This is a genomic window from Pseudonocardia tropica, from assembly GCF_040105315.1.
GTDB classification, from domain to species: Bacteria; Actinomycetota; Actinomycetes; order Mycobacteriales; family Pseudonocardiaceae; genus Pseudonocardia; species Pseudonocardia alni.
In genome coordinates, this window is sequence record NZ_JBEDNP010000003.1 from 56,611 (window position 1) to 466,089 (window position 409,479).

Annotated in this window: 411 protein-coding genes, 1 tRNA gene, 1 rRNA gene, 1 pseudogene and 2 riboswitches (1 of these 416 only partly in view); of the genes and pseudogenes, 146 read left to right on the forward strand and 268 right to left on the reverse strand. The window is 74.8% G+C overall.

Annotated features, from left to right (window positions below; translation table 11 throughout):
- The 3 genes in view from WHI96_RS05765 to WHI96_RS05775 are tightly spaced (at most 42 nt apart) and all read right to left on the reverse strand, a layout consistent with a single transcriptional unit that may run on beyond the window.
- On the reverse strand, positions 1 to 859 hold the 5' portion of the coding sequence (locus WHI96_RS05765) for a GMC family oxidoreductase (RefSeq protein ID WP_345642127.1). Its footprint begins 698 nt before the window's first position; 859 of the gene's 1,557 nt are visible here — the first part of the coding sequence; its start codon is at positions 857 to 859; its stop codon lies beyond the left edge, outside the window.
- Positions 856 to 2,412 (reverse strand): APC family permease, encoded by a 1,557-nt coding sequence (locus tag WHI96_RS05770; protein WP_345642129.1) that lies wholly within the window; start codon positions 2,410 to 2,412, stop codon positions 856 to 858. Before WHI96_RS05770 ends, WHI96_RS05765 begins: the two co-directional genes overlap by 4 nt.
- A 42-nt stretch (positions 2,413 to 2,454) precedes the next feature.
- Positions 2,455 to 3,924 carry an aldehyde dehydrogenase family protein gene (locus WHI96_RS05775; RefSeq protein ID WP_345642132.1) on the reverse strand — a complete coding sequence of 490 codons (1,470 nt, stop codon included), beginning with the start codon at positions 3,922 to 3,924 and terminating at the stop codon, positions 2,455 to 2,457.
- A gap of 127 nt (positions 3,925 to 4,051) precedes the next feature.
- On the opposite strand from WHI96_RS05775, the gene WHI96_RS05780 reads away from it, so the two are divergent.
- Entirely contained in the window at positions 4,052 to 4,813 is a 762-nt protein-coding gene (locus tag WHI96_RS05780; RefSeq protein ID WP_345642136.1) for an IclR family transcriptional regulator, read from the forward strand.
- A 9-nt stretch (positions 4,814 to 4,822) separates the two neighbouring features.
- Here the strand turns inward: WHI96_RS05780 and WHI96_RS05785 are convergent, their stop codons facing one another.
- Positions 4,823 to 5,287, reverse strand: coding sequence for an SRPBCC family protein (locus WHI96_RS05785; protein ID WP_345642139.1), 465 nt, complete (start codon positions 5,285 to 5,287; stop codon positions 4,823 to 4,825).
- 281 nt (positions 5,288 to 5,568) lie between these two features.
- Between WHI96_RS05785 and WHI96_RS05790 the strand changes: the two genes are divergently transcribed.
- The 3 genes from WHI96_RS05790 (at position 5,569) to WHI96_RS05800 (ending at position 8,271) form a co-directional block, all read left to right on the forward strand.
- Entirely contained in the window at positions 5,569 to 5,850 is a 282-nt protein-coding gene (locus WHI96_RS05790; protein WP_345642142.1) for a hypothetical protein, read from the forward strand.
- Positions 5,847 to 7,463, forward strand: coding sequence for an alpha/beta hydrolase (locus tag WHI96_RS05795; protein ID WP_345642145.1), 1,617 nt, complete (start codon positions 5,847 to 5,849; stop codon positions 7,461 to 7,463). The genes WHI96_RS05790 and WHI96_RS05795 overlap by 4 nt, the downstream gene beginning before the upstream one ends.
- A 160-nt stretch (positions 7,464 to 7,623) precedes the next feature.
- Positions 7,624 to 8,271: a TetR/AcrR family transcriptional regulator gene (locus tag WHI96_RS05800; RefSeq protein WP_345642148.1), complete on the forward strand. Its 648-nt coding sequence runs from the start codon at positions 7,624 to 7,626 to the stop codon at positions 8,269 to 8,271.
- Positions 8,272 to 8,338: 67 nt separating this feature from the next.
- Here the strand turns inward: WHI96_RS05800 and WHI96_RS05805 are convergent, their stop codons facing one another.
- The 3 genes from WHI96_RS05805 to WHI96_RS05815 all read right to left on the reverse strand — a co-directional run bounded on the left by WHI96_RS05805 (position 8,339) and on the right by WHI96_RS05815 (position 10,440).
- Complete coding sequence (locus WHI96_RS05805; RefSeq protein WP_020624259.1) at positions 8,339 to 8,542, reverse strand: cold-shock protein; 204 nt, start codon at positions 8,540 to 8,542, stop codon at positions 8,339 to 8,341.
- A gap of 337 nt (positions 8,543 to 8,879) precedes the next feature.
- The gene (locus WHI96_RS05810) at positions 8,880 to 10,136 is read right to left on the reverse strand and encodes an alpha-hydroxy-acid oxidizing protein (RefSeq protein WP_345642151.1); all 1,257 of its coding nucleotides are present in this window, start codon (positions 10,134 to 10,136) and stop codon (positions 8,880 to 8,882) included.
- Positions 10,137 to 10,161: 25 nt separating this feature from the next.
- On the reverse strand, positions 10,162 to 10,440 hold the full coding sequence (locus WHI96_RS05815) for a hypothetical protein (protein WP_345642154.1): 279 nt from the start codon (positions 10,438 to 10,440) through the stop codon (positions 10,162 to 10,164).
- Between WHI96_RS05815 and WHI96_RS05820 the strand changes: the two genes are divergently transcribed.
- Positions 10,412 to 11,152, forward strand: a complete 741-nt coding sequence (locus tag WHI96_RS05820) for an OBAP family protein (protein WP_345642157.1) — start codon at positions 10,412 to 10,414, stop codon at positions 11,150 to 11,152. The two genes, WHI96_RS05815 and WHI96_RS05820, sit on opposite strands and share 29 nt — an antisense overlap.
- Here the strand turns inward: WHI96_RS05820 and WHI96_RS05825 are convergent.
- A complete protein-coding gene (locus WHI96_RS05825) occupies positions 11,121 to 12,332 on the reverse strand; it encodes a cytochrome P450 family protein (protein ID WP_345642160.1) in 1,212 nt (403 codons plus the stop codon). The genes WHI96_RS05820 and WHI96_RS05825 overlap by 32 nt on opposite strands.
- Before the next feature lie 68 nt (positions 12,333 to 12,400).
- Between WHI96_RS05825 and WHI96_RS05830 the strand changes: the two genes are divergently transcribed.
- Together WHI96_RS05830 and WHI96_RS05835 are read left to right on the forward strand one after the other, a co-directional pair.
- Positions 12,401 to 13,009: a TetR/AcrR family transcriptional regulator gene (locus WHI96_RS05830; RefSeq protein ID WP_345642163.1), complete on the forward strand. Its 609-nt coding sequence runs from the start codon at positions 12,401 to 12,403 to the stop codon at positions 13,007 to 13,009.
- Positions 13,010 to 13,043: 34 nt separating this feature from the next.
- Complete coding sequence (locus WHI96_RS05835) at positions 13,044 to 13,469, forward strand: PPOX class F420-dependent oxidoreductase (RefSeq protein ID WP_345642165.1); 426 nt, start codon at positions 13,044 to 13,046, stop codon at positions 13,467 to 13,469.
- Positions 13,470 to 13,474: 5 nt separating this feature from the next.
- Here the strand turns inward: WHI96_RS05835 and WHI96_RS05840 are convergent, their stop codons facing one another.
- The 5 genes from WHI96_RS05840 to WHI96_RS05860 all read right to left on the reverse strand — a co-directional run bounded on the left by WHI96_RS05840 (position 13,475) and on the right by WHI96_RS05860 (position 16,050).
- A complete protein-coding gene (locus WHI96_RS05840) occupies positions 13,475 to 13,852 on the reverse strand; it encodes a hypothetical protein (protein WP_345642168.1) in 378 nt (125 codons plus the stop codon).
- A gap of 108 nt (positions 13,853 to 13,960) precedes the next feature.
- Positions 13,961 to 14,452 carry an SRPBCC family protein gene (locus WHI96_RS05845; RefSeq protein WP_345642171.1) on the reverse strand — a complete coding sequence of 164 codons (492 nt, stop codon included), beginning with the start codon at positions 14,450 to 14,452 and terminating at the stop codon, positions 13,961 to 13,963.
- Complete coding sequence (locus tag WHI96_RS05850; RefSeq protein WP_345642174.1) at positions 14,449 to 15,102, reverse strand: SRPBCC family protein; 654 nt, start codon at positions 15,100 to 15,102, stop codon at positions 14,449 to 14,451. The genes WHI96_RS05845 and WHI96_RS05850 overlap by 4 nt, the downstream gene beginning before the upstream one ends.
- Positions 15,099 to 15,680 carry a winged helix-turn-helix domain-containing protein gene (locus tag WHI96_RS05855; RefSeq protein WP_345642178.1) on the reverse strand — a complete coding sequence of 194 codons (582 nt, stop codon included), beginning with the start codon at positions 15,678 to 15,680 and terminating at the stop codon, positions 15,099 to 15,101. Before WHI96_RS05855 ends, WHI96_RS05850 begins: the two co-directional genes overlap by 4 nt.
- A 298-nt stretch (positions 15,681 to 15,978) precedes the next feature.
- A tRNA-Asn gene (locus WHI96_RS05860) sits at positions 15,979 to 16,050 on the reverse strand.
- 174 nt (positions 16,051 to 16,224) lie between these two features.
- Here WHI96_RS05860 and WHI96_RS05865 point away from each other — a divergent pair.
- Positions 16,225 to 16,422 carry a hypothetical protein gene (locus WHI96_RS05865; RefSeq protein WP_226365781.1) on the forward strand — a complete coding sequence of 66 codons (198 nt, stop codon included), beginning with the start codon at positions 16,225 to 16,227 and terminating at the stop codon, positions 16,420 to 16,422.
- 48 nt (positions 16,423 to 16,470) lie between these two features.
- Here WHI96_RS05865 and WHI96_RS05870 read toward each other — a convergent pair whose 3' ends face one another.
- Genes WHI96_RS05870 through WHI96_RS05890 form a run of 5 tightly spaced genes read right to left on the reverse strand, consistent with a single transcriptional unit; the run spans position 16,471 to position 20,797 of the window.
- On the reverse strand, positions 16,471 to 17,241 hold the full coding sequence (locus WHI96_RS05870) for a trans-aconitate 2-methyltransferase (protein WP_345642185.1): 771 nt from the start codon (positions 17,239 to 17,241) through the stop codon (positions 16,471 to 16,473).
- The gene (locus WHI96_RS05875) at positions 17,238 to 17,750 is read right to left on the reverse strand and encodes a hypothetical protein (protein WP_345642188.1); all 513 of its coding nucleotides are present in this window, start codon (positions 17,748 to 17,750) and stop codon (positions 17,238 to 17,240) included. Before WHI96_RS05875 ends, WHI96_RS05870 begins: the two co-directional genes overlap by 4 nt.
- A complete protein-coding gene (gene dnaG, locus WHI96_RS05880) occupies positions 17,747 to 19,615 on the reverse strand; it encodes a DNA primase (RefSeq protein WP_345642191.1) in 1,869 nt (622 codons plus the stop codon). The genes WHI96_RS05875 and dnaG overlap by 4 nt, the downstream gene beginning before the upstream one ends.
- A gap of 10 nt (positions 19,616 to 19,625) precedes the next feature.
- Positions 19,626 to 20,606, reverse strand: coding sequence for a DMT family transporter (locus WHI96_RS05885; RefSeq protein ID WP_345642194.1), 981 nt, complete (start codon positions 20,604 to 20,606; stop codon positions 19,626 to 19,628).
- Positions 20,607 to 20,659: 53 nt separating this feature from the next.
- A complete protein-coding gene (locus tag WHI96_RS05890; protein WP_345642197.1) occupies positions 20,660 to 20,797 on the reverse strand; it encodes a hypothetical protein in 138 nt (45 codons plus the stop codon).
- 126 nt (positions 20,798 to 20,923) lie between these two features.
- Here WHI96_RS05890 and WHI96_RS05895 point away from each other — a divergent pair, with 126 nt between their 5' ends.
- Entirely contained in the window at positions 20,924 to 21,706 is a 783-nt protein-coding gene (locus WHI96_RS05895; RefSeq protein ID WP_345642200.1) for an HNH endonuclease family protein, read from the forward strand.
- A gap of 91 nt (positions 21,707 to 21,797) precedes the next feature.
- On the opposite strand, the gene WHI96_RS05900 is transcribed toward WHI96_RS05895, so the two are convergent.
- The 4 genes from WHI96_RS05900 to WHI96_RS05915 all read right to left on the reverse strand — a co-directional run bounded on the left by WHI96_RS05900 (position 21,798) and on the right by WHI96_RS05915 (position 25,251).
- Complete coding sequence (locus tag WHI96_RS05900) at positions 21,798 to 23,096, reverse strand: deoxyguanosinetriphosphate triphosphohydrolase (protein WP_345642201.1); 1,299 nt, start codon at positions 23,094 to 23,096, stop codon at positions 21,798 to 21,800.
- Positions 23,093 to 23,710, reverse strand: coding sequence for a YdcF family protein (locus tag WHI96_RS05905; protein ID WP_345642945.1), 618 nt, complete (start codon positions 23,708 to 23,710; stop codon positions 23,093 to 23,095). The genes WHI96_RS05900 and WHI96_RS05905 overlap by 4 nt, the downstream gene beginning before the upstream one ends.
- Before the next feature lie 86 nt (positions 23,711 to 23,796).
- On the reverse strand, positions 23,797 to 24,843 hold the full coding sequence (locus tag WHI96_RS05910) for an XdhC family protein (RefSeq protein WP_345642204.1): 1,047 nt from the start codon (positions 24,841 to 24,843) through the stop codon (positions 23,797 to 23,799).
- A gap of 45 nt (positions 24,844 to 24,888) precedes the next feature.
- Positions 24,889 to 25,251 carry a VOC family protein gene (locus WHI96_RS05915; protein ID WP_345642206.1) on the reverse strand — a complete coding sequence of 121 codons (363 nt, stop codon included), beginning with the start codon at positions 25,249 to 25,251 and terminating at the stop codon, positions 24,889 to 24,891.
- 535 nt (positions 25,252 to 25,786) lie between these two features.
- Between WHI96_RS05915 and WHI96_RS05920 the strand changes: the two genes are divergently transcribed.
- From WHI96_RS05920 to WHI96_RS05930, 3 genes are all read left to right on the forward strand, one after another.
- Positions 25,787 to 27,208, forward strand: coding sequence for a hemolysin family protein (locus tag WHI96_RS05920; protein ID WP_345642213.1), 1,422 nt, complete (start codon positions 25,787 to 25,789; stop codon positions 27,206 to 27,208).
- Positions 27,205 to 28,194: a hemolysin family protein gene (locus tag WHI96_RS05925; protein WP_345642216.1), complete on the forward strand. Its 990-nt coding sequence runs from the start codon at positions 27,205 to 27,207 to the stop codon at positions 28,192 to 28,194. Before WHI96_RS05920 ends, WHI96_RS05925 begins: the two co-directional genes overlap by 4 nt.
- Before the next feature lie 86 nt (positions 28,195 to 28,280).
- Entirely contained in the window at positions 28,281 to 28,481 is a 201-nt protein-coding gene (locus WHI96_RS05930; RefSeq protein WP_345642219.1) for a hypothetical protein, read from the forward strand.
- A gap of 63 nt (positions 28,482 to 28,544) precedes the next feature.
- Here the strand turns inward: WHI96_RS05930 and WHI96_RS05935 are convergent, their stop codons facing one another.
- From WHI96_RS05935 to WHI96_RS05945, 3 genes are all read right to left on the reverse strand, one after another.
- Complete coding sequence (locus WHI96_RS05935) at positions 28,545 to 29,951, reverse strand: glycine--tRNA ligase (RefSeq protein WP_345642223.1); 1,407 nt, start codon at positions 29,949 to 29,951, stop codon at positions 28,545 to 28,547.
- 201 nt (positions 29,952 to 30,152) lie between these two features.
- Complete coding sequence (locus WHI96_RS05940) at positions 30,153 to 31,094, reverse strand: type IV toxin-antitoxin system AbiEi family antitoxin domain-containing protein (protein WP_345642226.1); 942 nt, start codon at positions 31,092 to 31,094, stop codon at positions 30,153 to 30,155.
- Between the two features lie 193 nt (positions 31,095 to 31,287).
- Entirely contained in the window at positions 31,288 to 31,617 is a 330-nt protein-coding gene (locus WHI96_RS05945; RefSeq protein WP_345642229.1) for an antibiotic biosynthesis monooxygenase, read from the reverse strand.
- Positions 31,618 to 31,722: 105 nt separating this feature from the next.
- Between WHI96_RS05945 and WHI96_RS05950 the strand changes: the two genes are divergently transcribed.
- Together WHI96_RS05950 and WHI96_RS05955 are read left to right on the forward strand one after the other, a co-directional pair.
- Positions 31,723 to 32,100, forward strand: a complete 378-nt coding sequence (locus WHI96_RS05950) for an ArsR/SmtB family transcription factor (protein WP_345642232.1) — start codon at positions 31,723 to 31,725, stop codon at positions 32,098 to 32,100.
- Entirely contained in the window at positions 32,097 to 32,549 is a 453-nt protein-coding gene (locus tag WHI96_RS05955) for a Fur family transcriptional regulator (RefSeq protein ID WP_425571537.1), read from the forward strand. The genes WHI96_RS05950 and WHI96_RS05955 overlap by 4 nt, the downstream gene beginning before the upstream one ends.
- 9 nt (positions 32,550 to 32,558) lie before the next feature.
- Here WHI96_RS05955 and WHI96_RS05960 read toward each other — a convergent pair whose 3' ends face one another.
- Positions 32,559 to 33,947, reverse strand: coding sequence for an aminotransferase class V-fold PLP-dependent enzyme (locus tag WHI96_RS05960; protein WP_345642235.1), 1,389 nt, complete (start codon positions 33,945 to 33,947; stop codon positions 32,559 to 32,561).
- 43 nt (positions 33,948 to 33,990) lie between these two features.
- A riboswitch (SAM riboswitch) is annotated at positions 33,991 to 34,105 on the reverse strand.
- A 74-nt stretch (positions 34,106 to 34,179) separates the two neighbouring features.
- On the opposite strand from WHI96_RS05960, the gene WHI96_RS05965 reads away from it, so the two are divergent.
- The gene (locus WHI96_RS05965) at positions 34,180 to 34,815 is read left to right on the forward strand and encodes a hypothetical protein (RefSeq protein WP_345642237.1); all 636 of its coding nucleotides are present in this window, start codon (positions 34,180 to 34,182) and stop codon (positions 34,813 to 34,815) included.
- A gap of 80 nt (positions 34,816 to 34,895) precedes the next feature.
- On the forward strand, positions 34,896 to 35,105 hold the full coding sequence (locus WHI96_RS05970; RefSeq protein WP_345642240.1) for a DUF2795 domain-containing protein: 210 nt from the start codon (positions 34,896 to 34,898) through the stop codon (positions 35,103 to 35,105).
- A 41-nt stretch (positions 35,106 to 35,146) separates the two neighbouring features.
- Here WHI96_RS05970 and WHI96_RS05975 read toward each other — a convergent pair whose 3' ends face one another.
- From WHI96_RS05975 to hrcA, 13 genes are all read right to left on the reverse strand, one after another.
- On the reverse strand, positions 35,147 to 35,563 hold the full coding sequence (locus WHI96_RS05975; RefSeq protein WP_345642242.1) for a hypothetical protein: 417 nt from the start codon (positions 35,561 to 35,563) through the stop codon (positions 35,147 to 35,149).
- Positions 35,560 to 36,387, reverse strand: a complete 828-nt coding sequence (locus tag WHI96_RS05980) for an isoprenyl transferase (protein WP_345642245.1) — start codon at positions 36,385 to 36,387, stop codon at positions 35,560 to 35,562. Before WHI96_RS05980 ends, WHI96_RS05975 begins: the two co-directional genes overlap by 4 nt.
- 34 nt (positions 36,388 to 36,421) lie before the next feature.
- Positions 36,422 to 36,784: a hypothetical protein gene (locus tag WHI96_RS05985; protein ID WP_345642248.1), complete on the reverse strand. Its 363-nt coding sequence runs from the start codon at positions 36,782 to 36,784 to the stop codon at positions 36,422 to 36,424.
- A 224-nt stretch (positions 36,785 to 37,008) separates the two neighbouring features.
- The gene (recO, locus tag WHI96_RS05990; protein WP_345642251.1) at positions 37,009 to 37,845 is read right to left on the reverse strand and encodes a DNA repair protein RecO; all 837 of its coding nucleotides are present in this window, start codon (positions 37,843 to 37,845) and stop codon (positions 37,009 to 37,011) included.
- Positions 37,846 to 37,865: 20 nt separating this feature from the next.
- Positions 37,866 to 38,768, reverse strand: a complete 903-nt coding sequence (gene era / locus WHI96_RS05995; RefSeq protein ID WP_345642254.1) for a GTPase Era — start codon at positions 38,766 to 38,768, stop codon at positions 37,866 to 37,868.
- On the reverse strand, positions 38,765 to 39,997 hold the full coding sequence (gene lhgD, locus WHI96_RS06000; RefSeq protein ID WP_345642257.1) for an L-2-hydroxyglutarate dehydrogenase: 1,233 nt from the start codon (positions 39,995 to 39,997) through the stop codon (positions 38,765 to 38,767). The genes era and lhgD overlap by 4 nt, the downstream gene beginning before the upstream one ends.
- Before the next feature lie 114 nt (positions 39,998 to 40,111).
- Entirely contained in the window at positions 40,112 to 41,536 is a 1,425-nt protein-coding gene (locus tag WHI96_RS06005; protein WP_226356007.1) for a hemolysin family protein, read from the reverse strand.
- A 37-nt stretch (positions 41,537 to 41,573) separates the two neighbouring features.
- A complete protein-coding gene (gene ybeY, locus WHI96_RS06010) occupies positions 41,574 to 42,119 on the reverse strand; it encodes an rRNA maturation RNase YbeY (protein WP_345642264.1) in 546 nt (181 codons plus the stop codon).
- Between the two features lie 91 nt (positions 42,120 to 42,210).
- Positions 42,211 to 43,275, reverse strand: a complete 1,065-nt coding sequence (locus tag WHI96_RS06015; RefSeq protein WP_345642951.1) for a PhoH family protein — start codon at positions 43,273 to 43,275, stop codon at positions 42,211 to 42,213.
- Positions 43,276 to 43,407: 132 nt separating this feature from the next.
- Positions 43,408 to 44,304 carry an alpha/beta hydrolase gene (locus WHI96_RS06020; RefSeq protein ID WP_345642267.1) on the reverse strand — a complete coding sequence of 299 codons (897 nt, stop codon included), beginning with the start codon at positions 44,302 to 44,304 and terminating at the stop codon, positions 43,408 to 43,410.
- A gap of 93 nt (positions 44,305 to 44,397) precedes the next feature.
- Positions 44,398 to 45,153, reverse strand: coding sequence for a 16S rRNA (uracil(1498)-N(3))-methyltransferase (locus tag WHI96_RS06025; protein WP_345642270.1), 756 nt, complete (start codon positions 45,151 to 45,153; stop codon positions 44,398 to 44,400).
- A 4-nt stretch (positions 45,154 to 45,157) separates the two neighbouring features.
- Entirely contained in the window at positions 45,158 to 46,324 is a 1,167-nt protein-coding gene (gene dnaJ, locus WHI96_RS06030; protein WP_161151755.1) for a molecular chaperone DnaJ, read from the reverse strand.
- Between the two features lie 45 nt (positions 46,325 to 46,369).
- Positions 46,370 to 47,389 carry a heat-inducible transcriptional repressor HrcA gene (gene hrcA / locus WHI96_RS06035; protein ID WP_345642273.1) on the reverse strand — a complete coding sequence of 340 codons (1,020 nt, stop codon included), beginning with the start codon at positions 47,387 to 47,389 and terminating at the stop codon, positions 46,370 to 46,372.
- Between the two features lie 89 nt (positions 47,390 to 47,478).
- On the opposite strand from hrcA, the gene WHI96_RS06040 reads away from it, so the two are divergent.
- The 3 genes from WHI96_RS06040 to WHI96_RS06050 are packed head-to-tail and all read left to right on the forward strand — an operon-like array spanning position 47,479 to position 50,422.
- Positions 47,479 to 48,621, forward strand: a complete 1,143-nt coding sequence (locus WHI96_RS06040) for a hypothetical protein (RefSeq protein ID WP_345642276.1) — start codon at positions 47,479 to 47,481, stop codon at positions 48,619 to 48,621.
- Positions 48,618 to 49,568: an ABC transporter ATP-binding protein gene (locus tag WHI96_RS06045; RefSeq protein ID WP_345642278.1), complete on the forward strand. Its 951-nt coding sequence runs from the start codon at positions 48,618 to 48,620 to the stop codon at positions 49,566 to 49,568. The genes WHI96_RS06040 and WHI96_RS06045 overlap by 4 nt, the downstream gene beginning before the upstream one ends.
- A complete protein-coding gene (locus WHI96_RS06050) occupies positions 49,565 to 50,422 on the forward strand; it encodes a DUF2705 family protein (RefSeq protein WP_345642282.1) in 858 nt (285 codons plus the stop codon). The genes WHI96_RS06045 and WHI96_RS06050 overlap by 4 nt, the downstream gene beginning before the upstream one ends.
- Positions 50,423 to 50,429: 7 nt before the next feature.
- Here the strand turns inward: WHI96_RS06050 and WHI96_RS06055 are convergent, their stop codons facing one another.
- Both WHI96_RS06055 and hemW read right to left on the reverse strand, forming a co-directional pair.
- Positions 50,430 to 51,215 carry an esterase/lipase family protein gene (locus tag WHI96_RS06055; RefSeq protein ID WP_345642285.1) on the reverse strand — a complete coding sequence of 262 codons (786 nt, stop codon included), beginning with the start codon at positions 51,213 to 51,215 and terminating at the stop codon, positions 50,430 to 50,432.
- The gene (gene hemW / locus WHI96_RS06060) at positions 51,212 to 52,420 is read right to left on the reverse strand and encodes a radical SAM family heme chaperone HemW (protein WP_425571538.1); all 1,209 of its coding nucleotides are present in this window, start codon (positions 52,418 to 52,420) and stop codon (positions 51,212 to 51,214) included. The genes WHI96_RS06055 and hemW overlap by 4 nt, the downstream gene beginning before the upstream one ends.
- 433 nt (positions 52,421 to 52,853) lie before the next feature.
- On the opposite strand from hemW, the gene WHI96_RS06065 reads away from it, so the two are divergent.
- The 10 genes from WHI96_RS06065 (at position 52,854) to WHI96_RS06110 (ending at position 60,836) form a co-directional block, all read left to right on the forward strand.
- Positions 52,854 to 54,521, forward strand: a complete 1,668-nt coding sequence (locus WHI96_RS06065) for a nitrite/sulfite reductase (protein ID WP_345642291.1) — start codon at positions 52,854 to 52,856, stop codon at positions 54,519 to 54,521.
- The gene (locus WHI96_RS06070; RefSeq protein WP_062401491.1) at positions 54,518 to 54,694 is read left to right on the forward strand and encodes a hypothetical protein; all 177 of its coding nucleotides are present in this window, start codon (positions 54,518 to 54,520) and stop codon (positions 54,692 to 54,694) included. Before WHI96_RS06065 ends, WHI96_RS06070 begins: the two co-directional genes overlap by 4 nt.
- Positions 54,691 to 55,395: a phosphoadenylyl-sulfate reductase gene (locus WHI96_RS06075; RefSeq protein WP_345642295.1), complete on the forward strand. Its 705-nt coding sequence runs from the start codon at positions 54,691 to 54,693 to the stop codon at positions 55,393 to 55,395. The genes WHI96_RS06070 and WHI96_RS06075 overlap by 4 nt, the downstream gene beginning before the upstream one ends.
- Positions 55,392 to 56,330, forward strand: coding sequence for a sulfate adenylyltransferase subunit CysD (gene cysD / locus WHI96_RS06080; protein ID WP_345642299.1), 939 nt, complete (start codon positions 55,392 to 55,394; stop codon positions 56,328 to 56,330). The genes WHI96_RS06075 and cysD overlap by 4 nt, the downstream gene beginning before the upstream one ends.
- Positions 56,330 to 57,667 (forward strand): sulfate adenylyltransferase subunit 1, encoded by a 1,338-nt coding sequence (locus tag WHI96_RS06085; protein WP_345642302.1) that lies wholly within the window; start codon positions 56,330 to 56,332, stop codon positions 57,665 to 57,667. Before cysD ends, WHI96_RS06085 begins: the two co-directional genes overlap by 1 nt.
- Before the next feature lie 335 nt (positions 57,668 to 58,002).
- On the forward strand, positions 58,003 to 58,155 hold the full coding sequence (locus tag WHI96_RS06090) for a hypothetical protein (protein WP_345642305.1): 153 nt from the start codon (positions 58,003 to 58,005) through the stop codon (positions 58,153 to 58,155).
- A 128-nt stretch (positions 58,156 to 58,283) separates the two neighbouring features.
- The gene (locus WHI96_RS06095) at positions 58,284 to 59,204 is read left to right on the forward strand and encodes a sulfite exporter TauE/SafE family protein (protein WP_345642307.1); all 921 of its coding nucleotides are present in this window, start codon (positions 58,284 to 58,286) and stop codon (positions 59,202 to 59,204) included.
- A gap of 119 nt (positions 59,205 to 59,323) precedes the next feature.
- A complete protein-coding gene (locus WHI96_RS06100) occupies positions 59,324 to 59,464 on the forward strand; it encodes a hypothetical protein (RefSeq protein WP_345642310.1) in 141 nt (46 codons plus the stop codon).
- A gap of 53 nt (positions 59,465 to 59,517) precedes the next feature.
- Positions 59,518 to 59,670 carry a hypothetical protein gene (locus WHI96_RS06105; protein ID WP_345642312.1) on the forward strand — a complete coding sequence of 51 codons (153 nt, stop codon included), beginning with the start codon at positions 59,518 to 59,520 and terminating at the stop codon, positions 59,668 to 59,670.
- Positions 59,667 to 60,836, forward strand: a complete 1,170-nt coding sequence (locus WHI96_RS06110; protein WP_345642315.1) for a YeiH family protein — start codon at positions 59,667 to 59,669, stop codon at positions 60,834 to 60,836. Before WHI96_RS06105 ends, WHI96_RS06110 begins: the two co-directional genes overlap by 4 nt.
- Before the next feature lie 122 nt (positions 60,837 to 60,958).
- On the opposite strand, the gene WHI96_RS06115 is transcribed toward WHI96_RS06110, so the two are convergent.
- From WHI96_RS06115 to WHI96_RS06125, 3 genes are all read right to left on the reverse strand, one after another.
- Entirely contained in the window at positions 60,959 to 62,911 is a 1,953-nt protein-coding gene (locus WHI96_RS06115; protein WP_345642318.1) for an FAD/NAD(P)-binding protein, read from the reverse strand.
- Between the two features lie 256 nt (positions 62,912 to 63,167).
- Complete coding sequence (locus WHI96_RS06120) at positions 63,168 to 63,539, reverse strand: barstar family protein (protein ID WP_345642321.1); 372 nt, start codon at positions 63,537 to 63,539, stop codon at positions 63,168 to 63,170.
- Entirely contained in the window at positions 63,536 to 64,003 is a 468-nt protein-coding gene (locus WHI96_RS06125; RefSeq protein WP_345642324.1) for a guanyl-specific ribonuclease, read from the reverse strand. Before WHI96_RS06125 ends, WHI96_RS06120 begins: the two co-directional genes overlap by 4 nt.
- Before the next feature lie 314 nt (positions 64,004 to 64,317).
- Here WHI96_RS06125 and WHI96_RS06130 point away from each other — a divergent pair, with 314 nt between their 5' ends.
- Positions 64,318 to 64,560 carry a hypothetical protein gene (locus WHI96_RS06130; RefSeq protein WP_345642327.1) on the forward strand — a complete coding sequence of 81 codons (243 nt, stop codon included), beginning with the start codon at positions 64,318 to 64,320 and terminating at the stop codon, positions 64,558 to 64,560.
- 8 nt (positions 64,561 to 64,568) lie between these two features.
- Here WHI96_RS06130 and WHI96_RS06135 read toward each other — a convergent pair whose 3' ends face one another.
- Entirely contained in the window at positions 64,569 to 65,429 is an 861-nt protein-coding gene (locus tag WHI96_RS06135; RefSeq protein ID WP_345642330.1) for an LLM class F420-dependent oxidoreductase, read from the reverse strand.
- 240 nt (positions 65,430 to 65,669) lie between these two features.
- Between WHI96_RS06135 and WHI96_RS06140 the strand changes: the two genes are divergently transcribed.
- The 3 genes from WHI96_RS06140 to WHI96_RS06150 all read left to right on the forward strand — a co-directional run bounded on the left by WHI96_RS06140 (position 65,670) and on the right by WHI96_RS06150 (position 67,710).
- Positions 65,670 to 65,906: a hypothetical protein gene (locus WHI96_RS06140; RefSeq protein WP_345642333.1), complete on the forward strand. Its 237-nt coding sequence runs from the start codon at positions 65,670 to 65,672 to the stop codon at positions 65,904 to 65,906.
- Positions 65,907 to 65,915: 9 nt separating this feature from the next.
- Entirely contained in the window at positions 65,916 to 66,704 is a 789-nt protein-coding gene (locus WHI96_RS06145; protein ID WP_345642336.1) for an enoyl-CoA hydratase-related protein, read from the forward strand.
- 160 nt (positions 66,705 to 66,864) lie between these two features.
- Positions 66,865 to 67,710, forward strand: a complete 846-nt coding sequence (locus tag WHI96_RS06150; RefSeq protein ID WP_345642339.1) for an NAD-dependent protein deacetylase — start codon at positions 66,865 to 66,867, stop codon at positions 67,708 to 67,710.
- A gap of 4 nt (positions 67,711 to 67,714) precedes the next feature.
- On the opposite strand, the gene WHI96_RS06155 is transcribed toward WHI96_RS06150, so the two are convergent.
- A complete protein-coding gene (locus WHI96_RS06155) occupies positions 67,715 to 67,897 on the reverse strand; it encodes a hypothetical protein (protein ID WP_345642342.1) in 183 nt (60 codons plus the stop codon).
- Between the two features lie 44 nt (positions 67,898 to 67,941).
- On the opposite strand from WHI96_RS06155, the gene WHI96_RS06160 reads away from it, so the two are divergent.
- Both WHI96_RS06160 and WHI96_RS06165 read left to right on the forward strand, forming a co-directional pair.
- Positions 67,942 to 68,907 (forward strand): zinc-binding dehydrogenase, encoded by a 966-nt coding sequence (locus WHI96_RS06160; protein WP_345642345.1) that lies wholly within the window; start codon positions 67,942 to 67,944, stop codon positions 68,905 to 68,907.
- A gap of 221 nt (positions 68,908 to 69,128) precedes the next feature.
- The gene (locus WHI96_RS06165) at positions 69,129 to 69,557 is read left to right on the forward strand and encodes a MarR family winged helix-turn-helix transcriptional regulator (protein ID WP_345642348.1); all 429 of its coding nucleotides are present in this window, start codon (positions 69,129 to 69,131) and stop codon (positions 69,555 to 69,557) included.
- An 82-nt stretch (positions 69,558 to 69,639) separates the two neighbouring features.
- Here WHI96_RS06165 and lepA read toward each other — a convergent pair whose 3' ends face one another.
- Positions 69,640 to 71,502 carry a translation elongation factor 4 gene (gene lepA, locus WHI96_RS06170; RefSeq protein WP_345642351.1) on the reverse strand — a complete coding sequence of 621 codons (1,863 nt, stop codon included), beginning with the start codon at positions 71,500 to 71,502 and terminating at the stop codon, positions 69,640 to 69,642.
- A gap of 232 nt (positions 71,503 to 71,734) precedes the next feature.
- Here lepA and cynS point away from each other — a divergent pair, with 232 nt between their 5' ends.
- Positions 71,735 to 72,199, forward strand: a complete 465-nt coding sequence (cynS, locus tag WHI96_RS06175; protein WP_345642354.1) for a cyanase — start codon at positions 71,735 to 71,737, stop codon at positions 72,197 to 72,199.
- Between the two features lie 171 nt (positions 72,200 to 72,370).
- Positions 72,371 to 72,634 (forward strand): 30S ribosomal protein S20, encoded by a 264-nt coding sequence (rpsT, locus tag WHI96_RS06180; protein ID WP_062401442.1) that lies wholly within the window; start codon positions 72,371 to 72,373, stop codon positions 72,632 to 72,634.
- Positions 72,635 to 72,699: 65 nt separating this feature from the next.
- Here rpsT and holA read toward each other — a convergent pair whose 3' ends face one another.
- Entirely contained in the window at positions 72,700 to 73,668 is a 969-nt protein-coding gene (gene holA, locus WHI96_RS06185; protein ID WP_345642358.1) for a DNA polymerase III subunit delta, read from the reverse strand.
- A 140-nt stretch (positions 73,669 to 73,808) separates the two neighbouring features.
- Positions 73,809 to 73,962, forward strand: a riboswitch (SAM riboswitch).
- A gap of 6 nt (positions 73,963 to 73,968) precedes the next feature.
- Between holA and thrC the strand changes: the two genes are divergently transcribed.
- Positions 73,969 to 75,237 (forward strand): threonine synthase, encoded by a 1,269-nt coding sequence (gene thrC, locus WHI96_RS06190; RefSeq protein ID WP_345642361.1) that lies wholly within the window; start codon positions 73,969 to 73,971, stop codon positions 75,235 to 75,237.
- A gap of 192 nt (positions 75,238 to 75,429) precedes the next feature.
- Here thrC and WHI96_RS06195 read toward each other — a convergent pair.
- From WHI96_RS06195 to rsfS, 7 genes and pseudogenes are all read right to left on the reverse strand, one after another.
- A pseudogene (locus WHI96_RS06195) lies at positions 75,430 to 77,247 on the reverse strand (ComEC/Rec2 family competence protein); the annotation flags it as partial.
- 446 nt (positions 77,248 to 77,693) lie between these two features.
- Entirely contained in the window at positions 77,694 to 78,605 is a 912-nt protein-coding gene (locus WHI96_RS06200) for a ComEA family DNA-binding protein (RefSeq protein WP_349302351.1), read from the reverse strand.
- Positions 78,606 to 79,155: 550 nt separating this feature from the next.
- The gene (locus WHI96_RS06205; RefSeq protein WP_345642367.1) at positions 79,156 to 80,010 is read right to left on the reverse strand and encodes a DegV family protein; all 855 of its coding nucleotides are present in this window, start codon (positions 80,008 to 80,010) and stop codon (positions 79,156 to 79,158) included.
- Between the two features lie 9 nt (positions 80,011 to 80,019).
- Positions 80,020 to 81,462: a xylulokinase gene (locus WHI96_RS06210; protein ID WP_345642370.1), complete on the reverse strand. Its 1,443-nt coding sequence runs from the start codon at positions 81,460 to 81,462 to the stop codon at positions 80,020 to 80,022.
- Complete coding sequence (gene octT / locus WHI96_RS06215) at positions 81,459 to 82,190, reverse strand: diglucosylglycerate octanoyltransferase (protein ID WP_345642373.1); 732 nt, start codon at positions 82,188 to 82,190, stop codon at positions 81,459 to 81,461. The genes WHI96_RS06210 and octT overlap by 4 nt, the downstream gene beginning before the upstream one ends.
- A complete protein-coding gene (locus tag WHI96_RS06220; RefSeq protein WP_345642376.1) occupies positions 82,183 to 82,803 on the reverse strand; it encodes a histidine phosphatase family protein in 621 nt (206 codons plus the stop codon). The genes octT and WHI96_RS06220 overlap by 8 nt, the downstream gene beginning before the upstream one ends.
- Positions 82,800 to 83,183 (reverse strand): ribosome silencing factor, encoded by a 384-nt coding sequence (gene rsfS, locus WHI96_RS06225; RefSeq protein WP_062401418.1) that lies wholly within the window; start codon positions 83,181 to 83,183, stop codon positions 82,800 to 82,802. The genes WHI96_RS06220 and rsfS overlap by 4 nt, the downstream gene beginning before the upstream one ends.
- 126 nt (positions 83,184 to 83,309) lie before the next feature.
- Here rsfS and WHI96_RS06230 point away from each other — a divergent pair, with 126 nt between their 5' ends.
- Positions 83,310 to 84,170, forward strand: a complete 861-nt coding sequence (locus WHI96_RS06230; protein WP_345642380.1) for a MaoC family dehydratase — start codon at positions 83,310 to 83,312, stop codon at positions 84,168 to 84,170.
- 195 nt (positions 84,171 to 84,365) lie between these two features.
- Here the strand turns inward: WHI96_RS06230 and WHI96_RS06235 are convergent, their stop codons facing one another.
- Positions 84,366 to 84,539, reverse strand: a complete 174-nt coding sequence (locus WHI96_RS06235) for a hypothetical protein (protein WP_345642382.1) — start codon at positions 84,537 to 84,539, stop codon at positions 84,366 to 84,368.
- Between the two features lie 178 nt (positions 84,540 to 84,717).
- Entirely contained in the window at positions 84,718 to 85,455 is a 738-nt protein-coding gene (locus WHI96_RS06240; protein WP_345642385.1) for a class I SAM-dependent methyltransferase, read from the reverse strand.
- Between the two features lie 63 nt (positions 85,456 to 85,518).
- Between WHI96_RS06240 and WHI96_RS06245 the strand changes: the two genes are divergently transcribed.
- Positions 85,519 to 86,148, forward strand: a complete 630-nt coding sequence (locus WHI96_RS06245) for a DedA family protein (protein ID WP_345642387.1) — start codon at positions 85,519 to 85,521, stop codon at positions 86,146 to 86,148.
- A gap of 7 nt (positions 86,149 to 86,155) precedes the next feature.
- Here the strand turns inward: WHI96_RS06245 and WHI96_RS06250 are convergent, their stop codons facing one another.
- The 7 genes from WHI96_RS06250 to map (WHI96_RS06280) form a co-directional block, all read right to left on the reverse strand.
- Positions 86,156 to 86,707, reverse strand: a complete 552-nt coding sequence (locus WHI96_RS06250) for a dihydrofolate reductase family protein (RefSeq protein WP_345642390.1) — start codon at positions 86,705 to 86,707, stop codon at positions 86,156 to 86,158.
- 84 nt (positions 86,708 to 86,791) lie between these two features.
- Positions 86,792 to 86,989: a ferredoxin gene (locus WHI96_RS06255; protein ID WP_345642953.1), complete on the reverse strand. Its 198-nt coding sequence runs from the start codon at positions 86,987 to 86,989 to the stop codon at positions 86,792 to 86,794.
- A gap of 14 nt (positions 86,990 to 87,003) precedes the next feature.
- On the reverse strand, positions 87,004 to 88,218 hold the full coding sequence (locus tag WHI96_RS06260; RefSeq protein WP_345642392.1) for a cytochrome P450: 1,215 nt from the start codon (positions 88,216 to 88,218) through the stop codon (positions 87,004 to 87,006).
- 123 nt (positions 88,219 to 88,341) lie between these two features.
- Positions 88,342 to 89,442: an alpha/beta fold hydrolase gene (locus tag WHI96_RS06265; RefSeq protein ID WP_345642395.1), complete on the reverse strand. Its 1,101-nt coding sequence runs from the start codon at positions 89,440 to 89,442 to the stop codon at positions 88,342 to 88,344.
- Positions 89,443 to 89,554: 112 nt separating this feature from the next.
- Positions 89,555 to 89,779, reverse strand: a complete 225-nt coding sequence (locus WHI96_RS06270; RefSeq protein ID WP_345642398.1) for a hypothetical protein — start codon at positions 89,777 to 89,779, stop codon at positions 89,555 to 89,557.
- Between the two features lie 203 nt (positions 89,780 to 89,982).
- Positions 89,983 to 90,915, reverse strand: coding sequence for an alpha/beta hydrolase (locus WHI96_RS06275; RefSeq protein WP_345642401.1), 933 nt, complete (start codon positions 90,913 to 90,915; stop codon positions 89,983 to 89,985).
- A 7-nt stretch (positions 90,916 to 90,922) separates the two neighbouring features.
- Entirely contained in the window at positions 90,923 to 91,699 is a 777-nt protein-coding gene (gene map, locus WHI96_RS06280; protein ID WP_345642404.1) for a type I methionyl aminopeptidase, read from the reverse strand.
- A 63-nt stretch (positions 91,700 to 91,762) separates the two neighbouring features.
- Between map (WHI96_RS06280) and WHI96_RS06285 the strand changes: the two genes are divergently transcribed.
- Positions 91,763 to 92,032: a helix-turn-helix domain-containing protein gene (locus WHI96_RS06285; RefSeq protein WP_345642407.1), complete on the forward strand. Its 270-nt coding sequence runs from the start codon at positions 91,763 to 91,765 to the stop codon at positions 92,030 to 92,032.
- 273 nt (positions 92,033 to 92,305) lie between these two features.
- A complete protein-coding gene (locus tag WHI96_RS06290) occupies positions 92,306 to 92,737 on the forward strand; it encodes a nitroreductase/quinone reductase family protein (protein ID WP_345642410.1) in 432 nt (143 codons plus the stop codon).
- A gap of 252 nt (positions 92,738 to 92,989) precedes the next feature.
- Here WHI96_RS06290 and nadD read toward each other — a convergent pair whose 3' ends face one another.
- Together nadD and WHI96_RS06300 are read right to left on the reverse strand one after the other, a co-directional pair.
- Positions 92,990 to 93,583: a nicotinate-nucleotide adenylyltransferase gene (gene nadD, locus WHI96_RS06295; protein WP_345642413.1), complete on the reverse strand. Its 594-nt coding sequence runs from the start codon at positions 93,581 to 93,583 to the stop codon at positions 92,990 to 92,992.
- 18 nt (positions 93,584 to 93,601) lie between these two features.
- The gene (locus WHI96_RS06300) at positions 93,602 to 94,207 is read right to left on the reverse strand and encodes an alpha-ketoglutarate-dependent dioxygenase AlkB (protein WP_345642416.1); all 606 of its coding nucleotides are present in this window, start codon (positions 94,205 to 94,207) and stop codon (positions 93,602 to 93,604) included.
- Between the two features lie 62 nt (positions 94,208 to 94,269).
- On the opposite strand from WHI96_RS06300, the gene WHI96_RS06305 reads away from it, so the two are divergent.
- The gene (locus tag WHI96_RS06305) at positions 94,270 to 94,923 is read left to right on the forward strand and encodes a DUF998 domain-containing protein (protein ID WP_345642419.1); all 654 of its coding nucleotides are present in this window, start codon (positions 94,270 to 94,272) and stop codon (positions 94,921 to 94,923) included.
- A gap of 93 nt (positions 94,924 to 95,016) precedes the next feature.
- Here WHI96_RS06305 and WHI96_RS06310 read toward each other — a convergent pair whose 3' ends face one another.
- Together WHI96_RS06310 and WHI96_RS06315 are read right to left on the reverse strand one after the other, a co-directional pair.
- Positions 95,017 to 95,352: a hypothetical protein gene (locus WHI96_RS06310; protein WP_345642421.1), complete on the reverse strand. Its 336-nt coding sequence runs from the start codon at positions 95,350 to 95,352 to the stop codon at positions 95,017 to 95,019.
- Positions 95,353 to 95,506: 154 nt separating this feature from the next.
- A complete protein-coding gene (locus tag WHI96_RS06315; RefSeq protein ID WP_345642424.1) occupies positions 95,507 to 96,559 on the reverse strand; it encodes an ABC transporter substrate-binding protein in 1,053 nt (350 codons plus the stop codon).
- A 153-nt stretch (positions 96,560 to 96,712) separates the two neighbouring features.
- Here WHI96_RS06315 and WHI96_RS06320 point away from each other — a divergent pair, with 153 nt between their 5' ends.
- Positions 96,713 to 97,558 carry a hypothetical protein gene (locus WHI96_RS06320; RefSeq protein ID WP_345642426.1) on the forward strand — a complete coding sequence of 282 codons (846 nt, stop codon included), beginning with the start codon at positions 96,713 to 96,715 and terminating at the stop codon, positions 97,556 to 97,558.
- Positions 97,559 to 97,577: 19 nt separating this feature from the next.
- On the opposite strand, the gene WHI96_RS06325 is transcribed toward WHI96_RS06320, so the two are convergent.
- Together WHI96_RS06325 and WHI96_RS06330 are read right to left on the reverse strand one after the other, a co-directional pair.
- The gene (locus WHI96_RS06325; RefSeq protein WP_345642429.1) at positions 97,578 to 98,129 is read right to left on the reverse strand and encodes a TetR/AcrR family transcriptional regulator; all 552 of its coding nucleotides are present in this window, start codon (positions 98,127 to 98,129) and stop codon (positions 97,578 to 97,580) included.
- Between the two features lie 83 nt (positions 98,130 to 98,212).
- Positions 98,213 to 98,581 carry an SPW repeat domain-containing protein gene (locus WHI96_RS06330; protein ID WP_345642431.1) on the reverse strand — a complete coding sequence of 123 codons (369 nt, stop codon included), beginning with the start codon at positions 98,579 to 98,581 and terminating at the stop codon, positions 98,213 to 98,215.
- Positions 98,582 to 98,760: 179 nt separating this feature from the next.
- On the opposite strand from WHI96_RS06330, the gene WHI96_RS06335 reads away from it, so the two are divergent.
- Positions 98,761 to 99,435 (forward strand): hemerythrin domain-containing protein, encoded by a 675-nt coding sequence (locus WHI96_RS06335; RefSeq protein WP_345642434.1) that lies wholly within the window; start codon positions 98,761 to 98,763, stop codon positions 99,433 to 99,435.
- Here WHI96_RS06335 and WHI96_RS06340 read toward each other — a convergent pair.
- The 7 genes from WHI96_RS06340 to WHI96_RS06370 all read right to left on the reverse strand — a co-directional run bounded on the left by WHI96_RS06340 (position 99,396) and on the right by WHI96_RS06370 (position 110,133).
- Positions 99,396 to 102,821, reverse strand: a complete 3,426-nt coding sequence (locus tag WHI96_RS06340) for an ATP-binding protein (RefSeq protein ID WP_345642437.1) — start codon at positions 102,819 to 102,821, stop codon at positions 99,396 to 99,398. The two genes, WHI96_RS06335 and WHI96_RS06340, sit on opposite strands and share 40 nt — an antisense overlap.
- A 61-nt stretch (positions 102,822 to 102,882) precedes the next feature.
- A complete protein-coding gene (locus tag WHI96_RS06345) occupies positions 102,883 to 104,325 on the reverse strand; it encodes a vWA domain-containing protein (protein ID WP_345642440.1) in 1,443 nt (480 codons plus the stop codon).
- A 41-nt stretch (positions 104,326 to 104,366) separates the two neighbouring features.
- On the reverse strand, positions 104,367 to 105,968 hold the full coding sequence (locus WHI96_RS06350; protein ID WP_345642443.1) for a glycosyltransferase family 39 protein: 1,602 nt from the start codon (positions 105,966 to 105,968) through the stop codon (positions 104,367 to 104,369).
- Positions 105,965 to 107,482, reverse strand: coding sequence for a glycosyltransferase (locus WHI96_RS06355; protein ID WP_345642446.1), 1,518 nt, complete (start codon positions 107,480 to 107,482; stop codon positions 105,965 to 105,967). Before WHI96_RS06355 ends, WHI96_RS06350 begins: the two co-directional genes overlap by 4 nt.
- A 2-nt stretch (positions 107,483 to 107,484) precedes the next feature.
- On the reverse strand, positions 107,485 to 108,036 hold the full coding sequence (locus WHI96_RS06360) for a hypothetical protein (protein ID WP_345642449.1): 552 nt from the start codon (positions 108,034 to 108,036) through the stop codon (positions 107,485 to 107,487).
- A gap of 188 nt (positions 108,037 to 108,224) precedes the next feature.
- A complete protein-coding gene (locus WHI96_RS06365) occupies positions 108,225 to 109,094 on the reverse strand; it encodes a serine protease (protein ID WP_345642452.1) in 870 nt (289 codons plus the stop codon).
- Positions 109,095 to 109,239: 145 nt separating this feature from the next.
- Positions 109,240 to 110,133, reverse strand: a complete 894-nt coding sequence (locus tag WHI96_RS06370) for an AAA family ATPase (RefSeq protein ID WP_345642455.1) — start codon at positions 110,131 to 110,133, stop codon at positions 109,240 to 109,242.
- Positions 110,134 to 110,232: 99 nt separating this feature from the next.
- Between WHI96_RS06370 and WHI96_RS06375 the strand changes: the two genes are divergently transcribed.
- The 6 genes from WHI96_RS06375 (at position 110,233) to WHI96_RS06400 (ending at position 117,904) form a co-directional block, all read left to right on the forward strand.
- Positions 110,233 to 112,359, forward strand: coding sequence for a RecQ family ATP-dependent DNA helicase (locus WHI96_RS06375; protein ID WP_425571542.1), 2,127 nt, complete (start codon positions 110,233 to 110,235; stop codon positions 112,357 to 112,359).
- A 62-nt stretch (positions 112,360 to 112,421) separates the two neighbouring features.
- Positions 112,422 to 113,420 carry an ABC transporter substrate-binding protein gene (locus WHI96_RS06380; RefSeq protein ID WP_345642461.1) on the forward strand — a complete coding sequence of 333 codons (999 nt, stop codon included), beginning with the start codon at positions 112,422 to 112,424 and terminating at the stop codon, positions 113,418 to 113,420.
- Between the two features lie 63 nt (positions 113,421 to 113,483).
- Positions 113,484 to 113,888, forward strand: a complete 405-nt coding sequence (locus tag WHI96_RS06385) for a nitroreductase/quinone reductase family protein (RefSeq protein WP_345642955.1) — start codon at positions 113,484 to 113,486, stop codon at positions 113,886 to 113,888.
- Positions 113,889 to 113,951: 63 nt separating this feature from the next.
- On the forward strand, positions 113,952 to 116,858 hold the full coding sequence (locus WHI96_RS06390) for an ATP-binding protein (RefSeq protein WP_345642463.1): 2,907 nt from the start codon (positions 113,952 to 113,954) through the stop codon (positions 116,856 to 116,858).
- 134 nt (positions 116,859 to 116,992) lie between these two features.
- Positions 116,993 to 117,529, forward strand: coding sequence for a DUF4333 domain-containing protein (locus WHI96_RS06395; protein WP_345642466.1), 537 nt, complete (start codon positions 116,993 to 116,995; stop codon positions 117,527 to 117,529).
- 3 nt (positions 117,530 to 117,532) lie between these two features.
- Positions 117,533 to 117,904, forward strand: coding sequence for a hypothetical protein (locus tag WHI96_RS06400; RefSeq protein ID WP_345642469.1), 372 nt, complete (start codon positions 117,533 to 117,535; stop codon positions 117,902 to 117,904).
- 260 nt (positions 117,905 to 118,164) lie between these two features.
- Here WHI96_RS06400 and WHI96_RS06405 read toward each other — a convergent pair whose 3' ends face one another.
- The 7 genes from WHI96_RS06405 to WHI96_RS06435 all read right to left on the reverse strand — a co-directional run bounded on the left by WHI96_RS06405 (position 118,165) and on the right by WHI96_RS06435 (position 127,267).
- Positions 118,165 to 119,409: a methyltransferase domain-containing protein gene (locus WHI96_RS06405; RefSeq protein ID WP_345642472.1), complete on the reverse strand. Its 1,245-nt coding sequence runs from the start codon at positions 119,407 to 119,409 to the stop codon at positions 118,165 to 118,167.
- Between the two features lie 24 nt (positions 119,410 to 119,433).
- A complete protein-coding gene (proB, locus tag WHI96_RS06410; protein ID WP_345642475.1) occupies positions 119,434 to 120,546 on the reverse strand; it encodes a glutamate 5-kinase in 1,113 nt (370 codons plus the stop codon).
- A gap of 7 nt (positions 120,547 to 120,553) precedes the next feature.
- Entirely contained in the window at positions 120,554 to 122,053 is a 1,500-nt protein-coding gene (gene obgE / locus WHI96_RS06415) for a GTPase ObgE (protein WP_345642478.1), read from the reverse strand.
- Positions 122,054 to 122,172: 119 nt separating this feature from the next.
- Positions 122,173 to 122,430 carry a 50S ribosomal protein L27 gene (gene rpmA, locus WHI96_RS06420; RefSeq protein ID WP_020624745.1) on the reverse strand — a complete coding sequence of 86 codons (258 nt, stop codon included), beginning with the start codon at positions 122,428 to 122,430 and terminating at the stop codon, positions 122,173 to 122,175.
- A 12-nt stretch (positions 122,431 to 122,442) separates the two neighbouring features.
- A complete protein-coding gene (rplU, locus tag WHI96_RS06425; RefSeq protein WP_020624746.1) occupies positions 122,443 to 122,748 on the reverse strand; it encodes a 50S ribosomal protein L21 in 306 nt (101 codons plus the stop codon).
- A gap of 181 nt (positions 122,749 to 122,929) precedes the next feature.
- Entirely contained in the window at positions 122,930 to 126,280 is a 3,351-nt protein-coding gene (locus WHI96_RS06430; RefSeq protein ID WP_345642482.1) for a translation initiation factor IF-2 N-terminal domain-containing protein, read from the reverse strand.
- Between the two features lie 168 nt (positions 126,281 to 126,448).
- Positions 126,449 to 127,267 (reverse strand): TIGR03936 family radical SAM-associated protein, encoded by an 819-nt coding sequence (locus WHI96_RS06435; RefSeq protein WP_345642485.1) that lies wholly within the window; start codon positions 127,265 to 127,267, stop codon positions 126,449 to 126,451.
- 91 nt (positions 127,268 to 127,358) lie between these two features.
- Here WHI96_RS06435 and WHI96_RS06440 point away from each other — a divergent pair, with 91 nt between their 5' ends.
- The gene (locus WHI96_RS06440) at positions 127,359 to 128,174 is read left to right on the forward strand and encodes a class I SAM-dependent methyltransferase (protein ID WP_345642488.1); all 816 of its coding nucleotides are present in this window, start codon (positions 127,359 to 127,361) and stop codon (positions 128,172 to 128,174) included.
- Positions 128,175 to 128,250: 76 nt separating this feature from the next.
- The gene (locus WHI96_RS06445) at positions 128,251 to 128,745 is read left to right on the forward strand and encodes an AfsR/SARP family transcriptional regulator (RefSeq protein ID WP_345642491.1); all 495 of its coding nucleotides are present in this window, start codon (positions 128,251 to 128,253) and stop codon (positions 128,743 to 128,745) included.
- Here the strand turns inward: WHI96_RS06445 and WHI96_RS06450 are convergent.
- Positions 128,688 to 129,236, reverse strand: a complete 549-nt coding sequence (locus WHI96_RS06450) for a GNAT family N-acetyltransferase (protein WP_345642493.1) — start codon at positions 129,234 to 129,236, stop codon at positions 128,688 to 128,690. The two genes, WHI96_RS06445 and WHI96_RS06450, sit on opposite strands and share 58 nt — an antisense overlap.
- Entirely contained in the window at positions 129,229 to 131,202 is a 1,974-nt protein-coding gene (locus WHI96_RS06455) for a TIGR03960 family B12-binding radical SAM protein (protein WP_345642496.1), read from the reverse strand. The genes WHI96_RS06450 and WHI96_RS06455 overlap by 8 nt, the downstream gene beginning before the upstream one ends.
- A gap of 215 nt (positions 131,203 to 131,417) precedes the next feature.
- Between WHI96_RS06455 and WHI96_RS06460 the strand changes: the two genes are divergently transcribed.
- Together WHI96_RS06460 and WHI96_RS06465 are read left to right on the forward strand one after the other, a co-directional pair.
- Positions 131,418 to 131,933 (forward strand): acyl-CoA dehydrogenase family protein, encoded by a 516-nt coding sequence (locus tag WHI96_RS06460; RefSeq protein ID WP_345642498.1) that lies wholly within the window; start codon positions 131,418 to 131,420, stop codon positions 131,931 to 131,933.
- 179 nt (positions 131,934 to 132,112) lie between these two features.
- Positions 132,113 to 132,595: an acyl-CoA dehydrogenase family protein gene (locus WHI96_RS06465; protein WP_345642958.1), complete on the forward strand. Its 483-nt coding sequence runs from the start codon at positions 132,113 to 132,115 to the stop codon at positions 132,593 to 132,595.
- Positions 132,596 to 132,772: 177 nt separating this feature from the next.
- Here the strand turns inward: WHI96_RS06465 and WHI96_RS06470 are convergent, their stop codons facing one another.
- Genes WHI96_RS06470 through WHI96_RS06480 form a run of 3 tightly spaced genes read right to left on the reverse strand, consistent with a single transcriptional unit; the run spans position 132,773 to position 135,527 of the window.
- Positions 132,773 to 133,204 (reverse strand): hypothetical protein, encoded by a 432-nt coding sequence (locus WHI96_RS06470; RefSeq protein WP_345642501.1) that lies wholly within the window; start codon positions 133,202 to 133,204, stop codon positions 132,773 to 132,775.
- Between the two features lie 50 nt (positions 133,205 to 133,254).
- On the reverse strand, positions 133,255 to 134,436 hold the full coding sequence (locus WHI96_RS06475; RefSeq protein ID WP_345642505.1) for a fatty acid desaturase family protein: 1,182 nt from the start codon (positions 134,434 to 134,436) through the stop codon (positions 133,255 to 133,257).
- Positions 134,437 to 134,468: 32 nt separating this feature from the next.
- Positions 134,469 to 135,527, reverse strand: a complete 1,059-nt coding sequence (locus WHI96_RS06480; protein ID WP_345642508.1) for a ferredoxin reductase — start codon at positions 135,525 to 135,527, stop codon at positions 134,469 to 134,471.
- A gap of 87 nt (positions 135,528 to 135,614) precedes the next feature.
- Here WHI96_RS06480 and WHI96_RS06485 point away from each other — a divergent pair, with 87 nt between their 5' ends.
- Entirely contained in the window at positions 135,615 to 136,394 is a 780-nt protein-coding gene (locus WHI96_RS06485) for a MerR family transcriptional regulator (RefSeq protein WP_345642511.1), read from the forward strand.
- Position 136,395: 1 nt separating this feature from the next.
- Here WHI96_RS06485 and WHI96_RS06490 read toward each other — a convergent pair whose 3' ends face one another.
- The 11 genes from WHI96_RS06490 to WHI96_RS06540 all read right to left on the reverse strand — a co-directional run bounded on the left by WHI96_RS06490 (position 136,396) and on the right by WHI96_RS06540 (position 145,817).
- Positions 136,396 to 136,905 carry a hypothetical protein gene (locus WHI96_RS06490; RefSeq protein WP_345642515.1) on the reverse strand — a complete coding sequence of 170 codons (510 nt, stop codon included), beginning with the start codon at positions 136,903 to 136,905 and terminating at the stop codon, positions 136,396 to 136,398.
- Positions 136,906 to 136,994: 89 nt separating this feature from the next.
- Entirely contained in the window at positions 136,995 to 137,873 is an 879-nt protein-coding gene (gene dapA / locus WHI96_RS06495) for a 4-hydroxy-tetrahydrodipicolinate synthase (protein ID WP_345642518.1), read from the reverse strand.
- Between the two features lie 91 nt (positions 137,874 to 137,964).
- On the reverse strand, positions 137,965 to 138,741 hold the full coding sequence (locus tag WHI96_RS06500) for a TspO-related membrane protein (protein WP_345642521.1): 777 nt from the start codon (positions 138,739 to 138,741) through the stop codon (positions 137,965 to 137,967).
- 76 nt (positions 138,742 to 138,817) lie between these two features.
- A complete protein-coding gene (locus tag WHI96_RS06505) occupies positions 138,818 to 139,342 on the reverse strand; it encodes a GNAT family N-acetyltransferase (RefSeq protein ID WP_345642525.1) in 525 nt (174 codons plus the stop codon).
- On the reverse strand, positions 139,339 to 139,749 hold the full coding sequence (gene ndk / locus WHI96_RS06510) for a nucleoside-diphosphate kinase (RefSeq protein ID WP_062404405.1): 411 nt from the start codon (positions 139,747 to 139,749) through the stop codon (positions 139,339 to 139,341). The genes WHI96_RS06505 and ndk overlap by 4 nt, the downstream gene beginning before the upstream one ends.
- Before the next feature lie 45 nt (positions 139,750 to 139,794).
- The gene (locus WHI96_RS06515; protein WP_345642530.1) at positions 139,795 to 140,187 is read right to left on the reverse strand and encodes a type II toxin-antitoxin system death-on-curing family toxin; all 393 of its coding nucleotides are present in this window, start codon (positions 140,185 to 140,187) and stop codon (positions 139,795 to 139,797) included.
- Complete coding sequence (locus tag WHI96_RS06520) at positions 140,184 to 140,384, reverse strand: ribbon-helix-helix protein, CopG family (protein ID WP_345642960.1); 201 nt, start codon at positions 140,382 to 140,384, stop codon at positions 140,184 to 140,186. Before WHI96_RS06520 ends, WHI96_RS06515 begins: the two co-directional genes overlap by 4 nt.
- 41 nt (positions 140,385 to 140,425) lie before the next feature.
- Positions 140,426 to 140,836, reverse strand: a complete 411-nt coding sequence (locus WHI96_RS06525) for a DUF4233 domain-containing protein (protein ID WP_308292812.1) — start codon at positions 140,834 to 140,836, stop codon at positions 140,426 to 140,428.
- Entirely contained in the window at positions 140,833 to 142,470 is a 1,638-nt protein-coding gene (locus WHI96_RS06530) for a bifunctional folylpolyglutamate synthase/dihydrofolate synthase (protein WP_425571546.1), read from the reverse strand. Before WHI96_RS06530 ends, WHI96_RS06525 begins: the two co-directional genes overlap by 4 nt.
- Positions 142,471 to 142,477: 7 nt before the next feature.
- Positions 142,478 to 145,123 carry a valine--tRNA ligase gene (locus WHI96_RS06535; RefSeq protein WP_345642533.1) on the reverse strand — a complete coding sequence of 882 codons (2,646 nt, stop codon included), beginning with the start codon at positions 145,121 to 145,123 and terminating at the stop codon, positions 142,478 to 142,480.
- A 178-nt stretch (positions 145,124 to 145,301) separates the two neighbouring features.
- Positions 145,302 to 145,817, reverse strand: a complete 516-nt coding sequence (locus tag WHI96_RS06540) for a hypothetical protein (protein WP_345642535.1) — start codon at positions 145,815 to 145,817, stop codon at positions 145,302 to 145,304.
- Between the two features lie 81 nt (positions 145,818 to 145,898).
- On the opposite strand from WHI96_RS06540, the gene WHI96_RS06545 reads away from it, so the two are divergent.
- The gene (locus WHI96_RS06545) at positions 145,899 to 146,321 is read left to right on the forward strand and encodes a PPOX class F420-dependent oxidoreductase (RefSeq protein WP_345642537.1); all 423 of its coding nucleotides are present in this window, start codon (positions 145,899 to 145,901) and stop codon (positions 146,319 to 146,321) included.
- A 76-nt stretch (positions 146,322 to 146,397) separates the two neighbouring features.
- On the forward strand, positions 146,398 to 147,999 hold the full coding sequence (locus WHI96_RS06550; RefSeq protein ID WP_345642539.1) for an MFS transporter: 1,602 nt from the start codon (positions 146,398 to 146,400) through the stop codon (positions 147,997 to 147,999).
- A gap of 328 nt (positions 148,000 to 148,327) precedes the next feature.
- On the opposite strand, the gene WHI96_RS06555 is transcribed toward WHI96_RS06550, so the two are convergent.
- The 9 genes from WHI96_RS06555 to WHI96_RS06595 form a co-directional block, all read right to left on the reverse strand.
- Entirely contained in the window at positions 148,328 to 149,872 is a 1,545-nt protein-coding gene (locus WHI96_RS06555) for an alkaline phosphatase D family protein (RefSeq protein WP_345642541.1), read from the reverse strand.
- 66 nt (positions 149,873 to 149,938) lie between these two features.
- Complete coding sequence (locus tag WHI96_RS06560) at positions 149,939 to 150,082, reverse strand: MFS transporter small subunit (protein ID WP_345642993.1); 144 nt, start codon at positions 150,080 to 150,082, stop codon at positions 149,939 to 149,941.
- Complete coding sequence (locus WHI96_RS06565) at positions 150,079 to 151,455, reverse strand: L-lactate MFS transporter (protein WP_345642544.1); 1,377 nt, start codon at positions 151,453 to 151,455, stop codon at positions 150,079 to 150,081. Before WHI96_RS06565 ends, WHI96_RS06560 begins: the two co-directional genes overlap by 4 nt.
- 133 nt (positions 151,456 to 151,588) lie before the next feature.
- A complete protein-coding gene (clpX, locus tag WHI96_RS06570; RefSeq protein WP_345642547.1) occupies positions 151,589 to 152,878 on the reverse strand; it encodes an ATP-dependent Clp protease ATP-binding subunit ClpX in 1,290 nt (429 codons plus the stop codon).
- 170 nt (positions 152,879 to 153,048) lie between these two features.
- Complete coding sequence (locus tag WHI96_RS06575) at positions 153,049 to 153,711, reverse strand: ATP-dependent Clp protease proteolytic subunit (RefSeq protein WP_226356687.1); 663 nt, start codon at positions 153,709 to 153,711, stop codon at positions 153,049 to 153,051.
- A 29-nt stretch (positions 153,712 to 153,740) separates the two neighbouring features.
- Positions 153,741 to 154,337 carry an ATP-dependent Clp protease proteolytic subunit gene (locus WHI96_RS06580; RefSeq protein ID WP_224391962.1) on the reverse strand — a complete coding sequence of 199 codons (597 nt, stop codon included), beginning with the start codon at positions 154,335 to 154,337 and terminating at the stop codon, positions 153,741 to 153,743.
- Positions 154,338 to 154,631: 294 nt separating this feature from the next.
- Positions 154,632 to 156,095 (reverse strand): trigger factor, encoded by a 1,464-nt coding sequence (gene tig / locus WHI96_RS06585; RefSeq protein ID WP_345642550.1) that lies wholly within the window; start codon positions 156,093 to 156,095, stop codon positions 154,632 to 154,634.
- A gap of 211 nt (positions 156,096 to 156,306) precedes the next feature.
- Positions 156,307 to 156,624 (reverse strand): hypothetical protein, encoded by a 318-nt coding sequence (locus WHI96_RS06590; RefSeq protein WP_345642553.1) that lies wholly within the window; start codon positions 156,622 to 156,624, stop codon positions 156,307 to 156,309.
- A gap of 73 nt (positions 156,625 to 156,697) precedes the next feature.
- Entirely contained in the window at positions 156,698 to 156,871 is a 174-nt protein-coding gene (locus WHI96_RS06595; RefSeq protein ID WP_062401261.1) for a CsbD family protein, read from the reverse strand.
- A gap of 118 nt (positions 156,872 to 156,989) precedes the next feature.
- Here WHI96_RS06595 and WHI96_RS06600 point away from each other — a divergent pair, with 118 nt between their 5' ends.
- Genes WHI96_RS06600 through WHI96_RS06610 form a run of 3 tightly spaced genes read left to right on the forward strand, consistent with a single transcriptional unit; the run spans position 156,990 to position 158,550 of the window.
- Positions 156,990 to 157,628 (forward strand): RNA polymerase sigma factor, encoded by a 639-nt coding sequence (locus tag WHI96_RS06600; protein WP_251784749.1) that lies wholly within the window; start codon positions 156,990 to 156,992, stop codon positions 157,626 to 157,628.
- On the forward strand, positions 157,619 to 158,191 hold the full coding sequence (locus WHI96_RS06605) for an Asp23/Gls24 family envelope stress response protein (RefSeq protein ID WP_345642561.1): 573 nt from the start codon (positions 157,619 to 157,621) through the stop codon (positions 158,189 to 158,191). Before WHI96_RS06600 ends, WHI96_RS06605 begins: the two co-directional genes overlap by 10 nt.
- Positions 158,188 to 158,550 (forward strand): Asp23/Gls24 family envelope stress response protein, encoded by a 363-nt coding sequence (locus WHI96_RS06610; RefSeq protein WP_345642564.1) that lies wholly within the window; start codon positions 158,188 to 158,190, stop codon positions 158,548 to 158,550. The genes WHI96_RS06605 and WHI96_RS06610 overlap by 4 nt, the downstream gene beginning before the upstream one ends.
- A 36-nt stretch (positions 158,551 to 158,586) precedes the next feature.
- On the opposite strand, the gene WHI96_RS06615 is transcribed toward WHI96_RS06610, so the two are convergent.
- The gene (locus WHI96_RS06615) at positions 158,587 to 159,408 is read right to left on the reverse strand and encodes a (2Fe-2S)-binding protein (protein ID WP_345642567.1); all 822 of its coding nucleotides are present in this window, start codon (positions 159,406 to 159,408) and stop codon (positions 158,587 to 158,589) included.
- Positions 159,409 to 159,996: 588 nt separating this feature from the next.
- Here WHI96_RS06615 and gltB point away from each other — a divergent pair.
- On the forward strand, positions 159,997 to 164,481 hold the full coding sequence (gene gltB / locus WHI96_RS06620) for a glutamate synthase large subunit (RefSeq protein ID WP_425571556.1): 4,485 nt from the start codon (positions 159,997 to 159,999) through the stop codon (positions 164,479 to 164,481).
- Positions 164,474 to 165,925: a glutamate synthase subunit beta gene (locus WHI96_RS06625; protein WP_345642573.1), complete on the forward strand. Its 1,452-nt coding sequence runs from the start codon at positions 164,474 to 164,476 to the stop codon at positions 165,923 to 165,925. Before gltB ends, WHI96_RS06625 begins: the two co-directional genes overlap by 8 nt.
- Positions 165,926 to 165,985: 60 nt before the next feature.
- Here the strand turns inward: WHI96_RS06625 and WHI96_RS06630 are convergent, their stop codons facing one another.
- Positions 165,986 to 166,240 (reverse strand): hypothetical protein, encoded by a 255-nt coding sequence (locus tag WHI96_RS06630; protein WP_345642575.1) that lies wholly within the window; start codon positions 166,238 to 166,240, stop codon positions 165,986 to 165,988.
- Positions 166,241 to 166,633: 393 nt separating this feature from the next.
- Between WHI96_RS06630 and WHI96_RS06635 the strand changes: the two genes are divergently transcribed.
- Both WHI96_RS06635 and WHI96_RS06640 read left to right on the forward strand, forming a co-directional pair.
- A complete protein-coding gene (locus tag WHI96_RS06635; protein WP_345642578.1) occupies positions 166,634 to 167,032 on the forward strand; it encodes a DoxX family protein in 399 nt (132 codons plus the stop codon).
- Between the two features lie 101 nt (positions 167,033 to 167,133).
- Positions 167,134 to 168,030: a DUF2188 domain-containing protein gene (locus tag WHI96_RS06640; RefSeq protein ID WP_345642581.1), complete on the forward strand. Its 897-nt coding sequence runs from the start codon at positions 167,134 to 167,136 to the stop codon at positions 168,028 to 168,030.
- Between the two features lie 63 nt (positions 168,031 to 168,093).
- On the opposite strand, the gene WHI96_RS06645 is transcribed toward WHI96_RS06640, so the two are convergent.
- Complete coding sequence (locus tag WHI96_RS06645) at positions 168,094 to 169,254, reverse strand: NYN domain-containing protein (RefSeq protein WP_345642584.1); 1,161 nt, start codon at positions 169,252 to 169,254, stop codon at positions 168,094 to 168,096.
- 54 nt (positions 169,255 to 169,308) lie between these two features.
- On the opposite strand from WHI96_RS06645, the gene WHI96_RS06650 reads away from it, so the two are divergent.
- Positions 169,309 to 169,881, forward strand: coding sequence for a maleylpyruvate isomerase N-terminal domain-containing protein (locus tag WHI96_RS06650; RefSeq protein ID WP_345642587.1), 573 nt, complete (start codon positions 169,309 to 169,311; stop codon positions 169,879 to 169,881).
- A 16-nt stretch (positions 169,882 to 169,897) separates the two neighbouring features.
- Here WHI96_RS06650 and WHI96_RS06655 read toward each other — a convergent pair whose 3' ends face one another.
- Positions 169,898 to 170,059 carry a hypothetical protein gene (locus WHI96_RS06655; protein ID WP_345642590.1) on the reverse strand — a complete coding sequence of 54 codons (162 nt, stop codon included), beginning with the start codon at positions 170,057 to 170,059 and terminating at the stop codon, positions 169,898 to 169,900.
- Positions 170,060 to 170,280: 221 nt separating this feature from the next.
- Between WHI96_RS06655 and WHI96_RS06660 the strand changes: the two genes are divergently transcribed.
- Positions 170,281 to 171,402, forward strand: a complete 1,122-nt coding sequence (locus WHI96_RS06660) for an alpha/beta hydrolase (protein ID WP_345642593.1) — start codon at positions 170,281 to 170,283, stop codon at positions 171,400 to 171,402.
- 7 nt (positions 171,403 to 171,409) lie between these two features.
- Here the strand turns inward: WHI96_RS06660 and modA are convergent, their stop codons facing one another.
- Positions 171,410 to 172,201 carry a molybdate ABC transporter substrate-binding protein gene (gene modA / locus WHI96_RS06665; protein ID WP_425571557.1) on the reverse strand — a complete coding sequence of 264 codons (792 nt, stop codon included), beginning with the start codon at positions 172,199 to 172,201 and terminating at the stop codon, positions 171,410 to 171,412.
- Positions 172,202 to 172,553: 352 nt separating this feature from the next.
- Here modA and WHI96_RS06670 point away from each other — a divergent pair, with 352 nt between their 5' ends.
- Positions 172,554 to 172,682 carry a hypothetical protein gene (locus WHI96_RS06670; RefSeq protein ID WP_345642600.1) on the forward strand — a complete coding sequence of 43 codons (129 nt, stop codon included), beginning with the start codon at positions 172,554 to 172,556 and terminating at the stop codon, positions 172,680 to 172,682.
- A 28-nt stretch (positions 172,683 to 172,710) separates the two neighbouring features.
- On the opposite strand, the gene WHI96_RS06675 is transcribed toward WHI96_RS06670, so the two are convergent.
- The 3 genes from WHI96_RS06675 to WHI96_RS06685 form a co-directional block, all read right to left on the reverse strand.
- Positions 172,711 to 173,970, reverse strand: coding sequence for a regulatory protein RecX (locus WHI96_RS06675; protein WP_345642602.1), 1,260 nt, complete (start codon positions 173,968 to 173,970; stop codon positions 172,711 to 172,713).
- A 53-nt stretch (positions 173,971 to 174,023) separates the two neighbouring features.
- Positions 174,024 to 175,076 carry a recombinase RecA gene (gene recA / locus WHI96_RS06680; protein ID WP_345642604.1) on the reverse strand — a complete coding sequence of 351 codons (1,053 nt, stop codon included), beginning with the start codon at positions 175,074 to 175,076 and terminating at the stop codon, positions 174,024 to 174,026.
- 258 nt (positions 175,077 to 175,334) lie between these two features.
- Positions 175,335 to 175,529 (reverse strand): DUF3046 domain-containing protein, encoded by a 195-nt coding sequence (locus tag WHI96_RS06685; RefSeq protein WP_226355854.1) that lies wholly within the window; start codon positions 175,527 to 175,529, stop codon positions 175,335 to 175,337.
- A gap of 76 nt (positions 175,530 to 175,605) precedes the next feature.
- Here WHI96_RS06685 and WHI96_RS06690 point away from each other — a divergent pair, with 76 nt between their 5' ends.
- Positions 175,606 to 175,767, forward strand: a complete 162-nt coding sequence (locus WHI96_RS06690; protein WP_167379121.1) for a hypothetical protein — start codon at positions 175,606 to 175,608, stop codon at positions 175,765 to 175,767.
- 9 nt (positions 175,768 to 175,776) lie between these two features.
- Here WHI96_RS06690 and WHI96_RS06695 read toward each other — a convergent pair whose 3' ends face one another.
- Positions 175,777 to 177,039 carry an MFS transporter gene (locus WHI96_RS06695; RefSeq protein WP_345642609.1) on the reverse strand — a complete coding sequence of 421 codons (1,263 nt, stop codon included), beginning with the start codon at positions 177,037 to 177,039 and terminating at the stop codon, positions 175,777 to 175,779.
- Between the two features lie 81 nt (positions 177,040 to 177,120).
- Here WHI96_RS06695 and WHI96_RS06700 point away from each other — a divergent pair, with 81 nt between their 5' ends.
- Together WHI96_RS06700 and WHI96_RS06705 are read left to right on the forward strand one after the other, a co-directional pair.
- On the forward strand, positions 177,121 to 177,642 hold the full coding sequence (locus WHI96_RS06700) for a hypothetical protein (protein WP_345642612.1): 522 nt from the start codon (positions 177,121 to 177,123) through the stop codon (positions 177,640 to 177,642).
- A gap of 60 nt (positions 177,643 to 177,702) precedes the next feature.
- Complete coding sequence (locus tag WHI96_RS06705) at positions 177,703 to 182,817, forward strand: ATP-dependent helicase (RefSeq protein ID WP_345642614.1); 5,115 nt, start codon at positions 177,703 to 177,705, stop codon at positions 182,815 to 182,817.
- 165 nt (positions 182,818 to 182,982) lie between these two features.
- On the opposite strand, the gene WHI96_RS06710 is transcribed toward WHI96_RS06705, so the two are convergent.
- Entirely contained in the window at positions 182,983 to 183,774 is a 792-nt protein-coding gene (locus WHI96_RS06710; RefSeq protein WP_345642617.1) for a carbon-nitrogen hydrolase family protein, read from the reverse strand.
- A gap of 36 nt (positions 183,775 to 183,810) precedes the next feature.
- On the opposite strand from WHI96_RS06710, the gene WHI96_RS06715 reads away from it, so the two are divergent.
- Complete coding sequence (locus WHI96_RS06715; protein ID WP_345642620.1) at positions 183,811 to 184,452, forward strand: GntR family transcriptional regulator; 642 nt, start codon at positions 183,811 to 183,813, stop codon at positions 184,450 to 184,452.
- Here the strand turns inward: WHI96_RS06715 and WHI96_RS06720 are convergent.
- Complete coding sequence (locus WHI96_RS06720; RefSeq protein WP_345642623.1) at positions 184,442 to 185,767, reverse strand: MFS transporter; 1,326 nt, start codon at positions 185,765 to 185,767, stop codon at positions 184,442 to 184,444. The genes WHI96_RS06715 and WHI96_RS06720 overlap by 11 nt on opposite strands.
- Positions 185,768 to 185,888: 121 nt before the next feature.
- Here WHI96_RS06720 and WHI96_RS06725 point away from each other — a divergent pair, with 121 nt between their 5' ends.
- The 4 genes from WHI96_RS06725 to WHI96_RS06740 all read left to right on the forward strand — a co-directional run bounded on the left by WHI96_RS06725 (position 185,889) and on the right by WHI96_RS06740 (position 189,830).
- On the forward strand, positions 185,889 to 186,587 hold the full coding sequence (locus tag WHI96_RS06725) for a DUF2848 domain-containing protein (protein WP_345642626.1): 699 nt from the start codon (positions 185,889 to 185,891) through the stop codon (positions 186,585 to 186,587).
- A gap of 314 nt (positions 186,588 to 186,901) precedes the next feature.
- Positions 186,902 to 187,303: a DoxX-related protein gene (locus WHI96_RS06730; RefSeq protein WP_345642629.1), complete on the forward strand. Its 402-nt coding sequence runs from the start codon at positions 186,902 to 186,904 to the stop codon at positions 187,301 to 187,303.
- 135 nt (positions 187,304 to 187,438) lie between these two features.
- A complete protein-coding gene (locus tag WHI96_RS06735) occupies positions 187,439 to 188,902 on the forward strand; it encodes a glycosyltransferase family 39 protein (RefSeq protein WP_345642632.1) in 1,464 nt (487 codons plus the stop codon).
- A 52-nt stretch (positions 188,903 to 188,954) separates the two neighbouring features.
- Positions 188,955 to 189,830: a DNA-formamidopyrimidine glycosylase family protein gene (locus WHI96_RS06740; RefSeq protein WP_345642635.1), complete on the forward strand. Its 876-nt coding sequence runs from the start codon at positions 188,955 to 188,957 to the stop codon at positions 189,828 to 189,830.
- 118 nt (positions 189,831 to 189,948) lie between these two features.
- On the opposite strand, the gene WHI96_RS06745 is transcribed toward WHI96_RS06740, so the two are convergent.
- The 4 genes from WHI96_RS06745 to rimO all read right to left on the reverse strand — a co-directional run bounded on the left by WHI96_RS06745 (position 189,949) and on the right by rimO (position 193,604).
- Positions 189,949 to 190,797, reverse strand: coding sequence for a PspA/IM30 family protein (locus tag WHI96_RS06745; RefSeq protein ID WP_075311258.1), 849 nt, complete (start codon positions 190,795 to 190,797; stop codon positions 189,949 to 189,951).
- A 189-nt stretch (positions 190,798 to 190,986) separates the two neighbouring features.
- Complete coding sequence (locus tag WHI96_RS06750) at positions 190,987 to 191,358, reverse strand: helix-turn-helix domain-containing protein (RefSeq protein ID WP_062401203.1); 372 nt, start codon at positions 191,356 to 191,358, stop codon at positions 190,987 to 190,989.
- Between the two features lie 135 nt (positions 191,359 to 191,493).
- Positions 191,494 to 192,111, reverse strand: coding sequence for a CDP-diacylglycerol--glycerol-3-phosphate 3-phosphatidyltransferase (gene pgsA, locus WHI96_RS06755; RefSeq protein ID WP_345642645.1), 618 nt, complete (start codon positions 192,109 to 192,111; stop codon positions 191,494 to 191,496).
- Positions 192,108 to 193,604: a 30S ribosomal protein S12 methylthiotransferase RimO gene (gene rimO, locus WHI96_RS06760; protein ID WP_345642648.1), complete on the reverse strand. Its 1,497-nt coding sequence runs from the start codon at positions 193,602 to 193,604 to the stop codon at positions 192,108 to 192,110. Before rimO ends, pgsA begins: the two co-directional genes overlap by 4 nt.
- Before the next feature lie 52 nt (positions 193,605 to 193,656).
- Between rimO and WHI96_RS06765 the strand changes: the two genes are divergently transcribed.
- A complete protein-coding gene (locus WHI96_RS06765; protein WP_345642650.1) occupies positions 193,657 to 194,178 on the forward strand; it encodes an amino-acid N-acetyltransferase in 522 nt (173 codons plus the stop codon).
- Positions 194,179 to 194,180: 2 nt separating this feature from the next.
- Here the strand turns inward: WHI96_RS06765 and WHI96_RS06770 are convergent, their stop codons facing one another.
- A complete protein-coding gene (locus WHI96_RS06770) occupies positions 194,181 to 194,615 on the reverse strand; it encodes a hypothetical protein (RefSeq protein ID WP_345642651.1) in 435 nt (144 codons plus the stop codon).
- Positions 194,616 to 194,735: 120 nt separating this feature from the next.
- Here WHI96_RS06770 and WHI96_RS27815 point away from each other — a divergent pair, with 120 nt between their 5' ends.
- Positions 194,736 to 195,122: a PadR family transcriptional regulator gene (locus tag WHI96_RS27815; protein WP_425571552.1), complete on the forward strand. Its 387-nt coding sequence runs from the start codon at positions 194,736 to 194,738 to the stop codon at positions 195,120 to 195,122.
- Here the strand turns inward: WHI96_RS27815 and WHI96_RS06775 are convergent.
- The 10 genes from WHI96_RS06775 to WHI96_RS06820 form a co-directional block, all read right to left on the reverse strand.
- The gene (locus WHI96_RS06775) at positions 195,037 to 195,336 is read right to left on the reverse strand and encodes a gas vesicle protein K (RefSeq protein WP_345642654.1); all 300 of its coding nucleotides are present in this window, start codon (positions 195,334 to 195,336) and stop codon (positions 195,037 to 195,039) included. The genes WHI96_RS27815 and WHI96_RS06775 overlap by 86 nt on opposite strands.
- Complete coding sequence (locus tag WHI96_RS06780; protein ID WP_062401191.1) at positions 195,326 to 195,535, reverse strand: gas vesicle protein; 210 nt, start codon at positions 195,533 to 195,535, stop codon at positions 195,326 to 195,328. Before WHI96_RS06780 ends, WHI96_RS06775 begins: the two co-directional genes overlap by 11 nt.
- On the reverse strand, positions 195,532 to 196,275 hold the full coding sequence (locus WHI96_RS06785; protein WP_345642657.1) for a GvpL/GvpF family gas vesicle protein: 744 nt from the start codon (positions 196,273 to 196,275) through the stop codon (positions 195,532 to 195,534). Before WHI96_RS06785 ends, WHI96_RS06780 begins: the two co-directional genes overlap by 4 nt.
- A 3-nt stretch (positions 196,276 to 196,278) precedes the next feature.
- The gene (locus WHI96_RS27820) at positions 196,279 to 196,962 is read right to left on the reverse strand and encodes a gas vesicle protein (protein ID WP_425571553.1); all 684 of its coding nucleotides are present in this window, start codon (positions 196,960 to 196,962) and stop codon (positions 196,279 to 196,281) included.
- Positions 196,963 to 196,971: 9 nt separating this feature from the next.
- Entirely contained in the window at positions 196,972 to 197,583 is a 612-nt protein-coding gene (locus WHI96_RS06795) for a gas vesicle protein GvpO (protein WP_345642660.1), read from the reverse strand.
- Positions 197,584 to 198,112: 529 nt separating this feature from the next.
- Positions 198,113 to 198,355 (reverse strand): gas vesicle protein GvpG, encoded by a 243-nt coding sequence (locus tag WHI96_RS06800; protein ID WP_345642663.1) that lies wholly within the window; start codon positions 198,353 to 198,355, stop codon positions 198,113 to 198,115.
- Entirely contained in the window at positions 198,355 to 199,107 is a 753-nt protein-coding gene (locus WHI96_RS06805) for a GvpL/GvpF family gas vesicle protein (RefSeq protein ID WP_345642666.1), read from the reverse strand. Before WHI96_RS06805 ends, WHI96_RS06800 begins: the two co-directional genes overlap by 1 nt.
- Positions 199,104 to 199,493, reverse strand: a complete 390-nt coding sequence (gene gvpJ, locus WHI96_RS06810; RefSeq protein WP_226355835.1) for a gas vesicle protein GvpJ — start codon at positions 199,491 to 199,493, stop codon at positions 199,104 to 199,106. Before gvpJ ends, WHI96_RS06805 begins: the two co-directional genes overlap by 4 nt.
- 36 nt (positions 199,494 to 199,529) lie before the next feature.
- Positions 199,530 to 200,804 (reverse strand): SRPBCC family protein, encoded by a 1,275-nt coding sequence (locus WHI96_RS06815; RefSeq protein ID WP_345642671.1) that lies wholly within the window; start codon positions 200,802 to 200,804, stop codon positions 199,530 to 199,532.
- Entirely contained in the window at positions 200,797 to 201,690 is an 894-nt protein-coding gene (locus tag WHI96_RS06820; RefSeq protein WP_345642674.1) for a hypothetical protein, read from the reverse strand. The genes WHI96_RS06815 and WHI96_RS06820 overlap by 8 nt, the downstream gene beginning before the upstream one ends.
- A 1,011-nt stretch (positions 201,691 to 202,701) precedes the next feature.
- Here WHI96_RS06820 and WHI96_RS06825 point away from each other — a divergent pair.
- Positions 202,702 to 203,067: a helix-turn-helix transcriptional regulator gene (locus WHI96_RS06825; RefSeq protein WP_345642676.1), complete on the forward strand. Its 366-nt coding sequence runs from the start codon at positions 202,702 to 202,704 to the stop codon at positions 203,065 to 203,067.
- Positions 203,068 to 203,259: 192 nt separating this feature from the next.
- Entirely contained in the window at positions 203,260 to 203,721 is a 462-nt protein-coding gene (locus WHI96_RS06830) for a tRNA (cytidine(34)-2'-O)-methyltransferase (RefSeq protein ID WP_345642679.1), read from the forward strand.
- On the opposite strand, the gene WHI96_RS06835 is transcribed toward WHI96_RS06830, so the two are convergent.
- Positions 203,714 to 204,574, reverse strand: a complete 861-nt coding sequence (locus tag WHI96_RS06835) for a GntR family transcriptional regulator (RefSeq protein ID WP_345642682.1) — start codon at positions 204,572 to 204,574, stop codon at positions 203,714 to 203,716. The genes WHI96_RS06830 and WHI96_RS06835 overlap by 8 nt on opposite strands.
- 94 nt (positions 204,575 to 204,668) lie before the next feature.
- Here WHI96_RS06835 and WHI96_RS06840 point away from each other — a divergent pair, with 94 nt between their 5' ends.
- On the forward strand, positions 204,669 to 205,820 hold the full coding sequence (locus WHI96_RS06840) for an FAD-dependent monooxygenase (RefSeq protein ID WP_345642685.1): 1,152 nt from the start codon (positions 204,669 to 204,671) through the stop codon (positions 205,818 to 205,820).
- A gap of 15 nt (positions 205,821 to 205,835) precedes the next feature.
- Here WHI96_RS06840 and WHI96_RS06845 read toward each other — a convergent pair whose 3' ends face one another.
- From WHI96_RS06845 to WHI96_RS06865, 5 genes are all read right to left on the reverse strand, one after another.
- Positions 205,836 to 206,750, reverse strand: a complete 915-nt coding sequence (locus tag WHI96_RS06845; protein WP_345642688.1) for a YceI family protein — start codon at positions 206,748 to 206,750, stop codon at positions 205,836 to 205,838.
- A gap of 135 nt (positions 206,751 to 206,885) precedes the next feature.
- A complete protein-coding gene (locus tag WHI96_RS06850) occupies positions 206,886 to 209,477 on the reverse strand; it encodes an FtsK/SpoIIIE family DNA translocase (protein WP_345642692.1) in 2,592 nt (863 codons plus the stop codon).
- 185 nt (positions 209,478 to 209,662) lie between these two features.
- Positions 209,663 to 211,351, reverse strand: coding sequence for a ribonuclease J (locus WHI96_RS06855; protein ID WP_345642972.1), 1,689 nt, complete (start codon positions 211,349 to 211,351; stop codon positions 209,663 to 209,665).
- A 147-nt stretch (positions 211,352 to 211,498) separates the two neighbouring features.
- Positions 211,499 to 212,530: a 4-hydroxy-tetrahydrodipicolinate synthase gene (dapA, locus tag WHI96_RS06860; RefSeq protein ID WP_345642695.1), complete on the reverse strand. Its 1,032-nt coding sequence runs from the start codon at positions 212,528 to 212,530 to the stop codon at positions 211,499 to 211,501.
- Positions 212,531 to 212,569: 39 nt separating this feature from the next.
- Positions 212,570 to 213,196: a TIGR03085 family metal-binding protein gene (locus WHI96_RS06865; protein ID WP_208819483.1), complete on the reverse strand. Its 627-nt coding sequence runs from the start codon at positions 213,194 to 213,196 to the stop codon at positions 212,570 to 212,572.
- A 225-nt stretch (positions 213,197 to 213,421) separates the two neighbouring features.
- Here WHI96_RS06865 and WHI96_RS06870 point away from each other — a divergent pair, with 225 nt between their 5' ends.
- Positions 213,422 to 214,615, forward strand: coding sequence for an MFS transporter (locus tag WHI96_RS06870; RefSeq protein WP_345642702.1), 1,194 nt, complete (start codon positions 213,422 to 213,424; stop codon positions 214,613 to 214,615).
- Positions 214,616 to 214,804: 189 nt separating this feature from the next.
- Positions 214,805 to 215,548 (forward strand): Crp/Fnr family transcriptional regulator, encoded by a 744-nt coding sequence (locus WHI96_RS06875; RefSeq protein ID WP_345642705.1) that lies wholly within the window; start codon positions 214,805 to 214,807, stop codon positions 215,546 to 215,548.
- Between the two features lie 38 nt (positions 215,549 to 215,586).
- On the opposite strand, the gene thyX is transcribed toward WHI96_RS06875, so the two are convergent.
- The gene (thyX, locus tag WHI96_RS06880; RefSeq protein WP_345642708.1) at positions 215,587 to 216,351 is read right to left on the reverse strand and encodes an FAD-dependent thymidylate synthase; all 765 of its coding nucleotides are present in this window, start codon (positions 216,349 to 216,351) and stop codon (positions 215,587 to 215,589) included.
- 151 nt (positions 216,352 to 216,502) lie between these two features.
- Between thyX and WHI96_RS06885 the strand changes: the two genes are divergently transcribed.
- From WHI96_RS06885 to WHI96_RS06895, 3 genes are all read left to right on the forward strand, one after another.
- Positions 216,503 to 217,075 carry a toxin-antitoxin system HicB family antitoxin gene (locus tag WHI96_RS06885; protein ID WP_345642710.1) on the forward strand — a complete coding sequence of 191 codons (573 nt, stop codon included), beginning with the start codon at positions 216,503 to 216,505 and terminating at the stop codon, positions 217,073 to 217,075.
- The gene (locus WHI96_RS06890; RefSeq protein ID WP_345642712.1) at positions 217,072 to 218,259 is read left to right on the forward strand and encodes a DUF4097 family beta strand repeat-containing protein; all 1,188 of its coding nucleotides are present in this window, start codon (positions 217,072 to 217,074) and stop codon (positions 218,257 to 218,259) included. The genes WHI96_RS06885 and WHI96_RS06890 overlap by 4 nt, the downstream gene beginning before the upstream one ends.
- A gap of 65 nt (positions 218,260 to 218,324) precedes the next feature.
- Entirely contained in the window at positions 218,325 to 218,768 is a 444-nt protein-coding gene (locus WHI96_RS06895; protein WP_345642714.1) for a nitroreductase/quinone reductase family protein, read from the forward strand.
- Positions 218,769 to 218,772: 4 nt separating this feature from the next.
- Here the strand turns inward: WHI96_RS06895 and WHI96_RS06900 are convergent, their stop codons facing one another.
- Positions 218,773 to 220,020 carry a winged helix-turn-helix domain-containing protein gene (locus WHI96_RS06900; protein WP_345642716.1) on the reverse strand — a complete coding sequence of 416 codons (1,248 nt, stop codon included), beginning with the start codon at positions 220,018 to 220,020 and terminating at the stop codon, positions 218,773 to 218,775.
- Positions 220,021 to 220,084: 64 nt separating this feature from the next.
- Here WHI96_RS06900 and WHI96_RS06905 point away from each other — a divergent pair, with 64 nt between their 5' ends.
- Positions 220,085 to 220,615, forward strand: a complete 531-nt coding sequence (locus WHI96_RS06905) for a GNAT family N-acetyltransferase (protein WP_345642719.1) — start codon at positions 220,085 to 220,087, stop codon at positions 220,613 to 220,615.
- Between the two features lie 4 nt (positions 220,616 to 220,619).
- On the opposite strand, the gene dapB is transcribed toward WHI96_RS06905, so the two are convergent.
- The 10 genes from dapB to WHI96_RS06955 all read right to left on the reverse strand — a co-directional run bounded on the left by dapB (position 220,620) and on the right by WHI96_RS06955 (position 230,300).
- Complete coding sequence (dapB, locus tag WHI96_RS06910) at positions 220,620 to 221,369, reverse strand: 4-hydroxy-tetrahydrodipicolinate reductase (RefSeq protein ID WP_345642721.1); 750 nt, start codon at positions 221,367 to 221,369, stop codon at positions 220,620 to 220,622.
- 145 nt (positions 221,370 to 221,514) lie between these two features.
- On the reverse strand, positions 221,515 to 221,994 hold the full coding sequence (locus WHI96_RS06915) for a DUF456 domain-containing protein (protein ID WP_345642723.1): 480 nt from the start codon (positions 221,992 to 221,994) through the stop codon (positions 221,515 to 221,517).
- A gap of 193 nt (positions 221,995 to 222,187) precedes the next feature.
- Positions 222,188 to 223,498, reverse strand: a complete 1,311-nt coding sequence (locus WHI96_RS06920) for a M16 family metallopeptidase (RefSeq protein ID WP_345642975.1) — start codon at positions 223,496 to 223,498, stop codon at positions 222,188 to 222,190.
- Positions 223,499 to 223,577: 79 nt separating this feature from the next.
- A complete protein-coding gene (locus WHI96_RS06925) occupies positions 223,578 to 225,860 on the reverse strand; it encodes a polyribonucleotide nucleotidyltransferase (protein ID WP_345642726.1) in 2,283 nt (760 codons plus the stop codon).
- 242 nt (positions 225,861 to 226,102) lie between these two features.
- Complete coding sequence (gene rpsO / locus WHI96_RS06930; protein ID WP_345642729.1) at positions 226,103 to 226,372, reverse strand: 30S ribosomal protein S15; 270 nt, start codon at positions 226,370 to 226,372, stop codon at positions 226,103 to 226,105.
- A gap of 166 nt (positions 226,373 to 226,538) precedes the next feature.
- Positions 226,539 to 227,060: a 2'-5' RNA ligase family protein gene (locus WHI96_RS06935; RefSeq protein ID WP_345642732.1), complete on the reverse strand. Its 522-nt coding sequence runs from the start codon at positions 227,058 to 227,060 to the stop codon at positions 226,539 to 226,541.
- 12 nt (positions 227,061 to 227,072) lie between these two features.
- The gene (locus WHI96_RS06940; protein ID WP_345642735.1) at positions 227,073 to 227,612 is read right to left on the reverse strand and encodes a helix-turn-helix domain-containing protein; all 540 of its coding nucleotides are present in this window, start codon (positions 227,610 to 227,612) and stop codon (positions 227,073 to 227,075) included.
- Positions 227,613 to 227,677: 65 nt separating this feature from the next.
- A complete protein-coding gene (locus tag WHI96_RS06945) occupies positions 227,678 to 228,640 on the reverse strand; it encodes a bifunctional riboflavin kinase/FAD synthetase (protein ID WP_345642738.1) in 963 nt (320 codons plus the stop codon).
- Between the two features lie 94 nt (positions 228,641 to 228,734).
- A complete protein-coding gene (gene truB, locus WHI96_RS06950; protein ID WP_345642741.1) occupies positions 228,735 to 229,631 on the reverse strand; it encodes a tRNA pseudouridine(55) synthase TruB in 897 nt (298 codons plus the stop codon).
- A 9-nt stretch (positions 229,632 to 229,640) separates the two neighbouring features.
- On the reverse strand, positions 229,641 to 230,300 hold the full coding sequence (locus tag WHI96_RS06955) for a response regulator transcription factor (RefSeq protein WP_345642743.1): 660 nt from the start codon (positions 230,298 to 230,300) through the stop codon (positions 229,641 to 229,643).
- Positions 230,301 to 230,416: 116 nt separating this feature from the next.
- On the opposite strand from WHI96_RS06955, the gene WHI96_RS06960 reads away from it, so the two are divergent.
- Positions 230,417 to 231,877: a cation:dicarboxylate symporter family transporter gene (locus tag WHI96_RS06960; RefSeq protein ID WP_345642746.1), complete on the forward strand. Its 1,461-nt coding sequence runs from the start codon at positions 230,417 to 230,419 to the stop codon at positions 231,875 to 231,877.
- A 166-nt stretch (positions 231,878 to 232,043) separates the two neighbouring features.
- Positions 232,044 to 233,777 carry an ATP-binding protein gene (locus WHI96_RS06965; protein ID WP_345642748.1) on the forward strand — a complete coding sequence of 578 codons (1,734 nt, stop codon included), beginning with the start codon at positions 232,044 to 232,046 and terminating at the stop codon, positions 233,775 to 233,777.
- Between the two features lie 19 nt (positions 233,778 to 233,796).
- Here the strand turns inward: WHI96_RS06965 and WHI96_RS06970 are convergent, their stop codons facing one another.
- The 10 genes from WHI96_RS06970 to rimP all read right to left on the reverse strand — a co-directional run bounded on the left by WHI96_RS06970 (position 233,797) and on the right by rimP (position 243,699).
- Positions 233,797 to 234,285, reverse strand: coding sequence for a hypothetical protein (locus WHI96_RS06970; RefSeq protein WP_345642751.1), 489 nt, complete (start codon positions 234,283 to 234,285; stop codon positions 233,797 to 233,799).
- 126 nt (positions 234,286 to 234,411) lie between these two features.
- Positions 234,412 to 235,815: an MATE family efflux transporter gene (locus tag WHI96_RS06975; protein ID WP_345642754.1), complete on the reverse strand. Its 1,404-nt coding sequence runs from the start codon at positions 235,813 to 235,815 to the stop codon at positions 234,412 to 234,414.
- Positions 235,812 to 236,453, reverse strand: a complete 642-nt coding sequence (locus WHI96_RS06980) for a class I SAM-dependent methyltransferase (RefSeq protein WP_373324103.1) — start codon at positions 236,451 to 236,453, stop codon at positions 235,812 to 235,814. Before WHI96_RS06980 ends, WHI96_RS06975 begins: the two co-directional genes overlap by 4 nt.
- 129 nt (positions 236,454 to 236,582) lie before the next feature.
- The gene (locus WHI96_RS06985; RefSeq protein WP_345642758.1) at positions 236,583 to 237,581 is read right to left on the reverse strand and encodes a DHH family phosphoesterase; all 999 of its coding nucleotides are present in this window, start codon (positions 237,579 to 237,581) and stop codon (positions 236,583 to 236,585) included.
- Positions 237,578 to 238,024 carry a 30S ribosome-binding factor RbfA gene (gene rbfA, locus WHI96_RS06990; protein WP_062401126.1) on the reverse strand — a complete coding sequence of 149 codons (447 nt, stop codon included), beginning with the start codon at positions 238,022 to 238,024 and terminating at the stop codon, positions 237,578 to 237,580. The genes WHI96_RS06985 and rbfA overlap by 4 nt, the downstream gene beginning before the upstream one ends.
- A gap of 108 nt (positions 238,025 to 238,132) precedes the next feature.
- Positions 238,133 to 238,426 (reverse strand): DUF503 domain-containing protein, encoded by a 294-nt coding sequence (locus tag WHI96_RS06995; RefSeq protein WP_062401124.1) that lies wholly within the window; start codon positions 238,424 to 238,426, stop codon positions 238,133 to 238,135.
- Positions 238,427 to 238,495: 69 nt separating this feature from the next.
- Positions 238,496 to 241,516: a translation initiation factor IF-2 gene (infB, locus tag WHI96_RS07000; protein WP_345642762.1), complete on the reverse strand. Its 3,021-nt coding sequence runs from the start codon at positions 241,514 to 241,516 to the stop codon at positions 238,496 to 238,498.
- A gap of 97 nt (positions 241,517 to 241,613) precedes the next feature.
- On the reverse strand, positions 241,614 to 242,000 hold the full coding sequence (locus WHI96_RS07005) for a YlxR family protein (protein WP_345642765.1): 387 nt from the start codon (positions 241,998 to 242,000) through the stop codon (positions 241,614 to 241,616).
- 35 nt (positions 242,001 to 242,035) lie between these two features.
- Complete coding sequence (gene nusA / locus WHI96_RS07010; protein ID WP_345642767.1) at positions 242,036 to 243,079, reverse strand: transcription termination factor NusA; 1,044 nt, start codon at positions 243,077 to 243,079, stop codon at positions 242,036 to 242,038.
- Positions 243,076 to 243,699, reverse strand: a complete 624-nt coding sequence (gene rimP, locus WHI96_RS07015; RefSeq protein ID WP_073578133.1) for a ribosome maturation factor RimP — start codon at positions 243,697 to 243,699, stop codon at positions 243,076 to 243,078. Before rimP ends, nusA begins: the two co-directional genes overlap by 4 nt.
- A gap of 322 nt (positions 243,700 to 244,021) precedes the next feature.
- Between rimP and WHI96_RS07020 the strand changes: the two genes are divergently transcribed.
- Both WHI96_RS07020 and WHI96_RS07025 read left to right on the forward strand, forming a co-directional pair.
- Positions 244,022 to 244,564: a hypothetical protein gene (locus WHI96_RS07020; protein ID WP_345642771.1), complete on the forward strand. Its 543-nt coding sequence runs from the start codon at positions 244,022 to 244,024 to the stop codon at positions 244,562 to 244,564.
- A complete protein-coding gene (locus tag WHI96_RS07025) occupies positions 244,561 to 245,043 on the forward strand; it encodes a ferritin-like domain-containing protein (RefSeq protein ID WP_345642774.1) in 483 nt (160 codons plus the stop codon). The genes WHI96_RS07020 and WHI96_RS07025 overlap by 4 nt, the downstream gene beginning before the upstream one ends.
- 13 nt (positions 245,044 to 245,056) lie before the next feature.
- Here the strand turns inward: WHI96_RS07025 and WHI96_RS07030 are convergent, their stop codons facing one another.
- The gene (locus WHI96_RS07030; protein WP_345642776.1) at positions 245,057 to 246,124 is read right to left on the reverse strand and encodes an aminotransferase class V-fold PLP-dependent enzyme; all 1,068 of its coding nucleotides are present in this window, start codon (positions 246,122 to 246,124) and stop codon (positions 245,057 to 245,059) included.
- Between the two features lie 37 nt (positions 246,125 to 246,161).
- On the opposite strand from WHI96_RS07030, the gene WHI96_RS07035 reads away from it, so the two are divergent.
- Both WHI96_RS07035 and WHI96_RS07040 read left to right on the forward strand, forming a co-directional pair.
- Positions 246,162 to 246,572, forward strand: a complete 411-nt coding sequence (locus tag WHI96_RS07035; protein ID WP_226355798.1) for a secondary thiamine-phosphate synthase enzyme YjbQ — start codon at positions 246,162 to 246,164, stop codon at positions 246,570 to 246,572.
- 95 nt (positions 246,573 to 246,667) lie between these two features.
- Complete coding sequence (locus tag WHI96_RS07040; protein ID WP_345642781.1) at positions 246,668 to 247,435, forward strand: hypothetical protein; 768 nt, start codon at positions 246,668 to 246,670, stop codon at positions 247,433 to 247,435.
- Positions 247,436 to 247,498: 63 nt separating this feature from the next.
- On the opposite strand, the gene WHI96_RS07045 is transcribed toward WHI96_RS07040, so the two are convergent.
- Positions 247,499 to 249,244, reverse strand: coding sequence for a proline--tRNA ligase (locus WHI96_RS07045; RefSeq protein WP_345642783.1), 1,746 nt, complete (start codon positions 249,242 to 249,244; stop codon positions 247,499 to 247,501).
- Positions 249,245 to 249,309: 65 nt separating this feature from the next.
- Between WHI96_RS07045 and WHI96_RS07050 the strand changes: the two genes are divergently transcribed.
- Positions 249,310 to 249,732 (forward strand): PPOX class F420-dependent oxidoreductase, encoded by a 423-nt coding sequence (locus WHI96_RS07050; protein ID WP_345642785.1) that lies wholly within the window; start codon positions 249,310 to 249,312, stop codon positions 249,730 to 249,732.
- 34 nt (positions 249,733 to 249,766) lie between these two features.
- Here WHI96_RS07050 and metX read toward each other — a convergent pair whose 3' ends face one another.
- Positions 249,767 to 250,903 (reverse strand): homoserine O-acetyltransferase MetX, encoded by a 1,137-nt coding sequence (gene metX / locus WHI96_RS07055; RefSeq protein WP_345642980.1) that lies wholly within the window; start codon positions 250,901 to 250,903, stop codon positions 249,767 to 249,769.
- A 25-nt stretch (positions 250,904 to 250,928) separates the two neighbouring features.
- Positions 250,929 to 252,239 carry a bifunctional o-acetylhomoserine/o-acetylserine sulfhydrylase gene (locus WHI96_RS07060; RefSeq protein WP_345642788.1) on the reverse strand — a complete coding sequence of 437 codons (1,311 nt, stop codon included), beginning with the start codon at positions 252,237 to 252,239 and terminating at the stop codon, positions 250,929 to 250,931.
- Between the two features lie 280 nt (positions 252,240 to 252,519).
- On the opposite strand from WHI96_RS07060, the gene yaaA reads away from it, so the two are divergent.
- The 4 genes from yaaA to WHI96_RS07080 all read left to right on the forward strand — a co-directional run bounded on the left by yaaA (position 252,520) and on the right by WHI96_RS07080 (position 257,040).
- Positions 252,520 to 253,269, forward strand: coding sequence for a peroxide stress protein YaaA (gene yaaA, locus WHI96_RS07065; RefSeq protein WP_345642791.1), 750 nt, complete (start codon positions 252,520 to 252,522; stop codon positions 253,267 to 253,269).
- Between the two features lie 38 nt (positions 253,270 to 253,307).
- Complete coding sequence (locus WHI96_RS07070; RefSeq protein ID WP_345642794.1) at positions 253,308 to 253,778, forward strand: hypothetical protein; 471 nt, start codon at positions 253,308 to 253,310, stop codon at positions 253,776 to 253,778.
- Between the two features lie 304 nt (positions 253,779 to 254,082).
- Positions 254,083 to 255,009: an RIO1 family regulatory kinase/ATPase domain-containing protein gene (locus WHI96_RS07075; RefSeq protein ID WP_345642797.1), complete on the forward strand. Its 927-nt coding sequence runs from the start codon at positions 254,083 to 254,085 to the stop codon at positions 255,007 to 255,009.
- Positions 255,010 to 255,267: 258 nt separating this feature from the next.
- Complete coding sequence (locus WHI96_RS07080) at positions 255,268 to 257,040, forward strand: DEAD/DEAH box helicase (protein ID WP_349302352.1); 1,773 nt, start codon at positions 255,268 to 255,270, stop codon at positions 257,038 to 257,040.
- A gap of 45 nt (positions 257,041 to 257,085) precedes the next feature.
- On the opposite strand, the gene WHI96_RS07085 is transcribed toward WHI96_RS07080, so the two are convergent.
- Complete coding sequence (locus WHI96_RS07085) at positions 257,086 to 257,514, reverse strand: LapA family protein (RefSeq protein ID WP_345642800.1); 429 nt, start codon at positions 257,512 to 257,514, stop codon at positions 257,086 to 257,088.
- A gap of 171 nt (positions 257,515 to 257,685) precedes the next feature.
- Complete coding sequence (locus tag WHI96_RS07090) at positions 257,686 to 258,153, reverse strand: GNAT family N-acetyltransferase (protein ID WP_345642803.1); 468 nt, start codon at positions 258,151 to 258,153, stop codon at positions 257,686 to 257,688.
- Positions 258,154 to 258,207: 54 nt separating this feature from the next.
- Here WHI96_RS07090 and WHI96_RS07095 point away from each other — a divergent pair, with 54 nt between their 5' ends.
- Positions 258,208 to 259,599, forward strand: a complete 1,392-nt coding sequence (locus tag WHI96_RS07095; protein WP_345642806.1) for a mycothione reductase — start codon at positions 258,208 to 258,210, stop codon at positions 259,597 to 259,599.
- A gap of 3 nt (positions 259,600 to 259,602) precedes the next feature.
- On the opposite strand, the gene WHI96_RS07100 is transcribed toward WHI96_RS07095, so the two are convergent.
- Positions 259,603 to 260,412 (reverse strand): lysophospholipid acyltransferase family protein, encoded by an 810-nt coding sequence (locus tag WHI96_RS07100; RefSeq protein WP_345642809.1) that lies wholly within the window; start codon positions 260,410 to 260,412, stop codon positions 259,603 to 259,605.
- Between the two features lie 353 nt (positions 260,413 to 260,765).
- On the opposite strand from WHI96_RS07100, the gene WHI96_RS07105 reads away from it, so the two are divergent.
- From WHI96_RS07105 to WHI96_RS07135, 7 genes are read left to right on the forward strand one after another with little or no spacing between them, the layout of a single operon-like run.
- Positions 260,766 to 261,494 carry an alpha/beta hydrolase gene (locus WHI96_RS07105; RefSeq protein ID WP_345642812.1) on the forward strand — a complete coding sequence of 243 codons (729 nt, stop codon included), beginning with the start codon at positions 260,766 to 260,768 and terminating at the stop codon, positions 261,492 to 261,494.
- The gene (locus WHI96_RS07110) at positions 261,491 to 262,798 is read left to right on the forward strand and encodes an NAD(P)/FAD-dependent oxidoreductase (RefSeq protein ID WP_345642815.1); all 1,308 of its coding nucleotides are present in this window, start codon (positions 261,491 to 261,493) and stop codon (positions 262,796 to 262,798) included. Before WHI96_RS07105 ends, WHI96_RS07110 begins: the two co-directional genes overlap by 4 nt.
- Positions 262,795 to 263,571 carry a DUF1365 domain-containing protein gene (locus WHI96_RS07115; protein ID WP_345642817.1) on the forward strand — a complete coding sequence of 259 codons (777 nt, stop codon included), beginning with the start codon at positions 262,795 to 262,797 and terminating at the stop codon, positions 263,569 to 263,571. The genes WHI96_RS07110 and WHI96_RS07115 overlap by 4 nt, the downstream gene beginning before the upstream one ends.
- The gene (locus tag WHI96_RS07120) at positions 263,568 to 264,875 is read left to right on the forward strand and encodes a class I SAM-dependent methyltransferase (protein WP_345642820.1); all 1,308 of its coding nucleotides are present in this window, start codon (positions 263,568 to 263,570) and stop codon (positions 264,873 to 264,875) included. Before WHI96_RS07115 ends, WHI96_RS07120 begins: the two co-directional genes overlap by 4 nt.
- Positions 264,876 to 264,886: 11 nt before the next feature.
- Positions 264,887 to 266,251 (forward strand): class I SAM-dependent methyltransferase, encoded by a 1,365-nt coding sequence (locus tag WHI96_RS07125; RefSeq protein WP_345642823.1) that lies wholly within the window; start codon positions 264,887 to 264,889, stop codon positions 266,249 to 266,251.
- Complete coding sequence (locus WHI96_RS07130; protein ID WP_345642826.1) at positions 266,248 to 267,057, forward strand: DUF1295 domain-containing protein; 810 nt, start codon at positions 266,248 to 266,250, stop codon at positions 267,055 to 267,057. The genes WHI96_RS07125 and WHI96_RS07130 overlap by 4 nt, the downstream gene beginning before the upstream one ends.
- A 32-nt stretch (positions 267,058 to 267,089) precedes the next feature.
- On the forward strand, positions 267,090 to 267,554 hold the full coding sequence (locus WHI96_RS07135) for a peroxiredoxin (RefSeq protein WP_345642829.1): 465 nt from the start codon (positions 267,090 to 267,092) through the stop codon (positions 267,552 to 267,554).
- 24 nt (positions 267,555 to 267,578) lie between these two features.
- Here the strand turns inward: WHI96_RS07135 and map (WHI96_RS07140) are convergent, their stop codons facing one another.
- From map (WHI96_RS07140) to dxr, 10 genes are all read right to left on the reverse strand, one after another.
- A complete protein-coding gene (gene map, locus WHI96_RS07140) occupies positions 267,579 to 268,436 on the reverse strand; it encodes a type I methionyl aminopeptidase (RefSeq protein WP_073578284.1) in 858 nt (285 codons plus the stop codon).
- A 25-nt stretch (positions 268,437 to 268,461) separates the two neighbouring features.
- Positions 268,462 to 268,845, reverse strand: a complete 384-nt coding sequence (locus WHI96_RS07145) for a DUF3054 domain-containing protein (protein ID WP_224403194.1) — start codon at positions 268,843 to 268,845, stop codon at positions 268,462 to 268,464.
- Positions 268,846 to 268,902: 57 nt separating this feature from the next.
- Positions 268,903 to 270,735 carry a penicillin-binding transpeptidase domain-containing protein gene (locus WHI96_RS07150; protein WP_345642836.1) on the reverse strand — a complete coding sequence of 611 codons (1,833 nt, stop codon included), beginning with the start codon at positions 270,733 to 270,735 and terminating at the stop codon, positions 268,903 to 268,905.
- A 52-nt stretch (positions 270,736 to 270,787) separates the two neighbouring features.
- Complete coding sequence (locus tag WHI96_RS07155; RefSeq protein WP_345642839.1) at positions 270,788 to 271,234, reverse strand: MarR family winged helix-turn-helix transcriptional regulator; 447 nt, start codon at positions 271,232 to 271,234, stop codon at positions 270,788 to 270,790.
- Positions 271,235 to 271,273: 39 nt separating this feature from the next.
- On the reverse strand, positions 271,274 to 271,984 hold the full coding sequence (locus WHI96_RS07160; protein WP_345642842.1) for a CPBP family intramembrane glutamic endopeptidase: 711 nt from the start codon (positions 271,982 to 271,984) through the stop codon (positions 271,274 to 271,276).
- A 101-nt stretch (positions 271,985 to 272,085) separates the two neighbouring features.
- Complete coding sequence (locus WHI96_RS07165) at positions 272,086 to 272,919, reverse strand: GNAT family N-acetyltransferase (protein WP_251784821.1); 834 nt, start codon at positions 272,917 to 272,919, stop codon at positions 272,086 to 272,088.
- Between the two features lie 45 nt (positions 272,920 to 272,964).
- Positions 272,965 to 274,122 (reverse strand): flavodoxin-dependent (E)-4-hydroxy-3-methylbut-2-enyl-diphosphate synthase, encoded by a 1,158-nt coding sequence (gene ispG / locus WHI96_RS07170; RefSeq protein WP_174565920.1) that lies wholly within the window; start codon positions 274,120 to 274,122, stop codon positions 272,965 to 272,967.
- Between the two features lie 55 nt (positions 274,123 to 274,177).
- The gene (locus WHI96_RS07175; RefSeq protein WP_345642850.1) at positions 274,178 to 274,669 is read right to left on the reverse strand and encodes a phosphatase domain-containing protein; all 492 of its coding nucleotides are present in this window, start codon (positions 274,667 to 274,669) and stop codon (positions 274,178 to 274,180) included.
- Positions 274,666 to 275,985, reverse strand: a complete 1,320-nt coding sequence (locus tag WHI96_RS07180) for a M50 family metallopeptidase (protein WP_345642852.1) — start codon at positions 275,983 to 275,985, stop codon at positions 274,666 to 274,668. The genes WHI96_RS07175 and WHI96_RS07180 overlap by 4 nt, the downstream gene beginning before the upstream one ends.
- Complete coding sequence (dxr, locus tag WHI96_RS07185) at positions 275,982 to 277,127, reverse strand: 1-deoxy-D-xylulose-5-phosphate reductoisomerase (RefSeq protein WP_345642854.1); 1,146 nt, start codon at positions 277,125 to 277,127, stop codon at positions 275,982 to 275,984. Before dxr ends, WHI96_RS07180 begins: the two co-directional genes overlap by 4 nt.
- Positions 277,128 to 277,200: 73 nt before the next feature.
- Here dxr and WHI96_RS07190 point away from each other — a divergent pair, with 73 nt between their 5' ends.
- From WHI96_RS07190 to WHI96_RS07200, 3 genes are read left to right on the forward strand one after another with little or no spacing between them, the layout of a single operon-like run.
- Positions 277,201 to 277,488, forward strand: coding sequence for a DUF2631 domain-containing protein (locus WHI96_RS07190; protein WP_168172194.1), 288 nt, complete (start codon positions 277,201 to 277,203; stop codon positions 277,486 to 277,488).
- A 7-nt stretch (positions 277,489 to 277,495) separates the two neighbouring features.
- Positions 277,496 to 278,476 (forward strand): non-homologous end-joining DNA ligase, encoded by a 981-nt coding sequence (ligD, locus tag WHI96_RS07195; RefSeq protein ID WP_345642860.1) that lies wholly within the window; start codon positions 277,496 to 277,498, stop codon positions 278,474 to 278,476.
- A gap of 11 nt (positions 278,477 to 278,487) precedes the next feature.
- Positions 278,488 to 278,664: a hypothetical protein gene (locus tag WHI96_RS07200; RefSeq protein ID WP_345642863.1), complete on the forward strand. Its 177-nt coding sequence runs from the start codon at positions 278,488 to 278,490 to the stop codon at positions 278,662 to 278,664.
- Here WHI96_RS07200 and mug read toward each other — a convergent pair.
- Positions 278,661 to 279,233, reverse strand: coding sequence for a G/U mismatch-specific DNA glycosylase (gene mug / locus WHI96_RS07205; protein WP_251784826.1), 573 nt, complete (start codon positions 279,231 to 279,233; stop codon positions 278,661 to 278,663). The two genes, WHI96_RS07200 and mug, sit on opposite strands and share 4 nt — an antisense overlap.
- Before the next feature lie 89 nt (positions 279,234 to 279,322).
- On the opposite strand from mug, the gene WHI96_RS07210 reads away from it, so the two are divergent.
- Positions 279,323 to 280,387 (forward strand): ATP-dependent DNA ligase, encoded by a 1,065-nt coding sequence (locus WHI96_RS07210; protein ID WP_208822446.1) that lies wholly within the window; start codon positions 279,323 to 279,325, stop codon positions 280,385 to 280,387.
- A gap of 125 nt (positions 280,388 to 280,512) precedes the next feature.
- Positions 280,513 to 281,376, forward strand: a complete 864-nt coding sequence (locus WHI96_RS07215; protein ID WP_345642874.1) for a DUF559 domain-containing protein — start codon at positions 280,513 to 280,515, stop codon at positions 281,374 to 281,376.
- A 58-nt stretch (positions 281,377 to 281,434) separates the two neighbouring features.
- On the opposite strand, the gene WHI96_RS07220 is transcribed toward WHI96_RS07215, so the two are convergent.
- Entirely contained in the window at positions 281,435 to 282,427 is a 993-nt protein-coding gene (locus WHI96_RS07220) for a LacI family DNA-binding transcriptional regulator (protein ID WP_345642877.1), read from the reverse strand.
- 159 nt (positions 282,428 to 282,586) lie between these two features.
- Between WHI96_RS07220 and WHI96_RS07225 the strand changes: the two genes are divergently transcribed.
- Genes WHI96_RS07225 through WHI96_RS07240 form a run of 4 tightly spaced genes read left to right on the forward strand, consistent with a single transcriptional unit; the run spans position 282,587 to position 286,937 of the window.
- Positions 282,587 to 283,984 (forward strand): ABC transporter substrate-binding protein, encoded by a 1,398-nt coding sequence (locus WHI96_RS07225; protein WP_345642880.1) that lies wholly within the window; start codon positions 282,587 to 282,589, stop codon positions 283,982 to 283,984.
- Entirely contained in the window at positions 283,981 to 284,919 is a 939-nt protein-coding gene (locus WHI96_RS07230; protein WP_373324099.1) for a carbohydrate ABC transporter permease, read from the forward strand. Before WHI96_RS07225 ends, WHI96_RS07230 begins: the two co-directional genes overlap by 4 nt.
- Positions 284,919 to 285,782 carry a carbohydrate ABC transporter permease gene (locus WHI96_RS07235; RefSeq protein ID WP_224403201.1) on the forward strand — a complete coding sequence of 288 codons (864 nt, stop codon included), beginning with the start codon at positions 284,919 to 284,921 and terminating at the stop codon, positions 285,780 to 285,782. The genes WHI96_RS07230 and WHI96_RS07235 overlap by 1 nt, the downstream gene beginning before the upstream one ends.
- Positions 285,783 to 285,812: 30 nt before the next feature.
- Positions 285,813 to 286,937 carry an ABC transporter ATP-binding protein gene (locus tag WHI96_RS07240; RefSeq protein WP_345642884.1) on the forward strand — a complete coding sequence of 375 codons (1,125 nt, stop codon included), beginning with the start codon at positions 285,813 to 285,815 and terminating at the stop codon, positions 286,935 to 286,937.
- 89 nt (positions 286,938 to 287,026) lie between these two features.
- Here WHI96_RS07240 and rlmN read toward each other — a convergent pair whose 3' ends face one another.
- Complete coding sequence (gene rlmN, locus WHI96_RS07245) at positions 287,027 to 288,136, reverse strand: dual-specificity RNA methyltransferase RlmN (RefSeq protein ID WP_345642887.1); 1,110 nt, start codon at positions 288,134 to 288,136, stop codon at positions 287,027 to 287,029.
- A gap of 31 nt (positions 288,137 to 288,167) precedes the next feature.
- A complete protein-coding gene (locus WHI96_RS07250; RefSeq protein ID WP_345642889.1) occupies positions 288,168 to 288,746 on the reverse strand; it encodes a hypothetical protein in 579 nt (192 codons plus the stop codon).
- A gap of 172 nt (positions 288,747 to 288,918) precedes the next feature.
- Here WHI96_RS07250 and WHI96_RS07255 point away from each other — a divergent pair, with 172 nt between their 5' ends.
- Positions 288,919 to 289,401, forward strand: a complete 483-nt coding sequence (locus WHI96_RS07255) for a Rieske (2Fe-2S) protein (RefSeq protein WP_345642892.1) — start codon at positions 288,919 to 288,921, stop codon at positions 289,399 to 289,401.
- A 22-nt stretch (positions 289,402 to 289,423) separates the two neighbouring features.
- Here WHI96_RS07255 and WHI96_RS07260 read toward each other — a convergent pair whose 3' ends face one another.
- The 5 genes from WHI96_RS07260 to rpsB form a co-directional block, all read right to left on the reverse strand.
- On the reverse strand, positions 289,424 to 290,176 hold the full coding sequence (locus WHI96_RS07260) for a class I SAM-dependent methyltransferase (protein ID WP_345642896.1): 753 nt from the start codon (positions 290,174 to 290,176) through the stop codon (positions 289,424 to 289,426).
- Positions 290,173 to 291,108, reverse strand: a complete 936-nt coding sequence (locus WHI96_RS07265; RefSeq protein ID WP_345642899.1) for a phosphatidate cytidylyltransferase — start codon at positions 291,106 to 291,108, stop codon at positions 290,173 to 290,175. The genes WHI96_RS07260 and WHI96_RS07265 overlap by 4 nt, the downstream gene beginning before the upstream one ends.
- A 5-nt stretch (positions 291,109 to 291,113) precedes the next feature.
- Entirely contained in the window at positions 291,114 to 291,671 is a 558-nt protein-coding gene (gene frr, locus WHI96_RS07270) for a ribosome recycling factor (protein WP_020622047.1), read from the reverse strand.
- A 101-nt stretch (positions 291,672 to 291,772) separates the two neighbouring features.
- The gene (tsf, locus tag WHI96_RS07275) at positions 291,773 to 292,588 is read right to left on the reverse strand and encodes a translation elongation factor Ts (RefSeq protein ID WP_345642902.1); all 816 of its coding nucleotides are present in this window, start codon (positions 292,586 to 292,588) and stop codon (positions 291,773 to 291,775) included.
- A gap of 93 nt (positions 292,589 to 292,681) precedes the next feature.
- Positions 292,682 to 293,545 carry a 30S ribosomal protein S2 gene (gene rpsB, locus WHI96_RS07280; protein ID WP_062401033.1) on the reverse strand — a complete coding sequence of 288 codons (864 nt, stop codon included), beginning with the start codon at positions 293,543 to 293,545 and terminating at the stop codon, positions 292,682 to 292,684.
- A gap of 424 nt (positions 293,546 to 293,969) precedes the next feature.
- Between rpsB and WHI96_RS07285 the strand changes: the two genes are divergently transcribed.
- On the forward strand, positions 293,970 to 294,767 hold the full coding sequence (locus WHI96_RS07285) for a M23 family metallopeptidase (protein WP_345642907.1): 798 nt from the start codon (positions 293,970 to 293,972) through the stop codon (positions 294,765 to 294,767).
- Here the strand turns inward: WHI96_RS07285 and WHI96_RS07290 are convergent.
- The 10 genes from WHI96_RS07290 to trmD all read right to left on the reverse strand — a co-directional run bounded on the left by WHI96_RS07290 (position 294,724) and on the right by trmD (position 305,062).
- Positions 294,724 to 295,767 carry a FliA/WhiG family RNA polymerase sigma factor gene (locus WHI96_RS07290; RefSeq protein ID WP_345642910.1) on the reverse strand — a complete coding sequence of 348 codons (1,044 nt, stop codon included), beginning with the start codon at positions 295,765 to 295,767 and terminating at the stop codon, positions 294,724 to 294,726. The genes WHI96_RS07285 and WHI96_RS07290 overlap by 44 nt on opposite strands.
- Positions 295,742 to 296,761 carry a tyrosine-type recombinase/integrase gene (locus WHI96_RS07295; RefSeq protein ID WP_345642913.1) on the reverse strand — a complete coding sequence of 340 codons (1,020 nt, stop codon included), beginning with the start codon at positions 296,759 to 296,761 and terminating at the stop codon, positions 295,742 to 295,744. Before WHI96_RS07295 ends, WHI96_RS07290 begins: the two co-directional genes overlap by 26 nt.
- A 31-nt stretch (positions 296,762 to 296,792) precedes the next feature.
- Positions 296,793 to 297,974, reverse strand: a complete 1,182-nt coding sequence (locus WHI96_RS07300) for a DNA-processing protein DprA (RefSeq protein ID WP_345642917.1) — start codon at positions 297,972 to 297,974, stop codon at positions 296,793 to 296,795.
- The gene (locus tag WHI96_RS07305) at positions 297,971 to 299,485 is read right to left on the reverse strand and encodes a YifB family Mg chelatase-like AAA ATPase (RefSeq protein WP_345642919.1); all 1,515 of its coding nucleotides are present in this window, start codon (positions 299,483 to 299,485) and stop codon (positions 297,971 to 297,973) included. Before WHI96_RS07305 ends, WHI96_RS07300 begins: the two co-directional genes overlap by 4 nt.
- Positions 299,485 to 299,847 (reverse strand): YraN family protein, encoded by a 363-nt coding sequence (locus tag WHI96_RS07310; RefSeq protein ID WP_062401027.1) that lies wholly within the window; start codon positions 299,845 to 299,847, stop codon positions 299,485 to 299,487. Before WHI96_RS07310 ends, WHI96_RS07305 begins: the two co-directional genes overlap by 1 nt.
- A gap of 134 nt (positions 299,848 to 299,981) precedes the next feature.
- Positions 299,982 to 300,305: a DUF2469 domain-containing protein gene (locus WHI96_RS07315; RefSeq protein WP_020627284.1), complete on the reverse strand. Its 324-nt coding sequence runs from the start codon at positions 300,303 to 300,305 to the stop codon at positions 299,982 to 299,984.
- Positions 300,302 to 301,072, reverse strand: a complete 771-nt coding sequence (locus WHI96_RS07320) for a ribonuclease HII (protein ID WP_345642987.1) — start codon at positions 301,070 to 301,072, stop codon at positions 300,302 to 300,304. Before WHI96_RS07320 ends, WHI96_RS07315 begins: the two co-directional genes overlap by 4 nt.
- A gap of 92 nt (positions 301,073 to 301,164) precedes the next feature.
- Positions 301,165 to 303,489 carry a signal peptidase I gene (lepB, locus tag WHI96_RS07325; RefSeq protein ID WP_345642923.1) on the reverse strand — a complete coding sequence of 775 codons (2,325 nt, stop codon included), beginning with the start codon at positions 303,487 to 303,489 and terminating at the stop codon, positions 301,165 to 301,167.
- Between the two features lie 42 nt (positions 303,490 to 303,531).
- The gene (gene rplS, locus WHI96_RS07330) at positions 303,532 to 303,888 is read right to left on the reverse strand and encodes a 50S ribosomal protein L19 (protein WP_060714490.1); all 357 of its coding nucleotides are present in this window, start codon (positions 303,886 to 303,888) and stop codon (positions 303,532 to 303,534) included.
- 397 nt (positions 303,889 to 304,285) lie between these two features.
- Positions 304,286 to 305,062 (reverse strand): tRNA (guanosine(37)-N1)-methyltransferase TrmD, encoded by a 777-nt coding sequence (gene trmD / locus WHI96_RS07335; protein ID WP_345642990.1) that lies wholly within the window; start codon positions 305,060 to 305,062, stop codon positions 304,286 to 304,288.
- Positions 305,063 to 305,113: 51 nt separating this feature from the next.
- Between trmD and WHI96_RS07340 the strand changes: the two genes are divergently transcribed.
- Positions 305,114 to 305,872, forward strand: a complete 759-nt coding sequence (locus WHI96_RS07340) for an MgtC/SapB family protein (protein WP_345642927.1) — start codon at positions 305,114 to 305,116, stop codon at positions 305,870 to 305,872.
- Between the two features lie 30 nt (positions 305,873 to 305,902).
- Here WHI96_RS07340 and WHI96_RS07345 read toward each other — a convergent pair whose 3' ends face one another.
- The 18 genes from WHI96_RS07345 to WHI96_RS07430 all read right to left on the reverse strand — a co-directional run bounded on the left by WHI96_RS07345 (position 305,903) and on the right by WHI96_RS07430 (position 324,235).
- Complete coding sequence (locus WHI96_RS07345) at positions 305,903 to 306,442, reverse strand: Clp protease N-terminal domain-containing protein (RefSeq protein ID WP_345642929.1); 540 nt, start codon at positions 306,440 to 306,442, stop codon at positions 305,903 to 305,905.
- A gap of 13 nt (positions 306,443 to 306,455) precedes the next feature.
- Positions 306,456 to 306,671: a helix-turn-helix domain-containing protein gene (locus WHI96_RS07350; protein WP_345642932.1), complete on the reverse strand. Its 216-nt coding sequence runs from the start codon at positions 306,669 to 306,671 to the stop codon at positions 306,456 to 306,458.
- Positions 306,672 to 306,768: 97 nt separating this feature from the next.
- A complete protein-coding gene (gene rimM, locus WHI96_RS07355) occupies positions 306,769 to 307,320 on the reverse strand; it encodes a ribosome maturation factor RimM (RefSeq protein WP_073578178.1) in 552 nt (183 codons plus the stop codon).
- The gene (locus tag WHI96_RS07360; RefSeq protein WP_149663515.1) at positions 307,317 to 307,547 is read right to left on the reverse strand and encodes an RNA-binding protein; all 231 of its coding nucleotides are present in this window, start codon (positions 307,545 to 307,547) and stop codon (positions 307,317 to 307,319) included. Before WHI96_RS07360 ends, rimM begins: the two co-directional genes overlap by 4 nt.
- Before the next feature lie 5 nt (positions 307,548 to 307,552).
- Positions 307,553 to 308,056 carry a 30S ribosomal protein S16 gene (rpsP, locus tag WHI96_RS07365; protein WP_345642936.1) on the reverse strand — a complete coding sequence of 168 codons (504 nt, stop codon included), beginning with the start codon at positions 308,054 to 308,056 and terminating at the stop codon, positions 307,553 to 307,555.
- A 147-nt stretch (positions 308,057 to 308,203) separates the two neighbouring features.
- The gene (locus tag WHI96_RS07370) at positions 308,204 to 309,184 is read right to left on the reverse strand and encodes a CPBP family intramembrane glutamic endopeptidase (protein WP_349302353.1); all 981 of its coding nucleotides are present in this window, start codon (positions 309,182 to 309,184) and stop codon (positions 308,204 to 308,206) included.
- On the reverse strand, positions 309,181 to 310,296 hold the full coding sequence (locus tag WHI96_RS07375; protein WP_345654170.1) for an amidohydrolase family protein: 1,116 nt from the start codon (positions 310,294 to 310,296) through the stop codon (positions 309,181 to 309,183). Before WHI96_RS07375 ends, WHI96_RS07370 begins: the two co-directional genes overlap by 4 nt.
- Before the next feature lie 15 nt (positions 310,297 to 310,311).
- Positions 310,312 to 311,880, reverse strand: coding sequence for a signal recognition particle protein (ffh, locus tag WHI96_RS07380; RefSeq protein WP_345654167.1), 1,569 nt, complete (start codon positions 311,878 to 311,880; stop codon positions 310,312 to 310,314).
- A 10-nt stretch (positions 311,881 to 311,890) separates the two neighbouring features.
- On the reverse strand, positions 311,891 to 312,589 hold the full coding sequence (locus tag WHI96_RS07385; RefSeq protein WP_345654164.1) for an AAA family ATPase: 699 nt from the start codon (positions 312,587 to 312,589) through the stop codon (positions 311,891 to 311,893).
- Positions 312,590 to 312,691: 102 nt separating this feature from the next.
- Positions 312,692 to 313,030, reverse strand: a complete 339-nt coding sequence (locus tag WHI96_RS07390; RefSeq protein ID WP_345654161.1) for a P-II family nitrogen regulator — start codon at positions 313,028 to 313,030, stop codon at positions 312,692 to 312,694.
- A gap of 65 nt (positions 313,031 to 313,095) precedes the next feature.
- Positions 313,096 to 313,338, reverse strand: a complete 243-nt coding sequence (locus WHI96_RS07395; RefSeq protein ID WP_345654158.1) for a hypothetical protein — start codon at positions 313,336 to 313,338, stop codon at positions 313,096 to 313,098.
- A gap of 264 nt (positions 313,339 to 313,602) precedes the next feature.
- Complete coding sequence (locus WHI96_RS07400) at positions 313,603 to 316,002, reverse strand: [protein-PII] uridylyltransferase (RefSeq protein ID WP_345654155.1); 2,400 nt, start codon at positions 316,000 to 316,002, stop codon at positions 313,603 to 313,605.
- Positions 316,003 to 316,140: 138 nt separating this feature from the next.
- Complete coding sequence (locus tag WHI96_RS07405) at positions 316,141 to 316,479, reverse strand: P-II family nitrogen regulator (protein WP_062401001.1); 339 nt, start codon at positions 316,477 to 316,479, stop codon at positions 316,141 to 316,143.
- Between the two features lie 3 nt (positions 316,480 to 316,482).
- Entirely contained in the window at positions 316,483 to 317,742 is a 1,260-nt protein-coding gene (locus WHI96_RS07410; RefSeq protein WP_425571730.1) for an ammonium transporter, read from the reverse strand.
- Between the two features lie 289 nt (positions 317,743 to 318,031).
- A complete protein-coding gene (gene ftsY / locus WHI96_RS07415; RefSeq protein ID WP_345654149.1) occupies positions 318,032 to 319,726 on the reverse strand; it encodes a signal recognition particle-docking protein FtsY in 1,695 nt (564 codons plus the stop codon).
- Positions 319,727 to 319,782: 56 nt separating this feature from the next.
- Positions 319,783 to 323,388: a chromosome segregation protein SMC gene (gene smc, locus WHI96_RS07420; RefSeq protein WP_345654146.1), complete on the reverse strand. Its 3,606-nt coding sequence runs from the start codon at positions 323,386 to 323,388 to the stop codon at positions 319,783 to 319,785.
- A gap of 77 nt (positions 323,389 to 323,465) precedes the next feature.
- Positions 323,466 to 323,882: a VOC family protein gene (locus WHI96_RS07425; RefSeq protein ID WP_345654143.1), complete on the reverse strand. Its 417-nt coding sequence runs from the start codon at positions 323,880 to 323,882 to the stop codon at positions 323,466 to 323,468.
- Between the two features lie 62 nt (positions 323,883 to 323,944).
- The gene (locus tag WHI96_RS07430; RefSeq protein WP_226355736.1) at positions 323,945 to 324,235 is read right to left on the reverse strand and encodes an acylphosphatase; all 291 of its coding nucleotides are present in this window, start codon (positions 324,233 to 324,235) and stop codon (positions 323,945 to 323,947) included.
- Between the two features lie 22 nt (positions 324,236 to 324,257).
- Here WHI96_RS07430 and WHI96_RS07435 point away from each other — a divergent pair, with 22 nt between their 5' ends.
- Positions 324,258 to 325,055, forward strand: coding sequence for a CAP domain-containing protein (locus tag WHI96_RS07435; RefSeq protein ID WP_345654140.1), 798 nt, complete (start codon positions 324,258 to 324,260; stop codon positions 325,053 to 325,055).
- A 7-nt stretch (positions 325,056 to 325,062) separates the two neighbouring features.
- Here the strand turns inward: WHI96_RS07435 and WHI96_RS07440 are convergent, their stop codons facing one another.
- The 6 genes from WHI96_RS07440 to kdpF are packed head-to-tail and all read right to left on the reverse strand — an operon-like array spanning position 325,063 to position 332,812.
- Positions 325,063 to 325,764, reverse strand: coding sequence for a response regulator (locus tag WHI96_RS07440; RefSeq protein ID WP_345654137.1), 702 nt, complete (start codon positions 325,762 to 325,764; stop codon positions 325,063 to 325,065).
- Positions 325,761 to 328,283, reverse strand: a complete 2,523-nt coding sequence (locus WHI96_RS07445; protein ID WP_345654135.1) for a sensor histidine kinase — start codon at positions 328,281 to 328,283, stop codon at positions 325,761 to 325,763. Before WHI96_RS07445 ends, WHI96_RS07440 begins: the two co-directional genes overlap by 4 nt.
- A gap of 23 nt (positions 328,284 to 328,306) precedes the next feature.
- The gene (locus tag WHI96_RS07450; protein WP_345654132.1) at positions 328,307 to 328,915 is read right to left on the reverse strand and encodes a potassium-transporting ATPase subunit C; all 609 of its coding nucleotides are present in this window, start codon (positions 328,913 to 328,915) and stop codon (positions 328,307 to 328,309) included.
- On the reverse strand, positions 328,915 to 331,005 hold the full coding sequence (gene kdpB, locus WHI96_RS07455) for a potassium-transporting ATPase subunit KdpB (RefSeq protein ID WP_345654129.1): 2,091 nt from the start codon (positions 331,003 to 331,005) through the stop codon (positions 328,915 to 328,917). The genes WHI96_RS07450 and kdpB overlap by 1 nt, the downstream gene beginning before the upstream one ends.
- A gap of 38 nt (positions 331,006 to 331,043) precedes the next feature.
- Positions 331,044 to 332,714 (reverse strand): potassium-transporting ATPase subunit KdpA, encoded by a 1,671-nt coding sequence (gene kdpA / locus WHI96_RS07460; protein WP_345654126.1) that lies wholly within the window; start codon positions 332,712 to 332,714, stop codon positions 331,044 to 331,046.
- A complete protein-coding gene (gene kdpF / locus WHI96_RS07465) occupies positions 332,714 to 332,812 on the reverse strand; it encodes a K(+)-transporting ATPase subunit F (protein WP_345654123.1) in 99 nt (32 codons plus the stop codon). Before kdpF ends, kdpA begins: the two co-directional genes overlap by 1 nt.
- 517 nt (positions 332,813 to 333,329) lie before the next feature.
- Here kdpF and WHI96_RS07470 point away from each other — a divergent pair.
- The gene (locus WHI96_RS07470) at positions 333,330 to 334,376 is read left to right on the forward strand and encodes a magnesium and cobalt transport protein CorA (protein ID WP_345654120.1); all 1,047 of its coding nucleotides are present in this window, start codon (positions 333,330 to 333,332) and stop codon (positions 334,374 to 334,376) included.
- Here WHI96_RS07470 and WHI96_RS07475 read toward each other — a convergent pair.
- Together WHI96_RS07475 and WHI96_RS07480 are read right to left on the reverse strand one after the other, a co-directional pair.
- The gene (locus tag WHI96_RS07475) at positions 334,354 to 334,632 is read right to left on the reverse strand and encodes a hypothetical protein (RefSeq protein ID WP_345654117.1); all 279 of its coding nucleotides are present in this window, start codon (positions 334,630 to 334,632) and stop codon (positions 334,354 to 334,356) included. The two genes, WHI96_RS07470 and WHI96_RS07475, sit on opposite strands and share 23 nt — an antisense overlap.
- Positions 334,629 to 334,946: a PadR family transcriptional regulator gene (locus WHI96_RS07480; protein ID WP_345654114.1), complete on the reverse strand. Its 318-nt coding sequence runs from the start codon at positions 334,944 to 334,946 to the stop codon at positions 334,629 to 334,631. The genes WHI96_RS07475 and WHI96_RS07480 overlap by 4 nt, the downstream gene beginning before the upstream one ends.
- Before the next feature lie 203 nt (positions 334,947 to 335,149).
- On the opposite strand from WHI96_RS07480, the gene lysA reads away from it, so the two are divergent.
- Positions 335,150 to 336,484 (forward strand): diaminopimelate decarboxylase, encoded by a 1,335-nt coding sequence (gene lysA / locus WHI96_RS07485; protein WP_345654111.1) that lies wholly within the window; start codon positions 335,150 to 335,152, stop codon positions 336,482 to 336,484.
- Positions 336,485 to 336,487: 3 nt separating this feature from the next.
- On the opposite strand, the gene mutM is transcribed toward lysA, so the two are convergent.
- The 6 genes from mutM to WHI96_RS07515 all read right to left on the reverse strand — a co-directional run bounded on the left by mutM (position 336,488) and on the right by WHI96_RS07515 (position 340,956).
- Positions 336,488 to 337,372, reverse strand: coding sequence for a bifunctional DNA-formamidopyrimidine glycosylase/DNA-(apurinic or apyrimidinic site) lyase (mutM, locus tag WHI96_RS07490; RefSeq protein ID WP_345654108.1), 885 nt, complete (start codon positions 337,370 to 337,372; stop codon positions 336,488 to 336,490).
- A 6-nt stretch (positions 337,373 to 337,378) separates the two neighbouring features.
- The gene (gene rnc / locus WHI96_RS07495) at positions 337,379 to 338,128 is read right to left on the reverse strand and encodes a ribonuclease III (RefSeq protein WP_345654105.1); all 750 of its coding nucleotides are present in this window, start codon (positions 338,126 to 338,128) and stop codon (positions 337,379 to 337,381) included.
- 8 nt (positions 338,129 to 338,136) lie between these two features.
- A complete protein-coding gene (rpmF, locus tag WHI96_RS07500; protein ID WP_020626225.1) occupies positions 338,137 to 338,319 on the reverse strand; it encodes a 50S ribosomal protein L32 in 183 nt (60 codons plus the stop codon).
- 53 nt (positions 338,320 to 338,372) lie between these two features.
- A complete protein-coding gene (locus tag WHI96_RS07505) occupies positions 338,373 to 338,966 on the reverse strand; it encodes a YceD family protein (protein WP_345654101.1) in 594 nt (197 codons plus the stop codon).
- 26 nt (positions 338,967 to 338,992) lie between these two features.
- Entirely contained in the window at positions 338,993 to 340,012 is a 1,020-nt protein-coding gene (locus WHI96_RS07510; protein WP_345654098.1) for a MinD/ParA family ATP-binding protein, read from the reverse strand.
- A 176-nt stretch (positions 340,013 to 340,188) separates the two neighbouring features.
- Positions 340,189 to 340,956, reverse strand: a complete 768-nt coding sequence (locus WHI96_RS07515; protein WP_345654095.1) for an AraC family transcriptional regulator — start codon at positions 340,954 to 340,956, stop codon at positions 340,189 to 340,191.
- A 58-nt stretch (positions 340,957 to 341,014) separates the two neighbouring features.
- Between WHI96_RS07515 and WHI96_RS07520 the strand changes: the two genes are divergently transcribed.
- Entirely contained in the window at positions 341,015 to 341,512 is a 498-nt protein-coding gene (locus WHI96_RS07520) for a VOC family protein (RefSeq protein WP_345654092.1), read from the forward strand.
- A 118-nt stretch (positions 341,513 to 341,630) separates the two neighbouring features.
- Here the strand turns inward: WHI96_RS07520 and WHI96_RS07525 are convergent, their stop codons facing one another.
- The 7 genes from WHI96_RS07525 to WHI96_RS07555 are packed head-to-tail and all read right to left on the reverse strand — an operon-like array spanning position 341,631 to position 347,184.
- The gene (locus WHI96_RS07525) at positions 341,631 to 342,383 is read right to left on the reverse strand and encodes a DivIVA domain-containing protein (protein ID WP_226355720.1); all 753 of its coding nucleotides are present in this window, start codon (positions 342,381 to 342,383) and stop codon (positions 341,631 to 341,633) included.
- 59 nt (positions 342,384 to 342,442) lie between these two features.
- On the reverse strand, positions 342,443 to 342,925 hold the full coding sequence (gene coaD, locus WHI96_RS07530) for a pantetheine-phosphate adenylyltransferase (protein WP_345654088.1): 483 nt from the start codon (positions 342,923 to 342,925) through the stop codon (positions 342,443 to 342,445).
- Positions 342,926 to 342,955: 30 nt separating this feature from the next.
- Positions 342,956 to 343,690 (reverse strand): GntR family transcriptional regulator, encoded by a 735-nt coding sequence (locus WHI96_RS07535; RefSeq protein ID WP_255655926.1) that lies wholly within the window; start codon positions 343,688 to 343,690, stop codon positions 342,956 to 342,958.
- Between the two features lie 20 nt (positions 343,691 to 343,710).
- Positions 343,711 to 344,475, reverse strand: a complete 765-nt coding sequence (locus tag WHI96_RS07540; RefSeq protein WP_345654082.1) for a glucosamine-6-phosphate deaminase — start codon at positions 344,473 to 344,475, stop codon at positions 343,711 to 343,713.
- A complete protein-coding gene (locus WHI96_RS07545; RefSeq protein ID WP_345654184.1) occupies positions 344,475 to 345,635 on the reverse strand; it encodes an N-acetylglucosamine-6-phosphate deacetylase in 1,161 nt (386 codons plus the stop codon). Before WHI96_RS07545 ends, WHI96_RS07540 begins: the two co-directional genes overlap by 1 nt.
- Positions 345,635 to 345,901 (reverse strand): HPr family phosphocarrier protein, encoded by a 267-nt coding sequence (locus WHI96_RS07550; protein ID WP_062404348.1) that lies wholly within the window; start codon positions 345,899 to 345,901, stop codon positions 345,635 to 345,637. Before WHI96_RS07550 ends, WHI96_RS07545 begins: the two co-directional genes overlap by 1 nt.
- 26 nt (positions 345,902 to 345,927) lie before the next feature.
- The gene (locus tag WHI96_RS07555; RefSeq protein ID WP_345654076.1) at positions 345,928 to 347,184 is read right to left on the reverse strand and encodes a PTS transporter subunit EIIC; all 1,257 of its coding nucleotides are present in this window, start codon (positions 347,182 to 347,184) and stop codon (positions 345,928 to 345,930) included.
- A gap of 169 nt (positions 347,185 to 347,353) precedes the next feature.
- Here WHI96_RS07555 and WHI96_RS07560 point away from each other — a divergent pair, with 169 nt between their 5' ends.
- From WHI96_RS07560 to WHI96_RS07570, 3 genes are read left to right on the forward strand one after another with little or no spacing between them, the layout of a single operon-like run.
- Positions 347,354 to 347,584, forward strand: coding sequence for a PTS sugar transporter subunit IIB (locus tag WHI96_RS07560; protein WP_345654073.1), 231 nt, complete (start codon positions 347,354 to 347,356; stop codon positions 347,582 to 347,584).
- Positions 347,581 to 348,030: a PTS sugar transporter subunit IIA gene (locus WHI96_RS07565; protein ID WP_345654070.1), complete on the forward strand. Its 450-nt coding sequence runs from the start codon at positions 347,581 to 347,583 to the stop codon at positions 348,028 to 348,030. Before WHI96_RS07560 ends, WHI96_RS07565 begins: the two co-directional genes overlap by 4 nt.
- A complete protein-coding gene (locus WHI96_RS07570; protein ID WP_345654067.1) occupies positions 348,027 to 348,410 on the forward strand; it encodes an HAD family hydrolase in 384 nt (127 codons plus the stop codon). Before WHI96_RS07565 ends, WHI96_RS07570 begins: the two co-directional genes overlap by 4 nt.
- A 7-nt stretch (positions 348,411 to 348,417) precedes the next feature.
- Here the strand turns inward: WHI96_RS07570 and rsmD are convergent, their stop codons facing one another.
- Together rsmD and WHI96_RS07580 are read right to left on the reverse strand one after the other, a co-directional pair.
- Positions 348,418 to 348,972, reverse strand: coding sequence for a 16S rRNA (guanine(966)-N(2))-methyltransferase RsmD (gene rsmD / locus WHI96_RS07575; RefSeq protein WP_345654064.1), 555 nt, complete (start codon positions 348,970 to 348,972; stop codon positions 348,418 to 348,420).
- A gap of 21 nt (positions 348,973 to 348,993) precedes the next feature.
- Positions 348,994 to 352,389, reverse strand: coding sequence for a pyruvate carboxylase (locus WHI96_RS07580; RefSeq protein WP_345654061.1), 3,396 nt, complete (start codon positions 352,387 to 352,389; stop codon positions 348,994 to 348,996).
- A gap of 270 nt (positions 352,390 to 352,659) precedes the next feature.
- Between WHI96_RS07580 and WHI96_RS07585 the strand changes: the two genes are divergently transcribed.
- A complete protein-coding gene (locus WHI96_RS07585; RefSeq protein WP_345654059.1) occupies positions 352,660 to 353,316 on the forward strand; it encodes a hypothetical protein in 657 nt (218 codons plus the stop codon).
- 4 nt (positions 353,317 to 353,320) lie between these two features.
- Here WHI96_RS07585 and recG read toward each other — a convergent pair whose 3' ends face one another.
- Together recG and WHI96_RS07595 are read right to left on the reverse strand one after the other, a co-directional pair.
- On the reverse strand, positions 353,321 to 355,486 hold the full coding sequence (gene recG, locus WHI96_RS07590) for an ATP-dependent DNA helicase RecG (RefSeq protein ID WP_345654056.1): 2,166 nt from the start codon (positions 355,484 to 355,486) through the stop codon (positions 353,321 to 353,323).
- A complete protein-coding gene (locus tag WHI96_RS07595; RefSeq protein ID WP_345654054.1) occupies positions 355,487 to 357,277 on the reverse strand; it encodes a DAK2 domain-containing protein in 1,791 nt (596 codons plus the stop codon).
- 157 nt (positions 357,278 to 357,434) lie between these two features.
- On the opposite strand from WHI96_RS07595, the gene rpmB reads away from it, so the two are divergent.
- Positions 357,435 to 357,626 (forward strand): 50S ribosomal protein L28, encoded by a 192-nt coding sequence (gene rpmB, locus WHI96_RS07600; RefSeq protein WP_020627372.1) that lies wholly within the window; start codon positions 357,435 to 357,437, stop codon positions 357,624 to 357,626.
- 72 nt (positions 357,627 to 357,698) lie between these two features.
- Here the strand turns inward: rpmB and WHI96_RS07605 are convergent, their stop codons facing one another.
- Genes WHI96_RS07605 through WHI96_RS07615 form a run of 3 tightly spaced genes read right to left on the reverse strand, consistent with a single transcriptional unit; the run spans position 357,699 to position 359,516 of the window.
- Positions 357,699 to 358,304: a DUF1707 SHOCT-like domain-containing protein gene (locus WHI96_RS07605; RefSeq protein ID WP_345654050.1), complete on the reverse strand. Its 606-nt coding sequence runs from the start codon at positions 358,302 to 358,304 to the stop codon at positions 357,699 to 357,701.
- Between the two features lie 10 nt (positions 358,305 to 358,314).
- Complete coding sequence (locus WHI96_RS07610; protein WP_345654181.1) at positions 358,315 to 358,995, reverse strand: uracil-DNA glycosylase; 681 nt, start codon at positions 358,993 to 358,995, stop codon at positions 358,315 to 358,317.
- Entirely contained in the window at positions 358,992 to 359,516 is a 525-nt protein-coding gene (locus tag WHI96_RS07615; protein WP_345654047.1) for a gamma carbonic anhydrase family protein, read from the reverse strand. The genes WHI96_RS07610 and WHI96_RS07615 overlap by 4 nt, the downstream gene beginning before the upstream one ends.
- A gap of 190 nt (positions 359,517 to 359,706) precedes the next feature.
- Between WHI96_RS07615 and mbhE (WHI96_RS07620) the strand changes: the two genes are divergently transcribed.
- Genes mbhE (WHI96_RS07620) through mnhG (WHI96_RS07645) form a run of 6 tightly spaced genes read left to right on the forward strand, consistent with a single transcriptional unit; the run spans position 359,707 to position 365,311 of the window.
- On the forward strand, positions 359,707 to 362,445 hold the full coding sequence (gene mbhE, locus WHI96_RS07620) for a hydrogen gas-evolving membrane-bound hydrogenase subunit E (RefSeq protein ID WP_345654044.1): 2,739 nt from the start codon (positions 359,707 to 359,709) through the stop codon (positions 362,443 to 362,445).
- Positions 362,442 to 362,750, forward strand: coding sequence for a sodium:proton antiporter (locus WHI96_RS07625; protein WP_062400935.1), 309 nt, complete (start codon positions 362,442 to 362,444; stop codon positions 362,748 to 362,750). The genes mbhE (WHI96_RS07620) and WHI96_RS07625 overlap by 4 nt, the downstream gene beginning before the upstream one ends.
- Positions 362,747 to 364,276 (forward strand): monovalent cation/H+ antiporter subunit D family protein, encoded by a 1,530-nt coding sequence (locus WHI96_RS07630; RefSeq protein ID WP_345654041.1) that lies wholly within the window; start codon positions 362,747 to 362,749, stop codon positions 364,274 to 364,276. The genes WHI96_RS07625 and WHI96_RS07630 overlap by 4 nt, the downstream gene beginning before the upstream one ends.
- On the forward strand, positions 364,186 to 364,677 hold the full coding sequence (locus WHI96_RS07635; protein WP_345654038.1) for a Na+/H+ antiporter subunit E: 492 nt from the start codon (positions 364,186 to 364,188) through the stop codon (positions 364,675 to 364,677). The genes WHI96_RS07630 and WHI96_RS07635 overlap by 91 nt, the downstream gene beginning before the upstream one ends.
- Positions 364,674 to 364,946: an MrpF/PhaF family protein gene (locus WHI96_RS07640; RefSeq protein WP_226355704.1), complete on the forward strand. Its 273-nt coding sequence runs from the start codon at positions 364,674 to 364,676 to the stop codon at positions 364,944 to 364,946. Before WHI96_RS07635 ends, WHI96_RS07640 begins: the two co-directional genes overlap by 4 nt.
- Positions 364,943 to 365,311 (forward strand): monovalent cation/H(+) antiporter subunit G, encoded by a 369-nt coding sequence (mnhG, locus tag WHI96_RS07645; RefSeq protein ID WP_345654033.1) that lies wholly within the window; start codon positions 364,943 to 364,945, stop codon positions 365,309 to 365,311. Before WHI96_RS07640 ends, mnhG (WHI96_RS07645) begins: the two co-directional genes overlap by 4 nt.
- Here the strand turns inward: mnhG (WHI96_RS07645) and mnhG (WHI96_RS07650) are convergent.
- The 9 genes from mnhG (WHI96_RS07650) to WHI96_RS07690 all read right to left on the reverse strand — a co-directional run bounded on the left by mnhG (WHI96_RS07650) (position 365,227) and on the right by WHI96_RS07690 (position 373,377).
- Positions 365,227 to 365,697 (reverse strand): monovalent cation/H(+) antiporter subunit G, encoded by a 471-nt coding sequence (mnhG, locus tag WHI96_RS07650; RefSeq protein ID WP_345654030.1) that lies wholly within the window; start codon positions 365,695 to 365,697, stop codon positions 365,227 to 365,229. The two genes, mnhG (WHI96_RS07645) and mnhG (WHI96_RS07650), sit on opposite strands and share 85 nt — an antisense overlap.
- A complete protein-coding gene (locus WHI96_RS07655) occupies positions 365,679 to 365,945 on the reverse strand; it encodes an MrpF/PhaF family protein (protein ID WP_062400930.1) in 267 nt (88 codons plus the stop codon). The genes mnhG (WHI96_RS07650) and WHI96_RS07655 overlap by 19 nt, the downstream gene beginning before the upstream one ends.
- Positions 365,942 to 366,724, reverse strand: a complete 783-nt coding sequence (locus WHI96_RS07660; protein WP_345654026.1) for a Na+/H+ antiporter subunit E — start codon at positions 366,722 to 366,724, stop codon at positions 365,942 to 365,944. The genes WHI96_RS07655 and WHI96_RS07660 overlap by 4 nt, the downstream gene beginning before the upstream one ends.
- Positions 366,721 to 368,352: a Na+/H+ antiporter subunit D gene (locus WHI96_RS07665; protein ID WP_345654178.1), complete on the reverse strand. Its 1,632-nt coding sequence runs from the start codon at positions 368,350 to 368,352 to the stop codon at positions 366,721 to 366,723. Before WHI96_RS07665 ends, WHI96_RS07660 begins: the two co-directional genes overlap by 4 nt.
- A 5-nt stretch (positions 368,353 to 368,357) precedes the next feature.
- Positions 368,358 to 368,816, reverse strand: a complete 459-nt coding sequence (locus WHI96_RS07670; RefSeq protein WP_020622059.1) for a Na(+)/H(+) antiporter subunit C — start codon at positions 368,814 to 368,816, stop codon at positions 368,358 to 368,360.
- On the reverse strand, positions 368,813 to 369,397 hold the full coding sequence (locus WHI96_RS07675) for an MnhB domain-containing protein (RefSeq protein WP_345654023.1): 585 nt from the start codon (positions 369,395 to 369,397) through the stop codon (positions 368,813 to 368,815). The genes WHI96_RS07670 and WHI96_RS07675 overlap by 4 nt, the downstream gene beginning before the upstream one ends.
- A complete protein-coding gene (gene mbhE, locus WHI96_RS07680; RefSeq protein WP_345654020.1) occupies positions 369,394 to 371,766 on the reverse strand; it encodes a hydrogen gas-evolving membrane-bound hydrogenase subunit E in 2,373 nt (790 codons plus the stop codon). The genes WHI96_RS07675 and mbhE (WHI96_RS07680) overlap by 4 nt, the downstream gene beginning before the upstream one ends.
- Before the next feature lie 173 nt (positions 371,767 to 371,939).
- Positions 371,940 to 372,374: a GNAT family N-acetyltransferase gene (locus WHI96_RS07685; RefSeq protein WP_345654176.1), complete on the reverse strand. Its 435-nt coding sequence runs from the start codon at positions 372,372 to 372,374 to the stop codon at positions 371,940 to 371,942.
- Between the two features lie 61 nt (positions 372,375 to 372,435).
- Positions 372,436 to 373,377, reverse strand: coding sequence for a cytochrome P450 (locus WHI96_RS07690; RefSeq protein ID WP_345654018.1), 942 nt, complete (start codon positions 373,375 to 373,377; stop codon positions 372,436 to 372,438).
- On the opposite strand from WHI96_RS07690, the gene WHI96_RS07695 reads away from it, so the two are divergent.
- A complete protein-coding gene (locus WHI96_RS07695; protein ID WP_345654016.1) occupies positions 373,376 to 373,525 on the forward strand; it encodes a hypothetical protein in 150 nt (49 codons plus the stop codon). The two genes, WHI96_RS07690 and WHI96_RS07695, sit on opposite strands and share 2 nt — an antisense overlap.
- A 298-nt stretch (positions 373,526 to 373,823) precedes the next feature.
- Here the strand turns inward: WHI96_RS07695 and WHI96_RS07700 are convergent, their stop codons facing one another.
- The gene (locus WHI96_RS07700) at positions 373,824 to 375,005 is read right to left on the reverse strand and encodes an MFS transporter (RefSeq protein ID WP_345654013.1); all 1,182 of its coding nucleotides are present in this window, start codon (positions 375,003 to 375,005) and stop codon (positions 373,824 to 373,826) included.
- Positions 375,006 to 375,085: 80 nt separating this feature from the next.
- Positions 375,086 to 377,236 (reverse strand): malate synthase G, encoded by a 2,151-nt coding sequence (locus WHI96_RS07705; RefSeq protein ID WP_345654011.1) that lies wholly within the window; start codon positions 377,234 to 377,236, stop codon positions 375,086 to 375,088.
- Between the two features lie 173 nt (positions 377,237 to 377,409).
- Here WHI96_RS07705 and WHI96_RS07710 point away from each other — a divergent pair, with 173 nt between their 5' ends.
- The 3 genes from WHI96_RS07710 to WHI96_RS07720 are packed head-to-tail and all read left to right on the forward strand — an operon-like array spanning position 377,410 to position 381,448.
- Positions 377,410 to 378,864, forward strand: a complete 1,455-nt coding sequence (locus WHI96_RS07710) for an FAD-binding oxidoreductase (protein WP_345654008.1) — start codon at positions 377,410 to 377,412, stop codon at positions 378,862 to 378,864.
- Between the two features lie 45 nt (positions 378,865 to 378,909).
- The gene (locus tag WHI96_RS07715; protein ID WP_345654005.1) at positions 378,910 to 380,052 is read left to right on the forward strand and encodes an FAD-binding oxidoreductase; all 1,143 of its coding nucleotides are present in this window, start codon (positions 378,910 to 378,912) and stop codon (positions 380,050 to 380,052) included.
- 7 nt (positions 380,053 to 380,059) lie between these two features.
- Complete coding sequence (locus WHI96_RS07720) at positions 380,060 to 381,448, forward strand: (Fe-S)-binding protein (RefSeq protein WP_345654002.1); 1,389 nt, start codon at positions 380,060 to 380,062, stop codon at positions 381,446 to 381,448.
- A gap of 7 nt (positions 381,449 to 381,455) precedes the next feature.
- Here WHI96_RS07720 and WHI96_RS07725 read toward each other — a convergent pair whose 3' ends face one another.
- The gene (locus WHI96_RS07725; RefSeq protein WP_345653999.1) at positions 381,456 to 382,337 is read right to left on the reverse strand and encodes a LysR family transcriptional regulator; all 882 of its coding nucleotides are present in this window, start codon (positions 382,335 to 382,337) and stop codon (positions 381,456 to 381,458) included.
- Between the two features lie 98 nt (positions 382,338 to 382,435).
- Between WHI96_RS07725 and WHI96_RS07730 the strand changes: the two genes are divergently transcribed.
- The gene (locus WHI96_RS07730) at positions 382,436 to 383,326 is read left to right on the forward strand and encodes an LLM class flavin-dependent oxidoreductase (RefSeq protein ID WP_345653996.1); all 891 of its coding nucleotides are present in this window, start codon (positions 382,436 to 382,438) and stop codon (positions 383,324 to 383,326) included.
- A gap of 11 nt (positions 383,327 to 383,337) precedes the next feature.
- Here the strand turns inward: WHI96_RS07730 and WHI96_RS07735 are convergent, their stop codons facing one another.
- Positions 383,338 to 383,727, reverse strand: coding sequence for a hypothetical protein (locus WHI96_RS07735; RefSeq protein ID WP_345653994.1), 390 nt, complete (start codon positions 383,725 to 383,727; stop codon positions 383,338 to 383,340).
- A 304-nt stretch (positions 383,728 to 384,031) separates the two neighbouring features.
- Here WHI96_RS07735 and WHI96_RS07740 point away from each other — a divergent pair, with 304 nt between their 5' ends.
- Positions 384,032 to 384,241, forward strand: a complete 210-nt coding sequence (locus WHI96_RS07740; protein WP_345653991.1) for a hypothetical protein — start codon at positions 384,032 to 384,034, stop codon at positions 384,239 to 384,241.
- 101 nt (positions 384,242 to 384,342) lie between these two features.
- Here WHI96_RS07740 and WHI96_RS07745 read toward each other — a convergent pair whose 3' ends face one another.
- On the reverse strand, positions 384,343 to 385,329 hold the full coding sequence (locus WHI96_RS07745) for a thiamine-phosphate kinase (RefSeq protein ID WP_345654173.1): 987 nt from the start codon (positions 385,327 to 385,329) through the stop codon (positions 384,343 to 384,345).
- A 100-nt stretch (positions 385,330 to 385,429) separates the two neighbouring features.
- On the opposite strand from WHI96_RS07745, the gene WHI96_RS07750 reads away from it, so the two are divergent.
- On the forward strand, positions 385,430 to 385,666 hold the full coding sequence (locus WHI96_RS07750) for an Lrp/AsnC family transcriptional regulator (protein WP_020627802.1): 237 nt from the start codon (positions 385,430 to 385,432) through the stop codon (positions 385,664 to 385,666).
- Positions 385,667 to 385,679: 13 nt separating this feature from the next.
- Entirely contained in the window at positions 385,680 to 386,216 is a 537-nt protein-coding gene (locus WHI96_RS07755; protein ID WP_349302354.1) for a DUF3515 domain-containing protein, read from the forward strand.
- Here WHI96_RS07755 and WHI96_RS07760 read toward each other — a convergent pair whose 3' ends face one another.
- Positions 386,217 to 387,287, reverse strand: coding sequence for a D-alanine--D-alanine ligase family protein (locus WHI96_RS07760; protein ID WP_345653985.1), 1,071 nt, complete (start codon positions 387,285 to 387,287; stop codon positions 386,217 to 386,219).
- A gap of 82 nt (positions 387,288 to 387,369) precedes the next feature.
- Positions 387,370 to 388,707, reverse strand: coding sequence for a MocR-like pyridoxine biosynthesis transcription factor PdxR (gene pdxR, locus WHI96_RS07765; protein WP_345653982.1), 1,338 nt, complete (start codon positions 388,705 to 388,707; stop codon positions 387,370 to 387,372).
- A gap of 68 nt (positions 388,708 to 388,775) precedes the next feature.
- Here pdxR and WHI96_RS07770 point away from each other — a divergent pair, with 68 nt between their 5' ends.
- The 5 genes from WHI96_RS07770 to WHI96_RS07790 all read left to right on the forward strand — a co-directional run bounded on the left by WHI96_RS07770 (position 388,776) and on the right by WHI96_RS07790 (position 395,896).
- Positions 388,776 to 389,429: a pyridoxamine 5'-phosphate oxidase family protein gene (locus WHI96_RS07770; RefSeq protein ID WP_345653979.1), complete on the forward strand. Its 654-nt coding sequence runs from the start codon at positions 388,776 to 388,778 to the stop codon at positions 389,427 to 389,429.
- A gap of 48 nt (positions 389,430 to 389,477) precedes the next feature.
- Positions 389,478 to 390,512 carry a mechanosensitive ion channel family protein gene (locus WHI96_RS07775; protein WP_345653976.1) on the forward strand — a complete coding sequence of 345 codons (1,035 nt, stop codon included), beginning with the start codon at positions 389,478 to 389,480 and terminating at the stop codon, positions 390,510 to 390,512.
- A 23-nt stretch (positions 390,513 to 390,535) separates the two neighbouring features.
- On the forward strand, positions 390,536 to 390,919 hold the full coding sequence (locus WHI96_RS07780) for a globin (RefSeq protein ID WP_062400907.1): 384 nt from the start codon (positions 390,536 to 390,538) through the stop codon (positions 390,917 to 390,919).
- 186 nt (positions 390,920 to 391,105) lie between these two features.
- Positions 391,106 to 392,476, forward strand: a complete 1,371-nt coding sequence (locus WHI96_RS07785) for a coiled-coil domain-containing protein (RefSeq protein ID WP_345653971.1) — start codon at positions 391,106 to 391,108, stop codon at positions 392,474 to 392,476.
- A gap of 12 nt (positions 392,477 to 392,488) precedes the next feature.
- Complete coding sequence (locus WHI96_RS07790) at positions 392,489 to 395,896, forward strand: hypothetical protein (protein ID WP_349302355.1); 3,408 nt, start codon at positions 392,489 to 392,491, stop codon at positions 395,894 to 395,896.
- Positions 395,897 to 395,922: 26 nt separating this feature from the next.
- On the opposite strand, the gene WHI96_RS07795 is transcribed toward WHI96_RS07790, so the two are convergent.
- From WHI96_RS07795 to rrf, 7 genes are all read right to left on the reverse strand, one after another.
- Positions 395,923 to 396,567, reverse strand: coding sequence for a DUF8185 domain-containing protein (locus WHI96_RS07795; protein WP_345653965.1), 645 nt, complete (start codon positions 396,565 to 396,567; stop codon positions 395,923 to 395,925).
- Complete coding sequence (locus WHI96_RS07800) at positions 396,564 to 396,989, reverse strand: acyl-CoA thioesterase (RefSeq protein WP_345653962.1); 426 nt, start codon at positions 396,987 to 396,989, stop codon at positions 396,564 to 396,566. The genes WHI96_RS07795 and WHI96_RS07800 overlap by 4 nt, the downstream gene beginning before the upstream one ends.
- A gap of 9 nt (positions 396,990 to 396,998) precedes the next feature.
- Positions 396,999 to 401,900 (reverse strand): NAD-glutamate dehydrogenase, encoded by a 4,902-nt coding sequence (locus WHI96_RS07805; protein WP_425571728.1) that lies wholly within the window; start codon positions 401,898 to 401,900, stop codon positions 396,999 to 397,001.
- 57 nt (positions 401,901 to 401,957) lie between these two features.
- The gene (locus WHI96_RS07810; protein WP_345653956.1) at positions 401,958 to 406,022 is read right to left on the reverse strand and encodes a hypothetical protein; all 4,065 of its coding nucleotides are present in this window, start codon (positions 406,020 to 406,022) and stop codon (positions 401,958 to 401,960) included.
- Between the two features lie 104 nt (positions 406,023 to 406,126).
- Positions 406,127 to 407,803: an energy-dependent translational throttle protein EttA gene (gene ettA / locus WHI96_RS07815; protein WP_345653953.1), complete on the reverse strand. Its 1,677-nt coding sequence runs from the start codon at positions 407,801 to 407,803 to the stop codon at positions 406,127 to 406,129.
- 24 nt (positions 407,804 to 407,827) lie between these two features.
- Positions 407,828 to 408,370, reverse strand: a complete 543-nt coding sequence (locus WHI96_RS07820; RefSeq protein WP_345653950.1) for a single-stranded DNA-binding protein — start codon at positions 408,368 to 408,370, stop codon at positions 407,828 to 407,830.
- A 781-nt stretch (positions 408,371 to 409,151) separates the two neighbouring features.
- Positions 409,152 to 409,268: ribosomal RNA gene (gene rrf / locus WHI96_RS07825) — 5S ribosomal RNA — on the reverse strand.
- Positions 409,269 to 409,479 lie beyond the last annotated feature (211 nt).

Genomic DNA, 409,479 nt, shown 5'->3' on the forward strand with positions numbered 1-409,479 from the left:
GGTCCGAGCGGACCTCGATGCCGAACTCGCGCAGGTGCTCCCCCGGGCCGATGCCCGAGAGCATCAGCAGCTTCGGGGTGTCGATCGCCCCCGCGGAGAGGATCACCTCGCGTCCGGCGTGCGCGGTCTCGCGGCCCGGGCCGATCCCCCGCTGGTACTCGACGCCGGTGGCGCGGGTGCCGTCGAACAACACCTGCGAGGCCCAGCAGTCGGTGCGCACCTCCAGGTTCGGGCGCGAGCCCAGGATCGGGTGCAGGTAGGACACCGACGCCGAGGCCCGGGTGCCGTCGGGGAAGGAGTTGATCTGGAAGTACCCGGCGCCGTCGGTGACGGTGCGGCCCTCGTTGAACCGCACCGTCGGCATGCCGACCTGTGCGGCGGCGGCCAGCACGGCGTCGCCGCAGGGGTCCTTCGCGGGGATCTGCATGAGGTGGACCGGGCCGGAGCGGCCGTGGCCGTCCCAGTCGCCGTCGTTGGTCTCCAGGCGCCGGATCAGCGGCCAGCACTCGTCGGCGGACCATCCGGTCAGGCCGGACGCGGCCCACTCGTCGAGGTCCTCCCGCGGGGTCCAGAAGGCGATGCAGGAGTTGTGCGAGCCGCAGCCGCCGAGCACCTTCGCCCGGGCGTGGCGCATGTGGGAGTTGCCGCGCTCCTGCGGCTCGACCGGGTAGTCCCAGTCGTAGCCGGAGTCGAGCAGCGCCATCCAGTCGGTGAGCCGCAGGATGTTCGGGTCGCCGACGTCGGAGGGGCCGGCCTCCAGCAGCAGCACCCGCGCCGACGGGTCCTCCGAGAGCCGCGCGGCGAGCGCGCAGCCCGCCGAGCCGCCCCCCACCACGATGTAGTCGAACCGGTCGGTCACGCCGTCTCCCCCATGCCCTGCTCGATCTCCTTCGCCCGGTGCTCGGGCAGGCAGCCCAGCCCGTGCCGGCCGCGCAGCCGGAACCACGCCAGCCCGGCCAGCGCCACGACCCCGATGAACAGGAACGCGACGAACCGCAGCCACCCGGCGCCGTAGACCTCCTCGCGCGGCCAGGCCAGGTTGATCGCCATCGCCGCGCCCCACAGCACCGCCAGCACGTTCACCGGCAGGCCGAGGCGCCCCAGCGAGAAGTACCCCTTCTGGCCCTCGTCCGGCCACTGCCCGCGCAGCCGCCGCACCAGCATCGGCACCGTGACCAGCAGGTACGCGATGTAGATCATGATGATCGCGACGCTGGTGACCGCGGTGAAGACCTCGGGCACGCCGACGTTCGCGACCAGGATCAGGATCGCGACCACCCCGACGACGATCGCCGGCACCACCGGCGTCTTGTGCTTCGGATCGATCCGCGCCAGCACCGAGCCGGCGGGCAGTGCGTTGTCGCGGGCCATCGCGAACATCAGCCGGATCGCCGCGGTGTGCACCGCGAGCAGGCAGACGATCACCGCGATGCTGATCGTGATCAGGAAGACCCGGCCGATCGTGCCGCCGGCGACCTCCAGCAGCACGAGCTGCCCGCCGCCGTCCTTGCTGCCCAGGCGCGGGTCGGCCAGGTCCGGTGCGGCCAGGATGATGCCGAGCAGGATCAGCCCGCCGAGCACGAACGACGCGACGACCGCGCGCAGGATCGCCGCCGGGGCGGTGCGCCGCGGGTCGACCGTCTCCTCGCCGAGCGAGCTGGCGGTGTCGAAGCCGTACATCACGTAGGCCGAGGCGAGCGCCGCGACGAGGAACGTGCCGAAGTACCCGCCGCCGCCCGCCGCCGGGGCCGGGGTCTCGAACAGCACCGAGACCGGGTTGCGGATGCTCAGCAGCAGCGCCACGACGATGACGACGGCGGCGATCAGCTCGATGAACACCCCGGTCGAGTTGATCCGCGCCATCAGCTTCACCCCGACCGCGTTGATCACCGTGGTGAGCACGATGAGGATCGCGCCGAGCAGCACGCCGTTGACCGCGGCGTCGCCCGCGTCGGAGGCGTCGCCGACGAGCTGGAAGCCCGACCAGATCTGCGGGAACGTCAGCTGCGCGGCCAGCGCGACCGCCGACAGCGACACCACCGAGGCGGTGAACATCATCCAGCCGGCCAGCCAGGACACGGTCGGCCCGGCCAGCTGCTTGGACCAGTTGTAGACCGACCCGGCGACCGGGTAGCGCCCGGCCAGCTCGGCGAACGACAGCGCCACCATGAACTGGCCGGCGAACACCATCGGCCAGGACCACCAGTACGCCGCGCCGCCGGTGCCGAAGCCGAAGTAGAACAGCTGGAACGTGCCGGTCAGGATCGAGATGTAGCTGATCCCGGCCGCGAAGCTGGCGAACTTGCCGATGCTGCGGTCGAGGGTCTGGCTGTAGCCGAACTCGGCGAGCCCTCCCCCGTCGCCGTCGGCATCCGGGGAGCGGTCCCGCCGGGCCGGTCCGGGAACCGTCATCGTCGACCTCCTGTGCCGTTGCGTCGCGTCGTCATGGCGGCCTCAGCGGCCCGAGAACCACTCCTGCGGCACCGGGGCGGTGTTGGTCCAGACGTGCTTGATCTCCTGGTACTCCGCCAGCCCGGTCGGGCCCAGCTCGCGGCCGTTGCCGGACCGGCCCATGCCGCCCCACTCCGCGCCCGGGAAGTACGGGTGGAAGTCGTTGATCCAGACGGTGCCGTGGCGCAGCGCGGAGGCGACCCGGTGGGCGCGGCCCATGTCGGCGGTGAACACCGCTCCGGCCAGGCCGTAGGCGGTGTCGTTACCGAGCCGCACGGCCTCCTCCTCGGTGGTGAACCGCTCGACGGTCAGCAGCGGGCCGAAGGTCTCCTCGCGGATCAGCCGCGAGTCCGGGGCGAGGTCGGTGATGACCGTCGGCAGGTAGAAGTAGCCCTTCCCCAGCTCGGGGTCGTCCGGCCGGGCGCCGCCGCAGCGGATCGTGGCGCCCTCGGCGCGGGCGGCCGCGACGAAGTCCTCGATCGTGGCCAGGTGCGCGGCGGAGACCAGCGGCCCGACCTCGACGCCGTCGGTGAGGCCGTTGCCGAGCCGGATCAGCTGCGCGCGGCGCACCACCTCGTCGACGACGGCGTCGGCGACCGAGTCCTCGATGATCAGCCGGGCGCCCGCGGAGCAGACCTGCCCGGAGTGCAGGAACACCGCGAGCATCACGTAGTCGACGGCGAGCTCGAAGTCGGTGTCGGCGAAGACGATGTTCGGGTTCTTCCCGCCCAGCTCGACGGCGGTGCGCTTCACCGTCTCGGCCGAGGCGCGGATGATCTTCTGGCCGGTCGCCAGGCCGCCGGTGAAGCTGACCATGTCGACGTCCGCGTGCTCGGAGAGCGGGCCGCCGACCGACGGGCCGTCGCCGAGGACGATGTTGACCACCCCGGCCGGGATCCCGACCTCCTCGCACAGCTCGACGAGCGCGATCGAGGTGAGCGGGGTGACCTCGCTGGGCTTGACCACCATCGTGTTGCCGGCGGCGATCGCCGGGGCGACCTTCCAGGACAGCTGCAGCAGCGGGTAGTTCCACGGGGTGATCAGGGCGCAGACACCGACCGGCTCGTGCACGATCCGCGAGAGGACGGCCGGATTGCCGGTGTCGACGATCCGACCGGCGTCCTTGTCGGCGAGCCCGGCGTAGTAGCGGAAGACGGCGGTGACGTCGTCGACGTCCTGGCGGCCCTCCGCGATCGTCTTGCCGGTGTCGAGGGTCTCCAGGCGGGCGATCTTCTCCCGGTCGCGGACCAGCAGGTCGGCGATCCGCCCGAGCAGGGTGGCGCGCTCACCGGTCCTGGTCCGTCGCCACGGCCCGGCGTCGAAGGCCCGGCGGGCGGCGGCGACGGCACGGTCGACGTCGTCGGGCCCGGCCTGGTCGACCTCGGTGACCGTCGAGGCGTCGTAGGGGTTGACCACCGGGGCGGTCCCGGCGGACCCGGTGGTCCAGCTTCCGTCGATGTAGAGGCTCGGCACGGCGCGAGCTTTCACCGGGGGCGGGTCGGTGTGCAAACGCGGACCCGGCGTCCTTGCGTGGGGAGACGGTCACGCTTTCCGGTCGCCCCGCGTGGCGACGTGCCGAATGCCGGGATAGGGTTGCGCGATGAGCAACACGGTGCGCGGACGGGAGCCCGGGGTGCAGTCGGTCGACCGGGCCATCACCCTGCTGACGTTGCTGGCCGACCGGAGCGAGGCGGGGGTCAGCGAACTCGCGGCCTCGCTCGAGGTCCACAAGTCGACCGCCTTCCGGCTGCTCGGCGCGCTGGAGGAGCGCGGGCTCGTCGAGCAGATCGCCGACCGCGGCAAGTACCGCCTCGGGTTCGGGCTGATCCCGCTCGCCGGCCGGGTCGCCGAGCGCCTGGAGGTCACCACCCAGGGCCACCCGGTCTGCGAGGCGCTCGCGGAGCGGCTCGGCGAGACCGTCAACATCGCCATCCCCGACCGCGGGTGGGCGGTGAACGTCGACCAGGCGCGTGGCCCGTCGATGGTCACCACGTTCAACTGGCTCGGCCGGATCACCCCGATGCACAACACCTCCAGCGGCAAGGTGCTGCTCGCCTCGGTCGTCCTCGACGATCCGGGGACGATGCCGGACACGGTGCCGGAGCAGGGCCGCGAGACGCTCGTCGCGGAGCTGCGCCGGGTCCGCCGGCACGGGTACGCGTGGTCGATCGAGGAGCTGGAGACCGGCCTCAACGCCGTCGCCGCACCGGTGCTGGACCACGGCGGCGCGGTGGTGGCCGCCCTGTCCGTGTCCGGGCCCGCCTACCGGCTCCCGGCCGACCGGATCGAGCGGATCACCCCGGAGGTCGTCGCCGCGGGGCGGGAGATCAGCCGTCGCATGGGGTTCTGGCGCGACCGCTGAGCCGCGGGCCTACGGCGGCGGGGCCGGCGCGGGCCCCTGCAGGCGTTCCAGCACCGGCGGGAGGGTGCGCTCCAGCTCGTCGCCGTGCCGCTCGAACTCGCGCCGCAGGAACGGCGCCGCCAGCTTCAGCAGCCCCTTGAGCCGCACCCGGGCGTGGAAGCTCACGACGCTCCCCCCACCCTCGGCGGGCTCGACGACGATCTCCTCGGTCGCGGTGACGGTCGGGTTCTCCCCGACGAACACGACCCGGCAGGCCGTGAGTTCCTGCAGCGTGTGGTCGAGCTCGCTCTCCCGCCCGCCCCACACCGACACCGTGTGCCAGGCGGCGCCGACCGCGACCGGGCCGCCCCCGTCGGAGCGGGTGCTGGAGCGCACGGTCGGGTCCCAGATCTCGCTGTGCCCGTGGTCGGCCAGGTAGCCGAGCACCGTCTCGGCAGGGGTGGACACCGTCATCACCCGCTGGACGCCGACCACGACGCTCCTCTCCCCGGCCGGGCGCCGCGCGGGCCCCGGCCCGCTGCTCCCGACCGGCGCAGATGGTCTCACGACGACCGGTCAAGATCGAGAGCACCCGCGCCGGATTCCCCGGAACGCCCGTGCCGGGACCGCGCGGCACGCACACTCCTCCCGACGCGGGCGGGCCGGGCGGGCCCGCCACCGACGACGGAGGTGCCGCGGTGCACGACCGAGACCGACCGGGGACGCCGTGGACGAGCGGTCGGCCACGTCCCGGACCGCACCCGTCGCCGGGCGGGGTGGCGCGCTCCGACCCGGACGGGCTGGCGGCCGCCGCCGCGGCGCTCGACCGCGTCGCCGAGGGCCTGACCGGCGACGCGGTGCTCGTCGGCCCCGCCGTGCCGGTGCCGGGCTTCGCCGCCGGGACGGCCGCAGCGGTCTGGGAGGAGGGGATGGTGCGGGCCGTCCGGGAGCACGCGGGGCACACCGCGTCGACGGCGTCGGCCCTGCGCGCGGCCGCCGCGGCCTGGCGCGCCGCCGACGACGACGCCGCGGTCGCGTTCGCCGGGCGCGCCTCGTGAGCGCCGGGCCCGCGCTGGGCGACCTCGTGGCCGCCGATCCCGGCGCGTGGCTGCGCCGCGCCGGCACCTGGGACGGGCTGTCCCGGGCCCTGTCCGACCACGCGGCCGAGCTGGAACGCTCCGCACCGGGGTCGTGGACCGGGGCCGACGCCGACGCGGCCGCGCTCGCCCGCGCCGAGCGGGTGCGCGGGCTGCGTGCCGACGCGGGCACCGCGTCCCGGGCCGCGCAGGTCCTGGGCACCCACGCCGGTGAGGTGCTCGACGCCCAGCGCCGGCTCGTCGTCGCCGCGCTGGCGGTGCACCCGCAGTTCGTCGTCGACCTCGAGCGCGGCACGCTGTCCGCCGGCGTCGGCGCGCACCCGCTCGGCGTGTGGCGGCTGCCCGCGATGGTCGCGCGCTTCGGCGCGGACCTGGTCCGCCTGACCACCGCGGTGGCCGACGCCGTCGGTGCCGCCGCCCGGTCCGACCGGGCCACGGCCGCCGCGCTCGACGCGCTCCACCCCGCCCCCGCGGCGGTGTCCCGCCCGGTCGCGCCCGCCGCGGCGCCGCCCGTCGGTGCGGGCGCCGGCGCCGTGCGGTCCTGGTGGACCGGGCTGTCCGGGGCCGACCGGGAGCAGCTGCTGCACACCCGCCCCGGGCTGGTCGGCGGGCTGGACGGCGTGCCGGTCACCGACCGGGACCGGGCGAACCGGGTCCTGCTCGACGCCGAGCTGTCCCGGCTGCGGGCCCGGGCGGCGCTGCTGGACCGGGCCGGGGACACCGCGGGCGCGGACCGCGCCCGGCGGGCCTCGGCCGGGCTGGAGACCACCCGTCGACGCCTGGACGGCGGCGACGCGTACCTGCTCCGCCTGGAGCGCGGGGACACCGGCGGGCGGCTCGTGCTCGCCGTCGGCGACCCGGAACGCGCCGCGCACGTGCTCACCCACGTCCCTGGGACGACCGCGGGCTGGGGCACGGTGCCCGGCGACCTGGCCCGGGTCGAGGCGACCCGCGCGGCCGCCCGGGCGGCCGCGCCGGACGGTGCCGTCGCCGCGGTCCTGTGGACCGGCTACGACGCTCCCCCGGACCTGCTCGCGGCGGCGGACCCCGCTGCCGCCCGCGCCGCCGCCGGGGACCTGCGGTCCTTCCAGGACGGCCTGCGGGCCGGGCACGCCGGACCGGTCCACCTGACCGTCGTCGGGCACTCCTACGGCTCGACGGTGCTCGGGAACGCCGCCCGGGGCGGCGGCCTCGCCGCCGACGACGTCGTGTTCGTCGGCAGCCCCGGGACCGGCGCGGGGCACGCCTCCGAGCTCGGCACCGCACCCGGGCACGTCTGGGCGACGACCGCGCGGCACGACCCGATCGGCCGGGTGCCCGGGGTCGAGGTCTTCGCGACCTCGCGCGGTCTCGCCCCGACCGGGCTCCTGCACGGCCCGGACCCGGCGGCACCGGCGTTCGGGGCACGGGTGTTCGGCTCGGCCCCCGGGTCGGCGCTCCCGCGCCCGGACGACCCGGCCACCCCGAACGACGAGTCCGCGTTCGCCGCCGCGCACGGCGGCTACTGGGACCCCGGCTCGCCGAGCCTGAGCACCCTGGGCCGGATCGTCGCCGGAGCGCCCGTTCCGTCGTGACACTCCGTCATGGGCGATCCGCTTTGCGAGACCACCGCACGTCCGTCCGGCCGAACGAACGACCGCTCAACGAACCAGGGATGGGGCAGGTCACACGTAGTCGTCAGACGAACCGCGACTAGCCTGTCCCGGACGTGGGCACGGGCAGTAGCATGCGGGCGTGACCGAGACCGAGAGCAGACCGGCACGGCGCACCGGCCGCCCGCCCCTGACCGACCGCGCGACACTGCTGGCCGCTGCGCGCGAGCTCGGCTTCTCCGACCTTACGGTCGGCGCGGTGACCGCCCGCGTCGGGGTGAAGTACTCCACGTTCTACCGCCACTTCCCCAGCCTGGAGGCGCTCGTCGCCGCGCTGGTCGACGACGTGGTGACCGACGACGTGTTCCCCGCGACCGACGAGGGCCGGTGGCAGGAGCAGATGCTGGCGTTCGCGGCGGCGACGTTCGACGTGATGGCCGAGCACCCGGGCCTCGCCCCCGCGATGGTGCGGCTGCCTGAGTCCCCCGAGGCGGTGCTGTCGGCGTTCCGGCGGCTGACCGACCGGCTGCTGGAGGCGGGCTTCACCGCCGAGGACGCGGTGCTGGGCGCCTCGACCGCCATCCACATGGGAATGCAGCCGTGGCTGACGGCCAACTCCCTCGGGATCGGGGACGCGCGCCGGCGCGACCAGGTGCTGGAGTCGGCCGAGCCGTTCGACGCCCAGGTCCGCGCGGTCTTCCGCGACCGGATCGACGACCCGCCGCGCAGCTGGACCCTGAGCCGCGTCGAGCTGGTCGTCGCCGGGCTGGAGACCCGCCTGGCGTCCTGACCCCCGACACGACGACGCCCGGGGTGCCTCGCGTGGGCACCCCGGGCATCGGCGTCGGATCAGGCGGTCAGGTGGGAACGACCTGGTCCGCCTGCGGACCCTTCTGACCCTGGGTGACCTCGAAGGTCACGGTCTGCCCCTCGTCGAGGCTGCGGTATCCGGAGGACTGGATCGCGCTGAAGTGGACGAACAGGTCCTGCCCGCCTCCGTCCGGCGTGATGAACCCGTACCCCTTCTCCGCGTTGAACCACTTGACGGTTCCCTGTGGCATCCGGATGTCTCCTCGCGTCTTGCCGGTTCCTACGGGGTGGACATTAGCCGTACCGGACCCCGCCGTGCTACAGGCGACGTGCGATCGGGTACCGGCGCGTCGCGTCGGGCGTCCCGTTCGCCCGCTTTTCCGGAGTCCCCCGGGCGCTCAGCCGGGGATCGCGGTGAAGAACGCCGCGGCCGGGCCGCCGACCCGGCGTCACCCTTCGGCGGGCCGGCCGGTGCGGTGCCGTGCGCGATCTCGGCGGCCCCGGAGAGCAGTACGACGTCGTCGGTGTCCGTCGGGACCCACGGCGGGACCTGGCCGGGCGCGCCGGACCGCACCGCCGGGTGCGCTGTCAGGGACGCCCGCGCAGCTCGATCCCGGCCGGGGTGGTGGCCCCCGCCAGCCCGCAGACCAGGTCGAGCTCGGCGACGACGTTCTGCAGCACCTGCGCGACGCCGCGGGCCCCGTCCAGGGCGAGCCCGTGCACGAACGGGCGTCCCAGCAGCACGGCGCGGGCGCCGAGCCGGACGGCGGTCGCGACGTCCGCCCCGGTGCGCACCCCGGAGTCGAGCAGCACCGGCAGCGCGTCGCCGACGGCGTCGACGACACCGGGCAGCGCGTCCAGCGAGGCGACCGCGTGGTCGATCTGGCGGCCGCCGTGGTTGGACACGACGACACCGTCGACACCGGCATCGGCGGCGCGGCGGGCGTCGTCGGGGTGCAGGACCCCCTTGAGCAGGATCGGCAGCCGGGTCCGCGAGCGCAGGGTCGCCAGGTCCTCCCAGGACAGCCGCGGTCGCGAGTAGACCCGCAGGAAGGTCTCCGCCGCCGCCCGCGGGACGGGCGAGAGCAGGTTGTCCCGGAACCGTCCGGGTGCGTTGCGGGTGATCTCGATCAGGGTGCGCACGGCCTGCGGGGTGACCGTCGGCGGCGCCCCGGCCGACGGCGCGGCGAGGGTCTGTTCCACCAGGCCGCGGAACACCGGGTCGGAGGTGTACTGGGCGATCCCGATGCCGCGGGCGAAGGGCAGGTGACCCAGGTCGAGGTCGCGGGGGCGCCAGCCGAGCATCGTCGTGTCGAGGGTGACGACGACGGCGTCGCAGCCGGCGGCCTCGGCGCGGCGCAGGAAGCTGTCGACGAGCTCGTCGGAGGTCGACCAGTACAGCTGGAACCAGGTGGGGCCGCCGACCGCGGCGATGTCCTCCATCGGCGTCCCGGCCTGGTTGGAGATCACCATCGGGACCCCGGCGGCCGCGGCTCCGCGGGCGACGGCGAGGTCGGCGCCGCGCCGGACCAGGTCCAGCGCGCCGACGGGGGCGAGCAGCAGCGGGGCGGGCAGCGTGCGGCCGAACAGCTCGACGGTCAGGTCGCGCTCGCCGACGTCGCGCAGCACCCGCGGCACGATCTCCCGGCGGGCGAACGCCGCCCGGTTGGCGCGCATCGTGGTCTCGGCGCCCGCGCCGCCGGTGACGTAGGCGTCGGCGCGCCGGCTCATGGCCCGCCGCGCGCGGCGCTCCAGCTCGTCGGGACCGGTCGGGACGCGGGGACGGGCGCCGGAGACGCCCTCGCGGTAGATCCGTTCCTGCCGAGCCCGGCCCGGTGCCGTCATGGCGCCCTCCCCCGTCGTCGCGCGGTCAGCCTACGGACCGCGTCGCCGGACCCCGGGCCGGTGCGGTGCCGGGTCGGTACGGGTCGGCCGCGTCCAGCCGGGCGACGACGTCGGTGTACTCGCCGCGGGCCTCCACGTGGCGCAGCCCTCGGCCGAGCAGGTCGCCACCACCGACCTGCTCGTCGAGCAGCTCGCGCGGGTACTCGGCGGACTGGACCGTGCAGCACGGGGCGGGCGGTGGGCGTGACCGGGCGATCCCCGGGTAGCCGCGGCGGATGACCTCCCACCCCGGCCGTGCCCGCACCCTGCTCACCGGCGCCGCCGCCGGGGCGCTCGCCGCCACCGGCGTCCGGCTCGTGCGCCGGGCGGTGACCGTCGTGCGGACCGGCGCCGGGCACCCGCTCTCGCACCGGGTGCTCGACGCCGCGTCCGCGCTGCTGCAGCCGAAGTACCCGCCGGCGGCGATGAGCACCTACCTCAACGGCTTCCACTGCTACGCCGACGACCGCGGCCGCCAGGTGGAGGCCTCGCACTTCTGTGTGCACCTGCGCCACGACCTGCACCAGTGCGTGATCTTCGACCGCAACGCCGCGGACGCCCGGCTGATCGGGATCGAGTACATCGTGAGCGCGGAGCGGTTCGCGGCGCTGCCGGCGGAGGAGAAGCCGCTGTGGCACAGCCACCACCACGAGGTGCGCTCGGGCGTGCTCGTCGCCCCGGGGGTGCCCGACCTCGCGGAGAAGGCGTACTTCCGCGACCTGGTCACCACCTACGGCAAGACGTTCCACACCTGGCAGTACGACCGCGACGACTTCCCCTACGGCGTCCCGGCGCTGATGATGGCGATGACCGGCGACGGCCAGCTCGACGAGGACCTGCTGGCCGCCCGGGACCGGCGGTTGGGGGTGTCGACCGCGCACAAGCGGGCCGGGCGGGCCGACATCCCCGAGCCGCACGTCTCCCCGGAGGCCGACGGCGGACCGGTCAGGGGTGCAGGCGCACCGGGAGTGCGGTGAGCGCGTGGATGAGCGTGCTCTCCCGGTGCTGCCCGGGGGCGCCGGCGAGCGCCATGTCCGGGAACCGGGTGAGCAGCGTCCGGAACGCGACGTCGGCCTCCAGACGGGCCAGCGGCGCGCCGAGGCAGTGGTGGATGCCGTAGCCGAACGCGAGGTGTCCGGAGGTGTCGCGGTCGGGGTCGAACCGCTGCGGGTCCGGGTAGCGCCCGGGGTCGCGGTTGGCCCCGATCAGCGAGACGAGCACGACCTCGCCGGCCGGGATCGTCACGCCGGAGTACTCGACGGGCTCGTCGGTGAAGCGGATCGTGGCGAGGTTGACCGGTCCGTCGTAGCGCAGGAACTCCTCGACCGCCTGTGGCACCCGGTCGGTGTCGGCCCGCAGCCGGGCGTGCTGGCCGGGGTCGCGCAGCAGCGCCAGCATGCCGTTGCCGATGAGGTTGACCGTGGTCTCGTGCCCGGCGACCAGCAGCAGGAACGCCATCGCCGTGACCTCGGTGGGGCTGAGCGAGTCGCCGTCCTCCGAGGCGCGGACGATCTCGGACAGCATGTCGTCGCCGGGGTGGGCGGACTTGTCGGCGACGAGCTCGGACAGGAACTGCGCCATCGACGCGGCCGCCGCGGCGCGCTCGTCGTCGGGTCCGCTGGAGAGCAGCAGGTTCGACCAGTGCCGGAAGTCCTCGCGCCGCTCCCCCGGGACGCCGAGGATCTCGGAGATGACCGTCATCGGCAGCGGGAACGCGAAGTGGTCCAGCAGGTCCAGCTCGGGGCCCGCCTGCGCGGCGGCGTCGGCGAGCTCGCCGGCGATCTGCTCGATCCGCGGCCGCAGCCGGGCGATCGCGCGGACGGTGAACGCCCGTCCGACCAGCTTGCGCAGCCGGGTGTGGTCCGGCGGGTCGGCATTGAGCATGTGCCCGACGAGCGAGTCGGCGAACTGGCGGATCGAGGTCGCGCCGTGCCGCTGCAGCACCTCGGGCAGCCGCCGGGAGTCCTTCTGCAGCCGCGGGTCGTTGAGCGCGGCGCGGGCGTCGGCGTAGCGGGTGATCATCCAGAACGTCAGCCCGTTCGGGCCGGTCGCGCGGGTGACCGGACGCGCCTCGCGCAGCTCGCGGTAGAGCGCGTCGGGGTCGTCGAAGAAGTCCTGGTCCAGCCGTACCGGCCGGGTGTCGTGGTCGATCGTCATCGTCCGCTCCTCGTCCTGGGTGACCTCGGCTCTCGCCAGGATTGCACTCCTCGTGCAAAAATGCACTCGTGAGGAAAGGGACGGAGCGGCGGCCGTCGGCCAGGGAGCGGAACCGGCGGTCCATCCTGGACGCCGCGCAGGCCGTGCTGCGGGAGGACCCGGACGCCTCGCTCGACGAGGTCGCGGCCCGCGCCGGCGTCGTGCGGCGCACCGTCTACGGCCACTTCACCAGCCGTCACGACCTGGTGGTCGCGCTCGTCCGGGCGGCGTCGGCGGACTTCGTCGAACAGGTCGGCGAGGTCGACCCCGACGCACCCGACCCGGCCGGCGAGCTCGCGGCCACCCTCCTGCGCACCTGGAGCACGTCGCGGCGCTACGGCCCGGTCATCGCGCTGGCCCGCCGGACCGCCGACGACGAGATCCGCGCCGCGATGGCGCCGTTCCACACGATCATGATCCGGCTGCTGGAGAACGGGCAGCGGGCCGGTGTGTTCTCCCGGCACGTCGCGGCCCCGGTGCTGGCCGAGGTGCTGCATGCCGGGTCGATGGCCTACCAGCACGCCGCGCAGGACGGGCGGTGGGACGGCGACGAGGCCGACGTCGCCCTCGGACACCTGCTGACCCTCGGGGTGCCGGAGACCGAGGCGCGGGCCGCGGTCGCGCGGGCCACTACTTGACCTGAAGTTTCGTTCAGGTCCTAGGTTCAGCGGCATGTTCACCGACGAGGAGATCGCCTACCTGCGCAGCCGCCGGATCGGGCGGCTGGCCACCGCCCGGCCGGACGGGACGCTGCAGGCCAGCCCGGTGGGCTTCGGCGTCAACACGAGGCTGGGGACCATCGACATCGGCGGCTTCCGCATGGACCGCAGCCGCAAGTTCCGCAACGTCGCCGCGAACGGGCAGGTCGCCTTCGTCGTCGACGACGTGCTGTCGACCGACCCGTGGCGGGTGCGGTTCGTCGAGATCCGGGGACGGGGCGAGGCGCTGACCGAGCCGACGGACTCCGCGGGGCGGTCGGCGGGGTCGGGCCCGATCATCCGGATCCACCCGACGCGGATCCTCACCCTCGCGCTGTCACCCGAGGATCAGCAGGTGGATCCGCACGAGGCAGGGATCCGGGCGCGCGACGTGGGGTGAGACCGCTACAGCAGCGCGTCGATCTCGCCGCGGTGGAACGCGAGCGGCGTGGTGGGGAACCCGTACCGGTCCTGGTGCCGCGTCCCCGAGCCGCACCACCCGCAGCGGCCCACCGCGTCGTAGACCGCCCGACCCTCCAGCTCGGCCCGGCGGGCCGTCACCGCACGGTCGGCGCGGGTGGGCCGCGGGGCCGACCGTCGCGCGGGACTCGCCGTCGAGCGGCCGGACAGGCGCGAGTACAGCCAGATGCCCGCCACCGGCAGCGCGACCAGACCGGCGACGACGACGACCCACTGCAGGATGCCGATCACCGTGCCGACGACGAGGACGGCGAGCACGACGATCCCGATCGCCTGGGCGAGCTTGAGCACGAGGTTCGACATCGCGGTTTCTCCACGTCCGGTGTGGGTGGTTGCGGTCCCGATGTCGGATCGCCGCGGTGTCGCGTTACACCGCGGAGGCGGGCTCGTGCACCGTCGCGCGCGGCGCGGTCAGCCCTCCGCGTCGCGGACGTCGACCCCCCGCTCGGCGAACGCCGCGAAGTCCCGCATGTGCAGCCGTGACTGCTTCTGGAAGGCGCCGCGCACGAGGGGCGCCGCGAGCCGCATCGGCAGGCTGCTGAACCGGTACTCGTTCTCGCTCGTCCAGAGCGTCGTCCCCGGACCGGCCTCGGTGAACCGCTCGCGGGCCGCGCTCCACATGCCCTCGGCGACGATCTCACGGTCGAAGTGGACGACGGTGGCACCCGGGATCCCGTGCAGGTCCACCGGTTCCCGGCGCGTGATCGTCTCGATGGCCTCCATCTCCTGACCGCCCGTCCGCAGCACGACGCGCGACTCGGTCCCGACCTGTCCGTGCTCTCCGTTCAGCGGCTCGTGGTGGACCAGACCCCGCAGCCAGCGCGGCAGGTGCACGGGGTCGGCGAGCAGCCGGACCACCTCCTCCCGCGGGAGGTCGATCTCGATCGAGACGGTGTACCTCATGACCGTGCCACCGCCTCGAGCCAGCTGCTCCAGGTGGCGACGAGGTCCTGCCGGTCCACGGACCCGACCTCGTGGTGTCCGACCGCGAGGCCCATCCCGATCAGGGATCGCTCGTGGAAGCGCACCAACGCGGAGTCGGTACGCACCCCGAGGTGGGTACCGGTCCTGATGTCGACGACGCCGCGCCCCACGGGGGTGGCGACCAGGTCGCCTTCGCGCGGATCGTCCAGTGCTGCCAGCACGTTCGGCCAGACGCTCCGGCCGGGCGGGGCGTCGATCTCGGCGTACACCGCGGGACGCCCGGGGAAGTGGCGGAGGTACTCGGCCAGGGTGAACAGGTAGAGGTCCCAACCGAGGCCCGTCATGGTCTCCCACTCGTCGCCCCAGTCCTCCTCGCGAATGCCGCTGTGCACGAACCGCAGGACCGTGCTGCCACCGCTCGTCGCTTCCACGAGGTACTCGATGGCCTGGGTACCGAAGCGCTGCTCGAGGCGGCGCGGGGGGTCCTCCACGACGTCTCCCGGTGAGTCATCGGGAGCGTCCTCGAAGGTCATGAACCAGCCCGCCTGTCCCTCACGGGTGGCGATCGCCCGCCACACCTCGTCCGGGCCGGCGGGCAGGGCGATCTCGCGGCGGATCTCGAACGTCATGTCTCGTCCTCCGGTGGAAGGCTCGGGTGGAGTGCGACCACCAGGCGGTGGGGTCTGCCCTGGTCCGAGTGGTACTTCGCGGCGAGCGCGCGCACCGACTCGCCGAGCTCCCGAGCGAAAGCCGCGCGGTCCGCCGCGGTGGCGAAAGTGATCTCACCGTCGATCGCGAACGTCGCGACCCGTCGTCCCCGCGCCCCGGTGACGAGCCTGCCGACCTCGCGGAGCAGACGGGCGGCCAGGGCGAGGAGCCACTGGACCGACAGCATGTCCGGCGATCGATCCGGGTCCGGTGCGACGAGCGCCCACGCCCGGGGGGAGATGACGAACGCGTCCGCCGTTGCGCGCACGACACGCTCGGTCATGTTCCCCTTGCGGCGCTCCTCGACCATCTCGACCAGGCCGTGAGCCTCGAGCGCGCGGAGGTGGTAGTTCACCTTCTGCCTGCTCATCGCCATCGCCGAGGCCACCGATGAGGCAGAACCCGGCTCCCGGAGCAGCCCCAGCAGACGCGCACGCACGGGATCGAGGGCGATGGCCGCGGCGGCGGGATCCTCGATCACGGACGTTCTGTCGGTCACAGCGCGAGTGTTTCGCCGACAACAGTAACTGTCAAGGAAGCATCTACTGTCGGAGGCGCCCGCGCCGGTCGGACGAGTCGCCGGTGGACCGGGCGGCCGCCCGGCCGCAGACCCCCGGGTGGCGCCCGGACGGGCCGGTACGGTCGACCGAAGGATCAGGCCATCCGCTGCGGGACCGGCGCCGGCAGATCGTGGAGGCCCCCGGAACGACGTCGACCCCCCGGAACCCGTGGGCGGGAGTTTCCTGGGGGTCGAACTCGAGACACTTTCCGGGTCACGCGACCGACCTCGGAAGGAGCTCCTCCGATTGGACTCGAACCAATAACCGCCCGATTAACAGTCGGGTGCTCTGCCATTGAGCTACGGAGGACCGTTCATGCCGTCCCGGATGTTTTTCCCGGCGATGGGAAGAACTCTACAACACCCCGCACAGCACTCTCGCAACCCCCCGTTCGGCCGCTGTTCCCGCAGGTCGGAGCCCCATCCGGGTGGCGGTCGGACTGCGGGCGCGGTCCGGGTACGGTCGCGGTCGGAGGTGAGGGGAATGGTCAAATTCCTCGTGGGTGTCGCGGTCGGGTACGTCCTCGGCACCAGAGCCGGTCACGAGCGCTACGAACAGCTCGTCCGCGCCTACCACCGGGCGGCGGACCACCCCGCGGTGCAGGGCGCCGCGGGCGTCGCACGGGCGGGTGTCGAGGGTGCGCTCGACAAGGTGCGCGGCGGCCAGAACACCGGCCGCTGAGGACTCGCCCCGTCCCGTGACCCGTCCCCGGGTCACGGGACGGGCGGGTCAGCGTTTGCGGGCGACCGCGAAGACGCGGCGGAACGGGAACCAGGTGCCGCCGTCGGCGCTCGGCGGGTACGCGGCCCGCAGCCGGGGTGCGAGCTCGCGGACGAACGCGTCGTAGGCGTCGTCGTCGAGGGCGTCCCGGACCGGGCGCAGGGCGGTGCCGGAGATCCAGCGCAGGACCGGGTCGTCGCCGTCGAGCCGCTGCAGGTAGGTCGTCTCCCAGGCGTCGACGTCGGCGCCCGCGGCGGCCAGGATGTCGGCGTAGCCGAGCGGGTCGAGCACGGTCTCGTTGCCGCGCAGCACGATCCGGTCGCGCCACTGCGGGAGCGTGGCGGCCTCGCGGGTCTGCACGTGTGAGGGCGCGTCGAAGTTGCCGGGGACCTGCACCGCGATCCACGCGCCGGGCGCCAGCGAGGCCATCCAGCGGCGCAGCACCTCGGGGTGCTCGGGGACCCACTGCAGCACCGCATTGGTCAGGAGCACCCCGGTGTCGCGGGGCGGGGTCCAGTCGCGCACGTCGACCTGCGCGGCGTCGACGCCGGCTGCGCGGGCCGCGGCGACCATGTCCGGGGAGGAGTCGAACGCCTCGACCGTCGCCGTCGGCCAGCGGCGGGCCAGCAGCCCGGTCAGGTGGCCGGGACCGCAGCCGGCGTCGACGACCCGGGTCAGCGCCGGGTCGGTCTCCCCCACCCGGGCCAGCAGGTCGAGGAACGGGCGGGAGCGGTGGTCGTCGAAGGCGCGGTAGAGGGCAGGGTCCCAGCTGGTGCTCACGGGCCCTCCGGGAGACGGGCGGCGATGCCCTCGGCGAGGCGACGCGCGGCGACGGGGTCGGTGCCCGGATCGGGGCGCACCTGCAGGACCAGCCCGTCGCGGCCGGGGACCCGGCGCTGCAGCACCCAGACCCCTCCCCCGGGCAGCTCGCGCCGGTTGCGGGTGCGGATGGACTGGGTGACCCGCTCCTGCACCGCCTTCGGCACCGTCCCCGGGTCGGTGAGCCGGAACCGCAGCGGGCGCCCGTCGGCGAGCAGCTCGGTGCCGGGGGCGATCTGCTCGGCCGAGGTCGGCGTCACGACCAGGCTGACCTTGTCCCAGGTGGCCTTCGCGATCTCGTGCCAGCCCAGCCGTTCCCCACCGGGCGGCCAGATCCCCCACGAGGTGACCACGAGCATCCCGCCCGGGGCCTGCGCCGTGGCGACGACGGCCTCGGAGTCGGCGAGCGCGTCGGCGACCGCGTCCGGCACCGGCTCGCGGCCGAGCAGCCGCGCCCAGAAACCCGTCACGACGCGACCCCGGACGCCTGCTCGCGCAGCTGGATCTTGTACTGCTCCAGCGGGACGAGCACGCCGAACAGGTCCATGTACTCGTCGTGGTCGGTCTCGGCGTTGGTGCGCTGCAGCTGCGACTTGAGGTCGGCGATCTCCCGCTCGACCAGGCCGAGCCGGACCCCGGCGAGGACGCCGTTGACGTAGCGGACCTCGTCGGTGTTGCGCTTGGGGAGCTCCAGGTTCTCCACGGCCAGCTCGCTGACCAGGCGCTTCACGTCGTCGCCCGCACCCTCGGCGACGACGGCGTCGAGCCAGTCCGACCCGTCCAGCCCGGCGCACACCCCGCCCGCGGCCATGATCGCCCGGTGCACCGCGGCCAGCTGCGGATGGGTGAACCCGGCCTCGGGCAGCTCGTCGAACCCGGGTCCGACGACACCGGGGATCTGCAGCGCCGCCTTGAGCGCCTCACGCTGCAGGTGCAGCTGGGTGTCGTCGCGCTTCGGGGCGGGCAGCGGGGCGCGCCGCCGGGAGCGGCCCCCCTCGGGCGACACCCCGGCGCTCTCCCGCACCCGTCGCACGACGACGGCGATGTCGTCCCAGCCGACCCAGCCGGCCAGGCGCCGCGCGTACTCGTCGCGCAGGTCCTCCCGCTTGATCTGCGCGACCAGCGGGACGGTCCGCTGCAGTGCGGCGACCCGGCCCTCGGCGCTGGCGAGGTCGTGGCTGCGCAGCTCGGTGCGGATGGCGAACTCGAACAGCGGCTCGCGCCGGGCGACGAGGTCCTTCACGGCGGCGTCGCCGTGGTTGTTGCGCAGGTCGCAGGGGTCCTGGCCGTCCGGGGCGACGGCGACGAAGGTCTGCGCGGCGAAGTTCTGGTCGCCCTCGAACGCCTTCATCGCGGCGCTCTGACCGGCCGCGTCGCCGTCGAAGGTGTAGACGACCTCGCCGCGGTCGAAGGAGTCGTCGCCGATCAGCCGGCGGATGACCGAGACGTGCTCGGTGCCGAACGCCGTGCCACAGGACGCGACCGCCGTGGTCACCCCGGCCAGGTGCATCGCCATCACGTCGGTGTAGCCCTCGACGACGACCACCTGCCGGGTCTTCGCGATCTCCCGCTTGGCCTGGTCCAGGCCGAACAGCACGTGGGTCTTGCGGTAGACCGGCGTCTCGGAGGTGTTGAGGTACTTGGCCTCGATGCCGTCGTCGTCGAACAGCCGGCGCGCACCGAAGCCGACGACGTCGCCGCCCAGGTCGCGGATCGGCCACAGCAGGCGCCGGTGGAACCGGTCGATCGCGCCGCGCCTGCCCTCCTTGGAGATGCCGGCCTTGATCAGCTCCTCGAGCGCGAACCCCTGGGACAGCAGGTGCTTGGTGACGGTGTCCCAGCCGGCCGGGGCGTAGCCGCAGCCGAACTTCTCGGCGGCGGCGGCGTCGAAGCCGCGGTCGGCCAGGAACTGCACGCCCGCGCGGCCCGCGGGGGTGGCGAGCTGCTCGGCGTAGAACGCCTGCGCCTTCTTGTTGATCTCCAGAAGACGGCTGCGGGTGCCGCGGTCGCGCTGCACCGACGACCCGCCGCCCTCGTAGGTCAGCCGGACCCCGCACCGCTCGGCGAGCCGCTCGACGGCCTCGGGGAACCCGATGACCTCCATCTTCATGACGAAGTCGATGACGCTGCCGTGCTCGCCGCAGCCGAAGCAGTGGAACGTGCCGTGCGAGGGGCGGACGGTGAACGACGGGGACTTCTCGTCGTGGAACGGGCACAGGCCCTTCAGCGAGCCCGCCCCGGCGCGGCGGAGGGCCACGTACTCCTCGACGATCTCCTCGACCCGCGTGCGGTTGCGGACCTCGGTGATGTCGGCGTCCCGGATCCGTCCTGCCACGCCGGCCAGTCTAGGCGCCCCCGGCCCGGCACCCCGGTCCGCCCGCTGCCGGTGCGACGACGTGCCCGTCCGGCTGCTCGGACGGGGCGGCGGCCGCGTCGGCCACCGCCCGGCGGCCGCGCAGACCCGGCACCCGGCCCAGCCCGACGAACATGCCGACCAGGGCGATGCCCAGGCCCAGTACCGCCTGCACGGTGAGCGGCTCCCCGAGCACGGGCACGGCGACCAGCGCCGTCGTCGCCGGGACCAGGTTGAGCAGCGACGACACGAACACCGTGGACCGCAGCCGCAGCAGCACGAACATCAGCACGAAGGCGCCCGCCGAGTTCACGACCCCCAGGAAGGCCACGGCCGCCCAGCCCGACGGCGCGCGGGGGAGCCAGTCCGCACCGAGGAACGGCCAGGCGGCCAGGGTCGCGACCAGCGAGGTCGCCATCTGGACCACGACGCTGGTCACCACGGGCGTGCTGTCGTTGAACCGCTTCTGGTAGAGCGTGCCGGCCGCCAGCGACAGCATGCCCAGCACCGGGAAGACGAGGTTGCCGCCGAGACCGGCGCCCAGGTCGTCGGCCAGCACGACGTGGACGCCGGTGGCCCCGATCAGCAGGCCCAGTACCGGTCCGACGCCCAGGCGGGTGGCCAGCAGCAACGGGGTCAGCAGCCCGACCAGCAGCGGCGCCATCCCGAGGATGAGGCTCGACAGCCCGGCGGGGACGCCCGAGGCGAGCCCGCTGTAGACGAACGTGAACTGCCCGACCTGCAGCAGCAGCGCCGTGACCGCCAGATGCAGCCAGGCCCGGCCGCGCGGCAGGCCCGGCCGCAGCACCGCGACGGCGGTGAGCATCACGACCAGCGCGATCACGAACCGCCAGAACAGGACCGCCGGGACGTCGGTGGACCCGGTCGCGATCTTGCCCGCGATGAAGCCGGACGCCCACAGCGGGACGAAGAGCACGGCCAGCACCGGGACGAGCCAACGCGAGGAGGTCACGCCGCCACTTCATCGCAGTGCTAACGACCGGGCAAGCCGGGGTGGCGGGAGCCTCACCCCCGCCGGGAGGGACCGTCCGGATCGCGCCGGGCGAGCCACGGCGCCGCCGCGACCAGGGCGAGCAGCACCAACGCGACCGTGACCCCGAGTGACCCGGCCGTGGTGACCAGGACCGACGTGAGCGTGACCATGTCGCCATCGTGCGCCCCGAACCTGTGAACGCACTCGGAGCCTCCTGGCAAGAGTCTTCACACCGAGTGACGAACACGCGGCGTGTCCGCACGGCTCCGGCGTTCGCGTTCGCGAACATCTCCGCTGTGCGTGTTCGAGGTGTGCGGGTCGCCGGGCTGCTGGTGACGATGCTGGTGATGGCCGGGTGCGGATCCCCCGGGTCGTTCGTGGACGTGCTGGACGCGGCACTCGACACCGGCGTCGTCGACGTCGGCGTCGTGGCGCCCGTGCCGCCCGGGACCGTCGAGGGTGCGGCCGCGGGCAGCGCGTCGACGACGCTGAGGACGCTGGCGGTGAAGGGCCGGGCACCGAAGACCGGCTACACCCGCGAGCAGTTCGGACGCCGCTGGGCCGACATCGACCGCGACGGCTGCGACCAGCGCAACCAGGTCCTCGCCCGGGACATGGACCGCGAGACGTTCAAGGCGGGCACCCACGACTGCGTCGTGCTCACCGGGTCGCTGCGCGACTCCTACACCGGCACCACCATCTCCTTCACCCGTGGCCAGGGCACCAGCGAGAAGGTGCAGATCGACCACGTCGTCGCGCTGTCCGACGCGTGGCAGAAGGGCGCCCAGCAGCTCGACGCGGCCACCCGGGAGCGGATCGGGAACGACCCGCTGAACCTGATCGCCGTCGACGGCCCGACCAACGCCCGCAAGGGCGACGGCGACGCCGCGACCTGGCTGCCACCGGACAACCGGTACCGCTGCGCCTACGTCGCGCGGCAGATCGCGGTGAAGAAGAAGTACAAGCTGTGGGTGACCGGCGCCGAGCGCGACGCGATCGACCGGGTCCTCGGGACCTGCCCGACCCGCGCCGTGGCCGGCGAGGCCGACGCGGGGAAGCCCGCGATCACCCTGCGCTGACGACTCCGACTCCGACTCCGACCCCGACCCGGCCCCGCCGTCCCACCGGACGGCGGGGCCGTCGGCGTCCCGGGGCCGGCAGGGTCCGGTCTCAGGGCCGGCAGAGCGTGCGGTGCCAGGCGTGCGCCTGCGGGTCGGTCAGCGTCGCCACCTGGTCGATCACCACGCGCAGCCGCGCCCGGTCGTCGGGGGCGGCCGTCCAGTCCTCCGCGCGGGCCGGGTCCAGGGCGTCGGGCCCCCGGGCGCACAGCGCGGCGACGAGGTCGTGCAGCAGGTCGCGCTGGCGGGACTGCATCTCCAGCCGCCGCGGGTCGCTCATCACGTAGCGGGTGGCCAGCGCCTTGAGCACCACGACCTCCGCCGCCGCGACGACCGGGACCACCAGGTCGGCGCGGTGCCGGGCCAGCGGTGCGTCGCCGTAGGTGTCCAGGGTCGCGTCGGTGGCGGCCAGCGCGAACCGGCCCACCAGCTCGGAGGTCATCCGCTTCATCGCGACCAGGTCGTCGCCCGCGGCGGTGGCGGCGTCGAAGCCGCGGACCGCGCGGACCACCGGCAGCGCGTCGAGCCGGGCGGCGGCCTCGGCGCAGGCGCCCTCGTCCTCGCCGAAGCGCAGCGACGCCTCCACCGCGAGCGCCGCACGCTCAGCGGGCGAGGACAGCACCGCCAGGTCCATGCGGCCGGCGTGCACCGCGTCCTCGACGTCGTGCACCGAGTAGGCGACGTCGTCGGCCCAGTCCATCACCTGGGCCTCCATGCTCCGCACCCCCGGCCGGGCCCCGGCGCGCAGCCACTCCAGGGCGGGCAGGTCGTCGGTGTAGGCGCCGAACTTGCGCTCCGCGCCGCGCCGCGCCCACGGGTACTTGGTGGCGGCGTCCAGCGTCGCCCGGGTGAGGTTGAGCCCGCCGGGGACGAGACCGTCGCCGGAGCGGGCCTTGGGCTCCAGGCGGGTCAGGATGCGCAGGGTCTGGGCGTTGCCCTCGAACCCGCCGCACTCCGCGCCCGCGACGTCGAGCGCCCGCTCGCCGTTGTGCCCGAACGGCGGGTGGCCGATGTCGTGGGCGAGCCCGGCGGCGTCGACGACGTCCGGGTCGAGTCCCAGCTCCTCGGCGACACCGCGGCCGATCTGGGCGACCTCCAGCGAGTGCGTCAGCCGGGTCCGCGGGATGCCGCTGACCTCGGCGCCCTCCCCCGGCCCGACCACCTGCGTCTTGCCCGCGAGCCGGCGCAGCGCCGCGCAGTGCAGCACCCGGGCCCGGTCCCGGGAGTAGGGGCTGCGCCGCTCGACGCGGCCGCGCTCCCCCAGCCCGGACCCCTTCGGGTCCTCGGGGTGGCGGCGCTCGGCGTCGGCGGCGGTGTGTCCCGGATCGGCCGGGGCGTGCTGGAGGGTCATCCCAGCCCGCTGCTCGCGGTGTCGACCGAGGCGTGGGTCAGCTCGTAGAACAACAGCGCGCCGGTCTCACGGTAGATGTAGCGCAGCTGCGTCTCGCGGGTCTGCACGATCGGGCCGCTGCGGGTCGGGGAGGTGTAGGCCCTCAGCCCGGCGTCGCGCGCCATGGTGCGGGCCCGCAGGCTGTGCCACGGGTCGGACACCAGCAGCGCCGAGGACCAGCCCTGCTGCCGCGCGGTCGCCGCGACCGCCTGCAGGCTGCCGAGCGTGTCCGCGCCCTCGGGCACGGCCTCGACCGCCGAGGACGGCACGCCCTGCTCGATCAGCCAGTCCCGGCTGGCCTCGGCCTCGGTGTAGCGGTCCCCGGTGCGGCCGCCGCCGACGGTGACGATCCGCGGGGCCACGCCGTCGCGCCACAGCTGCTCGGCGTGCTTGAGACGGTTGGCCAGCACCGCGCTGGGCTCGCCGTTGTACTGGGCGGCGCCGAGCACGACGACCGCGTCACTGGGGCGCTGGTCGTCGACCCGCGCGACCTGCCACACCCGCAGCGCGGTCACCCCGACCACCGCGACGAGCATGACCAGACCGCCGACGAGCAGCCGCGCGCCCCAGGTCATGCCGGTCCGCACCGGGCTGCGCACGGTGCGCCGGTCCGGGCCGGGCTCCGGCGGTGCACCGAGCCCGCGCCGCGACGAGGTGCCGGTCATCCGCCGATCCGACCGGCGGAGGAGGCGAGCGCCGAGGCCGAGCGCCCGGCGCGCAGCGCGACGACCTGGGCGACGATCGACACCGCGGTCTCGGCCGGGGTGCGGGCCCCGAGGTCGAGACCGACCGGCCCGTGGACCGTGGCCAGGGCGTCCTCGGTGACCCCGGCGGCGAGCAGCCGCTCGTGGCGCGCGGCCTGGGTGCGCCGCGACCCGAGCGCCCCGAGGAACCCCCGGCCGTGGGCGAGGCCGTCGAGCAGGGCCGCGTCGAAGGCCGGGTCGTGGTCGAGCAGCACCAGCACGTCGGCCTCGGTGAAGGCGGCGACGGCGGCGCGCGCGTCGTCGACGGTGGTGACGGTGCGGGCGCTCCAGCCGAGCAGGCCCGCCTGGGCGTGCAGGGCGGCCCCCAGCGCACCCTCGCCGACGACCAGCACCGACGGGACCGGCACCAGCAGGTCGACCAGGACCGCGGTGCCGTCGACGTCGAGCCGCTCGGTGGCCGTGGCCCCCCGGCGCAGCAACGCGCGGGCCTGCTCGGCCGCCGCGGAGGTGACCCCGCCGAGGTCACCGGTGGACTCCTCCAGGCCGGGCCCGGTGAGGACGAGGGCCGCGCCGGTGTCCACGACCGACAGCAGCGCGGCGGGCCGCCCGGCCTCCAGTGCCTCCCCCAGCGCGGCGGCGGGACCGGCGGGCAGCGGGTGGGCGAGCAGCGTCGCCCCGCCGGCGCAGGCGAGCCCGGCCGCGACCGCGGAGGACTCCCCGACGTGCGCCTCGCGCACCGTGGCCGTGCCGGACGCCGCCTCCGCGGCGAGCGGGTGCGCGGACTCGTCGAGGGCGCCGAGGTAGAGCAGGCCGCCGACCTCGCCGTCGGTGGTGCCCGCGACCAGCTGGCCGGACTCGACGGAGCCGAAACCGTGCCGGTCGAGCACCCGGACGACGCCGATCCCCGGCCCGCCGGTCACCGCCCAGCGGCGCAGGGCCGCGCCCAGGTCACGACGGGGGTCGGCCGGTGGCCGTGCCGCGGAGGAGGTCGCCGAGGTGCTCACGGTCGCCAGGGTAGCGACGGGGCCTGACGGTGAGCTGAGAACGGGCTACAGCGCGCCGCACAGGTTCAGGGTGTTGCCGTCCGGGTCCCGCACGTGGGCGACCCGCTGCCCCCACGGCATGTCGGTCGGGTCGCCGGACACCGTGCCACCGAGCTCGGCGACCCGCGGCAGGAGCGCGTCGACGTCGGTGGCCGCGCCGACCTCCGCGGAGAGCAGGAACCGCTGCGGCCCGTCCGGGGCCGACGCCTCGCAGACGACGCCGAGCCGGGCGCCCCCCAGCTCCAGCCCGAGGTAGAACGGGGCACCGTCGGCGGGGAAGCGCGCGGTCTCGGTGGCGCCGAGCAGGTCGCGGTAGAAGCGGGCGAGCCGCTCGCCGTCGCCGCTCACGAGGATCGTCTCCAGGGTCATGCTCGTACCGACCGTCGCGGCGACCCGATCTCATCGGCGACGTCGGACGAACGCCGACCGCGCGGCGGGCGCGTTCGTGCCCGTCACCAGGGTGCCGGAGGGGAGGTCAGCGCCCACCGGGAGGCCCCGGAGGTCGTCCCCGGCGCGGGGCGTGGCCGATCGGCACCGCCGACAGCACCGTCCGGCCGGCCGCGGAGCCCCGGACCACCGACCCGGAGCGGGGCGGACCGGCCTGTGTCCGGCGAGACGTGATCACGGACGGGGACGACCGGCCGCGTCGTTGCGCCACACACCGGTACCGCCGTTCGGGCCATCACCGGGTGACCACCGCGACGGCTGCCTGCCGGAACCGTACGATTCCGGCACGCGTTGAACGCGTCGAACACCCATCAGACCGCGAGTCAGGAGTCATGGACCCCACCTGCAGTCCGCGCGCCGACCGTCCCCGTGACGGCCGGCGACCCCGCATCGTCCTCGTCCCCGCCCACGCCGTGCACATCCCGGCCGGGCCCGAGACCCGGGCGGTGACCTCCCGGTGATCGGCACGATCCTCGGCATCCTCCTGGGCATCCTCGTGGTCCTCGTGATCACCGCCCTGACCGGCTACTTCGTGGCCCAGGAGTTCGGCTACATGGCCGTCGACCGCTCCCGCCTCAAGGCCCGTGCGGCCGACGGCGACACCGGAGCGTCCCGTGCCCTCGACATCACCCGTCGCACCTCGTTCATGCTGTCGGGCGCCCAGCTCGGCATCACCGTCACCGGTCTGCTGGTCGGTTACGTCGCCGAGCCGCTGATCGGCAACGGCATCGGTGAGCTGCTGGGCCTGGTCGACGTCCCGCTCGGCGTCGGTGTCGCGATCGGCACCGTGATCGCGCTGCTGTTCGCCACCGTCGTCCAGATGGTGTTCGGCGAGCTGTTCCCGAAGAACCTCGCCATCGCCCGGCCGGAGCCGGTCGCGCGGTGGCTGGCGCTGTCCACCACGACCTACCTGGCGCTGTTCGGGTGGCTCATCCGGATCTTCGACGCGGCCTCCAACCTGCTGCTGCGTGCGCTGCGGATCGAGCCGGTGCACGACGTCGAGCACTCGGCGACCCCGCGCGACCTCGAGGCGATCATCGACGACTCGAAGGACTCGGGCGACCTCAACCCGGAGTTCGCGGTGCTGCTGGACCGCGCCGTCGACTTCGGCGACCGCACCGCGCGGGCCGCGATGATCCCGCGGCCGCGGGTGTCCTGGGTCCGCGCCGACGCGACCGTCGAGAGCCTGGTCGGGCAGATGGCCGTCCAGCACTCCCGGTACCCGGTGCTCGGGCCGCCCGCCGAGGCGGCGGACCCGGAGAACGCACTGGAGCTGGTGGGCGTGGTCTGCCTGAAGGACGTGCTGGCCCTCGCCGACCGCGACGACCGGCCGTTCGACGAGGTGCTGGTGTCGGACCTGATGCGCGCCCCGGTGCTGGTGCCCTCGTCGCTGCCGCTGCCCCAGGTGCTGGCCCAGCTGCGCGCCGACGACGAGGAGCTGGCGTGCGTGCTCGACGAGTACGGCGGCCTGGCCGGCGTCATCACCGTCGAGGACGTCGCCGAGGAGCTCGTCGGTGAGATCACCGACGAGCACGACCAGGCCGGGACGGACCAGGCACTGCGGTCCGACGACGGCTGGGTCGTGCCGGGTGACCGGCACGTCGACGAGGTCGGCAGGCTGATCGACGCCGAGTTGCCCGAGGGCGACTACCAGACCGTCGGCGGTCTGGTGATGGCCGAGCTGCAGCGGCTGCCCGACACCGGGGACGCGGTCGTCGTGACGATCGCGGCCGAGAGCCCCGACGACGAGGACCGCGCACTGCGCCTGGTGGTGCAGGAGGTCGACCGGCGCGTCCCGTCGGCGGTCCGCCTGGAGTGGACCGGGCCGGTGACCGCCGGTTCCGAGCACGACAGCGACGAGCGGGAGGTGCGGGCATGAGTGCCTTCGAGATCGTGGTGTCGATCCTGCTCGTCGCGGCGAGCGCGTTCTTCGTGGCCGTCGAGTTCGCGCTCGTCGCCGCCCGGAACTACCGCCTGGAGGAGGCCGCGCTGACCTCGGCGTCGGCGCGGGCGGCGCTGCGCAGCGCCAAGGACATCTCGCTGCTCCTGGCGGGGTCCCAGCTGGGCATCACGCTGTGCGTGCTGGGGCTCGGTGCGATCACCAAGCCGGCCGTGGACCACGCGCTGCGTCCGGTCCTGGAGGGCTGGGGCCTCCCCGGCGGGGCCGCGGGGGTGGCGTCGTTCGTCATCTCGCTGATCGTCGTGACGTTCCTGCACCTGGTCGTCGGCGAGATGGCGCCGAAGTCCTGGGCGATCTCGCACCCGGAGCGCTCGGCGATCATGCTGGCGATCCCGATGCGCGGGTTCATGGTCGTCGCGCGGCCGCTGCTGCTCCTGCTCAACGGCATGGCGAACCGCTGCCTGCGCTGGTGCGGCGTCGAGCCCGTCGACGAGATGGCCTCGGGCCGCAACGCCGAGGACCTGCGTCAGCTGGTCGACCACTCGGCGAGGACCGGAACCCTGGACCAGGGGCGCCGCGACCAGCTGGTCACGGCGCTGGAGCTGGAGCGGACCCCGCTGGGCGAGCTCGCGCGCGAGCCCTCCGGGGTCGCCGCGGACGACGACGTCGCCGCCATCCAGGCGACCTGTCGGCGGACCGGGCACCTGCGGCTGGTCGTCCGCGACGGCGACACCCCGGTCGGGTACGTGCACGTCCGCGACACCCTGACCCGGGAGCCGGGGACCCGCGCCCGGGACCTGATGCGCCCGGTGCTCACCCTGTCGGCGGACACGCGGTACCACACTGCGGTGAACACGATGCGCGAGCAGCGTGCGCACCTGGCGCTGGTGGAGTCCGACGACCGCCCGGTCGGCGTCGTCACCCTCTCCGACCTGGTGGAGCGGCTCCTTCCGGAGCCGGTGTAGGAGCGACCCCGGACCGGGGACCCGAACTGCGCCCGGTCCGGGGCGGCCTGCTCCGGGTCGCCTCCCGATCACCCACGGAGGTTGCGATGACCGCTCCGACGCGGCGTCCCGCCGATCTCGACGAGACGGCGCCGGCCGGGCTCACGCCGCTCGAGGACCGCATCGGCGGACCGCTCGTGGCCTACCGGCCAGGGTCGCCCTACGCCGCGCTGACCGCCGAGCAGCTGCAGGAGGTGCGCCGCACCGGGTCCGAGCCGGGCATACAGCTGCCGGCCTGCCGGCGCTGACCCAGTCACGACGAACGCCCCCGCCCGGATCCCGGGAGGGGGCGTTCGTGGTCCGGAGCCCGCTCAGCAGCCGAGCAGGCGCGTCGCCAGGTAGGTCTCGACCTGGTCGAGGGCGACCCGCTCCTGCGCCATCGAGTCGCGCTCGCGGATCGTCACCGCCTGGTCGGTCAGGGTGTCGAAGTCGACCGTGATGCAGAACGGGGTGCCGATCTCGTCCTGGCGGCGGTACCGGCGGCCGATGGCGCCGGCGTCGTCGAAGTCGACGTTCCAGTTCTTCCGGAGCTGCGCGGCCAGGTCCTTCGCCTTCGGCGACAGGTCGGCGTTGCGCGACAGCGGCAGCACCGCGGCCTTGACCGGGGCGAGCCTGCGGTCGAGCTTCAGCACGACGCGCTTGTCGACGCCGCCCTTCGCGTTCGGCGCCTCGTCCTCGGTGTAGGCCTCGATGAGGAAGGCCATCATCGACCGGCCGACACCGGCGGCGGGCTCGATCACGTACGGCTTGTAGCGGGTGTCGGAGGCCTGGTCGTAGAACGACAGGTCGACGCCCGAGTGGTTCGAGTGCGTCGTGAGGTCGAAGTCGGTGCGGTTCGCGATGCCCTCGAGCTCGCCCCACTCCTGGCCGGTGAAGTTGAACCGGTACTCGATGTCGACGGTGCGCTTCGAGTAGTGGGAGAGCTTCTCCTTCGGGTGCTCGTACTGCCGCAGGTTCTCACGATCGATGCCCAGGTCGGTGTACCAGCGGGTGCGCTCGTCGATCCAGTACTGGTGGATCTCCTCGTCGCTGCCCGGCTCGACGAAGTACTCCATCTCCATCTGCTCGAACTCGCGGGTCCGGAAGATGAAGTTGCCCGGGGTGATCTCGTTGCGGAAGCTCTTGCCGATCTGGCCGATGCCGAACGGCGGCTTCTTGCGCGAGGTCGTCTGCACGTTCAGGAAGTTGACGAAGATGCCCTGCGCGGTCTCCGGGCGCAGGTAGGCCATGCCCTCCTCGGACTCCACCGGGCCGAGGAATGTCTTCAGCATCATGTTGAACTCGCGCGGCGCGGTGAACTGGCCGCGGGTGCCGCAGTTCGGGCAGGGCACCTCGGACAGGTCGTTCGGGTCGGCCTGCTCCGGGTCGCGGCCCTTGCGCTCGGCGAACTCCTCGGCCAGCTGGTCGGCCCGGTAGCGCTTGTGGCACGAGGTGCACTCGACCAGCGGGTCGGTGAAGGCGTTGACGTGGCCGGAGGCGACCCAGGTCTGGCGCGGGAGGATGACCGAGGAGTCCAGGCCGACGACGTCGTCGCGGCCGGTCACCATGGTCTTCCACCACTGGCGCTTGATGTTGTCCTTCAGCTCCACGCCGAGGGGCCCGTAGTCCCACGCCGAGCGGGTACCGCCGTAGATCTCACCGGAGGCGAAGACGAATCCGCGCCGCTTGGTCAGCGCGACGATGGTCTCGATCTTGGCGGAGGTGGGCTTGCTGGCCACTGGCGGTACTCCAGAGAAGGTGGTTCGGAGGTCCCCGGATACGGGGCGTCCCAGGTTACCGACCCGCCGTGCATCCCCACCCCCTGCCCCGCCCCCCACCCGCCGCGGTGGCTCCGACCGGCCGACCTCGCACAGGTTCCTGCGACCTCGCACACCCTGCAGAGGCTGCGAGGTCGCAGAACGGTCTGCGAGGTCGAGCGCTCACGCGGCACGGTCCAGGGCGCGGTGCAGGCGGGCGACGGTCGGGGCGAACGACGCCGCGCTGTGCAGGTCGGCCCACACCCAGCGCACCACCGCGACGCCCTCGGCCCGGATCGCGTCCTCCCGCAGCTTCTCCCGCCACAGGACCTCCTCGAGGTCGCCACCGGGGTCGAGCCGCCGGCCGTACTTGATGCGCCCGTCGAACTCCCCCGCCACCCGGGCCTGCTCCCACCAGAAGTCGACCCGGCCGAGGAACCGTCCCGCCGGATCCCGCAGCTCCTGCTGGGTGGCCGGTGCGGGCAGGCCGCAGGAGTGGACGAGGAGCCTGCTGCGGGTCTCCCCCGGGCCGTCCGCACCGCCGTCGGCCGCGGCGAGCACCCGGCGGGCGGCCGGGGTGCCGGGACGCCGCGCGGACCGGGCCACTGCGGCGGCGAGCTCGTCGGCGGTGACGGCTCCGGCGTGCAGCGCCGCGTCGGTGACCGCGACCGCCACGACGAAGGGCAGAGCGCGGGCCAGGTCGACGACCGTGCGCGGGACCGTCGTCACCGGGACGCCGTCGACGACGGTGATCTCGTCCGCGGCGAGCGTCGCCGCGTGGAACCGCGCCGACGGCGCCGTCCGCGCACCGCTGCGCCGGTTCCTGGTCACCTCCACCCGGTCGAGCGGGACCCGCCACAGCCCGATCCCGTGCATCGCGGCCGCCGAGACGTGGCTGAACACCGCGTCCGGGGACAGGGTGCGGACCGCCGCACGCACCGTCTGCCGGTGTCGTTCCTCCGGTCCGAGGTCACCGGCCCCGACGTACGCGCCGCGGCGCAGCCGGACGAGCCGGCCCGAGGCCCGGAGCCTGCGGAGCTCGTCGTCGCCCACGCCCGCCGCGACCAGGTCCCGGCGCAGCACCGGGGCGGGCGAACCGGGCGCCGGTCGCGGGTCGGGATCCATGTCCCCACCGTCGCCGTGCACCGGGAGCGGGGGAAGCCCGTCACCCGTCCGGCTGTGGACGGTCCCGGCTCGCGCCGGGCGTCGAGCGCGCGCTGTGGACAACCCGGCCCCCGCCGCACCTCGCACACGTTCCTGCGACCTCGCATGCTCTGCAGCGGCTGCGGGGTCGCAGGAACGTGTGCGAGGTCGGAGGTCAGCTCAGCAGGCTGGGGTGGTGGACGGGGGTGGCGCGGGGGGTCACCGTGATCAGGGACTCGTAGGTCGCCTCGGTGGTCGTGTCGGCCTCGGCCAGCAGCGGGTGCACGTGCTCACGGACCTCGAACGGCCCCAGGGCGCGCCGGTAGGCGTCCACGGAGTCGAAGCGGACGGTCAGGACCCACTGCCCGGCGTCCTCGATCGCCCGGCCCGCCTCACCCCCGCGGCAGCCCGGCCGGGCGGCCAGGAGCTCCAGGGCGCGGGCCGCGCGCGCGGTGAACGCGGCCTCCTCGGAGGGGGACACGCGGAAGCGGCAGACCAGCAGCACGGCGCGACGATAACGAACACGCCTACCATGTCGGGTGCGGCCGGCACGGCACAGCAGCGCCGGGGGGTGTGGCCGCCGCCTCCGGGGAACGGACGGGTCCACCACATGTCTGCCGCAGCCCAGACCACGCACGCACCGGGAGCCGGCCCGGGCGCGGACGACGACCACCACCCCGTGCCCGAGCCCGGCCCGACCCGCGACCCGCGCACCCTGGCCGCCGCGGGCGACCTGCTGCGGGCACTCGCCGCACCGGTCCGGATCGCCATCGTCCTGCAGCTGCTGGAACACTCCCGGTGCGTCCACGACCTGGTGGACGCGCTCGGGGTCACCCAGCCCCTGATCAGCCAGCACCTGCGGGTCCTCAAGGCCGCCGGGGTGGTCGAGGGCGAGCGGAAGGGCCGTGAGGTGCTGTATTCGCTGGTGGACGACCACCTGGCGCACATCGTGGTGGACGCCGTCGCCCACGTCGAGGAGGACACGTGACGGAGACGACCGACCGGACGACCGCGGCGACGATCGCGCAGCGGTCCACCGCCGGGCCGCGCGGCATCCGCGCCACCCGGCAGCGGGCCGCCGTCACCGCGCTGCTCGACCGCCTGGAGGACTTCCGGTCCGCCCAGGAGATCCACGAGGAGCTGCGGCGCGCCGGTGAGGGCATCGGCCTGACCACGGTCTACCGGACCCTGCAGACCCTCGCCGAGGGCGGCGAGGTCGACGTGCTGCGGGTCGCGTCCGGCGAGGCGGTCTACCGGCGCTGCGAGACCGAGCACCACCACCATCACCTGGTGTGCCGCCGGTGCGGCGCCGCCGTCGAGATCGAGGGGCCGACCGTCGAGTCCTGGACCGAGTCGGTCGCACGGCAGCACGGCTTCACCGAGGTGTCGCACACGTGCGAGATCTTCGGCCTCTGCGGCCGCTGCTCGGCGGGCTGACGCGCCGGATCAGTCCCCGCAGCCGGGGACGGCCGGCAGCTCCCGGTCCCGGGCGAACGGGTCGGCCGGGCGCGGGTCCGGGGTGGGCGCCCACCGGCCGTCGACGAGGGCGTAGGTCCAGGCCGGACCGCGCCGCGCCAGGTCGGTCAGCGCGTCGACCAGCCGGTCGACGTCGGAGGAGCCGGTGCGCAGGCCCAGGGAGGCGCGCACCGCGTCACCGCCGCCGGTGAGCCGATCCAGCAGCGGGTGCGCGCAGAACCGCCCGTCGCGGACGCCGATGCCGTACTCGGCGGACAGCGCCGACGCGACGAGGCCCGCGGGCAGCTCGCCGAGGGTGAACGAGACGGTCGCGGTGCGGTCGGCGCCGGGACCGTCGTCGAAGCAGGACAGGATCCGCAGGCCGGGGACGGTCGCCAGGCCCGCGCGCAGCCGGGCGGCGAGCTCGCGCTCGTGGGCGGGCACGGCGTCGTCGATCAGGTCCTCGAGGGTGCGGCAGGCCGCGCCCAGCGCGGCGGCGCCGAGCACGTTCGGGGTGCCGCCCTCGTGGCGCTGCGGGGCGGGCAGCCACTCGGTGACGGTGCAGCCCGGGCCGTCGACGGCGTCGTCGGCCGTGACGCCGACCGACCGGACCGCTCCCCCACCCGCGACGTGCGGCTCGGCGGCGTCGAGCCAGTCCCGGCGGCCGACGAGGACCCCGGCGCCGTAGGGCGCGTAGAGCTTGTGCCCGGACAGTGCGACGTAGTCCGCGCCCCACCCGGCCAGGTCGACGCGCCGGTGCGGGGCCAGCTGCGCCGCGTCGACGCACAACCGGGCGCCCGCGGCGTGGGCGATCCGCGCGATCTCGGCGACCGGGAGGAGCTCGCCGGTCACGTTGGACGCACCGGTGACCGCGACCAGCGCGGCGTCGGGACGGGCGGCGAGCTCGGCCCGCAGCGCGTCGAGGGTCGCAGCGATGCTGCGGCCGGCCCGCACGACCCGGTGCTCGGCGCCGCCGGAACCGCCCCGCCAGGCCAGCAGCGTCGCGTGGTGCTCCAGGTCGAGGGTCACCACCGGGCCGGGCACGGCGCGGGCGAGCAGGCCGAGCGCGTCGGTGGTGTTGCGGGTGAACACCACGACGTCCTCGGCGCGGGCCCGGACGAACCGGGCGACGTCGGCGCGGGCGTTCTCCACCAGCGCGGTGCAGACCTTCGAGGTCCAGCCGGCGCCGCGGTGCACGCTGCCGTGGTAGGGCAGCACCTGCGCGACGTGCGCGGCGACGCTCTCCAGCGCCGGCGCCGACGCGGCGCAGTCGAGGTCGCAGTAGCGGGCCCACCGGCCGTCGACGAGCGGGACGGTGAGGTCCGCACCGACGACGCGGGGCAGCGTGTGCGGGACGGGACGCGACAGGGCGAGGGTCATGATCAGGCCTCCGGCCGATCTCGGGGACCCGGCGTGGCGCACGGATCCGCGCTTGCCGACAGCGGGTGTCGCGTCGGCCCGGTCATCACCCGGGGCACCCCACCGCGGAGGAGGGTTGCCGTCCAGCGAGCCGGGGCTTGACGCTGGCACTCGTGACCTTCGGCGACGAAGCTAGCAGACCGTCTCAGAAGGAGACACCGTGACCGTCGCCACCCCGGATAGCGTCTGAACGATGACCGACACGCAACCCGCCCCGGGCACGGTACGGCGGATCGACGTCCCGGAGTCCGGCGAGCTCGCCCGGCTGGCGGCGGTGTTCGACGATCTGCAGTACGTGTTGCAGTGCTGCGAGCACCTGGTGACCGCGCTCGGTGGCCCGGAGTCCGGCCCGGTCCGGGTGGCCGCCGACCCGGCTCTGGTCGAGGCACTGTGGACGGGCGCGGTGATCGGCTACGTGCGCTGCTTCTCCGGCCGCACCACGACCCTCACGAAGGACGACCTGTCCACCCTGGAGCTCGAGGGTGACGTCACCGGGTTCCACGACATGATGTCCACGCTGCGCGACCACTACGCGTCACGGCACGTCAACCCGCGTGAGTCCTACGAGATCGGCGTCGCCCAGTCCAACGACGGCGCCCCGCGCGGTGTCGCGGTCGTCTCCACCCCGCGCCCCCAGGTCGACGAGACCACGGTGCGGCTGCTCGGCCGGGTCGCCTACAGCCTGTCCGGGCTGGTGGACGCGCGGATGACCACGGTCCAGAACGACGTGCTGGGCGTGGCGCACGCGATGTCCGCGGGCCAGCTGGCGGCGCTGCCGGTCGTGCACCTCAGCGACGTCGGGGAGGCGGACCCCGCCGGGGAGGGCTGACCGGCGTGCGGCCGTCCCGTGCATGGACCGCCGCACAACGGCTACCCGGTCACCGAACGCTCCCGACGAGAGGTGACCCCATGACATCCCGTACGACGACCGCCGACGCCGTCCGCAGCGCCCTGCACGGTCTCGGGTTCCCCGCCTCCAAGGACGACCTGGCGTGGACCGCCGAGCGCAACGGCGCCGACGCCGCGACGGTCGAGGCCCTGCGTTCGGCACCGGCCGAGGACTACACCTCGGTCGACGCCGTCGTCGCGGCCGTCGACACCGGCGACGACCAGGAGTGACCGGGCCGCGGCCGGGGGGTGCGCCCCCGGCCGGGCGGGTCTCAGCTCCCGACCAGCTCCGCGCGCATGCTCGACGCCGAGGACACGACCAGCATCAGCAGGGTGCCCATCGGCCCCTCGCCCAGCCCGGCCGCGGGGAAGGCGTAGCGCAGCGTCACGTCCCAGCCGCGCTCACCGCGCACCACCCGGGGCGTGCCGAACAGGCCCTCCCCCACCCCGAGGCCGACCCGTCGCGGCACGTCGTGCTCCGGGTCGGCGGACTCCGGCAGATCCCACGCGACGACGCAGGTCAGGTTGAGGACGGGCAGGCCCTCCTCCAGCTCGGTGCCCTGCACCACGCACAGCACGCCGCCGTGGGCGAAGGTCAGCGCGCCGTCGTCGTCGGTGGTGACGTCGTGGAACCGCTCCAGCGACCCCTTGGCGGTGGTGAGCATCCCGGAGATCACATCGGTGGTCACGGTGCCGCTCCATCGTTCGGGGCCGCTGCGGCCGTGTCGAGGCTCGCGCCCGCTCCGCGACGCTCGGAAGCTCCCCCGAAGCGCCGGTCCCGGCGCGCGTAGATCTCGATCGCCTGCCAGATGTGGCGGCGGTCGAAGTCCGGGAACAGCGTGTCCAGGAAGACCATCTCGGCGTAGGCGCTCTGCCAGAGCAGGAAGTTCGACGTCCGCTGCTCCCCCGAGGAGCGCACGAACAGGTCGACGTCGGGCATGTCCGGCTCGTCGAGGTACCGGGCCAGCATCCGCTCGTCGATCTTGTCGGGGTTGATCCGGCCCTCCGCGGCGAGCCGGGCGATCTGCCGCACCGAGTCGACGATCTCGGCGCGGCCGCCGTAGTTGACGCACATGGTCAGGTTCAGCACGTCGTTGCCGCGGGTGCGCTCCTCGGCGATCTCCAGCTCCTTGATCACCGAGCGCCACAGCCGCGGGCGCCGGCCCGCCCAGCGGACCCGGACCCCCATCGCGTCCATCTCGTCGACGCGGCGGCGGATCACGTCGCGGTTGAAGCCCATCAGGAACCGGACCTCGTCGGGGCTGCGCCGCCAGTTCTCGGTGGAGAACGCGTACGCCGACAGCCAGCGCACACCCAGGTCGATGCACCCGCGGGCGACGTCCATCAGCGAGGCCTCGCCCCGCTTGTGGCCCTCCGTGCGGGGCAGGCCGCGGGCGTTGGCCCAGCGGCCGTTGCCGTCCATCACGAGGGCGACGTGACGCGGCACCAGCTCCGGCGGGATCGCCGGGGGCCGGGCACCGGACGGGTGCGGTGCGGGAGGCTGGAACGGCACGTCGCCGACCCTACGTCGGGGACGGTGGACGGGGTCAGTCGCGGTGGTCGGGCTGCGGCCAGGCCGGCACGGCCGGGTCCTCCAGCCGCTCGATGGTCTCGCGCAGCCGGCGCATCCCGCGGTGCCCGCGGACCCGGTCGGCCTCCGACATCGGCTCGGACTCGTCGGGCCGGATCACCGGCAGCATCGGGATGGCCGGCCACGCGCCGTCCTCGGTGCGGGCCCGGACCTGGCGCATCGCGCGGGTCGGCCCGTCCTGCGGGGACTCCGGCATGGCCTCGGTGCGGACCGGGAGCTGCTGGGTGGGCGGCACCGGGATGCGCTGCGTGGCGGCCGGGAGACGGTGGGTCCGACCGGTGTGGTCGTCGTCCGGCGGCGGGGTGTGGGGTCGGTTCACGACTGCCTCTCCGACGGGGCTGGGGTCCCCTCGATCACAGGAGCGTAACGAGACGGCGGAACCGGTTGCCCGTCGAAAGCGATGATCACCCGGTGGAGTCGGCGGAAGTCCCGTCCGACGCGACCGGCGGCACCGCGACGGGCGGCGCGCCCGCGCGTCCACCGCTCGACGAAGCGGGCGGGCCGCTCACGGCACTCCACGCCGGGACCAGGAGTCGGATCGGTCTAGTCGGGAGGAGCGTCCGGGGGTGTCACTGCTCCGCCGTCCGGCGGTTCCGGGACGGGCCCCGGGACCCCGGGTGCGACGACGGCGGCGGGCCGGACCCGGGCGCGGCGGTCGACCAGGGGCAGCGAGCGCAGCTGCCGCTCCAGGTGCCACTGCAGGTGCGCCGCGACCAGGCCGCTGGCCTCACGCCGGGTCGGGGTGCCCGAGGCGTCCGCGGTGTCCCAGTCGCCGTGCAGCAGCGCGGACAGCAGGGCCACCGTCTCGGTCGCCGGGGTCACCGAGCCCGGCGGGCGGCAGCGCGGGCACACCATGCCGCCCCCGGCGACGGTGAACGACCGGTGCGGGCCGGGGGTCGCGCAGCGCGCGCACTCCGACAGCGACGGTGCCCACCCCGCGTGGCTCATCGCCCGCAGCAGGAACGCGTCGAGCACCAGGGCCGGTTCACGGGCGCCGTCGGCCAGCGCCCGGGTGGCGCCGAGCAGCAGCAGGTACACCCGCAGGCTCGGCTCACCCTCCTCGGACACCAGCCGGTCCGCGGTCTCCAGGATCGCGCAGCCGCAGGAGTACGCCGACCAGTCCGCGACGATCGCCGGGGCGAACGCGTCGACGGTCTGGGCCTGGGTGACCACGTCCAGCGTGCGGCCGGTGTAGCACTGGACGTCGACGTGGTTGAACGGCTCCAGCCGGGCGCCCCACCGCGACCGGGTGCGGCGCACGCCCTTGGCGACCACCCGGATCTTGCCGTGCCGGCGGGTCAGCATCGTGATGATCCGGTCGGCCTCGCCCAGCTTCTGCACCCGGAGCACGATCCCGGTGTCGCGGTAGAGCTGGGCCACGCGCCCAGTCTAGGTCGTGGTCAGAAGCCCAGCTTGCGCAGCTGCTTGGGGTCGCGCTGCCAGTCCTCGGCGATCTTGACGTGCAGGTCGAGGTGCACCCGGGTGCCCAGCAGCTTCTCGATCTGGCGGCGGGCGTCGGTGCCGACCTGCTTGAGCCGGGCGCCGCCCTTGCCGATCACGATGCCCTTCTGGCTGGACCGCTCGACGTAGATGATCGCGTAGATCTCCAGGAGGTCCCTCTTCTCGATCGTCTCCTCGACGACGACGGCGATCGAGTGCGGCAGCTCGTCGCGCACGCCCTCCAGCGCCGCCTCCCGCACGAGCTCGGCGACGAGCACGTCGGTCGGCTCGTCGGTGAGGTCGCCGTCGGGATAGAGCTGCGGGCCCTCCGGCAGCAGCCCCACCAGCAGGTCCGAGAGCAGCGACACCTGGAAACCCGACCGCGCCGAGGTCGGCACGACCTCGGTGAACTCCATCAGGGCCGACACCTCGGTGAGCCGCTCGGCGACCTGCTCGGGGCGGGCGGTGTCGGTCTTGGTGACGACGGCGACCACCGGGGTGTGCGCGGCGATCCGCCGCAGCTCCTCGGCGATGAACCGGTCGCCCTTGCCGACCTTCTCGTTGGCGGGCACGCAGAACCCGACGACGTCGACCTCGGACCAGGTCTCGCGCACCAGGTCGTTGAGCCGCGACCCGAGCAGGGTCCGCGGGCGGTGCAGCCCCGGGGTGTCGACCAGGACGATCTGGGCGTCCGGGCGGTGCACGATCCCGCGGATCGCGTGCCGGGTGGTCTGCGGGCGCGAGGAGGTGATCGCGATCTTCTCCCCGACCAGCGCGTTGGTCAGCGTCGACTTGCCGGCGTTGGGCCTGCCGACGAAGCAGGCGAACCCGGACCGGAAGCCCTCGGGCTGTGCGCCGGTCACGCCGCACCCAGCCGGTCGAGGATCTCACGGCCGATCGGCAGGGCCGCCGTCGCCGCCGGGGAGGGTGCGTTCAGCACGTGCAGGATCGAGCCGGGGCGGCCCGCGCCGTCCGGACCGGCCTGGTCGAGGAACAGGAAGTCGTCGACCAGGGTGCCGTCGGCCTTCACCGCCTGGGCCCGCACCCCGGCGCCGGCCGGGTGCAGGTCGGAGGCGGTGACGTCGGGCAGCATCCGCTGGATCTGGCGGACCATCGCCCGCGTCGACAGCGAGCGGCGGACCTCGCCGATGCCGTAGCGCCAGTGCGTGCGCGCCACCTTCAGCATCCCCGGGTAGGTCAGCGTGCCGAGCAGCTCCTTCGGCTTCACCGTGCGCCAGTCGTAGCCCTCGCGGGCCATCGCCAGGACGGCGTTCGGGCCGGCGTGCACGGTGCCGTCGATGCCGCGGGTGGCGTGCACCCCGAGGAACGGGAACGCCGGGTCGGGCACCGGGTAGATCAGACCGCGGACCAGCGAGGCGGCCCGCTCGGAGAAGCCGGAGTACTCGCCGCGGAACGGCACGATCCGCACCCCGGGGTCGGCACCGGCCAGGCGGGCGAGCTCGTCGCAGCGCAGGCCGCCGCAGACGACCGCGCGGGTGCCGAGCAGGTCGCCGCGGGTGGTGCGCACGACGACGTCGGACGGGCGGCGGGCCAACCCGGTGACGGTGCGGCCCAGGTGGACCTCGCCGCCGTTCTTCTCCACCAGCTCGCCCAGCTTCTCCGCGACCAGCCGGTAGTCGGTGATGCCGGTCGAGGGCACCCACAGCGCGGCGAGACCGCGGACGTCGGGCTCGTAGGTGCGGATGCCGTGCTCGTCGAGGCGGTGGTTCTCCACGCCGTTGGCGTCGCCACGGCGGGCCAGCTCGTCGAGCCGGGGCAGCTCCTCGGGCTCGGTCGCCACGACGAGCTTGCCGCACACCTGGTGCGGCAGGTCGTGCTCGCGGCAGAACGCGATGGTCTCGGCACACCCGGCGACGGCCAGGCGGGCCTTGTAGCCGCCCGGCGCGTAGTACAGCCCGGAGTGCACGACGTTGGAGTTGTTGCCGGTCTGGTGGTTCGCCAGGCGCTGCTCACGCTCGACGACGGCGACGCTGAGCCCGTTGCGGGTGGCGGCGTACGCGGTGGCCAGGCCGACGATCCCACCGCCGACGACGACCAGGTCGTAGCGCGGTGTCGCGGGCAGCCCGGTCACCGGGCACGCTCCGCGGGGATGGTCGTGCGGGCAGCCATCAGATCCTCCTCGCGTCCCACCCGTGGCGGGACGGTCACGTCCGTCGGTCGCTCCCCGTGGCCGGGGACGGCCAGGTCAGTGCCGGTCGGCGCCGGCGTGCTCGGTGGGGTCGCCCGCGACGTGGTCGGGCACGTCGGACTCCCGGGTGTCCCCGCGCGGCTCGTCGTGGTCGGTGTCCTCGGTCTCGGCCGGCTCCAGCGGGCTGACCAGCACCGAGGTGATGCGGACACGGCCGCGGGCGTCCTTGCCGCCCTCGCCCTGCAGCCGCAGCAGGCCGTCCAGCTCGGCGGTGGCGCCGGGCAGCGGCACCTTGCCCAGCCGCTGGGCGAGCAGCCCGCCGACGGTGTCGACGTCGGCGTTCTCCAGCGCCTCGTGCAGCTCGTCCTCGCGCGGGGTGCCGCGGAACCGGCCGGCGAACAGCTCCTCGAGGTCCTCGGCGGGCAGCCGGGCGGAGACCCGGAAGGCGCCGTCGGAGGCCTCGGCGACCTCGGGCACCTCCTCGGTGTCGTACTCGTCGGTGATCTCGCCGACGATCTCCTCGAGGATGTCCTCGATCGTCACCACGCCCGCGGTGCCGCCGTACTCGTCGACGACGACGGCCATGTGGTTGCGGGTGCGCTGCATCTCGCGCATGAGGTCGTCGCTGCGCTTGGAGTCCGGCACGAAGGCGGCGGGGCGCAGGATGTCGAGCAGCGGGACCTCCCGCTCGCCGCGCCGGGCCTCCTCACGGGCCCGGACCAGGTCCTTGAGGTAGGCGATGCCGATGACGTCGTCCACGCCCTCGCCGAGCACCGGGATGCGCGAGTAGCCGCTCTTGAGCGCCAGGCGCAGCACCTTCTCCACCGGGGTGTCGCGCTCGGTCCAGATCAGGTCCGGCCGCGGCACCATGATGTCGCGGACCGGGGTCTCCCCCAGCTCGAACACCGAGTGGATCATCTTGCGCTCGCCCTCGTCGACCACGCCGCGGTTGCTGGCCATGTCGACGAGCTCGCGCAGCTCGACCTCGGTGGAGAACGGGCCGTCGCGGAAACCGGGGCCCGGGGTGATCGCGTTGCCCAGCAGGATCAGCAGCTTGGCCAGCGGGGACAGCACGACGCCGATCGCGCGGATCGGGCCCGCGAGCAGCAGCCCGATCCGGTACGGGTGCTGGCGGCCCAGCGTCCGCGGGCCGACACCGATCAGGACGTAGCTGGCGAGCACCATGAGCACGCCGGTGAGCAGCAGCCCGATCCAGGTGGCGGAGAACAGCGGCGCGAGCGCGAGGGCCAGCAGGATGATCGCGACCGTCTCGCAGGTGACCCGCAGCAGCATCAGCAGGTTGACGTGCCGCGGCCGGTCCGCGACGACGGCGGCGAGCGCCTTCGCGCCGGCGCGGCCGGCGCGCACCACGGCGTCCACCCGGGCGCGCGAGATCGACATGAGGGCCGAGTCCGCGGCGGCGAACACCCCGGCCAGCAGCACGAGCAGGACCGTCGCGACGATCAGCCAGACGGTGGTCACTTCTGCTCCTCGGAGAACGTGGTCGTGGGTCTTCCGGTCACCGGCCGGACTCGTCCTCGAAGCCGGCGGCACCGAGGAGGCGGTCGTCGCTGCGCTTCTGGGCGTCCCGCGCGCGCTCGCGGGCCCGGTCGGACCGCCAGCGGACCAGCAGCCGGTTCTGCAGCGCGAACATCTCGCGCTCGTCCTCGGGCTCGAGGTGGTCGTACCCCAGCAGGTGCAGGATGCCGTGCACGGTCAGCAGGTGCAGCTCGTCGGCCAGGGTGTGCCCGGCCTTGCGCGCCTGGTCCCGGGCGAAGGCCGGGCAGAGCACGACGTCGCCGAGCAGGGCGGGGCCCAGGTCCGGCGCGTCGGGACGCCGGGTGTCCTCGGCGAGGGAGTCCATGGGGAACGCCATGACGTCGGTGGGGCCCGGCTCGTCCATCCAGCGGACGTGCAGCTCCTCCATCGCGTCGAGCCCGACGGCGGTGATCGCCAGCTCGGCGGACGGGCTCACCTTCATCGCGTCCAGCGCGTACCGGGCGACCGACACGATCTGCGCCTCGTCGACCGTGATCCCGGACTCGTTGACGACCTCGATGCTCACGCCGCCGCTGCCCTGCCCCTGCTCGCCGATACGGATGTAGGGGGCAGCCTAGACGGCCGCACCGACGGTCCCGGTGCCACCCGTCCCCCGGTCACCGCCGCCGGTCGGGACGCCGCGCGGGGCCGTTGCGGGGTGCGCCGTTGCCGACGGCGGCCGTGCGGTGCTCGGTCGCGTCGAACCGGGCGTAGGCGTCGACGATGTCGGACACCAGGCGGTGCCGGACCACGTCGGCGCTCTCGAGCCGGGAGAAGTGCACGTCGTCGACACCGTCGAGGATGTCCTGCACGACGGCCAGACCGGACCGGGCGTTGCCCGGGAGGTCGACCTGGGTGATGTCGCCGGTCACGACGATCCGCGAGCCGAAGCCGAGCCGGGTGAGGAACATCTTCATCTGCTCGGGCGTGGTGTTCTGCGCCTCGTCGAGGATGATGAACGCGTCGTTGAGGGTCCGGCCGCGCATGTAGGCCAGCGGCGCGACCTCGATCGTCCCGGCGGCCATCAGCTTCGGGATGGACTCCGGGTCGATCATGTCGTGCAGCGCGTCGTAGAGCGGGCGCAGGTACGGGTCGATCTTCTCGAACAGCGTGCCGGGCAGGTAGCCCAGCCGCTCCCCCGCCTCGACCGCGGGCCGGGTCAGGATGATCCGGTTGACCTGCTTGGCCTGCAGCGCCTGCACGGCCTTCGCCATCGCCAGGTAGGTCTTGCCGGTACCGGCCGGGCCGATGCCGAAGACGATCGTGAACGCGTCGATGGCGTCGACGTAGCGCTTCTGGTTGAGCGTCTTGGGCCGGATGGTCTTCCCGCGCCGGGACAGGATGTCCAGGCTCAGGACCTCGGCCGGGGACTCGCCCAGGCGCTCGTCGGCGGTGTTCTCCGCCGAGAGCATCTGCACGGTGCGGCGCACGGTGTCCGCGCCGACCAGCTGGCCGCGCTCGGCCAGGGTGATCAGCTCGGTGAAGACCCGCTCGGCGAACGCGACGTCGCCCGGGTCCCCGGACAGGGTCAGCTCGTTGCCGCGGACGTGGACGTCGGCGGTCAGCTCCTCCTCGGCGGCGCGCAGGCTCTCGTCGCGCGAGCCGAGCAGGGACAGGACGGCGGTGTCCGGCACGGCCATCCTCGACCGGACGGTCCCGCCCGGTGCCGCGGTGGACCGCAGGTCGGTCCGGGGGGTGGAGCCGGGTTCGGTGCCGGTCAAGAGTGTGTTCGCCTGCCTCGTACGTCGGGTCGCCGGACTGCGCCGATCGTACCGGTCGGACCGCCGACGGCACCCGCGGATTCTCCCCGCGGATCAGGCGGGGGTGCTCAGCCGTTCCACGGCCTGCAGCGCGGCGGCCCAGCCGGGGTGGGCGACGTCGATGAGCTGCAGGTGGTTCGCGCCCTCGACCCGCACGAGCTCCGACCGGTCCCCGGCGGCGGTCGCGGCGGCGACGAAGTCCTCGCTCTGGGAGAGCGGGACCACCTCGTCGGCGGTGCCGTGCACGCACACCGACGGCACCCCGAGCGGGACGGCCTCCAGCGGGCTGGTCGCCCGGAAGCGGGCCGGGTCGGCACCCGGGGTCGCCGCGACGAGGTCGGCCACGGCGCCGTCGCCGAGCAGCATCCCGCCGGCCAGGTCGAGCACCCCGGCCAGCGAGACCACCCCGGCCGGGCGGACCGCGGGCGTCGCGCCCGGGTCGCCGGGGGCGAGCTTCGCGCGCATCGCCAGCCAGCCCGCGAGGTGCCCGCCCGCCGAGTGCCCGAGCACGACGAGCCGGCGCAGGTCGAGCCGGGTGGAGCGCAGCGTGGCGAGGTGGTCGGCGGCCATCGCGACGTCGTCGAAGGTGGAGGGCCAGCCACCGCCGGCGGCCACCTTCCGGTACTCGATGTTCCAGACCGCGAAGCGCGCCGCGACCAGCGCGTCGACGACCGGGCGCATGATCGTGAGGTCGGTGCCGGCCCGCCAGAACCCGCCGTGCACGACGATCACCGCGCCGCGGGGCAGGTCCCGGGTGGCCGGGAAGGTCAGCTCGCCGAACTGGTCGGGCTGGCCGCCGTAGGCCATCCGCTCGGTCCGCGGGGCGGTCTCGTCGCGCGGGGGCCGCCGCGGGGCCGCGGGGGCGTCGTTGCCGCAGGCCCCGAGCAGCGGGGCGGCGGCGAGTCCTGCCAGCAGCGCGCGGCGTCCGATCCGGGGAGCGTGGTCACTCACGCGGCGGATGATGACACCCGCGCCCCGTCCCCGACGACCGGTTCGCCGGATCGTGACCGGCGTACGCACCCGGCGGTGACGCGACCGGACGGGTCAGCGGGCCCAGCGGCCGGTGCGCACCGCGATCGCGCCGAGCGCGACGCAGGCCGCGGTGGAGGCCCGCAGCACCTCCGGTCCCATCCGGACCGGGACGGCGCCGGCGTCGGCGAGGCGGTCGAGCTCGGCGTCGTCGACGCCGCCCTCCGGTCCGACGGCGAGCAGCACCTCCCCCGCCGCGGGCAGCGCGACCGAGGCGAGGTCCTCGCCCGCGGACTCGTGCAGCACCAGCGCGGTGTCGGCGGCACCGACCCGGGCGGCGAGCCGCGCGGTGGTCACCGGGTCGGCGACCTCGGGCTGCCACGGGCGGCGGGCCTGCTTGGCCGCCTCGCGGACGGTGGACCGCCAGCGTTCGAGGGCCTTCGCGCCGCGCGGGCCGTCGTCCCACCGGGTGACGCAGCGGGCCGCCTTCCAGGGGACGAACCCGTCGGCGCCGGCCTCGGTGGCGGTCTCCACGGCGAGCTCGCCGCGGTCGCCCTTGACCAGCGCCTGTGCGACGACGACGCGGACCGCGGGTGCGGGCACCCGGGTCACCTCGTGCAGCCGCACGGTCAGCGCGTCCCGCCCGGCGACGTCGACGACCTCGGCGCGGGCGAGCCCGCCCCGGCCGTCGGACAGCACCAGCGCCTCGCCGGGGCGCAGCCGTCGCACGGTCGCGGCGTGGCGCCCCTCCGGACCGTCGAGCACCGTGTCGGAGCCCGGGCCCGGGAGGGACGCGACGTCGTCGACCAGGAACAGCGGCGCCGTCGTCACCGGGTCAGCGTCCGGTCCAGCTGTCGCGCAGCTTGGAGAACAGGCCGTGCCCGTTGCGGGAGCCGCCGATCAGGTCCGGCTGCTCCTCACCGCGCAGCTCGGCGAGGCGGCGCAGCAGGTCGGTCTGCTCCTTGTCCAGCCGGGTGGGCACCGCCACCTCGACGTGCACGAGGAGGTCGCCGTGGCCGTCGATGCGCCCGGTGGAGCGCAGCCGGGGCATGCCCTTGCCGCGCAGCGTGCGGACCGTGCCGTGCTGGGTGCCCGCCTCGACGTCGATCTCGGCGACCGAGCCGTCGAGCAGCGGCAGCGGCAGCGTGGTGCCGAGCGCGGCCGCGGTCATCGGCAGCGGGAGCGTGCAGTGCAGGTCGGCGCCGTCGCGGGTGAACAGCTCGTGCGGCGCCTCCTCCACCTCGACGTAGAGGTCACCGGCGGGGCCGCCGCCGGAGCCGACCTCGCCCTGCCCGGACAGCCGCACCCGCATGCCCTCGGCGACACCCGCCGGGATCTTGACGGCGACCGTGCGCCGCGACCGGACCCGGCCGTCGCCCGCGCACTGGCGGCAGGGATCGGGGATGACCTCGCCGAACCCGCGGCAGGTCGGGCAGGGCCGTGCGGTGACGACCTGCCCGAGGAACGAGCGCTGCACGCTCTGGATCTCCCCGGAGCCGCCGCAGGTGTCGCAGGCGGTGGGGTGGGTGCCCTCGGCGCAGCCGGAGCCCTGGCACTGGGTGCACAGGACCGCGGTGTCGACGGCGAGGTCGCGCTGCACCCCGGCGGCGCAGTCCTCCAGCGTCAGCTCCATCCGGATCAGCGCGTCGGCGCCGGGCTGGACCCGGCTGCGCGGGCCGCGCCCGCGTCCGCCGCCGGCGGTGCCGCCGAAGAACGCGTCCATGATGTCGCTGAACCCGCCGAACCCGGCGAACGGGTCACCGCCGCCGCCACCCCCGCCGCGGGCGTCGAGAGGGTCGCCGCCGAGGTCGACGACCCGGCGCTTCTCGGGGTCGGTCAGTACCTCGTAGGCGGCGCTGACCTCCCGGAACCGCTCCTGCGCCGCGGGGTCGGGGTTGACGTCCGGGTGCAGCTCACGGGCGAGCTTGCGGTACGCCCGCTTGATCTCCGAGGCGTCGGCGCCGCGCTCGACGCCCAGGATCCCGTAGTAGTCGCGTGCCACCTGGCTCTTTTCCTCAATGAAGTACGTACAACGACGATGAAAGGTCTACCGACCGGTCAGGATCTCACCCACGTACCGGGCGACCGCATGCACCGCCGAGATCGTGCCCGGGTAGTCCATCCGGGTCGGTCCGACGACGCCCATCCCGCCCAGCGGGGTACCCGATCCGTACCCCACCGTGACCACGGACGCGGTGCGCAGGTCCTCGGCCTCGTTCTCCTCGCCGATCCGGACCGTGACCAGCCCGGAGTCCTGCGAGGCCGCGAGCAGCCGCATGACCACGACCTGCTCCTCCAGTGCCTCCAGGACCTGGCGCAGCGAGCCGGGGAAGTCGGCGTGGCTGCGGGTCAGGTTCGCCGTGCCGCCCAGCACCATCCGCTCCTCGGGGTGCTCGACGAGGGTCTCGATGAGCACCGTCGCGAGGTGCAGCAGCGGGGTGCGCAGGTCCTCCGGCGCGGTGTCGGGCAGCTCGGCGACGGCCGCGGAGGCCTCGGCGAGCTTGCGGCCGGCCAGGGCGTTGCCGAGCACCTCGCGCAGCCGGGCGACGTCGGTGTCGGCGAGCACGTCCCCCAGGTCGACGACGCGCTGGTCGACGCGACCGGAGTCGGTGATCAGCACCAGCATCAGCCGGGCCGGGGTCAGCTGCACGACCTCGAGGTGGCGGACCGTGGAGCGGGTGAGCGTCGGGTACTGCACGACGGCGACCTGTCGGGTCAGCTGCGCGAGCAGCCGCACCGAGCGGCGCAGCACGTCGTCGAGGTCGACCGCGCCGTCCAGGAACGTCTGCACGGCCCGCTTCTCGGCCGACGACAGCGGCTTGACCTGCGAGATCCGGTCGACGAACTGCCGGTAGCCCTTGTCGGTGGGGATCCGGCCGGCGCTGGTGTGCGGCTGGGCGATCAGTCCGTCCTCCTCGAGGACGGCCATGTCGTTGCGCACCGTCGCGCTCGACACCCCGAGGTTGTGCCGGTCGACGATGGCCTTCGAGCCCACGGGCTCCTGCGTCGACACGTAGTCGGCCACGATGGCCCGCAGCACGGCGAACCGTCGCTCGTCGGCGTTCATCTCCTCGCACCTCCCCCGGTGTGCCCCGTCCATCCTAGGCGCCGTCGTGGCCGCGCGGCCGGGGCGCGCGGCGTGGCACGGTGGGTGGGGTGATGTCCGCACGCCGCTTCGGCCGGCGCTCCCTGTTCGTCGGTGCCGGTGCCGTCGCCCTGGTGGCGGTGGGGACGGCCGACCGCTGGCGGGTCGTCGGCGACGTCGCCGGGGACACGGAGCCGGCCGCGCTGCGGGCCCGGATCCTGGCGGGTGTCGTCCCCCACTCCGGCCTGGCGACGGCGACCGGCCGGCTCGGGCTGCCCACCGTCGCGCCGATCGGTTCCGCGGCCCGGCTGCTGTCCACGACCACCCGGATCCGCGTCCACGTCGCCGACGCGGGCCGCTGGCGGGTCGACGAGCTGACCCCGGTCGGCGAGGTCGACACCTACCGCGACGGACAGGTCGAACGGATCTGGGACTACGGCGCGAACCGGCTCACCACGGTCTCCCCGCTCGCCCCGGTGCGGTTCCCGCGGGCCTCGGACCTCGCCCCGGCCGACCTGGCCCGCCGGCTGCTCGGCGCGACCCCGGACGACCCGGTGACGGCGCTGCCACCGCGGCGGGTGGCCGGGCTGGCCGCGGCCGGGCTGCGGGTGACCCCGGCCGACCCGGACAGCCTGGCCGGGCGGATCGACGTGTGGTCGGTCCCCGTCGGCGACGGCGTCCTCCCGGTCGCGGTCGAGATCGCCGCCCGGGACGGCGCGGGCCCGCTCCTGCAGACGGCGTTCGAGGCGCTGGACACCGACGCACCGCGGGCCGCGGCGCTGGTCCCGGCGCCGCCGTCGTCGGCGGAGCGGGTGCGGACCCGACCCGACGACCTGACCGGCTCGCTGCGCGGGGTCGGCGCGGCGCCCCCGCCGGACCGGCTCGCCGGCCGGGACCGGGTCGAGCTGCCGGTGTCCGGGGACGTCCCGGCCGCCGAGCTGCTGCCCGGGGTCGGCGTCTACGGCACCGGGGTCGGCCGGTTCGTGCTGGTCCCGGCCGGGCCGGAGGTCGTCGACGGGATCGTGCGCGGCTCGGCCGCCGCGGGCGGGGTGGACGTGCCGGGCCTGCCCGGCGGCTCGGCCGCCCGGGTGGCGACGCCGCTGCTCAGCCTGGTCGTCGCCCGTCGGCGACGGCGCGGGGTGCTGCTGGCCGGGACGGTGCGCCCCGGTGTGCTGGAGTCCGCCGCCGTCGAGCTGATGGGGACCCGCCGGTGAACGACCCGGTGGTCGCGACGCACGCGGTGACCAAGCGGTTCGGCCGGGTCACCGCCGTCGACGGCGTCGACCTGGCGGTGCCCGCCGGCTCCCGGTTCGGGCTGCTGGGCCCGAACGGCTCGGGCAAGACGACGCTGGTGCGGATGCTGCTCGGGCTGGTGCACGCCACCTCGGGGTCGATCGAGGTGCTCGGCTCGCCGATGCCCCGGGCCGCCCGCACGGTGCTGCCGCGGGTCGGTGCGCTGGTCGAGTCCCCCGCCGCCTGGCCGGGGCTGTCGGGCCGGGCGAACCTGACCCTGCTCGACGCGGCGGGCTCGGTGGGCGGCCCGCTGCACCGGCCCGCCGACCGGCGACGACGCGTGCAGGAGGCCCTGGAGCAGGTCGGCCTGGGCGGGGTCGACCGCCGCCCGGTGCGGGCCTACTCGCTGGGGATGCGCCAGCGCCTGGGCATCGCCTCGGCGCTGCTGCGCGCCCCGGAGCTGCTGCTGCTCGACGAGCCGACCAACGGCCTGGACCCGCGGGGCATCGGCGAGATGCGCGCCCTGCTGACCGCGCTGAACGAACGGGGCACGACCGTGGTGCTGTCCAGCCACCTGCTCGCCGAGGTGGAGACGCTGTGCACCCGGGTCGGGGTGATGGACGCCGGGCACCTCGTGCTCACCCAGGACCTCGACGAGCTGCGGGCACCGACCGGCCGGGTCGTCGTCCGCACCCCGGCCCCGGCGGCCGCGGCGCGGGTGCTCGGCCGGGCGCTGGAGTCCGCCGACGGCGACCGGCTCGTGGTGCGCGCCGTCGACCCCGCCGACCTCAACGCGCACCTGGTGCGGGCCGGGGTGCCGGTGGCGTCACTGGAACCGGAGCGCCGCACCCTGGAACAGGTGGTGCTGGAACGGACCGGGGACGGCTCGGACCGGGTGGCGACGGCCGGGCGGGGGGTGGCGCGGTGATCCTCGTCGAGCTGGCGCTGCTGCTGCGCCGCACCCGGGTGTGGCTGTGCTGGCTGCTGCTGTGCGCGCTGCCGGCTCTCGTCGCGGTGGTCGTGTCGGCCACCGGGATCCTCCCGCCGCCCGGGCAGGGGCCGGCGTTCCTGTCCGCGGTCGCGACGAACGGGCAGATCTTCCCGGCGTTCGCGCTGGCGCTGGTGCTGCCGATCCTGCTGCCGATCACCGTGGCGGTGGTCGCCGGGGACACCGTGGCCGGGGAGGCCGCCGCGGGGACGCTGCGCTACCTGCTGATCCGGCCGGTCGGACGGCTGCGGCTGCTGGTGGCGAAGCTGGTGTCGGTGGCGTTCTTCGTGGTCACCGCGGTCACGCTGGTGGTGCTGACGTCGTACGCGGTGGGGATCGCGGTGTTCGGCACCGGCACCACCACCGCCGCCGGTGGCCTCACCCTGCCCCCGGTCGACGCCGGGCCCGGCTCGGTCGCGTCGCTGTCCGGGACGGTGATCGAACCGGTGGACCTGGCGACCCGGACCGGGCTGACCGTGGCCTACCTGGCGCTGTGCATGCTCACCCTGGGCGCGCTGGGGATCTTCTTCTCCACCCTGACCGACTCACCGCTGGCGGCGGCGCTGGCGGTGCTCGCCGTCGTGGTGACCAGCGCGTCCCTGCAGGCGCTGGACGCCTCCGCGGGCTTCGTGGACGTCCTGCCCACGGCGCACTGGCTGGCCTGGATCGACCTCTACCGCGACCCGGTGCTCTACGACGCCGCCCGCACCGGGGCCTGGGTGCAGGCGGGCTGGGTCGCCGTGGCCGTCGGGGCGGCGTGGGCGAACCTGGCGACCAAGGACATCGCGAGCTGACGCCGGCTCAGCCCGCGGCGCGCAGCGTCCCGCAGTCGGCCGGTGCCTCGGTGACCGGCGCGGTGGACAGGGCGCGCACGACCAGGCCGATCACCGCGTCGTCGGACGGCAGGCCGCCGTGGTCCACCGCCGAGCCCGGGCACAGCCGCTGGAGCTCCACGTTGACCGCGCCGGCCAGGCGGGCCGAGGTGGGCGGGGTGACGACCTCGTCGCGGTCGGTCCACACCGACAGCCAGGGGACCGCCGTCCCGGCCCCGGCGAGCTCCCCCAGCAGCACCGACCCCGGGGCGAGCTGACGGCAGGCCTGCGGGCATGCCTCCGGGGCGACGGCCGCGGCGGATCCGGCCACCGTCGTCCCGGCCAGCGGGGAGCCGATCGACACGATCCGCCGGGCCCGGGCCGGGCCGTCGTCGCGGATCGCCCACAGCCCCGCGACGACGCCGCCCGCGGAGTAGCCGACGACGTCGACCGACGGCGCCCCGCCGTCGGTGGCGACGGTGACCGCGCGGTCCAGCACCGCCACCTGCCGGTCGAGGTCGCCGGTGCCGTCGCCGTCGAGGGCCAGGACGCGGGCGTCGCGGCCCTGGGCGCGCAGGGCCCCGGCGAGGACCTCCAGGCCGGTGCGGTCGCCGCCGTAGCCGGGGACGAGCAGGACCGGGCCCGGCCGGTCCTGGGCGACGGGCCCGCCCGCGCCGCGGGACCCCCCGGGCAGGGCCGCGACGACCGCGGCCACCACGCCCACCGCCACCAGCAGTGCGACGACGACCAGCAGCGCCCGGCGGCGCGGGCTCACCGGGCCCCCGCCGGGGTGCCGGTCGCCGGGGCGTCGTCGGCGATCAGCAGGTCGGTGACGACCCGGTCGGCCAGCAGCCGTCCGCGGTCGGTCAGCACCGCGCGGCCCGCGGCGTGCGCCGCCGGGTCCAGCAGCCCCTCGGCGACGGCGCGGGCGGCGGCCGCGCGACCGCCGTCGTGCAGCAGGGTCAGGGCCATGCCCTCGGCGAGGCGCAGCCGCAGCATGACCCGTTCGGTGTGCCGCTCGTCGGCGGTGAGCTCCTCGCGCCCGCCCACGGGCGTCTCCCCCGCGGCGAGCGCGCCGGCCCAGCGCGCCGGGTGCTTGACGTTCCACCAGCGCGTCCCGGCCAGGTGGGAGTGGGCGCCGGGGCCGATCCCCCACCAGTCGCCGTCGCGCCAGTAGCCCAGGTTGTGCCGGCACTCGGCGCCGGGCAGCGACCAGTTCGACACCTCGTACCAGGACAGCCCGGCGTCGCGCAGGCGCACGTCGAGCAGCTCGTAGCGGGTGGCGGCGACGTCGTCGTCGGGGGCGGGGAGCTCCCCGCGGCGGACCCGGCGGGCCAGCGCGGTGCCGTCCTCGACGATCAGCGCGTAGGCCGAGACGTGGTCCACCCCCGCGTCGAGGACGGCGTCGGCGGAGGCGCGCAGGTCGTCGTCGGTCTCGCCGGGGGTGGCGTAGATCAGGTCCAGGTTGACGTGGCCGAACCCGGCGGCGCGGGCCTCCCGGGCGGCGGCGACGGCGCGCCCGGGAGTGTGCGTGCGGTCGAGCACGGCGAGCACGTGCGGGGCGGCGGACTGCATGCCCAGCGAGATGCGGGTGAACCCGCCGGTGCGCAGCCGGTCGAAGAACTCCGGCGAGACCGACTCGGGGTTGGACTCGGTGGTGACCTCGGCGTCGTCGGCGAGCGGGAGGTGCTCGCGGACCGCGTCGAGCATCGCGACGAGCCGGTCGGCGCCGATCAGCGACGGGGTGCCGCCGCCGACGAACACCGTCTCCACGGTGCGGTCCCCCACCGTGCGGGCGGCGAGCGCGATCTCGGTGCGGGCGGCGGCGAGCCAGCCGTCCGGGGACGCGGCGTCGCCCGCGAGCTCGGAGGCGGTGTAGGTGTTGAAGTCGCAGTAGCCGCAGCGGGTCGCGCAGAACGGCACGTGGACGTAGAGCCCGAAGGCCGGCGGCACGGAGGTCACGTCCGGCGAGTGTGCCACCGCCGGGCCGGTCGGTGCCGGGCGCACCTCGGGCCCGGACCGCTCCCCGGCAGGTCCGGGGCGCGCGGGACGGGCCGGTCGCGACGGGTGGCATCCGGGGCCCCCGCGGTGGACGATGGGTTCCATCGGGCCCGCGACCCGGGGATTCCGGGTGAACCGGACACCGCACTGCGAACGTCCGGACCTATCCGCCCACCTCTCCCAGGATGCGAACATCACTTTGTGGCAGGTCCGGACACCGTGGCACCCTGTATCCGTGCCCGCACTCCGTCTCCGCCTCGTGGCGCGTCGCCACGTGGACCTGAACCGGACCCGCAGCGCGCTCTGTCGTCGTCGCTGACCCGACGGCCCCTCCCGAACCGCCCGGGCCGCTCCGTGCCCTGTCTCCGGGCCGGGGTGTGCCCGATCCGCCCGACATCGGAGCACCCACCACATGGCGCCCTCGAAGACCGCACCCCGCCGCCCGAAGGGCCAGGGGCAGTGGAAGCTCGGCCACCGCGAACCGCTGAACCCCAACGAGCGCAGCAAGCGCGACGACAACCCGCTGAACGTGCGTGCGCGGATCGAGAACGTCTACGCCAAGCGCGGCTTCGACTCGATCGACCCCGCCGACCTGCGCGGACGGTTCCGCTGGATGGGGCTCTACACCCAGCGCAGGCCCGGGATCGACGGCGGCCGCACCGCGGCGCTGGAGCCCGAGGAGCTCGACGACGAGTACTTCATGATGCGCGTGCGCCTCGACGGCGGGTCGGTCGACGTCGCCCAGCTGCGTGCGCTCGGTGAGGTCTCGCAGCGCTACGGCCGCGACACCGCCGACGTCACCGACCGCGAGAACATCCAGTACCACTGGATCCGCGTCGAGGACGTCCCGGCGATCTGGAAGCTGATCGAGCCGCTGGGCATGCAGACCACCGAGGCCTGCGGCGACTGCCCCCGTGTGGTCATGGGGTCCCCCGTCGCCGACGTCTCCGCCGACGAGGTGGTCGACCCGACCCCGGCCATCGACGAGATCGTGCGCCGGTTCATCGGCGACCGCGAGCTGTCGAACCTGCCGCGCAAGTTCAAGTCCGCGATCTCCTGGCAGCAGGACGTCGCGCACGAGATCAACGACATCTCCTTCGTCGGCGTCGAGCACCCCGAGCACGGCCCCGGCTTCGACCTGTGGGTCGGCGGCGGGCTGTCGACCAACCCGCGGATCGCCGAGCGGCTCGGCGCCTGGGTCCCGCTCGACGAGGTGCCCGACGTGTGGCACGGCGTCATCCAGGTCTTCCGCGACTACGGCTACCGCCGCCTGCGCCACCGCGCCCGCATCAAGTTCCTCATCGCCGACTGGGGCCCGGAGAAGTTCCGCCAGATCCTGGAGGACGAGTACCTGGGCCGGAAGCTCGTCGACGGCCCCGCCCCGGCGGTCCCCGAGCGGCCCATCGACCACGTCGGCGTCCACAGGCAGAAGGACGGCCGCAACTACGTCGGCGTCGCCCCGCCGTCGGGCCGGGTGTCGGGCACGACGCTGCTCGCCGTCGCCGACGCCGCCGAGCGCGCCGGGTCGGACCGGATCCGGTTCACCCCGTACCAGAAGATCGTCGTGCTGGACGTGGCCGACGAGAAGCTGGACGGCCTCATCGAGGACCTCAACAGGCTGGGCCTGCCCGCACGGCCGTCGACCTGGCGCCGCTCCACGATGGCCTGCACCGGCATCGAGTTCTGCAAGCTCGCGATCGTCGAGACCAAGGAACGCGCGATCCGGCTGGTCGAGGACCTGGAGAAGCGCCTCGCCGACGTCGTGCCGGACGTCCCGATCTCGCTGCACCTCAACGGCTGCCCGAACGCCTGTGCCCGCACCCAGGTCGCCGACATCGGCCTGAAGGGCCAGATCGTCACCGACGCGGGAGGCAACCAGGTCGAGGGCTTCCAGGTCCACCTGGGCGGCGGGCTGGGGCTGGACTCCGGTTTCGGCCGCAAGCTGCGCGGGCTCAAGGTCACCAGCGCCGAGCTGGGCGACTACGTCGAGCGCATCGTGCGCCGCTTCGCCGAGCAGCGCGACGGCGACGAGCGCTTCGCCCAGTGGGTCCTGCGGGCCGACGAGGAGGACCTGAAATGAGCGGGCGCGTCACGCCGTTCCACTGTCCGTACTGCGGCGAGGAGGACCTGCGCCCGGCCGAGCGGTCCGAGAAGGTCCCCGGCGCCGCCTGGTGGTGCGCGGGCTGCCTGCGCACCTTCGTCGTGACCTTCGTGGGGATCGGCGTCCCCGAGACCTCGGGAGCGGAATCATGAGTGTTGCCCTGGAGACCGACCTGCGCGCCACCGCCGAGCGCGGTGCCGCGGCCCTCGGCCCCGACGCGACCGCCGAGCAGCTGCTCGACTGGGCCGCCCGGACCTTCGGCGACCGGCTGATCGTCGCCTCCAACATGCAGGACGCCGTGCTGGTCGACCTGACCCAGCGGGCCAAGCCGGACGTCGACGTGCTGTTCCTGGAGACCGGCTACCACTTCGCGGAGACCATCGGCACCCGCGACGCCGTCGACGCCGTCTACCCGCGGCTGCGCATCGTGGACGCGCAGGCCGACCAGTCGGTCGCCGAGCAGGACGCCGAGTACGGCAAGGACCTGTTCGCCCGCGAGCCGGACCGCTGCTGCGCGCTGCGCAAGGTCGTCCCGCTGGAGCGGACCCTGTCCGGCTACGACGCCTGGGTCACCGGCGTCCGCCGGGTCGAGGCCCCGACCCGGGCGAACACGCCGCTGGTCACCTACGACGAGAAGTTCGGCCTCGTCAAGATCAACCCGATCGCCGCCTGGTCCGACGAGGACATGGACGCCTACATCGCCGAGCACGGGATCCTGGTGAACCCGCTCGTCGACGCCGGCTACCCGAGCATCGGCTGCGCCCCGTGCACGGCGAAGCCGAAGCCCGGGGAGGACCCCCGCTCCGGCCGCTGGGCCGGGCGCGCCAAGACCGAGTGCGGGCTGCACGCATGACGACCCTGGAGGAGAGCACCGTGACCGCCGCCGTCACGACCCCGGCACTGGACGCCCTCGACGCGCTGGAGTCCGAGGCGATCCACGTGTTCCGAGAGGTCGCCGGCGAGTTCGACCGACCGGTGATCCTGTTCTCCGGCGGCAAGGACTCGACCCTGCTGGTGCACCTGGCCATCAAGGCGTTCGCGCCGGCCTCGGTGCCCTTCGGCCTGCTGCACGTCGACACCGGGCACAACTACCCGGAGGTCATCGAGTTCCGGGACCGGATCGCCGCGCAGCACGGGCTGCGCCTGGAGGTCGCCCGCGTCGAGGACTACCTCGCCGACGGGCGGCTCGTGGAGCGCGCCGACGGCACCCGCAACCCGCTGCAGACCCAGCCGCTGCTCGACGCGATCACCGAGCACCGCTTCGACGCCGTGTTCGGCGGCGGCCGGCGCGACGAGGAGCGCGCCCGGGCCAAGGAGCGGATCATGAGCCTGCGCGACGCGTTCGGCCGCTGGGACCCGCGCAAGCAGCGCCCGGAGCTCTGGAACCTCTACAACGGACGGCACGCCGCCGGCGAGCACGTCCGCGTGTTCCCCATCTCCAACTGGACCGAGCTCGACGTCTGGCGCTACATCCGGCGCGAGGGCATCGAGCTGCCGTCGATCTACTACGCCCACGAGCGCGAGGTCTTCCAGCGCGACGGCATGTGGCTCGCCGAGGGCCCCTGGGGCGGAGCGCGCGTCGGCGAGCAGCTGGAGCGCCGGTCCATCCGCTACCGCACCGTGGGCGACGGCTCCTGCACCGGCGCGGTCGAGTCCACCGCCACCACCCTCGACGAGGTCATCGCCGAGGTCACCGCGTCGCGGCTCACCGAGCGCGGCGCGACCCGGGCCGACGACCGGCTGTCCGAGGCCGCGATGGAGGACCGGAAGAAGGAGGGCTACTTCTGATGACGGGCACTGCCGACACCACCTCCCGCAGCCTGCTGCGCTTCGCCACGGCGGGCTCCGTCGACGACGGCAAGTCCACCCTGGTCGGGCGCCTGCTCTACGACACCAAGTCGGTGCTGGCCGACCAGATCGAGGCCGTCGAGCGGGCCTCGGTCGACAAGGGGATGTCGACGCCGGACCTGTCGCTGCTCGTCGACGGCCTGCGCGCCGAGCGCGAGCAGGGCATCACCATCGACGTCGCCTACCGCTACTTCGGCACGCCGACCCGCGAGTTCGTCCTCGCCGACACCCCGGGCCACGTGCAGTACACCCGCAACACCGTCACCGGCGCCTCCACCGCCGAGCTGGCCGTGCTGCTGGTCGACGCCCGCAACGGCGTGGTCTCCCAGACCCGCCGGCACGCCGCGGTGCTGTCGCTGCTGCGCGTCCCGCGCCTGGTCCTGGCGATCAACAAGATCGACCTGATCGAGTACGACCAGGCGAAGATCGCCGACATCGAGCGCGAGTTCACCGAGCTGACCCGCTCGCTGGGCTTCACCGACGACGCCGTCCAGGTCATCCCGGTGTCCGCGCTGGTCGGGGACAACGTGGCGTTCCGCAGCGGCAACACGCCCTGGTACACCGGCCCGACGCTGCTGGAGCACCTGGAGTCGGTCCCGGTCGACGGCCCCGACGCCGCCGCCCCGTTCCGGATGCCGGTCCAGTACGTGATCCGGCCCCGCAACGGCGCCGGGTCCCGCTCCGCTGACGCGTCGCTCGGTGACCTGCACGACTACCGCGGCTACGCCGGCCAGGTCGCCTCGGGCACCGTCCGGCCGGGCGACGAGGTCGTCGTCCTGCCCGAGGGGCACCGCACCACCGTCTCCCAGGTCCGGACCGCCGACGGCCCGCTGGCCGCCGCCGGGGCGGGCCTGAGCGTGACGGTGCTGCTCGCCGACGACATCGACGCCCCCCGTGGCGCCCTGATCGCGGCCGCGTCCGACGTCCCGGAGGTCACCTCCGAGATCGACGCGACGCTGTGCTGGCTGGCCGAGAAGCCGCTGCTCCCGGGCGCGCGGCTGCTGCTCAAGCACGGCACCCGCACCACCCAGGTGATCGTCGGGGCGCTGGGGTCGCGACTGGACACCGAGTCGGTGTCCTACGCCGCCGCCCCGGAGAAGCTGGAGATCAACGACATCGGTCGGGTGTCGCTGCGCGTCGCCGACCCGCTGCCGGTCGACTCCTACGCCCGGGTCCGCACCACCGGCGGGTTCCTGCTGATCGACCCGCCGACGGGCAACACGCTCGCCGCCGGCCTGGTGGGCGACCCGCTCGCGGCGGTGCCGGCCGCCGGCTGACCGCTCCGCGCCTCCACGGCCCCCGCACCCGCTCCGGGTGCGGGGGCCGTGCCGTCTCCGCACCCGCCACGCCACCGGGCTCCGCACGCCCCGGGCTCACGACCGGCCCGCGCGCGCAGGGTGGGGTGTGGCGCGAGACCGGGAGCGGCGGGGCGGTGGGTGTCCGGACCGTGGGGCCGTGGTCCGGGTCACGCAGATCGACGAAACCGGACCACCGGCGCACCCGGCGCGCTCCATCGTCGCTGCTCAGTATCCATGTCCGGACATCTCGCCGGCACATCCCGACCGGCGGACGACGACTTGTCGGCCCCCTGGATCCGTTCCACCATGGACCGGTGACCCCCACCGCCGCCCCCGCCGACCGGGCCGTCGCGCCCGGCCGTTCGGCGTCCGACCCGGCGGTCTCCTGGCACCTGGTCGCGCACCTCGAGCGCTTCTGGCCGTCCCGACGGCTCGACGCGTTCGACGAGTTCTGTCGCGCCCGCTGACCCGACCCGCGGCGCCGAGCGTCGTCCCCACCACCCACCGGTCCCCCTGACCGCGCCCGCCCCGCACCGTGCCCGCACCGGTGCCGGAGCGCGGAGCCGGGTCGGAGGTCGACCGGGAAGGAACAACCGTGCCCACACTCATCGTGTTCGCCCTGGTCGGACTCGCGGCCCAGCTGGTCGACGGCGCTCTCGGCATGGCCTACGGCGTCACCTCGACCTCGCTGCTCGTCTTCGCCGGGATCAACCCGGCCACCGCCAGCGCGTCGGTGCACCTCGCCGAGGTCGGCACCACGCTGGCCTCCGGCGCCTCGCACTGGCGGTTCGGCAACGTCGACTGGAAGCTCGTGCTCAAGCTCGGCGTCCCCGGCGCCGTCGGGGCCTTCCTGGGCGCGACCCTGCTCTCGGCCCTGTCCACCGAGAACGCCGCGCCGTACATGTCCGGGATCCTGCTCGCCCTGGGGGTCTACGTCCTGCTCCGCTTCAGCGTCCGCCCGCCGAAGGTCGCCACCGCCCGCACCTCACCGCACGGCGCGACGTTCCTGTCGCCGCTGGGCCTGGTCGCGGGCTTCGTCGACGCCTCCGGTGGCGGCGGCTGGGGCCCGGTCTCCACCCCCGCCCTGCTCAGCGCCGGCCGGACCGCGCCGCGGACGATCGTCGGCTCGGTGAGCGCCTCGGAGTTCCTCGTCGCGCTCGCCGCCAGCGTCGGCTTCCTGATCGGGCTCGGGCACGAGGTGCTCGACCCGTCCACCGTCGGCGGACTGCTGATCGGCGGCGTGCTCGCCGCCCCGCTGGCCGCCTGGCTGGTCACGCGCGTCCCCGCCCCGGTGCTGGGCTCCGCCGTCGGCGGCATCATCATCCTGACCAACGCCCGCACCCTGCTGCGGGCCGCCGACGCCGGCACCGCGGTGACCGCGAGCGTCTACGTCGTGATCGTCGCCCTGTGGGCGCTCGCGATCGGCGCGGCCGTCACCCGGCTGCGCCGGAGCCGGGCCGAGGGCGCCGCGGCGCCGACCGGCGACGGGCGGAAGGTGGCGGTCGCGGGCGACTGACCGCCGCGCGACCCCGCGGCCGCGACGCACCCGCGTCGCGGCCGCTCCGTGTCCGGACACCCGGTCCGCCTGGTGGGCGCCGTCTTGTCCCGTTCGTTCCGGCATCGCACGATCGGGGCATGACCGCACCGGCGTCCCGTCGCAGCGCGACGCACCCCGCGGTCCTCGCGCACCTCGCGCGGCAGCTGGAGGAGTTCTGGCCGTCCCGGCGGCCGCACGCCTACGACGAGTTCTGTCCGCGGGCGCACCCCCGCCCGTGACGGAACCGTCCCGAAGGAACTCCCATGTCCCGCACCACCTCCCGGGTACGCCCGTGAGCACCCCGTCCGAGACCCCGCACGAGCCGGACGGCGTCCCCGCCCAGCGCCGGCTCGCTCTTAACGAGGACTGGGCGGCGACCGTCGTCGGCCTGGTCCTGCTGATCCTGGTCCTGTCCGGGCTCTGGCCGGGATGGCTGGTCCCGTGACCGGGCAGCCGTCCGGCCCGCCCGCCGAGCCGGGGACCGCGACCGGGGCGCAGCCGGGGTCGCACGCACCGTCGGAGCAGGGGCCCGTCCGCTCCCCCGTCCTGTGGGCCCTGGGCGGCGTCGCCGTCGTCCTCGTCCTGGGCGGGCTCGTCCGCTTCCTGGAGCAGACCGTCCCCGACGCCGCGGAGGGCACCGCGTTCTCCGCCGTCGCCGACGCGATCGAGTACCCGGTCTACGCGATCGCACTCGGGCTGCTCGGCAACGTCGTCCTCACCCTCACCGGGCTGCGCGAGCGGCTGTCGGGCGGGTTCCGCACCGAGTTCTTCATCAAGACCGGCCTGGTCCTGCTCGGCGCCTCGATCGACTTCTCGGTCATCGTCCGCGCGGCCGGGCCTGCGGTGCTGCAGGCGATCGTCCTGATCACCGTGGTCTTCGGCTTCACCTGGTGGCTGGCCGGGAGGGCCGGGGTCGACGACAAGCTGCGGGCCCTGCTGGCCTCGGCCGTGTCGATCTGCGGGGTCAGCGCCGCGATCGCCGCCGCGGGCGCGGTACAGGCCAGGAAGGAGCAGCTCGCCTACACGGCCAGCCTCGTGATCATCTTCGCGCTGCCGTCGATCTTCCTGCTGCCCGCGGCGGTCGGGGCGCTGGGCCTGCCACCCGCCGTCGCCGGGGCGTGGATCGGCGGCAACATCGACACCACCGCCGCGGTCAGCGCGGCGGGGGCGATCGTCGGCGAGGAGGCGCTGCAGATCGCGACCATCGTCAAGACCACCCAGAACGCGCTGCTGGGCGTCGTCGCGGTGGCGCTGACGGCCTGGTTCACGCTGAAGGTGGAACGGAGCGGGTCGGCGGGCCGCCCGGGGCTGCGCGAGTTCTGGGAGCGCTTCCCGAAGTTCGTGCTCGGGTTCCTCGCGGCCTCGGTGATCGCGACCGTGTTCGTCGCGACCGCCGGGTCGGACGTCGCGAAGCCGCTGATCAGCGACGTGAACGCCTTCCGCACGATGTTCCTGATCCTGGCGTTCGTGTCGATCGGGCTGGAGTTCCGGGTGGCGCCCCTGCGGGAGGCCGGATGGCGTCCGATCGGCGTGTTCGCCGCGGCCACCGGGGTCAACCTGGCCGTCGGGCTCGGGCTCGCGGTCCTGCTGTTCTCCGGCCTCACCCTCTGACCCCACCCCCTTCCCCCGCGGACCGGCCCCGGAGCCGCACTCATGGAGCTTTGGATCGGGCACACCGGACCAAAGCTCCATGAGTGCGCAGGGGGACGGCGGGAGAGAGCGAGGGAGGGCGCTCAGGCCGCCGGGACCGCGCGCGTCGCGGCACCGGGCAGGGTCTGCAGCACGGCGCGGGCGACGGCGTCGTTGTAGCGCAGGCTCTGCGCGTTCATCCCGGGCCGGGTGAACGCCCCGGCGACCTTGACCGTCGTGTGCGGCCCGACCGCGAACCGTCGCTCGTGCACGCCGCCGTCCGCGGTGTGCAGCGCGCCGTCGGCGGGACGGACCGACAGCAGGCCGGTGTTGCGCAGCGGGGCGCCGTCGTCGTCGTGGAGGACCTCCTCGACGGCCTCGCCGCGGGCGAGCAGGCCGCCCAGCAGTCCGTCCACCGTGCGCGAGACGCTCGGGTCGGGCAGCCGGGCGTCGACGAGGACCCGGGTCGTGACCGGCTCGGCGCCCGCGAGCGTGCTGCTGGTGGCGTGGAACCCGTCCGCGTCGACCGCGACGGCCATCCCGGCGCCGAGGAAGCGCAGGTACCCGGCGCGGGAGAGCGCGAGCATCTGCCGGACCCGGAACCCGGGCGGGCCGGAGGCGACCGCGTTGAAGAACGACTGCCACCACGGCATGTCCCTCGCCCGCGAGCGCGGCGAGAGCACCCCGGAGCCGGCCAGGCGGGTGGTCTCGGTGTAGACCGACAGCATCGCGACGAACGCGCCGAGGTGCGGGGTGTGCCGCTCGTCGACGTGCTGGCGCAGGTCCTCGGCGATGCGCTCGCGCACCAGGGGTTGCAGGGCGTCGAGGTCCGGGGCGTGCACCCCGTCGAGCGGGCGGTCCAGCGCGGTGAGGTCGAGCCGGTCGAGCGGGTCGGGCACCAGCTCGGCGATCAGTGCCGCCTCCTCGGGCGAGCCGTGGGCGACGGCGGCGAAACGCCCGGCGAACTCGTCCCACCCGGCGCGGACGCGGTCGGGGTGACCGACGAACAGCTCGTGGTACCAGCCCCAGCCGATCTCCTTGGCCATCAGCGGCCACACCTGCGCGGTGACGTCGACCGGGCCGCCGGAGTCGATCAGCTCGTCGGTGACCTCCGGGGTGAGGAACCGCGGCAGCGGCGGGCGTCCGGCGCGCAGCTGGTAGTGGGTCTTGGAGTGGTAGGTCGCGCCGCGCGGGGACCCGCCGACGAGCACCGGCTCCCGCCCGCACGGCTCGTAGCGCAGCCGGTCCGGGTCGGCGTCGTCCGGGTCGGGCACGAAGCGCCCGCCGCGGCCCTCGAACAGCAGCACCACGAGGTCGACGAACGCCAGCCCCAGCCCGCGGGCCAGCACGGTCTCGCCCGGCGCGATCACCAAGAGGTCGGAGTCGGAGGTCTGCTCCGGGGGCAGGTAGCGCAGGCCGAGCTCGTCGGCGCGGGCGGCGAGCGCGATCTCGTCGTCGGTGGGGGTGGCGTCGAGGTGCCCCGAGGCGAGCACGACGGCGTCGCCGCGCAGTACGGTGCCGTCGGCGAGGGTCACGACCTGCCGGCCGTCGGCCTCGTCGAGGGCCTCGGCGGTGGTGCGGTGCACGTGCACCCGCATCCCGGCCGGTGCCCGGTCGACGACCTCGCGCAGCACCGCGGCGAGGTAGTGGCTCTGCAGCCGCCGCGACGGGAACGTCGACGCCGTGACCCGGGCCAGCTCGTCGGCGAGGTCCGGGCCGAGCTCGGCCCGCGGGTCGCCGTGCTCACGCAGGTCCTGCGCCCAGTCCCAGAACGACGGGCCGGGCGCGACGGGGCCGTCGCAGACGACCGAGGAGTCGGTCCACATCGTGACGTCGGCGGCCATCGAGTTCATCGCGAGCAGCGGGGACTGCGCGTGCCGCCAGATGCGGCCCGCCCCGGCCGGGAACGGGTCGACCAGGTGGACGTCGACGCCGGGGCCGGCGAGGGCGTCGGACAGCAGCTCGGGAGCGCTCGCGACCATGCGTTCCAGCACGCCGGCCCCCCGGGGGCCGGCGCCGACGATCACGACGGACGGGGCGTGCGGGCTACGGGACATCGGGGCGCTCCTGGGTCGGCGGGCGGCGGGGACGACCCCTCACGGCGCCCACCGCAGGCGGCACAGGTCGAGGTGCCTGCGCCTCACCAGCCGGAGACCCATGGATGCCACGGTAGGTCGCCTCCCTCGCCGCGGCCACCCGCCACGGTCGGTCCACCGGCCTCAACGCCGCACCCGGCCCCCGGGATTCCGCACCCGTCCGACCCACCGCACCGGACCGCCGTCCGCGAGCGCGGGACCGGAGGCGGCGCGGTCGTCAGGCGGACGGGCCGGCCAGGGTGACGTGCAGCGGCCGGTCGGTCCCCGCCGTCGCGTCGACGGCCTCGGCGAGGATCTCCAGGACCGTCGCGTGGGTGCCGGGGTCGGCCGCGGCGAGCGGACCGTCGGCGACGACGAGCTCGACCGGTCCGGCGGGCAGCCAGGACAGGTCGCCCAGGCAGTCCGCCAGCGCGTCGAGGTTGTGGCCGTAGTACTCGGGGAAGCTCAGCGCCCGGCCGAGGGCGGACAGGACCGCGGCGCGGTCCGCGACCCCCTCGACGACGGCGACGAGACCGGAGCCACCGGCCCGCCCCCGGGCCGCGTCGACGGCGGGGGCGGTTCCGGCGCTCTCACGGGGAAGGGTGCTCACCTCGAGACGTCTACCACGACGAACGAGGCGTAGTGGTCGGCCGTGTAGTAGTACTCCCCGCCCGATCCGGTGACGATCCGCCGGGCACCGCGGGTGCTCGCACCGGGGGTCTTCACGGTGAACTCCTGGTAGTGGCCCGAGGACTTCGCGGGCAGGATCCCCTCCCGGTTCTGGAAGGTCGTCCCGTCCTGGCTGTACGGGTACGGCCCGCCGGAGCGGATAAGCCGGTAGGTGTCGGTGGCCTGCGACGGCAGCGACGACAGCGCCCGCACCGGGAGCCCGGACTCCTGCTCACCCGGCACGGCGGCCGGGGCGACGGGAGCGGCGACGGCGGCGGGCACGGCCGGGGCGGGTGCGGCGGCGGCCGCGGCGGGCAGGGCGAGGCCGAGGGCGGCCAGTACGGCGACGAGTGCCCCGACGATCAGGCCACGCGCCCCGGACCGCGCATCCGGTCGAACGATCATGCTCCGGACGCTAGGCGGGGTCACCCGTTCGGGAACAGGTGTCGCGACGAACCGCCACCGGCCCGTCACCCGGCGTTTCCACGGCCGCCGCGACGACCACCTTCCGTTCGCCCGCCGACCGCATCGCCGGGCCCGTGACGGGCAATGATCACGACCGGTCACCGCGCAGGTGCATCCGGTCACCGTGTCCTGCGTCGCACCCTTGTTCTACGCGCAGTAAAAGCGCGTTGAAGCGGGTACAACGGAGTTCGAGAGACCAGGAACGACTGCGCATGACACGCCCCGATCCCGACACGTTCAACGGAGAACGTCGCATGACCGCAGAGCTGATTCACCCCCTGCCCGAGGCTCCCGTACCCGTGGAGCTCCCGGCGTCCCAGGCCGGCCGCTCGACCGTGGACCGGCTGCTGGACTCGATCGACGACCTGGTGCGCCGGCACCGCGCGCTCGCCGCGCACGACGGCGCCTCCGCCGCCCTGCACGCCGAACTGATCGCGGCCGAGCTGGACCAGCAGATCGCGATCCTGCGGACGATGCCGCGCCAACCCGGCAGCTGACCGCCGGGTCAGAGATCGGCGGCCGCCGGGATGATCTCCGACCCGAACACCCGCAGCGGCTCGATCCCCGCCACGTCCGGCACCACGGTGTGCACGTGCTGCACACCGAGTGCCGCGTAGCCGCGCAGCTCCTCGACCGCGGCCTTCGGATCGGCCGGGTCGAGCCGCGCCATGACCGTCTTCTCGATCTCGTCGTAGTCGCGCCCGACCTCCTCGCAGCGGGTGCGCAGCACCTCCAGCTTGCGCTCCAGCTCGGGGCCGCCGAACAGGTTGCACGCGTCGGCGTACTGCGCGACCAGGCGCAGCGTCTTCCGCTCCCCACCGCCGCCGATCAGGATCGGCGGGTACGGCCTGCGCAGCGGCTGCGGCGTGTTCAGCGTGGCGCCGAGCCGGTAGTGGGCGCCCTCGAAGGGGCCGTCGTCGTCGCTCCACATCTGACGGGCGATGCGCAGCGTCTCCTCCAGCCGCTCGAACCGCTCCGCGGTCGGCGGGAAGAACAGCCCGAGCCCGGTGGCCTCCTCGTCGTTCCAGGCGGCCCCGATGCCCAGCATGGCGCGACCCTTCGACAGCACGTCCAGAGTGGTCACGGCCTTGACCAGCAGGCCGGGGTCGCGGTAGGTCACCGCGGTCACCCAGGCCAGCAGGTCGACCGTCTCGGTGCGGGCGGCCAGGTAGCCGAGCACGGTGTACGCCTCGAGCATGTCGGTCTCGACCGGCCCGACCGGCCGGATCTGCCAGAGGTGGTCCATGACGCTCACCCGGGAGAAGCCCTGCTCCTCCGCCGCGACGGCGATCCGGGACAGGTCGTCGGCCAGGCCCGCCGGCCCGGCCGGGTAGGTGAAGTCCGCGATGTGCAGTCCGATCCTCACGGCGTGTCCTCTCATAAACGGAGCCAACTCCGTTTCGAGCGTAGCCCTCTCCCGGTGACCGGCGCCACCGCGCCCATCGGACCGCGGGCGTCGCCGGTTCGGTCGGCTCCGTCGCGTCGGGCACCACCGATCGGCGCGGTTCGCTGATCCCGTGATCGCGCTCGTGCGGAGGCTGCACGTCGACCTGGGCCGGAGCCGGCGCCGTCGACCGCGAAGGAGCTCGGCATCACGATCGGGCACGTGCGCTTCGACGTCGCCGCCGACTCCGACCCGACGACGATGACCACCGGCACCCACCGCGACGGCGAGACCACCTTCCAGAACCTGCGGGTCGACGCCGTGATCACCACCGACGGCACCGACGAGCAGGTCGCGCAGCCGGCCCGGGAGACCGAGCGCCGCCGCCCCGGTGTCGCAGCTGTTCGCCCCGGCCGGGGTGTCGATCACCAGCACCTGGACGAAGGCCCGAGGTCCTAGTCTGCGGGGGTGGCAGACACCGTCGACTCCCCCGAGCTCGTCCACCTGGCCGTCGACGCCGGGACGGCGACGATCACCCTGGACTCCCCGCGCAACCGCAACGCACTCTCGGCGCAGCTGCGCCGAGAGCTGATCGCGCACCTCGACGCGGCGATCGCCGACGACGCGGTGCGGGTGATCGTGCTGACCCACACCGGCACGGTGTTCTGCGCGGGCATGGACCTCAAGGAGTCCCGCGGCGCGGGCGCCGAGCAGCAGGGCGTGACCGAGGTGCCGCGGATCCTGACGACGCTGTGGGACTCCCCCAAGCCGGTCGTCGCCCGGCTGTCGGGCCCGGCCCGCGCCGGTGGGGTCGGGATCGTGGCGGCGTGCGACATCGCCGTCGCCGCCGAGTCGGTCACCTTCGCCTTCTCCGAGGTCCGCATCGGGGTCGTGCCCGCGGTCATCTCGGTGACCGTGCTGCCCCGGCTGTCCGCCCGCGCCGCGCACGAGCTCGTCCTGACCGGGGAGACCTTCGACGCGCGGCGCGCGGCGGCCGTCGGGCTGATCAACAGCGCCGTCCCGGCCGAGGCCCTCGACGACGAGGTGGCCCGCTATTCGGACATGCTGCGCCTCGGTGCGCCCGGCGCCCTGGCCGGGGCGAAGGCGATGCTGCGCCGCGAGCGCCCGGCGACGATGACCGACGACTTCGCCGCGATGAACACGCTGTCCGCGTCGTTCTTCGCCTCCGAGGAGGGGCAGGAGGGCATCCGGGCGTTCGGGGAGAAGCGGACGCCGTCCTGGGTGCCGGGGGGCTGAGCCCCGCCCCGGCTCGGCCCCGCCGAGTGGCACACCAGGTACCGGGCACCCTCGGACGGGTTCACGGCGTACCACCCGGCGGGGGCGGAAGGCGTGCGGCGGGACGAGGGGCGTCCAGCGGGGCGGCGGGGAGCCGCCGGGCGCGCCTACCCTGGACGGCATGAGCGTCCCCGTCGTCAGCACCGACCCGGGCGCGGCACTGGACCTGCTCGCCGGGCGGCGCCTCGTCGTCCTCACCGGGGCCGGGCTGTCCACCGACTCCGGTATCCCGGACTACCGCGGCCCGGGCTCGCGCCCGCGCAACCCGATGACCTACTCCGAGTTCGTGTCCGGGGAGCCCGCGCAGCGGCGGTACTGGGCGCGCAGCCACGTCGGCTGGGCCCGGATGCGCCGCGCCGACCCCAACCCCGGACACCGCGCGCTGGCCGCGCTGGGGGCGGCGGGCGTCGTCGACGGGCTGATCACGCAGAACGTCGACGGCCTCCACTCCGTGGCCGGCAGCCGCGGCGTGGTCGACCTGCACGGACGCATCGACGAGGTCGTCTGCCTGGACTGCCGTCGCGTCACCCCGCGCGACGCGCTGCAGGACCGGCTCACCGCGCTCAACCCCGGCTTCACCGAGGCGCACAGCGCGCAGGTCGAGACCGCCCCCGACGGCGACGCCGCCGTCGAGATCACCGACGGGTTCCGGGTCGCACCGTGCGGGTCCTGCGACGGGGTCCTCAAGCCACACGTCGTGTTCTTCGGGGAGAACGTGCCGAAGGACCGGGTGGCACGCTGCTACGCGATGGTGGCCGCGCTGACCCCCGAGGACGGTGCGCTGCTCGTCGCCGGGTCCTCGCTGACCGTGATGTCGGGGCTGCGGTTCGTCCGGGCCGCGCACCGGTCGGAGGTGCCGGTCGTGATCGTCAACCGCGGGACGACCCGGGGCGACGAGCTCGCCGACCTGCGCGTCGACGCGGGCTGCTCGGAGGCGCTGGCCGCGCTCGCCGCCCAGCCGGTCTGAGCGCTCAGGCCCCGCCGTCGCGACGCGCGCGGGGCGTGTCGGAGCGCCGGGTGACGCGGTCGGCACCGATCGCGACCAGCGCGCACGCGGGCAGGACCACCACCGTCACGAACACGACCTGCACGACGAACGGCAGGCCGGTGAGCCACAGCTCGAACGCGTCCCAGCCGTCGATGATCGTGCGCACACTCCACACGGTAGTCCCCTGGCCCAGGCATTAGGTTCGGGGCCATGTTCGCTGTCTACGCGCAGGAGCCCAACGCCGACGCTCCCCTCGACTCCCTCGTCGTGGGCGAGCGGCCCGACCCGGAGGTCCCCGACGGCTGGGTCTCCGTCAACGTCTCCGCCGCCAGCCTCAACATGCACGACCTGTGGACGCTGCGCGGGGTCGGCATCAAGCCCGACCAGTTCCCCATGATCCTCGGCTGCGACGGCGCCGGGACCCTCGACGACGGCACCGAGGTCGTCCTCTACCCGATCATCGGTGACCCGGACTGGCGCGGCGACGAGACCCTCGACCCGAAGCGCACCCTGCTCACCGAGCGCCACCAGGGCACGATGGCCGACAAGGTGATCGTCCCGGCCCGTAACGCGGTCCCCGCCCCGAAGGGCCTCACGCCCGGCCAGGGCGCCGTCCTGGGCACCGCCTGGCTGACCGCGTACCGGATGCTGTTCACCAGGTCGGGCCTGCAGCCGGGCCAGACGGTGCTCGTCCAGGGCGCCTCCGGCGGCGTCTCGACGGCGCTGGTCCAGCTGGGCCGGGCCGCGGGCTTCCAGGTGTGGGTCACCGGCCGCGACGAGGAGAAGCGCGCGCTGGCCGAGCGGCTCGGCGCGCACGCCACGTTCGAGTCCGGGGCGAAGCTGCCGGGCAAGGTCGACGCCGTCATGGAATCGGTCGGCGAGGCCACCTGGAAGCACTCCATGCGGGCGCTGCGCCCCGGTGGCCGCATCGTCATCTGCGGCTCCACCTCGGGCCCGAACCCGCCCGCGGACCTGCAGCGGCTGTTCTTCCTCCAGCTCGAGGTGGTCGGCTCGACCATGGGCACGCGCCAGGAACTGGCCGATCTCATGAGCTTCGTCGCGACGGCCGGGATCGAACCGGAGATCGGGACCGAACTGCCGATGGACTCCGCGAAAGAGGCGTTCGAGGCGATCGCCGCGGGGCGCACGGCGGGGAAGATCGTCCTGACCCGCTAGGGCGTTACGTGATCCGGGTGTGATGCAGTCGTGATGTCGTTAGGCGACGTCAAGCGGTCTATGTAATCGCTGGTCGTCGGCCTGTCCGTCATCGCTGCGTGACGACCGCCCGGCGCTCGGGGGACGTTTGCCCAGGACAGGGTCGGATTTCGCCCGTTCGGCAAGTACAGTGCGTCATCGTGACCGAGCCTTTCAGTCGACGGGCGTCGGGGACTGCCACCATGGCTGCCCCGACGCCTGGAGCCGCGGGTGTCGTCGAGTTCCTGGACCGGGTCGACCACGCCGTGGCCACAGCCCTGTCCACCAACCCGTCTGCGACGGACGTCAGCCGTGACGGCTGGCGGGTCCTGTTGATGCTCGCCCGCGGCACCGGCCGCAGCATGGGCGAGGTCGCGGGACACACGTCGCTGCCCGCCCCCACGGCCACCCGGATCGTGGACCGCCTCGTCGAGAAGAAGCTGGCCTACCGGTCGGCCGACCCGCTCGACCGGCGCCGTGTGCTGGTGCACCTGTCGGCCGAGGGACGGACGGTCGTCGAGTCCGTCTGCCAGCGGGTGCAGCGCATCCTGTCGCCGCGCCGTGCCCCCGCCGCCCGGCCCGCGCCGTGCGACGGGCCGATCCCCGGCCCCCGGGCGGGCTCGGTCATGTAACCGCCCCGCGCTCCCCCGCCCCCTCCACGTACACGTCGGGCCCGACCCCCTGCTGGGAGTCGGGCCCGCTTCGCGTCCGGGGCTACTTCTTGGGCTTCTCGGTCGCCGTCCCGCCGCCGGTGGACAGCGCGGCGACGAAGGCCTCCTGCGGGACGTCGACGCGGCCGATCGTCTTCATCCGCTTCTTGCCCTCCTTCTGCTTCTCCAGCAGCTTGCGCTTGCGGGAGATGTCGCCGCCGTAGCACTTGGCGAGGACGTCCTTGCGGATCGCGCGGATCGTCTCGCGGGCGATGATCCGGGCGCCGACGGCGGCCTGGATCGGCACCTCGAACTGCTGGCGCGGGATGAGCTCGCGCAGCTTGGTCGCCATCGAGGTGCCGTAGGAGTACGCCGACTCCTTGTGCACGATCGCGGAGAACGCGTCGACCGCCTCGCCCTGCAGCAGGATGTCGACCTTGACCAGGTCGGCCACCTGCTCGCCGGCCTCCTCGTAGTCGAGGCTGGCGTACCCGCGCGTGCGCGACTTCAGGTTGTCGAAGAAGTCGAAGATGATCTCGCCGAGCGGCATCGTGTAGCGCAGCTCGACGCGGGTCTCGGACAGGTAGTCCATCCCGCCGAGCTGGCCGCGCCGGCTCTGGCACAGCTCCATGATGGTGCCGACGAACTCCGACGGCGCCAGAATCGTGATCTTGGTGATCGGCTCGCGGACCTCGGCGACCTTGCCCACCGGCCAGTCGCTGGGGTTGGTCACCTCGATCTCCTCGCCGTCGTCGGTGGTGACCTGGTAGACGACGTTGGGCGCGGTGGAGATCAGGTCGAGGTCGAACTCGCGCTCGAGCCGCTCGCGGGTGATCTCCAGGTGCAGCAGGCCGAGGAAGCCGCAGCGGAAGCCGAAACCCAGCGCGGCCGAGGTCTCCGGCTCGTAGGTGAGCGCGGCGTCGTTGAGCTGCAGCTTGTCCAGCGCCTCGCGCAGGTCGGGGTACTGCGACCCGTCGATCGGGTAGAGCCCGGAGTAGACCATCGGCTGCGGCTCGCGGTAGCCCGTCAGCGCGTCCGTCGCGCCGCCCCGCTTGCTGGTGACGGTGTCGCCGACCTTGGACTGGCGGACGTCCTTCACCCCGGTGATGAGGTAGCCGACCTCTCCGACGCCGAGGCCGTCGGACGGCTTGGGCTCCGGGGAGACGATCCCGATCTCGAGCAGCTCGTGCTCGGCACCGGTCGACATCATCTTGATCTTCTCGCGCGGCGAGAGCTTCCCGTCGACGACCCGGATGTAGGTGACGACGCCGCGGTAGGTGTCGTAGACCGAGTCGAAGATCATCGCCCGGGCGGGGGCGTCGGCGTCGCCGACCGGGGCCGGGACCTGCGCGATGACGGCGTCGAGCACCGCCTCCACGCCCTCACCGGTCTTGGCGCTGCAGCGCAGCACGTCCTCCGGCTCGCAGCCGGTGATGTGCGCGATCTCGGCGGCGTAGCGCTCCGGGTCCGCCGCGGGCAGGTCGATCTTGTTGAGGACCGGGATGATGTGCAGGTCCTTCTCCATGGCCAGGTACAGGTTGGCCAGGGTCTGCGCCTCGATCCCCTGCGCGGCGTCGACCAGCAGGATCGCGCCCTCGCACGCCTCGAGCGCCCGGGACACCTCGTAGGTGAAGTCGACGTGGCCCGGGGTGTCGATCAGGTGCAGCACGTGCTCGGTCTCGACACCGTCGGCGTTCTTCGCGGTCCACGGCAGCCGCACGTTCTGCGCCTTGATCGTGATGCCGCGCTCGCGCTCGATGTCCATCCGGTCCAGGTACTGGGCCCGGGCGTCACGCGCGCTGAGCACCCCCGTGACCTGCAGCATCCGGTCGGCCAGGGTCGACTTCCCGTGGTCGATGTGGGCGATGATGCAGAAGTTCCGGATGCGCTCCGGCGGGGTGAACGTGCGGTCGGCGTACGTCGTCACTCGGCTGTACTCGGCTTTCGCTCATGCGTGGGGCTTCGGGCACTTCGGGTGCTCAGGGCACTCGGGGCTCGGGGCACTGGGACCCATCGTCCCATGTCGGGCCGGGCGACCGCCGTGGTGGCACCGCAGGTCGTCACACGCCGTTCACGCGCGGGCTCCCGTCGTTGCCGCTCCCGGCCCGGGGCGCGCACGATCGGGTCCGCCCCACGCCGCCCGACGCAGGAGGAACACCGTGTTCGTCAGCCCCCTCACCCCGCTCGACCGGCTCGGCGCCGCCCGCATCGTGCTGGCCCAGAAGAAGCGGCTCGGCCTGCGCTGGGACGCGGTCGCCGAGGCCGTCGGCGCGTCCCTCGCATGGTCCACCTCGGCCCTGCTGGGCCAGCAGACGATGACCCGCGAGCAGGCCGAGGCCGCCGGGAACCTGCTGGACCTCGACGCCGACGTCGTCGACGCCCTCACCCTCCCGCCGGTACGCGGCGCGGCCGCGGTGGACCTCACCGACCCGCTGGTCCACCGCCTGTCGGAGATGGTGCAGGTCTACGGGACGACGATCTCCGAGCTCGTCCGCGAGGAGTTCGGCGACGGCATCGTGTCCGCGATCGACTTCGAGCTCGACCTCGCACGGGTGCCCGACCCGAAGGGCGACCGGGCCGTGATCACGCTGAACGGGAAGTTCCTGCCCTACCGCGTCTGGTGACCCGGCACAGGGCGCGACGACGCCGCTGGTAACCTTGTGCGTCGAGCGCTCGGCGTGCTCGCCCGAAACGGCCTGGACCCTCTCTCCAGTGATGCTGTTCGGTGCCGCCGGAGCGGACCCGGACGAGAACACTCACCAGCCGACCAGCAGGCAGGAAGACCAGAGGCAGACGTGGCCAACATCAAGTCGCAGATCAAGCGAGTCAAGACCAACGAGAAGCGCCGGCAGCGCAACAAGTCGGTGAAGTCGTCGGTCAAGACCGCGATCCGCCACTTCCGCGAGGCCGCCGACTCCGGCGCCGACAACGTCGTGGAGCTGCAGCGCAAGGCGGCCAAGGCCCTCGACAAGGCGGCCGGCAAGGGCGTCATCCACCGGAACCAGGCGGCGAACCGCAAGTCGGCCCTGGCCAAGCGACTCAACGACGTCCAGGCCTGAGCCACCCCGGTTCCTCCGACGACGGCGCCGCCCCACCCGGGTGGTGCCGTCGTCGTGTTTCCGGGTCAGCGCGGGGTGCGTGCGGAGACGACGGCCAGCACGGCCCGCTCCAACGCGTACCCGGCGTCCGCGGCGACGCCCTTGACGTCGGCGTTCACCCGCGCCGTCGCCGCGATGGCGACGGCGAGCTGCTCCGGGCGCCACTGCCGGACCGTCTGCTGCGCCTTGCGGATCTTCCAGGGCGGCATCCCCAGCTCCCCGGCCAACCGGTTCGGGTCGCCCCGCCCGGCCGAGCCGACCTTCGCCAGGGTGCGCACCGCGTCCGCGAGCGCGTCGGCGATCAGCACGTGCGGGACTCCGAGCACCAGCGCCCACCGCAGCGCCTCCATCGCCGCCCGCCGGTCCCCCGCGACCGCCGCGTCGGCCACCGCGAAGCCGGAGGACTCGGCCCGGCCGCGGTGGTAGCGCCGCACCCCGCCCTCGTCCACGGCGCCGCCGGTGTCCGCGACCAGCTGCCCGGCCGCGGCCGCCAGCTCCCGCAGGTCCGACCCGACCGCCTCGACCAGCACCGCGAGCGCCCCGGGCGTGATCGTGCCGCCGTGGCGGCGGACCTCGTCGCGCACGAAGTCCGACCGCTCGTCGGCGCGGGTGATGCGGTTGCAGGTGACGGTGTGCGCCCCGGCCTTGCGCATCACGTCCAGGAGCGCCTTGCCCTTCGCTCCCCCCGCGTGCTGGACCACGAGCACGATCCCGTCGGCCGGGTCCTTCACGTAGTCGGCGACGGCGGCGGTCATGTCCTTGGTCGCGTCCTGACCGTGGGTGAGCACGATCACCCTGCCCTCCGCGAAGAGGGAGGGGCTGAGGTGTCCGGCGAGCTCACCGGGTGCCACCTCGGAGGTCCGGAAGCGGCGCAGCTCGGTCTCCGGATCCCCCTGCCGGGCGCGCCGGACCAGGTCGGACACCGCCCGTTCGGCCAGGAACTCCTCGTCCCCGACGACCAGCTGCAGCGGGCCCGGTTCGCTCGTGCTGCTCACACCCCCATGGTGGCCCACACCCCCGACAACGGGTGAGCCGCGTCCCGACCGGGGTACGCCGTCTGGCGGTGGAGCCCCCTGCTCGCGTACGGTCGACGTCGATTCCGGCGCCCGGCGTCCGGAGCACCACAACCGCATATGGCTCATCCAGAGGGGCAGAGGGAACGGCCCGTTGAAGCCCCGGCAACCGGCGTCGCACGACGATCCGCCCGGACCTGCGCATCCCGTGCAGCGAGGACGTCGACGAACACGGTGCCAATTCCGGCCCGCCACGTACGGCGGGACAGATGAGGAGATCTCGTGACTCTCACTGCTGCGCCCGAAACCACCTCCGCCTACGACCTCGGTTCCGCGCGCGCTCTCGCGTGCCGCGAGTGCCGCCACGAGATCCCGCTCGCCGCGGAGTTCGCGTGTCCGCGCTGTTTCGGCCCCCTCGAGGTCGCCTACGAGTTCCCGAAGGTCACCCGCGCCTCCATCGAGGCCGGGCCGAAGTCGATCTGGCGCTACAAGGACCTGCTGCCGGTCCCCTCGACCGTCGAGCAGCACGCGAACACCGAACCCGGCCTGACCCGGCTGATCGAGGCCGACAACCTGGCCCGCGCGCTCGGCGTCCGCAAGATCTGGATCAAGGACGACACGGGCAACCCGACGCACTCGTTCAAGGACCGCGTCGTCGCCGTCGCGCTCGCCGCCGCCCGTGAACTCGGCTTCTCGGTGCTGTGCTGCCCCTCGACGGGGAACCTGGCCAACGCCGTCGCCGCCGCGGCCGCCCGCGCCGGCTGGGACTCGGTCGTGCTGATCCCGTCCTCGCTGGAGCAGGCGAAGATCGTCACCACCGCCGTCTACGGCGGCACGCTGCTCGCCGTGGACGGCAACTACGACGACGTCAACCGGCTCGCCACCGAGCTGGCCGCCGAGCACGAGGACTGGGCGTTCGTGAACGTCAACGTCCGGCCGTACTACGCCGAGGGCTCGAAGACCCTGGGCTACGAGGTCGCCGAGCAGCTCGGCTGGCGGCTCCCGCAGCAGGTCGTCGTCCCCGTCGCGTCCGGCTCCCAGCTCACCAAGATCGACAAGGGGTTCACCGAACTCGGCACCCTGGGCCTGGTCGAGCCCACCCCGTACACCGTGTTCGGCGCCCAGGCCACCGGCTGCTCGCCGGTCGCGCGGGCCTTCGAGGCCGGCCACGACGTGATCCAGCCGCAGAAGCCGGACACCATCGCGCGCTCGCTGGCGATCGGGAACCCGGCCGACGGCCCGTACGTCCTCGACTCGGTGCGCCGCACCGGCGGCTCGGTCGGCCACGTCTCCGACGAGGAGGTCGTCGACGGCATCCGGCTCCTGGCCCGCACCGAGGGCGTGTTCGCCGAGACCGCGGGCGGGGTCACCATCGCGACCACCAGGAAGCTGCTCGAGGCCGGGGCGCTCGACCCCGACGCCGAGACCGTCCTCATGATCACCGGCGACGGCCTCAAGACCCTCGACGCCGTCTCCGGCGAGGTCGGCCCGACGGCGACCGTGCCGTCGACGTCCGCCGCGGTCCGCGAGGCGCTGGCGAACCTGGGCTGACCGGCCCCGCCGGCCGGGCGCCGGGCGGGGGTCGCCCCGCGCGACCACCGTCAGCCCGGCCGGGTCGTCGCCGGTCAGGGCCAGGTCACCGGACCGGTCGGTGCGTGCGACGACGATCCCCGCCCCGACCAGCCGGTCCACCAGCTCCGCGTTGGGGTGCCGGTAGCTGTTGCCGTTGCCGACGCTGATCACCGCCGCCCGCGGGGCGACGGCCGTGATCAGCCGCGGGACCACCTTGCGGGACCCGTGGTGGGGCATCTTCAGCACGTCCGCCCGCAGGTCGGCACCGGAGTCGAGCAGGTCGTCCTGGGCGACCAGCTCCGCGTCGCCGGTCAGCAGGATCGTCGCGGCCGGGGTGGTCGCGCGCAGCAGCAGCGAGATGTCGTTGACCGCCGTCCCGTCGCTGCCGTCGACCGTCAGGGGCGGGTGGACCGGGCCGAGGACCTGCAGGCGCAGCTCCGGCCAGCCCAGCTCCATCCCGCGCGCGAGCCCCACCACCGGGGCACCGGCCTCCTCGGCGCGCCGGGTGATGTCGCGCAGCCCGGACGCCGGTTCCCGCACCGGCCCGACGGCGATGCCGCCCGCGGCGCGGCCACGCAGCGCGCCGGCGAGGCCGCCGTCGTGGTCGGCATGGAAGTGGGTGATCACCACGAGCTCCAGGACCCGGACACCGAGCCGGTCCAGGCAGGTGTCGACGGCGTCGTCGGTCGGCCCGGTGTCGACCAGGACGGCGTGCCCGGGGATACCGGTGGCGAGGACGAGCGCGTCGCCCTGACCGACGTCGCAGGCCACCATCCGCCACCCGGCGGGCGGCCAGCCGGGCGGTGCGAACCGGGTCGGGACGAGGACGACGAGCAGCCCGACCAGCAGGGCCAGCAACAGCGCCCGCAGCCGGGGCACCCGGCCCATCGCCAGCAGCACGACCAGCACCCCGGCGAGCAGCAGCGCGCCGCCGGCCCCCGCGGGCCACGGCACGGTGGCACCGGGCACCGCGGCGGCCCGGTCCCCGACCACCACCAGCCACCACACGAACGGTCCCGCCAGCCAGGCGCAGCACCACGCGGCGGCCGGGCTCACCGCGGACAGGACCGCGCCGAGCACGCCCAGCACCGTCGCGGGGGCGACGGCGGGCGCGGCGAGCAGGTTCGCCACCACGGTCACCAGCCCGACGCCCCCGTTGAGCCCGGCGATCACCGGCGCGGTGGCCAGCGCCGCGGCGACCGGGACGACCAGTGCCTCGGCCGGTCCGGACGGCAGTCCGCGCCGCCGCAGCGCCGCCGTCCAGCCCGGACCGAGCAGCACCAGCGCACCGGTGGCGACGACCGAGAGCACGAACCCGGCGTCGACGGCCAGCCCGGGGGCGGCCAGCAGCAGGCCGAGCACGGCCACCGCGAGCGCGGGCACCGCCGAGCGGGCGCGACCGGCCGCGAACGCGATCAGCACCACCCCGCCCATGACCGCCGCCCGCAGTACCGACGGCGACGGCCGGGCCAGCACGACGAACCCGACCAGGGCGAGCATCGCCGCCGCGGCCGCGATCCGCGGGTCGGTCCGGAACAGGCGCAGCAGGAGCAGCACCGCCCCGGTGACGATCGCGACGTTGGCGCCGGAGACGGCGGTGAGGTGCGCGAGTCCGGCGGTGCGGAAGTCCTGCTCGGTCTCGGCGAGCTGGGCGCGGGTGTCCCCGATCGCGAGCCCGGGCAGCAGTCCCGCCGGTGCCTCGGGCAGCGCGGAGACCGCCGCGTCGCGCAGGCCGTCGCGCAGCGCCCCGGCGCCGGTCTGCCACCAGGGCGGCACGGTCACGTCCTGCGGCGCGCCCCGGACCTTCAGCACGGCGACGGTGAGGTCGGGGCGCTGTGCGGGCATGAGCAGCCCGGCGGCGGAGACCTCCTGGCCGGGGAGCAGCCCGGTCCAGCTCGCCGCCGGGGCCAGGAGCAGGAGCTTCCCGCCGGTGGTCGCCCGGTCCCCGCCGACGGTGGCCGTGACGAGCTCGGTGGGCACCAGCGCCATCGCCCGGGCGGCGCCGGACTCGTCGCCGCCGGTGGTGCTGCGCAGGATCCGGGGGTCGTCGGTCAGCCGGACGCGGACCTCGGCGGCCGCGCCGCGGTCGGCGGGTGCCCGCAGCGGGTGCGACGCCAGCGCGGCCGCGTGGACGGTGACCAGGACGGCCGCGACGAGTGCGCACCCGGCCGCGGCGAGCACGATCGAGGACGGTGCCGCGGCACGGGCGCTGGTCCGGGCGCGGAGCAGCGCGACCGGCAGGGCGAGCGCCGCGAGGACGGCGGCGGTGATCCCACCCGCGGTGCCGCCGAGCAGCCCGGCGAGGACGGCGGCCCACGTGGCGAGCGCGCCGGGGACGAGGCGCAGGTCGGGTGGGGCGGGGCGCTCGGCCTGTTCCTCGTGCTCGTCGTCGTGCTCTCCGGGGACCGGGTCCTCCCGGCGGGCTCCGGCGCGGGTCACACCCGCACCAGTTCCTGGAGCTGGGCGAAGCGGCGCTCGCCGATGCCGTCGATCTCCCGCAGCTGCTCGACCCGGCTGAAGCGCCCGTTGGCGCTGCGCCAGTCGACGATCTTCTTCGCGGTGACCGGGCCGACGCCGGGCAGGGCGTCGAGGTCGGACGCGGTCGCGGTGTTCAGGTCGATCTTCCCGCCGGGCGCACCGGGCGGGGCGGGTGCGGCGGCCGCGCCCGGTTCGGCGCCCGACGCGGGCTCCGAGCCGGGGGCGGGCAGGACCGGGGCGGCGTCGGCGGCCGGTGGGACGCCGACCGCGATCTGCTCGCCGTCCCCGAGCCGCCGCGCCAGGTTGAGCACGCCGAGGTCGACCCCGGGCAGCGCGCCCCCCGCGGCGTCGAGGGCGTCGGCGACGCGCGACCCGTCGGGCACCCGGACGAGGCCGGGCCGGGCGACCCGGCCGACGACGCTGACGACGAGCGGCCCCGCGGTGACCGGGGCCGCCGCGACGGGTGCCGGTGCGCCGGGGCCCGCGGACCGGTCCACCTCCCCGGTTGCCACCGCCTCGCCGGGCACCGCGGTCACCTCGGGCAGGCCGCCGACGGGCTGCACGGTGGGGCGGTCGAGCCACACACCCACCCCGGCGACGAGCGCACCGACGAGCACCACCGCCACCAGCGCGAGCGCACCGGGGCGACCCGGGTCGACCCGCGCCCCGGCCGGCGACGACGGCAACCACCGCTGGGCCCGGCGGCGCAGCCACGAGGGGCGTCCACCGTGCGGGCCGTCGTCGCCGGGGGTCTCCTCGGGCGGGGCGGGGTCGTCCCGGGCCAGCAGGGCCAGGGGGTGGCCGGCGTCGGGGTCGGCGGTCCACACCGGCATCGCGCCCTGCGGGTCGGCCGGCCACCCCCGTCCCACACCGTGCGAGTCGGCCGGGTCGGCAGGCCACCCCCGTGCCGCACCGTGCGAGTCGGCCGGGTCGGCAGGCCGGACCGGTGCCGCACCGTGCGGGGTGTCGCGCCGGGGGGCGGGCGGCGTCGGACCCGGCGGACCGGCACCGCGGACATCGTGCGGGAGGAGTGGCCCGGGTGCGGGCGGTCGTCCGGGGCGTGACCCGGCCGGACCGGGAGCCACCGGTGGCGCAGGCAACGGGACCGTCGGGGGATCGAGCCGGTCCGCGGCCGCGGCCGGCCGCCCGCGCGTCCCGATCCCGGCGAGCCGCCGGGCCGGGTCGAGGGAGGCGTCGGTCCTGGTCACGCACCCGACGCTAGGTCCGCCACACCCGTTCCGACGGGCCGATGCCGGGCCTGTGGACGGATCCGTCGATGGGGGACGGACGGCGTCCCGTGGGCCGTCACGGGGCCGGATCGTCGGCGGTGCGTGCTATGAACCGGCGGGGCCCCTCGGCCCGCGGCGAGCCGGCCCGGAGGAGGCCATCACCGGGAAGGCCGCGGACGTGGCCCGACGGTCAGCCCGCCGGCACCACCACGACCCCCACCAGCCCCGGCCCCGCGTGCGCCCCGATCACCGCGCCGACCTCGGAGACGTGCATCCCGGCGGCGTCGGGCAGCCGTTCGCGCAGCCGGTCGGCGATGTCCTCGGCCCGGTCCTCGGCACCGAGGTGGTGCACGGCGACATGCGCCCCCGGACCCGCCTCGGAGACCGCGAGCGCCACGAGCCGTTCGGTCGCGCGGGAGGTCGTCCGCACCTTCTCCAGCGGCGCGATCCGGCCGTCGCGCAGGTGCAGGATCGGCTTGACCGACAGGGCCGTGCCCACCAGCGCGGACGCGGCGCCGATCCGGCCGCCGCGACGCAGCCGTTCCAGGTCCTGCACCGCGAACAGGACCCGTGACCGCGCGGCGACGGCACCGGCCACGGCCTCGACGTCGCCGGGGGCCTCGCCTGCCCCGGCGGCGTCGGCGGCGGCCAGCACGGCGAAGCCCAGACCCATCGCGATGGCGCCGGAGTCGACGACCCGGATCCGGTCCGGGGCGACCTCCTGTGCGGCGAGCCGGGCCGCGTCCCAGGTGCCGGACAGCTCCCGGGACAGGTGCACGGCCACGACGGCGGGGGCGCCGTCGTCGAGCAGGGCGGTGAAGCGCTCGGCGAACGCGGCCGGGGTCGGGCGGGAGGTCTGCACCAGCAGGTTGCGGTCGGCGAGGGCGGCGATCAGCTCGGCGGCGGAGACGTCGACACCGTCGCGGGCGGTGCGCTCGCCGAGCCGCACCTCCAGCGGGACGACGTGGATGCCCCGACGTTCCGCGACGCCGGGCGGCAGGTGGGCGGTGGAGTCGGTGACCACGGCGACCGGCGAGGGGGGCACGGCCGGACCCTATCCACCCGACGGACGGAACAGCGGTGCCAGTGCCCGCTGCGCGGCGAGGTAGCGGCCGTGCGCGTCGTCGAGGCGGCCGCGGGCGCGCGGGTCGGGGGTGAACTCCCGGTCGACCCGCACCATGCGCCCGGCGAGCTCACCGACCGAGGCGGCGTCGCCGGTCGCGAGCGCGGCCAGCATCGCGGCGCCGAGCACCCCGGCGTCGCGCTCGGCGGTGCGACGTAGCGGCCGGTCCAGCACGTCGGCCTTGATCTGGCACCAGAGGTCGCTCGCCGCACCACCGCCGCAGGCGGCGACGGTCCCGGCGCGACGTCCGGCCGCGTCCTCCAGCGGGCCCAGGACGTGCCGGGCGGCGTGGGCGACGCCCTCCAGCACGGCGCGGCCCAGCTCGGCGGACCCGGTGGCGAGGCCCGCGCCGAGCCAGTGTCCGCGCAGGTCCGGGTCCCACAGCGGGGCGCGTTCCCCGGCGAGCTGGGGCAGGAACAGGACCTGGCCCGGGTCGGCGCGGGCGGCGCGGTCCAGCAGCTCGGCCGGTGCGACGCCGAGCACCGCGGACGCCCAGGTCAGGGCGTCGCCGCCGGCCTGGGTGGGCCCGGCGTGCACGTGCAGCCCGCGCCACGACGGGAACGTGACGATCCCCGGGGCGCCGCCGCCGGGCGTCGCGGCGAGGGCCAGGACCTCCGAGGTGCCCGCGATGTCGATCGCGTCTCCGGGGGCGGCGATTCCGCCGCCGAGCAGCGCCGCCCAGGCGTCCATCGTCCCGACGGCGACGGGCAGCCCGGCCGGGAGTCCGCCCGCGCCGGTGGTCTCCCCCGCGACCGACGCCGGGTCGGCCAGGGGCGCCGGCATCGCGCGCAGCCCGGGGACCAGCAGGTCGAGCCAGTCCGGGTACCGGCCGTCGGGGTCGAGGAGTCCGGTCGAGGACAGCGGGTCGGCCACGGCGGTCCCGGTGAGCCGCTCGAGCAGCCAGTCCTTGGGGGCGAGCAGCCTCCGTGCGCGGGCCCACGCGTCGGAGCGGTGCGCGGCGAGCCAGGCGGCGCGGGCGGCCGCGTGCGAGGCGTCGACGGTGCCCAGCCCGCCCCGGATCCGGGCCCGGTCGGCGGGGGCGAGCCGCTCGGTCAGCGTCGCCGCGACCGGGCCGCACCGGCCGTCCTGCCAGGTGATCGCCGGGTGCACGGGGGCACCGCCGTCGTCGACGAACAGATGGGTGTTGACCTGGGCGCACACCCCGACCGCCGTCACCCCGGCCAGGGCCGGGCCGAGTGCGCCGACCACCTCGGTGAGCCCGGACCACCAGTCGCGCGGGTCCTGCTCGGCGTGCCCGGGTGCGGGGCGCGCGGTGGGGTGCGCGGCACGGGCCGCGGCGACCCGGACGCCGTCGCCGGTGAACACCGCCGCCTTGACCGAGGTGGTGCCCAGGTCGATGCCGAGCAGGGTCACGGCCGGTCCCCCACGGTCGCGAGGAGCCCGGCCAGCGCCTCCCCGACGGCGGCGTGGCCCGCCCAGCCCCAGTGCAGCCCGTCGGGGTTGCCGTGTCCACCGAGGACGTGCTCGCCGACCAGGGCGGGCACGTCGAGCACCGTCACCGCCGGGGCGCCGGCCGCCCAGCGGTGGATCGCGGCGTCGGTGGCGGCGCGGTGCGGGTGGGCCAGGCCGTAGTCGGCGGCGCGGTGCACCGACGGTGCCAGCGCCACCACCGGCAGCCCGGGGCGCAGCGCGTGCACCCCGGCGCGGCAGCGTTCCAGGTAGGCGGCGGTGAGGCGGGGCGGCAGGGTCGCCGGTCCCCCGCCGGGCAGCCGCGCCAGTGCCGGGGCCAGCCGCGGCTGGGCGCGCCGGTAGGCGCTGCGGGCCGCGTGGCGCAGCGGGGCGGGCCGCAGTACCGGGATCAGCTCGCGCAGCGCGGTCGGCAGCGGGGACGGCAGCGAGTCCATCCCGGACACCCCGAGCACGACCGCTCCGACCCGCGGCAGCGCCGCCCACACCCGCGGGTCCCCGGTGATCGCCGACCAGGCGTGCCGGGCGGTCCACCCGGCACGCGCGACGATCTCGGCGCGGCCCCCGAGCCGGGCGGCGGCGATGTTGGGCCACAGCCTCGGCTCGTCGGCCGGGCAGGGCCGCTCGGGTCCGTGGAAGGCCAGCGAGTCCCCGACGACCAGCAGGTCAGGCACCGATGTTGTACCCCGACAGGCGCCAGCGGGGATGGTCGTCACGACGGGCGACGACGGCCCAGCGGGTGTTGCCCAGCCCGCCGATCACCGGCCAGGACGACTGCGGCAGGTCGAGCAGCCCGCACACCATCCCGGCGATCATGCCGCCGTGCGCGACGAGCAGCACGGAGCGCTCCTCCGGGTCGGCGGCGTACTCGAGGTCCAGCTCCTCGACGACCGGCAGCGACCGGACGACGACGTCGACCCGGGACTCCCCGCCGGGCGGGGTGAACCGCGGGTCGGACCGCCACTCGGCGACCGCGCCCGGGTCGTCGGCACCGATCTCGGCGATGGTGCGCCCCTGCCAGTCCCCGAGGTGGGTCTCCCGCAGCCGCTTGTCCACCGACAGCGGCAGCCCGACGGCCTCGGCCACGGCGGTCGCGGTGTCGTGGGCGCGGGTCAGGTCCGAGGTGATGATCCGGTCGTACCGCTCCTGCGCGAGCCGCGGCGCGACGGCCGCGGCCTGTGCGCGCCCGGCGTCGGTCAGCCGGGTGTCCAGGTGCCCCTGCATCCGGCCGACGGAGTTGTACTCGGTCTGCCCGTGCCGCAGCAGGGTGACCCGGCGCAGCGTCATGCAGTGCCATCCGGGGCGCCCTGGGGGTCGGGCACCTCGATCGCCGGGCAGTCCTTCCAGAGCCGGTCCAGGCCGTAGAAGCCGCGCTGCTCGGTGTGCATGACGTGCACGACGATGTCGTTGAAGTCCAGCAGGACCCAGCCGTTGTCGTTGTCGCCCTCGCGCCGGGTCGGCTTGCTGCCGCGCTCGCGCAGCTTCTCCTCGACCTCGTCGACGATGGCCTGGACCTGACGCTCGTTGGCCGCCGACGCCAGCACGAAGCAGTCGGTCAGCGCGAGCTGGTCGGACACGTCGAGCGCGACGATGTCGACGGCCTTCTTGTCGGCCGCGGCGGCCGCGGCCACCTTCGCCAGCTCGACCGCCTCCGGTGATGCCGTCACCACACTCTTCCCTTCACGACCACGATTGACCTCGACAGTGTGTCAGCCGGGCACCGGGGGCTTGGGCGGCGGGCACCGGGCGGGATAGGTTTCCGCCTCACGGTGGACCGTCGAAGGAGACTCCCCATGCCCCTGGCGCCCGATCTCGAGGGCACGCAGTGCGAACCGGTCAGCTTCGCGTGGGCACGGGACGACGTGCTCCTCTACGCGGTCGCCGTCGGCGCAGGGGGTGAGGACCCCACCGCCGAGCTGTCGCTGACCACGGAGAACACCGGGGGCGTGCGGACGGCGGTGCTGCCGTCGTTCGCGGAGATCGTCACGGCGGGCGCGAAGGTCGACCTCGGTGACGTGGACGCCTCGCGCGTCGTGCACGCCGAGCAGGCGTTCCGGGTGGTCGGCCCGCTGCCGGTGGAGGGGCGGGTCCGGGTGACCGCGACGGTCACCGAGGTCCTCGACAAGGGGTCCGGGGCGCTGGTGCGCACCGAGGCCGAGGCCGTCGACGCGGGCACCGGGGAACCGGTGCTGACCAGCACGAAGACGTTGTTCCTCGGCGGCGAGGGCGGCTTCGGCGGCACCCGCGGTGACAGCGCGCCGAGCCCCGTCCCCGACCGGGCCCCCGACCACGAGGTGACCTACCGGACCACGCCCGGCCAGGCCCTGCTCTACCGGCTCACCGGGGACCGCAACCCGCTGCACAGCGACCCGGAGTTCGCCGCGAAGGGCGGTTTCGACCGGCCGATCCTGCACGGCATGTGCACCTACGGGTTCACCACGCGTGCGTTGGTCGCGACCGTCTGCGACGGCGACGCCCGCCGCCTCGTCGCGATGGACGCCCGCTTCACCCGGCCGGTCGTGCCCGGCCGGTCCCTCACCGTCTCGGTGTGGGACACCGGCGACGACACGGTCGCGTTCCGGACCGCCGTCGACGGCGAGGTGGTGCTGGACCGCGGCACGGCGGAGGTCACCGCCGCGGTCCCGTCCGCCTGAGCGCTCAGGACGCCGCCCCGGTGATCCGCGGCGGCGCCGGGGCCCCGGATCGCTCTGCCCTCCCCGGTAGGCGAGGGCGGACAGGGCGTCGAGCGCCGCGAGCTGGGGCGTCCCGGCGGACGGGCTGCGGCACCGCGCGGAGCAGCAGGCCGGCCACCGTCCCGATCGGCGCAGTACAGCGAGACCGATGGACGACTACCGCGGTGTGTCGTCACCCTTTCGGCGCTGCGTGATCGGCAGCCGGTAGAGCGCGGCGACCGGCTCGCGGCCGTCCGGGAACCGCCACCCGGCGAGCGCGGTCCCGGTGCGGACCCAGCCGGCCGCACGGTAGAGACGCTCGGCGGGGGCGGACTCGACGACGTCGAGCACCCCGTCGCGGCCGCGGGCCGCGAGCTCGGCGGCGACCCCCTCCGGGACACGAACGCCGCCGGGTCGGCCGGCCAGGTCGACGGGTAGCGGTCGGTGGCGTGCACGGCGCGCAGCACCGCGACGCAGCCCGGCAGGTCGTCGTCGGTGCGGGGGCGTACGACCACGTCCGGACGCCGGGTCAGCGCGGGCGCAGGACGTAGCCGGTGTAGCCGTACTCGGCGCCGAACCGCTCCCGCACGGTGATCTCGTCGCCCACCTCGTCCAGGGCCACCGGGTCGACGCCGTCCTCCCGAAGAGTGGCGATGCGGCAGGCCAGCGGCCGGTAGTAGGCGTCCCAGTCGGAGTCGGGGAGCAGGTAGACCGCCTGCACCGTGTACCCGGCGCGCTGCGCGGCGGCGACGTTCTCCGCGGTCGTCCGCATCCCCGGGTAGCCGGTGTCCCAGAACCCCCGCGCGCCGGGCGACGGCTCGGTGGTCGTCCACTCGGCCTCGGTGAGGACCAGCACACCGTCCGGGGCGAGCAGCCGCCGCCAGCCGGCCAGGGCGGCGTCGAACCCCATGACGTAGGCCGCGCCCTCGGACCAGACGAGGTCGGCCTCGCCGTCGGGCAGCGGGAGGTCGTCCATCGCCGCGACGAGCGGGCGCACCCGCTCCCCCAGCCCGGCCGTCGCGGCGCGGTTCCGCAGCCGCTGGAGGAAGGGTTCGTGCAGGTCGACGGCGACGACCTCACCACCGGTCGCCGCGGCCAGCGGGAGCGTCGAGGGACCCGTCCCGCAGCCGATGTCGACGATCCGGGGCCGCTCCGGCAGGTCGCCGGCCAGGCGCAGCAGCAGCGCCGTCGTCTCCTCCGATCCCGGCGCCTCACGGGGCAGGTCGTCGTGGGCGGCCAGGAAGACCTGCTCCAGCGGTGTGCTCACGTCCGCGCATGATGCCCGTACCGGGCCGTCACCGCACCACCGACACGTGTGCATGATGGGGTGGTGCACGTCGACATGCTCCTGATGGCGATCCCCCCGCTCGCGATCTACTTCCTGTGCGCGGGCGTCGTCGGGGTGGAGAGCATCGGGGTCCCGCTGCCCGGTGAGATCGTGCTCGTGGGCGCGGCACTGCTGGCCGCCCGACCGGGATCGCCGATCGACCCGGTCGCCGTCGCGGCGTCGGCGACGGCGGGCGCGATCGTCGGTGACTCGATCGGCTACTCCGTCGGGCGCCGCTACGGCACCGGCCTGCTCGAGCGGCTCGGGCGCCGCTTCCCCCGGCACCTGGGCCCTGCGCACCTCACCGTCGCCCGGCGGATCTTCGACCGGCACGGGGTGTGGGCGGTGCTGTTCGGCCGCTTCGTGGCGATCCTGCGGATCCTGGCCGGGCCGCTGGCCGGGACGATGCGGATGCGCTACCCCGCGTTCCTCGCGGCGAACGCCACCGGTGCGGTGTTGTGGGCGGGCGGCACGGTCGCCCTGATCTACCTGCTCGGCATCGTCGCCGAGACGTGGCTGAAGCGGTTCTCCTGGATCGGGCTGGTCGTCGCCGTCGTCGGCGGGCTGTTGGTGTCGCGCTACGTGCGGCACCGGGTGGAGCGGGCCGCCGCACGGGAGGAGACGGCGACCTGAGCGCCGATCAGCGCGCCGCGTGCGCGGTGTAGACGATCCCGCCGGAGAACGACCGGGCGTCGAGGAGCCGTAGTCCCTCGAAGGACGCACCGTCGGGGAACAGGCGCCGGCCCGCGCCCTGCACGACCGGGTGGTGGAAGAGGCGGAACTCGTCGACGAGCCCGGCGGCGATGAGCGTGTGGCAGAGCGTGATGCTGCCGGTCAGCACGATGTCGGTGCCCGGCTGCTCCTTGAGCGCCGCCACCTCGGCGACCGGGTCCCCGGACAGGATCGTCGAGTTCTGCCACTCCGGGTCGGTCAGCGTGGACGACACCACGTACTTGTCGACCTGGTTCAGGTAGTCGGTGATGCCGGTGGCGTCGTCGGTCTGCGCGGGCCAGAAGCCGCGGAAGTCGCAGAACGTGCGACGGCCGAGCAGGGTCGCGTCGGACGCGGCGTCCTGGCGGTGCAGCTCGGCGAGCACGTCGTCCTGGCCCTCGGCGTTCGGGTCGAACCAGTCGCCGAGGAACTCGACGGCGCCGTCGAGGGTGATGTTCTGGGTGATCGCGAGGGTGCGCACGGGAGGTGCCTCCACGGTCGTCGGTGCGTCGTACACCAGGGTCGACCGCGGAGGCGTCCCGGACTCATCGCTCCCGGGGGCCGCTCAGTCGTCGACGACGGTGATCGCCGACGCCGGGCAGCCGCGCGCCGCGTTGCGCACGGCCTGCTCCCGGCCGTCCGGCGGGGTGTCGGTGAGCAGCTCGACGACGGCGTCGGAGTCGCGCTGGTCGAACACGTCCGGGGCGGTGAGCAGGCACTGCCCCGAGCCGACGCACGCGTGCTGGTCGACCTCGACCTTCATCGCGGTCCCCTCCCTCACCAGCGGACCGGCAGGCTGCGGACGCCGCCGGTGAGGTGGTCGGTGCGCACGTCGAGCTCGTCCATGCCGACGGCGAGGTCCAGCTCCGGCAGCCGGCGGGCGAGCGTCGCGAAGACCGCGCGCAGCTCGGTGCGGGCCAGGCTCGCGCCGATGCAGAAGTGTGCGCCGTGACCGAAGCCGACGTGCCCGCGCTCGGTACGGTCCGGGTCGAAGGTCTCGGCGTGGTCGAAGACGTCGACGTCGCGGTTGGCGGCGTTGACCGAGAGGATGACCGCGTCGCCGCGCGCGATGGTGACCCCGGCGATCTCGACGTCCTCGTGGGCGTAACGCAGCAGCCCCAGGTCGCCGGGCGCGCCGAGGCGCATGACCTCCTCGATGACGGCGTCGATCCGGCCGTCCGGGTCCGCGGCGAGCTTGTCCCACTCGTCGCGGTGGGTCATCAGGAACAGGATGCCGAGCCCGATCCGGTTCACGGTGGTCTCGTGGCCGGCGAACAGCAGCCCGACGCAGAGCCGGACCATCTCCGGGTAGCCGAACCCGGGGTCCTCGGCCTGGGCCTGCACGAGGTCGGTGATGACGTCCTCGTCCGGCTCGGCGCGCTTGCCCTCGGCGAGCCCGGCCATGTAGCGGCCGAACTCCTCGCGGGCGACGTGGGCGTCCTCGCCGGAGAAGGTCGCCATCCGGTCGGAGAGGCCGCGGAAGTACTCGCCGTCGACCTCGGGGACGCCGAGCAGCGAGCAGATCACCGCGACCGGCAGCGGGAAGGCGAGGTGGGCGTGCAGGTCCACGGTGGTACCCGGACCGGCGGCGTCGTGCTCGGCGACCATCGCGTCGACGTAGCCGTCGACGAGCTCCTGCACGTGCCCGGACAGCGTCCGCATCCGCTTGGCGGAGAAGGCCGGGGTGAGCAGCCGGCGCATCCGGCCGTGCTCCTGCGCCTCGTTCTCGTAGGTGCCCGTCGGCCCGTCCTGGACGGCGGCGGTGCTGATCCTCGACGCCTTCTCCGGCTCCGGGTGCGACCGACCGAACCGCTTGTCCCCGAGCAGCTCGCGGACCTCGGCGAACCGGGTCACCAGCCACGCCGGGTCCCCGGCCGGGGTGGTCACCGGCGCGATCGGCGCCTCGCGGCGGAGGACCTCGTAGAACGGCGCGAGGTCGAGCAGGTTCGGTCGGGTGAACGGCAGGCGGGGACGCTCGGTGGCGAGGGTCATCGACACTCCTGGGGTCGTGGTGGTGATCCCCAGCCTACGATTTGTTGGCAGTATCTGCCATCAATGTGTCCGGTGTGCACCGGACCGTCCCCGAACGAGCGGGTCGGGGACGGTCCGGCCCGGCTACGCGGGGCTGTCGAGCAGCTCCTGGAGGTACTGGTCGATCTGCGGCATGTAGGTGGGCGCGACGCCGAACAGGGCGAGGTGTCCGAGCAGGTCGTCGACGACGCGGATGGTCGCGTGCGGGGTCAGCTCCAGCTCGGCCTCGTGGTCGCGGACCGGGAAGAACATGTCCTCGTTGATCGGGATGACCCGGGCGACGGCCTCGTTGCGGCCGAGCGCCTCGGCGAGGTCACCGCCGGCGGTCCGGGCCACGTCGCCGCGCTGCCACTTCCAGGCCATGCACAGCAGGTCGTTGGGGTCCATCGCGGTGAAGTACGGCTCCAGGAAGCCGGCCATGAACGCCTCGCGGGACTCGAACTCCAGCGCCCGCCACACCTCCTGCTTCCAGAACTCGGTGGAGAACCCCATCACCGCCCAGATGCCGGCGTGCCGCTTCAGCCCGGCCTCGACCTCGGTGTTGCTGCGGTAGTTCCCGCCGGCGAAGCCGGGGTCGGAGGTGATCGCCTCGACCAGCGCCTGGGTGTAGAGGAAGTCGTGCGGGGTGTTCTGCGCGGTCCCGGCGATCGGCGCGGCGCGACGCACCTTCTGCGGGAACCGGACCATCCACTCGTAGGTCTGCTGCGCGCCCATCGACCCCCCGACGACGAGCGCGAGCCGGTCGATCCCGTAGTGCTCGCGCAGGAGCTGCTCCTGGGCGCGCACGTCGTCGCCGATGCGCACGTGCGGGAAGTTCGACATCGCGATGCCCGCGTTGGCACCCGAGGCGTTGTGCGGACTGGTCGACAGACCGTTGCCGATCTGGTTGACGACGACGATGAAGTACCGCTCCGGGTTCAAGGCGTGGTCCGGGCCGATGTAGACGTCGCGGAAGATCTGGTGCGTACCCGAGTACCAGGTCGTCACGAGGATCGCGTTGTCCTTCGCCGCGTTCAGCGTGCCGAAGGTGGCCACCGCGAGCTGCAGGTCGGGGATCACCCCGCCCTCCTCCAGTGCGAACTCCCCGAGGCCGATCAGGTCGTAGTCGCCGTGGAACTCGTGGGTGTAGTAGGGATTCTCGATCGCCGTCGGCTGCGCTGTCGTCCCGGTCGTCACTGCTGTCACGCTCCTGCTCCGTCGAAGACGCGGACCGGGGCGACTCTCCACCCTTGTGACGCGCGGCACAAGATCCCGTCCGGGCCGCGACGCGACGGTGATCCTCCGGTGACGGCCGGGATCAGCTCCAGGCGACGACGAGCACCAGCATCGTCACGACGATGCCGAGCCCCAGCACCATCATCAGCAGCCAGGCCGCGGCGTTCGGTGGCGCCGCGGCGGGCGCCGGGTCGGTGCTGCGGCGCAGCTCGGCGAGCTGGGCCGGGTCGAGGATGGGCATGGTCAGGTCGTCGGAGTTCACATGGTGGTAACGCGCGGAGCCGGGTCCCAGGCACTGCGTTCCCATCTCTCGTGTGCCGCAGGAAGATCGATGTCGCGGACGGTGGTTCGCGTCCGCCCACCGGGCTCACTTTCGGTAGACCGGGAACACGCGTTGCATGACGTACCGTGATCGGCGGTGTCGCGGCGTCGCACCTCGCAGAGGTTTCCCCGACCTCGCAGCCCCCGCAGCGGCTGCGAGGTCGGGGCACGGTGTGCGAGGTCGGGTCGTCACACCCCGGGCGGCGGGGACGCGCCGTCGATCCGGGCGGACAGCCAGTCCCGCGCGTACCGCAGCGCGGTGGCGGCGACCGGGGTGTCGTGCCCGGCGAAGCCGTGCGGGACGCCGGGGTGGACGCGCAGGTCGACCTCGACCCCCGCCGTCGCGAGCCGGGCGGCCATCGTGAGGTTGTCCTCCAGCAGCACGTCGTCGGTGCCGACCGTCATCAGCAGCGGCGGCAGGCCGGTGAGGTCGGCGAACACCGGGGACAGGTCCGGGACGGTCCGGTCGGCGACGTGGCCGGCGTAGGCGCGCAGGAAGTACTCGTCGGCGATGCGGCGACCGGCCGGGGTGCGGGCACTCAGGTCGTAGGTGCCGTACCGCAGGTCGGCCCCGGCGACGCGGTCGGCCAGGCCGCGGTCACGCAGCCGCAGCAGCGTCGTCACGGCCAGGGTGGCCCCGGCGGAGACGCCCGTGAACGCGACCCGGTCGGTGCCGAACAGCTCCGGCGCCCGGTCGAGCAACCACAGTGCTGCGGTCGCGCAGTCGTCGGGGGCGGCGGGCCAGGGGTGCTCCGGGGCGAGCCGGTGGTCGACGGCGACGACCGCGACGCCGAGCGCGTCGGACAGCGCCCGGTTCCCGACGTCGTCCCGCGCGGCCGAGCCCAGGTAGAAGCCACCGCCGTGGATCTGCAGCAGCACCCCGCGCGCCGTGCCCGGCGGGAGACAGATCCGCACCGGCACCCGACGGCCGTCGGCGACGGCGGTGTCCCCCACCGCGGGCGGCACCGCAGGCCCTGGTGTGGCGACCGCGGCCCGGACCGCGCGCAGCTCGTCGGCGTCCGCGGGGCCGCGGCCCGCCGCACGGGCACGGTAGAAGGCCCGGGTCCGCTCGGCGTCGGCCGGCGGGACCGGCACGGTCAGTGCGTCGAGGGCGACACGCACGGGCTGCTCAGTCCTGTCCGCGGCGGGTCAGCACCCGGGGGCCGTCCTCGGTGATCGCGACGGTGTGCTCGGAGTGCGCGGTGCGCGAGCCGTCGGCGGAGCGGATGGTCCAGCCGTCCGGGTCGAACACGATCTTGTCGGTGGTCCGTGCGAACCAGGGCTCGAGCGCGAGGGTCAGCCCCGGACGCAGGGTCGGGCCGCGACCGGCCCGCCCGGCGTTCGGGATGTGGATGTCGCCGTGCATGGTGCGGCCGAGGTCGTGCCCGCCGAACTCGGTGTTGACCGGATAGCCGTAGTCGCGGGCGACCGCGCCGATCGCGGCGGAGATGTCGCCGAGCCGGTTGCCCGGGCGGGCCGCGTCGATCGCGGCCTCCAGGGCGTCCTCGGTCGCGCGGATGACGCGGAGGTCCCCCTCGTCGGCCGTCTCGCCGACGACGACCGTGCGGGCGGAGTCGGCCACCCAGCCGTCGATGCTCACGGCGATGTCGGCACTGAGCACGTCACCGTCGCGCAGGACGTGGTCGTGCGGGAGCCCGTGCAGCACGGCGTCGTTGACCGACAGGCAGATGACGTTGCGGAACGGGCCGCGCCCGAAGGACGGCGCGTAGTCCCAGTAGCAGGACTCGGCGCCCCGCTGCTCGATCATGCGGCGCACGTGCAGCTCGATGTCGAGGAGGTTCACCCCGACCGCGGCGATCCGGCCGACCTCGGTGAGCACCTCGGCGACGAACCGGCCGGTCGTGTGCATCCGGTCGATCTCGGCCGGCGTCTTCAGTTCGATCACGGTATTACTATACCGGACCGTCGCCGCTTGCCGGTACAGTAATACCGAGCCTAGGCTCCTCGCATGGTGCGCCTGCCCCTCACGCCCGAGCAGATCGAGGCCGGTCGGCGCCTCGGCGCGCTGCTGCGCCGGGCCCGCGCCGACCGCGACCCGGTGGACGTGGCGCGGGCGGCCGGGATCTCCCCGGAGACGCTGCGCAAGCTGGAGACCGGGCGACTGCCCTCGCCGGGGTTCGGGACGATCGTGTGCCTGGCCGAGGCGCTGGGCGTACCCGTGCAGGAGCTGGCGGCGGAGTGGCGCGGGAGCGACGTGGCGATGGAGGCCGCGGGGTAGCTCGGGCCGGCGCCGGTCCTCCACGTCACGTCGGCCGCTCACCGTCCGGCCGCGATCTGCCCGACGAGCACCCGCTCCCCGACGAGCACCCGGTCGGACCGGCGGGCGGCCGCGACGACGACGCGTCCCGAGCGGCCCGACGCCGCCGGAACGTGTCCGGCTCCCCCGACCGGGCGGACCCCGGGCGGCCTGGAATGACCGGCGGGGAGATCGAGTTGACCGGGGAGGCACGGCGCGGACACGGCGCCCGACACGTCACCGGAGGAACTCGAGATGAGTGACGCACCCACCCCGACGGACCTGGCAGCGATGAACCGCGCCGTGATCGAGGAGTTCCGCGCGACCGGCGGCCGGGCGGGCGGCATGTTCGAGGGCAAGCCGCTGGTCCTGGTGCACCACGTGGGGGCCCGGTCGGGCACCGAACGGATCGCTCCGCTGGTCCCGCTGATCGAGGGCGAGCGGGTGTTCGTCTTCGCGAGCAAGGGTGGCGCCGACAGCAACCCGGACTGGTACCACAACCTGATCGCGAACCCCGACACGCGGATCGAGCTGGGCACGGCGACCCTGCCCGTGCGGGTGCGCGAGGTCACCGGCTCCGAGCGCGACGACGTCTACGCCCGCCAGGTCGCGCTGGAGCCGCAGTTCGGCGACTACCAGCGCACGACGAACCGGACCATCCCGGTGCTGGAACTGCAGCGGACCTGAGCCCGCACGGCGGTCCTGGATCGCCACGACACGACCCTGGTGCCTGTCGATCAGTACCTGAGCGCGGTCGTGCCGGGCTCGCACAGCACTCGAGTACTGATCGACGGACGGGTGCGTCGTCGTCACCGGGCGTGGGCTCCGGGGGTCGGGCCGCCATGCGCTGCGGGCGTCGCGCACGACGCGCGAGCTTCCGCGTCCGGTGATCGTGCACCGGATCTGTCCCCGTGCGGGTTCGGCCGGAGAAACCGCAGGTCAGCGGTCCGGATCCTGGTACAGACTGCGCTTGGAGATGTACTGCACCACCCCGTCCGGCACGAGGTACCAGACCGGCCGCCCCGCACCCACACGCGCCCGGCACTCACTGGACGAGATCGCCATCGCGGGCACCTCGACGGTCGTCACCGACCCCTGGGGCAGGTGCCCGTCGGCCAGCTCGTACCCGGGCCGGGTCACGCCGACGAAGTGCGCGTAGCGGAACAGCTCGTCGACCTTGCGCCAGGACAGGATCTGCTGGAGCGCGTCCGCGCCGGTGATGAAGAACAGCTGCGCCTCGGGCATGGCGTCGTGCAGGTCGGCGAGGGTGTCCGCGGTGTAGGTGGGGCCGTCGCGGTCGACGTCGACGCGGCTGACCGAGAACCGGGGGTTCGACGCCGTCGCGATGACCGTCATCAGGTAGCGGTCCTCGGCCGGTGAGACGTCGCGGCCGGTCTTCTGCCACGGTCTCCCGGTCGGTACGAAGATCACCTCGTCGAGGGCGAAGCGGTCCGCCACCTCACTGGCGGCGACGAGGTGGCCGTGGTGGACGGGGTCGAACGTCCCGCCCATCACGCCGATCTTGCGCTGCATCGACGCAGACTATGTCGGTCACCCACCCGGCGGCACCCCCGGATACAGGTGGCGGAACTGGACGCTGATGCGCGGACCGCTGCGCGCCACCTTCGGCACGCTGTGCTGCCAGGTCCGCTGGCACGTCCCGCCCATGACCAGCAGGTCCCCCGAGGCGAGCGGGAACGACACCGACGCGCCGCCGCCGGTCGGGCGCAGCCGCAGCGGCCGCGTCGCGCCGAGGGCGACCAGCGCGACGACGGCCTCGGGCCGCTCGCGGGCGACCCGGTCGCCGTGCCAGGCCACGCCGTCGGCGCCGTCGCGGTAGAGGTTCACGCCGATCTGGGTGAAGTCGTGGCCGTAGCGCTCCCCCAGCGTGCGGCCCATGTCGCCCAGCCGGTGGGGCACCGCGTCGTCGGGCAGGACCCAGCGGTGGGTGAGGCGCGGCTCGTCGACCACACGGTCGTACATGCGGCGGCGGTGGCCGCGGAACGGCACGGTCGCACGGAGCAGCGCGAACAACTCGTCCGCGTCGGGGGCCCAGCCGACCGCGACGTCGACCCACGCCCCGCCGGCGAGCTCGTGCCGGTACGCCGGGGCCGCACCCCCGGCCGCGAAGAGCGAAGCCTGCCCGCCGACGTCCACCTCCGGAACGCTACGCCGGATCGAACGAGAGTTCGAGTGACGTCTCTGCGACGATCTTCGCCATGTCCTCGCGTGCCGACGGTGCCGTGCTGTCCTACCTGGGTCTGCGGCGCGCCGTCGGCGTGATCGGGATCCTGCTCCCGTTCGTGCTGGTGGCGGGCGACCTGGCCCTCGGTGGCGACGGGCTGCGGGACTCCATCAGCCGCTACTACCACTCGCCGATGCGCGACGTGTTCGTCGGCTCGCTGTGCGCGGTCGGCGTCTTCCTCTTCTGCTACCGCTACGAGCGCCCCGACAACCGGCTCGCCAACATCACCGGGACGGCGGCGATCGCGGTCGCGCTGCTGCCCACCCGGCCCGACGGCACGGCGACGACGGCGGCGACCGTCGTCGGGTACCTCCACCTGGCCGCGGCGACGGTGTTCTTCGCGGGCCTGGCCTGGTTCTGCCTGGTCCTGTTCACCCGCGGCGAGTCCGGGACGCGGAGCAAGGCCGCCCGCAACCTCGTCTACCGGGTCTGCGGCGCGACGATCGTGACCTGCCTCGTGCTGGCCGCACTGGACGCGGCGCTGGTGCCCGATGCCGTCGCCGAGCGGTTCCACAGCCTGTTCTGGCTGGAGGCCGTCGCGATCCTCGCGTTCGGTGTCGCGTGGTTCGTCAAGGGCGACACGATCCTCAGGGACCCACCGACGCAGGACCCGGCGCCGGTGATCTGACCCGCCCGTACGGCGCCGGCCCCGCAACGGCGGACGGGCCGGTCCGGACACCCCTCGAGGGTCCGGACCGGCCCGTCACGGGACCGGGTCCGGTCAGCCGACCGGCAGGGACGGCACCGACGGGGCCGACGGGATGCCGCCACCGGTGGCACCCGTGATCAGGTCGACGACGCTGTCCAGCGGGGCCGGCAGCGCGAGGTCGTGCTTCTTGTCGTCGTGCTTCTTGTGGTCCCACTTCTTGTGGTGACCGTGCTTCTTGTGGTGGCCCTTGTCCTTGTCCTTGTCCTTGTCACCGTCGTGCTTCGAGTGACCCTTGTCCTTGCCACCCTCGTCGTAGCCGGTGGTGCCGGCGAAGGCCGCGGCGGGCGCCGCGACGGCCAGGGGGAGCAGCGCTGCGCCGACGAGCGCGCCGCGAACGGACTTCCGCATCTCACAACCTCCATGGTTTGGTCGTTAGACCGTCGCAAACGGTCTTGCCCACTCAACGAGGCTCGGCCGGGCCCGCTACGGCCATTCACCCGTTAGCGTCACCAGCGGAGATAACTGATAGTCAGATGTCGACTACGGCAGGCGGGTGACCGGCTCAGCCACGCGCGCGGGCGGCCGCGGCGGCCAGGATCGGCAGGTAGGCGTCGAGCACCCACGGGATCGACAGGACCGACGGGGCCGAGCTCGCCACCACCCGGTCGGCCCCGACGACCGGGGCGAACCCGCCGCGGGCCATCGCCGGCAGCAGGCCGACGCCGGGCGCGGTCCGGAAGGCCCGTTCCTCGGCCGGCGTCGCGAAGAAGCCGATGACCAGGTCGGACTCGACGCGCGAGAGCAGCTCGCCGCTGACGGTGTAGTAGACCTCCCCACCGCCCGGGGCGTTCTGCTCGACGTAGGGCGCCAGGGTGAGCCCGAGGTCGGTGACCAGCCGGACGCGGACGTCGCCCGCCCGGAAGACCCCGAGCGCACCGGCGTCCATCCCGCCGGTGTAGACGAACGTGGCCCCCGCCAGCTGCGGGTACCGCTGGGCCGCGGCGCGCAGGCGCTGCCCGGTGGAGTCGATCAGCTGCCGGGCCCGCGCCGGGTCGCCGAACACCTGACCGGCGATGCGGGTCTGGTCCTGCCAGCCGGTGGAGTACGGGGCGTCGGGGTAGGCGACGGTCGGGGCGATCGCCGACAGCTGGTCGTACTCGGCCCGCGTCAGCCCGGAGTAGGTGGCCAGCACCAGGTCCGGCCGGGCCGCCGCGACCTGTTCGATCGGCGTCGCCGACAGGTCGTCGGAGCCGATGACCTGCGGGAACCCACCGCCGTGCGCGGTGATCGCGTCGCGCACCCAGGGCAGCACGCCCTCGGCGTCACCGCCGTAGACGGTGCGCGGGATCGCGACCGGCAGCACCCCCATCGCCAGCGCGACGTCGGTGTTCGCCGCGCTGAGCGTGACGACGCGCTGCGGCCGGTCGGGGACGACCGTCTCCCCCAGCGCGTGCCGCACCGTCACCGGGTAGCCCTCCGCGACCGCACCGTCGGTCCCCTGCCCGTCCTGCTGCCGGGCCCCGCACCCGGCGAGGACCAGCAGACCGGCGGCGCCGGCGAGGACGCCGCGACGGCTCACGGAACGGGCGGACAGGGGTGCTGCGGCGAGCGGCACGGTGGACCTCCTTCGGGTGAGTAAGGCGAGCCTAACCTGACCGGTCGACTCCGCGTGATCCGCACCGCTCGTTCGGCGCCCCGGGGGCCGCACCCGTGGCGCGGGGCCGACACCCCGACCGGAGCGCCCGGACCCGCGGGTAGCGTCGCGACCATGCGTGCTCCGGACACCGGCGACCGGGCCGACCGCGACGCCGGCCCCCGCTCCCCCGCGCCCGGTCCCCCGGCCCCTCCGCCCGCGCCCGGCGGACGTCGGCGGCTGCACGAGCCCGCGGCCCCGCCGCCCGCGGGTCCCCCGGGTGCGCCCGGCCCGGTGCTGGCCCCGCCCGCGCCGCCGGTGCCCGAGGGCCGTTCCGGCGACCGGCCCGGCGACCGGCCCGGCGACCGGCCCGCCGCCGTCGCACCGGCCGGGCCGTGGCCGACCGTGCGACCGCCGTCGCTGCGGGCCGTCGTGATCGGGCGGGTCGCGGCCGGGGTCGCGGCGGCGTGGTTCGGCGTCGTCTACTCGATCACCACCGACGTGCACGCCCGCGCCGACCACCTGCTGGCCGCGATCGTCGTCGGCGGGCTGCTGAGCCTGCTCGGCGTGGTGCTGCTGTGGCTGTCGGCGTCGCGGATCCCGGTGCGGGTCGCCCCGGCCCGCGGGCCGGACATGGGCCTGGTGCGCGACCGCGCGGCCGCACGGAAGGTGCTGCGGTCGGGCGGCACCCCGGACGGCGAGCAGCGCAGGCTGATCGCCGTCGACGTGCTCGCCGACGCCCGGCTCCCGCAGGTCGCGGGCGCGGTGTTCGCGCTGCTCGGCCCGCTGGTCATGGCCGCGGTCAACGCCTCGGGTCCGCTCGGCTGGGCCGGCCCGCTGACCGCCGGGCTGATCGTGGTGCTGCTGGCCCTGCTGGGGTGGCGGACATGGACGGCGCACGCGCTGCACCGGCTCGCCGACCGCAGGCACACCGTCCCGCGCTACGAGGAGTCCGGCGCCCCCTGGCGCCCCTGGCCCTGATCCCGCTCGGGGAGCGCCGCTACAGGCCCGCGGCGACGAAGGACAGCTCGGCCTCCATGTCGGTGCGGTCGTCGTCGCCGTGCCGGTCGAGGGCGTAGCGGTGCCCGATCGCCGCGGCCAGCAGCCGGGCGGCGCCGCGGATCCGCTCCGGCGCCCCGCCGCCGGTGGCGAGGACCTCGCGCACCGCGTCCTCCAGCTCACCGGAGCGGCGCAGCAGCGCGTCGCGGACGACCGGGTGGGTGTCGGCCTCGCGCCACAGCAGGTGGGACAGGACCGAGGACGCGTCGAGCGCCCGGTCCAGGGCGGCGACCAGCGCACGCAGCCCGGCGAGCACGTCCCCGGCGACGGCGACGTCCGCCCCGTGCACCGGGTGCGGGAGCCGTTCGACGAGCGCCTCGAGCAGGTCGGGCTTGCGGCGGAAGTAGTAGTGCACCAGCCCCTTCGGCACCCCGGCACGCTCGGCGATGCGCGAGGTGGGCGTCGCGTCGAAGCCGTGCTCGGCGAACAGCCCCTCGGCCGCGTCGAGGATGCGGTCCCGGGCGGGTGCGTCCGGGTCGAACTCGTGGTCCACGGTGCGATCCTCCCCCGGACGCGGCGGAGGCCGCGACCCCTCCGGGTCGCGGCCCCTCACCTGGTCGTCGTGCTGCCGGACGGTCAGTGCGTCGCGAGCGTGCGGTGCTCCGCGTTCGCCGCGGGCAGCGCCGAGGCCGCCACGACGACCGCGAGGACGCCCGCCACCCAGGACGTCCACGACACCCCGGTCAGCGCGCTGTAGCCCATCACCCAGGGGGCGAGGAACAGCAGCACGCCGAGGACACCGTGCACCCATTCGCTCGCCACCGAGCCGGGCACGGCGAGCGACCAGAGGGACGTGGCGGCGAGCACCACGCCCAGTACGACCATCGTCCACGCGGCGGCGGCGTTCGTCGTCGTCACGAGAGGCGAGAGGGCCGTCAGCACACCGATCACGAGAGCGGCCCAGTCCTGCCACCGCTGCCAGGTACGACCAGTGGTCCCAGCCATCGTCAGTCACCTTCTCCTGTGAGGTCCCTGTGGGGATGCCTCCGGTCTACTCCTGGTTGGCCGGCCGGTCAACACCGGGCGGACGGCGGCACAAGTGAGGTGCAAGTCCCCGGCCGGCGGGTGGGCGCACGGTCTGCGGTGTCGAGAGACCGACCGCCCCGAACCCCGAGGAGATCCCGGTGACCACCGCCCGCGACACCCGTACCGCCGACCTGGTCGGCATCACCCTCGCCCACCGCGTCATGCGGGTCGACCTGCACCGGCTCGCGGACGCCGCCCGCGCGATCGCCGACGGCGCGCCCTGCCCGGACCGGCGCGCCCGCGCGCTGCGGAACTGGCTGGGCCACCTGGAGCACGAGATCCACGGCCACCACACCGCCGAGGACGACATCGCCTGGCCGGTGATCGCCCGGCACGCCGGGCACGCCGTCGACCTGGCCGAGCTCAGCGACGACCACGGCCGCCTCGACCCGCTGCTCGCCGCGGTGCGGGAGGCCGCGGCCGCCGTCGTCGCCGCGTCGCAGGGACCGGCCAGGGCGCGGGCGGCGGGCGTGCTCGCGGACCGGCTCGCCGTGGTCCGCGACGAGATCGACGAGCACCTCGACGCCGAGGAGCGCGACCTGTTCCCGGTGATCGAGCGCCACGTGCCCGCCGACGACTGGGACGCCGTCGTCGCGCAGGTGCAGAAGTCCGGGCCGGGCCTGCGGTTCATGCTGCCGCGGATCGTCGCCGTGACCACCCCGCAGGAGTGGGCCGGGATGCGCCGCGAGGCCGGGCCGGTGGTCGTGCTGATGGAGCGGTTGCTGCGCGGCGGCTACCGCAGGCGCTGTGCGCTGGTGTTCGGCACGTCCTGAGCCCCGGGAGCCGGTGCCGTCGAGGGGTCGGCACCGGCCGCCGAGAGCAGCCGCCGGGCGCGGTCGCGCCAGACCGTGGCACCCAGCTCCGCGGCGACCCGCTCGGCCTCGCGCAGGTGGTGGACCCGGCCGCCGCCCGCCGGATCGAGCAGCCCCTCCAGGCCGGCGAGCACCAGGTCGGTGGGGCCGAGCGCGATCGTGCCCGACGACAGCCCCGCCACCGTGCCCGTCCACGGGCGCAGCTGCTCCCGGTACCGCGCGGCGACGTCCCGGTCGGCCAGGCCGACCGCCACCTCGGCGCGCACGCAGGTCCAGATCAGCCAGTAGTAGCTGCGGGCCAGCTCCGCGTCCGGCACCCACACCTCGCGGGCCCGGACGGGGTTGCCCGCGTGCAGGTGGGCCAGCGCGAGGAAGTCCCCGAAGGGCGGCGGCAGCGCGTCGCGGAGCGCCTCGAGCTCGGGGGCCAGCTCGCCGAGGCGGCCCTGGTCGTGCCGCACGACGAACCGCCCCAGCAGCCCCATCAGCGCCCCGTTGACCTGGCCGGCGCCGACCAGCCGGGTCGCGAGGTCGGTGTAGCGCTCCTCGGCGGTGTCCAGCTCCCCGGCGACGAGTGCGCGCAGCGCCGAGAAGATGTGGGCCCAGCCGAGCGTGAACTCCAGCTGCCCGCCCGGGGCCCCGGCGACGGCGGCCTCCGCGTGCCGTGTCGCCGCGTCGAGGTCGTGGCTGCCGGCGGCGACCATCAGCTGCAGGTGGTGGGCCTGCGTGCGGTAGCCGGCGTGCCCGGCCCGGCCGCCGAGCTCGGCCAGCTCCTCCCCCACCGGGGCCAGCTCGTGCCACAGGTCCGGGGCGAGGACGGCGAAGAACCGGGCGTTGAGCGCCCGGCAGCGCAGCAGCGGGTCGACGCCGCGCCCGGTCAGCGCCATGGCCTCCGCCGAGGCGGAGCGGACCCGGTCGTCGTCGTGCCCCTCGATCTCGAACACCAGGGCGGCGAGCAGCCGCACCCGCCGGTCGACGGCGTCGGGCGGGGTCGCCGCGAGCTCGGTCTCGATGAGGTCGATCAGCTCGGCGTCGATGTTCTGGCCCGGCCGGATGGTCCAGCTGACCGGGGTGTCGTAGCTGGTCAGGGCGGCGCCGAGCCACTGCGGCGCGGCGGCCCCCGCCCGCTCGACGGCGGTCCGGCGCTCGGTGAGGGCGGTGTGGCCGTCGCCGCCGCGGGCGAGCTCGGCGACCAGCGCGCAGCGCAGGGCCAGCTCGTCGTCGACGCCGGTTCCGGCCCGTCCGGCGAGCTCGACGGCGCGGCCGTAGAACCGGGCGGCCTCGCGGTGCGAGCCGAACCCCGCGGCGGCCGCGGCGGCGGCACGGACCGCGGCCAGGGCACGGTCCGGGTCGACGGCGGACCCGGCGGCGAGCGCGTGGTGGGCCAGCGGGACCGGGTCGTCGGGCCGCCTGCGGGTGAGGATCGCGTGGGCCGCGGCGTGCAGCCGGGCGCGACGCAGCTGCGGGATGTCGCCGTAGAGGGTGTCGCGGACCAGGTCGTGGGAGAACCGCAGCCGTCCCGGCTCGGGTTCGAGCAGCATCCCGCCGAGCACCGCGGGCTCCAGGGCGTCCAGCGGGTCGGCGCCGTCGGCGGAGGCGGCGAGGTCGAGGGCGTCGTCGGTGTCGAGGTCGCGGCCGAGCACCGAGACCCGGGCCAGCGCGGTGCGGGTGGTCGCGGGCAGCCGGGCCAGGCGCCGGCGCAGCACCTCGCGGACCCCGGCCGGGACGGCGTCGGCCGCGGCGGACGGGCCCTCGGCGGCGACGAGGCGGGCCAGCTCGCGGACGAACAGCGGGTTCCCGCCGGTCCGTTCGGTGATCCGGGCGACCAGCTCGGGTGCGGCGGCGGGCACGCCGTGCCGGTCCAGCATCCCGGCGACGTCGCCCGCGGTCATCGGCGCCGGCTCGATGCGGTCCGCCGTGGGCTCGGCGAGGGCGGCGAGCGCGGCCTGCAGCTCGGCACCCGCCTCGGCCGGGCGCAGGCCCGCGGCGACGAGCACGGGCAGCTCCGCGGCCCCGGCGACGACCGCGCGCAGCAGGGCGAGGGTCTCGGACTCGGCGCGGTGCAGGTCGTCGAGGACCAGCAGCAGCGGCCGCTCCCGACCCGCGACGGCGAGCAGCTCCACCACCGCCCTGGCCAGCCAGAACGTGACCTCGGCGCCGCCGGGACCGGCCGGGGAGCGCAGCGGGGCGAGCCGCTCGACGAGGTCGGCGGGCGGGTCGTGCGCGGTGACGAGCGCGTCGACGATCTCCCGCCACGCCCAGGCCGGCGGGGCGCCGTCGATCTCCGGGCAGCGGCCGGTGACGGCCGTCCAGCCGTCGGCGGTCGCGGCGGCGGCGAACGCGGCGAGCAGCGTGGACTTGCCCGCGCCCGCGTCGGCGGCGACGAGCACCAGCTGCCCGCCGCCGCGGGCCCGCTCCGCGGCGGCGGTGAGCCTGCCGAGCTCGGCCGCCCGCCCGAGCAGGGCCGGGGTCCGCGGGGACGTGTCGGCCGGTGCCGGTACGACCGGGCGCGGCCCTGTTCCACTCCCGGTCGCGTCGGCGCGACCGGCGGGACCGACGCCGGGACCCCCGCCGGTTCCGCCGCCGGGGTCGCCGCCGGGGTCGCGGTGGGCGAGCACGTCCGCCTCGATCGCGCGCAGCCCGGGGCCGGGGTCGACGCCCAGCTCGTCGGCGAGCAGGCGACGGGTGCGGGCCAGCACGGCCAGCGCGTCGGCCTGCCTGCCGGTGCGGTACAGCGCGACGGCCAGCAGTCCGACCGCGTCCTCGCGCAGCGGGTGCTCCCCCACCAGCGCCGTCAGGTCGGGGACGACGGCGTCGGCCCGGCCCAGGCGCAGCCGCGCCCGGGCACGGCGCTCGAGCGCGACCTGACGCAGCTCGTCGAGGCGTTCGGCCTCGGCGCGGGCCCAGGCGGCGTCGGCGAACTCGGCGTAGGCGGGACCGTCCCACAGCGCCAGGGCCTCGCCGAGCAGGGCGTCGGCCCGGTCCGGGGCGGCCGCGGCGGCACGGTCGAGGAGGTCGGTGAAGGCGCGCGCGTCGAGCCCGTCGGGGCCGAGTGCCAGCGCGTAGCCGGGTGGGCGGCTGACCAGCACCGTCGGGACCGCGCGCGGGGACCGGTCGGGTTCGAGCACCCGTCGCAGCCGGGAGACGTGGACCTGCAGCCCGCCGTGCGCCTGCGCGGGCGGGGCGCCCTGCCACAGGTCCTCCACCAGCGTGTCGACGGCGACGACCTCGCCGCCGGCCGCGGCGAGCCGGGCGAGCAGTTCGCGCCGGCGGCCGGAGCCCACCTCGACCGCCGCGCCGTCGACCGTCGCACGGAGCGGGCCGAGGACCCGGACCGTGACCTCCTGCACCCCGGCAATCTAGGACGCGGTGACGCCGGTGTCAGCCCTTCCGGTCCGATCGTCCGGACGATCAGACCGGCAGCAGCGCCTGGACGACGTCGGTGAGCTGCGCGGCGGTACGGCACTCGTGCATCGGGAGGACCTCGCCGTAGCGGGTGGCGGCCGAGTCGCCGGAGCCCCAGCTGCGCTCGGGCTCGGGGTTGAGCCAGTGCGCGTGCCGGACCCGCCCGGCCATCATCGCCAGCGCCCGCAGGTTGGGGTCGCGGTAGTTGGTGCGGCCGTCGCCGAGCACCAGCAGCGACGTCCTCGGGGTGAGCGCGTCGCCGTGGTGCTCCAGGAAGTCGCCGAACGCGCCGCCGTAGTCGGAGTGCCCGTCGACGGCGGTGAGGGTGGCCTCGCGCAGCACCCGCTGCATCACCCCGGACAGCTCCGCGCCGGGTTCGAACAGGTGCGTGACCTCGTCGGTGCGCTCGATGAACGCGAACACCCTTACCTTCGAGAACTGCTCGCGCAGCGCCTGGACCAGCAGCAACGTGAAGTGGCTGAACCCGGCGACGGACCCGGACACGTCGCACAGCAGCACCAGCTCGGGGCGGCCGGGGCGGCGCACCGTGTGCGCCGGGTCCATCGGCACGCCGCCGGTGGACATCGACCGGCGCAGCGTGCGCCGCAGGTCCAGCCGGCCGCGGTTCGAGCGGCGCCGCCGCGCCGACAGCCGCGACGCGAGCCGCCGGGCCAGCGGCTGCACGGTGCGGCGCAGGTCGGCGAGCTGGGTGGCGTTCGCGGTGAGGAAGTCGACCTGGTCGGTCTGGGTGGGGGTGGTGGTGCGGGCGATCTGCTCGCGGCCGCGCTGCTCGGCGGTGCGGCGGCGGACCTCCTCACGGACGACGTCGCGGAACCGGGCGATGCGGTCGCGGATCTCGCGGCGGCGGACCTCGGACACGAAGTCGGTGTCGCCCTCCTCCCGCAGCCCGTCGAGGATCCGGGCGAGCAGCGTGTCCGGGGACAGCGCGTTGAGCGCCTGGTAGGCCGACCAGTTCGGTTTCGCCGTCTGCCCGCGGACGCCCCGCCCGGCGGCGCCGGAGGTCCCGATCGCGTCGACGGCGGCGCGGGCGAGCTCGCGCAGGGTCTCCTCGTCGCCGTCGCGGAGCAGGTCGGCGAGGATCTCGCGCAGCGCGTCGACGTCGACCGGGCCGGTGCCCTCCCCGGACTCGTCGTCGATCCGCGGGACGTCGACGTCGGACGACCCGGCGCCCAGCGCGGGCGGGAACCACAGGTCGAACAGCGCGTCGAAGGTGTCGCGCTGCCCGGAGCGGCGCAGCAGCGCCGCGGCGAGCCCCTCCCGCAGCTGGTCGCGGTGCAGCAGGTCCAGGGCGCCGAGCACGCGGGCCGCGTCGACCGTCTCCCCCGGGCCGACCGCGACATGGTGGCGGCGCAGCGCCGAGACGAAGTCGACGAGGTGCCCGGGCAGGCCGTGCTCCGGGGCCGGAGCGGCGGCGGGCGGGATCGTCACCGGTCCACTATGCGCGACGCGGGTGTGATCGGCGAGGGTCCTCAGCCCACCTTCCACAGGCTCCAGGCGTAGGACGCGGTGGTCGCGCCGGACCACGAGCCGACCCGGGTCCAGCCGGTCGGGTCCGGGTACCGGGTGCGGACGGCGTCGACCCCGCCGGAGTCGTTGCGGAGCACGTAGCGGATCCCGTGCCCGGCCGGGTCGGCCAGCGCGGCGTCGAAGCCGTCGTCGGAGGTGACCAGGAACGTCGACGGGTGCGCCGACGCCGCGAGCACGGCGAACGCGGAGCCGGAGTCGGCCAGCACGCTGCCGTCGGGCAGGTGCAGGGCGTCGATCCGGCGGGCGATCTCCCGGTCCTGGGCCCACATGCCGTTCGCGTCGCCCGCCACCGGCGGCCCGCCGGTCAGGGTGGCGACGACCGGGGCGATCCGGTGGTACTCCTGGGTGGCCCGGACCGGGTCGGTGAGGATCAGCGCGGCCGACCCCCACGCCGACGCGCCGAGCACGGCGACCGCGAGCAGGCAGGCCCCGGCCGCGCGCAGCCGCCCGGGCCGGGTCGCACCGCGCGCGAGCAGCAGCGCCAGCAGCACCGTGACCAGCGGCAGGACCGCGATCTGGTAGCGCAGGAACCCGAACAGCTCGCCCGCGGCGCGCAGCGCCCACTCGAACGCGAGCACCGAGCCGAGCACGGCGACCGGCACCGCGACCGCCGGGTCGCGGCGGCGCAGCGCCGTCACGGCCGCGGCGACGGCGACGAGCGGGCCGAGCGGCGCCAGTGCCCACAGCTGGACGCCGACGTCGCCGAGCCCGCCCGGTGCCCGCGCCCCGCCCGCGGTGAGGGCGGCGTTGCCGTAGGCGGAGGTGAACTGCTCGAACGGCGACCCGACGGTCAGCCAGCTCAGGCCCGCCCACAGCACGAACGCGACGACCGCGGGCCCGCCGACGAGCAGCACGTCGGCCCGCACCGCGGCCCACCGCCGGTGCCGGGTGCGGCGCAGGGTCACGACGGCGACCAGCGCGGTGGCCGCCGCGGCGGCGACGACCGCCTCGTAGCGGGCCAGGTAGCCCAGGCCCAGGAACAGACCCGCGGCGACCAGGTCGGTGTGCCGTCCGGGACCGGCCGTCCAGCGCAGCAGCCGGCGCACCGCGAGCAGCAGGAACAACAGCAGCAGCGCCTCGGTCATCCCGTTGGTCGCGTAGACCACGAGCAGCGGCGCCGCCGCGGTCCCCACCGTCAGCACGGTCCGGGCGGAGCGGCGCACCCGCAGGTCGTGGGCGATGCCGTACACCGTGGCAACGACGCCGGCCATCGCCGGGGCCGACACCAGCACGGCGAGGAACCCGGTCGAGGCCAGGCCGGGCCACACCGCGCGCAGCGGCGCGAACGGCACCATGAGCAGCGCGGGCAGCGGGGTCCAGACGAAGCCGACCGCGGCGAGCTTCGGGTCGGCGGCCGCGGTCACGGTCGCCGCCGCCGACACCCGGGCCAGCGCGTCCTCCATGATCGAGTCGAAGCCGAACACGAGGACCGCGCCGAGCAGCAGATGGCAGGTGAGCGCGGCGAGGAACACGGCCCGGGTCGCGGGGCGGGCCACGGGTGCGGGCGGTGCGACCGGCGCGGGCCGGTCGAGCAGCGCGGTCATCGGACGAGCTCCTGTTCCGCCGGGGCCGCGGACGGGATGTCCAGGCCGTGCGTGGTCTTCTCCCAGTACGACGGGCGCAGCGCGAGCTGCAGCACCGCCTTCGCCGCGGCGGCCGACATCAGCACCCAGTACGCGGGGACGACGAGCGCCGCGGGCGCCAGCCACGGCCGCCCGCCGACCCGGGCGATCGCCAGGCCGCAGTACACCGCGGCGAACGTGCCGACCATCCACACGGCGCTGCCGACGTAGAAGATCGGGGGCGGGAACAGCGCCGCGACGGCGGCGGGTTCGGCGAGGAACCAGAGCAGCGCCATCGCCCAGAACACCGGGTTGAGCAGCGCGAGCACCGGGGTCGCCCACACGAACAGCAGCAGCCCGGTGATCCCGCGCAGGCCGACCGCGCGGCGCAGCTCGCCGGGGGCGCGCAGCGCGACCAGGACGCTCTGCAGGTAGCCCTTGTACCAGCGGGAACGCTGCTTGACCCAGTTGATCGCGTCGCTGTTGGCCTCCTCCAGCGTGGTGGAGCCGAGCATCGCGGTGGTCCAGCCGTGGCGGGCGAGGCGGATGCCGAGGTCGGCGTCCTCGGTGACGTTCCAGGCGTCCCAGCCGCCGAGGCCGACGAGCACGTCGCGGCGGATGTGGTTCGACGTCCCGCCCAGCGGGATCGGGGTGCGGCCCGCCATCAGCCCGGGCAGCAGCCAGCGGAACCAGAGGTCGTACTCCAGGGTGAACCAGCGGGTCAGCAGGTTCTGCTCGGCGTTGTGGTAGCTGAGCCGGGCCTGCAGGCAGGCCAGGTCGGCGCGGCCCCCGGCGGCCGCCCGGTGGAACGCGACGACGGCACGGCGCAGCTGCAGCGGCTCCGGGCGGTCCTCGGCGTCGTAGATGGTGACGAGCTCGCCGGTGGCCTCGGTGAGCCCGAAGTTGCAGGCCTTGGGCTTGGTCCGCGGCGACGACGGCGGCACGACCACGATCCGGATCCCGGTGCCGGGGCAGACCCGGCGGGCCGCGGCGATCGTCGGGGCGTCGTCGGCCTCGAGCAGCAGCAGGATCTCGAGCTTGTCGGCCGGGTACTCCAGCGCGGTCAGCCCGTCGACCAGCCGTGCGACGACGGCGGGCTCGCCGTAGGCCGGCACCAGGACCGTGTAGACGGGCAGGTCGACGTCCGGGACGGCACGGGCGTCGGCGTCGGACACCTGGATCGTGGGGTCGTCGGCGACGGCGCGGCGGACCAGCAGCAGCCGGTGCACCGTGGAGGCGGCGTAGAGCAGCACGACCGCCCCGACCAGCACGACCCCGGTGGCGCGCGGGGCCAGGACGAGACCCACCAGGAGCACGCCCAGCGCGACGGCGGTGACCGTGCGGGCCGGCCGGCTGCGCCGCGGCCGGGCCGACAGTGCCGGGTCGAGGTCGGCGAGGCCGTCGGCGGCCAGCCGGCTGCGGTGCTCCAGCGCGGGGCCGTCGAGGGCGTGCGCGACGGCGGCGGGCAGCGGCGCGACCGGGAGCAGGCGCGGCACGGTCACCACCCCCGCCGGGCGCCGACCCGCACCCCGAGCAGGACCAGCACGGCCAGGACGGCGGCCAGGGGCAGCTGCACCTCCGGCGCCGCGGGCAGCGCCGCCCACCAGCCCGGCCAGGCGAGGACCAGCACCGCGGGGAACGCCCGCAGGCGCCACAGCCGGCGGGTGCCGCACAGCGCGGCGAGCACCGCGACCGACGCCGGCGCGAGGGCGAGACCGGGGACGCCGACCACGACCAGGGCGGTCGCGCCGAGCACGGCGGCCGCGGTGACGATCAGGTCCAGCTCGCGGTCGTGGATGTCCGGGCCGGGCAGCGCGTCGAGGGTCCGGGGCACCGCCGCCACCGCGGCGACGAGCGGCAGGACACCGGCGGCGAGCTCACCCGCCAGGAGATCGATGACACAGAGCGTGACTGCCAGGACACCGAGTAGGACCGGCGCGGCAACGCGGAGCGACACCGTCGCGACCGCCTGCGACGACAGCGGAAGGGGGACGGACTGCCAGGCGCGCAGCGACTCGACCGCTGCCGACCTGCCCATTTCGATGGTCACGCCCGGCCTTCGGTTGCCCGCGACTGGTCGTTACGCGATCGGCCGTCCCGCGGTGCGCGGGACGACGGAGATCATCATTTCTGAGGACGATGTCACTGTGGGTAACGCCGGCGCTCCGGTCGTGCCGCCGAGCCGCGACCGGAGCGCCGGGGTGCACCGCGGTCCCACACCGCGGGGGTCTCTCCGCCTCAGCCGGTGGGGTCGATCGGCACCGGCCGCGGCGTGAACGGGCGGTCGCCCTCGACCAGGCGCACCCCGCCGACGCCGCCGGGGTCGTCGGCGTAGTCGAGGGCCTTCGCCAGGTCGCTGACGCCGTTCGTGCCGGGGGCCGGGGCCAGGTTCAGCGTCGACAGGACGCCGAGGGCCCGCCCGTCGGCGGTCAGGTAGCCGGAGCCGGAGTCGCCGGGGACGCCCGGCAGGACGGTGACGACGGTGTGCGTCCAGCCGCCGCCCGCGGTGCCGGTCGTGGTGCCGGTCTTCGGCTGCAGCGCCCGGATGCCCTGGCGCAGCGAGGAGTTGCCGTAGCCGAAGACGATCTCGCCGGCGGCGACGCCGTCGGTGTCGACCCCCGTCGGGCCGCCGTGGAACGGCACCGAGGGGCTCGTCCGCGCCGCGTCCTGCGGGCTCAGCTCGACCAGCGCGAAGTCGTTGTACCGGCAGGTGTCCGGGTCGGTCTCGCCCCGCTCCTGCATGCTCAGCCAGGAGGAGTACGCCAGCCGGCCCGGCGCGCTCGCGCCCTCGACCTCGACCGGGGTGCCGAGCGGCAGCGACCCGGCCTCGCACCCGTCCACCTCGGTGGTGCCGCCGGTACCCGCGCAGTGCGCGGCCTGCCCGATGAAGGTCGCGGACCCGTCGGTGAACACGAAGTTCGCGGTGCACTGCGCACCCTCGGGTCCGGTGCGGGTCATGACGCCCGGGTGCACGCCGGCGTCGGGGGCACCGTCCTGCGCCGACGCGGTGCCGGTGACGGCGAGCCCGAGCGCGAGCACGGCGCCGGCGGCCAGGCCGGCACGCAGCAGACGGCGGGCGGTGCGGGGCAGTTCCGGGAGGGCGTTCATCGGTGGGCCTCCGGTCGCTGGGGAGCATGTAACCGGCACAACTCACACCACCCGTCCCGGTTACGGCCGGTGCCCCGATCGCGTCGATCTTCACTACATCGGGGCGAGGAACGTGACCGCCGATCGGCCGTGCGTGACCCGCCGTTCAGTTCAGACGCAGCTCGGCGGCCGCCTTGTCGGCATCCGAGCGGTGCTTGAGCACGACACCGAGGGTGGCGCGGACGGCGTCGTCGTCGAGGGTGTCGAGGCCGAGCGCGAGCAGGGTGCGGCCCCAGTCGATGGTCTCGGCGACGCTGGGGGCCTTGCGCAGCTCCATCGCGCGCAGCACCCGCACGGTGCGGACCAGGGCGTCGGTGAGCTGCTCGGTCAGCTCCGGGACCCGGGCGAGGACGATCCGGCGCTCCAGGTCGGCGTCGGGGAAGTCCAGGTGCAGGAACAGGCAGCGGCGCTTGAGCGCCTCGGACAGCTCACGGGTGGAGTTGGAGGTCAGCAGCACGAACGGCCGCCGGTTCGCGGTGACGGTGCCCAGCTCGGGGATGGAGACCTGGAAGTCGGACAGGACCTCCAGCAGCAGACCCTCGACCTCGACGTCGGCCTTGTCGATCTCGTCGATCAGCAGCACGGTCGGGTCGGTGCGCCGGATCGCGGTGAGCAGCGGGCGCGGGAGCAGGAACTCCTCGGAGAACACGTCGTCGCGGGTGGAGTCCCAGTCCGCGCCGTCCGCGCCACGCTGCCCGGCGGTGATCCGCAGCAGCTGCTTGGCGTGGTTCCACTCGTAGAGCGCGCGGGCCTCGTCGATGCCCTCGTAGCACTGCAGGCGCACCAGCCCGGACCCCGTCGCCGCGGCGACGGCCTTGGCCAGCTCGGTCTTCCCGACCCCGGCGGGGCCCTCGACGAGCAGCGGCTTGCCGAGCCGGTCCGCGAGGAACACCGTGGTCGCGACGGCGGTCGAGGCCAGGTAGCCGGCGTCGGCGAGCCGGGCGGTCACGTCCGCGACGGAGCCGAAGACCGGGCGGTGGGTGGGGCTGTCGGGCGACACGCGATCATCCTGCACGCCAGGCCGGCGGCGCGTCGGACGGGTGGCCCGGTTCACACCCCGGCGGCCCGCGTCGGGTCGTTGTCAGGGGTCGGGTCCACCATGGGTGCCGTGACCACCGCATCGAGCACCGACCTGCGCGAGCGCGCCGAGACGGTCCTGCAGCAGCTGGCCGGCCCGCAGGCCCGGCTGCGCGAGGACCAGTGGACGGCGATCGAGGCGCTCGTCGCCCAGCAGCGCCGCGCGCTGGTCGTGCAGCGCACCGGCTGGGGCAAGTCCGCGGTCTACTTCGTGGCGACCGCGCTGCTGCGCGAGCAGGGCGCCGGGCCGACGGTGATCGTGTCGCCGCTGCTGGCGCTGATGCGCAACCAGATCGACGCCGCGATCCGCTCCGGGATCGTCGCGGTCACGGTGAACTCGGCGAACGCCGCCGAGTGGGACGCGGTCTACGCCGACATCGCGAACGGCGACGTCGACGTGCTGCTCGTGTCCCCCGAGCGGCTCAACAACCCCGACTTCCGCGACCGGGTGCTGCCGGAGCTGGCCGCGAACGCCGGGATGCTGGTGGTCGACGAGGCGCACTGCGTGTCCGACTGGGGCCACGACTTCCGCCCGGACTACCGGCGGCTGCGCACGCTGATCGCCGAGCTGCCGTCGGGCATCCCGGTGCTGGCGACCACCGCGACGGCGAACGACCGGGTCGTCACCGACGTCTCCGAACAGCTGGGGATCGGCCACGAGGATCGGAACGGTGACCAGCAGGACACGCTGGTGCTGCGCGGGTCGCTGGACCGCGAGTCGCTGCGCCTGGCGGTGGTGCGGCTCCCGAGCCCGGCGCGGCGGCTGGCCTGGCTCGCGGCCGAGCTCGACCAGATGCCCGGCGCCGGGATCGTCTACACCCTCACCGTCCAGGCGGCCGACGACGTCGCCGAGTTCCTGCGCGAGCGCGGCGTCGCCGTGCGCTCCTACTCCGGGCGCACCGACCCCGAGGACCGCCTGGCCGCGGAGTCGGACCTGATGGAGAACCGGGTGAAGGCCCTGGTCGCGACCTCCGCGCTGGGGATGGGCTTCGACAAGCCCGACCTCGGGTTCGTCGTGCACCTGGGCGCGCCCGCCTCGCCGGTCGCCTACTACCAGCAGATCGGCCGCGCCGGGCGTGCGCTGGACCGGGCCGAGGTGGTGCTGCTGCCCGGCCGCGAGGACCGCGACATCTGGGCCTACTTCGCGTCGCTGGCGTTCCCGCCCGAGCCGCTGGTCCGCCAGACCCTCGCGGTGCTGTCGGACCGGCCGCAGTCCACCGCGTCGATCGAGACCCGGGTCGACCTGTCCCGGACCCGGCTGGAGATGCTGCTCAAGGTCCTCGACGCCGACGGCGCGGCGAAGCGGGTCAAGGGCGGCTGGGTCGCGACCGGGGAGGAGTGGGTCTACGACACCGAGCGGCACGCGCGGGTCGACGAGGCCCGCCGCTCCGAGCAGCAGGCGATGCTCGACTACATCGCCACCACCGAGTGCCGGCTGGTGTTCCTGCGCCGCCAGCTCGACGACCCGGACCCGACGCCGTGCGGGCGCTGCGACACCTGCACCGGCACCGTCTGGTCCGACGAGGTGTCCGCCGACGGCGAGCAGGCCGCCGCCGAGCGCCTGACCCGGCCCGGGACCGAGGTCGCGCCGCGGAAGATGTGGCCGTCCGGGATGAAGGACATCGGGGTCCCGCTGTCCGGGAGGATCGCCGCGGGCGAGCAGGCCGCGTCCGGCCGGGCGATCGGGCGGCTGTCCGACATCGGGTGGGGCACCCGGCTGCGCGAGCTCGTGACCGGCGGCGACGACCCGGTGCCGGCCGACGTGCTCGACGCGCTGGTCCGGGTGCTCGCCGGGTGGAGCTGGGAACAGCGCCCGGTGGGCGTGGTCGGGATCGGCTCGCGCACCCGCCCGCACCAGCTCGACCACCTCGCCCGGCGGATCGCCGAGATCGGCAGGCTGCCGCTGCTCGGCACCCTGTCGCCCACCGGTGAGCGTCCGGCGGCGACCGAGAACTCCGCCCAGCGCCTGGCCGCGGTGTGGGCGGGGCTCGACAGCGCGACCGTGCCGGACCTGTCCGGGGTGGACGGGCCGGTGCTGCTGGTCGACGACGTCGTCGACTCGGGCTGGACGATGACGGTCGCGGCGCGGGCGCTGCGTCGGGCCGGGGCCCCGGAGGTGCTGCCGCTGGTGCTGGCCGTCGCCGGGTGAGGGCTCCTCGCCGTGCCCGTTCTCTGATATAAGGTGAGCCTCACCTTGCTTACGGGAGAACGATGAGGCCCCGTGGTTCCACGCTGCTCGCGGCGCTGTTCGGTGCGGCACTGCTCCTGACCGGCTGCGGCGCGTCCCCCGGCACCGCCCCGGTGACACCCTCCGACGGGGCCGCGTTCCCGGTGACCGTCCGGCACGCCTTCGGCGAGACGACGGTGCCCGCACCCCCGCAGCGGGTCGTCGCGCTGGGCATGAACGACCTGGCCGTCGCCCAGGCCGTCGGAGCACCGGTCGTCGGCGCGGTCCGCAGCTCCGGTGACAGCGGTCCCGTCCTCCCCTACCTGGAGCCCCTCCCGCCCGAGGTGCTCGCGATCGAGCCCGACGGGACGCTGCCGCTGGAGCAGATCGCGGCGTTCCGGCCGGACCTGGTCCTCGGGGTCTCGGCGTTCCAGATCACCGACCGGGCGGCCTACGACGCGCTGTCGCGGATCGCGCCGACCGTCACCTTCGCCGAGGGCCTGTACACCTCCTCCATGCAGGACGACGCCCGCCAGATCGGGCGGGCGCTGGGCCGCGCGGACGCCGTCGAGACGCTGGTCGCCGAGGCGGAACGCCGGATCGCCGAGACCCGTGACGGGCTGCCCGGGCTCGCCGGGAGGACCTACCTCTTCGGGCAGGCGCGCGGGGAGATCCTGCCGATGGTGGTCGGCGAGCAGAACCAGTCGACGGCGTTCCTGCGGTCGCTGGGGCTGGAGGTGCCGGCGTCGTTCCGGGACGCGCCGGCGAGCGACGCGCTGGCCCCGGGCACGGTCGGGGTGTCCTACGAGGAGGTCGGCAGGCTGTCGGAGGCCGACCTGCTCCTGATGACCTTCGCGGGGGCGGGCGACCGCGCGAGGTTCGAGGGCGACGAGCTGGTGCGCCGGGTGCGCGCGGTGCGGCAGGGCACCTACACACCGGTGACGCTGGACCAGGCCATCGCCCTGCAGGCGCCGAACGTGGTGTCGGTGGGCTGGCTGCTCGACGGGCTGCGGCCCGCGCTGGAGAGGGTCGCGGCGGGCTGACGAGCCCGGCTACCCGCCGGTAGGGTCGTGGTCGTGAACCCACCCGACATCGCCCTCAAGGCCATGAACGCGGGCCACCGTCTGCTGATCCGGCTGACCGGTGGGAAGGTCGGCCACTCGGCGATGGGGATGCCCGTCGTCGAGCTGACGACCCGCGGCCGGCGCTCCGGTGAGCCGCGCACGGTGCTGCTCACGGCACCGGTCCACGGTGACGGGAGCTACGTCGTCGTCGCCTCCCGGGGCGGCGACGACCGCCACCCCGCCTGGTTCCTCAACCTGCGTGCGGACCCGGACGTCGAGGTCGCCGTGCAGGGCGGGCCACGCGTGCCCATGCGCGCCCGGATCGCCGACCCGGCCGACCGCGCGACGCTCTGGCCGCAGATCGCCGGGAGGTACCGCAACTACGCCGGCTACCAGCGCAGCACCACCCGGGAGATCCCGCTGGTCCACCTGGAGCCGCGCGGCTGACCGGCCACGCATCATCAGGGCAGATGATTCCGGAGATCCGGATCATCTTCGTAGGGTCGCGTCATGTCCGGTCCTGCCGTGCCCGGGGAGGCGGTCCCCCCGCAGGCGTCCCCACTGCAGCTCTCGGTCCTCGGAGGTGTGCGGGCGAGCCGTGACGGCGACGACCTGGCGATCGGCGGGCCGCGCCCGCGGGCCCTGCTCGCCGCGCTCGTCGTCGCCGCCGGGCGGCCGGCCTCCGAGGCCCCGCTCATCGACGCCGTCTGGGACTCCGAACCCGCCCCGGCCGCGAAGCAGGCGCTGCACACCTACGTCGCCCGGCTGCGCGGTGTCCTGGAGCCCGGCCGCTCGGCCCGCGGGGCCGCGACGGTGCTGGTCCGCGGCAGCGGGGGCTACGCCCTGGCCGTCCGGCCCGAGCAGGTCGACGTGTGGGCGATGCGCGAGCTCGCCGCCCGGGGCGCGACCGCGCTGGCCGAGCGACGGCCGCACGAGGCGGTGTCCGTGCTGGACCTGGCGCTGGCGACCGGCGACGGCACCCCGTTCGGCGACCTCGCCGACCGCGCCTTCCTGGCCGCCGAGGTGGCCGCGCTGACCGAGCTGCGCGCCGGGATCCGCGAGGACCGGGCCGCCGCCGCGCTCGCCACCGGCGAGGACGTGACGCTGCTCGACGACCTCGCCGCGCTCACCACCGAGTACCCGCTGCGCGAGCGCGCGTGGGAGCTGCGGGCCCGCGCGCTCTACCGCGCCGGGCGCCAGGCCGACGCCCTCGCCGTCCTGCGGACCGCGCGGGACCTGCTCGCCGAGGAGCTCGGCGTCGACCCGGGGCCCGGCCTCGCCGCGACCGAGCGGGCGGTGCTCGCCCACGACCCGGAGCTGTTGCACCGGGCCCCCGCCGCCGACGCCCCGGCGCCCGCCGCCGGGACCACCCGCAGGCCGCTGCCGGTGCCGTCGACGGCGCTGCTCGGCCGCGACGACGACCTCGTCCGGCTGCGCGCCGCGCTCGACGCCCACCGGCTCGTCACCGTCGTCGGACCCGGTGGGGTGGGCAAGACCCGCGTCGCGCTGGCCGTCGCCGCCGACGCGGGCGGTCCGGTGTGGTGGGCCGAGCTCGCCGACCTCGCCCCGGGGACCTCCGGTGCACTGCTCGCCCCGGTCGTGGCCGAGGCCACCGGGGTGCTCACCGCGCAGGGCGCCGACCAGCTCGCCGCCGCCCTGACCGGCACCCCCGGCCTGCTGGTGCTCGACAACTGCGAGCACGTCCTCGACGCCGTCGCCGAGCTGCTCACCACACTGCTGCCCGCGTGCCCCGGCGTGCGGGTGGTCGCGACCAGCCGCGAACCCGTCGACCTGCCCGGTGAGCAGCTGCTGGAGCTCGCGCCGCTGTCCCCCGCCGCGGCCGAGCAGCTGTTCGTGGACCGCGCGTCGGCCGCGGCACCCGGCGCGGCCCCCACCGGCGACGACCGGGCCCGCGTCGCCGAGGTCTGCGCCCGGCTCGACGGGCTCCCGCTGGCCGTCGAGCTGGCGGCCGCCCGCAGCCGCACCCTGTCGGTCGGGGAGATCGCCGACGCCCTCGACGACCGGTTCTCCCTGCTCGTGGGGGCCGGCCGGGGCACCCCCGCCCGGCACCGGAGCCTGGAGCACACCATCGCGCTGTCGGTGGACGACCTCGGCCCGGCCGACCGGCGGCTGTTCGGGGCGCTGTCGGTGTTCACCGGCGGGTTCGACGCGGCCGCGGCCGCGGCCGTCGCCGGGGAGCCGGTCCGCGACGGGCTGGCCACGCTCGTCGCGAAGTCCCTGGTCGGCGTCGACACCGGCGCGCCGGGCCCCCGCCGGTTCGCGCTGCTGGAGACCCTGCGGGCCTTCGGCGACACCCTGCTCGACGACGCCGGGCGCACCGCCGCCCGCACCGCGCACCGGCGCTGGGTCCTCGACGTCGTCACCGAGGCCGACGCCGCGTGGCTCGGCCACGACGCGGCCCGCTGGTTCGGGCGGGTCCGCGCCGAGCAGCCGAACGTGCGGGCCGCGTTCGGCGCCGCGCTGGCCGACGGCGGGACCGCCGCGGTCGACGACGCGCTGCGCCTGGCCGGGGCGCTGGGCTGGTACTGGTACCGCTTCGGCCGGGTCGCCGAGGGCATCGGGTGGGTCACCGCCGCGCTGGCCGCGGCCGGCCCGGACGCCGACCCGGAGGCCGTCGGGCTGGCGCACTTCGCCTCCGGTCCCCTGCGCTACCTGGCCGGCGACCCCGCCGGTGCGGCCGCCGACGTCGCGGCCGGGCTGGAGCGGATGGACCCGGCGCGGCACCCGACGAAGGTCGCCCGCGGGCTCGCGTTCCGCGCCTACCTGGCCGCGGCGACCGACCCGGCGGCCGCGCAGGCCCTGCTGGGCGAGGCGCTCGCGGTCTCGCGCGCCGCCGGGGACGGCCCCGGCGAGTCCGAGACGCTGATGGCCGCCGGGCACCTCGCCCGGCTCGGCGGGGACACGGCGACGGCGCTGGACCTGCTGCGGTCCGCGGTGGCCGTCGCGCGGCGGGCCGGACACGGCTTCGCCGACGGGTCCTCGCGCTGGCACCTGGTGAAGACCCTGCTCGACCGCGGCGACCCGGCCGCGCCGGACGAGGCGGAGTCGCTCGTGCGGTTCCTCGGCGGCGAGCCCGACGTGACGTCCTGGCTGGTCGCGACGCACGCCCTCGCGGGCGCGCTGGGACAGTCCGGGGACGGTGTGCGGGGCGCCCGGCTGCTCGGGGCGGTGTCCGCGGTCGGCGGCGAGGTCGGCTACCGGCCCGAGGAGATGGACCCGCAGGACTCCGAGCGCAACGTCGCCCTGGTCCGGGCCGGGCTCGGCGGCTCGGCCGAGCGGTACGCCGCCGCGTTCGCCCAGGGCGTCGAGGGTGGGCGGGCGGCGATCGCCGCGGTCCTCGACGAGCTCGGCGACGGCGGCACCGGCGCCGCCCGGGTGGTGGGCCGGAGCGCCTGAGCCGCGCTCCCCGGGACCGCGTGCAGGACCCTGCAAGGCCGCTGCAAGTGGACTGCCAGTGGCCCACCGCAGAGTTCGTGGTGTTCGCCCCACCGGCCGCCCGGGCCGCCGGGGCCACCACCCGAGGAGACACCATGAACGCCACCCTGCGCAGCCTCGCCCGGCTCGGCCTGGTCGCCGCGGCGACGAGCACCGTCCTGTTCGGCACCACGGCCTGCAGCCTCGCCGCCGTCCCGGCGGACAGCGTCGAGGAGCAGATCGTCAGCAAGCTGGGCGCACAGGGCGTCTCCCTCGACAACGGGAAGGCCGACTGCGCCACCGACCTCGACGCGACCGTCGGGGCGAGCCAGACCTGCGAGTTCCACTCCGGTGGCCAGCCGGTCGGCGCGGTCGTCACCGTCACCGCCGTCGACGGGGACGACGTGTCCTTCGACATCACCACCGAGCCCCGCCCGGTGCCGAGGGCGCTGCTGCAGGACACCGTCCGCTCCCTCGTCGCGCAGAACGCCGGGGTCCCGATCGACACCACCACCTGCGACGGCGACCTCGCCCCCACCACCGGCCAGGCCGTCGGCTGCCGCGTCACCTCCGGTGAGGACTCGATCGACGTCCGCGCGACCGTGACCGAGGTCCAGGGCGGTCTGGTCAACTTCGACGTCGAGCAGGTCTGAGCCGTGCGGATCGCGACCTGGCTCTCCGCGCTCGCACTGGTCGTCGTCGCCGGGGCCCCGCTGACCGCCTGCTCGACCGGACCGGAACGGCAGGTGTGCGGCGTCCCGGAGGCCGACGGCGACGACTACCTCGAGGTGGACCCGGCCGCCTGCCCGGCACCCGGGGCGGTCGTGTCACCGGCCGGGCCGCGGTGGGTGCCGGTGTCCGCACTCGACGACGACGACCACCACCGCACGGTCGTCGCCCGGTCCCCGGGTACACCGCGGACCACCGCCGCGCGGACCCCGGCACCCCGGGCGACCGCGGCGCCGCGGACCACGACGAGGACCACGACGAAGACGACGAGTCCGAAGCGGACGACCCGGTCCCGGTGAGCACCGTGACCCGGTCACCGCGGGCGGGCCGCCGGCGGGCCCGGGGTCCGCCGCCGGGCCGCCCGGGGACGCCGGGTGGGCCGGGGCACCGGGCCACGGCTCCGCGCCGCAACGGCGGTGCGGGACCGTGTCGCCCCGGGCCCGGCTCCGGGCCGTGTCCCCCGGGTGTCAGCCCGGCTCCGATCGGGCCGGCCCGCCCGCGCTCCGACAGGACCGGTGTCCCGGATCCCTCGTCCCCGCCGACGCCGCGCCCGGACGGCTCAGCCCCCGGCGGGGTCCGGACCCCAGCGCAGCGTCAGCCGGGTACCCGCGCCGTCCACCACGACGTCCCCCGGCCCGGCCCGGTCCACACCGGAGCCGTCCACCGGCCCGCCACCGGGGCCGGCGAGCGACGGGACGACCGCCTCGATCCGCAGGTCCGCCGCGTGCGGCCGGCCCGCGTCGACCCACCCCGCGACCAGCCCGGCCAGCCGTTCGGCGGCGAGGTCACCGTCCGGCCCGCAGGCCCGCACCGTCGCCTCCGGGTCCGCCAGCAGCACCGCGCACCCGTCCCCGGTGACCAGGCCCAGCGTCGCACGGGCGCCACCGAGGTCGAACAGCGCCGGTGCGGCCCCACCCTCGGCCGGGCCGAACAGCCGCACCACCCCCGGGTCCGCCACCGCGCACCACAGCCCGAGCCCGTCCCACAGGTCCGCCACCGTGCCCGCGGCGGCCACCGGCCGGTCGGTGCCCGCACCGGTGGTCGCGCGGGCCAGCGCCCGCGGGTCCCCGACGTCGGCGTCGTCGGAGCCGCAGGCGGGCTGCACCCGCCACCGGCCGTCCGGCAGCGCGACCTCGGCGCCCGGGTCGGCGCCCTCCCCGCGCAGCCGGACGAACGCGCAGCTGCGCACCGACCGCGAGTGCAGCCGTCCCGGGGCGGTGTGGGCGAACGCCACCGACAGCTGGCTGCCGCGCACCGTGAGCGGCAGCAGCAGCCGGCCGTCGGGCGCGAGCTGGGCGACCCACTCCGGCCGGACGCCGGTGGAGCCGACGGTCAGCTCGATCCGGTCGTAGGGCGCCGCGGGCGGGTACCCGAGTGCCCCGTCCCCGACGACGACGTCGACGCCGTCGAACCCGGCGGCGTCCAGGTTCGCCCGGGCGCCGGCGACCAGGTCGTCGTCGATGTCGAGGGTGGTCACGGCCCCGTCCGGGCCGACCAGCTCCGCCAGCAGCGCCGCGTTCCAGCCGGCCCCCGCACCGATCTCCAGCACCCGGTGCCCCGGCCCGGCCGCCAGCTGTTCCAGCATGATCGCGACCATCGACGGCTGGGAGACCGAGCTGACCGTCACCCCCTCGTCGACCTTGATCGGGACGGCGACGTCGGCGTAGGCCCCGCCGGGGTCGAGGGCGGGCAGGAACAGGTGGCGCGGCACCGTCTCCAGTGCCGCGCGGACCGCGGGGGTGCGCACCCGGCCGTCGCGGACCAGGGACGCGACCAGCGCGGAACGGGCGCGGTCGGCCGACATGCGGGCATTGTGCCCTGCCGCCGTCTAGAGCAGAACGAGGTCGTCCGCGTGGACGAGCTCGCGCCGCTGCTCGGGCGGCAGCTCGCGGGTCCGGCGGCCGATCATGTGCGGCAGCTCGGTCGCGTCGTAGGAGACGACACCGCGCGCGATGGCCCGCCCGCCGGGGGCGAGCAGCTCGACGACGTCGCCGGCGTCGAAGTCACCGGACACGCCGTGCACCCCGGCCGCCAGCAGCGACCGGCGACGGCGGCGGACGGCCTCGACCGCGCCGTCGTCGAGGTCGAGGGCCCCGCGGACGTCGGCGGCGTGGCGCAGCCAGAACCGGCGGGCGCTCATCCGGGTCCCGGCGGCGCGGAACACGGTGCCGACCTTCGGGCCGTCCTCGGTGGCGGCCAGGGCGTCGGCGATGCGGTCGGCGGAGGTCAGCAGCACCGGGATCCCGGCCGCCGACGCCATCGCGGCCGCCTCGACCTTGGTGGCCATGCCGCCGGTGCCCAGTCCCGACCCGGGCCGGGTGACGCTGACCCCGGCGAGCTCGGCCGGGTCGTCGACCTCGGTGATCAGCGACGTCCCGGGGTCGCGCGGGTGGCCGTCGTAGAGGCCGTCGACGTCGGAGAGCAGCACGAGCGCGTCGGCGCCGACGATGTGCGCGACGAGCGCGGCGAGCCGGTCGTTGTCGCCCACCCGGATCTCGGCGGTGGCGACGGTGTCGTTCTCGTTGACCACCGGCAGCGACCCGAGCTGCAGCAGCCGCTCCAGGGTGCGCTGGGCGTTGCGGTAGTTCGAACGGCGGATCATGTCGTCGGCGGTGAGCAGGACCTGCCCGATGCCCTGCCCGTGCCGGGCGAACGACGCCGAGTAGGCGTGGGCGAGCAGGAGCTGCCCGACCGACGCGGCGGCCTGCTGGGTCGCGAGGTCCCGCGGGCGGCGGCGCAGCTGCAGCGGCGCGAGACCGGCCGCGATCGCCCCCGAGGAGACGAGTACGACCTGCGCGCCGGCGGCGCGGCGGACCATCAGGGCGTCGACCAGGGCGTCGAGCCGGGCCGGGTCGAGCCCACCGGTCAGGCTCGTCAGCGACGACGACCCGACCTTCACCACGATCCGCTTCGCCGCACCCAGCGCGGCGCGCGTGCTCACTCCGGTCTCACTCCTCGATCTCGTGGTCCGAGGAGTAGCGGGCGCCCGCGGCGAGCTCGGCGTCGGACAGGTGGTTCCGGCGCGCGACCCGGGCGCGCTTGCGCTCGGCGGCGCCGACCCGGTCGTTGCCCTCCAGCCGGATGTCCGTGCCGCGCCCGGTGAGCAGGGCGGCGACGCCGGCCGGGGTGGACGGCTCCCAGTCGAAGGTGACCTGGCCGATGGTGACCGGGCAGCCGGGCACGGCCCCGGCCTTGGCCAGCGCCTCCTCCACGCCGAGCCGGGCGAGCCGGTCGGCGAGGTAGCCGACGGCCTCGTCGTTCTCGAACGCGGTCTGGCGGATCCACCGCTCGGGGCGCTCCCCGCGCACGACGAACCCGCCGTCGAGCTCCGGGTCGGGCGTGATGGTGAAGCCGGTGTCGTCGACGGCGCGCGGGCGCAGCACGATCCGGCTCGGCTCGGCCTCCGGGCGCGCGGCCCGGGCCGCGGCGACCCGCTCGGCCATCGCGAAGCTCAGCTCCCGCAGCCCGGCCCGGGACGCGGTGGAGATCGCGTACACCGGCCAGCCGAAGCGTTCGGTCAGGTCCTCGCGGACCATGTCGACCAGGTCGGCGGCGTCCGGGACGTCGATCTTGTTGAGCGCGACCAGGCGCGGGCGCTGGTCGATCCGCTCCCCCAGCGCGCTGGTGCCGAGCGCCTCGGCGTAGTGCGCCAGCTCGGTCTCCAGCGCCTCGATGTCGGACACCGGGTCGCGCTCGGTCTCGAAGGTGGCGCAGTCCACGACGTGCACCAGCACCGAGCAGCGCTCGATGTGGCGCAGGAACTCCAGGCCGAGGCCGCGGCCGTCGGCGGCACCCGGGATGAGGCCGGGGACGTCGGCGACGGTGAAGGTGTCGTCGCCCGCGCTGACCACGCCGAGCTGGGGCACGAGGGTGGTGAACGGGTAGTCGGCGATCTTCGGGCGGGCCGCGGACAGCGCCGCGACCAGCGAGGACTTGCCGGCGCTGGGGAACCCGACGAGGCCGACGTCGGCGAGGCTGCGCAGCTCCAGGGTCAGCTCGACCTCGTCGCCGGGCTCGCCGAGCAGCGCGAAGCCGGGTGCCTTGCGGGCGGCGGAGGACAGCGCGGCGTTGCCGAGCCCGCCCCGTCCGCCCTCGGCGGCGACGAACCGGGTGCCGACACCGACCAGGTCGGCGACGACCTCGCCGTCGGCGGCGAGCACGACGGTGCCGTCGGGCACCCGCAGCTCCAGGTCCGGGGCGTTGGCGCCCTGCTTGAACGCGCCCTGCCCCTGGGTGCCGCTCCTCGCCTCCGCGCGGGGGCGGTGGTGGTAGTCGAGCAGCGTGTGCACACCCGCGTCGACGACGAGTACGACCGAGCCGCCCCGGCCGCCGTTGCCGCCGTCGGGACCACCGAGCGGCTTGAACTTCTCGCGGTGTACCGAGGCGCAGCCGTTGCCCCCGGCCCCCGCGGTCGCGTGCAGCACGACGCGGTCCACGAACCGGGACATGACGGTACTCCTGTCGTTCTCGTACCGCGGCGGGGCCGCGGTGGGTGGTGACACGACGAACGGCGGGCCCCCCGTTACCGGGGTGACCCGCCGTCGGCGTCGCTGTGCTGGCGGGTCGCTCAGACCTCGGCCGGCACGATGTTCACGGTCTTGCGGCCGCGCTTGGAACCGAACTCGACGGTCCCGGCGGCGAGGGCGAACAGCGTGTCGTCCTTGCCGCGCCCGACGTTGACACCCGGGTGGGTGGCGGTGCCGCGCTGACGGATGAGGATCTCGCCGGCCTTGACCGACTGGCCGCCGAAGCGCTTCACACCCAGGTACTGGGCGTTGGAGTCGCGACCGTTGCGGGAGCTGGACGCACCCTTCTTGTGTGCCATGACGCGGGCTCCTTACTTGCCGATCGCGGTGACCTGGACCTTCGTCAGGGGCTGACGGTGCCCCTGACGCTTGTGGTACCCGGTCTTGTTCTTGAACTTGTGGATCCGGATCTTCGGACCCTTGGTGTGCTCGACGACGGTGGCCGTCACCGCGGAGGTGAGGCCGCTGGCGTCGGTGGTCACCTGGTCGCCGTCGACGAGCAGCACGGCGGGCAGAATGATCTCGGCGCCGGGCTCACCGTCGAGCTTCTCGACGGTGACCACGTCGTCGACGGCCACCTTGTACTGCTTGCCGCCGGTCTTGACGATCGCGTACATCGCTGACGCACGACTCCTGAACATCGGGGGCGCATCTGGTGCGCTCGGGCTTTCACAGCTCGCGCCGGTCCCCGGCGCGCACACCACGGCCCCCGTGCCGAACACTGTCGTGTGCAGAGGCGTGGCTTCTGTCGGTCAAGGTTACGCGACCCCGTCGGAGTGCTCTCCGCCGGGGTCGCCGTCACCCTCCGTCCTGGGGCGGACCCGCCGGGCGGGAGGCCGCCCGGCGCGGACGGCGGGTACGGGTGACGGCCGCGGCGGGCTCCGGCTGCGCGGCGACGGCCGGAGCGGCCGCCGTTCCCGCGTCGGCCGGTGCCGCCGTGGCCGCCGGCGGAGCGGACTCCTCCGGCGTCGAGGCGGTCGTGATGACCACCGCCTCACCACCGCGGACCGGGGCGCCGGCGGAGCGGCTGACCCGGCGGCGGCGCGGTGCGGGTGCGTCGGGCTCCGGGACGGCGGGGGTCGTCCCCGTCGGCTCCGGGGCCACGTCCTGGGCCGGTGCCGCGGCCTGCGGGGCGCCGGTGGGCCCGGCGACCACCGGGGCCGCGGAACCGGTCAGCTCACCGCGCGGCTCGGCGACGACGGTCTCGTCGTCGTCGGCGGGCGCCGGTGCGGGCGCGGCGTCGGTGACGGTGGTGTCGGCCGTGGCAGGCACGGAGACCCCGGTGGACCCGGCGGCCGCGCCGTCGTCGCCCTTCGGGGTGCTGCCCGCGGCGACGGCCGCGACACCCGCGGCGGCGTCGACGTGCCCGGTGTCGCCGGAGCCGTCCCGGTCCTCGGCACGCTCCTCGCCGCGGCCGGAGCCGTTGCGGTGCCCGGAGCCGTTGCGGTCGGCGGCGTGGCGTTCGGCGTCGTGGCCTTCGGCGTCCCCGTTCCCGTTCCCGGAGTCACCGTGGCCCGACTCGCCGTTGCCGTTGCCACCGCGGCGACGACGGCGCCGTCCACCGCCGTCGGAGTCGCCGTTCCCGGCGTTCCCGGACCCGCCACCGTTGCCGTGGCCGGAACCGTTCCCGGAGCCGTTGCCCGAGCCGTTGCCGTGCTGCGCGCCGTTGCCGGAGCGGCCGTGCTGGTGGTCCGGCCCGGTGTCGGTCGAGACGATCACACCCCGCCCGCGGCAGTGCTCGCAGGTGGTGGAGAAGTGCTCCAGCAGCCCGCCACCGACCCGCTTGCGGGTCATCTGGACCAGGCCGAGCGAGGTCACCTCGGCGACCTGGTGGCGGGTGCGGTCCCGGGCGAGGCACTCGGTGAGGCGGCGCAGGACCAGGTCCCGGTTCGCCTCGAGCACCATGTCGATGAAGTCGACGACGATGATCCCGCCGATGTCGCGCAGCCGCAGCTGGCGGACGACCTCCTCGGCCGCCTCCAGGTTGTTGCGGGTGACGGTCTCCTCGAGGTTGCCGCCGGAGCCGGTGAACTTGCCGGTGTTGACGTCGACGACGGTCATCGCCTCGGTCCGGTCGATCACCAGGGTGCCGCCCGAGGGCAGCCAGACCTTGCGGTCCAGCGCCTTGAGCAGCTGCTCGTCGATCCGGTACTCGGTGAAGACGTCGGACGGGCCGGTGTGGCGGTGCATCCGGTCGGTGAGCTCGGGCGCGACGTGCCCGACGTAGCCGGACACGGTGTCCCAGGCGTCGGCGCCGGACACGATCAGCTTCGAGAAGTCCTCGTTGAACTGGTCGCGGACGACCTTGACCAGCATGTCCGGCTCCTCGTAGAGGAGCGTCGGGGCCTTGGGCGCGCCCGGGCCGGTCCTGTTCGCCTTCTCCTTGACGACCTCCCACTGCGCCTGCAGCCGGCGGACGTCACGCTCGAGGGCCTCGTGCGAGACGCCCTCGGAGGCGGTCCGGATGATCACACCGGCGTCGGCCGGGACGATCTCCTTCAGCATCTCCTTGAGGCGCTTGCGCTCGGTGTCGGGCAGCTTGCGGGAGATCCCCGCGGCGCCGCCGGAGGGCACGTAGACCAGGAACCGGCCGGCGAGGGAGATCTGCGTGGTCAGCCGGGCGCCCTTGTGGCCGACCGGGTCCTTGGTGACCTGCACCAGCACCTGGTCGCCCGAGGACAGCGCCTGCTCGATCTTGCGCGCCTTGCCGTTGAGGCCGGCGGCGTCCCAGTCGACCTCACCGGCGTAGAGCACGGCGTTGCGGCCGCGCCCGATGTCGACGAAGGCCGCCTCCATCGAGGGCAGGACGTTCTGCACGCGGCCGAGGTAGACGTTGCCGACCATCGAGCTGCCGGAGTTGCCGCCGGTGATGAAGTGCTCGACGAGGATGTCGTCCTCGAGCACGCCGATCTCGGTGCGGTCGGAGCGCTGGCGGATCACCATCTGGCGGTCGACCGACTCGCGCCGGGCCAGGAACTCCGACTCGGACAGGATCGGCGGACGACGGCGGCCCGCGTCGCGGCCGTCCCGCCGGCGCTGGCGCTTGGCCTCGAGCCGGGTGGAGCCGCGCACGCCCTGGACCTGGTCGTCGGAGGACGACCCGGAGTCCTGGCGGGACTCGCTGCGGGCCTCGCGGACCCGGGTGACGGTGTTGGGCGGGTCGTCCTCGGAACGGTCCTCGACGTCGGACCCCCCGCGACGACGGCGGCGCCGCCTGCGGCGCGAGCCGCCCGGGGACTGCTCGTCGGAGTCGTCGTCGGCGTCGTCGTCGGCGTCGTCCGAGGAGTCGGACCCGGTGGAGCCGGAGCCCTCCGAGCCGGAGTCGTCGGTGTCGTCGGAGTCGTCGCCGTCCTCGCCCGAGTCCTCGCCGCCCTTGCCGCGGCCGCGGCCACGACGACCCCGGCGGCGACGACGGCGGTTGCCGTTCTCGTCCTCGCCGTCGTCGTCGGAGCCGTCGCCCCGGTCGTCGGCGTCGGTGGACCCGTCGGCGCCGGTGTCGTCGGCGGCCGGGGCGGTGTCCCCGGTGTCCGCGACCGGGGCCGCGGCGGTGTCGGCGTCGCGGTCCTTGCGACGGCGGCTCTTGCGACCGCGACGCGGGCCGCCGTCGGTACCGTCCTCGCCACCGGACTGCTCGGCCGCGTCGTCACCGGCGGGCTCGGCGGCCGCCGGGGCGGTCCGCGCCGCGCCCTGGGCGGTGGGGGCCTGGAACATCGGGACCGCGAAGACCGGCGCCAGTGCGGGCGCGGACCCGCCCCGGGCGGCACCGGAACCGGTGTCGAACGGGCTCGCCGGGACCTCGGTGGTCGCATCCCCGGCGTCGGCGGAGCCGATGTCGAGTACGGCCGACGCCTCGGCGGCGGCGTCCGGCGCGTCGGCCGCGGGCTCCGCCGCGGCGGGCTCGGCCTCCGCGGCGGGCTCCGGAGAGCTGTCCCCGGCCGCGGCCGGGCGCAGCGCCGCGACGACCTGCTCGGCCGTCGCACGGGTGATGCTGGACTGGGCGCTGCGGACCTCCTGGCCCAGACCGACCAGGGTCGCCAGGACATCGCGGCTCGCCGTGCCCAGCAGCTTGGCCAGGGCATGGACCCGCATCTTCTCCGGCAGCTCGGAGAGCCCGCCGGTGCTACCGGCGGGCGCGTCGTTCACGGACATTCAGCTCCTTCGCCCCCGGGCGCCTCACGTCGGAGGCGGCCGCTCAGGGACCTTGCGCGTACGTTCCGCAGCTCGCGCGGGTTGCGCGGTACGGCACATCTGGTGTCGCTCCCCGGTCTTCGGGGATGGTGCTCGACGCCGGACCGGAGGCGGGAAGTGCCGTCCGTGTCAGGAACCCTCCGACCGGGCCCGGGTCGCCGGGACCGCACCGAGCGGATCCACCAGGTCGCCCCCGTCGTCGAGCAGGCCCTGCGCCAACCGGGTGGCCGTCACCGGTACCGGCGGCGCCAGGTCTGCGACGACGGTGAGCGCGCCCAGTACGTCATCGGGTCGGACGGTCGGTGTCGTCAGCCGTACGACCGCCGTCAGTATCGCACAGTCGGTGACCGAACCCGGGGAACCCGCCGCCCCGGACGGGTCATGATCGGCCGGCGTGCCGTTCACCTGCGGTTCGACCGACAGAGTCACGACGGCGGCGCGTACGTCGATCTCCTTGCGCCCGGACGGGGTCACCCGGGTCACCACGACCGAGGTCTCGGCGAGGAACCGCTCGACCGCGGACCGCACCGCGGCGGGGTCGAGCCCCCGGATCTCCAGCCGCCAGCGGGCTGCGTCGATCCGGTCGGCCAGCGCGGGCGGCGCCGCGACCGCCGCCGCGACGACGTCGAGCCCGTCGGGCAGCGCCCGGTCCATGGCCTCCCGGACCAGCTCCGGGTCGACCTCGCGGGTCAGCCCCATCTCGACGTACTCGGCCTCGCTGGCCGCCCCGGTCGGCGCGGCGCCGACCCAGGACAGCCGGGGGTGCGGGCTGAAGCCGTGCGAGTGCGAGACCGGGACGCCGGCCCGGCGGACCGCGCGTTCGAAGCTGCGGGCCACGTCGCGGTGCGAGAGGAACCGCAGCCGGCCGCGCTTCGCGAAGCGCAGGCGGACCCGCTGCACCGTCGGGGGTGCCGGGTTCGCCGCCGCTCCTGCCTTCACGCGCGCCATGCCCCGGAGTCTAGGAGGGACGTGCACACGGTCCGGCACACGGCCCGCGCGCATCCTCGCCGGCGTCCGGACCGATCGGGAGGAGCACCCCATGACCACCGTCCCCGACCTCGCCGCGCTCGGCGCGGCCCACCGTGCGGTGTGGGCGGCAGGCGACTACCCGGCCGTCGCCGCCGACCTCATCCCCGGCCTGGGCGAGGTGCTCGTCGACACCGTCGGGGTCGCACCCGGGGACCGGGTCCTCGACGTCGCCGCGGGCACCGGGAACGCCGCGATCCCGGCCGCGCTGCGCGGCGCCGACGTCGTGGCCTCCGACCTGACCCCCGAGCTGCTGGTCGCCGGCGCCCGGCTCGCCGGGGACCGCGGCGCCCGGCTGGAGTGGGTCGAGGCCGACGCGCACGCGCTGCCGTTCCCCGACGCCGGCTTCGACGTCGTGCTGTCCTGCGTCGGGGTGATGTTCGCGCCGTTCCACGAGCGCGCCGCCGCCGAGCTGCTGCGGGTCTGCCGGCCGGGCGGGCGGATCGGGCTGCTCGCCTGGACCCCCGAGGGCTTCGTCGGCCGGATGTTCGGCGTGCTGCGGCCGTTCGTGCCCGCCCCGCCGCCCGGGGCGGCACCGCCGGCGCGCTGGGGCGACGAGGAGCACGTGCGCGCGCTGCTCGGCGACGGGGTCCGCGACCTGCGGGCCGACCGGGGGTCCGTCCGGTTCGCCGTGACCGACTCCCCCAGCGGGTTCCGGGACTGGTGGAAGCAGCGCTACGGTCCGATCGTCACCGCCTACGCCCGGCTCGCCGACGACCCGGGGCGGACCGCGGAGCTGGACGCCGCGTTCGCCGACTTCCTGGCCGCCACCCGCTCCGGTGACCACTGGGACTCCGAGTACCTCCTGGTCACCGCCGTGCGGATCTGAGAGGAGGGGCCGAACGGCGGGTCCCACGCCGCGGCGGCGGTGCCATCCTGGCCGTCCCCGGGGAGGGAGGCGCGACGTGACCGTCGTCCGGCTGCTCGGGCCGCCGTGCGCCTCCGCCGCCGCGCCGGTCCGGGGGCGCAAGCCGTGGGCGCTGCTGGCGCTCGTGCTGTGCAGCAGCGGGCCGGTCCCCCGCTGCCGCGTCGTCCGGCTGCTGTTCCCCGACGCGGAGGACCCGGGGGCGGCGCTGCGTTGGACGCTGAGCCGGGCACGCCGCGCCACCGGGGGCGCTGTCCGGATCGGCGGGGACCCGCTGCGCGCCGAGCCCGGCGCGGGGACGGTCGTGGACGTGCTCGACGTCCTGGCCGGGCACCGACCCCGCCGCTGGCCCGTCGGCGAGGCGACGCTGCCGCTGCTGGAGGGCTGCGAGCCGGACGTGCCGGAGTTCGCCGCCTGGCTGCACGGCCGACGGGTCGACCTGGCGCGGGCCGGGCGACGGCTGCAGGACGCGGGGTCCTACTGCTCCAGCACCAGCAGCGCGTCCCCGGCGGGCCGGAACCCGGCACGCCGGTAGAACGCGGCGCTGCCCGCGGTCGGGGCCAGCATCAGCCGCCGGTACCCGCGGGCCCTGGCGTGCGCGACGACGGCCGTGAGCAGCACCCGCGGCACGCCCGCCTCGGTGAAGGCGGCGAGGACGAAGGCGTTCCCGACCTGCCCGGTGCGCGTGCCGCGGCCCCCGGGGCGGGGCATCTGCACGGTCTCCAGCACGTTGATCGACCCGACCGGGGTCCACCCGGCGCGGTCGCTGCCCGCCTCGGCCACCCAGAACGCCCGGCGCGGCTGCTCGACCCGCCACCAGGCGGCGAACGCCTCGGCGAACGACGGGTCCTCGACCGGCCTCCCGGCGCGCTCCTCCAGCCAGAGGCGGCGCAGCCGGGCGAGCGCGGCGACGTCGCGCTCGTCGGCGACCCGGACCCGCAGGTGCCTGCCGCCGTACTCCCAGGAGGACCCGTCGGCGTCGGCGACGGCCGGGTCCGGGATCGAGGACAGTCCGTTCTCAGTCACCCGGGCGTGCGCCCCCGAGCGACCCCGCGGCCGAGGCCGTCGGGTTGACCACGGTCAGCGGCAGCAGGGTGGTCCCGCTGGGGCCGACCTCGATGTCGGTGCCGGTGGACGGGCACACGCCGCAGTCGAAGCAGGGCGTCCAGCGGCAGTCGTCCTGCTCGCGGCCGTCGAGCGCGTCCTGCCAGTCCTCCCAGAGCCAGTCGCGCTCCAGGCCGGAGTCGAGGTGGTCCCAGGGCAGGATCTCGTCGGCGTCGCGCTCGCGGGTGGTGAACCAGTCCAGCGACACCCCCTGCGGTTCCAGGGCCTCGGCGGCGGAGTCGACCCAGCGGCGGTAGGAGAAGTGCTCGGACCAGCCGTCGAACCGGCCGCCGTCGCGCCAGACCTTCTCGATGACGGCGCCGACCCGGCGGTCGCCGCGGGCGAGCAGTCCCTCGATCAGCGAGGGCTCGCCGTCGTGGTAGCGCATGCCGATGTTGCGGCCGATCTTCCGGTCGGCGTTGACGGCCTCACGCAGCTTGCGCAGCCGCGAGTCGACGACCTCGGGGTGGCACTGCGCCGCCCACTGGAACGGGGTGTGCGGCTTCGGCACGAACCCGCCGATCGAGATGGTGCAGCGGACGTCGTTGCGCCCGGACGCCCTGCGCCCGGCCTCGATGACCCGGTAGGCCATCCCGGCGATCTCCAGCACGTCCTCGTCGGTCTCGGTGGGCAGCCCGCACATGAAGTACAGCTTCACCTGCCGCCAGCCCTGGGAGAACGCCTCGGCGCAGGTCCGGATGAGGTCGTCCTCGGAGACCATCTTGTTGATCACGCGGCGGATGCGCTCGGAGCCGCCCTCGGGGGCGAAGGTCAGCCCGGAGCGGCGGCCGTTGCGGGAGATCTCGTTGGCCAGGTCGATGTTGAACGCGTCGACCCGGGTGCTGGGCAGCGACAGCGAGGTGTTGGTGCCCTCGTAGCGGTCGGCGAGGCCCTTGGTGATCTCGGCGATCTCAGAGTGGTCGGCGCTCGACAACGACAGCAGCCCGACCTCGTCGAAGCCCGACGCGCGCACCGCGGCGTCGACCATCTCCCCGACGCCCTGCAGCGAGCGCTCCCGCACCGGGCGGGTGATCATCCCGGCCTGGCAGAACCGGCAGCCGCGGGTGCAGCCGCGGAAGATCTCGACGCTGGCCCGCTCGTGCACGGTCTCGGCCAGCGGGACCAACGGCTTCTTCGGGTACGGCCAGTCGTCCAGCTCGATCGTGGTGCGCTTCTGGACGCTCGCGGGGACCCGCTCGTCGGCCGGGGTCACCGCGGCGATGTGGCCGTCGTCGGCGTAGGTCACGTCGTAGAGGGAGGGCACGTAGCAGCCCGGCGTCGACGACAGCCGCAGCAGCAGCTCCCGGCGCCCGCCCGGGCGTCCCTCGTCCTTCCAGTCGCGCACGACGTCGGTGATGTCCCCGACGACCTCCTCGCCGTCGCCGAGCGCGGCGACGTCGACGAAGTCCGCGACCGGCTCCGGGTTGAACGCCGCGTGCCCGCCGGCGACGACGACCGGGTGGGTCTCGTCGCGGTCGCGGGCGTGCAGCGGGATCCCCGCCAGGTCGAGCGTGGTGAGCAGGTTGGTGTAGCCGAGCTCGGTGGAGAACGAGACGCCGAGGACGTCGAAGTCGCCGACCGCGTGGTGGGCGTCGACGGTGAACGCCGGCACCCCCGCCTCGCGCATCAGCGCCTCGAGATCCGGCCAGACGGCGTAACAGCGCTCGGCCAGCGCGTCGGCGCGCTCGTTGAGGACCTCGTACAGGATCTGGACGCCCTGGTTGGGCAGGCCGACCTCGTAGGCGTCCGGATAGAGCAGTGCCCAGCGGACGGCCGCGGAGTCCCACGGCTTGACCTGCGAGTTCCCCTCACCGCCGACGTACTGCACCGGCTTGGCGACGCGGGGCAGGATCGGCTCCAGGGCGGGGAAGACGGAGGTGGGTGCCACGCTGCACCAGGGTAGCCACGTCCGTTCGGGGCGAACCGGCGGGTCGTGTCCGACCCGGCGGGCGGGTGTGGCCGGAGCTCGTCGAGGGGATCGTGCGGAGCGCCGCCCGCGCGCACGCCCGCTGAGGCACGGGTCACGGCGGACGGGCGCGCCGGGCACCTACGCTTGCGCCGACCTGCTCCCCACGCGCGTCCCCGAACTCCCAGGAGACCCCCGTGCCCGTGACCGACGCCGAGCTGCACGCCCGGTTCCGCCCGCTGTTCGACGAGATCGCCGCCGGCGCGGTGGAGCGCGAGCTGACCCGCAGGCTGCCCGACGCCGAGGTCGCCGCCCTGCGCGACGCCGGGTTCGGCGCGGTCCGGCTGTCGGTGGAGGCCGGCGGCGCGGGGGCCTCGCTGCGCCAGCTGTTCGCGCTGCTCGTCGAGCTGGGCGCGGCGGACTCGAACGTCCCGCAGGCGCTGCGCACGCACCTGCTGTTCGCCGAGCTGTGGTCGGCCGGTGCCGCCGCCGGGGACCCGGTGCTGAAGGAACGGGTCGCGCGGATCGCGGCCGGGCGGCTGGTCGCAACGCGATCTCCGAGCGCGGCGGGGTCGTGCGCAACTCCTCGACCACGCTGCTGCGCCGCGAGGGGGACCGGCTGCTGCTCGACGGCGAGAAGTTCTACTGCACCGGCACGCTCTACGCCGATCTCGTCGACGTCGTCGCCCTCGACGAGCACGGCGCGCGGGTGACCGTGCTGGTGGAGACCACCGCGCCGGGGGTCGAGCGGGTCGACGACTGGCGCGGGTTCGGGCAGAAGCTGACCGCCAGCGGCACGACCCGGTTCACCGCGGTCGAGGTCGACCCCGCCCAGGTACGGCCCGCGCCGACCGAGGTCCACCAGCCGTTCCGGCAGGGGTTCCTGCAGCTGGTGCAGCTGGCGGCGCTGGCCGGGATCGCCCGTCGCGCCGCCGACGACGCCGCCGCCTACGTCCGCGACCGGCGCCGCAACTGGCCCTACGGCAACGCCGACCTGCCCAGGGACGACCCGCTGGTGCAGCAGGTCGTCGGGAAGGTCGACGCGGCCGCGTTCACCGTCGCCGCCGTCGTCGACGCCGCGGCCGCCTCGCTGGAGCGGGCGCTGTCCGAGCCCGGCCACGGCCCGGCCGCCGAGCTCGACGTGTACCGGGCCCAGTCGACGGTGCCGCAGCTGGTGCTGGACGCGACCTCGGAGCTGTTCGAGGTCGGCGGCGCGTCGACCGTCGACGTCGACCGGGCGCTGGACCGGCACTGGCGCAACGCGCGCACCCTCGCCGTGCACAACCCGATCGTCTACAAGCAGCAGGTGGTCGGGGCCTTCGCGCTGAACGGGACGGTGCCGGTGCTGTCGCTGTCCTCGGGCGTCGCGGGCTGAGCGGGTCCCACCGGCCTTCCCCGGCGGTGCGGGCGGCGCGCGTGGCGTCGTCGGGGACAGGGCGACGAGCCGCCGGTCCACGCCGAGGGCCGGGTACGGGTCGTGCGACGAGCCTCCGGTGGTCGGGTTCGACGTCGTCGTGACCGACGGCGACGTCCCGGTCCGGTGACGGGCCGGTCAGTGGACGACCGGCCCCGACGCCGGGCCGTGCGCCCACGACGGCGGCGGGCCGGGTTCGGCCCGCCGCCGCGGGACGACGAACGCCGCCACGGCGAGCAGCCCGGCCAGCAGCATCCCGTACTGCAGGCCCAGCAGGTAGCCGAGCCCGCGACCCAGCGCGAACGGCGCCTGCGGGTCGAACAGCGTCCAGGCCGAGGCCGACGCGAGCAGGACGGCCGCGGTCAGCGGCGCCGCCGGGGACAGCCGGGCGGCGAGGGCCACCCCGCCCAGCAGCAGCCCACCGGCGAGCAGCAGGCCGGACCCGGAGGGGACCCGGTCGAGGTCCATCCGCATCATGCCCTCGTAGGCGATGCCCATCCCGGCACCCGCGACGGCGAGCGCCACCACCGTCCCCACGATCCCGACCACGATCCCCACCAGGTGCCGCACGGTTGCCCCCGCTCCGCCGATCCGGACGGATCGGACACCCGTGGAAACTATCAGCGCTTCCCGTTCGGGAGGGCCAGACGGTTGATCGTGCCCAGGACCTGCATGTACTGCGTCCACAGCGGCCCGGTCGTGTACTCCAGCCCGTACTCCCGGCACAGCTCCCGCACCTCGGGGGCGATCTCGGCGTAGCGGTTGCTGGGCAGGTCCGGGAACAGGTGGTGCTCGATCTGGAACGACAGCTGGCCGGTCATCAGGTGGAAGAAGCGACCGCCCTCGAGGTTCGCCGAACCCAGCAGCTGGCGGACGTACCACTCGCCGCGGCTCTCGTCCTCCAGCTGCTCCTCGCTGAACTGCACCGCCCCGGTCGGGAAGTGCCCGCAGAAGATGACCGCGTGCGACCAGACGTTGCGCACCAGGTTCGCGGTGAGGTTGCCCGCGAGCACCGGCAGGAAGAACGGTCCGGCCAGCGCGGGGAACGCGACGTAGTCCTTGAGGATCTGGCGGCCGGTCTTGCGGCCGATCGACTTGATCTGCTGCCACACCCGGCTCAGCGGCTTCTCCCCCGCCACGACCTTCTCGACCTCGAGGTCGTGCAGCGCGACGCCGTACTCGAAGAACAGGCTGAGCAGGAAGTTGTAGAGCGGGTTGCCGAGGTGGTACGGCGTCCACCGCTGCTCCTCGGACAGGCGCAGGATCCCGTAGCCCACGTCGCGGTCCTTGCCGACGACGTTGGTGTAGGTGTGGTGCAGGTAGTTGTGCGAGTGCTTCCACTCCGCCGAGGACGAGACGTTGTCCCACTCCCAGGTCGACGAGTGGATCTTCGGGTCGCGGATCCAGTCCCACTGGCCGTGCATGACGTTGTGCCCGATCTCCATGTTCTCGAGGATCTTGGCGATCGAGAGCATGGCGGTCCCGGCGATCCAGGCCGGGGGCAGGACGCCGGCGAACAGCAGCGCGCGGCCGCCGATCTCCAGGGCACGCTGCTTGCGGATGACGCCGCGGATGTACTCGGCGTCGGACGCGCCGCGCTCGGCGAGGACGCGGTCGCGGATCGCGTCGAGGCGGCGGCCGAGCTCCTCGATCTGCTCGGCGGTGAGATCGGTCGTGGCGGCCACGTCCTCGCGGCGCGACGACGGCACCAGCTCCAGCACCGGGCGCCGCGGGTGCTGCTCGCGGCCGGTCTCCTCCGGGCCGGGCTCGGTGCGGGCGGGGTTCTCCAGGACGGCGGTCATGAGGACCTCCAGGGTCGGAGCGGACGAACGGTTCAGGGAAGGTCGATGCGGGCGGGCCCGCACGCGGAGTTGACGCAGGTCTGCACCAGGTCGCCGGGCTCGCCGTGCGCCTCGCCGGTGCGCAGGTCGCGCACCCGGCCCTCGCGCAGCGGCAGCACGCAGCCGAAGCAGATGCCCATCCGGCAGCCGCTGGGCATGAGCTTCCCGGCGGCCTCCCCGGCCTCGAGGAGGCTCTGGCCGGACTCGACGACGACGTCGCCGCCGCCGAGGTCGACGGTGCCGCCGGTGCCCTCGGTGGCGCGGGCCGGCGGGGTGAAGCGTTCGGCCACGACGCCGTCCCAGGCCCCCTCCAGGGCGTCGAGCAGGCCGTCGGGACCGCAGGCGTACACGGCGCGGTCCGCCCGGTCGGCGACGGCGGCGTCGAGGGTCGTGGGGTCGAGCCGCCCGGAGACGGCGCTGTGGCGCAGCACGACCCGCAGCGACGGGTGCCGCGCGGCCAGGCCGGCCAGCTCGGCGCGGAAGATCGTGTCCTCCGACGTGCGGGCGCCGTGCACGAGCACGACGTCGGGCATCGTCCCGGCGCGGTCGAGCGTGCGCAGCATGCCCATCACCGGGGTGATGCCGCTGCCCGCGGTGACGAACAGCAGCTTCTCCGGCAGCCGGTCGGGCAGGACGAACCCGCCCGCCGCCTGGTCGAGCTCGACGATCGTGCCGATCGGCAGGTCGCGGACCAGGGTCGGCGACACGGCGCCGCCGTCGACCTCCTGCACGGTCACCGTGAGGTGCTCGGCGTCCTCCGGGGAGGTCAGCGAGTAGCTCCGGGTGAGCCGGACACCGTCGACCTCGACGCCGATGCCGACGTACTGGCCGGCGCGGTGCCCGGCCCAGGCGCGCCCGGGCTCGACGGTCACCGAGACCGCACGGCCGGTCTCGCGGCGACGGGCGACGACCCGGCCGCGCAGCGACGTGGTCGACCAGAGCGGGTCGACCAGCGTCAGGAAGTCCTCGGGCAGCAGCGGGGTCGTGAGCGCGCTCGCGGCGGCCAGCAGGCCCCGGCGTCGGAAGGTCGTGCCAGGAGCGGATCGGAACATGACATGAACTCTGCACGAGTTGATGTCACATAGCAACCGGGCTGCTCAGAATCCTGTGTCACATGCTCACCTGCTATCGTCCGTGTCATGGTCGAGGACCCGGACACGGAGGACTGGCGCACCATCGACGAGCTGGCGCGGTCCAGCGGTGTCACGGTGCGCAACATCCGTGCCTACCAGTCCCGCGGGCTGCTGCCCCCGCCGCAGGTCAGGGCCCGGACGGGCTACTACGGCCCCGGCCACGCGGCGCGCCTGGAGCTGATCCAGGACCTGCAGGACGAGGGCGTCAAGCTCGACACGATCAAGAAGCTGCTCGACACCACCGGCGGCTCCACCGAGCAGGTCGTGCAGTTCATCCGGACCGTCCGCGCGCTGTTCGCGCCCGAGGACCGGCAGATCGTGCACCTCGCCGAGCTCGCCCAGCGCTACGAGACCACCGACACCGGCGTCGCGCGGCGCGGGGTCAAGATGGGCCTGTTGCGCGAGCTGGGAGACGACACCTACGAGGAGATCAGCCCGCGGCTGATGAACGCCGCGGCCGAGCTGACCGGTCTCGGCATCCCGATCACCCGCTCGCTCGACGTCGTGGAGCAGCTGCGCAAGCACGCCGACGCCGTCGCCCGGCTCTACGTCGACCTGTTCCTCGGCGAGATCTGGCAGCCCTTCGACGCCGAGGGGCGTCCCGACGACCAGTGGCCGCGCGTCTACGAGACGATCGAGCGGATGCGCCGCATCTCCGGCGAGGTCATGATCGCCGTGCTGGAGCTGGCCGTGGCCGAGCGGGTCGACGTCACCTTCGGCCGCGACATCGTGCGCAACGTGCGGACCAGTAGCGCGGGAACCGCCACCCCCGGCGACGGCCACTGACTCAGAGGTCCGTCGTCGATTCCGCACGCATCAGCTGAGCCGACGACGTGTAACGCTGTCGTTGCACGAACGCCGAGCCTCGGCCGCGCGCAAGGTGGGGAACGGCTCCCGACAGTGCCCTGTGATCGAGGTGCCCGGGCCGAGTCAGGTCGAAGACCTGACGACGACCGGGCTGTTCGCGCTGCCGGAGCCCGGCTCGCATGATCTCGGCCAGCCGTCGATCTTCGCTGTCGCCGCGCTCCGGTCTCGTCGCTTCGGCCTCGCTCCACTCGAGCTGATCCCAACGACGAACGGTGCTCGGGACGTGGAGGGCGAGTTGCCGGTCCATCGCGATCCGCACGACGATCTCGACATGGTGGAACGCCTCGAAGCAGGCCGCGCCGAGAGCGACATCGCACTGGTACAGCTCCACCGCGACCGAACGCTCGTACTCGGCTGCCCGGAGGTAACCAGCGAATCGGGCGTCCGAGACCAGCCACTCCGCCCGATCGACGACTTCGTCGTTCTCCACCTGGCACTGCTATCGCCAATGCCGAAAACCCCAGGTGCGCCTCTGCCTCCGCATGCGCCCTGGGGCTCCCTCATGTTGTCACGACCCGCTCAGCTCAGCAGGCCCGCGGCCCGCAGCGCGGCGCGGACGTCCTCGTGGTGCCACTCGTCCAGCGGCACCAGCGGCAGCCGGATCCCGCCGGGCATGAGCCCCAGCTCGGCCAGCGCCCACTTCACCGGGATCGGGTTCGGCTCGGAGAACAGCGCCGCGTGCAGGCCCGCGAGGTCGGCGTCGAGCGCGGAGGCGGTCTCGGCGTCACCGGCGACGGCGGCCTTGCACATCCGGGCCATCGTCTCCGGGGCGACGTTCGCGGTGACCGAGATGTCGCCGTGGAACCCGGCGAGCATCGACGCGCGGGCGGTGCCGTCGTCCCCGGAGTACAGCGCGAAGTCGTCCAGGCCCAGCGCGACGAGCTCACGGACCCGGTCCAGGTCGCCCTTGGCCTCCTTGAGGCCGACGATGTTGGGGATCTCCGCCAGCCGGGCCACCGTCGACGGCAGCATGTCGCAGGCCGTGCGGCCCGGGACGTTGTAGAGGTACTGCGGGATGTCGACGGTCTCGGCGATCCGCCTGAAGTGCTGGTAGAGGCCCTCCTGCGGAGGCTTGTTGTAGTACGGCGTCACGAGCAGCGCGCCGTCGGCGCCGGCCGCCCGCGCGGCGCGGGTCAGGTGGATCGCCTCGTCGGTGGAGTTCGCGCCGGTGCCGGCGATGACCGGGACCCGGCCGTTCGCGACCTCGATGGTGCGCCGCATGACCTCGGTGTGCTCGAGCACCGACAGCGTGGACGACTCGCCGGTCGTGCCGACCGAGACGATCGCGGCGGTGCCCGCGTCGACCTGCCGCTCGACGAGCTCGCCGAGGGCGTCGTGGTCGACCTCGCCGCTGTCGTGCATCGGGGTCACGATCGCGACGATGCTTCCGGTGATCATGCCGGGCCTCCCTGGTACCGCTGCTCCTGCCGGTGCGACCGTAGCAAGCGGGACCGACGTCCCGGTGCGGGTTTCCCCTCGGCCGCGGGGCTCAGCCCAGGGCGAGCCGGGCGGGCTGGACCGACCGCGTGATCCGGCGCACCGCCTGCACCGCGATCACCCCCGCCGCGACCGTCGCGACGACGGTGACGGCGATCGGCCGGTCGTTGGCCACGATGCCGAGCAGCGCCCAGCACAGCGCCCCGGCGAAGCCCGCGAACCCGGCGGTGGAGCCGACGACCGACAGCACGACCGCGGTGAGGATCACGAGCAGCAGGATGGCCGCGACCTGCGGGAGCACCCCGTCGGACGGCAGCCCGACCGCGACACCGGCCGCCATCAGGCCCAGCACCAGCGCGGCCGAGGACCAGCCGAGGTAGATCGCCAGCGGCAGCCGCATCGCCAGCCGCTCCGCCCAGCCGTCGGCGACGCTGCGGGACAGCCGTCCGTAGACGACACCGAGCGCGACGACGAGCAGGACCAGCAGCACCTCGGCGGTGACCACCCACCGGTTCGAGAAGGCCGCGATCCACAGCGGGTTGAGCACCGCGGTCGCCGCGACCCACCAGCCGACGCGGCGGTGCACCTCACGGCCGCGCTGGCCGGGCAGCAGGGCGTAGCCGGCGTAGACCAGCACGCCCAGGTAGATCAGGCCCCAGATCGAGAACGCCCAGCCCGCGGCCAGCAGCGGGGTGTCGTAATCGCGCGCGACGGCGCCGACCCCCGACCCCCCGAACGCGGACACGACTACCTGCAGGATCGCCAGGACCGCCACGACGACCCCACGGACCAGGTCCGCGGTCGTCGGGCGCGGGGTGAGCACGGTCATGGCCCACATGGTGGACCGCGGGGGCGGCCTCTGCCATCCGGCCGTCGGGGGTGATGGATCTTCCCGCGGGCCGGGGTCAGCCGAGCGGCAGGTAGAACAGGTGGACGTCGCGGGCGTCCTGCGGGGAGAGCAGCACCCCGTCGGGCAGCCTGCCGTACTCGACGAAGCCGCGTGCGGCGTAGAACGCGGGCAGCGGGGTGCCGCCGCGGGCGCCGAGGGTCAGCATCGCCAGGCCCATCTCCCGGGCGTGCGCGACGGCGGCGTCGAGCAGGACCGTGCCGAGACCACGTCCCTGCAGGTCCGGGCGGACCATGAGGCGCTGCACGTCGGCGCGGTGCGCGGCGATGCCGGTGTTCGGGACCAGGAAGACCGTGCCCAGCGGGGCGGTCTCCTCCCCCAGCACGAGCATCCGGGACGCGCCGGACCGGGCGGCGTCGACGGTCTCGACCGCCAGTGCGCGGACCTCGTCCGGGTCGGCGCCGGGCACGAAGTCCACGGCGCCGCCGGCCTCGGTCACGGCGATCCAGAGGTCGCCGAGCGCGGCGGCGGCGCCGGGGTGGGGGTCGACGACCCGGCGGACGGCCGGGACGCCTGCGGTCACAGGTTCGGGAACCAGAGCTTGATCTCCCGGTCGGCCGACTCCGGGGAGTCCGAGCCGTGCACCAGGTTGGAACCGGTCTCCAGGGCGAGGTCGCCACGGATGCTGCCGGGGGTGGCCTTCTCCACCGGGTCGGTGCCGCCGGCGATCTGCCGCCAGGCGGCGATGGCGCGGGGACCCTCGACGACCGCGGCCAGGACCGGGCCGGAGGTGATGAACGACAGCAGCTCCTCGAAGAAGGGCTTGCCGTCGTGCTCGGCGTAGTGCTGGGCGGCCAGCTCACGGTCCACCGTGCGCAGGTCGAGGGCCACGAGACCGAGGCCCTTGCGCTCGATGCGCGAGACGACCTCACCGACGAGCTTGCGTGCGACGCCGTCGGGCTTGACCAGGACGAGAGTGCGTTCAGTCACGCGCGACAGGGTAGCGACGACCCGGTGGTGGTCCGGCACCCACCGTCAGGACGGCGGCTCCGGCTCGTCGGTGAGCTCCGCCAGCGCGGCGGCGATCCCGGGAAGGTCATGCAGACCGCCCTCGGACACCGAGACCACCAACGTGAACACGGCGTCCTGGTCGACCCGCGGCTGATGCCCGTTCAGTACCAGGAACACCGCCGTCGTCGCCCAGGCCAGCCGCTCGTTGCCGTCCACCAGGGCGTGGTTGCCGCAGATGCTCTGGAGCAGCGCGGCCGCCTTGAGGTGGACGGTCGGATAGGCGTCTCGGCCGAACAGCACGGTCGCCGGCCGGGCCAGCGCGGACTCGAGCAGACCGAAGTCGCGGACCACCGGCTCCTGGCCGAGTGCGTCCGGGGCGAACCGCAGGACGTCGGCCAGGGAGAGGTACCGGGTCACGCCTGGCCGAGCCGGTCGAGGGCCTCCCGGAAGTTCGTGGTGACCCATGCGGCTGCGCGGTCGACGTCGGCGTCGTGGTCGTGGCGGGCGACGTACTCCCGGACCGCGGACCGCGCCACCTCCTGCATGGAGCGTCCCTCCGCCTCCGCCCGGGCGCGGAGGGCGTCGGACTCGTCATCGGTCAGGCGGAGGGTCATGGCCACGACCGAAGACGATACCGGAAGTGATACCGCCGGGCTCAGTCCTGCTGCTGCGACGGCAGCGTCCCCGCCGCCATCCGCCGGGCCACCTCGCGCCGCATCCAGACCAGGACCGCCCACACGAGGATGAACACCACCGCGACCACGACCAGCGACGACAGGAACACCAGCGCCGCGACGAGCAGCGCCACCTGCAGCACCAGCGCCGCGGTGAGCCCCCACGGCCGCCGCTGCACCCCGGACGCCAGGATCATGGCGACGGCGATGCCCGCCACCACCCCGAAGCCGAGCGCGGTCGACCCGGTGCCGAAGCGTGGGAGCACCAGCAGCGCCAGGAGGACGACGATCGCCTCCAGGATCAGCGTCGCGGCGAACACCCCGCGGGCGCCCTTCATGGGGTCGGTGGGCGGCGGCCGCACACCCTCGGGCACACCCGGCACGTCGCTCACTCCGGTTCCTTCCCGAACAGCGCCCGCGCCTCGCCGACGGTGACGACCGACCCGGTGACGACGACGCCGACCCCGGACCCGCCCGCCTCCTCGGCGATCTCGCGGGCCTGCTCGACGGCCTCGGCCAGCGACGGCTCGACGCTGACCCGCTCGGAGCCGAACACCTCGGCCGCGAGCGCACCGAGCGCGTCGGGGTCCATGGCGCGCGGCGAGGAGTTGGTGGTGACGACGACCTCGTGCAGCGCCGGCTGCAGCGCCTCCAGGATGCCGCGGGCGTCCTTGCCCTCCAGCACCCCGATCACGCCGACCAGCCGGGTGAAGCGGAACTCGGTGCCGAGCGCGGCGGCCAGCGCCGTCGCCCCGGCCGGGTTGTGCGCGGCGTCGAGCAGCACGGTCGGCCGGTCCGGCCCGCCCTCGACGGGCTCGAGCCGCCCGGGTGAGCGGACCGAGGCGAACGCGGCGCGGACCGCGTCGGGGTCGAGGGCCTGCGCGGTGCCGGCGCCGACGAGCGCCTCGGCCGCGGCCAGCGCGACCGCCGCGTTCGACGCCTGGTGCTCGCCGTGCAGCGGCAGGAAGATCTCGTCGTAGCGGCCGGACAGGCCCTGCAGCTCCAGGCGCTGCCCGCCGACGGCGATCTCGCGGGAGACGACGCCGAACTCGGCGCCCTCCCGCGCGACCTGCGCGTCGACCTCGGCGCAACGGGCCAGCAGGATCTCGGCGACCTTCCGGTCCTGCGCGGCGAGGACGGCGACGGAGCCCTCCTTGATGATCCCGGCCTTCTCGCAAGCGATGTCGGTGATGTCGTCGCCGAGGTACTCGGCGTGGTCGAGCCCCACCGGCAGGACGACGGCGACGTGCGCGTCGGCGACGTTGGTGGCGTCCCAGCGCCCGCCGAGCCCGACCTCGATCACCGCGGCCTCGACCGGGGCGTCGGAGAACGCGGCGAAGGCCATCCCGGTGAGCACCTCGAACTTGCTCAGCGCCGGCGCCTCGCCCCGCTTCGCGTCGACGAGCTCGACCAGCGGCTCCACCTCGCGGTAGGCCGCGACGTAGCGCTCGGGCGTGATCGGCCGGTTGTCGAGGTTGATCCGCTCGGTGGCGCGCTGCAGGTGCGGGCTGGTGTAGCGCCCGGTCCGCAGCCCGATCTCGGTGAGCAGCGCGTCGACCATCCGGGAGGTCGAGGTCTTGCCGTTGGTGCCGGTCAGGTGCACGACCGGGTAGCCGCGCTGCGGGTCGCCGAGGGCGTCGCACAGGGCCTGCATCCGCTCCAGCGACGGCTCCATCACCGACTCGGGCCAGCGCCGGTCCAGCGCCGCGTCGACGGCGAGGAACTCGGCGTAGCCGGTCACCGTGGACTGGGCCGGGACGACGTCGGGGTCTCCCCCGCCGCGGATCTCGTCCAGGACGGCCGCGATCAGGGCCTCCTGGGTGTCCTCCGGTGCCGCGGCGGGCGCCTCGGGGGCGTCGGAGCGGTCCTCGCCACCGGGCTCGTCGTCCTGCTCCTGCTCGGCGTCGCCGCCGGACGGCCCACCGTCGGGCGAGTCGCCGAACCCGCCCTCGGCCCACCGGTCGCCGCCGTAGGTCGGCGAGTCGGCCTCGGTGAAGTCGTCGAACTCGTCGTACTCCTTCGCCACGGCGGGATCAGGCCTCCGGGAGCGCGGCGAGCCGCGCGGTGATGCGGTCGATGTCGGCGACGGCGGTCGCGTGCCGGGCACGGATCCCGTCGACGACCTCGGCCGGCGCCTTCTCGGTGAACTTCGGGTTGGTCAGCTTCCGGTCCGCCTGGTCGCGCTCCTTCTCGGCGACGGCGAGGTCCTTGCCGAGCCGGGCCCGCTCGGCGGCGACGTCGATCGCCCCCGAGGTGTCCAGCTCGACGGTGACCGGACCGCCGGAGGTGGCGACCTCGAAGCTCGCGGTGGCGGCGAAGTCGTCACCGGCCGGGTCGAGGCGGTTGAGGAAGCGCAGCGCGCGCTCGTGCGCGGCCAGCCCGGCGTCGCCGAGGCCGGTCAGGCGGGCGGCGACGGCCTTGCGGTCGGGCAGCCCCTGCTCGGTGCGGAACCGGCGGACCTCGGTGATGACCTTCTGCGCGTCGGTGACCCGGGCCGTGGCGGCCGCGTCGACCGGCGCGCCGGTGCCCTCGGCCGTCGGCCAGGCCGCGGTCACGACGGTCTCGCCGCCGGTCAGCGCGGTCCACAGCGCCTCGGTGACGAACGGCGCGATCGGGTGCAGCATCCGCAGCAGCGCGTCGAGGACGTGCCCGAGGACCGCCCGGGTGCCCGGCTCGGTCGCCGGGTCGTCGAGCTGGGTCTTGCACAGTTCGACGTACCAGTCGGCCAGTTCGTCCCACGCGAAGTGGTAGAGCCCCTCGGTCGCCTTCGCGAACTGGTAGCCGTCGAGCAGCTCGTCGGTCTGCGCGCGGACCTCGGCGAGCCGGCCCAGGATCCAGCGGTCGGCGTCGGTGCGGTCGGCGTCCGCGGGCAGCGGCAGGCTCGCGTCGGCGCCCTTGGCCAGGGCGAACCGGGTGATGTTCCAGAGCTTCGTGGTGAAGTTCCGGGATCCGGCGACCCACTCCTCCGACAGCGACATGTCGGTGCCGGGGTTGGAGCCGCGGGCGATGGTGAACCGCAGCGCGTCCGCTCCGTAGGAGTCGATCAGCGCCAGCGGGTCGATGACGTTGCCCTTGGACTTCGACATCTTCTTGCCGTGCTCGTCGCGGATGAGCCCGTGCAGGTAGACGTCGCGGAACGGGGCCTTCCCCATCACGTAGGTCCCGAACATCATCATCCGGACGACCCAGAAGAACAGGATGTCGTAGCCGGTGACCAGGACCGAGTTCGGGTAGTAGCGCTCCAGGTCCGGGGTCTCGTCCGGCCAGCCGAGCGTGGAGAACGGCCACAGCCCGGAGGAGAACCAGGTGTCCAGGACGTCGGGGTCCTGACGCCAGCCCTCGCCCGACGGCGGCTGCTCGTCCGGCCCGACGCAGACGACCTCGCCGTCCGGGCCGTACCAGACCGGGATGCGGTGCCCCCACCACAGCTGACGGCTGATCGTCCAGTCGTGCATGTTGTCGACCCAGTCGAAGTACCGCTTGGCCTGCTCCTTCGGGTGCAGGACGGTCTCGCCGGAGCGGACGGCGTCGCCCGCGGACCGGGCCAGCGGCTCGACGCGCACGAACCACTGGAGGCTCAGCCGCGGCTCGATCGGCACCCCGGTGCGCGAGTCGTGCCCGACCGAGTGCAGGTAGGGGCGCTTCTCGGCGACGATCCGGCCCTGGGCGCGCAGCTCCTCGCGGATGGCCTCGCGCGCGGTGAACCGGTCCATGCCGTCGAAGCGGGTGCCGGTCCCGGCGATGGTGCCGGCCTCGTCCATGATCGTCGGCATCGGCAGGTCGTGCCGGCGGCCGACCTCGAAGTCGTTCGGGTCGTGCGCCGGGGTGATCTTGACGGCGCCGGAGCCGAACTCGGGGTCGACGTAGTCGTCGGCGACGACCGGGATCATCCGCCCGGTGATCGGCATCTCGATCTCGGTGCCGACCAGTGCGGCGTAGCGCTCGTCGTCGGGGTGGACGGCGACCGCGGTGTCGCCCAGCATCGTCTCGACGCGGGTGGTCGCGACGACGACGGAGCGGGCGGGGTCGGTGAGGGAGCCGTAGCGCATCGAGACGAGCTCGCCCTCGGTCTCGATGTGGTCGACCTCGATGTCCGAGATCGCCGAGCGCAGCGCCGGGGACCAGTTGACCAGGCGCTCGGCCCGGTAGATCAGCCCGTCGTCGAACATCTTCTTGAAGACGGTGGCGACGGCGCGCGACAGCCCCTCGTCGAGGGTGAAGCGCTCGCGGGACCAGTCGACGCCGTCCCCGAGGCGCTCCATCTGCCCCAGGATCGAGCCGCCGGACTCGGCCTTCCACTCCCAGACCTTCTCGACGAACGCCGCGCGGCCGATCGTGTGCCGGTCGGGCTCGCCCGCGGCGGCCATCCGCCGCTCGACGACCGACTGGGTCGCGATCCCGGCGTGGTCCATGCCGGGCAGCCACAGCGCGTCGCGCCCCTGCATCCGGGCGCGCCGGGTGAGGACGTCGATCAGCGTGTGGTCCATCGCGTGGCCCAGGTGCAGGCTGCCGGTGACGTTCGGCGGCGGGATGACGATGCAGAACGGGTCGGCGTCCGACGACGGGTCGGCCCGGAAGTACCCGGCGTCGACCCAGCGGCGGTACATGTCGCCCTCTACCTCGCCCGGGGTCCACTTGGCGGGCAGGTCGGCGGTACGCGCTGGCAGGGTCTCGGTCACATGTCAAGTCTACGAGTCGACACCGACGGCATTTCCGGCCCCCGCACCCTCGCGCCCGCGACCGGGACACGGGTCGCCGCCCGCCGGACGGGCACCCCCTGCACGGTCCACCGCCCGAGATCGCCGGGGGTGGAGCCGCGGGTGCGGCCGACCCGCCCCGGCGCTCCACTCCCGGCGATCACCGGGCGGGCAGCAGCACCGCCCACGGTCGCGGCCACCCCAGCAGCCGGGTCACGGCGGCCGGGGCCCCCTGCCCGAACAGCTCCGGGTCGAGGGCCCGCACCCGGCCGGAGCCGGGCTCGTAGACGCGCCACCGGCCGTCGCCGGACGGGGGCAGGACCAGCACCCAGTGCCGCGGCAGCCACCCGGACCCGACCAGCAGCGGGACCGGGACCCCGGCGGCACGCACCCCGGCCAGCGCACCCGCGGTCGCCGGGCGGACGCGGTAGCGCCCCGCGGCGGGCGCGTGCCGGTGCAGCCAGGCCCGCATGCCCCACGGCGTGGTGCCGAGGGCGCGTGGCCAGAGCCGGTTGGCCTGCCGGTGCGCGGTGCGCTGGGCGTCGGCGAACCGGTCGGCCACGGCGCCGGGCCACCCGGATCCGGTCAGCACCGCGGTCACGACCAGTACCGACGGTCCGCAGGTGACGCCGTCGACCTGACGGCCGAGCAGGGTGCCGGGTGGGAGGTCGTCCATGACGACACCCTCCCCCGCGGCGGGCCCCGCCGTCACCGCGGCGCGCTCCGGCGCCGGTCGCGGCGCCCTAGGCTCGGCCCCATGACCGCTCTGAGCCCCGAGGTCGTCGCGTTCCTGAACCACGGCACCCGCACCGGCATGCTCGGCTGGACCGCGCAGGACGGGCGCCCGCTCGTCGCGCCGGTCTGGTTCCTCGTCGAGGACGACGCGATCGTGTTCAACACCGGCGCCGCGACCGCGAAGGGCCGGGCGATCATCCGCGACCCGCGCGTCGTGCTCACCGCCGACCTGCCCGAGCCCCCGTACGGGTTCGTGCAGGTCCAGGGCGTCGCCGAGACCGGCGAGGACCCCGACGAGCTGCTGCGCACCGCGACCGCGCTCGGTGGCCGCTACATGGGGGCCGACCGCGCCGAGGAGTTCGGCAGGCGCAACGCGGTCCCCGGCGAGCTGATCGTCCGGATCCGCCCCACCAAGGTCATCGCCCAGCTCGACGCGACCGCCTGACCCCCGGATCCCGGCCGCGGGGGCGATGAGTTCCGGCGACGACGGCGGTCGACCCCCGCAGAGAGGACGGTGGACCATGACGCAGCTCGACCTCCGGCACGGCACGCAACGGGTCTTCGCGCACCTGCTGGTGAGCACCCTGGTGGTGTCGGTCGTGAACTTCACGGTGTGGTTCGCCGTGACGTTCTGGGTGTTCCTGGAGACGGGGTCGGTCGCGGCGACCGGCATCATCGCCGGGATCTTCCTGGTGGCGACGGCGCTGACCGGCATCCCGTTCGGCGGGGTCGTGGACCGGTTCGGCAAGCGCGCGGTCATGCAGGTCTCGGCGGCGGTGTCGGCCGTGGTCTACGCGCTGTGCCTGGCCCTTCTCCTGCTCGCCCCCGACGGGGCGTTCCGCGACCCGACGAGCCCGCTGCTGTGGACGCTGGTCGTCGCGTTGATGCTGGGTGTGATCGCCGGGAACCTGCGCACGATCGCGCTGCCGACGCTGGTCACCCTGCTCGTCCCGGCCGCGGTCCGGGACCGTGCCAACGGGCTGGTCGGCACCGCGACCGGGGTGAGCTTCCTGGTCACCTCGGTCGCGTCCGGGCTGCTCGTCGCGGTGGACGGGATGCGGTCGGTGCTCGTCGCCGCCCTCGTCGTGCTGGTCGTGTCGCTGGTGCACCTGTCCCGGGTCCGGATCCCGGCCGTGCCCGCACCGGCCGGCCCGGCCGTCCCCGTGACCGTCGACGAGCGGGGCGGCCTCGACCTGCGCGGCACCGTCCGGCTCGTCGCGGGGGTGCCGGGGCTGCCCGCGCTGATCGTGTTCTCCTGTGTGAACAACCTGCTCGGCGGGGCGTTCATGGCGCTGATGGACCCCTACGGCCTGTCGATGATGTCGGTCGCGGCCTGGGGCCTGCTGTGGGGCGTGCTGTCGGCGGGGGTGATCGTCGGCGGGCTGCTGGTCGCCCGGGTCGGGCTGGGCAGCCGCCCGGTCCGGACGTTGCTGCTGGTCAACGCCGTGCTCTGGGCGTCGACGATGCTGTTCCCGCTGCAGGCCTCGATCCTGCTGCTCACGCTCGGCATGGCGGTGTTCATGCTGCTGATGCCGTTCGCCGAGGCCGCCGAGCAGACCGTGCTGCAACGGGTCGTGCCCTACGAGCGGCAGGGCCGGGTCTTCGGGTTCGCGCAGAGCGTGGAGCAGGCCGCGTCGCCGCTGACCGCGTTCCTGCTGGCCCCGTTCACCGAGCTGGTGGTGGTGCCGTACATGAGCGGCGACGGCGCCGGTGCGGCCGCGATCGGCTCCTGGTTCGGCACCGGCACCGCCCGGGCGATCGCGCTGGTGTTCGTGGTCTGCGGCGCGCTGGGCGTGGTGCTGACCCTCGCCGCCCTGGTGAGCCGCCCCTACCGTCGTCTGTCCGCCGCCTACGCGACCGCGCCCGCCGCGTCCGACGTGCCCTCCGCGCCACTCGCATCCTCCGCGCCCGCCGCGCCACTCGCACCCGCCGGTCCCACTGCGCCCGCCGCGCCACTCGCACCCGCCGGTCCCACTGCGCCACTCACACCCGCCGCGGCCATCGCATCTCTCGCACCGTCCGTGCCTGCAGCGCCTTCCGCGCCTGCTGCGGCCGACACGACCGACGCGACCGACGTGTCCGCCGCAGCCACGGGCAGTGGCACGGACCGGGGGCACGGATAGGGCACGTACACGGACACGGACACGGCCCCGGACGCCGCGCGAACCACCCCCGCCGCGGCCCCACGGCTCCGGCCGCGGCCCCACCACCTCGTCCGCACTGCTCATCGACCACCGCCGCCGCACGGGACCGGCCACCACCGTCCGGCTCCCCGGCGGAGCCGGACGCCGCGCCCCGACGCTGACCCCGGTGTGCACCCGCCGCCCCCTGCGGGATCCACACCCCGTGGCGGGCACCCACACCCGTCGCAGCAGGTGTGGACGCCGGTCAAGGGGTGTGGACGCGTGCCGTCGCACGGCTGTCGCCGCGCCGGGGGCGGCAGGTGCGGCGTCAGGTCCGGCGCAGGGTGGTGGTCCAGAGGGAGGCGCCGGCCTGGTCGCGCAGGTGGACCTCCAGGGTCGTCCCGTCGGGGGCGACGTCGAGCTCCCCGAAGTGCTGGAACCCCTCCAGCGGGCTCGCGCCCTGCCGGGACGGTCCGCGCACGAACTCCGCCCGCGGACCGAAGGTCGGGTCGAGCTCGTTCGGACCGAAGGCACCGGCGTGCAGCGGGCCGGACACGAACTCCCAGAACGGGTCGAAGTCGGTGAACGCGGCGCGCTCGGGGGCGTAGTGGTGGGCGGCGGTGTAGTGCACGTCCGCGGTCACCCACACCACGTTGCGGACCTTCCGCCGGCGGATCCCGGCGAGCACCCCGGCGATCTCGGACTCGCGCCCGCTCGGCGGTCCGGGCACCCCGTTGGCGACAGCCTCCCAGGCGGTGTCGCCGTCGGGTACCAGCACTCCGATCGGCATGTCCGAGGCGACGATCTTCCAGGTCGCCCGGGACGACGCGAGCGCGTCGACGAGCCAGCGGGCCTGGGCCTCCCCCAGGATCCGCTCGCCGCGGCCGGTGTTGGCGGAGTTCGCGCCGCGGTAGGTGCGCATGTCGAGCACGAACACCTCGACGTGCGGGCCGAACGGCACCCGCCGGTACACCCGTCCGTCGACGGCGGTGCGCGGGTCGACCGGCTGCCACTCGTGGAACGCGCGGAACCCGCGGGCCGCGAGCACGTCCACCCGCTTCTCGGTGTAGCGCTCCCCCACCTCACCGGTGAGGATCTCCCCCGGGTACCAGTTGTTGGTGACCTCGTGGTCGTCCCACTGCACGATCTGGCCGACCGAGGCGGCGAACCGGCGCAGGTTGTCGTCGCGCAGGTTGTAGGCGAACTGGCCGCGGAACTCGGTCAGGGTCTCGGCGACCTTCGCCTTCTCGGGAGTCATCTCGTTGCGCCACACCCGGCCGTCGGGGAGCGTGACGGTCTCGGTGAGCGGGCCGTCGGCGTAGACGGTGTCGCCGGAGTGCAGGAACAGGGCGGGGTCGCGGTCGGCCATCGCGGAGAAGATCCGCATGCCGCCGGTGGCGCGGTCGATGCCCCAGCCCTGCCCGACGACGTCGCCGGACCAGTGGATCCGCACCGGCTCGCCGCGCCCGGGGACCGCCCGGAAGGAGCCGGTCAGCGGCGCGCTCGCGGGACCGCCGTCGAGCGGCTCGGCGACGACGCGGTAGTGCACCCGCCCCCGCGTCGCCGGGACCCGCAGCTTCCCGGTCAGGTCGGTGTCCGGGGTCAGCACCGGGCCGGGTATGCGCAGCGCCCGCCGGAAGTCCGGCGAGCCCGCGACCTCGACGACCATCCGCGACGGCCGGTCGGCGCGCGTCCAGACGAGCCCGGAGCCGGGCCGGACGTCACCCGCGGCGACGCCGTGGGTCAGGACGGGCCGGCCGGAGCGCACCAGGGCGGGCGCGGCCGCACCCGTCCCCGGCAGGGCGAGGGCCGCGGCACCGGCGAGACCGCCGGCGGCCGCGGTGCGGAACAGGGAGCGTCGGGAGAGAGCCACGCCCGCCGTTCTAACCCGGACGGGTGATCACGAACCGGACCGGGCGGGTGAACGGCGGGCGAAGTCTCAGCCGAACAGGGCGGGGATCTTCAGGACGAGCTCGTACAGGCCGTAGGCGAACGGGACGCCCACCCACAACCACGCCAGGACGGCGCCGATCCACTGCACGGGCCCCCAGGTCGACCCGGCGGCCTCCGGAACGCTGCTCACGCGGTCTCCCTCTGCTGCTCGGCCGTCTGCGCGGACGGCTCGTGGAACTTCCGGTCGACCGGGCGGATCAGCTCGTTGCAGACGAACGCGACGACCAGCAGCACGATCATGATGATGAACGCGGTCGTGTAGCGGGCCGGGCCCTCGACGCCGGCCTCGATCCGCGCGTCGGCGATCGCGTTGACGATCAGCGGGCCGAGGACGCCCGCGGTCGACCACGCCGTCAGCAGCCGGCCGTGGATCGCGCCGACCTGGTAGGTGCCGAACAGGTCCCGCAGGTACGCCGGGACGGTGGCGAACCCGGCACCGTAGAAGGACAGGATCAGCACCGCGGCGGCGATGAACAGCGCCCGCGACTGGTTCGGGATCAGCGTGATCAGCAGGTACAGCAGCGCGCCGACGCCCAGGTAGATGCGGTACATGTTCTTGCGACCCAGCACGTCCGACAGCGACGACCAGGCGATGCGCCCCGCCGAGTTCGCCAGCGAGAGGATCGCGACGAAACCGCCCGCGGCCGCCGCGAGAGTGGCCGTGGCCCCGTTCTCGGCGAAGAAGTCCTGGAAGATCGGCGAAGCCCGTTCCAGGATGCCGATGCCCGCGGTGACGTTGAAGCACAGCACGACCCACAGCAGCCAGAACTGCGGCGTGCGGATCGCGTTGTTCGCCGAGACGTTCCCGGTCGAGATCATCCCGCTCCTCCTGGCCGACGACGGGTCCCAGCCCGGCGGCGTCCAGCCCTCTGCGGGCACCCGGATGAGGATCCAGCCGACCGACATGAAGACCAGGTAGATCAGGCCCATCGTGAGGAACGTGGACCCGATGCCGGTCGAGGTGGCGCCGTCCCCGGAGCCGCCGTACGCCGACAGCAGCGAGTTGGTGAGCGGGGTCGCGATGAGCGCACCGCCGCCGAAGCCCATGATCGCCAGGCCGGTGGACAGGCCCGGGCGGTCCGGGAACCACTTGATCAGCGTGGAGACCGGCGAGATGTAGCCGATGCCGAGGCCGATGCCGCCGACGAAGCCGTAGCCCAGCACGACCAGCCAGTACTGCTCGGCGTAGAGGCCGAGACCCGAGATGAGGAACCCGGCGACGAAGCAGCTCGACGCGACGACCATCGCCCAGCGCGGGCCGTTGCTGTCGACCTTGGTGCCGAACAACGCCGAGGACAGTCCCAGCATGATGATGCCGAGGGTGAAGGGCAGTGCCGTGGCGACGCCCGACAGGTCGAGCGCGTTGGCCAGCGGGGTCTTGAAGACGCTCCAGGCGTAGACCTGGCCGATCGCCAGGTGGATGGACAGCGCTGCCGGTGGGACCAGCCAACGGCTCCATCCGGGTGGAGCGACGATGCGCTCCCGCGTGAGAAATCCGGACATGTGGCCCCTCCGTCGAACGGTGACGGAGCAACGCTAAGTAGTGCGGAAGGGTGCAGCAACCCGAACCGGTCTCGAGACCGCGACGCCGGCCCCACCGAGGTGGGACCGGCGTCGCGGTCGGTCGCGTTGCGGCTCAGGCCGAACGGTCGCGGCGCTCCCGGCGCTGCGGCTGGCGCGGGACGATCGTCGGGTTGACGTTGTCCTTCACCGTCTGCGCTGTCACGACGACCTTCGCCACGTCGTCGCGGCTGGGGATGTCGTACATGACCGGGAGGAGCACCTCCTCCATGATCGCCCGCAGACCACGGGCGCCGGTGCCGCGCAGGATCGCCTGGTCGGCGACGGCGTCGAGGGCGTCCTCGGCGAACTCCAGCTCGACGCCGTCCATCTCGAACAGCTTGCGGTACTGCTTCACCAGGGCGTTGCGCGGCTCGGTGAGGATCTTGACCAGCGCGTCCTTGTCCAGCGAGGTCACCGAGGCCACGATCGGCAGCCGGCCGATGAACTCGGGGATCAGCCCGAACTTGATCAGGTCCTCGGGCAGGGTCTCGGCGAACCGCTCGGCGGAGTCCATGTCCTTCTTCGACCGGATGTCGGCGCCGAAGCCGATCCCGGACTTGCCGACCCGCTCACCGATGATCCGCTCCAGCCCGGCGAAGGCGCCGGCCACGATGAACAGGACGTTCGTCGTGTCGATCTGGATGAACTCCTGGTGCGGGTGCTTGCGGCCGCCCTGCGGCGGGACGCTCGCGGTGGTGCCCTCGAGGATCTTGAGCAGCGCCTGCTGCACGCCCTCGCCGGAGACGTCCCGGGTGATCGACGGGTTCTCCGACTTGCGGGCGATCTTGTCGACCTCGTCGATGTAGATGATGCCCGTCTCGGCGCGCTTCACGTCGTAGTCGGCGGCCTGGATGAGCTTGAGCAGGATGTTCTCGACGTCCTCGCCCACGTAGCCGGCCTCGGTGAGGGCGGTCGCGTCGGCGATGGCGAACGGGACGTTGAGCATCTTGGCCAGCGTCTGCGCCAGGTAGGTCTTGCCACACCCGGTGGGGCCGAGCATCAGGATGTTCGACTTGGCGATCTCGATGCCGTCGGAGGCGTCGCCGCCCGCGGCCCGGCTGCGCTCGCCCGCCTGGATGCGCTTGTAGTGGTTGTAGACCGCCACCGACAGCGTGCGCTTGGTGGTGGCCTGACCGACGACGTACTGGTCGAGGAACTCGTGGATCTCGGTGGGCTTGGGCAGCTCGTCGAGCTTGACCTCACCGGCCTCGGCCAGCTCCTCCTCGATGATCTCGTTGCAGAGATCGATGCACTCGTCGCAGATGTAGACGCCGGGGCCGGCGATGAGCTTCTTGACCTGCTTCTGGCTCTTCCCGCAGAACGAGCACTTCAGCAGGTCCCCGCCGTCGCCGATGCGTGCCATAGGTGTCGATCCCCAGTCCTGGTCCGGCGTTCTCGCGTCGCGCCCGTCGCCCCGTGCGGGTTGACGGTACCTGCCCGCGGCCCGCACGGGGACCGGAAGCGGTGTCCGGTTCCCCGGCGGGTCGCCGGGCGGTCACCGGCGGCCGGAACCGGCCGCCGCTGACCCGGGTGTCACTTGCCGCCGGCGGTACCGGACAGCTTGCGGCTCTGCACGATCTCGTCGACCAGGCCGTACTCCTTGGCCTCCTCGGCCGTGAGGATCTTGTCCCGGTCGATGTCCTCGCGCACCTGCTCCGCGGAACGGTTCGAGTGCCGCGCGATGACCTCCTCCATCCGCTTGCGGATGCGGGAGATCTCCGCCGCCTGGATCTCCAGGTCCGACACCTGGCCGTACACGCCCTGGGTGGCCGGCTGGTGGATCAGGATGCGGGCGTTCTCGACCGCCATACGGCGGCCGGGGGTGCCCGCGCACAGCAGCACGGCCGCGGCCGACGCCGCCTGCCCGAGGCAGACGGTCTGGATGTCGGGGCGGATGAACTGCATCGTGTCGTAGATCGCCATCAGCGACGTGAACGACCCGCCCGGCGAGTTGATGTACAGCGAGATCTCGCGGTCCGGGTCGAGCGACTCGAGCACCAGCAGCTGCGCCATGGTGTCGTTCGCCGAGGTGTCGTTGATCTGCTCACCGAGGAAGATGATGCGCTCCTCGAAGAGCTTGTTGTACGGGTTCGACTCCTTGACCCCGTAGCTGGTGCGCTCCACGTAGGACGGGAGCACGTACCGGGAGCGGGCCGGGTCCGGCGCCCAGCCGCCGGGGCCGCGCAGGTCGGTCATCGACTCCGGGTGGCGCGGGTCGAAGGTGCTCACTGGTCGCTCCCGTTCTGCTCGCCGATCCGCCCGGCGTGCGTCACGACGTGGTCGACGAAGCCGTAGTCCTTGGCCTCCGGCGCGGAGAACCAGCGGTCCCGGTCGGAGTCCCGCTCGATGGTCTCGACCGACTGACCGGTGTGCTGCGCGATGAGCTCCGCCATCTCCCGCTTGGTGCGGCGGAACTGCTCGGCCTGGATGGTGATGTCGGCTTCGGTGCCGCCGACGCCCGCGGACGGCTGGTGCATCATGATCCGCGCGTGCGGCAGCGCCGAGCGCTTGCCCGGGGTGCCCGCCGACAGCAGGAACTGCCCCATCGACGCGGCCATGCCCATCGCCGTGGTCGCCACGTCGCACGGGATCAGGTTCATCGTGTCGAAGATGGCCATGCCGTCGGTGACCGAGCCACCGGGCGAGTTGATGTAGAGCTCGATGTCCTTGTCCGGGTCCTCGGCCGCGAGCAGCAGCATCTGCGCCGCGATGCGGTTCGAGATCTCCGCGTCCACCTGCTGACCGAGCACGATGATGCGCTGCTGGAGCAGGCGGTCGTACACGGAGTCGGACAGCGACATCGCGCTGATGCCGGACCGCATCTGCGGCCCGGTGCCGCGGCCCGCGGACGGGCCGGTGTCCTGCTGGCTCACTTCACCCTGCTTTCCGAAGTCGGGCCCGCCCCCGCGGCGCGGACGCCGCGGGAGGGGGCCCGGAGTCTTCCTCTGGATCGCTCTCGGTTCTCCGGTGTCGGGTCTTGCGAACCCGTTCACGGTCCGGTTGGGGACCGGTTCGGGGCCGACCCTACGCGGAGCCGGGGCCCCGCGTAGGGAACGACGCCCGATGTTCGCCGACAGCGCACGGCACGTCGTGCGAGGCCGGGTGACGGCGGCCGGTCAGGCCTTCGCGTCGGCCTTCCCGGCGGTCTCCTCGGCAGTGCCCTCGGCACCGTCCTCGGTGGACCCGACGGTCTCCGCGGTCTCCTCCGACGACACGTCGTCGGTCGCGGGGATCTCCTCGACGGTGGTCTCGTCCTCGTCCGGCCCGAGCAGGTCGGACAGGTCGACGGCCTCGCCACCCGGCAGGGTGACGCTCGCCGCGCGCACGGCGGTGATCAGCGCCTTGGAGCGGCGGACGTCCTGGTAGATCACGCCGAGCTGGCCGGCCTGCTGGATCTGCTGGACGAACTGCTCCGGCGCCATGCCGTACTGCTGGGCCTGGTAGACGATCCGCTCGGTGAGCTCCTGGTCCCCGACCGAGATCTCCTCGCGGTCGGCCAGGGTGTCGAGCACGAGGCGGTAGCGGACGGCCTTCTCGGCCTCCTCGCGCGTCTCGGTGTCGAACTGCTCGCGGGTCTTGTCCTGCGAGGAGAGGAACTCGCCGAACTTGTCCTCGTCGTGGTCGAAGGCGTGCACCGCGTCGTGGGTGCGGGTCTCGACCTCGGCGGCGACGACCGACTCCGGCAGCGGCACCTCGGTGTCCTCGACGAGCTTGTCCAGGAGACGGTCGCGGGCCTGCGCGGCCTGCTCCATCCGCTTGGACCGGCCCAGGCGCTCGCGCAGGTTCTCGGTCAGCTCGTCGAGCGTGTCGAACTCCGAGGCCAGCTGGGCGAACTCGTCGTCGGCGTCGGGGAGGTGACGCTCCTTCACGGTGGTCACCTTGACGGTGATCTCCGCATCGGAGTCGGCGTGCTCGCCGGCGACCAGCTTCGAGGTGAAGGTCTTCTCCTCGTCGGCCGACATGCCCTCGAGGGCCTCGTCGATGCCGTCGATGAGACCGCCCTGGCCGACCTCGTAGGAGAAGCCGGTGGTGGTGGCCTCCTCGATCTCCTTGCCGTCGACGGCGGCGGAGAGGTCGATCTGGACGTAGTCGCCGGACTGCGCGGGACGCTCGACACCGGCCAGGGTGCCGAACCGGGCGCGCAGCTGGTCGAGCTGCTCGGTGACCTCGTCCTCGGTCACCTCGGTCTCGTCGACCTCGACGGTCAGGCCGTCCAGGTCGGGGAGGGTGATCTCGGGGCGGATGTCGACCTCGGCGGTGAACGCGATGCGCTCGCCGTCGGCGATCTCGGTGACCTCGATGTCGGGCCGGCCGATCGGCTTGACGTCCTCGGACGTCACCACGGCCTCCTGGTACTTGACCGGGATCGCGGCGTTCACGACCTCGTCCAGGACGGGGCCACGGCCGATCCGGGCCTCCAGGATGCGGGCCGGCGCCTTGCCCGGGCGGAAGCCGGGGATGCGGACCTGCTGGGCGATCTTCTTGTACGCGCGGTCGAAGTCGGGCTTGAGCTCGTCGAACGGCACCTCGACGTTGATCCGGACGCGCGTCGGGCTGAGGTGCTCGACGGTGCTCTTCACGGTGGAACTCCTTGGGCGGTACGAGTGCTGCAACGGGCCGCGGCACGCGCGGCCCCCGGTCGGTGGCCCCGCCCGCCGGCGCCGGACGATCCCGGCTCTGCGCCGGGCGTCCCGTGCCACCGGCCGCCGGGTACGTGGGACGCGCCCGGTGACGGCGGGGCTCGCGCGAGTCTAGGCGAGCCCGGTCACCGGGCGACGGCCCGGGCGCGGGTCACGGCGCGGCGGGGCCCTCGACGCCGCCGGCCGCACCGACGTCGGCGACGGTCACGTCGACGGCCAGTGTGTCGTCACCGAGGACGGCACGGACCCGGTCGGCGACCTCGTCGGCGACCACGGCGAACGGCCTGCCCAGCCGGAGGACGACGGCGATCTCCACCGGGTCGGCCAGCCGCACACCCTGCACCCGGTGCCCGGGCAGGTAGGACGCGATCGAGCCGAACGGGCCGCCGTCGAGCCGCAGCACCGACGGGTGGGCGAGCACGGCGTCCGCGACGGCCTGCGGGCCGGGTCCTGCGACGGGGTCGGTCACGGGGCGGACCTTAGCTATAGAAGACGGCGGCGACACCCCGATGTGGGGTGCCGCCGCCGTCGTCGTGCGCGGGTCAGCTCTTGAAGGTGTCCTTGAGCTTCTCGCCGGCCTGCTTCAGGTTGCCGGTGGCCTGGTCCGCCTTGCCCTCGGCCTGCAGGTCCTTGTCGTCGGTGGCCTTGCCGGTGGCCTCCTTGGCCTTGCCACCCAGCTCCTCGGCCTTGTTGCTGATCTTGTCTCCGAGACCCATGGGGCTCACCTGATTCCTGATCGCGTGTCCGGCGGGCGGGGGTGCGAGCCGGTCGCTACCGTCGCTGACGGGGTGGACTACCCCCACCCTCCACTTCCCACACCCCGACGGGGCGTCCATGGCGAACGCACAGGTCAGCGGCCCACCGGCCGCCGGGCCCCCGGGCCCCGGCGTGCCGTCGGCACGGCCGGCGCGGGTGCCGTCGCGGGCCGCGCTGGACGAGACCACGCTGGTCGTCCGGGCCCAGGACGGCGACGTCGGCGCCTTCGAGGAGCTGGCCCGCCGCCACCAGAACGCCCTGTTCCGGGTCGCGGTCCGGGTGCTCGGCGACGCCACCGACGCCGAGGACGCTCTGCAGGACGCGCTCATCGACGCCTGGCGGCGGATCGGCAGCTTCCGCGGCGAGGCGGCCTTCTCCACGTGGATGTACCGCATCGTCACCCACCGCTGCACCGCGCTGGTCCGGCGGCGGCGACGGACCGACCCGCTCCCGACCGACGACGGGCCGGGCGCCCCGGCCGACGACCGCTCCCCCACCCCGGAGCGGGCGGCCGAGGTCGACGCGGAGATGGCGGCCCTGTCGCGGGCCGTCGCGTCGCTGCCGGAGGACCAGCGCACGGCCTGGGTGCTGCGGGAGCTGGAGGGGCTGGGCTACAGCGAGATCTCGCAGATCACCGGGGCGGGTGAGACCGCCGTCCGCGGCCGGATCCACCGGGCGCGCGGGGCACTGGCGGAGAGGATGCGGGCATGGCGGTAGAGAGGAGCGGGGCGGAGCGCGTCGAGCCACTGGCCTGCGGCCGGGACGCCGCCGACGTCTGGGACCACGCGGAGGCGGGTGTGCTCGACGAGCACGAGCTGACCTGTCCGCACTGCGTGCGCGCGCACGCGGACCACGACCGGCTCGGCGGGCTGGTGGCGCGGATGGCGGCCGAGCCGCTGCGGCCGCCGCCGTCGGTGCTGGAGCAGGTGATGGGCGCGGTCGTCGCGGACCTGCGCCCGCACGAGCTGCTCGCCCTGGGGCCGGACGCCTGGCTGGGCAGACCGACCGCGGAGGCGGCGCTGCGCCACGTCGTGGACACGATGGACGGCCTGCGGGCCCGCCGGTGCCGGATCGAGCAGCTGAGCGACCCGGACGGTGCCGCGGACGGCCCGGCCGCGGTGTGGGTGCGGGTGACGGTCGCGGCGCGGTTCGGGGTCGACCTCGCCTCGGTCACCGCGCGCGTCCGGCAGATGATGATCTCGGCCGGGGACCGCACGCTCGGCGTGCCGATCGCCGGGGTGGACATCCTGGTGGAGGACCTGTGGGAGGAGCCGGCATGAGCGGGCCGACGACGGTGTCCGTCTCCGACCTGGCCGTCGCGCGGGTGGCGGCGCGGCGGGTCCGGCGGGTGCCGGGGGTGGCGGCGGTGATGGGCGACGTCGCGCAGACCCTGCTGGGGCTGGCCGCGGACTGGCTGCCCCGCGACCCGGTCCCGGACGAGCTGCGGGTGCAGGGGCTGGTCGCGTCGGTGCACGGCCACGAGGCCGAGATCCGGGTGACCGTCGGGGTGCGGTTCGGCACGAACTGCGCCGAGCTGGCCGAGCGGGTACGCCGGGAGGTGGCCGAGGAGGTCGCGACGGTGTGCGGCCTCGACGCCCGGGTGCGGGTGACCGTCGCCGACATCGCGCTGCCGGCCTGACCCTGCTCCCCCGACCGCGTGCGGGGCACGCCGGGGTCAGGCCCGGCCGACGAGCACGCAGTCGCCGCACGTCCCGCCGCCGGGGGCGCGGACGTAGAGGCAGCAGGAGCGGCGGCGGAACGCCCACTCGGTGTCCGGGTCGGCGTCGTCGAGGCGGAGCAGTCGCCCGGTGGCCCCCGACGGCAACGGCCCGCGCAGCACCGGGTGGTCGGCGAGCGCGTCGAGCAGGGCCAGGTAGCGGCGCCGGTCCGGGCGTCGCACGGCCTCCATGACCCGTGCCGCCCCGCCGATCGAGGACACGACGTTGCCGCGCAGCACCCGCGGCGACACCGCGGCCCGGGCGGCGACGGCGGCGTACAGCGGGTCGAGATGGGTGGCGGCGAGCTCGTGGGCGAGCAGGTCCGCGGCGCCCGCCGGGTCGTCGGCGACGTCCGGGGTGGCGACGCCGGTGGGCCCGGCGGGCAGGCCCGGCGCCCACGGGTCGGCCGCGCCGGGGTCGCGGCGCAGCTCCCCGAGCGACGGGAGCACACCGTGCAGGGCCACGGCCGCGAAGGGCATCGACACGATCCGCGCCGCGAGCCCCGTCACCGCCATCGAGGCCCCGATCCGCCGGTCCCCGCCGAGCGCGGTGGTGACCTCGTCGATCCGCCGGCCGAGCGGGTCCGGGCCGCCGGGGACGGCCGCGGCGTAGAGCCCGTCCCACCGGACGGTGCCGGACGCGGCGGGCGTCGCCACCGCGAACCAGGGACCGATCGTGGCGACGTCGTCGAGCACGGCGACGACCCGCTCGTCCGTCACCCGACCGGGTGAAGACGACGACGGCTCGGAGGCGGCGGGGTGGGACGGGGACGCGTTCATCGTCGCCAGTCTCCCCCGGGCTCCGGACAGCGGTGCGTAACGGTCCGGACGCTCCCGGCGATCCCATTCAGTAGAAGGCCGCTCCCGACGGATGGTCACGCCTCGCTCACCGTCCGGACACGGGACGGCAACGTTGACCTGCTCGCATGGTCAGCGATCCACATCACGGGACAGGTGGGCGTCTCTCGGTAGCGCACCGCGGTTGCGACGTGCGACTCTGTGCACTCGCCAGACCGCACTCGCCGGGGTGTGTGGTCGAACCGTGCCGCAGGAATGGCCGGGTACTGGAAGTCAGCGCCCGGCCGCTCGGCGTGCCCGGAGGAGGATTCCGTCCGCCGGTCACCCACCCGGCGGCACGGTGCACCTGAACGGCCCTCGTCGCACGTCCCACTCGGGCTGCGCGCTGTATCCTGAGAACCCTCTTCGGACCGCAGCGAGCTGCCCGGTCCGGGTCGTCCGATGCGGGTGGCTCCAGGTGCACCGAGACGACAGGAGGAGCAGTTGGCCGCGATCAGTGACCAGACGCGTCGCCCCTCGCCCGGTGGGCTGTACGCCGCCGATCACGAGCACGACGCCTGCGGTGTGGCCATGTTGGCCGACGTCACCGGCAAGCGCAGCCATGCCATCGTGCAGAAGGCCATCGAGGCCCTGCTGCGACTGGAGCACCGCGGTGCGCGTGGCGCCGAGTACAACACCGGTGACGGTGCCGGGATCCTGATCCAGGTCCCGGACGCGTTCTACCGCGAGGTCACCGACTTCGACCTGCCCGCGGAGGGCGCCTACGCCACCGGCATCGCGATGCTGCCGCGTGACGGGGCCGAGGCCGCCGCGGCGATCGAGCGGATCGACGCGCTCGCCGCCGAGGAGGACCTCACGGTCCTCGGGTGGCGCGAGCTCCCGACCGACCCCGACGCCGCCGACCTGGGCTCCATCGCCCGGGACGCGATGCCCGGCTTCCGCCAGCTGTTCGTCGGCGGTGTGGAGCTGACCGGGGACGCCCCGGAGAGCGCGCCCGCCGGCATCGAGCTGGAACGCCGCGCGTTCTGCTTCCGGAAGCGGGTCGAGCACGACACCGAGACCTACTTCCCGTCGCTGTCGCCGCGCACCGTCATCTACAAGGGCATGCTCGCCGAGCCGCAGGTCGCCGCGTTCTACCCGGACCTGAACGACGAGCGCGTGACCTCCGCGCTGGCGATCGTGCACTCGCGGTTCTCCACGAACACGTTCCCGGCGTGGCCGCTGGCGCACCCGTTCCGCTACGTGGCGCACAACGGTGAGATCAACACCCTGCGCGGCAACCGGAACTGGATGGCGGCCCGCGAGTCGCTGCTGGAGTCCGCGAACCTGCCCGGCGACCTGTCGCGGCTGACCCCGATCGTCACCCCGGACGCGTCGGACTCGGCCACCTTCGACGAGGTCCTGGAGCTGCTGCACCTGTCCGGGCGCAGCCTGCCGCACGCGGTGCTGATGATGATCCCGGAGGCCTGGGAGCACAACACCGAGATGGACCCCGCCCGGCGGGCGTTCTACGAGTACCACTCCACGCTGATGGAGCCGTGGGACGGACCGGCCCTGGTCGCGTTCACCGACGGCACCCAGATCGGCGCGGTCCTCGACCGCAACGGCCTGCGCCCGGCCCGCTACTGGGTCACCGAGGACGGCCTGGTCGTGCTCGCCTCCGAGGTCGGCGTGCTGGACGTCGCGCCCGACAAGGTCGTCCGCAAGGGCCGCCTCGAGCCGGGCCGCATGTTCCTCATCGACACCGAGCGCGGCAAGATCGTCGACGACGACGAGGTCAAGGGTGCGCTGGCCGCCGAGCAGCCGTACACCGACTGGCTGCACGCCGGTCTGATCCGGCTCGACGACCTGCCCACGCGTACCCGCGAGACCCCGACCCACGAGACGCTCAACCTGCGCCAGCAGGCCCTCGGCTACACCGAGGAGGAGCTCAACCTGCTGCTCCGCCCGATGGCGGTCACCGGGGCCGAGCCGATCGGCTCGATGGGCAACGACGCGCCGATCGCGGCCATCTCCGAGCGCCCGCGTCAGCTCTACGACTACTTCATCCAGCTGTTCGCCCAGGTCACCAACCCGCCGCTGGACGCGATCCGCGAGGAGCTCGTCACCTCGCTGTTCAGCCAGCTCGGGCCGGAGCAGAACCTGCTCGACGCGACGCCCGCGCACTGCCGCACGATCGTCGTGCCGTTCCCGGTGCTGACCAACGACGACCTCGCGAAGATCGTCCACATCAACGACGACGGCGAGTTCCCGGGCTTCAACTCCCACGTCGTGCGGGGCACGTTCTTCGCCCGCGACGGCGGCAAGGGCATGCTGTCGCGGCTGGCCGAGATCAAGCAGGAGGTGTCCCGCGCGATCGAGGGCGGGGCCCGCCTGATCGTGCTGTCCCAGCGCGGGGTGGACACCGAGCACGCGCCGATCCCGTCGCTGCTGCTCACCGGCGCCGTGCACCACCACCTGGTGCGGGAGCGTTCCCGGACCCGGGTCGGGCTGCTCGTCGAGTCCGCCGACGCCCGCGAGGTGCACCACATCGCGCTGCTGCTGGGCTACGGCGCCTCGGCGGTGAACCCGTACCTGGCGATGGCCACGGTCGAGGACCTCGCCGAGCGCGGCGACGTCCCCGGCGTCGACGGCCGGACCGCGGCCAAGAACCTGGTCAAGGCGCTCGGCAAGGGCGTCCGCAAGACCATGTCGAAGATGGGCGTCTCGACCGTCGCGTCCTACACCGGCGCGCAGATCTTCGAGGCCATCGGTCTCGGGTCCGAGGTCGTGGACTCGGCGTTCGTGGGCACCACCTCGCGGCTGGGCGGCGTCGGCTTCGACGTGCTCGCCGAGGAGGTCCTCTCCCACCACCGCCGCGCCTACCCGGCCGACGACGTCCGCGCCTCGCACCGGGCGCTGCCGGTCGGTGGCGAGTACCAGTGGCGCCGCGAGGGCGAGCCGCACCTGTTCAACCCGCAGACCGTCTTCAAGCTGCAGCACTCCACGCGGGCCGGGAAGTACGAGGTCTTCAAGGAGTACACGAAGGCCGTCGACGACCAGGCGCGGAAGCTGATGACGCTGCGCGGCCTGTTCACGTTCAAGGACGGCCGGCGCGAGCCCGTGTCGATCGACGAGGTCGAGTCGATCGAGTCGATCATGACCCGGTTCGCGACCGGTGCGATCTCCTACGGCTCCATCTCGCAGGAGATGCACGAGACCCTGGCGATCGCGATGAACCGCATCGGCGGCCGGTCCAACACCGGGGAGGGCGGCGAGGACCCGGACCGCTTCACCGCGGACCCGAACGGCGACTCCCGGCGCAGTGCGGTCAAGCAGGCGGCGTCCGGCCGGTTCGGCGTCACCTCCGAGTACCTGGTCAACGCCGACGACATCCAGATCAAGATCGCCCAGGGCGCCAAGCCCGGTGAGGGCGGCCAGCTGCCCGGCGGCAAGGTCTACCCGTGGATCGCGACCACCCGGTACTCGACGCCCGGCGTCGGTCTCATCTCGCCGCCGCCGCACCACGACATCTACTCGATCGAGGACATCAAGCAGCTCATCCACGACCTGAAGAACGCCAACCCGCGGGCCCGCATCCACGTGAAGCTGGTGTCCCAGGTCGGCGTCGGGACCGTGGCGGCCGGCGTGTCCAAGGCGCACTCCGACGTCGTGCTCATCTCGGGCCACGACGGCGGCACCGGCGCCTCGCCGCTGTCCTCGATCAAGCACGCGGGCGGTCCGTGGGAGCTCGGCCTGGCCGAGACCCAGCAGACGCTGATGGCCAACGGGCTGCGTGACCGGATCACCGTGCAGGCCGACGGCCAGCTCAAGACCGGGCGCGACGTCGTCATCGCGGCGCTGCTCGGCGCCGAGGAGTACGGCTTCGCGACCGCCCCGCTGGTCGTGTCGGGCTGCATCATGATGCGCGTCTGTCACCTGGACACCTGTCCGGTCGGCGTCGCGACGCAGAACCCGGAGCTGCGCAAGAAGTTCAACGGCAAGGCCGAGTACGTCGTGAACTTCATGAGGTTCGTGGCGCAGGAGGTCCGCGAGATCCTCGCCGAGCTGGGCTTCCGCTCGCTCGACGAGGCGATCGGCCGGGCCGACGTGCTCGACGTCGACACCGCCGCCCAGCACTGGAAGTCCAGGCACCTGGACCTCTCGCCGATCTTCAAGATCGCCGACGTGCCGGACGACGCGCCGCGCAAGCGGACCCGCGAGCAGGACCACGGCCTGGACAAGGCGCTGGACAACACCATGATCCAGCTGGCCGAGGGCGCGCTGCGCAACGGCGACCGGGTCCGGCTGGACCTGCCGGTGCGCAACGTGAACCGCACCGTCGGCACGATGCTCGGGTCCGAGCTCACCCGTGCCCACGGCGGCAAGGGCCTGCCCGACGACACGATCGACATCACGTTCACCGGCGCGGCCGGGCAGAGCTTCGGTGCGTTCGTGCCCAAGGGCATCACGCTGCGGCTGGTCGGCGACACCAACGACTACTTCGGCAAGGGCCTGTCCGGTGGCCGGCTGACCCTGCGGCCGGACCCGTCGTCGCCGTTCATCGCCGAGGAGAACGTCATCGCCGGCAACGTGATCGGCTACGGCGCGACCTCGGGCGAGATGTTCATCCGCGGTGTCGTCGGCGAGCGGTTCTGCGTCCGGAACTCGGGTGCGGTGGCCGTCGTCGAGGGCGTCGGTGACCACGGCTGCGAGTACATGACCGGTGGCCGGGTCGTCGTCCTCGGGCGGACCGGGCGCAACTTCGCGGCCGGCATGTCCGGCGGCGTGGCCTATCTCCTCGACGTGGACCGCAACCGGGTCAACCCCGAGATGGTCGACCTCGACCCGCTCTCGGACGAGGACCGGTCGATCGTGCACGACCTCGTCGAGCGGCACCACGCCGAGACCGGTTCCGCGGTGGCGCACGCGCTGCTCACCGAGTGGGACGCCGCCGTCGAGCGGTTCGGCAAGGTCATGCCCAAGGACTACAAGCGCGTGCTGCTCGCGACGGAGAACGCCGAGCGCGAGGGCCGCGATGTCAACCAGGCGATCATGGAGGCTGCTCATGGGTGACCCCAAGGGCTTCATGACCACTCCCCGGCAGACGCCCACGCGGCGGCCGGTGGACCTGCGGCTGATGGACTGGCGCGAGGTCTACGAGGACTTCCCGAAGCAGACCCTCGAGAAGCAGGCCGGGCGCTGCATGAACTGCGGCATCCCGTTCTGCCACCAGGGCTGCCCGCTGGGGAACCTCATCCCCGAGTGGAACGACCTGGTCTACCGCCAGGACTGGCGGGAGGCGATCGAGCGGCTGCACGCCACGAACAACTTCCCGGAGTTCACCGGGACGCTGTGCCCCGCCCCGTGCGAGGCGGCGTGCGTGCTCGCCATCAACGACGACGCGGTCACGATCAAGCAGGTCGAGATCGAGATCGTCGACAAGGCCTGGGACGAGGGCTGGGTCGGCCCGCAGGTGCCCGAGGTGAAGACCGGCAAGAAGGTCGCCGTCGTCGGGTCGGGTCCGGCCGGGCTCGCCGCCGCCCAGCAGCTGACCCGGGTCGGGCACGACGTCGTCGTGTTCGAGCGGGCCGACCGCATCGGCGGGCTGCTGCGCTACGGCATCCCCGAGTTCAAGATGGAGAAGGCGCGCCTGGACCGGCGCCTGGAGCAGATGGTCGCCGAGGGCACCCACTTCCGGGCCTCGGTCGACGTCGGCACCGACATCACCGTCGAGCAGCTGCGGGCGGACTTCGACGCGGTCGTCCTCGCCGGTGGCGCGACGGCGTGGCGCGACCTGCCCGCCGACGGCCGCGACGCCGAAGGCGTCTACCAGGCGATGGAGTTCCTGCCGTGGGCCAACCACGTGCAGCAGGGCGACATGGACGCACCGCCCATCTCCGCCGAGGGCAAGGACGTCGTGATCATCGGGGGCGGTGACACCGGCGCCGACTGCCTGGGCACCTCGCACCGCCAGGGTGCGAAGTCGGTGACCCAGCTGGAGATCATGCCGACCCCGCCCGAGCACCGCACCGACGGCATGCCCTGGCCGACCTACCCGATGGTCTACCGCGTCTCCTCGGCCCACGAGGAGGGCGGCGAACGGCTGTTCTCGGTCAACACGACCGAGTTCGTGAAGGACGCCGACGGCAAGCTGGCCGGCATCCGGATCGTCGAGGTCACCCGCGGCGAGAAGGGCTTCGAGCCGGTCGAGGGCACCGACCAGGAGCTCCCGGCCCAGCTGGTGCTCCTCGCGATGGGCTTCGTCGGCCCGGAGAAGGGCGCCCTGCTGAACGACCTCGAGGTCGACCTCGACGAGCGCGGCAACGTCGCCCGCGACGAGCGCTACATGTCCTCGGTCGACGGCGTGTTCGTCGCCGGTGACATCGGCCGCGGCCAGTCGCTGATCGTGTGGGCCATCGCGGAGGGCCGCTCCGCGGCCGCCGGTGTGGACGAGTGGCTCACCGGCCGCTCCGTGCTGCCCCGCCCGATCGACCCGGGCGACCGCCAGATCGCCTGACGTCGTACGCACGCCCGAGGGGCCCGGCCGCACAGGCCGGGCCCCTCTCGCGTGCCGGGGTCACTCCACGCGCTCCAGCTCGTACGCGTCGTCGCCGATCCAGATCCGCACGCCCTCGGCGTCGTCGGAGATGTAGCCGTCCTCCTCCTCGCCGAGCTCGCGGATCGCGCCGAGAGCGAGCCGGTCGAACGCCACGACGCCGTCGCCCATGTCGACCGGCCGGTACTCCCGGGCCAGCATCGCGGTGCGGCACCGCGTCGCCAGCCACGTCGCGTTCTCCGTACCGACCTCGACCCGCCACCGCTCATCGCGCATGCGACGAGTATGGCCTGGATCACTCCGTCCGTCGCCGGTCTTCTACCGGCGATCGTGACGCAATGCTCCTCATCGGATGCACACCGCGATCCGCCCCCGCCCGTCGCCGGCGCGGTGCCGTTCACGGTGGCGGGCGAGACCGGGGCCACTGCACCCACAACCCGACGGCGGGTCGGGCGTTGAACCCCGTGACCGGCATCTGCAGAACCGGGAGCCCCTGTCGATGCCGGGCACCATCGGGTCATCGGGTACCGCGGCCACGCGCCGCGGGCCCGATGCCCGGTGGTGTATCCCCGCCCCGGTCGCCGCGCGAGGCGATGAGTTCTCCGGGGCCCGCCGGTCGTAGGCGGTGAGTGCCCCGGAACCGCCGGGGCCGTGCCCGCGGAGGCCACCATGACCGCCCCCTCCCCCACCCGCCGTATGCCGGTCGCCGCGCACCGCGCGCTGTGGGTGCTGCAGATCCTGCTCGGCCTGTTCTTCGTCCTGGCCTCGGCGCTGCCGAAGTTCTGGGGCGACCCGTTCGCCGTCGCGATCTTCGACGGGATCGGCCTCGGCCAGTGGCTGCGCTACGTCGTCGGGTTCCTCGAGCTGGCCGGCGGGATCGGGCTGTGCACCCGGCGCTTCGCCGCCCCGGCCGCCGCCGGGCTCGTCCTGCTCATGATCGGTGCGGCGCTCACCCAGGCCGTCGTCCTGCACGGCGGAGCGCTGGTCGTCACGCCGCTGGTCCTCGGCGTCCTGGCCGCCGTGATCGCGGTCGTGCGGCGGAACGAGACGCTCGCCACCCCTCGCTGACCTGCGTTTACGCACAGCGATCGTCGGGCATCTCCGGGAGAGAAGACCGATCCGGATACCCCGGTTCGCCCGAGTCAGTCCCGCAAGGGGAGGAACCCGCCATGGCCGACCGCCACGTCAAGCCGGTCGACGACGGCTGGACCGTCGAGAAGGAAGACGCCCAGCGCCCGAGTGCCCGCACGAGCACCCAGGCCGAGGCCATCACCCGGGCGGTGGAGATCATCGCCAACGACGGCGGCGGCAACCTCGTCGTCCACGGCACCGACGGCTCGGTGCGCGAGCGCCGCCCCATCGACGCCGACGCCGACGCCGGCACCGCCACGAAGGCCGCCGCGAGCGCCACGGCGACCGCGGTCGGCGACACCGCGTCGAAGGCCGCCGAGACCACCGGCAGGGCCGCCGACACGATCGGTGCCGACACGAGGACCACTGCCAAGAAGGTCGCCGGCGAGACCGGTGACAGCGCGGCGAAGGCCGGCGACGCCGTCACGAAGGGCGCCGACAAGATCGCCGCCGAGGCCCACAAGGTCGACGACCAGGGCAAGGACCCGAAGAAGGCGGGCAAGGCCGCTGCCGAGGCCGCGAAGGCCACCGGCGAGCAGCTGGCCGGGAACGCCCGGAGCACGGGCAGGCAGGTCGCGGGTGAGGTGTCGGCGTCCGCGGAGCGGTCCGCCGAGACCGTCAAGGCCGTCGCCGACCAGGGTGCAGAGTCCGCGGTGCGCACCGCGGACCGGGCCGCGCGCGTGAGCGCCCGTGTCGAGGACGACCTCGACGACACCGGGGCCCGTCTGGCCCGTCGGCTCTACGAGAACGGCGAGCGTGCCGCCTCGCAGCTCGAGGACCTCGCCCTGCGCGTCTACAAGCCGCTGAACCCGATCCGGTTCACCAGCCGCGTCGCCGCCGGGGCGGTCGCCACCGCGTTCGGCGTGACCGGTGCGGTCACCTCGCGCGCGGGCAGGCTGTTCCAGCGCGGGACCCGCAAGGCCACCGGCCGCTGAGGCCCCGCAGTACCGCGGCCGCGCCCCCGCCGACCTCGTCGGTGGGGGCGCGGTCGTGTGCGGTCAGGACGTCGGGCGCAGCACGTAGTCGCCGGTGTCGTCGCTCCACTCCATCGCGATGAGGTCCCGGGCGCGGGCCGCCTTCGCGAAGGACAGGAAGCTGCCGAAGCCGTAGCGCTTCTCGGAGAAGTCCGGCACCCGCTTGCGGAGCTGGTTCTTCAGCCCGGACAGCTGCGGCGGATCCCCGGCCGTGGCGATCTCGCGCACCACGTCGACGAGCAGCGCGAACGCGTCGTGGTCGGCGTCCGGGTCGTCGGGCAGCGCCACCTCGGGGTCACCCTGCGCAGCACCGGTGGTCAGCGTGACCGCGCCGCGGTCCTGCAGGTGGCGCAGCAGCTCCCCGAAACCACGGAAGCCGTGGTCGGCCTCGTCGAAGGTCGGGTCCTTGCGCAGGATCGCGCGCTTGAGCCGCGACGCCAGGACCGTGCCGTCGGCCTGCCGGGCGAGACCGCCCAGGGTGCTGACGACGAGCCCCGCGACGTCGCGCTCCTCGGCTCCGGTGGTGGCGGTGTCGTCGCTGCCGTCGGAGAAGGTGACGTCGAACGGGTCCGGCGGGACGGTCGGGGCCGGTTCCGGCTCCGGGACCGCGACCGGCGCGGGCGTCGACACCGGTCCCGCGACCGGGGCCGGGGCGGGCCGGGGACTCCCACGGCGACGACGCGGCGGGGCGGGCGCCTGGGACGGCTCGACACCGGGGAGCCGGTCGTAGAACAGGAACTCGTCGCAGGCGGGCGGAAGCAGCGCCGAGGTCGAGGACTGCACCCCGATCCCGATCACGCGCTTGTCCAGCTCGCGCAGCTTGTGCATGAGCGGGGTGAAGTCGGAGTCGCCGGTGCCGATGGCGAAGGTGGTGATGAACTCCCGCTCGTAGGCGAGCTCGATCGCGTCGACGGCGAGCTTGATGTCCGCCGCGTTCTTGCGGGAGCCGCCGATCCGCTGCGGGATCTCGATGAGCTCCACCTGGGCGCGGGCCATCAGGCGGCGGTCCTCGTCGAAGGAGGACCAGTCGGCGTAGGCGCGGCGGACCACGACCCGCCCGCGCTCGGCGAGCGCGTCGGCCACCGGGCCGAAGTCGAAGGGGACGACCCCGAGCCCGTCGCGGGCGCCGATCGCGAGGTTCTCGTAGTCGAGCAGCAGTGCGATGCGTTCGTCCTCGTGGGCCACCGCGGAAGCCTAATGCGCTGGCCCGGGTTCCCGCCCACAGGGCACGGTGCACCGATGCGCGCTGAGGACGTCGAGGACGCGGTGACGGTACTGGTCGGAGCCCTGGCGACGGTGCCCGACGACGGCTGGTCCGCCCCGGCCGGACCGCTGGACTGGTCGTGCCGCGACACCGTGGTGCACGTCGCGGACGACCTGTTCGGCTACGCGGCCCAGGTGGCGCTCGCGCCGCCCGAGGACTACCCGCCGTTCGAGATCGTGGTGCCCGACGGCGTCGGCACCGCCGGGCTGCTGCAGGTCATCGCGACCGGCGGGGCGATGCTCGCCGCCGCCGTGCGGACCGCCCCCGCGGGGGTGCGCGGCTGGCACCCCTACGGCGACGCCGACGCGGCCGGGTTCGCCGCGATGGGCGTCGTCGAGGTGCTGGTGCACACCCACGACATCACCCGGGCCACCGACCCGGCGTGGACGCTGCCGCCGGCCACGTGCCGGGACGTGCTCGCCCGGCTGTGGCCGGACGTCGACGCGGGCGACGACCCGGCCGGGGCGCTGCTGCACCACACCGGCCGGGCGTCGTGGCGCGGTGTGCCCGCGCCGGTCCGGTGGCGCTGGTACGGCGCGCCGCGCTGAGGGCGGCGCCGGGGCCTCAGGGGGCGCGGGCGGTCAGGCCGCCGTCCGGCTCCCCCGGCGACCCGCCCAGCGGCCGCTCGGCGACCTGGCCGGTCCACGCGGCACGCGCCCCGGAGTCCCCGGTCCGCACCGTCGTCACCACCGCCCCGACCGCGACGACGACGGCCGGCACGGCCACCCACGGCAGCAGACCGTCGCCCAGCTCGGTGTGGGCCCGGATGAGCGGGGTCGGCGGCAGCCGGTGCTCCGGCCACTCCCCCGCGTCGACTCCACACCGGCGACGCCAGGACCGGTGTCACCCGGCTGGGCAGTGGACTCAGCAGATCCTCACCGTGTTCTCACCCGGGCCTCACAGCGGCACGGGACGATCTCGCGGGCACGACACGAGGAGAACGGTCCATGGACGGCACCACCGGGATCGACGCGGTCCCGATCACCACGTGGCAGTTCGTGACGGGGTTCGCCCTCGCCGGTGTGGTGGTCCTCGTGCTGGTCGTCCTGGGGGTGCGGCGGGCCGGGCGGTCCCGGTACCGGTCGCTGCGGATCCTCGCCCGGCTGGGCGCGACGGGCGTCGTCGCGGTGGTGCTGCCGGCGAACGCCCTGGTCGGGGTGAACGCCGGTCTGGACTACCTGCGGACCGTCGGCGACGTGGCCGGGACCGGACCGGTGGAGGGGATCGGGGTCGCCCAGCTGCTGCTGAGCCGGACGGTCCCGGCGACCGGGCAGGTCGTGCAGGTCCCGATCCCGGGGACGGCGTCGCACTTCGCGGCCCGGCCCGCGGTCGTGTGGGTGCCGCCCGCCTGGTACGAGCGCCCCCGGCCGCGGCTGCCGGTGATCGTGCTGCTGCACGGGACCCCCGGCCGTCCGGTGGACTGGGTGGACTCCGGGGGCGCCGCCGACGTCGCGAACACCTGGGCCGCCCAGCATCGCGGGGTGGCGCCGATCCTGGTGATGCCCGACGTCAACGGCACCTACACCGCGGACTCCGAGTGCGTCGACACCCCGACCGCGAAGGTCGAGACCTACCTGACCCGCGACGTGCCCCGGGTGGTGAGCAGGCTGTTCGGGACGCGGCCGCCGGGGCCGTCGTGGTCGGTGGCGGGGTTGTCCGAGGGTGGCAGCTGCGCGGTGATGCTGGCGCTGCGCCACCCCACGGTGTTCGCCACGTTCGGCGACTACGCCGGGTTGCTCGGCCCGCGGGTCGGGGACTCCGACGGCGGGGTCCCGGACACCGTCGCGGCGCTGTTCGGTGGATCGCAGACCGCGTTCGCCGCGCACGACCCGGCGACGCTGCTGGCCGCGAACCGGACCCCCGGGATCGCCGGCTGGTTCGAGGCGGGCGACGCCGACACCGACCCGGCCGCCGCCGCGCGCACACTGTCGGCGGTGGCGACCCGGGCCGGTGTCGAGAACCGGCTGGTGATCGTGCCCGGGGGCGGGCACGACTTCGACCTGTTCTCCCAGGCGCTGTCGGACTCCTACCCCTGGCTCGTGGGACGGGTGTCGGCCCCCGCGCCCTGACCCGGGGTCAGGGGGCGCCGAAGCCGGCCGCCCCGAGGACCTGACGGCCCTCGTCGCCGTTCACGAACTGCACCCACTTCTGCGCCAGCTCGGCGTTCTTCGTGTTCTTCAGGACGACGATCGGGTACTGGTTGACCGCCTGCGACGCCTGCGGGATGTCGACGCCCTGCGCCTGCCCCTTCGATGCGGTGACGTCGGTCCGGTAGACGAGCCCGGCGTCGGCGTTGCCGGTGGTGACCTTCTGCAGCACCGACTTGACGTCCTGTTCCTCGGAGACGGGCGTGATGTCCACGCCGGCGGCCTTCTCGACCTTCTCCGTCGCCGAGCCGCACGGCACCTGCGGGGCGCAGACCACGGTCCGCAGGCCGGGTCTGCCCAGGTCCTGCAGCGACGCGATCTGCTTCGGGTTCTGCGGCGCGACCGCGATCTGCAGGGTGTTGGTGGCGAAGACCTCGGGCCCGCCCTGGGCGTTGCCCGCGTCGGTCACCTTGGTCATGTTGTTCTGGTCGGCCGAGGCGAACACGTCGGCCGGGGCGCCCTGGTTGATCTGCTGGGCCAGGGCCGAGGACCCGGCGAAGTTGAACACCACGTCCGTGCCCGGGTTGGCGGCCTCGAACTGCTTCTCCAGGTCACCGAACGTGCCGGTCAGCGACGCCGCGGCGAACACCGTCAGTGTGCCGCCCTGCGCCTGGCCGCTCGGCTGCGCGGCGGTCCCGCCGCTCCCCTCTCCCCCGCCGCAGCCCGCCAGCGCGAACAGCGCCGTCGCCGCCAGCGCGGCACCGGCCACTCGTCCTCGGATCCTCACGAAAACCCTCCCGGAATCGACTAGTCGCACCGTCCGTGGATCACGAAGTGCGGATCGGCGGGCATCTTATGCACGCAATCACCAGTTTGGCACCACTGATCCGCACGCAGAACCGGTTCTCCGTCCCGCGACTCGACTGTGGACTCTCGGAGACCGCTCGGCGTCCTCCGCGGTTGCTCTGCGCAAACGACCGGAAGGGTCGTCCGCAGCGGCGGATCATGCCGCCGCGGCGCAGGAGGACGACGGCGCGTGACGCTGGTCCCCCGGGGTCCCTGGTCCCGGGTACGACAGCGGTGGGGGCGACCCGCGGGCAGGACGGGACCACCCCGGGTCCGGCGGTGCGGCGATGAGCGCGGTCGGGACCACCGTCGAGATCGCACAGGGATTCGCACTGCTCCCCGCCGAGCAGGTGCCGCCCACCCACTACCTCGCGTCGACGATGCGGGACTGGTTCGCCTGCTACCTGCGGTCGTGACCGGCCGGCGGGTCCCGCCCGGGACGGGTCAGTCCTCGGGTGGGGCCTCGCCCAGCTCGTCGGCCTCCGCACCGGCGGCGGCGATCTCCTCCTTGACCACCCCGTAGGCGACCCCGGGCCCGTAGCCCTTGCGCGCGAGCATGCCGACCAGCTTGCGGGCGCTGGACTGACGCTCCTCGCGGTTCCCGACGGGCAGGCTCCGCAGGCGCCGTACGACGAGCTCGCGGGCCCGGTCGCGTTCGGAGTCGTCGTCGATGTCGGTGAGCGCCTCGTCGGCGATCTCGCGGTCGACGCCCTTGCGGTGCAGCTCCATCGCGATCGCCCGCCTGCCGAGGCCGCGGTGGCGGTGCCGGGACCGGACCCACTGCTCGGCGAAGGCCTGGTCGTCGACGAGTCCGACCTCGTCGAACCGGTCGAGGACGCGGTGCGCGACCTCGTCGGGGATCTCCTTGCGGCGCAGCGCGTCGCCGAGCTCCTTGACCGTGCGGGCGCGGTCGGTGAGCAGGCGCAGGCAGATGTCGCGGGCGCGGGTCTCCTGCTCCTGCGGTGTCTCGACGCGGGGGGCGGCGTCCTCGCCCCGACGGCGGCCCCGGCCACGGCCCTCGCCGCGGCGGCGGCCCCGGGGAGCGGCGCGCTCCCGGTCGAGGTCCTGTCCGGTGTCCGGACCGGCGTCCTCGGCCGTCCCGGCCTCCACGGTGGGACGGGCCCCGCCGATCGGCCCGGCCCGGCCGGACGCCGTGCCGGTGCGGACGGCCGCATCGACCGTGGCGCTCGCGCCGTCCTGGTCGGTCGCGCCCGCCGTGGCGGCCGGACGCCGACGCGGGGCGGCGCGGTCCCGGTGGGGTCCGCTGCGGCGCGGCCCCTGTCCGGACAGCTCCTCGAAGGACACCACGCGCGGTAGGTCGGGCCTCGCTCCGTCGCCGTCGTCCCTGCTCCCGCCGGAAGCGGCGTCGGAGGCGTCGACGGTCAGCCTGCGGACCGGGGCGGGGTTCGCCACCTCGTCCGTGTCGTCGTTCGTCGCGTCGTCCACCGCCGGGCCCGTCGACCGGGTCCCGGGCGGGTCGCCGGCCGTCGTGGGGGCCTCGTCGGCGCCGCTGAGTACGGCGAACGAGACCTGGTGGGGGCTCGTGTCCCAGCCCGGGACCGCTGAGGGCTCGGCGGCCGACTCCCCCGGCTCACCGCCGGTCGGGTCGGCGGTCCGGATCGTGGGTGGATCCTGCTCGTCGGTCACCGACGGGGCCACGCCGAACAGGTCGTCGAGCGGGACGGTGCGGGACCTGGGCGGCACCGCACCGTCCTGTCCGGACGTGCCTCCGGACCCGTCGTGCTCGCCGGTCACGCTCAGAAGTCGACCGGGGCCGGGAGGGGCTCGACCGGGCTGGCCTCCTCGGCGTCGACGACGGCGCCGATCCCCAGCTTCTCCTTGATGCGCTTCTCGACCTCGGCGGCGACGTCCGGGTTCTCCTTGAGGAACTTGCGGGCGTTCTCCTTGCCCTGCCCCATCTGGTCGCCCTCGTAGGTGTACCAGGCGCCGGACTTGCGGATGATCCCCTGCTCGACGCCCACGTCGATCAGCGAGCCCTCCTTGGAGATGCCGACGCCGTAGAGCACGTCGAACTCCGCCTGCTTGAACGGCGGGGCCACCTTGTTCTTCACGACCTTCACCCGGGTCCGGCTGCCGACCATGTCGGTGCCGTCCTTCAGGGTCTCGATGCGGCGGATGTCCATGCGGACCGACGCGTAGAACTTCAGCGCCTTACCACCGGTCGTGGTCTCCGGGGACCCGAACATCACGCCGATCTTCTCGCGCAGCTGGTTGATGAAGATCGCGGTGGTGCCGGAGTTGCTGAGCGCACCGGTGATCTTCCGTAGCGCCTGGCTCATCAGCCGGGCCTGCAGACCGACGTGGCTGTCGCCCATCTCGCCCTCGATCTCGGCGCGCGGCACGAGCGCGGCCACCGAGTCGATGACGATGATGTCGAGCGCACCGGAGCGGATCAGCATGTCCGCGATCTCCAGCGCCTGCTCACCGGTGTCCGGCTGGGAGACCAGCAGGTCGTCGGTGTCGACACCGAGCGCCTTGGCGTACTCCGGGTCGAGCGCGTGCTCGGCGTCGATGAACGCGGCGACACCGCCCGCGGCCTGCGCGCTCGCCACGCAGTGCAGCGCGACGGTCGTCTTACCGCTGGACTCCGGGCCGTAGATCTCCACGACGCGGCCGCGCGGGATGCCCCCGACGCCGAGCGCGACGTCGAGCGCGATGGAGCCCGTGGAGATGGCACTGATCGGGACGCGGGCCTGGTCGCCCAGGCGCATCACCGATCCCTTGCCGTGGTTCTTCTCGATCTGGGCGAGGGCGAGTTCGAGCGCCTTGCCGCGGTCCGGAGCGGACATCTCTTGACTCCTCGCTGGTGGTCGACGATCGGGTCCTGCTGGTGTCTTTCGGGGAGGCACACCACAACGGTATGGGGTACCCCCGACAGTTCCGGGCCCGGATCGGCGCCTGTGGACAACTCGTCCGAGACCACGCCGCAGGACCGGTACCGCGAGCCCTGCCGGAACCGTAGACGAACACGCGTTCGATCCGACACCGCGACACGCCGACCGGGTACCCACGGGAGCCGAGCGGTCACGACGACCGTCCGGGCGCCGCTACCGCCGTGCGGGTGGGACCTCGTAGGCCGCGCAGACGGCGCGCCAGACCCGGCGCAGGTCGAGGCCCGCCTCGATCGCCTGTTCGACGGTCCGGCCGCCGAGGTCGGCGAAGACGTGGTCACGGGCCAGCGACGCCGCCCGGACCGGCCCGAACTCGCCCTCCATCAGTTCCCGGAAGTGGCTCAGTCGCACGCCGCGAGGGTAGACGGGTCACCCGTTCCGTGCGGTGTCCGCCCGACGACGACCCGGAGCCGGTAGCCTGGGTGATATGTCCGAACTGCTCGCCACCGTCCCGGTCGACGTCGCCGACGAGGTCCTCGCGACGACCGGCATCGGGTCGCCGCTGGCGTGGCAGGTCGTGTCGCTGCTCGCGCTGCTGTCCGCACTGGTCGTGCTGGTGCGCTGGTGGCTCCACCAGCGCCGCCGCTGAGGGACCCGTTCAGCCCGCCGCCGGGCGTCCCGTGCGGGCCGAACGCGCCGCCACCAGCAGGAACGGCACCGTCGCCACGACCACCAGCGCGCCGAGCAGCGCGTAGGACGACACCGTCACGAGCACCCCGGCCACGATCCCGGCGGCCGCGCCGGCCAGGTTCATCGCCACGTCCACCGAGCCCTGCACCCGCGGCCGGTCGGCCACCGCCAGCGACGCCGTGAGCTGGGCCGACCCGCCCACCACCGCCGCCGACCAGCCCAGACCGAGCAGCACCAGGCCCACCGACAGCAGCCCGGTCGCGGTCGGCGCGGCGAGGGCGCAGACCACCCCCGAGAGCGGCAGCAGAACCCCGGCACCGGCCAGGACCCGCGCCGGTCCGGCCCGGTCGGCGAGCCACCCGAACAGCGGGCTGAGCGCGTACATCCCCGCGATGTGCAGGCCGATCACCAGCCCGACGACCGACAGCGCCGCGCCGCCGTGGTCCATGTGCACCGGGGTCATCGACATCAGCCCGACCATCACCGCGTGCCCGAGCACGATGCCGACCGCGCCGAGCAGCGCGGGCCGCGAGGCCCGCAGCACCGCCCACGGCCGCACCACCACGGACCCGCGCGCGGTGGCCGGGGTGCCCGCGCGATCCCGGGCCCGCAGCAGCGGGTCGGGCCGCAGACCCAGCCACCCGGTCAGGGCCGCCAGGGCGAACGCGACCGCGCAGAGCAGGTACGGACCGGCGACGCCGGGCAGCCCGACCGACCGGGCCGCGGCGTCCAGCGGCCCCAGCAGGTTCGGCCCGGCGACCGCACCGACCGTCGTCGCCCACACCACCAGCGCGAGCGCGCGGCCGGCCCGCGCCGGCGCGGCCAGGTCGGTGGCGGCGTAGCGCGCGGCGAGCCCGACCGCCGTCCCCGAGCCCACCAGCAGCAACGACACCAGCAGCAGCGCCACCGAGCCGGTCGTGGCCGCGACGACGGCACCGACCGCACCGAGCAGCCCCACCAGGTGGCCGCCGACCAGCGCGGGACGCCGTCCGCGGGCCTGGGCCACCCGTGCGACGACGGCCGCCGCTCCCGCCGCGCCCAGCACGCTCGCCGTCGACGCGACGCCACCGACCGCGGGCGAGCCTGACAGCCGGGAGGCGACCAGCGAGCTCGCGGCGATCGAGGTCGCGACGGCCGTCCCGCCGAGCACCTGCCCGGTCGCGAGCACCGCCAGCAGGCGGGGCTGGGCGGGGTCCTGCGGCGGGGAGACGGCGTCGGGTGCGGCGGTCACGGACGGATGCTGCCGTGCGACGCCCGCCGCGCGCCATGGCGTTACGCTCCGGCCCGGCCACACGAGCGGAGGACGGTGGACATGGCGGGCACGACCCCGAACACACACAGGTCGGCGGGCACGGACGACGCGGAGCTGCAGAACGCCTACCGCATGGTCTCCGACGTGCTGGCCGGAGCGGTGCGCGAGACGCTCGCCACGCCGGGTCCCGACCCGGCCCGGTTCGCCGTGCGCAGGCTGACCGCGGTCGACCGCGACATGCCGCCGGACGCCACCCCGCCCGGCTGGTCGCTGGCCTTCCTGGTGCTGGCCGACTGGTACGACGCCGCCCGCACCGCGCTCGCCGACCACGACGACCGCTCCGAGCGGGCACTGGCCTGGATCGGGAGCAACCTGGGCCCGCGCTACGCGGCCCGGGCCCGCTACACGGTCACCCCGCTCGTCGACCCGGCCGACGCCCGCGAGACCTCGCACTACGTCGACGCGCTGGGCGTGGACTTCCTGGCGTCGATGGTCTGGACGGTCGCGGCGGTCGTCGCCGAGTTCCCGGCCGCGGACACCGCGGAGGTCTGGCCCCGCACGAGGGCCGACGCCGCCCGCTGACGTCGCAGGTCACGCCCGGTCCGACGGGCGCTCGACGGGTGACTGTCGGACCCCACCCGCATGATGGTCGGCGTGACCGCACTCGAGGGCTTCTCCCCCGCCACCCGCCAGTGGTTCGAGGGGGCCTTCGCCGCGCCCACGGCGGCCCAGGAGGGCGCGTGGTCCGCGGCGCAGGCCGGGCGCAACGCGCTCGTCGTCGCGCCGACCGGATCCGGCAAGACCCTCGCCGCGTTCCTCTGGGCGCTGGACCGGCTCGCCGCCACCCCGCCGCCCGCCGAGCCGAAGCACCGCTGCCGGGTCCTCTACGTCTCGCCGCTCAAGGCCCTCGCCGTCGACGTGCAGCGCAACCTGCGCTCGCCGCTGACCGGCATCCGCCAGGCCGCGCAGCGGCTCGACGAGCCGGTCCCCGACATCACCGTCGGGATGCGCACCGGCGACACCCCGGCCGACGAGCGGCGCCAGTTCCAGCGCACCCCGCCGGACGTGCTGGTGACCACCCCGGAGTCGCTGTTCCTGCTGCTCACCTCGGCCGCGCGGGAGTCGCTGCGCGGGGTGACGACCGTGATCCTCGACGAGGTGCACGCCGTCGCCGGGACGAAGCGGGGGGCGCACCTGGCGGTGTCGCTGGAGCGCCTCGAGGAGATCACCGAGGTCACCCCGCAGCGGATCGGGCTCTCGGCGACCGTGCGCCCGGTGGACGAGGTCTCGACGTTCCTGTCCGGCACCCGCCCGGTCGAGGTCGTGCAGCCCGCGATCCCCAAGACGATCCGGGTCGAGGTGCAGGTCCCGGTGCCCGACCTGGCCGCGCTCGACGAGCGGCCCGCCCCGGGCAGCACCGACGAGGAGGTCGTCGGGTCCGCCGCGGGCACGGCGCGCAAGCCCTCGATCTGGCCCGCCGTCGAGGAGCGGCTGCTCGGCCTGGTGCGCGAGCACCGCTCGACGATCGTGTTCTCCAACTCGCGCCGGCTCGCCGAGCGGCTGACCTCCCGGCTCAACGAGCTCGCCGCCGAGCAGGAGGCCGCCGCCCTGGAGGAGGCCGCGGACCTCGACGCCGACGCCCCGGGTGCGTTCCCGGCCGAGGCGGTCGGGCAGTCCGGGGTGGGCGGCGGGGCCGCGCCGACGGTGGCCAAGGCCCACCACGGGTCGATGTCGCGCGACCAGCGGACCCTGGTCGAGGAGGAGCTGAAGTCCGGCGTGCTGCCGTGCGTCGTCGCGACCTCCAGCCTGGAGCTGGGCATCGACATGGGCGCCGTCGACCTGGTCGTGCAGGTCGAGGCGCCGCCGTCGGTCGCGTCCGGGCTGCAGCGGGTCGGGCGCGCCGGGCACCAGGTGGGTGCGGTGTCCGAGGGCGTCGTGTTCCCGAAGTACCGCGGGGACCTCGTGTCCTGCGCCGTCGTCGCCGAACGGATGACGACCGGGTCGATCGAGTCCACGCGCTACCCCCGCAACCCGCTCGACGTGCTGGCCCAGCAGATCGTCGCGATGGTCGCGATGGAGTCGTGGCAGCTGCCCGACCTCGCCGCGACCATCCGCCGGGCGGCCCCGTTCGCGGCGCTGCCGGACTCCGCGCTGCACTCGGTGCTGGACATGCTGGCCGGGCGCTACCCGTCCGAGGAGTTCGGCGAGCTGCGCGCCCGCATCACCTGGGACCGGGTCACCGACGAGCTGCGCGGCCGCCCGGGCGCGCAGCGCCTCGCCGTCACCTCCGGCGGCACCATCCCCGACCGCGGTCTGTTCACCGTGATGACCCCGGGCGGCGCGGACGGCGCCGGGTCGCGGGTCGGTGAGCTCGACGAGGAGATGGTCTACGAGTCCCGCGTCGGGGACACGTTCCTGCTGGGGACCTCGTCGTGGCGGGTCGAGGACATCACCCACGACCGCGTGATCGTCACCCCGGCGCCGGGGGTGCCCGCCCGGATGCCGTTCTGGAAGGGCGAGTCGATCGGTCGGCCGCTGGAGCTGGGCCGGGCCGTCGGCGCGTTCGTGCGCGAGATGTCCGGGCTGGCCGACGCCGACGCCCGCGAGCGCGCCACCGCGGCCGGGCTCGACGAGTGGGCCTGCGACAACCTGCTGTCCTACCTGCGCGAGCAGCGCGAGGCGACCCGGCACGTGCCGAGCGACCGCACGATCCTGGTCGAGCGGTTCCGCGACGAGCTGGGCGACTGGCGCCTCGTCGTGCACTCGCCGTTCGGGGCGCAGGTCAACGGGCCGTGGGCGCTGGCGATCGCGGCCCGGATGCGGGAGCGCCGCGGGGTCGAGGTGAGCGCGTCGGGCGCCGACGACGGGATCGTGCTGCGCCTGCCGGACGCCGTCGACGACAACGGCACCGAGGTCGTCCCGAGCGCCGAGGACGTGCTGCTGGAGCCGGGCGAGATCGAGCAGATCGTCGTCGCGGAGCTGGGGAACTCGGCGCTGTACGCGTCGCGGTTCCGGGAGTGCGCCGCGCGGGCGCTGCTGCTGCCCCGCCGCGACCCGCGCCGCCGCAGCCCGCTGTGGCAGCAGCGCCAGAAGTCGGCGCAGCTGCTGAGCGTGGCGGGCAGGTTCGAGCAGTTCCCGATCACCCTGGAGGCGATGCGGGAGTGCGTGCAGGACGTCTACGACCTGCCCGGGCTCCGCGAGCTGATGGGCGACGTCGCCTCGCGGAAGGTGAAGGTCGCCGAGGTCGAGTCGTCGCAGCCGTCGCCGTTCGCGCGCAGCCTGCTGTTCGGCTACGTCGGGATGTTCCTCTACGAGGCCGACGCGCCGCTGGCCGAGCGCCGCGCGGCCGCGCTGTCGCTGGACTCGACGCTGCTGGCGGAGCTGCTCGGCTCCGAGGCGATCCGGGAGTTGCTCGACCCGGAGATGCTGGCCGAGATCGAGGGCCGGCTGCAGCGCACCGACCCGGACCGGCACGCCCGTGACATGGAGGGCGCCGCGGACCTGCTCCGCTTCGTCGGTGACCTGTCCGAGGCCGACGGGCGGGCCCGCGGCGTCGACCCGGCGTGGCTGGCGCAGCTCGAGCGGGACCGCCGGGCGCTGCGGGTGCGGATCGCCGGCGAGGAACGGTTCATCGCGATCGAGGACGCCGGTCGGATCCGGGACGCGCTGGGCACGGCGCTGCCGGTCGGGGTGCCGGAGGCGTTCACCGAGCCGGTGCCCGACCCGCTCGGGGACCTCGTGCTGCGCTGGGCGCGCACGCACGGGCCGTTCACCGCCGCCGAGCTCGCCCGCCGCTTCGGGCTGGGCGTGGCCGTGGTCGGCGGGGTGCTGGAGCGGCTCACCGGCACCGGCCGGCTGATGAAGGGCGAGCTGCGCCCGCAGGCGTCGGTGCCCGCCGGTTCCGGCGGCGAGCTGGAGTACTGCGACGCCGAGGTGCTGCGACGGCTGCGGCGCGCGTCGCTGGCGAAGCTGCGGCACGAGGTCGAGCCCGTCGAGCAGCGCGCCCTCGGGCGGTTCCTGCCGCAGTGGCAGGGCGTCCAGGTGCGGTCGGGCTCCGAGCGGCGCGGCCGGGTGCGCCGCGCACCGGGTGCCGAGGACGTGCTCGGTGTGGTCGAGCAGCTCGCCGGGGCGCCGCTGCCGGCGAGCGCGGTCGAGTCGCTGGTGCTGCCGGCCCGGCTGCCGGGCTACACCCCCGCGCTGCTCGACGAGCTGACCGCCGCCGGTGAGGTGACCTGGGTCGGGTGCGGCGCGCTGTCCGGGCAGGACGGCTGGCTGGCACTGGCCCCCGCCGACGTGGCGGACCTGCTGCTGCCCGCCCCCGACCTGGACACCGCGGGCACCCCGCTGCACACCGCGGTGCTGGCCGCGCTCGGGCTGACCGACCCGGCCGCGCTGACCGATCCGGCGGCCGCACCGGACTCCGGGGGCGGTGCGCTGTTCTTCCGCGAGCTCGCGACCCGGGCCGGGGTGCTGCTGACCGAGCAGGACGAACCGGCCCCCTCCGACGACGACGTCGTCGCCGCCGTCTGGGACCTGGTCTGGGCGGGTGCGCTCACCAACGACACGCTCGGCCCGCTGCGGGCCCGGCTGTCCGGGGGCGGCGGGCGGCGTGGCGCGTCCGGGCGGCAGGGCGGGGCGCACCGCACGGCCCGGCGGCCGGCCCGCGGGCGCTACGCGCAGCTGCGTGCGGGGCGGCCGTCGATGCCCAGCCGGACCGGGCCGCCGTCGGTCGGCGGGCGCTGGTCGGTGGCCGTGCCGCGCGAGCCCGACGCGACCCGTCGTGCGCACGCGGCCGCGGAGGCGTTCCTGGAGCGCCACGGCGTGCTGACCCGGGGCGCGCTGGGCACCGAGCGGGTCACCGGCGGGTTCGCCGCGGTCTACAAGGTGCTCCGGGCGATGGAGGAGTCCGGCCGGTGCCGGCGCGGCTACATCGTCGAGGGGCTGGGCGCGGCGCAGTTCGCGGTGCCGGGCGCGATCGACCGGGTCCGGGCCCTCGCCGGGACCGACGGCGGCCCGTCCCCCGCCCCGCCGACCGGTCCGCGCCGCCTCGGTGCCGGGCCGGGCGCGGTCGTCGCCGACCCCGGCGACCGCGCCGGGTCCGCCGGTCCCGCCGATCCCGCCGGGTCCGCCGGCCCGGCCGGGTCCGTGGACCGGTCCGGGGACGGCGAGCCCCTGCCCGACGACCTGTCCGGCGACGCGGCCGGGTTCCCGGGGTCCGACGAGCTCTCCGGCGACGTGGCGGGGTTCCCGGGGTCCGACGACCCGTACGCGGGGGTACCCGACGACCTGCGCGGCGGCCTGGGCGGGCTCGGCGGCGCGGGCCGCCACGACGGGTTCGACGGCGGCGCCGGTCGCCGCCCGCAGGCGCCGCGGGAGGCGTGGCGCGCGCTGTCCCGGGTGGTGCTCGCCGCCACCGACCCCGCCCAGCCCTACGGCGCGGCCCTGCCCTGGCCGGACACGACCGGGGAGACCCGGCACCGCCCCGGTCGCAAGGCCGGGGCCCTGGTCACGCTGGTCGACGGGGCGCCCGCGCTCTACGTCGAGCGCGGCGGGAAGTCGCTGCTGTCGTTCACCGAGGACCGCGACGAGCTGCGCGCCGGGGCCGAGTCGCTCGCCGGGGCGGTGCACGAGGGCTGGCTCGGGTCGCTCGCCGTGGAGCGCGCCGACGGGCAGGACTCGCTGGTCTCGGCGCTGTCCGAGGTGCTCACCGAGGCCGGGTTCCGGGTGACACCGAAGGGGCTGCGGCTGCGGGCCTGACCGGGCGCCCCCACCGACGGGCGTCGGCGGCCGGGTGGTGGGTGTGCGGCCGCGCGGGCGGCCGGGGTCGGGCTGCCGGGCGGGTCGGGTCTGCCGGCCGGGTGGTGGGTGTGCGGCGCGGGCGGGCGGCCGGCCGGAGCCGGGCGGGTCGGGCCGCCGGGCAGGTCAGTACCGGCGATCGGCCAGCACCGGGACCGCCCGGCGGGCCGCGGTCACCGCGTCGAGGTCGAGGTCCACGACCAGGGTCCCCGGCGCGGCGTCGAGCGCGGCGACGATCGAGCCGGTCGGACCGGCGACCGCGCTCATCCCGATCCCGGTCGGGGCGCCACCGGGGACCGGACGCCCCGCCGCCTCCGGGTCCGCCTGGTCGCAGGCCGCCACGAAGGCCGTCGTGTCGAGGGCCCTCGCGCGCACCAGCAGCTCCCACTGCTCGCGCTTGCCCGGCCCCGCACCCCAGGACGCGGGCACGACGACGACCTGCGCCCCGGCGTCGCCGAGGGTCTGGAACAGGCCGGCGAACCGCAGGTCGTAGCAGGTCGCGAGGCCGACCGTCACACCGTCGACGGTGAGGGTGACCGGCCGGTCCCCCGGGGCGACCGTGTCGGACTCGGCGAACCCGAACGCGTCGAACAGGTGGATCTTGTCGTAGTGCTCCTCCGCACCGGGCCCGGTGACGAGCAGGGTGTTGCGGACGCGGCCGTCGTCGGCGGGGGTGAACATCCCGGCGACCACGGTGACGCCCGCGGCGGCGGCGAGGTCGCGGACCCGGGACGCCCAGGGGCCGTCGAGGGGCTCGGCGACCGGGCCGAGCGGCACCCCGAAGCGGCACTGGGTGGCCTCGGGGAACACGACCAGCCGCGCGCCCCGGGAGGCCGCGTCGGCGACGCCGTCGGCGACCAGGGCGAGGTTCTCCGGCGGGTCGGTGGTGGCGGCGATCTGGACGAGGGCGATCCGCATGCGTTCTCCTGGGCTGGTTCGGTGTATACGTGTCGTATGCCGACGTCACGGGAGTCCGGTCGCGAGCGCGCGTTGCACTACCTGCGCGAGACCGTCCTGGTCGATCCGCGGGTGCAGGGCACGTTCCTCAACGAGAACGAGCTCGCCGGCCGGATCGGGGTGTCGCGCACGCCCGTCCGTGAGGCGTTGCTGCTGCTCGTGGCCGACGGTCTGGTCGAGATGCTGCCCGGTCGCGGCGCCTACGTGCCACCGTTGACCGGCCGGCAGATCTCCGAGCTGATGGAGCTGCGCGGGGTCCTGGAGCAGCATGCCGCGCGCGCCGCGATGGATGCCTGCGGTGTCCCGTTCGAGGCGATGAACGCGGCCCTGGACCGGCAGCGCGAGCTCGCCGGCGCCGGTGGGGACCCGGCCGAGTTCATCGAGCTCGACATGGTCTTCCACCAGGCGCTCGTCGACGCCACCGGGAACGCGCTGCTGTCGCGGACCTACGCCGGGCTGCGGGTGCGCCAGCGCCGGGTCGGCGTGACCGCGCTGTTCCGGACCGAGGACCGGCGGCAGGCGGTCTGCGCCGAGCACGGCCGGATCGTCGAGGCGCTGGCCGGCGACGACCCCGACGTGGCGGCGAAGGCGATCGACGAGCACCTGCAGCTGACCCTGCGCGTGCTGCTCAGGGCGTGAGGGCGAGGTAGGCCTCGTCCTCCTCGTGGTCCGGGTCGCGGCCGATGAGCAGCCCGACGACGGTCAGCGCGCAGGCGACGGCCAGGTAGGTCGCGACCGGCACCCAGTTTCCCGACCCGCCGGACAGCGCGGTGAACGCGAGCGGCGCGACGGCGCCGCCGACCACGCCGGCGATCGTGTAGGCCAGCGAGCTGCCGGTGTAGCGCAGCCGCGGTGAGAACTGCTCGGTGACGAACGCGGCCTGCGGCCCGTACATGAACGAGTGCAGACCGAGCCCGACGACGATGCCCACGACGAGCAGCGCGAACGAGCCGCCCGAGATCATCGGGAAGAAGACGAACGGCCACACCGCTCCCCCGACCGCGGCGACGCCGTAGACGAGCCGCCGGTTGAACCGGTCGGTGAGCGCGCCGGCCAGCGGGATCGAGGGCAGCTGCAGCGCCGAGCCGATCAGGATCGCGCCGAGCACCTCGGACCGGGAGAACCCGAGCTGGGTGGTGGCGAAGGTCAGGACGAAGACGGTGAACAGGGCGTAGCTGACGTCCGGTCCGACCCGGCTGAGGATCCCGACGAGCAGCGGGCGGCGCTCGGCGGTGAACACCTCGCGCACCGGCGCCGACGGCCGGTCGCCGGACTCGGCGATCGCGCGGAAGACCGGGGTGTCCTCCAGCGTGAGCCGGATCCACAGCCCGAACGCCACCAGCACCGCCGACAGCAGGAACGCCAACCGCCAGCCCCAGTCCAGGAACTGCTGGTCGGTCAGCAGCAGGGTGAGCAGGGCCAGGACGCCGTTGGACAGCAGGTTGCCCGCGGGCGGGCCGACCTGGGCCGCCGAGGCCCAGAACCCGCGCCGGCGCGGCTCGCCGAACTCGCTGGAGAGCAGGACCGCGCCGCCCCACTCCCCGCCGACGCCGACGCCCTGGGCGAAGCGCAGCAGCACCAGCAGGACCGGGGCGGCGACGCCGATCGTGCCGTAGGTCGGCAGCAGACCGATCAGGAACGTCGCGACGCCGATGAGCACGAGCGTGACGACCAGGACCTGCTTGCGGCCGATGACGTCGCCGAGCCTGCCGAACACGACACCGCCGAGCGGGCGCGAGACGTAGCCGACGGCGTAGGTGGAGAACGCGAGCAGCAGACCGGTGACCGGGTCCGCGGCCGGGAAGAACAGCACCGGGAACACCAGCGCGGCCGCCGCGGAGTAGACGGCGAAGTCGTACCACTCGAGCGAGGTGCCGGTGAGGCTCGCGACGAACGCCTTGCGCAGGTCACGGCGGTCGACCGGTGGTGACGAGGAGGCGGACGGCGAGGTCATCGCGGGCTCCCGGGGTCGGAGGTGGTCGGTGGGACGAGCCTCATACTTGCTGTATACACAGTGTGTGCGCAACCCTCGTGCACATCGGTTACGCGACGTACACATCTGACGGAGGTCCCCCGTGACGCTCGAACTGGCCCTGCCCGACGGCAGCACCCGCTCGGTGGAGGTCCACCGGGTCTTCAACGCCGGGTACGCCGGACGCGCCCAGGAGGAGGTCGCCGCGCACGTCGCCGAGCTGGCCGAGCTGGGCGTGCCGGCTCCGGACACGGTGCCGGCGCTGTACCCGGTCTCGCCGTACCTGGCGTCGCAGACCGACCGGGTCCCCGCCCAGCACGACCGGACCTCCGGCGAGGCGGAGTGGGCGCTGGTCGTCGGCGACGACGTCACCGACCCGCTGCTGACCGTCGCCTGCGACCACACCGACCGCGCCCTGGAGGTGCACGGCGTCGCGTGGAGCAAGAACGCGGGTCTCGACGTCCTGGGCCGGAAGGCCTGGCGGCTGTCGGAGGTCGCCGACCGGCTCGACGACATCACCCTGCGCGCGTGGGTCCGTCACGGCGGTGACCACGACGGCACCGAGGAGCTCGTGCAGGACGCGACGCTGGCCGCTCTGCTCCCGCCCGGGTACTGGGTCGAGCTGCTGCGCGAGCGCGGCTGGCTGGTGCCCGGCACCGTCCTGCTGTCGGGCACCGTCGCGATGCGGTCGGGGGTCGACCAGTTCGCCGACGCCTGGCGGGTGGAGCTGCACGACCCGGCCACCGACGACACGATCGGCCTGGCCTACGAGGTCGACCGGCTCCCGGAGCCGATCGGCTGACCGGCCGCCCCGGCGGAGGACCGGTCGGCAGGCCCGGTGGACGTGGCCGGGACGGCCCGCGGGGACCAGCAGCGGGTCGCGGGCGACCGTCGTCCGCGGACCCCGACCCGGGTCCCCGCAGGCGGCGGGACCGGCGTCCGGGCCGTCGACGTACTCGACGTCGAGGTCGCGGTCCCCGTGGGCGGCGGTGACGGCGCCGGGTTCCCGTCCCCGGGGCCACGATGTGCTCCCGCCCGGGCACCCGGGGCGGACCGTGACGGCCGCCGCACCGGCGGGCCCGGCCGCCGCCCGTACCGGGTGGCACCATCGCGGTCATGATCCGTCGCTCCCCCGGCCCCCCGTCCCGCGACCGGCGGCTCGCCGTCGGGCTCGCGGGGCTGCTCGGCACCGCCGCCGTCCTGCACGTGGTGCGGCCCGAGCCGTTCGACTCGATCGTGCCGCGCAGCCTGCCCGGGGAACCCCGGTTCTGGACCTACGCCTCCGGGGCGGCCGAGGGCGCCGTCGCCGCGGCGGTCGCGCACCCGCGGACCCGGCGCGCGGGCGGCTGGGCCGCGGCAGCGCTGTTCGCGGCGGTGTTCCCGGCGAACGTGTCGATGGCGCTGCAGTGGAACCGCAAGGACCTGCTGTACCGGGCGATCGGCTGGGGGCGGCTGCCGCTGCAGGTCCCGCTGGTGCTGTGGGCGCTGCGGATCGCCCGCAGCGCCCCGCGCGGCTGACCGGAGGGTGGACCGCCGGTAGACCGAAGTCGATCGTCCACCGCCCGATGCCCGCTGCGCCGGACGGACCCGCCGGGGTCTGATGGCGCCGGGCCCGGGGAACGCCGGCGCCCACATCATCGCTCGGGGGGACACATGACGTCGTCGACCACGGTCCGGGACCGGGACGCCGCACCCGCGGCCGTTCCGCCAGTCGCGCGGCTGCCCGTCGGGATCATCGCCGGGGTGGTGGCCGTCGTCCACCTCGTCATGGGGGCGCTGGGGCGCGGGTACTGGTTCGACGAGGCGCTGATGCTGGCGATCGGACGACACCACCTCGACTGGGGGTCGGCCGACCAGCCCCCGGTCGCACCGGCGCTGGCCGGGCTCGCCGACGCCCTCGCACCCGGGGTGAACGGGGTGCTGCGGATCGTGCCGTCGCTGGCGACGGCGGGCGCGGTCGTCGTCGCCGCGCTGATCGCCCGTGAGCTGGGCGGCGACCGCCGCGCCCAGGTCCTCACCGCGCTCGCCCAGGCCACCGGGCTGTGGGTGGCGCTGTTCGGGCACTTCCTGACGCCGTACTCGCTGGAGCCGCTGCAGTGGGCGCTGCTGGTGTGGCTGCTGGTGCGCTGGACCCGGGTCCGCGACGACCGGCTGCTCCTCGCCGTCGGCCCGCTGCTCGGCCTGGCCGCGCTGACGAAGTTCCAGGTGATCCTCCTGGGCGCGGTGCTGGTCGTCGCGATCGGCGTGGCCGGGCCGCGGGCGATGCTGCGGCGGCCCGCGTTCTGGTGGGCCGCGCTGGTCGGTGCGCTGATTGCGGCGCCGACGCTCGTGTGGCAGGCCGTTCACGGCTGGCCGCAGCTGCGCATGACGTCGGTCGTCGCGCAGGAGTCGGTGCTGTTCGGCGGACCGGGCCCCAACGCGGTGGCGATGCTGCTGCTGGCCGGGCTGCTCGGCACCGTGCTGGTCGTGGTCGGGGCGGTCGCGGCGTTCACGACGCCCCGGCTGCGGCCGTACCGCTTCGTCGCGGTCACCTTCCTCGTGCTGTGGATCGTGTTCGCGGTGACCGTGGGGCGTGCGTACTACCTGTGCGGTCTGCACGGCGCCGTCGCCGCGCTCGGGGCGGTGTGGTTCCAGCAGCGGCGCGAGACCGGGCGACGACGGTGGTCCTGGGTGGCGTGGCCGGCAGGGGTGCTGTCGGTCGCCCTCGCCGCGGCGATGGTGTCCGCGAGCGCCGGAGCGGCCGACCCCGCCGTGCCGGAGCGGATCGTCGGCGAGGTCGCCCGCGTCCGCGACGGGCTGCCCCCGGACCAGCGGGACCGCACCGTCGTGATGGGCGGCTCGTACATCTACGCCGCCTACGTCGACACCGCCGACCCCGCGCTCGGCCTGCCGCCCGGGTACAGCGGCAACCGCAGCTACGGCTACTTCGACCCGCCCCCGGACGACCACGACGTCGTGATCTTCATCGGCAGGGACCCCGGCCTGCTCGCCCCCACCGGGGTGGCCCTGCGACCGGTCACCGACCTCGGCGACGGCAACCGCATCTGGCTGGGCGAGGGCATGACGCACCCGTGGTCGCAGGTGTGGCCGCAGCTGCGGACGCTGGTCGTCGACTGAGCCGTCGACCGAGCCCGGGCCGGTCCGGGCCCGCCCGGGTAGCGTCGCGGTCGTGCCCGAGGGAGACACCGTGTACCTGGCCGGCAAGCGGCTGCAGACCGCGCTGTCCGGGCACGAGCTGCTGCGCGGCGAGCTGCGCCACCCGCGCCTGGCCGAGCACGATCTCGCCGGGCTGACCGTGACCGGCGTCGTCTCCGTCGGCAAGCACCTGTTCACCCGCTTCGACGACGGCCGCAGCCTGCACAGCCACTTCCGGATGGACGGCTCCTGGCACCTGTACCGGCCCGGCATGCGGTGGCGCCGGGTCGCGCACGAGGCGCGCGCCGTGCTGGAGACCGCCGACCGCGTCGCCGTCGGGTTCGCCCTGCACGACCTGGAGCTGCTCCCCACCGACGACGAGCACACCCTCGTCGGGCACCTCGGGCCCGACCTGCTCGACCCGGACTGGGGCCCCGGCCACGACGCCGAGGCGCTGCGCCGGATGACCGCCCGCGCCGACCACCCGCTCGGGCTGGTGCTGCTCGAACAGCGGGTCATGGCCGGTCTCGGCAACCTCTACCGCAACGACATCTGCTTCCTGCTCGGGCTCACGCCCTGGGTGCCGGTCCGCGACGTGCCCGACCTGCCCGGGGTCATCGACCTGTCGCGGCGGCTGCTGTCGTCGAACAAGGACCGCCCGGAGCAGACGACGACCGGCTCGCTGGCCGCCGGCGAGGCGCACTGGGTGTTCGAGCGGCCCGGGCGGCCGTGCCGCCGCTGCGGGACCCGCATCCGGACCGCCGACCAGGGCGACGACCACCGGGCCCGGGTCACCTACTGGTGCCCGCGCTGCCAGACGGGGCCGTCCCCGCGCCCGGTGCGCCGGTCCACCGGTCCGCGCCGCGGTGCCCCCGGGCGACCGCCCCCCGGCGCCGCCCGCACCCGCTGACCGCTGCGGCCACGGAGCCACCGGCGGCCGGAGCCGGAGAGCCGCCCGGGCCCGGACACACCTCCGCCGCGGTCCCCGGGCGGGACCGCGGCGGACGGTGCGGAACGGGCGAGCGGGCTCAGGCGGTGCCGGGCTGCTGCTGGTTCTGGGTGTTCTGCTGCTGGGCCGGTGCCGGCGATGACGGGAGCTGCTGGGTCGCCTCGCCCTGCCCGACCTGCGGGGCCTGCTGGCCACCGGCGATCGGCGCCCCGGACATCGACGCCCGGATCTGCTCCAGCCGGGACATCCCGGCCATGTCGGTGGTCGACTGCTGGACCTCCAGCATCCGGCCCTGCACCGAGTTCTGGGCCAGCTCCGCGGACCCGAGCGCGGTGGCGTACCGCTTCTCGATCTTGTCGCGGACCTCGTCGAGCGAGGGCGCGTTGCGCGGCGCGGACAGCTCGCTCATCTGCTGCAGGGACTTCGCGGCCTGCTCCTGCATCTTGGCCTGCTCGAGCTGGCTGAGCAGCTTGGTGCGCTCGGCGATCTTCTGCTGCAGCATCATCGAGTTCCGCTCGACGGCCTGCTTGGCCTGTGCGGCGGCACCGATCGACTGGTCGTGCAGCGTCTTGAGGTCCTCGACGCCCTGCTCCGCGGTCACCAGCTGGGTCGCGAAGGTCTGCGCCGACTGCTCGTACTGCTGGGCCTTCTGCTCGTCGCCCTGGGAGCGGGCCTGGTCGGCCAGCACGAGTGCCTGCCGCGCCGACGACTGCAGCTTCTCGATCTCACCCAGCTGCCGGTTCAGCTTCATCTCCAGCTGACGCTGGTTGCCGATCACCGCGGCCGCCTGCTGCGACAGCTGCTGGTGCTGGCGCTGGGCGTCCTCGATGGCCTGCTGGATCTGCACCTTCGGGTCGGCGTGCTCGTCGACCTTCGACGAGAACAGGGCCGACAGATAGCTGAAGAACTTGGTGAATCCGTTGGCCATCTCTGCGCGTCCTCCGCCTGCGTTCGCTCGCGACCGTGCCCGCCACCACGGCGGGCGTGCGGACCCCGGACCGACCCCGCGTTCCCCCCGTGGTCGGCACCGGACCTCCGGCCCTGTCCATCCTGGCATCGCTGCCGGTCTGTCCGCACCCTACCGCGCAGGAGCGGTCGGCCGGGGCGGGCCGTGCGGTCAGGCGGCCGAGGCCACCGGTCCGCCCGAGGACGCGGGTGCGGCGACCACGGAACCGGGCCGCCCGGCCAGCCGCAGCTCGGCGTGCCGCTGCCCGATCGGGACGAGCACGTCGTCGCGCCGGCCTGCGGCCGCGGCGGAGGTCGCCGTCGCCATCTCGGCGGCGACGGTGGTCAGCAGGTCCGGCACGGACACCCCCAGTGCCTCGCAGATCGCCGCGAGCAGCTCGCTGGAGGGCTCCTTGCGCCCGCGCTCGACCTCGGAGAGGTACCCGAGGCTCACCCGCGCGGCCCGCGAGATGTCGCGCAGCGTGCGCCGGCGCGCCGTGCGCACCTCACGCAGCCCACTGCCGATCGCTTCCCGCAGCAGCATGTGCCCTCCTCGACTGCTCCCCGGACACCCGGTGAAGTCTCACCGTACCGACTTCCCCGGTTCCCACGCGCCGCGACGCTGTCCGCCCACGGCGAACACCTCAACGCCGCGCGGGCCCCGGATCGTCCCCGCAGGTCAGGCAGGGCGGGGTCGGACGGCCTTGCGGACGTAGTCGGCGCCGGTCACCACGGTGAGCACCAGCGCGACGGCCATCACCGCCCACTGGAGGACGAGCACGGCCGTCGCGGCGGCGGTGCCGGGGCCCAGCAGCTCCGGCAGCGGGAGCAGGAACAGCCCGATCGCGACGGTCTGGGCGACGGTCTTGGCCTTGCCGCCGCGGCTGGCCGGGATGACCCCGCGACGACGGATCACGACGAAGCGCAGCGCGGTGATGCCGAGCTCGCGGACGACGATCACGATCGTCACCCACCAGGGCAGCACCCCGAGGATCGACAGCCCGATCAGGGCGGCGCCCATCAGCGCCTTGTCCGCGATCGGGTCGACCAGCGCGCCGAACCAGGTGACGAGCCCGCGGCTGCGGGCCAGCTGACCGTCGAGCCGGTCGGTGGCCGCCGCGATCACGAACACGGCGAACGCGACCAGCCGCCACACCACGTCGTCGCCGCCGTCGACGAACAGCGCGACGACGAAGACCGGGACGAGCAGCAGCCGCAGGACCGTCAGCGCGTTGGCGATGTTCAGCAGCGGCGCGTCGCCAACTCCGGCGGCGCCCCCGGCCGGGTGCGAGCTCATCCGGCTGCGGAGGCCGCCGGTACGGCCGCGGCCGGCACCCGCGGGTCGAGCAGCTCGCACGCCTCCACCAGCAGGTCGACGCCCTCGGTGTCCACGACGCGGCAGCGGACCAGGTCACCGGGACGCAGCGAGTCCGGCTCCGGGCCGTCCTGCGCCGCCGCGACGACGGTGCACTCGCCGTCGGCGTCGGGGCCCTGGTGGGCGGCGCGACCGGTGCAGTCGTCCTCGTCGCTCTCCGCGGACTCCACGAGCACGACCACCTCGGTGCCGATGCGCTCCTCGGCCCGCTGCTCCATCAGCTCGTCGACCAGCGCGGAGATCCGCGCGACGCGGGCCTGCACCTCCGCCGGGTCGACGTGGCCGTCGTAGCCCTCGGCCTCGGTGCCGTCCTCGTCGGAGTAGCCGAACACGCCGACGGCGTCGAGCCGGGCGCCGGTGAGGAACGCCTCCAGGTCGGCGAGGTCCTCCTCGGTCTCGCCGGGGAACCCGACGATGACATTGGAGCGGATCCCGGCCTCCGGGGCGAGGGCGCGGATGCGCTCGCAGAGGTCGAGGAAGTCGGTGCGCGAGCCGAAGCGGCGCATCCGGCGCAGCACCCGGGCCGAGGCGTGCTGGAACGACAGGTCGAAGTAGGGCGCGACGCCCGGCGTGGTCGCGATGACCCGGAGCAGGTCGGGCCGCAGCTCGGCCGGCTGCAGGTAGGCGACCCGGATCCGCTCGACGCCCTCGATCGCGGCGAGCTGCGGGAGCAGGTCGACCAGCGCGCGGGTGCCGCCGGGGAGGTCCTTGCCGTAGCTCGTGGAGTTCTCGCTGACCAGGACGAGCTCGCGCACGTCCTGCCGGGCGAGCCAGGCGGCCTCGCCGACCACGTCGGCCGGCGGGCGGGACACGAAGCTGCCGCGGAAGCTCGGGATGGCGCAGAACGCGCAGCGGCGGTCGCAGCCCGACGCGAGCTTCAGCGACGCGACCGGGCCGCCGGACAGGCGGGTGCGCGCGATGTCGGGCACCCAGTCGTGGCCGGGGACCGAGACGTCCGCCGTCGCGGCCGGGCGCTCGACCGGGGAGATCGGCAGGAGCGTGCGCCGGTCGGTGGGGACGTGCGGGGCCGGCGCGTGCCCGCCCAGGACGTCGCCGAGGCGCTCGGCGAGCTCGGGGTAGGCGTCGAAGCCGAGCACCGCGTCGGCCTCGGGCAGGTCGGCGGCCAGCTCGGCGCCGTAGCGCTCGGCGAGACAGCCCACGGCGACGACCTTCGCCCCCGCCGGGCGGGCCACGTCGGACGCCGCCAGCACGGTGTCGATGGAGTCCTTCTTCGCCTGCTCGACGAAGCCGCAGGTGTTGACGACGATGACGTCGGGGCTGCCGTCCTCGGCGTCGACCAGCTCCCAGCCGGACCCGGCCAGGCGGCCCGCGAGCTCCTCGGAGTCGACCTCGTTGCGCGCGCAGCCCAGGGTCAGCAGGGCGGCGCGCCGCGGCGCGTTCTCGGGGGATGGCACGGGTACCAGGGTAGACGCCGGGTCCGACGGCCCCGGTCTAGGCTCTCCTGCCGTGCCCGAGCCCGCCCCCGCCCCGGTTCCCGACGTGATCGTCCGCCGTGCCCGCACCCGCGACGTCCGCCGGATCCGCGAGCTCGTCGACGAGTACGCGGGCACGGTGCTGCTGGCCAAGGAGACCGTGACCCTCTACGAGGCGGTCCCGGAGTTCCTCGTCGCCGAGGTCGACGGCACGGTCGTCGGCTGCGGCGCGCTGCACGTGCTGTGGGAGGACCTGGGCGAGATCCGCACGGTCGCGGTGTCGCCGTCGGTGCTGGGCCGTGGGGTCGGGCACCGGATCGTCGCCGCCCTGATCGACGGCGCGCGCGAGCTCGGGCTGGAACGGCTGTTCGTGCTCACGTTCGAGAAGCAGTTCTTCGCCCGGCACGGCTTCGCCGAGATCGACGGGACGCCGGTGTCGGCCGAGGTGTTCGCGGCGCTGCTGCGCAGCTACGACGCCGGCGTCGCCGAGTTCCTCGACCTCGCCCACGTGAAGCCGAACACCCTGGGCAACGTGCGGATGCTGCTCACCCTCTGACCTCAGCCGGTGGCGGCCTTCACCGCCGCGACCACGGCCCACACCAGCGCGGCGACGATCGCGACGACCAGTGCCACCAGCAGCAGCACCGGCGCCAGCGCCACGACGACCCCGATCAGCACCTTCGCCGCGGTCCCGAGCGCGGCGAACCCACCCTTGATCGCGCCCCACACCGGGTTGTCGCCGCGGGCCAGCGCCTTGCCCGCGCCGAGCGCGGCGCCGAGACCGGGCCCGCCGTCGGCCGCCATCCGCTCCAGCGAGTCGGCGAGGCGGTCGACCCGGTCGCAGGCGAGCGCGGCGAGCCGGTCGACGAGTGCGGCCAGGAGCCGCTCCCCGGCGTCGCGCAGCTGCGCCATCGGGTCGGGCGGCGGCGGGGTCCCGGTGCCCGGCTCCCGGGCCTGCGGGACCGCGGGGGCCTCCCGGGTCGCGGTGCTCATCGGCTCCTCGCGGGTACGGCCATGACGATCGGCCCTCTCGGTTCCGGGTGTGTGTCGGTTTCCGCCCGCCCGGGCGGGGGAATGCTCGGGTTCATCCCGACGAGCGGAGGGGGCGCGCCGATGCGGCCACCGGACCGGTCGACGCTGGACCTGCTGCTCCTCGGCGCGGTCCACGACGCCCCCGGCGACGGGGCCGCGGTCCGCGCCGCCGTGCTCGACCGCTCCGGCGGCGCGCTCGCCCTGTCGGCGGGCCTGGTGTACCGGGCGCTGCACCGGCTCGAACGGAACCGGCTGGTGCGACGCCCGGCCGGCAGCCGCGGATACCGGCTGACCCCGGGCGGGGAGCGGGTGCTGCGGTCGCGGACGCGCGAGTTCGAGGCGCACGTGCGGGCGGTGCGCGCGGTGCTGCCCGGCGGGGGTGTCACGAGCGGTGCCGGGGCAGCAGCGGACCGAGCGGGCCGAGCTCGAGGTTCAGGTCCGCCGCGGTCAGACCGAACTCCGCGGTGAGCTCGTCCATCGCCTCCTCGAGGTGCATGAGGGCGGTGCCGAGGTCCTCGACCTCGTCCTCGGTGAGGTCGCCCTGCTCGACGCGGCGCAGCGCCTGGCGTTCCATGAGCTGACGCAGCAGCTCGACGATCGTCAGCACCAGCTTCATGAGGTCGCGGCGGACGGCGTCGCGGTCGATGTCGATCCGGCCGCCGGGGCGCGGGTCAGGCGTCATCGGGCGGCTCCTCCCCCGCCTGCCGCCCGGCCGGGGCGATGGACACGATCAGCGCGCGCAGCGAGATGCGGATCAGGTCCACCCCGGCCAGCGAGACCGTGACGTCCCCGGCCAGCACGACCCCGCCGGCGAGCAGCCGGTCCAGCAGGTCGACCAGCGCGACCTCGCGGTGGGCGAGGCCGGTCTCCCCCGTGCTCACCGCTCCTCCCCGACGAACGAGTACGGCACCCACGGCCCGGTGACCTCGACGGTGAGCCCGGCGCCGTCCGCGGCCCCCGTCACGGCGGCGCGCCAGGTGTCGCGGTCGGCGTCGTCGACCAGGTAGGCGCCGTTGAGGACCATCGGCTCGGTGCGTCCGGTCAGCGCGGGGGCGTGCAGCCGGTGCCGTCGCGTCGTCACCGCGGCCCGCGCCGCCGCCTCGTGCAGCCGCTGCGCCGCGGCGTGGGCGGCGTCGTCGTCGCCCGCGACGCGGTCGAGCTCCCGGCGACGGCGGCGCAGGTACTCGGCCCCCGACGACGCCCGACCGGCGTCGCGGCGCTCCGGCTGCGTCGTGGCGTAGGCCTTCACGCCCCACTCGGTGCGGCCCCGGAGCCGGTCCAGGACCTCGGCGAACGCGGTGTGCCGTTCGGTCAGCACGGCGCGGACGCGCTCGTCGTCGCGGTAGACCGTCGCGAGGGCGAGCGGCGCGACGACCGTGCGCGCACCGAGCGCGTCGACGACGGCGTGGTGCTCCCGCGCGGTGGTCGCCAGCCAGGTCAGGTCCTCCAGCCGGGCGGTCAGGGCGTCCTCGCCGAAGTCGGACTCGGGGACGGTGCCGGTGGCGGCCCAGAGCGCGTCCCCGCCGGTCACCGCGTGTACCGGGCGGCCGCCGATGCCCGTGAGCCCGGCGAGGTCGGGCGGGGCCGCGTCGCCCACGGCGTAGACGTAGGTCAGGTCCACGGCTCAGTCCCTCCCGCGTGCCGGGCGACGGGTGGTGGTCGTGCGGCGGCGCCGGGGGGCGGCGGGGCGGGTGCGACGCGGTGCGGCGTCGGGTCCGTCCGCGTCCCGTTCCGCGTCGGCCCGGCTCCCGGGACCGGCCCCGTCGGTTCCGTCGCCGGGTGCGTCCCCGCCGGGTTCGTCGTCATCCGTCCCGTCGGCCGGTCCGTCGGCGTCGGTCCCGTCGTCGGGGTCGGTCTCGTCGTCGGCATCGTCGACGGCCCGGTCGATCGACCTCTCGACGGCGGCGGCGTCGGCCCGGGCCGATGCCCCGTCCGGACCGTCAGGGGCGTCGCCGGACGGCGCGGACCGCTCGTCGGCGGGGAGCAGGCGTTCGAGGCGTTCCACCCGGTCACGCAGCCGTGCGTTCTCCTCCTCCAGCTCGTCGCGGCCGCCCGACAGCGTGGGGTCGCGCTCCCACCAGTCGATGCCCATCTCCTTGGCGCGGTCCACCGAGGCCACGACCAGCCGGATCTTGATGGTCAGCAGCTCGATGTCGAGCAGGTTCACCTGGATGTCGCCGGCGATGACGATGCCCTTGTCCAGGACGCGCTCGAGGATGTCGGCCAGGTCGGTGCCCGACTGCTGGGGTGGCCGCTCGGTGCGGCGCTGTGGCGCACCGGGGCTGCTCCAGCGGACGGCGTCGCTCATGGTCCCCCCTCAGTCGTCGTCGCCGCGGCCGCGCGGGTAGCGCCGGACACGCTGGTACGACATCAGCTCGGCCTCGTCGTCGAGCTCGGCCTCGTAGACGGCGAGCACGTCGGAGGAGTCGGGGATGCGCTCGGTCTCGACGACCTCGACCCCGACCAGCCAGCTGTCGTCCTGCTTGCGGACGAACGTGACCCCCTCCGGCGCGCGGCCGGTCATCTCCGCGATCTGTTCGACGGCGGCGCGGGCGGCCGCGCGGGCGCCGATGCGTCGCCGAGGTGGGTCGGGTCGCTCCTCCGGCTCCTCGTCCTCCGGCTTCTCGTCCTCCACGACCTCGTCGTCCGGGGAGTCGTCGTCCGGGGAGTCGTCCTCGTAGTCGTCGTCCTCGTAGTCGTCGTCCTCTTCGACGTCGTCGTCCTCGCCCTCGGCACCGACCTCGTCCTGGATCCCCTCGGGCTCATCCTCATCCGACTCGAACTCCTCGTCGTCGGGGTCGTCCTCGTCGAGGTCGGTCGCCCGGTCGTCCCCGGTCCCGGTCTCGTCGCCGGGCCGGACGTCGTCCCCGGTCCCGGCCCCGTCGTCGGCCCCGGTGTCGGCCAGGACCTCCTCGTCCTGGTCGCCCACCGGCTCCCGGTCCGGCTCGTCGCGGCCGGCACGTCCCCGTCGCGGGCCTCCATCCCTCGGGCGACGCCGCCGTGGGGGCTGTTCCTCCGTGGTGTCACGGCGACGTCGCGGCGCCGCGGAGGCCCGGTCGTCGTCGCGGGGCCGGGTCCGGCGCGCGGGCCGCTCCCGGGTCGCACCGTCGTCCCCGGACCGGCGACGACGGACGGGCTCGTCCCCGGTGGAGCGACGCCGCACCGGCCGCTCGCCGGTGTCGCGGCGCCGCTCGGACCGGTCGTCCCGTGCGCCGCGTCCGCCCCGCTCCGACGGCGCGTCGGCCCGGTCGTCCGCGGTGTCGGAGCCGCGACGCGACGACCCACCGTCGGGCGGACGTCGCCGACGCGGCGGCTCGTCCTCCCGCGGGCGACGGCGCGGTGCCCCGTCCCTCTCGCGGGGGCGTCGCGACGCGTCATCCCCGTCCGGACGTCGCCGACGGGGCGGTTCCCCCGACCTGCGACGACGCGGTCGCTCGTCGGACGACCGGTCCTCCGGCTCAGCCACGGCCGTCCCCCGGTCGCCCCGTCAGCCGGGCCAGCAGGACCTCCTGACGGGCGTCGCGGTCGGACTCGGAGATCTCCCCCTGCTCGTAGGCCCGTTCCACCTCGTCGATCTGCCGGCGCACCGCGACCGGGTCGTAGAGCCGGGCGTGGGCCTGTTCCTGCAGCTGCTCCCCCACCCAGACGACGCCGCGCAGCGGTGCGAGCGGCAGCCCGAGCAGACCGCGCAACAGCCCCATCAGCCCTCGGCCTCCGTTGGTTCGGGCAGGAAGTCGTACGGCGCGACCGGGCCGATCAGGCGCAGCCGCACCCGCTCGTCCCACTCGTCGCCGAGCGCGTCGACGGCCTGCTCGAAGTCGCCGACCCGGTCGCGGTGCACCAGCAGCGCCAGCTCGACGGCGCCGTCCTCGGCGGCGGGCTCCTTCACCGACGTCGCGACGGCGAACGGCCCGAGCCGCTCCACGGCGAAGTCCGCGTCGTCGGACCGGATGCGCTCGACGTGGCCCGCGATCGCCTCGCCGAGCCGGATGCGCTCGTAGTACGTGGCGTCCGGGTCCTTGCCGCGCACGGCTTCACCGAGCTGCTGGATCTCCCGGTCGGCCTCGACGATGCCCGCCACCAGGCGGTCCTGGTCGTAGCGGCCGGCCAGCACGAACTGCCGGCAGCCGTCGAGCTGCTCCAGCGCCCAGGTGAAGTACTCCTGGTGCGCGGCGAGGAGTTCGTCGACGACGGCCCGGTCGTCGTCGACGACGCCGCCGAACCGCATCGGCAGCACGGTCGTGCTCCCGGCCAGGGTGTTCACGGTGCGCTCGTGGGCCAGGAGGTCCTCGCGGCTGCCCAGCGAGGCGTCGCGCGGGACGTCGCTGACGACCGCGGCGAGCCGCCCGTGGTCGATCACCGCCACCTCCTCGCCGCCACCGACGGGGGTCAGCCCCTCGGGCAGGTCGATGTCGGCGGCGACGACGGCGTAGACGTAGGTCGCACTGCTCACCCGCTCTTCTCCTTTCGCGAGCGACGCTCACCCCGGAGGTCGTCGAACTTCTCCTTGCCCGCCTCGATCACTCCTTTGGTGGCTCCTTTCGAGACCCCTTTCGAGCCGCCCTCCGAGATGCCGCTGACGACCTCGCCGAGGTCCTTGCCGCCCTTCTGGTGCAGGTCGAGGCGGTTGGTGGCCTCCGCGAACCGCAGGTAGGTGTCCACGCTGGCGACGACGATGCGGGCGTCGATCGTGACCAGCTCGATCCCGACCAGCGAGACCTTCACGAAGATGTCGATGACGAGGCCCTTGTCCAGGATCAGGTCGATGACCTGGGCGAGGTCGCCCTGCGGGGCGCGGTCGACCCGGCCGCCGCCCCCCTGCCGCTGGCTGACGGTCACGGTGTCCGTCCCTCCGTTCGCGGGTGCCGGGACGGGTCAGGCACGTGAGCCCGCCGTGCGACGGCGACGGCTCCCGGCCCGTCGGCCACCGTCCTCCTCCGGCTCGGGCTCCTCGGCCTCGGCGTGCTCCGGCTCGGCCTCCCCGTACCCGGCGTCGTCGTCCTCCGGGTCGGGGCCGTCGGCCGGTTCCTCGTCCGCGGTGTCGTCCTCGGCGTCGAGGTCGTCCTCGGCGAGGTCCTCCTCCGCGTGGTCGTCGTCCTCGGCCGGTTCCTCCTCGGCGAGCTCGTCGTCCTCCGCGAGCTCGTCCTCGGCGAGGTCGTCCTCGGCGAGGTCGTCCCCGGCGTCGTCCTCGTCCTCGTCGTACTCGGCGTCCTCGGCGTCGTCGTAGTCGTCGTACTCGGCGTCCTCGTCGTCGTACTCGGCCTCGCGCTCCTCCTCGAGCCCCTCCTCGTGGGTCTTGACGACCTCGCTGTCGCGGATCTCCCCGCGCCAGCCCTCCAGCTCCTCGCGGTTGAGCAGGGTCTCGACCATCACGTGCCGGCCGTAGTGCTTGAACTCCAGCCGGGCCCGGCGGCCGACGGCGCGCCAGATGTTGCCGGTCTTCTCGAACAGGCCGACCGGGTAGTACTCGAGGATCAGCACCACGCGGGTCAGGTTCGGCGCGAGTTCGTGGAACGACACGCACCCGTTGGCATAACCCTTGGCGCCCTGCGAACGCCAGATGATGTGGGTGTCCGGAATCTGCTCGATGATCGTCGCGCTCCAGGTGCGCTTCGACCAGAACACCTGGGCCTTCCAGTTCGTCTTCTCGTCGGACTCCTGGTCGACCGACTGCACCTTCTTCATGAAGGTCGAGAAGTCCGCGAACTGCGTCCACTGGTCGTAGGCGACCCGCACCGGGACACCGACGTCGAGGTGCTCGACGATGTTCATGAACTTGAACTTGCCGCGGCCCCCGCCGGAACCACCGCCGCCGGCCCCGCCCTCGGAGTCCGCCGAGTCGCCGTCGCCACCGCCGAGCCCGACGGCCCCCATCACCTTGTCCTTGACGGCCGAGAACCCGCCCTTCACCGCGTTCGTCACCGGATTACCCCCCTCCTCCGAGCTGCCCCCGCCGAGTGCCGCGCCCAGGCCCGTCCCGCCGTTCTCGGCGACGCCCGTCAACCGCTCGGTGAGTCCCTCCACCTGGTTCATCGCGGCGCCGACCGCCCGGTCGGCGGCGGCCTTCAACAGCAGCTGCCCGGCCTGTTTGAGGCGGTCGGTGGGCAGCTGGTCCAGCACCGAGGCGCTGCCGTTCTGCTCCTCAGCCATCGGCCCGCGCCTCCGACTTCTTCGTCGCACGCCCGCCCGAGCGCGGCGCCCGGCCGTTGCGCGAGCCGCCCTTGCCCGACGAGCCCGAGGACGAGGACTCGGCGCTGCGGCCCGAGGAGGACCGTGCGGTCCGCCGGGCCGGGGCCGAGCGGCCCTCGGAGTCGGAGTCCGCGCCGTCCGACGACGACCGGCTCGACGATCCCGCACGTCCCGACGACGATCCCGAGCCCGACGAGCGTCCGGTCCGCCGGCGCGGAGGGTCCTCGGAGTCGGCGTCCGCCGACCGCGGACGGCGCGCCTTGGACGTCGTGCCCGCGACCGCCCGGCCCGCTCCCCGCGTCGCCGACCCGGCCACGCGGGTGGTGCCCTTCGCGGCCCGGCCGACCACCGGAGCCTCCCCGGCGGCGTCGCCGACGGCGTCGGTCGTGTCCCCGACGGCGTCGGTCGCGCCCTCCGCGGTGTCCCCGGCGGCACCGGCGGCGGCACCGGCGCCCTCGACGGCCGCACCGGCCGCGTCACCGGTCTTCTCCACGCCCGCGCCGGCGGCGTCACCGGCGGCGCCGGCGACCTGCTCGACCGGCTTGCCGAGGTTCTCGACCCGCTCGACGAGCGAGTTGGTCAGCGCCTCGAGCCGGTTGCCGGCCGCGGACACCGCGGCCTGTTTGCCCGCCTCGAACAGCCGGCCGCGCACGGCGTCGGACAGCCGGGTCAGCTCCGGCGACCCCGCCACCACCTTCGACGCCTGCGACACGATTCCGGCAGGTGTCAGATTGAGTTTCCGCCCGGCGAGCGCACCCCCGAGCATGATCGCCAGTTTGGCCTTCTTCGTTCTTCCCAACACATAGCCGCCGACGACGGCCATTCCGATCTTGGAGGCGTTACTCATGACCCCGTCCCTCTCCATTGAGCGATTACCGGACAGCGCTCCGGAACGCCCCGCGTTCCCCACCCTGAATCGGAACCATGACACACCACGAACCGATCTGCCTCCCCCGACGAATACGGACCGGGAGATCCCGCAATTCCGATCTTGTCCGCCCGGCGACTGTACGATCACCAGGGAGATCGAACAGACGTGGGATCGATTAAGGGAATGTTTCCTCCGAACGGAGCGGTTGAGCGACGACCGTCCTAAGATCCATTCCGTGAAGGGCCCCGTCCGCTACGGCGGACGGCCGTGTGCGATATCCGCTCACTTTCTGCCCGTCCGGCCGTTCTCAGGATCGCCGGACACCCGGATCGACCCGCGTCGACCGTTCGACGAACGGCCGGGAAACACCCGGCGGCACGGGCGCGTCCGGGCGCCGCCGACGATCGTCCGTTCCGGACTCCCGACCTCCCGCCGGACGGGGTCCGGACGCGGGAACCGGCCGCCCCGTCCCGGCGGCGCTACCCTGGCCCGCATGTCCGACGGGGCCCGGCGCTGGCGTCCCTCCGCCCGCCTGCGTCCGCTGGTCTCCGGGATCTGGTGCTGGTCCTCCCCCGCGGGTCCGGCGGGGACGCACCAGGGCGTGTCGAGCGCCCACCTGACCGTCGTGCTCTGCCTGGACGGTGCGGTCGACCTGCTCGCCGCGCCGGACCCGCGACGCGGCCCGGGCCGGTTCACCGCCTCGGCGGCCGGCCTGCACGCCGCACCCGCGGTGCTCGCCACCGGCCCCCGGCAGGCCGGGATGCAGCTGGAGATGACCTGGCGCGGCGCCCGCACGCTGCTCGGACTGCCCGCCGGCGAGCTGGCCGGCGACGTCGTCGACCTCGCGTTGCTCCTCCCCGGCCTGGACACCCTGCTGGACCGGCTGCGCGCCGAGCCGGGGTGGGCGGGGCGCTGCGCGCTGCTCGACGCCGCGCTGTGCGCCGTCGCCGACGCCCGGGACCGTCCGGGGGCCCGCCGCCGGAGGTGGTGCGCGCCTGGGAGCTGCTGGCCCGCAGCGGCGGGACCGCGCGCGTCGCCGACGTCGCCGGGGAGGTCGGCTGGTCGCAGCGCCACCTCGGTGAGCGGCTGCGGCGCGAGACCGGGCTCGCGACGAAGGCCGCGGCACGGGTCATCCGGTTCGAGCGGGCGTGCACGCTGCTGCGCCGCCCGTCGGCTCCCCCGCTCGCCGAACTGGCCGCGGTCTGCGGCTACGCCGACCAGCAGCACCTGGCACGCGACTTCCGCGACCTCGCAGGCACCACCGCGTCGACCTGGCGGGCCGAGCGGGTCCTGCCGGCGGCTCCGATCCGTCCACGACCACCGCGCCCTGCCCCGGCCCCCTCGCACCCCTGAGCGACGTGCCCGGTCTCCGGCCCAGCCTGTCCGGCCCCGCCCCGACCCGCGGGCCCCGGTCACGTTCCTGACCTCGGCACCGGGGTTCACCGAGCGCGCCGTCCACACCGGCGACGACGGCGTGGTCGTCCACCTCGTCTGCGACAACCCGGACGGCAACCACCGAGCGCGGGCACCTGGTACGAGTAGCGCGTGGTCCGCCTCGCCCTGCACACCCCGGAGATCCCGCCGAACACCGGCAACGCGATCCGCCTCGCCGCGAACACCGGCACCGAGCTGCACCTGGTCCGGCCGCTCGGCTTCTCGCTCGACGAGCGCTCGGTGCGCCGGGCCGGACTCGACTACGCCGACCTCGCCGAGGTCGTCGTACACGACGACACGGCCGCGTTCGCCGGCTGGGTGCGCGCCGCGGGGGCACGGGTGTTCGCGTTCGTGCCGGGCGCACCGGTCCGCTACACCGACGTCGCCTACTCCGACGGGGACGTGCTGCTGTTCGGCCGCGAGTCGACCGGGCTGCCGCCGGAGGTGGCGGGCGCGGACTGGGTGACGGGCACGGTGGCGCTGCCCATGCGGCCGTCGAACCGCTCGCTGAACCTGGCCAACGCCGCCGCCGTCGCCGTCTACGAGGCGTGGCGGCAGCAGGAGTTCAGCTGATCCCGTCGAGGAACCGCGCGATCCCGGTGTCGAGGACCCGCTGCAGGTCGTAGGGGTGGTCCCCGATCCGGCGAAGCGCGGGCCCGCCGTGGCGGCGCAGCGCGGTGCGCAGCCCGGGGTCGTGGTCGGCCCAGGTGTCGGCGTCGACACCGGTGTCGGCCTGCGCCTCCTGCTCCGCGGCCAGGGTCAGCGCCATCCCCCGCACGAACCCGGTCAACGCCAGGTGCAGGTCGAACCGCTCCACCGGGTCCGCGACGACCTCCTCCAGCGCGGCCAGCTCGAACTCGGCGAAGCGCAGCAGTGACGGCAGCGCCTGCGGCCGGGACAACGACAGCACCCGCGCGAGCCACGGGTGCCGCCGGTGCACCCGCCACTGCGCGTGCGCCGCCCCCTCCAGCCGGGCCCGCCACGGCCCGTCGGCCGGGGGCAGCACCAGCTCGGCGAACACCGTCTCGAGCATCGTGAGCAGCAGCTCGTCGCGGCTGCGCACCAGCCGGTACAGCGACATCGTCGGCACGCCGAACGCCCCGGCGAGGCGGCGCATGGACAGCGCGGCCAGGCCCTCGTCGTCGGCGATGCCGATCGCGGTCCGCACCAGCCGGGCCGCGTCCGGCGGCGGGGCCGGGACCGGGTCTCCCGCGGGCCCGGCGACGACCGACCCGACCCGGGCCGTCGTGTGCAGCAGCCCCTCCTCGCGCAGCCGGGTCAGTGCCCGGGCGGCGGTGGACATCGCGACACCGTGCTCGGCCACCAGCGCGCGCACCGACGGCGCACGGTCCCCGGGGCGCAGGTCGCCCGCCTCGATGCGGGCGCGCACCGCGGTCGCGACCCGGTCCGTGGGCGACCCGTCCACCGCACCTCCCTGTACCACCTGTGCCACTACAGTCCGCGCGTCGTCCCAGCTCGCGGCGTCATCGTTGCCCCGTACACCGTACCGAGGAGGACGCATGACCGACATCCTGATCAGCGGGGCCGGCATCGCCGGGGCGACGCTCGCCTGGTGGCTGCGGCGGCACGGGTTCCGACCGGTCGTCGTCGAGTCCGCGCCGGGGCCGCGGCCCGGCGGGCAGGCCGTCGACGTGCGCGGCCCGGCGTTGACCGTCGTCGACCGGATGGGGCTCGGTGCCGGACTGCGCGCCGCCCGCACCGCGATGGACGGCATGTCCCTGGTCGACGAGGACGGCACCGAGGTCTTCCGCAGCACCGAGGTGACGCTCACCGGCGGGCCGGTCGCGAGCGACGACGTCGAGATCCTCCGCGACGACCTCGCCGCGCTGCTCACCGGCGCGCTCGACGGCGTCGAGCACCGGTGGGGCGACCGGGTCGTCGCGCTCGACCCGGACCCGACGGGCGGCACCCGGGTCCGCTTCGCGTCCGGCACCGAGGAGCTCTACGACGTCGTGGTGGGCGCCGACGGCCAGCACTCCGGCGTCCGGCGCCTGGCCCTGGGCCCCGACGACGACGGCCGGCTGGTCCCGCTCGGCCAGCACGTCGCCGTGTTCACCCTGCCCAACACCTTCGGGCTGAGCCGCTGGCAGGTGTTCCTGCAGCGCCCCGACACGATGGCCGGGCTCTACACCGCGCACGACGACACCGAGGTCCGGGTGATGCTCGGCTTCACCGACCCGGACGCCACCTACCACCACCGCGACCTCGGCGCGCAGCGCGCACTGGTGGCGCGGCACTTCGCCGGCGGGGGCTGGTGGCTGCCCGAGCTGCTCGCCGGGATGGATCGCGCCGAGGACCTGTACCTCACCCCGGTCACCCAGGTCCGGCTGCCGGCCTGGTCGCGCGGTCCGGTCGCGCTCCTCGGCGACGCCGCCTGGTGCCCCACTCTGCTGTCCGGCCAGGGCACGACGCTGGCGATGGTCGGCGCCTACGTGCTGGCCGGGGAGCTCGCGCGCACCGGCGGCGACCCCGGACCGGCGGCCGCCGCCACCGAGCGGCGGATGCGTGGCTGGGTCGAGGCGAACCAGGAGCTGGCGCTGACCAACGCCGCGCGGGTCCGGGAGCTGACCGCCCCGGACGCCGCCGCTCCCGGGCTCGCCGAGCACTGGGCCGCGACCGCCGCGACGGCCCTCACGCTCCCGGAGTACTGAGCAGTCCGCCGGAGGTCAGGACTGCCGGATCGCCTGCACGTCGAGCTGGATCTGGATCGTCGACCCGACCACGGGCAGTCCCTTGGCGATGGTCTGCTGCCAGTTGAGCGTGTAGTGCTCGCGGTGCAGCTGGGTGGTGGCCACCGCGCCGACCCGGTCACCGTTCCACTCCGCGGTGCCCAGGAACGTGGTGTCCAGCGAGACGTCGCTGGTGAGGCCGTGCAGCGTGAGGTCGCCGTCCACGGTCCACCGGTTCCCGCCGTGCGCGACGAAGCGCACGCTGGAGAAGCGCAGTTCGGGGAAGCGTTCGACGTCCAGGAAGTCGGCCGAGCGCAGGTGCGTGTCGCGGGCTGCGACATTGGTGTCGACGCTGGCCGCGTCGATCACGACGTCCACCGAGGACTCCTCGAACGGCTCGGCGATCCGGATCTGCCCCTGTAACCGGTTGAACCGGCCGTACACCTTGGACATGCCGATGTGCCGGGCGACGAAGCGCACCGAGCTGTGGTCGCCGTCGATCACGAAGACGCCGGGGCGCGGCGGGCGCAGCGCCGGGTCCTCGCCGAGGACGATGTGGCCCATGTCGGCGTGCTCGCCCCAGGACACCTCGACGACGTCGGTGACCTGCTGGTAGCCGCCGGCCTCGACACGCACCCGGTACCGGCCGGGCATCAGCGACGCGGCGAACCGGCCGAACGGGTCGGTCTCGACGTGCACCGCGCGCCGGTCGGCGGGGTCCATCACCGACACCTCGGTACCGGCCAGGGCACCGCCCTGCTGGTCGCGGACCTGACCGGACAGCACACCGCCGGTCAGCGGAATCGGGACGAGCGCGTGCCGGTCGGTGGTGCCCCGTGCCGGGCGACGACGGTCCTTCTTCCTCCAGAACACCAGCCAGAACCTCCTCTGCCCGGCGACGACGGGCAGCACGACGCGTGGCCGCCGGCCGGCGACCCCTGGTCACTCTGGCACGAACGTGACCGTCCCGTTAACCCGTCGGCCCGAAAAGTCGATCACCGACGGTGTCGGGACCATCACCGCCTCACGACCGGCGCCCGACGGGGGTCACTCGTCGTCGTCCTCGGGCCCGCTGCCGTCGGCGGTCCCCCCGCCGCGGATCAGGAAGAGCGCGCCCTCCAGCTCGTCCGGCTTGACCAGCACGTCCCGGGCCTTCGACCCCTCCGAGGGCCCGACGATGTTGCGGGTCTCCAGCAGGTCCATCAGCCGGCCCGCCTTCGCGAACCCGACCCGCAGCTTGCGCTGCAGCATCGAGGTCGACCCGAACTGCGAGGTGACGATCAGCTCGGTGGCCTGCAGCAGCAGGTCGAGGTCGTCGCCGATGTCGGCGTCGATCTCCTTCTTCTCGCCGGCCTTCTGCGCCGTGACGCCCTCGGTGTAGCTGGGCTCGGCCTGCTCCTTGGTGAACGCGACGACCTTGGAGATCTCGTCGTCGTCGACGAAGGCACCCTGCATGCGGACCGGCTTGCCGGCGCCCATCGGCAGGTAGAGCGCGTCGCCCATGCCGATCAGCTTCTCCGCGCCCGGCTGGTCGAGGATGACCCGCGAGTCGGTCAGCGACGACGTCGCGAACGCCAGGCGGCTCGGCACGTTGGTCTTGATCAGACCGGTGACGACGTCCACCGACGGCCGCTGGGTCGCCAGGATCAGGTGGATCCCGGCCGCACGCGCCTTCTGGGTGATCCGGACGATCGCGTCCTCGACGTCGCGCGGGGCGGTCATCATGAGGTCGGCGAGCTCGTCGACGATGCACATGATGTACGGGTAGGGCCGGTACACCCGCTCGGACCCGGGCGGGGCGGTGATCTCCCCGGTGCGGACCTTGCGGTTGAAGTCGTCGACGTGGCGGACCCGGTTGGCCTGCATGTCCTGGTAGCGCTGCTCCATCTCCTCCACCAGCCAGGACAGCGCCGCGGCGGCCTTCTTCGGCTGGGTGATGATGGGCGTGATCAGGTGCGGGATGCCCTCGTACGGCGTCAGCTCGACCATCTTCGGGTCGATGAGGATCATCCGGACCTCGTCCGGCGTGGCCCGGGTCAGCAGCGACACCAGCATCGAGTTGACGAAGCTGGACTTGCCGGAACCGGTGGAGCCCGCGACCAGCAGGTGGGGCATCTTCGCCAGGTTCGCGACGAGGTAGTGGCCCTCGATGTCCTTGCCCAGGCCGATGCCCATCGGGTGCTGCTCGGCGCGGGCGTTGCCCGAGCGCAGGACGTCGCCGAGGCGGACCATCTCGCGGTCGGTGTTGGGGACCTCGATGCCGACGGCGGACTTGCCGGGGATCGGCGCCAGCAGCCGCACGTTGTCGTTGGCGACGGCGTAGGCGAGGTTCCGCTGCAGCTGGGTGATCTTCTCGACCTTCACCGCCGGGCCGAGCTCGATCTCGTAGCGGGTGACCGTCGGGCCGCGGGTGAAGCCGGTGACCTGGGCGTCGACGTTGAACTGGTCGAGGACCCCGGTGATCGCCTCGATCATGGCGTCGTTGGCGGAACTGCGGGACTTCGGCGGTGGCCCGGACTCCAGGGTGTCCGCCGGCGGCAGGATGTACTCGGTGTCGGACTGCGGCTCGCGGATCGCCATCGAGAGCTGCTCGCCCTCGAGCGGCTCGTCGGTGACCTGCGGCGTCTCGACGACGGGCTTGCGCGCCTTCCTCGCCTGCGGTGCGGCCGCGGCGGGCACGGCCGCGGGCACCTCCTCGTCCGGGACGCCGGGCAGCGACGGGTCCACCGGGGCCGGGGCGTGCTCGCCCTCCTCCACCCGGAACGCGTCGGCCTCCGCCACGCCCTGCTTGCGCCGCGACGGGCGACGCCGCTTCGGGGCCTCCTCGGTCTCGCCGGCCTGTCCCTCCCGCTCGGCGACGGCGTCGGCCACCGTGCGCGGGCGGCCCGCACCGGCGTCCTCCTCGTCGTCCTGCCCGGGCGGCAGCTGTCCGGTGAGCCTGCGGAAGCGATCCGGCAGCTCCCGCACCGGGATCCCGGTGACCAGCAGCACCGAGTACAGCGTCAGCAGGACGAGAACGGGGACGGCCGTCCACAGGCTGAGCCCGGCCTTCAGCGGGGTCCCCGCGACGTAGCCGAGCGCGCCGCCCGCGCCGCGCCAGGCGTCGGGCTCGGCGGGCGCCCCGGCACCCAGGTGCACCAGTCCGAGCACGCCGAGGGCGAGCAGCAGGCTGCCGGTCACGATCCGCGGCCGGGCCTCCGGGTGCCCCTCGGTGGTGACGAGCACGATGCCGATGCCCAGCAGGATCGCCGGCAGCGCCACGCCGGCCTGGCCCATCACCGCCTGCACGAGGAAGGTGAACCAGTAGCCGACCGAGCCGCCCGCCTGCCACCACAGCCCGGCGGCGGCGATGACGGCGAGCACGAGCATGCCGAACCCGATGCCGTCGCGGCGGTGCGCGGGGTCGATCTCGCGGGTGCGCCCGACCGCACGCCCGGAGGCGCGGACGGTCTTCGCCACGCCCCGGCCGACCGCGTCGATCCCGCGGTCGACCAGGTCCGGGCCCTGACGCCGGGCCGGCGGCCTGCGGCCTGCCGCCGGACGCTTGCGGGCGGTGGACGCGCGCGAGCCCGACCGCCCCGAGCCGCGGCCCGCGGCCGCAGTCGTGGTGGTCCTGCCCGTGCCCGTGCGTCCCGCCATGTCACACACGGTAGCCCGGTTCGATGATCGAACCAGGGACCGACGCGGGCCGAGCCCGCTCCCGACGCACCTCACCCACCCCGGCCCCGCCCCCGGCCGGCCGGCCGGCGGCCTGCTACTCATGGAGCTTCGGTCCGGTGGCACCGGGCCGAAGCTCCATGAGTGCAGTCCGCCGGAGGCGCGGGTCAGACGGCGATGACCGTGGGGACGATCATGGGGCGGCGCCGGTAGGTGTCCGACACCCAGCGGCCGACGACGCGCCGCACGCCCTGGGCGATCCGGTGCGGGTCGGTGACGCCCTCGTTCTCCAGCCGGGACAGCTCGTCCTCGACCAGCGACTGGGCGGCGTCGAGCGCCTTCGGGTCGTCGGAGAACCCGCGCCCGGAGAGCGTCGGACGCGACAGCGGGCGGCCGGTCTTGTGGTCGATCGCCACGTTGATCGCGATGAAGCCGCCCTCGCCGAGCGCGATGCGGTCACCGAGAGTGGTCTCGCCCACGTCGCCGACCGACAGCCCGTCGACGTAGACCTGCCCGACCTCGACCCGGCCGGTGACCGCCGCGCGGCCGTCGACGAGATCGACGACCACGCCGTTCTCCGCGATGACCACCGACTCCTCAGGCACCCCCGTGCGCCGCGCGAGCGCGGCGTTGGCCCGGAGGTGGCGCCACTCCCCGTGCACAGGCATGACGTTCGACGGGCGCACCGCGTTGTAGAGGAACAGCAGCTCACCGGCCGGGGCGTGCCCGGAGACGTGCACCTTGGCGTTGCCCTGGTGCACGACGGTGGCGCCGAGCCGGGTCAGCCCGTTGATCACGCCGAAGACGGCGGTCTCGTTGCCCGGGATCAGCGAGCTGGCCAGGATGATCGTGTCGTCCGGGCGGATCGTGATGCTGCGGTGGTCCCCGCGCGCCATCCGGGACAGCGCGGCGAGGGGCTCGCCCTGCGACCCGGTGGAGACGAGCACCAGCTTCTCGTCGGGCAGGCGCATCGCCTCGTCGATGTCGACGAGCAGCCCGGCGGGGATGTTCAGCAGCGAGTGGTCGTCGGCCAGGCCCATGTTGCGGACCATCGAGCGCCCGGTCAGGCACACCTTGCGGCCGTGCGCGTGCGCGGCGTCGAGCACCTGCTGGACGCGGTGCACGTGGCTGGCGAAGCAGGCCAGGATGATCCGCGACGGCGCCCGGCGGACCAGGTCGGAGATGACCGGCCCGATGTCGGCCTCGGGGGTGACGAAGCCCGGGACCTCGGCGTTGGTGGAGTCGACCAGGAACAGGTCGACGCCCTCCTCGCCCAGCCGGGAGAACCCGCCCAGGTCGGTGAGCCGCCCGTCGAGCGGGAGCTGGTCGAGCTTGATGTCACCGGTGTGCAGCAGCAGCCCGGCGGGCGTGCGGATCGCGACGGCGACGGCGTCGGGGATCGAGTGGTTGACCGCGAAGTACTCGCAGTCCCACCCGCCGTGGGAGACCCGGTCGCCCTCCTTGATCTCCTGCAGGTGCGGGGTCAGGCGGTGTTCCTTGCACTTGGCCGCGACCAGGGCGAGGGTGAACCGCGACCCGACGACGGGGATGTCCGGGCGCATCCGCAGCAGCCACGGCACGGCACCGATGTGGTCCTCGTGGCCGTGGGTCAGCACGAGCGCGTCGATGTCGTCGAGGCGGTCCTCGATGGTGCGGAAGTCGGGCAGGATCAGGTCGATGCCCGGCTCGGAGTCGGACGGGAACAGCACGCCGCAGTCGACGACGAGCAGCCGGCCCTCGTACTCGAAGACGGTCATGTTGCGACCGACCTCGCCGATGCCGCCGAGCGCGTAGACGCGCAGGCCGCCCCGCGCGAGGGCGGGTGGCGGGGCGTCCGGGAGCTCCGGGCGCTCGATGTTCTCCGGCGGCGCGGAGAGCGTCCGGCCGGGCCGGTTGCGTCGGTCGTTGCGCTGGGGACTCACAGGGGTTCGTGCCTCACATGGGTTCGTGTTCTCTGGTTCGTGTTCTCGGGGCCCGCTCGGGTGCGGAGACGACGCTCCTGCTCAGGTGCGGTGGTACGCGACCTCGGCGCCGAGGTCGGCGGCGGTGCGTCCGCCCAGGGCGCCGTGGCCGGCCTGGTAGGCGGGGACGTTCGGGCGGGCCTGCGGGTCCAGCGCCACCCCGGCGACGGCGAGGTCGCCGGCGATCGCCGCGACCTGGTCCTCGGTGGCGGGCGGCAGCGGCAGCCGGGTGTCGCCGACGTCGATGCCGCGCAGGCGCAGCGCGGTCTTGGCGAACACCGCGCCGCCGACCCGGCCCATCCCCCGGATCACCGGGAGCATCGCGTAGTGGAGCGCGCGGGCCCGCTGGTGCTCACCGGCGTGGTAGGCGTCGATCATGGCGCGGAGCCGGTCGGCGACGACGTGGCCGATCACGCTGACGAAGCCGACCGCCCCGACCGAGAGCCACGGCAGGTTCACCGGGTCGTCGCCGGAGTAGTAGGCGAGCGTGGTGGTGGCCAGCACCTCGGTGCCGACGCGCAGGTCGTTGCGGGCGTCCTTCACCGCGACGATGCGGGGGTTCTGCGCCAGGCGCTGGAAGGTCTCGACGTCGATCCCGATCACGCTGCGCGGCGGGATGTCGTACAGCATCACCGGCAGGTCGCCCGCGTCGGCGACGGCGGTGAAGTGCGCGAGCAGGCCCTCCTGCGGCGGCCGCGAGTAGTACGGCGTGACCACGAGCAGCCCGTGCGCACCGGCGCGCTCCGCGCTGCGGGCCAGCTCGATCGAGTGCGCGGTGTCGTAGGTGCCCGCCCCGGCGACGATCGTCGCCCGGTCCCCCACCGCGGACACGACCGCGCGGATCAGCTCGGACTTCTCGGTGTCCGAGGTGGTCGGGCCCTCACCGGTGGTGCCGTTGACGACCAGCCCGTCGTTGCCGAGGTCGACCAGGTGGTTCGCCAGCTCCTCGGCCTTCGGCAGGTCCAGCTCGCCGTCGGCGTCGAACGGCGTGACCATCGCGGTCAGCACCTCGCCGAACGGTCGGCGCGGCGGGTGCTGCTGGCCGCCGGGGGCGGGCTCGGGACCGGTGCTCATGACTGGTGACGGTACCGCCGGAGGACCGACGCTTCCCGGTCACATCCCGGACGGGGCGCCGCGGTAGGCCTCCACGTCGGCGGGCAGACCGGTCACCTCGACCCGCGCGGCGTCCCGGCCGAAGGCGTGCAGCACCAGCTCGGCGGGCTCACCGGTCACCGTGACCACGCCGAACCCGGTGGCGACGACCTGGGTCGCGCCCTCCGGACGGGCCAGCACCAGGCCGACCGGGCTGCGCCGGAACAGCAGCTTCGCCTGGTTCGCGAGCAGGTTCCACAGCTGCCCGTCGCGCTCCGGGTCCGACGGGCGGGGCTCCCAGCCGGGCTCCCCGCGGCGCAGGTCCTCGTGGTGGACGAAGAACTCGGCGCCGTTGGCGATCTCGTCGACCTTGCCCACCTTGAACGGCGACCACGCGGGCGGGCCCTTGCGCAGGTCGTCGATCATGTTCGGCCAGGCCGCCGACGCGTAGCCGTCCATCGCCTTGTCGGTCATGCCCGACAGTGCGGGCACCACGATCCCGGCGGCGTTCCACGGCTGCCGCTCGCGCACCAGCAGGTGGGTGAGCAGGTCGCGGGCGTTCCAGCCCTCGCACAGCGTCGGTCGGTCGGGTCCGGAGCGTTCGAACTCGGCGCAGAGGGCGGCACGTTCGGCGGTGGCGAGGCTCACCGTCCCCAACGTAGTGCCGCACGTCCGCGGCCGCACCGCGCGAACGAACGGTCGACAGACGGCTGACGGAACGCACGTCTCGTGTAGCCGGTGATACAGATCTCACCCGCCGGTGTCCCGATACTCCGATCCGTCCCACTCATCGCTTCTCGACGGGGAGAACACACGTGACGAACGCTGCCACCACGCAGCCGCCGCGGTCGATGCGGGACCGCCGCGGCCCTGGTGTTCAACAAGGTCTTCTTCCCCGAGCTCGGGGCGGCGGCCGGTACCGCGCTCGCGCTGGCCACCTTCGGCGTGGCGTTCGTCGCGCGGCCGTTCGGGTCGGTGCTGTTCGGCCACTTCGGCGACCGGCTCGGCCGCAAGGGCACGCTGGTCACCACGCTGCTGCTGATGGGCTTCTCGACGCTCGCGATCGGCCTGCTGCCCACCACCGGGATGATCGGCGTCCTGGCGCCGATCCTGCTCGTGGTGCTGCGCATCCTGCAGGGCCTCGCCGTCGGCGGCGAGTGGGCCGGGACGACCCTGCTCACCGCGGAGAACGCGCCGACGAAGGCCCGCGGCACGTACGCGCTGTTCCCCCAGCTCGGCCCGTCGGTGGCGTTCGCGCTGGCGTCGGCGACCTTCCTGGTCACCGCGCTGACCATGAGCGACGAGGCGTTCCTGGCGTGGGGCTGGCGCATCCCGTTCATCGGGTCGGTGCTGCTCGTCGCGGTCGGGCTCTACGTGCGGCTCGCCCTGGAGGAGACCGCCGGGTTCAAGAACAGCGGCCCGGTCTCGACGAAGCTCCCGATCACCGAGGTGTTCACCAGCCGTCCGGGCGCGGTGTTCCTCGGCGCCGGCTCGACGACCGCGGTGTTCGCCTTCTTCTACATCGGCGTCACCTACCTGACCAGCTACGGCACCCAGCAGCTGCAGCTGCCGCGGCCGTCGGTGCTGGCCATGGGCATCGTCGGCGGCATCGTCTTCGCGCTGACCACGATCGCCTCGGCGGTCCTGTCCGACCGGGTCGGGCGCCGGAGGATGGTCGTCGGCGGCAACATCGCCTCGGTCGTCGCCGGGCTCGTCGCGTTCCCGATCATCGACATCGGGACGGTGTGGTCGTTCGGGCTGGGCCTGTCGCTGGTGCTCGGCGTCGTCGGCATCGCCTACGGCCCGATCGGCGCCCAGCTGCCGGAGCTGTTCCCGACCCGGTTCCGCTACACCGGCGCCGGGATCGCCTACAACCTCGCCGGCGTCTTCGGCGGCGGCGTGGTGCCGCTGTTCGCCGCGGCGCTGGCCGCGTCGACGCTGGGCAGCCTCGGCATCGGCCTGCTGCTCTCGGCGGTCTCGCTGCTCAGCCTGCTCTGCACGCTGGCCCTGCCGCAGACCGACGCGGACTCCCTCGCCGAGCAGGACGCGCAGCTCTCGGCCGTCTGACCGGCCACCGGGGCGCCCGTCCGGGCGGACCGTCCCGCACCCACCCGGTGCCGGCGGCCGCCGGCCGGCACCCCCGGGCCCCGACGGCCCGGACGCACCCCTCGGCGTCCGGGCCGTCCCGCCTACCCGCAGGCGCTCCAGCCCGCTACCGTCCGGTCGGACCATCGGCGACGGCCGGGAGGCGGGACCATGAGCAGCGGCGCGGCGCGGCGGCCGGACGGCACCGTGCGCGCGCTGCCCGCCCCCGATCCCGACGACCACCCGGTCTCACCGTTCCTGACCGCCCCGTGGACCTCGCTGACCTCCCGGATCGCGCGGCTGGGCAGCCCCCGCCACTACACCCGCGGCGAGCACGTCTACACCCAGGGCCAGCTGTCGTCGCGGTTCCACCTCGTCGTCTCCGGGCGGGTGCGGATCTACCTGCACCGGCCCGACGGCTCGGAACGCTCGCTGGCCTACGCCGAGCCCGGCGCCAGCCTCGGCGAGGCCGCCTGCGTCGACGGACGGCCGCGCCACCTCGCCTCGGTCTGCACCCGGCCGTCGGAGATCGTCTCGGTGACCCGCGACGCGCTGCTGACCGCCGCCCGCGACGCGCCGGAGCTCCTGCTCGAGATCACCCGCCGGATCGCCTACAAGCAGCGGGTCATGCAGCTGCACGTGCTCATCGAGGGGCTGCCCGCCCGCGAGCGGATCATCCTGCTGCTCGGCCACCTGGTGGAGGCCTACGGCGAGATCGCGCTCGACGAGGTGGCCCGGCTGTCGATCCGCCCCGCCGTCGACGAGCTGGGGCTGCTCGTGGGGCTCACCCGGGTCACGACCAGCCGGGAGCTGTCCCGGCTGGTCGCGGAGGGCCTGCTGGAGAAGGAGGGACGCGGGTTCGTCGTGCGGGACCTGCCGGACCTGCGACGACGGGTGCACGCCGTCCTCGCCTGAGCCCGGCCTCAGCGCCGGAACCGGCTCGGCGAGCCTCGTCAGCCCTCAGCCACCAGCGGGCTGGAGGCGATCTCGGTGCCGTCGGCGAGGGTCTGGATCTGGAAGTCCGCGAACACGTTCGGCACCTCGACCTGCAGCTGGCGCAGGCACTCGACGGCGAGGTTGCGGATCTCGACGTCGGCGGCCTCGGAGGCGCGCATCGCGATGAAGTGCCGCCACGCCCGGTAGTTCCCGGTGACGACGATCCTGGTCTCGGTGGCGTTCGGCAGCACCGACCGCGCGGCCTGGCGGGCCTGCTTGCGCCGCAGCGTCCCGTTCGGCACGTCGGCGAAGCGCGCCTCCAGCCCCTCGAGGAGCTTCTCGTAGGAGGCGAGCGCGTCGGCCGAGGCCTGCAGGAACAGCTCGTGCAGCTCCGGGTCCCGGGCGATGACGTCGGGCTCGACCATCGCGGCGTCACGCTCGGGGACGTAACGCTGCGAGAGCTGGGAGTAGGAGAAGTGCCGGTGCCGGATCAGCTCGTGGGTCAGCGAGCGCGAGATGCCGGTCAGGTAGAAGCTGACCGAGCCGTGCTCGAGGACCGAGAGGTGCCCGACCTCGAGGATGTGGGCGATGTAGCCGGCGTTGGTCGCGGTGCGCGGGTTCGGCTTGGTCCACGACTGGTAGCAGGCGCGGCCGGCGAACTCGGCCAGCGCCTGGCCGCCGTCGGCGTCGGTGGACCACGGGACGTCCGCGGGCGGGGTGAACTCGGTCTTCGCGACGAGCTGCACGGTCAGCGGGACGGTCTTCGGCGCGGTCTCCGACATGCCGCGAGGGTAACGACCGGCGTCCCCGGCACCCGCCGGGCCCCGCGCCCGTACCCACGGTGGCGGCCGCGGCACCCCCGGTGCGCTGCGACGTCGCAACCGACGCCACGAACGGGTGGCGTGATGTCAGTGGTGACGCCATAGTGGTGTCATGGACCTCACGCCGTATGTCGCGCAGCTGCGCGACGACCTCGCCGCCGCGGCGGCCGCGGGCGACGAGCAGACCCGTCGCACGGCGGCGCTGCTCGGCTCCGCGATCGAGCCCGCCGCCCGGCTCGCGATCATGAACGCCTTGTCCGACCTGGCCTCGGAGGCGACCGCCGCACTCGGCGACCGCTCGGTCGAGGTCCGCCTGCACGGCCGGGAGGTGCGCGTGTCGGTGTCCGGGGGCGACCCGGAGCCCGGGCACTCCCCCACCCCGGACCCGGCCCCGGCGAGCGAGGGGACGTCGCCGTTCGGCGGCTTCCCGTTCGGCGGCGCCGCCCCCGGTGGCCCGGCCTCCGGTGGCTCGCCGTTCTCCGGTGACGCCGGGGACATCAGCCGGGTCACCCTGCGCATCGTCGAGCAGATCAAGGCCCAGGCCGAGCGCGCCGCCCAGTCCCAGGGCGTCTCGCTCAACACCTGGGTGTCGCAGGCGGTGCAGGGGGCGCTCGCCGGCGCGGAGGGACGCGTCGGTCGCCCGCACCGCGACGGGCGCAGCCTGAGGGGATGGGTGCAGGGATGAGCGACGAGCAGACCGGCCCCGTCGGGCCGGACGACGGCAGCGGTGACGCCGCGCGCGGCGGCACCGGCGAGGCCCCCGGCACCGGCAACGGGGGTACCGGCAACGCGGGCACCGGCGACGTCGGCGGCGACAGCGCCCCCACGGGCAGCACCGGCAGCAGCGGGGGCGGCACCGGCATCGGCACCGGTGGCGACCGCACCGGGGACAGCGCCGCCGACACCGGCAGTCCCTCCCGCGGCGAGCGGTTCGACTGCGCCGGCGCCGCCGAGATCGAGGTGACGACCGGGGCAGGCCGGGTCCGGATCGACCTGGTCGACGGGGCCGACGAGATCCGCGCGGAGGTCACCGCCGACCGCAGCGCCGCGCCGTGGTCCGGCGGCCTCGGTGGGCTGCTGGACTGGATCGGCAGCTCGATGACCGGTGGCTCCGGTGCGCCCCGGGCCGGGGCGGGCTGGTCCGGCCGCGGGTTCGACCCGATCGTCGGCGCCCCCTGGGAGGCCACCGGCGACCCCTCGGCGGACGCCGTCGACGCCGTCACCATCGAGTGGTCGGCCTCGTCGCGACGCCTGGTGGTCCGCGGTCCGGACGACCCGGCCCTCGGCGCGGTACCGCTCGTGGTGACCGTCTCCGCCCCCGCCGGGTCGCGGCCCGCGGTGCGGACCGGCGCGGCCTCGGTCGAGCTGACCGGCCGGGCGTCCTGGGCCGCGGTGCGGACCGGGTCCGGTGCGGCCCGGGTGGCCCAGGTGCACGGCGACGCCGACGTCACCACCGGGTCGGGGTCGATCGACCTGGGCACGTGCTCGGGCCGGGCGCACCTGCGCGCCGGCTCCGGCGGCGTCGAGGCCGGGTCGCTCGGCGGCGCGTCGCGCATCCGGACCGGCAGCGGCGACGTCCGCGTCGGCGAGCTCACCGCGGACCTGGAGGTGCGCTCGGGGTCGGGGGACGTCGTCGTCGCCGACGCGGTCTCCGGTGACGTCCGGCTCGGCACCGGGTCGGGGTCGGTCCGGGTCGGGGTGCACTCCGGTGTGGCCGCCGAGCTGGACCTGTCGACCGGATCGGGCCGCGCCCGCTCCGAGCTCGACCTCCGCCACGACACCCCGTCCACGGCACCGGCGGTGCGGCTGTCCGGGCGCACCGGCAGCGGCGACGTCCTGGTCACCCGGGCCTCCGCCGCCGCGGTCTGACCTGCGACCGGTACCTCGTTCGTCGAGATGATCGGCGAGCGAGGTACCGGCGTAGGCTCGGTGTCGTGGACCGCACCGAGATCGCCGCGACGAACGCCTCCATGACCGCCCGGGTGCTGCAGATGCCTCCCACCCCCGTCCCCGACGGCGGCTACGCCCTGCGCGTGTTGCGTACCCGCGGGCGGAGCAGCGGGGAGCCGCGCGACACCCCGATCGGCGTCGTCGGGCACGGCGGCGCCGGCTACCTGGTCTCCCCCACCGGTGGGCGGGACTGGGTGCGCAACCTGCGGGCGACCCCGGAGTGCGCGATCCGCTCCGCCGCGGGCGACGAGCCGCACCGCGCGGTCGAGCCCGGCCGCGCCGAGGCCGCGGCCGCCGTCGTCGGCTACCTGCGGGCGCTCGACGTGCCGTGGGCGCTGTCGGCCTTCCCGGTGCCCGCCGACGCCACCGAGGAGCAGGTCTCCGAGCACCTGGACACGATCGTCGTGTTCCGCCTCGACCCCGCCTGAGCGCTCAGGCGGCGGCGACCTCGGCCCGGAGCTCGGCGGCCAGGTCGCCCCGCTCCCCCACGGCGACGCCGTCGAGCCCGAGCCAGCCCGCCATCGTCGCGAGCTCACCGGCCAGCTCGGCCGCGATCCGCGGGCGCGGGGAACTCGCCCCGGCCTCGGCGAACGCGCCGGGCACCCGCAGCACCCCGGCCGCCCGGTCGGCCTTGAGATCGACCCGGCCGACGAGCTCGCCGTCGAGCAGGAACGGGAAGACGTAGTAGCCGTACTCCCGCTTCGGCTCCGGCACGTAGATCTCGATGCGGTAGCGGAAGCCGAAGATCCGCTCGGTCCGGTCCCGCTCCCACACCAGCGGGTCGAACGGGCACAGCAGCGCCCGCCCGCTCACCGCGCGCGGCACCCGGGCCGCCGGGTCCCGGTAGGCGGGCCGGTCCCAGCCGCGCACCTTCACCGGCTCCAGGGCACCCGCGTCGACCAGCTCGGCGATCGCGGTGCGGGTGCGTTCCGGGCCGAGCCGGTAGTAGTCGCGCAGGTCGGTCTCGGTGCCGATCCCCAGCGCGGACGCGGACCTGGCCACGAGTTCGCGCGCGGCGTCCGCCGGGTCCGGCTCGGGCAGCGCCAGGATCTCCGGCGGCAGGACCCGCGAGGGCAGGTCGTAGCGGCGTTCGAAGTGGACGCGGGTGCCGACCGACAGCTCCCCCGTCGCGAACAGGTACTCGCAGACCCGCTTGACCTCCGAGCGCTCCCACCAGGTCGCGCCGGGCGGGCGCGGGCGCACCTCACCGGCCCGGCCGGCCGGGGCCAGCGCCTTCTCGATCGCCCCGGCGCCCATCGGCCCCGCCTCCGCGACGACGTCGAGGATGTCCCCGGCCAGCTGCGGGTGCTTCTCCAGCAGCGGCCCGTAGTGCTTCCACCACCGCCGCGGCAGCGTCTCGTGGGACAGCAGCGGCCGGTCGGTGACCGGGACGAGGCTCGCCTCGTGCGCCCAGGTCTCCACCAGCAGCCGCGGGCGGCGCGCGTCGGGCGACCAGGCGGCGTCGTCGAGGAGGGCGGCGGGGTAGGCACCGAGCCTGCTGAACAGCGGCATGTAGTGCGCGCGCACCGCGATGTTGACCGAGTCGAGCTGCAGCAGCTTCACCCGGTCCAGCACCCGCCCGAGATGGCGGCGGGTGACCGGCCCGGACGGCCGCGGGTCGGTGAAGCCCTGGGCCGCGAGGAACGTCCGACGGGCGACGTCGGCTGAGATCGTGCGCACGCCCGGATCGTGCCATCGACCCCCGACAGGAACGGGCGACCGGGTCGCACGGTAGGCATGTCCCATGGCCACCGCGACCGTCCGCCCCGCCACCGACGACGACGTCGGCGCGATCATGGCGATCCAGGACCGCACCTGGCGCACCGCCTACGCCGGGCTGCTGCCCGAGGAGGCGTTCGCCGGGCTCACCTCGGACGCCGCGCGCTCGCACTGGAGCGACGCCGTGCACGCCGGGGACGGCTTCCACCTGTTCGTCGCCGTCGAGGGGGACGAGACCGTCGGGTTCGCCGCCGCCGCCCGCTACGCCGGGGCCGACGGCATGGCGATCGCCGAGGTCAGCACGCTGCTCGTGGAGCCGCGCTGGGGCAGGCGCGGGCACGGCGGACGGCTGCTCGCCGCCGCCGCGGCCGCGCTGCGGGAGTCCGGCTCGGACTCCGGGCGCACCTGGGTGGCCGAGGCCGACACCGCCTCACGGAACTTCTACAGCCGTGCCGGCTGGGCGCCCGACGGCGCGGTGCGCACGCTGGACACCGGCACGTCGACGCTGCGCGAGGTCCGCCACGCCGGGACGCTGGACCTGCACCTGATCGGTTGAGGGCTCAGCCGAGCCCGAGCAGCGGCTCGAGGCCGATCGTCAGGCCGGGGCGGTCGCGCACGGCACGCACCGCGAGCAGCACGCCCGGCATGAAGCTGGTCCGGTTCATCGAGTCGTGGCGCAGGGTGAGCACCTCGCCGTCGGTGCCGAGGATGACCTCCTGGTGCGCGATCAGCCCGGGCATCCGGACCGCGTGCACGTGGACGCCCTCGACGACCGCGCCGCGGGCGCCGTGCGGGTCGTCGGTGGTGGCGTCGGGGACCTCGCCGAGCCCGGCCTCGCGTCGTGCCGCGCCGATCACCGACGCGGTCCGCGCGGCGGTGCCGGACGGCGCGTCGACCTTGCCGGCGTGGTGCAGCTCGACGACCTCGGCGGAGTCGAAGAAGCGGGCGGCCTGCGCCGCGAAGTGCATCATCAGCACGGCGCCGACCCCGAAGTTCGGGGCGACGAGCACGCTGCCGGAGCCGCGCTCGTCGAGGATCGCGCGGACCTCGTCGAACCGGGCGGCGTCGAAGCCGCTGGTCCCGACGACGGGTGCGACCCCGCGCGCCAGGCACTCGCGGATGTGGGGGATCGCGGCGCCGGGGTGGGTGAAGTCCACGGCGACGTCGGCACCGTCGAGGGCGGACAGGTCGTCGCCCGCGTCCAGCGCGGCGACCAGCTCGGTGTCCCCGGCGGCCTCGACCGCCCGGCACACCTCGGAGCCCATCCGGCCCTTCGCCCCGAGGACCGCCACCTTGATCGTCCCGCTCACCCGTACACCTCGCGCACCTCGACGTCGTGGACCGCCGGGGAGTCTATGCAGCGGCCCGCCGTGATCACGGATCCGGCACCGGACCGGTCGCAGGGCGACGCGGAGGGTTCCCGATCCGTGATCACGGGGCCCGGTCGGCCGGGGCTCAGCCGACGACCAGGCCGCCGATCCACACCGCGACCGTCACCAGCCCGGCCGCGAGCTCGATGAGGATGCTCCAGCCGACGGCGGTGAGCGCCTCGCGTGCCGAACGCCAGGCGGTGGCGGCGTCGGGCAGGCGGGCCAGCTCGGCCAGCCACACCCCCAGCACGAACCCGAGGAACAGCCCGACGACGGGTACGACGACGAAGCCGACGACCCCGAGCACGAGCCCCGCGAACAGGGTGCGGGTCGGGACCCCGGCGGCCTTGAGCCGCCGTCCGGGGAGCAGGTACTTCGCGACCTGACCGGCGACGGTGACGAGCACCGCGATGCCGAGCACCCACCAGCCGACCGCGTCGCCGCGCGGGACCGCCCAGACCGCCACCCCGCCGACGATCAGCAGCGGCCCGGGCAGCACCGGCAGCACGATCCCGGCCAGGCCGACGAGCATCATCAGGCCGGCGACGACGGCGAGGGCGGTCATGGCGCCCAGCCTGCCAGCAGGTCGCACAGATCGACCGTACGGAATCGCGATGCCGCCCCGCCCTCGCGTTCACCGGTAGGTCAGCCCGGATCGGCGCTCCAGCACCTCAGGGGCCGCCGCCCTGCCCGCTCGGGGTGAGGCTCTCGGAGCGGCAGACGAGCCGGGAGCGCGCCTCTCAGGGCCGGCGACGGCCTCAGGCCAGGTCGCGCAACGCGGCCGGCAGGTCGTCGAGCTCCGCGTAGGGCCCCACGACCGCGGCCGTCAGCGGCTGGGCCAGCAGGTCCGCGGCCAGTGCCGCGACCTCGCCCGGGGTGACCGCGTCGATCCGGGCCAGGCTGTCGGCCAGCGACCGCTGCCGCCCGTGGTCCAGCTCCGCGCGGCCGAGCCGGTTCATCCGCGACGCGGTGTCCTCGCAGCCCAGTACCAGTCCCCCGCGCAGGGCGCCCCGGGCGCGGACGACCTCGGCCTCGGTCAGGCCGTCGGCCGCGACCTCGGCGAGCACGTCCCGCACGACGGCGACGACCTCGCCCAGCCGCTCCGGGGCGCACCCCGCGTACACCGACAGTGCGCCGGCGTCGGCGTAGCGGACGGTCGAGGAGTAGACCTGGTAGGCCAGTCCGCGCTGCTCGCGGACCTGCTGGAACAGCCGCGACGACAGTCCCCCGCCGAGGGCGGAGTTCAGCACCGCCAGCACCGGCAGACCGCGTCCGGCGCGGCCCGCGGTGGGCACACCGAGCATCACGTGGGCCTGCTCGGAGTCGTCGTCGAGCAGGCCGAGGGCGCCGGTGCGCACGGGGCGGGCCCCGGTCGCCGTCCGCGGCGGCACCGGGCGGGCGCCGCGGTGCCCCTGCGCCGCCCGGTCCAGCGCGGCGGCGACGAGCTCCGCGACGTGGTCGTGGTCCAGGTTCCCGGCCGCGGCGACGACCATCCGCGGCGCCGTGTACTCCCCGCGCCAGAAGCTGTGCAGGGTGTCGCGGCTCATCGCCCGGATCGAGTCCTCGGAGCCGATCACCGGGCGCCCCAGCGGGTGGTCGCCGAACAGGGTCTCGTCGAACAGGTCGCCGAGCAGGTCCTCCGGGTCGTCGTCGCGCATCGAGATCTCCTCGAGCACGACGCCCCGTTCCAGCTCGACGTCGGTGTGCGCCAGCTCGGCGTCGGTGACGACGTCGGCCAGCACGTCCACCGCCAGCGCCACGTCGGTGTCGAGGACGTGGGCGTAGTAGCAGGTGTGCTCCTTGGCGGTGAACGCGTTCAGCTCACCGCCGACGGCGTCCATCTCCTCGGCGATGCCCGCCGCGGTGCGCCGCCGGGTGCCCTTGAAGAGCAGGTGTTCCAGGAAGTGCGCGGCCCCCGCCTGCTCGGGCGTCTCGTCGACCGAGCCGATCCCGATCCAGATGCCCAGCGCGACCGAGCGGACGCCCGGCACCGTCTCGGTGACGAGCCGGACCCCGCCGGGCAGGTCGCTGCGGCGGACCGTGTCGGTGGTGTCGTCGGCGGTGGCCACGGGCGGCGGGGACACGCGGGCGGCGGCCCGGGAGGAGTCCCGGGCCGCCGTCGCGTGGTCGTTCTCAGATGCCAACAGTTCAGCTCGGGTTGGCGGCCTCGGCCGGGGCCTCGGCGTCGACGGCACCCTCGGCAGGCGCCTCCGTGGCCGCGGACTCCTCGACCACCGGGACCAGCGAGATCTTGCCGCGGTTGTCGATGTCGGTGACCTCGACGCGCAGCTTGTCGCCGACCTTGACGACGTCCTCGACCTTGCTGATCCGCTTCCCGTTGCCGAGCTTCGAGATGTGGACCAGGCCGTCCTTGCCGGGGACCAGCGAGACGAAGGCACCGAACGCGGCGGCCTTGACCACCGTGCCCAGGAACCGCTCGCCGACCTTCGGCAGCTGCGGGTTGGCGATCGCGTTGATCATGCCGATCGCCTCCTCCGCGGAGGGGCCGTCGTTCGCACCGACGTAGATCGTGCCGTCGTCCTCGATCGAGATGTCGGCGCCGGTCTTCTCGGTGATCGAGTTGATCATCTTGCCCTTCGGGCCGATGACCTCGCCGATCTTGTCGACCGGGACCTTCACCGCGGTGACCCGAGGCGCGTACTTGCTCATCTCGTCCGGGCCTTCGATGGCCTCGCCGATCACCTCGAGGATGGTCAGGCGGGCGTCCTTGGCCTGGTTCAGCGCGGCGGCGAGTACCTCGGACGGGATGCCGTCCAGCTTGGTGTCCAGCTGCAGCGCCGTGACGAACTCCTTGGTTCCGGCGACCTTGAAGTCCATGTCGCCGAACGCGTCCTCGGCACCGAGGATGTCGGTCAGCGCGACGTAGCGCGTCTGGCCGTCGACCTCGTCGGACACCAGGCCCATCGCGATGCCCGCGACCGGCGCCTTCAGCGGCACACCGGCGTTGAGCAGCGACATCGTGGACGCGCAGACCGAGCCCATCGAGGTCGAGCCGTTCGAGCCCAGGGCCTCGGAGACCTGCCGGATCGCGTAGGGGAACTCCTCGCGGGTCGGCAGGACCGGGATCAGGGCCCGCTCGGCGAGCGCGCCGTGGCCGATCTCGCGGCGCTTCGGCGAGCCGACGCGGCCGGTCTCACCGGTCGAGTACGGCGGGAAGTTGTAGTGGTGCAGGTAGCGCTTGCGCGTCTCCGGCCCCAGCTGGTCGATCTGCTGCTCCATGCGGAGCATGTTCAGCGTGGTGACGCCCATGATCTGGGTCTCGCCACGCTCGAACAGCGCCGAGCCGTGCGCCCGCGGGACGACCTCGACCTCGGCCGACAGCGGCCGGATGTCGGTCAGGCCACGGCCGTCGATCCGGACCTGGTCGGTCAGGATGCGGCGGCGGACCAGCTTCTTGTTCAGCGAGCGGAACGCGTTGCCGAGCTCGGACTCGCGGCCGACGAAGCGCTCGCCGAGCTTGTCCAGCACCGACGCCTTGATCTCGTCGGTCCGGGTCTCGCGCTCCTGCTTGCCGGCGATGGTCAGCGCCTGCGCCAGCTCCTGCTCGACGGCCTCGGAGACCGCCTCGAAGGCGTCCGGCTGGTAGGCCGGGAACACCGGGTAGTCGGCGGTCGGCTTGGCCGCGACGTCGGCCAGCTGCTGCTGGGCGATGCACAGGCTGCGGATGAACGGCTTGGCCGCCTCCAGCCCGTCCGCGACGACGCCCTCGGTCGGGGCGGTGGCCCCACCGGCGACGAGGTCGATGGTGTTCTCGGTGGCCTCGGCCTCGACCATCATGATCGCGACGTCGTCACCGACGATGCGGCCCGCGACGACCATGTCGAACGCGGCGCGGTCGAGCTGGTCGTGGGTCGGGAAGGCGACCCACTGAGAAGTCGGCGCAGCGTCGGTTCCGTCGCCCGCGATGAGCGCGACGCGGACGCCGCCGACCGGGCCGGAGAACGGCAGGCCGGCGAGCTGGGTGGACGCCGACGCGGCGTTGATCGCCACGACGTCGTAGGGGTCCTTCGGGTCGAGCGACATGACCGTAACGACGACCTGGATCTCGTTGCGCAGGCCGTCCACGAAGGACGGGCGCAGCGGGCGGTCGATGAGGCGGCAGGTCAGGATCGCGTCGGTGCCCGGGCGGCCCTCGCGGCGGAAGAACGAGCCGGGGATCCGGCCCGCGGCGTACATCCGCTCCTCGACGTCCACCGTGAGCGGGAAGAAGTCGAACTGGTCCTTCGGCCGCTTCGAGGCGGTCGTGGCGGACAGCAGCATGGTCTCGTCGTCGAGGTACGCGACGACGGACCCGGCGGCCTGGCGGGCGAGCCGGCCGGTCTCGAACCGGACGGTGCGGGTGCCGTAGGCGCCGTTGTCGATGACGGCGGTGCTCTCGTGCACGCCGTCCTCGGAGATGACGTCAGTCATACGGGGGTGTTCTCCTCGTCGTTGGGAGTGGTCTTCGTCTACCCCCACCACCGTGGCGCCGGCTCGATCCCCTGCTGGGCCGGTCTTCGATCGAAGCCCCCGGCCGCGCGTCGCGCTCCGGGGGCCACTACCGAGGACCGGCGGATGTCCGGTCGCCCGAGTGGCGGGCTCTGTTCAGTTGTGTCGCTCGGTGTCACGGAACGACCCGGCACCGGGAACCGGTGCCGGGTCGGCCGGGCGGGTCAGCGGCGCAGACCCAGCTTCTCGATCAGCGCGCGGTAGCGGGCGACGTCCACCTCACGCAGGTACTTGAGCAGCCGGCGACGACGACCGACCAGCAGCAGCAGGCCGCGCCGGCTGTGGTGGTCGTGCTTGTGCTGCTTCAGGTGCTCGGTCAGGCCGACGATGCGCTGCGTCAGCAGCGCGACCTGGGCCTCGGGGGACCCGGTGTCGGTGGAGTGGGTGCCGTACTGCTCGAGCGTGCTCTTCTTCTCGGCGGTGGTCAGTGCCACTGCTCAACTCCTTCATCTTCGAGACGGTCCGTGGGGCCGTGACGTCCGACGAAACCCGGATGAACCGGTGGGACGGCAGGAAGTCGGTCTCGGCCGCCACGGACTGCAGCCGGACCCGGTGTGAAACGGTACCAGCGACGGGTGCGCCGACCGCCGCCGACCCGCGTCACCCCGGTGTGCGGTCCGGTGTGCCGGGGCGCAGCGGGACCCGGTGGACCACGGTGTAGCGCGCACCGGGGTCGCTGCGCACGAGCACCGCCTCCCCCGGTGTCCACCAGGGGCCCGCGGCGAGGCCGTCGCCGCCCACGGTCGCGTCGCCGCGGCGCCGGTCCCACCGGGCCAGGGTGACGTGCGGGCGGTACGGCCGGGGCCCCGTCGCACCGGCCCGGGCGGCCAGGCCGGGGAGGACGGGTCCCCCGCTCTCCTCGACCCCGGTCCACAGCACGCCGGGGAAGGTGCCCGTCCCGGCGATCCGCAGCCGCGGCGCGACGGCGCGGACCAGCGCGGTGTCCAGGGCCGAGGCCCGGGTGTCCGGGTCGTCGTCGCCGTGGAAGCACAGCGTCACGTGCCAGGTCGACGGGTCGGTCGGGCGCGCGCCGTCCGGGAGCGGGGGCGGGGCCCCGTCGAGTGCACGGGTCAGCGCCGCCACCGCCCCGGGCGGCGGCCACAGCGCGGTGAACAGCCGCATCCGCACAGCCTGTCAGCGCCGTCCGGCGGCGGCACGACGCAGCACCTCCGCGATCTCCGGGAACGCCGGGGCCAGCTCCGCCGCCGCGGCGACGAGCCGGGCCGGCGCGCTCACCCCGCGCAGCGCGTCCTCCGCGGTCGGCTCGGCCGGTGCCCGTCGCGGCTGCGGCACCGCCGGCCCGGTGGCGGGGGTCTGCTCGGCGCAGCGACAGCCGCCGGTGGGGCCCCACGGCGTCGGCTCCTGCCGGACCCGGGCCAGCAGCACGTCGCGCTCGGCGTCGGGCACCGGGCCGTGCGCGAGCCGCCGGTCCAGCGCGGTCATCCGGCCCAGCACCGCCGGGTCCCCGATCTTGACCCGGCGCCCGCCCGCCAGCTGGGACAGCATCGCCGGGCTCAGCCCGACCGCGGCGGCGAGGCGGGCCTGGGTGATGCCGAGGCCGGTCGTGAGCCGGCGGATGCGCTCGTCGAGGGGCTCGCCGTAGATCGCGCTCTGGCGGTCGCGGTTGCGCGCGATCTCCTGCGCCACCGGGTCCTCGGTGCGGGGGTCGTCCATGCCGGACAGCCTCGGCGACCACGCGGTGCGGGCGTGGACGTTCGGCCCCGGCAGGGGGTTTTCACCTAACCCGGCGCCCCGTCGGGTCCGGTCGCGTCGCCGACCGCGGTGAGGATCTCGCGGCAGGTCGCGACGTCGCGGCCCATCTGCGCGACGAGCGCCTCGATGCCGTCGTAGTGCTCCTGGCCGCGCAGCCGCTCGACGAACTCCACGCCGACCTCGTGGCCGTAGAAGTTCTCGTCGACGTCGAGGACGTAGACCTCGACGGTGCGCACCCGCCCGGAGAACGTCGGGTTGGTGCCCACCGAGATGGCGCCCATCAGGCGGCGGTCGCCGATGCGGAACCAGCCCGCGTAGACGCCGTCGGCGGGGATCGCCGCGTGCGGTGAGCCGGCGACGTTCGCCGTCGGGTAGCCCAGGTCACGGCCACGCTTGTGGCCGTGCACGATCACGCCGTCCACCCGGTGCCAGCGGCCCAGCGCGTGCGCGGCGTCGCGGACGGCCCCCGCGTCGATGCAGGACCGGATGTAGGTGGAGGAGAAGGTCACGTCGTGGTCGGAGACCAGGTCGAGGGCCTCGCAGGCGAACCCGAAGCGGCGGCCCAGCTCGGCGAGGGTCCCGACGTCGCCCTCGGCGCGGTGGCCGAAGGTGAAGTTGCTGCCCACGACGACGACCGCCGCGTGCAGCCGGTCCACCAGCACCTCGTGCGCGAACCCCGCGGGCGCCATCCGGGACAGCGCCTCGGTGAACGGGATGACGCAGAAGACGTCCGCGCCCGCCTCGGCCACGAGCTCCGCCCGCCGGTCGAGTGTGGACAGCCGCGCCGGGTGCGTGCCGGGCCGGATCAGCTCGGCCGGGTGCGGGTCGAACGTCACGACGACCGCGGGCAGGCCGCGCTCGTGTGCCCGTTCCACGGCACGGGCGATCAGCTGCCGGTGCCCCCGGTGCACCCCGTCGAACACGCCGACGGTGACGACGCACCGGCCCCACCCGGGTGGAACCGCCTCCAGACCACGCCACCGCTGCACGGCCGCGAGCCTAGGCGAACCGGGTGGGATCCCGCGCAGCGGGCGACCGCGGCCGGCCCGGGGGTCAGCCCGCCGGGGCGAGCACGGCCCGGGGTCAGCCCGCCGGGGCGAGCACGACGACCGGGCGGGCGGCGGCGCCGCGGTCGGCCATCAGGGCCAGCGCGGCGCCGTCCGGGCCGAACACGCCGTAGGTGCCGTCGATCCCGGCCGCGGGCAGCGACTTGCCGAACCGCACGTCGGTGGCGGCGGAGGCGTCGAGGTCGACGCGCGGGAACGCCGTCGCGACGGCCGCGGCGAGGTCCAGCGACAGGCCCGGGTCGTCGGCGAGCTGCTCGACGGTGCGCGCGTGCTCCAGGGTGAACGGTCCGACCCGGGTGCGTCGCAGCGCGGTCAGGTGCCCGGCGGAGCCCAGTGCCGTGCCGAGGTCGCGGGCGAGCGCACGGACGTAGGTGCCCGAGGAACAGTCGACGGCGACGTCCAGGTCGCACCACGGCCCCTCGCGGCGCACCGCGAGCAGCTCGAAGGCCGAGACGGTGACCGGGCGGGCCGGGATCTCGACGGTCTCGCCGTCGCGGACCCGCTGGTAGGCGCGCTTGCCGTCGATCTTCACCGCGGACACCGCGCTGGGGACCTGCATGATCGGCCCCGTCAGCGCGGCCATCGCGGCCCGGACGGCGGCGTCGTCGGCCACGACCGGGACGGGCTCGCCGACGGGCGTGCCCTCGGCGTCGTCGGTGTCGGTGGCCTGCCCGAGACGCACGGTCGCGGTGTAGGCCTTGGTGTCGAGCGACAGGTGCCCGAGCAGCTTGGTGGCCCGCTCGATGCCGACGACGAGCACCCCGGTGGCCATCGGGTCCAGCGTCCCGGCGTGACCGACCTTGCGGGTGCCCATGATCCGGCGGAGCGTCCCGACGACGTCGTGGCTGGTCGGGCCCCGGTCCTTGTCGACGATCACGAGGCCGGGCGGCGGGGGCGGGTTGCGTGCGGGCACGCCGGGACGCTAACGCGCCAGCCGGTACCCGACTCCACGGACCGTCACCACGACGTCGCGGGCGCCCAGCTTCGACCGCAGCGACGCCACGTGCGCCTCCAGCGTGCGCGCCGCGGAGGCGTCGGCGATCCCCCACACCTGCTCCAGCAGCTCGGTGCGCGGCAGCACCGCGCCCTCGCGGCGGGCGAGCGCGGCGAGCAGGTCGAACTCCTTGCGGGTCAGCGCGACCTCGGCGCCGCCCGCGGTCACCGCCCGCCGGTCGAGGTCGACGACGACGTCGCCGACGCTCACCGTCGCGGCCACCGCGGCGCGGGTCGCGCGGCGCAGGACGGCCTCGATCCGGGCGACGAGCTCCTCGGTGGAGACCGGCTTGACCAGGTAGTCGTCGGCGCCCGAGCGCAGGCCCTGCACCCGCGCCGCGACGTCGCCGCGGCCGGTGATGGCGAGGATCGGCACCCGGGACCGCTCCCGGATCTCCCGGCAGACGCCGATGCCGTCGCGGTCGGGCAGGCCCATGTCGAGCAGGACGACGTCGGGCTCCCGCTCGGCGACGGCCGCGATGGCCGCGGATCCGCTGGTCACGAGGTCGGTCGGGTAGCCCTCGCGGACCAGGCTGCGCCGCAGGGCGTCGCCGAGGACCGCGTCGTCCTCGACCAGCAGCACCCGCACGCGCCCACCCTAGCGACGTTTCCTCAAAGCTTCCTCAAGCCCGGTGTCCCCGCGGTTGCCCCACGACACGCCCCGGCCCCATCGTTTCCCCACCGCACACGTCGAGGAGGACGGACATGGCCGAGGTCGCCAACGCAGACGGCTCGTCGGGAACGGGGTCGCCCACCCCCACCCGGCGCAGGAAGAGGGTCTACACCCAGCTCTGGTTCTGGGTGATCATCGGAATCGTCGGCGGCGCGCTCGTCGGGTGGCTCGCCCCCGACATCGGCAAGAGCACCAAGTGGCTCGCCGACGGCTTCATCCAGATGATCAAGGTCATCGTCGCGCCGGTCATCTTCTGCACGGTCGTCGTCGGGATCGCCTCGATCGGCAACCTGGCGCGGGCCGGTGGGCTCGCGGTCCGGGCCCTCGGCTACTTCCTCGCCGCGACCGCCGTCGCCCTCACCATCGGGCTCCTCGCGGCGAACATCTTCGCGCCGGGTGCGGGCTTCACCGGCACCCCGTCGGCCGCCGACCTGGCCAGGGCCCAGCAGGACATCGACACCGGCTCGGCGTCCGGCCAGGAAGGCCTCGTGGGCTTCCTGCTCGACGACGTCCTCCCGACCAGCTTCTTCGGGCCGTTCGTCGACAACGAGATCCTGCGCGTCTTGGTTCTCGCCGTGCTGACCGCGTGTGCGGTGTCCGCGATGACCCCCGCGCTCCGGGAGCGCGTGGTCGGCTCCATCGACACCTTCGCCAAGGTGATCTTCGGCATCATCAAGCTGATCATGTGGGCCGCGCCGATCGCGGCGTTCGGTGGCATGGCCTACACGGTGGCCGCGTTCGGGGCGTCGTCGCTGACCAACCTGCTCCAGCTCATGGCGGTGTTCTGGGGAACGTGCCTGTTCTTCGTCGTCGTCGTCCTCGGCGGGGTGTCCGCGCTCGCCGGGTTCAACGTCTTCAAGGTGGTCCGGCTGGTCAAGGACGAGCTGCTGATCATTCTCGGGACCTCGTCCTCGGAGTCGGTGCTCCCCCGGCTGCTCACCAAGCTCGAGGCCGCCGGGGCCTCCAAGCAGACCGTCGGCATGGTGATCCCGACCGGCTACTCGTTCAACCTCGACGGCACCTGCATCTACCTGACCCTGGGCGCCCTGTTCATCGCCCAGGCCGGTGGCGAGACCCTCCCGATCGGTCTGCAGATCGGCCTCGCCCTGCTCATGGTCCTGACCTCGAAGGGTGCAGCAGGCGTCACCGGTGCCGGGCTCGTCACCCTGTCCGCCTCGCTGCAGGCGTTCGGTGGGGAGTTCTTCACCCCCGAGGCGATCGCCATCGGTATCGCGGTGATCATCGGCATCGACCGCGTCATGTCCGAGGGACGCGCTCTCACCAACTGCATCGGCAACGTCGTGGCCACGCTGGCCATCGCCCGCTGGAACGGCGAGCTGGACCGCGAGCGGCTCGCGGCGGTGCTCGACGACCCGACGCTCGTCGACACGGCCATGGAGGCCGAGCACGGCTCCGGCCTCGACGCCCCCGCGTCGTCGGACAAGGCCACCACCGACTCCGACAACCGGACGACGGTCGGCGCGGGCTCCTGATCCCGGCGCTCCGTCCTCCTCGATGACCACGGCCCCGCACGGCGGCACCACCGCCGGCGGGGCCGCGGCCGCGTCCGGCCGGGTCACCGGTCCCCCCGTCCGGTGGCAGGCTGGACCGGTGCGTCGGCCCTTCCGTTCCGCCCCGCCGCTGCGCCGGTCACGGCTAGTGCGGCAACTGTTCCTGTTGCAGGTCGTGACCGTGCTGCTCACCGTGGGGGGGCTCGCCGCACTCGGCGGGTACGGCGCGAGCCGACTGGAGCACGACGCCGCGGGCCGGCTGACCACCGCGGTCGCGCTGTCACTGGCCTCGGACCCCGAGGTACTCGATGCCGTGCACGACGGCGGCGGCCTCGCCATCCTCTCGGCCCGCCTGCAGCCCGTGGCCGAGCGGGTCCGGCGGGCCACGGGCACCGGCTTCATCGTGGTGATGTCCCCGCAGGGCATCCGCTACAGCCACTACAACCCCGACGAGATCGGCCTGGTCTACCAGGGCAACATCGTCCCGGCGCTGGCCGGAGAGACCTCGACCGAGGTCTACACCGGAACCCTGGGCCCCTCGGTCCGCACCGTCACCCCGGTCCGGGTCGACGGCCGCATCGCCGCGGTGGTCTCGGTCGGCGTGCTGCAGACCCGGATCAGCGACCTCGCCCTGCGATCCCTCCCGGGCATCGCAGCCGCCGCCGTGGTCGCCGTGCTGATCGGCTCGGGCCTGGCCGTCCTGCTGGCCCGTCGGCTCCGCCGCCAGACCCTGGGCCTGGAGCCCGAGGACATCACCGCCGCCTACACCCACCACGACGCGGTGTTGCACGCCGTCGGCGAGGGACTCCTGGTCGTCGACGGTGACGGGCGGCTCGTCGTCGTCAACGCCGAAGCGCGGCGACTGCTCGGGCTGCCCGCCCCGTCGCCCTCCCCCGACACCGACGACCCCGTGCTCACCGGCCGGTCGGTCGCCGCGCTCGGGATCGACCCCGCCGTCGCGGCAGTGCTCTCCCGCGGGCTGCGCGAGGACCTCCGTGACCGGCCCGCGTTGGCCGGTGAGCGGGTGCTGCTGGTCAACAGCCGCCAGGCCGGTCCCGCCGCCGGCCCCGGCACGAAGGTCTTCACCCTGCGCGACCGCACCGAGCTCGCCGGCGTGCTGCGCCACCGCGACGAGGCCCGCGACACCGTCGCCGCCCTGTCCGGGCAGGCACACGAGTTCGGCAACCGGCTGCAGACCGTGCTGACCCTGATCGAGCTGGGCGACACCGCCGACGCCGCGGCGGCCGGCACCGCCGCGCTGGACCGCACCCGCGGACCCGGCGTCCGGATCGTGGCCGAGGTGTACGACCCGGTCCTCGCCGCGCTGCTCGCCGACAAGGCGTGGCAGGCCTCCGAGCAGGACGTCGCGTTCACCGTCACCGACGCTTGCGACCCAGACCTACTGCCGGAGCTGCGGCTGCCCTTCGCCGCGGACGATCTGGTCTCGCTGGTCGGCAACCTGGTCGACAACGCGGTCGAGGTCGTCGCCGGGCGTCCCGGGGAGCGGTCGGTCGCCGTGGCCCTGCGCACGGCCCCCGACGACCGGGAGCTGCTCCTGGAGGTCTCCGACAGCGGCCCCGGGGTGCCACCGGACACCGCCCGCGAGCTGTTCACCTTCGGCTTCAGCACCCGCGCGACGCCCGGTGGCCGCCCCCGCGGCATCGGGCTGGCCCTGGTCGACCGGATCTCCCGCCGTCTCGGCGGGTCGGTGACGGTCGGCACCCGCGACGACGGCAGCGGCGCCGTGTTCACCGTACGGCTGCCGCTCCCCGAGACCGCGACGGTGGACACCCTGGACGCACCGGCCACGAACCGCTCGTCGTCCGGCCGGTCCGTGTCGGGCGGAGCCCGACGGGACCCGGCCGCAACGCACGAAGGATGAGCCGCGGCCGGGGCGCCGCTCAGTCCGTGTAGATGTACGGGCTCCTGCTGCAGTCCCAGGAGAACCGGGCCGGCTCCGCCGAATCCGCGATCGCGGGGCCACGTTCGCGGAGCGAGCATCCGGCGGCCGTCATCCAGTCGCTCACCGACCATCCGCCGTAGTGGTCCTTCATACGCTGGATGGACGCGCGTCCTTCCGGGGTCGCGTTGTAGGCGTCCGAGTAGTCCATCCCGTCCTTGGTGAGGCATCCGAGCGCGATGGCCACGGAGCCCCACCCCGCCCCGCGGGTGGCCACCTGCCTGAACAAGGACGCAGCGCTCGCCCCGGCTCCGACGAGCGTGCCGCACACACCGTTGACCTCGCGGACCATCGGGGGTGTGCTCGGGGACTCGGCCGCCTGGGCGACCGGAGCACCGACCGACCCACCGACGAGTGCCAGCGCGAGTGCGATCACCACGAGTGCCCGCCGGGCGGTCCGGTGGAGGGTCCTGGCCGAAGCTGTCGTCATGACCGAGGGCCTACCGGGAACGGCCGACGGCCGTGGTCGATCGCGGGCCCCGTCCGGCCCGCGACCCGCTCGTGACCAGCCCGTCGTCGCTCCGGTCGGGCCCGGTGACGTTCGCACACGCGAACGTCAGGCCCGGACCTCCCCCGGGACCGCCCAGCGCCCCGACCGCGCCCGCAGCCCCACCGCGACCAGGCGCACCACCATGAACGCGGCGAGCCCGGTCCAGATCCCGGCCAGCCCCCACCCGAACAGCAGCGACAGCCAGATCATCGGCAGGAACCCGCCGAGCGCGGCGAGCAGCGTCGTGGTGCGCAGGAAGGCCGCGTCACCGGCGCCGAGCAGCACTCCGTCCAGGGCGAACACCACCCCGGCGATCGGCTGCAGCGCGGTGAAGAACCACCACGCCGCGGGGACCGCCGCGAGGACCGCAGCGTCGCGGGTGAACACCGGCGGCAGGACGGGGTAGAGCGCAGCGAACAGCACACCGAACCCGCAGCCGAGCACGAGGCCGTAGCGGGTGACCCGGGCGGCGAGCGCCCGCGCCGGTCCGGTGTCCGCACGCTCGCCGTCGGCACCGCGTCCGCCGTCCGCGCCGTGCTCGCCGGCCGCGCCACCCAGTGCGGCCCCGACCAGCGACTGCGCCGCGATCGCGACGGCGTCGAGCACCAGGGACTGGAACACCCACAGCTGCAGCACGATCTGGTGGGCGGCGACGGACTCGGACCCGAACCGGGCGGCGACCGCCGTCGCGGACAGGAAGCAGGCCTGGAACCCCAGCGACCGCACGACCAGGTCGCGACCCATCGTCGCCTGGGAACGGAGCACCGCGGTGTCCGGGGCGAAGCGGACCGGGTCACCGGCGGGGGCGCGCCGTCGTTCGACGACCAGCGCCCGCAGGAACAGTGACGCCGCGACGGCCTGCCCCGCGACGTTCGCGATCGCCGAGCCCTCCAGCCCCCAGCCCGCCCAGTCCCCCGCCCCGTGCACCAGCAGCGGGCAGAGCAGCGCGGACAGCAGGTTGCCGCCGATCACGATCCACATCGGGCGACGGGTGTCCTGCACCCCGCGCATCCAGCCGTTGCCGGCCAGCGTCACCAGGACCAGCGGGGCGCCGAGCAGCGCGATCCGCAGCCACGAGACCGCGCCCTCGGCGATCACCGGGTCCCCGGCGAGCAGCCCCGCCAGCGGTGCCGCGGCGAGCTGTCCGAGCGCGACGACCAGCAGCCCGACGCCCAGCGCCAGCCAGGTCGCCTGCACGCCCTCGGCGACCGCGGCCGACCGGCGCCCGGCACCGTGGAACCGGGCCGCACGCGCCGTCGTCCCGTAGGACAGGAACGTCAGCTGGGTCGTGACCTGCGCGAACAGCACCGCGGCGACGGCGAGCGAGGCCAGCGGCAGCCCACCCAGCCGTCCGACGACAGCGGTGTCGACCAGCAGGAACAGCGGCTCGGCCGCCAGCACCGGGAGCGCGGGCAGGGCGAGGCGGAGGATGTCACGGGGCCCGCCCGCAATGGGGGCGGGCCGGGTCACCGACGGGGGCGACGGCAGAGGAAACAGAACGCGGGCGGCAGGTTGCGCCACACCGTGCGGGTCATCACGACCTCGTCGAACGTGTCGTGCAGGGCCGCCTTGAACCGCCGCGCCGAGGGCATCGGCAGGGTGTGGGAGTAGGCGAACGTCGCGAACGCACCGGTCTCCCCCACCGCCCCGACGACCTGGTCGAGGATCTCCTGCTGCATCGTCCGGTCGAACAGCGACCAGGGCAGGCCGGAGATCACCGCGTCGACCGAGGTGATGTCGCGCTCGGCGAGCAGCGACCCCAGCTTGCGGGCGTCACCGTTCACGACCTCGACGCCCGGGTGGCGGTCCTGCAGGAAGCGGGCCATCCGCGGGTCGAGCTCGACGGCCAGATGCCGGCCCTCCGGCGGGAGCCGCCTGCCGACCTGCGTGGTGACGGCGCCGGTGCCCGGCCCCAGCTCCACGACGACCGGCGCGCCGTGACCCGGCGCGATACGGGCCAGCTTGGCCGACAGCCGCGGCGAGCTCGGCCACACCGCACCCACCTGGGCCGGGTTGCGCAGCCAGGCCCGGAGGAACTCCGGCCACCCGCTGGGCTCGTTGCCGTGACTGTCGTCGCCCCCGCGGGCCGCAGCGGGCTCGGATCGCACCGCTCACCTCCTGGTCTCGCGGGACACGCTACGTGCCCCGGTGCTGCGACACCGGACCGCCCCGAGGTCCATCCGATCGTGGTGTCGCGGCGATGTACCCCGGATGAACCCGATCAACCGGGCACGTGCTCAGCGGGCCAGCTCCGCCCGGAGCAGCTCCAGGAGCGCGTCGCGGGTACCGGAGCGCTCGAACCCGGCGGCACCGGTGTGCCCGCCGCCGCCGAGCGTCGTCGCCACCCGGGACAGGTCCGGGGACCCGTTGCCGCGCAGCGACACCGACCACTCCCCCGGTGCCGTCTCGGTCAGCAGCGCCGCCACCCCGCCCCCGGCCGCGGCCTGCAGCGGCCCGACCAGGGCGACCGTGCGGTCCCGGAACCGGGTCGCGGTCGCCACGTCGACGGCGGCCCACACCAGGTCGGCCCCCGCCGCGACGCCCTCCTCCCGGTGGGCCCCGGCCAGCACCGTGGCCTGCGCGGCGAGCCAGGCGAACGGCACCGGACCGCCGATGTCCCGCAGCAGCGGCGCGGGCTCGGCACCGGCGTCGACGAGCTCGGCGCCCATCCGGAGCGCCTCCGCACCACCCCGCCGGAAACCGCCGGTGTCGGTGTAGAGCCCCGCGAACAGGGACCGGGCGAGGACCGCGTCCAGCGGGGTGCCCAGCTCGGCGAGCACCGCCCGGACGAGCGTCACCGTCGCCGGGGCGCCCGGGTCGACGAGGTACCGGTCCGTGAACGCCACGAACGACGCGTGGTGGTCCACCGCCAGCGACGACCCGGACGTGTCCAGCACCGGCTCCAGGTCCCCCAGCCGGGGGGACGACGAGATGTCGCAACAGACCAGCAGGTCCGGCGCGCGCGGCGCGTCCACCGAGGCGACGACCAGCCCGGTGGGGTCGAGGGTGTCGACCAGCCCGGCGGGCACCGGGTCCGGCCCGCCGAACGACACGGTGACCGGGATCCCCGCGCGGTGCAGCGCCGTGGCCAGGGCCAGGGCGCTGCCCGCGGCGTCCGCGTCGGGCCGGACGTGCCCGACCACGAGCACGTCACGGGCCCGGCGCAGCACTGCCGCGGCCCCGGCCGGGTCGACCGGACCGGGCCCCGGGACGGTCTCGTGCGCGCCGCCGGTCACTCGGCGTCGGTCTCCCGCGGGGCCTTGTACGGGTCCGCGTCCCCCGCCGGCGACGCCGTGGCCGCCAGCCGGGCCACCTCCTCGTCGGAGGCGCGGGTGCGGGCCAGCAGCTCCTCCATCCGGCGGGCCGTGTCCGGCACCGCGTCCAGCACGAACGCGAGGCTCGGCGTGTGCCGCACCCCGGTCTGCTGCCCCACCCGGCTGCGGAGCACCCCGCTCGCGCTCTGCAGCGCGGCAGCGGCCCCCGCGGTGTCCGGCTCCTCCTCCAGCGAGGCACCCATGACCGTGTAGAACACGGTCGCCTCGCGCAGGTCGCCGGTGACACGGGTGTCGGTGATCGTCACCATCGCCAGCCGCGGGTCCTTCACCTCGTGCTCGAGGGCCTCCGCGACGATCTGCGAGATCCGCTTCGCGAGCTTGCGCGCGCGGGCCTGGTCGACCATGTCCTGCTCCTTCCAGCGGGTCGTGCGAGCCCGAGTCTAGGCACGGGTCGCGGGGTCACGCCGCGTTCGATTCTCGGTCCTGCCGCTTCGTCCCTCGACCGCCGGGACTCAGTCGTCGTCGGGGCCGAACAGCCGGGTCCGGGCCGACAGCAGCTCCAGCTCGGGGCGGGCGGCCACCAGCCGCTCGCACCGCTCCAGCAGGGCACGGACGTGCCCCGCGTCGGCGGCGACACAGCTCACCCCGATCAGCGCACGGCGGTGCAGGTCCAGATGGCCCGCCTCGGCCGCCGCCACCTCGAACCGGCGCAGCTCGGCCAGCAGCGGACGCACCGCCGAACGCTTCTGCTTCAGCGACCGGACGTCGCCGAGCAGCACGTCACACTCCAGGGAGCCGACGTACACACACACCTCCGCTGACGCCGACGGGGCGGCCGGTGACCGGCCGCCCCGTCGGAGCGCGTTCGTCAGCCGCTAGTCGCGCGGCTTCTCCCGCATCTCGAACGTCTCGATGACGTCGTCGACCTTGATGTCGCCGTAGGTACCGAGCGTCAGACCGCACTCGAAGCCCTCGCGGACCTCGACCACGTCGTCCTTGAACCGGCGCAGCGACGAGATCGGGAGGTTCTCGTGGATCACCTTCGAGTCGCGCAGCAGGCGCGCCCGGGCGTTCCGGCGGATCTCCCCGCTCATCACCAGGCAACCGGCGATCGTGCCGAACTTCGAGGACTTGAAGACCTCGCGGACCTCCGCGCGGCCCAGCTCGACCTCCTCGTACTCCGGCTTGAGCATGCCCTTGAGGGCCGCCTCGATCTCGTCGATCGCCTGGTAGATCACCGAGTAGTAGCGGATCTCGACGCCCTCGCGGTTGGCCAGCTCGGTGGCCTTGCCCTCGGCACGGACGTTGAAGCCCATGACGATGACGTTGTCCGCGATGGCGAGGTTGATGTCGCCCTCGGTGATACCGCCGACGCCGCGGTGGATGACCCGCAGCTCGACCTCCTCACCCACGTCCAGCTTCATCAGGGCTTCCTCGAGCGCCTCGACGGTGCCCGAGTTGTCACCCTTGATGATCAGGTTGAGGGTGTTGGTCTCCTTCAGCGCGGCGTCCAGGTCCTCCAGGCTGACGCGCTTGCGACGGCTCGCCAGCTCGGCGTTCCGCTCGCGGGCACGCCGCCGGTCGGCGATCTGGCGCGCGACCCGGTCCTCGTCCACGACGAGGAACGTGTCGCCCGCACCCGGCACCGACGTCAGACCGATGACCTGCACCGGACGCGACGGGAGCGCCTCGGTGACGTCCTGGCCGTGCTCGTCGACCATGCGCCGGACGCGCCCGGAGGCGTCGCCGGCCACGACCGAGTCGCCGACCCGGAGCGTTCCGCGCTGGACCAGCACCGTGGCCACCGGGCCGCGGCCGCGGTCCAGGTGACCCTCGATGGTGACGCCCTGCGCCTCCATCTCGGGGTTGGCCCGCAGGTCGAGCGCCGCGTCGGCGGTCAGCAGGATCGCCTCGAGCAGGGCCTCGATGTTGGTGCCCTGCTTCGCGGAGATGTCGACGAACATGGTGTCGCCGCCGTACTCCTCGGCCACCAGGTTGTACTCGGTGAGCTGCTGGCGGATCTTCTGCGGGTTCGCACCCTCGACGTCGATCTTGTTGACCGCGACGACGATCGGCAGACCGGCCGCCTGCGCGTGGTTGATCGACTCGACGGTCTGCGGCATCACGCCGTCGTCCGCCGCCACCACGATGACCGCGATGTCGGTGGACTTCGCACCACGGGCACGCATGGCGGTGAACGCCTCGTGACCCGGGGTGTCGATGAACGTGATGAGCCGCTCCTCGCCCTCGAGCTCGGCCGCGACCTGGTAGGCGCCGATGTGCTGGGTGATGCCGCCGGCCTCGCCCTCGCGGACGTTCGCCTTGCGGACCGTGTCCAGCAGCCGCGTCTTACCGTGGTCGACGTGACCCATGACGGTCACGACCGGCGGACGCGCCTCGAGCGCGTCCTCGTCGCCCGGGTCACCGAACTCGATGTCGAACGACTCCAGCAGCGCACGGTCCTCCTCCTCGGGGGAGACGACCTGCACGCGGTAGTTCATCTCCTGGCCGAGCAGCTCCAGGATCTCGTCCGAGACCGACGCGGTGGCCGTGACCATCTCACCGAGGTGGAACAACACCTGCACCAGCGAGGCCGGGTTGGCGTTGATCTTCTCGGCGAAGTCGGTCAGCGACGCGCCACGCGGCAGCCGGACGGTCTCGCCGTTGCCCTTCGGCAGGCGGACGCCGCCCACCGAGGGAGCAGCCATGGCGTCGTACTCCTGGCGCTTCTGCCGCTTCGACTTGCGACCCCTGCGGGCCGGTCCGCCGGGACGGCCGAAGGCACCCGCGGCACCGCCGCGGCCACCGGGACGACCGCCGCCACCGGGACGACCACGGAATCCACCGGCCGGGGGCGGACCACCGGGACCGCCGCCACCGGGACGGAAACCGCCGCCACCCCCACCGGGACGACCGCCACCGGGGCCACCACGGCCACCGCCGGGGCCACCACGACCGCCGCCGGGGCCACCACGGCCACCGGCACCGGGACGACCCGCAGCCGGACGCGCGGGCATCATGCCCGGGTTCGGCCGCGGAGGCATGTTGCCCGGGTTCGGACGGGGACCGCCCGATCCCGGAGCGCCGCCCGGACGGGGCGGACGCGGCGGGGCCTCACCGGAACGCGCGGCCGGAGCCTCGGGACGGCCGCCGCCCTGCTGGCCGCCACCGCCCTGCTGGGGCTGCGGCGGGCCGGGGCGCGGGCCCGGCTTGGGCGAACCCTGGCCGACGCCGAACGGGTTGTTGCCGACGCGCGGCTGGCGCGGGCCCGGACGGGCGCCACGCTCACCGGGCTGGCCGGCGGGACGCGGGGCGCCACCGCCCTGACCACCCTGTCCCTGGCCCGGACGGGGCGCGGGGGCAGGCTTCGGCGCGGCCGGACCCGGCTTCGGGGCCGCCGGACCGGGCTTCGGCGCGGTGGAACCGGGCCGCGGCGCGGCCGGGGCCTCGGCGGCCGCGGCGGGGGTCTCGACGGCCGGAGCCGCCGGGGCCTGCGGGCCGGGCTTGGGCGCGGCCGGTCCCGGCTTCGGGACGTCGGTGCGCGCCGCCGGCTGCGCCGGCGACGGGGCACCCGGGGTGGGTGCCGCGGGGGCCGGCGGACCCGGACGCGGGCCGGGCTTGGGGGCCGGACCCGGGGTCGGGCGCGACGGCGACGGGGCGCCGGAGCCACCGGCGCGCGGACGACCGCCACCGGGCGCACCGGAACTGCGGCGCTGACCGCCGGCGGCGCCCCCACCGGAGGCCATCGCGTCGCGCAGCTTGCGCGCGACCGGGGCCTCCACGGTGGAGGAGGGGGACTTCACGTACTCCCCCAGGTCCTGCAGCTTGCTGAGGACCTGCTTACTGCTGATTCCGAGCTCTTTCGCGAGCTCGTGCACGCGGGCCTTGCCTGCCACTGCTCTCCTCATCCTGACCGGAGGCCGGGCGGCAGCATCCCGCTCGACCTCGAACCTAGTGTCGAAGCACGTTCATGGTGCGATCTTCACTGCTGGCTCATGACTGGTCGACCTTGCTTTCTTCCGATGACGGGTCCGAGAGGTTCCCGGGCCCCAGCGGGTCGCGCGACTCCTGCAGCCACCGCCTGACGGCGGTGACGTCCGGTGCCGAGCGGACGCGTAACGCCCGGGCGAACGCCGAGCGTCGCTCGGCCCTGTCCAGGCACCCCGTCGAGAGGTGCAACCAGGCACCCCGTCCGGGGAGACGGCGGCGCGGATCCGGAATGCAACGTCCGTTCTCCACGACCACCCGCAACAGTACGTCGGCCCGTTCCCGGGTCCGGCACCCCACACAGGTCCGGATCGGAACCGACCGGGTGTGCATGGGCGACGGTCCGCGACCGCGGGCCGGTGACGAGTGTAGCGCAGAGCGGTCCTCGGGCATTCCCTCGCCCGGCCCCTGCTGTTGATCTCCGTCGGTCAGGACGGCTCCCCGGCGGGGTCGACCGGCCCACCGTCGGGGGTGACCGGGTCACGCGGGTCGGCGTCGCTGCGGATGTCGATCTTCCAGCCGGTGAGCCGGGCGGCGAGTCGGGCGTTCTGCCCCTCCTTGCCGATCGCCAGCGACAGCTGGAAGTCCGGCACGACGACGCGGGCGATCCGGGCGCGCTCGTCGAGCACGGTCACCGAGACCACCTTCGACGGCGAGAGCGCGTTGCCGACGAACTCGGCCGGGTCCTCGGACCAGTCGATGATGTCGATCTTCTCGCCGGCCAGCTCGCCCATCACACCGCGCACGCGGGCACCCATCGGGCCGATGCAGGCGCCCTTGGCGTTGAGCCCGGAGCGGGTCGAGCGCACCGCGATCTTGGAACGGAACCCGGCCTCACGGGCCACCGAGACGATCTCGACGGAGCCGTCGACGAGCTCGGGCACCTCGAGGGCGAACAGCTTCCGCACCAGGTTCGGGTGGGTCCGCGAGAGCGTGATCGAGGTGCCCCGCGGGCCGCGGTTCACGCCGATGACGAAGCAGCGGATCCGGTCGCCGTGCCGGTAGACCTCGCCCGGCACCTGCTCGGCGGCGGGGAGCACGGCCTCGGTGCCGCCGGAGAGCTCGACCACGACGACGCCGCGGGCGTTGGCGCGCGCGTCGCGCTGCACGATGCCCGCGACGACCTCGCCCTCCTTGGTGGAGAACTCGCCGTAGGTGCGCTCGTGCTCGGCGTCGCGCAGCCGCTGCAGGATGACCTGGCGGGCGGTGGTCGCCGCGATCCGGCCGAAGCCCTCGGGTGTGTCGTCGAACTCCGGGCCGGGGGTGCCGTCCTCGGAGGCGTCGGAGGCGTCGCGGACCATGACTCGCACCACACCGGTCTTGCGGTCGATGTCGACGCGGGCGTCCGGGTGGTGGCCGTCGGTGTGCCGGTAGGCGGTGAGCAGCGCCGTCTCGATGGCCGAGAGGACCGTCTCGAACGGGATCTCCTTGTCCCGCTCGATCGCGCGCAGCGCGGGGATGTCGACGTTCACCGGTTCTCCTCGTCGCGGACGGTCTCGACGGCGCCGCCGTCGTCGTGGTTCGTGGGGGCCCCGTCGGCCCCGTCGGTGCTGCCGGACAGCGCGTCCGGGTCGAGCAGTGCGGTCTCCGCGGGCGGGGCGGGCTTGAACTCGACCTGCACCTGGGCGTGGCGGATCTCCGCGAGCGGGATGTCCCGGCGTTCGGGCGCCTTCCGGCCGGGGACCGCGACGGCGACCGTGTCGCCGTCGAGCCGGCCGACCCGGGCCTCGACGACGGTGCCGTCGGTCAGGGTGATCCGCGCCAGGCGCAGGTAGGCCCGTCGCCAGTGCCGGGGCTCGGTGAGCGGCCGGTCGATCCCGGGCGAGGTCACCTCGAGCGTGTACGAGCCCTCGATGAGGTGCTCGTGCGGGTCCAGCTCGGCGGCCGCGGAGCGGCTGAGCCGGGCGATGACGTCGAGATCGATGCCGGTCGCGGGCGAGGACTCGGGCAGGTCGACGACGAGCTTGACCGAGTGCCGTCGCCCGGCGGTGCGGACCTCCACGGCGTCGATCTCCAGCCCGGCCCCGTGGACCACCGGCTCGAGCACGCCGCGCAGCTGGTCTGCCAGCTGTGCGGGGTCCGGACTGCGCATCGGGTGACTCTCCTCGTGTCAGGGTGCCCGCCGGGGTGGCGACCGGTCGGCGGGACTTCGGACGGGCGACGATCGTGGTGCCGCGACCGCCGGTGGGCGGGCACGTCGGACGCTTGCGGACGGCATACGACAGCGGCGCCGCACACCGCGACGCGTCCGGACGGGACCGGACGGCGCCGGTGACGGTGGGGACGGCCGACGAGCCTAGCGCGTCGGCCCGGCGGGCCGCCGGTCGGTGGCCCGTCGGTGGGCGGTCGTCCGCGGCCCGGGCGGGCACGGTCGGTGCCGGGCGGCCCGGCACGTGCTGGCAGCATGACCCGACGTGAACGACCGCGAGCCGTCCGTGTCGCCCCGGGTGTCCCCGACCGGGCCGCCGCCGGTGACCCCGTCGCCGGTGACCGGCCGCGGCGGCGTCCGCCCGACGCGGCGCCAGGTGCTGGTGACCGTGGCCGCGGTGGCCGCGGTGGTGCCGCTGGCCGGCTGTTCGAGCGCGACCACCCGCACCGAGGACGCCTCCGACGCCCTGCTCGCGCTCGCCGACGCCGCCCGGTCCGACGCCGCGCTGATCGTCGCCGCGGTGACCGGGGACCCGTCGCTCGCGGGCCGGCTGGAGCCGCTGCGCGCGGCCCGGATGGAGCACGCCGCCGCGCTGGACCAGGCGGGCGGGCGGACCCCGGGGCAGATCGCCGCCCCCGCGACGCCGCCGTCGGGGGACCTCGCCGCGGTGCGCGACGCCGTCGCCGGGTCGGCCCGCAGCGCGGGCGAGGTCGTCCCCCGCGCCTCGGCGCTGCAGGTGGGCCTGGTCGCCGAGGTCGCCGCCTGCTGCGCCACCTACGCGGCGGTCCTGAGCGGGGCGCCGGCGTGAGCGCGGGTCCGCGGCCGCGGCAGGAGTCCGACGACGAGCCGCAGGTCCCCCAGGTCACCGTCGAGGCGCTGCAGCGCGCACTCGCCTGCGAGCACGCGGCGCTGTGGGCGTACAAGATGGCGCTCGCGTTCATCCCCCCGGAGTGGGCGACCCGGGCCCGCGGCGACATCGAGGCCCACACCACCCTGCGCGGCCAGATCACCCAGACCCTCTCCGACATCGGGCAACGGCCGGTCTCGGCGCAGCCCGCGTACGCGGCCCCGCAGCCCGTCGTCGACGGGGTGTCGGCCGGGGCGCTGCTGGTGTCGGCCGAGACCGACGCGATCGCCGCCTGGCGGTCGGTGACCGAGCGGTCGTCGTCGGTCCCGCTGCGCGAGGCCGGGCTGAAGGCGATGGTCGAGTGCACCGGCCGGCTCGCGTACTGGCGCGGGGTCACCGAGCGGTCCCCCGTCGTGCCGGTGTTCCCCGGCCGCGGCTGACCGGTCGCGGCGCTCAGCGGAGCGCCGCGGCGGCCGCCTCGACGTCGTCGGGGGTGGTCGACAGGTGGAACGACAGCCGGGCGGCCCCGTCACGCACGGCGGCGGTGATCCCGGCCGCGGCCAGCCGGTCGGCCGCCCCCTCGGCGCGCACCGACACGATGGCCGATCCCGCGGGCGGCATCCCGAGGCGCTCGCGCAGGGTGTCGGCGAGACCGACGCAGTGCGCGCGCAGGCCGTCGGCGTCGAGCGAGGCCAGCCAGGGCAGCGTCACCGCGGCGCCGGCGTGGGCGAACCAGACCGGGGCCTCCTCGCCGCCGGCCGGTCCGGGCCGCGCGGGCGGGTCCGGGGTGTAGAGCCCGCCGCCCCAGCGGTCCCGGGTGCCGTACCAGCCCGCGGAGTGCGGGGCGGGCTCCGGCCAGCGCGACCCGGCGGGCGGTCCGTCCACCCAGGACGGACGCCGGGCCAGCCACGCGGTGCCGCGCGGCGCGAGCAGCCACTTGTACCCGGCCCCGACGACGGCGTCGGCGTCGTGCAGGCGCAGCGGGAGCCACCCGGCGGCCTGGGTGACGTCGAACAGCAGCCGCACGCCGCTGCGGGCGCGGGCGGCGAGCAGCGCGTCGACGTCGGCGATCGCGCCGTCGGCGGACTGCACCACCGACACCGCGACGAGGTCGTGGTCACCGGCGTGGGCCGCCAGCTCCGGGAGCGGCACCTCGGTCACCCGGACCCCGCGGTGGGCCTGCACCGCGAACGGCCGGGTCACCGAGGAGAACTCGCCGCGCGCGACGAGCACGCGGGTGCCGTCGGGCACCGACGCGGCGAGCGGACCGATCAGGCCGGAGGTCGTGGCGCCCTGCGCGACGTCGGCGACCGGCACCCCGGTGATCGCGGCGAACCCGGCGCGGGCCGACTCGACGTCGTCGTCGAAGTCCTTCGGCGAGGCCGCGCCGACCGCCCAGCGCGCCACGACGTCGGCGACCACCGCCGACGCCCGTCGCGGCGGGATGCCGATGCTCGCGGTGTTCAGGTAGCCGGGCCGGTGTGGCAGTTCCCACCCGGCGAAGGTGACCGTGTCGTCCACGCTGCCCGAGCGTAGTGAGCGTCCTAGTGTCTCCGATGTGCACAGCGAGCTGATCGAGATCCGGACCGGTTCCGAGGAGACCGTCGTGGACCTGACGCACCGGATCGAACGCTTCCTGTCCGACTGCGGTGCCGGCGACGGCCTGCTCAACGTCTTCGTGCCGCACGCGACGGCCGGGATCGCCGTCATCGAGACCGGCGCGGGCAGCGACTCCGACCTGCTCGAGCAGCTGCGCGAGCTGCTCCCCGCCGACGACCGGTGGCAGCACCGGCACGGCAGCTCCGGGCACGGGCGCGACCACGTGCTGCCCGCGTTCGTGCCGCCGTCGACGACCGTGCCGGTGATCGACGGCCGCCCCGCGCTGGGGACCTGGCAGTCGATCTGCCTGGTCGACACCAACATCGACAACCCGACGCGTTCGGTGCGGCTGACGCTGCTGCCCGGCTGAGGTCCGCCGTACGCCCCGGACCGCCGGGCGACCGCGGGCGGCCGCCCGCCGGAACACCGCACCGGGGTCGTGCGACACCGCCGTACGCTGCGCCGGTGACCTCCGGCCGGACGACGACGACCGACCGCCCGGCTCCCGCGACACCGTCGCGCCCGGGCGACCCCTCCCCCGGCTCCGGGCGACGGCTGCGGCCCGCGCTGGCCGCCGCCGTCGCCGTGCTGGTCGTGGCCGGCGCGGTGGCCGGGCTCGACGGCCTCCGCCCGGCCCCCACCGCGGCTCCGGTCGAACCGGCCGCGGGCGCCCCGGTACCGGCCCCGGAGCCCGCCGCGTTCGCCGTCACGCCCCCGCCGGGGTGGACGGCCCCGGCCGCCGGGGCGACCGCCCTGGACGTGTTCGGTGTGCCGTTCGCCCGGCTCGCCGAGGCGCCGCTGTTCGCCGCGGGCGACTGCCCCGTGGGCGCCGCACCGCGCGGGGTCGCCGCGGCCGCACTCGTCGCCGTCCCGGCCGGGACGACGGTCGGGCAGGCCGCGCAGGCGTTCGCCCGCGGTACCGGGGAGTCGGCCTACGCCGGGTCCGCACCGCAGGTGGCGGTCGGGCCGCCCGGGCCGCGTCCGGGCGGCGGAGAGCCGGGGACGTGGGTCGAGGCCACGGTCCGCACCGACGGCACCGCCTCGGGGGCCGGCGGGTGCCGCGCCACCGACGGCGCGGTCGGAGTGCTGGCGGTCCCCCGCACCCAGGCCCGGGACGGGTCGGTCGGCGTCGCGATGCTGGTCGTCGCCGCGGACGCGGGCGGCGGTCCGGGCGACGCGGTCCCCCGCTCGGCACTCACCGACCTCGCCGTCTCGGCGGTCCGACCCGGCTGACCCGGGAACGCACGGAGCGGGCCCCTCCGGCGACGGGGCCCGCTCGTGCGCCGGCGGTGCCGCTCAGGCCCCGCGGACGATCCCCGCGACGAGTTCGGCGGCGCCGGCGCGGTCGATCTCGCTCCGCTCGCCGGTGGCGCGGTCCTTGAGTTCCAGCGTCCCGTCGGCGAGCCCCCGCCCGACGACGACGATCGTCGGGACCCCGATCAGCTCGGCGTCGGCGAACTTCACGCCGGGGCTGGCCTTACGGTCGTCGAGGACGACCGACAGGCCACGGGCCTCCAGCTCGGCGGCGACGGCCTCGCCGCCCTCCAGCAGCTCCGCGGACTTGCCCGCGACGACGACGTGCACGTCGAACGGCGAGACCGAGCGCGGCCACACGAGACCGGAGCCGTCGTGGGACTGCTCGGCGACCGCGGCGACCAGCCGGGACACCCCGATGCCGTAGGAGCCCATCGTGATCCGGACCGGCTTGGAGTCCGGGCCCAGCGCGTCGAGTGAGAAGGCGTCGGCGTACTTGCGGCCGAGTTGGAAGATGTGCCCGATCTCGATGCCGCGGGCGGCCTCCAGTACACCGGTGCCGTCCGGGGACGGGTCCCCGGCGCGCACCTCGGCGGCCTCGATCGTGCCGTCCGGGGTGAAGTCCCGTCCCGCGACGAGGTCGACGACGTGGTGGTCGGCCTTGTCCGCGCCGGTCACCCAGGCGGTGCCGGTGACGATCCGCGGGTCGACCAGGTAGCGGACACCGTTCGCGGCGAGCGCGCCCGGGCCGATGTAGCCCTTGACCAGGAACGCGTTGCGGGTGAAGTCGGCCTCGTCGAGGAGCTCGACCTGGGCCGGCTCCAGCGCGGCCTCGAGGCGCTTCATGTCGACCTCGCGGTCGCCCGGGACGCCGACGCCCAGCAGCTCCCACTCCGTCGCGCCCGGCTGCCGCGTCTTGACCAGCACGTTCTTGAGCGTGTCGGCCGCGGTGAAGGAACGGTCGGTGTGGGCGTTCAGGAAGGCGACCAGCGACTCGATGGTCGGGGTGTCCGGGGTGTGGTGCACCTGCGCCGCGGGCAGCCCCTCGAGCGGGATCGCGGGCGGCGCGGGCGTGGTGACGGCCTCGACGTTGGCCGCGTAGCCGCCCGGGCCGCGCACGAAGGTGTCCTCGCCGGTCTCGGACTCGGCGAGGAACTCCTCCGACGCCGAGCCGCCCATCGCGCCCGAGGTGGCCGCCACGATCACGTAGCGCAGCCCGAGCCGGTCGAAGATCCGCACGTAGGCGTCGCGGTGCTTGCGGTAGGACTCGGACAGGCCCTCGTCGGTCAGGTCGAACGAGTACGAGTCCTTCATGAGGAACTCGCGGCCGCGCAGGATGCCCGCGCGGGGCCGCTCCTCGTCGCGGTACTTGTTCTGGATCTGGTAGAGGATGACCGGGTAGTCCTTGTACGACGAGTACTCGCCCTTGACCGCGAGGGTGAACAGCTCCTCGTGGGTCGGGCCGAGCAGGTAGTCACCGCCCTTGCGGTCCTTCAGGCGGAACAGGTTCGGGCCGTACTCGGTCCACCGGTTCGTCGCCTCGTAGGGCTCGCGCGGCAGCAGCGCCGGGAACTGGATCTCCTGGCCGCCCATGGCGTCCATCTCCTCGCGCACCACGTTCTCGATGCGGCGGAGCACCGTGAGACCGAGCGGGAGCCAGGAGTACACGCCCGGGGCCACGCGGCGGACGTAACCGGCGCGGACCAGCAGCTTGTGGCTGGGTACCTCCGCGTCGGCCGGGTCCTCCCGCAGGGTGCGCAGGAACAGCGACGACATCCGGGTCAACACCTGGAGAAGAGTAGCGAGGCACACCGACAGGTCTCATCCCGGTTCCGGGCGGGCAGACTCGGGGCATGGGAGACGAACAGCACGAGCTGCTCGCGGAGGCACGCCAGGGCGTCCTCGCGACGATCAAGCGCAGTGGCATGCCCCAGCTGTCGCCGGTGACGCCGTACTACGACCGCGCGGCCGGCACGGTGCAGGTGTCGATGACCGAGGGGCGGGCGAAGACCGCGAACCTGCGGCGGGACCCGCGGGCGGCACTGTCGGTGGAGAGCGCCGACGGCCGCTCCTGGGCGACGGCCGAGGGCCCGGTGGAGCTGGTCGGCCCGGACGACTCCCCCGACGGCCCCGCCGTGCAGGCGCTGGTCGACTGGTACCGCGCCGCCGCCGGGGAGCACCCGGACTGGGACGAGTACCGCGAGGTCATGGTCCGGGACCGGCGGGTGCTGATGACGATGCGGGTGCAGCGCGTCTACGGCGAGAACCTGGGCTGAGCGCGGGTGGGCGGGGGCCGCGGCCCCCGCCCGCCTAGACCGCCTCGTCCAGCAGTTCGCCCAGCAGCCGGGCCACCGTCGGGGTCTCCACCAGGAACCCGTCGTGCCCGTACGGCGAGTCGATCACCTTGAGCGGGTCCGCGTGCGGGATCCCATCGGCCAGCTCCTGCTGCTCGGCGAGCGGGTAGAGCCGGTCGGAGGTGACCCCCGCGACGTAGGTGCGGGCCCGGACCCGGGACAGCGCGGCGGCCACCCCACCCCGGTCGCGGCCGACGTCGTGGTGGTTCATCGCCTCGGTCAGCCGCACGTAGGACGCGGCGTCGAAGCGGTGCACCAGCTTGTCCGCGTGGTGGTCCAGGTAGGACTCCACGGCGTAGCGGCCGCCGTCGAGGGGGTCCTCACCGGCCTGCGGGTCGCGGCCGAACCGGGTCGCCAGCTCGAAGCCCGACCGGTACGACAGGTGCGCGATCCGCCGCGCGACGCCCAGTCCGCGCCACGGCCCCTCGGGTGTGTCGTGGTAGTCGCCGCCGTGCCAGTGCGGGTCGGAGGTGATGGCCCGGATCTGCGGGTTCGCCCAGCCGATCTGGTCCGCCGACGACGCCGCCGGCCCGGCGAGCAGGAACAGCCGCCGCACCCGGTCGGGCTCGGTCGCCGCCCACTCCAGCGACCGCATGGACCCCATCGACCCGCCGATCACGCAGGCGAACGCGTCGATGCCGAGCGCGTCGGCCAGGTACTGCTCGGCGACGACCGTGTCCCGCACGGTGACCGTCGGGAACCGGCTGCCCCAGGTCCGCCCGTCCGGCGCGCGGGACGCCGGACCGGTGCTGCCCTGGCAGCCGCCGACCGCGTTCGGCGCGACGACGAACCAGCGCGCCGGGTCCAGCGGGCCGCCCGGCTCGATCAGGCCGGGCCACCAGCCGGGCGTCGGGTGCCCGGGGCCGGCCGGGCCCTCCAGGTGCGCGTCGCCGGTGAGGGCGTGCAGGACGAGGACGGCGTTGGAGCCGTCCGGTGCGAGCTCGCCCCAGGTCTCGTAGGCCAGCCGCACGCCCGGCAGCTCCCCACCGGCCGCCGGCTTCAGCGGCGCGGGCAGGTCGAGGAAGCGGCGGCGGCCGGGGTCGTCCCCCTCCCGCCAGGCGCCGCTGGCGGGAGGGAGCTCGATGTCGTTCACGGACACCAGGTAATCAGATCCGCGCTCAGGCGCCCTTCGCGGCGCGGAACCCGGCGTCCAGGTCTGCCTTGAGGTCCTCGATGCCCTCGAGGCCCACCGACAGCCGGACCAGGCCCGGGGTCACGCCGGACGCGACCTGCTCCTCGGCCGAGAGCTGGCTGTGCGTCGTCGAGGCCGGGTGGATGACCAGGCTGCGGACGTCGCCGATGTTGGCCAGGTGGCTGTGCAGCTCGAGGGCGTCGACGAACTTCTTGCCCGCCTCGATCCCGCCCTGCAGCTCGAACGCCACGATCGCGCCGCCGCCCTTGGGCAGGTACTTCTTCTGCAGCTCGTGCCACGGGCTCGACGGGAGGCCGGCGTAGTGGACCTTCTCCACCTCGTCGCGCCCCTCCAGCCACTCGGCCAGCGCCTGGGCGTTCTGGTTGTGCCGGTCGATCCGCAGCGACAGCGTCTCGATGCCCTGGATGATCAGGAAGGCGTTCTGCGGGGAGATCGCCGGGCCGAGGTCGCGCAGCAGCTGCACCCGGGCCTTGATGATGTAGGCGATCGGGCCGACGGCGTCGGTGAACACCGCGCCGTGGTAGCTGGGGTCCGGCGTGGTCAGGCCCGGGAACCGGTCCTTGTTCGCGACCCAGTCGAACTTCCCGGAGTCGACGATGATGCCGCCGACCGAGGTGCCGTGCCCGCCCAGGAACTTGGTCAGCGACTCCACGACGATGTCGGCGCCGTGCTCGATCGGCCGGACCAGGTACGGCGTCGGGACGGTGTTGTCGACGATCAGCGGGACACCGGCCTCGTGCGCGACGCCGGCGACGGCGGCGATGTCGAGGATGTTGCCGCGCGGGTTGCCCAGCGTCTCGCCGTAGAGGGCCTTGGTGTTCGGCCGGATCGCGGCCTTCCACTCCTCCAGGTCGTCGGGGTCGTCGACGAAGGTGACCTCGATGCCCAGCTTCGGGAAGGTGTAGTGGAACTGGTTGTAGGTGCCGCCGTAGAGCGAGGCGCTGGAGACGATGTGGTCCCCGGCCTCGGCGATGTTCTGGATCGCCAGCGCCTGCGCGGCCTGCCCGGACGCGACGGCCAGGGCCGCGGCCCCGCCCTCCAGCGCGGCGACGCGCTGCTCCAGCACGTCCTGGGTGGGGTTCATGATCCGCGTGTAGATGTTGCCGAACTCGGCGAGCCCGAACAGGTTCGCGGCGTGGTCGGTGTCGCGGAAGACGTAGGACGTGGTCTGGTAGATCGGCGTCGCCCGGGCGTTCGTGGTCGGGTCGGGCGCGGCGCCGGCGTGCACCTGCTTGGTCTCGAACGACCAGTTGGCGGTGGTGTCGGGATCGGTCACGATGGGCTCCTCTTCGGGTCGACCGCCGATGTGCGAGGTGCCGAGGCGGGCGGACCCGGGTCGGTCTGTCTCGGCGGCTGGTGGCTGTGGGGCGGGGCGGACGCGGACGTGCGTGGGCCCTCGGACGAGCGCGGGTCAGCGGCCGGGGCGACAGGCCGCGCTCGTGATCCGCATGCAGTCGACGTGGATGCGCGCCACGAGGCAGGTCACGGGCCCGAACCTAGTGCGGTCCCCCGGCGGGCACAACGGTCGCACGCGGTGATCACTACTCTGATGCGCCGTGCTCGTCCTGCTGCCCCCCTCGGAGACCAAGCGCGCCGGCGGCGACGGCCCGCCGCTCGACCTCGCCGCTCTCTCCCACGACCCCGACCTCGGCCCCGTCCGCACGCAGCTGTGCGACGAGCTCGTCGCGCTCGCCGCCGACCGTCCGGCCGCTCGGGCCGCGCTCGGCGTGTCGCAGCGCCAGGACACCGAGATCGACCGCAACGCCGCGCTGTGCACGAGCCCGACCCTGCCCGCGCTGGACCGCTACACCGGGGTCCTCTACGACGCCCTCGACGCCGGCTCCCTCACCCGCGCCACCCGGGACCGGGCCCGGTCCCGGCTCGCGGTGTGCTCGGCGCTGTTCGGGCTGCTCGGGGCCGACGACCCGATCCCGCCCTACCGGCTCTCGGCGGGCTCCAAACTCCCCGGCTCGGGCACCCTGGCCGCGCGCTGGCGCCCGGCGCTCGACCCGCTGCTGGCCCGCATCGCCGACGGCGAGCTCGTCGTCGACCTCCGCTCGGGCGGCTACGCCGCCCTCGGCACGGTCCCCGGCGCGGTGACCGTGACCGTGCTGGCCCAGCGCCCGGACGGGAGCCGGTCGGTCGTCAGCCATCACAACAAGTCGCACAAGGGCGGCCTGGCCCGGCTGCTGGCGACCTCGCGGGCCGAGCCCGCCGACGCCGGCGCGGTGGCCCGGATCGCGCGGCGGGCGGGGCACCTCGTCGAGCGCGACGGCGACCACCTGGATCTCGTCATCCCGGCCTGAAGCCGCGCACCGAGTCGGACATACGGCATGATCCGGGCATGGTCGAACAGCTGAACCCGTGGGTCGACGCCGTGGGCCCGGTGTGGCGGTTCCTGGCGGTGTTCGTGATCGGCGTGGTGCCGTTCCTGGAGTCCTACACGGGCACGCTGGTCGGGACGGTCACCGGCATGCCGGTGCTCCTCGCCGCCGCCGGGGCGGTCGCGGGCAACGTGCTGGCCCTGGTCGTCGCGGTGCGGCTGGGCGACCGGGCCCGGCGGGGACTCGGCCGCCGCGCGTCGCGGCCGCCGTCGGAGCGGCGGCGGAAGGTGATCGCCCGGGTGGACCGGTACGGCGTCCCGGTCGCGTCGCTGCTCGCCCCGACCCTGATGGCGATCTCGCTGACCGCGTTCGGGATGGTCGCGGCGGGGCTGGACCGGCGGCAGGTCGTGATCTGGCAGGTCGTGACCGTCGTGGCGTGGGCGGCGCTGTTCGCCGCGATCGGGCTCGGCGCGCTCAGCGCCTTCGGCTGACCGGCCGCGCCGACCGCCGGTGCGGCGGGGGGTCGTCCGCCGACCTGCGACACGGAAGGAGCCGGCCGTGCGGCGCGGAAAACCGGTGGCGGGCCGGGACGGCGTCCGGCAGGGTCGCCACCGGCCGGAGGGACCGGTGGCGCGGCAGGACCGCGCGGTGCGAGCGGGGAGGTGCGTACCGATGGCCGTTCGTCGTGTCCGGGTGCGCAGCGCGTGCCCGACCGCACCGTCCCCGTCGCGCGGCACGACCGGTCCCTGAGGACCGGCTCCGCGCGGCACTCCCCCGCAGCCTCCGGAGCCGCACGTGTACTCCTCCGACCGTCCCGACCCCGTCCGCCGTCGCCGCCGCTTCGACGACGACGAGCCCCGCCCCCGTCCCGGCCGCGCCGACACCGCCGCGCTCGCCCTCGACGGGCGGGCCGGGCACGACCCCGACACCGCCGAGGTCCCCGGCGGTGGCGACCGCTGGTCGACCTGGCCCGGGCTGCCCGCCGGTGCCCGCGGCCCGCATCCCCGCCCCGGCTGGCTGGTGACCGACGCCGGCGCCGTCGACCACGAGCGCGGGGTGCTCAAGACCGGCAAGGAGGCCGACGTGCACCTCGTCGAACGCGGTCTCCCCGGCCACGACGGGGTACTGCTCGCCGCCAAGCGCTACCGCGACCCCGCGCACCGCATGTTCCACCGCGACGCCGGATACCTGGAGGGGCGCCGCGTCCGGCGCTCCCGGGAGACACGGGCGATGGCGCAGCGCACCGCGCTGGGCCGCGACCTCATCGCCGGGCAGTGGGCGGCGGCCGAGTTCGCCGCACTCGCCCGGCTGCACTCCGCGGGGGCCCCGGTGCCCTACCCGGTGTCGGTCGACGGGACCGAGGTCCTGCTGGAGTTCCTCGGCACACCCGACGGGCGCGCCGCACCCCGGCTCGCCGCACTGCGCCCGGACGACGGCCGGCTGACCGCGCTGTGGCACGACCTCGTCGACGCCCTCGGCGTGCTCGCCGACCTCGGCTGGGCGCACGGCGACCTGTCGGCCTACAACGTGCTCGTCCACCACGGCCGGGCGGTGCTGATCGACCTGCCACAGGTCGTCGACGTCGTCGGGAACCCGCGGGGACCGGAGTTCCTGGACCGTGACGTCCGACGCATCGGCGAGTGGTTCGTCGCGCGCGGGCTGGACCCGGCCGCCCCCGCCGACCTGCTGTCGGACCTGCGGGAACGGTCCCGGATCGGCTGACGGCCCGCCGCGCCCGCCGGGACGCGGCCGGGACGCCCCGGGCCGCGTCCCGGCGGCCGGACGAGGTCCCGCCGCCGCCCGGCACCGGCACGGGGCGTAGTGTCGATCGACGAGCGCCCGGCCGGTCTGCCGCCGGGCCGAGCCCTTCCATCACGGAGCGCGCACCGCGACGACGCACCGCCGCGCCCGGGCCCGTCGGCCGAGCACACCTCCCCCGAGGTCTCCGCAGGACGTGCCACGTTCTCGAGGAGACCTGTCGTGACCAGGCCGCAGTTCCGCCCGCCGTCGTCCGACGCCGGCACCACGTCCGACCGCCCCGCCCGTCGGCGGGCCACCCGCCCGTCCGGGCCGTCCGCCGACGGCGGCGCCCATCGCGGGTCGGCCCGGCGCGACGACCGCCGCGGCGACGACCGCCGCGACCGTCCCGCCCGGGACGACGACCGCCGCGACGCCCCGCGTCCGGCCCGGGGCGCCCGCACCGGGGGCCCCGCCCGCGGTGAGCGCTCCGGCGCCCCCCGCGCCGACCGCCCCACCCGGGGCGAGCGCTCCGGCGGCGGCAACCGCGCCGAGCGTCGCGAGCACCTCCAGGACGGGAGCCGGGTCGACCGCGGCCCCGCCCGGTCCTCCTCGCGCGGCGGTGACCGTCCGGCCGCCCGTCGCGGCCGCCGCGGTGGTGGCGCCGCCGCGTCCCGTCCGGCCCCGGCCCGCGCCGCCGCCGTCGCCGCGCCCACGGCGGAGCCGGAGCCGCAGTGGGTCGAGCCCGAGGACGGCATGCCGTCGTTCGCCGAGCTGGGCCTGCCCGAGCGCCTGACCAAGGCGCTGGCCGAGCAGGGCTTCACCGCCCCGTTCCCGGTGCAGGCGGCGACGCTGCCCGACACCCTCGCCGGGCGCGACCTGCTCGGACGCGGCCAGACCGGGTCCGGCAAGACCCTCGCCTTCGGGCTCGCGCTGCTGGCCCGCCTGGCCGGGGAGCGCTCCCGCCCGACCGCCCCGCGCGGCCTGGTGCTGGTCCCGACCCGCGAACTCGCCACCCAGGTCGTCGAGGTCCTGAAGCCGCTGGCGAAGGCGGTCGACCTGCGGGTGACCGACATCGTCGGCGGGATGTCGATGAACAGGCAGGTCGCCGAGCTCCGGCGCGGGGTCGACCTGCTGGTCGCCACCCCGGGCCGGCTGTCCGACCACCTGCAGCAGCGCACCTGCGACCTGTCCGAGGTCACGATCACCGCGCTGGACGAGGCCGACCGCATGGCCGACATGGGCTTCCTGCCCCAGGTCCGCGCGATCCTCGACCGCACCCCCGCCGACGGGCAGCGCCTGCTGTTCTCCGCGACCCTCGACGGCGACGTCGACACCCTGGTCCGACGCCACCTCACCGACCCGGTGACCCGCTCGGTCGCCCCGCCGACCGGCAGCGTCGCGACGATGGAGCACCACGTGCTCGTCGTCGACCGCGACGACCGGTCCCGCGTCGTCGCCGAGATCGCCGCCCGGGAGGGCCGCACGATCCTGTTCGTGCGCACCAAGCACGGCGCCGACCGGATGGTGCGGGTGCTGCGCCGCGAGGGCGTCGCCGCCGGGCCGCTGCACGGTGGGCGCTCGCAGAGCCAGCGCAACCGCGCGCTCGACGACTTCCGCTCCGGCGCGGTGCCGGTGCTCGTCGCCACCGACGTCGCGGCCCGCGGCATCCACATCGACGACGTCGGGCTCGTCGTGCACGTCGACCCGCCCGCCGACCCCAAGGCCTACCTGCACCGTGCCGGGCGTACCGCCCGGGCCGGGGAGGACGGCGTCGTCGTGACGCTGGCGATGCCCGAGCAGCGCGCCGAGGTGGACCTGCTCACCCGCCAGGCCGGGGTCTCCGCCGAGGTCTCGACGGTCCGCCCGGGTCACCCGGACCTGGTCCGCGTGACCGGTGCCCGGGAGCCGTCCGGCGAGCCGATCGTCGTCGCCAAGCCGCCGAAGCAGGCGCCCCGCCGCCGCCCGGCCGCCGGCGGCGCCGCGCGCACCGACCGGCCGCGCCGCCGGCGCTGACCGCCCCCGGGTCGCGGCCGCGTCCCCGGCCGCGACCCGTGCGGGTCAGCCCCGCCGTGCCTGCCGGCGCAGCTGCAGGATCCGGCCCGTCCCGGGCACGGCGACCAGCAGGATCCCGGCGATCGCGGCGAACAGCAGCGCCACCCCGGTGGGCAGCGTCCCGGTCAGCCACAGGAAGGTGATCGCGACCGGCTCGGTGTTCTGCAGGATGAACACCAGCAGGAAGATCAGCACGACCGCCGAGAGGATCAGCGCGGCCCACAGCCCGCCGGTGCGGGTGTGCGGGACCGCGCGCTTCTCGGTGGTGGCCTCGGAGTCCGGGCCACCGCCCTCCACCGGCACCGCCACGGTCGGCTGCTCGGCCGTGGGGTCGGGTGTGCGCAGCGCCGGATGGGTCGCCGGGTCCGCCGTCGGGTCCTCCGGTCCGACCCGCCCCCAGGCCGGGGAGTCGCCGCCCCGTCGGTCGTCGCTCATCCGTTCCGCCTTCCTCTCCCAGCGTGTCCGCTCGTGCACCCGCTCGGTCCGGGCACGCGCGGGAGTATCGCGCACTCGGCTCCCCGGCGACGGCGACGCGCGGGGCACGCCCGTCGTCCGGTCGTGCGCCCCCGCCGGACCTGCGCGAGCGGGCCGCGGGCCGAGCCCCGCTCAGGGGCGGCGGCGCTCCATCGGGACGTGCGGGATGCCGTCCTCGACGAAGAGCTCCCCCGCCGGCACGAAGCCGTGCCGGGCGTAGAACGGCACCTGGACCTCCTGGGCGTCGAGCACGCAGGGGCGGTCGCCGACCTCGGCGAGCACCGAGTCCATCAGCCGGTGCCCCAGCCCGCGTCCGCGCGCGTCGGCGCGGGTGCACACCCGGCCGATCCGCAGCACCCCGCCGGGGTCGGCCAGCAGCCGCAGGGTGGCCACCACCGTGCCGCCGTCGGCCAGCCAGTGGTGCCGGGTGCGCGGCTCGAGGTCACGCCCGTCGAGCTCCTGGTACGGGCACTCCTGCTCGACGACGAAGATCTCGGTGCGCAGCGCGAGCAGCGCGTACAGGGTGGCCGGGTCGAGGTCGGCGGCCCAGGCGCGGTGCAGGGTCGGGTTCGTCGCCGCGGCCGGTGTGGGAACGGTCATCTGCAGAGGGGTACCAGAGCGTCGCGAGGCCGCGGAAGCGGTTAGCCTCGCGACGTGGCCCACCATGATCTGGTCGTCATCGGCACCGGTTCCGGAAACTCCTTCGTCGACGAGCGCTTCGCCGGCCTCGACGTGGCGTTCGTCGAGCACGGGGTGTTCGGCGGGACCTGCCTGAACGTCGGGTGCATCCCGACCAAGATGTACGTCTACGCCGCGGACGTCGCCGAGACCATCCGGCACGCGCACACCTACGGTGTCGACGGCACCGTCGACAAGGTCCGCTGGACCGACATCCGGGACCGGGTGTTCGGCCGGATCGACCCGATCTCCGACGGTGGGCGCTCCTACCGGGTCGACCGCAGCCCCAACGTCACCGTGTACTTCGGGCACGCCCGCTTCACCGGCGAGCGCGAGCTGGGCGTCGAGCGCACCGACGGCTCCGGCACCGACACCGTCAGCGGCGACCGGATCGTCATCGCCGCCGGGTCGCGGCCGAGCATCCCGCCGCAGGTCGCGGCGGCCGGGGTGCCGTTCGAGACCTCCGACACCGTGATGCGCATCGACGACGTCCCGCGCCGGCTCGCGATCCTCGGCGGCGGCTACATCGCCGCGGAGTTCGCGCACGTGTTCTCCGCGCTCGGCGCCGAGGTCACCCTGATCGCCCGCGGGCCGAAGCTGCTGCGCCACCTCGACCACACGCTGTCCGACCGGTTCACCGAGGTCGCCACCGCCCGCTGGGACTGCCGGCTGGGCCGCCAGGTCACCGCGCTGTCCGGCGACGGAAGCGGCGGCCCCGGCGAGGTGGAGATCACCCTCGACGACGGCTCCACCGTCGTCGCCGACACCCTGCTGGTCGCCACCGGCCGGATGCCCAACGGCGACCGGATGGACCTGGACCGGGGCGGCGTGACCGTCCACGCCGACGGCCGGGTCGCCGTCGACGAGTACCAGCGCAGCGTCTCCGCCGCGGGCGTGTGGGCGCTGGGCGACGTGAGCTCCCCGCACCAGCTCAAGCACGTGGCCAACCACGAGGCGAAGATCGTCGGGCACAACCTGGCGCACCCGGACGACCTGCGCGCCACCGACCACGACTTCGTCCCGGCGGCGGTGTTCACCGAGCCGCAGATCGCCTCGGTCGGCATGACCGAGACCGAGGCCCGCGACGCCGGGTTCGACATCGCGGTCAAGGTGCAGAACGTCGGCGACGTCGCCTACGGCTGGGCGATGGAGGACCGCACCGGCATCTGCAAGCTGGTCGCGGAGAAGGGCACCGGGCGGCTGCTGGGCGCGCACCTGCTCGGGCCGCAGGCGTCCACGCTGGTCCAGCAGCTGATCCAGGCGATGGTGTTCGGCCAGACCGTCTCCGAGATCGCGACCGGGCAGTACTGGATCCACCCGGCGCTGCCCGAGGTCATCGAGAACGCCCTGCTCGGCCTGGAGATCTGAGGCTCAGCCGGCGGCGCGCTCGGCCGGGTCGAGCGGCTCGCCGGGCGCCTCCGGACGCGGCCGCGCCTCCGGGTCGTACGTCGTCGCCGGGCGGGTCTCCCCGCGCAGCTCCTCGAGCAGCCCGGTCACCGCGTCCATGATCTTCGCGGTGGCCGCGTCGAGGGTGGTCTTCGTGAGCGGCTTCCCGGCGAACTCCGAGAGGTCCACCGGCGGGCCGAGCGCGACCGTGACGCGCTTGCGCGGGAACGGCGTCGGCTTCCCGTCGGCGGGCAGGAAGTCCTGGGTGCCCCAGTTCGCCATCGGGATCACCGGGGCGCCGGAGCGCAGCGCGATCCGGGCGACGCCGTTCTTCGGCTTCATCGGCCAGTGCCCGGGGTCGCGGGTGTAGGTGCCCTCCGGGTAGATCGCGACGATCTCCCCGCGCCCCAGGGCGTCGATCGAGCCGGTGAACGACTCCGCGGCCCGCTTCGACGACCGGTACACCGGGATGTGCCCGCCGTGCCCGAGCACCCATTTCACCACCGGCACCGACCACAGCTCGCCCTTGGCCAGGAACCGCGGGATCCGGCCGTGCGCGGTGCCGAACGCGATGTCGAAGATCGGGTCGGAGAACGAGACGTGGTTGCCGACCAGCAGGGCGCCGCCGGTGCGCGGCAGGTGCTCCGCGCCGCGCCAGCCCAGCCGGGTCCCGAAGACGACGAACGGCCAGATGACCGCGATCGCGAGCCCGAACCAGAAGCCCGACCCGCGACGCCGGCGCCGCACCGTCGCCACGACCTTCTGCCACACCGTCAGCTCCGGTGGCACGCCCATCGTCGTCGTCCTCTCCCTGCCCGTCCGTCCGCGGCGCCCGGTCCCGGGCGCACGCCCATCTTCGCCCTTCACGACGGCAGGGTGCGTCCGTGGTCCTACCCACCCCGGCCGTGACCACCGGAGGTGACGCGCACCTCACCCGTTCGAGCGATCCCCGCGCAACGAGATCTCTCGACGAGCGAGCTACCGCGGGGCCGATCTAGGCTCGGCGGGTACCCACCGGTCGCGGACCGTGTCCGGGCCGACCCGATGTGAGGACGGTCCCACCGACCGGCCACCACCGGGCCGCCGGACGAACACGCGCCGAGACCGTTCCGGTGCCCCGTGCACCCCGTCCCCCTGCGAGGCGCCCCGTGCCCGATCCGAGTCCGTGGCTGGAGAACGCCGGCGACCGACACCCCGAACCGGCCGGTGTCGTGCTCGTCGCCCACGGCGGGAAGTCGCACTCCACGGCGCCCGCCCGGCGCGGGCTGGCACTGCTGCGCATGCTGCCGTTCGCCCACTCCCTGGAGCGCGGCGGGCGCGCCCACCGGACCGAGGTGGGCTCGGGCGTCGCGGTGCACCTGCTGCGCTACCGGCTGAAGGGCTGGAACGGCTCCGCCATGGACGCCCACCGCGACGCCGAGTGGGCCGTCCACGAGCTCGCCCGCCGCTACCCGGGACGCCCGACGGTGCTCGTCGGGCACTCGATGGGCGCCCGCGCGGTGCTGCGGGCGGCGGGAGCGCCCGGCGTCGTCGCGGTGTGCGGGCTCGCGCCGTGGCTGGAGGGCTCCGACCCGGTCGACCAGCTCGCCGGGCGGTCGGTGCTGATCGCCCACGGCGACCGGGAGCGGATGACCGACCCCGCCGCGTCCTACGCCTACGCCCTGCGCGCGCGGTCGGTGACCGACCGGGTCGCCCGCTTCGACGTGCTCGGCGACGGCCACGCCATGCTCCGCCGCGCCGGTGACTGGACCTCCCTGGTGCGACGTTTCGCACTCGGCGAGCTCGGGGCCGAACCCCGTGACCCGGTCATCTCGAACGCCATGGCGGAACCCGCCCCGGCCGGGCTGCGGGTCGCCCTCGAAGGAGTTGACAGGTGAGTGCACCGCAGGCGCGTCCGACCGTCGCCGTCGTCGGCAGCGGGGTGTCCGGTCTGACGGCCGCCTACCTGCTGTCCCGCAGCCACGACGTGACGCTGTACGAGGCCGACGCCCGCCCCGGCGGGCACGCCCACACCCACGAGCTGGCGTCCTCGGACGGCGGGACCACCCACGTCGACTCCGGGTTCATCGTCCACAACGACCGGACCTACCCGAACCTGCTGCGCCTGTTCGGCGAGCTGGGGGTGTCCACCCAGGACTCCGACATGTCGATGTCGGTGCGCTGCGACGGCTGCGGGCTGGAGTACGCCGGCGCCCGCAAGCTGGGCGGGCTGTTCCCGCAGGCCTCCAACCTGGCCCGGCCCGCCTACCTGCGGATGCTCGGCGAGGTCGTGCGGTTCCACCGGCACGCCCGCCGGGTGCTGTCCGAGGAGTCCGCCGGCGACGTGACGCTCGGGGCGTTCCTCGCGATCGGCGGCTACTCCCGCTACTTCGTGCAGCACTTCATGATCCCGGTGGTGTCCTGCGTGTGGTCGGCGGGCGCGGCACTCTCGCTGGACTACCCGGCGCGCTACCTGTTCACCTTCCTCGACCACCACGGCCTGCTCGGGATCGGCGGCTCGCCGCAGTGGCGGACCGTCACCGGAGGGTCCCGCTCCTACGTGGACCGCGTCGTCAAGCAGCTCCCGGCGGTGCGCACCGCGACGCCGGTCCGCTCGGTGCTGCGCTCGGCCGCGGGCGTCGAGGTCCGCGACGACGCCGACTCCGTCGCCGCGTTCGACCACGTCGTGCTCGCCACCCACCCCGACCAGGCGCTGGCGGTCCTCGGCGACGGCGCGACCGCCGACGAGCGGGCCGTGCTGGGGGCGTTCAGCTACTCCCGCAACGAGACCTGGCTGCACCACGACACCTCGCTGCTGCCGCGCCGGCGCGGCGCCCGGGCGTCGTGGAACTACCTGAAGCCGGCCTGCGCGGACACCACGGGCGGGCCGGGCGGATCCGACGGCACCGCGGCCCCGGTGCTGGTCAGCTACGACATGAACCGGCTGATGCGCCTCACCGACCCCGACGACTGGGTGGTCACGCTGAACGGCACCGGCCGGATCGACCCGGACGCCGTCGTCGCGCGGATGACCTACGAGCACCCGGTGTACACACCGGAGTCGGTGGCCGCGCAGCGCCGCCTGCCCGAGCTCACCACCCCGGTCACCGCCTACGCCGGCGCCTACCACGGCTGGGGCTTCCACGAGGACGGCTGCGCCTCGGGGGTGCGCGCCGCCCGCGCTCTCGGGGTGAGCTGGTGAGCACCCCGGCGCTCTACGACGCCGAGGTCCGTCACGCCCGCCGGCGCGACCTGGAGACGGCGTTCTCGCACCCGGTCTACTACTGGCTCGTCGACCTGGACGCGCTGCCGCGGCTGCCGTTCTGGCTGCGCCCGTTCGCCCGCTTCGACGCTCGCGACCACCTCGGGGACCCGGAGCGCGGGATCCGGGAGAACGTCGACACCTACCTGGCCGCGCACGGCATCGACCTGGCCGGGGGCCGGGTCCTGATGCTCGCCCACGCCCGGGTGCTCGGCTACGTGTTCAACCCGATCTCGGTGTTCTGGTGCCACCGCGCCGACGGCACGCTCGCCTGCGTGGTCGCGGAGGTGCACAACACCTACGGCGAGCGGCACTGCTACCTGCTGCACCCCGACCCGTCGGGGCGGGCGAGCGTGGACAAGGAGTTCTACGTCTCGCCGTTCCTCACCGTCGACGGCCACTACACGATGCGCCTGCCCGAGCCCGGTGACCGGCTCGGCATCGCGGTCACGCTGCACCAGGACGGTGCGCCCGCGTTCGTCGCCACCCTGGCCGGGATCCGCAGGCCCGCGACGACCCGGCAGGTGGCGCGCACGGTGCTGCGCCGCCCGCTGGTCACCCAGCGGACCGCGGCGCTGATCCGGCGGCACGGCATCGCGCTGTGGACGAAGCTGCCGGTCGTGCCGAAACCGGCCCGGCCACCACAGAACCGCGCGGGCCTCCCCGACGAACACTCCACACAGGATCAGCACCAGGAAGGGGTCACGCGATGACCATGCAGCACGACGGGATCGCCGTGCCCACCCCCGGTGGCGTGCGCGGCACCCGGCCCCGTACGCACGCCGTGCCCCGCCCCAACGAGGGTGTGTGGCCCGGTCTGGCGACACCGCCCGTGGCTCCGGCCAAGGCCCGGATCGCGGAGTCGCTGTTCCGCAACGCGGTCCGGTCGCTGCCGGTGCGGGTGGTGTTCCCCGGCGGGGAGCGGCTCGGTGCGGGCGGCCCGACCTCGCCGGTCATGCGCATCGAGCGCCCGTCGGCGTTCTTCCACCGGCTCGGCGCGAACTCCAAGATCGGGTTCGGCGAGTCGTACATGGTCGGCGACTGGACGACCACCGACCTGCCCGGGCTGCTCACCCCGTTCGCCGCCCGGCTGTCGACGCTGGTGCCGCCCGCCCTGCAGCGGCTGGGCCGCCGGTTCGCCGAGGCCCGCCGGCCCACCGCCGAGGTCAACTCGGTCGAGGGGTCGCGGGAGAACATCCACCGCCACTACGACCTGTCCAACGAGCTGTTCTCGCTGTTCCTCGACGACACCATGTCCTACTCCGCCGGCTGGTTCGCCGACGGTTCCGACGACCTCGTCCTCGCCCAGGAACGCAAGATCGACGGCATCCTGGACATGGCGGGCGTCGAGGCCGGGATGCACGTGCTGGAGATCGGCACCGGCTGGGGCGGGCTCGCGACGCGGGCCGCGCAGCGCGGCGCCCGGGTCACCACGCTGACGATCTCGCAGGAGCAGAAGACCCTCGCCGAGGCGCGGCTCGCCGAGGCGGGCGTGGCCGACCGGGTGCAGGTGCTGCTGCGCGACTACCGCGAGGCCCAGGGCTCCTACGACGCCGTCGTGTCGGTCGAGATGATCGAGGCCGTCGGCGTCGAGTACTGGCCGACGTACTTCGCCGCACTGGACCGGCTGCTCAAGCCGGGCGGGCGGGTCGGCCTGCAGTCGATCACCATGCCGCACGACCGGATGATGGTCGCCCGCAACGACTACACCTGGATCCACAAGTACGTCTTCCCCGGCGGGATCATCCCGTCGGTCGAGGCCATCGAGGACACCCTCGCCCGGCACACCGGCGGGCTGCACGTCGCCGAGCGCCGGAGCCTGGGCTACGACTACGCCCGCACCCTGGGCCACTGGCGCACCCGCTTCCTCGAGCGGTGGGACGAGGTCGAGGCGCTCGGCTTCGACGAGACGTTCCGGCGGATGTGGGAGTTCTACCTCGGCTACTGCGAGGCCGGGTTCCGCGTCGGCTACCTCGACGTCTTCCAGTTCTCGCTGCAGCGCCGCCCGTCCTTCTGAGAGGTGCCCCCATGACCACCACCCCCGCGGAGCGCCTCACCTCGCTCCTGGAGGACGTCCTCGGCGCCCCGCTCCCGGTGCGGCTGCGCGCCTGGGACGGCAGCGAGGCCGGCCGGACCGGCACCCCCGACGACCCGACCCCGCCGACGGTGGTCGTCAACCGGCGCCGGGCCCTGCGCCGGCTGCTGTGGGCGCCGGGCGAGCTCGGCCTGGCCCGCGCGTTCGTCTCCGGCGACCTGTCCGTGGACGGGGACGTCGCCGACGGGCTGTCCCGGTTCTGGGCGCTCGCGAAGCCGGGGACCGGTTCGGCGACGCTCGACCTGCGTCAGAAGCTGGGTGCGCTGGGCACCGCGGCCCGGCTCGGCGCCGTCGGCCCCCCGCCGCGGCCGCCGGCGTCGGAGGCCCGGCTGGGCGGGCGGCGGCACAGCCGTCGCCGCGACCGCGACGCGATCAGCCACCACTACGACCTGTCGAACGAGTTCTACGCCTTCCTGCTCGATCCGCAGATGGCGTACTCGTGCGGCTACTGGACCCGCGACGAGGGGCCCGGCTACACCCTGGTCGACGCCCAGCGCGACAAGCTGGACCTGATCTGCCGCAAGCTCGGCCTGGCGCCGGGGATGCGGCTGCTCGACGTCGGCTGCGGGTGGGCCTCGCTGCTCGTGCACGCGGCCGAGCACTACGGCGTGCACGCCACCGGCGTGACCCTGTCCGCCCAGCAGCGCGACTACGGCGTCGAGCGCGTCCGCCGGGCGGGGCTGTCCGAGCGGGTGGAGATCCGGCTGCAGGACTACCGCGAGATCTCCGAGCAGCCCTTCGACGCCGTGTCCTCCATCGAGATGGGCGAGCACGTCGGGCAGGAGAACTACGGCGTCTACGCCGCACAGCTGCACCGCATGCTGCGCCCGCACGGACGCCTGCTGCTGCAGCAGATGTCGCGCGGGTCGGTCGGGGCGAACACCGCACCGGGCGGCGGCGCGTTCATGGAGGCCTACGTCGCGCCGGACATGTACATGCGCCCGCTCGGTGAGACCCTCGGGTTCCTGGAGCAGGCCGGGCACGAGATCGTCGACGTGCACTCGCTGCGCGAGCACTACGTGTGGACGGTCCGGCCCTGGCTGGAGACGCTGCAGGCGCACCGCGACACCGCGGTCCGGATGATCGGCGAGGAGCAGTGGCGGATCTGGCTGCTGTACCTGGCCGGCGCCGCGCTGGCGTTCGAGGAGAACCGGATGGGCGTGCACCAGATCCTCACCGTCCGCCCCGGTGCCGACGGCACCTCCGGGCTCCCGCGCAGCCGCACCGGGATCCTGGGGCTCGACCCGGCCGTCGGGTCCGCCCCGGCGGGCGCGCCGTCGCCGGCCGCGACAGCATGACCGGGGTGAACCCGTTCCCCTGGGCGGCGTGGGCCGTCAACCTCGGCGTCACCGCCGTCGCCGTCGCCGTGCTCATGGCCCTCGCGTACGCGATCGGCGTGCGGCGCGGCCGGCACGACGGCGTCGACGTCGTATGGGGGCTCGGGTTCGTGTGGGTCGCGTTCGTCACCGCGGTGACCGCGACGGCCCTCGACCCGACCGGCGACGGCTGGCGGCGCGCCCTGGTGGTCGTGCTCGTCGCGGTGTGGGGCGGGCGGCTGGCCCGCCACATCGCGCGGCGCAACCACGGGAAGCCCGAGGACCGGCGCTACGTCGACCTGCGCGAGCGCGGCTCGATCGGCCGGCGCGTCTACCTCACCCAGGGCGCGGTGATGTGGGTCGTCTCGCTGCCCGTGCAGGTCGCCCAGTACGGCACCGCGGCCGGGGGATGGCTGGTCGCCGTCACCGTGCTCGGCGTGCTCGTCTGGGCGGTCGGGTTCACCTTCGAGTCCGTCGGCGACGCCCAGCTCGCCCGGTTCACCGCCGACCCCGCGAACCGCGGCGAGGTGATGGACCGCGGGCTGTGGCGGTTCACCCGCCACCCCAACTACTTCGGCGACGCCTGCGTCTGGTGGGGCCTGGGCATCCTCGCCCTGCACCACCCGGCCGGGCTGATCGGCCTCGTCGGGGTCGCCGTGATCACGGCGAACCTGATGAAGGGCACCGGCGCGGCGCTGCTGGAACGCGACATCGCCGACCGGCGCCCCGGCTACGCCGACTACGTCCGCCGCACCAGCGGGTTCCTCCCGCTGCCCCCACGTTCCTGACCCACACCGCACCCGCGACCCGAGGAGACACCATGACCGTCGGCGACACCGCCACCGACTTCGAGCTGCCCGACGAGGCCGGCGCACCACGCCGGCTGTCCGACCTGCTGACGGCCGGGCCCGTCGTCCTGTTCTTCTACCCGGCCGCGATGACCGGTGGCTGCACGGCCGAGGCCTGCCACTTCCGGGACCTCGCGGCCGAGTTCGCCGAGGTCGGCGCGCAGCCGGTCGGGATCTCCTCGGACCGGCCGGACAAGCAGAACATGTTCGCCGCCGCGAACGGCTTCGGGTTCCCGCTGCTGTCCGACGCCGACCACGCCGTCGCGAAGTCCTTCGGTGCCTACCGCGCCTGGCTCCCGGGGAACTTCCACACCCGCCGCAGGACGTTCGTGATCGGCCCGGACCGCGCGGTCCTCGCCGAGATCGGGTCCGAGACCGACATGAACAAGCACGCCGACGAGGCGCTGGCCCTGCTGCGCGAGCGCGCCGCCGCCTGACCGCACACGCCGGGCGGCCCCGCCTCAGGGCAGGGTCAGGATCTCGGCGCCGTCGTCGGTCACCACGATGGTGTGCTCGAACTGCGCGACCCACGACTTGTCCTTGGTGACGACGGTCCAGTCGTCGTCCCAGGTGTCGTAGTCGATGCCGCCGAGGGTGATCATCGGCTCGATGGTGAAGGTCATCCCCGGCTCGAGGACGGTGTGCACGTCGGGCTGGTCGTAGTGCAGTACGACCAGCCCGGAGTGGAACTCGTGGGCGATGCCGTGGCCGGTGAAGTCGCGGACCACGCCATAGCCGAAGCGCTTGGCGTAGGACTCGATGACCCGGCCGACGACGTTCAGCTCACGCCCGGGGCGGACGGCCTTGATGGCGCGCATCGTGGCCTCGCGGGTGCGCTCGACGAGCAGCCGCGCCTCCTCCGACACGTCACCGGCGAGGAAGGTCGCGTTGGTGTCGCCGTGCACGCCGCCGACGAACGCGGTGACGTCGACGTTGAGCACGTCGCCGTCGTCGATCACGGTCGTGTCCGGGATGCCGTGGCAGATGACCTCGTTGAGGCTGGTGCAGCAGGACTTGGGGAAGCCGCGGTAGCCCAGCGTCGAGGGGTACGCGTCGTGGTCGACGAGGAACTCGTGGACCACGCGGTCGATCTCGTCGGTGGTGATGCCCGGGCGGACGGTCTCCCCCGCGAGCTGCAGCGCCTGGGCCGCGATCTTCCCGGCGTGGCGCATCAGCTCGATCGTCTCGGGCGTCTGGATGTCGCCGCGGCGGCTGCGTGCCGGGGCCGGCTTGCCGACGTACTCCGGACGCGGGATGTGCGACGGCACCTCGCGACTTGGGGTCGGCGTACCGGGGACGAGCAGCGTGCGGGTCGACATGACCCCCATCGTACGTCCGGGACCGTCAGCGGGTCGGGGTGCGCGGGGCCCGCATCCGCGCGACGGCGGCGGAGATCCCCCGCCAGCCCAGCAACAGCACCGCCAGCGAGATCGTCGCGACGACCGCGAACGACAGCGGCAGCCGCCCCAGGAACCCCAGCCGCAGCACGAGCCCGACGACCACGGCCCCGGCGAGCACGACCGCCCCGGCGCGCAGCGACGCCGGCGCCGACCGCACCCACGGCGTCGCCCAGGCCGCCGCGACCCCCAGCGCGAACGGCAGCGCGGTGCCGAGCAGGCCGAGCACGCTGTCGGCCTCGGCGTGGCTCAGCCTCCCGATGGCGGCGAACACCACGACGGCGACGAGGTCGGCCACGAACGCCAGGGCGGGGATCCGGCTGGGGTGCACGACGACCAGGGTAGGGCGCCCGGCACGACGCCGTCCCGCCGCCGCCCGGCCGGTCGCTCAGCGCGGGACGCCCGCCAGGAAGCGCGCCGTCATCTGCACCGCGGGCCCGGACGACCCGCCGTCGACGATGAGGGTGGCGAAGGCCAGGTCACCGCGGTAACCGGTGAACCAGCCGTGCGAGCGGTTGCCGCCGTCCGGGCCCGCGTACTCGGCGGTGCCGGTCTTGCCGTACACCTCGCCCTGCCCGGCGGCGGCCCGCGCCGTCCCGGAGGTGACGACGGCGCGCATCATCGGGCGCAGCTGGTCGAGCACCGCGCGGTCCGGGGTGCCCGGCGCGACGGCGGCCTCGGTCGTCGCCCCGCGGATCAGCGACGGCGTGACGGGCGCGCCGTGCTGGACCGTCGCCGACACCAGCGCCATGCCGAACGGGGAGGCGAGGACGTCGCCCTGTCCGAAGCCGTCGCTGGCCCGCTGCAGGTCGCCGGTGGCGGGCGAGACGGTGCCGGTGATCGTCGTCATCCCGGGGATCTTCCAGTCCGCGCCGAAGCCGAGCGCCTTCCCGGCGTCCGGGAGGCCGCCGGCGGGCAGGCCGAGGGCGAGCCGGGAGAACGTGGTGTTGCAGGACTGCGCGAACGCCTCGGTCAGCGGCACGGTGCCGAGCACGAAGGAGTCCTCGTTGGGGATGGTGCGTCCGTCGATGACGGTGGTGCCGGGGCACTCGACCGGGGACTGCGGGGTGAGGTTCTCCGCCGGCATCGCCCCGTACGCGGTGACGATCTTGAAGGTGGAGCCGGGCGGGTAGCGGCCGGTCAGGGCCAGCGCGCCGTCGCGGTCGGCGGCCGCGTTCTGCGCCACCGCGAGCACCGCCCCGGTGGACGGCCGGATCGCGACGATCATGGCCTGCTCGGGGTCGGCGTCGACGGCGGCCTGCGCCGCGTCCTGCACGGTGCGGTCCAGCTCCAGGGTGACCGGCTTCCCCGGCCCGGCGGGCTGCCCGGCCACCGAGCGGACGGTCTCGCCGCGGGCGCCGACGACGTCGACCGACCAGCCGGGCGTCCCGCCGGCGGCCTTCTCGATGTCGGCGCGGGCGCCCTGCATCAGCTGGCCCGCGAAGCCCTGGTCGGGCGGCAGCAGCCGCGTCGAGGACACGAACCGGACGCCGGGCAGGTCGTAGATGCGGTCGCGGACCCGCTGGTAGTCGGGCTCCCGCAGCACGACGACGGTGTAGGCCTGTCCGTCCGGCACGGCGTTCGCGCCCGCGGTGATGCTCGACGCCGTGATCGCGGGGTCGATCGTGCCCAGTGCGGAGCCGAGCCCGCCCGCGGCCTGCCCGACCTGCGCCGTGTCCAGGGTGACGGTGACGACCGGGGTGGGCGCGAGCAGCGTGGCCCCGCCGGCGTCGAGGACGGGCGCCGGGGCGGCGGTCAGGGTGCGGGTCACCGGGCGCTGGCCGTCGGTGAGGCCCGGCGCGAACGCGGCGGGCGACCAGTCGACCGCCCAGCCGGTGTCGTTGCCCGCGGCGTCGTCGGCGGCGACGAGCGGCAGGTTCAGGGTGTAGTTCCAGGCCCGGCCCTGCCCCAGGTCCCAGGCGACCTCCACCGTCGACGTCGCGCGGTCGCCGTCGGTGCGGGTGCCGGTCACCCGGGCGGTCATGCCGGCCGGGGCGAGGTCGTCACGGGACCTCTGCAGGTAGGCGCCCGCCGTCTCCGCGTCCGTGGTGTAGACGGCCGCACCCGGCGCGTCCCCCGCGGCCCAGGCCGCGACGTACCGCTCGGCGGTCGTCCCGGCACCACCCCAGGGGCGCAGCAGCGCCACCACGACACCCACCGCGACGAGCACGACGATCGCGGCGGCCAGGACCAGGGGGCGCTTCCGCAGGGTGGCGATCACGATCAGCGAGTATGCCGCCCCCGGTGTGAGGCCCGGGTGTCCGGGCGCCCCGTCAGTCCTCCGCCGCGGCCAGGGTCTCGCGCACGGTCCGCAGCATCGCGGTCAGCTCGGCGGTCCGGTCCCGGTCGAGCCCGATGGCCTCCGGCGCGGTGAACTCCTGCACCAGCGGCCGGGCACGCTGCAGCGCGGCGCGGCCGTCGTCGGTGAGCTCCAGACCGGCGCGGCGCCCACGGCCGCCCGGCCCGTCGCGGCGGACGAGGCCACGGGCGACGAGGTCGGTGACCAGCTCCCCCACGCTCTGCGGGCGCAGCAGCACGATCCGGGCGAGCTCGGCCTGCGACGGCGGCGGCCCGCCCGTCCGTTCGCGGTCGGCGAGCTCGGCGAGCACGCCGAAGCCGGTCGCGGTCAGGCCGGCCCGGGCGAACACCCGCTGGAACCCCCGGGCGACGACGTGGGCCGTCCGGATGAGCTCCCAGAGCGGCACGTCCTCGTCGGGCACGGACCGGACGCTATCAGGCGCCTGGTAGCTGCCCGTCGCTCACAGCACCCCGGCGAACGCCAGTGCGACGACCTGGGCCATGGCGTTGTGCACCAGGTGCGTGACCGCCCCCGGCCACACCGAGCCGCTGCGTCGTCGCAGCTCACCCGCGACCAGCCCGACGACCAGCGCCGTCAGGAACACCACGTTCAGCCCGTGCGCCAGCGCGAAGACCACGGCACTGCCCAGCACACCGACGACGGCGCCGTAGCGCAGCAGCGCCGAGGTGACCACCCCGCGGAACAGCAGCTCCTCCCCCAGCGGTGTCAGCACCGCGAGGAACAGCAGCGACAGCGCGACCGACCAGGCCCCGCCGCTGCCCGCGTCGGCGTAGGCGCCCTGGATGTTCTCCGGCTCGATCCCGAGCGCGACCATCCCGACCACCAGCAGCCGGCTGACGACGAACGCCAGGACCGCCCCGGCGGCGCCGAGCAGCAGCCAGCGCACGGACGTCGCCCGCACGCCGAACTCCGGCAGCGGGCGACGCCGGACCGCGACGGCCGCGGCGAACCCGGCGATGCCCGCGATCCCCGACAGCGCCGCGAGGAACAGGCCCCCGGCGAGCGGACCGGGGTCGAGGGTCCGCAGCACCAGCGGTCCGCCACCGTAGGCGACGGCGGCCAGCACGACCAGGCCGACGACGACCTCCACCCACCCCGGGCGCGGACCGGTCCCGGTGACGACCGGCGACGCGGAGCTGGAACGGGACACGACGACCTCCCTGCTCGTGGTGGCGCGGCGGATGTCCGCGGCCACGGCCGAGTCGACACCGTGCCGTTGCGGCACGGTCAAGCACCGCGACCCGATCGCGGTCAGAACAAGACGGTGGCGAACCGCGCGACCTGCACGAACCCGACCCGCTGGTACGCGGCCCGGGCCGGAGCGTTGAAGGCGTTGACGTACAGGCTGGCGCAGCGGCCCATCCCGGCGAGCGCGACCGCGACCGCCGACGTCCCGGCCGTGCCGAGCCCGTGCCCGCGCCAGGCCGGGTCCACCCAGACCCCCTGGATCTGGCCGACGGTGCGCGACAGGGCGCCGATCTCGGCCTTGAACACGACCTCACCGTCGTGGAACCGGGCGAACGCCCGCCCGGACGTGATCAGCTCGGCGACCCGGGCCCGGTAGCCCGCCCCGCCGTCGCCCTCCCGGGGGTCGACGCCGACCTCCTCGGTGAACATCGCGACGGCGGCCGGCAGGTAGCGGTCGAGCTCGGAGATCCGGACCGGACGCACCCGGGCGTCGGGCGCGATCATGGGCGGCCGTTCGAGGGTCATCAGCGGCTGGTCGGGCCGGATCTCGCGGGCCGGGCCCCAGCCCGGTGCGAGCTCCTCCCACAGCGGCAGGACGAGCTCGGCCCGCCCCACCAGCGACGAGCACACCCGTCCGGCCCGGCGGGCCCGGTCGGCGAAGGCACGCAGCGCCGCCCGGTCACCGCGCAGCGGCACCAGGTTCGCCCCGGAGAAGCACAGACCGTCCGCCGGGGCCCCGTGGGACCACAGCTCACCGCCCAGCCGCCACGGGTCGAGCCCGACCGCCTCGATACGGGAGGCGACCATGCACGCGGCGACCGGGTCGGCGTCGAGCACGTCGTGCACCCCGGAGCGGTGACGATCGTCGAGAAGCCGTGCTCCGGCCACCCTCAGCACGGGTTCATGATGCCACGCCGACGCCCGTCCGGTACCGGCACTCGCTCAGCCGACGGTCACCTGCGGTTCACCCGTCACACCGTCCACGCTCTCGCCCATCTCCTCGGCGAGCCGCATGGCCTCCTCGATCAGCGTCTCCACGATCTTGTGCTCGGGGACGGTCTTGATGACCTCGCCCTTGACGAAGATCTGGCCCTTGCCGTTGCCGGAGGCGACGCCCAGATCGGCCTCGCGCGCCTCACCGGGACCGTTGACGACGCAGCCCATGACGGCCACGCGCAGCGGGACCTCCATGCCGGTCAGACCGGCGGTGACCTCGTCGGCGAGGGTGTAGACGTCGACCTGGGCCCGACCGCAGGACGGGCAGGAGACGATCTCCAGCTTGCGCGGGCGCAGGTTCAGCGACTCCAGGATCTGCTGGCCGACCTTGATCTCCTCGACCGGCGGCGCGGACAGCGAGACCCGGATGGTGTCGCCGATGCCCTGGCGCAGCAGCGCCCCGAACGCGACGGCCGACTTGATCGTGCCCTGGAACGCGGGCCCGGCCTCGGTGACGCCCAGGTGCAGCGGGTAGTCGCACTGCTCGGCGAGCAGCTCGTAGGCCCGCACCATGACGACCGGGTCGTTGTGCTTGACCGAGATCTTGATGTCGTGGAAGTCGTGCTCGGCGAACAGGCCCGCCTCCCACATGGCCGACTCGGCGAGCGCCTCGGGCGTCGCCTTGCCGTACTTCTCCATCAGGCGCTTGTCGAGCGAGCCCGCGTTGACACCGATCCGGATCGGCGTGCCGTGGTCCTTCGCGGCCTGCGCGATCTCCTTGACCTGGTCGTCGAACTTGCGGATGTTGCCCGGGTTCACCCGCACCGCGGCACAGCCGGCCTCGATCGCGGCGAACACGTACTTGGGCTGGAAGTGGATGTCGGCGATCACCGGGATCTGCGACTTCTGCGCGATCGCGGGCAGGGCCTCGGCGTCGTCGGCGGACGGGCAGGCGACGCGCACGATGTCGCAGCCGGCCGCGGTCAGCTCGGCGATCTGCTGGAGGGTCGCGTTGACGTCGGAGGTCAGGGTGGTCGTCATGGACTGGACGGAGATCGGGTGGTCGGATCCGACACCGACCGGGCCGACCTGCAGCTGCCGCGTCCTCCGGCGCGGGGCCAGGGTCGGCGCGGGCGCGGACGGCATACCCAGGGAGACGCTCACGACCTCCACTATCCCACCGCGCCGCGGGACCCGCCGTACCCGGTGAGCAGGGGCACTACGTGCGGCCCTGGTTCTCCTGCGCGTCCTGCAGCGTCGAGCTGTGCGGCAGCCAGGTCGCGAGCTCGACCGGCCACCCGTCGGCCTCCAGCACCCGGACGACGGCGGGGTCGTCGTCGAGGATCATCGCGATCTCACGCTCGCGGGCGAGCAGCCGCAGGACCTCGCGCTTGACGTAGCGGGCGGGGCGGTGGTCGTCGTCGGGGCGCATGAACAGCGGCCCGGTGGGCAGGCCGAAGCCCTTCAGCCAGGTCTCGGTCAGCCTGCGGTTCCGCTCGGGGCGACCGGTCAGGTAGACGACGTCGTACTCGTCCTGGGCCGCACGCAGCCGGTCCGCGCCCTCGTCGAGCAGCGGGTCGGCGTGCGCGGCGGCGAAGAACTTCTCCCACCGGTGCACGTCGAGGTAGTGCAGCCGGTGCGAGACGTCGGCGAGGACACCGTCGATGTCGAAGACCGCCAGCGGGCGTGCGCCCTCGGGTGCTGCGCTCACCCGAACAGCCGCACCGGGTTGACGATGTCGGCGATCGCGACCATGACCGAGAACCCCAGGAAGACGATCACGAAGACGTAGGCGACGGGCAGGAGCTTGGCCGCGTCGACCGGCCCGGGGTCGGGGCGCCCGAGCAGCTTCGCGGTGTTGCGCTTGATGGCCTCCCAGATCGCCGGGACGATCTGGCCGCCGTCCAGCGGCGGGACCGGGAGCAGGTTCAGCAGGAACAGCGACAGGTTCACCGCGGCCAGCATCATCAGGAACCGGCTGACATCGGCCTGCCACGGGACGTCCTGCTGGGCGAGGATCTCGCCGCCGATCCGCGAGACGCCGACGACGCCCATGGGGCTGTCCTGGCTCCGCTCCTCGCCGAGGAACGCGGCCCCGAACAGGGCCGGGATGCGGGCGGGGATCTGGGTGATCGCCTCCGCCGTGCGGACGACGCCGTTGCCGATCTGAGCGGCGACGTCACCCGGCCCGAGCTGCGTGTACTGCGTGTCGAGCGCAACACCGAGATAGCCCGCCGTCACCGTGGCGTAGGGGTCCGCAGAGCCCCGTGCCGGCAGGACGTTCGGGATGACGTCGACGGTCAGCGGGATCTGCCGGCCGGCCCGCTCCACGACGACCGGGGTGGGCCCCGACGACGCGCGGATCGCATCCTGGAGCGCGGTACCGTCGTCCGGCCCGAACTCCTGCCCACGGACCGACAGGATGCGGTCGTCGGGCTGGACCCCGGCCGCGAGCGCAGGGGCGAGCGGCGCTCCGGCCGGGCACTCCTGCGGGACACCGTCCTGGACCGCGACGGCCGGGAGCACGCACTTCTCGAGCGACTCGATCTGGGTGGTAGCGGTCGGTACGCCGATCCCCATCAGGACCAGGGAAAAAAGCACCACCGCCAGGATCAGGTTCATGAACGGCCCGGCGAACATGACGACGATCCGCTTCCACGGTGACCGCGTCCAGAACTGCCGGTCCGCGTCCTCCGGCCGCACGTCCATCTGTGACTGCGCCCTGGCGTCGTCCATCAGCCCCTGGAAGGGACCGGTGCGACGGTTGCGGCCCAGCGTCCCGCCCTTCGCGGGCGGCAGCATCCCGATCATCCGGACGTAGCCGCCCAGCGGGATCATCTTGATGCCGTACTCGGTCTCGCCACGACGCACCGACCAGAGGGTGCGGCCGAAGCCGACCATGAACTCCGGGACCTTGATCCCGAACCAGCGGGCCGTGGTGAAGTGCCCGAGCTCGTGCCAGGCGATCGACAGCAGCAGCCCGAAGAAGAAGATCGCGATACCGACGACCGTCCAGACGATGGTCACGTTCCCGCCTTCTCGCGCGCGTGGGCGCGGGCCCAGGTCTCGGCAGCCAGCACGTCGTCCACGGTAGCCGGGTCACCCGTCCAGGCGTCGGCCGCCTCCAGCACCCCGCCGAGGAGGTCGGTGACGTCGGTGTAGCCGATCGCCCCGGCGACGAACGCCTCGACGAGCTCCTCGTTGGCCGCGTTGAGCACCGCGGGCAGGCAGCCGCCCGTGGTCCCGGCGGCGCGCGCCAGCCGCACACCGGGGAACGCGTCGTCGTCGAGGGGCTCGAAGGTCCAGCTCTGCGCGGTGTCCCAGCGGCACGGCGCCGAGGCGCCGGCGATGCGGTCCGGCCAGCCGAGCGCCAGCGCGATCGGCAGCCGCATGTCCGGCGGCGACGCCTGCGCGATCGTCGAGCCGTCGGTGAAGGTGACCATCGAGTGCACGATCGACTGCGGGTGCACGGTGACGTCGATGCGGTCGTAGGGCACCCCGAACAGCAGGTGCGCCTCGATCACCTCGAGGCCCTTGTTCACCAGCGTCGCCGAGTTGATGGTGATGACCGGGCCCATGTCCCAGGTCGGGTGCTTCAGGGCCTGCTCGACGGTCACGTCCCGCAGCGACGCGCGCGACCGGCCGCGGAACGGGCCGCCCGAGGCGGTGAGGACCAGCCGGTCGACCTCGGACTCCCGCCCGCCGCGCAGGCACTGCGCGAGCGCGGAGTGCTCGGAGTCGACCGGCACGATCTGGCCCGGCGCGGCCGCCGCCGACACCAGCGGACCGCCCGCGACCAGCGACTCCTTGTTCGCCAGCGCGAGCCGGGCACCGGTGGCGAGCGCGGCCAGGGTCGGGCCGAGGCCGCGGGAGCCGGTGATGCCGTTCAGGACGATGTCGGCGCCGCACGCGGTGACCAGCTCTGCCGCGGCGTCCGGGCCGTCGAGCACCTCGACGCCGGGCAGCTCCTCCCGCAGCCGCGCCGCCGCCGCGGCGGACGCGACCGCGACCCGCCCGACCCGGTGCGTGCGGACCTGGGACGCCAGCAGGTCCACGTCCGATCCGCCCGCGGCCAGCCCGGACACCGTGAACCCGCCGGCGCGGGTGATCACGTCCAGGGCCTGGGTGCCGATCGACCCGGTGCTGCCCAACACGACGAGTGACTTCATCACCGCACATCATCCTCGGCCCACGAGCTGTGCGACGATGACCCCGCACGGAGCCGGAGCAGGAGGACACACGGTGGCCAGCAAGGCAGTGGCGCACAGCGCAACGACCAGCAAGACCCGCGAGATCGCGGTCGCGTCCGGGGTCGACCCGGCCGACGAGCCGTCGGTCGACTGGGGCTGGCACCAGAACTTCCCCAAGGGTCTGCCGATCGCGGCCGCCGTCACCGGCATCGTGCTGCTGCTGTTCACCATCGGGCACCCGGTGAGCTGGACCGAGTTCCTGTTCTCGGCCGTGCCCGCTGCCGTCTGCCTGATCGGCGCGGTCGCGTACCCGGTCTACCGGCGGCGTCGCCGGCTCTGAGCCACGGGTGGCCGCGCGCGGGGCGGGTGAGCCGGTCGAGCTGACGATCGGCGACCGCGTGGTGCGGCTGTCCAGCCCCGACCGCGTCTACTTCCCGGAACGGGGCGAGACCAAGCGGGACCTCGCCGACTACTACGCCGCCGTCGGCGACGGCGTCGTCCGCGCGCTGCGCGACCGGCCGTGCATGCTGCACCGCTTCCCCACCGGCGTCACCGGGGAGAAGGTGCACCAGAAGCGGCTGCCGCGCGGCGCCCCCGACTGGGTCCGCACCGTCCGCGTGACCTTTCCGCGGTACAACCGCACCGCCGACGAGCTGTGCGTCGCCCATCCGGCCGACGTCGTCTGGGCGGTCCAGATGTCCACCGTCGAGTTCCACCCCTGGAACTCCCGCGCCGCCGACGTCGAGTCCCCCGACGAGTGGCGGATCGACCTGGACCCGATGCCTGACGCGTCCTGGGCCGACGTCCGCCGCGTCGCCGGCGTCGTGCACGAGGTGCTCGACGAGCTGGGCGCGACCGGGTTCCCGAAGACCTCCGGCGGCTCCGGACTGCACGTCTACGTGCGCATCCCACCCGACCACGGGTTCGCCGACGTCCGCCGCGCCGCGCACGCCTTCGCCCGCGAGGTCGAGCGGCGCTGCGACCGCGTCGACCTGTCCTGGTGGCGCAAGGACCGCGACCCGTCGACGGTCTTCGTCGACTACAACCAGAACGCCCGCGACCACACGATCGCCTGCGCCTACTCGGTGCGCGGCACCCCCGACGCGCGGGTGTCGGCCCCGGTGGCCTGGGACGAGATCGACGACTGCGAGCCCCGGGACTTCACGATCGCCACCGTCCCGGCACGCTACGCCGAGCTGGGCGACCTGCACGCCGGCATCGACGAGGCCGTGTTCGGCATCGAGCCGTTGCTGGAGTGGGCCGACCGCGACGAGCGCGACGGCGCGGAGACGCCCGATCTGCCCGATCTCGACGGGGGCGGCCGCTAGGCTCGGCGCCCATGGACGACGGGCCACGCAAGGACAGCTTGAACCGCCTCGGGTACGGGATCGGCGGTGGTCTCGCCGTCGGGTCCGCCGTATGGGTGCTGTCCGGCACGTGGTGGTGGCTGCTGGTCTTCCTCGCCGTCGGCCTGGCGCTCGGGCTGTTCCTGCGCTCGACGACCCCGGGGGCCTAGCCCGGCCCCTGCTCCCGGGCGCGGGCCCGCAGCCGCGCGAACTCGGCGACCATCGCCGCGCGCGACCAGTGCGCGTTGAGCCCCGAGGGGTTCGGCAGCACCCAGATCCCGGTCGTCCCCAGCCGGTCGGTCTGCTCCCCCACCGCCGCGTCGCGCCGCCCGAACGCGGTCCGGTAGGCCCCGATGCCGACGACGGCCAGCCACCCCGGCTCCCGCGCCGCGACGAGCGCGCGCAGCCGCTCCCCACCGGCGACGACCTCGTCGTCGGACAGCTCGTCGGCCCGCGCGGTGGCCCGGGGCGCCATGTTCGTGATGCCGAGCCCGAGCCGCGCCAGCTCGCCCTGCTCGGCCGGGGCCAGCAGGCGCGGGGTGAACCCGGACCCGTGCAGCACCGGCCAGAACCGGTTGCCGGGACGGGCGAAGTGGTGCCCGGTCGCGGCCGACACCAGGCCGGGGTTGATGCCGCAGAACAGCACCCGCAGCGGCGGGTCGCCGGGCCCGGGCAGGACGTCGTCGATCGTCGCGTCCCGCGCCCGCTCCAGCGCCTCCCGGTCGGGCAGTCGTCCCACACCGATCAGTCTGGCGCACCGGGCCGGTCCCCCCTCGGACGGGCGAGCCGGGATGCTCGCGCCGACGATCGAGAGGAGACTCGTCCGCCGTGGACCTGCCCGTGATGCCCCCGGTGAAGCCGATGCTGGCCAAGCCCGCCCCGTCGATCCCCGAGGGCAGGCTCTACGAGCCCAAGTGGGACGGCTTCCGCTCGATCGTCTTCCGCGACGGTGACGAGGTGGAGATCGGCTCCCGCAACGAGAAGCCGATGACCCGCTACTTCCCCGAGGTCGTCGAGGCGGTGAAGGCGCACTTCCCGCCGCGCGCGGTCGTCGACGGGGAGATCGTCGTCGCCTCCGGGAACGCACTGGACTTCGAGGCGCTCCAGCAGCGGATCCACCCCGCGGCCAGCCGGGTGACGCTGCTCTCGACCGAGACGCCGGCGTCGTTCGTCGCCTTCGACCTGCTGGCCCTCGGCGACGACGACCTCACCGCGCGCCCGTTCGCCGAGCGCCGCGCGCTGCTGGAGGAGGCGTTCGCCGGCGTCGCCCCGCCGGTGCACCTCACCCCGGTCACCGACGACACCGCCACCGCGCGCCGCTGGTTCGAGAAGTTCGAGGGCGCCGGGCTCGACGGGCTCATCGCGAAGGACCCGGCCGGGACCTACCAGCCCGACAAGCGCGTCATGACCAAGGTGAAGCACGAGCGCACCGCGGACTGCGTCGTCGCCGGGTACCGGGTGCACAAGTCCGGCCCGGACGCCGTCGGGTCGCTGCTGCTGGGCCTGCACGACGCCCGCGGGGTGCTGGTGTCGGTCGGGGTCGTCGGGGCGTTCCCGATGGCGCGCCGCCGTGAGCTCATGACCGAGCTGCAGCCGCTGGTCACCGACTTCGACGACCACCCGTGGGCCTGGGCGAAGCAGCTGGAGGGCGAGCGGACGCCGCGCAAGTCCGAGACGAGCCGGTGGAACGCCGGCAAGGACCTGTCCTTCGTCCCGCTGCGCCCGGAGCGGGTGGTCGAGGTCCGCTACGACTATATGGAGGGCGAGCGGTTCCGCCACACCACCCAGTTCGTGCGGTGGCGCCCGGACCGCGAGCCTGCCTCGTGCACCTACGAGCAGCTGGAGCGCCCCGTGAACTTCGACCTCGCGGAGGTGCTCGCCGGGCGCGGGTGATCCTTCTCCGTGGAACCCGCACCGCCCTGCGGGGGACCCCGGACTCCGCGGAGAAGGATCACGACTGCGAACGGCTCCCCCGAGTTCGCCCGTGGCGCGCGCGGCTCCCGGCCAGGGTGCGCCGCATGGACCTGGACACGGTGCTGCGCGGCCAGGACGGGGTGTTCTCCCGAGGGCAGGCGCTGGCGTGCGGGATCTCGGGGAAGGCACTGCGCGGCCGGGTCGCCCGCGGCGCCCTGGTGGTCGTCGCACCGGGGGTGTACCGGGCGTCGTCGCACCGGACCACCGCATGGGGGCGGGTGGTGGCCGCCGCGTTGTGGGCCGGGCCGGGCGCCGTCCTCGACGGGCCCGCGGCGGCGTTCCTGCACCGGATGTCGGTGCCCACCACCGCGTTCCCGGTCGTGGGGGTGACCGTGCCCGCACACGCGCGGCGCACACCGCCGGACGGGATCCGGGTCCGCCGGCGCACCCTGGACGCGGCGGACCGGACGGAACGGCGCGGTGTCGCCGTCACGGCACCGGCCCTGACCGCGCTGGAGACCGCCGTCGCCCTCACCGACGGCACCACCTTCCTCGACCGGGTGCTGCAGCGGGGACTGCCCTTCCCCGAGCTGCTCGCCGCGTTCCAGCGCGGGGTCGGCACCCACGGCTGGGCTCGGGCCCGCGAGCTCGTCGTCGAGGCCGCCGACCGGGCCGACTCGCGGGCCGAGCGGCGCCTCGTCGCGCACCTGCGACGGGCGGGGCTCACCGGGTTCGTCCTCGGGTGGCCCTTCGGTCCGTGGCGGGTGGACGTCGCGTTCGTGGCGGAGCGGCTCGCGGTGGAGCTCGACGGCTGGGCGTTCCACTCGGACCCGGCCCGCTTCCGGGCCGACCGGCGCAAGCAGAACGCCCTGGTCGCCGCGGGGTGGACGGTGCTGCGGTTCACCTGGCAGGACGTCCGGGACCGGCCGGGCGACACGGTGGGCCGGATCCGGTCGGCGCTGCGGTGATCCTTCTCCGCGGAGCCCGGCGCACCCTGCGGGGCATCGCAGGCTCCGCAGAGAAGGATCATGGTCGGCAGCCGCAGGACTCCCGGTGCACGAAGGTCGTCGGCAGCCGCAGCGAGCGCCGCTGCGCGTCGGGCTCGGCCATGCGGCGCAGCAGCAGCCGGACCGCCTCGCGCCCGATGTCCGCGAACGGCTGCGCGACGACGGTGAGGCGCGGGCTGAACGCGTCGGCCCACGGGAAGTCGTCGAACGCGGCCAGCGCCAGGTCCCCGGGGATGCGCAGGCCCAGGTCGTGGGCCGCCTGGACGGCACCGATCGTCATCGCGTTGTTGCCGGTGACCAGCGCGGCGGGCCGCCCGGGCGAGGCGAGCAGCTCGCGCACGACGGCGCGGGCGGGCTCGCTGTCCGATCGGCCCTCCACCACCGGCCCGGGCGGGAGGCCGGCCCGGCGCATCCCGAGGCGGTAGCCCGCGAGGCGCTCGACGGTCGTCGCGAGCCCGGCCAGGCCCGCGACGAAGCCGATGCTCGTGTGCCCGGCGCCGGCCAGGTGGGCGACCAGCCCGGCGACGGGCTCGACGTTCTCCGCACCGACCTCGTCCAGCTCGCCGTCGAGCATCCGGTCGACCAGCACCGTCGGCACGCCCTGTGCGGCGAGCGCCTCGAGGGTCGCGGTGGAGTTGCCCGAGGGGGCGAAGAGCACGCCGTCGACGCGGCTGCGGAGCTGCGCGACGGCCGTCTCCTCGTAGCCCGGGTCGTCGTGCGGGTCGGCGAGCAGCAGGGTGTGCCCGGCCGCGGCGGACTCGTCCTCGATCGCGTGCAGCAGCTCACCCAGGTACGGGTTGGAGATCGCCGACAGCGCGAGCCCGACGGTCCGGGTGCGCGCGGTCGCGAGCGAGCGGGCGGCGGCGTTCGGTGTGTAGTGCACCTGCGCCATCGCGGCCAGCACCTGCTCGCGGGTGGTCTCCCGGACGGGCCGGGTGCCGTTCAGGACGTGGGACACGGTCGCGGTGGAGACCCCGGCGAGCCGGGCGACCTCGGCCATGGTCGCGATCACGCACCTCCGAGGCGGGTCACGGGTTGGCGACAGCGTACAGGCAACCGGTTGCGCAAGCGGTTGCTCCACGCATACCGTGCACCGGTCATACTGGACGGACGTGTCCCGGACCACACCGTTGCACACCCGTCGGAGCCCTCGACGACGAGGAGAGTGCCCGTGCGCCCGAGAACCAGGTCGCGTCCCGCCGTCCTCACCGCGCTGCTGGCGGTCATCGGTCTCGCCCTCACCGGCTGCGCCGGGGCCGGCACGTTCGGCCTGCCGGAGGGCACGCGGATCGTGACGATCGCGATCGTGTCCAACCCGCAGATGGAGGACGCGATCGAGCTCAGCCCGCGGTTCGAGGCCGAGAACCCCGGCATCACCGTGCGCTTCGTGAGCCTGTCGGAGAACGAGGCCCGCGCGAAGATCACCGCGTCGGTCGCCACCGGCGGCGACGAGTTCGACGCGGTGATGATCTCGAACTACGAGACCCCCCAGTGGGCCCGCAACGGCTGGCTGGTCGACCTCGACCCCCTCATGGACGCCACCCCCGGCTACGACCGGGACGACTTCACACCGACCATCCGCGGCGCCCTGTCCGGCCCCGACGGACACATGTACTCGGTGCCGTTCTACGGCGAGTCCGCGTTCCTGATGTACCGCAAGGACCTCTTCGAGCAGGCCGGGCTGACCATGCCCGCGAAGCCGACCTGGGACCAGGTCGCGCAGTTCGCCGACCGCCTCACCGACCGCGAGCAGGGCCGCGGTGGCATCTGCCTGCGCGGCAAGCCCGGCTGGGGCGAGGTCATGGCACCGGTCGACGCGATGATCAACTCCTACGGCGGCCGCTGGTTCGACGACCGGTGGAACGCCCAGCTGACCTCGCCCGAGGTGCGCAAGGCGGTCAACTTCTACGTCGACCTCGTCCGCCGCGACGGCCAGGCCGGCGCCGCGGGCTCCGGGTTCTCCGAGTGCGGCAACCAGTTCAGCCAGGGCAACACCGCGATGTGGTTCGACGCCACCGTCGCCGCGGGTCTGCTGGAGGACCCGGCCCAGTCCAACGTCGCCGGGAAGGTCGGCTACGCGCCGGCACCGACCGGCGTCGACGGCCTGTCCTCGGGCTGGCTGTACTCGTGGGCGCTGGCCATCCCCCGCACCACCGCGGACAAGGGCCCCGAGCAGGTCGACGCGACCTGGAAGTTCCTGTCCTGGATGACGTCGAAGCCCTACCAGCAGATGGTCGGCGAGGAGCTCGGCTGGACCTCCGTCCCGCCCGGCGCCCGCCAGTCGACCTACCGGATCCCCGAGTACGTCGCGGCGTCGAAGGCCTACGCGCCGCAGACCATCGCCGCGATCAACGCCGCCGACCAGGACCGGCCGACCCGCGACCCCGTCCCGTACACCGGGCTGCAGTTCGTCGGGATCCCCGAGTTCCAGGACCTGGGGACCCGGGTCAGCCAGCAGATCTCCGCGGCCATCGCCGGGCAGCAGACCGCCGACGAGGCCCTCGACCAGGCCCAGCAGTACGCCGAGACCGTCGGCGAGTCCTACCAGCAGAGCGGGGGCGACCGGTGACGACCACAGAGGCACCACCGCAGGCGGCACCGGAACGGCAGACCTCACCGGCCGCGGAGCGCCGCGACGGCTGGATCCGCCGGGCCCCGCTGCTGCCCGCGCTGATCTTCACGATCATCGTCACGCAGCTGCCGTTCCTGGTGACGATCTGGTACTCGCTGCAGTCCTGGAACCTGGTGCGCCCCGGCAGCCAGCGCTTCGTCGGGCTGGAGAACTACGCGACGGTCTTCACCGACTCGCAGTTCCGCGGCGTCGCGCTGAACTCGATCCTGCTGACCCTGGGCGCGGTCGCGATCGCGATGGTCCTCGGACTGCTGATCGCGCTGCTGCTCAACCGGGCGTTCCTCGGCCGCGGCATCGTCCGGACGCTGATCATCACGCCGTTCCTGATCACCCCGGTCGCCGGTGCGCTGCTGTGGAAGTCGGTGCTGTTCGATCCCACCTACGGCCTGGTGAACTTCCTGCTCTCGCCGTTCGGCGCCGGGCAGACCGACTGGGTGTCCACCTTCCCGCGGGCAGCGGTGATCATCGCGCTGGTGTGGCAGTGGACGCCGTTCATGATGCTGCTGATCCTCGCCGGGCTCGGCTCCCAGCCGCAGGAGGTCCTCGAGGCCGCCCGGATGGACGGGGCGACCGGGTTCGCGGTGTTCCGCGAGGTGACGCTGCCGCATCTGCAGCGGTTCATCGAGCTGGGTGTCGTGCTCGGCGCGATCTACCTGGTCAACACGTTCGACACGATCTACATGATGACCCAGGGCGGTCCGGGTACGGCGTCGGCGAACCTGCCGTTCTACATCTACCAGCGGGCGTTCCTGGGCTTCGACATCGGCGAGTCCGCCGCGATGGGCGTGGTCACCGTGGTGGCGACGATCATCGTCGCCACCCTGGCGCTGCGCCTGATCTTCCGCAGCTTCTCCGCCGCCGAGGAGGCGTGATGACCGCAGTCGCCGAACGGACCTCCACCCCCGCGACGACGCCGCGGAAGGCCCCGCGCGGGGCCGGGCCGCTGCTGAGCGTGCTGGCCTGGATCGTCGGGCTCGGGTTCTTCTTCCCGGTGCTGTGGATGGTGATGACCGCCTTCAAGACCGAGGCGCAGGCCGTCACGATCCCGCCGACGGTGTTCTTCGTCCCCACGTTCGACAACTTCGCCGAGGTGTTCGGCGGCGGGGTCGGGCCCTACCTGCTGAACTCGCTGTTCGCGACGGTCGCCTCGACGGTCCTGGTGCTCCTGCTGGGCACCCCGGCCGCGTTCGCGCTGTCGCTGCGGCCGGTGCGCAAGACCCAGGACGTGCTGTTCTTTTTCATCTCGACCAAGATGCTGCCGGTCGTCGCGGCGATCGTGCCGATCTACGTCGTCGTGAACTACCTGGGCGCGCTGGACAACATCTGGACGCTCGTCGTGCTCTACACGGCGATGAACCTGCCGATCGCGGTGTGGATGATGCGGTCGTTCTTCCTGGAGGTCCCCAAGGAGCTCCTGGAGGCCGCGAGCATGGACGGGGCCTCGCTGTGGCGCTCGCTGCGCGAGGTCGTGCTGCCGATCATCTCGCCCGGCATGGCCGCCACCGCGCTGATCTGCATGATCTTCGCCTGGAACGAGTTCTTCTTCGCGGTGAACCTGACCGCCTCGCGGGCCGCGACCGTGCCCGTGTACCTCGTCGGGTTCATCACCTCCGAGGGCCTGTACTTCGCCAGTCTTTGCGCGGCGGCCACCGTGGCCGCGCTGCCGGTCGTCATCGCCGGCTGGATCGCCCAGAACAAGCTGGTCCAGGGCCTGTCCTTCGGGGCCGTCAAGTGATCGTGTTCGTGGACAGGATGGGAGCCCGCCGTGGCTGACGTGGTGTTCGACCAGGCATCTCGGATCTACACCCCCGGAGCCAAGCCGGCCGTCGACCGGCTGGACCTGACGATCGAGGACGGCGAGTTCGTCGTGCTCGTCGGGCCGTCCGGATCGGGCAAGTCGACGGCGCTGCGCATGCTCGCGGGCCTCGAGGAGATCGACGGCGGCTCGATCCGGATCGACGGCGAGAACATGGTCGGTGTCGCCTCCCGGGACCGGGACATCGCCATGGTGTTCCAGAACTACGCGCTCTACCCGAACAAGACCGTCGGGGAGAACATGGCGTTCCCGCTGAAGATGGCCGGGATCGACAAGGCCGAGCGCGCGGTCAAGGTCAAGGAGGCCGCCGAGATCCTCGGCCTGACCGACTACCTCGACCGCAAGCCGCGCGCCCTGTCCGGCGGCCAGCGTCAGCGCGTCGCGATGGGCCGGGCGATCGTGCGCGAGCCGCGGGTCTTCCTGATGGACGAGCCGCTGTCGAACCTCGACGCGAAGATGCGAGTGCAGACCCGCACCGAGATCGCGGCGCTGCAGCGACGCCTGGGCGTCACCACCGTCTACGTCACCCACGACCAGGTCGAGGCCATGACGATGGGCGACCGCGTCGCGCTGCTCGCCGACGGGAAGCTGCAGCAGTTCGCCACCCCGGCCGACCTGTACGACCGGCCGCAGAACGCCTTCGTCGCCGGGTTCATCGGCTCGCCGGCGATGAACCTGTTCACCGCCAAGGTGACCGAGCGCGGGGTGACCCTCGCCGGGCGGGAGGTCGCCCTGCCCCAGGACGTCCGGTCGACGATCGGGGCGCACCAGCTCACCGAGGTGACCCTGGGCATCCGTCCCGAGCAGTGGACGGTCTCCCCCGACGGCGGCGAGGGCATCCCGGCCCGGGTCGACGTCGTCGAGGAGCTCGGGTCCGACGCCTACCTCTACGGCACCCTGGCCGAGGTCGCCGGTGACCTGTCGGCGACGGCGTCGCTGACCGGCTCGCGCGACGACGCCGTCGTCGTGCGGACCGCGGGGCGCACCGGGGCGCGGCGCGGGGACCGGGTGGCGCTGACGCCGTCGACCGAGGGGCTGCACCTGTTCCACCCGGAGAGCGGCGACCGGCTCTGAGCGGGTCCGCCCGGCGGCGCGAGGGGGGTCGCCGGGCGGATCGGCCCGGATGCGACGCAGCGAGCGGTGCGAGGGGGCCGCCGGGCGGGTCAGCCCGGGTGCGACGCGGCGAGCTGCCCGCAGGCCGCGTCGATCTCCTGGCCGCGGGTGTCGCGGACGGTGCAGGCGACGCCGGCCGCGCGGACCCGGCGCACGAACTCCTCCTCGACGGGCTTCGGCGAGGCGTCCCACTCGCTGCCCGGCGTCGGGTTCAGCGGGATGAGGTTGACGTGCACCCGGGACGTGCCGATGTGCCGGCGCAGGACCTTGGCCAGCATGTCGGCGCGCCACGGCTGGTCGTTCACGTCGCGGATCAGCGCGTACTCGATGGAGACGCGGCGACCGGTCGTGGTGGCGTAGCGGCGGCCCGCGTCGAGGACCTCGGCGACCTTCCACCGGTTGTTGACCGGGACGAGGGTGTCGCGCAGCTCGTCGTCCGGGCAGTGCAGCGAGATGGCCAGCGTGACCGGGATGCCCTCCTCGCGGAGCCGGTCGATCGCCGGGACGAGCCCGACGGTGGACACGGTGACCCCGCGCGCGGAGATGCCCAGCCCGTCCGGGGCAGGCTCGGTGATCCGGCGGACGGCGGCGACGACCCGCCTGTAGTTGGCGAGCGGCTCGCCCATCCCCATGAACACGACGTTCGACAGCCGGGTCGGCTCGTCCAGCACGCCGTCGCGGGCCTGGGCGGCGGCGCGGCGGACCTGGTCGACGATCTCGGCGGTCGACAGGTTGCGCTGCAGGCCGCCCTGGCCGGTGGCGCAGAACGGGCACGCCATCCCGCAGCCGGCCTGGCTGGAGATGCAGACCGTCGCCCGGTCCGGGTAGCGCATCAGCACGCTCTCGGCGAGCACGCCGTCGTGGCCGCGCCACAGCGTCTTGCGGGTGGCGCCGCCGTCGCAGGCCTTCTCGGTCAGCGGCGTGACCAGCGGCGGGAGCAGCGGGCGCAGCTTCTCCCGGACGTCACCGCCGAGGTCGCTCATGGTGTCGAGGTCGTCGGTGAGACGACCGAACCAGTGGCGGGCCAGCTGGTCGAGGCGGAACCGCGGCACGCCGAGCTCCTGCGCGACGGCGGCACGGTCGGCCGGGTCGACGTCGGCGAGGTGGCGGGGCGGAGTACCGCGGCGGGGTGCGTCGAAGACGAGCGGGAGGCTGGACATGGCACCTCCAGTGTGCCAGCCCGGCCGCGGGTCAACGGATCCCGGGGATCCGCACGTTGTAGCGCCGGGACAGGTCCTCCAGGATCCCGAGCCTGCGCGCGGCCGCAACCCACAGCACGATCCCGGCGCAGAGCCCGGTCACCGGCACCGCGGACCCGGTCCCCTGCCCCTGGTAGGTCAGGGCCAGGAAGGCGCCGAACGCGGCGATGAGCAGCACCAGGCCGCCGGTCGCGACGAGGCTGCGCTCCTCCAGCACGGTGGACGCCTGGATCAGCAGCACCCCGACCAGCGCGGCGGACAGGGCGGTGGCCAGCTCGCCGTAGTCGACCAGGGACAGCAGCGACGGCAGCAGCACGACCCCGGCGACGCCGATCACGACCAGCCGCTGCATCCGCCGCCTCCGCTCGGGGTGCAGGGTCACCGCCATCGCGGCGTTGCGCCGGCGCACGATCCACAGGTACGCGGTCAGGAAGATCCCGAGCGCGACGAGGACGGTGGCGAACCCGTTCCCGAGAGCACCCGCGCCGACCACCCAGGCCAGCAGGCCCAGGACGATCTCCAGGCTCGGCACGGGAACGCCCAGCGACGGCTGGCGCATCGTGTACGGCATGCGTCCACGGTAGCGAGAGCGGCCCGCGACACGGCGCAGGTGTGGCGGAACGACACACCCGTCCTACCCCGAACCGGACATCGTGGGAGGCTCGTCACGTGCCCGGGTCCCCGAACCCCGGGCCGCCACCACCACACCGCCGGGCCCCCGCCCGGCCTCCCCCAGGAGAGCCATGACCCTCCGCACGACGTCCCCCACCGAGCCCGACCCCGCCCCGCGCGCCGGAGGGCCCGCCCTCGGCCGCCGCGCGATGATCGCCGGTGCCGGCGTGGCCGCGATCGGCGCGGTCGCCGCCTGCGGTGGCGGCGGTTCCACCACCACCGACGACGGCGGGCAGGCCCAGACCGGGGACGCCCCGCAGGGCTCCCCCGGCACCGTCCTCGGCCCGGCGTCCGCGGTGCCGGTCGGCGGCGGCGCGATCTACGCCGACGCGCAGGTCGTCGTCACCCAGCCGCAGCAGGGGACGTTCACCGGGCTGTCCGCGATCTGCCCGCACCAGGGCTGCACCGTCAGCCAGGTCACCGACGGCCAGATCGTCTGCCCCTGCCACAACAGCCGCTTCTCCCTCGACGGCGCCGTCGTCGACGGACCGGCCCAGCGGCCGCTCGACCCGCGGCAGGTCACCGTCGCGGACGGGTCGATCACCCTGGCCTGAGGCCGCTCCCCGCGCCGCGGGCTCAGGACGGCAGGACGAGGCCGTCGGCGCGGCGCCGGGTGTGGAGCCGGTAGCCCACGCGCACGGTGCGGTCGGCGACGTCGTCGATCGCCCGGCGCGCGGTCCGGGCGGAGAACTCGATGCGCAGGACCTCCTCCAGGTCCGCGCGGCGCTCGAACCGCCAGGTCGAGGTGACCCGGCGCAGCGCGAAGCCGTGGGCGGCGAAGAACCGGTCGACCGCGGGCGGGTCGTAGCGGGGCAGGTCCGCCCGCAGCCAGGTGCCGTAGGGGCGCACCGTGAAGTCCAGGTCGACGACGGCGAGCACCCCGCCCGGGCGCAGCACCCGTTCGGCCTCGGCGAGCCCCGGTTCGCAGCCCGGCCCGAAGAAGTACGCGGTGCGGGCGTGCACCAGGTCCGCGCAGGCGTCGGGCAGCGGGAGCCGCTCGGCGCCCGCGGTGTGCAGGGTGATGCGGTCGTCACCGGCGACGCGCCGTCGTGCCCGTTCGACCAGCGGCGGGTGCGGCTCGACGCCGGTGACGGTGGCGGCCTGCTCGGCGAAGCGCGGCAGGTGGAAGCCGTCCCCGCAGCCGACGTCGACGACATCGGCCCCCGCCCAGCCGCCGGTCCCGTCCCACAGCGCGGCCCAGAGTTCGCCGTCGGCGTCCTGGGCGCGGTTCTCGGTCTCGTAGACCTCGGGCCAGTTCCAGATGTTCGGGCTGGGGATGGCCGGGCCGGGCTTCGGCCGGCCGCCGAACCCCTGGTAGGTGCGCTTCACGCGATCGGGACGACGATCCCGAGGATCGCCCAGGCGACGAACGCGGTCGGCAGCAGCGAGTCCAGGCGGTCCATCAGACCGCCGTGCCCGGGCAGCAGGTTGCCCATGTCCTTGACGCCGATGTCGCGCTTCACCAGCGACTCGACCAGGTCGCCCAGGGTGGCCGTCGCGACGAGCAGCGCACCGACGAGCGGCCCCCAGTACCAGGGCGCGTCGAGCATCAGCCCGATGCAGAGCGAGCCCGCGGCCATCCCGGCCACCAGCGAGCCCGCGAAGCCCTCCCAGGACTTCTTCGGGCTGATCGTGGGGGCCATCGGGTGCCGGCCCGCGACGACGCCCGCCGCATACCCGCCGACGTCGGAGGCGACCACGCAGAGCAGGAAGGTCAGGACCCGGCCCACGCCGTCCGGGGCGACGGTCAGCTGCACGGCGAAGGCCACCAGCAGCGGCACGTAGACCGCGACGAACAGCGAGGCGCTGATGTCGCGCACGAAGTGCGCCGCGCCGGTCCGCATCCGCCACAGCAGGCAGCCCAGCACCGTCGCGGCGAGGGCGACCGCGGCCCCGTGGAGGCCGAACGGCCAGGACAGCCAGACGACGGCCTGTCCGCCGACCAGCAGCACCGGCAGCGAGACCCGGATGTCGGCGCCCCGGCGCAGCGCGCCCGCGAGCTCCCAGGTGCCCACCGCGGTGACGCAGGCGAGCACCAGGACGAAGCCCTGACGCTGGATCAGCAGGCTCAGCAGGATGATGACGCCGAGCCCGACGCCGACCGCGATCGCCGCGACGAGGTTGCGACCCAGCCGGGACCGCTTGTACCCCTTCTGTCCCCGGACGGGCTTCGGCACGTCCGGGTTCGCCGACACGCCGGCCGGCCCGTCACCGGGGAGATCGGAGGTCACGGGGACGGCGGCGTCGAAGGAGGAGGGCACCGGGCTCAGACCTCGAGGAGCTCGGATTCCTTGTTCTTGACCAGCTCGTCGATCTGTGCGACGTAGCGGTCCGTGACGCCCTGCAGCTCCTTCTCGGCGCGGGCGACCTCGTCCTCGCCGGCCTCGCCGTCACGTTGGATGCGGTGCAGCTCGTCCATCGCCTTGCGGCGCAGGCCGCGGAGCACGACGCGCGCGTCCTCGCCCTTGCCGCGGGCGACCTTGACCATGTCCCGGCGCCGCTCCTCGGAGAGCTGCGGGATGATCACGCGGATGATCTGCCCGTCGTTCGACGGGTTGACCCCGAGGTCCGAGTCGGCGATCGCCTTCTCGAGCTGCTTGAGCTGGCTGGCGTCGTAGGGCTTGATGACCGCCATCCGCGCCTCGGGGATCGACACCGAGGCGAGCTGGTTCAGCGGGGTCCACGCGCCGTAGTAGTCCACGACGATCCGGGAGAACATGTTCGGAGTGGCCCGGCCGGTACGCACCGACGCCAGATCGTCACGGGCGACCGTGACGGCCTTCTCCATCTTCTCCTCGACGTCGAAGAGGGTTTCCTCGATCACGGTTGCATCCCCCGGCCTGGTCGTACTCGCTGGCGGTCACGATCCTCTCACCCTCCGCCCGGGCGGTGCGCGGAGCACCACCCGGGCGGGGGTGGGAAGGATCAGTTCTGGCCGACCTCGAAGCGCACGAAGTCGTTGATGGTCAGACCCGCCTCGTCGGCGACGGCCTTGACCGACTTCTTCGGGTCCACGACGGAGGCCTGCTCCAGGAGCACGACGTCCTTGTAGTAGCCGTTGACCCGGCCCTCGACGATGCGGGGCAGGACCTGCTCGGGCTTGCCCTCCTCGCGGGCGGTCGCCTCCGCGATCTTCTTCTCGTTCTCGACGATCTCGGCGGGGACCTGCTCACGGGTCAGGTACTCCGGCCGGGCCGCCGCGACCTGCATCGCGAGACCGCGGGCGGCCTCGGCGTCGTCGCCCTCGTAGGCGAGCAGGACGCCGATCTGCGGGGGCAGGTCGGTGGCGCGCTTGTGCAGGTAGACGGCCGCCTGGCCGGCGACCTGCGCGTAGCGCTTCAGCTCGAACTTCTCGCCGATGCGGGCCGACAGCTCCTGCACGGCCTCGCCGACGGTGGTGCCCTCGAGCTTGGCCTCACGGAGGGCCTCGAGGTCGACCGGCTTCTGCTCGACGGCGGCGGCGAGGATCTTCTCGGCCAGCGCGATGAAGTCGTCGGACTTGGCGACGAAGTCGGTCTCGCAGTCCAGCTCGACCAGGGTGCCGCCCTCGGCGACGACCAGGCCGTTGGCGGTGGCGCGCTCGGCGCGCTTGCCGACGTCCTTCGCGCCCTTGATGCGGAGGAGCTCGACGGACTTGTCGAAGTCGCCCTCGGACTCCTCGAGCGCCTTCTTGCAGTCCATCATCCCGGAGCCGGTGAGCTCACGGAGCCGCTTGACGTCGGCGGCGGTGTAGTTCGCCATCGGGTGTCTCTCGTCCTCTGGGTCGTGACGGGAATGGGTCACCGGGTCGCGTCCGGCGGGCCCGCGGTGTGCGGGCCCGCCGGACGCGCGCACTCAGTTCTGGGTGCCGTTGCTGGTGGAGGCGGGGGCGGCCGCGGCCGCCGCACCGTCGCCACCGGCGGCGGAGAGGCTGGCACCGTCGGAGCCGACCTCGTTGCCCGCCAGGACGTCCTGCTCCCACTCGGCGAGCGGCTGCTCGGCGGCGGCCTCGCCACCCTCGCCCCGGCGCTGGCCACGGGAGACCAGACCGTCGGCGGCGGCCTTGGCGATGACCTTGGTCAGCAGCGCGGCCGAGCGGATCGCGTCGTCGTTGCCCGGGATCGGGAAGTCGACCTCGTCCGGGTCGCAGTTCGTGTCCAGGATGGAGACGACCGGGATCTTGAGCTTCCGGGCCTCGCCGACGGCGATGTGCTCCTTCTTGGTGTCCACGATCCAGACGGCGGACGGGACCTTGGACATGTCGCGAATACCGCCGAGGGTCTTCTCGAGCTTGTCCTTCTCACGGGTCAACGTGAGGATCTCGCGCTTCGAGCGGCCCTCGAAGCCACCGTTCTGCTCCATCGCCTCGAGCTCCTTGAGGCGCTGCAGGCGACGGTGGACGGTCTGGAAGTTGGTGAGCATGCCGCCCAGCCAGCGCTGGTTGACGTACGGCATGTTGACCCGGGCCGCCTCCTCGGCGATGACCTCCTGGGCCTGCTTCTTGGTGCCGACGAACATGATCGTCCCGCCGTGCGCGACGGTCTCGCGCACGAACTCGTAGGCGCGGTCGATGTACGACAGCGTCTGCTGGAGGTCGATGATGTAGATGCCGTTGCGCTCGGTGAGGATGTAGCGCTTCATCTTCGGGTTCCAGCGACGGGTCTGGTGCCCGAAGTGCACGCCGCTGTCGAGCAGCTGCTTCATGGTGACGACGGCCATGGCCTGCGTTCACCTCTCGGTCGGGCGCGGCGGACGCCGCGCAGGCGGTTCGTGGGCCCACCGGTCGGTGGACCACCCTGGCGCCCGCGGCGGGGCCGGACCCGTTCCCCCTGGTCACACGTGAGCGTGACGTCGGGATCGCAGGACCGCCCGGCCTCCGCTCCCGACGCCGTACCCTGGGGGACGGCGCGACGGGCGAGCGGGCGCGCGAAGTCACCACGACGGACGTGGTGCGGACCCCAGTGTACGCCGGTGCCTCCGGGCCGATCGCGGCGGAGCCCGGTTCCGGTGGCGGTTGTCCACAACCGGCCGGTACGTCCACAGGGCGACGGTCCACCCCGGCGACGAACGGTCGTCGTCGCAGGCTGGACGGGTGCCTCTCCCCCCGTCGGCCGCGCCTCCCCCGCCCCGGAGCCCGCGTCATGTGTTCCGCCCGGGATGGCGGGCCGGGCTGCGGGCGGGCGCGGTGCTGCTCGCCGTGGTGGTGACCGGGGTGGCGCTCGTGCCGCCGGGAGCTGCGGTCGCCGCACCGGTGGTCGCCGCACCGGTGGTCGCCGCACCGGTGGTCGCCGCACCGGAGACCGCCGTCCCGACTCCGGAGCCACCTCCCGGGGTCGACGGCATCCCGCCTCCGCCCGGCGGCGGGCCCGCTCCGGGCGGGCCCCCGGACGCAGCGGGCCCGGCGCCCGCACCGCCGCGGCCGCCCGGAGCGGGGATCCCGGCCCCCGGGGCGGACTACGCGTGGCCGCTGCTCCCGCCCCCGGCGGTCACCGCGGTGTTCCGCAAGCCCGCGTTCCGCTACGGCCGCGGGCACCGCGGCGCCGACCTCGCCGGTTCCCCCGGGCAGGCGGTGCTCGTCGCGCGGGAGGGGGTCGTGGTGTTCGCCGGGCGGATCGCCGGGCGCGGCGTCGTCTCGGTCGACCACCCCGACGGGCTGCGGAGCACCTACGAGCCCGTGACCGCCGCCGTCGTCGCCGGGGCGCGGCTCCTCGGGGGTGACCCGGTGGGAACGCTGGAACCCGGGCACACCGGGTGCCCGGCCGCGGCCTGCCTGCACTGGGGCGTGCGCCGGGAGCGGCTCGACCACCTGGACCCGCTGGTCCTGCTGCGGCCTCCCCGGGTCCGGCTGCTGCCGTGGGAGGGAGCTCCGGAGCCCGCGGAGGTCGCTCCCGTGCAGGTCAGCCGGCCAGCGCCGGCTCCATCGACGCCCGCAGCCGGGTGATCATCCGGGCGTGCAGCTGGCAGACCCGGGACTCGGTGACCCCGAGGACCCCGCCGATCTCGGCCAGCGTCCGGTTCTCGACGTAGTAGAGGCGCAGGACCAGCCGGTCCCGCTCCCCCAGCAGCCCGATCGCGGCACGCAGCTCCTCCCCGGTCTCCCTCCGGACCGCCGCGGTCGCCGGGTCCACCGAGTCGTCGGCCGGGAGCGTCGACAGCGGTGAGCGCGCCGGGCCGCCCGCACCGAGGTCCTCGGCGCTGACCAGGTACATCGGCCGCCGGGCCTGACGGAGGTCACGCACCGCGACGCCCAGCTCCGCGGCGAGCTCGCCGTCGGTCGCGGGACGCCCGGCGCGGAACTGCACCGCCTCACGGGCCCGTTCGACCTCGCGGCTGCGCGCCCGCACGGTGCGGGGCACCCAGTCCTGGGCGCGCAGCTCGTCGAGCATGGCGCCCCGGACCCGCTGGACCGCGTAGGCCTCGAAGCGGATCCCGCGTGCGGGGTCGAACCGGTCGACGGCCTCCATCAGACCGAACGTCCCGGACTGCAGCAGGTCGGCGAGCTCGATCGACGACGGCAGCCGCACCGCCAGCTTCGTCCCCACACCGCGCACGAGCGGGGCGTGGTGCTCGACCAGGCATCGTCGCGCGGCGGGGCCGCGGGTGGCGAGGAACTCGCGCCACAGCGGCACGACCGCCGGCTCGACGGTCTCGTTCAGGTGACCCGGCGCGCCGTCGGGCGTGTCGCGGGGCGCCCGGTCCGTCGCCGGGACCAGCGCGATGCACGCCGGGGCCGCGCCCGCCGGTGGCCGTCCGGTGGGAGTGTCGAGGAGGCCGCGGCGCGGGTGCCCGGGTGGGTCGTGGACCGGGCCGAGGACGGCCGCGCGGGGTGTGTCGGCACCCGCGGCCCTCCGGTCGAGGACCGTGGCCAGGGCGGTGGGGAACGCATCGGGACGGCGGGACGTCGTGGAGGACGCCTCAGGCCCGAGGGTGCGCCTGGTCATGAACCACCTTCAACCGGTCGACGGTCACATGCGTGTAGAGCTGTGTCGTCGACAGCGTAGCGTGACCGAGTAACTCCTGTACGTAACGAAGGTCGGCCCCGCCCTCGAGCAGATGGGTCGCCGCGGCGTGCCGCAGCCCGTGCGGTCCGACGTCCGGGACGCCCGGTACCGCCCGGATCGCGCGGTGCACGACGGTCCGTGCGACGCGCGGGTCCAGCCGCCCGCCCCGTACGCCCAGCAGCAGCGCCGGCGGCGACGACGGGGTCGCCAACGCCGGTCGGCCGTGGTCGAGCCAGCGGCGCAGGGCGCGTGCGGCGGGGACCCCGAACACGACGGTCCGTTCCCGGTCGCCCTTGCCCCGGACCCGCAGCGTGCGGGCGGACTCGTCGACCGCCCGGACGTCCAGCCCGCACAGCTCCGCGACCCGGATCCCGGTCGCGTAGAGCAGTTCGAGGACCAGCAGGTCGCGCAGCGCCTCCGGGGCGTCCTCCGCCGCACCGGAGGCCACGGCGTCGAGCACCGCCGCGGTCTCCGCCACGGCAGGCACCTCCGGCAGGACGGTGCCCGCGCGCGGCGACCCGAGCCGTGCGGCCGGGTCGTGGTCGAGCCGCCCGGTGCGCACCGCCCAGGCGCAGAAGGTCCGGGCCGCGGCGGTGCGCCGGGCGACGGTGGCCCGCCCGGCGCCGGCGGCGTGCGCCGCGCCGAGCCGCCGGCGCAGGTGGTCCAGGTCGAGCGCTCCGAGGCCGGGGAGCCCGCAGAGCAGGTCGGTGAGGTCCGAGCGGTAGCCGCGGACGGTGTGCGGCGAGCGGTTCCGCTCGTGGCGCAGGTGCCCGGTGAACTCCTCGAGCGCGGTGGCGACCTCCGGCGCGAGCCCGTCGCCCGCGGCGCGGGCGCCCGCCGGACCCACGGCCGGTCCGTCGACCGCGCGGGGGGCCGGCTCGGTGGCCGCGGGACGGGGTGACCCCGCGGGACCGGAGGACTCTGTGCGCGCCATGCCCGGACGGTCCGCCGCCGCGGGGCCCCGGTCAAGGACCCGCCCGGCGTGCCGGACGCTGCCACAGCCCCTGGTGGTACTCGGCGAGCCCACGGTCCTCCAGCTCGGTCAGCGCTGCGCGCAGCTCGTCGGGACCGACGCCCGCGGCCTCCCCGATCCGTCCCGGTGGCCACGCGGCACGGGCGGGCAGCGCGTCGTGGACCGCCAGCACCCGCGGGTCGAGCCCGTCGGTCGGGCGGGACTCCCCCTGCGGCGGCAGGGCGAGGTCCACGCCCAGCCGGCCGACGACCTCCAGGACGTCCTCGGGCCGCCCGACGAGGCCCGCCTGGTGCGAGCGGACCAGCTCGTGGCAGCCGACCGACATCCCCGATGTCACCGGGCCCGGCACCGCCATCAGCGGGCGCCCCAGCGCGGTCGCGTCGGCGGCGGTGCGCTTCGTCCCGCTGCGTGCCCCGGCCTCGACGACGAGGGTCCCGACACCGAGTGCGGCCAGCAGCCGGTTGCGGACGAGGAACCGCAGCCGGCCGGGGATCGTGCCGGGCGGGTACTCGGTGAGCACCAGACCGGTCGCGGCGATCCGTTCCAGGAGACCGGTGTGCGCGGCCGGGTAGACGCGGTCCGGGCCGCAGGCCAGCACCGCGACCGTCGCGCCGTCGACGGCGAGCGCCCCGCGGTGCGCGGCCGCGTCGATCCCGAACGCGGCGCCGGAGAGGACCGCGACGCCGCGCCGGGCCAGCGTCGCGGAGAAGTCCGCGGCCACGTTCAGCCCGTACGGGGTCGCGGCACGGGACCCGACGACGGTGACCGACCGGTCGGCGAGCGCCGCGATCTCCCCCGGCCCGCGGGCCCACAGCGCGATCGGGGGCGCGAGGTCGGCCCGCGGGGCCTCGGCGAACGACCGGAACGGCCACGACGGCCAGCCCGGGTCCTCCGGCACGAGCAGCCGTGCCCCGGCGGCCGCGGCCGCCTCCAGGTCGGCCCCGGAGCGGTCGGCGCCCCGCCGGGCCGCCGCGGCGCGCAGCAGCTCGTCGGGGACGGCACCGCGACGCAGCCGGTCGGCCGCCTCGACCGGCCCGTACCGGTCGACCAGGGCGACGAGGTGCCGGTTCGGGGGTTCGACGCAGCGCAGCAGATAGGCGCGGGCGCGCAGGACCTCCTCGGGCACCGCGCCGGCGTCGGTAGCCGGGCGGACGGCCGGGACCGGGGCGCTCACGCGGCACCCCGCTCACGGAAGTACAGCGCCGCGTCGACCAGGCCGCGGTCGGGCCGGTCGGCCCCGGCGAGGTCGCTGAGCGTCCACGCGACCCGCAGCGCGCGGTCCGCGCCGCGGGCGCTCAGGTCCCCGGCCCGCAGCCGGGCCTCCAGCGGTGCGATCACCCGGGCGGGCAGCGGGAAGCGGGTCCGCAGGGCGGGGCCGGGCACCTCGGCGTTGCACCGCCACCCGTGCTCCGACCAGCGTGCGACGGCGGCGGCGCGGGCGTCGAGCACCCGGCGGCGGACGGTCGCGGTGTCCTCGCCCCGCTGCTCGGTCACCCGCAGCGCGGTCACCGGCTCCATCGCCACCCGCAGGTCGACCCGGTCGAGCAGCGGGCCGGACAGCCGGGACATGTAGCGGCGGCGGGCGTCGGGGCGGCAGGTGCAGTCGCGGTCGATCGGCGGTGCGCACGGGCACGGGTTCGCCGCGAGGACGAGCTGGAACCGGGCCGGGTAGCGCACGGTGCCGTCGGCGCGGGACAGCCGGACCTCGCCCTCCTCCAGCGGGGTGCGCAGCCCGTCGAGGACCGAGGCGGGCCAGTGCGGGCACTCGTCGAGGAAGAGCACCCCGCGGTGGGCCAGCGACACCGCGCCGGGCCGGGCGACGCCGCTGCCCCCGCCGAGCAGCGCCGCGGTCGACGCCGAGTGGTGCGGCGCGACGAACGGCGCACCCGTGCTGAGCGCCCCGGTGTCGCCGAGCCGGCCGGCCACCGAGCGGATCGCGGCGAGCTGCAGTGCCTCGGCGCGGTCGAGCTCGGGCAGCAGCCCCACCACGCGCTGGGCCAGCATCGTCTTGCCGGTGCCGGGTGGGCCGACCATCAGCAGGTGGTGCCCGCCGGCGGCGGCGATCTCCAGGGCGCGCCGGGCGTCGTGCTGGCCGAGCACGTCGGCCAGCTCGGGCGCTGCGACGGCCGGGGCCTGCTCCTGCCCGCCGTCGTGCCGGTGCAGCAGCCGGTTGCCCGCCGCCCAGTCCAGGACGTCACCGAGGCTGTCGGCGCCGAACGCCTCGATCCCGTCGACCAGCGCGGCCTCGGCGAGCGCGGCACGGGGCACGACGGCGCGGACCATCCCGGCGTCGCGGGCGGCGAGCAGGCAGGGCAGCACCCCGAGCACCGGGCGCAGCCTGCCGTCGAGGGCGAGCTCGCCGAGCAGCGCGGTGCCGCGCAGCCGGTCGGGCGGCACCGCGTCCGCGGCGACGAGGACGCCGAGCGCCAGGGCGAGGTCGAACCGGCTGCCGGTCTTGCGCAGCGTCGCCGGGGAGAGGGCGAGCACGATCCGCTCGTTGGGCCAGGTGCGGCCGGAGTGCACGATCGCGGACCGGACCCGGTCCTTGGACTCGTTGAGGGCGGCGTCGGGCAGGCCGACGAGGTGCACGCCGGGCATCCCGCCGCCGATGACCGCCTCGATCTCGACGGGGACGCCGTCGACGCCGTGCAGCGCCACCGACCAGATCCGTGCCGGGGGCCGCATCAGAACGCCGCCGGGTAGTGGGTGAGCGTGACCGGCCGGCCGGGCCGGATCAGGACCGCCACGACGTCGAACCTGATCTCGACCCAGCTCACCCGGTGGGCGGCCATGAACGCCTTCGCCAGCAGCCGTATCCGGCGTGTCTTGCGGCGCGTCACCGCCTCGGCGGGCTCGCCGTAGCGGAGCCCGGAACGGGTCTTGACCTCGCAGAACACCAGCCGTTGCTGCGGGTCGACCGCGACGATGTCGATCTCACCGTGCGTGCACCGCCAGTTGCGGCTGAGCACGACCATCCCGTGTGCCCGCTCGAGGTACTCGGCGGCGGTGTCCTCACCGCGGCGGCCGAGCTCGTCCTTCGCTGCCATGGGTCCACGATCGGGCCGGGTGGGCCCGTCGCGGGGGTGGATCGGCCGGCTGTGGACGGATCCGCCGGTTGGGGACGGGCACCGCCGGCCGCGCCGCCGGGGCGGCGGAACCGTCGGTGGGGTCTGCTACGCGCTCAGCCCGGGAACTGGTCGTCGTCGGGGAGCCGCAGGTCCGGGGTGTCGAGCTCCTCGATGTTGACGTCCTTGAACGTCACCACCCGCACGTTCTTGACGAACCGCGCCGGTCGGTACATGTCCCACACCCACGCGTCGGACATGCGGACCTCGAAGTAGACCTCGCCGTCGGCGTTGCGCGGGGCGACGTCGACGGAGTTGGCCAGGTAGAACCGACGCTCCGTCTCCACGACGTAGGAGAACTGGGCGACGATGTCGCGGTACTCCTTGTAGAGCGTGAGCTCCATCTCGGTCTCGTACTTCTCGAGATCCTCGGCGCTCACCGGCCCGCTCCTCCTGTGACGATCTCCAACGGCTCCCACGCCCCGACCGTGTCCTCCGGGTCTCCGGGGTCGGGTTCCTGCTCGGGGAGCGCCCCATTGTGGACCAGCCCCGCCGGGACCTCGCGCCCGGCCACCGCGGCGACGTTCGCGAAGGAGAACCGGTGCTCCGGACAGGGCCCGTGTGCACGCAGCGCGGCCTCGTGGTCCGGGGTGCTGTAGCCCTTGTGCACGGCGAAGCCGTAGCGGTCGTGCTCGGCGTCGAGCGCGGTCATGATGCGGTCCCGGGTGACCTTGGCCAGCACCGACGCCGCCGCGATGCAGGCCGCCACCCGGTCCCCCTTCGGCACCGCGAGGGCGGGGCGGCCGAAGCCGCGGACCGGGAAGCCGTCGGTCAGGACGTAGCCGGGCCGGACCGCGCTCAGCGCGGCCACCGCGCGGCGCATGCCCTCGATGTTGGCCACGTGCACCCCGCGGCGGTCGACGTCGGCCGCCGGGATCACGACGACGGCGTGGTCCAGCGCCCGGGCGCGGATGCGGTCGTACCAGTGGTCGCGGGCGGCCGGGGTCAGCAGCTTGGAGTCGGTCAGCCCGTCGAGGGCCTTCGCGTCCGCGGGCCGCAGCACCGCCGCGGCGACGACGAGCGGTCCGGCACTCGCACCGCGACCGGCCTCGTCGACGCCGGCGACCGGGCCGAGCCCGTGGCGCTGCAGCACCGTCTGCAGGGTCCAGGTGCCGCCGTCGCGGACGACGGCGCGCGGCGGACGCAGCCCGTCGGGCAGGACCCGTACGGGGCGTCGGCGGGCACGCGGCCGTCCGGTGGGACGGGCGCGGCTGGGCGGAACCGGCACGGTGCTCCCGGTCAGGCTCTCCGGCGCCACCCGTGCGGGGGGCGCGTCGCGGGCAGGAACCGCTCGGCCTCGGCACGGGCGAGCAGGGCGCGTCGCCGGCCGGCCGCGAGCGGCAGGGTCCCCATGATGCCCAGCGCCAGCGGCAGCCCGCCGGGCAGCCCCGGGAGCCCGGCCGCCTCGGCCGTGGTCTGCGGGTCGACCGCGCTGACCCAGCCGAACCTGTCGAAGGGCAGCACGATCAGCCGGACCTTGCCGATGACGTTGGCCTCGGGGATGGGGCCGTGCCCGGCCGCCCGGGAGTCCGCGGAGTTGTTCCGCGAGTCGCCCATCATCCAGTACTGGCCCTCGGGGACCGTGATCGGACCGAACGGGATCTGCCGGGCCGGACCCGCCTCGGGCAGGTAGTAGATGTAGGGCTCCTCCAGCGGCTGCCCGTCGACGACGACCTGGTTGAGGGCGTCGCAGCAGGAGACCGTCTGGCCGCCGACGGCGATCACCCGCTTGACGAAGTCCTTCTCGTCCGGCGGGGCGATGCCGACCAGCGAGCCGAGCGACTGCAGGCCCTTGAGCAGCGGGTTCTCGCTGCCCTCGCCGCTGTAGGTCTCGCTGGCCCAGCCGTCGGTGCCCCGGAACACGACGATGTCGCCCGGGGTGATGTCGGTGAAGTTGTAGGTGACCTTGTCGACGAGCACGCGGTCGTTGTTGCAGCCGGTGCAGCCGTGCAGCGTCGTCTCCATCGAGCCCGACGGGATGACGTAGACCTTCGCGAGGAAGGTCTGGATGAGGACCGTCAGCAGGATGGCGACCCCGGCCAGGAGCAGGATCTCCTTCCAGAACGCCGCCTTGGGCTTCTCCTCGCCCGCCGCGGCCGCGGCGGAGCCGCGCCCGGTCAGGGCGGCGATCCGGCCACCGATGCCGACGGGGCCGCTGCGGCGCGCGGCGCGGCCACCGGTGGCGGGCTCCGGCTCGTCCGTCGCGTCCTGCGGGTCGGCGGGGGTGTCGTCGGGGTCCTCGGACGGTTCCGCCGGGACGGCGGCCGCGCGACGGCGGCGCGGGGGACGCGCCGGCGCGTCGGCGCCGGGGTACGGGACGGCGGCGGTCCCGGGGTCGGCGTCGACGTCGTCGCCGACCGGGGCGGCGGCCGCGCGGACGTGCCGCGGGTCGGCCTCCGGAGACACCCGGCGACGCGTGGTCGCGGCGGCGTCGGGGTCCGGCGCGACCGGGCGACGGGTGCCCGGGGCGCCGTCGGCGTCCGGTGGGACGGGACGGCGGGTCGTCGGTGCGGCACCGTCGACCGGCGGGCCGGCGGGCCGGCGACCGGCGCGCGGCGCGGCCCGGTCGGTTCCACTGACGGCGCCGTCCGGGCGACCGGGGACACCGCCGTCGGGCCGGGGCTCCGGGTGGGCGCCGTCGGTGTACTCGGCGGACCGGGCGCGGACGGGCGGACGGCCCGGGGCGCGACCGCGCGGGTCGGGGCGGCCGTAGCCGTCGGGCGCGTACCCGTCGGGCCGGTAGCCCTCGGGTGCACGACCGTCGGGCGCGTAGCCGTCGACGCCGTGGCCGCGGGGAGCGTGGTCGTCGGGGCCGGAGGGGCCGAAGCCGGCGGCGGGGGGCCGGCCGTTGCGCCGGGGCGCGTCGGGGCCGCGGAAGGGTGGCGCGGCGGACGGGTCGAACCCGGCGGGCGGGGCCGTGGTCGGGTCGGACCCGGCGGCCCGGCGGCCGGGCCTGCGGTCGGAGGGGAGCGGGTCGGGACCCGGGCGGACGCCGTGACGACCGGTTCCCTCGGGGCGCCCGACCGGCGGGGCCGGACGACGGGGGTTCGGGGCCTGCTCTGGGCGGCTGCCGGGCCGCGGCCACGGCCTGCCGTTCGGTGCGGCGCCGGGCTCGGAGCCGTCGGGCCGGTTCAGCCGGGCCGCGTAGCGGGCCCGCAGCGTGTCCGGGCCCTCGGTGGCCGGGGCGGGCCGCTCCTCGGGGAGCGGGCCGCCCGCGTCGACGCCGTGCCGGCCGGAACGTCCGGCGGCGAGCTCGTCGAACCCGTTGCGGTAGCGACGCCCGCGGGGACGGGCCTCGTCGGCGCTGTCCTCCAGGCCCGCGTGCCGGGTACGGACCCCGCGCGGCGCGCCCTCGGGCTCACCGTCCGCGGAGCCGTGCCGGGCCGGAACCCCGTGCTGCAGCGCGGTCCCGAGCAACCACTGCTGCTCGTCGCCGCCCGGTTCACCACCGGCGGGCGGCGGGTCCTCGGGGGCCCGCCGCCGACCGGGGCGCTCGGGGACATCGCTGCCGCGATACCGCCGGGGGCGGGCCCGGCGGTCGTCGGGGAGCTCGGGGAAGGCCACGCGTCGAGATTACGTCACCGGTCCGTCACGACAGGGTGACGGTCAGGACGCGGTGGTCTCCCGACGCTCCTTGATCTTCGCGGCCTTGCCGCGGAGGTCGCGGAGGTAGTAGAGCTTCGCCCGGCGGACGTCACCGCGGGTGGCGACCTCGATCTTCTCGATGTTCGGCGTGTGCACCGGGAAGGTGCGCTCGACGCCGACGCCGAACGAGATCTTGCGGACGGTGAAGGTCTCGCGGGCACCCGAGCCGTGGCGGCGGATGACGACGCCCTGGAAGATCTGAGTACGGGTGCGGTTGCCCTCGATGACCTTCACGTGCACCTTGAGGGTGTCCCCGGGGCGGAAGTTCGGGATGTCGGAGCGCAGGGTCTCCGCGTCCAGTGCGTCCAGGGTGTTCATGTCGACGGTCCGTCCTCGTGTGTCGTTCGTGCGGGTCGTGCGGTGCCGGTCCCGGGTCGATCCGGGATCGCGCCCGGGCCACGGGGCGGTCGTGCCGTACGGCGACGACGCTCCTCACGTGGCGGGCTCGGTACGGCCGGCACCACCGGCGGGACCGGGGGCACACGTGACCGTCACCGGGCACCACACGCGGCGCTGGCAACCCGTCCATAGTGCCAGACGGGCAGATCGCTCCGGACACCCGGTGGTGCGAGGGCCTCCGGAGCGGCTCCGCAGGCCCGGTCGTATCGGACGGACCGGGCACCGCCGGTCGCCGGTGGGGGCCCGCCGGGCGACGACGGAACGGTCCCCCGCGCGGCCCCGGAGCCGGGCCCGGGACGCCCACCGGCGGGAACGCTCAGGCGGTGGGGGCGTCGGCGTCGTCGTCGGGGCGCCCGGCGGCGAGCACGGCGCGGTCGGCGGCGTCCAGGGCGTCCGGTCCGAGCGCGTCGAGCAGGTCGGGGCGCCGGTCCCGGGTCCGTTCCAGGGCCCGGTCGCGCCGCCAGCGGGCGATCGCGGCGTGGTTGCCGCCGCGGAGCACCTCCGGCACGGCCAGCTCCCGCCACACCTCGGGACGGGTGTAGGACGGGCCCTCGAGCAGCCCGTCGGAGAAGGAGTCCTCGGCGGCCGAGCGCGGGTTGCCCAGCACCCCGGGCAGCAGCCGGGCGACGGCCTCGACCATCACGAGCACGGCGACCTCCCCGCCGACGAGCACGTAGTCGCCGATCGACACCTCGTCGACGGTGATGCCGCGGGCCCGGGCGTCGAGCAGCACGCGCTCGTCGATGCCCTCGTAGCGGCCGCAGGCGAACACCAGCCGCTGCTCGGTCGCCCAGTCGTGCGCGGTGGCCTGGGTGAACGGCCGTCCGGCCGGGGTCGGGACGACCAGCCGGGCGGGCAGGTCGGAGCCGGCCAGCACGTCGTCGAGGGCCTCGCCCCACACCTGGGGGCGCATGACCATGCCCGGCCCGCCGCCGTACGGGGAGTCGTCGACGGCCTGGTGCACGTCGTGGGTCCAGTCCCGTAGGTCGTGCACCGCGACGGCGAGCAGCCCGCGGTCGATCGCCCGTCCCAGCAGTGCCTCGCGCAACGGCTGCAGGTAGGACGGGAAGATGGTGACGACGTCGATCCGCACGGCGCGGATCGTCGCAGGCGCCCGTCCCCCCGCGCAGAAGGAGGTCACGCGATGTCGGAATCCTGGGCCGAGCCACTCTGGTCGACGGCGGCGCAGTGGAGCCTGCTGCCGCCGGTGCTGCTCGCCCTGCTGCTGACGACGGCGATCGGCCTGGAACGCGAGGCCGGCGCGAAGAGCGCCGGTCTGCGCACGCACGTGCTGGTCGGCGTCGGCGCGGCGGTGTTCATGGTCACCTCGAAGTACGGCTTCGCCGACCTGCTCGCGACCGAGCACGTCTCGCTGGACCCGTCCCGGATCGCGGCCCAGATCGTGTCCGGGATCGGGTTCATCGGCGCCGGGCTGATCTTCGTCCGGCAGGACGTCGTGCGCGGACTCACCACCGCGGCCACGATCTGGCTGGCCGCCGCGGTCGGGACGGCGTGCGGTGCGGGCCTGGCCCCGCTGGCCGTCCTGGCGACGGCGGCGCACTTCCTGGTCACCCGGGGCCTGCAGCCGGTCGCGCGGATGGTGCGGCGACGCCGTCGTCGCCCGCCGGTGCTGCGGATCCGCTACGACGACGGCCACGGCGTCCTGCGCGGGGTCCTGGAGCGCTGCACCGCGGCCGGGTTCTCGGTGGCGGGGGTGGCCGTGCACCGCGGCTCGGTGGCCACCGACGGCGTCCGGGTCGCGGCGCTGACCCTGCGTCTCGACGGCCGGGGCGACCTGCCCGGCCTGGCCGCCGCGCTGTCGGAGACCGACGGGGTGCGCTCGGCGGAGACCCGGGTGGACCCGACCGAGGACCCGGACGACCCGGACGGCACCGACGACTGAGCCGATGACCGGGCCGACGACCGGGCCCGCTCAGCCCGCCCGGCGGGGCCGCCGTCGCCCGACGGCGCGCCGGGTCCCGTACAGCGTCACCCCGTACCGGTCGAGCACCTGCGAGGCCGCGGTGTCCGGGTGCAGCAGCCCGAGCAGGACGTGCTCGGTCCCGATGAACCGGTCGCCCAGCCGGACCGCCTCCCGCAGCGACAGCTCCAGCACCTTCTTCGACGACTTCTCGAACGGGATGTGCCCGGCCCGGCGTCCGCGCCGGACCCGGTCGAGCGCCCCGGGCCCGAAGGCGTCCTCCGCGGCCCGCCGGACGGCGTCGAGGTCGATGCCGAGGGCGGCGAGCGCCTCGTCGTCGCGGGCCGGATCGGTGGCGTGCAGCGCCGACACCACCGCGGCCACGTCGACCCCGGCGTCGGCGAGGAGCTCCTCCCCCGGCGTACCGGGGCGCCCCAGGATCCCGAGGAGCAGGTGCTCCGGGCCGATCCGTGGCGCGCACCGCGTCCGCGCCTGCTCCTGTGCCGCGACGACGACCTCACGGGCCTCGTCGCTGAACCGCTCGAAGAACACGTGCGTCTCCCCTCTACAGGCCGAGCCCGCGGTACTTCTTGTGCACCGCCTGCCGGCTGATCCGCAGTGCGTCGGCGATCTGCTGCCAGGACCAGCCCTGGTTGCGGGCGCTGGTGACCTGCAGCTGCTCCAGGGACTCCTGCAGCTCGCGCAGGGCCACCACCGCCCGCAGCCCCACGGCCGGGTCCGTGCTGGACGCCGCCGCGGCCACCGCCGTCGCATCACTCATGGCTGTCAACATAGGTTGACAGCGGGGGCGCTGTCAACCCTGGTTGACGCCTCGGTCGTGAGAACGGCCCGGCACCACGAGGGGTGCCGGGCCGGGATCAGTCCTGCGGGTCGAGCAGCCCGTCGGGCGGGTCGAGGACCACGCGTCCGCCGGCCACGTCGACGGTGGGCACGATCGCCCCGACGAACGGGACGAGCGCCTCGTGCCCGGCCGGCCGCCGGACGACCAGCAGGGACCCGCCGGGGCCGTGGACGACGTCGGTGACGGTGCCCGCCTCGGTCCCGTCGACCAGCTCGGCCCGCAGACCGGTCAGCTGGTGGACGTGGAACTCCTCCGGGTCCTCCGGCTCGGCGAGTGCGGAGGTCGGCAGCCGGAGCTGGACCCCGCGCAGGGCCTCGGCGGCGTCGCGGTCGGCGACGCCCTCGAAGAGCACGAGCCAGCGGCCCGAGTGGGCGCGCGCACCGGTGACGGTGAGCGGCCCGGGGCCCGCCGCGCGGGGCCGGTGACCCTGCAGCACGGCACCGGGCGCGAACCGCTCCGCCGGTGCGTCGGTGCGGGGCTCGACGACGACCTCGCCGCGCAGACCGTGCACGCGCACGACGACGCCGACCAGGACCTGGCCGGCGTCGTCGGGTGCGGAACTCGTCACCGGTCGGTGTCGACGACGTCGACGCGCACGCCGCGACCGCCCACACCACCGATGACGTTGCGCAGGGCGGTGGCGGTGCGGCCACCCCGGCCGATCACCTTGCCGAGGTCGTCGGGGTGCACCCGGACCTCGAGGATCCGGCCGCGACGCCCGGTGACCAGGTCCACCCGGACGTCGTCGGGGTGGTCGACGATGCCGCGCACGAGGTGCTCGAGCGCGTCCGCCATGAGGGTCACGACTGGGTCGACTCGGTGGCCGGCTCGGCCGCGTCCTTGGTCGCGTCGGCGACGTCGTCGCTCTTCGTCGCGGCCTCGGCCGGGGCGGCGTCAGCGGTCTTGCCGGCGCGGTCGCCACCCTTCTTCTTCGGGGTGGTGGCCGCGGTGGTCGGCTCCTCGTTCGCCGCCGCCAGCGCCTCGTTGAAGCGGGCCAGCTTGTCGACCTTCTCGACCTGCGGCTTCAGGGTGCCCTCGGTGCCCGGCAGACCCTTGAACTTCTGCCAGTCGCCGGTGATCTCGAGCAGGTTCTGCACCGACTCGGTCGGCTGCGCGCCGACGCCCAGCCAGTACTGCGCACGGTCCGAGTCGATCTCGATCAGGCTCGGCTCGTTCTTCGGGTGGTACTTGCCGATCGTCTCGATGGCCCGGCCGTTGCGGCGCGTACGGGAGTCCGCGACGACGACGCGGTAGTACGGCTGACGGATCTTGCCCAGACGCATCAGCTTGATCTTGACGGCCACGCTGTGGTGCTCCTCGCGAATGTCGATTCGTGCTGCGATGAGTCAGCCGGCCTCGCGTGGGGTTACGGGCTCGCTCACTCGTAGGTGTCGGCCGTGGCAGGTAGAGGGCCGGCCACGGACCCGATCGACCATTCTGCCAGACGTCGTTCAGACCGCGGGAAAGGCCCCGACCAGCATGAGGGCCAGGGCCAGCCCGGGCAGGAAGTTGTTGACCGCATGGGCTACGATCCCGGCGGTGACGCGGCCGGTCAGCAGCCGGGCGACCCCCAGCGGCAGGGCGACGACGAACAGCAGTGGCGCGCGCAGGAACTCCAGGTGGGCCAGCGCGAACACCGCCGTGGTCAGCACGAACACGACCCACCGGTTGCCGACCCGGTGGGCGATGGCGTTCCACAGCAGGCCGCGGTAGACGATCTCCTCGCAGACCGGGGCGACCACCACGACGCCGACCATCACGGCCAGCGCGACCGGCCACGTCGTGCGGATGCCCTCGAAGGCGACGCCGACCGAGGTCGTCAGGTCCGGGCCGACCAGGTAGAGGTAGGCCAGCGCGGCCGGGATCGTCACGAACAGGCCGGCGACGCCGATCAGCAGCCCGATGCCGACGTCCTCCCAGCGGAACCGCAGGCCCAGGTCGGTCACGGGCCCGCTGCCGAACACCCGGGTCCAGACGACGCACGTGAGCGCGGCCAGGATCGTCGGGACGACGATCGCGAGCAGGACCTCCTGCGCGGAGTCGACCTCCCCCAGGCCCAGCGCCAGCAGGAACGACGAGCCGAGGAACACGATCTCGACGACCAGGAAGGCGAGCAGCCCGCGGAACGGGCGCGGCGGGGGCGGCGACGGCTCGATCCCGAACAGCCCGCGCCGCGGCGGCGGACCGTACGGCGCGCCCGGGCCGTGCGGCGCCGGCCCACCCGGGCCGTACTGCCCGGGCCCGGCGGGGCCGTACTGCCCGGGCCCGGCGGGGCCGTACTGCCCGGGCCCGCCCGGCCACCCGGCGGGCGGCGGCCCGGCGCGTGGCGGCGCGGCGGGCGGCGGCGCGGCGGCATCGGGCGGGGTGGAGCCGGCCGGGTCGTCGGCGGAGGCTCCGGGCGGTCCCGGCGGCGAACCGGGCGAACTGCTCATGCCCCCGTTGATACCCGACGTCCGCGGATCAGTACCACCGACGGGGCCCGCAGCACGCCGAGATCCTCCCGCGGGTCGCGGTCGTACACGACCAGGTCGGCCGGCGCACCGGGCACCGGACCCGCCGGGCGGCCCAGCCAGGACCGCGCGGCCCAGCTCGCGGCGCCGATCGGGTCCGGGTGCCCGGCGCGGGCCAGCTCGGCGATCTCGTCGGCGATCCGGCCGTGCCGGATGCCGCCGCCGGCGTCGGTGCCCGCGTAGACCGGGACCCCGGCCTCGATCGCGCGCCCGACGGTCTCCCAGGCGTGGGCGTGCAGGTCACGCATGTGGCCGGCGTAGCGGGGGTAGCGCGTCGCCTTCTCGGCGATGCCGGGGAAGGTCTCGACGTTGATCAGGGTCGGCACCAGGGCGGTGCCGCGGGCGGCCATCTCGTCGATGAGCTCGTCGGAGAGCCCGGTGCCGTGCTCGATGCAGTCGATCCCGGCCCGGATCAGCCCGGGCAGCGCCTCGGTGCCGAAGACGTGCGCGGTGACGCGGGCGCCTGCCCCGTGGGCCGCGGCGATGGCATCGGCGAGCACCTCGTCCGGCCAGAGCGGGGCGAGGTCGGCGTCGGGGCCCGCCGCGCGGTCGATCCAGTCCCCCACGAGCTTGACCCAGCCGTCGCCGCGGGCGGCCTGGGTCCGGACCTCGTCGACGAGCAGGCGCGGGTCGTCGAGCTCGGCGGCGAGCCCCGGGATGTAGCGCTTCGAGCGGGCGACGTGCCGCCCGGCCCGGATGATCTCGGGCAGGTCCTCGCGGGCCTGCAGCGGCGAGGTGTCGACCGGGGACCCGCAGTCGCGCAGCAGCAGGGTGCCCGCGTCGCGGTCGGCGCGGGCCTGGGCCACGCACTCCTCCAGGTCGGTGACCGGGCCGTCCGGGCCGACCCCGACGTGGCAGTGCGCGTCGACCAGGCCGGGGACGATCCAGCCGTCGGTCACCAGGTCCTCCGCCCCGGGCAGCGGCTCCGGGCTGACCCGCCCGGAGCCGTCGACGTACAGATCGGCGCCCGCGGCACCGTCGGGGCCCAGCAGCGTTCCGCGGAGCCGCCACCCCGCGGCCGGAAGATCGGTCATGGGGGGCGACCCTAGCTACTTCTTCTTGCCGAAGTTCAGCTTCGACGGGTCGAACCCGGGCGGCAGCTGGTCGAGGTTGCCCAGTCCGGGCGGGAGCTGCTGCAGGCTCGGCGGCAGGTTCGACAGGTCCGGCGCCCCGGCCGCGGCGCGGTTCGCGGGGTTGCCGCTGCGCCGGCCCTTCTTGGCCTGCCGGGCCTTGCGCGGATTCTTCGGGACCTTCTTGGTCGCGCTGCGCCCGCCGCCGCCGAAGCCGAACTGGCCGGCCATCTGCTTCATCATCTTGCGCGCCTCGAAGAAGCGGTTGACCAGGTCGTTCACGTCGGAGACCGACACGCCGGACCCGGTCGCGATGCGCTGGCGGCGCGACGCGTTGATGATCTTCGGGTCCTCCCGCTCGGCGGGGGTCATACCGCGGATGATCGCCTGCAGGCGGTCGATCTGACGGTCGTCGACCTGCTCGAGCGCGGCCTTCGCCTGCCCGGAGTTCATCCCCGGGAGCATGTTGAGGATGTTGCCGATCGGCCCCATCTTGCGCAGCTGCAGCATCTGCTGGAGGAAGTCCTCCAGGGACAGCTCGCCGGAGCTGATCTTCGCGGCGGCGGCCGCGGACTGCTCGGCGTCGAAGACCTGCTCGGCCTGCTCGATGAGGGTGAGCAGGTCGCCCATCCCGAGGATGCGCGAGGACATCCGGTCGGGGTGGAAGACGTCGAAGTCCTCGAGCTTCTCGCCGTTGGAGGCGAAGAGGATCGGCTGGCCGGTGACCTCGCGGACGCTCAGCGCGGCACCGCCGCGGGCGTCACCGTCGAGCTTGGTGAGCACGACACCGGTGAAGCCGACGCCGTCGCGGAACGCCTCGGCCGTGGCCACGGCGTCCTGACCGATCATCGCGTCGACGACGAAGAGGACCTCGTCGGGCTGCACCGCGTCCCGGATGTCGGACGCCTGGCGCATCAGCTCCTCGTCGACGCCCAGGCGGCCCGCGGTGTCGACGACGACCACGTCGTACTGCTTGTCGCGGGCGTGCGCGATGCCGTCGCGGGCGACGCCGACCGGGTCGCCGGGGCCCTCGGGCAGCTCACCGGACCCGGTGGCGCCGGGGTGCGGCGCGTAGGTCGGGACGCCGGCGCGCTCACCGACGATCTGCAGCTGGTTGACCGCGTTGGGACGCTGCAGGTCGCACGCCACGAGCAGCGGGGTGTGCCCCTGCCCCCGCAGCCAGCGCGCGAGCTTGCCGGCCAGGGTCGTCTTACCGGCACCCTGCAGACCGGCCAGCATGATGACCGTCGGCGGTTCCTTGGACAGGTGCAGCCGCCGCGTCTCGCCGCCGAGGATCGCGACGAGCTCCTCGTTGACGATCTTGACGACCTGCTGGGCCGGGTTCAGGGCCTGGGAGACCTCCGTTCCCTTGGCCCGGTCCTTGATGCGCGTGATGAACCCGCGCACCACCGGCAGGGCGACGTCCGCCTCCAGCAGCGCGATCCGGATCTCGCGCGCGGTGGCGTCGATGTCGGCGTCGGAGAGCCGGCCCTTGCCGCGCAGATCGCGCAGCGTGGATCCGAGCCGCTCGGAGAGGGAGTCGAACACCCTTACCAGCCTACTTGGCCAGCGCCAGTCCCCCACGGGCACCGGAGCGATCGGTGCGACGGACCGAGGACCAGCCGGTCTCGGTGCCCGCCAGCAGGGCGTCGGCGGTGTCGCGGGCGCGCCGCGCGTGCGCCGCGAACGGTCGCGACCGGACCACCCGTCCGCGGGCGTGCTGGCCGTCGAGTGCCTGGTCAGGGGCGGTGTCGAGCCACAGCAGGTGCGGTGCGCGGCCGCCGAGACGGGCCAGTGCGCGGACCGCGGCGCGCACCCGGGGCGCGGTCGCGGGCAGATGGACCACGACGGTGTCCGCGGGTCCGAGCGCCGCGGTGACCACCGACGCCCGGTGCGTCAGGTGGGTCAGCCACCGGTAGGCCGGGTACGGCGTCGCGGCCGGGAGCAGCCGCGCGAGCACCGCCCGGGTGGCCCCGGAGTCGAGGACCCGGGTGCCCGCGGGGGCGTCGAGCCCGGCGAGCAGGGTGGACTTGCCCGCCCCCGGCAGGCCCGCGACGAGCAGCAGCGTCCGCCCCGGCAGCACGACGACCAGCGGCGGCGCCGGACCGTCGCCGGACGGGGCGGCGGCCACCGGGCCGACGTGCGGCACGACGGCGGGCCCCCCGGTCGGACCGGCATCGTCGGGATCGGCGGAGCGGTGCTCGATGTCGCGGGTCGGCGGGACGGCGCCGGTCGGCACGGCACGGGCGGTGGTCATGTGCGGTGAAACGGTCCGGACGCCCGGATCGTTCCGATCACCCGGAGTGTCCGCCCGGTCGCCGGTGACGATCACCCGGTCGGCCGCAGGGCTACCGGGCGGCTACAAGGCGTCGGAGCCGCGCTCCCCGGTGCGGACGCGGACGACGTTCTCCACCGGGACGACCCAGACCTTGCCGTCGCCGATCCGGCCGGTGTGCGCGGCGTCGACGACCGCCTGCACGACCCGCTCTGCCTGCCCGTCGTCGACGACGACCTCGATCTTGACCTTGGGCACGAAGTCGACCGAGTACTCCGCGCCCCGGTAGACCTCGGTGTGTCCCTTCTGGCGGCCGAAACCCTGCACCTCCGAGACGGTCAGCCCCAGTACTCCGAGGCGCTCGAGCGCGTCCTTGACCTCGCCCAGGACGAACGGCTTGACGATCGCGGTCACCAGCTTCATCGGTCCCCCTCCTCGGTGATCCGTGCGGCCGGCCCGCGGCCCGCCGTGCGGATCGTGCTGAACTCCTACGCGGTCTCGGCGTGCTCGGCCTCGTCGAGGCCGCCGTGCCCGTCGACGGGGGCGGCGCGGAAGCCGACCGTCCGCGACACCACCCAGGCGATCAGCGCCGTCATCCCGGACGCCGACACCGCCGCGACCAGCACCGACAGCGCCTGCGTGCCGAGCTGGGCGAGACCGCCGACGTAGAACCGGTCGTCGGCGCCCGCCGGGTCGACCACGTCGGTGGCGACGAGACCGACCATCAGCATGCCGATGACCCGCCGATCCCGTCGATCGCGACGACGTCGGGCGGGTCGTCGTGACCGAACCGGTACGTCAGCCGGATCGCGAGCCGGAAACAGCGCCGGCCCCGGGGTCATGAGCATGACCAGGGCGGCGCTGCCGGGCAGGTGGGCGGTGTTCCCGGTGTCCACGTCGACGCTCCTCGTCGCGCACGGCACCGGGCGTGCCCGCACCGGCGCCGAGCACGACCGTCGCCGGGCGGCCGCTGTTGCACGACGACACGACCGGCGTCACGTGGCCGGTCGGGTCTCACCCCGCCCGGCGGCCACCGTGAGGACCGCGGACTCGATGGCGGTGCGGGCGACCCGGTCCGGGCTTCCGCCGATGCCGAAGGAGTCGACGACCGAGGCGCCGAGGGTCTCCACCCGGGCCCAGCCGAGGTCGACCCCGGTCCGTTCGAGGGCGGCGGTGACGTGGTGGAGCAGCCCGATGCGGTCGGTGCCGCGCAGCTCCAGCACGACCGCGCCGGTGGCCTCGTCGTCGAACCACAGCACCCGCGGCGGGGAGGTCCGCTCCACCTCGGGCGTCGACGGCGCGTAGTCGCGTTCCTTGCGGGCCAGCGCCTGCACCAGGTCCAGCGACCCGGCGCGCACCCGCATCAGGTCCGAGCGGACCAGCGCCGGGTCGGGCAGGCCGCCGAACCGCGGGGTCACCGCGAACGTCTCGACCGCGACCCCGTCGGACACGTTCACGTCGGCGGTGTGCACCTGCAGCGAGTGCAGGGCGAGCACCCCGGCGACGGCCGACAGCACCCCGCGCCCGTCGGGCAGCGCGACGGTGACCGACGAGAGGTCGTCGTCGCCGGAGAAGTGGACCTGCGGCTCCCCCGCCGTCGTGACGGCGTCGACCATCTCCTGGTGGGCCGGGTCCGGCGGGCCGGGTGCGACGAACGGGCGGCCGTCGAGCGCGGACAGGCAGCGCCCGGCCAGCCCCTGGATCAGGGTGCGCCGCCACGGGCTCCAGACGCCGGGCCCGGTGCCGAGCGAGTCGGCCTCGGCCAGCGCGTCGAGCAGCTCGACGAGCAGCGCCACGTCGGCGTCGCCCCGGCCGGCCGGTGCGACCGCCCCGCGCAGCGTGTCGAGCACCCGCGACACCGTCGCCGGGTCCTCCGGGTCGCGACGGGTCGCGGTGTGCGGCAGCAGCAGGTGGTGGCGGACCATCGCCGCGAGCAGTACGAGGTCACCCTCGCGCAGCCCCAGCCGTTCACCGATCTGGCGGACCAGCGACTCCCCCACCACCGAGTGGTCGCCGCCGCGGCCCTTGCCGATGTCGTGCAGCAACGCGCCGACCACGAGCAGGTCCGGGCGCGCCACCCGGGTGGTGAGCCGGGCGGCCTCGGCACAGACCTCGACGAGGTGGCGGTCGACGGTCCAGACGTGTGTGCGGTCCCGCGGCGGCAGGTCGCGGACGGCGCCCCACTCGGGGAACAGCCGCCCCCACAGCCCGGTGCGGTCCAGCGACTCGACCACCGCGACGGCGGCCTTGCCGGTCCCGAGCAGGGCGAGCAGCTCGGCCAGGGCGGTCCGCGGCCACGGCGCACGCAGCTCCGGGGCGGTGTCGGCGAGCCGGGACAGGGTGCCCGCGGAGATCGGCAACCCGGTGCGGGCGGCGGTGGCGGCGACCCGCAGGACCAGGGCCGGGTCCTTCGTCGCGGACGCGTCGCGGGCGAGCCCGACCTCCCCCGCGTGCTCGACGACGCCGGAGTCCAGCGGCCGTCGCACCGGCGGGCGGCGGAGCGCGGCGAGCCCCCGGCGGGGCAGCGCGTTGCGGGCCTGGCGCAGCCCGACCTCGGTCGCGAAGGCGACCGCTCGCGCCGCCCCGGACAGGGCGCGGGCCAGGTCGAAGCGGTCCCCGACGTCGAGGATCGTGGCGATGTCGTCGGCCTCCTGGGCGCGCAGGACGTCGCGGGCCCGGCCGGAGAGCCGGTGCAGCTCGGTGCGCACGTCCAGCAGCAGCGCACGGGCCGCGACGACGTCGACCCCCGGCCGGTCGACGAGCTGGGCGGTGGCCAGGGCGTCGAGCAGCTGCACGTCCCGCAGGCCGCCGTGGCCGTTCTTCAGGTCCGGCTCGACGCGGTGGGCGACGTCGCCGTTGCGCCGCCAGCGGTCGGTGGTGGTGTCGACGATCTCGTCGAAGCGGCTGCGCATCCCGGCCCGCCAGGCCGCGCGGACGGCGTCGCGGACCGTGCCGGTGAGCGTCGCGTCCCCGGCGACGTGCCGCAGCTCCAGCAGCCCGAAGGCCGCCCGCAGGTCGGTCGCCGCGATCTGGACGGCCTGTCCGGGGGTGCGCACGGAGTGGTCGAGGCCGATCCCGGCGTCCCAGAGCGGGTACCAGAGCTTCTCCGCGAGCGCGTCGACGTCGGTCCGGCCGTCGTGCAGGAGCACGAGGTCGAGGTCGGACCAGGGGCAGAGCTCGCGCCGGCCGAGGGCACCGACGGCCGCCAGCGCCGTCCCGCTGCCGTCACCGCCGACCCCGAGTGCCGCGCACCGGGAGGAGAGCCAGAAGTCGTGCAGGTCGACCAGCGCGGCCCGCAACGCCTCCGGGCCGTGGTGGTGCCGGCCGTTGGATTCCAGGAGGACCGATTTCGCCTTGACCAGGTCCGCCGCTTCGCCCGACCCGAGGACCGTCATCGCCTCGCGCCACCCGCTTCCTATTCGTTCGAGTAGTGGACCGCATACATGCCGTGATGTCCGTTTCGAGTCCGGACGGCGGACGGCCCGCCGCACTCCGGGAAGGGAGCGCGACGGGCCGTCGCGAGGGACCGTCGGTCAGATGGCGTCGGCGCCGCGTTCTCCGGTACGGACGCGGACCACGGTCTCGACCGGGGTCACCCAGACCTTGCCGTCACCGATCTTGCCGGTGCGGGCGGCCTCGACGACCGCGTCGACGACCTTGTCCTGCAGCGCGTCGTCGACCACGACCTCGACGCGGACCTTCGGCACGAAGTCGACCGAGTACTCCGCGCCCCGGTAGACCTCGGTGTGGCCCTTCTGGCGGCCGTAGCCCTGGACCTCGCTGATGGTCAGACCGAGCACGCCGATCTGCTCCAGGGCGCCCTTGACGTCCTCCAGGACGAACGGCTTGACGATGGCGGTCACGAGCTTCACGGGTCAGACCTCCTGCTTCGCGGCGGGGGTGGCCTTCGCCTCGGTGGCGGGCTTCGGCGGGGAGCCGAGACCGCTGCCGCCGCGCAGGCCGGAGAACTCGTAGCCGGTCTCGGCGTGCTCCGCCTCGTCGATGCCGGCCTGCTCGGCCTCGTCCTCGACGCGCAGGCCCAGGGTGGCCTTGACGATGAGCGCGATGATCGCGGTCACGATGCCGCAGTAGACCAGCGTGGCGAGCGCGGCCACGGCCTGGCGCCAGAGCTGGTCGACGCCGCCGCCGTAGAACAGGCCGTTGGTCTCGTCGGGGGCGATGTCGGTGGCGAAGAACCCGATGGCCAGGGTGCCCCAGAGGCCGGCGACGAGGTGGACGCCGACGACGTCGAACGAGTCGTCGTAGCCGAGCTTGTACTTCCAGCCGACCGCGTAGGCCGACAGCGCACCGGCGAGGACACCGATGGCGAGCGCGCCCAGCGGGGAGACCGAGGCGCAGGCCGGGGTGATCGCGACCAGACCCGCGACGATGCCGGAGGCGGCGCCGAGCGAGGTGGCCTTGCCGTAGCGGATCTTCTCGATCACCAGCCAGCCGAGGATGGCGGCGGCGGTGGCGGCGATGGTGTTGGTGAAGGCGTAGGCGGCGGCCCAGTCGGCCTTGCCGGAGGAACCGGCGTTGAACCCGAACCAACCGAACCAGAGCAGACCGGCACCGAGCATGACCATGGTCAGGTTGTGCGGGCGCATGGCCTCACGCGGCCAGCCGCGGCGCTTGCCGAGGATGATGCAGAGGACCAGGGCGGCCATACCGGCGTTGATGTGGACGGCGGTGCCGCCGGCGAAGTCGAGCGCGCCCAGCGAGGTGGCGATCCAGCCCTGCTCCAGGTCGAAGACCCAGTGCGCGATCGGGAAGTAGACCAGGACGGCCCACAGGCCGGAGAAGAGCATCCAGGCGCCGAACTTCATGCGGTCCGCGGCGGCACCGGCGATCAGCGCGACCGTCAGGATCGCGAACATCGCCTGGAAGCTGACGAAGGCCAGCTGCGGCAGCGCCTCGGCGGCCTGGTCGTTCGCCAGGATCGCGGTGAGGCCGAAGTAGGCGAACGGGTCGCCCAGCAGACCGCCGCCGAGGTCAGGGCCGAAGGTCATCGAGTAGCCGAACAGGATCCAGAGGACACCGACGAGGCCCAGCGAGCTGAAGCACATCATCATCATGTTCAGCACGCTCTTGGACCGGGCCTGGCCGCCGTAGAACAGCGCGACCCCCGGTGTCATGAGCAGTACGAGCGCGGCGCTCGCCAGGATCCAGGCGGTGTCGCCGCCGTTGAGGGCCTCTGCAGGCACTGTTCCTCCCATGTCCGTCCATCTGGCTGACTGGGGAGGAAGAATGGTGATCCCGTGTTTCGCATTCGGCGCCTGTCCGTTTCGTGACGGTTAACAGGACGCCCAGCCGGATGACGGTTGGGTTACCCAACCGGATCCGGAGGACCGAAGGTCATCCGGATGGTCCGGTTCGTGACGTGGCGCACGGCGCGGGCCGTCCGGGACGGCCCGCGCCGCGACCTCAGTCGAGCAGTGCCTCGACGAACGCGGCGGGCTCGAACGGGGCCAGGTCGTCGGGCCCCTCGCCGAGCCCGACGAGCTTGACCGGCACCCCCAGCTCGCGCTGGACGCGGAACACGATGCCGCCCTTGGCGGTGCCGTCGAGCTTGGTGAGCACCACCCCGGTGACGTCCACGACCTCACCGAACACCCGCGCCTGGGTGAGCCCGTTCTGGCCGGTGGTGGCGTCGAGGACGAGCAGGACCTCGTCGACCCGGGCCTGCTTCTCGACGACGCGCTTGACCTTGCCGAGCTCGTCCATCAGGCCGGTCTTGGTGTGCAGCCGGCCCGCGGTGTCGAGCAGGACGGCGTCCACCCCGTCGTCGGAGCCGCGCTTGACGGCGTCGAAGGCGACCGAGGCAGGGTCGGCGCCCTCGGGTCCGCGTACGACACCCGCACCGGAGCGCTGGCCCCAGGTGACGAGCTGCTCGGCGGCGGCGGCACGGAAGGTGTCGGCCGCGCCGAGGGTCACCCGGTGCCCGCCGGCGACCAGCACCCGGGCGAGCTTGCCGGTGGTGGTGGTCTTGCCGGTGCCGTTGACGCCGACGACCAGCAGCACCGCGGGGCGCCCGTCGTGCGGCAGCGCGTGCACGGAGCGGTCCTGGCCGGTGCCGAGTGCCTCGACGAGCACGTCACGCAGGGCGGCGCGGGCCGCCTCGGCGGTGCGGACCCCGCGGGTGGCGATCTGCTCGCGCAGCTTCCCGACGATCTCGGAGGTCGTCTCGGGGCCCAGGTCGGCCTGCAGCAGGGTGGCCTCGACGTCCTCCCACGACTCCTCGTCGAGGTCGCCGGCGCCGAGCAGGCCCAGCAGGCTCTGGCCGAGCCCGGAGCGCGAGCGGGACAGCCTGCCGCGCAGCCGGCCGATCCGGCCCTCGGCCGGGGCGATCTCCTCGGTGGGTGCGCCCGGGGCGACCGGGGCCTGCGGGTCCGCCGTCTCCGGGCGCGCGACCGGCTCGGTCGGGGCGCTCGGCGCCGTCTCCGGACGGACGACCGGCTCGGTCGGGGCGCTCGCGGCGGGTGGGGCCGGGATCTGCTCGGTGGTGCCGCCGTCGGGCGTCGCCAGTGTCCCGGCGGTCCCGGAGGGGCCCTCGGGGCGGCGGAGCTGGCGGGTGGCCGGGTCCTTGCTGGCCTCGGCCGTGTCGATGACGCGGGCGTCCGGGGTGCCGGTGACGGTCCCGGTCTGCTCGGTGGGGACGGTCGGGCTGCTGGGCGGCGCGGTCGACGGGACCGGCGGGGCGGTGCTGACCGGGATGCCCCCGGGCGGGGTGCGTGCCTCGGTGGCCCCGTCGACGACGGGTGTGCCGCCGGGCGGGGTCCGGACCTCGTCGGCGGTCGGCGCGTCGGCGGCCTCGGCGGGCGGCGCCGGAGCGACCGGGGTGGCGGGGGTCGGGGCATCGGCGGTCGGGGCGTCGTCGCCGGGGGCGCGCGGCCGCTCGGGGGCGGTGGCCGTCCCGGAGGAGAACGCGAACCCGCCCCCGGCCTGGTAGCTGCCGCCGGTGCGCGGTGGCTCGTCCGTACCGGTCCCGAGCTCGCGCTGCTGCTCGTCGGACCGCAGGCTGATGCGCCGTCGGCGGGCGGTCACCAGCCCTGCGACGACGGCGATCAGCAACACCGCCACGACGATCGCGACGACGATCCAGAGGGTCTGCGTGGTCACGACGCCACCCTGCCACGCCCGGCCGACGCGGCGCGCGGGACGGGCCGGTCAGCCGGTCAGGAGGCGGGACGCAGGCGCTGGGAGATGACCTGGGTGATGCCGTCGCCGCGCATCGAGACGCCGTAGAGGGCGTCGGCGACCTCCATCGTCGGCTTCTGGTGGGTGATGACGATGAGCTGGCTGGTCTCGCGCAGCTCCTCCATCAGCGAGATCAGCCGGCGCAGGTTGACGTCGTCGAGGGCGGCCTCGATCTCGTCGAGGACGTAGAACGGCGAGGGCCGCGCCCGGAAGATCGCGACGAGCAGCGCCATCGCGGTCAGCGAGCGCTCCCCGCCGGACAGCAGCGACAGCCGCTTGACCTTCTTGCCCGGCGGGCGGGCCTCGACCTCGATGCCGGTGGTGAGCATGTCGTCGGGGTCGGTGAGCACGAGCCTGCCGTCGCCGCCGGGGAACAGCGTCGCGAACACGGTCTCGAACTCGGCGGCGACGTCGTGGTAGGCGGTGGTGAAGACCTCGAGGATCTTGTCGTCGACCTCGCGGACGACGGTGAGCAGGTCGCGGCGGGTGTTCTTGAGGTCCTCGAGCTGGGTGGACAGGAACTTGTAGCGCTCCTCCAGCGCCGCGAACTCCTCCAGCGCGAGTGGGTTGACCTTGCCGAGCAGCGACAGGTCCTTCTCCGCCCGCCTGAGGCGGCGTTCCTGGGTGGGCCGGTCGAACGGGACGGGCGGCGGCGCGGAGACCTGCTCGCCGCGCTCGCGGGCGGCCTCGTACTCGGCGGTCTCGGCCGCCGACGGCGGCACCGGGACCTCGGGCCCGTACTCGGCGACGAGGTCGTCGACGCCGATGCCGTGGTCGCCGAGGATCTTCTCGGTCAGCTGCTCCAGGCGCATCCGGGTCTGCTGGCGCACCATCTCGTCGCGGTGGACGGCGTCGGTGAGCTTCTCCAGCAGCGCGGTGAGCTTCGTGGTGGTGTCGCGGGCCTCGGTGTGGGCGCGCTCGCGTTCGGCGCGTGCGGCCTGGATCTCGTCGCGCTCCGCGCCCGCGGCGGCCAGGGAGCGTTCGATCCGCTCGGCGGCGACCTGCCCGGCGTCGACGACGAGCCGGGCGACCTCCGAGGCCCGCTCCCGTTCGGCGGCCGCGGCGGCGGCCCGGGACCGGGCGAGGCGCTCGCCGTGCGCCTGGCGGCGCAGGGTCTCGGCGCGCCCGGCGATGGCGCGGGCCCGCTCCTCGGCGGTGCGCAGCGCGAGGCGGCACTCGACCTCCTCGGAGCGGACCTGTTCGACCCGCTCGGCGGCCTCGTCGCGCAGCTCGGTGTCGGGCTCGTCGTCGACCGGGGCGTCGGAGGCCAGCGACAGCTGGTGCTCGGCGGCCTCCAGCTCGATCAGCGAGTCCGACCGCCGCCGTTCGACGGTGTCGCGGCGGTCGCGCAGACGCTGGGCCTCGGCGCGGGCGGAGGTGACGACCTGTTCGAGCCGCCCGAGCCGGCCGGCGGCGGCCGAGCGGCGCCGGTCGGCGTCGGCGACGGCGGCGCGGGCCGCGGTCAGGTCGGCCCCGCGGGCGGTCTCCTCGGCGCGGGCGCCCTCGCAGGTGGGGCGCAGCGACTCCAGCTCGGCGTCGACGGCGTCGCGGGCGGTGACCGCGTCGTCGACGGCGGCCTGCAGCTGCAGCGCGCCCTCCCCGGCGCCGGTACCGCCGCGGGCGGCGTGCGCGGTGAGCAGGTCCCCCTCGGTCGTGACCGCGGTCAGCCCCGGCCGGGCCCCGACGGCGGTGGCCGCGGCGTCCAGGCCGTCGACGACGACCACCCCGGCCAGCAGCTCCCCCAGCGCCGGGGCGAGCGCGGGCGGGGCGGTGACGAGCGCGGCCGCCCAGCGCCCGGCGGGCGGGGCGCCGTCGGGGACCGGGACCGGCACCCGCCCGGCGGAGGTGTCGGCCCCGGCGGCCCCGGCGCCGACGAGCAGCGCGGCCCGGCCCGCGTCACCGCGGCGCAGGGACCGCAGCGCGTCGGCAGCGGAGACCACGGAGGCGACGGCGACGCCCTCGGCCAGCTCGCCCAGCGCCGCGGCGACCGCGGCCCGCCCGGACGGCTCGACCTCGACGAGCTCGGCGACGGCGCCGAGCACCCCGTCGTCTCCGGAGTCGAGCAGGGCGCCGGTGCCGTCCCGGCGGACCAGGCCGACCTGCAGGGCGTCGACCCGGGCCCGCCAGTGCGCGCGGCGCTGCTCGGCGTCGCGTTCGGCGGCGACCAGCTCGGCGACCCGCTCGGCCGCGCTGCGGTGCGCGGCCTCGGCCTGCTCCACCCGGACGGCGAGTGCCTCGGTGTCCGCCCCGTCCCCGGACACGCCGAGGGACTCCCGCGCGGTCTCCAGCTCGGCCTCGGCCTCGGCGGTGCGGGCGCCCGCCTCGGCGAGCGCCTCGGACAGCCGCTCGATCTCCTCCGCCGTCGCGGCGACCCCGGAGCGCAGCGCGTCGGCCTTCCCGGCGAGGGTGGCGATCCCGGCGCGGCGGTCGGCGATGGCGCGCACCGCGGCCAGGTGCTCGCGTTCGGCGGCGGCGAGGGTCCGCTCGCGCTCGGCCTTCTCGGTGACGGCCTCGTCGAGCAGGCGCCGGGCGTCGGCGACGGCGGCGACCAGCTCGTCCTCCTGCTCGGCGACCGCGTCGGCCTCGGCCTCGGTCTCGTCCGGGTCGCGGCCGGGGGTGCGCCCCGCCTCGACCGAGGAGGTGAGGTGGCGGACGCGTTCCTCGGCGAGGCGCACCGTGCCGCGCAGCCGCTCGGCCAGCGCGGAGAGCTGGTACCAGGTGTCCTGGGCGACCTGCAGCCGCGGCGCGTCCGCGGCGAGCGCGGTCTCCAGCTCGTCCTGGCGCTCGCGGGCGACGTCGAGCTGCTCCTCGACCTCGGCGCGGCGGCGCCGGGCCTGCTCCTGGGACGCCTCCTCGCGCCGGGTCTCCTCGGACAGGGTCACGTAGTCGTCGGCGGCCAGACGGAGCCGGGCGTCGCGCAGCTCGGTCTGCACGGCCTGGGCGCGGCGGGCGATCTCGGCCTGGCGGCCCAGCGGCTTGAGCTGGCGGCGCAGCTCGGCGGTGAGGTCGGTGAGCCGGGTGAGGTTGGCCTGCATCGCGTCGAGCTTGCGGAGCGCCTTCTCCTTGCGCTTGCGGTGCTTGAGGACCCCGGCGGCCTCCTCGATGTAGGAGCGGCGGTCCTCCGGCTTGGACTGCAGGACCCCGTCGAGCTGGCCCTGCCCGACGATGACGTGCATCTCCCGGCCGATACCGGAGTCGCTGAGCAGCTCCTGCACGTCGAGCAGCCGGGCGCGGGAGCCGTTGATCTCGTACTCGCCGGCGCCGTCGCGGAACATCCGGCGGGTCACCGAGACCTCGGAGTAGTCGATCGGCAGGGCGCCGTCGGAGTTGTCGATGGTGAGGGTGACCTCGGCGCGGCCCAGCGCCGCCCGGCCGGACGTGCCGGCGAAGATCACGTCCTCCATCTTGCCGCCGCGCAGCGCCTTGGCGCCCTGCTCACCGAGCACCCAGCTGATCGCGTCGACGACGTTCGACTTGCCCGATCCGTTCGGCCCGACGACGCAGGTGATCCCCGGTTCCAGGCGCAGCGTGGTGGCCGAGGCGAAGGACTTGAAGCCCTTCATCGTCAGCGTCTTCAGGTGCACGGGCGGGGATCTCCAGGTGCGCGGGGCCCACAGGGTAGCCGGGCGGGCCGTCGTGCCCGGCGGCCCGCCCGCGCACCTCAGGCGGTCGGCGCCGAGGCGTTGACCAGCCAGCGGACGCCGAACCGGTCGGTGAGCTGGCCGAACTCGTCGCCCCACATCTGCTTCTCCATCGCGACGTCGACGACGCCGCCCTCGGCGAGCCCGGCGAAGAAGCCGCGCAGCTTCTCCGGGTCGTCGCCGGACAGGCTGACCGAGATGCCCGACGGCGGCCCCACCGGGCGCTGCGGGTCGCCGTCGGAGGCCATGAGTGCGAAGCCGTCGGGGGTGCCGAGGTAGGCGTGCATCACGCCGTCCGGCGGCGGGACGGGGCCCTCGGCGCCCATGTCACCGAAGGTCATGACCTGCAGCTCGCCCCCCAGTACGGAGCGGTAGAACTCCATCGCCTCGCGCGCCTGGTGGTCGAAGTGCAGGTACGGGTTCATCTGGACGGGCATCGGGGCCTCCGGGGGTCGGTGTGGGCACAGGTGTAGACCCCCGCACCGACAGAACTGAGCGGTCAGGCCTCGACGAACCCGGAAAATGCCCCGGACGGCTCAGCCCACTGCTCCGACACCGACGTCACCCGCCCCGGGGTGTCCCCGCCGCGCAGCAGCTCCAGCAGGCGGTCGCAGGAGGCGCGGTCACCCTCCGCGGTCACCGCGACCCGGCCGTCGGACAGGTTGCGGGCCTGGCCGACGAGGCCGAGCTCGAGCCCCCGCGACCGCGTCCACCAGCGGAAACCGACGCCCTGCACCTCCCCCTGGACCCATGCGATCAGCCGAACGGTCGAATCCGTGTTGCCACTCACAGTGCTGCTACGTTACGCGACCGTGACCCGACGACGCACACCGCGCGCCGCGAGCGCCGTGCTCGGCGGGGTGGGGGCCGGTGCCGTGCTGGCCATGGCCGCCCCGCTCGCCGCACCGGCGCTCACCACAGGGGGCTCGCCCGACGCCGGACGGCCCGGCGGACCGGTCTCCGACACCCTGCCGCTCCGGGCGGTCGGTGCCGCCCACGCGACGACGGCCCCGGCGCAGGCCGGTGACGGCGCCCCGGTCGACGGCGCCGCGCTCGTCCGCGGTGCGCTCGCCGCGGCCCCGGCCGACCCGGGCTCCTCCGCCCGGACCGCGCTCGACGCGCTCTCCGCGCACGAGGCGGCCACCGCCGCGGCCGGAGCGGCCGGGCCCGCCGCCGGTCGCGCCGCAGGGCCGGTCCCCACGGCGCGCCCGACGGCCCCGTCGGCGAGGAGTGTCGTGGCCGGGCTGTCCGGCGAGCTCGCCCGGGTCGTGGAGCTGACCAACGCCGAGCGGGCCGCCGCGGGCTGCGGTGCACTGCGGGCCGACCCGCGGATCAGCGCGGCCGCCCAGGGCCACAGCGAGGACATGGCCGCCCAGGGCTACTTCGCCCACGACAGCCGCGACGGCCGGGACTTCGCCGACCGCATCACCGCGGCGGGCTACGACTCCCCCGGCGCGGAGAACATCGCGATGGGCCAGCCGGACGCGGCGACCGTGGTGCAGGACTGGATGGAGTCCCCCGGGCACCGGAAGAACATCCTGAACTGCTCGCTGACCACGATCGGCGTCGGACTGGCCGACGGGTACTGGACCCAGGACTTCGGCCGCTGAGACCGGCTCAGCCGTCGAACCGGTACCCCATCCCCGCCTCGGTGATCAGGTACTTCGGCCGCGACGGCACCGGCTCCAGCTTGCGCCGCAGCTGGGCGAGGTAGACCCGCAGGTAGTGGGTCTCGGTGCCGTACTGCGGGCCCCAGACCTCGCGCAGCAGCCGCCTCTGCTCGACGAGCTTGCCGCGGTGGCGCACCAGCAGCTCCAGGATCCCCCACTCGGTCGGGGTCAGGTGCACCTGGGCGCCGTCGGCGCGCGCGACCGTCTTGGCGGCCAGGTCGACGGTGAAGTCCGCGGTGGTCACGACGGCCTCGCCGTCGACGGTCGACACGGCGGCGCGGCGCACCGCGGCCCGCAGCCGGGCCAGCAGCTCGGACATCCCGAACGGCTTGGTCACGTAGTCGTCGGCGCCGGCGTCGAGCGCCCGGACCTTGTCGGTGGAGTCGGTGCGCGCGGACAGCACGATCACCGGGACCGTGCTCCAGCCGCGCAGCCCCTCGACGACCTCGGTGCCGTCGAGGTCGGGCAGCCCCAGGTCGAGCACGACGACGTCCGGGTGCCCGTCCGCGGCCGCCCGCAGCGCGGCCGAGCCGTCGGCGGCGACGAGCACCGTGTAGCCGTGCGCGGTGAGGTTGATCCGCAGGGCCCGCAGGATCTGCGGGTCGTCGTCGACGACCAGCACCCGCACGCCGTTGCCGCCCCCGCTCACCGGGCCACCCCCACCGGCGCGGCGGGCAGCGAGACGACGACGGTGAGACCGCCGCCCGGGGTGTCCTCCGCGGTCAGCTCGCCGCCCATCACCACGGTCAGCCCCTGCGCCACCGACAGCCCCAGGCCGAGCCCGGACGTCGCGTCGCGGTCGCCGAGGCGCTGGAACGCGGCGAACAGCGCGTCGCGCTCGCGCGGTGCGACACCGCGCCCCCGGTCGACGACGCGCAGCTCGACCCGGTCGGAGTAGGCGCTGGCGCGCAGGAACACCTCGGTCCCGCCGTGCCGCAGCGCGTTGTCCACGACGTTGGCGAGCACCCGGTCGAGCAGGCCCGCGTCGGCGAGCACGTCGGGCAGGTCCTCGTCGATCTCGACCCGGACCCGGTCGGCGCCCTCCAGGCCGAGCAGCGCGGTGGCGGCGACCTCGTCGTAGCCGACCGGGGCGAGCAGCGGGGTCACCGCGCCGGCGGCGAGCCGGGAGGAGTCGAGCAGGTTGTCGACCAGGCCGGTGAGCCGGTCCGCGGACTCCTCGACGGTCGCCAGCAGCTCGGCGCGGTCGTCCGGTCCGAGCGGGAGGTGCTCGTCGCGCAGGCTGCCCGCGGCGGCCTTGATCGAGGTCAGCGGGCTGCGCAGGTCGTGCCCGACGGCCGAGAGCAGCGCGCCGCGGGTCTCGTTGGCGGCCGCGCGGCGCTCGGCGTCGGCGGCCCCGGCCTCGGCGCGCTGCCCGCGCAGCGCCAGCAGCGCCTGCCCGCCGACGACCTCCAGCAGCCTGCGGTCGGCCGCGGGCAGGGCCCGGCCGGTGCCGACGAGGTGCAGCCCCTCGTCGACGACGACGTCGACGTCGGCCTTCTCCGGCCGGTCGCACGCCCCGGCGTCGCCGGTGCAGGCCACCCGGCGCCACACCCGGTCCCCGCCGCGTTCGAGCAGCGCGACCGACGTCAGCGCCCAGGTCTCGCGGACCCGGTCCAGCAGCCGCGGCAGCGGGTCGGACCGGGTCAGCACGGTCCGCGCGAACGACGCCAGCAGCGCGGCCTCGGCCCGGGCCCGCGCCGCCTGCTCCGCCCGCCGGGCCGCCCGGTCGACGACGAGCGCCACCAGCACCCCCACCAGCAGCATCGTCGCCACGGTGATGACGTTGCCGGGGTTGGCGATCGCGAGGGAGTACAGCGGCGGGGACAGGAAGAAGTTCAGCAGCAGCCCACCGAGCAGCGCCGCCAGCAGCGCCGGACCGAGCCCGCCCGCCAGTGCGGCGAGCACGGTCGCGAGGAAGTAGAGGACGACGTCGGTGGACAGGTCCACCCAGTCGGTCAGCGCGATCCCGAGCAGGGTCGCCGCAGCCGGGGCGAGCACGGCGGTCGCCCAGCCGACGGCCTGCCTGCCCGCGGGCAGCCCGCTGCGCAGGGAGGGCAGTCGGCCGCCCGGCAGTGCCAGTCCCCTGCTGGAGTGGGTGACCATGTGCACGTCGATCGGGCCGGACTCCTGCACCACCCGCGCGCCGATGCCGGGGTCGAACACCCGGGCCAGTCGGGAGCGCCGCGACGTGCCCAGCACGAGCTGGGTGGCGTTGGCGCCGCGGGCGAAGTCGAGCAGGGCGTCGTCGACGGACTCCCCGACGACGGTGTGGAAGCTCGCGCCGACCCCCTCGGCCATCCGCCGCACCCGGTCCGCGGCGACCACCGGCGCCCCGGCGCGGCCGGGGACCAGGCCGTCGCCGCGCAGCACGTGCACCGCCATCAGGTCGGCGCCGCCGGAGCGTTTCGCGATCCGCGCGGCACGGCGCAGCACCGTCTCGGACTCCCGGCCACCGGTCAGCGCGACGACCACCCGCTCGCGGGTCTCCCACACGTCGGACACCTGCTGCTCGGTGCGGTAGCGGCGCAGCACCACGTCCACCTCGTCGGCGATCCACAGCAGCGCGAGCTCCCGCAGGGCGACGAGGTTGGGCACCCGGAAGTAGTGCGCCAGCGCGGCGTCGACGCGTTCGGGCGGGTAGACGTTGCCGTGCGCGAGCCTGCGGCGCAGCGCCTCCGGGGTGATGTCGACGATCTCGATCTGCTCGGCGCGGCGGACCACGTCGTCGGGCACGGTCTCCTGCTGGCGGGCCCCGGTGATGGTCTCGACGACGTCGCCGAGGGACTCCAGGTGCTGCACGTTGACCGTGGAGATGACGTCGATGCCGGCGTCGAGCAGCTCCTCCACGTCCTGCCAGCGCTTGGCGTGGCGCGAGCCGGGCGCATTGGTGTGGGCGAGCTCGTCGACCAGCACGACCTGGGGGCGCCGGGCCAGGACCGCGTCGACGTCCATCTCGTGCAGCTCGGTGCCGCCGTGGAGCACGGTGCGGCGCGGGACCGTCTCGAGGCCGTCGAGCAGCCCCGCGGTGCGCTCCCGCCCGTGGGTCTCGACGACCCCGACGACCACGTCGGCGCCGCGCCCGAGCCTGCGGTGGGCCTCGCCGAGCATGGCGAAGGTCTTCCCGACCCCGGGCGCGGCACCGAGGTGGATCCGCAGCTCTCCCCTCACCCGGCCATTGTGGTCCCGTCCCACTACCGCGCGTTCCGCACGGACAGGTTGAGTTCGGTGACGTCCACCCGCGGCTCCCCGAGGAAGCCCAGGGTGCGCCCGCTGGTGGCGTCGGCGACGAGCTCCTGGACCCGCGACGGCGGGAGCCCGGTGACGCGGGCGACGCGCGGCGCCTGGAGTGCGGCGTAGGCCGGGCTGATGTCGGGGTCGAGCCCGGAGCCGGACGCGGTGACGGCGTCGGTCGGGACGGCGGCGGGGTCGACGCCCTCCCGGGCGGCGATCACCGCCCGGCGCTGCTCCACCGACTCGAGCAGGCCGGTGTCGAAGCCGCCCTTGTTGGACCCGCCGGAGGTCGTCGTGTCGGCCGGACCGAGCCCGGCCTCGGCCGTCGACGTCGACGACGGGCGGGTGTGGAAGTAGGGGTCGGCCGCCGGGTCGGCCGCGACCGGGTCGATCCCGATGAGCGACGAGCCGGTGCCGCCGGGCAGCACCGAGCCCTCGGCCTGCGTGGACAGCCCGGGGACGCGGGAGACGCCCCAGATCGCGAGCGGGTAGACGATGCCGCACAGGACGGTCATGACGAGGAGCACGCGCAGGCCGGTCGCGGTCTGGCGGCGCAGGGTGGTGAGCATCAGATCCCCGGGACGAAGCGGACGAGCAGGTCGATGAGCGCGATCCCGACGAACGGGGTGACGACCCCGCCGAGGCCGTAGACCAGCAGGTTGCGCCGCAGCAGCGACGCCGCCGACGAGGGCCGGTACCGGACCCCGCGCAGGGCGAGCGGGATCAGCGCGACGATCACCAGCGCGTTGAAGATGACTGCGGAGAGGATCGCGGACTCCGGGGTCGCCAGGCCCATGACGTCGAGCAGCCCCAGCGACGGGTACAGCGCGACGAACATCGCGGGCAGGATCGCGAAGTACTTCGCGAGGTCGTTGGCGACGGAGAACGTCGTCAGCGCGCCGCGGGTGATGAGCAGCTGCTTGCCGATCTCGACGATCTCGATGAGCTTGGTCGGGTCGGAGTCCAGGTCTACCATGTTCCCGGCCTCCTTGGCGGCGGAGGTGCCGGTGTTCATGGCGACGCCGACGTCGGCCCGGGCGAGCGCGGGCGCGTCGTTGGTGCCGTCGCCGGTCATCGCGACGAGCCGCCCGCCCTCCTGCTCGCGGCGGATGTAGGCGAGCTTGTCCTCCGGGGTGGCCTCGGCGATGTGGTCGTCGACGCCGGCCTGGGCGGCGATCGCGGCCGCGGTGCGCGGGTTGTCACCGGTGACCATCACGGTGCGGATGCCCATGGCCCGCAGCTCGGCGAAGCGCTCCGCCACGCCGGGCTTGACGACGTCGGACAGCTCGATCACGCCGAGCACGGCCGCACCGTCACCGCCGGGGCCGGAGGCCCGGGCGACGACCAGCGGGGTCCCCCCGCCGTCGGAGATGGACTCGACCAGACGGTCCGCCTCGGCGCGGTCGGTGACCCGCGCCCAGTCCAGGACCGCGGCCGCGGCGCCCTTGCGGACGACACCGCCCGGCAGGTCGATGCCCGACATCCGGGTCTGCGCGGTGAACGGCACGAACTCGGCGACGGCCTCGGTCGCGTCGGCCTCCGGCGCCAGGCCGTGCTCGGCCGCGCAGAGCTCGACGATGCTACGGCCCTCGGGGGTCTGGTCGGCGAGGCTGGACAGCCGCGCGGCGCGGGCCAGCTCCTCGACGCCGGTGCCGCCGACCGGGTGCAGCGCGGTGGCGCGCCGGTTGCCGAAGGTGATGGTGCCGGTCTTGTCGAGCAGCAGGGTGTCGACGTCGCCGGCGGCCTCGACCGCGCGTCCGGAGGTGGCGAGCACGTTGCGCCGCACGAGCCGGTCCATCCCGGCGATGCCGATCGCCGACAGCAGCGCCCCGATCGTGGTCGGGATCAGGCAGACCAGCAGCGCGGTGAGCACCAGCAGCGGCACCTGGGTGCCGGCGTAGGCGCTCATCGGCGCGATCGCGGCCACCGCGAGCAGGAAGATGATCGTCAGCGCCGACAGCAGGATGGTCAGGGCGATCTCGTTCGGCGTCTTCTGCCGGGCGGCGCCCTCGACGAGCGCGATCATCCGGTCGACGAAGGACTCCCCCGGCTTCGTCGTGATCCGCACGACGATCCGGTCCGAGAGCACGGTGGTGCCGCCGGTGACGGCGCAGCGGTCGCCGCCCGCCTCCCGGATGACCGGCGCGGACTCGCCGGTGATGGCGGACTCGTCGACCGAGGCGATGCCGTGCACGACGTCGCCGTCGCCGGGGATCGTCTCCCCCGCCTCGACGACGACGAGGTCACCGAGGCGCAGCTGCGCGCCGGGGACCTGCTCCTCGGCGGCGTCGCGGTCGGCGGGCGAGTCGGTGACCAGCCTGCGGGCGACGGTGTCGCGCTGGGTGGCGCGCAGCGAGGCGGCCTGGGCCCTGCCGCGCCCCTCCGCGACGGCCTCGGCGAGGTTGGCGAACAGCACGGTGAACCACAGCCACACCGCGACGAGCACCGCGAAGACGCTCGGGTCGGCGGCGGCGAGCACCGTGACCAGCACGGACCCGACCCAGACGACGAACATGACCGGGTTGCGGGCCTGCACCCGCGGGTCGAGCTTGCGCAGGGCCTCGGGCAGGGCGGCCAGCAGCCGGCGGGGGGCGAACGCCCCGGCGGCGACCGGCGTCGCGCCCGGCGGTGCCGTCTGCGGCTCGGTCGTCACGGACACGGGTTCCTCCGACTCGGCGCGGTGGTGGTGGGTGGCGGTCACGAGAGGGCCTCGGCGATCGGGCCGAGCGCGAGCGCCGGGAAGAAGGTCAGCGCGGACACGAGCAGCACGGTGCCGCCGACCAGGCCGGCGAACAGCGGGCCGTCGGTCGGGAGCGTCCCGGCACCGGCCGGGACGCGGCGCCGGCGGGCCAGCGAGCCGGCGAGTGCCAGCACCGCGAGCATCGGCACGAACCGGCCGAACAGCATGGCCAGCCCCAGGCCGGCCTGGAAGAAGTCGCCGGTCGCGGTGAGCCCGCCGAACGCGGAGCCGTTGTTGTTGGCCGCCGAGGCCCAGGCGTAGAGGACCTCGGAGAAGCCGTGCGCACCGGAGTTGCCCAGTGCTCCCGCGGTGCCGGGCAGTGCGATGGCCAGGCCCGCGCCGATCAGGACGAACGCGGGCATGACCAGGATCGACACGGCGGCGTAGGTGATCTCGCGCCGGCCGAGCTTCTTGCCCAGGTACTCCGGGGTGCGCCCGACCATCAGCCCGGCCAGGAACACCGCGACGACCGCGAGCACCAGCAGGCCGTAGAGCCCGGAGCCGACGCCGCCGGGGGCGACCTCGCCGAGCAGCATGTTCAGCAGCGCGACGCCGCCGCCCGCCCCGGTGAGGCTGTCGTGGGTGGCGTTGACCGCGCCGGTGGACGTGCCCGTGGTGGACACGACGAACAGGGCGGAGCCGGGGATGCCGAACCGCACCTCCTTGCCCTCCATCGCCCCGCCCGCGGCGAGCGCGGCCGGGCCGTTGGGGTGCAGCTCGGCGAACCAGGTCGCGGCGAGGAACAGCGCCCACAGCCCGCCCATCACCGACAGCAGCACGACGCCCTGGCGGACCCGCCCGACCAGCACGCCGAACGTGCGGGTCAGCGCGACCGGGATCACGAGCATCAGGAAGATCTCGAGCAGGTTCGACAGCGGGTTCGGGTTCTCGAACGGGTGCGCGGAGTTGGCGTTGAGGATGCCGCCGCCGTTGGTGCCGAGCTCCTTGACCGCCTCCTGCGACGCGGCCGGGGCGAGCGCCAGGGTGTGGACGCTGCCGTCGACGGTCGTCACGTCGACACCGGACCGCAGCGACTGGACGACGCCGGTGGCGACGAGCACGACCGCGGCGACGGCCGCGATCGGCAGCAGGATCCGGACGACGCCGCGGACGAGGTCGACCCAGAAGTTGCCGATCCGGCCGTCGCCGTCACCGGAGGCGACGAAGCCGCGCACGAGCGCGACCGCGACCGCCATCCCCACCGCCGCGGACGCGATGTTCTGCACGGTCAGCCCGGCCATCTGCACGGTGTGCCCGAGCACCTGCTCGGGCACGTAGGACTGCCAGTTCGTGTTGGTCACGAACGACACCGCGGTGTTGAACGCCATCGTGGGCGACACCGAGGTGGCGCCGTCGGTGCCGCGCCCGAACCCGAGCGGGAGGAAGGCCTGCAGCCGCTGCAGCAGGTAGAGCAGCGCGATCGAGACGAACGAGAAGCCCAGCACGCCCGCGGCGTAGGTCGTCCAGCGCTGCGGTGAGTCGGCGTCGATCCGGCAGACCCGGTGGACGAGCCGCTCGACCCGCCAGTGCCGGGTGTCGGTGTAGACCCGCGCCATCCAGTCGCCCAGCGGCTTCCAGGTCACGGCGAGCAGCGCCACCAGCGCCGCCGCCTGCGCGAGCCCCGCCATCAGAACCGCTCCGGGTGGAGCAGGGCGATCACCAGGTAGACCAGCAGGGCCAGGGCGATCAGTCCCCCGGCCGCGTTCTCGACGACGGTCGCGATCACGGCTTCTCCATCCCGCGCAGGGTGAGCGCGAGGACGGCGAAGGACGCCACCAGCAACGCGATGCAGGCCAGGTCGGCCACGGGACTCTCCTCGGTCGTGCCCACCCGCCGGCATGTCCGGCGGGCTGCGGGGATCGTGCGCCGCACCGGCGGTCGCGCCCGCGGCGATGACGGCGGATTGACGCCCACCGGGTCGCGCGTTGACGCGTTCCTGACGCCCGGTGGTGGCGATCACGTCCCCGGACGGGCGGTCGGTCTCAGGAAGCCGTCACCACACGCGCGTGACGACGCCGGCACGGCGTCCGGAGCCCGGGCGGTCCTGGGCCGGGGGTGCACGCTCCCGCGCATGCCGCAGCGCCGCCCCGCCCGTCCGGTCCCGCCGCCGCCCCTGCCCGGGGGCGCCGGGTTCGTCCGGCCCGCGCCGTCCGCGCACGACGGTTGCGCGACACAGTGCTGGTTACCCTGACCGCTGACGGCCCGGGCACCCCGCCCGGCCGGTCCGGCCGGGAGGTCTGTGCATGTCCGTGATCGACAACGCTGTCTACGTCGACGGCAAGCGGGCCGCGGCGCCGGAGTCCGTCGACGGCGCGGTCGAGGCACTGGACGGCTGTCGCGCCGACCACGGCGACGGTTCGACGACGTTCTGCTGGATCGGGATGCTGCGCCCCGACGTCGAGGAGATCCACCAGGTCGCGGCGGAGTTCGGGCTGCACGCACTCGCGATCGAGGACACCGTCAACGCCCACCAGCGCCCCAAGCTGGAGCGCTACGGCAACACCGAGTTCGTGGTGCTGCGCCCGGCCCGCTACGTCGACTCCGACGAGGTCGTCGAGATCGGCGAGGTGCACCTGTTCCTCGGCCCGGACTTCGTCATCACCGTCCGGCACGCCGCCGAGCCGCAGCTCGGCGAGGTCCGCGACCGGCTGGAGAGCGACCCGGCCCTCCTCTCGCACGGCCCGATGGCGGTGCTCTACGCCGTGCTGGACCGCGTCGTCGACGACTACTTCCCCGTCCTCGACGGCCTGCAGGACGACATCGACGAGATCGAGGTGCAGGTCTTCCGCGGCGACCCGGCCGTGTCACGGCGCATCTACCAGCTGACCCGGCAGGTCATCGCGTTCCAGCGGGCCGTCGAGCCGCTGCAGGAGATCTTCGTCGAGCTGCGGGCCCGGTTCGCCAAGTCCGGCGACGCCCCGGACCTGGAGCTGCGCCGCGCGATGCGCGACGTGATCGACCACGCCACCCGGGTGCGGGAGCGCGTCGAGGGGTTCCGCGACCTGCTCGGCAACATCCTGACGGTCAACTCCACCCTGGTCGCGCAGCGGCAGAACGAGGAGATGACGCGGCTCACCGAGGCGGGCTTCGCGCAGAACGAGCAGATGAAGCGGGTGTCGTCGTGGGCGGCGATCCTGTTCGCACCGACCCTGATCGCCGGCATCTACGGCATGAACTTCGACGAGATGCCGGAGCTGCACTGGACACTGGGCTACCCGATGGCCATCGGGCTCATGCTGCTGCTCGGGCTGGGGCTGTACCTGGCGTTCAAGCACAACGACTGGCTCTGAGGGCCTCGGCGCGGTCGTCGGCACCGGTGTGCCCGGGCGGGCCGCCGTGGTCTGCGGGATCGTCACGACCAGGGGCGGCGGGGGCACGGTCACGCACTCCCCCGACGACGGGTCGGTCGTGCGCGTCCTCGACGATCTCCTCGACCTCCGCCGGGGGCAGGTCGGACAGCGCCTCCCGCAGCCCGAGCAGGTACTCGGTGCCGACCGGGTCGCCGATCCGGGTCGTGGCGGCGCCGTCGGTGCCGTCGGTGCTCACGTGCCCACCAGGCCTTCCATCGTGGTGGCGAACGCGCGCCACCGGTCGGTCGTCTCCCGCAGCCGGGTCCGGCCCGGCTCGTTGATCGCGTAGTACTTGCGGTGCGGCCCCTCCTCGCTGGGGACGACGTAGGAGGTCAGCAGGCCCGCACCGTAGAGCCGGCGCAGCGTGCCGTAGACCGAGGCGTCCCCCACCTCGCTGAGCCCGGCCGCGCGCAGCGCGCGGACGACCTCGTAGCCGTACCCGTCCTCGCGGTCGAGCACGGCGAGCACCGCGAGGTCGAGCACTCCCTTGAGCAGCTGACTGGTGTCCATCGCACCTCCTTGCGCATCGGAGAGTACTACGCACTGCGCAGTAGTGCGCACACCACTGCACCCTGTGCGTGTCACGGTGCCGCCAGTGATGGCGCCGGCCGCGTCAGGACGGAGTAGCGGGAACGGGCACGGAGGCGCCCGCGGGGTGACAACGGAGGGGCACGGCGCCCGCACCGGGCGCCCGCCACCAAGGAGTCGTCCCGGTGACCCTCGCCGACCTGCTCCCCTCCCTCCGCCCGACCCTGGCCGCCCGCCTCGAGCCGGGCCTGTGGCCGGTCACGACCCGCGCGACCTCCGACGGCGCCCTGCAGATCGGCGGGGTCGACCTCGCCGGGCTCGCCGTCCGCTTCGGCACCCCGCTGCAGGTGCTCGACACCGCCGACGTCCGCGCCCGCTGCCGCGCCTACCGGGCCGCGCTGCCCGACGCCGAGATCGTCTACGCCGGCAAGGCGTTCCTCTGCCGCGGGATGGCCCGCCTGGTCGCCGACGAGGGCTGCTCGGTCGACGCCTGCTCCGGCGGCGAGGTCGCGGTGGCCGCGGCCGCGGGGCTGCCCGGCGACCGGATCGTGCTGCACGGCACCGTCAAGACCGACGAGGACCTGAAGATCGCGTTCGCCGCTGGCGTCGGGCGGATCGTGCTGGACTCCGCGGCCGAGGTCGACCGGATCGCCGTGCTCGCGCCGCACCGGCAGAAGGTGCTGCTGCGGATCAGCCCGGACGTCGACGCCGGCACCCACCCGGGGCTCACGACCGGCACCGCGTCGTCGTGGTTCGGGATGCCGCCCGCCGAGGCGTGCGAGGTCGCCGGACGGGTGCTGGCCCGCCCCGAGCTGGAGCTGGCCGGGCTGCACTGCCACCTCGGCTCGCAGGTGCCGTCGGTGTCGCGCCACGAGCGCGCCGCGGTCCGGATGGTGGGCGTGATCGCGGCGCTGCGCGCGCGGTACGGGATCACCGTCGCCGAGCTGGACCTGGGCGGCGGCCACGCGGTCGGCTACGCCGAGGGCGAGCCCTGCCTGGACCCGGCGACCTTCGGCCGGGCCGTGCGGGGCACCCTGGCCCGGGCCTGCGCGGCGCACGGGATCGACGAGCCGCGGCTCCTGGTCGAGCCGGGGCGCGCGGTCGTCGCCCGGGCCGGGGTGACGCTCTACCGGGTCGGCGCCGTGCAGCGCTGCGGCGACGGCCGCACCACCGTGCTGGTCGACGGCGGCATGAGCGACGACCCGCGCCCCGCCCTCTACGGCGCCCGCTACCCGGTCCGGCTCGTCGGGCGCGCCACCCGGGCGCCGCTGGAGACGGTCCGCGTGGCGGGGCGGCACTGCGAGTCCTCCGACGTGATCGCCGACGGCGTCCGGCTGCCCGCCGACGTCGCGCCCGGGGACCTGCTGGCGGTGCCGCTGTCCGGTGCCTACCACACGTCGATGGCCTCGACCTACAACCAGGTCCCGCGCCCGCCGGTGGTCGCCGTCGCGGCGGGGGCGTCGCTGCCGCTGCTGCGTCGCGACACCCCGGAGGACCTGCTGCGTCGCGACTGCTCGTGAGGCTCAGCCCGTCCGGCGCGGGCGCGGGGCGGGCTGACAGCGGGGGCAGGTGAACGAGGAGCGGTTCATGAACGCGTCCCGGCGGATCGGGGTGCCGCAGCGGCGGCACGCCCGGTCCGCCCGGCCGTAGACGGCGAGGGACCGGTCGAAGTAGCCCGAGGCGCCGTTGACGTTGACGTACAGCGCGTCGAAGGAGGTGCCGCCCTGGGCGAGCGCCTCGTGCATGACGGTCGTCGCGGCGTCGAGGACGGCATGGCCCTGGGCCCGGGTGAGCTTCTCGGTGGGCCGGGTGCCGTGCAGCCGGGCCCGCCAGAGCGCCTCGTCGGCGTAGATGTTGCCGATCCCGGAGACGACGGTCTGGTCGAGCAGCGCCCGCTTGACCTCGGTGCGACGGCGACGCAGCGCCGCGACGGCGTCGTCGGCCGAGAACGCCGGGTCCATCGGGTCGCGCGCGATGTGCGCGACCGGCTCGGGCACCAGGCCGCCGCCCGCGGCAGCGGCGAGCGGGTGCACCGAGAGCCCGCCGAAGGTGCGCTGGTCGACGAAGCGGAGCTCGGGGCCGTCGTCGTCGAACCGGACGCGGACCCGCAGGTGCTTCTCGTCGGGCGCGTCCGGGGGCTCGACGAGCATCTGCCCGGACATGCCCAGGTGCGCGAGCAGCGCGTCCTCGCCGGGGCCCGCGGTGTCCAGCTCCAGCCACAGGTACTTGCCGCGCCGCGCGGCCGCGGACGGCGTGCGCCCGGTCAGCCGGCCGGTGAAGTCGTCCGCGCCGGTCGGGTGCCGGCGTACCGCGCGCGGGTGCAGCACCTCGACGAGGGCGATCCGCCGGTCCAGCACGTGGTCGGCGAGGCCGCGGCGGACGACCTCGACCTCGGGCAGTTCCGGCATCGACGGCTACCGCCCGGAGCCGGCACTCTCGTCGGACAGCGCGTGCCAGGCGATCTCGGCCGCCTTCTGCTCGGCCTCCTTCTTGGTGCGCCCCTCGCCGCTGCCGAGGTCACGACCCCCGACGACGGCCGTCGCGGTGAACACCTTCAGGTGGTCCGGGCCCTCCTCGTCGATCCGGTACTCGGGCACGCCGTGCCCGCCGGCGGCGGTGAGCTCCTGCAGGCTGGTCTTCCAGTCCAGGCCCGCGCCGAGCAGCGGGGCACTGTGCAGCAGGTCCGCGAACAGCCGGTGGATCAGCTCGCGGGACGGCTCGAGGCCGTGCGCGAGGTACACCGCGCCGAGCAGCGCCTCGGTGGCGTCGGCCAGGATGCTGGCCTTCGACCGGCCACCGGTCAGCTCCTCACCGCGACCCAGGTACAGGTACGCGCCGAGGCCGTGCGGCCCGTCGCCGGGCGTCGGCAGCGCCACCGCGACGGTGGCGAGCGCGTGCATGTTGACCACGCTCGCGCGCAGCTTCGCCAGCTGCCCCTCGGGCAGGTCCGGGTGGTCCCGGTAGAGCCGCTCGGTGATCACGATCGACAGCACCGAGTCGCCCAGGAACTCCAGGCGCTCGTTGGTCGGCAGTCCGCCGTGCTCGTAGGCGTAGGACCGGTGGGTCAGCGCCAGCGTGAGCAGCGCCTCGTCCAGGTCCACACCGAGTGCGGACAGCAGAGGTGACCGGTCCGTCACCGGACCGGTCACGCTCTTGTCGCCCACTGCTGCGATCAGGCCGGGCTGGTGACCTGACGGCCGTCGTACTGCCCACAGGTCGGGCAGGCGATGTGCTGCAGCTTCGGCTCACGGCAGGCGCGGTTCGAGCAGGCGACCAGGGTCGGCGCAGTGGCCTTCCACTGCGACCGGCGCGCACGCGTGTTCGACCGCGACATCCGGCGCTTGGGAACGGCCATGATGACACTCCTCGGTACTTCGAACGATCAGGTCTGCCCACCGGGGAGCGGGCTCACTCCGGAGCCGCCGCTCGGTCGGTGGAGGGCAGGCGCTCACGGAGCGCCGCCCAACGAGGATCCAGTGTCTCATGCCCGTGATCCGACGGGAGATCGGCCCACCTCCCGCCGCACTCGACGCACAGACCGGGGCAGTCCTCGCGGCACAGCGGCGCCATCGGCAGGTCGGTGACGATCGCGTCGCGCACGGTCTGGGTGAGGTCGATGCGCTCGTCGACCAGGCGCGGGATCTCGTCGGCGTCGGTGGTCTCCTCGGTGACCGAGTCCGGGTAGGCGAACAGCTCGCCGATCCGGACCTGCACCTCGTCGCCGATCGGGTCGAGGCAGCGCGAGCACTCCCCCGCCAGCCGGGCGTCGGCGGTCCCGGAGACGTAGACGCCCTCGGTGACCGACTCCAGCGACACGTCGAGTGCGACGTCGGAGCCGCCGGGGACGGTGATCACACCGGTCAGGCCGATCTCGGCGTCACCGGAGGGCGCCGGGACCGTGCGGGTGACGGTGCGCTGGGTGCCGGGCCTGCGGGCGAGCTCGCGGGTGCTGAGCACCCAGGGGTTGTCGTCGGGACGGGACTGGTTGCGCGCGCTGTTCATCTCGCCGACCAGCGTACGCGGCCCGCTCAGCCGCGTCGTCGCACGTCGAACGAGTCGGCGACCAGGGCGCCCAGTTCCAGGAACGCGTCCGCCGTGGCCGGGCGGAGCCGGGCCGGGTCGACCCGCCCGCCGGTGGCCAGGTGCGGGTCGTGCGGGACCTCGACGACGCCGCGCACCCGCCGCGCGAAGTGCTCGCGGATGCGGGCGGCGTCGACGTCGGCGCTGCGCCGGTCGCAGGACAGCACGACCACCGCGTCGCCGACGAGGTCGCCGTGGCCGTGCGCGACCAGCCAGTCCAGCGTCTTGCTGGCCCGGCCCGCGCCGTCGACGGTCGGGGCCCCGACGACGACCACCGAGTCGGCGCGCGCGAGGGTGCCCTGCATCGTGGAGTGCACCATCCCGGTGCCGGAGTCGGTGATGATGATGTTGAAGAAGCGGCCCAGCAGGTCGACGACGCGCTCGTACTCGTCGCGGGAGAACGCCTCGCCCGAGGCGGGGTCCTGCTCCGAGGCCAGGACCTGCAGGCGCCCGGCGAGGCTCGTGTAGCGGGACACGTCGGTCCAGGTGCCGACCGAGTCCAGGTCGTCCAGCAGCTCGCGGACGGTGATCCGGGAGTCGCCGGTGAGGCGGTCGGCGAGCGTGCCGGCGTCGGGGTTGGCGTCGAGGACGACCGCCCGGTCCCCGCGGTGCTCGGCCAGCGCCTGTCCGAGGCAGGCCGCGACCGTGGTCTTGCCGACGCCGCCCTTCACCGACATGACCGCCACCCGGTGCGCCCCGGCCAGCGGCGCGCGGACCCGGGTCAGCAGCCCGGAGCGGAGCTCCTCGGCGTCGCTCGGGCCGGGGTTCACCCGGCCGCCGGTGACGTCGTAGAGGGCTCGTCGCCAGCCGGTACGCGGCCGGTCGGGCCGCGCGCGCAGCATGGCGTCCTCACGCAGGTCCGTCGCGGCCGCCCCGTGGTCCGCGCGCGGGGCCTCGGAGCGTGGGAGACCGGGACGCGGGTCCTCGGGGGCCGGGGCCACGGCCGGGGGCTGCGCCGGGTTCGTCACGGGGGGTCCTTCCAGCCGGTGCCCGTAGCGTGCCCACCAGGTCGTCGGGTCGGGTTCGGGCCGGCGTGCCATGCGCGGGAGAGTAGTACGGCGGGTGACCTGGATTCCTGCGTCCGGCGTATCCGACCACAGCGACTGCGCGTGGTGAAGCACCTGTGCCGCAGCAGTACCCGTGATCACCCGGCCGCGCGGGCCGCCTGCCGGGTGGCGCCGGGCGTCTCGCCGAGGACCGCCCGGTAGCGACGGGTGAAGTGGGCCTGGTCGGCGTAGCCGAGATCGGCGGCCAGCCCGGCCAGCGCGGTGTCCGGGTCGGTCCGGAGCACCGCGGCGGCGTGCTGCAGGCGGCGGCACTCGATCAGCCACAGCGGGGTCAGTCCGATGTGGCCGCGGACCAGCCGTTCCAGGGTCCGCGGCGCGACACCGACGAGCTCGGCGAGCTGGTCGGCGCGCAGGACGTCGGCGCGGGACTCGGCCAGCGCGCAGGCCCGGTTGACCAGGCGTCCGGCGTCGGTGACCCGGTCGGCCAGCGGGGCGAGCCAGTCCCGCACCGTCGCGGCCGGGTCGCCGCCCGCCACGGCCGCGGTGAGCTCCGCCACCGGCGCGCCGCGGACCTCCTCGGCGGTCCCGCGCAGCGCTGCGGGTGCGGTGGCCGTGAACAGCGGGGTCGCACCGGGCCGCAGCAGGACGCCGACGACCCAGGACCGTCCGGCCAGCTCCCGGACGTCGACGCCGGTGCGCGGCCCGTGCAGCGTCGCGGTGACCGGGTCGGTGACGACGTTGAACGCCGGGTACTGCAGCACCCGCTGGCGCACCGTGCGCCCCGGCGGGACGTCCCAGCGGGCGGTCCACACCCACCGGACGAGGTCGTCGAGCCCGATGGGCGCCCGGTCGAGCGCGACCTCGGGGGCACCCGGGTTCAGGTGTCCGCGCGACTCGACGGTCATCGGCCCCCCTGTCGGCAATGTTCAATCCGTCCCGTCGCGGGGCGGGGAGGCTCGTCGCATGGAGCTCACGAGCAGCGTCACCGGCGCCCACACCACCGACGGCCGTCCGCACGGGGTCACCTCACTCACCCCGCACCTGGTGGCCTCGCCCGCCCGCGCGGCGATCGCACTCTACTGCGCCGCCTTCGGGGCCCGGGTGCTCTCGGTCACCGAGATGGGCGGGATGGTCGGGCACGCCGAGCTGGAGCTGGCGGACGGCCGGTTCACCGTCTCCGACGCGATGCCCGACTACGGCCTCGTCGCCGCCCCGGCGGGCGACCACCCGGTGTCGTTGTCGCTCGCGGTGTACGTCCCCGACGTCGACGCGGCCGTCGCGACGCTGGCCGGTGCCGGGTCGACGGTGCGCGAGCAGGTCTCGACGTTCGTGTCCGGGGACCGGTTCGGCTCGGTCGTCGACCCGTACGGGGTGCGGTGGGCGGTGATGAGCCGGGTGGAGGACCTGTCACCGGAGGAGAGCGGGCGCCGGGTCGAGGAGTGGGCGGCGCAGCAGGGCTGAGGGGACGGCGGCCCGGTCGGCTCCGGGGCCGGTGGTCGTCGGGGACGGGACCGGGCGAGGTCGCACTGCGGGGGCTCGGTCGGGACCCCGGGTGAGCGCCGCGCCGGCGCTCCACCGGTCAGTCGATCAGGTCCATCCCGGTGCCGGTGCGACCCTGCTCCGGGGGCCGTCCGCCGCCGTAGTTCGGGCCGTACTGGCCGCGCCAGATCTGGCTGCGCCCGCGCCCGACGACGCCGAGCGCGTTGTTCAGGGTGGTCTCCAGCTCGCCCAGGGTGGTGTCGACGTAGTCGTCGCACTCCCGGCGCAGCCGGTCGGCCTCGGCGTGCGCGCCGTCGACGATCCGGCCGGCCTCGGCGTGCGCGGAGCGGACGACCTCGGTCTGGGACACCAGCCGGGTCTGCTCGTTCTGCCCGTCGGCGATGAGCCGGTCGTGCGCGGCCCGGCCGGCGTGGCTCATCCGCTCGGCCTCGTCCCGGGCCCGGTCGGTGACCTCGGCGTACTGGCGGCGGCCCTCGGCGACCGCGCGCTCCGCCTCGTGGCGGGCCTCGGCCAGGGTGCGCCCGGCCTCCTCCTGCGCCTCGGCGACGAGGCGCTCGGCCTCGGTGCGCGCGTTCTGCAGCGTCTCCTCGGCCTCGGAGTTCGCCGCGGTCCGGGTCTCCTCCGCCTCGCGCTCGGCCTCGGACACGACGTCGTCGCGCCGGTCGAGCACGTCCTGGGCGTCGTCCATCTCGCCCGGGATCGCCTCGCGGACGTCGTCGAGGAGCTCCAGCACGTCGCCGCGCGGGACCACGCAGTTCGACGTCATCGGGACGCTGCGCGCCTCCTCGACGATCGTCACCAGCGCGTCCAGCGACTCGAAGACCCGGTACACGCGACGGATCCTCTCACCGTCACGGGCGCGGACCCGTTATTGGGCGCCGCTCCCGCGTGTCAGGCGAGCCGGTCCAGCAGCCGGGTGTGCACGCTCGGCGGGAGGAACGCGGTGACGTCGCCGCCGCCGCGGGCGACCTCCTTGACCAGCGAGCTCGACACGTAGACCTGACCGGGCGCACCGGGCAGGAACAGCGTCTCGACCCCGGTCAGGTGCCGGTTCATGTGCGCCATCGGGAGTTCGTAGTCGTAGTCCGTCGCCCCGCGCAGGCCCTTGACCATCGCCTGCGCGCCGCGCTCGCGGCAGTAGTCGACGACGAGGCCCTGGAACGACTCGACCCGCACTCCCGGCAGGTCCACGGTGATCTCGGTGAGCATCGCGACGCGCTCGTCGACGGAGAACAGGCCCTCCTTGCGGGGGTTCACCAGGATCGCGACGAACACCTCGTCGAACAGCGCCGCGGTGCGGGCGATGACGTCGAGGTGACCGACCGTCGGCGGGTCGTAGGAACCGGGGCAGACGGCGCGGCGGACCTCGGGCATGGCCGGAACCTATCAGCCGGTGATCACCGGTCAGGCCCAGCTGCGGTCCAGCGACATGTGCAGCTCGTAGCGGTCACCGCGGTAGCGCGACACGGTGTACTCGACCGGCCGGTCGCCGGAGCTGGAGGTCCGGTCGAACACCAGGATCGGGTGCCCGGCGGGGATCCCGAGCAGGACAGCCGAGGCCTCGTCGGCCTGCTGGGCGGCGACGGTCTGCTCGGCGCGGTCGATGGGGAGCCGGTAGTGCTCCTGCAGGATCCCGTAGACCGAGCCGCTGAGGTCGTGGACGTCGAGGTCGGGGACCTGTTCGGCGTCGTACCAGGCGTCGTCGATCGACATCGGCACCCCGTCGGCGACGCGCAGCCGCCGCAGGTGCCAGCACCGGCCGTCGGGCCCCTGGCCGAGCGCGCGGACGGCCTCCGGCGGTCCGGTGGTGAGCGCGACCTCGAGGACGACCGTGGTCGGGGTCAGCCCGAGCCGGCGCATGTCGTCGTGGAAGGACGCGAGGTGCAGCCGGGAGCGCGCGGTGCGGGCCGCGACGTAGGTGCCCTTGCCGCGGACCCGGGTCAGCAGCCCGTCGCGCTCCAGCTCGCCGACGGCGGCCCGCACCGTCACCCGGCTCACGCCGTGGTCCAGGCACAGCCTGCGCTCGCTGGGGAAGGCGTCGCCCGGCGCGAAGTCCCGCGCGATCGTCTCCGCGAGCAGGGTGCGGAGCTGCTCGTGCTTGGGGACGACCCCGTCGCCGATCCGGACCTCGCCGTTCATGGTGCCGTCCACCGTAGCCACTACCGCCCCCGTCCCGGTGCGCCGACCTGCCCGGCCCGCTCCCCGGCGGCCGCCCGGTCGAGCACGAGCGTGCAGTGCGGGTGGCCGCGCAGCACGGTCGCGGGCACGTCGGTCGTGACCGGCCCGGACACCGTCGCCGTCACGGCCGCCCGCTTGCCCTCCCCGGTCGCGACGAGCACGATCCGCCGGGCCTGCATGATCGTGGCCGGCCCCTGGGTGAGCACCCGGTGCGGCACGTCCGCGGGACGGTCGAAGAAGCGGGCGTTGTCGGCGCGGGTCCGCCCGGTCAGCGTCGCGACCCGGGTGCGCGAGCCGAACGCGGAGCCGGGCTCGTTGAACCCGATGTGCCCGTTGCCGCCGATGCCGAGGATCTGCAGGTCCACCGGACCGGACGCGGCGAGCAGCCGTTCGTAGTCCGCCGCGGCCGCGGCCGGGTCCGCGCGGGTGCCGTCCGGAGCGTGCACCGCGGCCGGGTCGATGTCGAGGTGGTCGGTGAGCTCACGACGGATGACCTCGCGGTAGGACTGCGGGTGCCCCGCGGGCAGGCCCAGGTACTCGTCGAGCAGGAAGGCGCGGGCCCCGGCGAAGGACAGGCCCTCGTCGCGGTGACGGCGGACCAGCTCGGCGTAGGCGGGCAGCGGGGAGCTGCCGGTGGCGAGCCCGAGGGTCGCCGGCCGGCCGGTGTCGCGGGCCAGGACCTCGGCGACGGCGTCGGCGACCGCCCGCCCGCAGGCCCGCGGGTCGTCGAGGACCACGACCTCCATCACGCACCCCCAACGGCGACGGGCACCCCGGCGCGCAGCACCTGCTGCGGCCGCAGGGCGGCGTCGGTGACGAGCACGTCGGCGCGGTGGCCCGGGGCCAGCGACCCGACCTCGCCGTCGAGCCCGAGGAGCCGGGCCGGGGTGCGGGTCGCGGCGAGCACCGCGTCCTGCAGCCGGACCCCCGCGTCGCGCACCGTGGCGCGGACGACGTCGACCAGGCACGCGGTGCCGCCCGCGATGGGCCCGTCCGGGATCCGGGCGACGCCGTCGTCGACCCGGACCTGCATCGTGCCCAGGTGGTAGCGGCCGTCGGGCATCCCGGCCGCGGCCATCGCGTCGGTGACCAGCGCGACCCGGTCCGGCCCGACCAGGTCGAACACCGCGGCGACGGTGTCGGGCGACAGGTGCACCCCGTCCGCGACGAGCTCCACGACGAGCTCCCCCCGGGCGGCCGCGGCCAGGCACGCCGCGACCGGCCCGGGCGCCCGGTGGTGCATCGGGGGCATCGCGTTGAACAGGTGGGTGGCGCTCATCGGCCCGCCGCCCGCCCGTGCGATCCCGGTCGCGGTGGTGCGGGCGTCGGCGTCGGTGTGGCCGATGCTCGGCAGCACCCCGTGGGTGGCGAGCACCGCGAGCAGGTCCGCCGCGTGCGCGGTCTCCGGCGCGTAGGTCACCGACGCGACGGCGCCCTCGGCCTTGGTCAGCAGCTCGTCGAGCAGCGCGGGGTCGCCCGGGAGGATCGCGCGCGGGTCGTGCGCACCGCACCGCGCGGCGGCCAGGAACGGGCCCTCCAGGTGGATCCCGGCCAGGTCCCCGGCGACGACGAGCGGGCGCAGCGTCGCGATCCGCTCCGCCAGCACGGTCGGCGGGGCGGAGACCAGCGAGGCGACCGTCGTCGTCGTGCCGTGGGCGCGGTGGTGGGCGACGGCGGCCGCCGCCCCCGCCGCCGTCGCGTCCGGGAAGCCGTGCCCGGCGCCGCCGTGGTCGTGCACGTCGACCAGCCCGGGCAGCAGCAGCGACGACGACGCGGGCGGGAGCGGACCGTCGTACGCCGCGGCCGGGAGGACCGCGACGATCCGGTCCCCCGCGACCGCGACGACCGAGTCCGGGAGCAGCCGGCCGTCGGTGACGACGGTGCCGCGCAGCACGCGGTCACGCATCACGCGTCGTGGTCCGTCTCGAGCAGCGTCACGAGGCCGTCCAGCGCGGCCGGGGCGCCGTCGCCGTCGGCCCGGAGCACGACCTCGTCGCCGAAGACGACGCCGAGGGTCATGAGCCCGAGGACGCTGCGCGCGTCGACCGGGTCCTTCCCGTCGGTCGCGACGGTGACGGGCAGCCCGGTGGCGGCGGCGGCGCGGGCGAACAGCGCGGCCGGGCGGGCGTGCAGCCCCACCCGGGACGCGACGACGGCGGTGCGGGTGTGCACGGTGGTCTCCTGCTCCTCGGCGGCGGTCACCGGTCGGCCTTGCCCGCGGTGCCGGTGGTCTCGGTGGTGTCGGTGCCGGTGGTCTCGTCGTCCTCCCGGCCGGGGGTGCGCAGGTTCCAGCGACGGATCACGAAGCGGAACAGCACGTAGTAGACGACGGCGTAGCCGAGCCCGATCGGGATCAGCCACAGCGGCCGGGTGGCCTGGCCGAAGTTGAGGACGTAGTCGATGGCACCGGCGGAGAAGGCGAACCCGCTGTGGACGTCGAGCGCGTTGACCAGCGCGAGCGAGGTGCCGGTGAGCACCGCGTGGATCAGGTACAGCGGCCACGCCACGTAGACGAAGGCGTACTCCAGCGGCTCGGTGATGCCGGTGACGAAGGAGGTCAGCGCGACCGACACCATGATCCCGCCGACGAGCTTGCGCCGCGCCGGGCGGGCCTCGTGCCAGATGGCCAGTGCGGCGGCGGGCAGCGCGAACATCATGATCGGGAAGAAGCCGGTCATGAACGCCCCGGCGGTCGGGTCACCGGCGAAGAAGCGGTTGAGGTCGCCGCGGGTGCCGTCGAAGTCCCCGATGAGGAACCAGACGACCGAGTTGACGATGTGGTGCAGCCCGACGGGCAGCAGCAGCCGGTTGACCAGGCCGAAGATCCCGCCGCCGACGACGGCGTTCTCCCCGACCGCGTTGCCCAGCCCGGTCAGCCCGGCGTTGAACACCGGGTAGACCAGGCTCATGACCGACGCGATCACCATCATCGACACGGCGGTGAGGATCGGGACCAGCCGGCGGCCGTTGAAGAAGCCGAGGAAACTCGGCAGCGTCGTGCGGTGGAAGCGCTGCCACAGCACCGCCGCGACCAGGCCCGCGACGATGCCGCCCAGCACCCCGAAGTCGATCGTGGACTGCTCGCCCTCGGAGTCGAGCACCCCGGGCAGCAGCACCGGGGACAGCGCGGTGAACACGCCGTCCATGACGAGGTAGCCGACGAGGGCGGCCAGCGCGGTGGACCCGTCGGAGCGGCGCGCCCAGCCGATCGCGATGCCGAGCGCGAAGATCATCGGGAGGTGGTCGAACAGCGCGCCGCCGGCCGCCGCGAGCACGGCCGCGGGCTGCTTCAGCGCCTCGACGCCGCCGAGCAGGTCGTCCTGCCCGAGGCGCAGCAGCAGGCCCGCCGCGGGCAGGACGGCGATCGGGAGCATCAGGCTCCGGCCGAGCCGCTGCAGCCCGGCCAGTCCCGGCCGTCGTCGTACCGGCTCCGCCGTGGAGGTGTCGGTGCTCATGGACTCGCACTCCTCGTCGAGTATCGGCGACCGGACGGGCGCGGCGGGCGTTGTGGAGCCACCGCGACAGCCGGTACGGTCTGGTTATAACCAGTGAGGGTGCTGGCGGGACGCGGCACTGTCAAGGCACTGGTCACGACCAGTAGTGACCGGAGGGCGGAGGAACCCCATGAGCAGGGCCGACGACATCGTGGCGGGGCTGGGCGGGCCCGGGAACATCACCGACATCGAGGCGTGCATCACCCGGCTCCGGACCGAGGTCGGCGACCCCCGCCTGGTCGACGACGCGGCGCTGAAGGCCGCCGGGGCGCACGGTGTGGTCCGGTCCGGGACCGTCGTGCAGGTCGTGATCGGGCCGGAGGCGGAGAACCTCTGCGACGACGTCCGGGACCTGCTGTGACGTCCGTCGTCGCGCCCGTCGACGGCGCGGTGGTCGGCCCCGCGGGGGTGCCCGACCCGGTCTTCCGCGACGAGCTGCTCGGCGGCGGGACGGCCGTCGAACCGCCCGCGGACGCCACCGAGGCGGTCGTGCTGGCCCCGGTCGCCGGCACCGTCGCGGCGCTGCACCCGCACGCCTTCGTGATCACCGCCGACGGCGGCCCCGGGATCCTGGTCCACGTCGGCATCGACACGGTCTCGCTCGGCGGGGCCGGGTTCACCACGCACGTCGCGAAGGGCGACGCGGTCGAGCGGGGCGCGCCGGTGCTGACCGTCGACCTCGCCGCCGTGCGGGCGGCCGGCCTCGCGCCGACCTGCCCGGTCGTCGTGCTGGACTCCCCCGCCGGGTCGGTGGGCGCCCCCACCGGGCACACGGTCCGCGCCGGCGACGAGCTGTTCCGCCTGTGACGGGCACCGTTCCCGACGGCGCCCCGGTCGTGTTCGACCTCGACGGCACCCTCGTGCGCAGCGAGCACGTGCACCGCCGGGCCCGGGCCCGGTTCTTCGCCGAGTGGGGCACCGAGGTCGACGACGGGACCTACCGGCACCGGTTCGTGGGCCGCCGCGCGGCCGACGCACTGTGCGAGGTCGACGGTCCGTGGCGCGACACCGACCCCGACGAGCTCGTCGCGCGGCCGGCCGGGCACGGTATCGCCCTCGCCGACGACGTCGTCCCCGGCGCACCCGCGCTGCTCCGCTCGCCGGGGATGCGGAGCCGACCGCGGCCCGGGGCACACCGGACGGTGCCGGACCCGACGCCCGGCCGGCTGCCGGGCCCGGCGGCCTGAGCCGGGCTCAGCCCGCGAGCGAGCCGTGGTGCAGGACGGTGTCGCCGTAGCGGCGGGACCGGCCCGCGGTGAACCCGGCGGGCCAGCCGAACTCACCCGACGCCTTCGCCCGCTCGACGACGACCGCCGCCCCGGGCGCGAGCCAGCCGTGGGTGGCGGCGGCGGTCAGCCAGCCCGCGACCTCGTCGTCGGGCACCGCGTAGGGCGGGTCGACGAGCACGACGTCGAACGCCCGCGGCGCGGGCCCGGCCAGCACCGTCCCGGCCCGCCCGGTGACGACCGACCCGCCGAGCCCGACCGCGGCCAGGTTGCGCCGCAGCACTCCCGCGGCCCGCTTGTCCGACTCGACGAACAGCGCGTCGGCCGCACCCCGCGACAGGGCCTCCAGCCCGAGTGCGCCGGACCCGGCGCACACGTCCAGCACGGCGGCACCGCCGAGGCCCGGGTCGTGGTCGAGCGCGGAGAACAGCGCCTCCCGGACCCGGTCGGAGGTCGGCCGGGTCCCCGAGGGCGGCACGGCGAGCCGTCGTCCGCCCGCCGTGCCCGCGATCAGCCTGGTCATCGCCCCATCGTGCCGTGCGGCTCAGTCCAGCTCGACCAGCAGGTCCCCGCCCTCGACCTGGGTGACCTCGCCGATCGCGAGCCGCTTGACGGTGCCGGCACGGTGCGCGGTGATCGACGCCTCCATCTTCATGGCCTCGATGGTGGCGACGGTCTGGCCGTCGTCGACGGTGTCGCCCTCGCCGACCTGCAGCGTCACGACCCCGGCGAACGGGGCGGCGACGTGCGCGTCGTCGCCCTTGTCGGCCTTCTCCGCCGCCTTCACCTCGGTGGCGACGGACTCGTCGCGCACCGCCACCGGGCGCAGCTGCCCGTTGAGCGTGGTCAGCAGGGTGCGGTAGCCGCGCTCGTCGGGCTCGGAGACGGCCTCCAGCTCGATGATCAGTGTGACGCCGGGCTCCAGGTCGACGGTGTGCTCGAGGTCCTCCTCCAGCCCGTAGAAGAAGTCCTTCGACGACAGCACCGCGGTGTTGCCGTACTGCTCGCGGTGGGTGTCGAAGTCCTTCGTGGGCCCGGGGAACAGCAGCCGGTTCAGTGTGCGGCGACGCTCGGGGCCCTCCGTTCCGGGCATCAGCCCGCGGCGGTCCTCGACGGACAGCTCCGCCTTCTCCGCCTCGGGGCTGCGGCCCTCCAGCGCGCGGGTCCGGAACGGCTCCGGCCAGCCCGCGGGCGGCGAGCCCAGCTCACCGCGCAGGAACCCGATCACCGAGTCCGGGATGTCGAAGCTCGCCGGGTCCTTCTCGAAGTCGGCGGCGTCGACCCCGGCCCCGACCAGGTGCAGGGCGAGATCCCCGACGACCTTCGACGACGGCGTCACCTTCACCAGCCTGCCCAGCATCCGGTCCGCGGCGGCGTAGCAGTCCTCGACCAGCTCGAAGCGGTCGCCCAGGCCGAGCGCGATCGCCTGCTGGCGCAGGTTCGACAGCTGCCCGCCGGGGATCTCGTGGTGGTAGACGCGCCCGGTGGGGCTGGCGAGGCCGGACTCGAACGGCGCGTAGACCTTCCGCACCGCCTCCCAGTACGGCTCCATGTCCCCGACCGCGGTCAGGCTCAGCCCGGTCGCGCGCTCGGTGTGGTCGGTGGCCGCGACCAGCGCCGACAGCGACGGCTGGCTGGTGGTGCCGGCCATCGAGGCGACCGCGCCGTCGACGGCGTCGACCCCGGCGTCGATCGCCGCGACCAGCGTCGCGAGCTGGCCGCCCGCGGTGTCGTGGGTGTGCAGGTGCACCGGGAGGTCGAACCGCTCCCGCAGCGCCGTGACCAGCTTCTTCGCCGCCGGCGGGCGCAGCAGACCCGCCATGTCCTTGATCGCCAGGACGTGCGCGCCCGCGTCCACGATCTCCTCGGCCAGGCGCAGGTAGTAGTCGAGGGTGTAGAGCGTCTCCCCCGGGTCCGACAGGTCCGCGGTGTAGCAGAGCGCGACCTCGGCCAGCGCCGTCCCGGTGCTGCGGACGGCGTCGATGGCCGGGCGCATCTGGGAGACGTCGTTGAGGGCGTCGAAGATCCGGAAGATGTCCATGCCGGTGTCCGCCGCCTCCTGCACGAAGGCGTCGGTCACCTCCGTCGGGTACGGCGTGTAGCCGACGGTGTTGCGCCCGCGCAGCAGCATCTGCGTGCAGATGTTCGGCGCCGCGGCCTTGAGCGCGGCGAGCCGGTCCCACGGGTCCTCGGCGAGGAAGCGCAGCGCGACGTCGTAGGTCGCGCCGCCCCAGCACTCCAGCGACAGCAGCTCGGGCATGGTCCGCGCGACGTACGGCGCGACCGCGAGCAGGTCCCGGGTCCGGATCCGGGTCGCCAGCAGGGACTGGTGGGCGTCGCGGAACGTCGTGTCGGTGACGGCGACGGCGGTCTGCTCGCGCAGCCGCTGCGCGAAGCCCTCGGGCCCGAGCTCGCGCAGCAGCTGCGCGGAGCCGTCCGGCGCGGGTGTCTCCGGGTCGACGCCGGCGGGCAGCTTGTCGACCGGCTCCACGACCAGCGGCCGGTCGCCGTTCGGCTTGTTGACCGTGACCTCGCCCAGGTACTGCAGGATGCGCGAGCCGCGGTCGGCCGACGGGCGGGCCTTGAGCAGGTGCGGGCGCTCCTCGATGAAGCTGGTGGTGACCCGGCCCTGCTTGAAGTCCTCGTCCTCCAGCACGGCGGCGAGGAACGGCAGGTTCGTCGCCACGCCGCGGATCCGGAACTCGGCCAGCGCGCGACGGGCGCGCCGGGCGGCGTTGGCGAAGTCGTGGCCGTGGCAGGTCAGCTTGACCAGCATCGAGTCGAAGTGCGCGGACACCTCGGCGCCGACGTGCACGGTGCCGCCGTCCAGGCGCACGCCCGGGCCGCCCGGGGAGCGGTAGACCGACAGCGTGCCGACGTCGGGCCGGAACTCGTTGGCCGGATCCTCGGTGGTGATGCGGGTCTGCATCGCCGCACCGGTGAGGGTGATGTCGTCCTGGGCCAGCCGCAGCTCCGGCAGCGTCATGCCCGAGGCGATCCGCAGCTGGGCGATGACCAGGTCCCGGTCGGTGACCTGCTCGGTGACGGTGTGCTCGACCTGGATGCGCGGGTTCATCTCGATGAAGTGGTGCCTGCCGCGCTCGTCGAGCAGGAACTCGACGGTGCCCGCGTTGACGTAGCCGATCGTCCTCGCGAAGTTCACCGCGTCGGCGCAGATCCGGTCCCGCACCTCCGGGTCCAGGTTCGGGGCCGGGGCGATCTCGACGACCTTCTGGTGGCGGCGCTGCACCGAGCAGTCGCGCTCGTAGAGGTGCACGACGTTGCCGTCGGCGTCGGCGAGGATCTGGACCTCGATGTGCCGCGGGTTGACGACGGCCTGCTCCAGGAAGACGGTGCCGTCGCCGAACGCGGACTCCGCCTCCCGGCTCGCGGCCTCGATCGCGTCACGTAGGTCGCCCGGCTCGGTGACCCGGCGCATCCCGCGTCCGCCACCCCCGGCGACGGCCTTGACGAAGATCGGGAAGTCGATGTCCTCGGCCGCGGCGAGCAGCTCCTCGACGTCCGACGACGGCTCGGAGGACTCCAGCACCGGCACGCCCGCCTCCCGGGCGGCGGCGACGGCGCGGAACTTGTTGCCCGTCAGGTGCAGGACCTCGGTGGGCGGCCCGACGAAGGTGATGCCCTCGTCGGCACAGGCACGGGCCAGGTCGGGGTTCTCCGACATGAAGCCGTAGCCGGGGTAGACGGCGTCCGCGCCGGCCTTCTTCGCGGCGCGGATGACCTCCTCCACCGACAGGTAGGCGCGGACCGGGTGGCCCGGCTCGCCGATCTGGTAGGACTCGTCGGCCTTCGCGCGGTGCAGCGAGTTGCGGTCCTCGTACGGGAACACCGCCACCGTCGAGACACCCAGCTCGAACGCGGCCCGGAACGCCCGGATGGCGATCTCGCCCCGGTTGGCCACCAGCACCTTGCGGAACATCGTTCTCCTCATCACGATCGGCGACGACGCCCGCCGCGACGGGGGTTCCCGCGCGACGGACGCGTGATCCTGACACGGATCGCGCGATCGGGACCACTGTTCGGGACGCGGTGCCCACTGAGCGGGACATCGTCGTGCGCGGGAGCGCCGACGGGCCGCCGTGACGTGGCACGACGTCACCGGGACGGCATCCGGGCGCGTGGCGCGATCCGGACGGCTGGGGCACCGTGGGGAGCGGGACCGGCCCTCCTCGGCCGGCGCGGAGGGACGGTGGTGACGGTGGTGGCCGTGGTGTTCCAGCTGCTGTCGTTCGCGCTGCTGGTGCTGGCCGTGGTCGGCGCCTACCGGCGGCTGCGCGCCGACCGTGACCCCGGCCCCGTCCCCGCCCCGGAACCGGCCGCGCGTCCCGTGCTGTCGTCCGAGGCCGTCGCCGCCGAGCAGGCGTGGCGACGCGCGCGGGCGGAGTTCCAGCGGCTGCGCGCGGAGTTCGCCGCGCACGAGGCCGACCCGCTGGCCGTGCTGCGCCGCCCCGCGCTGTCCGACACCACGGTGGCGGCCACCGCCCGGTTCGTCGACTCCTTCGCCGAGGCCCAGGCGCTGGACACCGACGGCTACCCGGGCGAGCCGCACGCCGGGACCCACGTGCGCGCCGTCGACGCCGCCCGCCGCGCCTGGACCGCCGCGGTGGACGCCGCCGACCGGATCCGGCTCGCCGGGCTGGACCCCGAGGAGCGGCGCACCGTCGAGCGCGTGGTGAAGCTGCTGACCACCGCGCGGGACTCCGACTCCGGACCCGAACGGCTCGCCGCCTACGGCCGCGCCCGCGTCGAGCTGGACCGGCTGGAACGGGCCGGGCGGGTGCACCTGCCCCGCCCGGCCCGCGCCCGGCTGGACGCGGCGGCCCGCGGCGAGCTCCCCGGGCCGTGACCGGTCACGACTTGTCCAGGTAGGCGGCCCGCTCCTCGTCGCCGAGGGTCTCCCCCACCAGGTCCCGCAGCCGCGGGTGGCCGGCCAGGCCCGGATTCTCGGCGACCAGGTGCCGGGCGTACACCTGGGCCTTCTCGATGACCTCGCCGTGGCGCAGCAGCGACAGCAGCTTGAGCCCCGAGCGGGAGCCGGACTGGCTCGACCCGAGCACGTCGCCCTCGCGGCGCAGCTCCAGGTCGAGGCGGGCCAGTTCGAAGCCGTCGGTGGTCCCGGCGATCGCGTCGAGCCGTTCGCGGGCCGCGGTCGCCGCGGGCATGTCGGTGACCAGCAGGCACAGGCCGGGTGCGCTGCCCCGGCCGACCCGGCCGCGCAGCTGGTGCAGCTGGGACAGGCCGAAGCGGTCCGCGTCGAGCAGCACGATCCCGGTCGCGTTCGGCACGTCGACGCCGACCTCGATCACCGTCGTCGCGACGAGCACGTCGAGTTCGGCGCGTTCGAAGGCCCGCATCACGGTGTCCTTCTCCTCCGGCGGGAGCTTGCCGTGCAGGATCCCGACCCGCAGTCCGGCGAGCTTCTCCTCGATCAGCGGGGCGATGTCGAGCACCGCGAGCGGCGCCCGCCGCTCCTCCCCGCCGTCGTCGTCGGGCGGCGGCTCCTCGGCGTCCTCCTTCTCGGTGCCGCCGACCCGCGGGCACACGACGTAGCACTGGTGGCCCGCCTCGACCTCCTCGCGGATCCGCTGCCACACCCGCTCGATCCACGACGGGTGCTCGGCCAGCGGCACGACGGTCGTCGCGACCGGGGAGCGGCCCTTCGGCAGCCCCTTCAGCTCGGACACCGCCAGGTCGCCGTAGACGGTCATGGCCACGGTGCGCGGGATCGGGGTCGCCGTCATCACCAGCATGTGCGGGGCCTTCTCACCGCGGGCGCGCAGCGCGTCGCGCTGCTCCACCCCGAACCGGTGCTGCTCGTCGACCACGACCAGCCCCAGCTCGGCGAACCCGACGGTGTCCTGGATCAGCGCGTGGGTCCCGACGACGATCCCCGCCGCCCCGGACTGCGCGTCGAGCAGTGCCTGCCGCTTGGCCTTCGCCCCCATCGACCCGGTCAGCAGCGTCACCGCGGTCGCGTCCTCCCCCGCGCCGAGCTCGCCGCCGCGGCCGAGCGCGCCGAGCATCGCGCGCAGCGAGCGGGCGTGCTGGGCGGCGAGGACCTCGGTGGGGGCCAGCATCGCGGCCTGGGTGCCCGCGTCGACGGCCTGCAGCATCGCCCGCAGGGCGACGATCGTCTTGCCCGCGCCGACGTCGCCCTGCACGAGGCGGTTCATCGGGTACTCGCGGGCGAGGTCCGCGGCGACCTGCTCGCCGACCTCCTGCTGGCCCTCGGTGAGCGGGAACGGCAGGTCCGCGTCGAACGCGGCGAGCAGGCCGTCGTCGCGGCGGGGGCACACCGGGGCGGGCCGCGCGACGGCGGCCTCCCGCCGGAGCGCGAGCGCCAGCTGCACGCCGAGCGCCTCGTCCCACACCAGGCGGTGCCGGGCGGCGAACAGGTCGGCCTCGGTCTCCGGCACGTGGATGCGCCGCAGCGCCCGCCCCAGCTCGGGCAGCTTCTCCCGCTCGCGCAGCGACTCGGGCAGCGGGTCGGTCGGATCGTCGATCTGCTCCAGGACCTGGCGCACCGAGCGCGCGATGGCCTGCGAGGTCACCTTCGCGTTCGCCGGGTAGACCGACAGGAACGGGCGCAGCGAGTCGCTCTCCTCGATCTCCTCGAACTGCGGGTGGGTCAGCTGCAGCCGGTTGTTGAACACCCCGACCTTGCCGGAGAACACCCCGACGACGCCCTGCTTGATGAAGCCCTGCAGCTTCCAGCCGTTGAAGAACGTGGCGTCGAGCTCGCCGCCCTTCTCGTCCCGGATGACGGCCTTGAGCATCTTCCCGCGCCGGTTGCGCATCTCCCGCAGCTCGGCACGCGCCACAGCCGCGACGACGGTGACGTGCTCGCCCGCGACCAGCCCGGCGATCTCGGTGAGCCGGCCGCGGTCGACGTAGCGCCGCGGGTAGTGCCGCAGCAGGTCCCCGACGGTCTCCAGCCCGAGCGGGGCCAGCGCGTCGGCGGCCTTGCGCCCGAGCGGCCCGTCGAGCCTGCTGTCGAGGTCGAACCCGTCGTCCATCTACTCCACTCCCAGCACCAGCGGGTAGTCGCCCTGCTCCCCCCGGTGCACCACGACGTCGACCTCCGGGTGGGTGCGGCGCAGGTCCTCGGCGAACCGCTCCCCGAGCTCGTCGGGGGCGGCCGAGCCGAGCAGCACGGTCACCAGCTCCCCACCCGGAGTGAGCATGCGGTGAGCCAACCACAGGGCACCGACAGCGAGATCCGGGGCGATCAGCACGACCTCGCCGTCGGAGATCCCGAGGATCTCCCCCGGGCGGCAGGGACCGGCCCAGGTGAGCGCCTCGGCCTCGGCGACGGCCAGCCCACCGGTCCGGGTGGCGGCCGCGGCCTCGGCCATCGCGACGACGTCGTCCGGGGCGCGGCGGGCCGGGTCGTGCACCGCGAGCGCGGCCAGGCCCTGCAGCACCGAGCTCGCCGGGATCACCACCACGTCGATGCCCTCGAACCGCACCCGCTCGGCCGCGGTCTCGGTGACCGTGCGCCGGTGCGTGGCACACGGCAGCACCACGACGTGCTCGGCGCCGGTCGCGCGGATCGCGGCCAGGACCTCGTCGACGGTCGGGTCCGGGTCGGCGACCAGCACGTTCCCGCCCGCGGCCCGGGCCAGCGCCCCGGCCCCGCTGCTCTCGATCATCAGCAGGACCGCGCGGTCCCGGGTCGGCGGCGCCGGCGGCAGCGCCTCGATCCGGATCCCCGACGGGCGCCCGACCGCCAGCCCCGCCTCGACCGCGGGCCCGGCCTCGGTGGTGTGCACGTGCACCATCACCCCGCCACCGCCGTCCCCGGCGAGGCCGACCGAGTCCCCGAGCCCGGCGAGCCGGGCACGCAGCGTCTCCAGCGCGGCCGGGTCGGGACCGGGCAGCCAGTAGGTGACCTCGTAGACCGGCTGGGGCACCCACGGCACGAGCTCGCCGTCGGCGGTGACCGCCGAGGCCGGGCCGGGCGTCCCCACCTGCGACGACGGCGGCGGCCCCGGATCACCGCCCGCCGCGGCGACCAGCGCGTCCAGCACGACGACCAGGCCCAGTCCGCCCGCGTCGACGACCCCGGCCCGCACCAGCTCCGGCGGTCGCCCGGTGGCCCGGGCCAGTGCGGCCCGGGCCGCGTCCGCGGCCACCCGGGCGGCCTCGGCGAGCGCACCGGTCGTGTCGAGGCCCGCGCCGTCGAGGTCGGCGCGGCCGGACGGGTCGGTGCCCCTCGACGGGTCGGTGCCGCCGGACGGGTCGGGCAGGTCGGTGACCCGGGTGAGCTCCGCACCGGCGGAGGACGGCCCGGTGGCCGCCCCGGCCGCCACCCGCGCCGCCACGGCCGCGGCGGCGGCGTCGAGCACGGTGAGCGCGGTCCCCGGGCGCGGCGCGGACACCGCGACGGCCGCCAGCGCCGCTGCCCGCCGCAGCGCCCCGGCGAGCAGCTCACCGGCCGGGGTGTTCGGCCGTCGTGCGGCCGCGGCCTCCAGCTCCTCGGCCAGACCCCGGAACAGCTGGGACAGGATCAGGCCGGAGTTCCCGCGGGCCCCGCGCACCGCGGCCGCGGCCAGGGCCGCCGCGGCGCGCACCGGCCGGACGTCCTCGGCGGCGGGGTCCGCGGCGGGGGCGTCGGCGGCCGGGGAGTCCCCGTCCAGCGGGGCCGAGGCCGCCGCACGGGCGGTCAGCAGGAGGTTCGACCCGGTGTCGTGGTCGGCGACCGGGAAGACGTTGATGCGGTCGATCTCGGCCCGGCCTGCGGTGAGCCGCTCGGCGGCGGCGTCGATCCAGCGGCGCAGCAGCGCGGGGTCGAACGGCGAGGCCACGGGCCCCACACTAGGTGCGCGGAGGCCTCCGGTGCCGCGGGACGGCCCCGCGCGCCGGTCACGACACGGGCGTGGCTAGAATTGAAGGCCGAGCCTCGGCACGTCCGTGCCGAGAATCTGTTCGTGAATCTGTTCGTCAACCCGAGGAGTGTCCGACGTGGCTGCCGTCTGCGACGTCTGTGGCAAGGGTCCGGGCTTCGGCATGTCCGTCTCGCACTCGCACCGCCGCACCCACCGCCGCTGGAACCCCAACATCCAGACGGTGCGCGCCGCGATCAACGGCGGCAACCGCCGTCGGATCAACGCCTGCACCTCCTGCCTGAAGGCGGGCAAGGTGACCCGCGTCTGAGTGCGCGAGACCCGAACCACGATCGAGGCCCGGTCCCCTGGGGACCGGGCCTTCGTCGTTCCCGGGGCCGGATCAGCCGACCACGGACCGCCACCAGCCGCGGCGTGCCCCGCGCACGGTGACCGACCCCATGCCGACCTTGCCGTGCACCACGAGGTGCGGCCCGGCCGCCCCGGGCGTCGCCGGCACCCGGGTCTTCACCTCGCCCCAGGACGCCTTCGTGCCGTCGACGTCGGCGGTGCCGCCCTCGGGCAGGACCAGCACGACCTCGCCCATCCCGAGTGCGACCTCGATGTCGATCCGCGGCGGCAGCGACCGCACCTCGGACAGATCGAGGTGGATGGTCCCCATCGACGACGACAGGTGCAGCGCCGCCGGCACCTGCCAGTCCCCGGTGCGCTTGATCGTCCCCGCCGCGGTCGTCAGCCGCACCCGCTCCGACGGCGCGGGCGGACGCGCGGGGACGGGCGCCAGAGCGGTGACCGACGGCGGCAGCCCGCCCGGCAGGTCCGCCAGCGGCGGCTCCAGGTCCCGGGCGACGCGCGCGGCGTAGACCGCGTCGAGCCGTTCCTCCAGCTCGCTCAACGTGATGCGGCCCTCGCCGACCGCGTCGTGCAGCCGGCGGGCCGCCGCCTCGCGGTCGGCGTCCGATATGCGCATGTCCCCGGGGTCGTCCACCCGGTCCAGCCTAGGGCAGCTTCCAGTCGACGGGTTCCCCTCCGATCTCCTCCAGCAGATCGTTGGCCCGGCTGAAGGGCCGCGACCCGAAGAAGCCGCGGTCGGCCGACATCGGCGACGGGTGGGCCGACTCGATCGTCGGCACGTCCTCCAGCAGCGGAGCGAGGTTGCGGGCGTCGCGGCCCCAGAGGATCGCGACCATCGGCTCGGCGTCGCGGGCCACCAGGGCGCGGATCGCCTGCTCGGTGACCTCCTCCCAGCCCTTGTTGCGGTGCGAGGCCGGCTCCCCGGGGGCGACGGTCAGGCACCGGTTGAGCAGCAGCACGCCCTGCTCGGTCCACGGGGTCAGGTCGCCGGAGGTGGGCGCCGGGTGCCCGAGGTCCTCGGCGTACTCGCGGAAGATGTTCTGCAGCGAGCGCGGCAGCGGGCGGGTCTCGGGGGCGACGGAGAACGACAGCCCGACCGCGTGGCCGGGGGTCGGGTACGGGTCCTGTCCGACGAGCAGCACCCGGACCTCGTCGAAGGGCTGCTGGAACGCGCGCAGCACGTTCGCCCCGGCGGGCAGGTAACGGCGGCCCGCGGCGATCTCGGCGCGCAGGAACTCGCCCATCGCGGTGATCGTCTCGGCGACCGGTTCCAGGGCCTGGGCCCACCCGGCATCGACGACCTCGTTCAGCGGCTTGGCCATCAGCCCTCCAGCCGGCGCAGCTGCGACGCGAAGCGGCGGCCCCGGTCGACGTAGGACTCCACGGCGTACCGCCAGCGGTCGGCGGGCACCTCGTAGCCGTCGCGGACGCGGGCGGGCACGCCCAGCGCCATCCGGTACGCGGGCACGTCGGCCTTCGGCGACACCACCGCGCCGGCGGCGACGACCGCGCCCTCGCCGATCGTCGAGCCGTTCAGCACCACCGAGCCCGACGAGATGAGCGCCCGGTCGCCGATGGTGGCCGCCTCGATGTGCACGTTGTGCCCGACGGTCACCTCGTCCCCGATGATCGTCGGCTGCTCCAGGGTGGTGTGGATGATCGACCCGTCCTGGATGCTGCTGCGGGCACCGACCTCGATCCGGCCGTCGTCGCCGCGCAGCACCGCGGTGGGCCAGACGGTGGACTCCGGGCCCAGCGTCACGTTGCCGATCACGACGGCGTCCGGATGGACGTAGGCGGTCGGGTGGATGTCCGGTTCGGCGTCACCGAGCGCGTACAGAGGCACACCGCGAGGGTACGAAGCGCCCGCGGGCCGCCACGCCGGGGGCCCACCCCCACCCGCGGAGACGTGCGCGGCGCAACCGACCGGGGTGACCGGAGACGTCGGTGTGGAAACCCCGTCGAACGGGTAGAAGCTCCCGAGTCATGATCAGGGTGCCCGGCACCCCCGGCCCCCTGGACGGAGGCGCTGCCCGGTGATCCCTCTGGTCACCCTGGGCGGGGCGGTCGCGCTGGCGCTGCTCGCCCCGGTGCTCGCCCGGCTGCTCGGCCGCAACGCGGGCTATCCGCTGGCCGCGGGTCTCGCCGCACTGGCCGTGTACGCGAACACCGCCGCCGGTGACGTCGTCCGCGGGGAGGTCCTCACCGCGGGCGTGTCCTGGATGCCGTCGCTGGGCATCTCCTTCGGTCTGCGGATGGACGGCCTGTCGCTGCTGTTCGTGACGATCGTGCTGGGCGTCTGCGCGCTGGTGATGGCCTACTGCCCGCGCTACCTGGAGTCGTACTACCCGATCGGCACCGTCTACGGACTGCTCACCGGGTTCGCCGCCGCCATGATCGGTCTGGTCACCGCGAACGACCTGGTGCTGCTCTACGTGTTCTGGGAGCTCACCACCGTCCTGTCGTTCCTGCTCGTCAACACCGCCGGACCGGCGGCTGCGCTGCCCGCGGGCCGCGCACTCGTCGTGACGGCGATGGGTGGGTTCGCCCTGCTCGGCGCGGTGGTGATGATCGGCGTCGCGGCCGGGAGCACCAGCCTCGACGTGGTCCTCGCCGACCCGGGCGCGGTGCTCGCCAGCCCCCTGGCCCCGCCCGCGGGGGCGCTGCTGATCCTGGCCGCGGCGACGAAGTCCGCGCAGCTGCCGTTCACGTTCTGGCTGCCCGGCGCGATGGTCGCGATGACCCCGATCAGCGCCTACCTGCACGCCGCGACGATGGTGAAGGCCGGCATCTACCTGCTGATGCGGTTCACCCCGGTCTACGTGCCGTCGGTGGCCTGGTCGGCGGTGCTCGTCCCGCTCGGGCTGGCGACGGCCGTCGTCGGCGCGGTGCTGGCGCTGCGCGAGCACGACCTGAAGGCGGTGCTCGCGCACTCCACGGTGAGTCAGCTGGGCCTGCTCACCGCCGCGATCGGCGTCGGCACGTCCTACGCGCTGTCCGCGGCGGTGCTGCACACCTTCGCCCACGCCCTGTTCAAGGCGACCCTGTTCATGCTGGTCGGGATCATCGACAAGGAGGCGGGCAGCCGCGACGTGCGCGAGCTCGGCGGCCTGCGGAAGGTCATGCCGGTCACCGCGGCGCTGACCGGGGTCGCCGCGCTGTCGATGGCGGGGGTGCCGCCGCTGCTCGGGTTCGTGTCCAAGGAGAACCTCTACGAGGGCTTCCTGGAGGCCGACTTCGCGCCCGGCGCCGGGCCGGTGGCCGCCGCCGTCGCGGTCGTGGCGTCGGCGCTGACCTTCGCCTACTCCGCGCGGATCGTGCACGGTGCGTTCGGCGGCAGGCTCAGCCAGCCCGGCCTGTACGAGCCGTCGTGGGCGTTCCTCGCCCCGGCCGCCGTCGCCGCCGTGCTCGGGCTGGTCCTCGGGCCCGCCGTGCGGGTGCTCAACCCGCTGACCGACCGGGCCGCCCGCGACCTGGACCCGGGCTCGGAGCCGGTCACGTTCGTGCTCTGGCCCGGCTTCGGCACCGCACTGGTGCTGTCGGTGCTCACCGTCGCCGGCGGCTACGCGCTGTTCCACTGGCGCGACCGGGTCGACCGGGCGCTGGAGCGCCTCCCGGTCCCCGACGGCGCCGCGGTCTTCGACCGGATCCGGGCCGGGGTGCTCGCCCTCGGCGCCCGGGTGGGGCGCCCCGACACCGACCCCTCCCCCGCCGCCGTCCTGGCCCGCCCGGTGCTGGCGCTGCCGGTGCTCGCCGTCGCCGCCGGGGTGGCCCTGCCCGCGCTGCCGCCGTTCCCCGCGCCGGTCACACGGCCACTGGACTGGGTGGTCGTCGTGCTCGTGCTGGCCACGGTCGCCGGGGCCGTGACGACCCGCTCGGTCACCGCGGCGCTGGCGCTGACCGGCTTCGGCGGGCTGGCGACGGCGCTGTGGCTGCTGCTCGCCGGCGCCCCGGACGTCGCGATGACGCTGCTGCTGGTCGAGGTGCTGACCACCGTCGTCGCGGTGCTCGTGCTGCGCGGGCGCGGGATCCGGCTGCACCGCCCGGCGCGGTGGCGGCGCGCCCCGGCCGCGGTGGCCGCGCTGGCCGCGGGCCTGTCGCTGGGGGCGGCCACCTTCGTGCTGACCGGGCGCCGCGAGCCGTCGCCGGTCGGCGGGTACCTGCTGGACACCGCGGAGACCGCCACCGGCGGGACGAACGTGGTCAACACGATCCTCGTCGACTTCCGCGGCATGGACACCTTCGGCGAGGCCGTCGTGGTCGGGGCGGCGGCACTGGGGCTCCTGGTGCTGATCCGGCGCGGTGAGGCCGGCGCGGAGGGCAGCACCCGCCGACGGGTCGCCACCGACGGCCCGGCCGACACGATCGTCATGCGGGTCGCCAGCCGTGTGCTGGCCCCGCTGATGCTCGTGATGTCGCTGTTCCTGCTCTGGCGCGGCCACGACGAGCCCGGCGGCGGGTTCATCTCGTCGCTGGTCGGGGGCGTCGCGATCGTGTTCCTGCGCCTCGCCCACCGCGGCGACGCGTGGGCGCTGCGCCTGCGGCCCGAACCGCTGGTCGGGTCCGGGCTCCTGCTGAGCCTGCTCACCGGGATCGCGGTGTACCCGCTGGGGCTGCCGTTCCTGACGCCGGTGTACCTGCCCGGCGGGGTGCTGTTGTCGTCGTTCGTGTTCGACCTGGGGATCTACCTGATGGTGGTGGGGCTGATCGTGGCCGCGACCGACCGGATCGGCGGGCGCGCCCGCACCGGCTCCCTGCTGGGGAGCTCCCGGTGACGGCCGCGGTCGTCGTCGCCGTCCTCGTCGCGGGCGGGGTGTACCTGGTCCTGCAGCGCGAGCTGCTGCGCACGGTGCTCGGGTTCGTGCTGCTCGGGCACGGCGTGAACGTCCTGATCATCTCCGCGGGCGGGATGGCGACCCGCGAGCCCGCGCTGCTGGGGCAGCAGGACCGGGCGCAGATGGCCGACCCGCTGCCGCAGGCGTTCGTGCTCACCGCGATCGTGATCGCCTTCGCGATCACGGTGTACCTGCTGGCCCTGCTCAAGGCCGGCGACGAGGACGAGGGCGGGGACCCCCGGTGACCGGCCTCGAGGCGCTCGTCGTCGCGCCGATCCTGGTTCCGCTCGCCGCGGCGGGCCTGCTGGTCCTGCTCACCGCGCGCCCGCCGGGCGGGGGCGGGCCGTTCCTGCTGCCGATGACGGCGCGGCGGATCGTCGCGTTCACCGCGCTCGCCGCGTCGACGGCCGTGTCCGCGGTCCTGCTCGCCGCCACCGCGGACGGCGCGGTGATCGTGCAGCGGCTCGGGAACTGGCCGGCCGGCATCGCGATCCCGCTGGCCGCCGACGCGTTCGGCACGATCATGCTGACCGTCACCGGGGTGCTGGGGATCGCCTGCCTGGCCTTCGCCGCGGTCACCGGGTCCGACACCGACCGTGCGTTCCTGCCGCAGTCGCTGCTGCTGCTCGCCGGAGTGCACGGCGCCTACCTCACCGCGGACCTGTTCAGCCTGTTCGTGTTCGTCGAGGTCATGCTCGTCCCCAGCTACGTGCTCATCGCGACCGGCCGGGGCCCGGAGCGGATCGCGGCGTCGCGGCTGTACCTGACGGTGAACCTGCTGGCCTCGACGGTGTTCCTCGCCGGGCTCGGGCTGGTCTACGGCGTCGCCGGGACGGTGCAGCTCGGCGATCTCGCCGGGCGCGCCGTGACCGACCCGGCGCTGGCCGCGGCGACCGCGGTGATCCTGCTGGCACTGTCGGTGAAGGCCTCGCTGGTGCCGCTGCACAACTGGCTGCCGCGGGCCTACACCGCCGCCCCGGCCGCGGTCACCGTGCTGTTCTCCGGGCTCCTGACCAAGGTCGGCGTGTACGCGTTGTTCCGGATCTACGCGACCGTCTACGACGGCGACCCGCGCTTCCTGCCGATCGTGCTGGTGGCCGCGCTGCTGACGATGGTCGTCGGGGTGCTCGGCGCGGTCGGCGCCGGCGGGATGCGCCAGATCCTGACCTTCCACATGGTCAGCCAGATCGGCTACATCGTGCTCGGCCTGGCGATCTGGACCCCGGCCGGGCTGGCCGCGGCGATCTACTTCCTGGTGCAGTACGTGCTGGTCAAGGCGGCACTGCTGATGGTCGCCGGTGCCGTCGAGCAGTACGTCGGCACCGACACGCTGTCCCGGCTCGGCGGGCTCGCCGCCCGCAACCCGGCGACCGCGGTCGCGTTCGCGGTGTCGGCGCTGAGCCTGGCCGGCATCCCGCCGCTGTCCGGGTTCGTCGCGAAGCTCGCCCTGGTGCTCGGCGCGGTCGGCGCGGGCATGGTCACCGCCGCGCTCGTCGCGGTCGGGGTCAGCGTGTTCACCCTGCTGTCGATGCTCAAGATCTGGAACGGCGCGTTCTGGGGCGGCGACGCCCCCGAGCCGGACCCCGGGGGCGGTGCGGGCACCGTGGTCGCACTGCGGGTCCCGGTCCGCGCGGTGGCCCCGGCGCTGGCGCTGGGGGCGCTGTCGCTGCTGCTCGGGCTGTGGGCGGAGCCGCTGCTGGCACTCTCGTCGGTCGCCGGGCAGGGTCTCGCCGACACCGCCGTCTACGTCGGGGCGGTGGGGGCGCCGTGACGACCCGCCGACGCGCACCCGGCCGCGGCGGGCGCCCGCGCGCCGCGGTGGGGTTCCTGCTGTGGTTCACCGGCGAGTTCTTCCGCGCCAACGCCGTCGTGCTCCGCGAGGTCCTCACCCCCGGGCACGGCATCGACCCGGCGGTGGTCCGGGTCCGGCTGCGGTCGCGGAGCATGATCGAGATCGCGTCGATCATGAGCCTGCTCAGCCTGACCCCCGGCACCCTCGCCCTGAACCTGACCACCGGCTCGCGCAGCCCGGAGCTGCTCGTGCACGGCATGCACGCCTCGGACCCCGAGCAGCTGCGGGCGAGCGTGCACGAGATGGAGGACCGGTTGCTGGCGTTCCTGCGCCGCCCCGCCCCGGGCGTGGTCGACCGCGATCCGGAGGAGACCCCGTGAGCACCCTGTTGCTGGACGCCGGGATCGTCGTACTGGCGCTCGGCCTGCTCGTCGCGGTCGGGCGGGTCCTGGCCGGGCCCACCGACGCCGACCGCGGGCTGGCCGTCGACTACGGCTTCGTGGTCGTCGTCGGGCTGATCGCGTTGCTGGCGCTGCGGCTGGGATCCACCGCGATGCTGGACCTCGTCGTCGTCGCGACGCTGGTCGGGTTCCTGACCACGGTCGCCGTGGCCCGGCTGATCTGGGCGGAGAAGGGGGCGAAGCGGTGAGCGTGCTCGTCGGCGGACCGGTGCAGAACGCGATCGGCGGGATCGTGCTCGGCGCCGGGGTGCTCCTGGTCGCCGCGGGCGCGGTCGGCATGGTGCGCCTGCCCGACGTCTACAACCGCACGAACGCCGTCACCAAGGCCGCCGGGCTCGGGATCGTCGCGATCCTCGTCGGGGTCGCGATCCTGGTGCCCGAGCCCGGGGTGCTGCTGACCCTCGGCGTCGCCGTGGCGCTGCAGCTGTTCACGATCCCGATCGCGAGCTTCGCGATCGGGCACGCCGCCTACCGCTCCGGTGCCCCCTCGACCCCGTCGACGCTGCGCGAGGACGACCCCCGCTCCGCGGGCTCCCGCGGCGACGACGGCTGAACCGTCCGCACCTCCCGGGCGCGCGCGTCGGCGTCGATGTCCTCCCCCAGGTCGTCGACGACGAGTGCGTCCCGGTCGATCGCGCCGCTGCGGTAGGCCGAGCGACCGACCACCTGCGAGATGACCGGCGCCGTCAGCACCTGGAACAGCACGACCAGGATCAGCGTCGAGGAGTTCACGAACTCCAGGTTCACCGCGACGCCCAGCAGGATCAGCAGCAGCCCCAGGGTCTGCGGCTTGGTGGTGGCCTGCAGCCGGGCGGGCAGGTCCGGCAGCCGGACCAGCCCGAGCGCGCCGAGCAGGCAGGACAGCCCGCCGGCGAGCATCAGCGCGGCGGAGACCACGTCGAGCACGTCGTGCACGCCCATCAGCGGTGCCGCTCCCATCGTTCGACCAGGCGGGCCGCCGTCGCCGAGCCGACCAGCGCGATCAGCGCGACCGCGGCCAGCAGCGGGATGTTCGACCCGTCGGAGTAGATCGCCGCGTACACCGCGGCCGCGGCCACGATGAGCACGACGAACACGTCCAGGGCCGCGATGCGGTCCAGCGTGGTGGGGCCCTTCAGGAGCCGCCACATCGTCAGCGCCGCCGCGGCGGTCAGCATGATCAGTACCAGCGTGTGGACGACGGTCACCGGTCGTTCCTCCCCGCGTCCTCGGCGGTGACCGCGGCGACGGCGGCGGCGCACCGGTCCCGGTCCTCCTGGCTGCCGACGGCGTCGATGACCCGCATCTGCAGCCGCATCATGTCCCGGCGGAGCCGTTCGACGGCGCCGGGTCGGTGCAGGCCGAGTGCGTAGACGTACCAGCGGTGCCGGGCGCGGTCGATCTGCAGCGTGAAGCTGCCCGGGGACAGCGCGCAGGCCGCGACGATCGTCGTCGCGGTGCGGTCCGAGCCGGTGCACAGCGGCAGCCCGACGATCCCGGACCGGGCGCGCGGCCCGTGCCGCAGCGTCACCATGCTGACCCGGATCCCGGAGACGACCAGGTCCGATGCCAGGAACGCCAGCAGCCGCAGCAGCTTCCACGGGCGGAACGGGAGCCGCTCGGGCAGCAGCGGAAGCGGGAAGATCGCCGTCACCGCGGCGCCGACGAGCAGCCCGCCGACGATCGCGGCCGGGGACACGCTCCCCCACAGCAGCACCCAGACCAGCGCCAGCGCCAGCACCTGCGGGATCCGCCGGCGCACGCTCCCGCCGCGGGCGGAGCCGCCCATCGGCTCGGCGACGGTGTCCGGGACCGGCGGGGGCACCCGGGCGGGGGTGCGGTCGGCCTCGGGTGTCTCGCCCGCCTCGGCCGCGCCCATCTCGCGGTCGCGGACGGCCTCCGGGCAGGTCTCGGCGTCGTCGAGCTCGCGCGGGTCCGGTCCGTCGGCCGTGCCCGCGCCACCGCGGCTCGGGGTCTGCTCGCTCACGGGGTCACCTCCGGGGTGTCGCCGGCCGCGGTCCGGACGGTCGTGTTCCCGTCGACGCCGCCGGCCGGCCCGCCGGCGCTGATGGTCCCATCGCTGCCGGGGTCCGCGCCCGGCCCGAGGACGGCGTCGGTGTAGCCGGTCCGGTCGTGCAGGTCCACCCCGGCCCGGGCGGTCACCCCGGACAGCGGGCCGGCGAACAGGGCGATCGCGACGCTGACCACGACCAGCGCGGACGCGCCGACGTACATGCCGCGGGCGCTGCGCGCGGTCCCGACGACGAGCTCGTCGTTCGGGTCGTCGTCGGCGAGGGGCTCCTTGGGCGCGCCCCAGAACACCCGCACCCAGACCCGGGCGACGGCGTAGAGGGTCAGCAGGCTCGCCAGCACGACGACGGCGGCGACCAGCGCCCCGGCGGGGCCCGCGCCCGCACCGGCCTGCAGCAGCGCGAGCTTCGCGACGAACCCCGAGGTGGGTGGCAGCCCGGCCAGGGTGATCGCGGGGATCGCGAACAGCACGGCCAGGTGGGGCGCCTGCTGGGCCAGGCCTCCCATCTGGGAGATCGACACCGTCCCGGTCCGGCGGGTGATGAGCCCGCTGACCAGGAACAGCGTCGCCTGCACCGTGATGTGGTGGACGACGTAGATCCCGGTCCCGGCGATGCCGTCGGGGGTGTGCAGGGCGAGCCCGAACACCATGAACCCGATGTGGCTGACCAGCAGGAACGACAGCAGCCGGTTGAGGTCGTCCTGGGCGACGGCGCCGAGCGCCCCGACGACCATCGTGATCGCGGCGATCACCAGCAGCAGCGTCGACGGGCTGTCCTGCGGGAACACCAGCGTCTGGGTGCGCAGCAGCGCGTAGATGCCGACCTTGGTGAGCAGCCCCGCGAACAGCGCGGTGACCGGGGCGGGCGCGTTCGGGTAGCTGTCGGGCAGCCAGAAGTGCAGCGGCACGATCGCCGCCTTGATGCCGAACACCACGATCAGCACCAGGGCCAGGACCGCGCGCAGGCCCTCCGGCAGCGCACCCATCCGCCCGGCGAGGTCGGCCAGGTTGACCGTGCCGGTGGCGGCGTAGACGAGCCCCACCGCGGTGAGGAACAGCAGCGACGAGGTCAGCGACACGATCACGTACGTCATGCCGGACCGGATCCGCGACGCCGACGTCCGCCGGGTGATGAGCACGTAGCTCGACGCCAGCATGATCTCGAACGCGACGAACAGGGTGAACAGGTCGCCGGTCAGGTAGGCCAGCGACACCCCCGTCGACAGCAGCAGGAAGATCGGGTGGAAGGTGGTGCTGGCGGTCTCCCGGCCGTAGTCGGAGATCCGCTGGTCGATCGCGTAGACGAGCACCGCGAGCGTCACCACCGACGAGATGAGCAGCAGCAGCGCCGACATCCGGTCGGCGACCAGCACGATGCCCATCGGGGCGGGCCAGCCGCCGAGCTCGGCGACGACCGGCCCGTAGGTGTCCGCGGCGACCAGCAGCACCAGGCCGACGACGCACACCAGCGTCAGGGTCACCACGCCGATGACCCGCTGGGCCGAGGCGCGACGGCTGACGACGACGCTGCTCGCGGCGCCCAGCATGGGCAGCAGCACCGGCAGCGTGACCAGGGCCTGCAGCGGGGTCACTTGCGGCCCTCCTCGAGCTCGTGGGAGTCGGCGGTGTCCTCGGGCTCGGCGTCGGTCTCGTCCGCGGTGCCCTCCTCCATCGCGCCCTTGGGCTTCTGCCGGTCGGCGATGCGGCGGTCCTCCACGTCGTCCTGCACCTCGTCGTGCCCGACGAGCACCCAGGAGCGGTAGCCCAGGGCCAGCAGCAGCGTGGTCAGGGCGAAGGTGATGACGATGGCGGTCAGCGCCAGCGCCTGCGGGAGCGGGTCGGCGATCTGCTCGGGCAGCACCGCGTCGAGGATCGGGGCGCGGCCGGGCGGACCGCCGGAGACCTGCAGCAGCAGGTTCGCGCCGTGCCCGAGCACCACGATGCCGATCAGGATGCGCATCAGCGAACGCTGCATCAGCAGGTAGAACCCGACCGAGTACAGCACCGCGAGCACGATCGCCATGCTCAGGTTGATCGTGGTGTTCATCCGCGGCCACCTCCGCCCGGGACGTCCTCGCCGGCCTCGCGGGCGTCGCGGGCGATGCCGGAGCCGAGCGAGCGCAGCAGGTCGAGCACCACGCCGATGATCAGCAGGTAGACGCCGACGTCGAGCAGCAGGCTGCTCACGATGTCGAGGTAGCCGAACGGGCCGAAGGTGATCGTCCACTTGACCGAGGCGAGCACCGGGTCGCCCCAGGCGACCGGGGCCAGTGCGGTGAGCACCGCGACGATCAGCCCGCTGCCCACCAGCACGGGCGGGCGGATCCGGAACCGGAAACCCAGGTTGTCGTCGCCGCCCGCGATGTGGCGCAGCACGAACGCGAGCCCAGCGACCAGGCCGCCGGAGAACCCGCCGCCGGGGCCGTAGTGACCCTCCAGCAGCAGGAACACCGAGAACACCAGCACCACGGGGAACAGCAGCCGGGCCGCGGCCTCCAGCACCAGGGTCCGCTCGCGGACGTCCGGGCAGGCGCCGGGGAGCATCCACCGTCCGCTGGGCTGGTCCATCCGGGCCCAGCTCTCGGCGTCCCCCGGCGGGGGTGCGGGCTTCTCCTGCGAGGCCGTCATCCGAGCACCTCCTGCTCGTGCTTCGGCGATCCCGAGCCGCTGCGCACGACCGTGCCGCCCTTCCTCTTGTCGTAACGGGTCGCGAGCACCAGGCTCGCGGTGCCGGCGGCACAGATCAGCAGCACGGTGATCTCACCGACCGTGTCGAGCGCGCGGAAGTCCACCAGGATCGCGCTGATCAGGTTGGTCGCGCCGGCCTCCGGCGCGCCGGCGATGAACGGCCCGGTGGTGGCGGGCGGCAGCGTGCGGGCCCCGGAGAGCACCACGGCCATCCCCGCGACCAGCAGGCCGCCGACCGCGGCGACCGCGGCCTTGGGGGCGCGGACGCGGCGCTCGCTGTCCGGCTCGTCGAAGTGGGCGGGCAGGCGTCGCAGCACGAAGACGAACGCCACCAGGGTGAGCGTCTCGACCAGGAACTGGGCGAGCGCCAGGTCGGGGGCACCGTCGATGACGAACAGGCCGCCGATGCCGTAGCCGACCGCGCCGACCAGCAGCACCGCGGTGAACCGGCGGTGCGCCAGGCACAGCGCGATCGCCGCGACGATCACCATCAGCCCGACCGGGACCTGCATGATCGAGTGGTAGGGCGCCTGGTCGGTCGGGAACGTGCCGGTCACGGCGAGGACCGGGCCGGGCAGCGCGATCAGTGTCGCGAGGATGCAGCCGAGGTAGACCGGCAGCGAGCCGATCTGCAGCCGGCCGGTGACCGTGATCGCCGAGCGCTCCAGCCCGGTCACGACGGCCTCGTACCCGCGCTGGGCGGACACGTGCGGCACCGAGAGGTGCCCGGTCAGGGTCTGTCCGTAGCGGTGCAGGAGGAGCCCGCCGGCCAGCGCGACGCCGGTGAACAGCAGCGGCAGCCCGGGGGTGTGCCACAGGGCCAGCTCGTAGCGGGCGGCGTAGGCGTCGCCGAGCGGGGGCAGCGACGCGGCGTAGGAGGCGGCGAGCTGCTGGACCAGCGGCGCGGCGAACCCGGCCGCGATCCCGGTCAGCGCGCACAGCCACGCCGGGCCGGACAGGCCGAGCGGGACCGGGTCGCCGCCGGTGGGGTGCAGCCCCTTGGTGGAGAACGCGCCCCACAGGAACCGTGCGGTGTAGGCGACGGTCAGCAACGAGCCCGCGACCAGTCCGATCGCCGCGATCCAGCCGCGGACGCCGCCCTCGAGCACGAACGCCTCGAACGCGGCCTCCTTGCCGACGAAGCCGAGCATCGGCGGGAGCCCCGCCATCGACAGCCCGGCGAGCGTGGCGACGACGGCCAGCCCGCGCCGGCGGCGCCCGAGACCGCACAGCTCCCGCAGGTCACGGGTGCCGCAGGCCTTGTCGATAGCCCCGACCACCATGAACAGCGGCGCCTTGAACAGGCCGTGCGCCAGCAGCATCGCGATGCCGGCGAGCCCGGCCACCCGCGAGCCGGACCCGAACAGCACCATGAGGAACCCGAGCTGGGAGACGGTGCCGAAGGCCAGCAGCCGCTTGAGGTCGGTCTGGCGCATCGCGCGCCAGCCGCCCAGCACCATCGTCGCGAGGCCGAGCACCATGACCGGCGCCCACCACACGGGGTGCACCGAGAACGCGGGCCCGAGCCGCGCGACGAGCACGACCCCGGCCTTCACCATCGACGCCGCGTGCAGGTACGCCGAGATCGGCGTCGGGGCGGCCATCGCGTACGGAAGCCAGGGGTGGAACGGCAGCTGCGCGGACTTGGTCAGCGCGCCCAGCAGGATCAGCACCAGCGACACCGACAGCGCGACCGGGCTGTCGGGGGCGAGCGTGCCAGAGGTCGCGGCCGCGGTGATCTCCGGGATCGAGTACGTGCCGGCCAGCTGGCCCAGCAGCACGATCCCGAGCAGCATCGCCAGCCCGCCGAACACGGTCACGACGAGCGCCTGGACCGCGGCGCGGCGGTTCTCCCGGTACTGGCCGCCCTGCCCGACGAGCAGGAACGACGTCAGCGACGTCAGTTCCCAGAACACGTAGAGGGTCAGCAGGTCGTCGGCCAGGACCAGGCCGAGCATCATCCCGGCGAAGGCGACCAGCAGCGCCGCGGAGCGGGCCGCGTCGGTGGAGCGCGGTCCGAAGTACCAGGCCGCGTAGATCATGATCAGCGCTCCGACGCCGGAGACGAGCACGATCATCGCGATCGCGAGCGCGTCCATCCGCAGGCTCAGCGTCAGCCCCAGCTCGGGCGCCCACTCGACGCGGTCGGTCACCCCGCCGGAGAGTGCGGTCGAGGCCTGCGTCATCGCCCACACGAGGGTGGCGGCGAGCAGGGCGGCGCCGGCGCCGAACGCCAGCCGCCGGTGGTACCGGGCGAGCGCGGGCAGGCACAGCGCCAGGACGAGATGGGCGGCCACGACGGCGAGCACCGACACCTCCTGGAGTCACGGGGTCGTTCGGACCAGCGGTTCCGCTCACGTCACGGCCGGACCCGGGGAGCGCCGGAAGATGCCGCCGCACGATCACCGGAAGGGACGCGGCGACGACGCCGAGGTCATCCTATCGGCGCAACCGGACGTTTCGCCCGTGACCGTACCGAGTCTCACGCCGCGAGCGGTTTGGCGAAGCACCGGGAGCGGGGGTCGTTCCGGTACGCACCGAAGTTGCTGGTCCGACGGTATCCGCTGGTCTCGTACAGCGCGATCGCAGCGGGCTGGCCGTCACCCGTCTCGAGGATCATGCGACGACGCCCGGCGGCGGCGGCCGCACGCTCCAGCGCGACGAGTACCGCCCGGGCGTGTCCCCGGCCGCGGGCGGCGGGCTCGACGTACATCCGCTTCAGCTCGGCGTCGCCGTCACGGCGCGCCGGGTCGGCCGGGTCGGCGTCGACGGCGCGCCACGCCCCGGTCGCGACGGGGACGCCGTCGTCGTAGCCGACCAGGAACAACCCGGACGGGGTCCGGAAGTCGGCCGGGTCGACGGCGGTGGCGTCGCCGTCGCCGTAGACCTCGCCGTAGAACGCCTGCAGCCGCCGCATCAGTGGCGTCACGTCCGGATGGTCGAGCCCAGCCACGCGCAGTTCGAGTTCCCCCACGTCCTCATGATCGGTCCCAGGTGACCGGCAGCGCACGCAGCCCTCCGGTGAGCACGTCCGAGCGCAGCTCCAGCTCGGTGCGCGGCACGGCGAGGCGCAGCGACGGGAACCGGGCGGGCAGCGCCCGGAACACCTCGGTCAGCTCGACCCGGGCCAGGCTCGCGCCCACGCAGAAGTACGGTCCGTGCCCGAACGCGAGGTGCGTCGACTTCCGGCTGTGCCCGTTCTCGTTCCGCGAGCTCCTCTCGGCGTCGAACTCCGCGGCCCCGTCGAAGTGGCGCGGGTCCCGGTTCGCCGCGCCCGGGGCGAGCAGGATCGCGTCGCCCGCCGGGATGTGCACCCCGGCGATGTCGACGTCGGCGTGGGCGTAGCGCGGGATGCCGCCGTTGCCCCCGCTGGGCACGGCCAGCCGCAGGACCTCCTCGACCGCCCCCGCGGCGCGCTCCGGGTCCGCGGCGAGCGCCGCCCACTCCCCCGGGCGGTCCAGCAGCAGGACGGTGCCGGTGTCGATCCGCCCGACCGTGGTCTCGTGCCCGGCGAACAGCAGTCCGGCGCCGAGACGGGCGAGACCCTCGCGCTGCGCGGGCTCCGAGCCGAGCGCGGCGAAGTCGGACAGGACGTCCTCCCCCGGCTCGTCGTCCTTGCGGTCGATCAGGCCGCGGACGTAGGCGAACAGCGCCTGCGCGGCGGCCTCGGCACGGGGCCGGTCGTGGAGCAGCCCGAGGTCACCGGACCAGCGCCGGAACTCCTCGCGGTCGCCGTAGGGGACGCCGAGCAGCTCGCAGATGACCAGCACCGGCAGCGGGAAGGAGAACAGCTCGTGCAGGTCGGCACCGGGACCGGCGGCCTCGACGACGTCGAGCTGCCGGGCGACGAGGTCCGCGACGTGCCCGGAGAGCCTGCGCATCCGGCGCGCGGAGAACGCGGGCGCGAGCAGTTTGCGCATGAGGGTGTGGTTCGCGCGCTCGGTCTCCGGTGAGTCGCCGCTCGGCCCGCCGAAGATCATCGAGTCGGAGATGCGCGCGGCCCGCTCCGGCTCGGGGTGGCTGCGGCCGAGCCGGTCGTCGGCGAACAGGGCTCGGGCCTCGTCGTAGCCGGTGACCAGCCACGCGACGTCGCCGGCCGGGTCCGGACCGGGGTGATCGGGGACCGCTCCCGCAGCCGGTCGAACAGCGGCGGGAGCTCGAGGACGTCGTGGCGCGGGAACGGCAGGCGCGGCAGGTCCGTGGCGTCGGGACCGGTGGTGGTGGTCACCCGCCCGACGGTACGAGCGACGGCCGGTGGCCGCCTCCGACCCGGGGTGGACATCGGGTTGATCCGTCCGCGCGGAGCCCCGCGCGCCCGGGAGGGCGTCGCGCACTCCGCGGAGAAGGATCACCGACCACGGCCGGGTCAGGTCACCGCCGGCTGCTCCGCCGCGACCGGCGCCACCCGGCGCGCCCCCACCCACACCAGGCCCAGGCACACCGCCTGTACCGCGGCGACGACGAGCAGCAGCACCGGGTACCCCGCGACCCCGGTCAGGGCCGAGAGCAGCATCGGCAGCAGGAACCCGACGTAGGTCAGCGAGTAGAACAGCGCGGTCAGCCCGGCCAGGTGCTCCGGCTCGGCGATCCGCTGGACCTCCTGCAGCCCGGACAGCAGCACGAACCCGTACCCGGCGCCGAGCAGCGCGGCCGCGACGACGGCGGCCGGGACGCTGCGCAGGCCCGCCGCGAGGGCGGCGACGAGCGTCCCGGCGACGACGAGTGCGAGCCCGATCCGGGTCGCGGCCAGTGGCGAGCGGGCGTCCACGAGACGCGCGGCGGACTGGGCCAGGACCCCGCAGCCGAGCGCGACGGCGGTCAGCAGCGTCGCGACGAGCAGCCCCCACCCCCCGGTGATCCCGTCGAGCGTGGTCGGCAGCACGGCGTAGGCGATCGCGGCCGCCCCGAACACCCACGGCGCGGCGGGCAGCACCAGCCACACGAACCGCGGGTGCGCGACGGCGGGGACGCGCAGATCCTGCAGCCAGGACCGGGAACGGCCCGGCTCGACCGTCTCCGGTGCGGCGAGCAGCCACCAGGTGACCGGCACCGTCAGGACGATGTGCACGAGGTAGGGCAGCTCCATCGGCAGCGGCGCGAACTGCGCGAGCAGCCCGCCGACCAGCGGTCCGAGGCCGAAGCCCGCGGTGAGCGCGAGCGCGGCCCGCCGCGCCCCCTCCCCGTCGCCGGACAGCTCCTTGACCCAGGTCGTCGCCACCGCCATCGCGACGCCGATGCACAGGCCGAACAGCAGCCGTCCGGCGTAGAGGAGGGTCTCGGAGACCGCCCCGAGCGCGAGGACGGCGCTGGCCGGGATCGACGCGGCCGTCGCGGGCAGCAGCACCCGGCGGCGGCCCCAGCGGTCCGACGCGGGCCCGCCGACGAGCAGGCCCGGGGCGAGGCCGAGCACGTAGACACCGAAGAACGCGGCGACCACCGTCGCCGGGTAGTGCCCCTGCTCGCGGTACATGACCATCAGCGGGCTGAACTGGTTGGCGCCGTAGCCGACGCCGAACAGCACGGCGGCCGGCCGCATCCACGGCTTCACGATCGGTCTCCTCCTCGGAACGCGACGACGCCCCCGGGAACCGGTCCCGGGGGCGTCGTCGTCGACGGTGGTGGTGCGGCCTAGGCCGCGGCCTTGACCCGCTGACGCCAGCGGGTGAGCGTCCGCTCGGTGTAGCCGTTCGGCTCGGTCGCCCCGCTGAACACCAGCTCCAGCGCGGCCTGGAACGACTCGCTGGACTCCAGGTCCTTCGCCATCGCGGGGTAGCCGTCCTCGCCGGCGTTCTGCTCGTCGACCACGGCGGCCATCCGGGCGAAGGTGTCGCGCACCGTCCCCTCGTCGACGACGCCGTGCTGGAGCCAGTTCGCGACCAGCTGCGCGGAGATCCGCAGGGTGGCGCGGTCCTCCATCAGCCCGACGCCCTCCAGGTCCGGCACGGTGGAGCAGCCGATGCCCATGCCGACCCAGCGCACCACGTAGCCGAGGATCGACTGCGCGTTGGTCTCCAGCTCGTGGGTCACGTCGTCGGCCGACAGCGAGGAGGCGTCGGTGACCGGCACCTCCAGCAGGCCGCGGCGGTCCGCGGTGGCGCGGGAGGCGATGTCGTCCTGCACCCCGTGCACGTCGACGCGCAGGTAGTGCAGCGCGTGCAGGGTCGCGGCGGTCGGCGACGGCACCCAGGCGCAGTTCGCGCCTGCCTTCGGGTGGCCGATCTTCTGCTCGATCATCTCGGCCATCGCGGCGGGCTTGGCCCACATGCCCTTGCCGACCTGCGCGGAGTGCGCGAACCCGGCGGCGAGCGCGACGTCGACGTTGCGGTCCTCGTAGGTCGTGAGCCACGTCGTGGCCTTCATGTCGCCCTTGCGCAGGACCGGGCCCGCGGCGAAGCAGGTGTGGATCTCGTCGCCGGTCCGGTCGAGGAATCCGGTGTTGACGAAGATGATCCGGTTCGCGGCCTCGGCGATGCAGGCGGCGAGGTTGACCGTGGTCCGCTTCTCCTCGTCCATGATGCCGATCTTGAGGGTGTTCGGCTGCAGGCCCAGGGCCTCCTCGACGGCGGCGAACAGGTCGACGGTGAGGGCGACCTCGTCCGGCCCGTGCTGCTTGGGCTTGACGATGTAGACGCTGCCCGCGCGGGAGTTGGTGTGCGGGCCCTTCCCCTGCAGGTCGTACAGCCCGGCGACGGCCGAGACGAGCGCGTCGAGCACGCCCTCCGCGACCTCGGCGCCGTCGGCGGTGCGCACCGCGTTCGTCGTCATGTGGTGACCGCAGTTGCGGACCAGCATCAGCGAGCGCCCGGGCAGGGTGAGGTCGGAGCCGTCGGCCGCGGTGTAGGACCGGTCCGGGTTGACCCGGCGGGTGACGGTCTTCCCGCCCTTGCGGAACTCGGCGGTCAGGTCGCCGCGCAGCAGCCCGAGCCAGGTGCGGTAGGCCAGCGCCTTGTCCTCGCCGTCCACGGTCGCGACGGAGTCCTCGAGGTCGACGATCGTGGTGACCGCGGACTCGAGCACGATGTCGGCGACGTCGGCGTGGTGCTGGGTGCCGACCCGGGTGGTCGGGTCGATCGTGATCTCCAGGTGCAGCCCGTTGCGGGTCAGCAGGACCGCGCCGCGGCCGTCGCCGTCGACCGGGCGGAACCCGGCGAACTGCGCGGGGTCGGCGAGCCCGACCGTGCCGTTCGCGATGGTGTCGACGACGAGCCCGTCGGCCGAGGCCCGGTAGGCGCCGGCGTCGGCGTGACGGCCCTTCGCGAGCGGGAACAGCTCGTCGAGCAGCCCGTCGGCGGCGGTGATCACCTGCGCGCCGCGGCGCTCGTCGTACCCCGTGGCGAGCTCGCCGTCCCGGGGGAGCGCGTCGGTGCCGTAGAAGGCGTCGAACAGCGAGCCCCAGCGGGCGTTGGCGGCGTTGAGCGCGTAGCGCGGGACGGTGGAGGGCACGACCAGCTGCGGGCCGGGGACCTCGGCGATCTCCGGGTCGACCCGGTCGACGCCGATGGTCGGCGACTGCTCGGGGAGCAGGTAGCCGAGGTCGGTGAGGAACTTCTCGTACTCCTCCACCGACCCGACCCCGTGCTCGCGGTGCCACTCGTCGATGCGCGACTGGATCTCGTCGCGACGGGCCAGTGCGTCGGCGATCCTCGGGGCGAAACGCTCCTGGAGCCTGGCCAGGGTCGCCCAGAAGTCGTCCGCCGTGAGGTCGACGTCGGACAGGAGCTCGCCCTCGACGAAGGACTTCAGATGCTCCTCGACCTGCAGGCCGGCGGTGTCGGCCATCTGTGACCACCCTCTCTGCGTGGATGACGGGACTGGTCGTATTCCTACCAGTGGATTATCTTTTCCGCATCACGGAAGTGACGCGGGCCCCGCACTGATCGTCGAACAGGCGTCGGAGTCCGGTGTCGGCTTACCCTTTCGTGAGCCCCGCCACGCAGCAAGGGAGTGCAGCGATGCCCCTGGACCGCTCGATCCGCGACGAGTTCGTCGCCCTGCTGGGCTCGGACGACGTGCTCGACGACCCGGTGCGTACCCGCACCTACGAGTGCGACGGCCTGACCGGGAGCCGGGTCGTCCCCGAGCTGGTCCTGCTCCCCCGCACCGCCGACGACGTCGCCGGCTGCGTGCGGATCTGCGCCCGGCACCGGATCCCGTTCGTCGCCCGCGGCGCCGGGACCGGCCTGTCCGGCGGGGCGCTGCCGGTGGCCGAGGGCGTGGTCATCGGCCTGAACCGGCTCAACCGGGTGCTCGAGGTCGACCCGGGGAACCGCCGCGCCGTGCTGGAGCCGGGCGTCACGAACCTGGAGATCACCGCGGCCGCGTCGCCGCACGGGCTCTACTACGCCCCGGACCCGTCGAGCCAGCAGGTGTGCACGATCGGCGGCAACGTCGCGGAGAACTCCGGCGGCGCGCACTGCCTCAAGTACGGCTTCACCACCAACCACGTGCTGTCGATGGAGGTCGTCCTCCCCGACGGCGAGGTGGTCACCCTCGGCTCCGACACGATGGAGCAGTCCGGGCCCGACCTGCGCGGGGTGTTCCTCGGCTCCGAGGGCACGCTCGGCATCGTCACGAAGGTCACCGTGCGGCTGCTGCGCACCCCCGAGGTCATGCGCACCCTGCTGGCGGACTTCCCGTCGGTCTCGGCGGGCGGCCGGGTGGTCTCCGACATCGTCGCGGCCGGGATCGTGCCCGCCGCGGTCGAGATGATGGACGCGCTGGCCATCGAGGCCGCCGAGGGCGCCACCGGCGCCGGCTACTCCCTCGACACCCCGGCCGCGCTCGTCGTCGAGCTGGACGGGACCGTCGAGGAGTGCGAGGAGCAGTTCGCCCTGGTCAAGGAGATCTGCGACCGGCACGGCTGCACCCGGCTGCACGTCGCGGGCTCCCCCGAGGAGCGCGCGAACATCTGGCGCGGGCGCAAGGCCGCGTTCGCCGCGGTCGGCCGGATCTCGCCGGACTACATCGTCCAGGACGGGGTGGTCCCCCGGACCCGGCTCGCCGAGATCCTCGAGCGGATCGACGAGATGGGCGCCGACGCCGGGCTGCGCGTCGCGAACGTCTTCCACGCCGGTGACGGCAACCTGCACCCCCTGGTGCTGTTCTCCGCCGCCGAGGGCCAGACCGAGCAGGCCGAGCACCTGTCGGCGCAGATCGCCGAGCTGTGCGTGGAGATGGGCGGCTCGCTGTCGGGCGAGCACGGCATCGGCACCGACAAGGCGTGCTCGATGCCGCGGATGTTCGGCGAGGACGACCTGGCCGTCATGCGCCGGGTCCGCGACGGCTTCGACCCCGACCACATCTGCAACCCCGGCAAGCTGCTGCCCACCCCGCGGCTGTGCGGCGAGAAGCCCGGGCTCTACCGCCCGCACCCCCTGGAGGAGGCCGGCCTCATCGAACGGCTGTGACCCCCAGGCCGACCCCGCACGACACTCCGGAAGGGCCCGACCGACATGACACGCGCTGCTCCCACCACGCTGCGCCCCACCTCGGCGAGGGAGGTCCGGGACGCCGTCCTGGACACCCCCGGCCGCCTCGCGATCACCGGCGCCGGCACCGCCGCGGGCTGGGCGGGGCGTCCCGAACGGGCCGACGCGGAGCTCGACCTGTCCGCGCTGTCCGGGGTGATCCACCACAACCCCGGTGACATGACCGTCTCGGTGCGCGCCGGCACCCCGGTCCGCGCGCTGCAGGAGCAGCTGGCCGAGCACGGCCAGCGCCTCGCGTTCGACGCGGCCCGGGTCGACCGCGGCGCCACCGTCGGCGGGCTGCTGGCGACCGCCGACGCGGGCCCGTCCGCGCTGGTGTGGGGCGGGCTGCGGGACCTGGTCATCGGCACCACCTCGGTGCTGGCCGACGGCACGATGGTCCGCTCCGGCGGGCACGTCATCAAGAACGTCGCCGGCTACGACATGGCCAAGCTCGTGCACGGCTCCTACGGCACCTTCGGGCCGCTGGTCGAGGTCGTCCTGCGGCTGCACCCGGTCCCGAAGGCCGTCGCCTGCGTGAGCGTCGACGGCCCGGTGGCCGAGGCCGCGTCGCGGGTGCTGGAGCTGATGGCGAGCCCGCTGGAGCCGATCGCCGTCGAGTGGGTCTCCGGTGACCCGGGACGCCTGCTGGTCCGGCTGGAGGGCGGCGCGGAGACCCTGCCCGCACGGGTGGAGCGGCTGCGCGAGCTGCTCGGCGCCGACGCCCGGGAGGCGGCCGCGGACGCGTGGGACGCCCACACGTCGCTGACCGACGGTCCGCACACCGGCGGTGACACCGACGGGCCCGCCCCCGACGCCGCCGTCGTCCGGATCGGGTGCGCCCCGACCCGGCTGGCGCCGCTGGTGGAGCAGCTGCCCGCCACCGCCGTCACGGCCGGGCTCGCGACCGGTGTCGCGACCGTCACCGTGCCGGGAGCCGCCGTCGCCGAGGTGCACGACGCCGTCGCCGCGGTCGGCGGGACGAGCGTGCTGCGCGACCGCCCCGATGCGCTCGACGCCCCCGCGTGGGGCCCGCAGCCCTCCGCGCTCGCCCTGCTGCAGGCGATCAAGAACCAGCTCGACCCCGAGGCCCGGTTCGCCGCCGGTCGCTTCGCCCCCTGGATGTGAGGCACGCATGACGAGCACCCACGAGCCCGCCGGAACCCCGACCGGCGCCGCCGAGACCAAGATCCCGCAGCAGGGCCCGAGCGCGTTCGACGACGTCCATCCGCCGCAGCGCGAGCTGCTCGACGACTGCGTGCACTGCGGGTTCTGCCTGCCGACCTGCCCCACCTACGTGCTGTGGGGCGAGGAGATGGACTCGCCGCGCGGCCGGATCCTGCTGATGGACCTGGCCGAGAAGGGCGACATCGGCCTCGACGGCCCGTTCACCGAGCACATGGACAACTGCCTGGGCTGCATGGCATGCGTGACCGCCTGCCCGTCCGGGGTGCAGTACGACAAGCTGCTGGAGTCGGTGCGCCCGCAGATCGAGCGCAACGTGCCCCGCACGACGTCGGACAGGCTGTTCCGCGACGCGATCTTCGCGCTGTTCCCCTACCGGCGGCGGCTGCGCGCCGCCGCCCTGCCCGGCGCGCTCTACCAGCAGCTGCGCAAGGTCCCGGCGATCCGCAAGCTCGCCGAGAGGCTGCCCGGCCGGCTCGCGGCGATGGAGTCGCTGCTGCCCCCGGTGTCGGTGCGCGAGGCGTTCGCGCGGCTGCCGGTGCACACCCCCGCGGTCGGCACCCGCCGGGCCCGCGTCGCGCTGCTCACCGGCTGCGTGCAGGACGTGTTCTTCCACCGGGTCAACGAGGCCACCGTGCGGGTGCTCGCCGCCGAGGGCTGCGACGTGCTCGTCCCGCGCGACCAGCAGTGCTGCGGCGCGCTGGAGGTGCACGCCGGGCGCGAGGAGTCCGCGCTGGACCGGGCCCGGCGCACCATCGCCCGGTTCGAGACCCTCGACGTCGACGCGGTGGTCACCAACGTCGCGGGCTGCGGCTCGTCGATGAAGGACTACGGCCACCTGCTCGCCGACGACCCGGCCTGGGCCGACCGCGCGACGCGCTTCTCCGCCCGCTGCCGCGACGTCCACGAGGTCCTGGCCGAGCTGTACTCCCGCGACGACGACGGCGGCCCCCGCGCCCCGCGCACCCCGGTCACCGGCCGCGTCGCCTACCACGACGCGTGTCACCTCGGGCACGCCCAGGGCGTCCGCGACCAGCCCCGCGAGGTGCTCCGGACGATCCCCGAGCTGGAGCTCGTCGACATCGCCGAGGCGTCGCTGTGCTGCGGCTCGGCCGGCATCTACAACATGGTGAAGCCGGACGCGGCCGCCGACCTGGGCGTGCGGAAGGCGGAGAGGATCCGCGACGCGAAGCCGGACGTCGTGGTCACCGCGAACCCGGGCTGCCTGCTGCAGATCGGCAAGTACCTGCCCACCGAGGGTTTCGCCGACGTGCCGCTGCTGCACCCGGTGCAGCTGCTGGACGCGAGCATCCGCGGGGCGGCGGTGCCGCAGCGCTGACCCCGGCTCAGGCGGCGCCCTCGACGGGGGCGACGTCGCGGAACGCGTCGACGACCGCGGTCAGACAGGCCGGGGTCGTCGACGACGGCGCGACCACCGACCCGGGCACCGCCACCGGCGGGTCGAGCGGGATCTCCCGGACCCGCGACGCCCCGGAGGTGGCGACCCGGCCGGCGGGCAGCAGCGTCCACCCGGTCCGGTCGGCCCCCATCTCGACGACGACGGCCTCGGTGACCCCGACCGGCCGTCCGGCCGGGGCGCCGGACGGCGCGACCACCCCGGCGAGCGCGTCGTGCCACGGCGGGTCCGAGTCCCGGCACGGGTGCCGGTAGGGGCCCGACGCCGCCAGCTCCGGCAGCCGCACCGTGGACCGTCGCGCCAGCGGGTGCCGGTCGGACACCACCGCGTGCAGCTGCTCGCTCCACGCCGGGTGGACGACGAGGCCGGGGCCCTCCGGCAGGCCGCGCGCGACGGCGAGGTCCAGCCGCCCGTCGCCCACCGCCGCCAGGCGCTCCGGGACCGGCAGGTCGACCAGCACCGTCTCCAGGTCGGGGTTGGACTCCTGCAGGCGGCTCAGGCCCCGCTCCAGCCGGACGGTGAGCCCGGGTGCGGTGCCGATCCGCAGCCGGGTCGCCGGCGCGTCCAGAGCCTCCCGGACGCGGTCGGCCGCGGCGAGGGTCTCCCGCGCGGCGGCGAGAACGCGGTGCCCGGCGGGGGTGAGCCGGACGTGGCGCGACGAGCGGTCCAGCAGCCGGGCCCCGAGCTCCCGCTCCAGCCGGGCCACCTGCTGGCTGACCGCGGGTTGCACGATGTGCAACCGCTCGGCGGCGCGCCCGAAGTGCAGCTCCTCGGCCACCGTCACGAAGTACCGCAACCCGCGCAGTTCCATCCCGCACCCTCCCCGACCTCTGTCGATCACCAACGCCGATCGCTGCACGGGTTGTTCCGGTCTGGTTCGACGTGGCGGGCACGGATGCACTGGTGACCATGCGGATCGGAACCCTGAACCTCACCGCCGACGGCCCCGCCGCCGTCCGCGACACGGTGCGCGACGCGGGCCGCCGGGGCCTCGACGCCGTCTGGACCAACCAGATGCCCGGCAGCTGGGACCCGTTGGCCCTGCTCGCCGCCGCGGAGCCGGGCACCGGCCCCGCCGAGCTCGGCACCGCGGTCACCCTGACCGGCCTCCGGCATCCCGTCGCGCTCGCCACCCAGGCGCTGACCACCCAGGCGGCCCTCGACGGACGCCTGACGCTCGGGGTGGGCCCGGGCCACGCCCCCTACCTGTCCGGCGAGCTGGGGCTGCCGTTCGACGCGCCCGCCGCGCGGACCCCGGAGTACCTGGAGGTGCTGGTCCCGCTGCTGCGCGGGGAACGGGTGACCCACCGGGGCCGGTTCCTCGAGGTCGACACGCGGCTCGCGCTGCCCCGCCCGGTGCCGGCCCCCCGGCTGCTGCTGTCCGCGCTCGGCCCCCGGATGCTGGAGCTCGCCGGTGAGCTGACCGACGGCACCGTCGTGACCTGGGTGCGCCCGGAGTTCGTGCGGGACCACCTGCGGCCGGCGCTGCCGGACACGGCCCGGGTGGTGGTCTCGGTGACGGTGGGCGTGACCGCCGACCCCGACCGGTTCCTGGAGACGGTCGCGCAGGACTTCGCCCCGGTCAGGACCCTGCCCAGCTACCGCGCGCTGCTGGACCGCGGTGGGCTGCGGGGGCCGGAGGAGACCGTGGTGGCGGGGTCCGAGGAGCACGTCGCCCGGGCGCTGGCCCGGTTCGGCGACGCAGGGGCGACCGACCTGGTCGTGGTCGACCTGGCCCCGGAGGGCCGGTCGGCGCTCGATGTGGCGGTCACCCTGTCGTCCTCACGGGTCACCACCTGACGCCGACCCGTTCAGGAGGGGCGCCGCCGGGTACGGCCCACCGGGCGCCGGTGCGACCGGCGCCATGCCGTGGCGCCGGCCGTCCGGGTACGTCCGGGCGTGCCGGCGGACCGGTGGGACGCGGCGGGGTGCCTCACATCGGGGTCGGACACATCGGGGTCGGACACATCGGGGTCGGTCCCGGCGGGGTCGGACGGCCCGTCCGGCCGCCGGTGCAGCGCCCGCAGCTCGGCGCGCAGCGCGACGATGTCCCACTTGCGGGCGGTGTGCTCCCGTTCGAGGTGCTCGATCCGCCGGTGGGCCAGCACGAGCAGCACCCCTGCGGCGAGCCACCCCGCCAGGGCGGCCCACGCCACCACCGCCGCCAGCCCCGACACACCCGGCTCCGTCCGCTCGTCCACCGGTCCGGCACTCACCGTAGCGAGCACCGGGCGCCCCGACGCCTCGCCGGGTGAGCCACCGCACACGCCGACGCCGCACGTCACGTCGGTATCCTGGGCCTGCAGGCACCGCCGCCCCGCGCTCCCCTCCCGGCCCCGCGGTGGCCCTCCGGAAGCGGCGCGCGCGGGGGTGAACCCGGCCCCGCCGGGTACGGGTCCCGGCGGGCGCCCCGCCCGACAGACCACGAGGAGGCCGGAGATGCAGCAGGCCGTCGGTAACGATCCGACCACCACGAGCGATGGACCGGCCGTGGAGGAGACGTCCGTGCACCCCGAGAAGACCCCGACCCCCGACGCGCGCCACTTCCCGCAGACCCTGGTCGCGATGGACCCGCCCACCCTCCCGGCGGCCCACCTGACCCCGCCGCCCGCGGAGTTCCGCCAGTTCCCGGCCCCGCAGCGGTCGGTGCCCGGTCATCCGACCCTGCGGAGCCGGCTGCGCCGGGTCCTGCTGTTCTGGCGCCGCGGCGCCTGACACCCGACGTCCCGGCGGCCCGGTCCCTCCTGAAGGGGCCGGGCCGCCGTCGTGTGCGGGTCCCGGTGGCGGGTCCCGGTGGCGGGTCCCGGTGGCGGGTCTCAGTAGTGGGAGAAGTGGACCCAGCCGGCGGCGCCGTCGTAGGGGCGGCCGTCGACCGTGACGCCCGGCCCGTCGGCATCGGGCGCCTCGACGGCCCCGACCTCGCTCCAGCCCTCGGGCAGCGGCGCGTCGCCGGGGAAGGTCGCCGCGAGCGCGTGGTCCTCGCCGCCGGTCAGGACCCACCGCAGCGGGTCCAGGCCCAGTGCGGACGCGATCTCCGCCATCCGTGGGGCCACCGTGAACGCCCGCGACCGCAGTCGCAACGCCACCTCCGAGGCCCGCGCGACGTGCGCCAGGTCGGCCAGCAGGCCGTCCGAGACGTCGATCATGGACGTGGCGCCGGCGTCGGCGGCCTGCGGTCCGGCGGAGTAGGGCGGTTCCGGGACCCGGTGCGCGTCGACCAGGGCCGCCGGGGAGCGGAACCCGCGCCCCAGCACCGCCAGCCCGGCCGCGGACCAGCCCAGCCGCCCGCAGACCGCGACCCGGTCCCCCGCCCGCGCCCCGGAGCGCAGCACCGGGGCCCGGCCCTGCAGGTCCCCCAGCGCCGTCACCGAGACGACGATCACCGGCGCCGAGGTCAGGTCGCCCCCGACGAGCCCGGCACCGGTCGAGCGGGCCTCGGCCCACAGCCCGTCGGCCAGCTGCTCCAGCTGCGCCGCGGGCGTCGACGAGGGGCAGGCCAGCCCCACCAGCAGCGACGTCGGCACCGCCCCCATCGCGGCGATGTCGGCCAGGTTCGCGGCGGCGGCCTTGCGCCCGACCTGCTCGGGGCTCGACCAGTCGAGCCGGAAGTGCACGCCCTCGACGAGCACGTCGGTGCAGGCGACGACGCGCCCGTCGGCCGCGGTGACGACGGCCGAGTCGTCGCCGGGACCGAGCTCCGTCGTAGCCGGTTGGACACGGTCCGTGGTGACCCGGTCGATCAGCGCGAACTCACCGACCTCCCGGAGTGAGACACCGGTCTCGGAACCGCCCTCGGGCGTGATCGCGGATGGGGACACGGGGGCGGCCTCCGGTAGGTTCTGCGTCCGACATTCCTGCCGCCAACCATCCGGCAGGTCGGCAGTTACCGGAAAGGGGCACGCCGTGGTGCAGGCATACATCCTCGTCCAGACCGAGGTCGGCAAGGCCGCCTCCGTCGCCTCCGAGATCGGGGGTCTGCCGGGCGTCGTCTCGGCCGAGGACGTCACCGGCCCGTACGACGTGATCGTGCGCGCCGAGGCGGACGACGTCGACGAGCTCGGCCGGCTGGTCGTGGCCCGGGTGCAGAACGTCAACGGGATCACCCGGACGCTCACCTGCCCCGTGGTCAAGCTGAGCTGAGACGGGCGGAGACGTGGCAGGGGCACGCGTGTCACCACCGGTCGTGGTGGCGATCGCGCTGCCCCTGCTGCTCGCCCTCGTCGTGGCGGGGCTGGCGGTCTGGGCCCGCCTGACGACGGGGCCGGACACCGGCCCCCTGGAGCTGCCCGCGCAGGCCGCACCGCAGGCGTCGTCGACGTCGTGCGACGCGGTGCTGCGCGCACTGCCCCTCGGGCTCCCCGGGGACACCGGGGACCTGTCGCCGCGGGAGGTCGACCCACCGGTCCCCGGTGCGCGGGCGTGGGTCGCCGAGCCGGAGCCGGTGGTGCTGCGCTGCGGCACCGAACGGCCGGCCGAGCTGGGCCCGACCTCGCCGCTGATCGTCGTCAACGGGGTGAGCTGGCTGCCGCTGGCGACCCCGCAGGGGGCCCTGGCGACCACCTACGCCGTCGTCGACCGCGGGGTGTACCTGGAGCTGTCCGCACCCGCGGAGACCGGTCCGGGGCCGCTGCAGGCGGTGTCCGACGCGGTGGTCGACGCCCTTCCGCCGCAGCCGGTGCGGGTCCGGTAGCTACCGCAGCCCGGTCCCGCGGGCCAGCGCGGTGTCGACCATGGTGCTGAGCAGCTCGGGGTAGTCGAGCCCGGTGACCGCCCACATCTTGGGGAACGCCGAGCTCGGGGTGAACCCGGGCATGGTGTTGACCTCGTTGACGGTGATGTCGCCGTCGTCGGTGACGAAGAAGTCGACCCGGGCCAGGCCCTGCACGTCGAGCGCGCGGAACGCGGTGATCGCCTTCCAGCGCAGCGAATCGGTGATCTCGTCGTCGAGCTTGGCGGGGATCCGCAGCTCGGAGGTGTCGAGGTACTTGGACTCGAAGTCGTAGAACTCGCCGTGGTAGCGCAGCTCGGCGGGCAGGCTGGCGCGGACGCTGCCGTCGGGGAACTCCAGCACCGCGCACTCGATCTCGCGGCCGGGCACGGCCGCCTCGACGAGCACCTTCGGGTCGTGCCGGCGGGCCTCGGCGACGGCGGCGTCGAGCGCGGCCGGGTCGGTGACCCGGGTGACGCCCATCGAGGACCCGGCGCGGGCCGGCTTCACGAACAGCGGCAGCCCGAGCCGGTCGCGGTCGGCGAACCCGATGTCGGTGCCGGGGCGGAGCACGACGCCGTCGGCGACGTTCAGGCCCTCGGCGCGCAGCAGCTTCTTCGCGAACTCCTTGTCCATGCCGACCGCGGAGGCCAGCACGCCCGCGCCGACGTAGGGCAGCCCGGCCATCTCCAGCAGACCCTGGATGGTGCCGTCCTCGCCGAAGGCGCCGTGCAGGATCGGGAAGACGACGTCGACCGAGGTCAGCGCCTCGCGCGCGTCGAGGCGGACCAGGCCGCGGCCGGGCTCGCCGGGCAGCACCAGGGACTCGGCGGTCCCGTCGACCTCGGGCAGCTCGCGACCGGAGATCGCCAGGCGGGCGGGGTCGGACGGGCCGACCACCCAGGCGCCGTCCGGGGTGATCCCGACCGGGACCGCCTCGAACCGCTCCGGGTCGAGGTGGGTCAGCACGCTGCCCGCGGACACGCACGAGATCGCGTGCTCGGAACTGCGGCCGCCGAAGACGACGGCGACCTTGACCCGGTCGGCACTCATGGGGCCCGAGGGTAGGCGGCGGCTCCGCGGGGTCGCGCAGCCGGGCGTCGGCCCGGCTTCTCGACACGGCCGGGCGGGCCGCTCACCCCACCAGCGCCGCCAGTGCGGCGGTCAGCTCGGCCCGGGTCCCGGCGGCGTACCCGACGACCAGGCCGGACGTGCGGGGGTCGTCCCGGTGGTAGTCGGCCAGCCCGCGCACGGCGACGCCGCGTCCGGCCGCCGCCGCGATGGCGGCCCGCTCCCCCTCGGGCGGGCGCAGCACGAGGTGCGCCCCGGCCGGGTCCCCCTGCGCGGCCCAGCCCGCCGACCGGGCGGTGTCCAGGACCAGGGCCCGGCGCTCGCGGAGCTCGCGGCGCAGCCGTCGCAGGTGCCGGGACAGGTCGCCGTGTGCGGCGAGCGCGGTGAGGACCAGCTGCCCGGCGGGCGACGGCCGGGTGCCGGTCCGGGCGCGCAGGTCCCGCCACGCGTCGACGACGGCGGGCGGCGCGACCGCCCAGCCGACCCCGAGCGTCGGGCTGAGGATCTTGCTCGCGGTGCCCAGGTGCACGACGTGGCCGGGCGCGAGCGCGGCGAGCAGGGGCAGCGGGGCGACGTCGTAGCGCAGCTCGCCGTCGTAGTCGTCCTCGATGACCAGGAAGTCCTCGGCGCGGGCACGCCCGACCAGGGCGACCCGGCGGGCGGCGGACAGGCGCACCGCGGTCGGGAACTGGTGCGCGGGGGTGGTGTAGACCGCCGCGCAGCCGGCCGGGACGGCGTCGACGACCAGGCCGTCGTCGTCCACGGGCACGCCGACGACCCGCAGCCCCGCCGCCCGCAGCGCGGTGACCGCCCGCGGGTAGCCCGGCTCCTCGACGGCGACGGTCGCCCCCGCCGGCAGCAGCCGGGCCAGCTCGGCGACGGCGGCGGAGGTCCCGGCGGTGGTCAGCACGGTGTCCGCGGGCGGGGTGAGGCCACGGTGGCGCAGCAGGTGGCCGGTGACGGCGTCGTGGAACGCGGGCAGCCCGTCGGCGCGGGGTCGGTCGTCCGGGGGCGGATCGGCCGCGGCCCGCCAGGCGCGGCGCCACATGGCGGGGTCCAGCGCCGCGACACACGGCCGCCCCGGGTCCAGCACCGACGGCTCGGCCTGCGGCGGGGGCCCGGCGGGCGCGGCCGGGCCCGCGGGGGCGGGCCCGGGGACCGCGGTCACGAACGTCCCCGCTCCGACCCGGCCGGTGACCCAGCCCTCGGCGAGCAGCTGGTCGTAGGCCGCGGCGGTGACCGTCCGGCTCACCCGCAGCGTCGTCGCGAGCCCGCGGGTCGACGGCAGCCGGTCGCCGGGCCGCAGCGCCCCGCCGGCGGCCGCGGCGCGCAGGCCGTCGGCGAGCTGGACCGCCAGCGGTGTCGCCCCGTCGCGGTCGAGGACGATCGGGAGATCCTGCACAGTGGCCTTCCGGTCGCGAGTGGAAGTGGCCGTTCCAGGATGCCACTGTCGACGGCCATCCTCGGGGGGTGACGCTCTCCCCCACCACCCGCAGCACCCTGGGCCGCAAGCGCGACCGGGCCGCCGTCGACCGGTCCGAGCTGCACGCGGTCCTCGACGACGGCCTCGTCGCCCACCTGGGCTTCGTCCGCGACGGCGCGCCCGTCGTCCTCCCGACCGCCTACGGCCGCGACGGAGACACGCTCTACCTGCACGGCTCGTCCGGGGCCCGCTACCTGACCGGGGACACGCTCCCCTGCTGCGTGACCGTGACCCACCTCGACGGCATCGTGCACGCCCGCGCGCTGATGCACTTCTCGATGAACTACCGCAGCGCGGTCGTCCACGGCGACGCCCGCCGTGTCACCGGCGACGACGAGCGTCTGCACGCGCTGCGGGTGATCGTGGAGCACCTCACCCCGGGCGCGTGGGACCACGCCCGCCGCCCGGACCGCCGGGAGCTGGCCGCCACCGCGGTGTTCACGCTCGACCTGGCCGAGGCCAGCGTGAAGAGCCGCTCCGGGCCGCCGTCCGACGACGGGGCCGACGTCGCCGCCGGTCTCGCCTGGGCCGGCGTCGTCCCGCTGCGGACCGTCGCCGGACCTCCGGAAACCGCTCCTGACCTGCACGGACACCGGGCGGTTCCGGACCACGTGCGCGACGGTCGTCACACCGGAGGGTGACGTAGCCTCGGGGGCTCCGACGCAGCCCTCACCCCCCGAGGAGGACTCGTGACCCCCGTCGTGCTGCCCGACGTACCCCTGCAGAACGTGACGCTGATGCCGGACTGCGTGCAGGACGCCGGCTCGTGGTGCGCCACGCTGTACCGCTGGACCAGCAACGACTTCCTGGCCCAGCACGCGGACACACTCGTCAGCAGGACCGTCGCGATCACCGTGATCGTCGTGGTCGCGGTCCTGTTCCGGTGGCTGGCGCACCGGGCGATCGCGCGGATGGTCGACGGCGCCACCAACGGCCGGTTCACCGCGCTGGTGGGCCGGGCCCGCCGGCTGCGTCCGGGTGGCGGCGGTGCCGTCGCGCCGGCGGCGGCGGACCCGGGTACGCAGCGACGGGCGCAGCGGGCACGCACGATCGGCTCGGTGCTGCGCTCGATCGTCTCGGCGGTGGTGCTGCTCGTCGCGGTGATGATGGTGATGAACGAGCTCGGTTACCCGCTGGGCCCGTTGCTGGCCGGTGCCGGGGTGATCGGGCTCGCGATCGGTTTCGGTGCGCAGAACCTGGTGCGCGACTTCCTGTCCGGCATGTTCATGCTCCTCGAGGACCAGTACGGCGTCGGCGACGTCGTCGACGTCGGGGAGGCCGTCGGCACCGTCGAGGCGGTCGGCCTGCGGATCACCACGATCCGCGACATCAAGGGCACCGTCTGGTACGTCCGCAACGGCGAGATCCTGCGCGTGGGCAACATGAGCCAGGGCTACGCGGTCGCGGTGGTCGACCTGCCGATCGCGCACCACGCCGACGTCGAGGAGGCCACCGAGCTGGCCGGGAGCACCGCCACCGAGCGCGCCTCCCAGGACGACATCGCCGGTGACGTGCTGGAGGCCCCCGAGGTGCTCGGCGTCGACAAGATCGGCCCGGAGGGCGTCACGCTGCGGATCACCGTGCGGGTCAGCCCCGGCCGGCAGTGGGCGGTGCAGCGCGCGCTCAACGGCGCGATCACCGACGCCTTCGACGACCACGGCATCCCCCGGCCGATGGTCTTCCCCGGCGCGGCCTTCGACGGCCAGGCGCAGAAGCAGAACTGACGACTCCTGGGAGACTGGTCGGCGTGAGTGCACCGCAGAACTTCTACGCCGAGGTGGGTGGCGCCCCGGTCTTCCACCGGATCGTCCACCGGTTCTACGAGGAGGTCGCCCGGGACGAGGTGTTGCGGCCGCTGTACCCGGAGGAGGACCTCGGCCCGGCCGAGGACCGCCTGCGGCTGTTCCTGGAGCAGTACTGGGGCGGCCCGCGCACCTACTCCGACCAGCGCGGCCACCCCCGGCTGCGGATGCGGCACGTCCCCTTCAAGATCGGCCCGATCGAGCGCGACGCCTGGCTGCGCTGCATGCGGATCGCCGTCGACGAGGAGAACCTCTCCCCGGAGCACCGCGAGCAGCTGTGGAACTACCTGCAGTACGCCGCGGTGAGCATGCAGAACTCGGAGTTCTGACCCGAGTAGGGGCGTTACCACACAGTGTGATCGTTAGCCCGTCCGTCCGGCGGCCATTCGAGTGGCATTCGGGCGCTTTCCGGGTTGATCCGGCGCTGAACGTGACCGACCGCGTCCGGTCTCGTTGGACGGGACGCCGCCCCGGCACGTCGGGCGGCTCGTAGTCACCCGTCTTGGGGGTTCATCGTGAGCGTCTCTCCCTCGCCGTCCGGTCCGCATCGGCACGAGCCGGTCAACGGGTCGTCGCGGCACGCGCACCGCGGTGGCGACTCAGGGGCCCACCCCGACCGTCACGACGGCGAGGACGGCTCCTGGTTCACCGTCGTGCTGCGCGGCTACGACCGCGGCGAGGTCGACACCCGGCTGGCCGAGCTCGACCACCGCATCCACGACGAGATCCGCCGCGCGGACGCCGCCGAGCAGTCGCTGTCCGCTGCCCGCGCGCAGGTCCGTCGGCTGCAGGAGCAGCTGGAGAACGACTCCGCCGCCCGGGCCGGTGCGGAGCGCCGCGCCGAGGAGGCCGGCTTCGGCCGCCGCGTCGAGCGCGTCCTGCAGGCCGCCGAGCAGGAGGCGGCCGAGCTGCGCGAGCGCGCGGCAGGCGAGGCCGCGGAGATCGTGGAGCGTGCCCGCCGCGAGGCCGAGGACCGTCGCTCCCGCACCGAGGAGGCGCTGCTCGGCCGCGCCGCCACCCTGGACCGCGAGTTCACCTCCCGCAGCAGCACCCTCGACGACCGCGAGCACGACGCCGACCGCCGCGAGCGCGACCTCGCCGAGCGGGAGCGCACCGTGTCCGACCGGCTGTCCGGTGTCCGCACCGAGGCCGAGCGCATCCTCGCCGACGCCCGCGCCGACGCCGAGCAGACGCTGTCCACCGCGCGCGCCGAGGCCGCCGCGCTGCTGCGCGACGCCGAGCAGGGCGCCGGGGAGCGACGGTCGGCGGTCGTGCGCGACGTCGAGCGGCTCGCCGCGCTGCGCGACGACGTCCGGGACGAGCTGACCCGGGTGCAGCGCACCCTCGCCGAGGAGCTGGACCGTGAGCCGGTCTCGGCCGCCCTCGACGACGCCCTGTTCGGCCCCGCGCCCGTCTCCCTGCCGCCCGTCTCCCTGCCGCCCGTCTCCCTGCCGCCCGTCTCCCTGCCGCCCGGCTCCCTGCCGCCCTCGACCTCGTCGTCCTCGGGCCTCTCCTCGGCCTCACCGGCGCCGTCGTCGGACGAGGGCTCGACCGCCTCGGTGTCGGAGCTCGCCAGCAGGCCGTCCGCCGACGCCGCCGGCTCCCGCTCCGAGGACGGCGGTCCCGCCGACGCCGACGCCGAGGACGCGCCCGTCACCGGTTCCCTGCTCCTCGGTCCCGGACACCGCCCGGCCGAGGAGGACCCCGACAGCACCACCGTCGGCCGCATCCCGCCGGTCTCGCTCACCTCGATCGGGGTCCTCCCGTTCGGTGACCTCGGAACGGGCCGTGACCAGCCCCGGACCAGGACGGACGTCGCAGGTGGGACGACCAGGACGGGCCGGGGGGCAACCCGGGGTCCGGGCCCGGGGCGACGCTCGCGATAATCGAATCGTTATGTGCACCCGACCGCCGCAGAACGCATGACGTCGGCGCCCGGTCACCCGGGCCCCGACGACCGCTCCCCCCGGCGTGCCGACGGCCCGCCGGACCCCGAACCGAACCCCGACGGGCTCGGCGAGGCGATCCGGACCGGCCGCGTGCCGGTGGTCCCCGGCTCCCTGGTCGACCTGGTCATGCGGTCCGGCTCGGGCGAGGAACCGGAGCCGGAGGCCACGTCCGAGGACGACTGCGCCCGGCGCGAGCCGACCCCGACCGGGTTCACCGAGCTGGTGTCCCGCGAACGGGGTCCCGCGCCCGCCGCACGTCCCACCCCGGGGCCGCGGCCCGCCGCCGCCGAACCGCCGTCGGACGCGGGTGACTACGCCGATCTCGGCGACCTCGGCGACGACCCGCTGGGCGTCGGGCCGCTGCCCGACGAGCCCGGCGACGACGGTCTCGACCCCCTGCACACCCCGGCGGACCGCTTCGCGCCGCCGCCGTCGTTCGCGCCGGGCACCCCGGGCGGGACGACACCGCCCGCGACCGGCGGTGTCCCGACGGTTGCCCGGCCGGGCCCGGCGGACACCCACCCGGCGTCACCGCGGCCGGACTCGGCGGACGGCGGCCCGTCGTCGCCCCGGCCCGGCCCGGCGGACGCCGTTCCGGCGGCTCCCCGGCCCGGCTCGTCGGACGTCTCCCCGTCGGCTGCCGTGTCGGACGCAGCGGGCGCCGTCCCGTCGGCACCCCGGCCGGACTCCGTGCAGACGGGGCGTCCCGGCCCCGGGGCCGGTGCGAGCCGGCCCGACCTCGCCGCCACCCCGGCGGAGGGCGGCCGTCGCACCGATGCGGGCCCCGGGCCGGACGGTGTCCCGGTGACCGCACCCGCACCGACGGTCGTCCCGCCGATCGCGCCCACCCCGCGCCCGCTCGGCGACGGCGCCCGCCCCACCGCCGGCTCCACCCCGTCGCCCTCGGCCGGGGACACCACGGAGTCCGGCGGCACCGGCTCCGACGACGCGGGCCGGGACACCGCGGGACAGCACACCGCCAAGCGGTGGCCGCCGCGCCCGGCGCGCAGCGGCGTCGACGGCCCGGAGACCGACATCCTGCCGCCCGGCGCGCTGATCGGGCACTACCCGAGCGCGGACCCCTCCGACGACCGGGCCGAGCAGCCGCCCGCGCGGCCCTCGACCCCGCCGTCCGGGAACCGTCCGACGATGCCCGGTCGCAGGCCTCCCACACCCGCGGGTCCGGAGCAGCGTCCGGTGCCCCGTCCGGCGATGGGTGGGGCACCGTCCGGTCCGGCGATGGCCGGGCTGTCGGGCAACGACCTGTTCGCCACCGCCGGCGGTGACTCGGGCAGCGGCTTCGGCCGGCTCCCGGGCCGCGCCGACGACCCGTGGAGATCCCGCGGCGGCACCGCGGCCTCCGCACCCGAGACCGAGGGCCCCTCCCCCGACGACGTCCACCGTGACGACACCGCGCGGGACGACACCGCGCGTGAGGACTCCGTCCGTGGGACTTCCGCCCGGGACGGCTCCGTCCGGGACGGCGACGCTCCCCGGGGCACCGTCCCGGGCCCGGGCGGCGGTCCGGGTTCCTCCATCGGCGGGCCGTCCGCGTGGGACCGGGACGCTCCGGCGTGGAAAGCCGGCCACCCGCCCACGGGCGACGCCGCACCGTCCCGCGGCGGTGTGTTCCCGACGCCGGGGTCGCACGGCGACACGTCGTCGCGCTCCGGGTCGGCCGCGACCCCGGGCCGCGCAGCCGGTGCGTTCTCCGGACCGGCGCGGACCGGGGCGTTCCCCGCCCCCGGCGCGGGTTCGGACGAGCGGCCCGGCAGCCCGGGGGCCGGTGGCCGCCCGGACGGGCCCGGTACCGGCGCCCACCCGTCGAACGGCGCCCCCGGCGCCCGTTCCTGGGCCCCCGCCCCGGACCGGCCCGGCCCCGGAGGACCGGACGGACGGCCCGCACCGCGACCGGACGCGCCGTCCGGGAACGAGACCACCGTGGTCCTGCGGCCCGTCGGTACCGACGGCGAGCCGCCCACGCTGCAGGGCCTCACCCCGGTCACCGGACACCCGGACGGCCCGGCGACGGACGACACGGCCGGCCCGTCGGACCCGGACCGGTCGGACGCCTCGACGACCAGCCGCAACGCCGCCGCCGCGGCCTCGGTCGGGGCCGTCTCGGTGGCCGCCGCCCGTGCCGCGTCCGGCCGGGACGGCACGGTCAGCGACACCGGACCGGGCACCGCGGTCCAGCCCGCGGCCTCGGCGGCGACCGGTGAGAAGCCGCCGGTCACCCCGCGCCGCGAGGCGATCATGTCGGCGAAGCCGCGCAACGGCCGTCGCAGCCCGTCCGCGGCCGGGCTCGCGATCGCGCTGGCGATCGTGCTGCTCGGCGCGCTGACGCTGTGGGCGATGCTGTCGCCCGGCCAGTCCGACCCGGGCGCGAACGCGACCCGGCCCGCCGTCTCCGCCGGTCCGGGCACGGGGCCGCGTCCGGACGCGGTCGCGGCCGGGGCGAGCCTGGCGCAGCCGACGGTGCGGGCGACCGTGCCCCTCGGCGGCGCGCCGGTCGCCGTCGCGGCCATCCCGGACGGCTCGACGGCCCTCGTCGCGGTCCGCGACGCGAACCGGCTCGCGGTCGTCGACACCGCCACCGACGCCGTCACCGGGGAGATCGAACTCCCTGCCGCCCCGCAGGGGGTGGTGACCTCACCGGACGGCACCCGCGCCTACGTCAGCACCGCCGGTCGGGGCGGCGGGCAGATCGCCGTCGTCGACGTGCCGGGGCGGACCGTCGTCACCACCGCGGCCGTCGGCGGCGACCCGGCCGCGGCCGCGGTGTCCCCCGACGGCCGGTTCCTCTACGTGCCGTCCCGCGCGGACGGCACCGTGCAGGAGCTCGACCCGAACGCGGGCACCGTCACCCGGACCGTGCCGGTGTCCCGCGACCCCTACGCGAGCGCCACGAACGAGGCGGGCGACCGCGTCTACCTCGCCACCCGCGGCGCCGACCAGCTCACCGTCCTCGACCCGGACAGCCTCACCGTGCTCGGCAGCTTCCCGGTGCGCGGCGGCGCGGAGTCCCTGGCCGTCAGCCCCGCGTCGGTCCCGCGGACCGTGGTCGCGGTCGGCGGTCCGGAGTCCGGCACCGTGACCGTCCTGGACCCCGCCGACGGCCGGGAGATCGCGACCGTGCAGGTCGACGGCGGCGCCACCGGGATGGCCTTCGCCCCCGACGGACGCCACCTCTACGTCGCGACCCGGCAGGGTCTCGTCACCGTCGACGCCGGAACCTGGCAGGTCACCGGGACCACCGACGTCGCCCCGAACCCGACCGCCGTCGCGGTCGCCCCCGACGGCCGCACCGGCTGGGTCACCGGCGACGGCGCGGTCAGCGTCCTGAACCTGACCTGAGCCGTCCCCGCTGCGGGTTCGACCCCTCAGCGCGCGACCGACAGCGGTAGCGACACCACGCGCCGCTTCACCACCGCCCCGTACCGGGCATCGAGCCGCATCCACGACCCCGACGCGGACACCCGTACCCGCGGCCCGTCGGTCTCCTGCGGCGCCGAGCCGAGGAACCCCATCCCGGACATCGCGAACAGCACCCGCATCGGCACGGTCACCGGGCGGCCCGCGTCCGGCGGGGACACCGTCAGCACCGTCTGGTCCAGCAGCGACGCCGGCGGCCCCATCGGGCCCGCGTGCTCCCGGGCCAGTGCCAGCCCCCGGTCGGCGAGCTCGTCGAGCTCCGCGGCGGGGACGTCGTCGACCCGGGACCAGCCGTCGTCGGGCGGGAGCTCGTCGAGCCACGGCGCGGGCGGGCCGGGGTCGACCGCCGCGGAACGGTCGACGGCCAGCGCCGTCAGCAGCGTCGAGGCGTGCGCGGTGACCGGCAGCGCCGGGTCGAGCTCCCCGGCCACCGACCGGGTCACGAGCACGTCGAACGGGGTGCGCGCCCACGCGGTGACCCGGCCGACACCCGCGGTGAGCCGGATCGCGGCGGTCTGGTCGAGCCGGGCGACGCGCGCGGTGAACGCGCCGAGGTCGTCGCGCTCGGTCGCGTCCGCCAGTCGCAGGGTCACGACACGTCTCCCAGGTGGCGCTTGAGGAAGTCCCGCTCGTCGGCGGTGAGCCGGCGGACCCGGTCCGCCTCGAGGTCGTAGAGGGCCATCCGGGTCCAGGCGGTGACCGCGACCGGATCGTCCGCGCCCGGCCCGTCGTGCAGCGCGTAGTCGAGGACGAACGACGCGGCCCGCAGCTCCCGCACGGTGATCGCGCACCGCAGCGGCTCGGGCCGCCACGGCAGCTGCCGCTCGTACTCCACGTGCAGCCCGGCGACGAGCAGCCCGGAGGAGAACCCGGCGAGCCCCTCCCGCCCGGCGGCGGTGAAGGCCAGCGCGACGCGGGCCTCCTCGATGAGCGTGACGATCCGGGCGTGGTTGACGTGCCGGTAGGCGTCCTGGTCGGTCCAGCGCAGCGGGACCTCGGCGACGAAGGCGGTCACGGCGGGCTCCTACCGGGCCAGTCCGCGCAGCTGACGCGAGATCACCGACAGCGTCGCGAGGTCCAGCGACGCCGACGCCCCGATCTCCTCCAGCGCGCTGCGGGCGCGCGCCAGCTTCGAGGAGTTCGCCTGCTCCCAGGCGGCGATCGCATCGTCGACACCCGTGCCGGGCGGGGTCTCGCGCAGCGCGTCGAGGGTGATCGAGCGCAGCGACCCGTAGAGGTCGTCACGCAGCGCGAGCCGCGCCAGCGCGTGCCAGCGGTCCCCGCGGTCGAGCCGGGACACCGCGGTCAGCGCCTGGTCGACGCCGAGGTGCTCGGACAGCGCGTAGTACAGGCGGGCCACCTCGGCGCCGGGACGCGGCTCGGCCTCGCGGTCGGACAACTCCACCAGCTCGACGACGTCGAGCAGCCCGTAGGCGTAGAGCGACAGCGCGGCCGACTCCACCATCTCCTCGGGCACACTGCAGGCGCGCAGCTCCGCGGCACGTTCCTGCACCGCGTCGAGCTCACGGCCCTGCAGCAGCTCGGGCAGCCGGGCCCGCAGCGCCGCGATGGGGCCGGCGAACCGGTTGACCTCCGCGCCGACGGCGAGCGGCTGCGGCCGGTTGGTCAGGAACCAGCGCGACACCCGGTCGAGCAGCCGCCGCGACTCCAGCACCACCGCGTCGGCGATCGGGACTCCGACCTCGGCCCGGCGGACGGCCTCCCAGAGTGCGGGCAGCCCGAACACGCGGGTGGTGACGGTGTAGGCGCGCAGCACGTCGTCGGGGCCCGCGGAGATCTCCTCCCCGAGCCGGAACGCGTAGCTGATCCCGGCGCCGTCGACCATGTCGTTGACCAGCGACGTCCCGATGATCTCGCGACGCAGCGGGTGGTTGCGCACGGCGTGGTCGAAGCGCTCCCGCAGCGGGTGCGGGAAGTAGCCGGGCAGGGTCGGCGCGAACGCCGGCAGGTCGGGCAGGTCGGTCTGCAGCAGCCGGTGGGTCAGGTCGAGCTTGGTGTGGGCGAGCAGCGTCGCCAGCTCGGGGCCGGTGAGGCCGAGACCGTCGGCGGCCAGGCGGGCGAACCCCGCCTCGTCGGGCAGGACCTCCAGGGTGCGGTCGAGCCCGGTGCGCCCGGCGAGGTCGGTGACCATCCGGGCGTGCACGCCGACCATGCCCGGGGCGTGGGCGCGCGCGACGCCGAGCACCTCGTTCTGCGCGACGTTGTCGGCGAGCACGAGGGCGGACACCTCGTCGGTCATCGACGCGAGCAGCGCGTTGCGGGCGTCACGGTCCAGGGAACCGTCCGCGACCGGGCGGTCCAGCAGGATCTTGATGTTGACCTCGTGGTCGGAGCAGTCGACGCCCGCGGAGTTGTCGATGGCGTCGGTGTTGACCCGGCCGCCGGCGCCGTCCGGGCCGCCGTGGCGGGCGAACTCGATCCGCCCGCGCTGGGTGAGCCCGAGGTTGCCGCCCTCGCCGACGACGCGCACCCGCAGGGCGCGGCCGTCGACCCGGATGGCGTCGTTGGCCTTGTCCCCCACCTCGCCGTCGGTCTCGCCGGACGCCTTGACGTAGGTGCCGATCCCGCCGTTCCACAGCAGGTCGGCGGGGGCGAGCAGGATCGCGTGGATCAGCTCGGGCGGGGACATCGCGGTGACCGTGTCGGCCAGCCCGAGCGCGGCGCGGATCTCCGGCCCGACCGGCACCTTCTTCGCCGTCCGCGGCCACACCCCGCCACCGGCGCTGATCAGGGAGGTGTCGTAGTCGGCCCAGGAGCTGCGGGGCAGCTCGAAGAGCCTGCGGCGCTCGGCGTAGGAGGTCGCGGCGTCCGGGGTCGGGTCGACGAACACGTGCCGGTGGTCGAACGCGGCGACGAGCCGGATGTGCTCCGACAGCAGCATCCCGTTGCCGAACACGTCGCCGGACATGTCGCCGACGCCGACGACGGTGAACTCCTCGCGCTGGGTGTCGACGCCCAGCTCGCGGAAGTGCCGCTTGACCGACTCCCACGCACCGCGGGCGGTGATGCCCATGGCCTTGTGGTCGTAGCCGACCGAGCCGCCGGAGGCGAACGCGTCGCCCAGCCAGAAGCCGTAGGACTCGGCGACGGAGTTGGCCAGGTCGGAGAAGGTGGCGGTGCCCTTGTCCGCGGCGACGACGAGGTAGGAGTCGTCGCCGTCGTGGCGCACCACGTCGGTGGGCGGCAGCGTCTCGGTGGCGCCGTCGGCGTGGGTCAGCAGGTTGTCGGTGATGTCGAGCAGCCCGGAGATGAAGGTCCGGTAGCAGTCGCGGACGTGCTCGGGCGCCGGTGCGGGCCTGCGCACGACGAACCCGCCCTTCGCCCCGACCGGGACGATGACGGCGTTCTTCACCGCCTGGGCCTTCACCAGGCCGAGCACCTCGGTGCGGTAGTCCTGCTGGCGGTCGGAGAAGCGCAGACCGCCGCGGGCGACCGGGCCGAACCGCAGGTGCACGCCCTCCACCGCGGGCGAGTACACGAAGATCTCGAACCGCGGGCGGGGAAGCGGTATGTCCGGCACGGCGGCCGGGTCCAGCTTGAAGGAGAAGAAGGGGCGGCCCCGGAACCAGTTGGTGCGCAGGGTCGCCTCGATGACGGCGAGCAGGCCCCGCAGGATGCGGTCGGCGTCGAGACCGGAGACCTGGTCGATCAGGGTGGTGACGTTCTCCAGGGCCCGCTGGTGGGCGGCCTCGCGCTCGGCGGCGTCGGCCGTGGCCGGGTCGAACCGGGCCCGGAACAGGGTGATCAGACCCTGCGCGACCTGCGGGTGCGCGACCAGGACGCCGGCCGTGTACTGCAGGGTGAACAGCCCGCCGAGCTGGCGGGTGTAGCGGCTGTAGGCCCGCAGGACGGCGGCCTCGCGCCAGTGCAGACCGGCCCGCAGGACGAGCGCGGAGAACCGGTCGGACTCGGCGTCGCCCCGCCAGGCCGCGGCGAACGCCTCCTCGAAGCGACGACCGGCGTCCTCGACGGTGACCGTCGGGACCGCGGGGGCACCGGCGGGCTGCGGGGGCCGGAGCCCGAAGTCGTAGAGCCAGCAGCGACGGCCGTCGGGGCGGCGGAACTCGTAGGGCCGCTCGTCGACGACCTCGACGTCGAGCTGCTGCAGCAGCGGCAGCACGCCGGTGAGGGTGACCGGGTCGTCGCCGACGTAGAGCGCGAACCGGATGTCGCCCTCGGTGCTGCGGTACAGCCGCAGGTCGAACGCGTCCTCGCCCTTCTCCCCCAGCGTCATCAGCCGCCGCAGGTCCTCGACGGCGCGCAGCGGGGCCACCGACGCCTTGTAGGACTCGGGGACCCCCGCCAGCATCGGGCGGGCGGCGGGCCCGGCGTCGCCGAGCGCGGACACGAGCAGGTCGTCCCAGGTCCGGGTCGCCTCCGCGACGTGGTCCTGCAGCTCGGCCAGGTCGACCGTGGCCGGCTCCGCGCCGGGGTCGGTGGTGATCGTCAGGTGCAGCAGCGCCAGCTCGACGTCGCCGACCTGGGCGGTGTAGCTGACGTCGGTGCCACCGAGCCGGGTGCGCAGGATGTCGGTGATCCTGAGCCGGGTCGCGGTCGTGTAGCGGTCGCGCGGCAGGTAGACCAGGCAGGACAGGAACCGGCGGTACGGGTCGGGGTGCACGAACAGCCGCACCGCGCGGCGGGCGCCCGCCTCCAGCACGCCGACGGCGGTGTCGTGCAGCCGCTCCTGCGACGAGGTGAACAGCTCCGCGCGGGGCAGCTGGGAGAACACCTCGAGCATCTGCTGCCCGGAGTAGGAGTCGGCCGGGAAGCCCGCGCGCCGGATCGCGCCACGGATGCGGCGGGCGACGACGGGGATGTCCAGGACCGACTCGTGCCGGGCCGGGACGGTCAGCATCCCGAGGAAGCGGTGCTCGCCGGTGACGGTCCCGTCGGCGTCGCGGGTGCGGACGCCCACGTAGTACGGGTGCACCGCGCGCAGCACCCGGCTGCGCTCGCTGGCCCGGGTGAACAGGAGCAGGCCCGCGGGGTCGGCGGCGCCGGTCTCCTCGGGGAGGAAGACGTTCGCGCCGGCGTCGCCGGGGCGCAGCACACCGAGACCGGTGTCGGTGTCGGGCCGCAGCCGTCCGTCCGGGTCGCCTCCGCCGTCGGTGCGCCGGGAGTAGTGGCGGTAGCCGACGAACACGAAGTGGTCGTCGACGAGCCAGCGCAGCAGGTCCGCGACCTCGGCCGGGTGCACGTCGTCCTCGTCGGTGTCGGCGGCCGTGGCGGCACCGGTGCCGGAGAGGTCGTCGGCGAGGGCGCGAGCGCGCAGGGTCATCGCGGCGGTGTCGTCGACGACCTGCCGGACCGCGGCGAGGGTGTGCTCCAGCTCGGCGTGCAGCGCGTCGGGGTCGAGCTCCCCGGAGGACACGACGTCGACGTGCATCCACGACTCGACCGAGGCCCCCGCGGCGGGGTCGGTCGGGTCGGCGGCGGTGTCGACGCCGGTCAGCGTGCCGTCGGCGGCCCGGTGCACGACCAGGATCGGGTGCACGACGCGCCGCGCGGTGCCGCCGGCCCGGCCGATCCCGGCGAGCGCCGACTCGACGATGTAGGGCATGTCGTCGGTGACGATGTCGACCGTCACCGCGTCTCCCCCGGCGGCGGTCACCCGGACGGCGGCCCGGCCAGGTTCGCGGTGCGCGCCGAGCGCGAGGTGCGTGTCGACGACGGTCGCCGGCCCGGGCAGTTCCGCGCCGCCGGTCGCGTCGGTCTCGGGGGTGTGCCGGGCGTAGAGACGGACGAGGTCCGCGGCGGCACCGCTCCCGGGGCGGGGATCACCGCCCGGCCGGCCGGTGCTCGTGGTGTTCCCGGTCTGCCCCGTCGTCCCGCTGCTCACGATCCACTCCGGCCCCGTGCGTGTGCTGACGGCCGTCACCCTATCCCGCGCTACCGACACCATCGGCGGACCGGGACGGCCGCGCCCGCGACGACCGGGCGAGCGGTTCCCGGCGGCCGGTCAGATCTCGCGGTACGCCGCGAGGGCGCCGGCGAGGAGATCGGCGAGGCCCATGTCCTCGGGGATGCCGGCGGGGTCGGACGGGGCAGGCGGGGCTGGGACGCCCGGTGTGCCGTCAGCCGGTGACGGCGTCGTCCCGGGCTGCCCGGTCGTCCCCGGCTGCCCGGTCGTCGCAGGTGACGTGCCGTTCTGCGTCGCGGGCGTCGCGGCCGGGGTCGGTGCGTCGTCGCGCGGGGGCCCGGTCGGCGGCTCGTCCCTCGTGGCCGGGCCGTCCTCCCGTGGCGCGTCGCCCGACGCCACCGGTCTGTCCGCGGAGGCCGCTCGGCCCGCGCGAGCTCGTCGGGTCGTGGGTGCGGGATCCTCGTCCGGAGTCCGCCCGCCCGTGTCCGGACGGTTCCTGCCGGGGCGCACGGCCGTCGTGACGGTGGGAACGGCGTCGGTCGCCGGTTCGTCGTCGGTCACGGCAGCGTCACCGGTCGCGGCAGCGTCACCGGTCGCCGGAGCGTCACCGGTCGCCGGAGCGTCACCGGTCGCCGGAGCGTCACCGGTCGCCGGAGCGTCACCGGTCGCCGGAGCGAAGGCGGCCGCCGCGCCCCGCACCACGGTCGGTCCGGTCGCGGTACGCAGCGTCCAGGTCGCCGCACCCACGCCACCCCCGTCGGGCTCGCCGGACGCACGGTGGCCGCCGACCCGGGCGGACGTGGTCCCGCCCCCGTCGAACAGACCGGCGGTCCCGCCGTGTCCGTCGTCGGCCGGTGGGGCGGCGTCCCGCCCACGACGACGCGGCAGCGCGGACTCCCCCGCTCCGTCGTCGACCCCGGACCACCGCACCGGCAGCCCGGAACGTTCCCGGGCCGGGCCGTCGTACCGGGAGGCGGCGCCGTCCGGCCCGGGGAGGTCGAGGTGGGCCCGGACCGCCTCGGCGAGGCGCCGGTCCGGCTCCGGGGGCAGCGCGAACCGGGTGTCCAGCGGGTCCGGCACCGACGTGGGGTCCGCCGGGGCGGAACCGCCCCACACCTGCACCGGCTCGTGGCTCGCCGGTCCGGTGGGGTCGCTGCCCGCCGCGTCGCGGGCCTCGTCGCGGGCCTCGTCGCGGGGCGAGGGGCGCGGCTCGGCGAGGTGTCCGGGGCCATGATCCCGGACCCCGGAGTCGCGGGCGGCCGGGTGCCGGACGGTCCGGTCGCGAGCCGCCGGGCCCCGGACGGCTCCGTCGGAGCGCCGCCGCCCGCCGCTCCCGGGCCGGACGGTGAGACCGACGGCGCTCAACGACGCCGCCCCGTCGCCGGCGGCCCGTCGTCGCCCACCCCGGGCCGCGCGCTCGCCGGACAGGTCCAGCGGCGTCGCCAGCGCCGGCCCCGCGACCGGCTCCGGGGCGGCCGACGGCTCACCGGCACCCGGCCCCGCGTCCCCGGTCCGTGCGGCGCCGGAGTGCCCACCCGCTCGAGCCGAGGGGGCCTCGGGGAGGGGCGCCGGCGTGTCCGGCCCGGTCAGCTCGGTGACGATCTCGTCTCCCTCGACACCGTGCGGTCCGACGGCCTGCATCCGCAGGGACGTCCCCGCCGGCAGCCCGCCGCGGCGCACGCGGCCGCCGAGGTGCGTCGCGAGCGACCGTGCCCAGAGCACGACGGTGACGTGGTCGACGTCGGGCAGGGTGACCCGCACCGTGTCGTCGTCGCGACGTGTGGTCCCGGACGGCGGAACCAAGCGGCCGGCCCGGGTGACCACGTCGTGCAGGGCCCCCACCGCCGCCGTACCGGTGACGGTCTCGAGGTCGCCGTCGACGAGGTCGAGGACGATCGACCGCTCCGCCGGACCGGGTGGCCCTGTCGGGGCCGCGGGGGCGGTCGGTGCCACAGCCGGGCCGCCCTCCGGGACAGGGGCCGCGGCGCGCGTGCTGCCCCGACCGGACCTCGTGTCGGCCTCGGCGTGGGGCGGCTCGTCCGCAGCCCGCTCGGCGACGACGGCCGGCTCGTCCGCAGCCCGCTCGGCGACGACGGCCGGCTCGTCCGCAGGCCGCTCGGTGACGACGGCCGGCTCCGGAGCGGGAGCCCTGTTCCGGTGACCGTCGACGAGGCCCGGTCCGGCTGCCGGGTCCGCGCCGTGGCCGTCGCCGGACCGGTGGGCCCCGTCGTGCCGTGCTCCGTTCCGCGATGCGGCGTCGGCCGGCGCGTGGGACCCGTTGCGGTGCGTGGCGGCGGGCGGCTCGGGGGCGCGCCACTCGGCCAGGAGGGCGTCGGCGAGCGGCGAGCCGCCTGCCGCGTCGGGAGTCCACGACGGGCCGGTCCACGGGTGCCGGGGTGCCGTCGGTGCCGGCCCGCCCGCGAGGAGCCCGGCGACGCCCAGCGGGTCGGCGGGGTCGATGCCCGCGGGGCGTCGACCTGCGGTGCCCGTCGTGTCGTCCGACGCCCGATCGGCCGACACGGCAGACCCTGCGGCGCCCGTCGTGTCCGGCGTACCGGTGGTCCCTGGGGTGTCCGTCGTGCCCGGTGTACCGGTCGCCGACGACGCATCCGTCGCGAGGCCGGCCTCGCCGGCACGGTGACCGTTCCGGTTCGCGCCGGTCGACCGGCCCACGGTGCGGTCGTCCGGCGACGGGTCGGCGGGGGCGGCACCGTTCCTCGTGCCGGGGCCCAGGAGCAGGCTCTCCGACGGCGCCCAGCGCACCGGGAAACGTCCGGCCGCGGGGAGGTCGTTCGCCGGACGGCCGTTCGTGCCCCCGGCTCCCGTGGCGCCGTCGTTACCGGGCCCGGCCGGGTCGTCCCCGTTGGAGGGCGACTCCGCACTGCCGTAGCGGGACGCGGCGGGCCCTGGTTCGGGCGTACTGCGGCCGGCGCCGTCCGGGGTACCAGCACCGGGTCCGCCCGCCGGAGCACCGGCGACGGCGTCTCCGGTCGCGGCCGGGCGCTCGGCGGGTACGGCGGGCGCTCCGCCCGTGCGCGGGAACGGGCTGGGCCGCTCGGCGGTACTGGTGCGGACGGCCGCGAGCGGCAGCAACGCCGCCACCGCGGCGCGGAAGCGCGTCCCGCGGTCGCGGTCGAGCCGGTCGGCCTCCATCGCGGCCCGCATCGTCTCGAGTGCCTCGCGGTACCGGCCCGAGCCCTCGTGCAGCTCGGACTGGGCGGTTCGGCAGGCCGCGACCAGCGCGGGGACGCCCGCCTGTTCGGCGCCGTCGGCGGCCTCCACCAGGGCGCGGGCTGCGTGGTCCGCGCGTCCCGCCTGCACCCGGGCGAGCGTGAGCCTCAGCAGCACGCCCTGACGACCGGCATCCCCGGCGTCGCGCTGCACGGCGGCCGCGGCGACCGCGTCCGGCGGGACGTGCCCGGAGTCGAGCAGCGCAGTGATCCACTGGCTGAGCAGTGCCGCGGCGAGGTGGGTCGACAGCGGGCGGGACCCGGGCCGTTCCGGTGTCCATCCGAGCTGTGCCAGGCCGCGCAGCGCGCGGTCCACGGCGGCGTCGTGTTCGCGCCGGGCCCGGTGCACCGACCCGACGACGAGGTCCGCGTACGCCGCGGGCTCGCCACCGAAGCCGGACCCGCAGGCGTCGACGTCGCTGCGCAGCCGTTCGAGCTCGGCTGCGGAGGCACCGGCGAGCGCGCACCGGACCTCGACCGCGAGCCGGTCGAGGCGCAGCAGCCCCGGGTCCTCGCCCGGGGCGTCGTCCGGCAGTCCGGCGACGAGTGCCCGGGCCGCCTCGAGCTCACCATCTGCCTGGGCGACCCCGGCCAGCTCCACCCGCAGACGGTCGCCCTCGGGGCGGGTGAGGACCTCGGTGCCGGGCGCGCGGAGGGGCACGGGGACCGTGCTGTCACCCGGCGTGACCTGACCGGTCAACCCTGCGACGACGGCGGTGGCGACGTCGCGGGCGTCCCCACCCGCGGCGTGGCCGTCGAGCAGCCAGCCCGCGGCATGCAGCCAGCGCAGGTCGTCACCGTCTGCGACGGCTCGCGCGCACGCCTGCTCGGCCAGTTCCGCGGTGAGCAGGGGCCGCTGCCAGCGCAGGGCCGCCGCCGTGCGCAGTTCGGCCGTCGTCGCGCCGGCGGCCCGACCTCCCAGGTCGAACGTCACATCGCCTCCCGTGAGTGACACCACCGTCCGGACCTCCCGAGGGAGCCGGTCACCCGTCGCCGGGGCCGGCCCGACCGGATGGGGAGGTCCGGACCGGACGGTGATCAGTCGCGGGTGAGCTTACGGTGGGTGACCCGGTGCGGTCGCGCCGCCTCCGCGCCGAGCCGCTCCACCTTGTTCTTCTCGTAGGCCTCGAAGTTGCCCTCGAACCAGAACCACGCGGCCGGGTTCTCGTCCGTGCCCTCCCACGCCAGGATGTGCGTGCAGGTCCGGTCGAGGAACCAGCGGTCGTGGGAGATGACCACGGCGCAGCCGGGGAACTGCTCGAGCGCGTTCTCCAGCGAACCGAGGGTCTCGACGTCCAGGTCGTTCGTCGGTTCGTCGAGCAGGATCAGGTTGCCGCCCTGCTTGAGCGTCAGCGCCAGGTTGAGGCGGTTGCGCTCACCTCCGGACAGGACCCCGGCCGGCTTCTGCTGGTCCGGGCCCTTGAAGCCGAACGCCGCGACGTAGGCGCGCGACGGCATCTCGGTGTTGCCGACCTGGATGTAGTCGAGCCCGTCGGAGACCACCTCGAAGACGGTCTTCTTCGGGTCGATCCCGCCGCGGTTCTGGTCGACGTAGGACAGCTTGACCGTGTCGCCGATCTTGACCTCGCCGGAGTCCGGGTGCTCCAGACCGACGATCGTCTTGAACAGCGTCGTCTTGCCGACACCGTTCGGACCGATCACGCCGACGATGCCGTTGCGCGGCAGCGTGAAGGAGAGGTCCTTGATCAGCTGGCGGCCGTCGAAACCCTTGTCGAGGTGGGAGACCTCAACGACCTGGCTGCCCAGGCGGGGGCCCGGCGGGATCTGGATCTCCTCGAAGTCGAGCTTCTTGTGCCGCTCGGCCTCGGTCGCCATCTCCTCGTAGCGGTCGAGCCGCGAGCGGCTCTTCGCCTGGCGGGCCTTCGGGTTGGAACGGACCCAGGCCAGCTCCTCCTTCAGGCGCTTCTGGAGCTTCTGGTCCTTCTTGCCCTGGACGGCGAGGCGCTCGCCCTTCTTCTCCAGGTAGGTGGAGTAGTTGCCCTCGTAGGGGAAGGTGCGTCCCCGGTCGAGCTCGAGGATCCAGCCCGCGACGTTGTCCAGGAAGTACCGGTCGTGGGTGACCGCGAGGACGGCGCCCGGGTAGTTCGCGAGGAACTGCTCGAGCCACAGGACGCTCTCGGCGTCGAGGTGGTTGGTGGGCTCGTCGAGCAGGAGCAGGTCGGGCTGGGACAGCAGCAGCTTGCACAGCGCGACACGCCGGCGCTCACCACCGGAGAGGTGGGTGACCTCGGCGTCGCCGGGCGGGCAACGCAGTGCGTCCATCGCCTGCTCGAGCTGGGAGTCGATCTCCCACGCGTCGGCGTGGTCGAGCTCCTCCTGGAGCTGGCCCATCTCCTCCATCAGCTCGTCGTTGTAGTTGGTCGCCATCTCCTCGGCGATCGCGTTGTACCGGTCGAGCTTGACCTTCACGTCGCCGAGGCCCTCCTCGACGTTCCCGAGGACGGTCTTCTCCTCGTTGAGCGGGGGCTCCTGCTGGAGGATGCCGACCGTCGCCCCGGGCTTGAGGAAGGCGTCGCCGTTGTTCGCGTTCTCCAGCCCTGCCATGATCTTGAGGACGGTCGACTTCCCGGCGCCGTTGGGGCCCACGACGCCGATCTTCGCCCCCGGCAGGAAGCTGATCGACGCGTTCTCCAGGATGACCTTGTCGCCGTGCGCCTTACGCACGTTCCGCATCGTGTAAATCAGATCCGCCACGATGCGATGGTAGATCGGGCCCGCTCAGCCGCTCGAGGCCGGTGCGGTCGCCAGCCTCGCGAGCTCGTCGAGCTCCGCGCTCGCGGCCTCGTCCGGGGCGTCGTCGTACCCGTCGTGGTCCGGCGCTTCGGTGGGCGGGGCGCCCCACCGCGTGGCGGCCTCGTCGGTGTCCCGGGCCTGCGGCACCGACAGCCCCTGTGGCACGGACGGACGGGGCGCAACGGCCGCCGGGGAGAAGCGGATGTCGAGCCCGACGCTGGACGGCTCGATCCGGATGCTCTGCCGCACGTCGCCCTCCCGGCCCGTCCACTCCTCGACGTACATCCGGCCGATGACGATGACCCGGTGCCCCTTCTCGAACGTCCGCACCGCGTGCTCGGCAAGGGTCCGCCAGCACGTCACCGTGTAGTAGGTGCACGCGACGTCGTGCCACTGCTCGGTCGTCGGGTCCTTGCGACGGTGGTTGACCGCGACCGTCAGGTCCGTGACCGGGATGTTGTTCGCGGTGTAGCGCAGGAGGGGGGTGCGGGTCAGGTTGCCGACGATGGTGGCGGTGTTGTCGCTCATCGGATCCTCCGAAGCTCTCGGGTGCGTTGTCCCCATGAGCTTCACCCGCCCACGCCTCGTCGACGGGGTCACTTCGCTACCTGTGGACAACCGTGCCCGTGGGGGATGACCGGCCGTCCCGACCCGGATCGGCCACGACGACTGTCGGTCCGATGTGCATCCCCACCCCCGACACGATCCCGTCGTAGGCTGACGGCCGTGGACGCCACGGAAGTGGGCGACGGCCGCCTCGGCGGCGGCGGAGCCGTGCGACCGCCACGAGCCGGGCACCGCACCCGACGGACCGTGCTGCAGCGCCGAAGGGCCCCGCGACGCACTCGTCACTCTCCGGGCCACCCGTGCGCCGCCTCGCACAGCTTTCGCTGACCTCGCCCACTCCGCGAGGGAGCGCAGCCGGCACGGCCCTCGCTCGTCGCCACCGTGTCCGCTCTCGCAGGCGGCCGGCTCCGTCGGTGGAACGGGTCACCGAGACTGCGCTCGTACGACCGGGCCTCTGCCCACGTCGCGCCGGGGCACCCCACGTCGCACAGGTTCTTGCGACCTCGCACCCTCTGCAGGGTCTGCGAGGTCGCAGAAGAGCGTGCGAGGTACGGCGGCCCACCGACGGTGCCGGACCGGGCGCGACTCCACGAGGGAACACCCGCCCCGACCGCCGCGCCGGCGCGCCGAACGGACCCACCGTCCCGGCCCGGACCTACGAACCGCAGTAGACGAGAAAAAGGGGCCGGAAACAGGAGATGCCCCGGACTCGACAGTCCGGGACATCTCCCATGAAGTTGAATGTCGGCGGCGACCTACTCTCCCACACCCTGGCGAGTGCAGTACCATCGGCGCTGGAAGGCTTAGCTACCGGGTTCGGAATGGGACCGGGCGTTTCCCTACCGCAATGACCACCGACAACACTATCCAACTATCACCCCACCCCGAACCCGGGACAGAGGCCGAGCACACACCACCCCACACCCCCCGATGTCACCGGGGGACGTGGATGGTTGTGGACTCAGGGTCACACAGTGGATGCGAACAACTCGTTGTGGCAAGCCCTCGGCCTATTAGTACCGGTCAACTCCACCCCTCACAGGGCTTCCATCTCCGGCCTATCAACCCAG

Excerpts from the sequence above, each read along its gene's own strand:
- WHI96_RS07685 (WP_345654176.1), bottom strand. The coding sequence starts at position 372,374 with ATGCGGCGGCTGCAGGCGTTCTACGGCGAGGTCTACGGCGACGGCGAC.
- WHI96_RS06925 (WP_345642726.1), bottom strand. The coding sequence starts at position 225,860 with ATGACTGACGTCATCTCCGAGGACGGCGTGCACGAGAGCACCGCCGTC.
- WHI96_RS06100 (WP_345642310.1), top strand. The coding sequence starts at position 59,324 with ATGACCGCACCGGCGTCCCGTCGCAGCGCGACGCACCCCGCGGTCCTC.
- WHI96_RS06435 (WP_345642485.1), bottom strand. The coding sequence starts at position 127,267 with ATGGCGCGCGTGAAGGCAGGAGCGGCGGCGAACCCGGCACCCCCGACG.
- WHI96_RS05970 (WP_345642240.1), top strand. The coding sequence starts at position 34,896 with ATGACATCCCGTACGACGACCGCCGACGCCGTCCGCAGCGCCCTGCAC.
- WHI96_RS05805 (WP_020624259.1), bottom strand. The coding sequence starts at position 8,542 with ATGCCACAGGGAACCGTCAAGTGGTTCAACGCGGAGAAGGGGTACGGG.
- WHI96_RS07360 (WP_149663515.1), bottom strand. The coding sequence starts at position 307,547 with ATGGCGGACGCGCTCGAGCACCTCGTGCGCGGCATCGTCGACCACCCC.
- WHI96_RS07215 (WP_345642874.1), top strand. The coding sequence starts at position 280,513 with ATGGACCTGGACACGGTGCTGCGCGGCCAGGACGGGGTGTTCTCCCGA.
- WHI96_RS06255 (WP_345642953.1), bottom strand. The coding sequence starts at position 86,989 with ATGAAGGTCGAGGTCGACCAGCACGCGTGCGTCGGCTCGGGGCAGTGC.
- WHI96_RS27820 (WP_425571553.1), bottom strand. The coding sequence starts at position 196,962 with ATGAGCGACGCCGTCCGCTGGAGCAGCCCCGGTGCGCCACAGCGCCGC.
- WHI96_RS06715 (WP_345642620.1), top strand. The coding sequence starts at position 183,811 with ATGCCGACGTCACGGGAGTCCGGTCGCGAGCGCGCGTTGCACTACCTG.
- WHI96_RS07535 (WP_255655926.1), bottom strand. The coding sequence starts at position 343,690 with ATGAACGGCGAGGTCCGGATCGGCGACGGGGTCGTCCCCAAGCACGAG.
- WHI96_RS06610 (WP_345642564.1), top strand. The coding sequence starts at position 158,188 with ATGAGCGGGCCGACGACGGTGTCCGTCTCCGACCTGGCCGTCGCGCGG.
- WHI96_RS06430 (WP_345642482.1), bottom strand. The coding sequence starts at position 126,280 with ATGTCCGTGAACGACGCGCCCGCCGGTAGCACCGGCGGGCTCTCCGAG.
- WHI96_RS06320 (WP_345642426.1), top strand. The coding sequence starts at position 96,713 with ATGCGTGCTCCGGACACCGGCGACCGGGCCGACCGCGACGCCGGCCCC.
- rplU (WP_020624746.1), bottom strand. The coding sequence starts at position 122,748 with ATGTACGCGATCGTCAAGACCGGCGGCAAGCAGTACAAGGTGGCCGTC.
- pgsA (WP_345642645.1), bottom strand. The coding sequence starts at position 192,111 with ATGAGCTCGCACCCGGCCGGGGGCGCCGCCGGAGTTGGCGACGCGCCG.
- dxr (WP_345642854.1), bottom strand. The coding sequence starts at position 277,127 with ATGAAGTCACTCGTCGTGTTGGGCAGCACCGGGTCGATCGGCACCCAG.
- WHI96_RS06385 (WP_345642955.1), top strand. The coding sequence starts at position 113,484 with ATGAACGCGGGCCACCGTCTGCTGATCCGGCTGACCGGTGGGAAGGTC.
- WHI96_RS07385 (WP_345654164.1), bottom strand. The coding sequence starts at position 312,589 with ATGACCACCGCCCGTGCCGTGCCGACCGGCGCCGTCCCGCCGACCCGC.
- WHI96_RS07125 (WP_345642823.1), top strand. The coding sequence starts at position 264,887 with ATGACCACCACCCCCGCGGAGCGCCTCACCTCGCTCCTGGAGGACGTC.
- recA (WP_345642604.1), bottom strand. The coding sequence starts at position 175,076 with ATGTCCGCTCCGGACCGCGGCAAGGCGCTCGAACTCGCCCTCGCCCAG.
- WHI96_RS07730 (WP_345653996.1), top strand. The coding sequence starts at position 382,436 with ATGCGGATCGGAACCCTGAACCTCACCGCCGACGGCCCCGCCGCCGTC.
- dapA (WP_345642518.1), bottom strand. The coding sequence starts at position 137,873 with ATGATCACCGGAAGCATCGTCGCGATCGTGACCCCGATGCACGACAGC.
- WHI96_RS05850 (WP_345642174.1), bottom strand. The coding sequence starts at position 15,102 with ATGACGTTCGAGATCCGCCGCGAGATCGCCCTGCCCGCCGGCCCGGAC.
- WHI96_RS06690 (WP_167379121.1), top strand. The coding sequence starts at position 175,606 with ATGTCCGAACTGCTCGCCACCGTCCCGGTCGACGTCGCCGACGAGGTC.
- WHI96_RS05820 (WP_345642157.1), top strand. The coding sequence starts at position 10,412 with ATGACCTCCCACCCCGGCCGTGCCCGCACCCTGCTCACCGGCGCCGCC.
- WHI96_RS05825 (WP_345642160.1), bottom strand. The coding sequence starts at position 12,332 with ATGACGATCGACCACGACACCCGGCCGGTACGGCTGGACCAGGACTTC.
- WHI96_RS06705 (WP_345642614.1), top strand. The coding sequence starts at position 177,703 with ATGATGGTCGGCGTGACCGCACTCGAGGGCTTCTCCCCCGCCACCCGC.
- WHI96_RS06305 (WP_345642419.1), top strand. The coding sequence starts at position 94,270 with ATGTCCTCGCGTGCCGACGGTGCCGTGCTGTCCTACCTGGGTCTGCGG.
- WHI96_RS07050 (WP_345642785.1), top strand. The coding sequence starts at position 249,310 with ATGGGAGACGAACAGCACGAGCTGCTCGCGGAGGCACGCCAGGGCGTC.
- WHI96_RS06085 (WP_345642302.1), top strand. The coding sequence starts at position 56,330 with ATGACGGGCACTGCCGACACCACCTCCCGCAGCCTGCTGCGCTTCGCC.
- WHI96_RS07805 (WP_425571728.1), bottom strand. The coding sequence starts at position 401,900 with ATGGTGTCGGTAGCGCGGGATAGGGTGACGGCCGTCAGCACACGCACG.
- WHI96_RS06815 (WP_345642671.1), bottom strand. The coding sequence starts at position 200,804 with ATGGCTGAGGAGCAGAACGGCAGCGCCTCGGTGCTGGACCAGCTGCCC.
- WHI96_RS05780 (WP_345642136.1), top strand. The coding sequence starts at position 4,052 with ATGAGCAACACGGTGCGCGGACGGGAGCCCGGGGTGCAGTCGGTCGAC.
- WHI96_RS07705 (WP_345654011.1), bottom strand. The coding sequence starts at position 377,236 with ATGGCCGACACCGCCGGCCTGCAGGTCGAGGAGCATCTGAAGTCCTTC.
- WHI96_RS06270 (WP_345642398.1), bottom strand. The coding sequence starts at position 89,779 with ATGGGAACGCAGTGCCTGGGACCCGGCTCCGCGCGTTACCACCATGTG.
- WHI96_RS07480 (WP_345654114.1), bottom strand. The coding sequence starts at position 334,946 with ATGGACACCAGTCAGCTGCTCAAGGGAGTGCTCGACCTCGCGGTGCTC.
- WHI96_RS06545 (WP_345642537.1), top strand. The coding sequence starts at position 145,899 with ATGACCGCTCTGAGCCCCGAGGTCGTCGCGTTCCTGAACCACGGCACC.
- WHI96_RS07390 (WP_345654161.1), bottom strand. The coding sequence starts at position 313,030 with ATGAAGCTGGTGACCGCGATCGTCAAGCCGTTCGTCCTGGGCGAGGTC.
- WHI96_RS06750 (WP_062401203.1), bottom strand. The coding sequence starts at position 191,358 with ATGCTGCTGCGGGAAGCGATCGGCAGTGGGCTGCGTGAGGTGCGCACG.
- WHI96_RS07670 (WP_020622059.1), bottom strand. The coding sequence starts at position 368,816 with ATGAACACCACGATCAACCTGAGCATGGCGATCGTGCTCGCGGTGCTG.
- WHI96_RS05915 (WP_345642206.1), bottom strand. The coding sequence starts at position 25,251 with ATGACCCTGGAGACGATCCTCGTGAGCGGCGACGGCGAGCGGCTCGCC.
- WHI96_RS05925 (WP_345642216.1), top strand. The coding sequence starts at position 27,205 with ATGAGTGCCTTCGAGATCGTGGTGTCGATCCTGCTCGTCGCGGCGAGC.
- WHI96_RS06885 (WP_345642710.1), top strand. The coding sequence starts at position 216,503 with ATGGACCTCACGCCGTATGTCGCGCAGCTGCGCGACGACCTCGCCGCC.
- WHI96_RS05845 (WP_345642171.1), bottom strand. The coding sequence starts at position 14,452 with ATGAGGTACACCGTCTCGATCGAGATCGACCTCCCGCGGGAGGAGGTG.
- WHI96_RS06905 (WP_345642719.1), top strand. The coding sequence starts at position 220,085 with ATGGCCACCGCGACCGTCCGCCCCGCCACCGACGACGACGTCGGCGCG.
- WHI96_RS07375 (WP_345654170.1), bottom strand. The coding sequence starts at position 310,296 with ATGACCGATCTTCCGGCCGCGGGGTGGCGGCTCCGCGGAACGCTGCTG.
- WHI96_RS06915 (WP_345642723.1), bottom strand. The coding sequence starts at position 221,994 with ATGACCGCCCTCGCCGTCGTCGCCGGCCTGATGATGCTCGTCGGCCTG.
- WHI96_RS06670 (WP_345642600.1), top strand. The coding sequence starts at position 172,554 with ATGAGCGCGGTCGGGACCACCGTCGAGATCGCACAGGGATTCGCACTG.
- WHI96_RS07310 (WP_062401027.1), bottom strand. The coding sequence starts at position 299,847 with ATGGCAGCGAAGGACGAGCTCGGCCGCCGCGGTGAGGACACCGCCGCC.
- nadD (WP_345642413.1), bottom strand. The coding sequence starts at position 93,583 with ATGCAGCGCAAGATCGGCGTGATGGGCGGGACGTTCGACCCCGTCCAC.
- WHI96_RS06660 (WP_345642593.1), top strand. The coding sequence starts at position 170,281 with ATGGACGGCACCACCGGGATCGACGCGGTCCCGATCACCACGTGGCAG.
- WHI96_RS06485 (WP_345642511.1), top strand. The coding sequence starts at position 135,615 with ATGGTCGAGGACCCGGACACGGAGGACTGGCGCACCATCGACGAGCTG.
- WHI96_RS06960 (WP_345642746.1), top strand. The coding sequence starts at position 230,417 with ATGGCCGAGGTCGCCAACGCAGACGGCTCGTCGGGAACGGGGTCGCCC.
- WHI96_RS07560 (WP_345654073.1), top strand. The coding sequence starts at position 347,354 with ATGAGCAGGGCCGACGACATCGTGGCGGGGCTGGGCGGGCCCGGGAAC.
- WHI96_RS07760 (WP_345653985.1), bottom strand. The coding sequence starts at position 387,287 with ATGAGTGCCGACCGGGTCAAGGTCGCCGTCGTCTTCGGCGGCCGCAGT.
- WHI96_RS06130 (WP_345642327.1), top strand. The coding sequence starts at position 64,318 with ATGACCGCAGAGCTGATTCACCCCCTGCCCGAGGCTCCCGTACCCGTG.
- WHI96_RS07715 (WP_345654005.1), top strand. The coding sequence starts at position 378,910 with ATGACACGCGCTGCTCCCACCACGCTGCGCCCCACCTCGGCGAGGGAG.
- WHI96_RS06625 (WP_345642573.1), top strand. The coding sequence starts at position 164,474 with ATGGGTGACCCCAAGGGCTTCATGACCACTCCCCGGCAGACGCCCACG.
- WHI96_RS07290 (WP_345642910.1), bottom strand. The coding sequence starts at position 295,767 with ATGACCAGGCGCACCCTCGGGCCTGAGGCGTCCTCCACGACGTCCCGC.
- WHI96_RS07820 (WP_345653950.1), bottom strand. The coding sequence starts at position 408,370 with ATGAGCGACAACACCGCCACCATCGTCGGCAACCTGACCCGCACCCCC.
- WHI96_RS06635 (WP_345642578.1), top strand. The coding sequence starts at position 166,634 with ATGACCGCCCCCTCCCCCACCCGCCGTATGCCGGTCGCCGCGCACCGC.
- WHI96_RS07450 (WP_345654132.1), bottom strand. The coding sequence starts at position 328,915 with ATGCTCACCACCCTGCGCCGCCAGACCGCGACCGGCCTGCGCGTGCTC.
- WHI96_RS07130 (WP_345642826.1), top strand. The coding sequence starts at position 266,248 with ATGACCGGGGTGAACCCGTTCCCCTGGGCGGCGTGGGCCGTCAACCTC.
- WHI96_RS06310 (WP_345642421.1), bottom strand. The coding sequence starts at position 95,352 with ATGCGGAAGTCCGTTCGCGGCGCGCTCGTCGGCGCAGCGCTGCTCCCC.
- gltB (WP_425571556.1), top strand. The coding sequence starts at position 159,997 with ATGTTGGCCGACGTCACCGGCAAGCGCAGCCATGCCATCGTGCAGAAG.
- WHI96_RS06350 (WP_345642443.1), bottom strand. The coding sequence starts at position 105,968 with ATGACCGCGCTGCTCGACCGGCCCGCGCCGGTCGCACCGCCCGCACCC.
- WHI96_RS05960 (WP_345642235.1), bottom strand. The coding sequence starts at position 33,947 with ATGACCCTCGCCCTGTCGCGTCCCGTCCCGCACACGCTGCCCCGCGTC.
- WHI96_RS06840 (WP_345642685.1), top strand. The coding sequence starts at position 204,669 with ATGACCGACATCCTGATCAGCGGGGCCGGCATCGCCGGGGCGACGCTC.
- mnhG (WP_345654030.1), bottom strand. The coding sequence starts at position 365,697 with ATGGGAGCGGCACCGCTGATGGGCGTGCACGACGTGCTCGACGTGGTC.
- WHI96_RS06125 (WP_345642324.1), bottom strand. The coding sequence starts at position 64,003 with ATGATCGTTCGACCGGATGCGCGGTCCGGGGCGCGTGGCCTGATCGTC.
- WHI96_RS06285 (WP_345642407.1), top strand. The coding sequence starts at position 91,763 with ATGGTGCGCCTGCCCCTCACGCCCGAGCAGATCGAGGCCGGTCGGCGC.
- WHI96_RS06230 (WP_345642380.1), top strand. The coding sequence starts at position 83,310 with ATGCCCCTGGCGCCCGATCTCGAGGGCACGCAGTGCGAACCGGTCAGC.
- WHI96_RS06500 (WP_345642521.1), bottom strand. The coding sequence starts at position 138,741 with ATGACCGTGCTCACCCCGCGCCCGACGACCGCGGACCTGGTCCGTGGG.
- WHI96_RS07295 (WP_345642913.1), bottom strand. The coding sequence starts at position 296,761 with ATGGCGCGCACAGAGTCCTCCGGTCCCGCGGGGTCACCCCGTCCCGCG.
- WHI96_RS06800 (WP_345642663.1), bottom strand. The coding sequence starts at position 198,355 with ATGGGGCTGTTGCGCGGTCTGCTCGGGCTGCCGCTCGCACCGCTGCGC.
- tsf (WP_345642902.1), bottom strand. The coding sequence starts at position 292,588 with ATGGCGAACTACACCGCCGCCGACGTCAAGCGGCTCCGTGAGCTCACC.
- WHI96_RS06375 (WP_425571542.1), top strand. The coding sequence starts at position 110,233 with ATGGGTGCCGTGACCACCGCATCGAGCACCGACCTGCGCGAGCGCGCC.
- recG (WP_345654056.1), bottom strand. The coding sequence starts at position 355,486 with ATGGACGACGGGTTCGACCTCGACAGCAGGCTCGACGGGCCGCTCGGG.
- WHI96_RS05865 (WP_226365781.1), top strand. The coding sequence starts at position 16,225 with ATGGTCAAATTCCTCGTGGGTGTCGCGGTCGGGTACGTCCTCGGCACC.
- WHI96_RS07540 (WP_345654082.1), bottom strand. The coding sequence starts at position 344,475 with ATGGAGGTCGTGGTCCTCGACGACCCGCGGGCCTGCGGGCGGGCGGTC.
- WHI96_RS07515 (WP_345654095.1), bottom strand. The coding sequence starts at position 340,956 with ATGACCGTCGAGTCGCGCGGACACCTGAACCCGGGTGCCCCCGAGGTC.
- rbfA (WP_062401126.1), bottom strand. The coding sequence starts at position 238,024 with ATGGTCGACCAGGCCCGCGCGCGCAAGCTCGCGAAGCGGATCTCGCAG.
- WHI96_RS07255 (WP_345642892.1), top strand. The coding sequence starts at position 288,919 with ATGACCCTCCGCACGACGTCCCCCACCGAGCCCGACCCCGCCCCGCGC.
- WHI96_RS06070 (WP_062401491.1), top strand. The coding sequence starts at position 54,518 with ATGAGCGGGCGCGTCACGCCGTTCCACTGTCCGTACTGCGGCGAGGAG.
- rpmF (WP_020626225.1), bottom strand. The coding sequence starts at position 338,319 with ATGGCCGTTCCCAAGCGCCGGATGTCGCGGTCGAACACGCGTGCGCGC.
- WHI96_RS06540 (WP_345642535.1), bottom strand. The coding sequence starts at position 145,817 with ATGGACGACCTCCCACCCGGCACCCTGCTCGGCCGTCAGGTCGACGGC.
- WHI96_RS07710 (WP_345654008.1), top strand. The coding sequence starts at position 377,410 with ATGCCCCTGGACCGCTCGATCCGCGACGAGTTCGTCGCCCTGCTGGGC.
- WHI96_RS07005 (WP_345642765.1), bottom strand. The coding sequence starts at position 242,000 with ATGCCCGAGGACCGCTCTGCGCTACACTCGTCACCGGCCCGCGGTCGC.
- WHI96_RS06730 (WP_345642629.1), top strand. The coding sequence starts at position 186,902 with ATGATCCGTCGCTCCCCCGGCCCCCCGTCCCGCGACCGGCGGCTCGCC.
- clpX (WP_345642547.1), bottom strand. The coding sequence starts at position 152,878 with ATGGCACGCATCGGCGACGGCGGGGACCTGCTGAAGTGCTCGTTCTGC.
- WHI96_RS07120 (WP_345642820.1), top strand. The coding sequence starts at position 263,568 with ATGACCATGCAGCACGACGGGATCGCCGTGCCCACCCCCGGTGGCGTG.
- WHI96_RS06940 (WP_345642735.1), bottom strand. The coding sequence starts at position 227,612 with ATGGACGACCCCCGCACCGAGGACCCGGTGGCGCAGGAGATCGCGCGC.
- WHI96_RS06970 (WP_345642751.1), bottom strand. The coding sequence starts at position 234,285 with ATGACGACAGCTTCGGCCAGGACCCTCCACCGGACCGCCCGGCGGGCA.
- WHI96_RS07100 (WP_345642809.1), bottom strand. The coding sequence starts at position 260,412 with ATGGGCGTGCCACCGGAGCTGACGGTGTGGCAGAAGGTCGTGGCGACG.
- rlmN (WP_345642887.1), bottom strand. The coding sequence starts at position 288,136 with ATGTCCAGCCTCCCGCTCGTCTTCGACGCACCCCGCCGCGGTACTCCG.
- WHI96_RS06260 (WP_345642392.1), bottom strand. The coding sequence starts at position 88,218 with ATGACCCTCGCCACCGAGCGTCCCCGCCTGCCGTTCACCCGACCGAAC.
- WHI96_RS06390 (WP_345642463.1), top strand. The coding sequence starts at position 113,952 with ATGTCCGGTCCTGCCGTGCCCGGGGAGGCGGTCCCCCCGCAGGCGTCC.
- WHI96_RS07470 (WP_345654120.1), top strand. The coding sequence starts at position 333,330 with ATGTCCGTGATCGACAACGCTGTCTACGTCGACGGCAAGCGGGCCGCG.
- WHI96_RS06550 (WP_345642539.1), top strand. The coding sequence starts at position 146,398 with ATGACGCAGCTCGACCTCCGGCACGGCACGCAACGGGTCTTCGCGCAC.
- WHI96_RS06600 (WP_251784749.1), top strand. The coding sequence starts at position 156,990 with ATGGCGAACGCACAGGTCAGCGGCCCACCGGCCGCCGGGCCCCCGGGC.
- WHI96_RS07580 (WP_345654061.1), bottom strand. The coding sequence starts at position 352,389 with ATGTTCCGCAAGGTGCTGGTGGCCAACCGGGGCGAGATCGCCATCCGG.
- WHI96_RS07555 (WP_345654076.1), bottom strand. The coding sequence starts at position 347,184 with ATGAGCACCGACACCTCCACGGCGGAGCCGGTACGACGACGGCCGGGA.
- WHI96_RS07135 (WP_345642829.1), top strand. The coding sequence starts at position 267,090 with ATGACCGTCGGCGACACCGCCACCGACTTCGAGCTGCCCGACGAGGCC.
- WHI96_RS07545 (WP_345654184.1), bottom strand. The coding sequence starts at position 345,635 with ATGCGTGACCGCGTGCTGCGCGGCACCGTCGTCACCGACGGCCGGCTG.
- WHI96_RS06890 (WP_345642712.1), top strand. The coding sequence starts at position 217,072 with ATGAGCGACGAGCAGACCGGCCCCGTCGGGCCGGACGACGGCAGCGGT.
- WHI96_RS07250 (WP_345642889.1), bottom strand. The coding sequence starts at position 288,746 with ATGCCGTACACGATGCGCCAGCCGTCGCTGGGCGTTCCCGTGCCGAGC.
- WHI96_RS07305 (WP_345642919.1), bottom strand. The coding sequence starts at position 299,485 with ATGCGGCCCCCGGCACGGATCTGGTCGGTGGCGCTGCACGGCGTCGAC.
- WHI96_RS06720 (WP_345642623.1), bottom strand. The coding sequence starts at position 185,767 with ATGACCTCGCCGTCCGCCTCCTCGTCACCACCGGTCGACCGCCGTGAC.
- WHI96_RS06165 (WP_345642348.1), top strand. The coding sequence starts at position 69,129 with ATGGCTGCCCCGACGCCTGGAGCCGCGGGTGTCGTCGAGTTCCTGGAC.
- rsmD (WP_345654064.1), bottom strand. The coding sequence starts at position 348,972 with ATGACCAGGCTGATCGCGGGCACGGCGGGCGGACGACGGCTCGCCGTG.
- WHI96_RS06735 (WP_345642632.1), top strand. The coding sequence starts at position 187,439 with ATGACGTCGTCGACCACGGTCCGGGACCGGGACGCCGCACCCGCGGCC.
- WHI96_RS07090 (WP_345642803.1), bottom strand. The coding sequence starts at position 258,153 with ATGACCGTTCCCACACCGGCCGCGGCGACGAACCCGACCCTGCACCGC.
- WHI96_RS07395 (WP_345654158.1), bottom strand. The coding sequence starts at position 313,338 with ATGCTGATGGTCGGTCTCGTCGCCACCGACGTGGTCGACCCGGCGGGC.
- WHI96_RS05810 (WP_345642151.1), bottom strand. The coding sequence starts at position 10,136 with ATGACGGCACCGGGCCGGGCTCGGCAGGAACGGATCTACCGCGAGGGC.
- mutM (WP_345654108.1), bottom strand. The coding sequence starts at position 337,372 with ATGCCGGAACTGCCCGAGGTCGAGGTCGTCCGCCGCGGCCTCGCCGAC.
- WHI96_RS07085 (WP_345642800.1), bottom strand. The coding sequence starts at position 257,514 with ATGAGCGACGACCGACGGGGCGGCGACTCCCCGGCCTGGGGGCGGGTC.
- WHI96_RS07425 (WP_345654143.1), bottom strand. The coding sequence starts at position 323,882 with ATGCCCGTCCAGATGAACCCGTACCTGCACTTCGACCACCAGGCGCGC.
- obgE (WP_345642478.1), bottom strand. The coding sequence starts at position 122,053 with ATGTCCCGGTTCGTGGACCGCGTCGTGCTGCACGCGACCGCGGGGGCC.
- coaD (WP_345654088.1), bottom strand. The coding sequence starts at position 342,925 with ATGCCCGAGGTCCGCCGCGCCGTCTGCCCCGGTTCCTACGACCCGCCG.
- WHI96_RS06160 (WP_345642345.1), top strand. The coding sequence starts at position 67,942 with ATGTTCGCTGTCTACGCGCAGGAGCCCAACGCCGACGCTCCCCTCGAC.
- WHI96_RS06380 (WP_345642461.1), top strand. The coding sequence starts at position 112,422 with ATGAGGCCCCGTGGTTCCACGCTGCTCGCGGCGCTGTTCGGTGCGGCA.
- WHI96_RS06480 (WP_345642508.1), bottom strand. The coding sequence starts at position 135,527 with ATGTTCCGATCCGCTCCTGGCACGACCTTCCGACGCCGGGGCCTGCTG.
- WHI96_RS06290 (WP_345642410.1), top strand. The coding sequence starts at position 92,306 with ATGAGTGACGCACCCACCCCGACGGACCTGGCAGCGATGAACCGCGCC.
- kdpA (WP_345654126.1), bottom strand. The coding sequence starts at position 332,714 with ATGGCGGGGCTCGCGCAGGCGGCGGCGCTGGTGGCGCTGCTCGCCGTG.
- WHI96_RS07675 (WP_345654023.1), bottom strand. The coding sequence starts at position 369,397 with ATGACGGCCTCGCAGGAGAAGCCCGCACCCCCGCCGGGGGACGCCGAG.
- WHI96_RS07070 (WP_345642794.1), top strand. The coding sequence starts at position 253,308 with ATGGTCGAACAGCTGAACCCGTGGGTCGACGCCGTGGGCCCGGTGTGG.
- WHI96_RS06440 (WP_345642488.1), top strand. The coding sequence starts at position 127,359 with ATGACCACCGTCCCCGACCTCGCCGCGCTCGGCGCGGCCCACCGTGCG.
- WHI96_RS06475 (WP_345642505.1), bottom strand. The coding sequence starts at position 134,436 with ATGACCGCCGTCCTGGAGAACCCCGCCCGCACCGAGCCCGGCCCGGAG.
- WHI96_RS05930 (WP_345642219.1), top strand. The coding sequence starts at position 28,281 with ATGACCGCTCCGACGCGGCGTCCCGCCGATCTCGACGAGACGGCGCCG.
- WHI96_RS06580 (WP_224391962.1), bottom strand. The coding sequence starts at position 154,337 with ATGCGGTCCGGCATCAGCGCGATGTCGCTGTCCGACTCCGTGTACGAC.
- WHI96_RS07235 (WP_224403201.1), top strand. The coding sequence starts at position 284,919 with ATGACCGCAGTCGCCGAACGGACCTCCACCCCCGCGACGACGCCGCGG.
- WHI96_RS06935 (WP_345642732.1), bottom strand. The coding sequence starts at position 227,060 with ATGCGGCTGTTCACCGCGCTGTGGCCGCCGCCCGGGGCGGTGGCGGCG.
- WHI96_RS06605 (WP_345642561.1), top strand. The coding sequence starts at position 157,619 with ATGGCGGTAGAGAGGAGCGGGGCGGAGCGCGTCGAGCCACTGGCCTGC.
- WHI96_RS06075 (WP_345642295.1), top strand. The coding sequence starts at position 54,691 with ATGAGTGTTGCCCTGGAGACCGACCTGCGCGCCACCGCCGAGCGCGGT.
- WHI96_RS06520 (WP_345642960.1), bottom strand. The coding sequence starts at position 140,384 with ATGACCCTCCGCCTGACCGATGACGAGTCCGACGCCCTCCGCGCCCGG.
- WHI96_RS06775 (WP_345642654.1), bottom strand. The coding sequence starts at position 195,336 with ATGACGCCTGACCCGCGCCCCGGCGGCCGGATCGACATCGACCGCGAC.
- WHI96_RS06875 (WP_345642705.1), top strand. The coding sequence starts at position 214,805 with ATGAGCAGCGGCGCGGCGCGGCGGCCGGACGGCACCGTGCGCGCGCTG.
- WHI96_RS07400 (WP_345654155.1), bottom strand. The coding sequence starts at position 316,002 with ATGACGGTCCTCGGGTCGGGCGAAGCGGCGGACCTGGTCAAGGCGAAA.
- WHI96_RS07725 (WP_345653999.1), bottom strand. The coding sequence starts at position 382,337 with ATGGAACTGCGCGGGTTGCGGTACTTCGTGACGGTGGCCGAGGAGCTG.
- WHI96_RS07370 (WP_349302353.1), bottom strand. The coding sequence starts at position 309,184 with ATGAGCAGTTCGCCCGGTTCGCCGCCGGGACCGCCCGGAGCCTCCGCC.
- WHI96_RS05900 (WP_345642201.1), bottom strand. The coding sequence starts at position 23,096 with ATGACCCTCCAGCACGCCCCGGCCGATCCGGGACACACCGCCGCCGAC.
- WHI96_RS06595 (WP_062401261.1), bottom strand. The coding sequence starts at position 156,871 with ATGGGTCTCGGAGACAAGATCAGCAACAAGGCCGAGGAGCTGGGTGGC.
- WHI96_RS06395 (WP_345642466.1), top strand. The coding sequence starts at position 116,993 with ATGAACGCCACCCTGCGCAGCCTCGCCCGGCTCGGCCTGGTCGCCGCG.
- WHI96_RS07505 (WP_345654101.1), bottom strand. The coding sequence starts at position 338,966 with ATGAACAGCGCGCGCAACCAGTCCCGTCCCGACGACAACCCCTGGGTG.
- dapA (WP_345642695.1), bottom strand. The coding sequence starts at position 212,530 with ATGAGCACCGGTCCCGAGCCCGCCCCCGGCGGCCAGCAGCACCCGCCG.
- WHI96_RS07695 (WP_345654016.1), top strand. The coding sequence starts at position 373,376 with ATGAGGGTGTGGTTCGCGCGCTCGGTCTCCGGTGAGTCGCCGCTCGGC.
- WHI96_RS05950 (WP_345642232.1), top strand. The coding sequence starts at position 31,723 with ATGTCTGCCGCAGCCCAGACCACGCACGCACCGGGAGCCGGCCCGGGC.
- WHI96_RS06220 (WP_345642376.1), bottom strand. The coding sequence starts at position 82,803 with ATGACGCTGCGCCGGGTCACCCTGCTGCGGCACGGGCAGACCGAGTAC.
- WHI96_RS07520 (WP_345654092.1), top strand. The coding sequence starts at position 341,015 with ATGGAGCTCACGAGCAGCGTCACCGGCGCCCACACCACCGACGGCCGT.
- WHI96_RS07200 (WP_345642863.1), top strand. The coding sequence starts at position 278,488 with ATGGACGACGGGCCACGCAAGGACAGCTTGAACCGCCTCGGGTACGGG.
- WHI96_RS27815 (WP_425571552.1), top strand. The coding sequence starts at position 194,736 with ATGCGGCCACCGGACCGGTCGACGCTGGACCTGCTGCTCCTCGGCGCG.
- WHI96_RS06820 (WP_345642674.1), bottom strand. The coding sequence starts at position 201,690 with ATGAGTAACGCCTCCAAGATCGGAATGGCCGTCGTCGGCGGCTATGTG.
- WHI96_RS07690 (WP_345654018.1), bottom strand. The coding sequence starts at position 373,377 with ATGCGCAAACTGCTCGCGCCCGCGTTCTCCGCGCGCCGGATGCGCAGG.
- WHI96_RS06700 (WP_345642612.1), top strand. The coding sequence starts at position 177,121 with ATGGCGGGCACGACCCCGAACACACACAGGTCGGCGGGCACGGACGAC.
- cysD (WP_345642299.1), top strand. The coding sequence starts at position 55,392 with ATGACGACCCTGGAGGAGAGCACCGTGACCGCCGCCGTCACGACCCCG.
- WHI96_RS05890 (WP_345642197.1), bottom strand. The coding sequence starts at position 20,797 with ATGGTCACGCTCACGTCGGTCCTGGTCACCACGGCCGGGTCACTCGGG.
- rplS (WP_060714490.1), bottom strand. The coding sequence starts at position 303,888 with ATGAACACCCTGGACGCACTGGACGCGGAGACCCTGCGCTCCGACATC.
- WHI96_RS05965 (WP_345642237.1), top strand. The coding sequence starts at position 34,180 with ATGACCGACACGCAACCCGCCCCGGGCACGGTACGGCGGATCGACGTC.
- WHI96_RS06710 (WP_345642617.1), bottom strand. The coding sequence starts at position 183,774 with ATGCGGATCGCCCTCGTCCAGATCGCCGCCACCACCGACCCGCCGGAG.
- WHI96_RS06650 (WP_345642587.1), top strand. The coding sequence starts at position 169,309 with ATGCGCGCTGAGGACGTCGAGGACGCGGTGACGGTACTGGTCGGAGCC.
- WHI96_RS05905 (WP_345642945.1), bottom strand. The coding sequence starts at position 23,710 with ATGACCTGGGGCGCGCGGCTGCTCGTCGGCGGTCTGGTCATGCTCGTC.
- WHI96_RS06065 (WP_345642291.1), top strand. The coding sequence starts at position 52,854 with ATGGCGCCCTCGAAGACCGCACCCCGCCGCCCGAAGGGCCAGGGGCAG.
- WHI96_RS07350 (WP_345642932.1), bottom strand. The coding sequence starts at position 306,671 with ATGAGTGATGCGACGGCGGTGGCCGCGGCGGCGTCCAGCACGGACCCG.
- WHI96_RS05835 (WP_345642165.1), top strand. The coding sequence starts at position 13,044 with ATGTTCACCGACGAGGAGATCGCCTACCTGCGCAGCCGCCGGATCGGG.
- WHI96_RS06640 (WP_345642581.1), top strand. The coding sequence starts at position 167,134 with ATGGCCGACCGCCACGTCAAGCCGGTCGACGACGGCTGGACCGTCGAG.
- WHI96_RS07340 (WP_345642927.1), top strand. The coding sequence starts at position 305,114 with ATGTCGGAATCCTGGGCCGAGCCACTCTGGTCGACGGCGGCGCAGTGG.
- WHI96_RS06575 (WP_226356687.1), bottom strand. The coding sequence starts at position 153,711 with ATGACCGACCTGCGCGGCCCCGGCGGCTGGGCGCCGGACCCGGCCCGC.
- thyX (WP_345642708.1), bottom strand. The coding sequence starts at position 216,351 with ATGTCGGAGACCGCGCCGAAGACCGTCCCGCTGACCGTGCAGCTCGTC.
- WHI96_RS06850 (WP_345642692.1), bottom strand. The coding sequence starts at position 209,477 with ATGGCGGGACGCACGGGCACGGGCAGGACCACCACGACTGCGGCCGCG.
- WHI96_RS07410 (WP_425571730.1), bottom strand. The coding sequence starts at position 317,742 with ATGACACCGGGGGTCGCGCTGTTCTACGGCGGCCAGGCCCGGTCCAAG.
- WHI96_RS06365 (WP_345642452.1), bottom strand. The coding sequence starts at position 109,094 with ATGAACGCCCTCCCGGAACTGCCCCGCACCGCCCGCCGTCTGCTGCGT.
- WHI96_RS05770 (WP_345642129.1), bottom strand. The coding sequence starts at position 2,412 with ATGACGGTTCCCGGACCGGCCCGGCGGGACCGCTCCCCGGATGCCGAC.
- WHI96_RS05940 (WP_345642226.1), bottom strand. The coding sequence starts at position 31,094 with ATGGATCCCGACCCGCGACCGGCGCCCGGTTCGCCCGCCCCGGTGCTG.
- WHI96_RS06405 (WP_345642472.1), bottom strand. The coding sequence starts at position 119,409 with ATGTCGGCCGACCGCGCCCGTTCCGCGCTGGTCGCGTCCCTGGTCCGC.
- map (WP_073578284.1), bottom strand. The coding sequence starts at position 268,436 with ATGTCGACCCGCACGCTGCTCGTCCCCGGTACGCCGACCCCAAGTCGC.
- WHI96_RS06565 (WP_345642544.1), bottom strand. The coding sequence starts at position 151,455 with ATGTCCGGATTTCTCACGCGGGAGCGCATCGTCGCTCCACCCGGATGG.
- WHI96_RS06150 (WP_345642339.1), top strand. The coding sequence starts at position 66,865 with ATGAGCGTCCCCGTCGTCAGCACCGACCCGGGCGCGGCACTGGACCTG.
- WHI96_RS06615 (WP_345642567.1), bottom strand. The coding sequence starts at position 159,408 with ATGAACGCGTCCCCGTCCCACCCCGCCGCCTCCGAGCCGTCGTCGTCT.
- rpsB (WP_062401033.1), bottom strand. The coding sequence starts at position 293,545 with ATGGCCGTCGTCACCATGAAGCAGCTGCTCGACAGCGGCGTGCACTTC.
- hrcA (WP_345642273.1), bottom strand. The coding sequence starts at position 47,389 with ATGAACGCCGACGAGCGACGGTTCGCCGTGCTGCGGGCCATCGTGGCC.
- WHI96_RS06330 (WP_345642431.1), bottom strand. The coding sequence starts at position 98,581 with ATGGCTGGGACCACTGGTCGTACCTGGCAGCGGTGGCAGGACTGGGCC.
- WHI96_RS06630 (WP_345642575.1), bottom strand. The coding sequence starts at position 166,240 with ATGCGCGATGAGCGGTGGCGGGTCGAGGTCGGTACGGAGAACGCGACG.
- WHI96_RS05840 (WP_345642168.1), bottom strand. The coding sequence starts at position 13,852 with ATGTCGAACCTCGTGCTCAAGCTCGCCCAGGCGATCGGGATCGTCGTG.
- WHI96_RS07720 (WP_345654002.1), top strand. The coding sequence starts at position 380,060 with ATGACGAGCACCCACGAGCCCGCCGGAACCCCGACCGGCGCCGCCGAG.
- rpmA (WP_020624745.1), bottom strand. The coding sequence starts at position 122,430 with ATGGCACACAAGAAGGGTGCGTCCAGCTCCCGCAACGGTCGCGACTCC.
- WHI96_RS06745 (WP_075311258.1), bottom strand. The coding sequence starts at position 190,797 with ATGGCCAACGGATTCACCAAGTTCTTCAGCTATCTGTCGGCCCTGTTC.
- rimP (WP_073578133.1), bottom strand. The coding sequence starts at position 243,699 with ATGCGCAGTCCGGACCCCGCACAGCTGGCAGACCAGCTGCGCGGCGTG.
- WHI96_RS06770 (WP_345642651.1), bottom strand. The coding sequence starts at position 194,615 with ATGAGCACCGCGACCCGGGAGGCCCCCGCGGTCCCGCAGGCCCGGGAG.
- WHI96_RS06115 (WP_345642318.1), bottom strand. The coding sequence starts at position 62,911 with ATGTCCCGTAGCCCGCACGCCCCGTCCGTCGTGATCGTCGGCGCCGGC.